Source organism: Wolbachia endosymbiont of Muscidifurax uniraptor (assembly GCF_054149795.1).
The window spans coordinates 576,713-1,038,085 of record NZ_CP083727.1 but is presented as its reverse complement, the minus strand read 5'-3'; the positions used below and the strand labels follow the sequence as shown (position 1 = coordinate 1,038,085).

Genomic DNA, 461,373 nt, shown 5'->3' with positions numbered 1-461,373 from the left:
TTTATCAATTATTGCCTGTGGTGGATCCCCTCCCCATCCTGAATACAAAATCTCTCCATAGTCTGCAACATCTATAGAGCCAGTTCTGCTTTTTGCTAGAAACATTTCTCTTTTCTCTTTATCAACTAATACATAATGCCACGCTGATTTTCCACGATCTTTACCACGGACTAAGTATATAAGATCTGACCTACTTCTTTTTGTTGCATCAGCAAAAGATCTTTCATTGACAGTTCTGCTTTTACTTTTTATGCCGCCACTTTCAGAAAAAGCTTCCTTGGATTCGGTTTTTTTGCCTGCTAATTCAGAAATTTTTCCTTTTTCCCCTAATGCCCGTTCTTTGGTGTTTTGAGACGAATACTTACTGGAAAAACCTTCCCCTGTACCGCCAGGAGTCCTGTTTGTGAAACGCTTAGTAAATGAATTATTGTCGTTGTTTTCTGCCATAAAAATCTCCAAACTTTAGATTGTAGAATCCAAACTCTTACTACACTTTATCATATGTTAATTAAATTAATATAAATGAAAAATAATATAGTAATTATTACAGGAATTACGGCCTCAGGTAAATCAGAATTATGCGATAACCTGATAGAAAAATATGGAAATATTAGTATAATAAATTGTGATTCAAAGCAGGTATATGAAGAAATTCCCATAATTACTGCTCAACCACCAAAGCAAGAAGTATTTTATAAACTATATGGTTATGTTTCAGCAAAAGAAAATTATTCCGTGGGTCTATGGTTAGAAGATTTAGAAAAAGAAGTTAATCACGCATTAGAAAATGCTCAAATACCTATCATCACTGGAGGAAGCGGGCTTTACATCAGCAGTTTAATCAAAGGCTTATCATCAATGCCACAAATAAGTCAGAAAGTGAGAAAAAACGTAAGTGAGCTCAGGAAAAATTTAAGTAAAGAGGAGTTTTACAAATTAGCGCTAAGCAAAGATCCAAGGATTCAAGGTAAAGTGTTCATGAATGACTCGCACCGCCTTTCAAGGGCACTTGAAGTTATCACTGAAACTGGCAAGTCAATTTTTGTATGGCAAGAGAATAGACAGCCTCCTTTATTCAATAATTTTAAGATATATACAATTCTGCCTAAACGTGAAGATGTATACCGAAAAATAAATTCTCGTTTCATTACAATGATTGAAAATGGAGCAATTGATGAAGTAAAAAAGCTACTTAGCATGAACCTAGCCCCACATTTGCCAGCTATGAAAGCACACGGAGTGCCAGAAATTATAAAGTACTTGAAAGGTGAGATTACTTTAGACGAAGCGATACAAATTGCTCAAACAAACACAAGACACTACGCGAAACGTCAGTATACCTGGTTTAAAAAACAATTTCTAAATGCTGAAGTGATTGATTGTGCAAACAAGCTCAAGATATTTTAATTCAGGCCGTGCTCATTACTACGAATAGGGGGTTCCATATTTTCCAGATGGTCGCTTACTTCTAGTGGATCGCCTAAACCATGCTCTATTTTTATTTTAAAAAATCCAAGCCTCTCGCACAATTTCTGAAAGTATTCTTTTATAATGTCAAATAAGCTTTTATCACCTATATTATAGTCCTTCAGTCTCTCAGGAACAGTAAGTGACAAGTTACCATTTGTGTATGTTACATTTTTATCATCTTGAGACTTAAGCGTGAATTCTAGTGAGCTGGATAGATCACACACCTTGTCACCGAATGTACCGTCACTCCTTTGGAAAAATATTGGTAATGTCATATCAGATTTAACACTCACATTATTTTGGCTAACACAGTCAATACTTATCACTTTTTCAGGGCTTTCTATTATGAATGAATGCTGGCTAAGTGCACCTTGAAACTCTATATGTACACCAGCTTCATATCCTGCTTGATTACAATTGATAACTAATTCTTCCAAGATAGAGTCACTTGGAACTTCTGCCTTAGCGTATTTGAACATCTCCTTAAAAACTTTTCTTGCAAATGGGCGGTAGTCTTCATTTTTACCTTCACTTTTTGGCAGTAAACTATCATGTTCTTTGTATAGCTCGGCAATCAAATCTCTACTTATACTTTTGCCGTTAATAACAAAATCCATTCTCTGAAAATCTAAGAACGCTGTATTACCAGAATTCGCTTCAGCATTGTCTTTACCAGCTCTTAACTTGCTAAGAGGTTGTCCGGAAACAAGTAAATTCAAGCATATTCCCTCTTTAACATAACCCTACTCATAGCTAGGTATATGAAATTCTCAGTGGATGTTGTGAGTAAATCATACTCCTTCGATAGCCTTCTATTCCTATTAACCCAAGCAAAAGTCCTTTCTACAACCCATCTTCTTGGCTGTACTTTAAACCCTTGTTCTCTTGTTGGTAGTAGCTCAGGTGGCGTATCTTTGTGCACCCAAAATCTACATGGAGGCCTTGTAACAATTTCAATATCTGTGTCATATTCTTCCTTTATGTGATTCTTTAAATTTCTTCCTTGGTATCCCATGTCAGCCCACATTTTTTTAACTTTAGTATATTTTGTTCTCATATTGTTTAATGCTATTTTAATACCATCTCTATCATTTTCGTTAGCAGCGCCTACGTAACAACCTAGTATAAAACCCTGAGTGTCTGTAATTATATGCCTTTTTCTACCCTTTACTTTTTTACTTCCATCATAGCCTTTGATCCCCCCTTTTCTGTAGTCTTTACAGATTGACTATCTACTATACAGGCACTTGGCTGCTCATTCCTTCCTATTTTTCTTCTACTATATTTTGTAATTTCATAATTCATTTTCTCAAAAATTCCCTGCTTCTTCCATTGCCTGAACTGCTCATACACAGTCTTCCATAGCGGAAAATCATTTGGTAAATACCGCCATTGACACCCTGTACGCAATACATAGAAAATTGCTTCTAATATTTCTCTTTTGCTATACTTTGGCGGCCTTCCTCCTTTCTTGTATGATACTCTGAAGTGTTTTTCTATTCTTGCCTATTCCCTTTCGCTTAGATCTGTTGGATACTTTTTTCTCATCTTTACCCCGTACTAAAATTTCAGATATTATAGCCTTTTACTTGTTTCCGGACAACCTCTAATACCAATTCTCATTGTTGTCCAGTCAAATAGGAAACATTGCAGAGTTGTTTAGTTGTGGAGCTGGCAAGAGAAGTAATAAATTTGCACAAAGCACCCTCAAGTAGAGCAATTGTATCGTATATTTTATTGCGCAAAATGTTCTGTTTTATATATAACCAAAGCCTCTCAACAGGATTTAGCTCAGGTGAGTATGGAGGTAGGTATATAATGTCGATATTTTTAGGTACCTTTAAATTTTTTGACCTATGCCAACTAGCACAGTCCATAACGAGAAAAGCCTCTCGTGTTTCTAGATATTGCGAAATTTGCTCAAGAAATATGTTCATGCAATCAGTGTTGACATTTGGTGCAAATAAGCTAGAACTCTCTCCATTTCTAGGATTAACTGCACTATAGAGATAGAAATTTTGCCTACCTAATTTTGTTTTAACCTGTGTTCTAATCCCCTTTTTAAACCACCCATGTCCAACTTTTGAATGTGTGCCAAACCGTGATTCATCAAAGAAAAATAGCTCTTTTTCTGGATACTTGCTAATAGCTCAATTGAGATTTTTTTTTGAATTCCTCTTGTTTGCTTTTATCTTGTCCATTATGAACTGGTCTTGGTGTAATATATGAGAATTTCATCTTTTGCATATGGCGGTGTACTGTAGATTTGCTGATATTTAATCCGAACTTTTCCTGGATTCTTATTCTCATTTCTTTAATGGTGATATTAGGATTTTCTTCTATCCACTCTTCAATTTGCTGTAGTTGAGCCTGATTTAATTTAGTTTTTCTACGACGTTGTGAAGGAGCAAACAGTTTTTCTTCTCTGCCAATTTTCAAGAGTTTTACCCACGAAGTTAGTGCGCTTCTTGAAATGCAATATATTTTTGCTACAGCCGTTATACTGTACTTTTTTGCTGCAATTACAGCATTTAGTTTTTTTGAAACATATGCATTATTCCTTACTTTCTTCAGCATTTCTTTTGCTGATTCTACTACTTTTTCATCCAATAATTTTGATCTTAATGCCATTTAAACCTCGCTATTTTACTTACTTCAGTATGGCTTTTCTTCCATCATTGTCCATCTGTTTGCCCTGTAATGGGAATTGGTATTAGGTTCTCTAATTGCACATAAGTCAACAATAATTTTCACACAAATCAAAACAGCATATCTTCTCCATAATCCTTGGTAATTTTACATAAGTTAAAAGTAGCATATGGTTCTCTCCGCGGTCTGAGATGACAATAAATTTGTCAAGCCGCATTATACTTGTTAGGCGGAAGTGGACGGCAACATATTTACCACGAAGTCTAACTAAGTTCTTGCTTGTCCCTTCCATCGGCATTGCTATCTTTATTTTCAATAAAATTATTGTCCTATGCTCTTTTGATGTTTATTGATAATAAAATTCTGTTTTATCAACCAACATCCTATGCATAATTATAGCTCTTTTTACAATAATCCGAACAGACCGTAATATGCTACTGGCCTGCTATAGCCATAAACACATATCTTATCGCATTCGGACTATTATAAGAAAGGCTATACAGCTAATTTTCTTGCTACTGCTACAATTGCTTTTTTCATTCCTTTTTTCTTCGCAACCCCAGTTTTTTAATTTAAATGTCCTCTTGGTAACTGTAAGCATTGTTTGTGCAGCTTCATATAACATACTTCTACATTCCGCTGGTCCCATCTTTGATATGCTGCCATGCCGATCAACTTCTCCAGAAGAATATTGCCTTGGTGTCAACCCTATATACCCCAGTTGCGGATTAGCCAACGAAGTAAAGCTCAGAAATGCAGCGGCTGCATGGAATATGAAACAAGCGTAGAAAAAATGTGTACCAAAAAATTTATCGGTGATCTGTGGCGAGTATGCTCAATCTCAAATTTGTTTTTCAGAGAGCCAAAAACTGTCTCAATAATCGATCTTTTTCTTAACAAAATCTTCTCATTTAGCGCCATTAATGAGTTTTTCATACCCTTTTTTATACTGGTTACAAGCTTTAACCCTCTATCGAATAATTCGTGAAAAAGATCTTTTTTGATATATCCTTTATCTCCAAACAATAATCCAGTCAATTTCTTAGTTAAATTTGGCACAGGTATCAACGTTGCCTTTTATCACCGTAACCCCTTGAATTTCGCCAGTTTCATTGATTACTAGATGTACCGAAAAACCACCCATAAGTAGTCTTTCCAATCTTTGCCAACCCTTTGAAAACTTTGTTTCTCGAGGTCCTTTTTGGATGGCAAACAGCGATAGATGTTGCATCTATGTACGAAATCCCTGTCACTTTTGACTGTTCGCAAAACCATTGCATTAAGAGCGCTAAATACCATAAAACCCGCGATTTTAGCCTGATAAACCTACTATAGGATGGCAATTTTGGAAACGCTGATTCGTATAATAATTTCAAATAATGCACATAGAAAATTTTAAAATTGTCGCACTTGATATAGCAATATTATGGTAAAAATCTCTGAATGCGTAATCTCTGGCGTCCTGGTTGGTTTTTTGCCACTTGGTAGAAGTTTTTCTGCAAAATTTTCATCGACTGTATTGCAAAAATCATCGACTATACAAAAGATTTCTGTTACTTTCTCTTTCATTGGTAACCTCCTATTTTAGGAATGAATATCAAATACCTCGGAGTTTACCCTATTTCCTTACCTTTTCTATTTTTTCTAATTTACAACTGGGGTTAGCAGTGCTGTGAGAATGGTTGAAAGCGCAAAAGAAAACCTCTCGGAAGTTAAAAATATACTGGTCGATGCAGGTTATACAGGAGAAAATTTTGCAACTCAAATAAAAACGATTATTGGAGCAACTGTAGAAGTAATAAAACGAAGTGAATTACATTCCTTTGCTGTATTGCCACAAAGATGGGTTGTAGAGCGATCTTTCGCTTGGTTAGAAAAATGCAGACGATTGTGGAAAAATTGCGAGCGAAAACTTAACACTAGCCTACAAATGGTCGTTCTTTCCTTCATTTCTCTTCTATTGAGAAGATTTTAAACAGGTTCTAAATCTTTATTTTAAAAATGTCATATTGACCACCGGTACCTGAAAATACTATTCCAATTGATCAGAGCTATCCATTTCCTTAATTTTTGTAACGTTGTCATAGGAGTACTATAACTTTAGTATCAACTATGTTTTATTGTTTTTGCATCTAAAAAAATTTAGCTTATTCAAGCAGCATTTTGCCTTTTTTTGGATGTAGGGATTTTTTAGGAATTGTCTTCTTGAATTCTATGGTATTTTGTTTAACATTGAAACAAGATTCCAGTGTCAGCTACTTGCATGACATTGTTGGTTAATGTTTTATGGCTTTACGATAGCTATACAACTTATCTTAAAAGCAATATAGTGTTTACCATACAATGAATCAAAGATAGTAAGTAAAGTCTATGGAATTTCAAATCGCTACACGTTTTCAACCGGCTGGGGATCAACCACAGGCAATCGATAGCTTAATTGCAGGGCTAAATAGCAATAAAAGAGATCAGGTTTTGCTTGGAGTTACTGGTTCTGGGAAAACTTTTACTATGGCAAATGTTATTGCAAGGACAAACAGGCCTGCATTAATTATGGCACACAATAAAACTTTAGCAGCACAGCTTTATGAGGAAATGAAAGGATTGTTTCCCCATAATGCTGTTGAATACTTCATTTCTTATTATGATTATTATCAACCTGAAGCCTATTTACCACAAACTGATACTTATATCGAAAAAGATTCTGCAATTAACGAAAGAATTGAGATGCTGCGTTATTCCACCGTCTGCTCCCTTTTGGAGCGCAGGGATACGATCGTAGTTGCCAGTGTTTCCTGCATATACGGTCTTGGTTCGCCTGAGAGCTACCGCAGCATGATCATACCGCTTAGTGTTGGAAATAAAATTCGTATTAATGATTTCCTGAGCAACTTAACTGATCTTCAATACAAGCGCTCTGATGCCAGGTTTGAGAGAGGATATTTCAGAGTGCGCGGCGATATTGTTGATATATTTCCTTCCCATTATGAAAATAAAGCTTGGCGTTTATCGTTATTTGGCGATGAAATAGAAGAAATTTCTGAAGTTGATGCTATAACGGGCAATGTTACCAAAGGCGTAAATAAAATCACCATTTTTCCAAATAGCTATTACATAACCCCGCGTGAGGCTTTGTTGCAGGCAATTGAACTAGTCAAAAAAGAGCTGCATGAACGCTTGGATTATTACTACTCGCAAAACAAGATTGTTGAAGCAAAGCGCCTCGAGCAACGCACTAATTTTGATATCGAAATGATGAGAACAACAGGAATATGTAAAGGTATTGAAAATTATTCGCGTTATCTCTATGGAATGGAAGCTGGGGATCCACCGCCTACTTTGTTTGAATATTTACCCAAAGAAGTAATTTTATTTGTTGATGAGAGTCATGTCACCGTTCCTCAGGTTGGTGCGATGTACAGTGGTAATGAGGCGCGTAAAAAGAAATTGATTGACTATGGCTTCAGGCTCCCTTCCGCTTTTGATAATCGTCCATTAAAATTTGAAGAGTGGGAGGGAGTTAGGCCGCAGACTGTTTACATTTCAGCCACTCCAGGAAAGTATGAGTTGGCAAAGACCAGTAATGTATTTATAGAGCAAGTTATCCGTCCAACAGGGCTTACGGACCCAATCTGCATTGTAAAACCAATAAAGAGTCAAATTGATGATGTAATTCATGAGGCACAAGTGACAATAGGGAAGGGATTTTGTGTTTTAATCACTACATTGACGAAAAAAATGGCTGAAAATTTAGCTGAATATATGAGTGAATTGAATATGAAAGTGAGTTATTTGCATTCTGATATTGGTGCGCTGGAGAGAATAGAAATTATATGTAAATTAAGATCTAAAGAAATCGATGTTTTAGTAGGTGTTAACTTGCTGAGGGAAGGTCTTGATATTCCAGAGTGTGGGTTGGTTGCAATTTTGGATGCTGATAAAGAAGGATTTTTGCGATCGGAAACTTCATTAATTCAAACGATCGGTCGTGCTGCGCGTAATGCTGAAGGTAGAGTAATTTTGTATGCAGATAAAATCACTGGTTCTCTGGATCGTGCGTTAAAAGAGACCGAAAGAAGAAGAAAAAAACAAGAAGAACATAATATATTGCACAATATTGTCCCAAAGACTATAATAAAACCTATATCAAACACCTTACAGGAGAGGGCAATAGCAGAACCGAAAGTAAATACTAATAAGGATGATTTGAGAAAGCAAATGATAGAGCATGCTGAAAATTTAGAATTTGAAGAAGCAGCAAGAATAAAAAAATTATTGTAAGGTTAAATAACACATGATGTAATGTGCATAGTATAAAAATGTAAATAATTTGTATCCGTTCAGGAGAGTGGTTTAAGAAACAATAGATAGGAGATTTTGGAAAGGATTGAGACCCCTTTGTTTCCAAGTTAAGTATAATGAAATTATCCGCTCAAGGAATGTATTTCCCCGCTTTGATTGTGTAAAATATGAGTTTTTGCGATAAACGACATAATGCCGAATTTGCCGTTCAGCGTGGTTATTTGTCAGCGGAATATTTTCTGGGTCATCTAAAAATTTCCACATCATTCTTTCAGATCTTAGAACATTTTTTGCAACTCGAGAGGCTCCAATTGCTTCAGGTAAACGAGATATCTCCTTCAAGTAATACTTTGTACGTTTTCTTAATTTTCTGGCACGTCTGACAAACCTCAAAACATCTATCTCACTTTTTAGTAAAGCTTTTTTTAGTGCAAATAATTCAGTGGCCACGTTTCTCAAGTAACAACCCAGAACTTTAACTTCAATATTCCAACTATGTGCTAATCTTTCAAAATCTCTTGATAAATGTGCCCAACAGATTTGCCTGTTTTTATCGGCAAAATAATTGTATGCTGCATACCTGTCAGTTATTACCAAGCTATTGCGATTGCAGAATTTACTATTTTGTAAAACTTTCATTCCTCTTGACTCTGTAAATTTTACAAAACTTGCCGTATTGCTTGCAAACATCCAACACCAAGCGAGTTTACCTTTGTTATAATGGCTCGTTTCATCAATATGTAGAACTTTACTCCTACTTATCTCTTGTTCGATCTGCTCATACATTTTTTTGCATTTTGAAGCAACTCTATGTTCACTACTTGATATGCTACCGACGCTTATGTTCAAATTGAAGATATCATTTACGACACTCGCTATTTCGCGTTTTGAATTTTTGTAGAATCCGCTGAACGCTGCAATTATTGACTTAACCCTTGGACCAAATGTATTTGGCGTAACACCTTCCGGTAACTTGCTACTTCTTCTCTTTCCGCATCTCCGACAACGGCCATGTTCTAACTGATATTCCACTACATAAGGCTTGATTTCTGGAAGATCAACTTTCTGATGAATATATGGTTTTTCACATATTGCAATTTCTCCTCCGCATTCGCAAGTATTAGGCAACTCTATCTTTACTACTTTATCTGCATCCATGTTGGCGCGAAAACTTCCTTTATGACCAACCTGACCGCCAATATTCCTTTCGCTTTTCGGCTTATTCTTTTTTATTTTATACAACTCTTTGGAACTTGGTATTGATGAATTTTTTGAGCTTAAACCGAGTCTTTCTCTTAACTCAGCATTTTCTATCTTTAAAGCCTTATTTTCTGCTTTTAAACTTTCATTCTCTTTTTCCAATCTTTCTATTTTTGCTTCTAACCTTTCTATTTTTTGCTGTAAATTTTTGCAAAGTTCTAAAAGGTTTACCATATTATTTCACTTTTGCTCTATGATTATCTTTTTAGATCACCTTGTCTACCTTATTCTGCCACTCCGCTTAACGGATACGATTTAGCTGCTTTTAACTTGCAACTAACCTACACCGCAAGTGTTTAAGAAATTTACTAAGCAGGAAAAAAGGCAAAGAAACCCCGTAGTAGCTAGCATTCAAATTCTCCCTTGTCAATTTGACGTTTTTTGCTGTCTTAAACGCTTTGTAAGCGCGTTTCGGCTTATATAGATAAAAACCTAAAAATTTTTAAAGACATGCGATGCACGTAGTGCGAAAAATTAAACATGAGACGCCAAATACCCTAAGTTTTTTGTCATTAACCTGCACAGATTGCGAAGATAAATAAATAGCTTCAGTTTCATGATAAGGGGACTGGCAAGGCTTGTCAAGCAAGTTTTTTGCAATATCAGGGGATAATTTCGACCATAAATCCCTATCAATAAATTTTAACAAAAATACTTTAGTGCATTTTCAAATATAAGCATTCCATCGCCATATTTTGGCACAGCAACACCTAAACGCTTGCTCTTTTCTTTTTCAAGGGGCCAATTATCTTGCTGAGTAAAAAATATTCCCCTTTCTGGATGGGGCATTAAAGCTAGCACTCTTCCACTTTTATCTGATAAAGCTGCTAGGTCGTATGTAGATCCATTCGGATTGTAAGGAAATTGTAGGTTAGCATAGTTGCCATTTTTATCAATGTAACGTAATGCGGTGGAATTGCTCTCAATCAATTGGTTCAAAATATCTTGATCCATAAAAAATTTGCCTTCCCCATGAGCAATAGGGAGATATAGTTCACTCAGGCCCCGTAGCCAAACAGAATTACTCTTTGAATTAACTCTCACTCTAATCCAACGGCATTGATAATTGCCTATATCATTATGGATTAAAGCTAGACTAGAGAATTCTGGAATTAATTTTACTAATATCTGACAACCATTACATATTCCTATAATCAGCTTGTCCTGAGATAAAAACTCTTGAAACTCATCCAACAAGTTGTTTTTAATACGTAAAGCAAACGCATTACCAGCACCAGTGTCATCACCATAGGAAAAACCCCCTGGAATTGCAAGTATATTGCTTAATTTCAGTTCACCTGGATTATCTATGATATCGTTAATGTGAACGATTTTTACTTCAATATTACCAATACCAAGTTTTCTGCTGCATTCCATAAATGCAAATGCAGTTTCTTTTTCGCAATTTAAGCCATAACCAGATAGGACTGTGATTTTCATGAATTGCTAAAAATTAAAAAATTCGAATTTCCTTTTTACAAAATTTGCTACTAAATTTAACGCAAATAACACCAATAATAAAGCTATAATTGCGATAGCAGCAAGTTCAACAAATGCAATTTCAGGATTGCTTGACCATATGTATATTTGCACAGGTAGAACAGTCGCCGGATCGAAAAAGGACGTAGGTGTATCAGCAATAAATGCCACCATACCCATCATAAGTAAAGGAGAAGATTCACCTAAAATCCTTGCAATTGCAAGCACAGTACCATGTATTATTCTTGGTAACGCAATCGGTAAAGAGTGATCTAATATCACCTTGATGTGAGGTGCACCAAGCGCAAACGCTGCATCTTTTATCGTAATAGGAACATTCGCAAAGGCATTTTTTGTTGCAATTATAATATTAGGTAACATCATAAATGAAAGAGTCATTCCACCAACAAGTGGTGAAGAGCGTGGTAGCCCAAATATGCCAAGATAGAGAGTTAAGCCCACTACACCAAATATTATTGAAGGCACTGCAGCAAGATTATTTATGCTAATTTCTACAATATTAGTCATTAGCCTATTTTTAGGCATAAATTCGTAAAGACAGATGCCCGACATAATTCCTATTGGTAATGCTAATGCTAGGCACACTATAATTGTCATTAATGAACCGATAAACGCTCCTAAAATCCCTGCATTTTCAGGTTCACGAGAGTCAGATTTAAGGAATAAAGACTTATTAAAAAATTTTTTCACTCTCCTCTTTTCTTTTAGCCAATCAAGTAATTTAGCATAACGATCATTCAAATATTTATCTTTATTTATTGAATTAATTATACTTGACGCGGTAAACCAGATCTCATATTCACCACTATCTTTTACTTTCTTACGAAAAAATTTCTCTAGTTCTTTGTAAGAATTACGACTTAAAATTTCGTCACCGTCTTTAAAATCAGTTCCTCCAAACACCTTACGTAAAGAATCGTTGAGTAAGCCAACGGACTTATACCGCAAATCACTAGGATTACTCGCCAAAGCAAGATCAGCATTTATTTCAACTGGCAATAAAATTTTCGTTACTGTTAAGGCACTGTAAGAGTTAACTAATATACTCAACAATATACACACAGGACAGCCAAGTGAGATAACTAGCGCCGTGAAAGAACAAAAGCGTAGCGCTCTGTTCTTTTTATTTTTCCTTTTTATACGAGCATGTACACGCCTTGACTGAAGTAATTTAAGGAATTTTTTCTTTATACTCATTTACTTTTCTTTACACGAGGATTTGAAAAAACTTTCCCCTTTTTTGTCATGCAAGTAGCTGACACTGGGATCCAGCAGGCTTTGCCTGCAAATAATTTTTACATTTTCCATGAAAGCACAAACCAAAAGGAGAATAATGAATGCTGGATCCCAGTGTCGAAGCACTGGGATGACACCAAAGCGGGAGGCAAACACAATGTTCGTACAGTTGTGTGTCACGCACTGGGATGACAAGAGAGAGTTCTGAGATGACACAATTGACATCACTCCCTATTGTATCTACTTAGATTTCTTTTTAACATAAGTAGTACGCTCTTTGATCCTTGCAGCTTTTCCAAATAGTTTGCACAGATAATACAGTTTTGCTCTACGAACCTTTCCTTTTCTTGTCACTTGCACTGAAACCAGTGCAGGAGAATAAACAAAAAACTGAGACACTATACTTTCTCCATGGCTCACTTTTCTGACTGCAAAAGAAGAATGCAAGCCGCGGTTCCTTTTTGATATACATACACCTTCAAATATCTGTATACGTTCACTTGTACCGTCAACTACTTTAAAAGTGACCTTCAAATCATCGCCAGGACGAAATTCTGGTATTTCTTTAGCTAACACTTGCATTTGCTGTTCGTTAAATTTTTTAAGTAAATTTGTCATTTATCTCTCCATTCAATAATTCAGGCCTACGCTTTTTTGTTATAACATGAGACTGCTTCTGCCTCCAATCACTTATTTTTTTGTGATTGCCAGATAACAAAACCTCAGGTACTTTATATCTCTTCCACTGCTCAGGTCTAGTATATTGAGGATATTCAAGTACACCACCACCATAATTAAAACTTTCTTCAGTAATACTATCGGTATTATTTACTACACCTGGAAGAAGTCTAATGCACGCATCAAGAACCACCATTGCAGCTGGCTCACCTCCTGAAAGTATATAATCTCCAATACTTAACTCATAAGGAGTATACGCATCAATTATCCTTTGGTCAATACCTTCAAATCGACCACACAATATTGTTATATGAGGAAACTCTAATAATTCTCTGGCAATATTCTGATTAAACTTAGTTCCAGATGGAGTCATGTAAATAAACTTAGTGTTTTTATGAACAGAGAGCGTACTATCTACTGCATCACCAACTACATCAGAACGCATAACCATTCCTGCTCCACCTCCATATGGAACATCATCCACAGTTGAATGTTTATCTTTCGCAAAAGAACGAATATTTATTACTTCAAGGTTCCATATTTTTTTTTCTAACGCTTTTCCGGCAAGAGAATAGTTCAAAAACCCGGGGAACATTTCTGGAAATATGGTTAATATTGTAACATTGAATGCCATTAAGGTTTATTTTAAGTTATTTGGGGCTATACTCTAAGAACAGTAAATTGATATAATATATAGTTAAATTAAGCATGTCACTGAATAAAACGATATACGAAGGTAAAGCGAAAGCCATTATTGAAACTGAAGACTCATCAACTGTTATACAGCACTTTAAAGATGATGTTACAGCATTCAATAAGGAAAAATATGAAATTATTGAGAGCAAAGGAATAATTAATAATCATGTTAGTGCTTTTATCATGGAAAAGCTTGAGAAAGCAGGAATTAGCACACACTTTATAAAAACTCTGAATGAAAGAGAGCAGCTAGTCAAAAAACTCAAAATCATACCTCTTGAAGTAGTAGTGAGGAATGTTGCAGCTGGCAGCTTTTGCAAACGTTTTAATATCAAAGAAGGTGAGAGGCTTGCATCTCCTATAATCGAGTTTTTTTACAAAAATGATGACCTAGCCGACCCAATGGTAAATGAAAATCACATACTGTATTTTGATTGGCTATCTAGCAAAGAAATGGATGAAGTAAAAACTACAACTTTAAAGATCAACGAAATCCTAATTGATTTATTCTCAAATGCAGGCATAGATCTAGTTGACCTTAAATTGGAATTTGGCAGATTGATAAATGACAGTACTAAAATCATTTTAGCCGATGAAATCAGCCCTGATAACTGCAGGTTATGGGATAAAAATACTTATAAAAAGCTAGATAAAGACGTCTTTCGTTTGAATTTAGGCAACTTGAAAAAAGCATACTTAGAAGTTGCGGAAAGATTGTCAGTAGAGTTAGGTTAACTAAATACTACTCTATCAAGTGGAGGGTTACATGCCTCATCAAGTTTTCCAATAATTTCAATTTTTTCTCCACGTTTTTGGAAATGATTTTTCACGTTTTGCATATTCTCAGAACTTACGATCAATACCATACCAATACCACAATTAAATGTTTTTAGCATTTCTTTCTTCTCTATTTTACCCTCCTTTGTTAGCCATAAAAATATATCTGGCCATTTCCAGGAATTAATGTCTATGTTTGCAAATAAGTTTTTTGGAAGAATTCGCGGAATATTGTCTACCAAACCACCACCCGTGATGTGCGCAATACCTTTTACTTGTGACATGATAGGCAGCAAAGAATCAACATATATTTTTGTTGGTTCAAGTAGTATTTCATTCCAAGATTTATTATTCCATAGAGATGTATCGTTATAATTTATACCTAAGCTTTTGAAAACATGGCGCACTAAAGAAAACCCATTTGAGTGAATTCCACTTGACTCTAAGCCAACTATATAATCACCTGCTTTCATAATACTACAGTTTGGAAGAATTTGCTTTCGATCAACTACACCAACCACAAACCCTGCAAGGTCATAGTGATTATTACCATACATTCCAGGCATTTCTGCAGTTTCCCCACCAACCAATGCTATTTTAGCTTGCTTGCACCCCTCTGCAATGCCCTTAACCACAGATAATAAAACATCTTTGGTCAAAACGCCTGTTGCAAAGTAATCAAGGAAAAACAAAGGCGTTGCTCCTTGTGCAAGTAAGTCATTTACACACATTGCAACTAAATCTATACCTATAGTATCATGTTTATTCACTTCTTGAGCTATCAACAGTTTCGTACCTACTCCATCAGTTGAGGAAACGAGTACTGGATGGTCATACTTCTTACTTAGTGCAGCAAAATCAAATAACGCAGAAAATGAACCTATTTCGCTGATTACTTCTTCTCTAGTAGTTTCTTGAGCAATAGGCTTGACTTCTTTTATTAACTTATTATATAGTTCAATATCTATTCCTGATCTGGTATAAGTATTCATAATCCTTTTATAAATTTTAAAATTGTTAATACTATATTAATGCCTTGATATAAAAAGTGCAACGAAACTTTCTCTTAATTGACTATTATATACTTACCAATATAGGGTAACTTAAATCATTTATAATTATCCAATGAACGAAAATACCAAAAACATACTGTTAATAACGGAACTGCTATCAGGACGGCTGCTTCATGACTTTGCTAACTCTATGAATGGAATAACGTTTGGCGTAGAAGAGCTTGAAGTAATAGATAAGAATGATGCTGATGCGCAGAAGGAAGCGTTGTTGTTTCTTAAAGAAAGCTCCGATGATTTAATATATAAACATAAAGTTATGAAGCAGGCATATTCTTCTTCAATGGATAATTATAGCTTTGATAAGACCAAATCTAATATCGAAAATTATTTATTAAAAAAAAAGTAAAGCTTACGTGGAAAATAGACGCATACTCTGCAAAAAATAAGGAAGATTTAATTGAAAAGATAAATAAGATAATTTCCAATATGGTGCTAACTATAGCCAGTGCAGTGGCGGAAGTCGAACTAGTATCTGTTTTACTGAGTCAAACAGAAGATAAAATGCTATTAACTATAAAAATTCTAAATGAACACAAACCAATAAGCAAATCATTAGTAGACAAATTAATCAAAAAAAATGACACTAATTTAAATACAAAAGATATTAATATCTATATGACCTCTTTATTATTAGAGTACTATAACACTGAAATGCATTATACTTGCGAAAATAATTTGCTGGAAATAGGTTTAACTATAACTTGAGTTGCATATTTGGTTATTACAACTTTTTCTTCGTGTCAAGGCATTCCCCGACAAGGGGTACCAAATCTAATTTTTGTAATCACTTAAGTCTAGTACTATTTTATTAATGTAGCGCTCATTTGCATCTTTGATGATAAACTTCATACCATTTTTATATTTAATGACTTCATCTACAGAAGGCACTTTACCAGCAATCGAAAGAATCAAACCACCAAGTGTAACATAATCTTCTTCAGGGTCACGTAATTCTATTTTTAGATCCTCTTCTATATCTTTTATAAGAGCCCTTGCTGATACTTCAAACTTATTTTGAGACAATTCAGTAATGGTATATTCTGAATTTATTTCGTTTTCACTATCAATGTTTGGTATTAGTTCCTCTACAAGATCAGTCATTGAAATTAAACCATCAGTTCCACCATATTCATCCAATACGATAGCTAAGCATGATTTAGAAGAGTTCATCCTAACAAAAAGATTAGTTGTCTTCATCGAGGGTGGAACAAATATTACGCTTTGTATAATATGTTTCAGATTAAAATTTTTATCCCTATTAAAAATAACATCTTTTACATAAAAAAAGCCTATTACGTTATCAAAGTTATTTTTATAAATTGGTATTTTAGTGTGGCAAGTGTTTTTTATCTTCTTTATTATTTCACGCTCGCTTGACTCAATGTCTACTGCGCATATCTCTGTACGTGGAGTCATTATATCCATTATACCACAATCGCGGAATTTTAATAGACCATTAAATATATTAAGGTCTGGCAGATCTTTCATTAATGCCTCAGTCGCACACTTTTTCAACACAGAAGCTTTTTTGAAAAGGAAGAGAAAAATTCTATATGCTATTTTTTCTACTAAGGTTCTTTTTTTACTCAATTTATTCCCTGTAATGGCAAAAACGTTTTCAGATTAGATTTATCAAGAAAACTGTTATTAAATGTTTAATAAGCATGTGAATAATGTCAAATTAATTTGTGAATTATTTGTTGATATAAAATACCAACAATTGATCAACAACTTTTTCAACAACATATACATAGTTGTGTAACAATGCATGATGGTAAAGTATTTTCCATAAAAGAAAATTACTAACACTCTAAACACCTTACTTATACACATAAATCATAACAGAAAATCAATAATATACGAAAGTTACTCACATATTTATCCACAAGTTGAATAACGCCAATTTTTACTGAATTTTAAGTTAGTAACAAGTTATTGATAGAACTATTATTACTACTATACTTTAATATACAAAAGAATAAATAGAATAGATTGGAAAGCAGCAAAACAACAATAGCGAGAATTATTAAGAGAAATGAGCCAGGTGGAAGAGTGCCTATCTGGCTAATGCGTCAGGCTGGCAGGTCTCTTCCTGAGTACCGCAAAGCAGTAAAAAATATGAATAATTTTATGGAGATATGCTACAACACAGATTTAGTGACAGAATTGACGTTACAGCCGGTGACAAGATTTGACATGGATGCGGCGATAATTTTTTCAGACATTTTAATAATAGCTGATGTTTTGGGTTGTAACGTGAATTTCGTACGCGGTGTAGGTCCAATAATAAAACCCGTGGAAAGTCCTAAGGAATTGAAGGGTCCACAAGAAATTGAAACTAAAACCTTACCAATTCTAAACGCTATAAAAAAAGTCAGAAGCCAATTACCAAAAGAAAAATCTCTCATAGGATTTGCTGGTGGACCATGGACAGTAGCCTCATACATCATAGAAGGTGGGAGCAGCAAAACTTTTTCCAAAGTATTAAATTTTTATCCTTCGTGTTTGAAGGAAATAATTGAACGAATAACGGAAGTGACGATTATTTATCTAATTAAACAGATAGAATTTGGAGCAGATGTTATTCAGCTATTTGACAGTAATGCTGGTGCGTTATCGGAACCATTGTTTAAAGAATATGTTATCGAACCAACAAAGAGAATTATCTTGGCAATAAAGGATAGATTTTCTGATTTTCCAATAATAGGTTTTCCAAGGTCTGCTGGAAATCTTTATAAAGATTACTGCGAACAAACAGGTGTATCTGCAGTAAGTATAGATTATAATGTTCCAATAAAATGGGCGAAAGCGAATCTAAACATCCCTCTACAAGGAAACCTTGATCCTAATCTTTTAGCCTATAATAAAACGGAAGCAATCAAAGAAGCAAAACGTATAATAGATTGCTTTAGAGATTTACCCTTCATATTTAATCTTGGACATGGAGTACTCCCTGATACTCCAGTTGAAAATATTGCTGCGTTGGTAAACCTGGTAAAAAGCTACTAATACAATACACAAAATTCCTAGCTTTTTTGTTGTACGGGGTTTATCATTTAGATTTAGCTTCAGTAAAATATGTCAGACCTTGCAAAAAGAATGTTCCTAATAAAACCATCACCTACGATTGCTGTAACTGATAAGGCAAATAAGTTGAAAAATGAAGGAAAAAAGATCTGTGTTTTAGCTGCAGGAGAACCGGATTTTGATACTCCAGATCATATAAAAAAAGCAGCTATTCAAGCAATAAGTGAAGGTAAGACTAAATATACTGCTGTTGATGGAACGCGTGAGCTGAAAGAAGCAATAATTAATAAGTTAAGAAAGGATAATAAACTCGAGTACACGCTTAACCAAATCTGTGTTGGTACAGGTGCTAAGCAGGTGTTATTCAATTTGTTCATGGCAACAATTAACTCTGGAGATGAAGTTATTATTCCAGCTCCTTATTGGGTTTCATATGTTGATATGGTAAGTCTTTTTGGCGGCTTGCCAGTTGTAGTAGAATGCAAACAAAATTTTAAACTGACAGCGGAATTATTGAAAAGCAGGATAACTAAAAAAACTAAATGGTTAATTCTTAACTCACCGAACAACCCTGCAGGAGCTGTGTACACATGTGATGAATTGAAAGACATAGCACAAATATTGCTTGAATATCCACATATGAATGTCGTTACAGATGATATTTATGAGCATATAATATACGACGAAAAGTTTTTTACTATCGCTCAGGTTGAGCCGAAGCTTTATGATAGAGTTTTTGTAGTCAATGGAGTATCAAAAGCCTATGCAATGACAGGCTGGAGAATAGGGTATATTGCAGGTAGAAGTGATGTGGTAAAAGCTATCTCTACGCTGCAGTCTCAAAGCACTTCTAATCCAAATTCGATAGCACAAGCAGCAGCAGCAGCAGCATTAAACGGTGATCATAGTTTTTTGAAAGAAAGAACAAGGATTTTTAAGAGTCGTAGAGATTTTATGGTGAAAGAGCTAAATTCTGTCCCGGGATTATCAGCGTCTGTTCCACAAGGTGCGTTTTATTTATTTGTCTCATGTGAAGGATTGCTCAGTAAAAGCACAAAAAGTGGTAAGATAATAAATAATGATTTAGATTTTACTGAATACTTACTGGGAGATCATTTGGTTGCTGTGGTTCCAGGAATTGCATTTGGTCTAGAAAATTTTATCAGAATTTCTTATGCAACCTCTCAGGAACAATTAGAAATTGGATGTGATAGTATTACTAAAGCGTGCCAGGAGTTAAAATGAAATAGACTATCCATAAGTTGTATATTTTGCCATACTTCGCCAAGGTTATTTTGAATGTTCTAACTTGTGTTTTTCTATGGAAGGCATTTTTATTGATTGAGCAAGTGTCTTTCTAATATTGAATTCCTCATTTTTTTCATTTTGTTGCAGTAAGTTAATGTTATTTATTTTATTTACTAAATCTTTCCCCTTTTCCAGAGTCTTTAAATCACTTTCGTTAATGTGATGTTCATTGTAAAATTCTGCAACAATTTCTTTTCTTTTCGGATAAGTATTTAAAAATTCCGACACCTGATGTTTAGCAACAGCTTGAATAAATTTCTTATTAAATCTTGAATCGTTATATAGATCTTCTAAATTTTCATCGTAGTGTTTTGCTTCATTTACAGCAAGCTTTATTATCTCTTCTATACCACTTAGAAGTTTCCTATACAATTTGTCGTATCTATTGCCTAGCACGTGTGTAGCGAATGTTTGTTCAATGTATTTTGTTATGTAATTTTGCAGCGTATTATCTATCGTGCTTATATTCATCAGCCTGCTTTAATATTATATTAACTATTTTACACATAAAAAGGTTAATATTGAATTAATAGAATACTTCTGAAGTCAAATTTTACTGAAAATTATGGTATTTAAGATATAATTGTCAGCATGAAATAAAAACATAAATAAAATGGATCTTGTAACAAAAGTGAAGCTCAAGATAAAGATGAATAAGGGTAAAATCATAAATATACTTATCATTTGTGGTGTAATTTTTTTCATATACCTTATTCATGAGCCAGTTGTAGATATGGTAGAAAAAATTATAAGTAAAATAAAAGGTCTCTTTTAAAAATAGAAAAAGTGAACTTTTTCCATCATCCAAACTTGAACCTGGAAAATTTAGTTAATGCATAAACTACTTATGTTGGCTATGAGTTCAACTGTATAAAATTCCGGTAAATTAAAATAAGTATTCATAAAAATATTGTTTTCTATAAACAGAGTATCTATAACGCTAGCTTTGGGGTAAAGTATTGCAGAGGAATTTTTAATCTGGTTGTTGGCGTCACTGTTTTATGCATACCAATATATATTACGCGTAATTCCAAATATTATAATTCCTGAATTGGTAGTAAGGTTTAATATAGGAACAACAGAAATAGGACAATTTTGTGGACTGTATTATGTAGGTTATGTGTTAGCACATATTCCTGTAGGTATTCTTTTAGATAGATTTGGTTCTAAAGTTGTTATACCGATTTGTATTGCATTAACATCTTTAGGTGCTTTACCTTTAGTCAGTTCTAATGATTGGAGTTATTCTATTATTGGAAGAATAATTACTGGTATTGGATCCTCTGCTTCAGTACTTGGACTCTTTAAAATAATAAGAATCTATTACCATAGAGAAAAATTTGCCATGATGTTCAGCATATCGGTTATTATTGGCATTTCAGGTGGTGTATTTGCCACCAAACCATTACATGTCTTACTTGATAAGTTTGGGTGGGATTATTTATTTACTGTGTGTATAATGCTTGGATTATTGCTTGCTTTAACTACCTTTATATCTGTACCTAAAGTTGGCACCTCAGACGAAGAATTAAATATTAAAATTTTAAGCAAAGTTATATTTAATAAAGATATTTTATTGATAGGTTTGTTTGGCGGTTTTATGGTTGGACCATTAGAAGGCTTTGCAGATGCGTGGTCTGCAACATTCTTGCATGAGATGTACGCTATAGATAGACACATTGCATATAGCATTTCAAAATGGATACTAATAGGCTTTGGCTTTGGGCATTTATTACTTCCTTACATATTAGCAAAAAATCCAACCAAGCACTATGAAATAATAATTTCTTGTGCTATGGCCATGATAATTGTGTTCTTATTACTTTTTATATGCAATATTAGTGAACTCCTGGCATGTATATTACTATTCATTATTGGTCTTGCTTCTGCATACCAAATTGTTTTTACTGCTAAAGTTGTAAGTTGTGTAAAAAACGAAGCAGTAGCAAGTGCAGGATCTGTAGGTAATTCCATAGTTATGAGTTTTGGTTATTTTTTTCACGTCATTATTGCAAATATAATGAATTTTTATTGGAACGGTGAAATTATCGATGGAAAGCCATTTTATGGAACTGATGTAATGGTTAAGTCTATGTTAATAATACCTATATGCCTACTAATAGGAATGATAGGCTTTTGGTTACTTAAAGTTATAAGCTGTAAAAAGAGCTAAGCAGATTTAGATGATTAATATAGTATTGTTTTTTATAACTAAAGTATCTATAATCCTAAATTTTAGCTGAGATTCATGTTGCAGAGGAATTTTTTAATCTGGTTGTTGACGTCACTGTTTTATGCATACCAATATATATTACGCGTAATTCCAAACATAATTGCGCCTGAATTAATAACAAAATTTAACATAAGTATTGCAGATGTTGGCCAGTTTGGTGGGTTATACTATGTAGGCTATACGCTAGCTCATATACCTATTGGTCTTTTCCTTGATAGATTTGGACCAAAGTTTGTTTTACCTGCTTGTACCGTTTTGACATTTACCGGAACACTACCGCTTATATGCTTTGATGAGTGGAGTTATTCAATAATTGGAAGAATAATTGTGGGAATTGGGTCATCCGCTTCGGCAGTTGGAATCTTTAAAGTTGCAAGCATGTATTTTGCGCAAGAAAAATCAGCAAGAATGGCCAGCTTATCTATAATTATAGGAATTTTGGGAGGGATATGTGGCGGGTTACCTTTAGACTTCTTACTCGATAAATTTGGCTGGAATTATGTTATCTATACATTCTCAGCATTTGGGTGTTTACTTGCTCTGTTGCTGTTCTTAGTAACGCCTGAAAGCAATGCTCAACAGGAAAAAGTTAGCATTAGAGACTTAAAAAACATACTTTTCAACAAGCATATTATTCTAATTAGCTTTTTTGGTGGACTCATGGTCGGTCCAATGCAAGGTTTTGCCGATGGTTGGGTGAAAGCATTCTTTTTTGAAGTATATAAAATGAATGAAGACTTGGCATCTTCTCTCTCTTCCGTAATATTGATAGGAATGTTAACAGGATCATTCTCTTTGGCTTATTTATTGGAAAAATATAAAAATAAGCATTATGAAGTAATAATTGCATGCTCATTTGCAATGATCGCTAGTTTTCTTTTGCTTTTTACTCAGATTGGTGGCTTGTATGTTGTATTACCTACGCTTTTTATTATTGGCTTCACATCTGGATATCAGGTGGTTACCATTTACAAAGCGATAAGTTATGTAAATAATAACTTGGTAGGCCTGGCTACAGCTGTGTCAAACATGATAGTTATGGTTTTTGGCTATTTTTTTCACACTGGGATCGCAAAAATAATAGATTTGTGTTGGGATAGGACAGTGATACAAGGAAATCCTGTGTATAGTGCTGAATTGCTGATAAAAGCAACATCTATTATTCCTGTATGTTTGCTGATAGCTGTTTTTGGGCTCTTATGGTTAAAAAAGCAGGATAAGCAGTCTTAAAATTGCTTGTGCATCTTAAAATTAAAGCGAGGTTTGATCTATGATGAGTGTTTTAAAAAAAATCTGTGGCTCTAAAAATAGTTTAAAGTCTTTTGATAACGAGGTTTATCAGTCTATAGAAAAAGAATTACAACGCCAAAAATCACAATTGCAATTAATTGCATCAGAAAATTTTGCAAGCAAAGCGGTAATGGAGGCACAAGGCTCTTTTCTGACTAATAAATACGCAGAAGGTTATCCAGGTAAAAGGTATTACTGTGGTTGTGAGCATGTGGACAAAATTGAAAGTCTGGCTATAGAGAGACTTTGTAAGTTGTTTGGTGTAGAATTTGCAAACGTTCAACCTCACTCTGGTTCTCAGGCGAATCAAGCAGTGTTTGCTTCACTACTTGCTCCAGGTGATACGATACTTGGATTGTCACTGAATTGCGGTGGGCATCTAACTCATGGTGCGGCACCAAGCCTTTCTGGTAAATGGTTTAAGTCAATTCAATATACAGTGAATAAAGACACTTACTTGCTGGATATGGATGAGATAGAAAAGCTGGCGCTGGAGCATAAACCGAAATTGATCATAGCTGGTGCTTCTGCTTATCCGAGAAAAATGGACTTCAAACGCTTTCGCGAAATTGTAGATAAAGTTGGTGCTTATTTGCTTGCAGACATTGCTCACTATGCAGGGCTTATTGCAGCGGGCGAATATCCATCCCCTGCTGAATATGCACATGTTATGACTTCCACAACTCACAAAACTTTGCGTGGTCCTCGTGGTGGAATAGTGATGACCAATGATGAAGCATTACACAAAAAAATTCAATCTGCAGTTTTTCCAGGATTGCAGGGCGGGCCACTTATGCATGTGATAGCTGCAAAAGCTGTTGCATTTAAAGAAGCATTAGCACCAGAGTTTAAGACTTATAGCAAGAAAGTCGTGGAAAATGCGAAAGTGCTGGCTCAAGAATTGCAAAAGCATGGACTTGACATTATAACCGGTGGCACTGACTCTCATATAGTGCTAGTTGACTTAAGATCGCAGAAATTAACTGGAAAAGACGTTGTAGATAGCCTTGAGAGAGCCGGTATTACCTGTAATAAAAACTCTGTACCATTTGATACAGCAAAGCCGACCATCACTTCAGGGCTCCGTTTTGGCACTGCTGCTGAGACAACACGCGGACTTGAGGCAGAAAATTTTAAAGGAATAGCCGGCCTAATAAATGAAGTGGTTCAGGGATTAATCAGCGGAAATAGCCCTGATATTGAAAGAACGGTAAAAACTAAAGTTGAAAAGATTTGTAGTAATTTTCCTATTTATTAATTTATGTGGCGTTATTCAAGTAGCCCGCAGAAACAAAAAACTTACTTGACACCCTTCGCCAGCCCCCTTATCATGAAACTGAAGCTATTGTATTTGCTTTCGCCAATCTGCAGATTAAAAGGTAAGGATTACTTAATGTATCGGCGTCTTATGTTCAATTTTTTGCAGTATATAGATACTGTATGTCTTTACAAAACTTCATCTACATCTAGATTTTTATCTAAATAAGCTGAACGCGCTTATAAAGCGTTACAAGACATCAAAAAATGCCAATACTCGACAGAGATAGTAAAAGACTAGCTAACTCGGGGATTCTTTGTCTTTTTTTCTGCTTAGTAAATTTCTTAAACATTTGCAGCGTAAGTTAGTTGCAATTAAAAGCAGCTGAATTTCGCTTGTCAAGCGTTTAAAACATAAAAAACGCCAATATTTTAAAGCGGATAATAACCCCAGGGCTTCTTTTGCCTTTTTTTTCGTTTGGTAAATTTCTTAATGTTTGTAGCTAGCATGAACAAACATTTGAGAGTAACTTCTGCTGGTAGGGTGTCATCCCAGTGCTTGACACTGCTCTCCTTTGTCATCCCAGTGCCCAGACACTGGGATCCAGGAATTTTATTAAGTTGGTAAGCATAAAAGTAGCCGTTTTATGTTAAAATACAACATTTTAATGATTATGAAAAGGCTGGATTCCAGCGTCACGCGCTGGAATGACATTGTAGGGTGTTATCCGAGTCCTTTTTCCGTCATCCGAGGACCGTATGACGTCATCCAAGTAGCGTGACTACTTGGATCTAAGCTGTATTACCAAGTCCAATTAAGTGCAGCATCATCACTTGTTGGAGGCTCAAAATACGGTTGTGAAATTTCCTCTTGCACAGCTCTTTTAAATTCCGGACTTTCTATGCTTATCTTTGTTACATGCTCTTGTAAGGCTTTCTCAGCAGCTATTTCAGCAGCTGTTGGACTTTTACCATCTGCTCCTGGATCCCCTTTATCTCCTTGTGGGCCTTGAGCTCCATCTTTACCATCTGCTCCTTTAGGACCAGTATCCCCTTTATCTCCTTTTAGCCCGGTGTCTCCTTTATCTCCTTGTGGGCCTTGAGCTCCATTTGCTCCTTTTAGCCCTTTACCTACTAAGAACTCCTTTACTGTTTGGTTATTTTGACCATCATACTTTGCTTTATCTGGGCTATCAAGAAAGTTTCCTAATGTATCTACTAGAACTGATTCATTATTATCTTTTGTACTAAGTAAACTTCCCAGAGCTGTTGATAGACCAGTTATTTTGTGCTCTGTTATTTGACCACCATTTGGTGTATATCTCACTTTAAGATCATTTGTGGTTATATCCAAAGTATATTCATTACCCGTATTATCTGCCAAAGTTACAAGTTTGACTTCTGACAGAGTTGCTGCTGCTGTTCCTGCAGCACTTTCAAATTTTAAACTAGCTGGCATATCACACTCCACTAATTACAAAAACCATAGCATGCATGAAAATAGTATAATTTTCGTTAATGCTAGATTTTACATAAGATTTCCTTGAAACTTGTTGTTTCAGAATTCTTCTCTTGTCATTCAAGTGTGTAGCAGATGATGTCATTCCAGTCTGGAATCCAGCCTTTATTATGCAGCCACTTATTTAAAGTTAAGTTTTCTGGATCCCAGTGGGCTTTGTTGCATCGCTACTTATGAAAGGCTAACTATAGTTAGGATTATAAGCAACCTATTGAAAATCTTATTTTTTTGCAATCAATCTGATCAAATTTAAGAATAGTAATTTGTTATTTATATTAATAAATTTAATTCTATTGAAAATAGCTAAAGCATTGAAATTCTTGAATTTTAGCCAGATTAGTGAGTGGTAGTGAAATTTCTTTTACTCAAATTTAGGTATTCACTGACCGTTCTTGTTATAAATACCAGAATAATAAGCTACTGATATTCGCTATCTTTTTTATCTTTAATCCATCATAGCTAGCGATGCAACAAAGCCATCCCAGTGTCTGGGCACTGGGATGACACCGAAGGGGCTACTCGGATGACAAACCCTGTCATTCCAGGGCGTGACGCTGGTTTCCATCCAAGACGGCAGTGCTTGACACTGGAATGACAAGAAGAGGGCACTGCCCTCCTTGTATGTATTAGATATAGGCCGAGTTGTGGTCGTGATAAATGTGATCGCTTGCGCAATCGAACATTTTCACAAAACCATTCTCTAGATAAAGATTATATTCGTGATGTTGATCTGATAATACAATATTATCTTGCTCCCCTGAATTGAAATGACTTGAATCTGACAGCAATTCGTAATTTGGATTATCTATTTTACTAATGCTGTTTATTACTTTGCCATTACCACTTGATATAGCTAAACTATAACTATCACCATCCTTCATTATCTTGATGGACACCTTATCTTCAGGTAACACTATAAGCTTCTTTGTGCCACTATCGTGGATTACGAATTTGCCTTTTTCAAAATAGTATTTGTCTTCCGGCAAAGCACCAACCTTATAATCTGATGTGTGCAGTTTGTTCCAAAAATCTAACACAGATTGCTTTTCTGCTCCTTCCGCTCTATCATACAAGGCTTTCACATCATTATAATTTATCGTTACATTTGCCTTATGCTTCCCTTCTGAGTCCTGCTCGTAGCTCTTTTCTATTTTGAGAATTGTGTCTTTTAATACTACCTGTTCTTGCTCTTTCTCCTCCACTGAAGCTGACCTTTTTGCCCTTGTTGGAATTTGTGGCTGATCAGACTGCATTTCACTATTGTCGTTTGATGCAGTTTTCTCTTCAGCAGCTTGTGCAACAACATTAGTAGTACTATGAACTTCTGTCTTAGTTTCACTTACTTGCCCTTTTGGACTTTCGGTTTGTTTCTCTTTTGTAAATATTCTCTGATAGTCCGTGTAGCCTCTATTAGTATCACCGATATCGCCACTGCCTTGATCAAAAGTTATTTTTTTACTTCCATTTCCCATATCTTCAATTTCAACTTGAGGAGAAACAGATGCTAGGAAATCGTTATAACTGTAGTTGTAGTCAGCAGAAAAGAATATTTTCCCTTTGAAGTTATGGAAGTTATTAGATAACATACCAATTTCTTCGTCGCCATCAAACAATTTTACTTTAGTGAAATATGTTTGATCTTTTATTCTAACTATTTCACCGCTAGAGTTTTTTTGTATGTGGTAATCATTTGGGTCGTGCTTTATAGCAAAAAGTTTGCCAGAGCCATATTTCTCTAAGTTTATAAGGCCCACATTTACATGTTTATGGGAATAATCTCTCTTTTCATATTCATGTGCAAATATTGGATCTATGTATCTATATTCGTCTGATATATTTGGCATACCTACTGGATGTTCATTCCCATCTTTCGTCACCGGAACAAGCTTATATGCTCCATCTTTTTCCACTAATTTTAGGTGAGTAATACTTTGTGGTAGTTGAAACCTTACATTTGCTCCATGGTCATGAATAAATAGATCACCTTTCTCAGTAATATAAAAGCCCATATTTTTGAACTCATGTAAGCGCTCGTCTCCTTGCTTTACAACCGCTTCGTGTACATCATCGTCTGTTCTATCTGTTCCCTTATTATCCAATAATTTTCCTTTTTCCACGATTACTCCATTTGCCTTTTGCTCATTAGAATATTGAGCATGTTCTGAATCCTGATGATTCAAAATTTTGGTACCCCTAAGGAGCAGAGAATCTAAATCTTTTTGGATGTGTCCAGTGCTAGGATGCAACAATTCATTTTCATGTAAATGCGCCTCATCAAAGTATTCATCGCGTTCAACTGTTCTGCCATCTATTAGGGAAGCTTTATAATGACCATTTTCTTTTGTAACTGCCATGTAAGCACCGCCTTCGTATGAAACATTTAAGTTGTGTAATATATCCTCAAAAACGAAAGTTTCTTTAGTTTGGCCTTCAACTTGCTTAAAAAATCCTGATTCGCTCAATAATTCTCCAAGCTTTGTATTTCCGTCATATATAGACAGTGCACCCATATCTCCTTGACCATGAGCTTGCATAGAAAAAATCTTACCTTCTTGTAGATCAATATGAGTACCTCTGATTAAGTTTGGATCGATATTGACCAGCCCATCTAATATTTTTGCTGCTTGGGAATTATTTTCAATCTTATCAACAGCTTTGTTTTTTAGTTGATCAAACTTTAAAAATGCTGGTCTGTATTTTGTATTTTCCTCATTACGTAACTCTTCAATAGTAATCTCTCCTTTATGATATTTTTGATACATTTCACCACGTTCTTTATTCAAATTATCAAATTCATCTACCTGATTCTTAATTTCTGTATCATATTTTGATAATATCCTTAAAGCCTGATTTTTATACTCTTGACTGTTTCGATATTCATTACCTTGTTGGTCAGAGTAAGTTAGTTTATCCTGTCCATCGGAAGTTTTTACTACCTTGAGGAAATGATATTCCTTTGATATATCAAGTGTATCATTTGTTGCCCTATTTATAGCACGAGCAACATCATAAAATGCAACGTGTTCTACAGGAGAAAAACTTCCAACGTTTTCTCCATCCATTTTTTCTATATTTGCTTTATAGTAGGATACGTTTTTAATTTCTCCACCCACTATTTCTTGACCAATTGCTATGAAATCTCCTTTTGTAACTTGCAAAGCGTTGAGATGTTCCATTGCAGTTTCTGTATCATTCTCAGCAAGCCAACTTTTGAAGTCAGTATCGTGTCCTTTTATGTCTTTCAAGAAACTTTTTGACTCATCTGAGTTACCTTGACGTAAAGCATCTAGGTAGTCTCTTAATAAACTAGGATCTTTTTCCTGTAAGTACATTATCAACGCATGACCTGTTTTATAAACCAAGCTATTTGCTTCGCTGTCCTTTGAGTATTCTAAACTTAAAATTTTATCTAAATCCAAATTTGCAGCTTCAGTTTTGTCGATCCTTGAGAATTGAATTTATGATCTGAATGATGCTCAAAGTAGTCTGCAATTCCTTCCATTAATACTGTAGGTAAAGATTTGCCTCCTGTAGCCAAGTAAGTTAAACCATGTGCAAATTCATGCTGAAGGTTATGAACGCCACCTTGCTGGTAGACGTACATTTCAGCAAAAACGTCAGCTTTCCCTTTGTAGTAACATTTACCACCTTCGTCTCCAAGGTAAGAACCGAAACGCTCGCTTCCGCCAAGGTGAGTGTAATCATCCTTGTCATCAAACATGTAAATTTTAAATGTTTGTTCTGAACTGCCGCGTTCTAACTCGAATGCGTTTTTAAAATTAGTAGCTGTTTCTCTTATCTCACTTTCAATGTTAGCAACTTTACTTGCTCTTAAATTGTGAGAATAAACCTCTACTTTAATATTTAAATCTTCAACTTCTATAACATGTAGCGAATTAAACCCTTTGCCGTTATTGTTGAAATATTCTGCTTTAGTTATATTTTTATTTACTTGTTGACTAATTGTCATAATTTTAACCTCTAATTTGCTGATTTTTCAATATCAAGCATAAAGTAATTTCCCTAAAAAAAACGTAAATCCCTGTATTAATATAATTTATATCTTAATAAATAAAGTATAGATAGTTAACTTAGTATGTAAAATTTAGAATATGGCTGAAATTCTATACAGCTATATTCCGGAATCACATTGGACAAGGACAAAAGCAAAGTGGTTTATTGACTTTCATTCCACCAAAGCACTATACTAAAACCACGATGGGTAATTAGCTCAGTTGGTAGAGCACTTGCTTGACGTGCAAGCGGTCGCTGGTTCGAACCCAGTGTTACCCACGTTTTTGTTTATGAAAAGATTTTATATGACAGCAGTGCATAACGGTAAACACTCAGCAGCGCAGTCCAAGCGCTTAATCTATTCCATAATAATAGTTGCGATAACAATGTTTATGGAAATAGTAGGTGGAATAATTTCACATTCGCTTGCTCTATTATCAGATGCAGGGCATATGCTCACTGACCTCTTTGCCTTGGTTTTAAGCTGGTTAGCACATAGGTTTTCAGCTAAGAAATCCGATTTGCAGAGATCATACGGATATCATCGGTTGCAGATAATTGCAGCATTTGTTAATGGTTTAACTCTATTCCTCATTGCAGTAATCATTATAATTGAGTCAATAAAGAGGTTTATTTTTCCAGTCAATGTTGAGTGGAAAGTAATGTTAGTAATTGCTACACTTGGCCTGATCTCTAATATCATAGTCTTTTTTATATTGCATAGTAAATGCGAGAGCAATATAAACATAAAAAGTGCTGTACTACACGTTATAGGAGATATTTTAGGTTCTGTAGCTGCTATACTTGCATCCATAATTATCATGTTTACTGGATGGCAAATGGTGGATCCGATTTTATCGGTATTTGTCAGTGTAATCATTTTGAACAGTGGCTACAAAATTCTAAAGAATTCTTGCCACATACTTCTTGAAGGTACACCTGAAGGGATATCTACTGAGGAAATAAAAAGTAAGATCACATCAGAATTACCTGAAGTGGTAGATGTGCACCACATACATGCATGGTCACTGTCTGATAATTATTTTATAATTACCATGCATGCCAAAGTAAAGCAAGATGCACAACACACTGATATTTTGTATGAGATAAAAAAAATACTACTAAATAGGTTCGAGATAGCACACTCTACAGTCGAGATCGAATACAATGAGTGTGCGGATAATAAAATACTTAAACATTGACGTTTTAAATTATTATGCTATTACTAGAGTGTAATGATGTCAAAGGTAGGCTATGATAGGCATTTCTCAAATACAATTTCCTTCAAAGGAATCTAGCAAGCTAAAGTTTGTTAGTTATTTTGCAACTTTTGTTTCTTTAAGCATTATCACTAATCCCGTTAATGTTCTTTTTTCTCTTGGTACTATATTCTTCAGGTCTGAAATTAAAACTCTTTATATCTACAAAGAAATAAAAACGGCAAAACAGCAAAAAATGAGCAAAAGGGAATATTGGGAAATATTTTTTAAGAACAATACAATCAAGGTAGCAGCCTTCCTCTTGTTTTCTGCTTTCATAACATATCTAACTTTCACTACCACTTTCTTGCTTATTTCGTTACTGGGAACTATACCACTTACAATGCTATTAATTTTATTGCAGAGTGAACTAAGGCCAAAAGATTTTAACCCATTTACGCTGCTTAAAGCTTCTATAAATTTCTTTTTGGAAGGTATAAAAGAGAATTTACGTGGTATGGTTAATAGTTTTGATGTCAAGCTTGAACATTTACTGCCCCATCAATTAAATGATGATATCATTAAAAATATTGATAAATTAAAAGATAAGTATGGTGAAGAAGTATCCAAAGACGTTATTAATGATAGGGAATTCAAGCAATTTATTGAATATATAAATGATTTATATGAACTTAATTATCGTCAATTTAGTGATGAAGATAAAGGAAGAGTAATTGCATTTTTAAATGACTTTTGCAAAGATGATCAAAAGCATAGCTCCGGCTTTACAGGTGGACGGATTTTACTTTTAGTTCTGAAAGCCTGAAATGATGGAGACAGAGAAGCTGTAAAAAATAAAAAAGACGCGTTAATTACAAATTTGCTTGATAGCCAAACTTTCTCTAGAAAAGAGCGAATTCCTAACACTTGCTTCACCGGTATTATCTATAGAATGTTAAGCACGCTAGAGGGTATTCATCCTGATCCAGAAATTAGATTTACTCCTCCAAGGCAAATATTACTTTCAGAAGCACAAAATGAAGCACGTAAGTTCATGTTAGACAGGTTAAAAAACAAGAAAAACAATAAAGAAATTTTTAAGGCTTGGTATGACGTTCAAAATGGTTATGAAGACGATGAAAGTCAAAAAATAGTTGATGATTTTATTTCAGAAGTAAGTATTCCTTTAATGAGAAAATTATTGAGTATTACTTCTCAATATAGTGAACAAATTGTGCTGACGTTAATGAAAAATATTAGCTCTATAAAGTTAAATAAATTACAATGTTGTGAGCTGGTTCAGCACATGAGAAATAAACTGCAGGAGCATGGTTTAGGTGACCAAGAAAGTTTACTCGAAAACATCGGAAAAAAAGTATTCTTAGAGCTATTAAATCGAGATCTACTCGAGACAGATTTTTCTCTCAAGGATTCATCTTTGGATGGAGCTAAAAGAATAGCTAACAAAATAATAATAGGAGAAGTTGAGAAATTTAGGTCAGAAGCTGCTGAAAAGGCTAGGGAAGTTAACTCTATAGAAGTTCAAGTGGATGTTACATTGCGGGGTCTGTCAACCTTGCCGCGAGAAAAGAAGTGTTGCATTGCATATAGCAGACTAAGTGGCCAGTATGAAGGTGATGAGAGAGAGATAATGGAGAACATCTTACTAAAAAAATTAGAGATAACGAAAAAAGAAATGAATAAGATGCTAGAAGAGAATGATATACGTAAACTAAAATTAGCACTTGATGATGCATGTAAGAAAAGTGGAAAAAACATGGAAGAAATGATAAAAGAAGTAGAAGAAGTAGTCTCAAGTCGTTTCTCGCATGAAGTATCTGTTAGTAATATAGCAACAGAGTCAGCACACTTATAAAAATTTATTTTCCTTACCTTGCAGAAGATTCACAATATTTCTGTGGTGTTTTAGGAAGACCAGTGCTCCTATAATTAGTAATGTTAAGAACAAATTCCTCTGAAAAAAAAAGGACCATGCTACAGCCGTTGAAGTAGCACTGAGTGAAGCAAGGGAAGAGTATTTAAAGGCAAGAAAGACTATTATCCAAATTATTACGAATACTGAAGTAATATCAATGTTAAATGCTATCAGTATCCCTAGAGTGGTTGCAACGCCCTTTCCTCCACTGAATTTTAGCCAAATAGGAAACATGTGTCCTAAAACTGCTAAAATTGCAGATACATATATATAAAAATCGTTATTATCACAAAATTGTTGTGCTATATAAACGGCAATAAATCCCTTAAAGGAATCCAGAAATAATGCCAAAGCAGCAAGAAATTTATTTCCCCTCCTTGCAACGTTTGTAGCACCAATGTTTCCTGAACCTACTTCTCTTAAGTTTATCCCTTTTATTCTTGTAATAATTAAGCTAAACGGTATTGAACCGAGTATGTAGGATAGTGTAAGGACTATAACTAACACAGGTAAAATTTACTGATTAATAATCGCAAAATTTCGTCATCCCGCTGCTTGTTAGCGGGATCTATGCTGAGATACCGCGAATAAATCGCGGTATGACGTAGGGAAATCTTACTTATTATAGCTATACCTCTCCGCATATGCCAAAATTTAATTGATTTTATTATTCCTCAGCCTTTTTAGGTAGCACTGAACTTCCTCGTTAATCTGATTACTAAACAGTATAAGCGCTGTCATGTTGATAAGAGCTAAACAAGAGAATAAAGTTCCGCCAATATTAGCAATAGCCATTATGTCTTTAGAAAGGCCAGAGAAAAACGCCACAATTATTACCGCTATGCGATATATCACTATACTTTTTGCACCAAACAAATATAACCACCCCATTTCACAACAATATACAAATGAAACTACCGAAGAAAATGCAAACAAAGGTGCAGCTATGGTTAAAAGTATAGGAAACCATGGAGAAACTGTCTCAAATGCCTTTTGAGTAATTAATATCCCTTCACCAACACTAGTCTGGTATGCACCTGTTATTACTACTGTTATTCCTGTTAAACAGCAAATTAACATTGCGTCAAAGCATGGTTCTATCATAGCAACAAGCCCAGTTCTTACTGGTTCTTCATCTTTAGTTGTTGCATGAGTAATTGAAGCAGAACCAACACCCGCTTCGCTGGCAAAAATTGCCCTTTGAATTCCAGCAACAAATGCTCCTACCATCCCTCCACCAACAGCATTGAAATCTATCATAGTGGAAAATAATATTTTTAACGTATAACCAAGGTTATGAATATTAAATGCAATAATAATAATACAACTAAAGATATATATAAGTGACATAATAGGCACTAGTGCAGAAGATACTCTAGCTATCCTTTTAATTCCGCCAATAATCACTAGAGCAAGCAGCGCAGAGATTATGGAAGAAAGAAACCAAGAGTGACCATCTACCCAACTTGAATAGCCAGATAATATTGAAACCATTTGATTGGTTTGAAACGCTACACTTCCACCAAGACCTGATAATACAAAGAATACTGCATACATGGCAGCCAGCACAATACCAAGTTTTTTAAATCCAAATTCCTCCAGACCATTCCTTATATACTGAAAGGGACCACTAAACAATTGGTCCTGATCTTCTGTTCTATGTCTAAACGCCAACGTTACCTCAGCAAATTTTGCTGACATACCAAAAAAACCTGTAATCATCATCCAAGGCACCGCTCCTGGCCCTCCCATTGAAACTGCAATTGCGACTCCAGCAACAGTTCCAAGACCTACTGTGCTTGAAAGTGCAGTCATAAATGCCTGAAAATGCGTAATATGACCATCATGGTGATTCGTGTCATATTTTCCACATAAAATAGCAAATGCATGCTTAAACATTCTTATGTTGAGAAATCCAAACCGTAATGTTAGAAACACATAACCAAAAACTAGTAGAAGGATTATAAATGGCACGTAAAGGATCTTGAAAAACAGTACTTCATTCATGAAATTATTTATTCCGTTCAACACAGCGTCATAACTTTCGTAAAAACCTGAAGCAGCGTACACATCATTAAACAATAGGCAAAATAACACCATACAAAGCAATCTATAAATCATGTTAATACCCTTTAGAATTGTAATAAGAATCTATTGTATTCAAAACTTCCCTTCTTAGTAGATATATTGCAACAGCATTTGGAATCATAAGGCACATAAACAAACTGTCACCTAGATAAGATATAAATTCTATATTCTTTGACATACAGCTGATATACACTGAAACCACCATAAGAATTTGGAACGGTATCAGTATTTTTTTACTACCAAATAAATACAGCAAAGCAACTTCACAGTAGTAACAATAAGCTATTATTGTGGAAAATGCAAAGGAAAACATCATTAGCGGAAAAACTAACTTGCTGAACAAGGGCAAAGCTGTTGAAAATATCGAACTAATTAGTGTAATATCACCCACGTTATCAGTGCTATGCATACCAGTGATAATTATCACAATACCAGTCAAAAATGAGATTAATATTGTGTCTATAAGTGGTGCAATCATTGCAACGCACCCAACTTTAATTGGATCTTCTTCTTTTACAGCTGAATGTGCTATAGCTGCTGTTCCGGTACCTGCTTCGTTAGCAAACACTGATCTTCTCACTCCGGCTATTAATCCGCTCAATACTCCGCTTCCTATAGCTGATTTATTGAAGATATCTTGGAATATTATGGATAGAGCATTCAGCAAATTACTTCCGTTTACATAAATTAAATATATACACATACCCACATATAGCACTATCATAATTGGTGCTAAGCTCGTTGAAACGAAAGCAATGCGCTTTATTCCTCCCAATATTACAATAAAGACAAGCAGGGATATAATAATGGATGCGTTGTATTCTAGGAGGTTATTTGATAGTGCTGCTATTTGATTTGCTTGAAATGGTATACCGCCCAAAATCATTGCAATAAGTAGCATAATCGCATAAGTGAAGGCAAGAAATCTACCAGTTTTTGCAAATCCAATTTTTGCAAGCCCGTACTTCATGTAATAAAAAGCCCCGCCAGTTGTATTTTCAGAGCGATAAGTAAATGCAAGCACCACCTCGGCAAACTTTATCGACATACCAAGTATTCCGGTAATTACCATCCAAAAAACTGCACTTGGGCCCCCTATTGTGATAGCTATTGCAACTCCTGATATTGTTCCAAGACCAACTGTTCCTGAAATTACTGTTGCAAACGCTTGAATATGAGTGATTATGCCATTGTTGCTGTTATTACACTTTAGATTGAATAGCGTCTGTATTCCATATTTAAGTAACCTAAAGTTAATGAATTTGAACTGGGCAGTACAAAAGATTCCAGTTGCAATTACCCAAATAATTATAAATGGAATGTTGAATATCTTTATATACAGAAATGAATTTAATAGTTCACTTATCTTCAAAATCATGCAGTTTTCTATTTTTTGTTAGCTAACGAGTTTTATATGTAAAATATATGTAAAACCCGATGCTTATTGGAATAGTAAGTGTATACACTATACCTAAAATTGGTAGAGTCATCCAGGGCTTACTGATGAAAAATACAATAAGTACTCCAAAAAATGACACAAATATATAGGATAGGCTTTTGGGAATATAAATATATTTTGCAGAGAAAGTTGGAATGTGACTTATCGAAAAAAATGAAATGGCCAGAAAGTAACAAGCTACGTTTCTTGTGTTAAAAAATCGCTCTATGAGAAGTAAGTATTCACTCTCATGAGATTGAAAGGTAATAATTATTGGTAACAAAGAAAGTAAAGCACACACTGGAGCTGGAACACCAGAAAAGAAAAATTTTTCCCAGTATGGTTGTTCTGAGTGTAGCGAAACATTAAATCTTGCAAGTCTTATTGATATGCAGATTACGTATATCATTACTAAAATCCAACCTATGACTTTGATTTCGTTTAGCTTCCAAAAATACAAAAGAAATGCAGGCGCTGCACCAAAATTTAGAAAATCTGCAAAAGAATCAAGCTGGGCTCCAAAATCGCTAGTTGATTTTAGAATTCTAGCTATTCTGCCATCCATTCCATCTATTATTGCTGCAATGATGATAAAAATTACTGAGAATTCCCATTGTTCATTAAATGTAAATTTAAGTGAAGTGAGACCAGAACATAAACCCAATAAAGTTATAAAGTTTGGGAATAATTTAGTAATAGGTAAGAATCTACTGTTACTTCCATCGTTATTCATATAACGTCAAAAGTAAGCTTCTCTTGAACGTTTTCCTTATTTAAGTTTGCTATAATTGTTTCACCACCAATAACAGTTTGCCCTTCTGAAACTCTGACTTCTGTATCAGCAGGAACATAGATATTCACTCTACTGCCAAACCTTATAATTCCAAACCTTTCACCTGCTTTTACGTTCTGGGATATTCCTAAATTACAAACGATACGACGTGCAATTAATCCAGCTATTTGCTCCACAATAATTTCTTTCCCCTTTTCGTATTCAATTACAATAACCTGCTTTTCATTTTCATTACTAGACCTATTGCTCATTGCGGATACAAACTTGCCTTTTTTATAACTCATTTCCTTTATCGTACCAGATATTGGTATACGGTTCACATGGACGTTCAAAACACTTAAAAATATGCTAACAAGCGTAAACTTCTTCTCCTCTCCGTTTTCTGCTGATAAAGGATAATTAACTTCTTCAATTTTTGAAATCACACCATCAGCAGGACTTAATATAAGATTCTTATTGTTTGGCACAGCTCTTGCTGGATCACGAAAGAAATAAGTACACAATAATGTCGGAAACAAGCACGTAACGCCAAACCCCCAAGATATAGAGAATGCTATACACGTTACTATAAAGGAAACTACTATAAATGAACAACCTTCCCTGTTTATATTAGGTAAACCAAAACACATAATCTTATTAACAATAACCTATTGTTAACAATTTATCATTTATAATTTCTCATGAAAAGCTTTTTTTAACTGCTTCAGCAAAGTCTTTTTGATACAAGGTAACATTACAGATTGTTATATTAGCACATAGAATTACCGTCATACTGTAACAACCCGTCCAACACAAAATCTAATGCCTAAGTTTAGATCAGAAAACTGATTCTTCTAAAAGTTGCTCACTATCCTCGTCTATTATGATAGAATTATCATGATTTCTGAGTAAATCTCTGATTTTTGTTTCTATTTCATTTGCGACTTCTTTGTTTGTTTTTAGGTAAGTTTTTACATTCTCTCTTCCTTGCCCAAGACGTGTGTTGTTATATGAATAGTAAGCGCCTGCTTTTTCAAGCACACCAAGCTTTGCTCCCATATCTATTATTTCTCCGAGTTTTGATATACCTTCATTGTACATTATATCAAATTTCGCTTCTCTAAATGGAGGAGCAACTTTATTTTTTACAACTTTAACTCTTGTTTCATTACCTGTAATATTTTCTTTGTCTTTTATTACACCAACTTTTCTTATATCAAGCCTTACAGAAGTATAGAATTTTAATGCATTTCCACCCGTGGTAGTTTCAGGATTTCCATACACTACTCCTATTTTCATACGAATTTGATTAATAAATATCAATATACAGTTCGCTTTTGAAACGGCAGAGGTTAGTTTCCGTAGCCCATGACTTAGAAGCCTTGCTTGCAGCCCCATATGTTGATCACCCATATCACCTTCAATTTCAGCTCTTGGAGTTAATGCTGCGACAGAGTCAATAACTATCACATCAACCGCACCAGAACACACTAAATACTCAACAATATGCAACGCCTGCTCTCCAGTGTCTGGTTGTGAAATCACTAAATCATCAGTGCTTACCCCAAGTTTACGAGCATATAAGACATCCAATGCATGTTCTGCATCGATAAATGCGCATGATCCTCCTTTTTTTTGTGCTTCAGCAATCACGTGCAAGGCAAGAGTGGTTTTACCAGAACTCTCGGGGCCAAATATTTCAATTATACGCCCTTTTGGCAGACCTCCAACACCTAGAGCCGAATCAAGCGCAATTGATCCTGTGGATATTGTGTCTATTTTTTCTACAGGGTTTTGCTTCAACTTCATTATTGCACCTTTACCGAATGCTTTTTCAATCTGGCTTATTGCGTTATCTAGCGCTTTTTGTTTATCACTATTTCTTTCTTCTGGGTTACTTGCCATAGATCATTTATTAATTTATATAATTCTCTATGATAATCAAACGCGAATAACCTGCCAAGGTTTTTCTAGTATTTATGTATTATTTCAATGAAAAATATTAACGTTTTCATAAAGCAGATATTTGTTTGCCTTCGTTAGTAACACACTATACTTTAGTGTACGAACGTTGCAATTTGCAGCACAGCAGGTGGTGTCATCCAAGTAGCCAACACTGAAATGACTAAATTCGAAATGGCTACATGAATTTATTGTAAATTACTACCGTATAAGGTGCGATGCAACAAAGCCATTCCAGTGTCAGCTACTTGAATGACACCTCTTAGATGGGTCAGCTACTCAGATCTGCCATGAAAACTGCAACCCTAAATGTTGGAGCACTGTCGTACACTAAGCGCTGTAATGACAATTTTAGTCGCTTCATACACTTGTCATGCTAGTCATAACAGAAATAATTTTTACCAAAGATATTTATGAAATAATTGACATAGTTTGGAAATATGTATATTATAGAACATTAATAGTTAGAGGTTGTCCGGAAACAAGTAAAAGGCTATAATATCTGAAATTTTAGTACGGGGTAAAGATGAGAAAAAAGTATCCAACAGATCTAAGCGAAAGGGAATAGGCAAGAATAGAAAAACACTTCAGAGTATCATACAAGAAAGGAGGAAGGCCGCCAAAGTATAGCAAAAGAGAAATATTAGAAGCAATTTTCTATGTATTGCGTACAGGGTGTCAATGGCGGTATTTATACCAATTCTCATTGTTGTCCAGTCAAATAGGAAACATTGCAGAGTTGTTTAATTGTGGAGCTGGCAAGAGAAGTAATAAATTTGCACAAAGCACCCTCAAGTAGAGCAATTGTATCGTATATTTTATTGCGCAAAATGTTCTGTTTTATATATAACCAAAGCCTCTCAACAGGATTTAGCTCAGGTGAGTATGGAGGTAGGTATATAATGTCGATATTTTTAGGTACCTTTAAATTTTTTGACCTATGCCAACTAGCACAGTCCATAACGAGAAAAGCCTCTCGTGTTTCTAGATATTGCGAAATTTGCTCAAGAAATATGTTCATGCAATCAGTGTTGACATTTGGTGCAAATAAGCTAGAACTCTCTCCATTTCTAGGATTAACTGCACTATAGAGATAGAAATTTTGCCTACCTAATTTTGTTTTAACCTGTGTTCTAATCCCCTTTTTAAACCACCCATGTCCAACTTTTGAATGTGTGCCAAACCGTGATTCATCAAAGAAAAATAGCTCTTTTTCTGGATACTTGCTAATAGCTCAATTGAGATTTTTTTTTGAATTCCTCTTGTTTGCTTTTATCTTGTCCATTATGAACTGGTCTTGGTGTAATATATGAGAATTTCATCTTTTGCATATGGCGGTGTACTGTAGATTTGCTGATATTTAATCCGAACTTTTCCTGGATTCTTATTCTCATTTCTTTAATGGTGATATTAGGATTTTCTTCTATCCACTCTTCAATTTGCTGTAGTTGAGCCTGATTTAATTTAGTTTTTCTACGACGTTGTGAAGGAGCAAACAGTTTTTCTTCTCTGCCAATTTTCAAGAGTTTTACCCACGAAGTTAGTGCGCTTCTTGAAATGCAATATATTTTTGCTACAGCCGTTATACTGTACTTTTTTGCTGCAATTACAGCATTTAGTTTTTTTGAAACATATGCATTATTCCTTACTTTCTTCAGCATTTCTTTTGCTGATTCTACTACTTTTTCATCCAATAATTTTGATCTTAATGCCATTTAAACCTCGCTATTTTACTTACTTCAGTATGGCTTTTCTTCCATCATTGTCCATCTGTTTGCCCTGTAATGGGAATTGGTATTAGAGGTTGTCCGGAAACAAGTAAATTCAAGCATATTCCCTCTTTAACATAACCCTACTCATAGCTAGGTATATGAAATTCTCAGTGGATGTTGTGAGTAAATCATACTCCTTCGATAGCCTTCTATTCCTATTAACCCAAGCAAAAGTCCTTTCTACAACCCATCTTCTTGGCTGTACTTTAAACCCTTGTTCTCTTGTTGGTAGTAGCTCAGGTGGCGTATCTTTGTGCACCCAAAATCTACATGGAGGCCTTGTAACAATTTCAATATCTATGTCATATTCTTCCTTTATGTGATTCTTTAAATTTCTTCCTTGGTATCCCATGTCAGCCCACATTTTTTTAACTTTAGTATATTTTGTTCTCATATTGTTTAATGCTATTTTAATACCATCTCTATCATTTTCGTTAGCAGCGCCTACGTAACAACCTAGTATAAAACCCTGAGTGTCTGTAATTATATGCCTTTTTCTACCCTTTACTTTTTTACTTCCATCATAGCCTTTGATCCCCCCTTTTCTGTAGTCTTTACAGATTGACTATCTACTATACAGGCACTTGGCTGCTCATTCCTTCCTATTTTTCTTCTACTATATTTTGTAATTTCATAATTCATTTTCTCAAAAATTCCCTGCTTCTTCCATTGCCTGAACTGCTCATACACAGTCTTCCATAGCGGAAAATCATTTGGTAAATACCGCCATTGACACCCTGTACGCAATACATAGAAAATTGCTTCTAATATTTCTCTTTTGCTATACTTTGGCGGCCTTCCTCCTTTCTTGTATGATACTCTGAAGTGTTTTTCTATTCTTGCCTATTCCCTTTCGCTTAGATCTGTTGGATACTTTTTTCTCATCTTTACCCCGTACTAAAATTTCAGATATTATAGCCTTTTACTTGTTTCCGGACAACCTCTTAATGAGAGTCCCATTTCACGGTGTTCAAATCTACTCCTTCTTGTACCATCTCCCAAAGTGGGCTCATTTCTCTCAGTCGGCCAACATTTTTAGTAATAAGATCTGTTGCGTACAAAACTTCTTCTTTGGTTGTAAATCGGCCTAGGCCAAATCTAATTGATGAATGCTCAAGGTCATGGCCATTATTTAACGACCGTATGACATAGGAAGGCTCAAGAGACGCAGATGTGCACGCAGAACCAGAACTTACTGCTAAATCCTTGATTGCCATGATGAGAGACTCACCCTCAACATAGGGAAAGCTCAAGTTTAGGTTGCCAGGAATCCTATTTTCATAGTCACCATTTAAAACAACGTCAGGAAATGCTTCTTTTATCTTATTGTACAAAATATCTCTCAGTCCTTCCAATTTGCTTGCTTCTGGTTCCATTTCTTCTTTAGCAATACGTGCTGCTTCACCAAAACCGACTGCAAGGGGAGTTGGAACTGTTCCAGAACGCATACCTCTTTCTTGTCCACCACCACTGATCAATGGTGTCAATCTAACACGAGAGCCCTTTTTACGAACGTATAATGCGCCTATTCCCATAGGTCCATAAATTTTGTGGCTAGAGAGACTCATAAGATCAATGCGCATCTCATTAACATCAATTGGAACTTTTCCAAAGCTTTGAGCTGCATCTGTGTGGAAAAATATATTATACTTTCTACATATTGCACCAATTTCTTTGACAGGCTGAATTATTCCGATTTCATTATTTACCATCATCACTGAAACCAGGATTGTTTGATCAGTAATTGCTTCCTCAAGCTTTGATAAATCTATAATTCCGTTTTGCTTAACAGGCAAATATGTAACTTTAAAGCCTTCATTTTCCAGATGCCGACAAGAATCCAAAACACACTTATGCTCCGTGCAGACAGTGATTATATGATTTCCTTTATTTTTATAAAAGTGAGCAACGCCCTTGATTGCTGTATTATTTGACTCAGTTGCACCTGAGGTAAAGATAATTTCTTTGCTATCTGCGTTCACCAGATCAGCGATGTGTTTCCTTGCTTTTTCCACTGCTTCTTCAGCAGTCCAACCAAATGAATGGCTGCGAGAGTGTGCATTGCTGAACTCACCAAAGTAAGGTATCATCACCTCTAAAACACGGGGATCCACTTTAGTAGTAGATTGATAATCAAGAAATATTGGTAATTTTATTTTAGCATCATGTATTTTTTTACTTTCAACATTCATAAAGCTACCACAGAGACAAAATTTACAACCATTTAATAGCACTAAAACTTAATTTTTTCAAGATATAATCTTGCATCAAGTACAAAAGTGTCATCCAAGTAGCTGACACATAACTGTACGAACATTTATTTGCGAAAGCAGTGTGTTAAATGTTATAGCCAGTTTTGCCTCAAACACAAAGGCAGTGCCCAAACACTGGGATGACACCCTACTGGTGGCAATTGCTTCCAAATCACAATGTTTGTACAATTGTGCGCCGTGTGCTGGAATCCGTTTTAGCCCTTATCTATATCTCAGTTCCACCAACAGTTATTGCGTCGACTTTGAGTGTCGGCTGACCAACTCCAACGGGCACATTTTGTCCATCTTTCGAGCATGTGCCAACACCAGGATCTAACTTTAAGTCATTACCAACCATAGATACTTTTTTCAACACTGTTGGACCGTCACCAATTAGTGTTGCCCCTTTGACTGGCTGTGTAATTTTGCCATTTTCTATTAGGTAAGCTTCCGAAGATGAAAAAACAAATTTTCCTGACGTTATATCAACCTGCCCACCACCGAAATTTACTGCATATAGACCTTTCTTTACGCTAGATATTATTTCCTTCGGTGTATACTTTCCGGGCAACATATAGGTGTTTGTCATGCGCGGCATAATAACTTCTTTATAACTTTCTCTTCTACCATTACCAGTTGGGCTTACACCCATGAGTTTAGCGTTCATATGATCCTGCATGTATCCTTTTAGGATCCCATCCTCTATCAATATATTATAACTGGGTGGAGTGCCTTCATCGTCTACGCTGATAGAACCGCGCAAATTGGGCAGAGTTCCGTCATCAACTACTGTGATGTCACTAGCTGCTACTTGTTTACCCACAGAATTTGAAAATGCTGAGACTTTTTTGCGATTGAAGTCGCCCTCAAGTCCATGACCCACGGCTTCGTGTAACAATATTCCTGGCCAGCCTGGACCTAAAACGACTGTCATTTCTCCGGCTGGAGTTGGAATTGCTTCAAGATTTACCAGTGCTTGTTCTAACGCTTGGTTTGCAACTTCTTTCCACTTTTTCTCAGAAATAAACTTACTATAAGAGTCCCTTCCACCATGCCCTGCAGAACCTCTTTCGGTACGGCCATCTTTTTCTACAATGACTAGCACATTAAAACGTACCAGAGGCCTGATATCGCTTAATCTGTGATCACCCTTTATTATTTGTACAACTTGCCATTCTCCACTTAGAGTTATTTTTACTTGCTTCACGCAGTTATTTTTGGACCTTACATACTCATTAACCTCATTGAGTAGCTTAATCTTTGAATTCAGATCCATTTCATTTATAGGGTTAATCCTCGAATATAGGCTTTTTGTCTCTTCGTTTAAATTTATTGAATTTGTCTTGTTTAAAGACACTGAGCTTTTTACCATAGAAGCAGCATTACTAATTTCTTTTTCGCTGATCTCAGAAGAACAAACGAAAGATGTACTATCTTCACAAAAAGACCTTAAACCAAATCCCCTTCTAGTATTCAAGTCCATGTGTTTTAATATGTTATCCTCAAAAACCAGGGACTCCGACTGGCAAAATTCTAGAAACAGCTCACCACCATCGCTATTGCTCAAAGCGTTATTGACTATTTTATACACGTTATTAATATTAACATTGTTTTGAGCAAAAAATATTTGATCTAGATTTGGCATTACCTTTGAACTAAAAATTGTTTAAGTATATTATTTAACTTTAACATAGTAAACTATAAAAAGCCCGGGTGGCGGAATTGGTAGACGCGCTAGCTTCAGGTGCTAGTAACTTTTTAAGTTGTGGAAGTTCAAGTCTTCTCTCGGGCACTCTTAGCTTCCATATTGCTTATTGAATTAATTAATGTTATAATATAGCATATTAGGTAATATTCATGCTATGTATAGTGAAAAAAATAAGTTAGCCTGCAGAAAGAAGGTACGAACTTACTCGAAACGCTTAGTTACTACACTATCTACTATCTCTTTCATTGGATACATAGCAGCATTGGTCTTGAATATTCCTGTCTTAAGTCTGTATTTTAGTATTGCCGGCACTATATTCGGTGCACTTTCGTTTGCTTTAAATATATGGTCACTAAATAATCATTCCCGACAACAGAATCTTAATAAGAAATCTGGCATAAAAAACACTCCAGGACAAAAAAAGTTAACAAAGATCTATCTTGATATAGCATCCAGTGCTTCATTTCTAATAGGAGGTATTGCATCTATGTCGCTTTTTGAGTCTTCTGTTATTTATTTTGTTTCTACGCCTTTTTTTATTCTAGGCTGTGTTATTATGGTAGCTAATATCGTTCAAACTATGATTAGTGAACCACAGACAAAAAACGTCCTTGAGAATCTCTCTTCAAATACTACAAGAGTACAAGCTTAAGTATTAACTTATACAGGAATATTAGCTATATAATTCCACTGAAGGAAGCCATTCAAAAGAGTTCGATGTAATTAGCGTCAAAAAAGTGTAAGCAGAAATTGTGGGCTTATTGGGGTAGGAGCGCTTAGTACTCCTACTTCCACATCAATTACTTGAATAATTGCTCAAGCTATCAAAATAAAAGTTTTTATTCAGTAATTTGTGTATAAAGGGTACTATTTTACTAGTAGTGAAATAAATCAGAATGAAGTCTATTTTATTAACGAGGCCTTTATTGGACTCGTTCAATACAAGAAATATATTGAGAAAGTATGGATACAAAGTTTTTATAGAACCAGTATTCACAATAAAGTACTTAAATCCTGATATATCTGCGTACGAATTTGACGTTGTGATATCTACAAGTAAAAACAGTGTAAAGGCTTTTAGTCAAATATGCAAAGAGGATGACTTTCCGATTATTACAGTTGGTAATTCAACCATGCAGGCTGCAAAAAATTTGGGATTTTCTGATATAATCTCAGCAGACAGCAACGTTGATGGTCTGATATCATTCATAAAAGCTCATTATTCAAACGCAATAAAGTTCTTGTATATAAGGGGACAAGAAGTATCATGTGACCTAAAAAAGAGATTATCTGAAGAAGATTTTAACGTAAGAGAAGTTGTACTCTATAAAACAATCATTAAAAGGAGTCTAACTAATAGGTGTAAAAATTTACTGTTGGATGGTAAAATTGGTAGTGTTGCTTTTTTTTCCTCACAGACAGCAAGGGTATTTTGTTCATTAGTTCTAAAAAGTGGGCTATCTCATGTGATGAATAATACAGTTGCATATACTATGAGTAAAAACATTGCTGATAGTTTAAAGTTAATCAAATGGAAAAAAATTATAACATCGAGGTTGCCTACTGGGGAGAGTTTAATTGATATAATTAATAAGGATTGTTGATGCTAAAGATTGCAACTTGGAATGTAAACTCCATACGTAAAAGAGTTAACCAACTTTGTAGTTTTATAGTTGATAGTCAGATAGATATAATTTTGCTGCAAGAGATAAAATGTATGGAAGAGCAATTTCCTTATGCAGAGATAGAGAAGCTGGGATATGAATGTGCTGTCTATGGACAAGTTGCAAGAAATGGGGTTTGTGTTTTATCTAAATATCCGATACTGGAGAAGTTTAAGATTGATATCGTAGAAGGTTATCAAGAAGCGCGTTATATAGAGTGCATAATAAAGCACAATAATCAGAAGGTAAGGGTGGGAAGTGTATACGTTCCAAACGGTCAAAGCCCGGACTCTCAAGCATTTGAATATAAACTCAAGTTTTTTGATAATCTATATGAAAGGATGAGCACTTTGTTAAAGAATGAAGAGTTAACTATTATAGCTGGCGATTATAATGTTGCACCGGATGAAATTGATGTCTTTGATTCAAACTTATTGAATGGCCAAGTGTGCTTTCATATAAGAGAACGTGAGAAGTTAAGAGCGATCTTGAATCTTGGGTTTAAAGATGCGTTTAGAATATCTCACCCAAATTTGCAACAATTCACTTGGTGGCATTATCAAGGCAATTCACTCAGAAATAATCAAGGAATGCGAATAGATTATATGCTGTTATCACCACAAGCTGTAGATAAATTGGAAACATGCTACATAGATGATAGATTGCGTAAGCTAGAAAATCCGTCTGACCATACTCCTGTTGTATGTGCTATAGAATAATAGCAGATCTCTTACACAATTCACTTTTGGCAAACCTGAGTAGTCTTACCTTTGCTGCTCTGTGGTTCTTCCCTTCGTTTGTTTTCCTTTCCTGTCCAAGATTGATCGCGCTGCTCACTCTTTTCGTTTTCCCTGTTGTTTCTCTGGGAAATTTGTTCAGGAACAGGCTGTTGTTCACTCTTTTCTTTTCCTTGGGAAATTTGTTCAGAAACAGAGGTGCCTTTCTCAACTTCTGTAACTGGGGTTTTTAAAATATCATCAATGCCCTCGAGAATTTTTCCATTCAGTTTTTCTCTCTTTTCTGTATCATTTTTATCTTGTGAGTTAGGGTCATACAAAGTACCTTTTTTGTTATTTGAAAAAAGAACCTCCACTCCTCCTTTTATGGCAAATATTGTGCCGATAGCAGTAAGAACTACTCCGAGTGTAGTAGGACCAAAAATTAACATTGGAATAGTGGAAAGAAGGACAGGAAAAAAGATCTTGCTTAAGAACGTTGTTACCATCTCTTCATCACTGAGTGGTGGTTCATCCTCTTCTTTTTTATCTTTACCTAAGAATGGTATTTTTTCTTTCATCCCATCCATAAAGGAGCCAGAAATATTTTTCGGGTCTATTTTGATCCCTCCAATTAGCAGCAGCAGCATTTCCAATACAAACTTTATGGATGAATCTTTAGCTTCTGTACCGCGTATATCAGCTACACAGTCATCTACTACTTCTTTTATTTTACCATTTTCTAAATTCTCTTCATTAGCTAATTTTTTCTCTCTAATTTTCTCAAATACGGAAAGTAAAAACTGAGAAAAATTCTCTTCACTGAGTGGTTCTACATCTTCTAGCTTGACATTATTGAATATAATTTGATTCTGACTTAGCATGAAAGCGAGTACTGCCTCGTCATCTTCCTTTAATCCTTTAGGTTGTACTTTGTTTTTTAGCAATTGTATAAAGGCATCATGGATTACCTGATGTTCCTCTTTTTCAAAAATTTTCTCATCTTCGTTAGTTACCTGAGTAGGTAACTTTGGAGGTTTTGAACTTTTTACTTGTGGGCCTGTCATGGCTGACCTATTTGCATTTGCTATGTTTTATTCTAACATATTTTTCGTATTAGTTCAAATGATTTATACTCCTAGAATCCACGATGTTTAAGTCATAATTAAGAGCCCAGTTGTCGCCAACTTTTATTTCTACTTCAAGTGGTACAGAAATTTCTATTGCATTTTCCATTATATCTTTCATAAGTTTTGCTGTTTCTTGTACCTTTTCGTCCTCTACTTCAACCAGTAGTTCATCGTGAACCTGGAGGATTATTTTACCTACTTTCAATTGGTCAAAAAGCTGAATTGTCGCACGTTTTATTATATCAGCAGCGGTTCCTTGCAGTGGTGCGTTTATTGCTGCCCTTTCTGCAAATTGTCTTATATAAGGAATTGTATTGTTTATGTCTCTTACAAAGCATCTCCTGCCAAACAAAGTTTCTACATAACCATGCAATCTTGCGATAGACACTGCTTTTTCCATATAGGCCTTTATTTCTGGGTAACAGGAAAAATAGTAATTAATGTATTCAGCAGCTTCCGCAATGGTAATTCCAAGCCGCTTTGCAAGACCAAATGGGCTAATGCCATATATAATTCCAAAATTGATGGATTTTGCTTTGCGTCTTAATTGCTCATCTATTTCTTGCACTCCAAAAACTTGCCTTGCGGTGATCTCATGAATATCTTGTCCGTTTGCAAAAGCTTCTTTAAATGCTGCAACGTTTGCAACGTGTGCCAGGAGTCTTAATTCTATTTGCGAATAGTCAGCAGAAATTATCTTATGCCCTTTTGGCGCAATAAATGCTTGTCTGATAAGATTTCCCTCTTCGCTTCTGATAGGAATATTCTGTAAATTAGGATTGCTGGAGCTCAGCCTTCCAGTTGCAGTTGCAGTCGTTGAAAAGCTTGTGTGTATTCTACCATCAAGTGGATCAACTTGCTTTATTAATGCATCAGTGTAGGTGCCTTTTAATTTACTTAAATGTCGCCAATTTAAGATTTTACTTGCGATTTCTACCCCTTCTTCTTCGAGTGCCTCTAGAACTTCATAATTGGTGCTATACGATCCAGATTTTTTTGACTTTTTCTTTTTATTAAGCCCCATTTTGTTGAATAAAACATCACTTAATTGTTTTGGCGAAGCAATATTAAATCTTTCTCCTGCCAAATTATATATCTCATCTTCAAGCACGGCAATTACCTGCTGAAATTTATCGGACAGCTCCTGTAATTTTTGTATGTTCAGTAATATCCCATTTTTCTCCATATCAAATATTACTTTCATAAGTGGCTTATCGAAGCGCTCGTAAATTGTGAACAATTTTTCCTGAAATAACCTTTGCTTTAGCTTTTCATGAATTGCTATTAAAGTTTTTGCCGAGAAAATTTCTGCATTTTCACTCAAATTATGCGCAACTATGTTTGGAATACTGTGATCGTGTTTTCCTGTATCCAAGCTATACGACATTATCATCAAATCATCAACTGAATCTAGCATCTTCTCTACTGTAGGGAAGATTTTCCTGATTTCTTTAATGTTATGTATTATTTTAAGCGCCCCATTTGAGAGTAAAGTTGAGTTAATTATAATGAGTGCATCTTGTATGCTGTCTTGCTCTATATAAAAAATATTACTTTCGCTATAAGATAAGGAAATTTTATTTAATAAGTTGTCTTCAAAGTGGCAATGAATTGCAATTCTGCCTTCATATCTACAATGCTCCAAAAATTTCTCTAACTCTTCACTACTATATTCTATTTTCTCTTTTGTGCTAGACCCATTATAGGAAAAAAGCTTTTCCATTTTACCTATTAAAGAATTGAATTCATACTTCTTTAAAAAGGATAATAGTTTTTCCATATTTGGAGGGCGAACTTCACATTTTGCAATATCATGTTGAAGGTCTACTTTTTCGCATAGTGATAAAAGTTCTCTTGAAATTAGCGCTTTTTCCTTATGTTCAGCAAGAATATTACGAATCCTCGTTTGCTCGATGTTATCAATGTTCTCTATAATATTATTCAATGAATCAAATTCATCTAGTAATTTAGCTGCAGTCTTCGGACCTATTCCCGGAACGCCTGGAATGTTGTCAGATGCATCACCAGTTAGAGAAAATAAATCAAGAAGCTTGTGTGAGTTTACGCCAAATTTTTCTATTACTTGTTTTTCATCTATATATATATTTTTAATGGGGTCGAATATTAAAATATTGTGGTTCAAGAGTTGAAATAAATCTTTATCTGATGAAACGACTACCACTTTAAAGTCTTGGTGGTTGGCGTATTTTGCAGCTAGTGTTGCAATTATATCATCTGCTTCATAACCTTCAATCTCTTCATAGCTGAGGTTAAAAGCTTCTACCGCTTCCCTCAGTATGGTGAACTGTGGAGTTAGATCCTCAGGAGGCGTTACTCTGTTCGCTTTGTACTCAGGATATAAATTGTGCCTAAAATTCTTTTTCCCTGCATCAAGTGCTATAGTTAAGTAGTCCGAATGGGCAATGTACTTAAGAACCATATTCAGAAAGCCATATACACCACCTATTGGCATTCCTGTTGTGGTAATTAAGTGAGGTAGTACATAGTAAGCTCTGAAAAGAAAACCATAGCCATCGATGATTGTGAAAGTTTTTTCTTTCATTGTAGATATTTATGCGTGCTTTTGATGGTCCACTATTTAGCTGAGAAAATCAAGTTTTTGTTTTTCTGCTTTTGAGCGTTGTAAGAGATTTTACCGAAAATAGCATTCATGATGGGGATGTACACATATGACCTTACCCAGAAAAAGTGGAGAGAAAGTGTGGAATGTTTTTTACAAAAAGAATGATGCATCAAATTGTTCTGGAATGCAATAGTTAATAGTGACGTTGTTTGTTATAAAAAATTTCTATGTATTCAAATATTGCAGTTCTAGTTTGTTGAGCAGAGTGTTGTGAAGTATCAATAAGTATTCCTCTTTTCAATGAGCTAAAGAAGCTTTCTGCAACAGAATTGTCGTAACAACAGCCTTTATTACTCATCTATATTCTTTACAGCTAAGAGATATTGATACCCTTGCGCAGTATATTGTGAACCTTGGTCACTGTGCAGCAGTAGATTTTTAACAGGTTTACGCCTATTAATGGCCATTAATAAAGAGTTCATAACCAATTGTTTATTTATTGCACTACTCATTAACTACCATACGTGAGAATTATTGCTGCCAAATATAGCCATCCCTCCTTGGTTTTGATGTAAGAGGTTGTCCGGAAACAAGTAAATTCAAGCATATTCCCTCTTTAACATAACCCTACTCATAGCTAGGTATATGAAATTCTCAGTGGATGTTGTGAGTAAATCATACTCCTTCGATAGCCTTCTATTCCTATTAACCCAAGCAAAAGTCCTTTCTACAACCCATCTTCTTGGCTGTACTTTAAACCCTTGTTCTCTTGTTGGTAGTAGCTCAGGTGGCGTATCTTTGTGCACCCAAAATCTACATGGAGGCCTTGTAACAATTTCAATATCTATGTCATATTCTTCCTTTATGTGATTCTTTAAATTTCTTCCTTGGTATCCCATGTCAGCCCACATTTTTTTAACTTTAGTATATTTTGTTCTCATATTGTTTAATGCTATTTTAATACCATCTCTATCATTTTCGTTAGCAGCGCCTACGTAACAACCTAGTATAAAACCCTGAGTGTCTGTAATTATATGCCTTTTTCTACCCTTTACTTTTTTACTTCCATCATAGCCTTTGATCCCCCCTTTTCTGTAGTCTTTACAGATTGACTATCTACTATACAGGCACTTGGCTGCTCATTCCTTCCTATTTTTCTTCTACTATATTTTGTAATTTCATAATTCATTTTCTCAAAAATTCCCTGCTTCTTCCATTGCCTGAACTGCTCATACACAGTCTTCCATAGCGGAAAATCATTTGGTAAATACCGCCATTGACACCCTGTACGCAATACATAGAAAATTGCTTCTAATATTTCTCTTTTGCTATACTTTGGCGGCCTTCCTCCTTTCTTGTATGATACTCTGAAGTGTTTTTCTATTCTTGCCTATTCCCTTTCGCTTAGATCTGTTGGATACTTTTTTCTCATCTTTACCCCGTACTAAAATTTCAGATATTATAGCCTTTTACTTGTTTCCGGACAACCTCTTAACATAGATCCCGCTAACAAGCAGCGGGATGACGAGCTTATCTTCATGCCGCCACGAACCGTCATGCCGCCGCGGTATCTCTTAGCCGCTAACACGTAGCGGGATGACGGTTGTCGTTTAGCTACAAACGTTAAGAAATTTACCAAATGAAAAAAAAGGCAAAAGAAGCCCTGGGGTTATTATCCGCTTTAAAATATTGGCGTTTTTTATGTTTTAAACGCTTGAAAAGCAAGATTAAGCTGCTTTTAATTGCAACTAACTTACGCTGCAAATGTTTAAGAAGTTTACTAAGCAGAAAAAAAGACAAAGAATCCCCGAGTTAGCTAGTCTTTTACTATCTCTGTCGAGTATTGGCATTTTTTGATGTCTTGCAACGCTTTATAAGCGCGTTCAGCTTATTTAGATAAAAATCTAGATGTAGATGAAGTTTTGTAAAGACATACAGTATCTATATACTGCAAAAAATTGAACATAAGACGCCGATACATTAAGCAATCCTTACCTTTTAATCTGCAGATTGGCGAAAGCAAATACAATAGCTTCGGTTTCATGATAAGGGGACTGGCAAGGCTTGTCAAGCAAGTTTCTATATAATATTTTCTAAAATAAATAGACTTCTCGCATCCAATTTTGGCAGCGCGCGACACACAACTGCAATGACAAGGTGTTGCAAGATAAACATCATATTCACACGAAGTACTTGACTTCACTTGTACTAAGAAGCATTTTATATATGTTGTGTGCCCGTAGCTCAGCTGGATAGAGCAACAGCCTTCTAAGCTGTGGGTCGTAGGTTCGAATCCCACCGGGCACACTCTTCTATCAATACTTTCTATAAATCTTCAAGTACTCTGGCACCACATTTTCAATTGCTAATGGTCGAACCTTCATTGTTTCAAGGTCAACTGACTTTTCGATTGAACTATTCATCATAACTTTCACCTGATCTTGAGTAAGCATAGGGTTCGTATCTCCGGTTATTGGTTTTAGCAGCACAGAAATAATTTTATTTTCTAAAAAGAAAGCTATTAACTTTGCCATTGGAAAAGATACATTGATCAACAAACACTTTCTGTTAGTAACATTCAGAATAAACTTCAATAAGCTTTTGAAAGAGTAAACCTTTGGTCCGCCCATGTTATAAATTTTCTTGTCTTGCTTATTAAAACTGATAATACGATATACCACTTCAGCTAAGTCTGTTACACATATGGGCTGAAATTTAGTCGTTCCATTGCCAATTAGTGGTAAGAAAGGAAGAATAGTTGCTAATCTTGCAAATTTATTAAAGAAGTTATCTTCCTTACCAAATACAAGACTTGGCCTAATTATTATTGCTTCTTGAAATGCTGAAGTTACAGCTTTTTCACCTTCCAATTTACTTTGAGCATATTTTGACAACTTGCTATTTTCTATTCCCATAGCAGAAAAATGTATCATCATAGGTACATTTTTCATTTTTGCAGCTTTTGCTATCCTTTCAGCTATTTTAACGTGAACAGCGTAAAAATCGTGCTTTTTTGCTTCATATAATATTCCCACTAAGTTTATAGCTACATCACATTCTTCCATACCCTCCAGAACTGATTTTTCATCAAAAAAATCGCCTTTAAATATTGATATTTGTCCTAAATTGCCACACAATTTTAAACAAGCAGCTTTTTCCTGATTACAAGTGAATATCTTTATTAAATATCCTTCTTCTGCCAAGCGTCTTACGATGTGTTTCCCTATAAACCCCGTTCCACCAAAAATAATTACACGTTTTGTCACAATTAAAGTTCCTAATAATTTGTTACTGTAAATTAATACAATGATTTCGCTTAATATTTTATTACGAATTCCCGTACAATAAGATCCATTTTCATTCCTCGTGAGCCTTTAACTAGAATTGCATCATTATTCTGAATAATGTTAGCCAAATCACTTTTCAATTGATTAGAATCATTAAAATGCGTGCCTCTTATATTATCTGGCAAAAGCTCATGCAATTCTAACATAAATTTACCAACTGTATAAACTTTATCTATATTATTTTCTGTGATAATCTTAACCAAATCTGTATGAAACTCTATGCTTTCATCACCAAGTTCCAACATATCACCAAGCAAAGCTATTTTTCTCTGATTAGAATATGTACTCAAAGTTTTTATTGCAGTTTTCATCGAAGCAGGGCTGGCGTTATAGGAGTCATCAATTAAATGTATATATTTTTTATTGTATTTGACCTTATGAATGTTGCCTCTACCTTTCGCTACACTAAAATTCTTAAGTGCAAGTGGTAATTTTGATAAATCAAGTCCGAGGCTTTGCACAACTGCTGCAACAGCAAGTAGCGAATAAGCAAAATGCTCACCTTGTACACGTAAATTACAGTTTATAATTTGATTATCACTCAGCCTGATTTTTAAACTTAATCTATTAGCAACTCGGTTTGATGTCATTCCAGCGCGTGACGCTGGAATCCAGTCTTTATTATACAACCGTCTGATATGCTCATTTGCAATTGAACTTCCTGGATCCAAGTAGTCAAGCACTGGGATGACAGAAGATAGTGCTGAAATGACAGAAGATTCATCGTTTCTTATTAAGTTTAGTAAACAAACTTCAGCATTTTTATCTTTACCGAAGCTTATTACATTTCTATTGGCGTGTGATGAGAGATAATCATAATATTTATTATCTCTGCTTAAAACCAAAGTACCGTTATTTTTCATACCATACAGAATTTCTAACTTCGCTTGTGCAACGTCAAATAGTGATGAAAAATTTTCAGTATGTGCAGGTTCGATGTTGGTAATAACTGCAATATTCGGATTACTAATTTTTGATAATTCTTTTATTTCACCAGCTTTATTCATTCCCATTTCAAGAATTAAGTACTGGCAGTTTTTTGGAGCTTTCAGAATTGTCAAAGGCAATCCTATATTATTATTTAAGTTACCTTCATTTACATGAGATACTCCATATTGCGATAAAACAGTGTGCAGCATATCCTTTGTAGTGGTTTTCCCAACACTGCCTGTAATTGCAATAACTTTAGCATCAACAAGAACATTTCTAATGTAGTATGATGCCATACCGTGCAAAGCTTTCAGGGTATCTTGTACAATAATGAGAGGGAAATTTTTATATTTACCCTCACTCACTATTGCAGCGACAGCCCCTTTTAAAAACGCTTCATGCAAAAAATTATGGCCATCAAAATTCTTTCCCTTGAGGGCAATAAATAAATCACCTTTTTTTATGCTTCTTGTGTCCGTTGAAATATTTGAGCTATGTATCCAATTACAACCATTTACGTCTCTTCCGCCAGTTGCATCAATGATATTATTTGTGTTCCATTTAAACATAATTTAGAGTATTCTTTATAATAAATTGAACAATAAAAGTAGCGAAAATACTACATGTTTTAGACAATGTGCAAATAATGGTTGCAATCCCTATAATTCTATCTTACAATGGATATAGAAGTTTAAATTTTTTCGTCTATAATTAAAATGTATTTAGTTATAGAAAGTACCTTGGAGGTGTGTATGGCAGAATCTATTTGGGCTAAGATAGGCGGAGCAGTTAAAACAGGTGTAGAAGCTACAGGTCGGGTGTTTGCTCTTGTGCCTAAAGCACTTATTTACCCTATAAAGAAGCCGTTTGCTTCAACGGGTGAAATGAAACATGATGCTACAGTTTCGTTAAAGAAAGCTGTTGGTATAGATGTACCTGAAGAAGAAAGGGGATATGATCCACCTATAGAAACCACACAGGCTAGTAAGGATCTTGGTGTACAAATGACAGAGCAAAAGAAAGGGATAGGAAAGGTAAGTTTTTTAGTGTCAAGAACTCTGACGGGAGATATACCTTATTTGAATGATGAACAATTGAATAAAATAAAAGCACTAAAAAGTGAGTATTCAAACATCACTATACATAGAGAAGAAAATAAAATTGTAATTGAAATTAACGTTGAGGAAATAGCTAACACTATTAAAACTAATCCTGATAATACAGGCAAGAGCGAGAAAGAAATAAAAGAGCTTGTTCTTAAAGGAATTGCTAATAAAGTTGACGAAGACCTTAAGAAGCTGGCAAAAATTACCGGTGGAGAATTTAAAATTCATACAGACTTAAAATTGCTGAATGGTATTGCAGAAAAATTGTATTATGATAATCAAAAGCAGTCATCAGACAAAGTTGTGAAGTCTGATGTTGGTCAGCCTTCAGAAACTATAGCTTCAGGTGAGAAAAAATGGGCGCAAGAAGCTATAAAAGCGGGTAAGTCGCAAAGTTGTGGAATGCAAAAATAAGTTATAGGGGAGTATTATGAGTGAAGCTAAAAAAATAGAGGAAAGACATCATAGTCTAACTGTTCCTGGGGATATGTATCACTTACAACCAGGAGTTATTACTGGAAAAAGGGTAAGTGGAATAGAACCCTTTTTGAAAGAACAGCAGGACATGGTAAAAGTAAGGGAACTTGTAAGCTCTTTAAATCTTGAAGATGCTTCTGGTGAAGCGATAAAACCACTATCTACACCTAATGTAGAGAAAAACGAAGAAAGAGGGAAAGGTCGCTCTTAAAATATGAGCAATGAAGCTTATGATAGCGATAACATCTTTGCTCAAATATTAAGAGGTGAGTTACCTTGTGAGAAGGTACATGAAAATGAAAATGTACTAGCTTTTCATGATAAGTACCCTGACGCGCCAGTTCATATTTTAGTTATACCAAAAAATCAATATATTTCATATGATGACTTCATTCTAAAAGCTCCTGAAGAGGAAATAGTGGATTTCTTCAAAACTGTAAGAGAGATAGCACACAAATATAATTTAGAAAAAACAGGATATAGATTAGTCACTAACTACGGTGAAAATGGAGAGCAGGTTGTACCACACTTTCACGTGCATATTTTAGGTGGTAAAAAGTTAGGAAAGCATGTAAACTCATAGTGTTATATGTTTTGTTAAATGAGCGAATATTTAACCATAGTAATCTTTATCTGCGTATCAATTGTAGTATCTTTTGCTTTAGGTATATTGCCTATGTTTCTTGCAGTGAGTAAGCCAGATGGTGAAAAGCTTTCCACATATGAGTGTGGCTTCAATCCACTATCTAGTGCAAGAAAAAATTTTGACATTAAATTTTATCTAGTTTCAATATTATTTATAATATTTGACTTAGAAATTGCTTTTCTTTTTCCTTGGGCTGTTTCTTTATCTAAGATAAGCTATGGTGGATTTTGGTCTATGATGGTATTTCTTGCAATACTCACTATAGGTTTTATCTATGAATGGTGTAAAGGTGCATTAGAGTGGGAGTAGTTTATGACAAATCAAATTCTATCTAATGATGACTGGGGTCGTTATAAAAAAGAAGGGTTTCTTGTCACTAAATTTGGTGATTTAACAGATTATGTAATGAATTGGGCAAGGTCTGGTTCATTGTGGCCAATGACATTTGGTCTTGCATGTTGCGCAGTTGAGATGATGCATACTGCATCCAGCCGTTATGATCTTGATAGATATGGTATAATGTTTCGTGCAAGCCCACGTCAATCAGATGTGATGATTGTTGCTGGCACACTAACTAATAAAATGGCAGCAGCATTGCGCAAGGTTTATGATCAAATGGCAGACCCGAAGTATGTTATTTCCATGGGAAGTTGTGCAAATGGTGGTGGTTATTACCATTACTCTTATTCAGTAGTTCGAGGCTGTGATAGAATTGTGCCAGTTGACGTATATGTCCCTGGATGCCCACCAACCGCTGAGGCGTTGCTATATGGAATGCTATGCCTACAAAACAAAATAAAACGGACTCGGAATGGATAAAACTGCAAAGTATATACAAAAAAAGACCAAATGCGAGTGCATTCAAAAAGATGATGGCATTATTGTAATATATTCAACTTTAGATGAAATTGAAAAGTACCTATTCTTTCTACGTGATGATGAAAAGTGTAGGTTTGAACTATTAGTTGATATTTTTGGGGTTGACTATCCAAATAGAGAGAAGCGTTTCGAGCTAATATACAATCTGCTCAGCATTGTGCATAATATTAGAGTACACATAAAGCTTCAGTTATGTGAAAGCGACATGCCTCCAAGTGTAGCGAAGATATTTAGTACGGCTTTGTGGTTTGAGCGTGAAGTGTTTGATATGTATGGAATAGAGTTTTCTGATCACCCTGATTTGCGTAGGATTCTAACAGACTATGGATTCAAAGGTCATCCAATGTTAAAAGATTTCCCTCTCACTGGTTATGAGGAAGTAAGATATGATATAGAGACAAAAAAGGTTGTATATAATCCTATAGATTTACCGCAAGATTTTCGTATGTTTGATAGCTTATCGCCTTGGGAAGGTAAAACCATAAAAGTAAATACAAAGGAGTAGAAAATGACAGTACAAAGAAAAAAAATATCTTTAATCGGTGCAGGAAATATCGGTGGAACTCTCACCCATATGATTGCACTAAGGGAACTCGGTGATGTTGTTTTACTTGATATTAGTGATGGAATACCACAAGGTAAAGCACTCGAAATAGCAGAATCATCCCCTATTGATGGATTTGATGTCAATATTACTGGCACAAATAGGTATGAAGATATAAAAAACTCCGATGCAATTATAATAACCGCTGGCATTGCCAGAAAACCAGGAATGAGCAGAGATGACCTCCTGCAAACCAATGCTAAAGTAATGAAGGAGGTTGGCGAAAATATTAAAAAATATTCTCCAAACACGTTTGTAATAGTGGTTACCAACCCTTTGGATGCCATGGTTTCAGTGGTGCATAAATTTTCAAACCTTCCAACTAATATGATTGTTGGCATGGCAGGAGTGCTTGATTCTTCCCGTTTTCGTTACTTTCTTGCAAGTGAGTTAAATATCTCAGTTGAAGATATATCTGCTTTTGTGCTTGGAGGACATGGCGACACTATGGTACCACTAATCAATTGTACTTCAGTTGCTGGAATTCCACTTACTCAAATTATCGATATGGGTCTTATCACACAGAAAAAAGTCGATGAAATAGTTGAACGCACTCGCAATGGCGGTAAAGAAATAGTTGATCTGCTTAAGTCTGGATCTGCATACTACGCTCCTGCATCTTCAGCTATATGCATGTTAGAATCATATTTAAAAGATAAGAGGCGCATATTACCATGTGCTGCTTACCTTAATGGTGAATATGGTGTAGAAGATTTGTTTATTGGTGTTCCTGTAATTATTGGAAAAAACGGAATTGAAAAGATCCTAGAAGTTAAAATGAATGATAGTGAACAAGAAATGTTTAATAAGTCTGTAAACTCGGTGAGAGAGCTGGTGAAATCTTTAGGTTCATAAGCAAATTAATGGTTTTATAGAGCTTCTTTATAGCTCAAACAGCCTAAAAAAGTTGCTTGTGGTTACCTTCGCTACTTGTTCTGGTGACTCATTCCACAACTCTGCCAAACAATCAACAACGTATTTCACCATTGCTGGTTCATTCTTTTTTCCCCTATAAGGCTCAGGTGATAGATATGGTGCATCAGTTTCGACTAAAACACGCTCGCGTGGTACATTTTGTGCAATTTCTCTGAGTAAGCTCGCATTTTTAAAAGTAATAATTCCAGAAAATGAAATATATAACCCCAAATCTATAGATTGATAAGCAAGTTCTTTAGAGGAAGCAAAGCAGTGCATTACTCCACTAAAAGCACCGGCTTTCATTTCTGACCTTAACATATCGATCATCTCATTATCAGCGCTTCTTGTGTGAATAACTAAAGGTAGTCCAGTTATTCTTGACGCTTCTATATGTAATGCAAAACTTTTTTTCTGATTGTCTTTGTTGTCAGATTTATAAAAATCTAACCCGGTTTCACCGATACTAATTACCTTTTGGTTCTTGGTAAATTCAACTAATTCATCAACATGTATACACTCACCGTTTTCTATAGCAGCATCAAGCGGATGTATACCAACAGAGGAGTAGACCTGATCATAGGATGAAGAAATTTTTAATAACTTAGGAACATCGTCAATGCTTACGCATATGTTATGCAAAACCTTTACACCATTTTGCTCTGCCCTTGAAATTATTTTTGGTATTTCATCGTCAGAAAAATAAATCAAGTGGCAATGAGAATCTACTATCATGAGCTTATTGTTGAGGCTTTTATTATAGAAGAAAACTCTTCTATCACTGTTTTATAAACTTCTTTTTTAAATGATATAGCACTGGCTACTAAACTATCTATACCTTGCCAACGCCACTCTTTGAACTCTGGATGACCAGTATAATTAATATCAATGTCCTCATCCTCTCCGCAAAACTTCATTAAGAACCACCTTTGCTTTTGACCAGAATATTTTCCATTCCAGCATATTGGTATAACTTCTTCAGGCAAGTTGTAGTATATCCAATCCTTGCTTTTAGTTATAACCTTTACTTTATTAGTACCAACCTCCTCTAGCAACTCACGTAACGCTGCTTGTTCCAGTTCCTCACCATCATCAACACCTCCTTGTGGCATCTGCCAGTAAGAATCGCTATCAAAGCGTTTTCCAATAAAGGCATGTCCTTGTCTGTTAAATAGCATTATGCCAACACAAGGACGGTACTTATCTTTCTGCTCAACCACGAGTACGCTCTGTTTTTAAATGATTTGTTACAGAAGTTTTAATTAATTTTCCATTTTTTTCTTTCTTCATCTCTTCAACAATTTTCTTTGCAACTTCCTTTGCACTCAAGTTCGAGTTATCAATTTCAAGCGAACCCTCAGGTATAAATAGCCTTTTCCCTTCAATTTTCTTTATAGCAAAATCCGGATCAGTAATTTTATTTTCCTGATATCTCTCTTCTGATTGGACACGTCTTACTAGTTTTTCATTATTACAATGTAATACTACAGAAAAAATTTCCATGTCCATTTTTTTACTTAAATTTACCACTGAGTTATATAATCTTTGGTCATAGGGATCACCCTCTATCAATTCATTTGTAAATATATAATGTTTTGATTTTACGTAGTGTTTTTCCAGTATTGCCAATACATTTTCCCTAACTGCAAAAATTTTTTCCCATAGGTCATCTGGAACTTCAGCGTTTTGTAATTTAACAATATCAAATATAATATTATTGAATAGATTATTGCTTACTATTACTGCACCAATGATTTTACACAGTTCCTTTGCAGTAGTAAACTTACCACTGCCTGGAAAGCCGATTAAGTAGATGAGAGTCTTGCCCATAATGAATACTAGTAAAAAGCTATTTTCAATTATATAAAAAGTATATACATTGTACATGCTAAAAACATTATGATAAAATAGATGCAGGTAATACCTTTAACAAGTAGTTGCGTTGAAAATAGTTCATATTTAGAAATTTTGAGTATATAATTATAAATGAATCATATAACCTGTAAACAATGCTTAGCGATATGGAATCGATAAGAAGTACAATTGAAGAGATAATAGATCAAAATAAAGGTCATGATATAGTAACTTTTGATGTGCAGAATAAAACCGTTATTGCAAAATATATGATTATTGCATCTGGTGATTCAAGCCGTCACGTTAAAGCTTTAGCTGAGCACGTAATAAAAAGCCTCAAGCCACATGATAAAATAGATGTAGAAGGTATGGATGAAGGCAATTGGGTGGTTTTGAATTTTCAAGGCATAATGGTTCACATATTCAGGCCGGAAGTAAGGGAGTATTATAAAATAGAAGAGTTATGGAATTGATTATCCAGATAGCTGGTACACAATTGCACAAACGTTGTAATTTTGAAGGCAACTCCTGCACAGGTAGTGGTGTCATGAAAGTAGCTGACACTGGAATCCAGTTTTTCATGCAATTTCATCGAAAACGTTGTATAGTGTGCTTGTTTATAATTAAGTTCCAGTGTCTGGGCACTGGCTTCTCTATTAGGGTTACCTTCGGCATTAATGACAGGATAGACTGGGGTTTATAAAATGAAACACGCATCTGAATTTTTAAATTTCATCCAAGAAAGAGGGTACCTATACCAATGCACAAACATTGAAGGACTAGATCAATTATTATTGCAGAGCAATTATATAGTTGCATACATTGGGTTTGATTGCACAGCACCAAGTCTTCATGCTGGTCACCTGATTCAGATTATGATGCTCTGTCACCTACAAAAATTTGGTTATAAGCCGATAGTCTTACTTGGAGGTGGCACAACAAAAATTGGTGACCCATCCTTCAAAGATAAAGCAAGAAGCATCTTGCCTGTAGAGAACATCAATCAAAATACATCCAGTATAAGGAGAATATTAGAGAAAATGGTGTCTTTTAATGACAGCAAGACTGGTGCAATGATAGTAAATAACGCAGATTGGTTGGATAACATAAAATGCATAGATTTTTTGCGTGATATAGGAGCCTATTTTTCTGTAAATCGTATGCTAAGTTTTGATAGTGTGAAAACCAGGCTGGATAGAGAGCAAACCTTAAGCTTTCTGGAATTTAATTACATGCTATTGCAAGCTTACGACTTTATTGAATTAAACAAAAAATATGATTGTCGTCTGCAGATTGGAGGGTCAGACCAGTGGGGAAATATAGTAAACGGAATTGAACTTGGAAAAAAGTTGAATTTACCTGAGCTATTTGGCCTTACCATGCCTCTTTTATTAAATGCACAAGGAAAAAAAATGGGCAAAACTGAAAGTGGAGCAGTGTGGCTTGATGATAATATGCTAAAGCCTTACGACTACTGGCAATATTTTCGCAACGTTGATGATCAAGATGTTGGACGTTTTTTAAGATTGCTCACTGATGTGCCAATTGATGAGATTAGAAAATTAGAGTCTTTAAAGGATCAAGAAATAAATGAAGCAAAAAAGGTCTTGGCAACAGAAGTGACAAAAATATGTCATGGTGACAAAGAAGCGGAACTTGCACAATTTGCTGCAATTTCTGCTTTTGAGAATGAAGATAGCTCACTACTTCCTGATTACATCATAAAAAAAGAACAAGTTGCAAGCGGCATATCCTTAGTAGACCTACTACATGACACCGGTTTTGAACCTTCAAAAGGCGCTGCAAAGCGTTTAATACAGGGCAACGGATGCAAGATTAATGATAATGTTGTAAACAATATTGATCATGTAATAAATTTCGAAAGCTTTAAAGATCAGCCATTTATAAAATTATCTGCAGGAAAGAAACGCCATATAAAAGTTGTGGTAGATTAGGTCTCGAAGTAAGAAAACAAATTTTATACAAGTGAGAAATTAGATATGGAGCAAATTTTCAAAATTCGAGAATTATGTATAAAACAACTGGAAAGATAGTAGAAAGCGAAATTCTATTATATATAGCTAAAGTGGCTTAGGTTTACCTACAATTTGAAAAACAACAAATTCGTCATTCCGCTACTCATTAGCGGAATCTATACCGCGAATGAATCCATAACTGTACGGACATTGCAATTTGGGCCTACCAGGAGGGCAATGCCTCTTATCCAAGTACCCTCTTCTTGTCATCCCAGTGCTTGACACTTGTATCTTTATGATGTGAGGCATTAGAGCTAAAATACCTCACAGGGAGGGTGAAGCTGATGCGACACTAATGCCATTAAGGCCGAGTCCCAGATTTTGCTTCCCTCCCATAGAGTTAAAGACTGAACAGTATCTTTTGGAATTATATCCCGTATTACAAGGTTAGTCTAAACTCTCAGTTTATTTATAGTCTTGGAGGCAATTTTATGCAAGTAAATGCTATTTTGGGTGTGGATATTTCAAAAAAGAAATTTGATGTTTGTTTGTTAGTGGACAGTAAAAAACGACACAAAGTCTTTCAAAATAATCAAGATGGTTTTGCAAAACTTGTAGTTTGGTGCAATGGCCATGGAGCAAATCTTACTCATTTATGTCTTGAAGCAACTAGTTGGTATGGAGAAGATTTGGCTACTTTTATGCACGATTTAGGACATAATGTCAGTATAGTAAACCCAGCCCAAATCAAAGCTTTTGGCAAAAGTGAGCTGCTCAGAAATAAGACAGATAAATCAGATGCAGCTATGATAGCTAGATTTTGTATCGCCAACAAACCTGCTCTTTGGAAGCCCATTACACCTGAAATGAGGCATTTGAGGGAGCTTTACCGTTGCATGCAATCGCTAAAAGATGATAAGGTGCAACAGACAAATCGCTTGGAAAACAAAAATATGCATTCCAGTTGCAAAGAAGCTATATCTAAAGTAATTTTGGCAATAGAGGAGCAAATTATTGTTCTCGAAAAAGAAATTAATGAGCATATAAATAACTATCCACATCTAAAAAATATGGTGGAAAACCTTAAGACTATAAAAGGTATAGGATATCTTACTGCTGTTGCTGTTGTCGCAGAAATGCCATCAGTTGATAACTTTGACAATGCTAAACAATTTACAGCTTTTGCTGGTCTAAATCCAGGACATTATCAATCGGGATCGTCAGTAAGTAAGAGAAGTTGCATATGCAAAATAGGATCTGAGCGTATTCGAAAAGCTCTTTATATGCCAGCTATAGTAGTCAAAAACCATAATAATCATTTTCAAAAGTTTTGTCAGCGTCTAGCAAGTAAAGGCAAATGTCCAAAAGTCATAGTTCTTGCGTTAATGCGAAAATTAATGCATGTCTTTTTTGGTATTCTTAAAAATAATCAACCATTTAATTGTAATTTTGTTGGATAATTTGTTTGACAGCAGAGACAGTATCTGGGATGGCTTTGTTGCATCGCTACTTATGAAAGGCTAACTATAGTTAGGATTATAAGCAACCTATTGAAAATCTTATTTTTTTGCAATCAATCTGATCAAATTTAAGAATAGTAATTTGTTATTTATATTAATAAATTTAATTCTATTGAAAATAGCTAAAGCATTGAAATTCTTGAATTTTAGCCAGATTAGTGAGTGGTAGTGAAATTTCTTTTACTCAAATTTAGGTATTCACTGACCGTTCTTGTTATAAATACCAGAATAATAAGCTACTGATATTCGCTATCTTTTTTATCTTTAATCCATCATAGCTAGCGATGCAACAAAGCCCACTGGGATCCAGGAATTTTATTAAGTTGGTAAGAGGTTGTCCACAAACCAAGGAATACGTAGTATATAAAGAAAGAATATTGAGGTAAGAGATGAGGAAAAAATATCCAACAGATTTAAGTAAAAGGGAATGGGCAAGAATAGAAAAACACTTCAGAGTATCGTACAAGAAAGGAGGAAGGCCACCAAAATACAGTAAGTGTGAGATAGTAAATGCAATTCTTTATATACTGCGCACAGGATGTCAATGGCGCTATTTACCACACGATTTTCCGCCGTGGAAGGCTGTGCATGAACAGTTTAGAAGATGGAAAAAGCAGAGAATTTTTGAGAAAATGAACTATGATATCACTAAATATAGTAGGTCAAAAATGGGAAGCCGAGCGCATGCATAGTGGACAGTCAATCGGTAAAAACCACGGAAAAAGGGGGGGCAAAGGTTATGATGGTGCGAAAAAGGTAAAGGGGAGAAAAAGACATATAATCACAGATACTCAAGGATTTGTGCTTGGTTGCTATGTAGGAGCTGCAAGCGAAAATGACAGAGATGGGGTGAAGATGGCATTGGACAATATGAAGGAAAAATACAGCAATATTAAGAAAATGTGGGCTGATATGGGATACCAAGGAAAAGATTTAAAGGATTACGTAAAGAGAGAATATGGGATAGATATTGAAATTGTCAAAAGGCCTCCATGTAGGTTTTGGGTGCATAAAGATACACCACTAGAACTATTGCCACAACGGGATCCTGGATTTTCAGTACAGCCGAGAAGGTGGGTGGTAGAGAGGACTTTTGCTTGGATCAATAGAAATAGAAGGCTATCAAAGGAGTACGATTTACTTACAACATCTACTGAAAGTTTCATATATCTGGCTATGAGTAAAGTTATGTTAAGTAGGGAATATGCTTGATTTACTGGTTTGTGGACAACCTCTTAAATTCTTGAAAGCCTGTATGGCAAATCTTATACCTTGCTTTAGAAAAAGCTTGCTTTGAGGGTACATGTCAATGGCTCCATAAGTTCACATTCTATTCCCAAACTTTTTTTAACTAACTTTAAAATCATAGAAAATACTGTCGAAAAAGGAAGTTTTCTTGTTCGTGTAAAACTCAACACAATGGATTTTCTGAAAAGTTTTCGAGTATATTATATTTTTAATTTGTAGAATAAGGTTTTTTCCTTTTTGCATATTTCACCTAAAAAGGACACATTTTAGACTTCTTTGTTGAAATAAAACAGAAACAAAAGTGCTGTCCCTTGCACTCTTTGGATAATTTAATGATAAAAAATTTGGAGAGAAATTTTATACACTATCGCTGATATTTTTCCTTAAGTTGACGCCATTGCCTGAACACTTACCTAATGATGAAGCTATCGAAAACATAGCAAAGAGACTTCAAAAATCTATAGACGATGCAAAAAAGCACAAGGTCATGTTTAGTGTTGATGTATTCCAAGGAGAAAAAAGTCATCAATAATAGATTATTCGATACTGATCTTATACCACCTCATGGAGCAAGATAAAAATGTTACTGAGACTGGAAAAGAAAAACTACGGCCTCTTATGTTAGAAATGTTTAATCTAGTTTCAACAGGCACTGATGTGAGCCAAGAAGTTCGGAGATTATTGCCAGAAGATATACTGAAAGAACGCGGCGAATATTTGTCACGTCTAAAACAAATTGTAAGTGATAGTATTGAAAATGACAAAAAAAAAGGAATTGTAGTAGAAAGAGATAATAAATTTTATTATGTACAGTGTCCAGGAAAAAGTGTGATCACTCCTGCAAAATTTATGAACTCCCCGGAATTTAAGGACTTAGAATATGGTGCATTGCGAATAGGAGAAGGAGATAATCTAATCTGAATAAAAAGCTGGCAATATCATGATATGCAAGGCAAAGTAAAAATGACCTTTAGGGTAGGCGATGAAAAGATCGAAATGATTTTATCTTCTGAAAAAGCTGAAAGTTTTGGTAAAATAATGGTACATATGGATGACAAAAGTTGTGAAATCTTCTCAAAGTACCTAAAAGAGCTAGAAAAAGAACCTCGTATAAGCAAGGTTGTTGAAGCTGCTAAAAGTTTTGCACAAACGAAAAGCAGTGCAGTTAGTCCACCTCTTTCTAATATGAAAAGTGTTGACACATCGCAACATTTTCAAAGTAGTGATACCAATTCCCATTACAGGGCAAACAGATGGACAATGATGGAAGAAAAGCCATACTGAAGTAAGTAAAATAGCGAGGTTTAAATGGCATTAAGATCAAAATTATTGGATGAAAAAGTAGTAGAATCAGCAAAAGAAATGCTGAAGAAAGTAAGGAATAATGCATATGTTTCAAAAAAACTAAATGCTGTAATTGCAGCAAAAAAGTACAGTATAACGGCTGTAGCAAAAATATATTGCATTTCAAGAAGCGCACTAACTTCGTGGGTAAAACTCTTGAAAATTGGCAGAGAAGAAAAACTGTTTGCTCCTTCACAACGTCGTAGAAAAACTAAATTAAATCAGGCTCAACTACAGCAAATTGAAGAGTGGATAGAAGAAAATCCTAATATCACCATTAAAGAAATGAGAATAAGAATCCAGGAAAAGTTCGGATTAAATATCAGCAAATCTACAGTACACCGCCATATGCAAAAGATGAAATTCTCATATATTACACCAAGACCAGTTCATAATGGACAAGATAAAAGCAAACAAGAGGAATTCAAAAAAAAATCTCAATTGAGCTATTAGCAAGTATCCAGAAAAAGAGCTATTTTTCTTTGATGAATCACGGTTTGGCACACATTCAAAAGTTGGACATGGGTGGTTTAAAAAGGGGATTAGAACACAGGTTAAAACAAAATTAGGTAGGCAAAATTTCTATCTCTATAGTGCAGTTAATCCTAGAAATGGAGAGAGTTCTAGCTTATTTGCACCAAATGTCAACACTGATTGCATGAACATATTTCTTGAGCAAATTTCGCAATATCTAGAAACACGAGAGGCTTTTCTCGTTATGGACTGTGCTAGTTGGCATAGGTCAAAAAATTTAAAGGTACCTAAAAATATCGACATTATATACCTACCTCCATACTCACCTGAGCTAAATCCTGTTGAGAGGCTTTGGTTATATATAAAACAGAACATTTTGCGCAATAAAATATACGATACAATTGCTCTACTTGAGGGTGCTTTGTGCAAATTTATTACTTCTCTTGCCAGCTCCACAACTAAACAACTCTGCAATGTTTCCTATTTGACTTTCCATAAGATGGTACAAGCCTCCACCTTCTAGGTGGAGAAACTTTAGTTTGTCAATGTCATAACTGTACTTTATAAAGTATAGTTATGACGGAATATGACAAAGGAAAACACACTGTATTTTATCATAGGTACCATATAGTCTGGATTACAAAATATCGGTACAGAGTATTAACTAAGGCTATGAAGGAGAGAATACGAACAATCATAGCAGAAGTATCTGAAGAAATGGGGATTAAGATAGAAAACGGAGTAATATCATCAGATCATTTACATTTATTCGTAGTAATACCTCCTCATATAGCTGTGAGTGATTTTGTTCAAAGAGCCAAAGGCAGGTCTTCACGCAAAGTTCAACAAGAATTTCCAGAGCTAAATAAAATGTACTGGGGAAAGCGTTTTTGGGGAAGAGGATACTTTAGTGCTACCAGCGGACATATCACAGATGAAGTCATTAATGAGTACATCAATAAACATACAGATGCACATCAGCCTCATTCTATATCTAGTATAAGATTGGAGTAGCTTTAGCTTCTCATCGCGCTTCCAGCGCTATATCCAACCTTTCGGCTCTCAGCCGATAGTGGTTGAGTGGACAACAATGAGAATTGGTATTAGTTAAAAAAAGTTTGGGAATAGAATGTGAACTTATGTAGCCATTGACATGTACCATCAAAGCAAGCTTTTTCTAAAGCAAGGTATAAGATTTGCCATACAGGCTTTCAAGAATTTAAGCATCCAAACAGCCTATCAGGATGAACCTGAGTTGGAGAGGCTATAGACTTATTGCAGCAGATGGTTCTGGTATGAGATTACCCAGCTCTGGGGAAATTGTATCCGAGTTTGAACCAAATGGAACAACAGGCACCATTGGCAATTTGTTTGTTGATTTGTGTACTTCGCTGATTTGTAGTGCTCGTCTTGCAGCTTGGAATATAGGTGAACAAACGTTGGCGGCAGAGCAATTACCCGAAGTTATCACTCAAATGCGTTTATTAAATCAAGAGAAATTATTATTTATCTATGATCGTCTTCAGTAAAATTCATTCAGCAGCATTATGATTTGGAAGTAGATTTTATTTTTCGCTTGCAAAAAAGAAATTATAGTAAGCTATGGGAACGCTGGCGAATTAGATTTTGATTTTATATTAGAAAATGAAAAGCTAAAAAATAAAATGAAAGGACAGAAAGTAAGAGTTATAGTGCTGACATTAGCCAACTGAGAAACAGAGTTTTTGACCGAGACTTTGGAGCAAAGCTTATGTGCTAAGGTGGCACATAGAGGAAACGACTCAAAGTAGGAGCAGAGTTAGAGAATTTTTCTGGAGAGGCTGTATTACAAGAATTTTGGGCAAACTTGGTCATGTGCAATATATTATCGCTTCATATATGTGATGCACAAGGGCCTTGGAACCCAGATCAAATTACTGAGTATCGTTTAAATTTTTCAGTTTTATTTAGTGTAATGAGACAGAAACTCTATCAGGTACTTATTGCACCAAAAAACTTTCAAGCCCTTTTTAAGTATACGCGCTAAAGTTAAAATCCGACCGGGACAGCCGCAATAAAGTAGATAAGCCTAAACGCCATCATGTCTTTAGGAGAGTTTGCTAATGAAAGTTCTTAAGTTGACGTCATTGACTGTTCCGATTCGTTATATGACATAAGAGCATCATATATTTCATGCAATGTATTTGAGATGTTTTTTTCCATATGTTGATTAATATGCCCATATATTGTCGTCTCTTCCGAACACTCTGTATCTTTATGTATATGATTTTGTTGCTTTAATTCTTCTCTATCTACACTCTCTATTTGCTCTGACACTAGCATAACTACCCCATATTTTACATAACGAAATAAAAAATTCTAACTGCAGTATGCTTATATAATCTACGAAGTCAATAGTTAAATTGAAAAGTTTCGGTTATAATTTACTTCATATAGAACATGCCCTTGAATTATGCTAAAAATCGCCATAGTAGGCCTACCAAATGCTGGAAAATCGACCCTATTCAACAGATTAGTAGGAAGAAAAGCAGCAGTAGTGAGTAACATTCCAGGAGTGACAAGGGATAGGCGAGAGGGAATGGGGAGAATTAGCGATTTGGAGTTTAAAGTTATAGATACAGGAGGATGGAACGACCAAACTAATTTTTCACTACAAGTTATTGAACAAATCGAATTTTCTTTATCCAATTCAAACATAATTTTCTTTCTTGTTGATGCAAAAGTGCAAAATGAGCGAAATGAAGAGTTTGCAAAGTGGCTGAAGAGAAAAATAAATAAACCTGTAATACTAGTAGCAAATAAATGCGAGAGTCATAAATCCGAAAATGTTGATTATTTGCAGTTTTTTGATTTTCTTGGCCCGGTGTATATCTCTGCCGAGCATAATCTTGGCATGGTTGATCTTTATGATGCATTAGCTGGTGTTATTGAAAATTTTAACGAGAACACTGAGTTACCTAACAATGAACTGAGTAGGCTGAGGATCGCGATCATCGGCCGTCCGAATGTTGGAAAATCAACTTTTTTAAATGGTTTACTTGCAGAAAACAGACTAATAACAAGTTCAGAGCCAGGTACCACACGTGATTCTGTGGATATTACATATGATCATGATGGAGAGTTAATTACTCTAATTGACACTGCCGGAATCCGCAGAAAGGCGAATGTTGTAGATGGCTTAGAATCAAGATTTGTTGAGAAAAGCATGGAATCAATCAAGCGCTCTCATGTGGTAGTTTTAATGCTAGACTCCCTAGTTGGTATTGAGCAGCAGGATTTATCAATTGGTGAAGCTGCAATTAAGGGAGGGAAAGGGATTATTGTTGTTTTAAATAAGTGGGATTTAATAGGTAAGGATGACAGAAGCAGGTTAATAAAATTTGTCAAACAACAGGAAGTAACCAGGTTATTCTTGGAAGTGCCAACTATAACAATTTCTGCGTTAAAAGGCATGCGCTGCGGTGATGTGATAGATAAGTGTCTTGAAGTGAGTGAATCCTTGAACAAGAAGATCAGCACTGCAAAACTGAATAAGTGGCTCATAGATGCTGTAGGAAAACATTCTCACCCTCTTGTAAAAGGCAAAGCAGTTAAAATGAAGTATATCGCTCAAATTGGCACTAAACCTCCAGCTTTTTCTTTGATATGTAACATACCTGAAAGTGTTGATGAAAGTTACAAACGCTATTTAATTAACGATCTCAGAAAAAATTTCTTTGCAGACGGTGTGCCAGTTAGATTGCTTTTGAAAAAAAATAAAAATCCCTATGTAAAATGAATACTCTGCTTTATACTTTCAGGGGTAATTTACTTAAAGTTATGTGTAATAATTCCAGAATTCCTGCAATCTTTCTGCTGTCGAGTGCCGCTGCTCTAATTTTTGCATATGTGCTAGAATATTTTTTCAACATGCTGCCATGCAAGTTATGTACATACGAGCGAATAGTTTACTATATCGCCGGATTACTTGCAGTAGCGTGCATGCTTAAAGACAACAAAATTCTAATCTATGCAATGTTTTGCAGCTACCTCATAGGTGCAGTAATATCTTTTTATCATGTAGGTCTTGAACTCCACTTATTTCATGATGTTTTAGGTTGTACAGAGCAAGCAAGTGGTAACGTTAGTATAGAAGAGCTCAGAAATAATCTACTAAATCCTAATTACTCTCCATCTTGTGACAGACCTCATTACGTTCTAGGTGTTTCCTTAGCAACATGGAATCTAATTTATCTCATAGTAGCTCTGTTCGTATCAGGTAAGGTGTATTGTGGAGAAAGAAAGAAATCTAAATAATTTAAGGTACAGCAACAATCAGTTCTTGCAACAGGCAATTAGAGTAGATCACGCTGGAGAATATGGAGCTATTTGCATTTATTCTGGTCAAAAATTTATTCTTAAGAAATCTTCTATAATCAATGAAATAATTGAAATGGAAGAGCAGGAAAAAAAGCATTTTCACTATTTTAATGAGAAAATCAAAGAGCAAAAAGTTCGTCCTACTGTTTTGTTGCCTGTTTGGCGTGTTTTAGGAGTGTCGCTTGGCGTTGCAACTGCCATTATGGGCAAAAAAGCTGCTATGGCTTGCACTGCTGCAGTTGAAGAAGTTATCGGGGAGCACTACAAAGAGCAAGTTTCACATTTAGAAGATGGGGAATTAAGAGAAACTATAAGTAAATTTCGCGACGAGGAGTTAGAGCACAAAGATATTGCAATTCAGCACAATGCTGAAAGCGCATTTGGCTACAACATTTTATCATCATTCATAAAAACAGGCTGCAAAACTGCTATTTACTTGTCTAAGTTAATTTAACTAAGCAGCTTTCTTAAAGTGTTTTAAATGTTCTGATAACAACAGAAACCAGGAAGGAATTCAAGTGTAACAATTATTTTATAACTATATTTACATATCACCATTATTAATAAATAATTAGTATTTGTAAATTAAATACATCTAAAGTATAGACTGCAAAGGAGGCAAAAGTGCGTTTTAATTTAGAAGAGGGAAATGCTCTTATGTAATACCTGCCACAGGTTCACAACTGTACGAACATTCATTTTTGAAGGTAAATTGCACAGCAAATGGTGTCATTCCAGTCTGTAATCCAGAAATTTTGCTTATAACTGAGCTGATAAGCTAAAGGTAATTGTCTTACACTAAAACAAACGTTTTTAATTAAGTTGCATAGAAACAGTGTCTGGGCACTGGGATGACACCCCACTGGTGGTCCAAACTACAACGTTCGTACAGTTGTGGATTCCAGACTGGGATGACACCCTACTGATGGGCCCAAATCACAATGTTCGTACAGTTGTGGGTCAGGCTATAGGATGACAGAAGTTGACTTTATTAGCTATAGGTGGTATGACACTTAGTCAGTTTAAGTAAGCAGATGATCTTAGCTACAAAAGTATTTTTTACCCCATTTGTTTTTGGGTTCATTCTTTTTCCCTATTTTATAAAGCTTCTAAAAAAAATAAGCAAAGATGGGCAACCAATTAGATCATGTGGACCAGAAAGTCATTTAATAACAAAAAAGAATGTACCACCTATGGGCGGAATAATAATACTGATTTCTTCTTTATTACCAATTTTACTCTGGGCTCAGTTAACACCAGAAATTTTGCTGCTGATATTGATAACTCTATTTTTTGCTCTACTTGGATTTATTGATGATTATTTAAAATTGAAGACAAATCACTATCGAGGTTTAAGTGCAAAAACCAAAATACTTATTCAGTTTATTGTTGCTCTGGTTGGTGTGTTTATACTTAAGCTATACTCTGCTGAAGGTTTTACAAAAACGTCCCTATTTAAAGGAGTAATAATAGATTTTGGCTATCTATATGTTCCGTTTGCTGCGTTTGTAATTGTCGGCTCTTCTAATGCTGTGAATCTCACAGATGGTTTGGATGGCCTTGCTGCAACTCAAGTTATCACTTCCTTTGCTTTTTTGGGGCTAATTGCATATATAACTCAGGCAGATATGAATATTACTTTATTCTGCATTGCATTTATAGGAGCTATTCTAAGTTTCTTGTGGTTTAACACACATCCAGCAAAAATATTTATGGGTGATGTTGGTAGCTTGTCGGTAGGTGCGGCTTTAGGGTTAACTAGTGTCCTAATTAAAAGAGAAATGCTTTTTGCCATTATTGGAATAATCTTTGTAATAGAGACTCTATCTGTTATTATTCAGATATCATATTTTAAATATACAAAGTTTAAATATGGAGAAGGAAAAAGAGTTTTTCTTATGGCACCAATACATCATCACTTTGAGAAGAAGGGATGGTCAGAAAATGCAATCGTTATGAAATTTTGGATAATTTCTATTATCTGTTCAGTTTTTACTATAACTTTCTTATTATAAAAACCTATGAAATACCCAGACTTTACATTAGAAAATAAATTATCAGGAGTGATAGCAGGAGTGGATGAAGTTGGAAGAGGTCCGCTAGCTGGTCCAGTAATATCCGCAGCCGTAGTGTTTATTGATAGAAATACAATTATTGATGGAATCAACGACTCGAAAAAGTTGACTCCTCAATGTAGGCAAGTCCTATATGAAAAAATAATATCCGTTGCAAAATTTGGTATAGGAATGGCAAGCGTAGAAGAAATAAATTCATACAATATCTTGCAAGCAACAAAACTTTCAATGAAACGTGCGTTGATAGACTTGGACCTAGAGTTAGATTATGTGCTAGTTGATGGTAATCAACCACCTGAAGTGAAATGGCAAGTGAAATCCATAGTAAATGGTGATAATTTGAGTACATCAATTGCAGCAGCTTCAATCGTTGCAAAAGTTACGAGAGATCGGCTTATGCAAGAATTGCACAATAAGCATCCTGAATATAATTGGTATAAAAATAAAGGATATGGGACAAAAGAGCACCTTAACGCTATTGGCCTTTATGGAATTACAGAACATCATAGAAAAAACTTTGCACCCATATCTCGGGCATTATAGCCTTTAGATAGTAATCACTTACCTTTTTTGAAAGGCATGTTTTCATTAAATAGGCAAACTGTACTCGATCCATTCCTTAAGGTAAATACTGAACTTACCCTTTCGATTATCAGATAGGTGTCAACTGTACGGAAATTTACTAAAGACTCATATCCTGCAGAATCAACCATAAAAACTGCCGGGAAATCAGAGTTTATTTTATTGAATTGTAGATATGTAAATTTTCCATCATCAAAAACCTTGATTGGTATTATTGACTGACTGCCTTTAACGTGCGAGATGGAATAATTAAAATTTAAACCCTTCTTTACAACTTCAATATCGTTTATATCAGGAATAATGGTATGACTAGCTTGTTCGAGGATATCACCGTTATTTGTTGTGTAAATCTCATCACTGCTAAATAGTGGATAAAGAAACCTTACTTCATATGCTAATCTTGGATCATCTAGTCCAGTTGCTTCTTCAGCATGAAGTTCAAAGTAATAAACTCTTTTATTGGTAATTATAGTTGCGTTGGTATCGGCAATATCATCTATAGGCTTAATAAACAATCTGTTACCTTGAGGAAGGAGTTGCCAACCAGTTGAATCACCCATTGAAAGGTTTTGTATTACCTCCCCTGGTTCAAACAATATACTGGACTGATAACCATAAAAACCCGTATACTTATGTATAGCCTGTGGGTTATAATTTATTACCTTTATGTGATTATCTCCAGCTATTGAACGTGGCTCCTGTTTTGCAAGTGCATCACTACCACAGAGGAACAATAGTACGGCAAACAGTAAACCAATCATAATATCAAAATGAATTAATCTTCATTTTATCATTAATAGACATGCACTGCAACTGTTAAGGCACTTTCTATACTATAAACCCCAAAGCAAGCGGTAGAAAAGGCAAGAAATAAGGCAAACTCCTTAAATACTTTAGAACTACAGGAGGCTTTACCTGAACGGATATACTTGGAATCCTGCCATTTTCACTTTATAAACATACCAAGAATTCTGTCCATTATTCCACCCATATTTGCTTCAGCTTGAGTATACTCTATTTTACCACCATGCAAGATTAGTTTAATATCTGATCCAGGTGATATATTAACAAATTTACTGCCAACAACTCCACTGCTAGTGATCAGAGCTGAACTATCAATTGGCAATTTTATGTCTTTGCTTATACACATATCGATTCGTGCTACGTAGGTAGCTTTGTCAAGTGATACACCAGTTATGCTTCCAACATCTACACCAGAGATCTTGACACTATCACCAACTCCTATACCGTTAGCGTTAGCAAAAAGACCATATATTTTATAGCAATCCTTATAGTTTTTCTTTATGTAAGATAGCTTATCAATAGCAAAGAAAATCAGAAAAATAGTAAAAATTAATACAAATAATCCAGCGGTTATTTCAAGTATATTTGACCTTCGCATCTTTAGTTATCAGGACTCCAGCTTTTATAGTAATTTTTCACTTTTTGGTTTGGATAGTATGCATTTTTTGTACCCGTTAAATTAGGAGTATGTTTTACTTTTCTTTTTTTATTATTAACTGGTACTACATTATCAGTATAGTGAAGCCATATATGCCATTCCGGAGGCACTGTTGTAGGCTCAGAAACACTGCTATACATAACCCACCTTTTTCCTTTACTTGATTCATAGTAAGAATTTCCATTTTCATCTCTTCCTACAAATTTATCTTCTCTTCGTAATAGGCGTTTTATTGCATTACAAATTTTAGATAACATAAGGGTATTAAAACAAAAAGTATTATATATACTAATACTTTAACGATATATTAACAACAATTTAATGCAATTACCAATCTTACAAGTTATTATCCCAATAATTGCATCAATGTTTTGCTTTCTTGCCAAGAAACACAAGGTATCTTGGTTTATTTCTTTTATTGCAACAACAATCACTCTTATCATTTCATCAATACTACTCATTAAAACATATAAAGGTGAAATTATAACTTATCACCTTGGAAATTGGGCTCCTCCGTATGGAATAGAGTTAAGAATCGACGTGTTAAATTCCTTAATTCTAACCCTAGTGAATTTTATAGCGCTGATTAGTGTGCTTTATAGCTTTTATATTAACGAAAAAGAGATTAGCAAAAACAAAATCACTGGTTTTTACTCTCTATTTCTACTGTGCTTAAGCGGACTGCTCGGGATTCTAGTAACAAACGACATATTTAACCTTTACGTTTTCTTGGAAATTTCATCTCTTTCTTCTTATGCATTAGTTTCAATGGGAAGGGATAAAAAAGCCTTGGTTGCAGCATTTGAATATCTAATTAGTGGAACAATAGGTGCAACATTTTATTTATTTGGCATCGGGCTCTTGTATTCAATGACTGGAACGCTCAATATGTTTGACATGGCTGAAAGAATAGTTCCATTATACGATAACAACATCATAAAACTTGGCACGTTGTTCATTTTTGTTGGTCTCTCAATCAAAATGGCACTGTTTCCATTAAGCAGGTGGCTGGTTAATGCATATAGTGAGGCGCCAAGTTTCATTAGCATATTCTTTTCAGGCACAGTGACAAAAGTGATGATATATGTTTTCATCAGAATCTTTTATACTGTTTTTCATCAAAATTTTTTCTTGTTTAAGCCGCTACTGGACAATGTGATAATTATCCTCGCACTTTGCGCTATTGTATTTGGGTCGATATTTGCAATAACCGCAAAAAACATAAAAAGACTGCTTGCTCACTCTAGTATTAGCCAAATTGGTTATATAATTTTAGCACTGAGTTTTAACTCAAAAACAGGTGTATTTGCAGCAATTCTTCACATAGTAAACCACAGCATAATAAAAACATCTTTATTTATGGCTGCAGGATGTATTTCTTACAAATTTGATACAACAAAAATAGAGAATTTATCGGGACTCAAGAAATCAATGCCTTATACAGCACTTGCGTTCACTCTACTCAGTTTAGCATTAATCGGTGTGCCTTTAACAAATGGCTTTGTAAGCAAGTGGTATATAATGAAAGCAATTATCGAATCTCGCGCGTGGATTTCCCTGATAGCTTTTGCTGCCGGTTCTTTTCTTGCACTAATATACATGTGGAAGATGGTAGAGAAAATGTATTTTGAAAATGATGCAACGTCACGCACTAGAATGACACTAGGCAAAATTAATGATGTGCCATTTCCTATGCTTTTCTGTCTATTGTTTATGGCAGCTTTAACAGTAGTAACTGGAATATATAGCACTCCAATTCGGTTAGTAGTTGAGAAGTTGGTTTTTTGATTTTTATCTTTGTTTCATATTTTACTATACTTTAAGGTTATAAGGTCTTTATTGTGGGTAGGCTGAAGAAGATTCATTGGTTATTAGTCATTAATGTGATAGCGCTGTTTTGCGTTGGCATTGTTGTTCAATACTCTTCTGCTGGAGGAAAGTGGGTGCCATTTGCGATTCACCAACTGGTCATATTTTCCTTCTTTTTCCTACTCGCTATAGCTATGTCATTCATAGAGCTAGATTTTTATTTGAAGTACGCCTACTTTTTTTATATAGCAGCAGCGATTTCACTATTAGCAGTAAATTTTTTTGGCTCACACATAATGGGTGCAACAAGGTGGATAAGAATTGGATCAATTAGTTTGCAACCATCAGAATTTGCAAAAGTAGGCTTAATACTTGCGCTTGCTCGCTATTTTGATAAGCAGAGTGTATATAAAGTGATGGAATTTAAAAGATTGCTTAAGGCACTTATAATTATTTTCTTACCCGTGTTCTTGGTGTTAAAACAACCTAATTTAGGCACAGCTATGATAATGTTATTTATAGGGATGTCAATTATATTCACAGCAATAATAAAAAGATCTCATTCGATAATATGTGGAACGCTTGGCATTTTTGCAGTACCAGCTATTTGGCCTTTTTTACGTCCTTATCACAAGCAAAGGATATTGTCATTTTTGGATTCATCAGTGGATCCACTTGGAATAGGTTATAATGCGCAGCAATCTCAGATAGCTATTGGTTCAGGAGGTTTACTTGGTAAGGGCTTTGTTAATGGAAGTCAAACTCAACTTGGATTTTTGCCGGAGAAACGTACGGATTTTGCTTTTGCAGTGCTGAGTGAGGAGTGGGGCTTTTTAGGTAGCATGGCTTTAATTTTGCTTTATACCTCATTACTTGGAATAATTTTCTCTATCGCTTATAGGTCGAAAAATTATTTTTCTAAGTCGGTATCTATCGGCATTTTCTCCTTTTTTAGTGCTCATTTCTTTATAAACATCGGAATGACAATGGGCCTCTTACCTGTGATAGGCGACCCATTGCCATTTCTGTCCTATGGAGGAAGTACAACTGCCGCAAGCTTAATATGCATAGGATTATTGCTGGCAATAAAAGCAGATGAACAACAAAATGCTTGTATTTTACCTATGCTAAAGTAAAATTAAATTTTACTTAATAGTTTTTATGCTAGATGAAATGCGTGAGGAGTGTGGGGTATTTGGTATAAGTTGCAACCAAAGTGCTGCTTTTAACTCTATACTTGCTCTCCACGCTTTGCAGCATAGAGGTCAAGAGTCTTTTGGCGTAGCAACCAGTAACAACGATAAGCTGCACTCTTATCACTTTCAAGGTCAAGTGAGCAGCGTATTTGATGATATAGATGAAATAAAGAAATCCTTACCTGGAGATTGTGCAATAGGTCATGTTCGATACTCAACAAGTGGTAGTAAATTTGGAGTGCAGCCCATGTTTGGCAAAAGTGGCAAATTTGGGGATTTTGCCATAGCACATAATGGTAATTTAATTAATATTTCTCCGATACGCGAACAATTAATTAAACAAGAGTGTGTTTTTCAGTCAGATATTGACACAGAAGTAGTAGTACATCTGACAGCAAGCGGTGAAAAAGATAGCTTCTTAGAGAGTTTTATATATGCATTAAAGCAAATACAAGGTGCTTATTCTTTTGTGGCAATCAATCAAGAAGTAGTTATTGGAGTACGTGATCCATCTGGAATCAGGCCTCTTGTTTTAGGAAAGTTAAACGGTTCTTACGTTCTTGCATCTGAAACTTGTGCTCTTGATATAGTAAATGCAGAGTTTGTTAGAGAAATAGAACCAGGCGAATTAGTTACCATCAGTTTGGATAGTAAGCTAGCCTCAATGTTTCCTTTCCCACAGCAAAAATCAAGTTTTTGTATTTTTGAATACGTTTACTTTTCGAGACCAGACAGCATAATGGAGAATAGGTCTATATACGATACAAGAAAAGAAATAGGAAGAATACTTGCGAAGGAAAGTCCACCAAAAAACAATGTGGATATGATTGTACCAATACCTGATTCTGGAATACCTGCAGCTATTGGATATGCAAAGCATTCAGGGTTACCTATGGAACTGGGAATAATTCGTAATCATTACATAGGAAGAACTTTTATACAACCAACCGCTGAAGTACGTAAAGTTAGAATAAAATTAAAATTCAATGCTAATAAGCACACTTTGAAAGGTAAAAACATAATTTTAATAGATGATAGTATAGTGCGTGGTAGTACGTTAACAAATATAATAGTTATGCTAAAGGATGCAGGAGTAAAAGAGATTCACCTCAAAATTTCAAGCCCACCAATTAAGCATTCTTGTTTTTATGGAATAGATACGCCAGAGTGCAAAGATTTAATTGCTGCAAATAAATCTGTAGAGGAAATTAAGGAAATTATAGGAGTAGATAGCCTAGCCTTCTTGAGTATTGATGGACTATATCAGGCTGTTAAAGGAGAGGTGCGTAACAATGCTACACCACAATATTGTGATGCTTGTTTCACTGGTGATTATCCGATTGGCAAATAGTCTACGCAAGGTCTTAAGTTTAGAAAATCTTAAACCGCCAAAATTTCTCTTGGCCTTTACTAATTCCGATTCTCGGAGTGCAAATATAACCTGGTTTGAGGTGGGATTGGCTTTGTTGCATCGCTACTTATGAAAGGCTAACTATAATTAGGATTATAAGCAACTTATTGAAAATCTTGTTTTTTTTGCAATCGATCTGATCAAATTTAAGAATAGTAACTTGTTATTTATATTAATAAATTTAATTCTATTGAAAATAGCTAAAGCATTGAAATTCTTGAATTTTAGCCGGATTAGTGAGTGGTAGTGAAATTTCTTTTACTCAAATTTAGGTATTCATTGACCGTTCTTGTTATAAATACCAGAATAATAAGCTACTGATATTCTCCACCTTTTTTATCTTTAATCCATCATAGCTAGCGATGCAACAAAGCCCACTGGGATCCAGAAGACTTAATTTCAACCAAGTGGCTGCATAATAAAGGCTGGATTCCAGTGTCTAGGCACTGGGATGACACCATTTGCTGTGGAAATTGCTCTCAAATCACAATGTTCGTACAGCTATGGATTCATTCGCGGTATAGATTCCGCTAACTAGTAGCGGAATGACGAATTTGTTGTTTTAAAATTGTCAGTAAATCTAAGTTAGTTTAGCTATATAGCACGAACTAAACCACTAAGCAGCAGAAGACCTTGCATGACCTCCAAAAAATGCTTTTACTCTTTCAAGATAAGTAGGTGGTTCTGCAGGGATTTCTATTTCATCTATTTTAGAATATATTGCCGCGTCTACGACTTCATCCGTTATTAACTCCCTTAACCTTTGTTTTATCTGCCCTCTCTGAATATGCTCCCCATAGTCGTTATAAAACTTTACATATAATTCCTTAAACACGAATTCTTTTATAGCATCTCTTGTATAAGAAATGCCGTCCTTTACTTCATCACTCACGTTGCTCAAATCCACCCCAGAACTTGGTGAATACAAATTATCAAAATTTTCTTTCAAAACTTTTATTTTATGGTAGTGCTTATCCACATATTTCTCAAGAAATCTTTTAGTAGCATTACCAGCCAACTTCCCCATTAGCTGAGGCTCCAGTTGAGCTGCAAAGTTGTTTTCTGCTTCAAGGCCACTTAATGCATAAATAATACGGAGAAGCATTCCAGGACCACATTGGCGGTTACTTTCTTCAAAGCGAACCAGTAATATAGATTTCAATAGTTCTACGTCTGCGTTTTGCTCTCTTGCCGCAATTAAAACTAAATTTATAGCCTGTGTCAATGTCAATCCGGTTTGTGAATCTACCCAATTTACCCACTCCCCAGTTTCATAACCATCCAATCTTAGATAAGGTTCTATCATTCGTTTTTGCTGACTTGTTAAACCGCTTATATAACTTTTAAACTCTTCATCCAACTCATTTAACGGCGTACCATGTTCTTCCTTTAATTTTTTGGCACATTCAATAACGCTTTGCTGAAAACTTCTAGTATGAACGCTCTGACTACTAGTACCCACATCACTTACATTAAACAAAAAGCTTAGCTGCTTTACATTCAAACCCAAAGGTGAAAAGAGTTTTACTGATGGATATTTTATTAACTCAAGAAGTGCTACTGGAATTAGCAGTGCATAATTTAACAATAATAAACAAAAATTAAATATAAGAAACCCACGTAGAGCTGATACCTTTGATGCAATATACAAAAATGGAAGCTGTAGGTAATATATCAAGCGTATACTGAAGAATAAGATTTTGTCCTTTAATTTTATTGTTGGATCTTTATAAACCTCAAACAACATGCTATTGCTATCAATATTGTTGTTTTTAAAGGAGGTATAGTTGTTTATGATCTTCTCTTGCAAGGGAAGAAGCATTTTATTCAGGCAAATAAACGCAGCAATAACAATAAAACCTGTAGCCAAAAATGCTAGTGCAGGGCTAGAAGTGCTTGTAGATAAATAGGCATAAAGACCATCAACAATTAAGTTTTTGTATAATCTTTCAAAGGGACGAACTAGAATCGGGTCAAGGATATAGTTAACAAGAAGATTTAAATAATACATGAGAAACAAAAGTGCAATCAAAAATGCAATAATACTACAAACAATCAAAAATGCTTTTAATCTCGGATTCATAACCCCCTCTTAATAATCTGTTAATATAATCTGTTTTAGGAATAAATTGAAAAAAATGCAAGTTTTTATGTTAAAAGATCAATTGAAATTTCTGAGTTTAGGGTATATTGTTAATCTATTTAGATAAGAATTATTGTGTCAAATAAAATAGGTTTTTGGGCTATTTTTGCCTTAGTGATTAGCAGCCAAATTGGCTCTGGAATTTTTATGCTTCCAATTAGCCTTGCTCCATATGGCACGTATAGCCTTATAAGCTGGATAATATCAGGGCTTGGTGCTATATCTCTTGCTTTAGTTTTTGCCTCACTCTGCGCAAAATTTCCGGAAACGGGTGGCCCTCACGTCTATGTAAAGCATGCTTTTGGCCCTGCTGCAGCTTTTTTTGTTGGTTGGACGTATTGGGTGATCTCATGGGTTAGCACAACAGCCGTAATAGTTGTGGGTGTTGGTTATCTTACACCATTTTTCCATGAAGATATTCAAAACGTACATCTGTTTTTAGAGATGTTATTACTTACAATTATTACACTAATAAATTTTAGAGGAGTAGCTACTGCTGGACGTGTTGAGTTTTTATTGACGGTGATAAAAATTTCTGTATTGCTTGTAATACCTATAGCAGCATTGTTTTTTTTTGATAGAAATAACTTCATCATAAGTGAAGAAATATCAAATCTTACAACATCGCAGATTCTTGCCCGTTCTACACTTATTACTCTATGGGGTTTTATTGGAGTTGAATTGGCAACAGCACCTGCAGGGTCAGTTGATAATCCAGCTAGAACAATACCAAGAGCTGTGGTACTTGGAACAATCTCTGTTGCTGTTGTGTATTTTATCAACAATCTTGCAATTATGGGATTAATAAATGGCAATGATTTAGCAAGTTCAAGAGCACCATATGTTGACGCAATAAAAATTATGGCCTCTGGCAATTGGCACTTGATTATTTCTATAACTGCGTTCATTTTTTGTGTTGGTACTCTAAACGCTTGGGTACTAGCTAGTGGACAAGTGGCCCTTGGCCTTGCAAAAGATAAACTGATGCCACAGTTTTTTGCTCAAAGAAACAAGCACGGTTCTCCTTTCTGGGGCATAACAACTAGCTCAGTTGGAACTGCAACTTTACTAATCCTCACTTCAAGCAACAATTTTGCTAAGCAGATCACATCAATTATCGACTTTTCTGTAGTTTCATTTTTATTTGTTTACCTTGCATGCAGTCTTGCTTTTCTCAAAGTTATTGTGCAAGAAAAGAGTTGTTACAAATTTTTAATTGGCAGTATAGCAACAACCTTTTGCTGCTGGGTAATATTTGAAACTTCTGTGAATACCTTGCTGATCGCAAGCTTATTCACTGCAAGTGGCGTACCTCTTTATTTATTTTGGTATCGCAGAGTTTCTGTATAGCAAATGTTATGTATCTGTTCAGCAGAGTGGCAAAATAAGGTAGACGAGAAAAGACAACTATAGGAAGAAATGGGTGTCATGCCAGTGCGTGACACTGGCATCCAGTTCTTTCGCGCAGTTCCATCAAAAACGTTGTAAAGGATTAATCGCTTTCGTGTTTACCAACTTAGTGCCCAATCTGGATCCCAGTCGGCTTTGTTGCATAGCAACTGAAAAATCTGGTGGCTACTGACAAAATTCATTATAAATAGCGATTTAACTGTTGAAGAAAAAATATGCCACAAAAAATGAGGGTCAGTAACCATAGCGAATATAACAAATTTCTAGAAAAAAGAGGAAATATTTTTCATTATATCAACGAAGCCATAGAAAAGTGGTACGAGAATGGTCCAAAAATACCAGGTGGCAACAATATTTATAGCGATAAAGTTGTAATTTTGGTGCACATAATAACTTGTTTATTTAGAATAGGCCTGAGGCAAACAGTTGGGTTTATAGCAGGATACCTTGAGCAAATTGGGAAAAATTTGCAAGTTATCAGCTATTCACAATCATCAAGAAGGTTTAAGAAACTCAATATTAAGATCAATGATTGCAGAAAATAATATGGAAGATATCGAAATTGCTATAGACAGTACAGGAATTAGTATATACAACAACACTCCTGGTCATAGCAAAGAAAATAGCGAAGATAGAAAGTATCGCAGCTATGAACAGACAAGAAAATTGCATGTAATGTTGAATACAAACAGCAAAAAAGCCATAGCTGTAAAATACAGTAACGGTGTCTACTCTGATCACTATGGAGCTTGTGATTTGCTAAAAGAAGTCGATTTTCAGTATGTCATAAAAGTACTATATGCAGATAGGGCATATGACAGAGAAAAGCTCTATAAGCTGTGTAATCAATATGGTATAAAAACGAAAATTCCTCCGAAAAACAACGCAGCAGAGCATCCAAAGTTAGACTATATGGCTGAGAGAAATTCTGCAGTCAAGCTCATAAAGTCATATGATGAAGATGGTATAAAGAAGTGGAAAAAAGAGATGAGTTATGGAAAAAGATCTTATATAGAAGGTTTTTTCTCGCGATTAAAAAAGACATTTGGATTTAGTTTTAGGAACAAATCTGAAATGAATCGTGAGAGGGAACTGCTACTCAAATGTTATTTGCTTAACAAATTTACTGAAATAGGCATGGCTAAGTTTGAGATAGCTTCATGAATTTATTGTACGTTACCTACTATCCGAAGAGCGATGCAACAAAGCCATCCCAGTGTCTAGGCACTGGGATGACACCATTTGCTGTGCAATTTACCTTCAAAAATGAATGTTCGTACAGCTATGGAATGAATCGTGGTATGACGCGTTAGCTATAGCTTTGTCTTCCCTTTTCTGAATGGCTTGCAAGCTGCTATCTCTACAAAAACTATATTTTTCTTCAGAAGAGAGTTATATTGTAACTATGGACAAAATAATCATAAAAAAATTTGGTGGGACTTCGCTAACTGATTTAAACCGAGTTGCAAATTTGATAAAAAACGATATTGAGAAAGGTTGTAATGTAATCGTTGTTGTATCTGCTGTTGCAGGATTTACTGACCAAATGGTTTTTCAGGCTAGGCAAATCTCAAATTTAAGTTATAGACAAGAGTTATCAGAGTATGACGTTATGCTTTCAGCAGGAGAACAAATCTCTTGCGGTCTATTAGCTATCACTCTCCAATCGATCGGAGTTAATGCTAAATCGTGGCTTGCCTGGCAGTTACCAATTGTAACTGATGATTTTTATTCTGAGTCTAAAATAAAAACAATAAAGATTGAACGTGTGAAAAGATCTTTTGCTGAGGGTTATACTGCTGCGATCATTGCTGGTTTTCAGGGTATAAATGATGATAGAATCACTACTTTTGGAAGAGGAGGCTCTGATATATCAGCAGTTGCCTTCGCGGTAGCCTTTGGTGTTAGAACTTGCGAAATTTTTACTGATATTGATGGAATATATACAGCAGACCCGAGAATTGTTCCAAAGGCACGCAAGCTCAAATTTATCTCTTACGATGAAATGTTGGAAATGTCGTCATCTGGTGCTAAAATACTGCATAATCGTTCAGTACAACTTGCAATGAAACATAACATTAAAGTGCAAGTGCTATCCACTTTTAAGGAAGTAGAAGGCACCACAGTGCTACACAAAAGGGATGTACTAGAGAGATACTTAATGACTGGAATAACTTATAGCACTAATGAAGCTCTTGTAACTTTCACTAACCTTGCAAATAACTTGCGTACTTTAAGAGATATAGCAGGAGCAAACGTTAAAATTGATATGATACATGGGTCAAGTTTTGTTATCTCCAAATTTGATATTGATTTAATGGAAAAGTTACTGAATAAGAATGAAAATTATGCTATAAACGATAATGTAGCTAAAATTTCAATAATTGGTATTGGTGTTATGTCTAACACTGAAGTGATGCACCGCACACTCAAGGTTTTAAGCGAAAAAAAGATAGAAATACTTGCTATCACAACATCTGAAATCAAAATCAGTATAATTGTTCAAAAAGAATGCGCTGTAGCTTTAGTCAAAGATTTACATACTGAGTATGAGCTTGATATGCAGCACTAGGATAGGCTTGACGTCCAGTTGTCTAAGAGTATGTCTTGAAAAGGAATGAGGAAAAAAATATGATAGTGTAAGTAAAAAATAGGAGGGAAAATTGTATCCAAGTGATATAAGTGATAAGGAATGGGAAATTTTGGAGCCACATGTTGCACAAGGAAAGATAGGGAGGCCAAGAAAGCACAATATCAGAACAATTATTAATGCAATAAGGTATATAATGAGAGGTGGTTGTCAATGGAGAATGCTGCCGAAAGATTTTCCTCCATGGAAGACGGTGTATGACTATTTTCTCAGGTGACGTAGTAATGGCAAATTGGAAAAAATACATAATATGCTAGTAAAAGAGGTAAGAAAAATGTTTGGTAAAAATGAAACACCTTCAGTAGGAATAATTGACAGTCAATCAGTAAAAACCACTCAAAAAGGGGATCCAGAGGATATGATGCTGAAAAAAAAATAAAGGGTAGAAAACGTCATATTGTTGTAGATACAGTGGGCTTAATTATTGCGGCTGATGTTCATAGTGCAAGTGTTCAAGATCGTGATGGTGCTCTAAATCTTTTCACTCAAGCTAAATACAAGGCTCCAACTTTACGTAAGTTTTTTGCTGATCAAGGATACATAGCAAAACCGCTGTTTATTGGAGACAGGATACGATTACCAAGAAAGCTGTTGATGTTACAGGATTTTTCGACAATCTGGACCACAATTTAGCACTGCAGGCTATCAAGAAGCACACAGACTGCAAATGGGTCATACTGTATGTTGAAAGGTGGATGAAATCCCCTATTCAGCAAGCAGATGGCAGTAAGGTAGTTAGGGAAAAAAGGAGTTCCGCAAGGAGGTTCAATAAGCCCAATCATTTCAAACATATTTATGCACCATGCATTTGATATATGGATGAAACAAAATCACCCAACAGTACCATTTGAAAGATATGTGGATGATGCGATAGTGCACTGCAGAACTAAAAGACAGGCAGAATTTATGCGAGCAGCAATTGAAGAAAGATTGGCACAATGTAAGCTAAAATTGCAACCTGATACCAATGCCATTCCAAAACTCCATCATTATACTGCCTTAGTATAACCTTCTCACTTCTATTGTCTATTTGTTTGTTATGTAATAGAAATTGGTATGAGATTGAAGAATTAAGTGTGAACGGTTACAGAATTTTTGCCAGGAGAAACATATAGTTGAAGTAATTCAGATTTGTAAGATATGTTTATCTGCAATTATAGCTTCAACAGTAGGCAATGTTGCTTTTAATTACCTCAACATTTTCTCTTGGCAATTCTTTAATGAACCGAGAAGTGCGCATCGGTTGCCACTGGTTGTTAATTTCCCTCCTATCTGCACATGAAATGATTAACCTTTCCTTTGCCCTGGTTATGCCAACATATGCAAGTCTTCTTTCTTCTTCTAAAGCTTTACCACTTTTGTCATCAAAAGATCTTTGATGAGGAAATAATCCCTCTTCCCAACCAGGTAGAAACACGCACGGGAATTCAAGTCCTTTGGCTGCATGAAGAGTCATAACATATACGGTGTCATCGTTATTCATATTATCCACTTCCATCACCAGACTTATATGCTCCAAGAAAGTTGTGGCATTATCGAAATTTTTTAAAGATGAGATGAGCTCTTTAACATTTTCTATTCGTGCTAAGCCTGTTACCTCCTCATTTTCAAGCATTTCAATATATCCTGATTGGTTTGCTACGATTTTAACGAATTCATGCAGTGGTTTTACGCTTACTATTTCTTCCCAAGCTTTAATTTTATTTAAAAAATCGTTGAGTGAGAGTTTAATTCTTTCGGTTACCTGATTACTATTAACTAATATTTTTGCTGCCTCAAAAAAAGAAATTTTGTTATCCTGAGCAGTCGTGTATATTTTCTTTAGAGTTGTAGCTCCTATGCTTCTTTTTGGCCGATTTACTATCCTTTCGAAAGCTAAGTCATCGTTATTGTTTGTAACAAGTCTTAAATATGCAATTATATCCCTGACTTCCTGACGTTCGTAGAATTTTACGCCACTTATAATCTTGTAGGGAATTGAATATTTTATAAAATACTCTTCGAGAACTCTAGTTTGAAAAGTGGCCCTTACCAGCACTGCAATGTCACTAAATCTGTATTTATTGAGTTTCAATATCTGTTCGCTTATGAACCTTGCTTCAGCTTTCCCATCCCATAATTTTATTAGATTTACCTTTTCCCCTTCAATGTTTGTTGTCCACAATTTTTTTTCTAAGCGAGTCTTATTGTGATTGATAACATATGACGCAGTTGCAAGTATGTGGGATGTTGACCTGTAGTTACACTCTAGTTTAACGGTTTTTGCATTTTTAAAATCATCAAAAAACTTCAAAATATTTTCAACTTCTGCACCACGCCAACTATATATCGACTGGTCATCATCTCCTACACAGCAAATATTTGAGTGCTCTTTTGCAAGGTATTTTAGCCAAAGATATTGTATCGCATTTGTATCTTGATATTCATCTACCATGACATATTTAAACTTGTTTTGGTAGTAGGACAGAACTTCGGTCTTTTGATTAAAGAGCTGTATGTTATATAGCAATAAGTCACCAAAATCGACAGAATTAAGGAATTTCAACCTTTCCTGATACTGGTGATAGACCTTGAGTGCAGTTACATATACTGGCCTAAATGATTGAATATCTTCCACTTCAGATGGCAATAAGCACTTCTCTTTCCATTGCTGAATAATATTCATAATGGTCTTACATTTTTCTGATAGGTAATCAGGATTTATTTCATTGATAATATTTTTTATTACCTGTAATTGGTCATCCACACCAATGATTGTAAAATTGGGGTTTAAGCCCACAATTTCTGCGTGCATGCGCAAAATTTTTGCTGCAATTGCATGGAAAGTGCCAAGCCATGGTATGTTTGTGCCCGTTAGCTCAAGTACCCTTGATACCATCTCATTTGCTGCTTTATTTGTAAATGTAACTGCTAATATCTCATCAGAATAAGCGTGACCGTTTCTAATTATGTGTGCTATTCTTGAAGTAATCGTTCTTGTTTTTCCCGTCCCGGCTCCTGCCAGTATCAAAACTGGTCCATCTATGTTAGTTACAGCTGATTGTTGTTCTGGATTTAGCAGTGAGAGATAATCGTTCATCGTAGCCCTATAGATTATAACTTCGTAAAGTTAAACCTATGATTGAAATATTGTAAAGGTTTTATTGAATAGAACAGTTAAAGAATGCTTCACTCAAGTACTACATATTTAAACGTAGGTTTTACATCTATTTTGTTTTAGTAGTTTCAGGTGTATGTCGAGTAACAACAACTTGATTTGAGGTATTGGCACCAGAACTTCTGCTTGTTGGGTGGATAAGTGGAGTTTGGAATGGCTTATATGTACGCCTTCATTTCTATTTCTTCAGCTTTATAATAATTTAAAATGGAGCTGGAGCTTTGTAGTACAATGTTTTCAAACGTTTAATATAATATTGACTTTACCACGATAGTCACTTTAAATTAGTAACTATTGTTGCAGTTAAAGTATCGATGCCTTTTTTCTTTTATTTTTTTGCAATTCTCAGCATTTTATCTGCTGTATGCGTAATTAGTGTAAGAAATCCTGTGCATGCAGTATTATTTTTAATTTTCACCTTCGTTAACTCTGCAGTTCTTTTCATTCTCCTTGGAGCTGAGTTCATTGCTATGATGGTGATGATAGTATACATCGGTGCGGTTGCGGTGTTGTTCCTCTTTGTAGTTATGATGCTCGATATTGACTACATAAGGTTGCGCCAGGGTTTTGCAAAGCATTGCACTCTTGGTGCTATGTTGTGTGTTGTGTTTTTTCTAGTCATCAGCTTTGTAATCCGCAGCTCAGCACCGAATATAAGCAATGTTATAAACTATAATACCAATAATGTGAAAGCTATTGGTAATTTGCTGTATACCGACTACATGTACGCTTTTCATCTTTCTGGTATTCTGCTCCTTGTTGCAATTGTCGGTGCAATTGCTCTTACTTTGCAGGACAAGAAAAAAGGAGTTAAAAAACAGAATGTATTAAAGCAATTGACACAATCTTCATCTGTAAAATTGATTAAGGCTAAATTTGGAAAAGGAGTAGAATGGAAATAGGATTAAATCACTTTTTGATAGTTGCTGCTGTTTTGTTCACTATTGGAGTGTGCGGTATTTTCATCAACCGTAAGAGCATAATCAATATATTGTTATCAATAGAAATATTATTGCTGGCAATTAATATCAACTTAGTTGCTTTTTCTGCCTTTATGAATGATATAGTTGGGCAAATTTTTGTGATGTTTGTGTTGACTGTTGCGGCAGCAGAGTCAGGAGTTGGGCTTGCAATATTGGTTGTATATTATAGAAGCCGTGGCAATATAGATGTTGAACAAGCAAATTTAATGAAAGAATGAAAGTATGATGGATATACTGAAATTAATAGTATTTTTGCCACTTTTTGGTTCGCTATTTGCAGCACTTTTTAGAAAAAGTCAGTTAGTTACAACGGCAGGGATTGGAATATCTGCAGTTTTATCTTGGTATGTTTTTCTCACCTTCTCTGAAAATTATCACTTGAGTTTATTTCCTTTGTTTTCATTGAGCATCTTAAAAGTAAATTGGGCAATTAGTGTGGATGCTCTCTCATCCTTAATGCTTATTGTTATTACCACCGTTTCACTGGTAGTACATCTCTACTCTATCGGTTATATGGAGCATGATAAGGGGAAGTCGAGGTTTTTTTCTTACCTATCGCTATTTACGTTTTGCATGATTGTGCTGGTTGTAAGCGATAATTTCGTGCAGCTTTTTTTTGGCTGGGAAGGGGTTGGCCTATGTTCTTATTTACTCATAGGATTTTGGTTCCAAAAATATTCTGCAAATAATGCAGCAATTAAAGCATTTGTTGTGAATAGGGTAGGAGACTTTGCACTATTGATTGGAATCTTTCTTATTTATTATACATTTCACTCTTTGAATTTTACTGAAGTTTTTGACACAACTGATCTTCTTGGCACGCAGAACATTAGGGCATTCTGCTGTGAATTCAAAGTAACTCATATAATATGCATATTACTTTTTATTGGCTGTATGGGTAAATCTGCACAGCTTGGTTTACATGTTTGGTTGCCAGATGCAATGGAAGGGCCAACTCCTGTTTCTGCACTTATTCACGCAGCAACGATGGTAACAGCAGGTATATTTTTAGTAGCAAAGTGTTCTCCATTGTTTGAGTTATCAAATGTGGCACGAGAATTAATAGTTATCGTTGGAGCACTCACTGCTTTTTTTGCAGCCACCGTTGCAATTACTCAGAACGATATAAAGAAAATAATTGCTTATTCAACCTGCAGTCAACTTGGTTATATGTTCATGGCATGTGGGCTTTCTGCTTACAATGTTGCTATTTTTCATTTAATGACACACGCTTTTTTTAAAGCTCTACTATTTCTTGGTGCTGGCAATGTGATTCATGCAATGCATCATGAGCAAAACATTCAGAAAATGGGAAATTGCTGGAAGAAAATCCCTTGCACTTACGCTCTCATGTGGATTGGATCTCTTGCGCTTTCTGGGATATTCCCATTTGCAGGTTTTTATTCAAAGGATTTGATAATTGAACATGCTTATAGCACGGATAGCTTTGCTTTTGTAATAAGCTTAGTTGTTGCATTCTTCACAGCGTTTTACTCTTGGAGGTTATTGCTTCTTGTGTTCCACAGCCAAAAACAAAGTAAAATTAATATACATGAGGCACCAAAGATTATGCTTATACCATTACTGATACTCGCTTTTGGATCAGTATTTTCTGGAATATGGGGAGCAAATATTTTGAACATAACTAGTAATGCGTTTTGGAAATCAAGTTTAGTGATGATTGATGAGCATGGAGTTCATAATTTCTTTATAAAACTACTGCCAACCTTAACAAGCCTAAGTGGAATAGCACTTGCGTACCTAATTTACCAATATCAAGTAATTAGGCAAATTAAGAGTAAATTTTTACTTAAGTTTTTGCAGAATAAATGGTACTTTGATGAGGTGTATGAGTTTGTTATAATTGCACCGATAAGGTTTATATCTAGGCTTCTATGGAAGTTTGATGTTAAGGCTATTGATTCATTTGGACCAAATGGTGTTGTAAGGTTGGTTAATGAATGTTCAAAAAGTTCTATAAAGTTACAAACTGGTTATATATTTGATTATGCATTTATTATGTTTGTTACTTTAATAATCGGTGCTTTATATATTATTGGAATTAAATAGAAGGTGTTGTTACTTAGTATATTTTTGCTTCCACTGATAGGAGCATTGATTTTATCCTTAATCAGGATTAATCATCAATCTATACACTTAAGATTCCTTGCCCTATTTTTTGCTGTACTTCCATTTTTGCTTAGCATTGTAGCTTGTATAGAATTTGATTATAACGATGCGGACTTTCAGTTTGTCAGCTACCCAATTAGAAATGTTGGAATAGGGATAGATGGTATATCGTTGCTTTTCCTTCTGCTTACAACTTTCTTGTTTGTAATTTGTATACTCTACAACTGCAAAATGAGTTATACGACCCTAAAAGCCTATATGGCATTATTTCTACTGCTTGAGAGTGTTGTAGTCGGTTTTTTCGTTTCACTGAATGCTATAAGCTTTTATGTGTTTTTTGAAGCTGTTTTAATACCAATGTTCTTTATTATTGGCATTTGGGGAGGAAAACACAGGGTATATGCAACGTTTAAGTTGTTTCTTTATACATTAACTGGCTCATTATTATTTCTACTTGGATTGGTGTACATCTATAGCACTTTTGGGACGTTTAATATACAAAAATTAGCTACATTAGTGCCAAGCCTTGATCTTGAAGTGCAGTCATTGCTGTGGATTGCATTTTTTATTTCTTTTGCAATAAAAGTACCGATGTTTCCATTTCACACTTGGCTCCCTGATGCGCATGTACAATCACCAACTTCTGGATCTGTGATTTTAGCTGGCTTGCTTATTAAAATGGGAGGATATGGATTTTTAAGGTTTTCTATTCCAATGCTTCCTCAGGCAAGTTTGTATTTTTCAAATTTCGTTGTTGTGCTGAGCATTATTGCGGTGATATATGCTTCGCTAGTTGCGTTTGCTCAAGATGATATAAAGAAGTTAATAGCTTATTCTTCAATAGCACATATGGGGATCGTTACTGCTGGCCTCTTTTCATTTTGTGAGGAAGGAGTACTGGGTAGCATATTTCAAATGATTAGTCATGGCCTTATTTCTGCTGCTTTATTTTTGTGTGTTGGAATGCTATATACTCGAACTGGAACTTTGGAGATTGCAAAATATTTTGGCATAGTAAACACAATGCCAAAATTTGGTTTTATGTTCATTTTATTTTCAATGGCTTCAATAGGGCTACCTGGAACATCTGGATTCATAGGTGAGTTTTTGGCTATGGTTGGAATGTTTAAGAGCATAGGGTTTTTTACAGGATTTATCGCACTTGGCACTATTTTAAGCGCAGTTTATATGCTGAATTTATGTAAGCAAATAATATGGGGGGTTAGCTATTCTAAATTATTAAATAACCGTTTGGATAGCATAGAATTTTCTGTCTTAATTCTGCTTGCAGTGTTTGTTATTTTGCTTGGATTTTACCCAACCCTTGCACTGAATTATTTGAAGCCATGTATGGCAAATTTGTTAGTCAAATATAATGCGCTATGAATTATATACAGATATTGCCGGAAACGTTCTCTATTATCTCCTCGTTCGTGTTGCTGCTGCTTGGGATTATATTTAACCGCCGAACTATCAACTTATTAGCACTTGGCTGCACAGTGGTAACTTTGATTATTTTAATTCTTTCGGCAGAAAACAATGAAATTTTTCTCTTTAATTCGTTGTTAAAACTCAATTTATACATCAGGTCAGCCCAAGGGTTAATTCTCAGCACAGGAATTTTAATACTTTTGATGCTGAATTTATCAAAATATGACTATAAGTATGAATTTTCAATGCTGATTCTTTTTGCGCTATTTGGCATGATAACTTTGGTTTCAGCAAATAGTCTGATTTCTTTTTATTTAGCTTTTGAGTTGATGAGTATATCTTTGTATGTTCTTGCGAGCTTTAATAAAGATTCGATTTATTCATGTGAAGCAGGAGTGAAATATTTTACACTCAGTGCATTATCTTCCTGCATTATGCTATATGGAATGTCGCTGCTTTATGGATATACAGGACAAGTCAATTTCTCTGAGCTCGGTTCATTCTTGCAAAACCATCAGATAACTTATGGAATAGTTTTTGGGTTAGTCTTTGTCCTAATTGGTTTGTGTTTCAAGCTTGCTATTGCTCCTTTTCATATGTGGGCTCCAGATGTCTATCAAGGTGCACCTACCATAGTAACTGCGTTTTTTTCTACGGCCCCAAAAGCTGCACTTGTAACATTTTTAATTCGATTGATGAATGAAGAGTTAGTAAATGTAAAAAGTTATGTTCAGCCTATTTTCTTATACGTTTCAGCATTGTCTGTGCTTATCTCAGCTTTTGGGGCCTTACGTCAGCAAAACTTAAAAAGGCTGCTTGCTTACAGTTCAATTGGTCACATTGGTTTTATATTTGCTTCACTTTCTATTTTTACACAAGCAGGAACAGATAGTGCCTTAATGTATCTGGTGATATATATCATCACAAGCATAGGGCTATTCTCATATCTCGTACAAATTGACGATGACGATTGTGATATTGCAAATTTATCTGGTATAGGGAAGAAACGCCCAATTGTAGCATTTCATCTTTCTGTGCTGTTACTCTCAATGTCGGGAATACCTCCACTTGCAGGTTTTATCGCTAAATTTTTTATATTCAAAAGTTTAATAAATTCTGGCTTTATCAGCCTGTCCTTGATCCTTGTAATAGCAAGTGTTGTATCGTGTTACTATTATCTAAATATCATAAAAGCTACGTATTTTGATAAAGCTAGTGGTAATAAGGTTGCTTATTCTAAGGGTCTATTCATTATCACTTCAGTGGCTTCACTGATCAACCTCGTTCTTTTCTTGTACGTTTTACTCACTCATTGAACTAAAGGACTGACAAGGTGATCCCTGAGGGCTTTCATATTCATCATTACAAAGAAGTTTCAAGCACTAATAAAGAAGCGTTGGATTTAATTGATAAAGGAATATCAAATGAAACTATTATTGTTGCTGATAAACAAACAGAGGGTAGAGGACGTACCGGAAAAAGTTGGATTTCTCCAGAGGGTAATTTTTATGCGAGTTTGGTAATAAACCTCTTTAACGATTATCTGAATGAAAGCCAGCTTTCGGTGTCATTCCAGCGCGTGACGCTGGAATCTAGAAATCAAGAAGAATGGTCAAGCACACAACTGTACAAACGTTGTGGTATTCCCACCAAGGATGATGTCATCCCAGTGCCCAGACACTGGGATCCAGAAAACTTAATTACAAATGGGCACATCAGGCAACTGTGTAATAAGAACTGGATTCCAGTGTCACGCACTGGAATGACACCACATACCACCTGCAAATTGCAATGTTCGCATAGTTATGTGTCAAGCACTGGGGAAAGTACTGGGATGATAGAAAGAGGTTTAATGAATCAAGTTAGCAAATTAACAGAATTGACTTTTGTTACTGCTCTTGCTGTTGGAAATGCTATACTGTCATTTATAAATGGTCTAAATCTCCAGTATAAGTGGCCAAATGATGTCCTTATTGATGGCAAGAAAATAAGTGGAATATTACTTGAAAAAAGATCCAATTCGAATTGGATCATTATAGGAATTGGAATTAATGTCAATCATGCACCACTTCCAGGAACAACGTGCATTAGCAATTACGGTGAATCTGTGTCTAACATGGATCTGTTAAAGGAATTAATAATAAATTTTAATAAGCTAAGAAAGCAATGGCTATTTGACGGGTTTTATGCTATAAGAGAAATGTGGTTAAAAAAAGCATTCAAAATGAATGAGCAAATCAGTGTAAAGTTAGCTGACAAATTGTATGAAGGAATTTTTGCTGATATAGATGAAAGTGGTAAATTGGTGTTGCAGCAAAAGGATGGAAGCTTAATTTATTTTGATGCAGGTGAGTTATTTATTGATAATGCATTATGAATACATATGTAATTTTTGCTTACCTTATTAGTTTTACGCTGATTGCTGGAGAGCTAATTTTTACCATTTCTTGCTATACTAAAAGTAGAAAAATTCTAGAAAGCCTGAAAGATAATCATGAAGAAGAAACATAAGCGATTACTTATAACTTCAGGAATTTTCTGCTTTTTAAGCTGCATAGTCTTTTTTATTTTAACAACGCTCAAAGAAAACATCTCATTTTTCTATACAGTAAGTGAGGCAATAGTTTTACAAAATAGTCAAAAACTAATCCGTGTTGGTGGAATGGTTGTTGAAAATAGCGTGATACGGAGCGAAAGTGAAGTAATTTTTCAAATGACAGATTTTAACAAAAGCGTTGTGGTAAAATATCAAGGGATACTTCCACCAATGTTTTCAGAAAAAAGTGGTGTTGTTGTGCAAGGTAAAATGTTTGATAATAGTACTTTTCTTGCAGATACAGTGTTTGCAAAACATGATGAGAACTATATGCCGAAAGTTTTAAAATAGATTTCCTAACTCAGCTATATTAAAATAGCATATGGAGAAGGTAACAGCCTGATATCAGGCTATTACCTTTTTTATTAAAGCAATCCGTTCTCTTCACCAGTAATATGGAGTAATGGAGGAGCTTCTCCAATATCTGGAATCGAATTCCTAAGATCTGCAAGTTCACTATCTATACTACTTGTCTTGCTGTCTATACTATCTATGGTTGATGATAATTGTGTTATTATACCACTTTGAATTGTACTATCCATATTTTCGTCATACTTATTAATGCTGTTTATCAAGCCATCATAAAAATTTTTAAGGTGCTTTATGGTCAATGTAATTTGTGGCATCTTATCAATCTCTTCTTGTGTCATATCTTTAGTTATATCAAATTCTTCCTTTGTTTTACCACTGACAATCTTCTTTATTACTGGCTTTTCGAAGCTTGGTTTATCAAACGCCGGTTTCTGAAGTTGCAATGCATTATTTGATTCAACTTCTTCACTAGAATATAATTTTATATTTTTATTCATAATAGTTACCTCCTATAAAAAAACTACTTATCTTTATAAATCATTACTATACAAATAACAGTGAGTCATTATTAATATCTACTATTGTAAAATCTGGAGCTTCTGCAATGCCTGGCATATCGTCCTTGATTTGCTTGAGCATCTCAATCATTTCCTTGTTCTGTTTACTCTGCTCGTCAAGCTTACCCCTTTCTTCTGTTAGCATGTCATTTAATTGACTGATAGAGTTGCTATTGTTATGCAATACATCATCCAATTCAGGAACGAATTTCGTGTTCAGCTCTGCGATTAATTTATCTAAAGCTTTGTGGACATAACCAAGCTGCGCTGGATTTCGCGCAACTGTTTCATCATAACCTTTAGGTTTGGTGTTAACTTCTATTTTGCTTATTACTTTAAGTTCGTTTTTGCTTTCTTGTTTACTATTATTCATGCTAACTCCTATAAAAAATTATAATTTTAAAATTAATCCAGCTACATTGAAATGGTATGTGAAAAAAGTAATAGCCCAGTGGGTTATTACTTGCTCATTTGGTGTATGTTATCTAAAATCATCTCGAGATTACGTCTTTGTATCTATAGTATATCTTCTGCCTGTGTTAGCGAGAAGTATGGCATATCTTCCTTAATTTTAGTGATGCTCTCCGTTATTTCTTTTGTTTCCTTACCTATATTATCTATAATTGTTGATAATGGGTTTATTATATCATTTTCAATACTAGAACTTATACTGTCATTGTATTCGTTGATATTGTTTACCAGGTTATCATAAAAAACTTTAAATCTAACAACATTTACCATCATTTTTTCATCAATTTCTGCAGTATTGATATCGTTGGTGAGATCAACCACTTTTTGTGCTCTATCCTGAAATTGCGGAATTTTCAGTTTTTCGAATGTAGGTTTGACAAATTTAGGTTTTTGAAGTTGTTGCATTTCTTCAGTCATACGGTCTCCTATAAAAAGTTAAAAAGTAAAAATTTTAATTATGCAAGTATTGACGAATCATAAGGATATATATCGCCATCTTCTGCTGTAAGAATTAGGTCATGTGCAGAATATGGCATATCGTCCTTGATTTGCTTGAGCATCTCAATCATTTCCTTGTTCTGTTTACTCTGCTCGTCAAGTTTCCCTTTTAATGCATCAATAATAGCTTTAGACTGATCTTGATTGCCAAGATCACCAATCACAGCTGTTACTTTCTCATAAGGCAGTTTGTGAATGATGTCTTTAAGCTCTTCTGCACCTACGTTATCCAAAAGTTCTTTAAACTGCTCATTAGACATATTGCGAGCAAAAGCTTGAAGTTTTTCTGGGTTGTCAGCTAAAGACTTAATGATAATCTGAATCCTATTAGAATCAGTTAAATCCTGAGCAATTATGCCAAGTTTATCATGATCAAGCTTATTAACTAAGTCTTTCAGTTGGTCTTCTTGCAGACTATTTACTAAAGCTTTCAACTGATCACCTTCTAATTCTTTGGAGAGTATTGTCAAGTGGTGCTCAGCTAAGTCTTTTGCAAGCACTGTAAATTGCTCGTCATTTAAAGTTTTAATAAGTGCTTTGAACTGATCCACTTTTAAGTGAGGTAAAATTTCTTTTACTTGCTCTGAATTTAATTTTCTCACTAGAGCTTCAAGCTGAGTATCATTTAAAATAGGAACAATTATTTGTAACTTTTCTGGATTTAGTTCCTGAGCGAGGGTTTTTAGCTGGTGATTGGTTAGATGATCTACTAAAGCTTGCAACTGGTTTGAACTCAGTTCAGGAATGATTTTTTGCAGTTGCTCGTTACTAAAAGTATTGGTAAGAGTTTTTAGTTGGTCGTCTGTTAGGCCCTGAATAAAAACTTTGGTAAACGTGCTTGATAGCAACAGTAGCACATCTCTTATATGTCTCTCACCGTAGTATAACATAATGTCTTGTAATACCTCATTGTCAGGTGAATCGATTATATTTCCTGCTTCGTCTGAAAAATAATATTTATTGTTGCCAGTATCTGAATCTTCCCATGTTACATATTTGTATTCCAATTTTTTTGATTTAATAGAACTGCTACACATAGTTTTGAAAGGCTGCACAAGTTCTCTTGTATATGATAACTTAGCCAACTCATTACCGTAATATACAAATGTATGGTTACTTTTTACATAATCTAAGTTAGAATCACTTTTATAATCTTTGGCTACCAGATTTCCTTCATTTTCTTCCTCCAGACATATGTAACTGTCTAGGCAAGAACTGCCGCAAAGTTTTATAGGTAATAAGCCTAGTGCTACATCGTTTTTATCATCCAGCGATACAAGCTCAACTTTTTTAATAGACACTGTAGGATCATAACCTTCAGGCCACTTTATCAATTTAGTCGGGGTTTTTCTAAACACCTCTTTTCCAGGTACCATCTTAAAAACATGCTTTTTTCCACTCATAGGCGTTACCAATAAATTAATTGTTAGTATTCTAACATTTATTGATTAATTTATTGTTAAGTTGGTATATATTACAATTGTAATAACCAACATTACTTGTGTAGAGAAAAGTTACGAAAAGAAATAGGGATTTTCAGGGAAGTAGTATAAAATCCTCATAGATTAAAATAAGCTGCTTTGACAGGTTTTGTGGCGGCTAGAGCTAATATAGACTGGTGGAGGCAAGCGGGATCGAACCGCTGACCTTCTGCGTGCAAAACAGATGCTCTACCAGCTGAGCTATACCCCCAGGTAATTCTTGCTTAAAGCATAAATCACTCAGGCTGAAATGCAAGAAATATTTATCTATTAGGCTATTGCTAAATAGCGTACAAATTCTGCAGGGTGTACACACTTCTCTATTTTTTTGTCTCCTTAGCGTTATACGTCACACCATCCAAATAAATCTGTGAACTGAAAATTAACAAGAAGTTTTCCTTTGGAAATTTTTTTAAATTATTCATAGATTTTTTAACTAAATTATCACTAACGCAGTATATTATATAATTTATTTAACCACACATGAAAATTTTAGTTTGATTAAAACGGATAAAAACTGTATTGATGTTTAGTATAGCTGAAAAATGAAATGATCCCGTAGCTCAGCCGGTAGAGCAACTGACTTTTAATCAGTGGGTCACGCGTTCGAATCGCGTCGGGATCACTCACAAATTTTGAAAAACATGCTAAAAGAACAAGACAAAATATTCACCAACCTAAATGGTAAAGGAACTCCACTACTTGAGGGTGCAAAAAAACGTGGTAGCTGGCAAAAAACAAAGGAATTACTGGATTTAGGATCAGAAAAGATCATTGATGAAGTAAAGAAATCTGGTTTGAGAGGTCGAGGGGGTGCAGGATTTTCCACCGGCCTTAAGTGGAGCTTTATGCCCAAGAATCTTCCAAAAGCATATTTAGTAGTCAATGCAGATGAGTCAGAACCTGGTACATGTAAAGATAGAGATATATTGCGATATGAGCCACATAAGTTACTTGAGGGAATTCTCCTAGCCGGCAAAGCGATCAGCGCATCAGTTGCGTATATTTACATCAGGGGTGAATTTTATAATGAATATTTAGTTCTGAAAAAAGCACTTGAGGAAGCCTATAAAGAAAACTTAATTGGAAAAAATGCCTGCAAATCAGGTTATGATCTTGATGTATTTATCCATAGGGGTGCAGGAGCTTACATATGTGGAGAAGAAACAGCTCAACTTGAATCAATTGAAGGAAAAAAGGGCTTTCCTCGCATGAAACCTCCATTTCCCGCAGGTGTTGGACTTTTTGGCTGTCCAACCACAATAAACAACGTTGAAACTATAGCCATGGTTCCAGATATTCTAAATCGCGGAGGAGAATGGTTTGCATCTCTTGGTAAACCAAATAATACTGGTACTAAGATTTTTTGTATTTCAGGACATGTAAACAACCCGTGTAATGTTGAAGAAGAGCTCGGAATTCCACTACGTGAATTGATTGAAAAATACGCAGGTGGAGTGCGAGGGGGTTGGGATAATTTACTTGCTGTAATACCTGGTGGGTCTTCAGTGCCATTAATTCCAAAATCTATATGCGATACTATTGAAATGGATTTTGATTCATTAAGAACTGCACAATCAGGGCTTGGTACTGCTGCTGTAATAGTGATGGATAAATCAACTGATATAATAGCTGCAATAGAGAGGTTATCACACTTTTATATGCATGAGTCCTGTGGACAATGCACACCATGCCGTGAAGGTACTGGATGGATGTGGAGGATTATGAAGAGGATGGTGGCAGGAGATATTAAGCCTGATGAAATAGATAAGCTGCTTGACCTTACAACTCAAATAGAAGGACATACAATTTGCGCGCTTGGCGATGCTGCAGCTTGGCCGATTCAAGGATTAATAAGACATTTTCGCCATGTTATCAAAGAGAGAGCGATAATTTAACTTTACTTATACTTCTTAAGCCGTTTTGCTACTTAGCAACCAGAGCTAAAAAATATTGATTCCCTTCTCTTTTAGGTGCCAATTCTACCTTTGCGATATCTTCAGTGTCTCGAATTAGCCGTTCTAATTTTTCCAGTCCAACTTCAGTGTTTATAAGCTCTCTCCCTCTAAATCTCATTGTGACTTTAATTTTATGTCCGTGGGCAAGTAAGTCTCTTGCTTGACGCAATTTTGTTCCGTAATCGTGATCACCAATATTGGGACCCAGTTTAATTTCTTTTATAGTTAATGTTTTTTGTTTCTTTTTTGCTTCACTTGCTTTCTTTTTTATATCATACTTTTGCTTGCTATAATCCAGAATTTTACATACTGGAGGGGTTGAATCAGGTGCAATTTCCACCAAGTCTAAACCAACACCCTGTGCAAATTCCAAAGCTCGTTCTATTGGCACGATTCCGACCATTTCACCACTATGATCAACTAAGCGTACCTCCTTAGCTGTGATAAATCCATTAATTCTGTTTTTATTGTTCTTTTTAACTTGCAAACTTTAACTCCCTTAATTCAAATTAATACTTTTTAACAGCGATTCATTAGCCTTTTCCAAAGAAAAAGACTCCTGTCTTTCCGATCCTAAATTTCTTACTGACACAGTTTTACTTGTAACTTCATTTTTGCCTACAATCCACAATATAGGAACCTTGTTTAGACTATGCAAACGTATCTTATAACTAATTTTTTCATTGGTCAAATCAGTCTTGACTCTCACACCTTGTTCTTTTAAAATATTGCTAATTTCTGTGGCGTAACCGTCAGCTTCGTTTGTAATGGTCAGAATAGCAAGTTGCGTTGGAGCAAGCCAAACTGGAAATTTTCCTGCATAATTTTCTATCAAAATTCCAATAAAACGTTCAAAAGTTCCAAGAATTGCCCTATGTAACATGACAGGGTGATGCTTGTGTCCATCTGCCCCTATATAAAAAGCTCCCAGACGTTCTGGTAAAATGAAATCAACTTGTAATGTTCCACATTGCCAGCTTCTGCCTATTGCATCTTTTAAAACAAACTCTAGCTTTGGACCATAAAATGCACCTTCACCAGGGCTCAGTTCATAACTTAAGCCCGCTTCTTTAACGGCTTCAAGCAGCGCTTTTTCAGCTCTATCCCATACTTCATCATTACCTGCTCTAATATCTGGACGGTCTGAAAATTTCACAGAAATTTCATTAAATCCAAGCTCTGAATATACTTCTTTTAAAAGGTCACAAAACTTTATAGTCTCAGAATTCACTTGTTCTTCCATACAAAAAATGTGTGCATCGTCTTGCGTAAAACCACGCACTCGCATCAGTCCGTGCAATGAGCCTGAGCTTTCATTTCTATGGCATATGCCAAACTCTGCCATACGTATCGGTAAATCACGATAGCTTCTGGTGTGAGAATTAAAAATCTGCACATGACAAGGGCAATTCATAGGCTTTATTGCTAACTTTTTATTTTCAGACTCGTCAACAACGAACATATTTTCACGAAACTTATCCCAATGTCCAGATCTTTCCCACAGCTCTTTACTTACTAAAATAGGAGTTTTTACCTCAAAATAGCCATTATTTATTAGCTTCTTTCTGATGTAAGACTCAAGAACATTATATAGAATATATCCTTGTTCATGCCAAAAAACCTGCCCAACAGCTTCCTCTTGAATGTGAAATAAATCCATATCCTTAGCAATTTTGCGGTGATCACGTTTTTCTGCTTCTTTGAGGCACTCAAGGTAAGCGTTTAATTCATCCTTATTTCTCCATGCTGTACCATATATTCGCTGCAACATTGGGCCCTTTGCATCACCTCGCCAGTATGCACCCGCTACTTTCATAAGTTTAAACGCTTTAACTCTGCCGGTTGATGGTGAGTGCGGACCACGACATAGGTCAATAAAATCACCTTGCCTATAAACAGTTAGGTTTTCACCCTCTGGTATGGATGAGATAATATCAACCTTATATTTTTCGCCTATACCACTAAAGAAATCAATTGCCTGCTTGCGAGTCCAAACTTCTCGAACAAATCTGTGGTTACTTTTTACAATCTCTTTCATTTTCTTTTCTATTGCGGTAAGATCGTCCGTAGTGAAGGTACGACCTGTAGCAAAATCATAGTAAAAACCGTCCTGAATTGTTGGGCCGATAGTAATCTGAGTATTAGGAAATAGCTCTTTCACTGCCTGTGCCATTATGTGAGCAGCATCATGCCTTATTATATCTAAACCCGCTTCGTCACTCAGTTGTATCACCTCTATCTCTGCATCAGCTTCAATTTCACGTGAGAGATCATGCAACTCACCATTTACCTTAAAGGCAATTGCTTCTTTCAAAGCATCTGGTTGTAATATATCAAAGCCAATGACTTTACCACTGTATTCTTTTACTTTTTGTTCGGTTGAAAAAGTAATCCTAACCATAAATAAACCTATACGGACATGTAGCTTGAAGGCGGTTTGCTTCTTCCAACGGTGTCATCCCAGTGTCACGCACATAGCCATACGAACATTCATTTTCGAAGGTAAATTGCACAGCAAATGGTGTCATTCCAGTGCTTGACACTGGAATCCAGCTTTTTTGTAATTTCATTGAAAATGTTGTATAGTGTGCTTGTTCACAATCAATTTTACTGGATCCCAGTGTCAAGCACTGGGATGACACCTTTGTGTTTGAGGCAAAACAGGCTATAACATTTAACATACTGCCCTCGCAAACAAATGTTCGTACAGTTGTGTATCAGCTACTGGGATGACACCACCCCTAGTGGGCACTGCCCCTAAATCATAATGGATAACAGGGTTATAAGCTCTGAACATTAATAATAAGGCCTATTCTTTTTTAACCTGAGTGCAATTGCGTCTTCCCAAACTTCACCATTACGCAATAACTTTTCTTTATTGTACATTAGCTCCTCTCTTGTTTCAGTAGCAAATTCAAAGTTAGGACCTTCAACAATTGCATCAACTGGACATGCCTCTTGGCAAAGTCCGCAGTATATGCATTTTGTCATATCAATATCATAGCGCGTGGTGCGGCGACTACCGTCTTCTCTTTCCTCTGCTTCAATAACTATTGCTTGAGCAGGGCAGATAACTTCACATAATTTACAAGCTATGCATCGTTCTTCACCGTTTGGATACCTACGCAACGCATGCTCACCACGAAACCTTGGACTTAAAGGGCCCTTCTCCATAGGATACCTCAAAGTAACCTTTGGCTTAAACATATATTTTAATGTAATAACAAACCCTTTAATTAACTCTACAAAAGACCAGTACCAAGCTAATTTCTTGAGCATAAAATATTTAAAACTTGTGTCAGTCATTATAAATCATATTATCAGTTTTCAAAATAAATATTTTCACCTGGGTGACTTTTTAGGTATTTTGGTTTCTTAAGTGTAATATTGCTAAGTAGTTTATATAAATAATGACAAACACAAATGAAACTATTTTCGCTTTATCGACCGTATTTGGTAAGTCAGGAGTTGCAGTAATCAGAATTTCAGGCAACTACGCGCTTAAAGCTTTAAATCATTTTCATATTAAAAAAGAAATTAAACCAAGATTTGCTACTTTAGTTGATCTATATGATGATTCCAGTCAATTGATAGATAATGGAATAATCATCTATTTCCCTGCTCCAAACAGTTTCACTGGCGAGGACGTTATAGAGTTACAAGTGCATGGAAGCAAGGCAGTTATAAAAATCATCTTGGAGGAATTATCAAAAGTTTTCGTTATGGCCAAGCCTGGAGAATTCTCACTTAGGGCTTTTCTAAATGGTAAATTTGACTTAACGCAAATAGAAGGGATTGCAGACTTAATTGATGCTGAGACGAAAATGCAAGCTAAACAAGCGATTAAGCAGATATCAGGAGAATTGGAGAGACTATACAGCAATTGGAGGCAAAGATTAATAACGATACAATCCAAAATCGAAGCATATATAGACTTTCCAGAGGACATTTGGGCAGAAAAAAGTGAATTGGAAAAAATTAATAATGAAGTGCAATCTCTCGTGCAGTTGATACAAGAGCATTTAAATGATAATAGACGGGGCGAAAGGTTGCGTGAGGGTTTACATATTGTAATAACTGGTGAACCAAATGTCGGTAAATCAACTCTGTTTAATTTCTTAGCCAAGCGTGATATTGCTATTGTTTCTGAATATGCAGGCACAACAAGAGATATACTTGAAGCTCATATTGACATTGGCGGATACCCAATCATTCTCTCTGATACTGCTGGAATTCGTGAAAGTTCAGATCCAATAGAATTAGAAGGTATAAGTCGAGCGAAAAAGAGGTCTTTTGAAGCTGATTTAAGAATAGAGCTATTTCCTTTTCAACAACGACACGATGTCAATTATCAAGCCACAGGCAATATACCATCTGTCGTTGACACACAACTATGCAAATATTGTAATCAACAAACGGTGTCATCCCAGTGCTTGACACTGGGATCCAGATATAAAAATACTTGCAAATTATGCAATAGACAATGGATTCTAGAAACATGTGCTGAAAACAATGTTCATGATGAGATAAGCTGGAAACCAGTGTCAGCTACTTGCATGACATCAGACCAAAATGACACCATTTATGTATTGAGCAAAGCTGACGATGTTATCAATAATCACAATATAAAAATTAATGGCATAGATCTTTTACCCATTTCTATTCTAAAGGAAATAGGTACAAACAAATTGATCTCTCTCATAAAAGAGAAGGCAGGGGAAAAATTTGGGCATGATAGAGACACTCCTGTAATCACTCGGCAAAGACATAGGAATCACATGAAGAAAGCACTGGAACATTTACAACGTTTTAATATCGATAATCCAATTGAGTTGATATCTGAAGATTTGAGGCTTGCTGCATTTGAACTTGGTGCAGTGATTGGGATTATTAATGTTGAGGAAATATTGAGTAGTGTGTTTAGCAACTTTTGCGTGGGCAAGTAAAGCTTTTATAGATTGCTTAAAATCAAATGTTGTGATAGAAAAGAAATGGACGGATGGCCGAGCGGTTTAAGGCACCAGTCTTGAAAACTGACGTACGTGATGAGCGTACCATGGGTTCGAATCCCATTCCGTCCGCACAGCATCTCGCTATGCTAGCTGATTTTTAGAGCTTATTTGGACTATGTGGTTCATAACGCTGGAAATCTTATCTAATCTAGCCACATCTTTTAAAAATACATCCCTTTGTAAATTGACCTTGTTAGCGAAGAAAGCTAATATCTATAAATAGATCACCATCTGAATATGGAACCCGATATAGTAATAATAGGTGCAGGACCTGTTGGAATATTCACTGCTTTTCAAGCGGGAATGCTTGATATGAAATGTCATATAATAGATGTTTTGGATCAAGCAGGAGGACAATGCACAGCTCTTTACCCAGAAAAGCCAATATACGATATACCTGGTTATCCTGTAATTACTGCCCAAAAATTAATTGAGCAGCTAATGGAGCAAGCTTCGCCATTTAAGCCTATTTACCATTTAAGTCAAAAAGTAGAAAAGATTTCAAATAACGAAGGTGAAAACTTTACTATCATAACGAGCATAGGTACAGAGGTAAAATGTAAGGCTGTTATTGTTGCTGCAGGTAATGGAATGTTTGAACCTAACCGTCCACCCTTAAGTGGTATATTAGAATATGAAAATAAATCTGTATTTTACAGTGTAAATAAAATTTCTGATTTTCAGGATAAAACTATAGTCATTGCAGGGGGGGGTGATTCTGCGGCTGATTGGACTGTAGAACTTTCTAAAGTTGCAAAGAAAATTTATGTGATACATAGGAGAAAGGAATTTCGCTGCACTCCTGAAACTAGAAATAAATTAGAATCACTTGAAATTGATGGAAAAATAGAACTGGTAGTGCCATATCAATTACACGAACTAGCAGGAAGTAATGGGCAGTTGAGCGCAGTGATAGTAAAAAACATTGCCTCTAAGGAAGAAAAAGAAATATCCGCTGATTTTTTGCTGCCATTTTTTGGACTGTCAATGAATCTTGGTCCAATAAACAATTGGGGTATACAGTTAGAACATGGCCGCATAACTGTCGACCCAGCTACACTTAAAACCAGTAGAGATAGGATATATGCAATCGGAGATATAGCTATTTATTCAGGCAAACTAAAATTAATACTAAATGGTTTTGCTGAGAGCGCAATGGCTTGTCATAACATATACAAAGTAATCCACAATTCTCCAGTCAATTTTCAATATTCAACTTCAAAGGGAATTCACGGGAAAGAAAAACTTCCTTGACAAACCTCGCCAGCTCCCTTATCATGAAACTGAAGTTATTGTATTTGCTTTCGCCAATCTGCAGATTAAAAGGTAAGGATTACTTAATGTATCGGCGTCTTATGTTCAATTTTTTGCAGTATATAGATACTGTATGTCTTTACAAAACTTCATCTACATCTAGATTTTTATCTAAATAAGCTGAACGCGCTTATAAAGCGTTACAAGACATCAAAAAATGCCAATACTCGACAGAGATAGTAAAAGACTAGCTAACTCGGGGATTCTTTGTCTTTTTTTCTGCTTAGTAAATTTCTTAAACATTTGCAGCGTAAGTCAGTTGCAATTAAAAGCAGCTGAATTTCGCTTGTCAAGCGTTTAAAACATAAAAAACGCCAATATTTTAAAGCGGATAATAACCCCAGGGCTTCTTTTGCCTTTTTTTTCATTTGGTAAATTTCTTAAATATTTGTGGCTAAACGACAACCGTCATCCCGCTGCTTGTTAGCGGGATCTAGAGATACCGCGAATGAATCGCGGTATGACGTAGGACTGCTGTCATTCCAGTGCTCCTTTTTTTGTCATCCGAGTAGCTGACACTGGGATGGCTTTGTTGCATCGCTAGCTATGATGGATTAAAGATAAAAAAGATAGGGAATATCAGTAGCTTATTATTCTGGTATTTATAACAAGAACGGTCAGTGAATACCTAAATTTGAGTAAAAGAAATTTCACTACCACTCACTAATCTGGCTAAAATTCAAGAATTTCAATGCTTTAGCTATTTTCAATAGAATTAAATTTATTAATATAAATAACAAATTACTATTCTTAAATTTGATCAGATTGATTGCAAAAAAACAAGATTTTCAATAGGTTGCTTATAATCCTAACTATAGTTAGCCTTTCATAAGTAGCGATGCAACAAAGCCCACTGGGATCCAGGAAACTTAACTTTACACCAGGTGAATGTACAATAAGAACTGGATTCCAGACTGGAATGACACCGAAGGGGCTACTGGGATGACAGGAGAAAGAGGCACTGGAATGACAAAGAGGGTACTTGGATGACAGGAGGTAATGCAGGAAGTCTAATAGTGCAGCAACACGGAACCCCAGGTCAGGCCTGCACCTATTGAAATCAGCAGTGCCAGGTTTCCTAATTTTATTTTTGATTTTTGTATTGCATAATCAAGTGCTAGTGGGATTGATGCTGCTGAGGTATTTGCATGTTGATCAACGGTATTAATCACTTTCTCTATAGGGAAATCTAACTTCTTTACTACTGCTTCAATAATACGAATATTTGCTTGATGGGGAATGAGCCAGTCAATATCAGTAATTTTCAAATTATTGCATTTCAGAGTTTCCTCTATTAAGGCTGTTAACTTATCCACTGCACGTTTAAACACTTCTCTTCCATTCATGTATATTTTTCCAGAATCACCAGTAGAGGATACCCCTCCGTTCGTACATAGTATGTCCAAATTGCCATCAGAGTGTAAGTTTGTTGATATGATGCCGCTTCTACCCATTTCTGATTTCATCACCACTGCACCAGCACCATCACCAAAGAGTATACAAGTTGATCTATCTTCCCAATCAACAATCCTAGACATTATTTCAGCACCTATAACTAGTGCATATTTAATGCTATTGTTAGATTTGATAAGCGAGTCTGCGATTGTAACTGCATATATAAAACCAGAGCATGCTGCTTGTACATCAAAAGCAAATGCGTTTTTACATTTTAACTTACTTTGTACAATCGTTGCACAGCTAGGAAAAGTTTTATCAGGCGTTGTTGTGGCAACTATGATTAAATCAATTTCATCTACTGAAATTTTAGCTTTTTCTATAGCACTTTTTGCTGCATTTACAGCTAGATCTGACGTTAGTTCTCCTTCATCTGCTATATGCCTTTGAACTATTCCTGTTCTCTGCCTTATCCATTCATCGCTCGTCTCAACTATCGATGCAATTTCGTTGTTACTCAACATTTTTCTTGGTAGGTAAGATCCAGTGCTTAATATGAAACTTTTATTCAATATGACTTACCCCGTTAATTATCTTTTGATTTAAATTTTCACTAATTGCATTCACTGTAAATTTTATGGCATGGGCAAAAGAAATAGCATCAGAATTTCCATGACTTTTAATGATGATACCATTCAGCCCTAAAAACATAGCTCCACTTCTAATTTTGGGATTAAAACGTGTTAAAGCTCTATTTAGTTTGGATTTTAACAACAGACCAACAAGCATCTTTGTTGCCCATGAGCTCAGTACTTCCTGCTTTATTAGATTGATAAAAGTATTAGCGGTTGCCTCAGCCGTTTTGAGCATTACATTGCCAACAAAACCATCAGCAACAATCACATCTATATTGCCCTCTAAAAATTCACTTGCCTCTATATACCCTTTGAAATTAATGCCTGGAGCGTTTTTAAGCAACTCAAAAGCGCCGCGCACTGAGTCATTACCTTTAACTTCTTCTGTGCCGATATTTAGCAAAGCAACTTCAGGATTATCAATTTTTAGCGCTACTTTTGCAAATATATTTCCCATTAATGCAAATTGAAATAATGAGTCGGCATTACAATCGACATTTGCACCAAGGTCAAGCAAAGCAAAGCTTTTTGTTTTAGTTGGACAGATAGAGACAATAGCAGGACGATAAATGTTTGGTAATGTTCCTAAAATAAATCTGGAAATTGCCATCAATGCTCCGGTGTTGCCTGAAGACACCACTCCGAAAGCTTTACCTTCTTTCACTGCAACAATTGCAGCTTTCATACTTGAGTCTTTACGATGTCTCAGCGCAAAAGATGGCTTATCATTTGCAAGGACATTGTCAGAACAATGAGTAAATTCAGAATTGTTACTTACTTTTTTATATTTCAAAAGCAAAGGAGATACTTCTTCCTTATCTCCATAAATATGAAAAAAAACTTTAATGCCTGGGTCAACAAGGTTGTCTAAAAAAAAAACAGCACCCTGAATTACGGAAAGAGGCGCAAAATCGCCCCCCATAGCGTCAAGTGCAATAACTATATTATTATTGACCGTAGGTAACATATCATAATAGTCACTCCGCCTGTTGCTTAATGAAAACCCGTTTTCCTTTGTAACTGCCATCAACTGCTACGTTATGAGGCAACATGAATTCCCCAGTTGTTGAACACACCACAATATTCTTAGGCTGAATAGCATGATGAGAACGATGCATATTACGCCTTGACTTTGACTTTTTTCTTTTTGGAACTGCCAAAATTTCCTCCATTCTACTACAAAATACAATACATTAGTAACATGTTTTTTACAGGAAGTAAACAGGGATAGTAAAATAAGTAAGGTTTGCTTATGTAATTGAGTTCTATAGCTAAAGTGGCTCTACAATTTGAAAAACCGTCATTCCGCTACTCGTTAGCGGAATCTATACCGCGAATGAATTGCGGTATGACGTAGGGAAACCTTTCTTGGGTTAAGCTTTAAATTAAAACATCAAGTATATTGAACTTAAAACATATCTCAGCTATACTTTGCGATAAAGTTAATAAAATCAGTAACTCTAGCTAAAATGAATACAAAGTGAGCTTTTTTGATATAAATAGTGTTAGAATAATTGGTAGGTACTTTATCAATTTTTTGTTAAGGCTTGGTAGTGCATTCATATTTTTTATTCAATCTCTATACCACTGCCTTGTGCCACCATATTATTTTAGCAACATAGCAAGACAAATTATAGAGATAGGCTTTTTCTCTCTGCCAATTGTTGGGCTCACTGGAGTTTTTATAGGAGCGGCAATAGTTTTACAAAGTAGCTTGAGTGACCCATTAATTAACCAAGAACAGATAATACCCAAACTTGTTACGATCACTATCATTAAAGAGTTAGGACCAGTTTTGATCAGCTTAATAATGGTAGGAAAGGTTGGATCATCAGTTGCAGCAGAAATTGGTACGATGCGCATCACCGAGCAAATAGATGTCCTTACAACTTTGAACATCAACCCTTTCAAATATTTAATTGCACCAAGGATTTTAGCGTCAATCATAGTATTTCCCATACTTACAGTATGTGCAGATTTAATAGGAATATTTGGAGGATGTATCACTGCAGTCTTCGAATTTAACCACAATTTAAATATATACATTAAACACACAGCTCAGTTCTTTAATACGTATGATTTTATAACTGGGCTAATAAAAGCAACTGTATTTGGCGCCATAATTTCTGTCTCAAGCTGCTATTACGGTTACCATTGCAAAGAAGGTGCACGAGGAGTAGGTGTTGCTACAACATCAACTGTTGTTTTATCGTCCATACTGATCATTTTAGCAAACTACATGATTACTTTGATACATGCGTAACCCCATAATATCAATATTGAACTTAAGCTTATCTTTTGATGATAGGACAGTACTAAAAGATCTAAATTTTGATATATTAAAAGGGGAATCATTAGTCATACTTGGTGGCTCAGGAAGCGGCAAATCTGTATTAACAAAAACAATTATCGGCTTGCTTGCTCCAGACTCAGGGTCTGTTAAAATAAATAGTAAAAGCAAAAATAAATTTGGGGTTTTATTTCAAAATTCCGCTTTATTTGACTACGTTACAGTGTGGGAAAATATATCTTTTAATTATAAAAAGCGCTTTAATATCAGCAAAAAAGAGGCAAAACAGCTAGCAATCGAGAAGTTAAATGATGTTGGACTGGAGGAAAGCATAGCAGATATGTTTCCAATAGAGCTATCAGGTGGAATGAAAAAAAGAGTGGCACTTGCAAGGGCGATTGCACACAACCCAGAAATCATTATTTTGGATGAACCAACTTCAGGATTGGACCCAATTATGTCAGATATAGTAAACGAGATAATAATAAAATTATCTAGAGATCTTAACCCTACAATTATCACGATTACACATGATATTCATAGCGCATTTAAAATAGCTGATAAAATAGCAGTATTATATGAAGGGGAGATCATTTCCCATGGAACTGTTCAGGAAATACAAAATACTAATAACGAATATATAAAAAAATTCATTCATTATATATAGCTAAAGATATATACACTATTGCTAACAGTCATATTTTTAAGTTTTAACTTTGTAAAAGGTAGTGAACATTGGAATTCAGATTTTTTTCAAACTGGATCCTATAGCTAACACATCATACCGCGATTCATTCGCGGTATCTCGGCATAGATTCCGCTAACTAGTAGCGGAATGACGAATTTGTCGTTTTTCAAATTGTCGTAAGTCAGTTTAGCTATATATAGGATGACAGAAATTGTTTGTATTAGCTATATTCAAAAGCTCTATTGATATTTTGCAATATTTGTGATAAAATAATAGCTCAAGGTTGAGAGTAAAAATTTATGAGTGAAGCTCAAGGTCCAAACATTGCAGAATGGCAAGCGCAGCAGCAACGCCAAGAGGCTGCTGGTGAGAAAAGTGGTTTTGGTCTTGGTCATAGTGACTCTGTTTCAACAGTTGTCGATGGAATGAAATGGTTGTTCAACTTTCATGAAGGAGCAATTGCTGCTTATAGTAACGTGTTTGAAGGTTTGGTGAGTGGTAGTAGTCTAGTAACGCTGTTTGGAAAATCAGGTAATATGTTTGGCATAAAATTTCTTGAAGGCCTTGCAGAATATTTTTCAGGTGGAGGTGGGGAAGATATGCCATCAGAAGGAATGGATATGGCTCATGGTGATGAGGGACCTCACTCAGATGATTACCCTCATGCCAATAATGAAATGGCTCATAATGCTGATGGTTTGCAAGACATGCATGATGCAGGTGATCACCATGGTCAATCTTTTTCACCTGGTCCTTCACCATCTGTTGGTGATGACCACGGGCATGAACTTGGTTAAACGCTTAAAAACTGCTGAATAGTATGCGAGAAGGCCTAATAAGAAAAGTTGCTGTTGTTATAATTAACATGAGTTTGTCTTAGTGAAAAAGGTTTCAGTTTTAGGGTCAACAGGAAGTGTTGGAAAAAAGACTGTAGATTTGCTCTCAAAGAGAAAAGAAGAATACCAAGTGGAAGCACTAAGTGCCCATTCGAACTTTGCTCTACTGGCACACCAAGCAAAACTGCTAAATGCAAAATATGTTGCTATCTCCGATGAAAGGCTTTACAAAGATTTGAAAGAAAGTTTACTTGGTACAGATGTAAAAATAGCAATTGGTGCTACAAATATTGCTACCATACCTGTTGATCTCTCAGTTGTTGCAATAGTTGGCATTGCAGGCCTTGAGCCAGTTATGGAGGTTATAGAAAGCGGTACCAAAGTCATTGCATTGGCAAACAAAGAAAGCATTGTTTGCGGTGGAAAGTTATTACTCAAAAAAGCTAAAGAAAAAAATGTACAAATAATCCCTATTGACTCTGAGCACAATGCAATTTTTCAAATTTTGCAAAATGACGACAAATGCGTAGAAAAGATCATACTTACTGCTTCTGGTGGACCATTCTTAAATTATAGTTCTGAGCAATTAAGAAATGTCATGGTAGATCAGGCGCTTAGTCACCCCACTTGGAATATGGGAAAGAAAATCTCGGTTGATAGCGCAACAATGATGAATAAGGCACTAGAGATAATAGAAGCACATAACTTGTTTAACATCAGCCCGGATAAAATTGAAGCAATAGTGCATCCTGAGTCAATAGTACATGGAATTGTAACTTATAAGGATGGGTTCAACTTTGCTGTGCTTGCAGAGACTGACATGGCAATTCCCATTTCATATGCTTTGTCTTGGCCGGAAAGATCAGCTTTAAATTGTAGACTAGATTTAACAGAGCAAGGAAAATTGACCTTTCAAGAACCAGACCATAAACGTTTTCCTGCGCTAAAGCTTAGCATGGCAGTGTTAAACTCTTCTGCTCCACAAGCAAATAGTATTGTGCTCAATGCTGCAAATGAAATAGCTGTTAATGAATTTTTGAAGTCACGAATTGGCTTTTTAAAAATAGTAGAGATAGTGGAATCAACAATAGAAAGTTTTGATAGTTATACTGATATTAATTCACTATCTGATATAATAAATATTGATTGTGAAAGTCGTATTATTGCTAATAAAATTGTTGAAAGTAAAGTTGTTGCGTATAGCTAGAGTAATGTAACCAGACTGCATTCTGTGATTTTTTTTTTAGCAAAGCACGATACACAATCGTCATTCCGCTACTAGTTAGCGGAATCTATGCCGAGATACCGCGAATGAATCGCGGTATGACGGTTCGCGGTGGTATGACGGTTAAGTAATTCGTCATCCCGCTGCTTGTTAGCGGGATCTAGAGATACCGCGGCGGTATGACGGTTCGCGGCGGCATAGCTATCTTCAAAAATATGGTTGAATAATTGTTAATAATAGTGTATAATTATTAATATTTTTAAGCACTTTGGCTATGGCTTTATCTAAGTTTCTCGACCCTAAGCTGGATTTAACCTTTAAAAGAATCTTTGGCACTGAAAAAAATAAGAATATTCTCATACATTTTTTGAATGATATTTTAGGGTTTACCGAGATAAATACTATACAAGAAGTGGAATTCCTCAGTACTATAATGGATCCTGAAATTGCCTCTGATAAGCAAAGTATAGTTGATGTTCTTTGCAGGGACTCTAGTGGGGCTAGGTATGTGATTGAAATGCAGCTCACTCGCGATAAAGGCTTCGAAAAACGAGCTCAACTATATGCTGCTAAGGCTTACTCAAGGCAAGCTGATAAATCTGGTAAGTACATTGATTTAAAGAAGGTTTTCTTTATTGCTATCTCTAATTGTAATTTATTTCCTGATAAGCTTGATTATATATCCAGCCACACTATAAGAGATGAGAAAACCAATGAGCATGACTTAAAAGATTTTCAATTTGTATTTATTGAACTACCTAAATTTCCTAAGAATAAGGAAGAACAGCTAGAAAGCATAGTGGATCGTTGGTTATTTTTCTTCAAATATGCAGATGAAACTACGGAAGAAGACTTAAGGAAAATAGCAGAAAAAGCACCAATAATAAAGTTAGCCTACGATGAATTAGACAGGTTTAGCTGGAATGAAAAAGATTTAGTAGCTTATGAAGAAAGAATAATGGATCTACGGAAAGAAGAAGCCATTCTTGAATACAGACTTGACCTTGCTACTGAAAAAGGCATCCAAATTGGCGAAGAAAGAGGCATCAAAATCGGTAAAGAGGAAGGGAAAATTGAAGGGAAAATTGAAGGGAAAATTGAAGTTGCAAAAGCAATGCTGGCTAATAATGTTGATGTCAACACTATTGTCAAGTTTACTGGCCTTTCTATTAGTGAGATTGAAGAATTAAGTGTGAACGGTACAGAGTAATTTCAAAGTGCATTTGCAGTTGGAACGGATACATTTAGAGGTTGTCCGGAAACAAGTAAATTCAAGCATATTCCCTCTTTAACATAACCCTACTCATAGCTAGGTATATGAAATTCTCAGTGGATGTTGTGAGTAAATCATACTCCTTCGATAGCCTTCTATTCCTATTAACCCAAGCAAAAGTCCTTTCTACAACCCATCTTCTTGGCTGTACTTTAAACCCTTGTTCTCTTGTTGGTAGTAGCTCAGGTGGCGTATCTTTGTGCACCCAAAATCTACATGGAGGCCTTGTAACAATTTCAATATCTATGTCATATTCTTCCTTTATGTGATTCTTTAAATTTCTTCCTTGGTATCCCATGTCAGCCCACATTTTTTTAACTTTAGTATATTTTGTTCTCATATTGTTTAATGCTATTTTAATACCATCTCTATCATTTTCGTTAGCAGCGCCTACGTAACAACCTAGTATAAAACCCTGAGTGTCTGTAATTATATGCCTTTTTCTACCCTTTACTTTTTTACTTCCATCATAGCCTTTGATCCCCCCTTTTCTGTAGTCTTTACAGATTGACTATCTACTATACAGGCACTTGGCTGCTCATTCCTTCCTATTTTTCTTCTACTATATTTTGTAATTTCATAATTCATTTTCTCAAAAATTCCCTGCTTCTTCCATTGCCTGAACTGCTCATACACAGTCTTCCATAGCGGAAAATCATTTGGTAAATACCGCCATTGACACCCTGTACGCAATACATAGAAAATTGCTTCTAATATTTCTCTTTTGCTATACTTTGGCGGCCTTCCTCCTTTCTTGTATGATACTCTGAAGTGTTTTTCTATTCTTGCCTATTCCCTTTCGCTTAGATCTGTTGGATACTTTTTTCTCATCTTTACCCCGTACTAAAATTTCAGATATTATAGCCTTTTACTTGTTTCCGGACAACCTCTCAGTATAGCCCTGATGTCATTTTTCTGCATAATACTTTGCACCGTTTTCAAATTGCAACTTTTACCCAAAGCCTTCAATTCAGCATGAATTTTAGGAGCTCCATATCTACATTTAGAAACTTGATATATTTTTTGAATAGCTTCGAGTAGCTCTTTATTTGCTGATTCTCTACTGCTTATTTTTCTTGTGGTCCACTTATAGTAGCAACTAGCAGAAAATCCTACATAATTCCTGTACTTTATAGCAGTTACTATGCTCTTTTATAAAAAAATATTTTACTCTTTTTGACTGGCCAGGGCTTTTTTTTAAATGTCTCTTTCCCTTGTTACTTTTGCTAACTCTTTCTGTAAATCAAATCTCTCTTTGTCGTAAGGAGCCATGTTACCTCTACCTGGAAATGCATCTGCTGCCGACTTTTTTTCGTTGTGTTTCTTTATCCATTTTCCTAATAAACCACCCTTTATTCCTAAATCCTTTGCTGTTTTTGTAATTGTTTGACCTACCTTTCTTTGTTCATTTGCCAGCTTAACAGCTTCCAATTTGAATTCTGCCGTATATTCTCTTACCATTTCTAATCCTCCAAAATTTTATTTTACCCAAAAAAACTCTTTTCTTTCTCTCCACTTTTTCTGGGTAAGGTCACTATTTCTTAAGTAATTTACACTTCAGAGTTTATCTGCTTTAAAGTTTACTCTATTCTGTTTCAGCATTTGTCATAAATCCTTAATTATTTCTGACTTTTTAGTTCAGTTTTTAACCATTCTTTCCTTAACTTAATGGCAGTGACAATAAGCCTATCTATCATTCTGATGTGATTTCAGTTTTGTTTACGTGCAAACTCTCTAATCCCACCTTGTAGTTAGGATAAATTAGAGAGACATTAAGATCTTTTTTAATTTTAACATTACTTACTCTCTTTGATCCTAAATAAAAACTCTGTGCATAATCTGGTAACTCAATTGGCTCTGGAGGGCTAACATTGAGAAGTTTGGCAGCATACATTACCACTTCAGATTGTGTAGTGGGTAAATCGTCTGCACAATTGTATATTTCACCAGGTTTTATGTTTTGCATGGAAGAAAATAAAATATTTGATATATCTTCAACGTGAATACGAGAAAAAAAATGCCCTTCTTTTTTCACATTTCTTGCTTTGCCAAGCTGCAAGTCAATCAACACGTTCCTACTAGGGCCGTATATTCCAGCTAAACGAAAAATATGTACAGGCAGTTTGCTATTTAGCCACTTCTTTTCAGATTTAAGGCGCTTTTCTCCTCTGATTTCTATAGGTCTTGTTTCAGATTCCTCATCCACCCAATTACCAGAGTGATCACCATAGACGCTAGTTGCAGACAAATAACCAAGCCATTTAACATTTTGCAGGCAATCACCGTATCTCTCCACAACATCATCACCATCTGGAGGAATAGAAATTAAAACGTGCGTTGCGCTTTTAAGCAGATCTTGACTAACTTTCTCATAATTAAAGAGGATTACATCTTGTATATTTTTACTTCTTGATGTGCCACTGACTTTCCAACCTAAGTTCAGTAATTTTTTCGATAAAAATTTAGCTACATATCCATAACCAAAGCAAAACAAGTGCATGAAAATTAATTTTTAAAATTCTTCTTGATAAATTCTACTCCTAATTTTATTCCCTCTTCATTAATAATATGCCCTAATGCATGAATTGGGTGTCCTTCAACATTTACTCCATTTTCTTTCAGAGCTTTAACCGCTAAGTCGAGGGACGAAAAAGGTACCACGTCGTCAGCATCACCATGGATAACACATATGTTAGGTTTTGACTTGATCTCTGGTGCAGTTTTTGAAGGTGAAAGAAATCTACCAGAGTATGCAACAACTGATGCACAGGATTGAGAGCGGGTGAGAGCTGTATGTATTGCAAGCATTGCTCCTTGAGAAAATCCAACTAAAGAAAGTTGCGTATCTTTTAAATTAAGCTCCTTTAATTTTGTATCAATGAAATGATTTACAATTGATGTAGCATTTTTTACTCCATTATATAGCGCTTCCTCACTACGATCTTCCAAACTGAACCACTGATAACCATCACCTATTTCTCTCTCAAACGGAGCATTGGGTACTGCAAAATATGAACCCAGTAAAAACTTGCTCATAACTTTGGCAAGGTGAATAAAATTATCGCCACTTGAGCCCCAACCATGTAAAAAAATAATCAAATTTTTCTTATTTCCGCCTGCACAAATTTCTGGGCCTTTAAGTTCAATCATTTCTTTTCCTTTTGCGTTTATATTTTTATTTAACACTAATTTTCAAATTTGTAAAACCAATGTGCAATTATGTACACTAGCTCATAACTGTATGAACATTGCAATTTGCAGGCAATTCGCGTGGCAGATGAAAGTAGCTGACACTGGAATGGCTTTGTTGCATCGCTCTTCGGATAGTAGGTAACGTACAATAAATTCATGAAGCTATCTCAAACTTAGCCATGCCTATTTCAGTAAATTTGTTAAGCAAATAACACTTGAGTAGCAGTTCCTTCTCACGATTAATTTCAGATTTGCTCCTAAAACTAAACCCAAATATTCGCTTCAACCTTGAGAAAAATCCTTCAATATACGATCTTTTTCCGTAATTTACTTCTTCTTTCCATCTTTTTATACCATTCTCACCATGTAATTTCATTAACTGAATAGCGGCATTTCTATCAAGCATATAATCCAATTTTGGATGCTCTGCTGCGTTGTTTTTCGGAGGAATTTTCGTTTTTATACCATATTGATTACACAGCTTATAGAGCTTTTCTCTGTCATATGCCCTATCTGCATATAGTACTTTTATGACATACTGAAAATCGACTTCTTTTAGCAAATCACAAGCTCCATAGTGATCAGAGTAGACACCGTTACTGTATTTTACAGCTATGGCTTTTTTGCTGTTTGTATTCAACATTACATGCAATTTTCTTGTCTGTTCATAGCTGCGATACTTTCTATCTTCGCTATTTTCTTTGCTATGACCAGGAGTGTTGTTGTATATACTAATTCCTGTACTGTCTATAGCAATTTCGATATCTTCCATATTATTTTCTGCAATCATTGATCTTAATATTGAGTTTCTTAAACCTTCTTGATGATTGTGAATAGCTGATAACTTGCAAATTTTTCCCAATTTGCTCAAGGTATCCTGCTATAAACCCAACTGTTTGCCTCAGGCCTATTCTAAATAAACAAGTTATTATGTGCACCAAAATTACAACTTTATCGCTATAAATATTGTTGCCACCTGGTATTTTTGGACCATTCTCGTACCACTTTTCTATGGCTTCGTTGGTATAATGAAAAATATTTCCTCTTTTTTCTAGAAATTTGTTATATTCGCTATGGTTACTGACCCTCATTTTTTGTGGCATATTTTTTCTTCAACAGTTAAATCGCTATTTATAATGAATTTTGTCAGTAGCCACCAGATTTTTCAGTTGCTATGCAACAAAGCCCACTGGAATCCACATTTCTTTTTTCTAGATCCCAGTGTCATGCTACTTGGATGACAAGAAAAAACCCACTGGGATAACAAGATTGAGATAGACTAGAAATTAAACGCTACTCCAGCTTCTGCACCAACAGTGCTGTAAAGAACTTTGAGTTCCCCTTTGCCGTCTTTGTCAGTTTTATCAAAGTTAGCACCATAAGAACCGAAATAGCGAGCTCCAGCGTAAAGTTTGACTTCTGGAGTTACATCGTAACTAACACCAGCTCTTGCTTGACCAGCAAAAGCAAATTTACCATTTTGACTACTCACAGCAGTTGCCAAAGGTGTGCTAATATACGCTGTACCAACGCCAACACCAACATATGGAGTGATAGGCATATCTTCAATTGCTATATCGTAATAAACGTTAACTAGTCCTGAAATTGCTGTTAAACTGTCTGCAATAGCATCTGGCGTAAATTTTGCATCTGTAACATCATTTTTGTTTAGGTATGAATAAACTCCTTCAACATCAACCCTGATGTCGTCCATTTTGTAACCAAACGCACCACCACCAGCTATAAAAGACGCTTTCAATGGACTGTAATCACTATTGCCTTTCTTATAGGTAATACCATCAACTTTTGTGAAAAGAGGTAAAATTTCACCGTTGTATTGCAAACGAACGTAGTAGCTAGTTTCTTCATCACTTATTGGACCAACAGGATCTGAAAAAGCAGAGTTTGATAAACTTAGCAACGTTGCTAAAGCGGCTGCTGAAAAAAACTTTTTATAATGCATAATTGTCCTCGTAAAAAAAATTAAAATTCCACTTTAGCAGTCTAAGTAACAACTAAAGTTAAGTCAAGTGCTAACTTAATAACACAAAATATCCTACATTTTAACTAATTTTTAGGAGAAGACAAAGATTTTATTAATGAATAAATAGAGTTACACGACTTTTTTACTCTTGATTTTTTGGTATAGCTAACATAGGTAAGATTTACTATCGAAAGACCTCGTCATTCCGCTGCTTGTTAGCGGATGAGATACCGCGAATGAATCCATAACTACACGAACATTGCAATTTGAGTCTACCAGGAGGGCAATGCCTCTTATTCAAGTACCCTCTTCTTGTCATCCCAGTGCGTGACACTGGGATGGCTTTGTTGCATCGCTCAAGTGAAAAGAACTGGCAGTTACTGACAAAATTCATTATAAATAGCCATTTAACTGTTGAAGAAAAAATATGCCACAAAAAATGAGAGTCAGTAACTGCCATGAATATAACAAATTTCTCCAAGAAAGAGGAAGCATTTTTTGTTATATCAATGACGCCATAGAAAATTGGTACGAGAATTGTCCAAAAATGCAGGGCGGCAACTATATTTATAGTGATAAAGTTGTGATTTTGGTGCATATAATCGTCAGTTTCTTTAGAATTGGTTTAAGACAAACAGTCGGGTTTATAAAAGGGTATTTGCAACAAATAGGAAGAGATTTGGCAGTTATCAGCTATTCACAAGCATCAAGAAGGTTTAAGAAACTTAATATTAAGATAAATGATTGCAGAATTGATAAAAATATAGCTCTTTCCATAAAAGTCCGGATGTGGTAGGATAAGGGTAGATGATGATAAGGAGGTTGAATGCCAGCAGCATATAGTTATGATTTAAGAAAAAAAGCAATGGAAGCGCTAGACGAAGGAGAAAGCAGAGAAACAGTGGCAGCAAGATTTAAGATTGGACGAACTACTTTATGGGAGTGGCAGCAAAGAAGAAAAGAAACAGGAGACTTTCAATCAAAAAAACTTGGAAATGGGGGTTACAATCACAAAATTACCGACTGGGGTACCTTTGCCAAATTTGCCAGAGAACACGGAGGAAAGACTCTATCGGAAATGGCTAAACTTTGGAACAACGTTAGTATCCAAACGATCTATCGAGCCCTTAAAAAAATTGGATTTACGCGCAAAAAAAGACATATGGATACAAGGAAAGAAACGAAGAAAAACGTGCTGAATTTTTGAAAATTATAGCGACAAAAGAACCTAAAAACTTAGTGTATATAGATGAGTCTGGCATTGATAACACCGAAGACTACCCCTAAGGATATTGCCAGAAAGGACAGCGGTTTTATGCCTTAAAATCTGGAAAGAAAACTCAACGAATCAGTATGGTTGCAGCCTTAAGTGGAAGAAAGATAGTTGTTCCGTTAACCTTTGAAGGCCACTGTAATATGGATGTTTTTAATGGATGGTTTGAGCAATTTTTGACACCGATCTTGGAACCTGGACAGACTGACCTTACCCAGAAAAAGTGGAGAGAAAGAAAGGAGTTTTTTCGAGTAAAATAAAATTTTGGAGGATTAGAAATGGCAAGAGAATATACGGCAGAATTCAAATTGGAAGCTGTTAAGCTGGCAAATGAACAAAGAAAGGTAGGTCAACCAGTTGCAAAAGTAGCAAGAGATCTAGGAATAAGGGATAGTGTATTAGGAAAATGGATGAAGAAATATAACGAAAAAAAGTCAGCGGCAAATGCATTTCCAGATGTAGCACCTTATGACAAAGAGAGATTTGATTTACAGAAAGAGTTAGCAAAAGTAACAAGAGAAAGAGACATTTTAAAAAAAGCCCTGGCCAGTCAAAAAGAGTAAAATATTTTTTCATAAAAGAGCATAGTAAACACTATAAAGTGCAGGAATTATGTAGGGTTTTCTGCTAGTGGCTACTATAAGTGGACTACAAGGAAAATAAGCAGTAGAGAATCAGCAAATAAAGAGTTATTAGCAGATATTCAAAAAATATATCAAGCTTCTAAATGTAGATATGGAGCTCCTAAAATTCATGCTGAATTAAAGGCTTTGGGTAAAAGTTGCAACTTAAAAACAGTGCAAAGTATTATGCAGAAAAATGGTATTCAGGCTATATTGAGAAGAAAATTTAAAATTAAGAAACAACAAACGGACAGTAGCTCCCAATATATTAGACCAAAACTTTATTGTCGATCAACCAAATAAAGTATGGGATTATTTATATAAAAACCAAAGAAGGATGGCTATATTTGGCAACAATAATCGATCTATATTCACGCATGGTAGTTAATGAGCAGTTCAATAAATAAACAATAGGTTATGGACCCTTTATTAATGGCCGTTAACAAGCGTAAACCTGCCAAAAATCTACTATTACATAGTGATCAAGGTTCACAATATACTTTGCAAGGTTATCAATATCTCTTATCCATAAAAAACATAGATGAGTCATAAAGGTTGTTGTTACGACAATTCTGTTGTGGAAAGCTTCTTCAGTTCTCTAAAAAGGGAGTTACCAATAGACACCTCTCGGCACTCTAAACAGCATATCAAAACTGCTATATTTGAATATATAGAAATTTTTTATAACAAACAACGTCACTATTAAGAGGTTGTCCGGAAACAAGTAAAAGGCTATAATATCTGAAATTTTAGTACGGGGTAAAGATGAGAAAAAAGTATCCAACAGATCTAAGCGAAAGGGAATAGGCAAGAATAGAAAAACACTTCAGAGTATCATACAAGAAAGGAGGAAGGCCGCCAAAGTATAGCAAAAGAGAAATATTAGAAGCAATTTTCTATGTATTGCGTACAGGGTGTCAATGGCGGTATTTACCAAATGATTTTCCGCTATGGAAGACTGTGTATGAGCAGTTCAGGCAATGGAAGAAGCAGGGAATTTTTGAGAAAATGAATTATGAAATTACAAAATATAGTAGAAGAAAAATAGGAAGGAATGAGCAGCCAAGTGCCTGTATAGTAGATAGTCAATCTGTAAAGACTACAGAAAAGGGGGGATCAAAGGCTATGATGGAAGTAAAAAAGTAAAGGGTAGAAAAAGGCATATAATTACAGACACTCAGGGTTTTATACTAGGTTGTTACGTAGGCGCTGCTAAGGAAAATGATAGAGATGGTATTAAAATAGCATTAAACAATATGAGAACAAAATATACTAAAGTTAAAAAAATGTGGGCTGACATGGGATACCAAGGAAGAAATTTAAAGAATCACATAAAGGAAGAATATGACATAGATATTGAAATTGTTACAAGGCCTCCATGTAGATTTTGGGTGCACAAAGATACGCCACCTGAGCTACTACCAACAAGAGAACAAGGGTTTAAAGTACAGCCAAGAAGATGGGTTGTAGAAAGGACTTTTGCTTGGGTTAATAGGAATAGAAGGCTATCGAAGGAGTATGATTTACTCACAACATCCACTGAGAATTTCATATACCTAGCTATGAGTAGGGTTATGTTAAAGAGGGAATATGCTTGAATTTACTTGTTTCCGGACAACCTCTAAGAAAGGGTTACCTGATTTTTGAAGTATAAAATCAACGGCATCATTGCTGGTATATATCTTTGGCTAAAATAAATTAAGATTTACTGCAACTACAATAAGTGCTCTTATCATCACATTTTGGTGTTAAGTCAGGATAGAACGTGAGTATAGCATCATTCTTTCTTATAAATACTGATTGATAATTGTCATCCTCCATTTTATACAGGCACATTCCATCTTTTCCCAATTCCTTAAACGCCTTAGTTGCAGAAATTATCGGCATGAAGGTTATATGCATATCCATTTGGGCATTTAACTTTCACTTCTCCATCCTTGCCCAAATATTTCATTCCAAATGTATAAACTGGCGGCTTAATATCTGATTTATTGCACAGGATTCCAAATCGCACCTGCCCATTTATCTTCTTGAGCTTCAACATATCTGCCTACAAAATGCATGCCACCTAATTTATCGTTTGGCTCACCACAAAAAATATGTCCAAACCCTATAGTTTCTTTTTCACTTCCACTATTTGTAAACCAAATGTTAGCCAGTTCATCTTTAAATAGCTCCAAATCCGCATCTGGTGTGACAATTTGATGATCAAGCTCATCATATATTTCTTTCACTACTTCTTGATGCTGCAGACAACTAAGTAAAATTTTGAAATCTTCTTTATCTGGATGCGCTCCCCAATCTCCACAAACTTTCAACACTCCTCTATCGAAGTCAGTTAATTCTGGAAATGGTGGCTGGTTGTGAACTGAAAAATGGTTCAAAATTATTTTCTTCTACATAGTCAGTGTGAAAATAATGATCCCTAATATAAAAAATAAATCCTATTATTGGTATCATTAAACACAAAATTAGTTTAACTGTCTTCGACATAATCACGTTCACAAAAAAGCTAGCCTATAAGAAATAATTTAAAAAAGTTTTAATCTAATCATTTTTGCAGAGCAGCAACTCCCGGCATTTCATCGCCACTTAACCAATCTAAAAATGCTCCTCCACCAGTGGAAGCATATGTAAAATCCTTATCGGTAAAGCCTGCAGCACTTATTGCAGATAGACTATCGCCTCCCCCTATTATGCTGGTTAACTTTCCTTTGTGCGTTAAGTCACTTACGATTTTCATTACCCCTATTGTACCACTTGCAAAAGCTGAATGTTCAAAAACACCAATAGGTCCATTCCACAGCAGAGTCTTACTGCTTGCTATTATACTGCTTATTGTACTCAAAGTTTGTGGTCCGATATCCAAAATTATATCACCGTCCAAAATGGACTCAGTTCTTCTTGAAATACTAGTGCTGTAATCAGAGTTTACTGCAACCAGAACGTCTTCTGGCACAACTATTTTGCAATTGTTTTTATTTGCTGTTTCAAGAATATTATGCAGAAGGTCGTCAACACCATTTTGAAAGAAAGATTTCCCTATATTTACTTTGCTAAATGACAAAAAATTATTAGCAATTGCACCTCCGAGAACTAGGTAATCAACCTTTTCTGTTAGCTTTATAAGCATTTTTATCTTAGTTGACATTTTGGCTCCCCCAGCTATCGCAGTAATAGGTTTAGCTTTAAACGATACAGCTTTTTCAAGATACTTTAGCTCATCTTGCAAGCAAAATCCCGCGTAGGAAGGTAAAAACTCTGTAATGCGTGAAATAGAAGCGTGAGCTCTGTGAGAGCAAGAAAATGCATCATTGACATATGTATCCGCCAGAGATGCTAATTGTCTGGCAAAGTTTGCATCATTCTCCTTTTCACCTTCATAAAATCTTAGATTCTCTAGTAATATTATATCTCCTGCATCCATAGCACTCACTGCTTTTTGCACTTTTTCACCAACGCAATCATCAATGAATTTCACTTTTTTATTTAGTAACTGTGATAAAGTGTCAATTATATTTTTTAGCGACAGATTATTGTCTCTAGCCTTTGGGCGTCCAAAATGCGATATAATAATAATCTTTGCACTCGCATTCACTAAATACTGAATAGTAGGCAATGCTCTCAAAATACGAGTGACGTCACGAATTTCTCCATCTTTTATAGGAACATTGAAATCAACTCTGAGTAAGACGGTTTTATTGTGAAGATCACAATTTTCTATACTAGGTATATTCATTACAAAATTGAAGCCATAAAGTCACTATACAGCAGTTTGATCTAAAGTAAAGTTTTAAGCTTACGAACGTTTAAGGAAATTTGCATGCCAAACGCTTGACACTGGAACCTTATCGTCATGCCATCACGAACCGTCATACCGCCGGGTATCTCTTAGCCGCTAACACGTAGCGGGATACTTGACCTTTACAGGGATGACGATTGTCGTTTAGCCATAAATATTTAAGAAATTTACTAAACAGAAAAAAAGGCAAAAGAAGCCCCGTGGTTGGCTAATTATACCAATTCTCATTGTTGTCCAGTCAAATAGGAAACATTGCAGAGTTGTTTAGTTGTGGAGCTGGCAAGAGAAGTAATAAATTTGCACAAAGCACCCTCAAGTAGAGCAATTGTATCGTATATTTTATTGCGCAAAATGTTCTGTTTTATATATAACCAAAGCCTCTCAACAGGATTTAGCTCAGGTGAGTATGGAGGTAGGTATATAATGTCGATATTTTTAGGTACCTTTAAATTTTTTGACCTATGCCAACTAGCACAGTCCATAACGAGAAAAGCCTCTCGTGTTTCTAGATATTGCGAAATTTGCTCAAGAAATATGTTCATGCAATCAGTGTTGACATTTGGTGCAAATAAGCTAGAACTCTCTCCATTTCTAGGATTAACTGCACTATAGAGATAGAAATTTTGCCTACCTAATTTTGTTTTAACCTGTGTTCTAATCCCCTTTTTAAACCACCCATGTCCAACTTTTGAATGTGTGCCAAACCGTGATTCATCAAAGAAAAATAGCTCTTTTTCTGGATACTTGCTAATAGCTCAATTGAGATTTTTTTTTGAATTCCTCTTGTTTGCTTTTATCTTGTCCATTATGAACTGGTCTTGGTGTAATATATGAGAATTTCATCTTTTGCATATGGCGGTGTACTGTAGATTTGCTGATATTTAATCCGAACTTTTCCTGGATTCTTATTCTCATTTCTTTAATGGTGATATTAGGATTTTCTTCTATCCACTCTTCAATTTGCTGTAGTTGAGCCTGATTTAATTTAGTTTTTCTACGACGTTGTGAAGGAGCAAACAGTTTTTCTTCTCTGCCAATTTTCAAGAGTTTTACCCACGAAGTTAGTGCGCTTCTTGAAATGCAATATATTTTTGCTACAGCCGTTATACTGTACTTTTTTGCTGCAATTACAGCATTTAGTTTTTTTGAAACATATGCATTATTCCTTACTTTCTTCAGCATTTCTTTTGCTGATTCTACTACTTTTTCATCCAATAATTTTGATCTTAATGCCATTTAAACCTCGCTATTTTACTTACTTCAGTATGGCTTTTCTTCCATCATTGTCCATCTGTTTGCCCTGTAATGGGAATTGGTATAAAACCAAACTTTTCTGCTTGAGCTCTTAATGTAACTACTGGGTTTTCCTTTTCTTTTGGTGTAGAGCTGTTCATCATTAATACCTTGATATAGACTGCTAATGGTATAATAACACATAAAAATGATTAATAAGTTAATAAAATACCTACTATAAGCCCTATGATAGCAAATATAGTTAGGGGTAACTTAGGCTTACCGACGATTTTAAAAACAACAAATTCGTCATTCCGTTACGTGTTAGCGGCTGAGATACCGCGAATGAATCGCGGTATAACGTTAGAGAGCTGTGCTAGCTATAGTGCATACCTGACCATAAGGTGACAAGATTTTAAAAAGGCTCTATAACAGTTTTACACATGTATGAATCTCAATGAGCAATCAGATTTTTCTAAATAGCAGGCTGGAGAATATACCTAAATTTCATTCCGCAATATTACCTAAACTTTGTGGTGGGGACAAGGTGGTGGATCTGCTGTTTTATAAGCCACTTAGTTATGTGGATAGAAGCAAGTTACTATCTGATGCTCGAGTTGGAGAATTTACAACTTTCATTGCAAAAGTTTATGAACATCAGTCGCCCACTTTTAGAGGTAGACCATATAAAATAGTCGTTGAAAGTGAGAGTCAGTATATATTCATAGTCTTTTTTAATTACTCAGTTAAGTATTTATATAAACTATTTCCAATTGGAGCGAATGTGATCATCAGTGGCAAACTCGAAAAATTTGCTGAACATTGGCAAATTACTCATCCAGATTACGTGTCGCTTGACATCAACCAATTTAAAGAAATAGCTTGCATAGAGCCAGTTTACCAATTATGCCGTGGCATTACCAATAAGCGCATTGGGAACATAATAAGCTCTAATCTAAAGGAATTGCCTGATTTACCAGAGTGGATAGATGATACATTAATCAAGCAAAAAAAATGGTTAAGTTGGAGGGAAAGCATCATAAAGTTGCACAGACCAAGCTCATTGGCGGAAGCTGAGGTTTGTAGAAAAAGGCTTGCTTATGATGAATTGTTTGCGTATCAGCTAGCGCTGAAACTTGCAAGAAAAAATCATGTGAAAGAAAGGGGAAGAGAATTTATAATATTGAGTAAATACAAAGAGCAAGTTTTAAATGAATTGTCGTTTCAATTAACAAATGATCAAACTCGTGCAATAGATGAGATCTCAGAGAGACAAAAATCCAAGTATCGCATGATAAGCTTGCTGCAAGGTGATGTTGGTAGTGGCAAAACCGTAGTTGCACTTTTTGCAATGATAAATGTGGTAGAAAACAACATGCAGGCAGCTCTAATGGCACCGACTACTATCTTGGCGGAGCAACATTATAATTGGATTGAGGAAGTTTTATCCTGTACCGATATAAAAGTTGCGCTGCTTACTGGTAAAACTTCGCGCAAGGAAAGAAAGATTATCATGAACGAACTTGCAAGTGGTGTTTTAAATATAGTGATTGGCACTCATGCACTATTTCAAGCTAACGTTACATTTAAAAATTTAGGGCTTGCAGTCATAGACGAGCAACAGCGATTTGGAGTGATGCAGAGAAATCGCTTGGTAGGAAAAGGAGAAAATGCCGATATACTTTTCGTTACTGCAACTCCCATTCCAAGAACCTTGCAGCAAGCTATGTATGGTGATGTTGAATGTTCAATTTTGAAAGAAAAACCAAAATCCAGATTGCCAATAAAAACTGTAACTATGAACATTAGTAGGGTGCCAGATGTTATTGAAAAGCTAAAAGGTGCTATAAACAGGGGCGAAAAAGCATATTGGATTTGTCCATATATAGAAGAAAACGAAGAGACCAATATTGCTGCAGCAGAGATGCGTTTTCAGGAATTACAAAAAACATTTCTTGATAAAGTCGGGATAATACACGGAAAATTGACTCAGGAGCAGAAAGATCAAGTTATGTTTTCCTTCAAAAGGAATGAATTTTCTCTGCTTGTTGCAACCACTGTGATAGAAGTTGGTATAGATGTGCCAGATGCAACCATCATGATTATAGAAAATGCAGAGCAATTTGGGTTATCACAATTGCATCAGTTAAGAGGCAGAGTAGGGCGAGGAAACAAGCCATCTTTTTGTGTATTATTATACGATAATTTAAGTAAAAGCTCATCTTCAAAGTTAAAGATCATGTGTGAGTCACAAGATGGATTTTACATTGCTGAAAGGGATATGATGCTAAGAGGCAGTGGAGATATTTTAGGCACAAAACAATCAGGATGTATGGAATTTAAATTTGCTGATTTATATCAGGACAAAGAGCTGCTCAATCTCGCGTATAATAACGCAAAAGGCGCAATGGCTGATTTTGAATTACTGCTTGATATATTTGAATATAGGAGTAGATTACATTTTTCAAAATTTCAGTAGAAAAACCAGGTAGCCCGCAGAAACAAAAAAACTTACTTGACACCCTTCGCCAACCCCCTTACAATGAAACTGAAGCTATTGTATTTGCTTTCGCCAGTCTGCAGATTAAAAGGTAAGGATTACTTAATGTATCGGCGTCTTATGTTCAATTTTTTGCAGTATATAGGTACTGTATGTCTTTACAAAACTTCATCTACATCTAGATTTTTATCTAAATAAGCTGAACGCGCTTATAAAGCGTTACAAGACATCAAAAAATGCCAATACTCGACAGAGATAGTAAAAGACTAGCCAACTCGGGGATTCTTTGTCTTTTTTTCTGCTTAGTAAATTTCTTAAACATTTGCAGCGTAAGTTAGTTGCAATTAAAAGCGGCTGAATCTCGCTTGTCAAGCGTTTAAAACATAAAAAACGCCAATATTTTAAAGCGGATAATAACCACGGGGCTTCTTTTGCCTTTTTTTTCATTTGGTAAATTTCTTAATGTTTATGGCTAAACGACAACCGTCATCCCGCTGCTTGTTAGCGGGATCTCTTGTTAGCGGCTGAGATACCGCGAATGAATCGCGGTATGACGTAGATTGCTGTCATTCCAGTGCTCCTTTTTTTGTCATCCAAGCAGCCTCCTATGGTGTCATCCCAGTGCCCAGACACTGGGATCCAGCATTTCATGCAATCCCATCAAGAACGTTGTATTTTACATAACACTTTTATGCTTACCAACCCAGTGTCCAATCAAAATTCCTGGATCCCAGTGGGCTTTGTTGCATCGCTCTTCGGATAGTAGGTAACGTACAATAAATTCATGAAGCTATCTCAAACTTAGCCATGCCTATTTCAGTAAATTTGTTAAGCAAATAACATTTGAGTAGCAGTTCCCTCTCACGATTCATTTCAGATTTGTTCCTAAAACTAAATCCAAATGTCTTTTTTAATCGCGAGAAAAAACCTTCTATATAAGATCTTTTTCCATAACTCATCTCTTTTTTCCACTTCTTTATACCATCTTCATCATATGACTTTATGAGCTTGACTGCAGAATTTCTCTCAGCCATATAGTCTAACTTTGGATGCTCTGCTGCGTTGTTTTTCGGAGGAATTTTCGTTTTTATACCATATTGATTACACAGCTTATAGAGCTTTTCTCTGTCATATGCCCTATCTGCATATAGTACTTTTATGACATACTGAAAATCGACTTCTTTTAGCAAATCACAAGCTCCATAGTGATCAGAGTAGACACCGTTACTGTATTTTACAGCTATGGCTTTTTTGCTGTTTGTATTCAACATTACATGCAATTTTCTTGTCTGTTCATAGCTGCGATACTTTCTATCTTCGCTATTTTCTTTGCTATGACCAGGAGTGTTGTTGTATATACTAATTCCTGTACTGTCTATAGCAATTTCGATATCTTCCATATTATTTTCTGCAATCATTGATCTTAATATTGAGTTTCTTAAACCTTCTTGATGATTGTGAATAGCTGATAACTTGCAAATTTTTCCCAATTTGCTCAAGGTATCCTGCTATAAACCCAACTGTTTGCCTCAGGCCTATTCTAAATAAACAAGTTATTATGTGCACCAAAATTACAACTTTATCGCTATAAATATTGTTGCCACCTGGTATTTTTGGACCATTCTCGTACCACTTTTCTATGGCTTCGTTGATATAATGAAAAATATTTCCTCTTTTTTCTAGAAATTTGTTATATTCGCTATGGTTACTGACCCTCATTTTTTGTGGCATATTTTTTCTTCAACAGTTAAATCGCTATTTATAATGAATTTTGTCAGTAGCCACCAGATTTTTCAGTTGCTATGCAACAAAGCCATCCCAGTGTCAAGCACTGGGATGACACCATAGGGGCACTGCCGTCATAAAGGAACCAGTGTCAGCTACTTGAATGACATCATAGGGGCGCTGGCCTGACAACCGTCATCCCGCTGCTTGTTAGCGGAATCTGCTGTGGCGACATAAACTCAAATCATTTCAAATTTCAATCCAAAGAGGTATCATTATGTCAAACAACTTCAATTTTAAAGAATTTTTTAACCACTATGAAACAAATAGTACGTCAGATGATATACAAAGGTATTATTTGCTGTGGAAATCAGTAATAGCGCAGGCAATGATTGATGCAGCAAGTCACTGCAAAAAAACAGAAAGCTTGGTAGAAAAACGTAAGGCAATTTCTTGGTTATCAGACTTTAGTCAAGATTTTGTGCACACATGTATATTGGCTGATTGTGATCCGGTATACGTAAAAAATAAAATACAGCCAACCTTAAAAAGCCTTACTAGATAAAGCCTTTTTATATACTTAATGAGGTTTACTCCTTTTACCGAAAAAAATATAATTCAATCTCCTATCTATAGTTGCCTCTATATCTTTGATTAATAGCTGCTTTATCATGTTTACTTTTCGCTTTGCATCTTGAGCTTGACGCTCATTGTTACCACTGTTATTGCTGTAATTATTCTTATCACTATAACTACTGCCACTTGGTTTGCTACTGTTACTGAACTCACTACCCTTTTTTCTTCTTGTGTTGAGTATCTGTATTATCTTTTCCTTTAAAAAGGACTTCCAGCCTGTGCCAAGTAATAATTTATAGAGAAAATGCGGAGTAAGAAACGCCACTAATATTCGAATAGAAATTCCGTAACCGAGATCTTCCCTATTTTCATAATACCACTTGCAATATTGAAACAAACGGTAAAACGCATTTTTGAAAGAGCAAAATTCTACAGCATACCAAAAACCATTGCTGAGAAACATGAGCACAATGCTGAATGTGTAAAGATACATTGTGAAGAGAAACAGTTTCACAATTATATCTTTGAGACTACCTAATATATAATTCAATAATCTTAATTTATAGAAAAGTGATATCATTTCACACCCACTTCAATATGGCTGGGGTGGAAGGATTCGAACCTTCGCGTGGCGGTATCAAAAACCGCTGCCTTACCACTTGGCTACACCCCAATACTACTTACATCAATAACACTATTAGCCCAATTAGTAAAAGATTTATTTGCTTTTTCTATGGGCATCACAGCAATAGCTGGCTGATCATAAGAATGCATTGCTTCGATTTTTTCTACAATTTTATCAACTTGATCATTCCTGCTCTTCATAATTGCCACTACTTCACAACTATTACTAATTTTACCTTCCCATAAATACAGAGAATTCACTTCGGGAAATATATTTACACATACAATTAATTTCTCGTTTAACAATTCTTCAGAAACAGTTTTAGCCTCCTCAAAATTTGAAAAAGTTGTATAAACCAAAACTAAATTATTCATTAGTAGCTACATAAATGCATTGCTACTATACTCTACCGAGATTTATTCATCAAGAGAAAATAACGCCAGCGCGTACTGTATGAACATTTGTTTGCAAAGGTAGTATGTTAAGTGTTATAGCTAGTTTGCCTCAAACGTAAAGGTGTCATCCCAGTGCCCCTGTGATGTCATTCCAGTGCTTGACACTGGAATCCAGTTTTCCATATAATCTCATCGAAAACGTTGTAACCACTTTCTATGCTAGTTTGCTTGTAAACAAGCAAACTTTCCTGGATCCCAGTGGGCTTTGTTGCATCGCTAGCTATGATGGATTAAAGATAAAAAAGATAGCGAATATCAGTAGCTTATTATTCTGGTATTTATAACAAGAACGGTCAATGAATACCTAAATTTGAGTAAAAGAAATTTCACTACCATTTACCAATCCGGCTAAAATTCAAGAATTTCAATGCTTTAGCTATTTTCAATAGAATTAAATTTATTAATATAAATAACAAATTACTATTCTTAAATTTGATCAGATTGATTGCAAAAAAACAAGATTTTCAATAGGTTACTTATAATCCTAACTATAGTTAGCCTTTCATAAGTAGCGATGCAACAAAGCCATTCCAGTGTCAGCTACTTTCATAACACCTTTCCTAGCAGAGAAATCACAATGTTCATACGGTTGTACGCATACCGCTGGGATCTAGGATTTTTCTATAGTTTAAAAACAAAAAAAGGATGTTACTCATTGAGTAACATCCTTTTGGAGAAGGTAGAAGTTTTACTTATTACACTGTTCCTGGAGTTGCTGTAGCTCTTGAGTTGACAGGTTCTGCACTAGGTTGATCTAGAGATGCGCGTCGTTTTGCCAACTTTTCTTCGAGTTCTCTGTCAAATTCTTCTTTTAAAGGAAGAACTTGTTTTCTTGTTAGCGTAGAAGAACCAGAACCCATTCCACTATCAGTAGAATTACTGTGAGTGAGAGTTCCGTTACTCAAACTATCCAGGTTTTGCTCCACAATAGGATCACTGAGAACATCTTCACTGAAAGAACTTTGTCCATTTAAGTTAGTCAATGAGGCGCTTCTAGGTAGTTCTGGTGGAGCAACTGGAGTAAGCTTAGGAGTTAAGCTACTAGGTGAATTGCTTCTACGGACTGTTGCAAAGTTCTGAGAATCTGAATCAGAGACAGTAGCAGTACTTTCAGTTCCTATAGAATTTAGTGAATTGCTTTTTGACAAGCTGTTAGATTGTTCAGAGCCTTTTCTTCCCAGTGAAGAGAATGATGATGACACAGACCTAGTTAAACTTTTGACAGAAGGCCTGTTAGCTTTTTTCTCTGCTCTGTCAAACATATTGCTTACGCTTGAGTACAAATGATTTTCTCTACATTCTTTAATAACCTTCTTAATTTCATCGTGATGTTCAGAGAAAACACTGTCGATGAAATAACTACCTTTAGGTAATGACCTTTGTGTTAACAAGTTATGCAAGCTTTTTTCATTTAAATTATTAATGAATTCTTTCAGTACTTGCCATCCAGAAGTATGTTCAATCTCCCCTGATTTTGCCTTCTCTGCCATTTTTAAATCAATTTCTGACGATATTCCAGAAAGTATATTTTTCACTAACCCAGAATTATTTCCTTTATCAGCAAAAATTGCTTTCATATCATTTCTTATTTCGTCAGATTTCTTAATTGCATCTGGAGTAAACCTTTTTACCTTATCTAAATAGTCCGTCTCACCAGATGCCTTATGGAACTTATTTGCCACTCCTTCGCCTACAAAACTAGCGCCTTTTTTCAGTGAATCTACTGAATGTTCATAACCTTCTTTCACCTTATCTTTAACATGCATAGCACCATCTCTAACTTTTCTGGCAGCGTATGTTGATGCGTCCTTAACTTTCCCAGCAGTATATTTCGCCCCATCAACTGTTTTTTCTGCTGACCACTTGAGCCCTTTATATCCAGATTGAACTGCTTTTACAGCGACTTTTACAGCGAAATATAAAGCAAGACCAACTATAGCACCCGGTATAGCAAGTGTTGCACCAACTGCCAAAAGTGGTAGTACTGCCGTAAATAACCCACTTGCTGTACTTACTACAAGAATCTTATCTCCTTGTTTCATCTTAGAGAATTCTGTATCTCCTTTTAACAGGTCAGTCATTCTTTCTTTTAGCTTCTTGTGATCATTAGCAATATCTGAATTTGATAGATTTTGCATAGTTTTATTCAAATCAAGACTACCTTCTTGTTGTAGGCCTATTTCAGTTTCAACAGAATTTAAACTTTTTTTATTAGGTAACATTTTTAACCTCACTATTAATTAAATATATTATAATTGTATTCCTTGATTCTTAAGTTAGTGTTAAATTGATTGCCAGTATTTATTTGTCTTCAAATAATTTCGCTTGACGTGTTTTTTGATAGTGTGGAAAATTAGGTCAAGAAGCTGCAGCATTTATGAAGTATAGAAAAAGAACACTCATCTTTTTGGCTGTTATAACTTTAATAATAATAGCTTTACTATTTAGGTATAATTCCCATTTTCACAAAGACGTAGTGCACTTAAAGAGTGACAACAAAGAATTCAAAAAAAAGCCAGAAAATTCCATAGAGTCGACCATATTACATAGAGAAAAGGAAGTGTACGATCATGTTTTCCATCCTGATGATTAATTTGTAAATAAAATAGCAATTTATGTTTGCATTTTCTTATTAAAGAAGTAATATTAGCGTATTAATTATAGAATCAATCATTATGTTTGATGATAATAATCCTTGGAATCTGGGAAAGAAACCGGTAGGGAACAAAACTCCTAATAATGAAGATATTTTAAGTAAAGCTGTATCTGATATAAGGTTCTTTCTTAATGGATTAACCAGAAACAGGGGCAAAAAACCTTATTTCATCATTTTCATTATTTTGCTGTTCTATGCTTGCACTGGCTTTTATATTGTCCATCCTAGTGAAGAAAGTATAGAACTTACCTTTGGTAAATATTCTAATACAGAAACACCTGGTTTGCGTTATCACTTCCCCTACCCTATTGGCAAGGTTTTTAAAGTGAACGTTAAGGAAGTAAATCGTGAAGAAATTGGGGTAAGTAGTTCTTATGGGCGAGATACAGATCGCGGTGAAGGCGTGATGCTAACTGGAGATGAAAATATAGTCAACGTTAACTTCGAGGTTCAATGGCGCGTTAGAGATGCTAAGGACTATTTATTCAAAGTGCGGGATTACAAACCCGGTTTCAGTGTTAAAAATGCTGCTGAAAGTGCCATGAGAGAAATAATAGGTAAAAACACGATCTCTTTTGCACTTGGTCAAGGCAGACCAGAAATTTCTAGAGATACTAGAATTCTATTGCAGCAGATTCTTGATGGATACCAAATGGGCATAGAGATTTTATCTGTTCAAATGAAAAAAATTGATCCACCAGAAAAAGTAATCAGTTCGTTTAGAGATGTACAAAGTGCTCGTGCAGACAAAGAGCGTACTATAAACGAAGCATATGCTTATAATAATGATATTATACCTCGAGCAAAGGGTGAAGCGATAAAGATAAAATTAGATGCACAAGCATATGAAAATGAAGTAATAAATGAAGCAAAAGGTAATGCAAATCGCTTTTTATCTCTTTATGAGGAATATAGACAGAATCCTTCTCTCGTTAAGAATCGTATTTATCTTGAAACTATGGAAAATATTTTCAGTAAGGTAGACAAAGTTGTTGTAACTGATGATCTGAAAGGTATGTTTTCTTATTTACCTCTTACAAATTTAGGAAAATAACCATGAGTAGTAATATTAAAATTGTTTTTGTTTCTGTATTTGTTGTTTTATTGATTGTTTTATCTAATTCAATATTTGTTGTGCAAGAAACAAAGCAAGCAATAGTTATACAACTGGGTAAAGTTGTAAGGGATGTTAGGGAAAGTGGCTTATATTTTAAGTTACCATTCATAAATAGTGTAGAGTTTCTTGATAAAAGAGTTTTAGATTTAAGTCCTGATAAGATCCCAAGGGAAGTGATAACAGCGGATCAAAAACGTATTATAGTAGATGCGTATGCAAAATATAAAATAACAAATCCTGTTACTTTTTACCAGGCTGTGAGGAATGAATCAGGTCTGGTTAGAAGATTATATCCGGTTATAGAAGCTCACATAAGAGAAAATATAGGCAGATTTTCGTTGATTAGCTTGTTGAATGAAAAAAGATCAGAGGTTATGCAATTGATTCAGCGTGGAGTTTATTCTGAAGCTGAAAAATTTGGCATAGAAATAATAGACGTAAGAATTAAGAGAGCAGATTTACCAGAAGAAAATAGTTCTGCAATATTTCGCCGTATGCAAACTGAAAGGGAAAAAGAAGCAAAAGAAATCAGAGCAGAAGGAGAGCAAGCTGGGCAGGAAGTTAGATCAAAAGCTGATAAATTAAAAAGGGAAATTATCTCCAGTGCAGTAAAAGAATCGTACGAAATAAGGGGCCGTGGTTATGCTGAAGCAACTAGAATTTATAATGAGGCATTTAAGGTTGATGAAGAGTTCTTTAACTTTTATCGCTCTATGAGCGCTTACAGTAAATCATTTGCCGAAAATAATACTAAATTTGTACTTTCACCAAACAATAACTTTTTAGATATTTTAAATAAAGGATGGAAATAATTTATGAAAAGTAAGGCATTTATTTTATCTATATTTGTATATTTTCTAATTGCGTTTTCTTCGTATGCTAATATGTTTGATTGGAATGCAAAAAAGGTCGTTGATGCTAGCACTACTGCATGCAACTGTAATCAAGGACTTGCCGATTTAGTGGAAGAACTCATTCCTGCGGTTGTAAATATTTCAAGCGAACAAATCATCAAACAAGAAAATAACAGCAGAACTAGAGTTCCATCTATGCCAGGAAATAATTTTTTTGATGATTTTAGAGAGTTTTTTGAGCATTTTGATCAGTTTTTTATGGATAGGGGCCCTAGTGTTAACAAAGAGGTGGTGTTGCTTGGTTCTGGGTTTATTATAGATAAAGGTGGAACTATAGTAACCAATTATCACGTTATTAAAAACGCCAAAGATATCACAGTTACTATGAACGATAATACTTATTTCAAAGCAGAAGTTTTAGGCTATGATGCAAGAACTGATCTTGCTGTGCTTAAGATTAATTCTGATAAAGATCTTTCTTCTGTTGCATTTGGTGATTCTGATAAAGCAAGGGTTGGTGATACGGTTATGGCAATAGGTAACCCATTTGGTTTGGGTAGCTCTGTAAGCACAGGAATTATATCTGCAAGGTCCAGGGACATTAGTATTGGCACTATGAATGAATTTATTCAAACTGATGCTGCAATTAATAGGGGTAACTCTGGAGGACCGTTATTTGATTTAAATGGAAAAGTTATAGGTATTAATACTGCTATCTATTCTCCATCTGAGTCTGGCGGCAACGTGGGTATAGGTTTTGCCATACCATCTAATTTAGCTATGTCAATTATTGACACATTAAAAAGTGGCAAAAAAATAAAACATGGTTGGCTTGGTGTGCAAGTTCAGCCTATAACGAAAGAATTTGCTGAGTCCTTGGGTTTAAAAGATATAAAAGGCGCATTGGTTGCAAGTGTAGTAAAGGATAGTCCTGCAGAAAAAGGTGGGATTAAAGTAGGTGATATATTATTAGAATTTGACGGTAAAAAAATCGATAGAATGACACAATTACCTCAAATGGTTTCAAGAGCTGGACCTGAGAAAAAAGTGCAAGTTAAGTTACTTAGAAAGAGCAAAGAGGTTAATATTAAAGTTGTGATCGGAGAATCTACAAATGATGGCCAAGATAACAATCAAGAAGAAAATAAATCAACATCTGATTATGTAACCGGTTTAACTGTTTCAAATCTGCCAAAAGAATCAAAAGAAAGTAAAAATAATGTACCTACAAAAGGTGTGATAGTTACCAATGTAGATAGTAACAGTAATGCCACGCTGCGTGGTATTAAAAAAGGGGACATCATTATCCAATTGGATGGAACTGATATAGAAAATACTAACGATTTTCAAAAACAAGTTGATTTAGCAGTAAAGAAAAACGGTAAAGATTCAATAATGTTGCTCATTTACCGCAATGGAAATCAATTTTTCGCTTCAATAAAGTTAAAGAAGTAATTTTATTCACTAAATTTACAAAACAGTAGTGTTGTAAGCTCGCTACTGTAACACTTCAATCTTATAAAATAAATAAAAATCTACACTAGATTTCTTGCATAACCATATAAAAAATCAAAGGATGTCATTCCAGTGTCAGCTACTTGCATGACGCCGTCATAAAGGAACCAGTGTCGGCCACTTGGATAACACCATAGGGGTTACTTGGGTGATACTATAGGAGGTCTAACATGAACTTTCTAAAATTCATTGAACTGTGCTTTCAAACAGTGGTGCCGGGATGTGAGTATAATGATTATCAGTACATAAAAGTCATAGCAGACAGGCTGGAAGCAGCCAATGCTGGCGAAGTAAGGCGCATAATATTCAATATGCCTCCGCGTTCAATGAAGTCCATATGTATGAGTGTTGCGTGGCCCGCATGGATACTGGGAAATCAGCCAACTGCAAGAATAATAGTTGCAAGTTATTCTAAGTTGCTTAGTGAAAAACATTCGCTCGATACCAGGTGCATAATGCAATCTGATTGGTATAAAGAACTATTTCCAGAGGTAGAACTATCCAAAGACCAGAACACTAAATATAAATTCCAAACAGTGCAGAGAGGATTTAGAATCGCAACATCAGTTGGAGGAACATTAACCGGTGAAGGTGGTGACTTTATTATTGTGGATGATCCGCTTAACCCTGCTCAAACTTTGAGTGAAACATTTAGAAAACGTGCCACAAACTGGTTCGATCAGACTTTAGTAACGAGACTCAACGATAGAAAAAAAGGAGCAATTGTGCTTGTGATGCATAGGCTCCACCTGGAAGACTTAACTGGGCACCTCTTATCTAAGCCAAAAAACATATGGCATCACATTTGTTTGCCAATGATTTCTGAAAATAAGGAGGTTATTTATTCAATTAATAACCATACTGGTGTCATTCCAACCCCCCCTCCTGTCATCCCAGTGCCCAGACACTTGTATCTTGTATCTGGGATCTCGTTCCTTAACTTTATAGTGTAAATTATTTCAAATTGTGTCTAGCTGCAAGTATAATAATTTCCATTTATAGATAAAGTATGTTGCAAATGTTATGCCAAAGAGTATAATAAAATCTATATCAAATACTTTACAAGAAAAAGTGGGATAGAGGCAAAAGCAAATATTAATAAGGATAATTTAAGAAAAGCGCATGCTAGAGTTTGAAGAAGCAGTAAAAATAAAAAATATTATTGAAAGGTTAAATAGCACATGATATAATATATATATAGTGTAAAAATGTAAATAATCTTACTGACATCTTTACATTAATAGTTCTTAAATATTTAGTACTGTAGAATTAAATTATTAAGTTTTATGAAGGAAGTAAAAATGATGGAAAGCTTTTCAAATAATAATAAAGATAGTAATTTTATCGAGGGGGCAAAAATAATAGAAAATTTTTCAGATAATAACGGAAACGGTAGCTCGATCTTCCAAGGAAAAATCAGGGAGCAAGATTTCTCTGCAGAGCAGAAGTTAAATGAACTAAAAGCAGCCATAGAGGAGCTCACCAGACAAGATTTGCTCAGGAGGCTCGAGTGTGAGCGTCAGGCTTCTAGTTGTATCGATGAAATATCATCTCAAGCAGAGCTACATATCGGAAAAGGTGGTGATGAGGATTACTTCACTGGTGAAAAAGGAAGAGTACTCGGAGATTTCTGGAATTTCTTTGAATCTCTCTTCAACCTTTTTGAAGTAGATGTAGATGATCCGAAAATCTACCAAATGCTCAAGAAGAAGAAAGAAAAAAATTGGCCTCTTTCGATAATTAAGTTTTTGCGTGATAAGCTTAAGGAGTTAATCAAGAAGATTTTTGCACGCGATTTAAGTTTCGATCAGAGGTTGGACAAAGAGATAAAAGAATTACAAGAGAAATTAGGCAGTGGTGAGTTATCAGGAGAAGAGTTTGCAAGGGCGTTAGAAAGATTAACTGCATTGCAAGATCTGAAACTCAGGTTACAAATGGCTGTTGTCGGATGGATTGTTACAATGTTCGCAGAAATGTTTGGAGTTGAGTTGGCGGCTGCGGTAGAGGCATCTACAGAAAAAGAAGATAAAAAAGCAGAAAAAACATCATTAAAGGAAGAAGCAATTAAAGAAGTTCATAAAGACGTAGAAATCAAGGTAGATGAAAGAGAAAAGCCTAAAGTGCCAGTTTTCCTTTTTGAAATTTCACCAGGATTTGTAAGGCCAATTCCTCTGAGCAAACCAGAGCTTGATCTTTTGTCGAATTCTCTGAAAGATCGAGTGCCTTTTGTGCAAACACATGATAGAGGTAAGGAGGATATTGAGAATTTGCCAAAACAAGAAGTAAATAAAGAAGACAAAAAAGCGAAGCCGAAGAAAGGGGTGTGTCCACCTGATCCAAAGACTGCAACGAATACGACGGGGAAGGTACAAAATCGGAGAGTGCAAAGATGCGATAGTGATTGGCAAATAAGAAAAAACCTAGAGACCCACGGAAGCACTCCAAGCCGGCCTGCTCAAAGCTCTATTTCCAGCAAAGAAGCTTCGAATCAATCTGCTGAGAGTTCTATTCCTAGCGGAAGTGCTTCAGGACAATCTGCTCGGGAATCTGCTTCTAACAGAGAAGTCCCAGAGCAATCTAATCAAGCTAACAGAAGAGCTCCGAATCAATCTGTCAAAAGTTCTGTTGCTGATTATGGATACGGTTTTGCAGTTGGTGTTTTGAATGATGCTGAGAATGAAGGTTCTGTAAGTAATGCTCAGCCAGCAAGCGGATGTAGTAATGTAAAAGTTAATAATCATGTGGATTCAATGGGAAAGGCACCAGAAAGAGCACCATCAAGGGGATACTAGTGTAGCTTTAGATGACAAAAAGACTAGATCCCAGATACTGTCTCTGCTGTCAAACAAATTATCCAACAAAATTACAATTAAATGGTTGATTATTTTTAAGAATACCAAAAAAGACATGCATTAATTTTCGCATTAACGCAAGAACTATGACTTTTGGACATTTGCCTTTACTTGCTAGACGCTGACAAAACTTTTGAAAATGATTATTATGGTTTTTGACTACTATAGCTGGCATATAAAGAGCTTTTCGAATACGCTCAGATCCTATTTTGCATATGCAACTTCTCTTACTTACTGACGATCCCGATTGATAATGTCCTGGATTTAGACCAGCAAAAGCTGTAAATTGTTTAGCATTGTCAAAGTTATCAACTGATGGCATTTCTGCGACAACAGCAACAGCAGTAAGATATCCTATACCTTTTATAGTCTTAAGGTTTTCCACCATATTTTTTAGATGTGGATAGTTATTTATATGCTCATTAATTTCTTTTTCGAGAACAATAATTTGCTCCTCTATTGCCAAAATTACTTTAGATATAGCTTCTTTGCAACTGGAATGCATATTTTTGTTTTCCAAGCGATTTGTCTGTTGCACCTTATCATCTTTTAGCGATTGCATGCAACGGTAAAGCTCCCTCAAATGCCTCATTTCAGGTGTAATGGGCTTCCAAAGAGCAGGTTTGTTGGCGATACAAAATCTAGCTATCATAGCTGCATCTGATTTATCTGTCTTATTTCTGAGCAGCTCACTTTTGCCAAAAGCTTTGATTTGGGCTGGGTTTACTATACTGACATTATGTCCTAAATCGTGCATAAAAGTAGCCAAATCTTCTCCATACCAACTAGTTGCTTCAAGACATAAATGAGTAAGATTTGCTCCATGGCCATTGCACCAAACTACAAGTTTTGCAAAACCATCTTGATTATTTTGAAAGACTTTGTGTCGTTTTTTACTGTCCACTAACAAACAAACATCAAATTTCTTTTTTGAAATATCCACACCCAAAATAGCATTTACTTGCATAAAATTGCCTCCAAGACTATAAATAAACTGAGAGTTTAGACTAACCTTGTAATACGGGATATAATTCCAAAAGATACTGTTCAGTCTTTAACTCTATGGGAGGGAAGCAAAATCTGGGATTCGGCCTTAATGGCATTAGTGTCGCATCAGCTTCACCCTCCCTGTGAGGTATTTTAGCTCTAATGCCTCACATCATAAAGATACAAGTGTCTGGGCACTGGGATGACACCCTTCTTAGTTGGGATGCCATTCTATGTTAGAATGGCTACTAAGGCGACAAGAAAAAGGAATTTTACTCTTTTTGGTACCTCTTTCTTGTCATTCCAGCGCGTGACGCTGGAATCTAGAAAACTGAATTTTATGAAAAAGAGTGAATAAAATTTTTTGAAAAAAAATATAAAAAAGCGCTTGCACTTAATTTTATTTTTAGTATATTAGTTACATGATATTTTTACTGGAGGGCAATATGCCAAATGATAATGGTAAGGAAAGGTTCAAGGGAGAAGAAGAATGGGATGAGCGGAATAAGGGACTAGGTGGTGGACAATTGCTGGGAGTTAAAGGAGCAAGGCTTGATGATCATCGTGAAAAAGCCAAGGAGATAGAAGAAAGGAGGCGTCAGTCTGAGCAAAAAAATAATCCCGGTGGTCCTAGACGTTAAGTAAAGAGTAGCTGTTGTAGTTTAAAAATGGGGAGGTTGGTATGGCTAATACAAAAACAGTAAGAGCATTGGTTAGTGCTTTTAATGTACATAATTATGCTCGTAATACAGTTAAAACTAGTTTTACGCTGCAAAGCAGGTACGGGAAGGACTGTATCGTAGTCTCATTTGATAAAGGTATGGAGGATTATCAGTGTAGCGAATATCTTTACAATATAAAAAGGAAGATAGTAGGTGAGTTCTACGGTATTGAAGAAGGAGATACGGATGAAGTAGTGTTAGATACAGCCAAGTTAATTTTTGATGTTGAATCTTTTCCATTTAACGACTATAAAGGAGACTGGTCTGTAGGTAAACAAGGTGGGATTGAGTTTGTAGCACCTATAGATCAAGGTGTAATTTTTAATTTGAAGTCTCATTTGGCTTCTTCACTTGTAAAGGATGTTTTAGAAGATATGCCAACTTGTAGCATAGTTACTAACTCATTCAACAAGGAAAAATATTTGTGTCATTCTAAATTTCCTAATAAAAAATTACGCAAGGAATTTGAGCGTGAGTTTTTATCAAGGATGAGGGAAAGATATGAGAATGCTCCTAAGAACCCTCTGAGGGGTGGAGACAATAGTGTATATATCAGGGACGTTTTTGATGACGCTCGTTTTATTGATAGTGTAACACGGCGTGCCGCATGGCTTATAGGCCGTGATCTTCAAGCTGATAGCAAAAGTCGTAGTGATGTAAGGGCATTTAAAGATTTGATAATGGAAGTTCTTGATCCATCAACACGTGTGGTGACAAATGCCTTTTTGTGTGCCTCTCCTTTGAATAGAGAGGAAGCCTCAATTCTTATACCTGTTATACTAAGTGATAGAGGAACTAGGTTTTTAACAAAGGAAGAAGCACGTGATATAAATCATAAATTTAATAATCCTGTACTTGATGATATGAGTGATAAAACTCAAGCAACATTCAAAGTAAATGGAAGCAGTGGGGTATATGGCATAGACTTTTCTAGTAAAGAAATTTCTCACTGTATGATAACTAAAATTATAGAAAGCTCTGTAATCAATGCAAAACATGAACTGTCCATTGACCATGAGCTTCCTCGAACGCTATTAGCTGAAGCATCACCGACACGGGAGTTTTCCAAGCGAAGTCGTGGTGAAGGGTTAGAGAAGCATCCCAGGCAAAGATCAAAAAAAGAGGAAGGAACAGAGCCTTTTCGGGGGCTGGGGGAAATAGATCCAAGTCAATCCACTTGTGATCAATCACAGCTATCTTTAGGTGCTTATGAAAGTATGCTAATGGGGATTCGGGGTCAGCAAGTGAGATGTAGGCCATCATCGATTCCTTCTCCTAGAGCATGGGATAATTCAATATTCTTAAATCCTGGGGTTTCTAATGAGGAACCTGAAAAACAGCAAGTTACTGATAAAAGTGATCGAAAAAGTAGTGATGAGTGTTCTGAAGCAAAGTCACAAGAGAGTGAATCTCCGGAGAAGAAACATGGAGGTGGTCCTTTGTGTAGTAATTCGTTTATAGGTAGTGTGTGGTCAAAACTAAAAGGCAATGTGCTACCTTCTCTTGAGCGAAATAACAGAAAACGTAGTTCGGTGTGTTCGATATCTTCGAGTGTAAGTGCTCCTGTAAATCCTGTAACTGAAAAACCACCTGTGTCTAAGTCATTTTCTTCATTCCCAGGTAGAATAAGAGCGGAAAGTAATCCACCCTCAGAAGTGACTTCTCCTACGCATGAAGGTGGATCAGAGTGGCAACAACGTCTTAATCCTGATCAGAGAGAGGAACTACACCCATTTCTTTCTCCTGAGGAACAAAAGAAGCTAGACTCCAACTCTTTCTCCCCTGGGAAGGAGCAGCATTTATATTTGACGCGTACTACTGAGGGGAAAAGGGAGCTAAGCAGATCTCTATGTGAGAGTGAAGAATCACAGTTACGGCGACTTGCAGAAGCACAATTATCGTCACCTGATAACTCTAGTTCTAAAAAAGTTGATAGAAATAGTGGTTTTTGTTCTATGGGTTCTCCTGCTGCGCAACATAAGGGAAGTGTCCCTTCAAAGGAAAGTGTCCTTTCAGAGGTTAAAGAGTGTGAGGTAGAGCCTGTATCAGAGGCTTTGAGAAAATAAATTTGGGTTTTTAGATATCCACCCAAGTGTTTTATTAGGGTTGGAGCCAAAATCCCTGACCCTGAAAGCACTGGTGTTAATTTTTCTCATCCATTGCAGATATTGCACGGTACTAAATATTTAAAAAGTATTAATATAAAGATATCAATAAAATTATTGTATCCGTTAAGCGGAGTGGCAGAATAAGGTAGACAAGGTGATCTAAAAAGATAATCATAGAGCAAAAGTGAAATAATATGGTAAACCTTTTAGAACTTTGCAAAAATTTACAGCAAAAAATAGAAAGGTTAGAAGCAAAAATAGAAAGATTGGAAAAAGAGAATGAAAGTTTAGAAGCAGAAAATAAGGCTTTAAAGATAGAAAATGCTGAGTTAAGAGAAAGACTCGGTTTAAGCTCGAAAAATTCATCAATACCAAGTTCCAAAGAGTTGTATAAAATAAAAAAGAATAAGCCGAAAAGCGAAAGGAATATTGGCGGTCAGGTTGGTCATAAAGGAAGTTTTCGCGCCAACATGGATGCAGATAAAGTAGTAAAGATAGAGTTGCCTAATACTTGCGAATGCGGAGGAGAAATTGCAATATGTGAAAAACCATATATTCATCAGAAAGTTGATCTTCCAGAAATCAAGCCTTATGTAGTGGAATATCAGTTAGAACATGGCCGTTGTCGGAGATGCGGAAAGAGAAGAAGTAGCAAGTTACCGGAAGGTGTTACGCCAAATACATTTGGTCCAAGGGTTAAGTCAATAATTGCAGCGTTCAGCGGATTCTACAAAAATTCAAAACGCGAAATAGCGAGTGTCGTAAATGATATCTTCAATTTGAACATAAGCGTCGGTAGCATATCAAGTAGTGAACATAGAGTTGCTTCAAAATGCAAAAAAATGTATGAGCAGATCGAACAAGAGATAAGTAGGAGTAAAGTTCTACATATTGATGAAACGAGCCATTATAACAAAGGTAAACTCGCTTGGTGTTGGATGTTTGCAAGCAATACGGCAAGTTTTGTAAAATTTACAGAGTCAAGAGGAATGAAAGTTTTACAAAATAGTAAATTCTGCAATCGCAATAGCTTGGTAATAACTGACAGGTATGCAGCATACAATTATTTTGCCGATAAAAACAGGCAAATCTGTTGGGCACATTTATCAAGAGATTTTGAAAGATTAGCACATAGTTGGAATATTGAAGTTAAAGTTCTGGGTTGTTACTTGAGAAACGTGGCCACTGAATTATTTGCACTAAAAAAAGCTTTACTAAAAAGTGAGATAGATGTTTTGAGGTTTGTCAGACGTGCCAGAAAATTAAGAAAACGTACAAAGTATTACTTGAAGGAGATATCTCGTTTACCTGAAGCAATTGGAGCCTCTCGAGTTGCAAAAAATGTTCTGAGATCTGAAAGAATGATGTGGAAATTTTTAGATGACCCAGAAAATATTCCGCTGACAAATAACCACGCTGAACGGCAAATTCGGCATTATGTCGTTTATCGCAAAAACTCATATTTTACACAATCAAAGCGGGGAAATACATTCCTTGAGCGGATAATTTCATTATACTTAACTTGGAAACAAAGGGGTCTCAATCCTTTCCAAAATCTCCTATCTATTGTTTCTTAAACCACTCTCCTGAACGGATACGTAAATTTCTTAAACACTTGCGGTGTAGGTTAGTTGCAAGTTAAAAGCAGCTAAATCGCTCTTAATCAAGCGTTTTAGAATAAAAAAAACGCCGATATTTTAGTACATAGTGAATAGCCAACCACCACGGGGCTTCTTTTGCCTTTTTTTTCGTTTGGTAAATTTCTTAACATTTATAGCTAAACAATAACCGTCATCCCGCTGCTTGTTAGCGGGATCTATGTTAAGGTATGACGGTTCGTGGCGGTATGACGGTTCATGGTGGTATGACGATAAGCTCGTCATCCCGCTGCTTGTTAGCGGGATCTCTTGTTAGCGGCTGAGATACCGCGGCGGTATGACGTAGAGCTTCGTTAGCTATAAGATTAGCTAACATTTTGCACATCCATAAAAAACAAACCTTCTTTTTCGTCTTGAACGCTAATAATAGCGTGAGTGTTAAAAGGTAAAGGATCATTTGTATGTCCATGGCCTACCCCTTTCATTGTAAATACAGGAAAGTTAACACTTTTTGCAAACCTTTCTTTTATAACTTCAACAAGGTTATCGTTATAGCAGTTAACGAAATCCCCAAAGATTACTGCATGTACTCCATCAAAGATGTGGGCTTGTTTTAGGTGATCCAAACTGCGCTCTATTGCGTATGGGTAAACTCTTATGTCCTCTAAAAATAGAATTTTACCTTTCGCATTTATTTGCCAAGCGGTTCCTATACTATTTTCAACTAGAGTCATATTACCACCGATGATTTTAGACTCTAATTTGCCATCTTTTAGTCTAATGCCATTATTTATCGTCTTTAGGTTATCAAATCTGATAGAATCCCGCTTGTTAAGAATTAACTCTTTCAATTTTTCAACAGAGCTTTCAGAAACGGAGTTATTTACTATCATTTCCAACATGGTGCCGTGAAGAGTTTGCCAATCATATTTAGCTTGTAGATGGATGTGCAAGGCAGTTATGTCGCTATAGCCTATGAGGATCTTTTTGTTTTGAGCAATCCTTTCTTTTTTATCATTGGGTAACTTTTCTAGATAGGGAATTAACCGAGAAGCCCCTTCTCCTCCTCTGATACACCAAATTATTTTACTATCATTAGTTAGTGCACTAATCAAATCATTTGCTCTGAATTCATCAGAGTTGGAATAAAATGGATTATCATCACTATATATTTTCTCCGAAATACGGGGATTAAAATCCAAAGCTTCTACATATTCTTTTATAGTAGTCAGATCTGATTCTTTTCCCTTCGAAGAAGGAGCAATAATATCAACTTGGTCGATTGCATGAATACTTGTGTTAGCACATAAAGTGAGAATGAAATATAAAAGATAAACAATCATTAAAATATCTTATAAAACTCTTTTTTTAGTATATCATCCAATTCAGAGAGTGGAACTTTCACTCCTAGTTCTTCCATTGACGTGACGCCATAACCTTGCAACCCACAAGGAATAATACCCTTATAGTGAGAGAGGTCTGGAAAGACGTTAAGCGCTATGCCATGATAAGTTACCCATTTTCTTAAACGGATACCAAAAGCTGCAATTTTTTTTTCTACTCCGTTATGGTTTACCCAAATGCCTATTCTATCCTCTTTAAATTCTCCAAGTATATTAAATTGCTTTAAAACATTTATTATCCACTTACTTAGGTCTCTAATATATAGCTTTATGTCGCATTTATTTCTTTTTTTAAGGTTTAACATTAAATATATGATGCGCTGTCCTGGACCATGATATGTGTGTTTACCACCCCTTCCTGTTTTATATATAGGAAATAATTTTTCAACAACGTCGTCATCTGTTGCACTGATTCCTGCAGTATAAAGTGGAGGGTGCTGGAGTAGCCATACTAATTCGTCTGCTGAATTATTGTGAATTTGTTGAATTTTCTCTTCCATAGATTTTACAGCGCAGTTATAATCAATAAGCTGATTAGATATTAGCCATTCTGTCATGTTCAATTTCTTTTCTTTTTAGTATAGCAGTGCGTTCTTTTCCTGTCACCCAAGTGCTTTCCTTCCGTCATCCCAGTGCGTGACACTGGGATGGCTTTGTTGCATCGCTAGCTATGATGGATTAAAGATAAAAAAGATAGCGAATATCAGTAGCTTATTATTCTGGTATTTATAACAAGAACGGTCAGTGAATACCTAAATTTGAGTAAAAGAAATTTCACTACCACTCACTAATCTGGCTAAAATTCAAGAATTTCAATGCTTTAGCTATTTTCGATAGAATTAAATTTATTAATATAAATAACAAATTACTATTCTTAAATTTGATCAGATTGATTGCAAAAAAACAAGATTTTCAATAGGTTGCTTATAATCCTAACTATAGTTAGCCTTTCATAAGTAGCGATGCAACAAAGCCCACTGGGATCTATGTCTTAGTTTAACTACAGAATCTAAAACACTTTTAACTTTTAAACATCTTTCATGAGGCACATATGAATTTCAACATCTTTCAAAGAAAAAAAAGCGCAGTATTTACTAAATATTCTGCTTTGCAGCTAATGATGGAGCCAAGTTGGAGTAAGCGTGATTATGTAAGTTTTGCTGAGGAAGGTTACATAAAAAATGTTATTGCCTTTCGAGCAATCAATATGATTGCAAGTGCTGCATCTTCGGTACCTTTTACTCTCTGCCAGCTTACTGAACAGGGAAAATCGCAACTAAAAGCCCATCCATTACTGAAATTACTTTATTCTCCTAACCCAATGACATCAAAATCGGAATTTATTGAGGGGATTGTAACTTATCGATTAGTTAACAGCAATTCTTATATATTGATGATTGAGTCACAGAATAGTAGAAAACCACCAACAGAGCTTTATCTTCTGCGCCCAGATAGGGTTGAAATTGTTCCAGGGAGAAATAACGTTCCTTATATCTATCGTTATACCATAAATAACAACAGTTATGACTTTAAAGTTGATAAACTAACCGGACGTTCAGCAGTGTTGCACCTAAAGACCTTTAACCCTTTGAATGATTGGTATGGGCTATCACCGATTGAGGCAGCTGCATATAGCATAGATCAGCATAATCAGGCGGGTGCTTGGAATCAAGCGATGTTGCAAAACGGAGCAAGACCAAGTGGTGCAATAGTTGTGAAATCAGCAAAGGACGGGAGTGGTGGAAGTTTAAGTCAAGAGCAGTACCAACGCTTAAAAGCGCAGATAAATGATCATTATTCAGGTTCTATAAACGCTGGAAGACCGATATTGCTTGAAGGAGGCTTGGAGTGGAAGGAGATGAGTCTTTCGCCGAGGGATATGGATTTTATTGAGTCCAAACACAGTTCAGCTCGTGATATTGCCCTGGCTTTTGGCGTTCCGCCGCAGTTGCTTGGCATACCAGGTGATAACACTTATAGCAATTTAGTCGAAGCACGCTTATCCCTCTGGGAGCAGACGGTTTTACCAACGCTAGAAAATATTATCTGTCACCTGAATTCTTGGCTGACACCAAGATTTGGTGAAGATCTGTGCTTGTCGTACGACAAAGATGCAATAGAAATTCTCATGGAAAAGAGACAAAAGTTGTGGAAATACGTAGAAAACGCAAGCTTCATGACGCTCAACGAAAAGAGAGAAGCATTTGGCTTGCCACCACTGCCAGGTGGTGATGAGTTAGGTTAAGTTTGTATCCGTTCAGATGAGTTTATTGTCCCCTAAACCGTACACCTAAGTAAATTAACTATTTTTCTTGCCAACCAGAGCGATGAAGATTTGGTCTACATCAAAACTCATCTTAGGACGCCAAATAGGGCCATCCAAGTGCATATCGATATAGATTGGATTACTATAGTTTGGTGGTATGAAAAAGAACCTGAATATAGAATTTAAAGTGAAGTTAGATAAGGTTAAATTAGAAGAGATCGACCCTGATGCTTGATCAATCCCGAACTGTAAACTAGTTGAACATATACCACTCTTAATACTTGCTTTTCCGCTAATATTTTCAAAAAATGTTTTACCATTATATATATCAATATAAGCAAGTGTGGAGATTTCAGACTTATTATTACTGCTTAACAAATTAGTGATAAATGAATTGAAATCTACATTAGTAACTTCTATTCCTTGCGCTTGTAAGTTTACATCTCCTGATAAGTTACTAGCCCAATCATGAAAACTTTTTCCTTGAGTTTTGATTTCACCATTTAAGCTTACCTGACCATTTACATTGTCAATTCCTATAACCTTACCAATCTTTTTAGTGTCCAAATTTACAATAGAAAATCTTGTATTTATTGAGTCTGATCTTAAATAACCCTGAAAAAACACTTGCCCGCGTTCTAATACGTAACTTGCCTGCCTGATAGTGATAGTGTTGTTTCTCATTACCGCATCCAAATTAAAATCTTTTAAAACATTCTGCTCGGTTTTAAATTCTGCAGTATTGATTTGCACATTTGCATCAAAGCCTTCTTTATCATCCAAAAAATCAAGCTGCTTTGTTGACCATTGAATTTGATCTATCTCATTTCTTGAATTTCTTTTCGTCTCTACTAAATTTGGTAATGTAATAATTTTTCCATTAAATTTACTGCCCGTAAGGTTAACATCTAATAAAGGTTTGGCGTATTTTTGATCTGCTAATATTTTTGCATTACCGGTAATATCGAAATCTTCTCCAGATAGTTTTATTTTATCTGCAACTAGCTTACCTTTTTCCATTTTCAGCAAAAAATCCAAATTTTTAATTTTCGTATCATTCAATGTAAGGTTATTAACACGGGCCTTTATATTTGTATCATACTGAAAATTTTTCAGCCATTGCATTTTAGGTAAACTGCTAAATAATGAATGATCATATTTATCTGCATCAAGATTATGCATGCTAAATTCACCATTGACCACATTGTGTTTTTTTGTATGGCTTACTCTAATTGACCCTTGCAAGGATTCCTTATTATTTAGCAGTCTAATGTCTGAGATAGATAATATTCTTGGTGCAAGGTGCAGTTTAGAACTTAGTGTAAATTGATTTTTCTGGTTTTCTTTCATCTTTATAGAAGGGAAAAAACATGAAATGAATGACTCAAAATCATTTCCTTCGACTAATAAATCACCGTTGAATTCAGATAGGACATTATTGTTTGAGATCTCTCCTGATAAGTAAGATATATTATTGATTCCAGGAAATTTAAGAAGCGTATTAACTTTTACTTTGCCATCAGTGGATTTTAGTACAGCACGGAAATTGTCCAATATTTTGTTTTGATATTGAATGTTAGAAGCTTCTATATTAAAATTTAAGCTCAAGTTCTTTGGCACAACTGCTCTAAAGCATTCCAGAAGGTCTTTTATATTTGTTGTTTTTTGTGAATCATTTTGTATGGAATCTAAGTCAACTTTACTGAAGCTAATATTGAGATTAGTGTGATCGCTTTTTCTATCGTTTTGTATTGTACCACTGGCTTGCATGCTTTTGGAATCAATTTTTAAGTCAGTTACCGTAAACTCACTTTCGTTAAGACTTATATTGGATGATATCTTGATATTTTCGCTAGGAATAACACAAGGGAGAAAGCTAAGATTAATGATTTTTGCTAAATTACTCACAGAACCGGAACTATTATTAATCGTTAGTGTTAAATTACCCTGGAGTTCTTCTTGATTTCTATTACCTGTAAATAGCAAATTTACAAAATTTGATTCAACACTAATGTGTACGTCCCTTTTTGTGATATCAACCTTTCCTGAAAAATCGTAATTATTATCACCTACCTTTACTTTACCAGAGAATTGCCTATTTTTTTTTACAGCAACCTCCTTTATGTTAACAATATCAGCGAAATCACTCTTAAAACTTACTTGGCTGTCTTTTATTACTATATCAACTATGTTACCACTGGCTTTTGCATTTATAATATTAAGTAAATTTTCTTTATTGCTTTTCATGCCAAACAATGTGATTGACTTTGGTTGCAATGAGAATAAAAGCAACGATAGGAACGATGGCCTTATTTCAATTTTTCTTACACTAATTAAATCTGATAACTTTTGCTCTTTATTTTCGTTGTATTGTATATATACATTATAGATAGTGAGCTTTGGGGTAATCAACGAAACTTTAATTTTTCCTCCAATATGCACTTTAGCATCATACGTCTTCTCCAACTCTTTTATAACATATCCTTTGTAGCCACTCCAATCCTTAAAAGTTGCAGCAACATGCATGAGAATTAATAGCAGCGAGATTGATAATATAGCATATAAAGAAAGTCTCATAATTTACACATGCTTAAAGTTTCCCTTAAATATTAAATAGAGAATACCAAAATAAACAATAACACTCAAAGCTATTAAAGTCGTTAAATAAACAATACGAGCCAACATTTTATCAAAAAATAATCCTGCCAACAAAGAATTAAAAATATAAAGGGCTATTGACATGACTGCCGTTGCTACGAAAATTTTCATGACATTTAACAATAACGCTTGGCTAACCTTATACATTTTATTTATTGTTAAATAACTAATTAATAGAATGGAGTTTATCCAAGTGGAAACGGAAGTAGCAATAGCAATCCCCGTATGCTGATACTCGTTCATTAACAAAAGGTTTAGCACTACATTAATTCCAAGACACATTAGCGAAAATATGGTTGGCATTTTCAGATTGCCTTTAGCAAAAAATGTAGGTAGCAATACTTTATTTATAGTAAATGCAGGTAAAGAAAGAGAAAATGCTATTAAAGTGGGAACAGTTTGCTGCACTGCATAATGATCAAACCGGCCGTAAGAAAAAAGCGTAAGTAAAATTATGTCGGGAATAATGATAAAGGCAGCAGTTGTTGGCATAATTAACATTAATCCTATGTTGAGAGCCTTGTTCTGTATTTTGACTATATTTTCAGTATTATCCACCTGTTTTGAAATTAAAGGAAGAAGCACTGTACCAATTGCAGTACCGATTATTCCCTGCGGTAGTTGATTTAGTCTATCGGCATAATATATATAGGACACCGCATTTGGTATAAAACTCGCCATGATTGTATCAATCCATAAGCTTATTTGAGTTACACAATTATTGATAATTGCAGGTACCACACGCTTAAAAAATAACCTTACTTCATTGCTTAATTCAAGGTTAAAAGAAAAAGCTGCCTTTAATTTATATGCACTAAATAGCATCAGCAACAACTGAAAAACTCCTCCTATCAGCACAGCTATAGAAAGGTTGTGCGCTGAGGTTTTTACGTAAGGCACAAACAAACTGATGATTAAACAAAGATTCAAAACGATTGGTGCAATAGCTGTTGAAGCAAAATGCTGCTTTACTTGCAGCATTCCACCAATAAGTGATGCAATTGAAACAAAGATTATGTAGGGCATCATAATTCTTGATAAAGTAACAGTAAGGGTAAACTTACTTTGGTCAAATCCAGGAGCAAAAATTTGAATCATATAAGGGGAGAAAGTTTGCATAATAAGGCAAAAAATTACTAAGATAATAAACGTAATGGATATTACACTACTTGCAAAATTAAATGCCTTTTTATCATCGTGTGATTCTGTTGAATATAACGGTATAAAGGACGTGGTAAATGCTCCTTCTGCAAAAAATGCTCGAAATAGATTGGCAAAGCGAAACGAAGAAAAAAATATGTCTGCAAGAGAGTTTGCGCCAATAACCGTAGCAATTAATACATCCCTTATTAACCCTGAGATCCTTGAAATAGCCGTAAAAAAACTAAATGTGAAAATACTTTTAAACATACCACTACTTCATTAGTGTCAATACAATTAACTATAATGGTAAAAGTATCAATGAAAATATTTATTGGCTAAACTTAAAACCCTCTGCAAAAAGAGAGTTAAATAATCAATTGACTATTTGCGCTCTTATGTTAGAAATTTTATATCTTGGCGGGCGTAGCTCAGTTGGTAGAGCGTCAGTTTGTGGTACTGAATGTCGCCAGTTCGATCCTGGTCGCTCGCCCCACTAAAACCCGATAATTTGAAAAACCTTCATCCCGCTGCTTGTTAGCGGGATCTAGAGATACCGTGACGGTATGACGTGAGTTAGCTATACATTGGCCACTGATGATTGAAATAGTTAATTACTGTAAAATTTGACATTAACCGCTAATAGTTAGAATATTAGTAGAGTAAGAATTACTCAAGAAGGCATGCATAAATATGATGTAGTAGTAGTAGGTGGTGGTCATGCAGGGTGCGAAGCTGCTGCTGCTGCAGCTCGCCTTGGTGCAAACACGCTGCTTATAACTCATAAAATTTCAACTATAGGGGAAATGTCCTGCAATCCAGCAATCGGAGGAGTTGCAAAGGGCGTTGTAGTCAGGGAAGTTGACGCTCTTGATGGAATAATGGGAAGAGCAATCGATCAAGCAAGTATACACTCAGTCATTTTAAATAGCAGCAGAGGTGCAGCAGTATGGGGCCCGCGTGCACAGGCAGACCGAAAATTATACAAGCAAGCAATACAGGAAATTATTCTAAATTATAATAATTTGACGGTAAAAGAAGAGTCGGTTGACGATTTTCTTATAGAGAGTAATAACAATGGAGAATTGTGCATTAAAGCTGTAATAACAAGCTCAGGGGAGCATATACTGACAAGTAAAGTCGTTCTAACTACAGGGACTTTTCTGCGGGGTGTGATTCATATAGGAGAGCAGGTAACTCCTTCAGGGAGAATGGGAGATAAGCCTGCAGTAGAACTTGCAAATACGTTGAAGAAATATAATTTTAAATTAGGTAGATTGCGCACCGGAACTCCGCCAAGGCTTGATCGTGGCACTATAAACTGGTCAATATTGCAAGAACAAGTGGGTGATAATCCACCTGTGCCGTTTTCTTATCTCACAGAAAAAATTAACCAACCTCAGGTATCATGCTTTATTACCCATACTAATGAAAACACGCATAAAATAATTCGAGAGAACCTTCACAGGTCAGCTTCTTCATATTTGGATGATATTATAGCACCAAGATACTGCCCATCAATTGAAGTTAAAGTTAAAAAATTTGCAGAAAAAAGTAGCCACCAAATATTTTTAGAACCAGAAGGGCTGGATGATGATACTGTATACCCAAACGGAATTTCAAATTCATTGCCTATTGAAGTGCAGCGTGAAATGATAAAGAGTATCAAGGGACTTGAAAATGCAGAAATACTAAGACCTGGATATGCAGTTGAGTATGACTATATTGACCCACGAGAGCTGTTTCATACTCTTGAAACCAAGAAAGTCAAAGGCCTATATTTTGCTGGCCAAATTAATGGCACCACTGGATATGAAGAAGCAGCAGGGCAAGGAATTATCGCCGGAATTAATGCAGCACTCTCTGCATTTGAAAAAAAAGAAAGCTTTGTTCTCCATCGTACAGATTCGTATATCGGTGTAATGATAGACGACCTGGTCACCAAAGGGGTGATCGAGCCTTATAGATTATTTACCTCACGTGCAGAATATAGGCTAGCTATCAGGTCAGACAATGCAGATAGAAGATTAACACAAAAAGGTTATGATATTTCCCTTGTTTCGCATGAGAGATACTCTGTTTTACAGAATAAACTTGAATCCATTAAGCAGCTTGAAGAGAAGTTAGGGAGTCTGACGATTACTCCTGAGCAGCTTAGGTCTTATGGTATCAAAATATCTTATGATGGGATAAGAAAAACGGCACTAGATTTACTTAGCTATCCAAACATCGACTGGAATAAATTACAAGAAATATGGCCGGAGTTAAGCAGCATCACGCGCTGGGATGGCACCGCAATGGGTAGCATAACTAAGAATGAAATATGCGAAGCGGTTGAAATTGAAGCAAAATACAAACCTTATCTAATAAGACAAGAAGCGGATATGAAGTTTTTACGAGAGGAAATTAACACTCAAATTCCAATTGATTTCAACTATTCACAAGTTAAAGGCCTGTCAAGTGAAGTAATAGAAAAGTTGCAGACGATAAAACCAGCAACAATTGGCATTGCAAAGCAAATACAAGGCATCACTCCTGCAGCGATAGTTGGCATATTAGTGTATTTGAGAAACAGGAAAACGAAAGTGGCTGCTAATTTTGTATGAGGTGTTCTATGTCAAAAATCGAAGAATTTCGTTCTTTTATGCACGAGATAAACGTTGATGCATTTATGTTGCATACTAAAGATGAATATTTAAATGAGTATTCAGAGGAGCTAACAAAGCTGTGTGGCTTTACAGGAACAAATGGGCTACTTATCGTTACAAAAGACAACAAGTGCCCATTTTTTACGGATGGACGCTATATCACACAAGCTCGCAATCAGCTCGATCGGGGCAATTTTCAAGTATATAATATACAAGAAGAGGATCCACGCGAATGGATAAAAGCAAACTTAACATCGACTGCCTCACTAGGTTATTATTTGCAATATTTTACCATAGAAGATATAAGAAAGTATGAGAATATCTGTAAATTAATACCCTGTTTAGCTGGAAAAAAAAGTGACTATCGAAAACAAGCAGTGGTTTTACATTCTATTGAATATGCTGGTGAAAGTAGTAAGGACAAATGTGAAAAAGTCGCTAAAAGTATAGATAAAGAAGCTGAAGTAGTGCTTTTAACTGATCCAAATTCAATTTCATGGTTATTAAATTTAAGAAACGAAAATGCTAAATATACTCCATGTATATTGGGCCGTGCTATATTGTATAAAAGCGGTAATGTTGATTTGTTTATTCAAGATAAAGAACATTCAACTATAGAAGCAAATTTAGGCAATCATATAAATATTTTTGATATTAGTGAGCTAGAAAATTCGCTGCACAAGCTAAATTCAATAGTTATAGATCCAAACACAACTCCAATGAGTATCATGGCTGTAATAAAAGATAAACAGGTAGCTGAAAGAGAGGATCCTTGTTTAATTCATAAAGCAGTAAAAAATCAAACTGAAATAGCTGGGGCTATAAATGCGCACATCAGAGATGGAGTGGCAGTTACAAACTTTCTACATTGGCTTGAAAATAATGTTGGTACAGAGCTTGAAGCTGAAGAGAAACTCTTAGAATACAGAAAAGAGCAGAATTTGTTTAAGCAACTAAGTTTTCCAACAATTTCAGCATTTAATGAGAATGGAGCAATAATTCACTATCGTGCAAGCAGTAAGACGAATAAAGTAATTCAGAAAGATGGACTGTATTTGATTGACTCTGGTGGCCAGTACCTTGACGGCACAACTGATGTGACAAGAACTGTAGCAATTGGCAATCCAACTGATGAACAAATAACCCACTATACAATAGTACTCAAAGCTCACATTGCTATAGCAAGTGTCATCTTTCCTCCTGGCACTACTGGTGGAGAATTGGATATATTAGCACGTACGCATTTATGGAAATTTGGAATGGACTATATGCATGGTACAGGGCATGGAGTAGGAAGTTACCTATCAGTACACGAAGGACCACAAGCAATATCAAAGGGAAATAAAGTGAAACTCACGCCAGGCATGATACTATCCAACGAACCTGGCTATTACATTCCGGGAGAGTATGGAATAAGGATTGAAAATCTGATGTATGTTGATAAACATAAAAATGGTTTCTTGGGATTTAAACAACTAACCTCTATTCCATATGATAGAAGGCTAATAAGTGTGCAAATGCTTACTAAGGATGAAATTGAATGGATAAATGGCTACCATCAATTTGTCTATAAAAACTTAGAAAATAGCGTAAAAGATAAGGAATGGTTAAAGAAGGTATGTGACCCTTTATAAGCAAAGGAGCATTTTTTATTATTTAAAAAGTATTAATGCAATTGTGACAGGTATTTTGTATTGTTTTTAATTTTAAAATAATATATAATAAAGAACACGTATTTTTAGGTAGGTTATAATTATGATGGACAAAGGGCAAGAAGATGGATTTATGAAGCAGTATATGGATACTTGCAAGGAGCAAATAGAAAAATTAGCCAAGGATCCTGAATTGCTTAATCAGACTTTAAAACCATTTATGCAAATGTCTCAGCAGCTTATGGCTGGCGGTATGTTAGAAGGGGCTATGCCTGGCATGATACCTGATTTGGGCAGTATGGATGTTAACAAGATGATTGCTCAGATGAAGGAAATGATTGACTACATAAGAGGTAACTATAAGGAACTAATGAAAGAGCACAGCTCGCAGATTCAAGAGCTTGATGAATCCAGTAAAAAGCTAAGAGGCTTAGTTAAAAAATTGATAGAAAAGATCGAAAGTAAGTAAATAACATCTGGATTTCTGTCATTCTATATACAACTTTCTAGTTGGACGGTAAGTCGAGGTCAATTATTGATGTCATGAAAGTAGCTGACACTGGTTCCTTTATGACGGCAGTGCCCAGAGGTGTCATCCCAGCGCCCCTATGATGTCATTCCAGTGCTTGACACTGGGATGGCTTTGTTGCATAGCAACTGAAAAATCTGGTGGCTACTGACAAAATTCATTATAAAATAGCCATTTAACCTTGAAAGAAAAAATATGCCACAAAAAATGAGGGTCAGTAACCATAGCGAATATAACAAATTTCTAGAAAAAAGAGGAAATATTTTTCATTATATCAACGAAGCCATAGAAAAGTGGTACGAGAATGGTCCAAAAATACCAGGTGGCAACAATATTTATAGCGATAAAGTTGTAATTTTGGTGCACATAATAACTTGTTTATTTAGAATAGGCCTGAGGCAAACAGTTGGGTTTATAGCAGGATACCTTGAGCAAATTGGGAAAAATTTGCAAGTTATCAGCTATTCACAATCATCAAGAAGGTTTAAGAAACTCAATATTAAGATCAATGATTGCAGAAAATAATATGGAAGATATCGAAATTGCTATAGACAGTACAGGAATTAGTATATACAACAACACTCCTGGTCATAGCAAAGAAAATAGCGAAGATAGAAAGTATCGCAGCTATGAACAGACAAGAAAATTGCATGTAATGTTGAATACAAACAGCAAAAAAGCCATAGCTGTAAAATACAGTAACGGTGTCTACTCTGATCACTATGGAGCTTGTGATTTGCTAAAAGAAGTCGATTTTCAGTATGTCATAAAAGTACTATATGCAGATAGGGCATATGACAGAGAAAAGCTCTATAAGCTGTGTAATCAATATGGTATAAAAACGAAAATTCCTCCGAAAAACAACGCAGCAGAGCATCCAAAATTGGATTATATGCTTGATAGAAATGCCGCTATTCAGTTAATGAAATTACATGGTGAGAATGGTATAAAAAGATGGAAAGAAGAAGTAAATTACGGAAAAAGATCGTATATTGAAGGATTTTTCTCAAGGTTGAAGCGAATATTTGGGTTTAGTTTTAGGAGCAAATCTGAAATTAATCGTGAGAAGGAACTGCTACTCAAGTGTTATTTGCTTAACAAATTTACTGAAATAGGCATGGCTAAGTTTGAGATAGCTTCATGAATTTATTGTACGTTACCTACTATCCGAAGAGCGATGCAACAAAGCCATTCCAGTGTCAAGGCACTGGAATAACACTATTTGCTATGTGTTTAAGCTATAACGTTTACCATTGTACTGGTAGAATATCATCTAAAGTTACATGATGTTATCCAATTAGCTAACACTGCGGCCTACTGTCTCCAAGAAATTAGATGGAAAATTTGTACTTTTTTCAAATCAAAGCTTGAATTTTTGCTGGAAAATCAATATATTATATGCATGAAGTTTTAATTTAAGTTGTTATGTTGACCTCAATGGCAAACTTATGTGTCGATAGCAGAACCAATCTCATGCAATATATTGCTAGGGTGCAAAAATTTCCTATGCTGTCTCAAGAGGAAGAGGTACGATTAGCAAAAAATTGGAACCAATATAAGGATGTTTCTTCTGCTCATAAATTGATTACCAGCCATTTGAATTTGGTAGTGAAAATTGCAATGAAATTCAAAAATTATGGACTATTGTTGATGGACCTGGTCATGGAAGGAAATATGGGTTTAATGCATGCAGTGAAAAAGTTTAATCCTGATTTAGGGTTTCGTTTTTCAACTTATGCGGTGTGGTGGATTGAAGCTTCAATAAAAGACTTTATATTGAAATCTTGGTCGTTTGTGAAAATAGGCACAACGCAAGCACAAAGAAGATTGTTTTTTAGTTTACGTAAAATAAAAAAAAGAATTTTACAGTATACAAACAGGGAAACCTTAAATAATGAAGAAATAAAAGCAATATCTAATGAGCTTTCTGTATCCGAAGGAGACGTTCTGCAGATGAATTACCGTATGGCTTGTAAGGATCAGTCGCTAAACGATTGCATAAAAATAGGTGATGGCTCTAAAAGGGAGCTACAAGATATGATCCCATGTAACTTGGTTAGTCAAGAAGTAACCTATCAGAATCATGAAGAAGAAGAATTAAAAGAAACAATTTTAAACAATGCACTAGCGAGCCTCAACGAAAGGGCAAGAGACATTTTTATCAGTAGATATTTGTCTGAAAACATTCAAACTCTGGATGAACTTAGTAAAAAATATTGTGTTTCAAGAGAAAGAATAAGGCAGTTGGCTGAGCAGGCGATGGCTAAGGTAAAACAATATATACAATCTGAAAGTTTGAAATTTGGTTTGCATGCGTAGTTTTTTTATATTTCTAATATTTTTTTCGATAGGCGCTTTTGCATCGGTTAGTGATGTACAATTGAAGGAAAAATATAAAGATTGGCTCGTGTATACTGCATTGGAAGATGGAGAGAAAGTATGTTATATTGTATCCTATCCTAAAAAAAAAAGCGAATATTATACAACCAATCGCAAGCCGTATGTAATGGTTAGTTATGTTGATAAAAAAGCAGATGAGGTAAGCGTTACCTCTGGTTTTCAGTATGATAAGGAGCCTGTAGCTCTCAATATCGACAAAAAAATTAAATATACACTGCCCATAATACAGGGAAGTTTTGCGTGGGCAGAGCATACAAAAATAGATCAAGATCTCATTCTAAAAATGAAGCAGGGATTATCAATGGTAGTTAATGGAAAAACAAAAACAGTGACCATTGATGATACTTATTCCCTACTTGGTTTTCAAAAAGCGTATCAAAAAATGCATGATTTATGCCATACAAAGTAAATTATTGTAACAGAATAGGTAATTTTCCAGTTGTAGTATAAAACAGACTGCCCTTTCGATAAATAGCACTTTACTTTATATGGGATGTGGATATCATTTAAAATATATTTTTGAGAGTTAGCAATGTCAGAGGTTGCAGGTGTAGATACAGAAATCAAAAAGCAAAATTCTGTGTGCGAGCAGATGCGTTTTAGCGTGAGCCGCACAAGTCTTTTAAATACATTATCCAGAGTAAGTGGAGTGGTTGAAAGGCGTAATGCAATAGATGTTTTGGCGTGTATAAATATCAAAGCACAACACGGCAGCATAAAATTAATGGCAACTGATCTTGACATTTCAATGTTTGCCTCACTTGCTGCAACCGTATTAACAGAAGGAGAAGTAAAAATTTCAGCGCATACTTTACATGACATAGTGAAGAAGTTACCCGCTGATTTGGATGTCAATTTTGAAGTAAACGACCAAGGAAAATTATTGATGTCTTGCGGAAATGCAAACTTTTCTTTACCGAATGTAGTTTCAAGCAGCTTTCCTGCTCTTGAAGAAGACAATTATAAACATGATTGTACTCTACTAAATACAGACCTGATAGACTTATTAACTAAAACAAAATTTGCTGTATCACTAGATGATACAAGGTATAATTTAAATGGAATATATCTACATACAGATGAGCAATTTCTGTACTGCGTTGCAACTGATGGCCATCGTTTATCATGTATAAAGAGGCCAAAGCCTGGGAACATCAATGGCGAATTTGGTGTGATCATTCCACGTAAAACTGTTATGGAGCTGTTAAAAATATTGGACGATTGTAATGAAATTAAAGTAAAACTCTCAGACAGAAAAATCAAGTTTACATGCGGTGAATATATTCTAATATCAAAATTAATAGATGGAACTTTTCCAAATTATAAAGCAGTTATTCCAGCATCTCAAGATAAGCATATGATTATTGAAAGTAAAAAACTTTCAGACGTTATAGATCGAGTTTCCGTTGTTGTATCTGATAAAGTAAAATCTATTAAATTCTCACTACAAGAAAAGCTGCTAACTCTGCATTCAAACTCCCAAGAGTGCAGTGATGCAACTGAATCCATAGAAGTGGACTACAATGAAGCCACTATAGAAATAGGGTTCAACTCGCGTTATTTACTTGATGTTCTATCCTGCATAAAAAATAAATGTAAGTTTAGCTTAGCCGATGGTAATAGTGCTACAATTATCACTGATGAAGACGATTCAAGTGCATTATATGTAGTAATGCCAATGAGAACTTAAACTCGTCATCTCGCTGCTTGTTAGCGGAATCTGGAGATACCGTGGCGGTATGGCACTTATTTCACTAGCTTTTATTAAATTAGTAATCTATCTTTACCAAATATAAGCCAAAAGGTGGTGCAGTAACTCCAGCGGCACTTCTTTTGCATTGGTTTAATATATTTAGCATTTCTTGCGGATTGGTTCTATTTTTTCCAAATTCAACTAAAGTACCCACAATAATCCTCACTTGGTTATGTAAAAAGGAAATAGCAGATATTTTGATGTGTATATGATTCCCATTTTGTATTATATCGATATCATCAATTGTTCTTATCGGATTTGCGGCTTGACAATCTTTTGAACGGAAACTTGAAAGGTCATGTTTTCCAAGTAGATGTTTAGCAGCTTCACGCATAATATTTACATCAAGTGGGCTAAACACTTGCCATACATAACCCGTCTCCAGAGCGGCAGGAGCATAGCGATTAACTATTCTATATTCGTAATATCTTTTTTTTGCTGAAAACCGTGCGTGAAACGCATCATCTACAACTTCTGCATTAAGCACGACTATAGGAATTGATTTTAAATGATAGTTTATTGCATTCCTTATTCTATAAAGCTCAAATTCCTTTTCCATATCAAAATGAGCAACTTGTCCTAAAGCATGAACTCCTGCATCAGTCCTGCCACCACAGTACAAAGTAACTTTCTCACCACTAAAATTAAATATAGCATTTTCTATCTTCTCCTGGATTGAGTTAGCAGAGTGTTGCTGTTTTTGCCAACCAGAGAAATTACTACCATTATATTCTACCGTTATTTTGTATCGCACTGCATTACATCAAGCTCTATCTAAAATAGTCATTTTCTATCTTAACATAATTTATGGTCAAGCCTACAGTGCTGCCACTCCCATAAAGTAGTTCGTCCAATCTTAAATCTTGCTGCCACTGCTTCTCTGCTTTCTCCTTCGTCTAGCGCCTTCATTGCTTTTTTTCTTAAATCATAACTATATGCTGCTGGCATTCAACCTCCTTATCATTATCTATCCTTATCACATCCGGACTTCTATGAAAAGAGCTATAAGAGGTTGTCCGGAAACAAGTAAAAGGCTATAATATCTGAAATTTTAGTACGGGGTAAAGATGAGAAAAAAGTATCCAACAGATCTAAGCGAAAGGGAATAGGCAAGAATAGAAAAACACTTCAGAGTATCATACAAGAAAGGAGGAAGGCCGCCAAAGTATAGCAAAAGAGAAATATTAGAAGCAATTTTCTATGTATTGCGTACAGGGTGTCAATGGCGGTATTTACCAAATGATTTTCCGCTATGGAAGACTGTGTATGAGCAGTTCAGGCAATGGAAGAAGCAGGGAATTTTTGAGAAAATGAATTATGAAATTACAAAATATAGTAGAAGAAAAATAGGAAGGAATGAGCAGCCAAGTGCCTGTATAGTAGATAGTCAATCTGTAAAGACTACAGAAAAGGGGGGATCAAAGGCTATGATGGAAGTAAAAAAGTAAAGGGTAGAAAAAGGCATATAATTACAGACACTCAGGGTTTTATACTAGGTTGTTACGTAGGCGCTGCTAACGAAAATGATAGAGATGGTATTAAAATAGCATTAAACAATATGAGAACAAAATATACTAAAGTTAAAAAAATGTGGGCTGACATGGGATACCAAGGAAGAAATTTAAAGAATCACATAAAGGAAGAATATGACATAGATATTGAAATTGTTACAAGGCCTCCATGTAGATTTTGGGTGCACAAAGATACGCCACCTGAGCTACTACCAACAAGAGAACAAGGGTTTAAAGTACAGCCAAGAAGATGGGTTGTAGAAAGGACTTTTGCTTGGGTTAATAGGAATAGAAGGCTATCGAAGGAGTATGATTTACTCACAACATCCACTGAGAATTTCATATACCTAGCTATGAGTAGGGTTATGTTAAAGAGGGAATATGCTTGAATTTACTTGTTTCCGGACAACCTCTAATATGGAAGATATCGAAATTGCTATAGACAGTACAGGAATTAGTATATACAACAACACTCCTGGTCACAGCAAGGAAAATAGCACTGACAGAAAATATCGTGGCTATGAGCAAACGAGAAAATTGCACGTAATGTTGAATATAAACAACAAAAAAGCCATAGCTGTAAAATACAGTAACGGTCTGATCACTATGGAGCTTGTGATTTGCTAAAAGAAGTTGATTTTCAGCATGCCATAAAAGCACTATATGCAGATAGAGCATGTGATCATACGCGTCAAGTTAAGAGATTGTGAGCAAATTTAGAGAGGTTAAAGTGGATACTCTAGCCCTTCTACGTTTGTCTTTTAATGAAAATCGCGACCAAGTTGTAGTGAGTTTTTTAAGAAATGCTTTTAAACTATTAATCTTGGTTAATACTAAAAATAACTCTCTAACCCGTCTTTTTAGCTCAATAAATGCCTTTGTTAAGCTAAGTTCTGTATTCTTTTTCACTTCTGTGCAACCAACTATGCCGTGAAATATAAGAATTGCGCACAATTTAGCATATAGTTCACATAATACTCTGCATGGCTTTCCTTTTAGCTTATCAAGTCTGATATGGCTTTTATACAATTTAAATAATTTGCCACCTTACTCTGTAAATCGTTAATACTTGCTCAGCACTAATTTTATTTTCTGGAACATTAGTTATACCAATTCAACAATTTTTGATTTCTTTTAGAGGATCCTGCGATCTTGCTAATCTATTAGCTTTCCTTCTTCTGGCTATAGACTGTTCTCCAGTTAGTTTCTGACATATAATTCTTACTCTAATTTTTGCTTCTTTTCCTAACAATACCTCGTTTTCTAAAAATAACTTATCCTCTAAACATTCTAATAACTCCATTTTTTGATTTGTTTCTACATCATATACGTTGGTATCGACGACTTATGAAATAAGCTCCTATTTCATTGATTTGTTTAAAAGAACTTGGCACAAAATAACCGAGATCGGATATTAGCAAATCATTGCTTGATATATTACTTAAATGTTTCCTATATCCCTGGTCTGATCTTATTCCCTCCGTTAAATTAAGTTGGTCTATTATCTGATTCATGTAATCGAAAACTAATTGTAACTTTATTCCAGACTTAGTATTGCTTTCATAGCCACTGTAGCTAGTACCATAACCTTTATACATCTCTTCCATACTGTTAGGTAGAGTAATATAGCTACTGTCCAATAATTTAACACTATTAAATTGCTGTAAGATTTTGCAATCAACTTGCAAGATATTTTTAAAGAGAACCACAGATTCATTATACATCCTTTTCATAAATTCCACTGCTTCTTCAGTAAATCTAAAATCCAAACCTTGTTTTGTTATATCTATCGAGTCCTCGTTTAGTAATTGACACATTGTTTCTACGCTACAATTATCAACTCCTATATTACCCAAGACCATGGCTTTTACGAATGATGAACCTTTTAGCTTTCTCTTTCTTTTTATAAACCTTGTTGTAATTGAGATTTTCTCTGCTTTTTCATTAAAAAATTCTTTGAGCTTTTTTGATAAGCAAGTTATTTTATTCATTGGTTCTCTCACTAAAAGTATATCTGGGAGAACTTATACCTTATTATTCTATCTCTTTCATACCTTTATTTCCTTAACTTGACGCGTATGGAGCATGTGATAGGCACAAGTTTTATAAGTTGTGTAACAAATATGATATAAAGACAAAAATTCCACCAATAAACAATGCGGCAGAACATCCAGAAATAGATTATATGTCTGACAGGAATGCTGCTATTAGGTTAATAAAATTATACGGTGAAGATGGCATGAAAGAATGGAAAAAAGAAGTAAATTATGGGAAAAGATCTTATATTGAAGGGTTTTTCTCAAGATTAAAGCAAATATTCGGATTTAGTTTTAGGAATAAATCTGAGATAAATCGAGAAAAAGAACTGCTAATCAAATGCTATTTGCTTAATAAATTCACTGATATTGGTATGGCTAAATTTGAGATAGTTACATGAATTTACCATAAATCACCATCTCATAAAGTGTGATGCAACAAAGCCATCCCAGTGTCAAGCACTGGGATGACACCCTTTTGGATAGAAACCAGTGTCAGGTACTCGGATGACACCATTTACAACCACTCTCCTACCCTTTCTAGCTGTTTATAGCTGTTAAATCTCAAGAATTTATCAAAATATGGAGAGGCAATAAAGGGTGTGGAATCACTTAAATAGTTAGATAAAAAACCAGGCAGATCATTTTTTAATTCTTGCATTTTGTATCTATAATTTTGTATAGAAATAACTTTTATTTTATCATAATCAAGTTTCCAATAAGCAAGTTCTGAGACTTCTCTTTTTGTTATATGTTCTACCGCTAAGGCTTGTAAAATTAATTGCGGAAAAAACCCCGACATCACTTCTTCATTGGAAGGTGGTGTACCAAGCTTATAGTCTATAATTGCTACTTGCCCACTTGGTAGATACTCAACTCTATCACATCTTGCTGTCAGTAAGATTTCTTGTGGGATCAGATCTCTATCCGTCATCCAAGCAGTTTCATACTGATCACAAGAACCAGTGTCACGCGCTGGAATATGAAATATCGGACAGGAAAAGCTCTTTTCCAACTCAACATAATTGCTTCGAGTTTCATCAAATTCGACAAAAGATTGAATTATCTTTTGTAGTCTTACCCACCACATATTTGAAAAATTAAACTGACTAGTCGAGAATGCTTCTCGTGCAATGCTCATTGGAGATTTTTTGTTGCGTAAATATCTTGCAAGAATGTTGTGTACCATAGTGCCAAATTCCAATATCGATGGCTTAAAATTCAAGTCTCTTAATTGTTTAAGGCCCAGTATATACTCAACGTAAAATGAATAAGGATTACGAATTAGCTTTTCTATTGCACTGCAAGACATCACCTGCATTTTTTCTTTTCTAACTTCGGTTTGAGGTTTTGGCATAGGCTGAGTACATGGAACAGTACATTCAGGCGTATTTAATATCCTTAGCCAATCACGATAAGGATATTTTGACCCCTGCAACAGAATTTCCAAACGCTGCAATAGCATTGGTTTTCTATGGCTTAGCGATCTTGTAATATAAACCTTACTTGCACAAAACAAATTGTGTAAAGTATAAAAAAAATACCCCTGCTCTTCTTGCGCAGAAGGAAGATTAAATTTTTCTCTCGTAAGTGCATTCAAAAGCGGACTTTGAAAGCTTGGCGCTTCATTAAATCCAGCAAGTATCACAACTTTGTTGTGATATAAGCTGAATTTATTCAAGTCACTTGCTACAGAGAAAAACTCTTTCTCTAAAAATAAGGTCAGAATTTGGCTATATAACTCTAAGGAGCATTTAATTTCTACACCCTCACATGCATTTGAAAAATTACAGGTAAAATTACCTATTTCACTATTTAGCTCTGAAAAATTTATACCAGATAATATATTAATACACTGCAAATGAGTTGCTACCACATCAAAAATAGAGCAATTTATAGAACGAAGTAAAGGATTAAATATAACTTCTAACTTACTGATAATAAGTAATATATCTTCTTTGTATTTTAGCTTTTTATGGGCATTGATAGCATTTATAATATCGCTCAGGCCATTTGTACTAAAGTTGCGTAATATCTCTATTTCAAATTCAGATAAAATCCGAGTGTACTCTTCTTGAGTGTAACCAAAAGTCACTAGCCTATGTTTAAGGAGCGAAAGTAATGACACACTGCTCCAATTTGAGGTCAAAACTTCGATACTATAAAGCAGAAGCGTTATATAAGGGTAATTTTCCGGTATGGCACTGTGTTGCCTTGATAAACATGCTATACGAGCTGCAAGTAATTTATCAAAGACGACCAAAGAAATGTTTTCATAACCTTCATTTTCTATAATTAATGATGTCACTTGTGCTTCTTCCTCTCTGGAATCACAAGTGATGACTTCAATATTGCCAACATGTCCACTACTAACTTTGCTTAGATCGGCAGTTGTATCAAAGACGTAATCTAGATATTCCTCAGGACTTCCTGTTATCCCAGCCCTTTCTTCTGTCATCCAAGTAGCTGACACTGGGATCCAGTTTTCATTATACAGCCACCTGGTGCGCTCATTTAAAGTTAAGTTTTCTGGATCCCAGTGTCTGGGCACTGGGATGACACCAGAACACGCTTCTGGCAGAAAACTAACATCCCTTCTATCCACTTTTAAATAATCGAGTAGATCTTTCAGGCAATATTGATAGTGTTTTTTATCAAGCAATTTCCAGTCTTTCTCTTTAATTTTCAAATTCAGGTTAGGCAAAATTATTTTTCCAAATGGCAGATCATATATAGCCTTAATTAACGACTTATCCTTTCCAATTCCAACAAAGATTATATGTTGGTCTTTTTGTAAAGAGGTTATCATATTGTTTATGTAATCACTCTTATGTTTTAATATATCTACTACTTCTAAATCTTTTAAAGTTTTACTCCAAGTCTCAGTGAGTAAGCTTATGAAATTCTCTATTTTTTTTGAATGTTCATCAAATTGATAACAATCCGTTGTTTGGGTAGATTGAATTTTATCAAGCGATGATGGCAGGCTATAAGCTAAATCAATTGGGAAATTATCATTATTTTTTCTATTCCATTCCAATATGAATTGAATGAGTAGCAGCGTCCTTTTTATTGGACTTATAACTTTAACTCTATCAAGATTTAATATTAAATCTTCCTCATCAATGTTCTCTAGCGAAACTATCTCTGGCAAAATTATGCATTTTTCAGCGTTATAATTCTTGAATGCACTCAGCAGCGCTATCACATCCCTCTTGCAAGGAAGTATGACCTTTATCTCGGGAATTTTTTCTCTTTCATATTCAGAAAATATGTGCTGAACCAGCACATCAAAAAGGGATTCATCCACATTAACAGTAAAAACTCTTCCCACTAACAGTAACAATTAATACAATACTTTTATTGTATAGAAATTATTTAAAATATAAATGTGCTCGCAGTTTCTTATGCTATGATATATTAAAGTCTTTCACAATATTACATGGCAAACATCAGAATAGAAGTTTTAAATAAATGTGAACAATTTGGCCGCAGAAGGGTAGTTAATGTTTACTTGATTTACATAAGCAAAGAATTACCATCAAAATTACATGAAGAAATTTGTGGGCTATTTTATAATAAAGTCATACAAGACTGCCGTTATTATTCCTACAATGAAAACCTTGAAGAAGTTCAATATAACTTCATAGAACCACAAGCAAAGTGGGGCTTGGAGATAAGCTTTTTACCTGGCATGACTGACAATGTAGGCAACACAGCGAAACAAATTGTTAGAGAATATTTAATAAACAAGGACTACATTGATGAAAATGTTTGTATAAAAGCAAGAAGTTCAAAATTGATTCTAAGTCAAGCAACTGAAGATGATATAAAACAAGAATTTAATCCTATCACTGAGTATTGCATTCTTGTTCATAAAGAAAACGGCAATTTCTATTGGAGGCATTACGGTAAATTAAAAGGTGTCATCCCAGTGCCCAGACACTGGGATCCAGAAAATTTCAAGCAATTGTATAATGAAAACTGGATTCCAGTGTCAAGCACTGGAATGACAGAAGGTAGGGTTGGGATGACAGAGGATAGTACTAAGTCCGTTGACCTCAATGTAAGTGACCAAGAGCTTGAAAAGATCAGCAGAGATGGAATCGATGGTAATGGCACTTTAGGGCTCTCTCTGGCAGCAATGAAAGCTATAAAGGATTACTTTAAAAAACTTAATAGAAATCCATATGATATTGAACTTGAGTCCCTAGCACAAACTTGGTCTGAACATTGTAAGCACAATATCTTTTGCTCTCCCATTGATGAAATAAAAGATGGCCTATACGCACATTATATCAAGCGTGCAACGCGTGAGATAAATTCTGACATATGTGTGTCAGTTTTCTCTGACAACGCAGGAGGAATAATTTTTGATGACGATTACTTGATTGTAGATAAAGTTGAAACTCACAATAGCCCTTCAGCTCTTGATCCATTTGGTGGAGCAATGACTGGAGTGCTTGGAGTAAATCGTGATATAGTTGGTTTCGGTAAAGGCGCAGAGCCTATAATGAATACCTATTACTTTTGCTTTGCCAAAGAAGCAAAAGGCAAGTTTTATAGGGATAAAGAGCGCACTGATGAGATCTTACCGCCAAAATATATAATGAAAGAAGTGATTCACGGTGTTAATGTTGCTGGTAATTGCTCTGGTATTCCAACACAACTTGGATCGGTATATTTTGACGATAGATTTTGTGGAAAGCCGTTAGTCTTTGTTGGCAGTGTCGGAATTATTCCACGCAACATAAATAACGCACCTTCACACATCAAAGGGCCTAAAAACGGCGATAAAATCGTAATTATTGGCGGAAGAGTTGGAAGGGACGGAATTCACGGTGCAACGTTTTCCTCAGAGGCTTTGTCGGGAAACAGCCCTTCAACAATTGTGCAAATTGGTGACCCTATAACACAAAAAAAATTATCCAACGCCGCCTTGGAAGCAAGAGATCTTGATCTTTATAATGCAATAACGGATAATGGAGCAGGCGGTCTATCATCATCTATTGGTGAAATGGGAAAAGACGGATTTGAAGTTGATTTGAGCAAGGTTCTCCTTAAAAACGATGGTATGGCTCCGTGGGAAATATGGATATCAGAATCACAAGAGAGAATGACCTTAGCAGTGCCAGAAGAAAATCTCCCTATGTTTAAGCAAATCATGAAAAAACATGATGTGGAGGTTTGTGTGATTGGAGAGTTCAATGAGAGTGGTAAAGCTGTTGTTAAATGTCCTAAAGGGAAAGTAATAATGGATATCGGAACTGAATTTCTGCATGATGGTAATCCTAAAGTGCATTTACAGACAAAGCCGTGGTCTAAGGAGTCTGCTGTATCCTTTCCTGTCATCCCAGTGCTTGACACTGGGATCCAGCAGGTAAAGCCTGCAAACATTTTACGCCAAAACTCATCTAATGGTGGAATTGAATGTGAAATGGATTCCAGTGTCAGCTACTTGCATGACACCCTTTGCGTGTCAGCTACTTGCATGACATCAAGCCAAGAAACTGAACTAAAAGAAATGCTGAGCAGACCAAACATTTGCAGCAAAGAGTTCATAGTGGTGCAATATGATCATGAGGTTCAAGGATCGTCAGTGTTAAAACCACTGCAAGGCAAGGGAAGAATGTGCAGCGAAGCTATTGTCTCAAGGCCTGTTCTTTCTTTAAATAAAGGTGTTGTAAAATCGCAAGGATTTGGCTCAAGTTATGGAGAAATTGACACCTACCACATGGCAGCATGTGCAATTGACACCGCGATACGCAACTATGTAGCCGTAGGAGGAAATATAAATCATCTAGCGTTGCTCGACAATTTTTGCTGGTGTGATGCTTATAATCCAGAAAGGCTATGGCAGCTAAAGAGAGCTGCAGAGGCTTGTTACGACTTTGCAACTGCATTTAAAACACCATTCATATCCGGAAAAGACAGTATGTTCAATGACTTCAAGGGATATGATGAAAATGGCGAGAAAGTGATAATCTCCGCACCACCTTCATTACTCATCTCAGCAATTGGAATTATAGAAAATATTGAAAATGCGGTATCGCTTGATGTGAAAATGCCGGGAGACTTGATATATGTACTTGGAGAAACACTTGATGAACTTGGTAGATCTGAATATCAGTTATATAGTGGAATAGGTAATAACAACGTACCAAAAGTTGATGCAAAGAGCGCTAGGAAGTTGTATGAGCGTTACAACCAGGCAATAAAAGATGGCATAATTGCCTCTGCAATTGCACCAAACTTAGGCGGATTAGTTATTGCTCTGGCAAAATCGCTAATTGCAGGAGACCTTGGTGCTGAAATCGATCTTTCACTAGTGCCAATAGGAAAAATACAAAATACAGACATAATAAACAAGATAATAATGTTTTCTGAATCGCAAAGTAGAATTTTGGTTACTATTGCACCACAAAATCAGAAGAGGTTTGAAGAATTGTTTGAAGGTGCAGTTTATTCATGTATTGGCAAAGTAACAGAGAAAAAGGTGCTAAACATAAAGGATGTTTTAAAAGTAGATCTGAAAGATGTGGCATGCTAATATAAAATATTTTTCTTATTATGCTAAATAACTCTTTTACTATATGTAATGTTTATTTAGAATGAATGTATGTTATTAATTTTGGGTAGGTAATTATGTCTATTTTATCGATACTCCTGTTTATCAGTCTTTCTTTACTCAACACTTCAAATAAATTGATGATATGTGCTGCCTTATTTGTGGGAGCTGCTTTAGTTGTAAATTCAATGGTTGAATTTTATGGCAGAAGCAAAGCTACGTACAACTTAATAGTGTGTACAGCGCTATGTTGTGTTTTTAAATGGCAAAGTTTTAATTTGATGATATTGATTTCATATACTGCAATTTTAGTATCTCTTCTCTCAAGCATAATTATTTTTGAAAAATTGAAGTCCAAGTTGAATTTTCATATGGCAAATTTCATTACTTTAATTATAGCATCAGTGGTTGATAGTGCCGTTGTATGTGTTGGATTACTATACAAATTTTCTGCAGGTAAATGCTTATCAATATACATTAGAGATTTAATTTTTAAGTTTTCTTATGTGTCAGTATTGAGCATCTGCTTGTTTGTAGGAATGTATTTATTTTGCTTGGCGAACAAGAAGTATTTTAAGATTTCCACATAACCTGTTTTCTGATATAGCTAAACTGACTTTGGGTCCTGGGGGTGTATTTGGTGGTCCTAATACGTAACAACGGTTTAGAATTTATAGGTAGCCTAAACTCACAACTGTACAAACACTATGATTTGAGCCTATCAGGGGGGTGTCATTCCAGTCTGGAATCCAGAAAAAAGAATGGTGTCATCCCAGTGCTTGACACATAGCTGTACGAACATTCATTTTTGAAGGTAAATTGCACAGCAAATGGTGTCATTCCAGTCTGGAATCCAGAAATTTTGCTTATAACTGAGCTGATGAGCTAAAGGTAGTTGTCTTACGCTAAAACAAACGTTTTTAATTAAGTTGCATAGAACCAGTGTCTGGGCACTGGCCCACTGGTGGGAATTGCTCCTAAACTACAACGTTCGTACAGCTATGTGCTTGACACTGGGATGACATCATCAGGGCACTGGCCTACTTAACCGTCATACCGTCGCGGTATCTCAGCCGCTAACAAGTAGCGGAATGACGATTTATCAAACGCTGCCTAATTTTCCGTAACAGTTGAAAAAATCAATAGAAAATCAATATATCACTATAAATTCACGTATTTTGAGGCTATAATGGTTAATACGCTATATGGTATAATATGGACGATTTTATCAGAGTTAAGGGCGCAAGGGAACATAATCTGCAAGGTGTAGACGTCAATATACCGAAAAATAAGCTAGTTGTTATAACTGGGCTAAGTGGTTCTGGCAAGTCTAGCCTTGCATTTGATACGATTTATGCAGAAGGCCAACGCCGGTACGTTGAAAGCCTGTCAGCTTACGCGCGTCAATTTCTCAACATTCAGGATAAACCAGATGTTGAGTCGATTACAGGTCTCTCTCCTGCAATATCTATCAACCAGAAATCGATCTCAAAAAATCCAAGGTCAACAGTTGGAACTGTTACCGAAATTTACGATTACTTGCGCTTAGTATATGCACGAATAGGAGTTCCTTATTCACCTGCAACTGGATTACCAATAACAAAACAAACGGTGTCTCAAATTGTAGACACTATAATTGCGTTACCTTTAGAAACTAAGATATATATACTTGCCCCTGTTGTGCGTGGTAGAAAGGGAGAACATCTTAAAGAGATATTGGAAATTAAAAGACAAGGTTACGTAAGGTTCAAAATAGATGGTGAAGTGTACAATGTAGATGACTTGCCTAAACTCGATAAGAACAAGAAACACGACGTTTTTGTGGTTGCAGATAGAATATCAATATTGGGCGATATAGGAAATCGACTGCCAAGTAGTATAGAATCCGCACTAAAACTTGGTAATGGTCTAATGTATGTAGAAATAGTAAACCTACCTGACAACCATAATTCCGAGTATAAAAATGGTCAAATTCTAACTTTTTCAGAGAATTTTGCATGCCCCGAGTCTGGTTTCACTCTTGAGGAAATAGAACCAAGATTATTTTCTTTTAACAGCCCTTACGGTGCATGTGGTTCGTGTAATGGGCTTGGTAAAAAACTAAGTGTTGATATAAAGCTAATAGTACCGGATGAAACTCTTTCAATATCTGAGGGTGCTTTAAAGCCAGTGGGATCAATGTTCCGTCAAGTGCACACAGGTTATGGATTTCTAAAAAGTGCAATTCTATCACTGGCTGAAAACTACAAATTTAACCTTGATATTCCGTGGAAGAACATAGATCAAGAAGTAAAAGATATGATACTCTTTGGCTCTAATAAATTTCAAGGTTTGATCAGTATCTTGGAGAACCAGATGGATTATGATGAAACACTTGTTGAGCGATATTGCTCTGTCACTCACTGCAGAGAATGTACTGGCTATAGATTGAAAAAAGAAGCGCTTACAGTGAAAATTGATAGCAAACATATAGGTGAAATATCAAGGCTCAGCATCGATGAATCCCTTAAATGGTTTGAAAATTTGCCAGACAAGCTCACAGAACAACAGAAGCAAATCTCAAGTAAAATATTAAATGAAATAATCAAGAGGCTAGCATTTTTAAAGAATGTAGGGTTGAATTACCTAACGCTTGATCGAGAATCTAGCACTCTCTCTGGTGGCGAGAGTCAGAGGATCAGGCTTGCTTCACAAATTGGCTCTGGTTTAACAGGAGTGCTGTACGTGCTTGATGAACCCTCGATAGGCCTTCATCAATGCGATAATGATCGGTTAATTGCTACACTGAAAAACTTGAGAGACATGGGTAACACTGTAATCGTTGTTGAGCATGATGAAGATACAATAATGGCTGCTGATTATGCGATTGATATTGGTCCTGGAGCTGGCGTAAATGGTGGAAAAGTTGTTGCAGAAGGAACACCAGACCAGGTGCAAAGAAATTCAGGGAGCATAACAGGGCAATATTTGAGTGGAGAGAAAAAAATTTTAATTCCAAGAAGAAGAAAGCAAGCAACTCAGTTCATAAAAGTAATAAATGCATGTGAAAATAACTTAAAAAATGTGAACGTTAAATTTCCTATAGGGAATCTTATTTGTGTTACTGGAATATCAGGAGGGGGAAAATCAAGTTTAGTCATAGAAACGTTATATAAATATTCAGCACATAAGATACATCATTCGTCTGCACGGTATGGCCAATGCGATAAGATAGAAGGCCTTGAATATATAGATAAAGTTATAGAAGTTGATCAGTCGCCAATTGGTAGAACTCCTGCGTCAAATCCAGCAACATATGTCGGTATGTTTACTCATATAAGAAATTGGTTTGCAGGTCTTTCGGAGTCAAAAGCAAGGGGGTATAATATAGGCCGGTTTTCATTTAATACCAGAGGGGGAAGGTGTGAGGCTTGTAAAGGTGATGGGCACTTAAAGATAGAGATGCATTTTCTACCGGACGTTTACGTGAAGTGTGAGCAGTGTAAAGGACGAAGGTATAATCGGGAAACATTGGAAGTTACTTATAAAGAAAAATCAATCTCTGATGTGCTTGATATGACGATAGATCAAGCTTGTGATTTTTTTGAAAACCTTCCAATGGTAAAAGAAAAGTTGGTTTCTTTGCAGGAAGTGGGGCTTGGCTATATAAAACTCGGACAGTCGTCAACAACGTTGTCTGGGGGTGAAGCACAACGAATAAAGCTGTCCAAAGAGCTATCAAAACGATTTACCGGAAGAACATTGTATATTCTTGATGAGCCAACAACTGGATTACACTTTGAAGATATAAATAACTTACTAAAAATACTCCATAGATTAGTCGATCTGGGAAACACTGTTATAGTTATCGAGCACAATTTGCACGTTATAAAAACTGCAGATTATATAATAGACATCGGACCAGAGGGCGGAATAAAAGGCGGAGAAGTGATTGCTACTGGAACTCCAGGAGAAGTGGCAAAAATTCCAGAAAGTGTTACAGGCAGGTATCTTAAAACGTATTTATTATAAACTATTTCTTAATTATATTAGGCTAGGTTGCATATTTATGATTTGGAGATAAGAATGTCAGTATATCGATACTTTAGAAGGTACGTTGAATATGGAGTTGTACCTGCTAAGAAAGCAGAAGATAACACACTAGTTCCAGAAAATAGTTTCTATAAATCTGTACGTTACGTTGATAATGTGCTAGGACCTGTGAAAGATGTAATTTGTGGAGTTGAGAGTAAAGACAATTATAACAAGTATTATCAAGATAATGATAAACGTGGGTAACAGGGCAGAGAAAGTGTATTCATTGTGTGCACTTGGTGCTATTTTAGCAGCCAACATAATATTGCAACCTTTATGTTTGATACTATAACTAAAGTGACTTAGGTTTACCGACGATTTGATAAACGACAAATTCGTCATCCCGCTGCTTGTTAGCGGGATCTAGAGATACCGCGGCGGTATGACGTAGGAAAACCTGACTTGCACTAGCTACAGCACTCAGCAGTGGCTCAGTTTGAACTATATTGAAATGAAATAAAAAGTGAAAGAGTGTAAGCTTAAGTTACTTTAGCTATACTATATAAATTATTTTATAATATATTTAATGAGTTGTGAACCTTCTCTTACTAAAAAAAGCTACAAATCTCATATTTCCAAGCGTATGCGTAAGTTGCGAATGTATCATTGATGAAAATCTTAATCTGTGTAGTGAATGCAACAAAAAAATCAATTTTCTAACTAAGCATTACTGCAATGTTTGTGGCGTAGTAATCTCAGACAATATTTATACGTGTGGTAAGTGCATCATCAATCCTCCACCGTTTAAAGTATTAAGATCAGTTTTTGCTTATGATCAACATAGTAGAAACATGATTATAAATTTCAAATTTTTTGATAATTTGAATTACGTAAAAATCTATGCAAAGTGGATACACCAAGCTAATCAGGATACATTTCAGAACGCAGAGGTCATAATTCCTATACCGTTACATAAAATGCGCTTGTTTAAACGTAAATATAATCAAGCAGCGTTGCTTGCAAAAGAGTTGAGTAAGTTGTCCAATTTATCCTATACGCCATTTGCAATAAAACGCCTTCGCCATACTGTGCCTCAAGCTGGTCTTTCACTTAAACAGCGTGAAAAAAACTTAAAGAAGGCTTTTAAAACAAGCAACAAGAAAATTATCAAAAATAAAATCGTGATATTAGTTGATGATGTGGTAACAACCGGAGCAACTGTAAGATCTTGCTCTCAGGAAATTTTAAACTCCGGTGCAAAAGAAGTGAGAGTGCTATCACTTGCAAGAACGGTAAATGATTGTGAAACTATTACGTAAAAATCTTGACTTGTTTTTGTTTTATCTATAAAATAACTTATAGCAAATAGTTGTTGGAGAGCTTATGAGTATAAAAGAGCAAGAAATTGATGCCATATTCCAAGAAATAGAGCAAGAATCAAAAGAAAGTGACATAATTGAAGAAATTAAGCAAAGGCTGCTCGTATGTAACCAAGATACATACAATCAGTGGAAAAGACTTAATTTTCACATAGATCATTTATTTGAAATACGGCAAGAGATTACCCATGCTTCTAGGCATTATACTACTGCGTTAAATATTGCTGCTCATAAAGGCTTAGTAAAAACAGTAAGACGTCTACTGGAGAAAGGTGCAGAGGTTAGTACACGCGATGGTGGTAGACACACTGCTCTGCATTGTGCCGCTAACAGCGGTAATACGGAAATAATAGAATTACTACTGGAGCAAGGAGCATATATTCACTCATGTTCTAAACTTGGCTCAACACCGCTGCATTTTGTTGCTACTAATAATCATATAAATGCAGTGAGGTGCCTGTTAAATAAAGGAGCTAGTCCTTTAGCACTAGATAATAATAATTCCATTCCCAGTATGTTTGCTACAGACAAAGAGGTGATTGCTGTCTTGGAGAAAGCAGAAGAAGAGAAGCCTAAGGAAAATGCTGCAAAGGAGGCAGAGGAAAAAAAACATCAGGAAGAGGCTGCTGCTTTAAAGAAAGCAGAAGAAGAAAAACATAAGAGAGAAATGGAATGTAAGAAAAAAAGGCAAGCAAAAATGATTGCTGTAGGTGGTATTGCAACTGCATTGATAGTGGCGGGTATTGGATACATTGTTGAATTACCTATACTAGTAACTATTGGTATATCTGTATCCATTGCATTAGTATCTGTTTGCATTGCGTACGTAATGTCAAAACCTAACACTAAAATGGAAGAAACAGAGAGTTTTGTGCAGAAAGTTGGCCAGAATATATAGGTCAAGATGCAACTTTATTTTTAATAACCTCAACATCGCTAAATTCAAAAGTTTGGTTGCCTATAATTTGAAATTTCTCATTTCCCTTTCCTGCAACTAGCAGAATCATACCCTCGTTATAGGCAATATCTACGCCTTTCTCTATAGCTTTTCTCCTACCTCCTATCTCCAGTGCATCAGGGCAATGTAGCAAAATATCGTGGCGAATTTTTGCCGGATCTTCATCACGCGAATTATCATCTGTAATTATTACTTTATCTGCATACATTTGTGCTATTTTGCCCATTTCTGAACGTTTCGTCTGATCGCGATTTCCACCGCATCCAAAAACTAGAATTATTTTTTTGTTGATATGCCATTTTAAAGACAATAGGGCTTGTTTAAGCGCACTTGGAGTATGAGCGTAATCCACGAATGCAAAAGGTTTCACTTTTTCCATTCTTCCTGGTGGAGAAACGAGTTTTTCTACGCATATTTCTCTGTAATTTAATCCAGATATACCAATTGCACATAGCAGATTATATGCTTGAAATTTTCCTAAAACTGGGAAAAATGTATTGTAAATTTGGTTATCAATTTTTACTGTAAGATGTTGACCATTATGGGTTGATGTTTGCTCTAATAAAGTAATATCAGAGCCTTTTTTTCCATAAGTCACAACTTTATTACTGCGTTTTTCAGCTATTTTAAGCAATGCGCCATATTCATCTATATCCGCATTTAAAATCGCTGTTTTTCCTTCTGGTAATACCTCGTAAAATAACCTTTTTTTAGTTTCTAAATATCCACCAAGACTTTTATGGTAATCTAAATGATCTTGCGAGAAATTAGTAAAAGCTGCAGCACTCAACTTTAATCCATGGATTCTGTATTGATCAATCCCATGACTTGATGATTCCAACACTAAGTGTTCTACACTTATACCACGCAATGTTGCGTAAAGGTCTTCTGCACCTGGAGTGGTAAGGCTGTTGCTATTACCTTTTCTGCCATTATTGATGCATGTTCCAAGTGTTCCAATAGACGCAGCATTATAGCCAGAGTTTTGCCAGATCTGGCGGCAAAATTCTACTACTGAAGTTTTACCATTTGTACCAGTTACAGCAGCAACATATTTGGGCTGTTTGAATTGATAAAACCTGCTGACTATTTCGCTGTATATTTCTTGAGGGTTTAGGTGTTCAAGCACTGCAAAACCCGGAGTATTTGTCATGCAAGTAGCTGACACTGGAATCCAGTTTTTATTATACAATTGCTTAGTGTGTTCATTTACAATTAAATTTTCTGGATCCAAGTAGTCAAGCACTGGGATGACATCTTTCTTGGCCCCTTGTATCACAACGTCTACACAGTTGTGTACGTAACACTGTGATTCAGTAGGAAGGATATGGATTCCAGTATCGCATGTTGCGTATTCTTTACTCCTTTCTGACACACAAACAAAAAGATAACCTTCCTTGACTCTCTTGGGATTACATGTAACGCCCTTGATTTCAATATCAAAGTTAACATCAATAATGTTATGCAGTAATTCTCTCAGTTTCATCTGCCAGCTTTGATATTCAAACATGGCAGTCTTGCTAGTGCAGCATTTAAATCAGAGATCAAATCCTCAGAATCTTCTAGTCCACAAAATATCCGCATGAAACTTCCACCATAATCTGAATTCATTACAGATCTTGACATAGATCTACGATCTATTGGTAATATCAAACTGTCACACCCTCCCCAAGAAGCACCAATACTAAAAATTTTCATATGATCAACCATGCAGCTTAGTTCTTCACATGAATATTCTCTATCCAGTATTATACTAAATACGCTACTTGCTCCTTTGAAGTAACTTTTCCATAATTCGTGTTGAGGATGGGAGGGAAGTGCTGGATACAAAACTTTTTTGATTTTTGAATGTTTTTCTAGCCACTTTGCCACTTCCATTGCTGTATTTTGGTGCCTTGCCATACGTGCATGCAGTGTTCTTAGTCCCCTATGTGCAAGGTAGCAGTCGTGCGATTGAATGGTTACTCCATAATTTTTATAGCTCTCATAAAGCAATTTAAAAGTTTCACCTTCAGCAACCATAGCTCCCATCACTAAATCTGAGTGACCGGCTAGATACTTTGTCACCGCATATAGTGCAACATCAACTCCATAATCAAGCGGCTTAAATAACAAAGGAGTGGCCCATGAATTGTCACAAACGGTTACAATTCCACGTTCTTTAGCAACTTTTACTATATGCTCTATATTCGAAATCTCAAACGTTACAGAACCAGGAGTCTCGATCATTATCAATGAAGTATTACTCTGAATTAAATCAGTTATATCCTGTGTTGGATCATAAAAAGTTACTTCTGTTCCTCTTTTTGGTAGCTCATTTTCTGCAAACCTCCTAAGCCTATAATAACTATTATCTTGAATTAAAACGTGCGAGCCTGCTTTAGCGAAAGTTAGAATAGCAAAAGTAAGTGCAAATAGTCCGGAAGGATAAATAAGCGCTTGTCCACTCCCTTCAATTTCAGCCAGTGCATTTGAAAGATAATGAACAGTAGGAGTACCAACATTACTGTAGCTATAATCCCTTGCAACACCATCGTTGATTACATCGTATATACTTTCTCCATTTGCTGCATTTAAGTAGTCCTTGTAAGTAGGGAATAATATGGTAGAAGAATGATAAACTGGCGGGTTCATGGAACCTTTATAGTCACTAAATTTTCTTCCTGCTTTAACTAATATAGACTCTTCCTTCACATTTTTATTATTTATTTTTTAAATTGTACTCATCTTGCGTATACAAGTGAAGAGAAATTGCATGTATTAGCTCTATCTCACCCTTCAATAACTCATAAATCAACTTGTGTCTTTTTAGAACGCTCATTCCAATAAAGCCGTCAGATATTAATATTAATTTAATGTGCGAAGGTAATGTTGAAGATGAAGCAAAATAATGATCAGCATGCTTTGCTGATTCATCGATAATGTCGATATCAATTACATCTATCGAATCGCGTATCTTTTCTTCTATTGTTTTAATAATATCCATAATGGTTTCTTTAAGCAACAATATGCTCTTCTTGTCATCCCAGTATCAGCTACTTGGATGACAATCGCAATTACTTATTCTCTTCTTTATTATCTATGTCTTGATAATCAGAATCTACTACTTTTTCCTCTTTATCATTTGGATTTCCTTCTGATGAAAAGCCATTTTCAGCACTATTTTGTTGAGATGCTTGATACATAGCTTCTCCAAGTTTCATAGATAATTGAGAAAGATTAGTGACTTTCTGCTGTATTGAATCAGCGTCATCAATGTTATCAGATTTACTAACTTCTTTTAATTCGTTAACTGCATTTTCAATAGCAGATCTATCTTCTGGTGAAACTTTATCACCATACTCTGTCAGAGACTTTTCTGTAGAATGGACTAAGCTATCCGCTTGATTCTTCACTTCAATAAACTTTTTGCGCTTTTCATCTTCTTGCGCTTTTTCTTCAGCTTCTTTTACCATGCGATTTATTTCATCATCAGATAAACCACCTGAAGATTGAATGCGTATTTTTTGCTCTTTTCCAGTAGCTTTATCTTTTGCAGAAACGTGTGCTATTCCATTTGCATCTATATCAAATGTCACTTCAATTTGTGGCCTTCCGCGCGGAGCAGGAGGTATCCCTTCCAAACTAAACTGACCGAGTAGCTTATTATCAACTGCCAGTTTTCTTTCACCCTGATGCACCCTAATTGTAACAGCTGTTTGGTTATCTTCTGCAGTTGAAAACACCTGAGATTTTTTAGTAGGAATTGTAGTATTACGCTCAATAAGTGGAGTGAATACTCCTCCTAGAGTTTCAATACCAAGAGAAAGTGGGGTCACATCAAGTAGTAACACATCTCTTACATCACCTTGAATGATCCCCGCCTGTATTGCAGCTCCAATTGCTACAACTTCATCAGGGTTAACTCCTCTATGTGGATCTTTGCCAAAGAATTCTTTAACTTTCTCTATGACTTTTGGCATACGAGTCATGCCACCAACAAGAACCACTTCGCCAATTTGACTAGCAGATAAACCAGCATCCTCAAGAGCTTTTTTACAAGGAGCCATAGTTCTTTCGATTAAATCATTCACTAAGCTTTCAAGTTTTGCTCTCGTTAATTTCATATTTAAGTGTTTTGGACCACTTGCATCAGCTGTAATAAACGGTAGATTTATTTCCGTTTCCATTGCACTTGATAATTCAATTTTCGCTTTTTCAGCAGCTTCTTTGATTCTTTGCATAGCCATTGGATCATTTTTCAAATCAATGCCATTACTTTTCTTGAATTCATCTAGTAAATAACTCACTACTCCATTATCAAAGTCTTCACCTCCAAGATGGGTATCACCGTTTGTTGCTTTCACTTCGAAAACTCCATCACCTATTTCAAGTATTGAAACGTCAAATGTACCACCACCAAGGTCATATACTACTATTGTGTGCCCATGTTTCTTATCAAGACCATAAGCAAGTGCTGCAGCAGTCGGTTCATTTACTATTCTGAGTACATTTAATCCGGCAATTTTTCCTGCATCTTTTGTTGCTTGACGTTGAGAGTCGTTGAAGTATGCTGGCACTGTTATCACAGCATCTTTTACTTCCTCTCCAAGATAAGCTTCTGCTGCCTCTTTCATGTTTTGTAGTATAAATGCACCAATTTGACTAGGAGAATATTCTTTATTATCAGTTGTTTTAACCCATGCATCACCACTTTTTGCTGCAAATACTTTGTATGGTACACTTAGATTTTTCATCTCAGGATCACTATATTGACGGCCTATTAATCTCTTAGTAGCAAAAAAGGTATTACTTGCATTGGTGGTTGCTTGCCTTTTTGCTGGAGCACCAATCAACCTTTCTCCTGAAGAAGTAAATGCAACTATAGATGGAGTAGTTCTTGCTCCTTCTTTATTCTCTATTACCTTTGTATCTTTGCCCTGCATTATTGCAACACAAGAATTTGTTGTTCCGAGATCTATGCCTATTGCTCTTCCCATAATGAGTACCCCATTGTAAATATTATCTGATATAAGAATATATAAGTATAGGGCTCATTAATTACAAGCCCAATTTAGGTTTCTAATTAGTTATTAGAACTTAAAAGGCGCGAAAGCCACTTAGTCAGCCAAAAATTGCCTCGTAGTTTATTTGAATTATCAGCTTCTTCATTGCTGCTATCCCCAATTTGGTATCCAGAGTTCTGTAATGGCTTATAACCGTTTAAATTAACATCATCTCCTTGTTTTAAAACAAATGTATTTACATCTAAACTGTTATCAATACTAACGTTCAATGTAATATTAAACTCTTTTTCGATTGTAGAAACTGTATTGCGTTTGTTATTAAAAATGTGCGCTATAACTGCACTGTGTGCTACTAAATCAAAAGACTTATTTCGATTCTTGTTAGCAATATGTTGTAAGTCCCTTAGTATTGATGAAACAATTACTTCGTTTGATTTTATTCTTCCAGTACCTTTGCAGTGTAAACATTCTGTAGTATTAATTTCTTGTATGTTTGGTTTAATTCTTTGTCTTGAAAATACCATTAAACCAAAGTCATTTATGTAGCTAAATTGAACTTTAGCTTTATCGTCTTTAAACGCTTGCTTTATAGCAGACTCAACAGCTCTGCAATACTGATATTTCAACATATCAATAAAATCGACTACTATTAATCCTGATAGGCCCCTAAGATTCACCTGTCTTGATATTTCAGGTACTGCTTCCATGTTGGTTCTATAAGCTGTTTCTTCTATGCTATCTTCTCCTGTCATCTTTCCTGAATTTACGTCTATTGAAACAAACGCCTCAGTTAAAGTTATTATCAAAGACCCACCAGATGGCAATTCTACTCTATTGCTATATAACTCAGAAATTTGATCTTCGATTCCGTAGTAAGTAAAGATCGGAGCATAACCTCTATACAATCTATAGCGCAACTTACTACCTTTTAGTGCATTGTTAGCATATTGCTTAACTGCTTCAAAAGATTCCTTTCCAGACACTATAACTTCTATACCATCGCTACAAAAATCACGAACAGATCTCATAATTACATCTGCTTCGTTGTAAATTAATGATGGAGCATTTACAGAGAAGGCATTTTTTTGAATGCTCTGCCATAATGAGGATAAGTAATTGTAATCTTGCTCAATTTCTTTCTTACTTTTTCCTGAACCAACAGTTCTTACTATTAAACCTGATCTTTTTGGCAAGTTTATTAAATTTAGTATATCCTTTAACTGCTTTCTGACATTAGCATCTTCAATTCTGCGGGACACTCCACCTTTGCTCATGGAATTTGGCATGAAAACACAGTATCTACCCACTAAAGTTATGTATGTTGTAAATGAAGCTCCTTTATTGCCTCGTTCCTCTTTAGTTAGCTGAACCAATATTTTTTGATTTACTGAAATAACATCTTGTAATTTGTATTTTTTATATAAAGGTACCTCTCTTACAAAACCACTACCTGATTCGTTGACATTCTTACTAGCTGCAGAATCTGAAGAAACATTTGCTGAGGCTTCTTCTATACAATCGTCATTTGAGTAGCCCTCAAAGATAGTTTCCTTTTCTTTTTCTGGAATGTTGAAGTAATCTAGAGATATCTCGGAAAAAGACAAAAAACCTTGCTTATTTTTTCCATATTCAATAAATACGGCTTGCAAAGAAGGCTCTATACGCTTTATATAAGCAACGTATATATTACCTCTTAATTGTTTTTTTTCCTTGAATTCTTGTTCAAATTCTACAACCTTGTTATTAATTGACAAGGCAACTCTTACCTCATTAGAACAGATAGAATTTTCTATCAATAATACCCTTTTACCACTATTTACCACTTATTTACCGTTTGCTTTTTATTCTGAAGTTAACTTTATGCTACTTAATGCACTGTTGATTGTCAAGGATTTTGCAATCTGCATTATTCGATTGACTTTTAGTATTTTGCGTAATAAACTCGCATAGAATTTATTATATCATTATAGGTATGGCGAAAAAAAATGCTTCTTTGCTTGTTAAGTTAGTCAGCACTGCAATCAAGACAACAAGAGCTGGTGAAGAAAAATCAACAGGCTATTTTTATGTAAAAAAGCGTAATCCAAAAAAGCTCACCAGAAAACTGGAGTTTAGAAAGTATGACCCAGTAGTCAGAAGGCATGTGCTATTTAAAGAAGAAAAATTAAAGTAGTTTTTTTATAGGAAAGTTTATTATTATGCAAAATTTACAATTAAGTTATCCTGTAATAGTAGAGTTGGACAATGTAAAGGATACAAAACTGAAATTAATAAAGGTCATTGCACAATTAATAGGTAAGAGATACACAACACAGAAAAAAGCAGCAAACGCTCTAAAGATTGATCAGCCTAAAGTATCTCAAATCAATAGGTCAAAAATCAAAGGGTTCTCCTTAGAATACTTGCTTAACTTATTGATTGCATTGGGCCAAGACATAAACGTAAGAATAAAGCATAATTCTAAACCTGCATAATATGTAAAGGACAAATAAATGCAGAACAATAAAACAGTAAGCTAAAAGGGAACTTATTACTCAACAAAACAAGACTTAAAATTTTGTGCAATGTTATTGATTATAGCTAGATATGCATCTTTTCCAGGCTCTATGTCTGATCCAATAGGATCAAGAACTACCATTTTTGCGTCATTAGAAAGAGCATTAGGCTTTATGCTGTCTTCCTGTGAATGAGCAAATATACATTTAACGTTTTCTTCCTTCATTATCTTTTTTAGCTTCATTAAACTCCTCATACCTATGTAAGAACCCTCTTCTATGGAAAGAATGGCGCTTGGGTGATTTAAACCAAAATATTTTTCAAAATATTGATAAGCATCGTGAGTGACGATATATTTTTGATTTTTAAAATCATTCAGTTCTTTCATGATTTCTTTTACTTCTTGGTCTATTTTTTTTATAGCTTTTGTTGCATTAGAGTTGTATCGATGGGAATTTTCTTTATCTATGTTAGACAATGTTGCACTTACAGAAAGTATCATGCTCTTTGCATTTTCGGGACTCAGCCAAATGTGTAAATCTTTTTCATCTTTAATGTGAGTAATTTTTCTAGAAAATGAATGTGGCCGAGTAGGAAGTAGGTTGATTGCCTTTGACAATTGCACTAGTTCTTTATTATTTTTGGCGAAAGTTTGAACAAACGTCTCTAAGTTATCGTCAACATAAAATATAACGTCACTTGATTCTAAATTACTCGCATCAGATGGCTTTAATATATAATTATGCGCAGATGTTGCATAGCCAAGCAATTCCGGTTCTAAAATCCCTTCTGTAATAGAAGCTACAAGTGAGTGGATAGGTTTGATTGTAGCTACAACTTTTAAATTGGATGAAAAGGCGATATTATAGTATAGTGTAAATGAAAGTAATAGAAAAAAAGTCAGTAAATGTCTCATATAAACGTTGAGAAGAAGTTAAATTTTGTCAATAAATTGAATAATGTCAATAATCGTGTTCTAAAAATAGAAAATCTTGCTCTCACATATGATGGTAAAAGAATCCTTGACAATATCAATATGTTCATGGAAAGAGGAGACATAATTACAATACTTGGTCCAAATGGTGGAGGTAAAACCTCTTTAGTGAAAGCAATTGCTGGCATAAATAAAAGCTGTACCGGTAATATCGTATTTGCTGACAACATAAAAATTGGCTATATGCCGCAAAATTTTAGTATTAGTAATTTGATGCCAATAACAGTTGAATATTTCCTTTTAAACAGCTCCTTGAAAAGACTAAAGAAAAATCAATCCATTATTACAGAAACGATAGAGTTGGTTGGTATCGGTAACATTTTGAAGAATCAAGTGTTAGAAATTTCTGCAGGGCAAACACAATTATTGCTACTTGCACGTTGTTTAATTGCAGAGCCTGACTTGATCATTCTAGATGAACCAGTTAGTGCAATGGATATTAACGCGCGGGCTAAATTTTATGATATTATAAATAAAATAGCAAAAAAACGATTGGTATCGATTCTTATGACTTCTCATGATCTTAACTCTGCTCTACCATCCTCAGATTACATAATTTGTATAAATAATACTATCTATTGCCAAGGCAAGCCTGATGAGATTATGAAAAATAGAACCCTAAATGAAATATTTAGCAGTTACGCAGCGAAATGATTCAAAATATTTTGCGTCTTCTGCACATAACTACGGTGCTGACGCGTTACAATATATTACCTTATTTACTTCCACCATCAAAAAAATCAATAAATAAAATACAAGGCCACAAGCTAAAGTGTGCTCTTGAAAAATTAGGTCCGGTGTTCATTAAGTTTGGGCAGTCTATCTCATCACGTACTGATGTTTTAAATGAAGATATAACAAATAACTTGTTATTGATATGTGATAGATTGCCATCATTTTCACATAAAATAGCAGTTAAAACTATAGAAAGTGAGTTTAATTGTAAATTGAGCGACATTTTTTCAAGCTTTTCTGAAAAGCCAATTGCAGCAGCATCGATTTCTCAGGTGCATAGAGCGGTTACAACTGAGGGTAAGGAAGTTGCTGTGAAGGTTTTAAGGCCAAATATTGAGAAAACATTCTCAAGAGATATAAAAATGCTTTCTTGGCTTGCAGAAATTGCAGAAAAATTTAGCGAACAATCAAAAAGGCTGAGGCCAATTGAATTAGTTAAAACTTTTGCTGAAATTTGCCGATTAGAGTTAGATCTACGTTTTGAAGCTGCTCACTCTTCGGAACTAAAGAAAAACACAAAAAATGACAGAGGTTTTTATGTACCTGAAATAGATTGGAATAGAACTGCAAAAAAGGTTTTAACATTAGAATGGATAGAAGCAACGCCAATATACGAAGTTGAAAAACTGAATAATCATAAGCAAATAGCTATCAATCTTATAGAATCGTTTTGTAATCAGGTATACAGGGATTGTTTTTTTCATGCTGATATGCATCCTGGAAATCTAATGGTTGATAGTAATAACAATATTATTGCTCTGGATTGTGGAATCATGGGTAGAATAGATCGTGAGACATGCTATTACGTTATAGAGATACTCAAAGGCTTTTTAAATCGGGATTATGATCACGTTGCAAAAATGCACTTTAAAGCTGGTTACGTTTCATCACAGCATAGAAATTTTGTCACAGCTTGCAGGGCAATAGGTGAACCCATTATTGGGCAGCCTATACAGAAGATTTCATTTGCTAGTTTACTTGCTCAGCTATTAAAAATAACTGGTGATTTTGATATGAAAGTTCAAACACAATTGTTATTGCTGCAGAAAACTATGATTTTACTGGAAGGGACATGTAGAAAGATCTACCCAGAAATCAATATGTGGAAAGTAGTTGAAGCGTGGATAAGCAGTCAACATGAAAGTAAAATAGGGTATAGGGAAAAAATTAGAAGTTCTTATCCTGTAAAAACAATCCAAGGGATATTTAGCCTTATAGAAAAATTAAACCTAATAGCTGATAAAAAATTAGAAAACATCCAAATTAAAAATAAATCAAATGGAAAAGTCTATTTTTTATTGTGGTTTGTAATTATAATTCTAATCGTTAAACTTTTAATTTCTTAAACTATGGGAAAAAACTGCGTCAAATCCAATTTTTATTCAACTTAATTTTTAATCTGCAGGAGCCGAGTTGAGAATGTCCAATTTTCCACTTTCTTTATGTATCTGTTCAGCAGAGTGGCAAAATAAGGTAGACGAGAAAAGACAACTATAGGAACAAATGGGTGTCATGCCAGTGCGTGACACTGGCCTCTTGTTTCAATGTTAAACAAAATACCATAGAATTCAAAAAGACAATTCCTAGAAAATTTCTACATCTAAAAAAGGCATAAGTTATGTTAATGCTGTTTGAATGAGATGATATAAAGATAAGCCAAATTTTTACAAAGAAAACATTTCAAGCAGCAAGACACCTTTGATTGAAAGAGAGCACCAAATTTATGGGGTGAGTAACTGTGCTATTTCAACTATAGTATTTTCTAAAACGAATGATAAACGTCTAAAATGGTATTACCAACTAAAAGGTGTAAGTCTGTACATTGATGCATTAGAGGTCTGAGGCAACTTTTGATGGTGTGCCAACAATGCTCTATCGGATTTAGATCAGGTGAATATGTTGGAAGATAAAGCAAATGACAGCCAAAAGACTCTATTAATGACTTTGTTTTGGGAGTTTTATGGAATGTAGCATTATCCATAACTATGGTTGTATCACGCTGTAATTGTGGAAGTAATCTTCGCTCTAACCATACATTAAATATATCTTTATTACACCCCCCTGTGAAGGTCATTGGTGCAATAAACTTCTCATCCACCTATTATACTCACTCTTTCCCGCTTTTTTCCTGGAACATCAGCATGTATTTTTTCTCCTCTTGGAGCTCGTGCATATTCTCGGTATAGTCTATTATCAACTCCTGCTTCATCTATATATAAAATGCTACAGTGGTCTATTTTTGAGACTTTATCGATAAATTGCTGCCTATCTTCTTGATTGCGCTCTTGATAGAATGTGACTTTTTTTAAAGGTTATTTTTAGCTGTCTTAATCTATACCAAATTGCACTTATCCCAAAGCCAAGGTTTTGTTTCATTTCTGCTAGTGTGTGATCTGGGTGTTTTTTGACATATTCTTTGAGTATTTCTGGATCTATTTTTCGAATAAAACCAGTACTTTTTACCGCTTTGAGACCTTGGCCAGTAGCTTTCTTTTTTAGCCATCTATATAGTGTTGCTATCCCTATCTCAAAAACCTCTGCAACTTCAACCTTTGACTTTCCTTTTTCTACCAAAGACACTGCTTTTTCCCTTAAATCTACACTATATACCATCGCTTTCCCTACTTTAAAAAAACATATTATACCTTTATCATTCGCTTTCGAAAATACTATAGTTAGCGGAATGACGGTTTTTCAAATTGTCGGTAAATCTAAGTCAGTTTAGCTATAATTTCCTAAATTTGCTCACAATCTCTTGACTTGACACATATGTTTTTTTCCCAAATGTTACTATCTTCCTCCTTTTCCTTTCTCAATTTGTGCAACCATTTCCTTTACATTTGCATGCGTGAGAAGGGAATTTTTGCTGACATGAGATTTTGGATCAGATTTTGCTGTTACGTGTTTCGTTGCAGATCTTTTATTCTCTGTTAGAAATGAATGAGATTGTTTTTTCTTCACACCGATATCCGCTTGTGCTGCTGGAGTGGTTTTGCTTTCAGCAAGCTGTACATTAGCATTTCCTTTTGCTTGATTTTGCTCAAATTTTTCTTTTAATGCCTTTACTTTACTGCCCATCTCGCGATTAGCTCCTCCTTTCATAGTAGCTGCTGCTACTTTTGGTATCGCCTTACCAGCAGCTTTTTGTGCTGATTTCCTATTGTCTTGATTTTCAGATTTTAGTGGTACTCTTTCAGCTGATTTTTTAAGAATTACTCCTACTACTTTTGGCTCTGTGCTTACTTTTTGATTAGCACGGCTTAGATTTTTAGGCTTTGGCGGTACTGCAGGTTTATCTTTGATTACCACTTTCGATTCTTGTCTAACTTCTTGACCAGTAGTAAACATTTTTTTTGGCACTTGCGGTGGTTTTGGTGGTACGAGGGATTGAGGTTGTTGTTTCTGCTTACGTTCTCTTTTTGCTTCTATATGTTCTTTAGGAACTGTTGCATAAATTGGCTCTTCTTTGGGCGATTTTGAACTCTGCGAATTTTCTATTAAAATTTTACTCTTCTTCTCTTGATAATTTGATATCTCTTTGTATACAGACTCTTCATTTAATGAACTTCCATAGCCTGAATCTTCTCTCTGCTCATATAAAGGATTTTCCTTTTGCTTTTTCTCTTGATAATTTGATATGTCTTCATATTCAGACCCCTGATCTAATGAACTTTCATAGCCTGAATCCTCAGAAGGATTTTCCTTAGCATCAGGCATACTAAAACTATTAGCTCCTTTTAGTAAAGAAGATGTAGACTTTGCCTTGCTTTCTCCATCTGAGGATATTTCTGATTTAAAGCGTACCTTCCTCGAATCTGGAGCAGCCGGAGGTGCTGTTGTTGGTCGCTTTATTTGCCTCATGCGATTACCACCTAATTTTTCTTTCGGCTGTTCTTCTTTTCGCAGCTCAAAAGTACCTTCCTTTTGCTTTCTACCTTCCAAACTCACTTCGTGTGATCTATCTTTTCCCTGACTCTTTTCACTTTGTTCTAAATTTAAAGAATCTTTTAAAATATTATTTTTTCTGAAATCTTTTTCTAATTGTTCCAAGAGATCAATTTTTTTTAAAATTCTTGTATACTTAGCTGCTGTTTCTAAAGTGAAACTTGACAACTCATCATTTACAAAATTACTTATACTACTGTTCTTGGTTGGAAAATTTTTTCCCAAAATTCTATTCATTAATGTTTTAAAAAGACCTAATGGCTGTTCTACATAATTGTTCAAGTCAGTATATATAACAAACTCAGCTATACCTTTTGCCTCACCTGTAAAACCTTCTAATGCATGAGATAAATCCCTTAACGTTTTGTTATATTGTTTCTCTGCATTTCCTAGCTTTACAGCTTTGATCAGAGAATCGAGATTTTTTTTATAGTTCTCACTTTTAAATGGATTATTCATACTAATTACAGCTCATTATTTATTAAAATATAGATCTAAAATATTAAGATCTAGTAAATGTTACTTTTGTAATTCATGTAGAACTATAGCTATAATAAGTAAGATTTCCCTACGTCATACCGCCGCGGTATCTCCAGATACCGCTAACAACTTACTATTACCAACAAATATGAGGTTCGTGAGCAAGTCGCCATCCTTCTGCTAAATCAAAGAGACGTTTATATCCTTTCCAAAGAGTAATTGGTCCTGGTTTTGGGTCGCTTTTTCTTGCTAAATGACCTCCAAGTTCACGAAACGGCTTCTTTTATAGTAGGGGCTATATTTGGACATGGTTTCCTGTGTATTTTAACATATAAAACTTTCCATTCTTCCTCAGCTAATAAGGCAGTACATGGTAATGTTGGGTTAGTTCTTGCAATTGATGTAATAAAGAAAATTCTCCAAGCAATAATGCTCATGACTGTTAAATACCTCATTAATCTTTCTGCTGTTCCAAGTCTACATTCCTCAACTTTGAGACCGGATTTAAAATTTTATGTAATATCTCTATTTTCCATCTAAGGCAATTGTAAGTTAAAAACGTGATATAAAAGAGATAAGAGAGAAAGATAACCCTGCTCACTAGGAATAGCGGGCGTGCGCGACCGAAAGGAAATTGGTATTACAACCGTTGGTATCAAGGTACGCTAGCCCTATCTCTCGATACGTTTGAATAGTTGCTTGGGAAATATATATGCACCCGTTTACAATCTTAAATTAACTAAAATTATCGAGGTTTATTATGGTTACATCTTATCAAAATTTTATTGGCATTGACATCGGAAAATTTAAAAATGTCGTTGCAATTCACAAACAGAAGAATGCTGTCGAATTTGATAATAATGCTTCTGGTTGGCAACAATTATTTCAAGAGTTTTCAGATATTCTACCTAATGCTTTGGTGACTTTAGAAAATACAGGGAAATATGAGCTTGGCTTATCACATTTTCTTACCGACAAAAATATTGCCGTGCATCGAGCTAATACTCGTAAAGTAAAAAGCTTTATTTTATCTCACGGAACTTTAGCAAAGTCTGATAGATCAGATGCAAGAGCTCTTGTTCAATATGGATTTGAACGCCATAGAACTATCTCTCTATTTGTACCTACCTCTACAGAACAATCAACTTTGGCTGCACTTTGTCAACGTCGTGATGATATTACGCAAATGAGAACTCAAGAAAAATGCAGACTTGAAGCACCGGAAAATGATCATATAAAAGAAAGCTGTCAAAAGACCATTGAGTTTTTCGATAGTCAAATAAACGAACTCAATGATACTATACAAAAGATTATTGATGAAAGCCGCGAATTACAACAACGCCAAAAAATTCTTAAAACAGTTCCTGGAATAGGTAAAAAGTTATCACAAGATTTTTTGTGTTTAATGCCAGAGCTTGGTTACTTAAATAGAAAAGAAGTAGCAAGTCTTGCCGGAGTTGCACCGCATCCAAAAGAAAGTGGTAAAGCTGTTGGTTACCGAAGGATTACAGGTGGTAGAAGTAACGTTCGTTCAAAGCTCTTTACAGCCGCTATGGCTGCTACAAGGTCAAAATCTATACTTGGCGCCTTTTATTCTAAGCTTGTTGAAAGTGGTAAGAAGAAGATGGTGGCTATAACAGCCCTAATGCGTAAAATTATAGTAATTGCTAATACAAGACTTAAAGAAGCAATTAATTTGCATACTTAAAAATCTTCACAACGGTAACTGAAATTGGCTAATGAATATGTGCGTCCACACAGACTTAAAGCACATATTCATTAGCTTAAGCAGAAATTGCTGTGGTAGCTGTTTGATATAAAATTCTATTTCTATGACAAACGGGTTTTTATTGCCCATATAATTTGCAAAATTACACAAATAAAAAAATTTTTAAAAAACATAGTTGATATCAACTAATTTTTTCAACAGCTTCATCGAAAGTATTAACTGAAAGGTTCGTTAATAGCATCCATTCTAGCGGTTTTTTTTTAAGGGAAGGGGAGTTTTCTCAACAACATAAACTGCATAAAGTGGTAATTTAGGTAGTTCTTCCGTCTTATGCCTAATATTATTCTTAGATGGATTCATCATAAACTTTCCAAATCTAACTTCCAAACGTGCTGTTCTTTTTGGCTTATTATCTTTTACAGGAACTTCAACTTCTACCGTACCTGCACAATGAGAGGATTTAATAAATGCCCATAACTTCTGCTCACCTTTTTCAGGATATCGAGATTTTCTATTTACTGCTCTATCTCTGCATGCTCTAACTAGCACTGCCGAATTAAGACTATGTGCAAGCTCAAAAAAGTCATATATATCTGCTTCTCTATCGCATACAGTTATAGTCTCAGTTTGAGTTGGATCAATAATATTATTTGTTTTTCTTAAAGTTTCCAACCACTTTACGCTTTCTTTATCTTCAATGCGATCGCTCTTTTTTTTAAGGTTCTCAGTTTCTTCAGGTCTTGAATAAACTTTTTGATCTAGTATCCCTAGTACCAAACCTTCTATACTAACGGCAAGAGCTGTACGCATTATAATACCTTTTGCAGTATCATAACTGGACAAATTTGCTAATCCGCTTGTTTTTTTATGGTTATTATATACAATGTAACTGGTATCTTGAATGACAAGAACCCTCTTGTGAGCTTTTGTTCTCTCAACTGTTTTATCAATGTGTGAAGCTAGAATATCGACTTCTTTTACGTTCTCATTTTAAAAAAAACGATATGCTGCTTTTGCTTCTGACCAACTTCCGCATGCCTCATTAATTGAGCTTTCAGGTAAACTTATCAAACTGTCAGCAATATTTACTAATCGGTCAGTTAATCTTTTATCTCCAAGTACAGCATCTCCAAATTCATTTTTAGCCCATTCATTACTCTCGTTTGCCATTTTTATACCCTCAATATTTGCAAACTCTAATATTGTAATACTTTATTTATAAGTACATTTATATTTGTGGGTAATAGTAAGGAATGACACCGTCTTGGATGGAAACCAGTGTCAGCTACTTTCATGACACCATCACAAGGTGAAACTGGATCCCAGACACTGTCTCTGCTGTCAAACAAATTATCCAACAAAATTACAATTAAATGGTTGATTATTTTTAAGAATACCAAAAAAGACATGCATTAATTTTCGCATTAACGCAAGAACTATGACTTTTGGACATTTGCCTTTACTTGCTAGACGCTGACAAAACTTTTGAAAATGATTATTATGGTTTTTGACTACTATAGCTGGCATATAAAGAGCTTTTCGAATACGCTCAGATCCTATTTTGCATATGCAACTTCTCTTACTTACTGACGATCCCGATTGATAATGTCCTGGATTTAGACCAGCAAAAGCTGTAAATTGTTTAGCATTGTCAAAGTTATCAACTGATGGCATTTCTGCGACAACAGCAACAGCAGTAAGATATCCTATACCTTTTATAGTCTTAAGGTTTTCCACCATATTTTTTAGATGTGGATAGTTATTTATATGCTCATTAATTTCTTTTTCGAGAACAATAATTTGCTCCTCTATTGCCAAAATTACTTTAGATATAGCTTCTTTGCAACTGGAATGCATATTTTTGTTTTCCAAGCGATTTGTCTGTTGCACCTTATCATCTTTTAGCGATTGCATGCAACGGTAAAGCTCCCTCAAATGCCTCATTTCAGGTGTAATGGGCTTCCAAAGAGCAGGTTTGTTGGCGATACAAAATCTAGCTATCATAGCTGCATCTGATTTATCTGTCTTATTTCTGAGCAGCTCACTTTTGCCAAAAGCTTTGATTTGGGCTGGGTTTACTATACTGACATTATGTCCTAAATCGTGCATAAAAGTAGCCAAATCTTCTCCATACCAACTAGTTGCTTCAAGACATAAATGAGTAAGATTTGCTCCATGGCCATTGCACCAAACTACAAGTTTTGCAAAACCATCTTGATTATTTTGAAAGACTTTGTGTCGTTTTTTACTGTCCACTAATACCAATTCTCATTGTTGTCCAGTCAAATAGGAAACATTGCAGAGTTGTTTAATTGTGGAGCTGGCAAGAGAAGTAATAAATTTGCACAAAGCACCCTCAAGTAGAGCAATTGTATCGTATATTTTATTGCGCAAAATGTTCTGTTTTATATATAACCAAAGCCTCTCAACAGGATTTAGCTCAGGTGAGTATGGAGGTAGGTATATAATGTCGATATTTTTAGGTACCTTTAAATTTTTTGACCTATGCCAACTAGCACAGTCCATAACGAGAAAAGCCTCTCGTGTTTCTAGATATTGCGAAATTTGCTCAAGAAATATGTTCATGCAATCAGTGTTGACATTTGGTGCAAATAAGCTAGAACTCTCTCCATTTCTAGGATTAACTGCACTATAGAGATAGAAATTTTGCCTACCTAATTTTGTTTTAACCTGTGTTCTAATCCCCTTTTTAAACCACCCATGTCCAACTTTTGAATGTGTGCCAAACCGTGATTCATCAAAGAAAAATAGCTCTTTTTCTGGATACTTGCTAATAGCTCAATTGAGATTTTTTTTTGAATTCCTCTTGTTTGCTTTTATCTTGTCCATTATGAACTGGTCTTGGTGTAATATATGAGAATTTCATCTTTTGCATATGGCGGTGTACTGTAGATTTGCTGATATTTAATCCGAACTTTTCCTGGATTCTTATTCTCATTTCTTTAATGGTGATATTAGGATTTTCTTCTATCCACTCTTCAATTTGCTGTAGTTGAGCCTGATTTAATTTAGTTTTTCTACGACGTTGTGAAGGAGCAAACAGTTTTTCTTCTCTGCCAATTTTCAAGAGTTTTACCCACGAAGTTAGTGCGCTTCTTGAAATGCAATATATTTTTGCTACAGCCGTTATACTGTACTTTTTTGCTGCAATTACAGCATTTAGTTTTTTTGAAACATATGCATTATTCCTTACTTTCTTCAGCATTTCTTTTGCTGATTCTACTACTTTTTCATCCAATAATTTTGATCTTAATGCCATTTAAACCTCGCTATTTTACTTACTTCAGTATGGCTTTTCTTCCATCATTGTCCATCTGTTTGCCCTGTAATGGGAATTGGTATTAGAGGTTGTCCGGAAACAAGTAAAAGGCTATAATATCTGAAATTTTAGTACGGGGTAAAGATGAGAAAAAAGTATCCAACAGATCTAAGCGAAAGGGAATAGGCAAGAATAGAAAAACACTTCAGAGTATCATACAAGAAAGGAGGAAGGCCGCCAAAGTATAGCAAAAGAGAAATATTAGAAGCAATTTTCTATGTATTGCGTACAGGGTGTCAATGGCGGTATTTACCAAATGATTTTCCGCTATGGAAGACTGTGTATGAGCAGTTCAGGCAATGGAAGAAGCAGGGAATTTTTGAGAAAATGAATTATGAAATTACAAAATATAGTAGAAGAAAAATAGGAAGGAATGAGCAGCCAAGTGCCTGTATAGTAGATAGTCAATCTGTAAAGACTACAGAAAAGGGGGGATCAAAGGCTATGATGGAAGTAAAAAAGTAAAGGGTAGAAAAAGGCATATAATTACAGACACTCAGGGTTTTATACTAGGTTGTTACGTAGGCGCTGCTAAGGAAAATGATAGAGATGGTATTAAAATAGCATTAAACAATATGAGAACAAAATATACTAAAGTTAAAAAAATGTGGGCTGACATGGGATACCAAGGAAGAAATTTAAAGAATCACATAAAGGAAGAATATGACATAGATATTGAAATTGTTACAAGGCCTCCATGTAGATTTTGGGTGCACAAAGATACGCCACCTGAGCTACTACCAACAAGAGAACAAGGGTTTAAAGTACAGCCAAGAAGATGGGTTGTAGAAAGGACTTTTGCTTGGGTTAATAGGAATAGAAGGCTATCGAAGGAGTATGATTTACTCACAACATCCACTGAGAATTTCATATACCTAGCTATGAGTAGGGTTATGTTAAAGAGGGAATATGCTTGAATTTACTTGTTTCCGGACAACCTCTAACTATTGCATTCCTGAGCATTTTGATTCATCATTCTCTTTGTGAAAAACATTCCAAACTTTCTCTCCACTTTTTCTGGGTAAGGTCAGTCAGCTACTTGGATGACAGGGGAGGGAGGTGCTACCCTGACAATCGTCATCCCGCTACGTGTTAGCGGGATCTAGAGATACCGCGAATGAATCGCGGTATGACGGTCTGCAGCGGTATGACGTAGGGCTGCACTAGCTATATCATGCATTTTATTAACCGACACTATAAACAACATCCTTACAATTATGAGATTGAACCACAACTTGCTCAAGCGTTAAGCTGCTGCGTTTAGCGTCTTTACCGTGGTTTTCCCCAAGAACATTTGTTCTTTCGTGTTTTATTTCTTCAATGAATTTCTTGTTAACGCTTTCAGGGTCAATCTTTTCCTGCGAATATATAAGATTAGTGCAATTTGTTTTTCTATAATAATGTATGCCAAAACCCACAATGAGTAATGCAAGTATACCAGAACCTATAAGTAGTGATAACCCTATGTTATTAGTCAAAGGGTTTTGGTAAAATTTTTGTACACCATTAACACCATGTGTTGCAAGTAGCCCTAGAGGAAACGCTATATTTGCAGCAACTACACCAGTAAATAATGCAGTAAATATTGGTCTGTCGTTAATTACTGATTTTATTTTATTAGTTCTAGTAATTACTTTTTCGTCAATGTTAGTGAAGCCTTGTTTAGCTTCCCAAGCATTAAGTACAAAATTTGAATGAGTGCCATTGCTATATTCCAGTCTTACAGATTTTATAGCTTTATCTTTTGGCTGGTGCTCCAACACCTCAGCTAAAATTTTATCCGCATCTTTTTTTTGAATGGAATGTTCTTCAGTATCTATAAATTGCCTTGTTGCAAAAAATATTGGACCAATTGTAAGCAATGCAGCAAGTGCGATAACTGGTATAGTGATATATTTTGGGCTGTTTGTAAAAAATGCAATAAATTTTGCTTTATCTTGTAAATATAATAAAGCTGCAGATATACTGAGTATAATAGCACTTGCACCAAAAATTATAAAACCCTTCTGCTGCATGGCATACTTTGCTCTTGGCAAGAATCTGTTTGTTTTTTTATTTGTTGTGCTACCTATATCAGAATTTAGTGACAAAGACTCTTCAGAGTCATCTTTGCTTTTATACGATGGTAAAGTATTTGAAGACGCACCTAAATCATCTTTTGAGTTTTGACCACCTATTCCACTGTCTAAACTCTTTTTCGAAGATTTTGCATTTGGGTCTATAGCTGCATAAATATGTTCTTCTGATCCATTACCAGATAATCCTCCTAAACCTAAACTTGCTGTTTGTGATACCCAATCATGAGTCTCACCTTTTGTTTCTTCTAGGGAAGGAGGTAGTACTTCAGTACTAAGACCAAACAAATTTTTGTCTTCTTTGTCTTGTAAACCTGGAGCTTTTGGCAAAATCGGTGGTGCTCCATCACCATCTTTTTGTCGATTTACAGATGCGTAAGTAGGATCCACTTCCTCATCATCTGATTCTTCATGTGACATTCCCTGCACACGTGGTACTACATTCAGTACACTTGAGATAGCATTTCCTGCTTCTTCAGGCGATGGTGGATCTTTTAGTGTTATCTTGCTATTGTCACCTGTTTGTTCGTAAGAAGTTAATTTTACTGTTGATTTTTCGACTGACCCATGCATATTCACTCCAAAGTTAATTACTATGCTGCATTGATTACGCTATAGTTATTAAGATATAGTAAATACCAATTTACGGATAATTATTAGTATAGAAATTGTCTATCAAAGATTCTTTCATTCAGAGGGTAATCTTTGTCAAAAAGCAAAGTGATTGTGTTCTCATGGTCTTTTTGTATTTTTATCTGTGATATATCATGAAATTCTTTGTAATCTGATACTACAAGTGCTGGACGGTTTTTTGTGTCGTTAATGTCAATTTGTACGATTGTATCGTTTGATATTAACGCTCCATTCCAATGCCTTGGGTAATAGCTATTGATAGAGGTTAATGCAAGTAAATTTGAATTTAGCGGCAAGATTGGGCCACCGGCAGAGAAGTTATATGCAGTGCTACCTGTGGGAGTAGATAATATTACTCCGTCCCCTCTAAATTTTTCTACTTTTAGCTTATCATTAATAGTGATATTCATTTCTACTATTTGGTTTGCTTTTCTAAAAACATATACCTCGTTTACCGCTATGTAGTGATACCTCTTGCCACTTGTGTCTGTTGCTTCCATTTTTAGCAAAGTTAACTGAGTTGAAGTTGCATGTTCTATATGATCAATTAAATCTTCACTGCGGCTAAAGCATTTATTCATCAAAAACCCAACATTGCCGGTATTTACCCCATACACATGCATGTTTTTATTTTCTATAACGTAATTATGCAAGGTACGCAGCATAAAGCCATCACCGCCAACAACTATCAGTAGATCAATTTCGGACTTATTTTCTTCTGTTATATTGATAAAATTAAGTTTCTTTAATAGTTTAGATACTTCCTGCGATTTTGGTGATGGAGAAACAACATAGCCTATATTTTTGTATCTATGCATGCTTCAGTAAACTCTCTAAAACTTAAAGAGGAGGAAAATTAGAAAATGCTTCCATATTTATCGTTAAACTTAGCTAATTTGCTAGTTTTACTTGCTAACCCGCTTGTCAAACTTCCAGTCCATGCAGGGTGAGTAAGAGGATCTCTATCAAGTTTTACCCTATCTCCCTCCTTTCCATAAGTGGAACGAGTTTCAAACTCTTGACCGTCTGTCATAACTATAATAATTTTATGATAATTCATTGTTGTTTATAAACTTTTAGTCAGTTAATATTCTAGTGAACTTAATTCACTAAGTCAATCATTATTCTAAAATATTGACAAAAAATAAATAAAGTAGTATATTTAATAAGGAATAAATAATAACTATCATGATTTTTGCTTTCCCCGGTCAGGGCTCTCAGTTTGTAGGAATGGGAAAGAGCTTATATAGTGAGTTTTCTGTTGCAAGACAAGTATTTAATGAAGTAGATAGCATATTGGATAGAAAGCTGTCTCATTTAATCTTCAACGGTCCTATTGAAGAATTAACCATTACAGAAGACGCTCAGCCAGCTATAATGGCAGTATCAATTGCAATGCTACGTGTTATGGAGCATGTGTTTGGCAAATCTCTTTTCACTGATCACAATGTTAAATATGTTTGTGGGCATTCAGTTGGCGAATATACAGCGCTGTGTGCTGCAGGAGCGTTAACGCTTGAGTCTGCAATCAAGCTGCTGAAAGTTCGCAGCGAAGCAATGCATGAAGCTTCACTGAAATGTAAAGGCGGAATGGTTGCGTTGCTTGGAGCAGAGATAAATGAAGTGGAAGATATATTGAAATCAGTTCAAATTGACGGAATTTGTGAAATTGCAAACGATAACGGTGGCGGACAAGTGGTTATAAGTGGCACTAGAGAAGCTCTTGAAATGTTACCCGATTTATTCAAAAACTCGAGTGTGAGGAAACTAATTAAATTACAGGTTAGTGGGCCTTTTCATTCATCTCTTATGAAACCTGCTGATGAAAAAGTTTTGGAGTTTTTGAAGGGTATTAAAATAACCCGTCCTATAGTTCCTTTGATATCAAATGTTACAGCTAAAGAGGAGAGTGATCCCAAAGTTATAAAAACTTTACTCGCCAAGCAAGTTGTAAGCAGAGTGAAATGGAGAGAAATGGTTTTGTATATGTCAAGCCGTGGCATTAACAAATTTGTTGAAACTGGCCCTAATAAAGTTTTATCTAATTTGGTCAAAAGAATTGACCAATCTATCAGTACAAAAAATATAGATAGTATTGGTGATATTGACAGCTTCTTTAATGAATCATTAGTACTAACAGCGAAAAATTTAAAAGTTGGATTAAGTTAAAACACATCTATTTGATGTCATTCCGGTGCATAACGCTGCCTAGCTGGAATGACAGAGGGTAATGCAAGAAATCAACGAACTGCCTGTCATTTCGTTTGGTTTTTTAATTCCAAGTAGCTGTAAAATAGTAGGGGCAATGTCAGATAACCTTCCGTCTCTTAGTTTTAGATTATCGCAAGACACAATAAACGGCACTTTATTTAGAGTGTGTGCTGTATGAGGTGTATTATTTTCTTCATCGAACATACATTCCACGTTACCATGGTCTGCAGTAACAATTAATGCGGTGTTGCTTGACTTTTTAACAGCATTCAGCACTTTCGCAAGACAATCATCTACAGCTAGCACAGCTTTCTCGGCTGCTTTTATATTACCTGTATGCCCTACCATATCAGGATTAGCGTAATTTACAACTATCAGTGCGAATTCTTGGGAGTGAATTTTTTCTACAAGCTTTTCTGTGAGCTCGAAGGCTGACATTTCGGGCTGCAAATCGTAAGTTTGAACTTTTGGTGAGGGAATGAGTATTCTTTCTTCACCAGAGAAAGGTTCTTCTTTTCCACAATTGAAAAAGAAAGTCACATGAGCGTATTTCTCGGTTTCGGCGATACGTAATTGTCGTAATTTATTGTCTTCTATTGTTTGTCCTAGAGTATCAGCGAAAGAAGTAGGAGGAAAAATATAAGGAATTTTGAGATCTTCTTTATACTTCATCATACTTAAAATTGAAGAGAATTTTGCTACCTTAGCGTAATCTGTTTTGCCAAGCAAAATACTTGCTAATTGTATCATTCGATCAGCACGAAAGTTAGCCAACAGCACTCCATCTTCTGGTTTTATACCTTGATAATCACCTATTACTGCGGGCCTGATAAACTCATCAGTTATGTTATTTTGATAGTTATTCTCAATCAACGATACTGCATTATCATGACAAGGTGCCTTTGCAAATGCGATAGCCTCATAAGCTTCGATTGTTCTCTTCCACCTGTTGTCACGGTCCATAGCATAGTAACGCCCAGAAACAGTAGCAATTCTTGTGTCATTTCCCTTTATACTCTTTGTAAATTCTTGAATGCATTTTTTTCCTGAATTTGGCAATGTGTCTCTGCCATCTAAAAATGCATGTATCACCACTTTTATTCCATGCTGTGATATTTTATTTGCTAAAGTTGAAATATGCTTTTGATGCGAATGAACACCGCCATCTGACACTAATCCCATTATATGGCATACTCCGTTCTTACTTTTTAGATTACTAATAAAACTTTGTAGATTTGCATTGTTTTCTATTGTTCCAATCTCTTGATTAATGCGCTGAAGGCTTTGCATTACTACTCTACCACTGCCAATATTCATATGGCCAACTTCTGAATTACCTATTTGACCACCAGGTAACCCCACATCATCTCCACAGGCGGATAAACTGCATTTTGGATAATTAGAGCTAATATATTGCCAACAGGGTGGATTTGCGTTGCTGATAGCGTTGTATTTATTATTCTCTATTCCATTTCCCCAGCCATCTAGTATACATAAAACCACTGATTTAATGTTCATATAAAATCAACACTAGAATTTCACAGAGAAACGCTCCCCGGGCCGGATTCGAACCAGCGACCAATTGGTTAACAGCCAACTGCTCTACCACTGAGCTACCGAGGAATAAACCGTTTTTAATTTACCATGTTGAACGTTGGTTGTAAACGTTTTTTGTGTAGACTTTAAGTCCAACTGGTCACAGAAACGAAAAAACTTACTTGACAAACTCCGCCAGCCCTCTTATCATGAAACTGAAGCTATTTATTTATCTTCGCAATCTGTGCAGATTAATGACAAAAAACTTAGGGTATTTGGCGTCTCATGTTTAATTTTTCGCACTACGTGCACCGCATGTCTTTAAAAATTTTTAGGTTTTTACCTATATAAGCCGAAACGCGCTTACAAAGCGTTTAAGACAGCAAAAAACGTCAAATTGACAAGGGAGAATTTGAATACTAGCTATCCTAGGGTTTCTTTGCCTTTTTTCCTGCTTGGTAAATTTCTTAAACACTTGCGGTGTAGGTTAGTTGCAAGTTAAAAGCAGCTAAATCGCTCTTAATCAAGCGTTTTAGAATAAAAAAAACGCCGATATTTTAGTACATGGTAAATATCCAACCACCACGGGGCTTCTTTTGCCTTTTTTTTTATTTGGTAAATTTCTTAATGTTTATGGCTAAAGATTGCACGAATGTTGCAATTACAAAAGCGTTTCTACTAGGAGGGTGTCATCCCAGTGCGTGACACTGGGATGGCTTTGTTGCATCGCTAGCTATGATGGATTAAAGATAAAAAAGATAGGGAATATCAGTAGCTTATTATTCTGGTATTTATAACAAGAACGGTCAGTGAATACCTAAATTTGAGTAAAAGAAATTTCACTACCACTCACTAATCTGGCTAAAATTCAAGAATTTCAATGCTTTAGCTATTTTCAATAGAATTAAATTTATTAATATAAATAACAAATTACTATTCTTAAATTTGATCAGATTGATTGCAAAAAAACAAGATTTTCAATAGGTTGCTTATAATCCTAACTATAGTTAGCCTTTCATAAGTAGCGATGCAACAAAGCCATCCCAGTGGATTTAGCTGCTTTTAACTTGCAACTAACCTACACCGCAAGTGTTTAAGAAATTTACCAAGCAGGAAAAAAGGCAAAGAAACCCTAGGATAGCTAGTATTCAAATTCTCCCTTGTCAATTTGACGTTTTTTGTTGTCTTAAACGCTTTGTAAGCGCGTTTCGGCTTATATAGGTAAAAACCTAAAAATTTTTAAAGACATGCGATGCACGTAGTGCGAAAAATTAAACATGAGACGCCAAATGCCCTAAGTTTTTTGTCATTAACCTGCACAGATTGCGAAGATAAATAAATAGCTTCACTGTTATGATAAGGGGGCTGGCGAAACTTGTAAAGGAATTTTTTACATCTAATTTATAGCTCCCTGCATGATATCACGTATTATCTATACCAAGGAGTTCTGCTTGTAGATATTATACCAACAATCCACTATTTTTTTTATGTCTTGTGGTTTAGTTTCTGGACCTATACTGATTCTAATTGAACACTCTGCTTGCTCTTTTGTTGCCCCCATTGCAAGCAAAACATGGGAAGGCTCAACTTTTCCAGAAGAACATGCGGAGCCATTACTAACTGCAATATGATTCAAGTCAAAATGCATAAGCTGCACATCACTCTTTACTCCTGGCATATAAATAAAACTTGTGTTTGGCAGCCTCTTAGAGTTTTTACCGAAGATTCTTATGTCACTGGCAAGATTTAATAATTCACACTCTAATTGATCACGTAGCTCCTTTACTTCATCCATTTTTGATAGAAGGTCTGGAATATTTTGCAGTGCAGCAGAAAGGCCTGCAATCGCAACAATATTTTCCGTACCACCACGAAATCCCTTCTCTTGTCCACCACCTATTATAATAGGTTCTATCGCAAGTTCTTTATTGAATATTAAAACTCCACTGCCTGCTACACCGCCAAATTTATGGGCGGATAAAGTGAGTAAATCCACTCCTAAATCTTCCATATTAACTTTAATTTTCCCAACACTTTGAGCAGTGTCAGTGTGGCAAATTGCTCCAAACTTGTGTACTATTTTAGCTATTTCCTCAATAGGTTGAATAACTCCGGTTTCGTTATTTGCCATCATAACTGAAACTATTGCTTTGTTTCCTTTAAGTTCGCTTAGAATTTTTTCTAGCTCTAAAAAGTCAGCAATGCCCTCCTGATTAACAGGTATTATATATGGATTACATGCAGAATTAAGAATTGAAGGATGCTCTATAGCTGAAATTATATGCAGGTAGCCTGCTATTCCTCTCATAACAAGGTTATTCGCTTCAGTTGCACCAGACGTAAAAACTATTTCTTTATCACTTGAAACGCCAATAGCACCACGTACGTTATCTCTTGCATCCTGAAGAATCTTCCTCGCTTCTTGTCCTCTCTTATGTAGTGATGATGGATTGAGCGTTTGTTCTGACAAGACCTCAAATATACTTTTTTTTACATTTTTACTAATTGGAGCAGTTGCATTGTAATCAGCATATACGCAACCACTATTTTCTAAAGAGAATGGATTCATCTGTCACTTAAATAAGTTTACCATCAACTATAGCCATAACTATGTACGTTAGCTTTAACACGATAAAAAATTTATTGCAAAAACAGCGAAATTAATACATAATTAATAACTCACGTCATCAATACCTGTCAAGCAGGTTCTTATTAGGAGTTATCATGGTTGAAGTTTTTTTAAATAATGCAACAAGAAAGATGGAAGGTGAATACCACCAAAGCAAAGATGCCAACGCGCCGGTTGTGCTGGTTTTACATCATCATCCTCAATATGGTGGTAATATGGATAGTAAAATTGTACATAGTACATATACGTCTTTTATCGATAACAATTTTTCTGCATTGAAAATTAACTTTCGTGGTGTGGGAAAATCTACCGGAACTTTTGATAAGGGTATAGGAGAATTAACTGACGCTGCGGTAGCCATTGATTGGCTTCAGGAACATAATCCTAGCAATGTTCCAATTTGGATCGCTGGTTTTTCTTTTGGAGCATGGGTGGCTATGCAGCTAACAATGCGCCGCCCTGAGATAGTGGGTTTTATTGCTCTTTCTCTTCCGGTAACTAAGTACGATTTTTCTTTTCTTTCTCCCTGTCCAGTTTCTGGGCTTATAATACAAAGCAGTAATGATACAATCTCAGAAGAAAGCGATGTAACAGAATTAGCAAAAAGGTTGATAAATTCAGTAAGAAGTGATCACATGAAATACCATATAATAGATGATACTAATCACTTTCTAAAGGATAAAGAAGAGGAAGTGACTCAAATCGTGGACAATTATATAAAACTGCGCTTGAATAGTGCAACTATTTCTTTTCAAAAGGTCAAAAAAGAGGTAAGGGTAAAAGAATATGCCTAATCTTTACAAACAAGAGAAATGAGTGTAGTAATATAAATGAAAAGGTTTTGTTATGTTTAAAAAGCTATTATTTTTTGTTTTAGCTGTGTTTATGTTATCGGGGTGTTCCCTAAGTAAACAGCGTAAGTTAAAAAGTCCGTGTATAAAAAGCAATGAAAGCATTTCATGCGAGTTGTACTCTGTTAATGATCATTGGTTAGATAAGTATAAGGCATAGAAATTGTGCTATTTTTCCTATTCACAACTTCACTAATGATCGATCTCTCAATTGGAAAATGCAGTCTGCCTTTTCTGCAAGGAGATGATTGTGTGTTACTATAAGCATAGAGCTGTTATTTTCCTTTACGTATGAATGTAGCAGTAAAAACACGTTAAAAGAATTTGTTGGATCTAAGTTTCCTGTTGGCTCATCTGCAAGTAAAAGCTTTGGAGAATTTACAATGCTTCTTGCAATTGCAACTCTCTGCCTTTCCCCACCCGAAACTTCAGATACCATGCTACTTGCTTTGTTTTCCAGACCAAATTTTTCCAACATTGCTTGCGAATTTTTTTTTGCTTCAGCTTTGCTTTTTCCTGCAATGAGTTGAGGAAGCATAATATTTTCCAACACCGATAACTCTTGTAACAAATAGTGAAATTGATAAACAAAACTAAGAAAATTTCTTCTTACATGAGTTTTATGCTTATTACTGGCTTGTGTGCAATTTATTCCATCTATCGTAACTATACCTGAAGTTGGCTTATCCAACAAGCCTGCGATTTGCAATATAGTTGTTTTCCCTGCACCTGAATTGCCAATCAGCGCTACTACTTGCCCTCTTGTAACACTTAAGTTGATATCCTTTACAACAACAGAATTGTCCTTGAAGCTTTTATCTACAGAAGTTAGTTCTAGTGCTACATTACCACCCATGTTTAAAAGACCTATAACCATACAAATGTTGTGCTTGCATAGCAAATGATAGTGCATGACCAGTAAAAAAGAAATAGAAGAATAAACCTCAGTGTCAAGTATACAACTATACGAACGTTGTGACTTGAGAGCACCCTCCACCAGAGAAGAGTGTCATCCCAGTGCTTGACACTGGGATGACATCAAATTTTTGACTAAACTGAGAAGCTGTTGCCACAACCACACTGGGATTTAGCAAAGGCATTCTTTATTTGAAAACCAGAACCACTGAGATCCTCAGTATAATCTATAACTGAGTTATTTAAAAATTTTGCTGAACAATTATCAACCATTAATACAGGATTGCCATTTTCATCATTAATTACTATATCTTTACCTTTTTCGCTAAAACTGGAGTGGCTTCTATAGTCCTCGCTTTCTTCATCATCTTCATCTTCGTCATCAAACTCATCATCGTAATCATCGTCTTCATCATCCAAAGATAGATTTTTATTCATTTGATCCATAAGAAAATTGTATTTGAAGCCAGAACATCCACCACCTGAAACTGCAACCCGTAAAATGGAACTCTTATCCCCTTCCTGCTCTGCAAGAGAGTGGATTTTTTTTAGTGCATTACCAGTTAAGTTGATGTTGTAATTTGTTGACATAGTAACCACCGTTTATTATTGATAACTTATTATAGTAGAAATTTTACATGTCAAACAATAATTTTCTATTAAATTATGCATGTTTTCCAAGCAAAACAAAAGGGAGATACTTCAAAGAGCCAGAAGATGAGAATCGCAGCTGCTTTCAGCGTGATAGGGACCGTATCATTCACTCTAATGCGTTTAGAAAGTTGGAGTACAAAACACAAGTTTTTATCAATTATGAGCACGACTACTATCGCACTCGGCTTACTCATAGCCTTGAAGTTGCACAAATTGCAAGGTCCATTGCGCGTAGACTTGGCTTAAATGAGGATATCACTGAATGCATAGCGCTCGCACATGATCTTGGTCATCCTCCATTTGGTCATGCAGGTGAAGATGCTCTAAAGAAATCAGTTCAAGATTTGAATCTTGATAACGAGAAGTATGAGTTTGATCATAATGTTCAAGCTATAAGGATTTTAACTTATCTTGAACAAAAACATGCTGATTTTGATGGTATGAATCTAAGTTGGGAGGTGATTGAAGGAGTTGCAAAACATAACGGTCCCTTGCTTGGTCAAAACGCGGAGTTTTCTACAAGTAATCAGCTGTTATTAGAATACAACAAAAAATATGATCTAAAACTTGAAGAATTTTCAAGCATTGAAGCTCAAGTTGCTTCAATTGCCGATGATATTGCTTACAGTGTTCACGATCTTGATGATGCACTCAGGGCGAATTTAGTAACCATCGAAGATTTGCTGAATGTTCCTTTAATTGAAAAAATGTTTAAAGACATAAGGAGCAGATATTCAGAATTGCCTCAGAGCAAACTCATACATGAATCACTGAGTGGAACTATAGGAACTATGATAAGTGATGTTGTTTCTCAGACTGAAAGAAATATTGAAGATCACAAAATAAAAAGCGTAGAAGACGTAAGAAGTCTAAATAAAATGCTAGTCGCATTTTCACCAGAAGTTGCGAATGCTACAAAAGAAATGAAAAGATTCAACATGGAGAAAATATACAGAAGCTATAAACTGAGTAGAACGATGAACAAAGCAAAACGCATAATACAGGAACTCTTTCAATGTTTTTATGAAAACCCAGGATTACTTCCCACAGAGTGGAGCAAACTCGCTTGTGAATCTCAGCGTTCAGTAATAATATGTGACTATATCTCAGGTATGACAGATAGATTTGCTATACACGAGCACAGAAGAATTTTTGATACCTCATACGAAATGACTTCTTTCTAATGACTGATGATCATTTCATGTCAATTGCATTAAGGCTTGCAGAAAAAAATCTTGGAAATGTTGCACCAAATCCTGCTGTCGGGTGTGTTATTGTAAAAGATGGTACAATTGTTAGTGAGGGATATACAGGGATTGGTGGGCGTCCGCATGCGGAGGTAGTCGCTTTGCAAAACGCTAAAGATTCAACTCATGGCGCAACTATATATATCACTCTTGAGCCATGTTGTCATCACGGAGTCACGGGGCCTTGCACTGCAAAAATCATAAAAGCTAGCATAAAAAGAGTAGTAATTGCAACTATTGACCCAGATAGTAGAGTTTCAGGCAGAGGCATGAAAGCTCTGAAAGAAGCAGGAATTGAAGTTGAGCAAGGTATTATGCAAAAAGAGGCAAAAGAACTGAATGTCGGTTTTTTCACCACTAAAGAATTACATAGACCATTTATAGCTTGCAAAGTCGCAACAACTCTTGACGGAAAAATCGCAACATTTACAGGCGATAGCAAATGGATAACAAGTGAAAATACGAGAAATTGGGTGCATGAGCTTAGAGCAAAATGTGATGCAATTATGATTGGCAGCAATACTCTTATTAATGATGATCCACTCTTAACTTGCAGATTACCAGGACTTGGAAGTAGATCGCCAATAAGGCTAATTATAGATAGCCAAGGGAGATTAAAGGAAGAGCATAACATTGCAAAGACTGCAGACAAAGTAATAACTTGGGTCATCACAAATAAAGAAGTAGAGAAAAAAATAAAAAACATTAACTACTTAGTAGTTAATTCAAGCAACGCAGGTAAGGTTTGCCTAAAGGACATGGCATTAAAACTTGTTTCAGAAATTGGTATAACAAGATTATTAGTTGAAGGTGGAGGAGTGTTAATCACAGAACTATTAAAGTGTAATTTAATCGACAGGTTGATAATATGCCGCAGTGGTAAAATTTTAGGCAATGATGCCACTCCTTTTGTAGGAGATTTAGGGATTCAATTCATTAACAACTGTTATCAGTTTAAAAAAACAAAGATAATAGAGTTTAGTGAGGATATAGTTGAGGTTTGGGATAGGTCGTCATAATCCTTACATACTCAAACAGTAAAAAAAAGGTATCCGTTCAGCGGAGCGGTAAAATAAAAAGTAGACAAGGAGTGCTAAAAACATAATATCACAAGTAGTATGTGTGGTAAATATGTCTGATCTACTAGCTAGTCTTCTCAAGCTCTGTGAAAGCTTTAAAATAGAGATAGAGCAACTAAAAGCAGAGATAAAGAGGTTAGAGATAGAAAACGAAAATTTTAGATCTGAGAATAAGGCGCTAAGAATCGAAAATGCTGAATTGAAAGAAAGACTAGGTCTGAATTCACAAAATTCATCGATACCGAGCTCAAAAGAGTTATACAAGCTAAAGAAGAAAAAGAAAAAAAGTGACAGGAAAATAGGGGCACAGATTGGGCATGAAGGAAAGTATCGCCCTAAAATGGAAGCAGATGAAGTGGTGAAAATAGAGTTCTTGCGAGTGCGGAGGAGAAATTGCGATATCGAAAGAGCCATACATTCATCAAAAAGTTGATTTGCCAGAAATTAAGCCTTATGTTGTGGAATACCAATTACAGAATGGCCGCTGTTGCAAGTGTGGAAAAAGAAAAAGTAGCAGGCTACTAGAAGGTGTTACTGCGGATACATTTGGTCCAAAAGTTAAGTCAACAATCGCGGCGCTGAGCGGATTTTACAAGAACTCGAAAAGAGAAGTAGCAAATATTATAAAAAATATTTTCAACCTGGACATCAGTGTTGGTAGCGTGTCAAATAGCGAGGCTAGAGTTGCAGAAAAATGCCAAGAAGCATATGAGCAAATCGAGCAAGAAGTAAGTAAAAGTGAAGTTCTGCATATCGATGAAACGAGCCATTATAACAAAGGTAAACTTGGTTGGTGCTGGATGTTTGCCAGTAATACAGCAAGTTTTATAAAATTGACAGAGTCAAGAGGAATGAAGGTTTTACAAAATAGTAAGTTCTGCAATCGCAATAGCTTACGACAGGTACGCAGCATACAACTACTTTGCCGATAAGAACAGGCAAATCTGTTGGGCACATTTATCAAGAGATTTTGAAAGATTAGCACATAGTTGAAGTTAAAGTTCTGGGCTGTTACTTAAGAAACGTAGCCACTGAATTATTTGCACTAAAAAAGGCCTTGCTAAAAAATGAGATAGATGTTTTTAGATTTACCAGACGTGCCAGAAAATTGCGAAAACGTACAAGGTATTACTTGAAGCCGTTTACCTGAAGCAATTGGAGCTTCTCGAGTTGCAAAAAATATTTTGAAATCTGAAAGAATAATGTGGAATTTTTTAGATGACCCAGAAAACATTCCGCTGACAAACAACCATGCTGAACAGCAGATACGGCATTATGTCGTTTATCGCAAAAATTCATATTTTACCCAATCGAAGCGGGGAAATGCATTCCTTGAACGGATAATTTCATTATACTTGACATGAAAACAAAGGGGTCTCAATCCTTTCCAAAACCTCTTATCTATCATCTCTTACACCGCTTAGCTGAACGGATACAACCCAAGAAAGGTTTTTCTACGTCATACCGCCACGGTATCTCAGCATAGATTCCGCTAACGAGTAGCGGAATGACGAATTTGTTGTTTTTCAAATTGTAGGTAAACCTAAGCCACTTTAGCTATATAGGGTCACAACGATGGATTTTTAAGATCATTTACGGCCTTCTTAATATCTTCAGCCTTGAATATCGCCGATCCCGCAACTAAAATATCTGCACCTGCTTTTATTATATCAGCTGCGTTAAAAGAGTTAATTCCACCATCTACTGAAATTTGTGTTTTAAGGTTACGCTCTTGTATCATTTTTTTTATAGTAGATATCTTGTTCAACTGTGAATGAATAAATTCCTGCCCTCCAAAGCCAGGGTTGACTGTCATAATCAGCACAATATCTAGCTCATGTATTATATATTCAAGCACACTTGGGGAAGTTGAAGGAACAATTGAGACTCCAGCTTGAATCGGTTTTTTTGCGTCGTTTACATTTTTGTATGACTTTATCTTTCTTATCAACCTCTCAAGGTGTATCTCTGCTTCTGCATGTACAGTAATAATATCAGCACCAGCATTTATAAAGCTTTCAATGTGGTTACCAGGAGATTTGACCATTAAATGCACATCAAAAGGAAGATTGCTGTATTTACGTATTGCAGAGACAACGCTAGAACCAATTGTAATATTTGGAACGAAATTCCCATCCATAACGTCTATGTGTATGTAATCTACACCTAAATCGCTAATTTTTCTTACTTCTTCTCCTAATTTTGCAAAGTCTGCTGAAAGTATAGAAGGTGCAATTTTAATACTCATGAGCTGCCTTTTTTACTAAAAAATAACTTATTTTTAAACTCTGTCACCCTAAACACCATCTAAGTAGCTAGAGAAGCTGGATACCGATATCGGTATGCCTATTTAACTAGATCTTAAATTAGATAAAAAAAGGTAGTCTTGATAAAACTTATTTACAGCAAGTTTTTTTACATTTGGACTTTCTGTTTGCTCTTTTTTGTACCCTAATTTATAGCTTATTGAATCCTTGTATAAACTGATCGTTTTGTATGCTTTGTTCATCTCTCTAGGAAAGATGCCATTAGCAATTACAATGCATAACCCTGTAGCTGTTGCAAAAGCTAGAGTGGTAAATGCTAGATTTTGTAAAAAATTCCTTCCACTAATTTTTTTTTCCTGTATATCAGCAGAGTGCTGTTTGTTTGACACTTCTTCTAGATATTCATGCCATATGTGATTGCAGTGCGTACACTTTACCTTTCTTCCAGATGCACCAATTTGCTCGGGGGATACTAAGTAAGTTTTAGTACAACTATTACATTGTATTTTCATAGCACTTACATATAAAGTAGTAACAAGCTCAAATGATACAGAGCTACAAATTTAATATCAATACATATATAACAAATGGAAGGTTTGCAACTAAAAAAAACACAGAGTGAGATAGAAAATATTTGGAAAAATAGAGAAAAATTTAATGACTGTAATCTAAAGAAAACAGCAAGAATAGCAATTAAAGAGGTAATTGAGCTCCTTGATAGTGGCAAAATTAGAGTAGCAGAAAAGCTATCAAGTGGAGAATGGGTAGTACATAAGTGGATAAAGCAGGCAATATTATTACATTTTCTCACCGAAGAAAATAAAATAATAGATAATACTAATTGCTGGTTTGATAAGATCGGTAACAAGTTTAGTGAATGGAATGAGGAGAAATTTCGCCGGTTAAAAATTAGAGCAGTTCCTGGGTGTTTTGTTCGCCGATCTGCTTATATAGGTACAAATGTTGTTCTAATGCCAAGTTTTATCAACGTTGGTGCATATGTTGATTCAGGAACAATGATAGATACCTGGTCAACGATTGGTAGCTGTGCGCAAATAGGAAAAAACTGTCATATTTCCGGTGGAGTGGGAATAGGTGGAGTTCTTGAGCCTATTCAAGCTTCACCTGTCATTATAGAAGATAATTGCTTTATTGGAGCACGTAGCGAAGTGGCCGAGGGTGTGGTAGTGAGAGAAGGATCAGTCCTTGGCATAGGCGTGTTTATTGGGGCATCAACAAAGATTATTGATAGAGAAACTAGCAAGGTATTTTACGGCGAAGTGCCACCTTATTCTGTAGTGGTACCAGGGTCTATTCCATCTAAAAATAATATTTCAACCTATTGTGCAGTCATAGTAAAAAAAGTGGATGAAAAGACGAGATCGAAAATCTCTATAAATGAAATATTGAGGGATTAAACTATCTTACTCCTTGTCGTCACTTTTTTTATCATTATTACTAACCACAGTAATGGCATACGCGCATAACTCTGAGAAAGAGACTCCATTTTCTTGAGATAGTTTATATAATTTTTGTAGACTTTCTTTTACTTTATTAGGAATATTCCCTCCACGTTCTTTTACAAGCCAGGAATCTTGATGATGAATTGGATGAGCATCACTTTTTGGATTTCCTATGTATATTGCAAAAGGTGAACTTTGTCCTTTGAAGTCACATTGTACAGTAAATTTTTTTATAGATTCAGCCATCTAAAGATCTCTACTTTTCTTTTTGGTCGATTTTATAGCAGGTGGAAGAGGTGGTTTCTTTATAAAATCTTGTCTATTGACAACACTTTCTCTACCTTCCAAAGCTCGGCGAACATCAGCTCTGCTTAATTGCGACTCTTTTGCTACCTTCATTCCATGCTTTGCCATAATATTAGCATATGCTAGTACTTTTTTTACCAATGCTAGATCACCATCTAGCATTTGAACTAGCACTTGAAACACTTCCGCTAAAGTTAGCCCATCAGCATTTATAACCTTGTTTTCTATAAAATTGACAGCTTCTTCAAATTTGTATTCAATACTATCATTTTGAGCTATAAGGGCAACATAATCGGTGTTTTTGTCGTCCATAACTGAAGCACTATTACTCACAAACTTAAGTGTATACTATATATATAAATACTCTACTATTTTATATTATGGCACGCTATAGTTAAACATTTATTAATAACATGCTCACTTATATACACGAATTAATTGACAAAAGTCAAGGATCAATATCCATCAGTGATTTCATGAATGCCGTTTTGTACCATGAAAAATACGGCTATTATACAAGTAAATTACCGCTTGGTAAGGATGGTGATTTTACTACCGCACCTGAGATCAGCCAATTATTTGGTGAAGTAATTGCAGTTTGGATAATGCATACATGGGAAAAATTAGGAAAGCCATCAAAATTTTCTCTAGTTGAACTTGGGCCAGGCAAAGGAACACTCATTCACGATATAATAAGAGTCACTAAAAAATACAGCAGCTTTTTTAATTCGATGTTGATCCACTTAGTTGAAATAAGCCCTACTTTACGGAAGATACAAAAGGAAAAATTAAAAAGCTTAGATGTTAATTGGCACAAAAATATTGACAACCTACCAGAACAACCAACCATTTTTTTAGCAAATGAGTTCTTTGACGCTCTTCCGATAGATCAGTTTGTATATCATGATGAGGGGTGGTATGAAAATATGGTGACAAAACAAGATGATGGCAGTCTCTTGGTGTCATGCCAGTGCGTGACACTGGAATCCAGAAAAAAAGAATCATGGATTCCAGTGTCAGCTACTCAGATGACAAATGGAAAATTTTTTAATGGTGCAGTGGTGGAAATATGTTCAGTTGGGGTTGAAATATTAAAAAAACTTGAGAAGAAGATATATAATAATAAAGGAGCTGCTTTGATTGTAGATTACGGTTATGTATACCCCGCATATAAGAGCACTTTGCAATCGATAAAACAACATAAGTATGCTAATTTTCTTGAGAATGTTGGTAATAGTGATATTACCGCACTTGTGAACTTTCAAGCGTTAAGAGATTCATTAAAGCATGTAGATTGTGAGATTTTAACTCAAAGGGAATTTTTATATCTTTTTGGCATAAAAGAAAGAACCCAGGCTTTAATGAAAAGCGCAAGTGATGAACAAAAGAATAGGATCTTTAGTGAATTCTTAAGGTTGACTGAAAATATGGGCACTCTTTTTAAAGCAATGCTATTGATATAGCTAACCCAAGAAAGGTTTCCCTACGTCATACCGCCGCGATATCTCAGCATAGATTCCGCTAACGAGTAGCGGAATGACGAGCTTATTGTCATGCCGCCGCGAACCGTCATACCGCGATTCATTCGCGGTATCTCTAGATCCCGCTAACAAGCAGCGGGATGACGGTTGTCTCCTAGCTGTCATCCCAGTACTGGTAGACTCAAATCACAATGCTCGCATAGCTGCAACCCTGGAGGTACTGTTTCTCACCCACTGGAGATATTGCACGGTACTATCTACTTGATCATCGTGTCGAGTTTCAGGAAACATTAAAATCTCATACTCAAAATCGTTCAGCCATACTGCTTGATGTGGCAGAAAAACCTTGCCAGACTCTATAATCGGAACAATTTGATGAAATCGAGTGAGCTTGTCATCATGTGGCACTATTTCAATAATCGGTAAATCACTGTTTGTCTTTAGCTCTTGCACCAATTGTTGACCACTTGTTTTTGCTTCGATTAAAATTGCGTGTGGCGTCCATCTTGCAGCTAGTGACAAAACCTGTTCTTTAAGCTTTGGATACTCAAGCTTTGCGCGATATACGTCGAGTAAATAGAATTTATTATCTATTTTTGCCCAGGTGGTGCAGACACTAAAGTTGCTCATGTTACTTGTTGAAACCGCAGTATCCCAACTTTGTGTTATATGCGAGAGATTATCAGGAAATTTTTTATAGCGTTTCAACCACTCTGGTTTAATTATACCACTTGAAAGCGGCAGAGGGTTTTGTTGATATTGAGCAGCAAAAGCGTAACTCCCAAGTTCAGCTTTTATTATCTCAACTTCTTCTTTTCCTCCATCGAGGGGATATAACAACTGACCTTCTTCTCTTGAATATAATATCCTTACAGGTGACGCTGGTTTATTATATAATCGCCTGGTCGCACAGTGCTGAGCTACTCGGATGATAGGAACGGGAGGTATTGGCTTTTTGATTGAATAAATAACCTGCTTATTTTCAGAAATCATTGGCAAACAAATATGATGCCATATGTTTTTTGGCTTGGAGAGAAGGTGTCCAGTTAAGTCCTCCTGGTGTAGCCTGTGCATTACAAGAACGATGACTCCTTTTTTTCTATCGTTCAGCCTGGTTACTAAAGTCTGATCAAACCAGTTTGTGGCACGCTTTCTAAGCGTTTCACTCAAAGCTTGAGCAGAACTGAGCGGATCGTCCACAATGATAAAATCATCACCTTCACCAGTTAGTGTTCCACCAACTGATGTTGCGATTCTGTATCCTCTCTGCACTGTTTGAAATTTATATTTGGTATTCTGGTCTTTGGATAGTTCTATCTCTGGAAATAGCGCTCTATACCAACTAGACTGCATCACGCACCTGGTGTCGAGCGAATGCTTTTCGCTGAGCCGCTGAGAATAACTTGCAACTATTATTCTCGCAGTTGGTTGGTTTCCCAGTATCCATGCGGGCCACGCAACACTAGCGCACAGGGATTTCATTGAACGCGGAGGCATATTGAATATTATTCGTTTCACTTCACCAGCGCTCGCTGCTTCCAGCCTGTCTGCTATGACTTTTATATACTGATAATCGTTATACTCACACCCCGGCACTACCGTTTGAAAGCATAACTCAATGAATTTTAGAAAGTTCATGATATAATGTTGAAACCAACGCGTGACGCTGGGATGACAAAAAAAGGAGCACTGAAGGCTATAGGTGAGACGTCGCGGTATCTCTAGATCCCGCTAACAAGCAGCGGGATGACGAATTACTTAACCATCATCTACACCGTCATACCGCGATTCATTCGCGGTATCTCAGCCGCTAACAAGTAGCGGAATGACAACAATCCTACGTCATACCACCGCGGCGCTAACAAGAAATCCCGCTAACAAGCAGCGGGATACTTAGGGATGACGGTTGTTGTTTAGCTATAAATATTAAGAAATTTACTAAATGAAAAAAAAGGCAAAAGAAGCCCTGGGGTTATTATCCGCTTTAAAATATTGGCGTTTTTTATGTTTTAAACGCTTGACAAGCAAGATTAAGCTGCTTTTAATTGCAACTAACTTACGCTGCAAATGTTTAAGAAGTTTACTAAGCAGAAAAAAAGACAAAGAATCCCCGAGTTAGCTAGTCTTTTACTATCTCTGTCAAGTATTGGCATTTTTTGATGTCTTGTAACGCTTTATAAGCGCGTTCAGCTTATTTAGATAAAAATCTAGATGTAGATGAAGTTTTGTAAAGACATACAGTATCTATATACTGCAAAAAATTGAACATAAGACGCCGATACATTAAGTAATCCTTACCTTTTAATCTGCAGATTGGCGAAAGCAAATACAATAGCTTCACTATCGTGATAAGGGCGCTGGCGAAGGGTGTCAAGTAAGTTTTTTCGTTTCTATTCCCAATAAAAGTTTGTTATATGGTTATGCAAGAAGTTTAATACTCATAGTTTCAAGCATATACTGAAATATTTCATTAGCTATAGCAACATCTTGGCGTGGGGCTTTGCCGTGTTCTATAAACACAGAGATTGCATAGCGCGGGTTATGGTAAGGGCCATAGGCGATAAATAACTTATGACTTTCGCCCTTAGAGTTTATCTCTGGTGTACCGGTTTTACCGGCAATTTGTATACCGCTTAGCCCTTTCTTATAGGTTCCAGTTTTAGAATTCACCACATCAAACATAGCTTTTCGAACTATGCTAAGATGCTCACAATCCACATCAATATCGGGAAAATCTTGTATCGTTTCATTCATCTTAATGCGGGGAATTACCTCTTTTCCTGTTGCAATCCTCGCTGCAAGAACTGCAAGCTGTAGTGGTGTTGTAAGCATATACCCTTGTCCTATAACTAAGTTGATAGTGTCACCTAAATACCACTGCGAATATAGCTTTCGTGTACGCCAATCTCTACCTGGCAACAACCCTGGAGCTTCTTCTTTAAACGTTCCAATCAGTGGCCCACTTCCAATACCAAATTTTCTGGCCATTTCTACTAGAGAGTCTACACTTATTTTTTTCCCTATATTATAAAAGTAAGTGTTGCATGATAATGCCATTGCCTCATTTAAAGATACATACCCATGGACTTTGCTTTTCAGACAACGAAATTTCCGCTCACCTATTTTCATATAGCCCTTGCACGAGAATTTCTCTTCTGGTGTTATTATCCCGTCTTTTAAACCCGCAAGCGCAACTATTACTTTAAATATTGAACCAGGTGGAATTTGATATGATAACGCACGATTCACGAGCGGCAATGAAGGAGCATTCAAGCTCTCCCAAGTCTCATTTGATAGCCTGCTAGCAAAAAGATTATTATCGTAAGAAGGTGAATTATATAATGCTAAAATTTCTCCATTATTTACATCAATTACCACTGCGGAGCCTTGGTGATCTTTAAATACCTCTGCGGTTTTCTCTTGCAGATTAATATCAATTGTCAGTTGTACATCTTGTCCGTCTTGTTGTGGTATGCTTGATAATTCTTTTATGACGCGTTTTTTAGAATTTATTTCCTGCTCAGATTTTCCTGACTTGCCTTTCAATATATGATCATATGTATATTCAATACCGCTGATTCCTACTTCGCTTATGCCTTGCTGTCTTTTTGTATATCCGATTACATGAGAACACATTGAACCAAACGGGTAATAACGTTTATAAAGAGCAGTTATTTTTTCTGACGATTTTGCTATTTTAGACTCGACTTCTGATAATGTCTGCAAATCAACTTCCTTACCAGAACCATCAAACAAAACAACATACGAAATTTTGTTTACCGCAAGTTCAATGCTATTCCTATCTAAAATTTTGCCCCGCTTAGGCATAATAGTAGCAACTCTTATTCTATTACTATTAGATAGTGCTTCGTACTTTTGTCTGTTTCGTATTTGTAAATTATATAACCTGCAACTAAAAACCGCAGAAATGGTAAGCTGAATACCACCTAATATGAATGCTCTGCGGTTAAAGACTTTGTTTTTTGTCCACATAACATTCCTTCAAAACACACTTTTTTCCCCTCTTTTATTGTTACACTTCTGGCTTTTACCGTATTACAAACCCTTTTTTCCCACTCACTTAAGGTCACAAACTTATAACCTGATTTTTTTAGTATTTTAATAATATGAGGTAAAGCTTCAATTGTGTTTAACCTGTTATTGTGATCATGAAACAGTATAACTGCTCCATTATGTACATTACTTAAAACTCTTTCAACTAAAGTTTCTGGCTTATCACCTTGCCAATCTAGCGAATCAACTGTCCATAATATTGAATACATATTTAATTGATCAGTATTTTCAATCAGATTATCGTCATAACATCCATATGGCGGACGAAACCATTTTACATCTTGTTTTATTGCATTTTTAATTGCTGTATTTGTCTTTTCCAATTCTTGCAATTGTTCCTCACTTGAAAGTGATGTCAACTTCCTATGCGACCAAGAGTGATTGCCTAACTCATGACCTGATTCATGAATTTTCTTTACTATTTCAGACGTTTTTTCATTTATACGTTCACCAAGCACAAAAAATGTTGCTTTTGCTTCATAGCTTTCCAGAACATTAATAATATCGTTTACTCTATTGTTAGACGGTCCATCATCAAACGTAAGCGCAACAAACTTATCGTCGTTACTCAATAATTTTTTTATATTACTTAAATTTCTATATGATAGATCTAGATTACAACTGAGCCCACAGTATGGTAAATTAAAATTACAATCACTACAAAAAGCCGTACTTGAATATAGTAAGAAAAAAGTGATTATCCTTATAAACATTTGTAATCAGCAAAGTGATAGAATACTACACTTTTTTGCTAAGTTAAGCCATCTTTAATTGCTGTAGCCTTTACTTCATCGCTTCTTTAATATATTGTATTAACAATTTTATATAATATATTATGATTGCAAATATAAATACCGTTGCGCTTCAGGGAATTAGCACAGTAAATGTCAATGCACAAATTCATATGGCAAATGGTATTCCAGCTTTTAAAGCAACAAGGACAACATTGCAAATTTAGAGTTCAAAAGGGTTATTCCTCGAGAACTACTGCGTCAGAAAGCTGGCGTTGAATTTGTATATAATGTTGACCTTGGAGGTTTTTATGAATAATAGTGAGAGAAAAGAAAAATTGGAAACTCGCATTTTATCAAGTAGAGGCAGGTCTTTACTTGACCATGAGCTACTGGAACGTACTCTATCTGAATGTGAAGAAGGAAGAGAAGTGGCCAAAAAGCTAATAGAGCTCTTTAGTAGTTTAGGAAGGGTAATTAACGCTGACTTTCATGAGCTAAAAAATGTTACAGGAATGAATGATGGAGCAATAGCAAGTATCTTTTGTCTGAAAGAGATTTTCGATAGGATACTGAAAGGTAAGTTAAAAAAGCTGTCGATTCTTGATAACAGAGAAGAGCTACTAAAATACTTTAAAACAGCAATAGGGCAGTCACGAAAGGAAAGCTTGCGAGTAATATACTTAGATCGAAGTGGTCATTTGATATACGAGTATATTCAAGACTGTGGAACTATAGACAGAGTACCTCTATATGTGAGAGAAATAATCAAACAGGGATTACTGATCGATGCATCATCTATTGCAATTTCACATAATCATCCAAGTGGAGATACAGAACCATCAAAGGAGGATGAGGATAACACACTTACATTAGCTGCAACCTGCGAAAATGTAGGAATGAAATTAATAGATCACATAATCGTAACACAGAAGAGCCACTTTAGTTTTTATGATAGTGGTTTATTGTAATCTGTAGACCGGAAGGAAAGTTCTCCAACTTTCCTTCTTTTTTTCTACTTCATAAATTAAAAAATTCAATATAAGCTTGAGCAGCTAAAATTAGTAATGAAAGGTGGAATTAGGCAAAAAAATAAAAGAACTTAGATTATACTGTGGTTTAACACAAACTGAGTTGGGAAAGAAAATAGGCGTTTCGTATAGACAAATACAAAGGTACGAAAATAGTTCAAACCAAATTTTGGCCAGTAGGCTATACGACTTAGCAAAAGCACTATCGATTAATGTGGCTGATTTTTTTACTGATGTGCATGTCGACTCACATGAAACTTATGATGAAGAAATACTAAAATTAGTCAAAGGATATAATAAAATTAAAAGCAAAAGGTTACGTAGCGTAGTTTATATATTGGTAAAATCTTTTTCTCAAAGTTACAATGAGAGTTAGTATTGCTTCAATACCTCAGTTAATATATTAATAAATGATTGTACAAGATGAACAACATCCTATTGATAAACAAATAGGTGAAAGAATAAGGAAGAGAAGGTTAATATGCGGTTTTAGCCAAAGAGACTTAGGAAAAAAGCTCGGAATTTCATTTCAGCATATACAAGGATATGAAACTGGAGAGGTAAGGCTTGTAATTGATAGATTGTATAATTTGGCAGAAGCTTTGTCCGTTGATATGTCATATTTTTTTACCAAAGCTTCTGAAGACTTACACGATAAGGCCTTTTGTAGCGATGTGGGTAGTGAAGAAATATCAAGGCTAGTGAGGGAATACAGGAAAATTAAGGATGAAACGTTGCGTGATATTGTGCATTCAGTGATAAAAGCGCTTGCCAATAAATAATATTGCCTGAATATATCTTCAATCCACTTCTACAAGCAATGCTAGTTAAGGTAAATTTTTTATGGTAATTTTGATTAAATTTCAAGAACTACTTTACTTTGCAATAATTATGGCTATGTAAAAACATAGCCACCAATCAAGAACGTCCTACAGATGTCGTTTTGGTATCTTTTAATTTGCTCACCCAAGAAAAGGTCTCACTACTTTTAGAATTTTGGTCGCCCCACCTTCCACATCTAGTAAAGCTGCCTTTTTCCACTACTTCTTTAACAGACATTCCACCAAATAAACAACCCTTTCCTACGATTTCTCCTATTTCTTGCAACTCGTTCCACATTTCTTCATCTTCTACCTCAACTTGTACTTGATGATAGTCTTCTGTGTCATGATATACCATTAAATTTAGCTCTCCTAGGCTAGTGCAAAGTGTTACTGTAGAAGCGCTGTTATCGGATATATCTACGTAATTTCTTTTACCGTCTTTCCCAGTTTTGACCTCAACTTCACCATCACCTATTTTTATGATACTACCGCCAAGGTTTAAGTCTCCTTTACTTAAGCCCAAATTTTTTGCACCTTCTACAACTTTGGCAACATCAACTATGCAGCTATGTGAAAATTCAATATAGAAGGTCTTATTATCGATTTCTACATCTTCAACAGTTCCTTCTATAGTAGCGTCTTCTCCAACTTCCCTAAGTTTCTTGAGCCTACTATATATTTGTGGCTCAATTTCTTTTTGCACTTTTTGATACATTTCAGCTATTTTCTTATCAACTTGTACATTAAAATCTGCTCCATGTAAGGCTAACTTTCTGATTATATCTTCTTGTTTATTTTCTTTGAATTCATCACGATACATCTTAAACATTGTAACGTTAGTGAAGCTAAAGCCATCTTCGTTGCGAGCGTTTACTCTTATTCCTAAATCCAAAGCTTCATCGACGATTTTACTTAATTTGTCTAGATTTTCAGCTGCAATAGCTTTTTCCAAGAATTCATTTAATTTCACATTTTCATATTCACTTAGCCTTATCTTGCATAAAGCTGATCGAAATGGATTGAGCTCCTCAGGATATGTTAAGACAGGTAATTTACTAATCTTTTTATTTGCTGTTGGAGCAGCTTTTATAAAATTAGGTAATAACCCTTCTTTTGCTATTCGCTCTACCGCTTTTAACATTTTACTAGACAATTTTTTACCATTTATTTTTTTCATTGTAACCCTCACTTAATTTCATTACTATTCGATCATATCGTGATAAATATTATTTAATTGTTAATATTATACGACTTATTGATTTACTATATATTATAATAACAAGTTTTGCGGGCATCTACACTAGAAAAACACATCCTATAAAAATTATTTCAGTTTCAACAAAAATGGGGTATCGTAATCGTAAAATTGAAAAAAATGGATATCCTATCTTACTCTACTGAAAAGCTGAAAAAGCATTGTCAGCTACTTGATGATGAAGAAAAAATAGTTCTATATGAGCAGCTGCTAGACAAGGCTAAAGATATACTTGAAAACTCAAGAGATGATATTGCAAAGTTGAAAGAGGTAAGCAAAGCAGTTGTAGCAATAGAGGAAACTACCGATAAGCAGTTACTAGAAAAGTTTAATGATGATCACCCGCTAAGAGAAGTGGACATTTTAATCTACTCTCCTCAAGGAAATACTGAATATCTATTCAGCATAGATAACTCATCAGAGCTTTATGATTTAAAAGAAGATAAAGAAAAAGCTCTTTATAATGCAGTAAAGTTAAATGATGTTGAGCTTGTAAAAAAGCTGCTAATGATCCTTTCACCTACAGAAGTAAGTAATTTTGACACGAAATACTTGGAAGAATTGAAAATATTGCTGTCAGGAATTCACAAAGAATTGCAATTATCACAAGATATGAAAAATTATCTTGAGAAGACGATAAAGTTCTATAGTTTTTTATGTAGTAATTTTAACTTACTAGTTACAAATCCTACTGACGTAAAAGCCATAATTGATCTATTTGCTGCTCAACCAAATATTGATTACCAAATAGATAAGCTTCTACTTTCTTTTATTGTAAGAGATGTTGAGGAAAAAAAGCTAAACTCTGGAATTAGTCATATGATAGAACTTCTTGAGCAACACGAAAGATTTGCTGAGCTCGAATACAAGGTTAGAAGATTAAGATCAGAGTTTGCAAGTGGCAAAAGCAGATACTCGGCTGAAGTAATACGAAATAGCATTGCAGAACGAGAAAAAGAGATGAGGGAAATTGAGAAAAAATACGTAAGGCCAAACGATTTAATTAGCGAGAGGCAGAAATTATTAAAGCAATTACTTTGCTAGCTTTTTTTCCACTTCATAAAATTTGTTGTAAATTTGAATAAGAGGTGAAAAGTGCAATTAGGTAAAAAAATAAAACAACTTAGGTTAGATCGTGCTTTGACACAGACCGAATTGGGAAAGAGAATAGGTGTTTCGTATAGACAGATACAAAAGTACGAAAATGGTTCAAATTGTGTTTTGGCCAGTAGATTATATGATTTAGCAAAAGCACTATCGATAGATGTTGCTAACTTTTTTACTGATATGCACACTGACTCACATGAAGCTTATGATGAAGAAATACTAAAGTTAGTCAAAGGATATAACGAAATTAAGAGCAAAAGGTTACGTAGTGCAGTTTATATATTGGTAAAATCTTTTTCTCAAAGTGATAATACATAGTTAATATTACCTGATACGTAAAATGACTATACAACATCCTATCGATAAACAAATAGGTGAAAGAATAAGGAAAAGAAGGCTAATGTGTGGTTTTAGTCAAAGAGACTTAGGAAAAAAGCTTGAAATTTCATTTCAGCATGTACAAGGATATGAAAGCGGAGAGATTAGGCTTGTAGTTGATAGGTTATATAAATTAGCAGAAGTACTATCGGTTGATATGTCGTATTTTTTTACCAAAGCTTCTGAAGACTTACATGATAAGGCCTTCCATAGCGATGTAGGCAGCGAAGAAATATCAAGGCTAGTGAGGGAATATAGAAAAATTGAGGATGAAACTCTGCGTGACATTGTTCATTTAGTGATTAAGGCTCTTGCTAATACAGGCTTTAAAGCATAAATTCTCTCCTTGAGTCGTTGAAGAAAACTTAGACTTTCATTTTCTTCATCATTTTGCTTTTCTTTCACTTTGATGCGTGTAGTTATACCCTACACAAAGTATAATGTTTTAAAAATAAAAACCTGCACCATAAAATATTGAGATTTAGAATATTAACTTATAAAGTCTTTTCGGCAGTTTTAGCGAGGGTTTATTAGCAAGGATGTTGGAGGTTAGCAATGACTATATCTGAAGGTGTAATACAGCGTATAAGGCATAATGATAAGAACGCGATAGGGGGATGATTTTTTGGTCAAGGTGGCTGTGCACCATCCAGCTAAGTTTGATAGCTTAGAAGTAACAAAATTTTTAGTAAATAATAAAGGTGTAAGTTTTAACGCTAAAACTAATGACGAAAACAAGCCTATTCATATTGCAGCTGATTTTTGAAATATCGATATTGTAAAATTTTCTCTTAATAAGGGAGTAGAAGTTGGTACAAAAGGTAAAAACAATTGGACTCCTTTGCATTATGCTACCAATAAAGGATATCTAGGAATTGTAAAGCTTCTAATAGAAAAGCAACAACAAGAATCATTTATTAATAATTCTAATATTAATAATTCTAAAACTACAGATCAGTCTACTATGCTGCCAAGGAAGGCCATTTACCATCTGTAGAATTTCTCATAGAATATAATGCACCCCATAAACTAGACCAAAAAAAATGGTTGATCCGAGTAGGAAAGTAAAGGGGTAAAAGTATGGTAACAAAAAAATATGAACCAGAGTTAAAAGCAAAGATAGCTTTAGAAGCAACAAAAAATCAAAAAAGCACAGCTGAGATATGTAGTGAATATAAAATACCATCAACAAATCTATATGATTGGAGTGGTAGAGTATTGGCAAGGTTAAAAGACCTATTTGCTGAAAAAAGTGAAAGTGCGAGAAAACAAAGAATCTTAGCGCAAGAAATAGAAAGCTTACATAAAGTAATAGGAGAACTGACAGTGGAAAATAGTTATTTGAAAAAAAAATTACTGAAATAAGCAAAAAAGATAGAGTAAGGTTTATAGAAAAAGATTCTGATCTATCAATTAGGAAACAGGCTGATTTACTTGGTATTTGCAGGTCTAGCCTATATCATAGGCCTATAATTAATAACGAAAGTGAAGTAGCAAATTTGATTCAAGAAGTATATTTGGCTTCTGATTGCCGTTATGGATATCGCAAAATTACTGCTGAAATCATAGCGAGTGGAGTAGTAGTCAATCACAAGAAAATCTTAAGAATTATGAAAAAAATGAAGATCAGTGGACTATATTGTAGAAAAAAATGTAATACAAGTATTAAAGAAAAAAAGCATAAAATATATCCTTATTTACTCAAAGATTTGATTATTTGTAGAGTTAATCAGGTATGGGCTACTGATATAACATATATTATGGTAGAAGGTAAGTTTGTCTATTTTATGGCAATAATGGACTTGTATAGTCGCTATATTATTGCTCATTCATTATCACCATATCTTGATGCTGGATTTTGCCTTTATACTCTTAAAGAAGCTCTAAAACAAGGTAAACCTGAGATTTTAATAGCGATCAAGGAGTGCAGTTTACTAGCTATAACTTTATTATGGAATTAGAGCGTGCTAATGTTAAAATCAGTATGGACCATAAAGGACGTTGCTTCGACAATATATTTGTTGAGCGCTTATGGAGAACTTTAAAGCAAGAAGCTATATATTATTATAGACCAAATAGTATCAGAGATTTGAATCTTATAATAAACGATTTTGTTGCTTGGTATAACTATAGAAGGCGACATCAGACTCTACATTATAAAGTTCCTGCTGATCTCTATTATCATAAACAGTAAATGAATATATTCATAAATACTTTAAATATGTGTCGACGTATTTATCAACATATTCATTTTAAAAATCGGATCACTTTGAAAAAAATGGTCTAGACAAATGGGTGCATTATAATGTATAACAATGTTACAAAAAATAATATCATAGAATTCAGTAGGATAATTCCTAGAAAACCCCTACATACTAAAAAAAGCAAAATGCTGTTAAAATGAGCTTAAGAATAAATAGCAAACATCTAACATAACAATTCTATTTGTAAATCAGGTGAGGCTTATCCTATAGAAAGCTTTCGAACTACGCAAGCGTATCTTTTGCCTTTAGTATTTCTTTATTGTTTAAGATAACTGTCTGAGCTCCTCTGCCTTAGCATTATATCTCCACTTTCTGCAAGTTATTCCATTAAGTAGTAAAAATATTAGACTTGCCGCAAAACTAAGAAAAAAAGACCAAAGATAGAGCAGATTGAACTTACAGTAAAAATAGAACAAAAAAACTCCAACAATAAATTATACAAACTTCATCAGGTTAACTTTAACTTAAGAAAACATAAATCAAATTTTCTTGCTCAAAGACCTTGCTTTTTCTCCAACCTTACTCAAACGTACTCTAGCTTAATGCATAATTTTACCCATAAACAACCTTATCTTTGGTACTTTTATTAGTTACAAGTCATCTAGAAAACCCAGATGCTCTACGAAGCCCACCAATCAATATCAGATCCTGCTCTTGTCCTACAGCATTTAATATAGCGTATAACAAAACCATCGCATCTCCCCCAGTAATACGCTTGCATCCTCCACAAAATTCGTATTCACTTAACTGTCGATTTGCCTCCACCCTTTTTCGTTCAACTTGTTCTGCGGTGTTAGCATACTTCAACTCTATTCCAATTGGATGAGTATCATCATTTTCCGCAGATTTTGATAATACTAGGTCTATTTTCCTTCCTCTCTGTAGCTGGAACTCAATAATTACCTTGGCAGGATTATCGCAACTTTGAAATATCCCACGCAACAAAGCCTGAAATTTAGCTTCATTGTTCACGAGTAGACGGGTTCCATTTAATAACGGATACAACAGACGAGAAATCTCATTAAATAAAACTTCATACCTAGCCCTGTACTCACCATTAACATTACCATCATTACCAAAATTAGGCTCAGCACTCATCAACTGATCTGCAAGTTGATGTAAATTCCTAACATTACCCATTTGTTCTGAAAACCTTCCCTCGAAATAACCTTCACTATGAGAACGTGAGTAAGCACGTAGTGATTCGAATTTCTTTGCAGAAGCCACTTCCAGATGACCCTGGACATCTACTTCACAAAGTACTTGACGCACCTTAGCATCATCTGTGGCTTGAGGCAGTAACGACAGGTTCAATGCCTTGTCTGGTAAAGTCTGCCACTTTAAACGACGAAAAATGTGAAGCACAACAAAACCAATATTTGATAAAAATAGAGCTAAAGTTAACGCATGGCTTACAATATCTGCTGCATCTCCCCTACCACCTGTACGTTTCATTTTCTCTCCCTGAGAGTGGTTAAATAGATACTTGGTAACCCTTACCTCCCGCCCATCATTTGTTTCTAAGTCCCTCCTTGTAGATAAAACATTTCCAAAAACAAACGATGACGTACAGGAAAAAGTGTTACAATGAGGCGATTGAGTGAACTCTGATGCTATGGGTTGTAAAAAACGTTTTACATTTCCCCTAACTCCATTTCCATGAGGATGTAGTAAACCCGGTATTAAGGAAAGACCACCTTCTGAAAAGGCCTGCACAGAAGTTCGGAGACCAGCACCTCCACGTAATTGAAAATTTAACGCTACACAAACAGCACTTGGTGATGAGGTATGAATAGGCAAAGACGAAACAGAACAACTTTTAGCATAATCTTTAGCTTGCTCTAATCCTTCCTCATCACCAACCTTCAACTCAATTATAATTGGAACCGAATCATTTGTCTGATCAACACCACGAACAAGCAAAACAACATCTGCATAACCTTTTCCTATAAGTAGCTCTGGGTAGAAATCAGCCACAGCTCGGTATCTAAAATTTACTAAAAACCCACACAGAAAACCGTGGTAATCAGACTCTGCACGAAACACTAAGCTATCTTCATGTTCATCATGGATATCAATAACATATTCCAAAATTCTTTTAACATTAGTACGCACTTCTCCTGTATCATCATTTGCCAACTCACTCATCAGGTCTAACAATTCACCTTGTTCTCTGATTGGGTTAATTTCATGAAAAATTGGAGCTCCAGGTTCATCACGTTGAGGAAATCTATCTATTTCATGAATAAACCTACATTCTTCTCCAAACCGAAATATTTTATACTCTTCCCAATCCAGATCCTCATCTTCCTGTAATTCTTGTGGAAGATTCTCTTCTACCTGCTGCTTCTCTTCTGCACTAAACCTTGACCCAGGGCTGTTCTCATTATCAGCAACAGTATAACACCTGACTATTCTTCTATTTTCTTTATTAGTGAGAACAGCAACTTTTAGATTTCCATAATTGTCAAAACGAAAATAGACTCTTTCATCTTCAACTAATATACCTGCATCATGTGCAGTAGAAAACATACCAAAAAAGAATGTAGGAAAAAAGCCAGGCTTATTAGCCGAATGCAAAAAAGATGGACAGTTGTTTAAAAAACCTACAAATTGTCTACTAAACTCATCACAACCTCCACTTAATAAAGCCCTAACTAATTCACGATCTTCATTATTACCATGCATAAATACTCCTATTTGTTAACAACTGCAGCAGGCGAAATACTAACATTAGTACCCACTAACGTAGATTGAGGACCTTCAGTGCTAGCAGAGAATAAATTCAAATTTCTCGCTGACTTACACAACTCTTCTATTAAATTGCAGGAGCTAGTTGCATCTATCATCTTAGAATTCCTTGTTTTATCTAAACTATTTGCTATCCTCTCTTTTAATGATTTAAAGCTTTTGTCTGAACAACAATCTTTAGCAAACTTTAAAATACTCAAGACCAAATCAACTTTTTCACCATCGCCAGCACTTTGAGTATCCTTGCTGTTCTCCTGATCTACAATCAAATTTGAAATTGCATTTTCCATTGCAACAAAAGCAATCCTATCTTTAAAAGGATCGACAACATTTATTTTATTTTGGTTAAATACACTAGATTCCCAAAGACTGCTAATAGCTGACCTTGCTTCATTCCTGTTATCCAAGTCATAATCTTTAGAAACTACAACAAATGAAAGCGATGAGAGAAGATGTGCATATCCTCTAGGTGAAAGCATTTTCTCTACTTCAGATCTTGAACATCCCTCGCTCAAGTACTGGATAACATACTTAGTTGTGCAAAGAAAACCGTGCTCTACTAAGTAACTAAGAGGACGGTAGATCACACCCCTATCTTTCTTATTCGGTAGCCCAAGTAGTGACTTATGATCTACTTTTGCGCTTATGACTTTACCTAGAAGGGAACTTAAGGTAGAAGCAAGTTTATAGCTAGATTGCAATGGAGATAATTTTGCAATAGCAGAAACTAGCAATTTTTCTCTCTCTTCTTTCACTAATTTTTCTTCAGAACACAGACGATTATAGAAGTGTTCCACTCCCTTACTCCACTTGAAATCTACAGCCTTATTAAATCCATCTTCTGCTTCTATATTTTCTCTAAGGTTACCTGATTCTTGATCAATCCAGAAATTGAAAACAGGATCACGTCTTCCCATGGAACTTAACAATTCAACTCTTGCAAGCTTATCACTGCAAGCTAAATTCCTATCTTCCTCACATGCACCTTTATGAGATAAGTCAGATCTAAAAGACTCTAACGCCTTGTCAAGTAATTGCTTAATTTCACTCTCTACACACTCAATACATGCTATTTTATATATAGCAAATGGATTCAACACACCTGATTTAGCTAATTCTCCTACCAATTTAGCAACATCTAGTGTCGCACCTGACCAACAAGATTCATCACGAAACGCATTACATAAGAGGTCCGATTGCTCAACGGTTAGACCCTCTACTGTTACAGGGTGAGCCTTGACCCATTCCTCAATAGCTGAAGTTCTATCACCTTTAACAACATCCTTCAGCTTACTTATTACTTTGCTAGAGATAATCTCTTTATTTTTTTTAGGATCAGAACTGAGACGAGATCTTTTGCTTGGGCCTGCATTACCCTTCAAATCTTCCGTTCCACGTTTAGTTTTACTTTTTGGCATCTAATTACCTCAAAATCAAATATTCAATGAAGGTATTATACAAGCATTAGAATAATATATAAATCGAAAAATTAGTGTGCACCTAAATTTAAGCAGTAATTATAGACCTGCTGCAAAAGAGGGGATATTAAAGAGAGATGTAGCAAGAGGGAATGAGCTTAAATTATCAAATTAACGTTATTCTACTTTACCTCACTAGCATTTTCCTTACCTTGAGCCTTACTATTACTCACAAATATAAACGTTCGTTACATAGCTCTTAATATGTCTACAGAGACGAAATTTCCCGAATTATTTATAATGAACCCTTACGATCACATTCTGGGGACGTACATCAGAAAACTTTTATATTATTAGTTTTGTAGTAAAATTATATGAGTACATCGTATCTATTAAATCAGAAGCTTTATGGATTACAGATTGAGAGCTTATTTGTTTGGGGTTATCTGGTTTATACTTAGCTTACTTAGTAGTGTAGCTAATGATACTATATCAAAATATCTAAGTTTACATCTTCAGAGTTTTGAAATAATTTTTTTCCGCTTTCTGTTCACCACTATTACCCTTGTACCTTTTATGTTTTACTATGGAATAGAAACTTTTAAAACAAGTCAAATATCTACTCAAATAACCAGGGGTGGGTTGTTGTTTTGTGGAATGACCTTATGGACTTACGGGTTGACTGTTTTCCCCATAGTAACTGCAACGATTATAAGTTTTTCTATACCATTATTTGTTATACTTCTTGCAATCCCTTTGCTAAACGAAAATATAATTTGGCAGAGATGGATAGTAACTGTTATTGGCTTTGTTGGTATTGCTATTACTACCAAAGCTCATAGTGAAGATTTTAATCCTAAAATTCTTATTTTTATTGTATCTGCGTTAATCTTTGCTATATTAGACATACTTAATAAGAAACTTGTGATAAAAGAGTCAGTAATAAGTATGTTATTTTATTCAGCTCTAACGACAACTATTTTTTCTACTCCACCTTTGTTATTTTATTGGCATATGCCTTCCTTGTTGGAGTTAGTATTACTGCTGATTTTAGGAATAAGTTCAAACCTAATTCTGTTCTTCATGTTAAAAGCTTTTACTCTTACTGATGCTACTGCACTTGCACCGTATAGATACACAGAGCTAATAATTTCTGCAATAGTAACATACGTTATATTTAATGAATTACCTGATAAAAGTGCTTTATATGGTACTTTGATATTAATACCATCAACCTTATTTATAGCTTATTCGGAGGGTAAGGCAATTAAGAAAAATAATGTAACAACAAAAGTTTATAATTGTTAATGGTATTTATTTTAGATGCTAAGCTATATTTTTAAGGTGATAATAAAATGCACATAACTATTATAGGAGTAGGGTATGTAGGCTTAGTATCTGGTACAATGTTATCGGAGCAGGGCCATAAAGTTGATTGCATTGACATAAATACTGAGAAGATTGAACTTTTGAAATCAGGGAACATTCCTCTATATGAACCTGGATTAGCAGATTATTTAGAGAATAATATAAAGTCACAAAGGATAAGATTTTTCGATTCGTATTTTCAAATAAATCCCAATACAGAAGTAGTATTTATAACTGTAGATACTCCATCAGACTCCCTAGGAAATGCAAATTTACAGAATGTATATAATGCAGTAAGTGAAGTTTCTGAGAGAGTTAATCAAGATTGCTTAATAGTGATAAAGTCAACTGTTCCTCCTGGTACTGCAGAAAATATACATAATTATTTATCTAATAAGGGCTATAACTTTGATTTGGGGGTTAATCCAGAGTTTCTCAAGCAAGGCTCTGCAGTATCAGATTTTTTATACCCAGATAGGATAATAATAGGAGTAAAAACTAAGCTAGCTAGGGCAAAACTAGAAGTTATATATAGATCATTTATAGATAAGAATATTCCGTTAATAGTCACTGATACAGTTACTGCTGAAATGATTAAATATGCTTCTAATGCTTTTCTAGCAACAAAGGTTGCTTTTATCAATGAGATGGCAGGTTTATGTGAGCTATTAGGAGCAGACATTGACCTTTTAGCTAACAGTATGGGAATGGACCATAGAATAGGTAAGGAATTTCTCAAAGCTGGTCCAGGATTTGGAGGATCATGTTTTCCTAAAGATTTATCGGCCTTAATAAGGCTTGCTGAAGATCACAATGTCAAGCTACAAATTTTAAATTCAGTTAAGGAATCTAACTATAATCATATAACAAACATTGCTAAAAAGGTAGAATATGTATTAAATGGAGTCCAAAATAAAAAAATAGCGATATGGGGGCTAACTTTTAAGTCTGGTACTGATGATGTAAGAAATAGCCCAGCTGTAGATATTGCACAATTGTTAGTGAATAACAAGGCTAAAGTTACTGCATATGATCCAATGGGGATGGATAATGCTAGGCAAGTTCTAAAGGATATAGAGTACGCAGACAATGCTATAGGGGCTGCAAGGGACGCGGAAGCCTTGTTATTGTTAACGGAGTGGAAAGAATTTAAAAATCAAGATTTTGCAAGTTTAAAGAGTATTATGGCTGCACCTAATATTTTTGATTTCCGTAATTTATTAGATAGCGAGCTATTACTAAGATATGGTTACCATGTTTATTCCTTGGGTAAAAAATCTATCTACAAAGTTTAACTGTTGAGAAATTTTTTTTACACCGCTTTACTTAGTTTTTTAAGATCTTTGCTTGATAGTATGGAAAAGCAAACGAGTGCAACAACAGAGCAAATGGAAAAAAATGAAAACATAATACTGTTACCAAAGTGCTGAACAAGTACTCCTAAGAGCACGCATGAAAATATTGAACTTGCAATATACCCAAATAATCCTGTTAAGCTTACAATTGCACATACATTATTTTGTGGAGCAATTTCTACAGCTATAACACCTGTCAGTACTTGCACTCCAAATATAAAGAATCCTGATAAGATTGCACCAAGGTTCATAAGAATTATGTTTTGACCAAAGTTCATTGCAATAAAAGTGAGTGCTATACCCAACATGTAAAGTAATGCCAGCAAGCTTCTATTTTGAAAGAAGTACATATCACTAATTCTTCCTGTGATTAAAGTTCCAAGGATTCCACCTAAATCATATACGCCCGTTATTAGTGAGGATTGTACAAGAGAAATTTGTAATTTATCCCTTAAAATTATAGGAAACCAAAAGAAGATTCCCATTTTTATAATATAAGCACAAAAAGTAGCACAACATAGAAACCATATGGAACTTGTTACCTTGATACCTATTTGAGATTTCTGCACCTTATAATAGGTAGTAAAGTTGGCACTTTCTTTGTAATATGCTTTTAATATTGTATAAATTCCAAAAAGTAAGCATAAGAGACCAGAGTACAAAAATGCACTTTTTGCATCATATATTTTAATTATACTTGGTAATACAATTAAAGTAATACAAGAACCAAGTTGCTGAGATGAGCTCATAACTCCCCATGATGATGCAATTGAAGAGATGCTAGAGTTTGTAACCATAAACTTGGTAATAGCTGGCCAACCTAACCCTTGTGTCCAAGCTAATAATATTAATGTTAACAGTAATAAAGTCAGATTATTATATGATAAAGTTATACCAATGGTTAATAATCCAGTTGCAATATTGCATAGCCCAAACATAAATAATGGATTATTTTTGGAGTCCATGATTATTCCATTAACAAATTTTGATACTCCATAAAAAAAAGAAAAGCAGGCAAAAAAATAGCTTAATTTTACATGGTCAGTATCTATTAACAGTGGTAGAGCAATTGGTATACTTTGTCTTGATAAGTAAAGCAGCATATATCCACAGAAGAATAGTAAATATTGAAAGAAGACAAAGTTCATACCTATTCCCAAATAGCTCTATGCAGATGCTAGCATAATACTATATTGGTATAATATTGTTTGACAAGCAGTTTGCAAACAATTAGTGCAGAAAATTACTTAGTATCTTTCTTATAGCAGATACAGTAGTATTAATATCTTCATAGCTTATATCTCTATGTGTTATAGCTCTGATTTTACCTTTGATGTTAGCCATTCTAATTCCATAATTTTTCATTAGTACGTTTATTAATTCTTGAGTAGATATACAATTAGTAAGTAATGAAAAATACGCTATATTAGTTTTATACAGGTCGATATCAATTATAACTTGATCTATGGAGTCTAGGCCTTCTATAAGGTGCTGCATTTTTTTATGATCTTCTTCTAAAGAATTTACATTATTATGTAGAGCATATAAACATGCAGCTGAAATAATGCCAGCTTGGTGCATACCTCCGCCAATTTGAAACTTATAGTACCAAGCTTTTTCAATAAAATCTTCACTTCCAAGCAATATTGCGCCCATTGGAGCACCTAATCCTTTACTAAAATCAATGAATACCGAATCAAAATAACTTGCATACTCCTTTGGAGATATTTTAGTATGAGCACAAGCGTTGAACAGTCTTGCTCCATCTAAATGAGTGAATACGTCATTCTCTTTGCAGAGACTTGAGATCTCTTGAATATATTCTAAAGGCCACACAGCTCCACCACCAAAATTTGTCGTTTGTTCGATAGAAACAAGCCCAACTCTCGGAATATTTCTTAAACTAGGACGAGTAATAAACTCAACAATTTGTTCTCCAGTAAATATTCCTCTCGTACCTTTGATGGGCAAAGGAGTAGCATGTGCCTGGGCTGCAATCAAGCCAGATTGTACTATGAGCGGATGTGAAGTTTCATCAAGCAGCAAGTAATCACCAGGTCTTTGAATGTGTACTTTATAAGCAATTACATTGGACATCGTTCCTGAAATCAAAAAGATTCCTGCAGGTTTACCTAATATTTTACATGCGGTTGCCACTAATTCGTTCACAGTTGGATCTTCACATGCAGCTTCGTTTCCAACTTTTGCTTTAGCCATCGCTTCCCTCATTTTAGCTGAAGGGTCAGTGTTTGAATCGCTAAAGAAATCTATTTTTATTCTCATAATAAATTTAACACAACCTCCTTTATAATTTCAGCAGCTTTCATGATGTCTGTTTCCTTTGTGCCAAGGTGGGTAACTGCTCTTATATGAGACTTGAGCCAAGGAAAAAGCAATAAACCATAAGCTTGACACTTACTCAAGAAAACCTCATTAGTTACATTTAGTGCTTTTATACTAAAGCTTACTATATTAGTTTCTGGATAAGGTAGTATAAGTTTTATGTGTGGAATTTCTTTAATCTTATCTGCAAACAATTTAGCGAGCTTATTATCTTCTTTAAGCCTAGAGATATTATTCTGTAGTACGTATTTTGCTGCATTAGCACAATACCCTATCTGATGGTAACCACTACCTAGCCAAACCTGTAGCTTTTTAGCCCTTTCAATTATCTCTCTTTTACCCATAAGCATTGAACCAAAAGGAGCGCCAAGTCCTTTAGTAAAAGAAAAGCTCATTGTATCCACATATTTAGCATAATCTGCTAAAGCAATATTTGTTTCGATATGAGCATTAAATATTCTTGCACCGTCTAAATGAAGATTTACATTGTGAGCTTTTAAAAAGTTATATAACTCAACTTGTTTTTCAAAAGGATAAATTTTACCATTAAACCCATTTATACTATTTTCTATAGAAACAAGACTCACCTGAGCAAAAATTTTATACCTCGGCTTAGAATTAATAGCATATTCTACTTCATCAACATCTAAGATTCCGCTATTATTTCTAATACAATTAAATACGATATTATTTACTTTTGCATTGCCTGCGCTATCGAAAAAATTAACGTGATAATTATAATGGGTTATTAGTTCATCACCAGGACTTGTTTGGCTGGCAATGGCTAATCTATTTGCAAGCATACCGCTGGTTACAAATAATGCTTCTTCTACTTTGAATAATTGTTTGCAATATTCTGATAAGTCATTACAGCTTTTGTCTTCACCATAAGCAAAATCTCCAACAGTTGCATTACTTATTGCATATATAACGTTGGAGCTCTGCAGAGTTGTAGTGTCGCTTCTCAGATCAATAATTTTTTCCATCTTCTTTTTTGCCATTCAAACAACCAATTTGAGCATTCCAAAGTTCCTTGTAAAGACCTTGCTTAGAAACTAGCTCAGTGTGTTTACCATCTTGGACAATTTTTCCTTTGTTAAATACTATAATTCGGTCCATGTGTAAAAGTGTAGAAATACGGTGTGCTATAGTAATCGTAGTTTTATTTTTCATCAATTTAAATAAACTCATTTGAATTGTTTTTTCTGTTATAGAATCTAACTGACTAGTTGGTTCATCGAGAAATAATATTGGAGCGTTTTTTAGAAATGCCCTTGCTATTATTATTCTTTGTCTTTCTCCTCCAGATAGCTTGATGCCTTTTTCTCCGACTGTAGTTTCATATTGATCTGGTAGCGCCATAATGAAATCGTGAATACCAGCCAGCTTTGCAGCTCTCATTATTTCTTCGATAGTAGATTGAAGTTTACCATATATGATGTTTGCTAAAATAGTATCATGAAATAACAATGGGTCTTGAGGTATTACAGATATTTGTTGCCTCAAAGAACTCTGTGTAACTTCTGACACTATTTGATTATCAATCTGTATATTACCTTTTTTAACATCAAATAGCCTTAGGATTAAGTTTATAAAAGTAGATTTACCACCTCCAGAATAACCAACTAGGCCTACCTTTTCGCAAGGATTAATGGTAACTGAGAAATCTTGAAATAATGACTCCTGACCTTCATAAGAAAAAGAAACATTATTAAACGTTATTCTTCCACTTAATAAATTTAATTCTTTAGCATTTTCCTTATCTTGAATTTCTGGTACGGTATTCAAGATTGGCAATGCATCTGAAACTTTGCCGAAATGAGTAGAAAATTGGGTAAGATTCCTAGTTAGATGGTTAAGAAACTCTATAATCGATATATTAATTCCAAGTACAAGAGCAATATCTCCTATTGCGACCTTGTTCAATTGATAATCATGAATTAAAAAATACAAGTTTACTGCTTGGAGTATATCGAATGAATAGCCATATATAAACCAAAGACAAAAGTATGCCCATTGTAATTTTCTCTCTGCAATAGTTCTTTTCTTGCATATTTGAAAAAATTTGTGTCTCTCATGTGCTTGCTGAGAAAATAACCTTACTGATATAACATTTAAAATACTATCTGCTATACTAGCTATTACTTGTGAATTTTGTTTAGAGTAATTATCAGCTAGTTCAGTAAGTACACGAAAGCTGAAAATCGATACTAAAATAAAAATGCTTACCCAAGTGAATGTAGCGATTGCAAATTTTATGTTTACTAATGATAAGGTATAAATAGCTAAGACTAATGCTATGCTGTAACTGAAAAAACAATCTATAAGCAATCTTATTAACTCTATCACACTATCCATTAAGTTACTGACCTTATGTACTAAGCTTCCAGATAAATTGTTCTGATAATAGGAATGGTCTTGCTGGAGTAGCCTACAAAAAGACATATCAGCTATCTTTTGACGCATTAAGGTAAACATTCGAATGTCAACAAAATAGCCATAGAATCTAAAAGCAGTAGTGATAAGTAATGCCATACCAAGATAAGCGCTTACAGGTAATAAAAGATTTTCAATTACATTACCTTCCTGATATTTTACAGCTGTATCTAGAATATTTTTTACTAAATACTTTCTAAAAGACAAATCAACAGCTACCACCAGGGCAACTAAAGACATTATAAGTACATTAAGTTTGAATTTAGATACTATATTCAGGATGAACATCAATACACATTTGAAGCTATCAACTCTACTTCTGTTCATTTACAATGCTAGCTCCACTACGTTGACTTTTTTATTGAGAAATACAAGTAGTGAAAACCATAAATTTTTGTATATTTTTCCTGAGATGTCCCCAGCATCATGTAGTACTGATGCTTGATTTAGAATAAGCAGCTTATATAAATCTCGCTTAGCCTCAGTAGTGTCGATCTCAGAAATATTTGTAGTTGTGTCTATAATAAAGGCTAACCAGCTCTTGATAAGTTCTTCCATGTTTTTTGCTTTTATACTTTCCTGGTAGCCAAACAATGACAAGCATTCTCTCAGTATAGATTCTGTTAACTCACCACAATTGAGTATACCAAAAACTGAAGGCTGAGGTTTTGGCACATAGGGAAGGTCTTGATCTTTTATAATCCACCTTGTTACATAAGCAAATCTATCTTTAGCATCTGTATTTTTATCACTACCATGCCATAACCGTGAATCAAAAACTATCGCATCTCCTGCTGAAATAGGTAGTGACTTAATTTTGTAATTTTCTCGGTTGTTTGAGTACTGATCAAAAAAATATGGGTACCAAAAATCAACTAAAGGCTGTATTTCCCATTTATGACTGTTTTCTATAATTTGCAGTGCACCTGAAGTTTCACTGACATTATTCAAAGCTAACCAAACAGAAAAGTGGTAAGGATCATTGAAACTATAGGAGATGTCTTGATGGAAGGGAACTGCATCTATTAAATCAGCAGTTTTACATATAACATTTGATTTTTTCTGCAGTATCTGACACTGAAGTGACTTTTCAAGGTAATTTTTAATAATTTTATCTAATGCTTGAGAGATAATTCTAGTTACTTGAGATGACGTGCCCCATCTGCCGGTACAGTTTAAGTAGTCAGAAGTTGAAACACTTAGTTCTTGGGATAGCTTTGATATTTTATTTGTTATATCACTTAAAGACTGAGTTATTAGCTCTAAAGGAACCAGATTTTTGATAATAAAAAAACCATTTTTTTGTAATGTTTCCATATGATTAACACCTGACATCAATAACTGATAAGTAATCTGTTAAAGGTATAACAGCAAAAATTTTGAATCCTTTTACTTGTTTGAGTATTTTTTCCCAATCGCTTAATGTTCTTAGTTTACCTCCTGTTTCAACCATTACATTAATATCTACAGAGCCTCCAGCTGGAGAGCGGTAATCTAAAATGGTTTCTATCAATAAAATACGAGATATTCCTTTGACCAATTTTAAATAAGATAATACTTTATCATCATCATAATGCTGCAGAAAGCGGCAAAAGACACCTAATTCATAATTTGTAGCTGATAGTTCTTTCTGAGTTATAAGTTTGACTTTTAAATTTTCTACTAACTGTCTTGGCACTTTATGTTCGTTATATAGGCCTATGGAACCTTTATTGTGTATACCAGAATAAGCAAGAAATAAAGAATGTACACCAAATAGCAATATATTCTTAGCATCATCTATATTAATTCTAGAATTAAACTCTTTAGTATCAAACCTAGAATATCCTAGCAATGCTTGGTAAAACGCTATTTTCTTATTTTCTGATGCTTCTCTTTCCTTAAAAGATTCAAATGAAGAGATTGACTTCTGTTTTAGTATATCGGCAATATTTAACCAATTCTTTTCAGCGGCAACTCTTGCCCACATCGTTGCTGCTTTTGGCAAAAATGGTACTCCCTTAAAACACTTACCTTTTGATGATAGTTGCCATAAGTCCTTGTCCTTATCGTAATCAATAAACCCTATTTCCCACAACGCCCTTAACAGCCTTTCTAGATTTGGTACGATAATGTTTAACTTTTTAGATAAAATCGGCATAGTTGCAGGTAAAATATTTAACAAATCAAGTTCAATAGCAACGTTTGTTAGGTACGTTTTCCAAAAGGCTGAAAGTTCTGCAGAAATCTTATGCACTTGAGATTCTTTACCTAAATCAAAAATACTAAACTTTACATTTCCGGTAATATCGATTTGTCCTAACACGCCTTCAAAAGTTTCAACTTTTGCCATCCCATTATAGAATGCTTCTACCATTTTAAATCTCTGCTGGTAAACAGGATCACCATTAATATCTATATGAAACCAACCATGTTGATCTTCTGCAATAGAATATCCTTTATGAAAAACATTAAGTTTTTTATACCATTTATTATGTACTAACTTTCCATGATGATTAATATGTGTAGCTTTGCCATCCTTATAGACTACAGCGATACCATCCTTAAAATCTCCAACATAATCATATTCCTCTTGATAAATCCTGTTGCCATTTAAATTAATATGAAAACATTTATCATGTCTTCTAACTACACAAGCATCTTCCTGATAATTTCCAATCCATTGATACGACTGTTTGTATACTCTACATCCAGATGAATCAATATGGTAACACCCTGTATCATCTTCTACGGCCGCTCTATTAAAGTAGAATCCAAAAGTTTTTAGAAATCTATGATGATAAACTGCTTCTCCTCTCACATTGATATGATAAGCGCCTATCTGATCATAAACCGGTGCAAGACCGGGCTCATGAAATTTACCAACCTTTATAAACCTATTTTCATACAAAGGATTTCCTAGCAACTCGTGAAACCTCTCACACGGTGAAATTTTAATAGATCTAAGATTATCTTTGATTAATTGATCAAAGGTTTTCTCATGTTGCATGTTTTGCATAATTTATAATTTAAATAATTCTTTTGTAAGCTTAGGTACTCACTACTCTGCCATATTTCCTCGAGTTTAACCTCATTAACATTACCAAAATTTCCTAATGTCTTACGGAGTTCATCTGGAGCACAGCAAGGACTAAACTTTCCTTCATTGTTTATCCATGCTTCTTTACCTAAAAATGGGCATTGACCACCTGGAGCCAAATCCTTAATACCTTCTTGAGAAAGGATTGTGAAATTTTCTAATTTTATCTTTTTACCATTTGGTAATAGCATATTATCTCTAAGCTCATATAACCTTCTCACCTCTGTATTCCATCTACTAATTGCTAACTCATCTCTTCTCATAGATAGATCCTTAATTTCCTCAAAATGTGCCCAAAGATGATGTCCTTTGACTCTATCTATGCCGTTCTTTATGGCCATCTTAACTATGTCATAGAGTTCATGTAAATTACTTTCCAAAAATGTTAATTGTAAAGTAACGGTACACCTTTCACCTGTATCGCTAAAGTATTTATCTCTCACTTCAAGGAAAGTTTTTAAATTTTCTGTCACTACTTCCCATTTTGAACCTTTCATGATTCTTTCATGAGTTTCTTTAGTTGCCCCATTCCAGGAAATCTTAACATCAGATAAAATTGGTACCAATAGTTCAGCCCATTTTCTAGCTCCTTTAATAGGAAAAGAACCATTAGTTGTTAGGTTAAGCTTCAAACCAAACTCATGGCACAAATTGATTATTTCATCAAAGCTTTTGTACATTAAAGGCTCACCCATAGTAGAAGGAATGATTTCCTTTAAAGGTGTGCCAGCTGCTTCCTTAATTACTTTTCTGATAGTTTCTATCGACAATATCTTAGGTTTTATTCCTTTAGCTTTCTTTTCTTCTTTAACTTTGCTGTATGGTGAAAAACATTCGCACATTATACAAGCAAAATTGCAGTAATCTGGATTAGTATCAAAAGTAATTCTCCAAGGACCGGGTTTCACAGCTACTGATTTGCCTTTCTTTTCAATAGCATTACGGTAAATCTTGTTAAGTTTCTCAGTATGCTCACTTATAGAAGGTATATTTCCATTTTCAGTATAAGGATAGCCTTTTTGGGTAAGTTTATTGTATAACTCCTGATTTGTAGATAGGACTTGCATTTTTTCTGACAAACTACTTGCATCTCTGTGCTTAAATAATAGTCCATCTCTTACATATTCTGCCATGCCACCATAATCGGCTGTTATAACTGGTATTCTAAGTTGCTGTGCTTCATGTATTACTAACGGTGAATTTTCACCCCAAATTGAAGGAACGACTATTGCGTCAACTTTATTAAATACGTCAGTAACTATATTCTTATTATCATAACTTCCCACCCACTCTATTCTTTCTTTAACAACAGGTGAAAACTGATCGGCAATCGCTTTTAAAGCTTTAGTTTCTTCTCTTGCTGCTCCCCAAATTCTAAGTTTTGCTTGAGATGATAAGTGAGAAAAAGCTTTCAATAATAGATCAACACCTTTTTCGGGAGTATGAGTACCAATATAACCGAAAATAAACTCTTTTTCTTGTGCTCTATTTCTATTCTTAAGACGATTGAGATCAAAACCATAATCAAGATAAGAAATTTTGTTTATCGGAACATTAAAATCCTGAGTAAATTTGTCCATCAAGAATTTCGATGGGGAAATAAAGTAATCTATATAGTCTATTATTTTCCTTGTGTGCTTCATTCTAGTTGCAACCCATTGTTCCCAATAATTTATGTCTAAATTCAGGAATTCTTCATCTCCTGTAAAATATCCTTTGTAACATTGGGTTGCACATTTTTGATCCTTTTGTCCATCACAAAGCCGTAACAAATCTTCAGAATTGCGTTGAATAAACCTTCCTCTTGGACACATTAACCAAAAGTCATGTAGCGTAAAAATTGTAGGTATATTTTCTTTAAAAGCAATTTCTGGTAAAGTAATTGATAGATGATTAAGATGACCAAAATGTATAAGATCTGGCTGAAAGTTATCTATTACTCTTTTAAATTTTATATCTACTTCTTCATTAATAAATTTGTAACGATATTTAGCTGTGGGTATATTAATTAAATGCAGTAAGATTCGGGAATCACTACAATCTAGGACTGTAGTGTAATAAAAATCAGGTAAAAAGCTATTTTCATACCTAGTAAATACTTGTACCTCATTGTTATTTGCTAGTTCATGAGCAAGAGTTTGGCTATAAACCTCTGAACCAGCACTATAATAAGGAGGGTAACCATGAATAACTTTTAATATTTTCATATATTACCATATCTATATTGTTAGGATATTCTTGTGTATTGTTTTGTAGACTTTTTATAAATTTACTTAATCCCACTTCTAATGAATGCTTTGGAGACCAACCAAGTAGCTCTTTAGCTCTAGTAAAATCACCATAGAACTTAGTTACGTCAAAATTTCTTGGAGGATAAAAATCAATTCTAGAATCACTTTTCGTGACTTTTAATATTGTTTTTGCTAAGTTTTCTAAAGTACATGGGCTATTAGTAGTAAGATGAATAGCAGGAAGAGAAGATTTTTCACTTTGTAAATATTTAACAGTTAAGCATATACCCTCTATAACATCATCCAAGTAGGTAAAATCAAAAACGCATTCTTTACCTTCTATTTTAATTGGATCACCTCTTAATGCATTAATACAGAGTGCGGGAATTACTCTACTGTTATGATCTAGCAAACCACCGTATACATTTGAAAAGCGTAATATTGCTACATTAAAATCTTTTAAACTTGTTATTTGCTTCTCAATAAATGCTTTACCTTTGGCATAATTATTTATTGGATTGATACTAGCAGATTCTGTAACCGGCAGTTCCTTCTGCTCTCCATAGACTTCCCTACTACTTGCATATATAAACCACGGTTTATTTGGAAGTGAATTACATAACCCTAAAAACTGCATTGTACCATCAACATTAATTTTTTGACACAGTTGAGGATAAAGTTCACCATGTATAACTCGAGAAATTGCAGCCAGATGAATAATTCCTGTACACTGAGCAAGTAGTGGTACTATATCTTCTGAAAAAAAACTGAGTGGATTGTTACGAAACCTAATATCGCAGCTTATTACTTCATGTCCCTGGTTTTCTAACTTTTTCACCAAGGTTGAACCTATCAAACCTGCAGCACCTGTTATTAATATCCCCATGTATACCCTCTCACTACAACTAGGAAAATTTGTCGTACCAATTATCTTACAAGTAAGAATTAAAAGGCATTATAAAACCAGTATAAAACAAATGTCAACTTAAATTAATGAATAAAAAAATGTAGTTATGAAAGAAAAGTTGGCTGCCTTCTTTCTTGAAAATAGTGTTCGGCTTTAATCAAATCCTCCTTATTATTTACTCCCATTGCTTCTCTTTCATCAGAAACTACATAACCTACACTCAAGTTATTGTTTGCTGCAATGGGTACTATATCATTAAGACAATATTCATTGGTCGAATTATTAAATTTTATTTCTTTTACTAAGGTAAAGAGATCTTTAGCATATGAAACTATTATTCCAGAGTTTGCAAGAAGCATTTTATCTCCATTTTTTAGGATTTTTTGAACATTTCCGTAATTATCAATTACTAATCTTCCATATTGTTCATCTTGACTATTGAATCCAAGAAGAACTAAATTATTATACTTTAAACAATCAGTCATTTTCATAACTGTATCGCTAGATATAAAAGGAGTGTCTCCATACTGTATTAAAACTATGTCTTGATCAGATAACTCCTCCAGATTTTCTAGAGCAATTTTAACTGCAGTGCCAGTACCTGTAATATCTTCTTGAATTATTAGTTTTATATTGTATTGATCGATTATACTTTTTAGGCTATCAAAGTTTTCTAAATCTTTCAGAAGGGAGTTGTTAACAACAATTGATAAGCTTTTTAGACTCAGCGATTTTGCATTAGAAATTATATGTTCTAAAAGAGTAAGATTTCCCACTTGGTGCAACGCTTTTGAATATTCAGAATTCATTCTACTGCTCTTTCCTGCTGCTAATATTATCAAAGTTTTACTCATACATAACTCAGGAATTAATTAGGTAGTAAGTTAATTTATAATTAATAAGATGTAAAGTCCACTTTGATTTTCTAGAGGAAGATAACTAACATCGAACAGACAAAATTCGTTAAATTAGCATCTGTAGTAATTCTTAGCAGTTCTTAAGTAAAATTTTAGAAAGAGACGCACCATAGTTATAATTGAGTGTGTGCTACTTTCAAGTATGGTTTTTATTGATGAAACCTCTCAGACCACTCTGTTTGAAATAAGGTAACTACTGCTTAATTCACCAAAAAGCCTGTAATTAAGTTCTAAAGCGAGTGTGTCCAACCCAATCGATTGTATCTCTTTAGCGTCTGTAATGCCCTTTAAAATTTGAATAAAATGTACTTATACTGATTCTATTAGTATAAAATAAACTTGCACATGATTTTATCGTCATTTTTATTCATTGTAAAGAAAATTTTGTATGAAGGTTTTTTAGAAAACTCACTTGCCCCTCTTAAATGCTCTCAACATCCTGAAAATTTGAATAAAAGTAATTGCTATTTTCAGAAACTTTTTGAAAAATTACCACAAAATATCTAAATCTTTAATAGGCAAGACCGCACCATTTGCTTGTAGATAGTAATGTGTTGGCTTTATTAACTTGTGCTCTACTTTATCTCCTACTGAAACTTTAAATTCCATATCCTGCACACAAAGAAATCCATATTTAGAATTGGTCCCATATCCTGCAGCATTACGAAAGAATTTAATCTGTCCAAGAGTTGCAAGATTATTTATTCTTTCTCTAATATTGCGCTCACTGCCAAGACCCTCTTCTCCTTCAAAACGCTTTGCAAATTGTCCAGCAGTATAAATATTACCTTGATATGCGCTACTGCGAATTAAACTCAAGATAACCTCATGTTTTCTCATCCGTTCTAAATCCAACTTTTTACTATATTGATCTCTGATTATTGGTTCTGAATTTAAAACTGAATTGTCATGTACAAATGCCCCATTTTTCCAGTAAAGTGTCATTTGCCCGTTATTGCACTGCGAATAGTTAGATTTTTTGCGCGATAAAATTCTCTCATCAGGAGAAGCATTAGCTTTATCTGGTCTAGTCAAATACCAACGAGACCTTACTGTATTATTCCATGCTGTTGAACCGCCTGTGCCAGTTTTACGTATTATTCCCGCATCAGAAGGGTGGGCAAGTAATAAAACAGCTCCTTTTATTGCTTGAGCTATTCGACCACAACAACCTTGAATAAATTGTCTCACATGAGAACGGTCGTTTTCATTTCCTCCAAATAGGTCTGCTGCTGTATCTAATATCACAAGCTTCGGCTGAAACGATTCAATATCCTCAAGTAACTCTTGAAAGTACGTAGTTAATTGACCAGTATCTTTGTTATTAAAAACCATAAGTTGATTATTGTGCCCTGCTCGTGACCATAAGCCAACATTATCCTGAAAATCAGAAGATTCCATACCTGATTGATAAAATTCATTTATTGCGCATTGCCGACGCCAAAGTTCTTCTTCATCATCTTCACAGAACACACCATATGTCTTTATTTTTTCCAGATCTATTCCAAGCCAAGGTTTACCAAAAGCAGCGGCTGTCATTAATTGTTGAGCAAGGAGAGATTTTCCAACACCACCATCACCATAAAGAGCTGTAACACTTCCTACAGGGAGCCAATCCTTAATAACCCACTTTCTTTCTGGAGGGATATTGGTCCAAACTGTAGTATCAATTCTTTTTGACTTTCCGTAAGATGGTACAAGCCTCCACCTTCTAGGTGGAGAAACTTTAGTTTGTCAATGTCATAACTGTACTTTATAAAGTATAGTTATGACGGAATATGACAAAGGAAAACACACTGTATTTTATCATAGGTACCATATAGTCTGGATTACAAAATATCGGTACAGAGTATTAACTAAGGCTATGAAGGAGAGAATACGAACAATCATAGCAGAAGTATCTGAAGAAATGGGGATTAAGATAGAAAACGGAGTAATATCATCAGATCATTTACATTTATTCGTAGTAATACCTCCTCATATAGCTGTGAGTGATTTTGTTCAAAGAGCCAAAGGCAGGTCTTCACGCAAAGTTCAACAAGAATTTCCAGAGCTAAATAAAATGTACTGGGGAAAGCGTTTTTGGGGAAGAGGATACTTTAGTGCTACCAGCGGACATATCACAGATGAAGTCATTAATGAGTACATCAATAAACATACAGATGCACATCAGCCTCATTCTATATCTAGTATAAGATTGGAGTAGCTTTAGCTTCTCATCGCGCTTCCAGCGCTATATCCAACCTTTCGGCTCTCAGCCGATAGTGGTTGAGTATTTTTCCAACTTCTGTGCAAATGTCGATGTTCGTGCCATTTCAGTACTCCTGGATAAAATACTAAAATGTGCTTTTCTAATTCGTGTATTGAGTCTTTTTGCTCTGAATCCAAATCATTTTTATAGTAAACGTTGTGTTCTGCTAAAACATATTTTCTGACCTTCTGATCTGTATAATTTTCTACTTTGTAGTAGTGAGTAACGCTAAACCTTTCTAAAATTGGCTTGTGTTTTAAACTCCAATGTTGCCCTGAAAGTTTATCGCTTCCCAATACAAATTTATTCCCTCTTTCCTCTATACTACCAACTGGAAAACATGTGTTTATTTCTCCTAAATTCCAACTGTCCGATAATACTATCTGTGCTTTTGCAAATTTAATCGATGGTAATAAACTCTGTGGTAATGGATATAGTGCTTTTAAGTTGTACCACAAATGATCTCTTTCATAGATGCCTTTATAATCCCTTGTGTGAGGCTCAGTTTCTCCAAGGATTGCTACATCTAGGCGATATATATCATTGCTTAAAGCTCGTTCATAATGATCGCGTAGATAGTTTTCTATAATCCTAATAACTGGACCACTAGAACTGAAAAAATTTACTCTTCCAAATGATAACACTGGTCCATCTTTTTCTATTTTTACCCCTGAATAGTCAGAAAGAAGATCTCCAAATAAACTCTCATCCAATATAAATCTCTGCGCATTATAATAATCGTTAAAAATTCTCATCAATCTGGATCTTGCAGGTAATGATAGTTTTGTCAGCTCTACTACTGCATCTACAAAAAAGTCATTTGGAACATCTCTTATTCCTATTTGCAACTCGAAAAAATGTTTACCAGGTGGCTCCTCAATAATTGTAATATCTTCTATATTTGCCCATTTTAGTGCTATTTTAAGTGATGCAGGTGTTCCACGTAGTCTTTGAAATTTTACTCCTTCTATTACAGCTTTTCTTTTATCCTTTATCCAACGTAGTATTTCCCCCAATTCATATTCCTCAATCAAACACGGCAATGTTTCCTCTTCTAATCTAAATTTAAACCCTCTTATACAGCTTGGATCAACCTTATAATCTGTTGCATAAACCAATGCTTGCTCTTGCTTTGTTGCGTTTGGGGGTAATAGCATTACTCAATCTTTAAATTTCGCAAATTTGCACACTCGTTACCTAGCACCACAACATCCTCTTTTGGTTCTATTAATTCTACATTCTCTACACCCTCTACAAATAGATTCGCTATTATCCATGATCTTGTAACACTCCATCCCAACCTTCTACTTGCTTCAAACTTCTTAATGCACTGTTCCTTAATTTCCTCCTTTGATATTACAGAACTTATACTCATTCTGCTGTGAATATCTATTTCCGTAATATTGCAACCAATTACTGTTATCGTATCTGTTAAAACCCTTATATCATCTCTAGTAACCTGCTTTTTTACAATTTTAAGTAGCTCTTCTAACGCTATGCCAGTTGTTGTTGATAAGATTGAAATTTGTACTTTCCCTGGTATAGTTGATTCCACTAGTGCATCTTTTACTCTACTATCTGCTGACAGTGCATGATATCGATAGTGTTCTTTGCTTCCACACGTGCTTGAGCCTACTATCTTTGCTTTAATTCTTTTTCTAAATCGTTCATCCTCTTCTTCTTTCTGCCTCTCCACTCCATAAAACTCAGCTAAATTATCAAGATCTTCTCCCGTTGCAAATTTAAGTAAATTACCCTTTACAGCTTCGTTTATCCTTTGTCTGAGCAAAAGTTCTCTCCACGCTGCTACTTCCAGAACCTTCATTGCTGGATCGGATTCTACTAATGCTGAAAAGGTTTCATCTCTACAGACTAACTCTTCCTTCATCCGAGCAAAAATCTCTTCAAAGTTCAGTGGTTCGATAATATTTGGCTGCTGCATTTTTAAACAACTACTCCATTAATATTTATGAACTTACCTTCTGAAAGATAGACACCTTCTAAATTCAATGTTACTCTCCCTTCTTTTACTCCTTCAACTTTTACTTTTTCTAACTTAAATCTCTTTTCCCATTTTTTCAAAGCTTCTGCAGTTGCTGCATATATCTCAAGTGTTAAATCTCTATTTATTGGCTTATCTACTAATTCAAATAGTCTTGACCCATAATCTCTCCTCATTATTCTACTGTTAATAGGAGTGGTCAGTATATCAATTATCGATTGCTTTAAGTGCTCTATTCCTTCTAACGCTTTTCCTGTTTTAGCATCCATCCCTTTCATTTTTAGCCTGCAAACACGTCTTCACTGCCTTTTATTACTTTAAACCCACATGAAACTATATCTCCTACTCTTCCTACACTAAACCCATTTGCAAACACTTCTTTCGACCCTTGAGCCATTATCTTTCCCCCACTAAAACCATCTCCTTGCCTGCAAATTGGAAAATCATTTACAAAAACATTGTCACTCCCACTAATGCAAAAATGCGGTGTTACTTCTACACAATAATCTCCTACTCGTGCAATCGACTTATTCATTTAATTAAGGTTTATTCTATCTGCTTTCAGTTTTATTTTGCTCTTCGTCATCTCTATGCTCGATTCCCCAGCTTTCAGTGTTATTTTATCTACTACTTCAATCTCTAAATGATGTTTTTCCTTATCATATGTAAACTTTGTCCCATCTTGAAACTTTACACTATTTATTTCTTTTTTATTCTCTGGTGCAGAGTATTTTTCCTGATATATTCCTCCTAATACTACTCCTAATGATAGTTCACCAAGAGGAGAAAATACCATAACCTGTTCATCAATATCTGGCGGAGACCAATTTCTATCTTTTCCTGCTTTGCTTGTTATCCATGGCAACCAATCTGTTAAAAATTCTCCTATTTTAACTCTTACTTTTGCTTTTTCATAATCTATTTCTTTTACAACTCCTATACGAACAATGTTGGCCATTTTCCTCTGTAGTTCCGAAATCGCAAAATTATTTTCTAACATTTATTTCACCGATTTCTATTTTGTGTGGCATAAATTTTCCTTCTTTCCAAATAGATCTCCCTACGTGTATTGTATGCACCCATTCAACCATCCACACTAAATATGCATCGAGCTCTGGTCTAAAGTCATCTCCTCCTCCTGATATAAATTCTCCTGGTGAAACATTTTTCACGTTCCAAGTATTTTTATTTACTACTTTCGCAACCTCAGCAGCTAATGTTCTGACAATAATAGGGGCATTTTCTATTGTGCTATCAATCACAATTCGTGCTTCAAATCTTGCTTTCAGCGCTAATTCCTCTGTTCCAGGATCTTTTCCCGATTCTAAACTCACAAGCTCTACAAATAACGCTGGCGCTAATAATTCTTTTCTTATCGATGGATAAATTTCACAAGTTTGAATTGCTGGTATTTCTCTCTTCAGCGTGGTACAAATTTTATCATGTAAATCTTTCAAATTCATCCTTTATAGCTCAATTCACTTTCAAAAAACTTTGTAAAGACTTCTTCAACTTCATAATTAACAAGATTCCCTATTATCCTTGAAACCTCAGGTTCTAGTGGCAACTTAACTTCCTTTATTGGCAATGCTGCCCTTCCTTCACGTTTAAACATACCGCTATTTCCTTTTGGCATAACTGCTGCAAATCCTCCTATAAACTCATGCTTTCCTACTTTCGATCCTCTTCTTGTTTTTTGTATTTTGCCAATTGTCGATGCTCTAATGTCATAGAGATTTGCTCTAATTAACACTTCTAATCTGCTAGTTTTCGCCTTAAAAATTCTTAATCTCTTTCTTATCAAACTTAATTTTACCTTCTTTTCCTCACTGATTTCCTTAGCTGCTTGCGCTTTTAACCATAGTGCCGTTTTGTTTAACGCTTTTATAGCTGCCAGTTTTATTTTCTGCTCTTTTCTTTCAACATTGGAGATTATTTCATTAATATTGTTACTAATCAAACACTTTCTATTGCCTCAATTTTCCATATTTCACTCGAAGAATCTTTTAACGGTGGTTCAAAAATCTTGTAGAACCTTTTTTCAATCTTGATATAATCGCCTATGCTAAAGGAAGTAACGTCCTGATCACGTATTTCTACAGAAGCAATTTGCTGAGTTAATGCTCCATCTGCACCTAGAGAGTACGTAGTCTCAGGACGTTTAATTAGCACTTTTATTTTACGAATGTCCGCCTTATTTTTATTACAATATATGGCTTCCACTCCTAGATGCTTAAAACAATCCTCCAATAATCGCTTAATATTCTCTTGCATATTTCTTTTTGATATACTAACCTTTACATGCTAAGAAAGCGCATACCGGTAGAGTCTTTCTGTGCCTCACCACCTTGTAGTTACTCTACCAGTATGTTATGCTATAGCGATTTTTACTAATACGCCAGGTCTATGGCACATTGGCAGAGGATTTGACTGCGTATGCAAATCAGTTCCTCTATCAAATCTTCTTGGCTCTTGTTTTGCATAAAGTGGCTGTCCAAGAGTATTTACTGTCTCATTAAAGTCTGCTGGTGCAAAATATGTTGTAAATGTGCTCGCTGTTCCTACTGGAAAACAGTGCCCTGTATCTTTCTCAATAAATCTTCTCACGGTTCCTTCAGGATCAGTTGCTTGCCCTCTATATTCCTAAAATGTTATTCCACAGAACGTAAATCCTGACCTCATGTCATTTCGAAGTGCTGCTCCTTCTTGCCATCTCTCATATGCTTCTTTCACTTTAGTATGAGAAGTAAGTGCATCAAAAAACTCAGGACTTACCAAGGCATGAATCCCGGTCATATATTCACCACTTAGATTATCTTCTATGTGCCGCAATACTTCCAGACACTTACGTTTTACATCTGTTGTTGCTGTTCCCAGTGCAAAATTTACTACTTTTGGTGTTATTTCAAATTCGTTGTACAGATTTAATAATTCTGACCCATCAGCATCTAAAATTATTCCTTTCAGCGCTCCCATTCTCAAATGCTCCAACGTTATTGCATGTTTGTTTCTCATTAGCTGCAAATGATCAGTTATTACATCTGCCAGCGCTTTCAGTTCACTTTCTGATCCAAATGCTCTTATTCCTTGTACTTCTTCTGGTAACACTACATCATCGTGAGGAATATGTGGAATCGTAAATGTTCTTACTTTTCTTTTACCACGTTTTCCTACTGTTGCTGGTGCTCCTGGAACTTGCGTTGGTAGTAAACTTAATACTCCGTTGTGTTCTTCTATGGTAATATGTCTAAATCTTACTGACCTACTTGGAAACAAATTTAAATTTTCAACACGTCCATAATTTATCGGCAATATATTCATCGCATTTGTTAGTGCCGTCATGCTAAATGCTGTATTTGTAAATGGATTTTGCATTTTTTCCCCTTTATGTTTTTTATTATTTACTAGACCCCTTTGCGGATGATGATCCCTCGTCCTTCAAGTTGCTTTATTGCTGCATTTTTCTGCTCTTCAGTGATATTTGCTGGCCATACAACTGCATAATCAGCTAGCATTGCACTACGAGTAATAATTACTGCTTTGGCATTTTCTGTCGCATTTACATCACTTACTATTGCACCTATTGCTGTTTGTGTGCCATCTGTGGCAGTTGGATTTATTATCCTAATCATGTTGTCTTTATCACGACCAACAACTGTCCCTAGCTTCAGATTTTGACCCTTTGCTACCGTTATTTGGTCTCTTGAATATAGACTTGATGCCTCATACTTTAATAAGTCACCTAGATTATTTTGTTCACTTATACAACTCATAAATTTCTCTCCTTAACTGCTTACCGCCGCTTTTATCAATGCTATATACGGCGGTTATAAAAATACTTTAACTCCTACGACTTCTTGCTACCTGTATCATTAAATCTTCTCCTGAATTCTGTGGTATTGCACTCAGTATCTCTGTCTTTTTCGTTCGCTCTGCAAGTAATTCCATTAAAACTTCCCTGGCTTGCTCAACACTCACGCTTTGCTCTATAAATTCTCCTATCTTTTCTGGCATCTTTGATATATTACATAATCTTATTATCTCTAAAATTTCTCTACGACAGTTCTCGTAGCCTTCCTCAGTTAACTCATTAGTTGTCATACTAACACTCCTACTTTTATGATTATTGATAAATTCAAAAAATGTTGTAACTCCATCTGCAACACCTATTTCTACTGCTTTCTCGCCAAAATATAGCCCTGCTTCTGTTGATCGAATCTTTTCAATTGAAAGACCTCTGTTCCTTGCTATTAGCTGCAAAAACATTTCATATAGTCGGTCTACTTCTTTTTGTAAGCTTTCCAGACTTTCAGACGTCATTGGCTCATGCGGATTTAAATCATTCTTTCGACTACCAGCAAAGATTGTGGTATACTTAATACCTTGCCTTTCATCAAACCTACTTTGATCTATGTGACTTGCTATTACTCCTATACTTCCTACTCCTGAAGTTCTACTCACAAATACCTTTTCAGCGCTAGAGGCTATAGCGTACGCAGCAGAATATGCATCATCATTTGCTATTGCAATAATTCTCTTTTTTGTTCTTGATTCATAAATAAAATCAGCTAGGTCAAAGACACCGTTTACTTCCCCTCCTGGACTGTCTATGTCAAGTAGAATCGTCTCTATGCTTTTATCTTCTAAAGCGCTCTCTATCTCTTCATGAATATTTTCATACGAAGTCATATCTAAAATATGATCAAAAGCTTCTGTTTTTTTTGTCAAAACTCCATAAATACGTATTATTGCTATTCCTTTTGGGTTTATATGAAAATGCTTTAAGTTCTTAAAGATAGGTTGTTTGCTGTTATATAATGATAGTAGTTCAAAGCTTCTTCTCTCTACCATTACTGGTTTATTTATCCACACCACTTCCTCCCCTTTTATGATTAACATCAGAATCGAAACAAAGTCTAAAAGAATTAGCTCGCTTTTGATCTTCTACTATTTCTTGATCAATTTCTTCTACATCGTAACCCATTTCTGATACTACTTCCGATCGACTCTTAAATCCATTCCTTACTGCCATTTGCTGTGCTTGCTGGTCTTTCAGTGGATCCACCCAATCAAATCCCTGTGGTATCCATTTTACTTCTTTAAATACTTGATTATCTGTTGTAGAAAGCTCTCCAGATAAAGTGGCAAGTTCTAGCCATCTACTCCATACTGGTCTGCAAAATTGGAATACCATAATGTTATGTTGCAGCATAGCGCATCTACGACGAAACTCTATTAATCCTGCTCTGATTGATGAATAATTAACACCGGTTAAATCTCCTGTTAGCTGCTCATATGTTATCCCTGTACCTATTGCTATTGCCCTCAGTTGCTGTCTCATGAATGCTTCATAACTTCCTCCAACATCTGAATGGCTCTGAAAATTTTATGTCCTCTCCTGGGTCTAAAAGCTGCATTGTTCCAGGTTCCAGGCCAGATAGTGCTACTCCTTGCTTATTTGCTTGCGCCTCACCTAAAATATTTGCTTCAGGATCAAGTCTTGTAATAAACCCTGCAAACATTGCTGCTGTCTTTTTTCTCACCAGCTCTGCATCATCGTATTGATCAAGCTCATAAAGCTTTAGCAGTATATTAGAAAGCCATGGCTCCCCTCTAATTTGCCCAGGTCTTAATGGTCTATAAATATGTAAAACATCATTTGCTGGCACTCTCACTGATTCTCCAAATGAGCCTTCTCCTGGATGTTCTCGAAAAAGGAAAAAAGCTTCTCTTTGCCCAAGCCTGTTAAACTCAATCCCGTTTCTTATTACATTACCATTTCCTAAAGTTTGATTTGTTTTATTATCTAAATGTTCAGACTCAAGTACTTGCAGTTGTAATGGCACAGAAAATCTATCTTCCAGCTTTCTCGTTCTTAAACGTACAAAACATTCTCCTCCCTCTATCATACTTCTGCATACTAGAGCTTGTAATCCATAAAAATCACTTACTCCATTACTGTCCGCTTCATCTGTCCATTTTAGCCATAATTCTTGTATTTTCTTTCGAAATTCTCCATCTCTTGCTTTTGATTGTGGTTTTATTCCTGTTCCAATAGAGTTACTTACTATTGTATCAATGATATTTGCTGCATATGGATTTTTTCTCACCATATCACGTGATCTACTACGTAAAGTTTCAAGGCTTTGAGACAGCAAATTATTTATACTTCCTGACTCTGGTTGAAAGTGAAAAAATCTTCTTCCTGACCCTGCTGCATCCCATGCAGAGCTTTTTATCTTTGGTTTGTTAAATAATTGCTTGAATGATTTTAATAACATTTTGCCTCTTTAATTATGCAGCAAGTTGTTGCACAATTTGACATTGAAAAATTATAGCAAGTTGCTAGAGAATTTGTTTAACAGATTGTATGTAGAGAGTCATTACTCTGGACTACGTTTATAAATTTCTTTTCGATGTCCTATTGCTGCAATCTTGACCATGTGCTCTGAGTTATCTATTAAGTATATGACTCGATAATCGCCAACACGCAACCTAAAGTAGCCTGCCCATTTATGCGATAAAGCCTCACCTACTTTATCAGGAATAATTGTGAGACGTTTTTCTATAGCTTTTTGCACCCTTAACCGTATTGTTTTCGGAAGAGAAGGAAGATCTTCGGTATCTACACCTTCTAAATAACCAATTTGGTAAATTATTCCCACTTGATATCTTCATGCCTAATTATTTTTGCTCCAGGAACATTACGTTTAGCAGCAAGTTCAAGTAGAGCTATTTCTCCTTCATCCATTTCGTCACCTTCAGATAGTTTACTTACTTCAAGTTCTTCTTCTACTAGATCTTTTACAATCTCTTCTATAGGTCTATTTTGAACTTTCGCCATTTCTATAAGGTAATGAGCAAACTCCCCCTCAAAATTTACATTAACATTAATCCTCCCTTGATTTTGATCCATATTATTCACTGCAAGATATCAACTTCGAATTGTAACACTTTTATATAATTTTGTCAATCCCCTTACTCGTTGAAAAAACAATTTTCCTCTTTGGCTTCATGCCCGCAACTTTTAACCCCGCTTTTATTCGTTGCCTGAGCTCCAATAAATCCTTTATTTGAACTTCCCCGTACCGTACAATATGGTCACCATATGCAATTGATACTACTCTCTCTCCATTTTGTAGTTTCTTTATCGCTTCTTCGACTTGAATTAAATATTCTTCGTTATACATTTCTTCTCATTCAACCATTGGCTTTGCCTTACTTTTTTAGGCTTTTTGCTTTCCATTTTTCCACTCAAACTATTCCATTTACTCTCTGGCCAACGATCAATTCCAAGCGCAATAGATGCTGCTCTTGCGTAAATTCGGCAATCTAGTACTTCATTTCTTTCTCTTACCTTTTGCCACTCTTGTTTTGTATATCCTTTCACTACTTTCTGACTAATTGCTCTGCCGTTAGCTGCTTAAAATATTCAGGTGCATACTCAGGAAAATGACAATATCCTGCTGGCACTTTCTCTTTTTCCCCGCTTTTTAAAATATTAAGTAGCTGAAAAAGCTCTGACTTTAATATCGATACCCCTACTGGCCACAGCTTTATTCCTCTTTTCAGCTTTTGACCACCAACTGTTATATCTACTCTACTTGGGCTGCTAAGTGGTACTAGTGCTTTATTTACACCTTTGACTGCCATTACTCTTCCACAGCCTTGATGACTTCTCACCCAATTGTATACTTCTTGTGTCGCATATCCTGCATCTACTGCCATCATGCTTATCATATACTCAAGCCCATTTTCACCGATAAAATGATGATTTAAGAGCTCAGAGAGTTTTCCCCATACTTCCCTACCTCCTGTATCTCCTTCAAATACTCGGTAGTCTATTGACCAATTTTCTCTGCCTTTTCCCCAGGCTACAACTTCTACTTCCAAGCGATCTTTTTGAACATCTACTCCTGCTGTGAGAACTACTTCGCCTTTTGGTACTATGCCAATCTGAAAAAATTCTCTCCTGTTAAATAATTGCTTCCAGTCCGGTACTTCTCCTTTATCTACCCAGGTTTCTCCAAGCGTAGTATTTATCCAAACTTTCAGTAATTGTTCACTTTCTTTCGCATGGAGAAAATCCTCTACTGCTTGAGTCCAACTATACCAGCCAACTGGGCTATAAAGACTTGAAAGATGAAATCCTTTTTTCTCACCTTTTACTCTATTAGTAGGTCTCCATTCTCCAAGTTCAAGCATCTCTGTCTTTTGATGATTTTCTATCTTTTTACCACATTCTATACATATATAGTGTGCTGTATTTGGATTTTTATCTTCCCATTTTATTTGTGACCATTTTAAAACTTGATAGTAATTACAATGCGGACATGGAACAAAAAAGTATCTCTTATCTGTTGCTTCAAATTCCTTCTCAATTCTGCTTATTCCATGAATCGTTGGTGTTGATACTAAAAAAATCTTTCGCCTTGCAAATGTATTAGTTCGAGCAATACTAAGCAGTACTGGATCTCCTTCTCCTCCTGAATCTCCTGGATACGCATCAATCTCATCAAGAAAGAGATACTTTACTGGCATAGATCTCAGTCCTACACTGCTGTTTGCTCCAGTTATTACTACTATTCCACCTGGAAATTCCTTACTTTGTACAGTATTGCCTGAGTCTCTTGACCTTGGGTCTTTTACTTTACTCTTTAAACATGGCGTACTCTCTATTAACGGCGCAAATCTTCCTTTTGACCAACGTTTTCCCATTTCAACTGTTGGCTGTACTACCAGCATTGGACCAGGAGTCTGATCTATGATGTAGCCAATCCAATTGTTACCAGCTTCTGTTCCCCCAATCTGCGCTCCTTTCATGAATACTACTTTTTCTGTTGGTGAGGACGGAGAAAGTGAATCCATGATTTCTTTTAAATAAGGAGTTCTTTCCGTTCTCCATTTACCTGGCTCTGATGCTGCAGTTGGGGATAGAACTCGATACTCATTCGCCCTCTGATACTTTAAGCTGGGGATCTGGTCTTAAACCTTCAGAAAAAGCTCTAGCGTATATCATTGTCTGCATCTACTCATAATTGGTTCTATTTCAACATCATTAACAGTAGAACTACACTCTTCCAGTTCCATAAACATCTTTTTCTGAAACTCTTTTTCTATATATCTTTTGCTCATCTCACTTATCATTATTGCTATAACAAGCGCAAATACCCCTGTTATTGTTGCAAAAATGATTGCACTGCTTATTGCTGTTACCGTTAAACCTATATATGCTGCCATTGCTACTGCGCTAACTGTAATACAGATGCAGATAATATTATTATGTTTTTTCATCCTTTTATCTGCTATTTCTCTCTGTGCTATATATTTATTATGAAGGGTTGGAAAATTAACAACGGTATCTCTGCAGAGTAACGCTCCATTTTTTTCATTGAATAAAACTTTAAGTAATTCTAAATTATTTGACTTGATTGCTAAGTGCAAAACAGGTGTATAGTTTGCTCCTTTTTTCAGCAATAACTTTACCACATGTAAATGACCTTTTTCTGCAGCAAGGTAAATCGGTGATAGACCTTTATTATTTGAAATATCAATATCAATTTCTTCTTTTAAAATAGACTCTACAACTCCTTTTTGTGCAGCTAAATGGAGTAGACTGTTCTTTTCAGGACCATACTTATTGTTCATCAAGATCTTCTTTATCTCAGGTTTAGCATAATCAAATGGTGTCTTGCCGCTATCGTCTTTTACCAGAGGATCTATATCTTCTCGCGTTAGTAAGACCTCTATTGTTTTAAGTCTTTCAGCGTAATGTAGAGGTGTTTTATTTTCGTAGTCTTGTAGATTCACTTGAGCATTAGGCTCCTTTATTAAGCATTTGAGGATATCAAGACATAAGTCTCTTTCATCGTAATTAGTATTACTTACAGCTATATGAATAGGTGATAATTTCATCGAGTTTTGTCCTACACGTGCGCTATTTACATCTGCTCCTAGCTCCAGTAATAACTTTACTATCTCCAATTTTTTGTTGTTAACTGCATAGTGCATCGGTGTCTGATTTCGTGCATCAAAAACCTCGATTTCAGCATTTCCTTCTCTTATCAAAATCTTTACAACTTCTGCATGTCCTATGCCTGCTGCTAGATGTAATGGAGTATGGTGCAAAGCATTTTGTACATTAACGTCAATACCTTTTCCTATCAAATATCTAACTGCATTAACTTCACCTATCATTGCAGCTAAATGAAGTAAGCTATCTTGTTCTGACCCGTACTTGTTATTAATTAGCGCTTGTAATATTTCTGCTTTTTTCCCTTCTTTGGCGTAATCAAGAGATGTTTTACCTTCATTATCTTCCACAAAAGGATTAATATTCTTCTTCGTGAGTAACAAATCCACCATGCTTAATTCATCAAATTCTATAGCACAATGTAGTGGTGTCTTTCCATTTAATCCTCTAACATTAACATCTAATCCAGGTTGATTGATGAGACACTTTATTAACTCCAAACTTAAGTTATCAGCCATTTTATATTCAAAATCTTTTTTATATTTGAAATTTAGTATTAGATAATTCTTGTAATGAGTTTGTAATCTCTTCAGTTAGCGCCATATGAATCTTTTCAGTGTCACTCAGTGATGCAAGCAGCGCTGAAACTCTATTTGGAATATTAAGTAAATTATTACGGACAACCCTTGCTACATTAAATGCTTCATTTTTTACTTCTTCGATTGACACAAATTTGCCTACTTCAGCTTTCACTCTAGCTTCCAAAAGTTTACCACGCTCCGTTTCATTTTTTATTCGCGTTTTTAGCAACATCGTGGAAAGCTTTTCTCCGCTCTCCTTTCTTCTCAGCGGCTGGCTTGGATCTCTTATTGCTGCCACCGCTTCATTTGCTTGTTCTCGGTCAATGAGCCCATCTTTGAGTTCAACAATTCCTTTCTTTACCAAAGAACAGACATATTGCCTCGAAAACCCTTTTTCCCTTGCCCACTCTGCTTGCGTAATTCTCACCTTTTTTTCTCCTTTTTAGCACTGCTCAGCTATAATTTCGTAAGTAGTTAACATTTGAAATATGTCTAACGCTAAAGAAGGCCTGAGGTCGGGACCACCAAACCCGCCAGCCTGGCCAAAAGGACCCACTTTTTATGATATTTTCAACGTATTGAAATCTTTACTAAAATTCATAACATAGAACATTAATGCTAAAGAATCTGCTTCATTATCATCTGTTGGACAAAAACCCTTTTCCTGCACTGCTTCAATTACATCAGCTTTACTTGCATTGCCCTTGCCAGTTATAAAACGTTTAATAGTCTTAACCGAAACACCTTGATAGGGAATATTACTTTCTTCATACCAAGCAGAAAGGTGTGCTAAAAACCCTCCATAGATATGTGCAGCATCAGTTCCCAAGTGTCTTCTCACTTCTTCAAAGTATACAACTTCAATGCCTGGAAATTTATACTTAAGTGAATTAAGCCAATTACGAAAATTTAAAAACTGCATTCCACCACCACTAAACCTGCTAACATGAAAACTCTTACTTCCACTTTGCACTATTCCATCATTTAAAATAGTCCAGCCGGTTTGTTTGCCAAGATCTAGGGTGAGCATTTCCTTTCAATTGCCGAGTACATATATATACAAGATTTGAAAAAATTACGTCCAAAAAATCTTTAATTTTCGAAATTTAACAACTAACATAAAAGCTCTTTTACAGCCAGTTTGTTTACCAAGCCTTTCAATTGTTGTGTACATATATATACAAGATTTGAAAAATTTTCGTCCAAAAAATCTTCAAATTTTTAGGAATTTTTTTTATAATTCTTGAATTTGAAGACCTTTCAAACGGGTTTCTCTACTTTTAGGGGTTTTTATTATTCTACTCTTATATTTTATATGTTTTTATATATGTGTATATTTTTATATATGTATTATATATATATATTATATATAAGGGTTTCAGGAAGCTAGAATCCTCCATATTGGCGGACTTCAGATATGCCGTTCCTAGGAACGGTTTTAGGAACGCATGGTGAAAACCTGCCATACAGGCTAATTCTAGATTCCTGCTTCCTAATTCCTGATTTAGGAAGCCAGTAATTAGGAACGGAACTTAAGGTTATAGAGAGCATACTTTTCAACTATTTTCCTCTTAAAAATTTAAGCTATTCTTTTAATAGCGAAATCCACATTTTTAGCTCTTTAGGTGATATTGAATTTCAAAATATGAAATTCTTATATGTTTTTAATATAACTTTAGGAAGCCTGAGCTACCCATTCTTAAAAATATTGAAATCCATTCAAAATAGGTTCCAAAAACCTGAACTGTATTATTTTAAATTGCATCAGTATTATTCTCAAAAAAAAACAATAGAATATCAATAGATTAAAAATTGCATCAGTATTATTTATTTTTGCTCCTGTCCTACATAAGGGCATTAATAACTTCCATCCTTAAAGCATTAATTTGTTTTAGGGAAAACCATGAAATTAAAAAATATAGCTATAATTGTTAAAAACGTAAAATACCAAGCCTATAGACTAAAACTTGCTAAGTGCTTTATTGATGAGAATAACGAAGACCTTGAACAAGAACTCTTCTGTGAAATTTGGCCATGCCTTGATCAGTATGATGAAGATAAAAGTAGCTTTAACACCTTTGTAGCAAGATTAACTGAAAATAAAGCTATTAACCTGTTAAAGAAACAGCGATGTGCAAAACGCGATATCAATAACTATATTAGTATCGATGTAACAGAGCTACTTGAGGGTGAAATAACAAAACGCATTGATGTAGACTATATGATCTCGGTTTTACCAAAGGAATGGCAAAATATATGTGAGCAACTTAAATTTTTTAACTTACATGAAGTTGCCAAAATGAACAACGTTTCAAGAACCACTTTAAACAATATTATCAAGAAGATACGTGCCAAACTTTCTCCTATTTACTACGAAGGCAAAAAGAAAAATTGAACAAAATTTTTGCCTTTCTTGTATATATATACATCGTAGCATGGATAAATAATGGTTCTTAAAATTTTGAATAATAATGAAAGATTGCAAACAATATCAACTGTAAAAATGGTCATCTTTGGTCCTTATGGTATTGGTAAAACAAGTCTCCTAAAGACCGTAGATGAACCAACACTTTGCCTTGATTTTGAAGCAGGGCTTCTTGCTGTTCAAGATTGGCAAGGAGATTCAATTAGTCTTCGCACTTGGAATGAAGCTAGAGATATTGCTTGTCTTATAGGGGGGCCTAATCCTGCGCTGAAGTATGATCAAGCATATAGCCAAAGACACCATGAACATGTATCTGGTAAGTACAAAGATCTTTTCCCTGAGTTTTCTAAATACCGATGCATCTTTGTAGATAGTATAACCGTTGCTTCACGTTTATGTCTATTATGGGCAAAAATGCAACCTGAGGCTTTTTCTGAGAGATCGGGAAAACAGGACATGAGAGCTGCATATGGATTACTTGCTCAGGAAATGATGGCTTGGCTCAATCAATTTCAACACATCAGAGACAAAGACATCATCATAGTTGGCACTTTAGGTCAATATCTCGATGATTTCAATCGTCCAATTTGGCTACCTCAATGCGAAGGGACTAAAACTGCTAGTGAGATTCCTGGAATAGTTGATGAAGTAATCAGTATGGTTGGAATCAAGAGAGATGATGGAACGGAGAAACGCTCTTTTGTTTGCCACACTTTAAACCCTTGGGGATACCCAGCTAAAGACCGCAGTGGACGCCTGAGTATGGTTGAAGAACCGCATTTAGGCAAGCTGCTTACAAAGATTAAAAGCAAGTTTTAAAATTTAAACATGGAGAGTGATATATGTTACAAAACCTATTAACTGATTTTAACACTGTAAAACCGCAAAGTAGATTGATACCAAAAGGTACAATAGTAAAGGTAAAAATGACAATCAAGCCTGGAGGTTATGAGCATTGGTTTACTAAAAGCCCCACTACCGGTAGCATTTATTTAAATACAGAATTTACCGTTATTGAAGGCCCATACGCAAAGCACAAAATTTATCAAATAATTGGTATTAAAAGTAGTAAAGCAGAAGATACTTGGGGAGAAATGGGTCGTTCTATGCTTCGCAGTATCTTGGAATCGGCACGTGACATTCATCCACATGATAACTCAGAAAATGCAATCCTTGCTCGTAAGTTAAATTCAGTTGCAGAATTAAATGGCTTAGAGTTTACAGTAAAGGTAAGTGTTATAACTGATGAATATGGAGAGAAGAACAAAATTGCCTCGGTAGTTACTCCAGAATACCGCAAAAATTATGAAATTGACAGAGTACCATTTTGAAGTACGACGAGGAAAAGCTTTGGTCTGCTGTCGTTACTAGAGGTATTCAGGACGCAGTAGGAAAAAACCCAAAGCTAAGAGAAGAAGCAATTAATTGGCTGAATTCAAAATCTTTTGAAACTGTTTGTGAGCTAGCTAATCTCAACTTTACACGTATGAAAAATATGTATGGGAATTTTATGTCTAAAAAGCAAAAAGAGTTAAAGATGTTATTGATTGATAATATCAAGGAGTGTGTTTCTTACCTACTTCCAAATGGTGAGTTTTACCGAGAAAAAACTTATATTGGAGACTTAAATGGAAATACAATTACAGTTAAAATAGTAGGTAAGGAAGCTGGTGATTGGCGTAATTTTACTGAAGGAACTGGTGGTGATATTATTGATCTTTGGATTTTAATTAAGGGTGATATATATTCTGCTAGAAAGTGGCTCAATAAAAAATCAAAGAGTGGAGAAAAAAAAGGGCGGAAAAGAGAAGAAAAAATATTTTCTGTAAAGCAGTACTTAAGTGATCAATCACCAATACCAGAAGATATAATAGCTCCACGAATTCTCACTCCAGGTGGTCTTTTAGTCATTGGTGGTACGCCAAAGGTTGGCAAAAGTTATTTTCTTCTCTCTTTGCTTGCACATCTTGCAGCAGGAGTGTCGTTTCTTAAGATGAAGTCAGCAAGGCCACTAAAAATAATCTATCTGCAAAATGAGATGGAGTACAATTATATCAGGGAACGCATACAACAAATCATAACTAATCAAAGGCTGCCAAATCTAGCAGAGGAAAACTTGATTGTTACTACAAAGATGAGATTAACTTTAAATGATGAAGGTATAGAGAGAATAAAAGATATAATAGGAGAAAAATTTAAAACGATAGATCTTATCGTTTTGGATTCTCTTGACTATGAAAATATGTTTTCTGGCCTGCAAAGCAGAGTAGAAAAACTACGTTCTGTAATTAATCCTATGGCTGGAATCATTATTACACGTCATACCAGAAAAGTATCCACAGCTACACTCGCAAAAAGTCCTTTTCAAGCTTTAATTGGTGCTAATGCTTTAAGAAGTTTTTATACATCTGGTATGGTAATGTTTCAACCAAATAAACGTGCAAATGTCTTGCAAGTAGTATATGAGCTAAGAAACGGTAAATCAATACCAGCAAAATTCATTAGCAGAGTAAATGGGCGTTGGCAGAACTCTAAAGTTATAGCTACGGCTTAATTTATCCACAAAAACCGACACTATGCTAGAGCTAAAAACTCAGCTTTTGCAAAACATCAGATCTTGTCTTTTTCATCTTTTACCAAGAGGGACATTTCGTGGTGATAAGTTTTATGTAGGTGATGTACAGGGTAACAGGGGCAAAAGTACTGTAATAGAGTTAACAGGCGAAAGAGCCGGATTATGGAAAGATTTTGCAACTGGAGAAGGTGGTGACATTATTGATCTTTGGGCAACGGTACACGGGAAGAATGCGAGAATAGAGTTTCCTGAAGTAATGCTCTCAATAAGTGAATGGCTTGGAAAAACCAACTTCAAAGAACAGAGAAATTGAGAACAATACTTAACTTGTAGTTGGAACTACTACGATGAAAATAACCAATTGATTGTAATAGTCTACCGTTATGATCCTCCTTTAGAGAAAAAACAGTTTAAACCATTTGATGTTAAAAAACAAAGATTCAAAGAGCCAGAAATAAGGCCACTCTACAACATTCCAGGTATTTTAAAATCTGATAAGGTTGTTCTGGTTGAAGGAGAAAAATGCGCAGAAGCACTTATAGAGAAAGGAATAACTGCAACAACAGCAACGTTTGGAGCAAATGCGCCTATTGATAAAACAGATTGGACTCCGCTTAAGGGCAAGCATATTATTATTTGGCCAGACAACGATGAAGCAGGTAATAAATATACCAAAAACGCTGAAAAGAGACTTTTAGAACTTGGTGTTGCATCACTTGCTACGCTTAAGATTCCACCGAATAAACCAAAGAGTTGGGATGCTGCTGATTGTGTGTTAGAGGGAATAAATATTGAAGAATTTATCGAAAAAAACTCAAGAAAAATAATTATTAAACCACCACTTGATATTTTTAGCTGGAGCGTAGAGCGTTTTGTAGGCCCAGTACCAAAGCAAAGATTCTTGGTTGAAGGATTATTTCCTTTGGGTGTAACCTCCATTTTGGCTGCAATGGGAGATACAGGCAAAGGTATGCTACTTCTTGACCTAGCCCTCAAGGTTGCAGGTAGCATAGATCAGGTATGCGGATTTGGTCCACTTGTTACTGAACATGGATCTGTGGTGGTATTTTCTGCGGAGGATGATACAAATGAAATACATCGTCGCTTAGAACGACTTGATCCAAAATGCGAGAGATTGAAATATAAAGGTAGGCTATTTATTGTACCATTACCAAACATCGGAGGATCTCTTACCATACTTAAGAACGTTCGCGGTAAAGTTGTAGAAATCTCTCCAGAATTTGAGTCGGTAATGAAGCAGCTGAGAAGAATAAAGGATTTAAAGCTCATTATATTTGATCCCCTTGCTTCTTTCATTCATGCAGATTTAAATGCTGATCCAGCAGTAGGGGATTATCTCATGTGTTTGTTATCTGATTTAGCGTGCAGCACTGGGGCTTCAATCATTACTGCACATCATATGAGGAAATTAAAGGGAGAAAAACCTATATCAACCGTAGAGCAAGCACGAGATGCTATTCGAGGCACTTCTGCTCTCGTAAATGGAGTCAGGTGTTCTTTTGCTTTTTGGCCTGTTGAGGATATAACTAAACCAATGATTTTTAGGTCAATTGGAAAAATCCCAAGACAAAATGCACTATTTTATGGAGCTGTTGTTAAGGCAAATGGCCTGGCTGATCGTACTGTACGTACTTATCTGAGAAATGAAGAAACAGGGCTATTAGAAGACATCACTGAACAATTAAAAGCTCAAAATACTAGTGATAAGGATCTTAAAATATATCTTATTGATTCAATTGCGCGAGCTGCTATTTCAGGACATCCATTTACTCACACAGGAAGTGCAGGAATACATAAACAACGACATAGACTGCCTGAAGTTTTTCATAGTATGGGAAGGGATAGACTAGAGCGTATAGTTCAAGAGCTTTTACAAGCAAAGCAAATAGTTAAAGGAATGGCTAATGGTTCAAAAGAAGATAAATGGCTTGATGTAAAAACAGGACCATTTGCACGTGGAGTTGGAAAATTTACTCATGGAGCTGAAAATTTTTAAAATCAGGAAATTCTATTTTTTTATAGTCAAAGTAAAAGGGTTAATCCGATAACCATGTGATGATCTTTGCCAACCAAGGGTTTGTATCACATCATCACGTTCAATACTTAATCCTAATCTCTCAGCAAGTGTAGTTTTGATTGTTCTTTGCATTTTATTTAATGGTTTTCTGATTTGATGTTCTAAATCTGCTTCTAAACTAAGTCCCAAGAGTTTTTCTAACTGATTAATATTGAGAAGTGTATGTTTTTCAGGTGGTAATTCTTTTTCACAGTCATGTAAAAATTGCTTGAACAATATTCGAAAAATATTAAGACATGACACAGCTTTTTTATTTATAACTTCAACGCTATTAACATATACCATACCTTTAACTACCTGTAACTCCAAAAGCTTTGTTGGTATAATTGGTTCAACACGTTTAAGCGAAATATATGAAGCTGGTAAAACTTGCAAAGAAGTATTTTCTACTACCTCTGGTACTCCTCTTTTAGCTGCTTCTTGAAATATCTCAGTTAAAGTCTTAAGCTGACAAAAAAGTTCTACCATTCGCACTACATATAGGCTCAATAATAGATTCGGTATATCTTTTTTTAGAGTAATGAGAACTGTTGGATGGACTCTAAGTTTATCTATAGTTAGAAATATTGCATCAGTACAAAAATCAAGGATTATTAGGCTTACAGTACGACCTTGATTACAAACATAATAAACTCCTTTTTCCACTTTTTCCCACATAAGTCTTGAATCATTCAACTCGGTTTCAAACCAGTCTATGATTTTCTCTATATTTAAGTATATGGATAAGAGATGAAATCTCTGTTTTTGATAAGTATTAGGCAGAATATGACGAGAACAGTTTTCACAAATAGCGTCATCACATGCTTCATCAAAGTCTGGATCAATGAAAATCTCATTGCTACAACTTGGATCAATTACATTTGGCCAATCAAGATAATCTTCTTCACAAGAGCAAACAATATAATACCTTTCTTGCATTTGTATCCATCCAAGATCAAATAAGTATCTTGCTGCTTTAATGTGATTTTGACTTGGATTAACCCAAGAACTATTTGAACTTAAAAGATCAGCAATTTGCTCGTGAAAGAATTTTAAGACCATAAGATTGTTCCATATGTTTCTTCAGGTCCTCTCTTTCTTTTTTATTGAGTGGATGCTCTGAATAATAAACTTCCCCACTTATTTTGAAAGAAAATGTTACCTTTTTGTTTTGGAACATTACTTTAGCTGATTGAATAGATTGTAGTATATTGCCAATAGATGGCTTTAAAATATGTAACTCTGGTGCAATAGAATCATACGGCTTTACACTTAAAGTAAGATATGTATTACTATTCTTAAAATAATCTGACTTAAAATTTAACTCAAATATACAAATATTAGGATCAGAACCCTCTATACATGCTTGAAGAAATTTGTGCACTTGTAGTGGAAAGTTCTTATCTTGTATATTTACAAAAGTACATTCGCAGTCAAAATACCCACTTACAATGCTATTTGCTATTTCCACAGCTTTATTAGTATTTTTAGCACAGAGATTAACCTGAGTGCCATCAAGAGAGAAATCTAAAATCATCCACTCAGGTTTATGACCATGAACAACTTTGTTTGAATTAAGCAGTAAATCCATGTCACTTCCTCGACGTACAAACATATATATTCGATCTTGATGATGGAAAAAACCCTGCAACTGGTCATCATCCTTAAGTATCTGCTCTACAGCTTCTTGTGACATAAACTCTTTAAATGAAGTGTTTATTTGTCTTGGTGATTTCTGTAGAGCAAATGATATGAAACCTTTCTTTTGTACTTTATCAAAATGATAGACAGATTTTAGAAATTCACAATTTATGTGAAATAGTAAAAACAACAAGGATCTTTTATCATACTTGGTATTATTTTTTATCAGATACGATCTCATTAACTTCTCAGTCAGAGCAAATCTTGCTACTTCACTGACTGTAGCCTCAAGTTTTGTACGATCAAAGTGGCTAATGAGATAATAGTTAAAAAGAGAGTCAGAGTAACTGGCAAGTATCTTACGTTTTTGTTGAGTGGATCTATCATCGTAGTCTCCGTCTTGAAAAAGTTGTCCATTTAAATGATTTTTAAAGCAATGCTGAAAAATAATGCTCAGTTGTTTACCAGAAAGGGAATCTAACCAAGACTGACGTATATTAGAATCCTGAAAACGATCTAATAAAAGGTTAACAGGAACTTCTAAGTCGCTCTCCCAGAATTTATGACTTGGATAAATCTCCATAACATATTAAATAAGCCATGTTATACATAATATGATGATTTAGGCAAAGATTTTTTGGACATAATTTCTTCAAATCTTGTATATTTATTAGGGAGAATTTGTGTGAACTAGATAGCTTTCTTAAACGAGACATAAGGTGTGCATTGGTTTAGTTTAATAGAAGTCTCCTAACCTATAAAAAAATTCACAGGAAGAAAAACATGCAAAAAGGAGAGTTGGCTATTTATTGGGGTTATAAGCCTAATCGATTGGCAGATACATATCTAGCAGATGCTTATGAACAATTATTGAAATGTAAAACAAAGGAGGTAGAAGAAAATGACAACCGTAAGCTTGTATGCAAGAGTTTCATCAAGACAACAGGCACAGGAGAATACGATAGAGAGTCAGATTGTAGAATTGGAGCGTCGCATTGGTAGTGATGGACATGAGTTATTAGATGAGCATAAGTTTGTCGATAATGGTTATAGTGGATCAAATTTAGAACGTCCTGGCTTAGAAAATTTACGTGATAGAGTAGCAGAAGGTAAGATTGATAAGATATATATTCATTCACCTGATCGGCTATCACGTAAATTTTCATATCAAATGATCTTACTCGAAGAGTTTAAAAAGGCTGGATCTGAAATAGTATTTTTGAATCATAAGTTTGATGATAATCCGGATTCCCATTTATTTCTACAGATTCAGGGAGCAATAGCAGAGTATGAACGTGCAAAGATTATGGAACGAAACCGTAGAGGTAAACTTCATGCGGCCAAAGCTGGGTGTATAAGTGTGATGGGTAGGGCGCCTTACGGTTATCGCTACATAGCAAAACATGTAGGTGAAGGAAGTGCTCAATTTGAGGTTGATGAAGAAGAGGCAAATATAGTGCGTAAAATATTTAGTCGGGTTGGCCAAGAAAGAGCAAGTATAGGAGAAGTTGTACATGAACTGAATAAGATACCGGTAATAACAAGAACAGGAAAAAGGTATTGGAAAAGGAGCACTATTTGGAACATGTTAAAAAATCCTGCTTATATAGGACAAGCAGCTTATGGTAAAACTAGGACATGCTCAAAACCACAAGTAAAAAAATCAAAAAAAGGAACTTGTGGTAAACTTAAAAGTGGTCGCTTTAATAGTGATAAAGAGAATTGGACTTATATTCCAGTACCAAAAATAATCAATGAGCATTTATTTGATTCAGTGCAGGCACAACTAACTGAAAATAGGCAAAGAGCAAGAGTACGACAAAGAAGAGAAACATATTTATTGCAAGGTTTAATGGTATGTCAACGTTGTCAATATACTTATTGTGGTACAAACCACGTTCATAAAAAGTCGACATATTATTACTATCGTTGCTCTGGTACAAACTCTAGCAAATTCAATGGCAATAAAATCTGCGATAATAAATCAATACGCACTGATATATTAGATGGAGTTATATGGGAAGAAGTCAAGAGTATCTTGAAAGAGCCAGATAGGATTGCAAATGAATATCAACGTAGATTATCAGAGAACAAAAAACCTTTACATAATCAAACACGTGAAAAGCAAGAAAGTAAGTTAAGATTAAGTATCAAAAAATTTATTGATAGCTATGCTAAAGGGTTTATAAGCCAAGAAGAATTTGAACCAAGAATCACAACAATGAAACAGCATTTGAAAGAAATTGAAGAAGAGAAAGAAAGAACGCTTGATCAAAAAAAACTACAACAAGAATTGAGCCTTGTTACAGATAGCTTGAAAAACTTTTCCTCAAGTGTTGAATCAAAGCTTGATCAAGTGGATTGGCAGACTAAGCAAAATATTATTAGAATGTTAATTCATCAAATTGAAATCAATCACAATCACTTGTATATAGTATTTCGCATAAAAAGTCTTGCAAATTTTGATCAAAATAGCCATAATAGAATTATGCAATGTTGTACTAGCAGTCAATATTGTTGGCTTGCCGGATAAAACTGTTGCAGAATCCAGAGAGCGCATCAGAGCAGCGTTAAATTCAATCAATCTACTACTACCTCCAAAAAGAATTACAGTTAATCTCTCCCCTGCGGATTTGCTGAAAGAAGGCAGTCATTATGACTTGGCTATTGCTATTGGACTACTTGTTGTAATGAATGTGATACCAGTTGAAAAAGTTCAGTCTTATATCATTATGGGTGAGCTTGCCCTTGATGGCAGAGTTATTCCAGTTTCAGGAGTGCTGCCAACAGCAATTAATGCAAAAAAGGACAATAAAGGAGTAATTTGCCCGAGAGGAAATGGTGTAGAAGCTGTATGGGTGAAGAATGTTTCAATTCTGGCTATAGAGAAATTAACTGATATTATCAGACACTTTAAGGGTGAGCAATTAATTCAGCCAGTAATTTTTAATTATAGTGATGCACCCAAAGAAAAAAGATTGGTTCCCGATATGAAGGATATCAAAGGCCAAGTTGTTGCAAAAAGAGCAGCTGAAATTGCAGCAGCAGGTGGGCATAATATGCTTCTTGTTGGCCCTCCTGGTACTGGAAAATCAATGCTTGCTAAGCGCTTTATAGGATTGCTGCCTGATTTAACCGAACAGGAGATGATTGATGTTAATATTATTTCCAGCATAACAAAAACTGGTAATGAAATATTCAAAGTAACTCGTCCCTTTCGTGAACCTCATCATTCATGCTCTATGCCAGCGATGATAGGGGGAGGAAAGAATGCGTGCGCCAAGAGAAGCGTTTAGAACACAGTTGGTGAAAATCCGACTTAGGCAAAGTCTAGCCAACAGCCTAAAACGAACCATTATGCTGCGTAAGGTAACGAACGTAGTAAAGCTAATGGAACGGACAATACAGGGTGCAACGAAAGTGAAGGTATTGAGTCCCGAAATTTCCGACATCATAGAGGTCGACATTGTGCATTTTAGTGGAAGACAGCATGAAGGATAACGATAAGGCAAGTTATCACTCACTCTATCGGGATCTAAGGCCGTATCATGTATTGAGATGGGTTCTAAATGAACTTGGGAGATCCTTTGTATTCCTATTTAGGTACGTTAGAACAAGCCAACAAAGACGAGGACTGACGAAAGATACAAAGGAAGTCGGACTGATTGATAGTACTCAGAGTGTGGGAAAGCCACATACAAGGGAAAGCGGTCAGCAATATAGCAACTGGAATAGGGATTGCAATACCGATACAACAGAGATTGGAAGAATATGCAAGAAAAACTAAACCAGATAGCGGTAAGAGCGAAGCAAGATAAACGAGTGAAATTTACATCACTAGTTCATCTGATAAATGCAGAGAATCTCGCAGAATGTTATAAGGAACTAAAACGCAACAAGGCTTGCGGTATAGACCAGGTGACAGTAGAAGCTTATGGAGAAAACCTCGATGAGAAGCTTAAAACTCTAGTAGATAGTATGAAGAGAAAGCAATATCAACCGCAACCGGCAAAAAGGGTATATATACCAAAAGCCGGAAGCAAAGAGAAACGCGGACTTGGAATACCATCGACAGAGGATAAGCTGGTGCAAATAATGCTAAAGAAGATATTGGAAAATATCTATGAAGCAAATTTCCTAGACCAATCATACGGTTTTCGACATGATAGAAGCTGCCACCAAGCGGTTAAAGCATTAGATAAAACAGTTATGTACAAATCAACAAACTATATAGTGGAAGTGGACATAAAGAGGTTCTACGATAATATTCAGCATAAATGGCTAATTAGGTGCTTAAAGGAAAGAATATCTGACCCAAATTTATTGTGGTTAGTAAAGAAATTCCTTAAAGCTGGAGTCATGGAAGGTGGATATTATAAAGCAACCACACAAGGAGCACCTCAAGGAGGAATAGTAAGCCCAGTATTAGCCAATATATATTTACACTATGTGCTAGATCTATGGTTTGAAAAGAAAGTAAAACCCAAATCTAAAGGATATATGGAGCTAGTCAGGTACGCAGATGACCTTGTGGTATGCTGTGAAAATGAGGAAGATGCTAAGGAATTTCTAGAATCACTGAAACAGAGATTAGCCAAGTTTGGTTTAGAAATATCTGAAAACAAAACAAGGATAGTAAAGTTTGGCAAGAAAGGATGGTACCAAGCAAAGAGAGAAAAGAAGAAAATGGAAAGTTTCAACTTTCTAGGATTTACGCACTACTGTGGAAAAAGTCGTAATGGCAGGCTAATTATGGGACATAAAACCTCAAAAATAAACCTAGCTAGGAAACTTAAAGAAATCAAAGAATGGTTGAAAACGACACGTAATCGGATTTGTCTCAAAGATTGGTGGCAGATACTAAAAGCTAAACTAAGAGGGCACTATAACTACTTCGGGATTAGTGGAAATTACCGATGGCTCAGTAAGTTTGAGTGGGCGGTAAATAAGCTAACGTTTAAGTGGATAAACCGTCGTAGTCAGAAAAAGAGTATGACTTGGGAACAATTCATGAACTACAAACAAGTCAATCCACTACCAAAGCCAAAAATATGTTTTTCTTTATATATAGGAGGTATATCGTGAACGCTATTATTGTGGAGCCGTGTGCGGGAAAACTGCAAGCACGGTTCTTATGGGGGAGTCATAAAAATAAAACTCAAACAAGGGGGATAGGACTATGACTTCTACCAACCAAAACCTGGAGAAATTACCATGGCTCACAATGGCGTGTTATTCCTTGATGAGTTGCCAGAATTTCCAAGACTTGTGCTTGATTCTCTGCGCCAACCACTTGAAGATAGAAAAGTTACCGTTGCAAGGGCAAATGCTCACATAACCTACCCTGCAAATTTTCAACTGATTGCTGCAATGAACCCTTGCAGGTGCGGTTATTTAGGTGATGCAAGCAGATCGTGCAACAAAGCTCCAAAGTGTGGCACAGATTACAAAAACAAAATATCAGGCCCATTGCTTGATAGAATAGACATATGCATTGAAATGCCAAACGTTAGCATACTCTCTCCTGAAATCTCTGTGGAGGGAGAAAGTACTAAAATCATAAGAGAAAGAGTGATAGCAGCAAGAAAAGTTCAAACTGAGCGCTATAGTGAATTAAATATTCGTTGCAATTCAGAAGTAAGCGGTGAAGCATTTAATAAATTTACTGAACCAGATCAGGCAGGGTTAGAATTGCTAAAATACGTACTGAAAGAAAATTACATTTCCAATCGAGGCTACACACGCGTATTAAAAGTTGCAAGAACTATTGCAGATCTTGCAAAAAGTGAAGAAGTAAAAAGAGCACACATTGCTGAAGCGCTCAATTACAGAATAAAGGTATATTAAAAAATTAGTTTACTTGACAGGCAAATTTTTTTACTATATGCTTCCCTAATGAAATTCTAACATTCTATTTAGGGAGTAGATTTATGACGTTAACAAATTATGAGTATGGAAAAGGGGATGGCATTTTTCATGCTATTTCAGAAGGATATATACGAGCTGAAAAATACTGGGGAATTCCTGGTGCTGCTGGTGGAGCTGGTCAGTACGCTATGCATAATAAAGGGAGAACAGCATTATTTCCGCTTGCAGTTGCAAGTGTTGTCTTTACAGCAGTGCATATGAAAGCAGGCTTTGTTAGTGCAGCAGAAGCTTCTGGGTTTCTTGCTAAGACTGCCAGTTACTTTGTTGGAACAAATCAAGCAATAGCTGCTTCATTACCTGGATTTATCGGAACAGGTGTTGCTGGTCAGATAGTTGCGGGTGCCATAATGGCAATTGCTGCAGTTGCTGCTGTTTATGGAACATATCAAGTTGCCTCAAAATTAAAAGATGTTGCAGTTGAAGCATCGAAAGGGAAAGGGAAAGATCAGGAAGTATAATAATCTTCAACAAAATAAAAAGGGATAGGTTTCTGTCCCTTTTTATAAACATTTTCTATTTTTTGCATCGGTTAAGTGATGTCATTTAAGAATCTAGTTATTATAATTAACGGCACTTATTAGTATAAATGTTAAGAATAAGTAAGTCCCGTTTACTGTTTACGCCTATAGAAGTGAAAAGTATTTGCATATTATTAAAAAAGCGGTAACTTATTATCAAGTGAATTCGCTAAATTTGAGTAATTTAAATGTCTATTGATCTTAGTCTGCCGGAGTTGCCTATATTACACCCAAGGATTACCGTTGTGGGAGTGGGTGGTGCTGGTGGAAATGCTGTGAATAACATGATCCAATCTAATTTGCAAGGAGTGAATTTTGTTGTCGCAAATACCGATGCTCAAGCACTAGAAAAGTCGTTATGTGATAAAAAAATTCAGCTTGGCATTAATTTAACTAAGGGGCTTGGTGCTGGTGCTTTGCCTGATGTTGGCAAAGGTGCAGCAGAAGAGTCAATTGATGAGATTATGGAGCATATAAAAGATAGTCATATGCTTTTCATCACAGCAGGAATGGGCGGTGGTACTGGAACCGGTGCAGCACCGGTAATTGCAAAAGCAGCCAGAGAAGCAAGAGCCGCAGTTAAGGATAGAGCGCCAAAAGAAAAAAAGATATTGACTGTTGGAGTTGTAACTAAACCGTTCGGTTTTGAAGGTGTGCGCCGTATGCGCATTGCAGAGCTTGGACTTGAAGAACTGCAAAAATACGTGGATACACTTATTGTCATTCCAAATCAGAATTTATTTAGAATTGCAAATGAAAAAACTACATTTTCTGATGCATTTAAACTTGCTGATAATGTTCTGCACATTGGCATCAGAGGAGTAACTGACTTGATGGTCATGCCAGGGCTTATCAATCTTGACTTCGCTGATATAGAAACAGTAATGAGCGAGATGGGCAAAGCGATGATCGGCACCGGAGAGGCAGAAGGAGAAGATAGAGCAATTAGCGCTGCAGAGGCTGCAATATCTAATCCATTGCTTGATAATGTATCAATGAAAGGTGCGCAAGGAATATTAATTAACATTACTGGTGGCGGAGATATGACTCTGTTTGAAGTTGATGCTGCAGCCAATAGAGTGCGTGAAGAAGTAGATGAAAATGCAAATATAATATTTGGTGCTACTTTTGATCAAGCGATGGAGGGAAGAGTTAGAGTTTCTGTTCTTGCAACTGGCATTGATGGTCGCAATAATAAATCAGAAACTTCACCTATAAGTCAGAGCGAAGACTCAGAGAAAGAGAAATTTAAGTGGCCATATAGTCAAAGTGAAAGTACGCAAGACAAAACACTGGAAACAAAACCAGATGAACAGGTAAGCGAAGGAGCTAAGAGGGGCAGCAATATCTATGATATACCAGCTTACTTAAGAAGAAAAAAATGATGCAATTTTGGCTACTCAAGTCAGAGCCAAGTGAATACTCATGGCAAAAAATGGAAAAGGATCAGGTAGTTGAGTGGGATGGTGTGCGCAATTATCAAGCTCAAAATTACATGAAAATTATGAAAGCAAGCGATCTTGCGTTTTTTTATCATACAGGTAAAGAGAAAGCAATACTTGGAATCGTTGAAGTATTTAAAGAGTATTATCATGTTAATGATCCCAAGTTCGGATTAGTGAATGTAAAGTTTTTGAAACCTTTAAATAACCAAGTAACGTTAAATAATATAAAACAAAACCCACTTTTGAAAAATATGACTATATTAAAACAACCACGTTTATCAATTGCCCCAGTTTCGGAAATTGAATGGAATGAAATAATAAGGATGAGTGATGTGTAATACCTGTCATTTCAGTTCCTAAATGATGTCATCTCAGCACACAACGCACAGCTGTATGAATATTTGTCTCGAAGGCAGTGCATTAAACGTTATAGCCGATTTTGCATCAAACACAAAGGTGTCATTCCAGTGCTTGACACTGGAATCCAGCCTTAATGCAACCACATTAAAGCCGTTGTGTTTTAATATAAGATTAGCTACTTTTATATTCACTAACTTGATGTCTAATCGAAATTCCTGGATCCCAGTGTCTAGGCACTGGGATGACATCCTTCTAGTGTACAATATTCGTACAGTTGTGTACATGACACAAGGGTCTATAACTCTTCTTTTTTGGATTCCAGTGTCAGCTATTTGCATGACACCCTTACTGATGTGTCACTCATGTTAGAAGTAAATATTCTTGACAAGAAATGGTGCAGCATTATAGAAAATCCTAAAAATTTTGTATTAGGTGTCATCAATGCTTCTCTAAAAGAATTAAAAATAGACCACTATAAACCAAATATATCAATAGCTCTGGCTGATGATGACTTGCTACATCAACTTAATTTAAAATTTAGAGAAATGGATAAGCCAACTAACGTACTATCATTTCCGTATGAACAATTGTCTAATGAGTGCGATTTAGGAGACATAGCAATTTCAATAGACACAATAAAAAGAGAATCGCATGAGTATTATATACCCATTCTTGCTCACATTGCACACATGTTAGTGCATGGATTACTGCATTTACTTGGTTATGATCACCAAAAAAAAGATGAAGAAATTATAATGAAAAATCTAGAAAGAGAGATTTTAGCTTCGCTTGGCTACAATATGTGTGCGATTTAAAAGGAATTTAATAAAAATATAGTAGATGATAATAAAATATGTTATCTACAAAGGGTTTTAGCTATAAACAATAAAAGGTAAGTGATATGGTTCAGTTTTCTTTGCCAAAGAATTCTAAAATTAATCAAAAGGGCAAAATTTATCCTATTCCTGCTAGAGCAAAAAACATCAGAAGATTTCAAATTTACCGTTGGTCTGCTGATGACGAGAAAAACCCTAGAATAGACACATTTTTTATTGATATGGATAGTTGTGGCCCTATGGTACTTGATGCATTAATAAAAATAAAGGATGAAATAGATTCGACTTTAACTTTCAGACGTTCTTGTAGAGAAGGCATATGTGGATCTTGTGCCATGAATATTGACGGAACCAATACTCTTGCATGTACTAGATCTATACATGATATAAAAGGTGACGTAAAAATATATCCATTACCTCACATGTATGTAATAAAGGACCTAGTCTCGGATTTGAGCCAATTTTATGAGCAATACAAATCAATTAAACCTTGGTTACAAGCAGATAAGCCTGCCCTACCAAATAAAGAATACTCTCAATCTTCTGAAGATAGAAAAAAATTAGATGGCTTGTCCGACTGTATATTATGTGCTTGCTGTTCGACTGGTTGCCCAAGCTACTGGTGGAATAGTGATAAATTTTTAGGACCAGCAATACTATTACAAGCTTACAGATGGATTGCTGACAGCCGTGATAATAAGACAGGTGAAAGACTTGATGTTTTAAACGACCCATTCAAGTTGTATCGTTGTCATACAATAATGAATTGCACAAAAACTTGTCCTAAAGGACTTAATCCAGCAAGAGCAATAGCGAAAGTAAAACAGCTCATGGTAGAGAGAGAAGGAGTTTAAGTATTATCTTTTGCATTCTTCGTAAGAGAACAGCAAACCTTCCGAAGCGTAGGGTATTGTTGATACCCTGAACGCTTTTCCATTCGTGAAATGCATCGTATCATCATACGATTCAAATAATTTTTTGAACAACTCATGTCTTTGATTACTAATAGTTTGAAAATCCTCTTTTTCTAAAAGCTTTTTAGATTCGCAGAGGTAAAGCATAACTTCATGATAAGTTGGGTAAGATGCCAAAAATTTTGGGTCAAATTGAAAGGTTTTTATAAAAGCATTATTATAAAATTTTAGCTTTTGATTCTTACTATATATTACTATAGCAACCGGTAACCTCTCAAGCAAATTTTTCTGTGTAGCTAAATAACTGTTTAATTCAGTATATAATTTCTCTGCATCACTAACATCTTTCCCATACATTACTATGCTACCAGAACCTTGTATTGGAATTTTAACAAAATCGAAAACCTTAGGTTCGTTCTTATAAGTTATGACATGTCTTCCTGGTTTTGTGCTATGAGCGCTACCGGTAATAGCAAATTTCTTAGAACCATCTACATATTTATCATAAAACAAGTTATAAAATTCCACCTTTCTACTCTTGTTATATCTTAGTATTGGAAATGGTAAAGAGTTGAAAACGTTTTTATAGCTCTCCACTTCCTGTGTAAGCTTACTATTTTCTAACTCAAGTCCGTTAGCCTTTATCTTACAGTCTGAGACATTCCTTATCCATAACAGCACACCTATCACATTGTTAGAATCATCTATTATGCTTCTACCGTAACATATGCAATAAACCTCACTGTCTTTTGACTTTAAATCTAGAGTAAAAGATTTATTTATTTCCTTTGCCTCAACAAAATTTTTGATTAAGCTTTCTGATTGCTCAAAAAAATTCACAAACTCATTAAATGAGTAAAAAACAGTATTAAGCAAAATTAGTAAATTGGGAGAGAACTTTTCTATACGTTTTTTTGCATCCCAAATATAAAACCCATCATTCACAGTATCAATTAAATTATTTATGATAACATTTTGATGCTGTAAGTTCTTAATCTTATTACTAATTTTTAATTTAGAATAAGAGAGAAAGAATAATATTAGAATCAATATTAAAACCACTTCATACAAAAAAAACATAGCACTTTTAAAACAAATGTAAAAATTTGTAACCGCTCAGAATTATGCTGAAGAGGTATATAAGTAAAGATTGCCTAACATTTGAAAGCCTAATCTCTTATAAAGGTTCACAGAAGATTTCATACAATGTGCTACTATATATTTGCATTCAAGCTGTTTAGCTATCTTTATTCTTTCTAAAACCATTTGGGTACCTATTCCACGATTCCTGTAAATTGGTAAAACTCCATCACTATAAAAACCAGCTACGCTATCTTGAACATAAAGACCGCATGTTCCAATAATTTCATTATTTAGCGTTACAAGAAAAAATCTTAATCTTGAGTTCTTATCATCATAATTTGATAATCCGCGAAAAAATGTGCTGACAATTCCAACGCCATGATAAAAAATTTTAGAAGTGTGTAGATCTAACTGTTCTAAGAGGTTGCTACCATTCACAGCATTTAACCTCAAGTTTGGAATAACATCAGCAGGTAAAAAGTAATTTTTCATATTAAGTAAAGCTTTTTTTGGTGTGCTAACGTGTTTTATTTCACACTTTTCTAAAATATCTCTTATTTTCATATGTGAATTTATTACCCATGTTGCTTCTATATCTCTTGTTCTGAGATAATCTAGAGTTTTTTGTATAGAAAGCTCGGTACATTGATCTCCACAGAACACAAAATTAAATAATGACTCCCTGGTACCATTTATTGTAAATATGATGTTATCAAATTCATCGTGTACTTCCCACTCAGATAAATTCGCTGTGTACAGTATATAATCGTTTAGATTTTGAACAATTAAGCTTGAATAATAAATTTTTTTATCCTGCATACACCAACAATAAACAATAAAAGGCTCCTATCAGAACACAGGCTAAAATTGCAGCTATAACGTCATCTAGCATAATACCTAAAGGACCTTTGGTATTTTTATCGATTAAATTTATAGGCCACGTTTTTATTATATCAAAAAACCTAAAAGAAAAAAAGCACAACAACAATGAAGAACAATTCATCTCTTGGCTTAACAATATCGAAACTAAAAGTATCGTCAGCAATTGACCAACCACTTCGTCAATTACTACCTCTTTTGGATCACATGAAGTCTTGTAATGTTTTATATAATTACCTGTAGACCATAATCCAATTAAGAATAAAAAAGAAATAATTGCTGCACCTAAAATTTTGTTGCTCAGGATTACAGGAACAAGCGGAAAAGAAGCCAAACTACCCACAGTACCTGGCATTTTTTTTACTGTTCCAGACAGCCACCACGTTGATATTAATTTATATAAAAATTTCACAATATATCCAAATACAAAATTAACTTATAAGAACAGAAATAGTATCCTCTATAGAGGCGCTTTCATACAATAATCTATAGACCGCTTCACATATAGGCATTTTTATCTTTAGCTTTCCTGCTAAATTAAATATGGACTCAGCAGTGCTAAAACCTTCAATCACTGACTTGCCTTCTGACAAAATCTGCTGAACATTAAAGCCATTGTCACTATTACCTATTTTAAACCCAAAAGATAAGTTTCTTGAATTCAAGGATGTGCATGTCATAATTAGGTCACCCAGACATGCTGGCCCAAGTAGTGTATTTATATCCACACTACCGTCACCAATTTTTGCTGAGTATAAAGCCTTAATTTCGCTCATACTTTTCGTAATCAATGCTGCATGAGCATTAAACCCAAGTTTACTACCTAGAACAATCCCACACGCTATAGCAAAAACGTTCTTTAACGCTGCACAAATCTGTACTCCTATAATGTCGTTACTAAACTCCAATTTAACATTTTCTTGTTGCAGCTCTGATACTAGCTTTGAACCTAATGTGTTATTTTGGCATGCAAGAACCATTGAATAGGGTAATTTTCTTGCAACTTCTACAGCAAAGCTAGGACCTGAAAAAATAGCAATAGGATTGTTAGGTAAAATTTCATTTACTATTTCACTAGGTAATTTTAATGTAGACTTTTCTATTCCCTTACAAGCTAAAATTATTGCTACATCTTTTTTCAGATTACAATTATGCAATTGCTGACATACCTTCCTCAGAGACTGAGTGGGAACAGCGAGGATTGTTACTGAAGCATTAATTGTGTCTTCAATAGCCAATTTTACTGACACATTATCAGAAATTCGACAACCGGGTAGCTTGTCACTTTCTCTTTTCCCGTTGATTGATTCAAATGTAGTTTCATTGCGAGTCCACAAAATCACATCTTTCTTACTACCTAATGAAATTGCGATTGCTGTACCCCATGCACCAGCACCTAAAATTGATATTGCCACACAATATTCCTGAAAATATTACTTATACTTTAAAATAGTAGGATAAGTAAATTAAAAATATAACACAGACATATAGAATAGTTAAATATTTATTAACCGAAGTATTCTTTTAATAATAGTAACTTTAATTCAATATTTACTAAAAATATTATTACTATCATGGTATGTCTATTATATTTTAGATCTATTTATATAACTTTGGAACAATATATTTACTATTAATTAATAAGTGTAATTTTGATCATTTGTTAATAAAAATTTGATTTATTACTTTCCTTAGTTATATATATTACTAAAATTATAAATTATTTATGGGGTGTAAAATATGCGTATATTATTAATTGAAGATGATCAAGTAAGTGCAAAGACTGTGGTTAACGCCTTAACTTCTGATGGACATTTCTGTGACGTTGTTACTTCTGCACAAGATTATAACAATAATATGGTTTCCTCAAACGGAGATTACTATGACCTAGTTATTTTAGATATACACTTGCCTGGTGATATTGACGGATATGATATATTGCTAAGACTAAGAAGTGCAAAAATCAAAGTTCCTGTCTTAATACTTTCATGTATATCCGCTGTCAATCACAAAGCTAAAGGACTCGGGTATGGTGCCGATGATTACTTAACCAAACCATTTCATAAAAGTGAGTTATTAGCTCGAATTAAGGCCATAGTGCGTCGTACTAAAGGCCATCCTGAATCGGTGATAAAGATTGGTAATATAAATATCAATTTTGATCACAGGATTGTTGAGGTGAAAGGTAAAACGGTTCACCTTACTAATAAAGAGTATTCTATGATAGAATTGCTAGCACTGCGTAAAGGAACAGTATTAACAAAAGAAATGTTCTTAAATCATCTTTACAATGGCTTAGATGAACCTTCAGATAACAAGATAGTTGATGTTTTTATGTGCAAATTACGTAAGAAACTTGAAAGTGCAAATGATGGAAAAAGCCACATAGAAACCGTTTGGGGCAGAGGGTATGTTCTGAAAGAGTATATTGATGATGATGAATATTCTAATGTTAATGTAGGCGAAAGTAGTGATGGCTATCAAGCAGAACAAGTGAAGGACAACGCATGAAATGCCTACACATTTAAATATAGCATGGCTTATATCGCACGTATCATGTGAACGCCTAGGTGAAATATAAGCCGAGTTCTGTTTATGTAGCTATTTATCTGGAGTAAATGTTACCATTTACCGCATGCGATTTACCCGAGTAGATATGAGGAAAACATAAAATCTACTTCTATTTAATCTTGCTCCTAGTGTTGGTTACTCGACTACCAATGTTGCCATTGCCATGGTGTGCTCTTACCACACCTTTTCACCCTTACCTAAAAATATTTTAGGCGGTAATTTTCTGTAGCCCTATAACTGGAGTTACCTCCGGCGGGCATTACCCGTCACTATTTTTCCTTGGAGCCCGGACTTTCCTCTGCTATGTTTATCACACAACAGCAGCTACTTATTTCACCCAGGAATTGTACTTTAACATGAAAATCACAAAAGCAAAAGACAATTTCCTAACAGTCTACATATTAAAAACATTTAGACAAATAGCTAAAGGTGATATTCCGGCACATCATCACTATCCCAAGATAAGCTTTTTTCACTTTTAGACTCCGCTTCAGTTAGTCAAGAGCCTGGTCCACCGCTTGAAGACGATGAGCTACTTCTTGATCGACTACTACTTTCTACTGATATACTATTTAGCACTGTTTCAGATTGATATATAGTTCGCATTCTGTTACCAGTGGTAAAAATTTCTTCATCGCTACTTGAAGATGATCGCCTTCTATAACCCAAATCAGTTAGTTCTAATACAGGAGAAGCATTACGACCCTTAACATATCTATATGCTATGAATCCTATAATTCCAACAATACCTATTGCTCCAACCAAAGATCCCCCTATCATTCCTGCCTTATTAGACCCTATAGCAAGTTGAGTAGGTTGTGGTGAAGAAGTAGACTGAGGAAGTAAAGTCGTGGTGAATATAGGAGTTGTTGACTCTTTTGTTCTAGTACTTGGTATACTAAATACTGTTTGTGTAGTTTTCTCTGAGCTTGTTGTTGGCGCAGTTGGTTCCACTGTTACTGTGCTTGTTTGAGTCGTTGACTTTCCATAAGATGGTACAAGCCTCCACCTTCTAGGTGGAGAAACTTTAGTTTGTCAATGTCATAACTGTACTTTATAAAGTATAGTTATGACGGAATATGACAAAGGAAAACACACTGTATTTTATCATAGGTACCATATAGTCTGGATTACAAAATATCGGTACAGAGTATTAACTAAGGCTATGAAGGAGAGAATACGAACAATCATAGCAGAAGTATCTGAAGAAATGGGGATTAAGATAGAAAACGGAGTAATATCATCAGATCATTTACATTTATTCGTAGTAATACCTCCTCATATAGCTGTGAGTGATTTTGTTCAAAGAGCCAAAGGCAGGTCTTCACGCAAAGTTCAACAAGAATTTCCAGAGCTAAATAAAATGTACTGGGGAAAGCGTTTTTGGGGAAGAGGATACTTTAGTGCTACCAGCGGACATATCACAGATGAAGTCATTAATGAGTACATCAATAAACATACAGATGCACATCAGCCTCATTCTATATCTAGTATAAGATTGGAGTAGCTTTAGCTTCTCATCGCGCTTCCAGCGCTATATCCAACCTTTCGGCTCTCAGCCGATAGTGGTTGAGTCTGTTGAAGGTTTATTCGTTGTAGAAGTAGGTGCAACGGCTTCTGTTGTTGGCTTCACTGTTACTGTACTTGTTTGAGTCGTTGACTCTGTTGAAGGTTTACTCATCGTAGAAGTCGACGCACCAGTCGCTGCTGTAGGTTTTACAGTACTTGTCTCAGTCCCTGAAGTTACTATCGGCACACTAGTTGACGTTGTAGCAACCGTGGTCGCTTGTGAAGTAGTAGTTGTTTTTGCTACTGTCGTTGACTCCGTTGAAGGTTTACTTATTGTAGAAGTAGGTGCAACGGCTTCCGTTGTCAATTTAGTAGTCTTCACAGCGTCGGTTTCTGCTGTGCTAGTAATTGCAGCAGTCGGCGTTTTCTTAGAAGTCACAACCGTTTCTGCAACAGTTATAGGAGCCACGGTACTACTAGAAATAATATCTGGCGTTAATCGACCGTTAATGATATTAACAAAATCACTGAGAGTTTTGATGCTATTTGCCGGTATTATTGTTGCTTCAGAAGATTTTCCAGAGCCGTTTTGATTAAAAGTTACAATTTTCTCCACTTACCGCAGTTACGATAAAACCACCCTGACCGTTGCCTTTAATATATAATTGCTCTATAGGATCTGTAAATTGATAGATAGGAAAATCTGACACTGATCCATTTTTAAGTAGAGTTGCTATATGTAACCTCTGCTCATTAGCTGATTGGTCATTTTCAAGAAAAGCAACTAGATCATTTCCTTCCGTTTGTTCAACATACTGCAAAAAGCTTATTTCATGTTCTCTAGAAAGAGATAGTGCTTTATTATCTATTTGACCTTTTCGATTACCAAGTAAAAAGCCATTAACTCCATCCTTCAGACCCTGAATCACTTTAGCCATATCAAATTTAAAAATACGTGTTTTTCTCACCTCTTGATTTTCCTTAGTAATCCTTTTGCTCACTTGCGAATAAAGCATCGTGTTTCCATTTAATGCCAATTGCCCCTGATTATCAAAATTGAACAATTTTCTTTCTGTAACACCTTTTTCTCCAGTCAATACCTTAAATTTTCCGCTCTCGCTTGACTTTAAGTACCAAGAAACTAAAGTTTGATCCTTTAAGTTATGGGCGATTACAATTACGTCACCATTACCAACTTTCACTGCTCTTGGTTGAAAGTAACTATTGCCCACATTTGCAAGACTATTATTATCAATATTCTTTTGTAATTTTCTTTTATCTAAATGTTCAACTGAAGGAGTATTAACTGATTGTTTAATTCCGTAAGTGTTAAAAGATAAGCCTTTAACGCATTTTTCTCCTTCTTCGCTAATTCCTTCTTCAGGAAAGATAACTCCAACTTTATCTATTTCAGCTGAATCTTCTATTAATGTGAGAGATAATTGATCTTTGAATTCATTTGCTACGCTGATATTTGTACCACATTCGTATGTTTTTGATTGATATAATGGACTAATAAGTAATTTTACTTTACTGCTCCCATTACCATTATCTTGATAGCTGAGTCCGTAAGCAACTCCATTCCCCTCAATTAATTCTACGTTTGTTGGATTAAAACCTATCGCTTCTTTAATTTCCGGTGTATTTGAGTTGATCCCGAGTAATCTTCTTAATATAGACATAATTTTATTTAAAATATTAATAAAATGCTATTATGATTACTCCTGTGTGTTAATGTCAATGAAAATTTTAACTAAAATTAAAAAATTAATATAATATTTTATACTAAAAGGTAAATATAAGCTTGAAGAGGGCTAAGAAGCTTTATGCTATTTCTCAAAAAACCAACAATTGCAATCATTGGTTCTACAGGTATAATCTGTTAAAGTTTACACGAGTCTCATGAATGATAGAAAAAGAAGAGCAGTTTAGTTTTACATCAGAAAACCTCAAGAAAGCGGGAAAGTTTATAGAGATGTATCCCAAAGGTAGAGAAGGTAGTGCTGTTATGCCTTTACTATATCTGGTTCAAGAGCAATGCGGATGGGTTTCTGAATCTGCTATGCGTTATGTTGCTGATATGCTGCATATTCCACATATTCGTGTATATGAAGTGGCAAATTTTTACACCATGTATAATTTAAAACCAGTAGGCAAATATCTAATACAAATTTGTAGAACAACTCCTTGCTGGTTGTGCAATAGTGAAGAAGTTTTAAATACCTTTAAAAAAAAACTTGGAATCAATATCGGTGAGACTACTAAAGATAATTTGTTCACTTTAAAAGAAGTTGAATGCCTAGGTGCATGCGTTAATGCTCCCGTTGTGCAGATCAATAATGACTTCTATGAAAATCTTACTCCTGAGAAAGTAGAAAACATCATAACAGAACTTTCAGGCAAATAGATGAAAGAAGAATTTTCATTCAAGAGAATCAAGCAATCAGGTTCTGCAAGAGTTGGAACAATTAAAACTCCAAATGGAAGCGTAGAAACCCCCGCTTTTATATTCTGCGCAACAAAAGCTGCAATTAAAGCTGCAGATATTGAAAGAATAAGTGAAGCTGGTACCCAAATCATACTTTCCAACACCCATCACCTAATGCTTCAACCAGGAGAGAATACTGTTGCAAAACTTGGTGGTTTGCGCAAGATGATAGGATGGAATGGGCCAATGCTAACTGACTCAGGTGGATATCAGATATTTAGCTTAGGCCACGGATCAGTTTCGGAAGAGATAAAAGGAATAAGAAAAAAACAAAAAACTTTGATCAAAATTAATGAGGATGGGGCAATTTTTCGTTCTTACATTAACGGTAAAATTTATTGCTTAACTCCTGAAAAATCTGTACAAATTCAACAGAAATTAGGTGCAGATTTAATCCTAGTTTTAGATGAATGCACTCCATTTCACGTAAGCAAAGAATACACAGCAAAATCAATGCTCATGAGCCACAGATGGGCTGAACGTTCTTTAAATGAATTTGAAAAAAACAATAATGGCAAGCAGGCACTGTATGGAATTAGTCAAGGCGGAGTGTATCAAGATTTACGTAGAGAAAGTTGTGATTTTATCAACGATTTGCCATTTTTTGGTCAAGCAATAGGTGGATCACTTGGTCAAAGTAAAGAGCAGATGCATGATGTAGTTTCTTTCACTATGGACCACCTGAAAAAAGACAGGCCTACTCATTTGCTTGGTATTGGTGGAATTGTGGACATCTTTCGCGGAGTAGAGCTTGGAATTGACACGTTTGATTGCGTGCATCCAACCCGCTTAGCAAGGCATGGTGGCGCACTTGTTAAAGTAAAAAACAGAAATTCTATTTCTTCAAAGTGCAAAGAGCATATTAATTTGCGGAATCAACGATTTGAGCTGGACAACAACCCAATTGAAAGTGACTGTTTATGTTTTACCTGCAGAAAACATTCAAGAGCTTATATACACCATTTACTGAAAGCTAAAGAGCTCCTGGCTTACACGCTCGTTACCATTCATAATATTTTCTTTATGAATAAGTTAATGGCATCAATAAGGCAGGCTATATTAGATGATAGGCTAGATCGGGAGAAAAATAATTGGATTAGTGAGACACCACTACACTGTGAATTATACACCTAGTTCATATTTTTCTACGCTTATTTTATATTCCCTAAAACAGAAAAAGCCTTCCTCTTCCTACTCTTTCTTCCTTGGCTAATCCATAGTTAGCGTTTTTTGCACATGTGCGTTGCATTTTTTAATCTTCTTTAAAAACTTGACAATACATGACAACACTGGTACGTTAAAAATATAGTTTTTGTGAGGTATTTATGGTTAACAATAAAGAAAAACATCAAATAGCGTTTTGCGTTTCAGCCGTTACATTCTTAGCTGGGTTATCATTAATCGCAACTGCAATTGCAGTGGGTACCGTACCTGCTATAGCTGCTTGTCTAGTGATAGGAGGAATTTTGACTGTCTTGTCTGGTGTGCAAGCAGTAGAAAGCTATTTATTTTTACGAAACAGCGAGAAAACTTTGAATAAACTGATAAGTAGTATACGCGATGAACCAGAAAGCAAACTTTTTATAGAAAGGATTTTGCAACCGTTCATTGAACTTTTTAGTGAGCTTAAGCAACATAATTAAAGTACACTAAGCTTTAAGCATAGAAACCACTTTATCGTAACTTGGCAATGATTCAATTTCTCCAATTGCAGCTAGAGTGGTTTTTTCATGCTGAGATAACAATTCTTCTGCTGCTTTTTTTACGTTAGCAGTGGTAACTGCACTAATTTTTTCTATTAATTCATTTTTACTGATGTACCTATTATAGTTACCGTAGTAGTGTCCCAATGTTTCAGCACGTGAGCTAACACTTTCGCGTGACATTAAAATTTGGGATTTTACTCGCTCTTTCACTCTATTTACTTCTTCTTCCTTCAGATCATCTGTAGACAACTTCTTCAACTCTGTCGTTATAGATTTTAAAAGCTTATCTAAGTTACTACTGTCTGTACCAGCAAAAATGGAAAACATTCCTGTATTAGTATAGCTGGAATTAAATGAATAAACAGAGTAAGCTAATCCCTGCTTTTCCCTTACTTCCTGGAATAAACGTGATGACATTCCGCTCCCTAATATAGAATCAAGCACTTGAAACGTGTGATATTTATCGTCATGGCGAGAAACACTAGGTAGACCAATTAGCAAGTGTACCTGATCTAATTTACGATGTTCTAAATACTCACCACCAGTACAGCTCGCATTTTGGCTTTTTTTCAGCTTTTTAGAACGAATCTTTGAGAGAAAATCTTTGGTTAATGCAACAACTTCTTCATGTTCAACATTTCCTGCAACGGCAAATAGCATATTCTCACCAAAGTAATGCTCATTTATGTAATTATCTAGATCTCCTCGAGTAAAAGATTTTACAGTATTTTGCGTGCCTAAGATTGACCTACCAAATGGTTGGTCTTTATAAGCTGCCTCAAAATATTTGTCGAAAATAATGTCACTTGGTGAATCATTAGTTTGAAAAATCTCTTGTATTACAACACCCTTCTCACGTTCCAATTCATCTTCTGGAAACGTGGAATTCATCAATATATCTATTAATATATCAATACCAGTTTTTATGTCTTTCTTGAGGACTTTTGCATAATAGGTGGTGCTTTCCCTACCAGTGCTGGCGTTGAAAACCCCACCTATGTCATCAAAAGCTTTTGCAATTTCAAATGCAGTTCTTGTCTTCGTCCCTTTGAAAGCCATGTGTTCTAGAAAATGGGATATTCCATTTTGATTTGCACTTTCCGCTCTACTGCCAACACCAACTCGTATGCTTAAAGCTACGGAATCAACATCACGCACCTGCTCAGTTATTATGCGCAGACCATTATCTAATTTTGTTACCTGGGGTACATTCATCTTATGTGTTCTTTTTTAAATTCTCTTCTGCAAAATCCCAATTAATTAAATGGTCAAGGAAAACTTTTATGTAGTCAATTCTACGGTTTTGACAATCTAAATAATAGGCGTGCTCCCACACATCCATAGTGAGTAGTGGCACTTGGCCATAAATTATTGGCAAATCTGCATTTGGAGTCTTGGTGATTTTGAGCTTTCCTAACCTACCTTTTTCGAGCACTAACCATACCCATCCACTGCCAAAATGGCTTACTCCATGACTCGAAAATTCTTCATAAAATTTATCAAAGCCACCGATATCGTCTTGAATTTTTTTTGCTAGAAGACTACCATCTTTAGGCTTACCACCACCATTTTTTTTCATTGAATTCCAATAAAAAGTGTGATTCCAAACTTGTGCTGCATTATTAAATATAGGCAAGTTGCCGCTATTACCATGCACTTTTGTTATTAATTCCTCAATTTTTACATGTTGATAATCCGTATTTTCAACTAGCTCGTTGAGTTTATTTAAATATCCTTTATGGTGCTTATCATAATGAAAATCTAAGGTTTTTGCAGATATATAAGGCTCCAAAGCTGTTTTATCGTATGGTAATTCAGGTAAAGTAAAACTCATAAAAACCTCTTTATTTCTAACCTACTTGGATGGTAGGGCAATATATGCTTTTGTGCAACATATAATTAATAGCTAAAACATTTAGGTATCTATTGCATTATTCTAAATTATACTACAATAACGATTATCATATAAGCCATAGAAATGGATTAAATGCAAAAGTTACTTGACACCCTTCGCCAACCCCCTTATCATGAAACTGAAGCTATTTATTTATCTTCTCTGTACAGATTAAATGACAAAAAAACTCACGTATCTGGCGTCTCATGTTTAGTTTTTTGCACTATGTGCACCTTATGTCTTATAAAATTTCTACCTACATAAGCTGAAACGCGCTTATAAAGCGTTTAAAACATAGAAAAACGCCAACTTAAAAAATGGATAGTGAATAACTAGCTACCCTAGGGTTTCTTTTGCCTTTTTTTCTGTTTAGTAAATTTCTTAACGTTTATAATTTAGATTAGTTGCGGTTTAAAAGTAGCTGAATCGCGGTTATTAAACGTTTAGAATAAAAAAACGCCATACTTGAAAGTATAATGTAAGTAATTAGCCAACCACGGGGCTTCTTTTGCCTTTTTCTCCGCTTAGTAAATTTCTTAATGTTTATACGGAAGGTGTCATTCCAGCGCGTGACGCTGGAATCCCAAAAAAAGGATGATGTCATCCGAGTAGCTGACACTGGGATGACAAAAAAAGGAGCACTGGGATGAAATCATAGGGGCGCTGGCCTGACAATCGTCATTCTGCTACGTGTTAGCGGGATCTAGAGATACCGTGACGGTATGACAAGGGAGAACAGTTGTATTCCTGCACAATTTATTCTCATGACAAAAACGTCTTAACTTTCTCTCTACTTTTTCTGGATAAGGTCAATTTTGTGAAAAAATGGATTGAATTATAGGCAGATTTGGCTATTATTTGTAATACATGGGTATTAGGTAAAATGTTTAAATTTGATCCTTTATTATTAGCTCGAATTCAGTTTGCCTTCACAATAGGCTTTCACATTATATTTCCTGCTTTCACGATCGGGCTTGCAAGTTTTCTAGCCTTTTTGGAATGGTGTTGGCTTAAGACTGGTGATACACGTTTCCGTGATGTTTATAAATTCTGGATCAAGATTTTTGCCGTTGCTTTTGGCATGGGAGTGGTATCTGGAGTTGTAATGTCATATCAACTTGGTACCAATTGGTCGATTTTTTCTGACCGCATAGCCAATGTTCTCGGCCCTCTATTTTCCTTTGAGGTTTTAACAGCCTTTTTTCTGGAGGCATCTTTTTTGAGTATTATGCTATTTGGATGGAATAGAGTAAGTTCTCGTATGCACTTTGCTTCTACTTGTATTGTTGCAGTGGGAACGCTTATTTCAGCTTTTTGGATTATTGCGGCCAACAGTTGGATGCAAACACCCGCTGGATTCACGATTGGTGAGAATGGTCTCCTATATCCAACCAATTGGTTAGAGATTATTTTTAATCCTTCTTTCCCTTATCGCTTTATTCATATGGTAACAGCAGCCTATCTTACAACAGCTTTTGTGGTTGGTGGTGTAGGAGCATTTTATCTTTGGAGAAAACGACATGCTCCTCAAGCAAGAATTATGCTTGGTATGGCAACCATTATGGTAGCTTTAGCTGCACCATTTCAGCTGTTCATGGGAGATAGGCATGGATTAAATACACTAAAGCATCAACCTGCTAAGATTGCTGCAATGGAAGGTATATGGGAAACCGAAAAAGGGGCTGGCTTACTTTTATTTGCTTATCCGGATCAGCAAAATGAAATTAATCACTACGAGATAAAAATTCCTAATCTTGCCAGCTTGATCTTAACACATGATTTTTTAGGAGAAGTAAAAGGATTAAAGGAATGGAAAAAAGAAGATAGACCACCTGTAGTATGGGTATTCTGGTCCTTCCGTATAATGGTTGGAGTTGGAATTTTAATGATCATAATTGGGTCAGTAAGTGTTATACAGTATCTTCGTGGCAAATTATTCCAAAGTTGTTTCTTACATGGATGGTGGATATCAATGATGCCGTCTGGGTTCATAGCGTTACTTGCAGGTTGGTTTACTACTGAAATTGGCCGTCAACCTTACACTGTATATGGAATTATGCGCACAATTGAATCATTTTCATCTGCGATTACCGGTCCTCAGGTTGCATGGTCTTTGATTGCATTTATCGTTATGTATACCCTTATATTTGGAGCAGGTAGTTACTATATTCTGAAACTTATATACAAAGGAATTCCTGTCATTAAAGAAGAAGAGCAATTTTATAAACACGGTATTGGAGCTTCAGTGATTGATGCTGGTACATCTGGAAAGGACAACAATCATGTTTGATTTTTCTTCCTTAATTAATTTACCCCTAATCTGGGGATTACTAATTGCCATAGCTGTTTTACTGTATATTTTAATGGATGGGTTTGATTTAGGTATTGGTATTTTACTTCCTTTTGCACCGTCAGATAAATGCCGTGATCACATGATAAGCTCAATTGCACCATTTTGGGATGGAAACGAAACATGGTTGGTATTGGGTGGTGGAGGGTTGTTTGCTGCTTTTCCTCTTGCATATTCAATATTAATGCCTGCTTTTTATATTCCAATCATTATTATGCTGCTTGGCCTTATAGTGCGCGGAGTATCCTTTGAGTTTCGTTTTAAGGCAGAAGGAAAATACAGGCGATTATGGGATTATGCCCTTCATTTTGGGTCACTTGGTGCTGCATTTTGCCAAGGCATGATTTTAGGTGCATTTATACATGGTGTAGAAGTAAACGGACGCAACTTTTCTGGTGGCCAATTTGATTGGGCAAGTGCTTTTAGTGTAATGACAGGCATTGCTGTGATATTTGGATATGCACTTTTAGGTTCTACATGGCTCATAATGAAGACAGAAAATATAACACAAGAATGGGCACGCAAGGTTGCTTCTTATACGCTTGGTTTTGTAGGTATTTTCATGGGACTAGTGAGTGTAGTGACACCATTTTTAAATGAACGTATTAAAAACTTTTGGTTTAGTATGCCAAATTTTTATTATTTATTTTCTATTCCATTACTCACATCTTGGCTATTTTTCATGCTGTGGTTTGATCTTCAGAATACTAAACGGGAGTACCGTCCATTCTTTCTCAGTATTGCTATTTTTTTTATGGGATATTTAGGTTTAGGAATTAGTATCTACCCATGGATTATACCTTTTCAATATACCATTCTGGATGCAGCTGCTTCTGGGCCAAGTTTATCTTTAATGCTCATTGTTATAATACCGCTTTTACCAATCATTTTAACTTACACTGGTTATTGCTATTATGTCTTTCGTGGAAAATCAAATTATGAACACACATATTAAGGAGTTAGTGACCTTATGGTTAAAACGTTACCCTTAAATCAAGCAGTCGTTCTGGCAATGGCGTCAACTCAAGAACCTTCATTAGCAAACCCTCCTATGGATTTTCTGAAAAGTTTTTGAGTATATTGTATTTTTAATTTGTAGAATAAGTTTTTTTCCTTTTTGCATGCTAACCAAAAAGGGTTCTGTCATCCTTCTTGTCATATAAGTAGCTTGACGCGGGCATTCAGTTTTCTTTATAATTTTCTTTGTGAAAGAACAAAAATGCTTATTTGTAACCATAGCTGGCTTACCAAATGCTGGGAAGTCTACATTAATTAACAGCATCATAGGCAAGAAAATTGCAATTGTCACCCCTAAAGTGCAAACAACAAGGACGCAAATAAGGGGTGTTGCAACATGCAACAACACACAAGTTGTCTTTACTGACTCCCCAGGAATTTTCTCAGCAGAAACAAAACTTGAAAAAGCTTTAGTCAAATCTGCATGGTCGGCAGTTAAGGATAGTGACATCACTTTGTTGCTTGTTGATGTAAGCAATTATTTGAAAAATATAGAAAGAATTAAGACTATATTTATGCGGCTGCAGCGCACAAAAGGCAGATGCATTTTGGTTATCAATAAAACTGATTTGGTAAAAAGGCCTGAATTAAAGATGGCGCATGAGCATCTGAATTTGCTTTATAAATTTGAAAAGGTTTTTATGATATCAGCATTAAAGAATGATGGACTTTCTGATTTGATGAATTACTTGTCTGAAGTTGCATCGGTGAGCCCCTGGTTTTATGAAGAAGATCAAATAACCGATTCCTCGACAAATTTTTTATCAGCAGAAATTACGAGAGAAAAATTATTCTTGAACTTGCGTGAAGAATTGCCATACTCTACAGCTGTTATAACTGAACAATTTGAGGAAAAAAAAGATAAGAGTTTAGTCATCAAACAGATCATATTTGTGTTGAAAGATAATCATAAAAAAATAGTACTAGGAAAAGATGGCAGTAATATTAAAAAAATTAATATCGAAGCGCGTGCTGAACTAGAAAAATTATTTGAGTGCAAGGTACACCTCTTTTTATTTGTGAAAGTGCGACCTTGGATCGACCGTCCGGAGGAGTATATAGGCAATGCTTAATTCTTTATTGGTATTTGATATTGAAACTATACCAGATGTAAATTCCTGCAAAAATTTACTCAATATTAGTGATGATAGTAGTGTAGAAGAGAAGAGGGATGCATTAACAAAATATCATCTTGAAATAACAAACGGGCAAAACTCTTTTCTGCGTCAGCCTTTTCACCTTGTTGTAGTTATTAGTTTTTTACTTTGCAATATAAGCTACCAGAGTGGTTATGAGGTGTTCACACTGCAAGAAATAAGATCTGGAGGCACACTAAATTCCAGTGAAAAGGAGCTAGTGAAAGGATTTTTTAACTACATATCAGAGAAAAAGCCAAGATTAGTTTCGTTCAACGGACGCACTTTTGATATACCAGTGCTGAAGTATCGTGCTATGGTCCATGGCATTCAAGCAGAATATTTTCATAAAGCTGGCGATAAGTGGAATAGTTACAATCAGAGATATAGCAGTGATTGGCATTGTGATTTGCTTGAATCCCTCTCTGATTTTGGAGCTTCTGCGAGAGTAAAAATGAACGAAGTTTGTGCAGCATTTAATCTTCCTGGTAAGATTGGAGTTGATGGGTCACAAGTTATGGACTTATACGATAGCGGCAAGATACAAGAGATTCGAGATTATTGTGAAACAGATGTAATTAACACTTATTTGATTTACTTAAGGTTCATGCATCATCAGGGACGGATTACTACTGAAAGCTACAACAAAAGTGTGGAAGAGCTGCTTTTAGAGTGCGAAAAAAAAGAATACCTAAAGAAATTTAAAGAAGAATGGCAAATAACTTGTGGTGGAAAAATTTTACTTCCATAGAATAAATAGTCGAGTTATAATGCACTAACAAGCGAACCTCTGTACTAAATTTTGGTTAATATACACGTTGAGCATATTAAGAAAGTTGCTTTTAAGGTATTGCATTTTACTTTTATTTTCGTTATAAGGTTGCTTTAAGTTGAATTTTCAACATTTTTATACTATTTACATTTAAGATATGATTTCGAAATTTTTTGGGGGCACTTCATGAAAAAGTCTACGTATACTAGAACTGCTCTAGTTTCTTTATTAACTTTATGTTCTTTCAGCAGTTTTGCAGCTGACTTTCCTGATGAGAGTATGAAGGAAATAAAAAAGCAAGAGAGCACAAAAACTTCTGGAAAAACAGAAGTTATGAAAACGTCAAATAAAAAACTGAAAGAAAAGATGGACAGAATATGTAATGCTGATCCAAGAAAAAAAGCTGAAGAGCTTAAGAAAAAGGAAGAGATGAGATTAGCAGCCGAGCAGAAGAAAAAAGAGGAGATCAGGCTAGCAAATGAGAAAAAAGCAAAGCTTATAGAGGATTCAAAAGCGAAAGCTCTAAACGCTAAGAATTCTAATATAGAAAAAGGTAAAGTTTCAAAAACTAAGCGTTCTAAAACTAAGAATGCTAAAGTTGAAGCTAAAGATGTAAAGAAGGATATAAAAGTTGTTAACAAAAATACAGAGGAAAAAGGTAAGGCAAGTCCTGTTGTTTCAGTTGGTGGAGTTGATATTATCGATACCAATCAAGGGCAAAGTAATTTAAGAATAACTTTTGGTGGTGTTGTTGATGCTCAAGGTTATGGCAAAGCTGGACCAAGTGGCGCAGATTATAAACGTTATAACGTTATGCCAAACAGATCTACAGAGTATTATAATGCCACTCCAGATATAACAAAAGGAGCAAATCCAATATTCTATGAAGGAATAGGAAATATTGGTGATTACAGCAACGATATGGGTATGATTGCTGATGCAATATTGCACCTCAGAGCAGAAAATAAGAATGAAGATTTAGGTCTTCTTTATGGTGCTGACGTGCAGTTTCATGTCCCAGTGACCGAAGGTAAGGGAGCTTCACAGGGTGTTTATGCTGCAAAAGGCAGAAGTGCGCATGTGTTTGTTAACTCAAAATATGGTGACGTGAAGCTTGGTTACCAATTTGGTCCTGAGGCTCTGATGAGGCTTGATGCAACAAGAATTGCGACTGTTGACGGAGCTGCAGATAGTGACTGGTTCAGAAAAGTGAACTTAGAAGGAAGCGCTGCTAGCTTTCCATTTTATGTAACACCACGTCTTTACACTGAAAGTTTTTCGAGTGAAAGTGAAAAATTCTCTTTCCGTATGGCAGGGAAATATAACAAAGGCGTTATGACTACACTGCCATTTAGAGTTGCTTACTACTCACCAAATTATATGGGCGCAAGGTTTGGCATCAGTTATGCACCTCGTTATGATAGTAGCTTGTTTATTGTGAAAGAAAAAGAAGAGAAAGACGGTAAGGTAAAAGATAAGATAAGGCATGTCGGTCCAGACTATGAGCACATAGTAAGTGCTGGTGCATCATATGAATATGACTTTGATAAATATAATGTAAAAGTTAAAACTTCTGCAGTTGGTGAGTATGGTCAAGCAAAAAAACTAAATAAAGATAAGCATGTTTATAATGAATATGTAGAGTACAATGACCTTATGGGTGTTAATTTGGGTGTAAGCGCTGATTATAAGATTAATGAAGATCAAGGCGTAAAATTTGCTGCCTCTTTTGCATACTTGGGCAAATCTGGTCAACCGAAGGGTATTAAAAAATTAATTGGTGATACCTATACGGAAATTGATAGTAAAGATGCTACTGATGGCAAAAGAGTGGAAGGGCTGAAAGCTCAATTTGGTAAAGATAGTATAGATACCATGTATTGGACTGTAGGAGCTGGGTATCAACATGAGAATATCTACACAAGTTTGACGTATTTTGGCAGCAGAATGAATGACAAAGATATGCTTCATGATGGTGCACTTGGCGTTCAATATGATCTGTCTCCTGCATGCAGTAAGAGCAAATTTGTTCCTTACGCAGCTCTCCATTATTTTATGACTAACGAAACAGGTAAGCTGAAAGATGAGTCTGATGCTGATGTACCTTCTAACCAAGGAATTCTCCTTCTTACTGGTGTGAAGTTTTCTTTCTAACCAGCCAGTACACACCACAGTTAACTGTGGTGTATTCTTGTCTGTTAGTGTTTATTTGTCGATCAAATAAACATATGGTGTCCTCTCTCCTGTCATCCCAGTGCGTGACACACAACTGTACGAACATTGTGATTTGAGGACACTCCACCAAGAAGGATGTCATCCCAGTGCCCAGACACTGGGATCCAGCTTTCCATGCAACTTCATCAAAAGCGTTTATTCAGCACAAGATCGGCCACTTTTTATGCTCACCAAATCAGTTTGCTTACTTACAAGCAAAATTTCCTGGATTCCAGTGTCAAGCACTGGAATGACACCCTATGGTCACCGGAATGATGCTTTATGGCTACTTAGATGATGAGAAAAGAACACACTGCCCTTATTCTACTGGCCGTATAGCTACTTTCAAATTTAATCAATTAAGCAAGAGGCCCCTATGCAAACCACACTAAAAAATCATTTAGCTGGAGAATTACTTACCACCGCTACGTGCTGGAAATTAAAGCTCGCAGGTGGAGAAGTAATGGGATTCACTGACTATGATGAAGATTTAAATATTGATAATATACTCTATAAATCTTCAAGTGGATTTACAGCCAGTAGTATAATATTAAACAGCGATTTAAAAACTGATAATCTAGAAATTGAAGGGATATTAAATAGTGCTGATATTAAAGAAGAAGATGTTTTATCAGGAAAGTACGACTTTGCAAATATTGAAATATTTCTTGTGAATTATAAAGACTTGACCCAGGGAACAATGAATCTACATTCAGGAATTTTTGGTAAAGTGACATTAAGTAGTGGAAGATTTATTGTTGAAATTAGAGGGCTTTCAGCAAAGCTTGAGAGAAGCATAGCAGAGTTATACTCTCCTGCATGCAGAGCACAATTTTGCGATGATAAATGTAAAGCCGATACTAAAAAATTTAGTAAAATAAGTACAATCACTAAAGTAATAGACGAAAGAAGATTTGAAGACACGAATTTAACTGAGAGTGATGAATATTATAAGCACGGAGTAGTAAAATTCTTTGGCTCAATAGCGTTTGAAGGTGTAGTAAAAGAATATAAAAATAAAGTAGTTACGTTGTTTACTTCGCCTCCATACCAAATTTTTGCTGGAGATAAATATTCAATACTCGCAGGTTGCGATAAAACATTTCCAACTTGCAGAAGCAAGTTTAACAATACTGTGAATTTTCGTGGTGAACCCTATATACCAGGTTTTTATATTGTTTAGCAGTACAATTTTCAATATTATGAATAAGCATGGAAAGGTGGCTGAGTGGTCTAAAGCACACGCTTGGAAAGCGTGCACATATGAAAATATGTCGGGGGTTCGAATCCCCCCTTTTCCGTATGTTACTTCTAGAATAGTATAAAACCCCCGGTCGCGCACACAACTGTACGAACATTGTAATATGGTACAATGTTACAACTATGCGGTGGTAATTTACGATAAATTCATGTAGCCATTTCAAATTTAGCCATACCAATGTCAGTAAATTGATTAAGCAAATAACACTTGAGTAGCAGTTCCTTCCCACGATTAATTTCAGATTTGTTCCGAAAATTAAACCCGAATGTTTGTTTCAGTCGCGAGAAAAAACTTTCTACATAAGATCTTTTTCCGTAGTTTGTTTGCCTTTTCCACCTCTTCATTCCATCTTCGCTGTATGACTTTATTAGTCTAATTGCAGCATTTCTCTCTGCCATACTTTGGATGCTCTGCTGCATTGTTTTTTTGGAGGAATTTTTGTCTTTATGCCGCATTCATCACACAATTTATAGAGTTTATGTCTGTCATATGCTCTGTCTGCATATAGTGCTTTTATGGCATGCTGAAAATTAACTCCTTTAAGTAAATCGCAAGCTCCATAGTGATCAGACCGTTACTGTATTCTGCAGCTATGGCTTTTTTGCTGTTTATATTCAACATTACATGCAATTTTCTTGTCTGTTCATAGCTACGATATTTTCTGTCAGCGCTATTTTCCCTGCTGTGTGTTGTTATAAATGCTGATGCTTGTGCTATCTATGGCAATTTCGATATCTTCCATATTATTTTTATCAATTCTGCAATCATTGATCTTAATATTAAGTTTTTTTTGAAGCTTGCGAATAGCTGATAACTGCCAAATCTCTTCCTATTTGTTGCAAATATCCTTTTATAAACCCGACTGTTTGTCTTAAGCCAATTCTAAAAAGATTAACGATTATATGCACTAAAATCACAACTTTATCACTATAAATATAGTTGCCGCCCTGCATTTTTGGACTATTTTCATACCAATTTTCGATAGCTTTATCGATGTAACGAAAAATATTTCCTCTTTTTTCTAGAAATTTGTTATATTCATGGCAGTTACTAACTCTCATTTTTTGTGGCATATTTTTCCTTAAGCGGTTAAATGGCTATTTTATAATGAATTTTGTCAGTAGCCACCAGATTTTTTCAGTTGCGATGCAACAGAGCCATCCCAGTGTCAAGCACTGGGATGACAGGAAAAGAGGCTATTTGGATGACATCTTTCTTCTTGGTATAAATTACTTTTATATCTCAATGTTCGTACAGCTATGCACGTTGCCGCATAGTGGATGAGGTGTACTACCTCTAAGAGTATACATTATCTCACATAATAATATAATATTTCGTTCATAAATCAACGTTTTTAACATGCAGCAAGAACATTTCCGTTGTAATTAAGGTTCTTAAGATGTATATTAATGAATCTTGTTTTCAATAAATAATGAAAGTAATAATTGTCATGATAATGTTATTGTGTAGCAGTTACACAATGGCAAGCGAGAGAATAAGTCTAGTGGATAAAAAACTATCTCAAGGATATGTAGCTCCAGTGCTTACAGAAAATAGCGTTATTTTATCAGACAAGCACGGCGCTTTATATTCCTTTGATATTGATAACTCAAAGGCTATGAATTGGAAATTACACCTCTCACACAGAAAAAAAATTAGTAACATGAGCCTATTGCGTCACAGAGGAAACGTTTTCTTTATAGTGGATAACGTTCTACACACAATAGATGCAAAAACCGGCAAGATTCAGTGGGAAAAAGAATTGAGAGCTCCAGTAAGAGAGAAAGCAGCAGTAATAAACAATAAATTGGTAGTATTGACTATTGATAATTATCTGTACGTGTTTGATATAAAAGATGGCAGCTTCGTTTGGGCTTATCAAAACGGTATCAATGAGGTTCGAGGTTTGTATTCCATATCGCCAGCAATTTCTAACGATAAAATAATAGCGCCATTTTCAAATGGTGAGTTAATAGCTTTTAATGAAGACGGTAAAAAATTGTGGAGCCAAAAATTGGCTACAAACCTTTTGGATACACAGCTCACAGATGTAACTACTACACCGAGAGTGCTTGGCGATACTTTAATAGCTACAAACAATTCTTATATTTATGGTATTGACGTAAAATCAGGGAATATTTTATGGTCAAAGTCACTGCAAGTAAAAAGTGTATCAGACATTGAATCATATTACAGTCCTCTTATTCCTCCAAAGGAGCAAAAAGAAGGCGGAAGAATTTTTATAGTTACTAAAGACGATAAAATAATTGGCCTGGATATAAAAAATGGAGAAACAGTCTGGGCATCTGATTTAATAGAAAATACGCAATTGTTTGCTCCAATTATGCATGCCCATACACTGTGGGTGACAAGCAATAAAGGTTCAATGTTTGCTTTTCCGGGATCTGAAAATGCAGGAAAGGTAGTCAAAGTACCTGGCAATGTGTTTCACACTCCAGTGTTTACTCACGATAAAATATATGTAACAACTGAGGGAAAAGGTGTTTATTCTTTAGAAAATAGGTTTGTTCTTTATGATTGATTATGACCTGATTGTTATAGGTGGTGGTCCAGGTGGTTATAAGTGTGCTATCGCTGCTGCAAAACTTGGATTGAAAGTTGCCTGCATAGATAAAAATAGCATTTTTGGTGGTACGTGCCTGCGGGTTGGGTGCATACCCTCCAAAGCATTGCTCCATTCTTCCTATCAGTATGCTCACACGAAAAATGATCTGTCGAAGTTTGGCATAAAAATTAAGGACGCAAGTTTCGACTTAAAAGAAATGCTAGGCTATAAGGATGCCAGAGTTCAGGAACTTGGAAAAGGTATAGAATATCTGTTTAACCTTCACAAAATCACTAAAGTCAATGGGCTTGGGGAAATTACTTCTTTTGACCAAGGTAATCTTGAAGTTTCAGTTGAAGGTAAGGTGCTGAAGACAAAAAATATAGTAATTGCAACCGGTTCTGACGTTATTTCTTTGCCAGGAATTAATATCGATGAGAAAAGTATTATTTCTTCCACCGGTGCACTATCTTTAACTGAAGTACCAAAAAAACTTGTCGTAATCGGAGCCGGGGCAATAGGGCTTGAAATGTCTTCTGTATGGAGGAGGCTAGGGTCTGAAGTCACTGTAGTAGAATTTTTTGACAGAATCGCTGCAGCAATGGATGGAGAATTAAGTAAGTCTCTATTTTCTAGTCTACAAAAACAAGGAATAAAATTTTTGCTTAGCACTAAAGTTGAGGAGATAAAACAAAGTAGTAACTCTTTGAGTGTGAAAGTTTGCTCTGCTCAAGATAACCAAACAAATACTATAGAAGCAGATAAGGTGCTGGTTGCAGTAGGTCGCAAACCATGCACTGAGAATCTTGGTATTGATGAAGAAATAGAAAAAGATAATCGCGGTTTCGTTCAAGTTAACAACAGATATGAAACTAATGTGAAAGGAATATTTGCTATTGGTGATGTGATCGGTGGAGCAATGCTTGCTCATAAAGCAGAGGAAGAAGGGGTAGCAGTTGCAGAGATAATCGCTGGGCAAGTACCTCACGTTGATTATGGAATCATACCATCTGTCATTTACACTCACCCTGCGGTTTCTTCGATTGGTAAAACCGAAGAGGAACTCAAAAATGCTGGCCGTGAATACAAAGTGGGTAAGTGTCAATTTGCTGCAAATGGCAGAGCAAAAATCACTGATGATGCTGAAGGATTCGTGAAAGTGCTGACTTGTAGCAGAGCAGATACAATACTAGGTGTGCATATCATAGGAGCATACGCTGATACGCTAATCAACGAAGCAGCGGTTGCAATGGCATATGGCGCAGCAGCAGAGGATATATACAGAATTTGTCACTCTCATCCTGATATAAATGAAGCCTTTCGAGATGCGTGCATCGATGCTTTCTTTAAAAAATAATTGTGGACCTCGGTTCAATCATTGAAAAATGGTATGAGTGGCTGAGGTGCAACAGATCTTATTCACCAAACACTTTAGAGTCATACATGAGGGACTTGAAGGATCTTATAAGTTTCCTAAATACTCACATTGGTGGAGAAGTAAATGTCGGCACTTTGGAAAAATTGAGCGTACCTGAGTTAAGAAGTTGGCTTACCTCTCGTTACGCAAGAGGTGTGAATGCAAGATCTAACGCTCGTGCATTGTCAGTAATCAGAAATTTTTTCAAGTACATAAAAAACAACTACAATATAGACAATGAAGCTGTATTTTCCTTATCAAGGCCAATTCAGAGAAGAACTTTGCCCAAAGCATTATCAATACCTAATATAAAAACTTTATTGAAAGAAATGAAACTATCCGATCTGGGCGAATCTTGGGTGGTAAAAAGAGAAATTGCGATTATCGTCCTGCTATATAGTACAGGCTTAAGAATCAGTGAAGCGTTGAACCTTAGGGTTAGTGATATTAACAATGAAAGTTTAATAGTAACAGGTAAGGGAGATAAACAAAGGCAGGTATTCATTCTTCCGGTAGTAAAAAAATGTATACAGGAATATGTAAAAACCTGTCCTTATCTTGGCATTAATGATGAAGCACAATATCTTTTTTTAGGAGTAAGAGGAAAAAAATTGGGAAGAACTTATGTGGCTAATCGTTTGCAGAAAATAAGGAGAATATTAAATCTGCCAGAAATCTTATCTCCACATGCATTTCGTCATAGTTTTGCTACTCATTTGCTTCAGGAAGATATTGACATAAGATCAATACAACAACTGCTTGGTCATTCGAGTCTTGAGACCACTCAAGTTTACACTCACCTCAATTATCAAGATGTTTTTAATATGTATAAGAATTTCCAACAAAGTTTGGAGAAGAAGCCAAAACCCTTGTAACTCGAGGATTATCTGTGGCACTACCAGGTCCTATGTCTTTTTCATCTCCTTTGTATAAAAAATATCCTACTAAAAGAAGAACCAGTGCAACTGCTGTAAGACAAGCACCTATTACTGGATAATCGTATAAAACTGCTAAACATGCACCAACAGCAAACGCTCCAGATAATACAAAAGCAGCAGAAGCGTAGTTGCTTTGTTTTTTACCAGGAGAAATTGCTTGCGAGGGTTTTTCGTTTTTATTACTCAGACTTTCAGTACAGAGCCGTCTATTTTCTGATGAAAGCCTATCTCTTTCTTCAGTCAGTCGAGCTACTTGATTAGTAAGAGCGCTAATCCTTGCTTGCTGACTTAATTTCTCTTGCTTTGCACTATCCAGCTCTTGCTCTGTTTCTGCAAGTTGAGCTTTTATTTTTTCAAGCTCAATTACAACTTCTTGAAAAGCCCGCTCAAAACCTGCTGGTATATTATTCGTATTTGCCACAGGTTGTTCCACACTTGCAGGAAATTTTTCATTTAGATAATTTTTAATGGACTCGATTGGATTATCAACATTTCTCAATGCAGCAGTAACAATTGCACGATTTATGAAGCAATTATCCTTTACCAATTCTTTTACATCATCTAGATCTTTTCTATTAATAGTACCGGTTAATCGCTCTTTAATGGCTTGTTCAATTATTTGCTTCACCCATGGATTTTTCTCTATATCTTGTATTGGCTTTATTTGACTTTCCATAAGATGGTACAAGCCTCCACCTTCTAGGTGGAGAAACTTTAGTTTGTCAATGTCATAACTGTACTTTACAAAGTATAGTTATGACGGAATATGACAAAGGAAAACACACTGTATTTTATCATAGGTACCATATAGTCTGGATTACAAAATATCGGTACAGAGTATTAACTAAGGCTATGAAGGAGAGAATACGAACAATCATAGCAGAAGTATCTGAAGAAATGGGGATTAAGATAGAAAACGGAGTAATATCATCAGATCATTTACATTTATTCGTAGTAATACCTCCTCATATAGCTGTGAGTGATTTTGTTCAAAGAGCCAAAGGCAGGTCTTCACGCAAAGTTCAACAAGAATTTCCAGAGCTAAATAAAATGTACTGGGGAAAGCGTTTTTGGGGAAGAGGATACTTTAGTGCTACCAGCGGACATATCACAGATGAAGTCATTAATGAGTACATCAATAAACATACAGATGCACATCAGCCTCATTCTATATCTAGTATAAGATTGGAGTAGCTTTAGCTTCTCATCGCGCTTCCAGCGCTATATCCAACCTTTCGGCTCTCAGCCGATAGTGGTTGAGTAAAATCTAGGTCTTTATGTTTTAAAAGTTTAGTCAATACTTCTTCGTTATCTTGTGTTATTCCTCGTAAACACGATTCGATAATTAAGCTAAGCGGTGTTTCTATTTCTTCATTGTAGGTTCTTTTCCAGCAATTAGGGTTAAGCTCTTGATTTAATAGTCTTTTCGCTTGGTAAATATTTCCGCTAGAAAGAGCATCTAATAATTCCTTTCCTTTTCGTGCTTTTGTTATTTCCATTGTAAGATGCGAAAAATCTTTCCTCTGCTCCCTCCCAATTTGTTCAATATATTCTTTAGGAGTATAACTTCTGTGTGTCCCATAACGATCTCCATAAGAATTTTCAGTGCCTAGACCTAATTCAGGATGTCTAAGTAACATCTGTACAAAATTCCTATTTTCCATGCGAAAGGCTAGATGTAGAGCTGTATTGCGTTCTTTAGTTTCTTGAGCATTAATATTTAAACTTTGATGTTGTAAAAGCAACATCATCATTTTTAAGCATATAGGGCTGTCATCACCATTCATGATAATAGTCATTAGTGGTGTATATCCCTCATCAAACGCATTAACATCCGCATCTCCTTCCAAAGCTTGTCTAAAATCTTCTAGATTTTCATCATCAATAGCTTTAAATAACTTTTGTGTCGGTGCATCTAGAGTTCTCTGATATCTGTAACCATTAGTATTTGTCCTATTCTCTCCATAAAGCACATTAAACCCATCTAATAATTTACTAACATAATTATGTAAAAGAAAAGGAAAATTGCAAGCAATTTATCTAAAATCCTAGAATTAACTACGACTCCAAAAACTTTTCTGCATCAAGCGCAGCCATGCATCCTGTTCCTGCTGCAACTACTGCCTGACGATATACCTTATCTTGAACATCACCTGCAGCAAACACTCCTGCTTTACTAGTTAAAGTTGTTCCAGGTTTTGTAATTATGTAACCCTGTTCACCCATTTCAACAAAGCCTTTAAAAATACCCGTATTTGGTGCATGCCCAATTGCAATGAACACTCCATCGACTTTCAATTCTTGAGCTTCCGTTGATTTAACTATAATACCAGTAACTTTCTTCGGATTTTCTTCTCCAAGAATCTGCTCTACGGTATGGTTCCACATTACTTCTATTTTATCATTTTTAAAGAGTCTATCTTGCATTACTTTTTCCGCTCTTAATTTATCACGCCTGTGTATTAATATCACTTCTTTGGCAAATCGAGTTAAAAATATTGCTTCTTCAACAGCAGTATTTCCACCACCAATCACGGCTACAACTTTATTCCTAAAAAATGCACCATCACAAGTTGCACAAGCCGAAACTCCGTAACCTTGAAATTCCTTTTCACTCTTGAGACCAAGCCATTTTGCTTGCGCACCGGATGCAATTATAATTGCATCCGAGTAGTAGTCATTGATATTACCCGAAGATCTAAATCTATACTCATTAGAATCCTCAAGTTGTTCAACGCTTTTTATCTCATCATCTATTATTTTTGCTCCAACCTTTTCTGCATGCAACCTCATCTGCTCCATTAGTTCTGGACCCTGTATTGAAACAAAACCAGGATAATTTTCAACATCTGTAGTAATTGTAAGCTGACCACCAGGCTGCATTCCCGTTACTACAATTGGCTCTAAGTTTGCACGTGCTGCATATATAGCGGCAGCATAACCCGCTGCCCCAGATCCAATAATAAGAACTTTTGTACTAAATTTATAATTCTTCACTGTATGAGTTTAGATAATCAGCTACTCCTTCATCGCTTGCCTGCATTGCTGGCTTACCTTTTTTCCACCCTGCTGGACATACTTCACCATGCTCTTCATTATGTTTAATTGCATCAACGATTCTAACGAATTCATCGATATTACGCCCTAAAGGCAAATCATTTATCGATTGATGACGTACAATAAATTTATCATCAATAACGAAAGTTGCTCTCAGCGCAATTGAGTCATCATATAAGACCCCATAGTCTCTTGATATAGACTTTTTGATATCAGACACTAAAGTGTAGCTAATCTCTCCAATACCACCATCATTAACTGGAGTGTTTCGCCATTTATAATGTGAAAATTTTGAATCTACACTTATTCCTATCACTTCAACACCACGCTTTGCAAACTCATTTATTCTATTATTGAGCGATATCAATTCAGTTGGGCAAACAAAAGTAAAATCAAGTGGATAGAAAAAAAGGACAGCATACTTATTTTTTATGCGCTTACTCAGACAGAAATCATCAACAATTTCTCCGTCAGAGAGAACAGATGAAGCAGTAAAATCGATAGCAGATTTTGTTACAAGATTCATAATTAACCTATTCTTTTAAAATAACTTCAATTTTACATCTTGATAAACTTATATGCAAGTTTTCTTTGGTTTTAGTCCTATAAAAACTTCCTAAAATAGCTCTTCTTTTTTACCGATAAGATACAATCCAGGTTGGAATACTGAGTTGGTGAGTATAAAATTCTACGTCATGCCACCGCGAACCGTCATACCGCCACGAACCGTCATACCGCGATTCATTCGCGGTATCTCTAGATCCCGCTAACAAGTAGTGGGATGACGGTTGTCGTTTAGCTATAAATGTTAAAAAATTTACCAAACAAAAAAAAGGCAAAAGAAGCCCCGTGGTTGGCTAATTACTTACATTATACTTTCAAGTATGGCGTTTTTTTATTCTAAACGCTTAATAACCGCGATTTAGTTGCTTTTAAGCCGCAACTAATCTAAATTATAAACATTAAGAAATTTACTAAACAGAAAAAAAGGCAAAAGAAACCCTAGGGTAGCTAGTTATTCACTATCCATTTTTTAAGTTGGCGTTTTTTTATGTTTTAAATGCTTTATAAGCGCATTTTAGCTTATATTAGGTAAAAACCTAGAAGTTTTATAAAGACATAAGGTGCACATAGTGCAAAAAATTAAACATGATACGCCAGATACGTGAGTTTTTTTGTCATTTAATCTGTACAGAGAAGATAAATAAATAGCTCCAGTTTCATGATAAGGGAGTTGGCGGAGTTTGTCAAGTAAGTTTTTCGCTTCTGCGGGCTACTTGAATAACGGCTACAATGTTCATACAGCTATGTACATAGCTGGAACCCAAAAAAAGAACCAAGTAGCCAAGGCTACTTGGATGACAAAAGGTAATACAAGAAATCTATTGGCTCTCGTATATCTTAGTGAAACTTAACAAGTTTATCTATAGTTTTAGTGATGATTCTTGGAGTATCCGGAGAAACTGCTGAGCTCAGCCTATTTAACCGCTCTATAGCGAACTCGCTATTCTCATTTGCTATGAAATCACATAAAATATTTTCTATATCCTTAGTAACACTTTCATGCTTTCTCAGAGGATGATTATGTGGATACCTACTGATGGTTTTGATACTGGAATACTCAACAAAAGCTTGATCCTTAAAAGCAAGTTGTCTCAATTTCTCTTTGAATTTTCCTTCTTCCTCTTTTGCTAAAAGGCGAGACTTTATCAGTGATTTTATAATCAAATTTATAGCTTGATGTATTTCAGAATGCACTATAACTTTAATGGTATTTTCTTCTACTATACAATCATAAATATTTTTTTCGCTCTGTAACGACTCTATTAATTTCTTGCTACTTTGTGAATTCAATTCCAAATTCTCCTCACTCATAGGAGTTATTATGAAGGTGTTCTTACTCACTCTGATGTTAAATTGTGGAGAGCCTTCAGAAAAGGAAAATGCTACATCCTTAAATTCAAGTGCATGATTGTATGCAGCAAAAAGGGTGTGTGCTATAACACTGCTGGGCACCTTCATTCCATGTTTACTCAGGTGGTTCAATACATTTTCAACCTCATGATATGTAAAGTCTGTATCTTTTAGCAATTCAACAACTTCTATGCCGTTGTGTTGTTTATACTCTATTCTCACTTCTTCTGTAAAAAGTGTTTTAGCTGCTATATGTTTATCAAGCACTGTGAAAATCTTGATGAAATTCTCTAAATCTTGTTTGTTAACTAATTCGATACTAATTAAGTTTCTGCTAATAATTGAAATATTTTTTGTCATTTTTTCCCACTAAAAAAACTCACTGAATGAATTGTATTTTTAATTCATTAAGAATTGTTTAAAGTGAGCATACTAGTTTTCATTTACGTATTACACGACAAAACAAGATAAAAAGTTACATAAAATCATCATGTGGTATAACACACTCTCCACATTCATCATTGCTGTTTGTGTAGGTTGTGACATCAGTGTGATTGTCATTATTATTTAGCATATCATCCAACTTTCCTTCTTTTTCAAGATCCATCAATTTGTCACACCCCCCAATGTGCTTATCGTTGATAAAAATCTGTGGAACTGTTCTAACGTTATACTTTGATTTTATGTCGTTAAATAGATCTGAGTTTTTGAGCACATCAATTTCTTCATACTTCACACCTTTTTTATCTAGTAAATCCTTTGCCCTTATGCAGTATGGACAGCCCTTCTTTACATATATCACAACATTTTTCACAATTTATCTCCGTAGCTTACTAAAATATAGTTATTATATATAAGAAACATGTAAAAACATCAAATTGTATGAAAATTATTTATAATTGTGAGCAAGGGATAGAAAATAATATAGCACTAACCTTCGGAAATTTCGATGGCATTCATTTAGGACACGAGTTTGCAATTTCTACTCTAAAGAAGGTAGCACAAGAAAGAGGATTACCCTCTGCAGTTTTAACTTTTGAGCCTCACCCATCAACTGTTTTATTTGGTAGAAACAATTTTAGGTTAATAGACCAAGAACAAAAAAAGGAACTAATCAGCAGCTATGGTATAGATTACTTATATATTATTAATTTTAATAGAGGTTTTTCTGAGGTTAGCTGCGATGACTTTATCAGTGAGATTTTAATAGATAAATATGGCGCTAAACACATAATTGTCGGAGAAAATTGCACTTTTGGTCATAAACGATTGGGTAATATATTAACTCTAGAGAAATATTCTGAAATATATGGATACTCTTTGACTAAATTAGAGCCATTAACAATTGACGGCAAAATTTGCTCTTCTTCTTCAATAAGGGAGTATGTACAAAGGGGCGAAATAGAAATTGCTAATAAATTGCTCGGCAGGCCTTATCAAGTTTCTGGTGTTGTGACAAAAGGTGCATGTAGAGGTAGAGAAATAGGATTTCCAACCATAAATATTCCTATAGAAGATCGCATGATAAAACCTAAGTTTGGCACATATTACGCTAGAGTGACTTTTCCTGATAGTAATCCAAATTGGTTATATGGAGTAGTCAATATTGGTATGAGACCTACTTTTAAGGATCTGAAAAAGCCTATAATAGAAATGCACATATTCGATTTTGATGAAGACGTATATAGTCATAAAGTCAATATACAACTTTTAAAATTCATAAGGTCAGAAAAAAAATTCCATAGTATTGAGGAGTTAACAAAACAGATAAATTATGATATACTTAAAGTTTATAGGTTAAAGGCAAATTTATGAAAAAGTTATGCTTAGTTGTTATATTAATTATAGTATTGATTGACCAAACGAGCAAATTGTACATAAACTCATTGATTGATGAAGGAGAATCAATTGAGATCGCTAGTTTTATAAAACTAGTTGAAGTTTGGAATTCAGGTATTAGTTTTGGAATGTGTAGCGCTTTACCACATGGCGGTTTCTTTTTTTCAGCATTTTCAATACTAATAATTGGTATACTTGCATATTTGATATACAAGTCTGACGATCAGTCAACTTACCTTGGTTTTTCTCTGATGATTGGTGGAGCAATCGGAAACGTAGTTGATAGGATCTATTGGGGAGCTGTATATGATTTCATATATTTTCATATTGATGATTGGTATTGGCCAGCCTTTAATTTAGCAGATTTATCTATAGTTTGTGGAATGTTTACATTGTTATATAAGTGGTATATATACGATATGCTTATTTCTAAACAAAATGAGGAATAAAATAATTGTTTTTATATTAGGTCGAAATAATGCTTCATAAGTTTTTTAGTTTTCTTATACTACCTGTACTTTTTTTTACTTACCCAATTTCTTCGAATGCTTTAAACATAGAGCACAACATAAAATATACTAAACTCAGTAACGGACTAGATGTTTATGTTGTTTCTAATCATCGGATTCCAGCCGTTTTACATGCAGTAATATACAAAGTTGGGGGAATGGATGATCCAATCAGCAAAGCAGGATTGGCTCACTACTTTGAACATTTAATGTTTGAAACTACAGGAAAGTTCACAGATATAGAAGCCACTATGAGTAGCATTGGGGCTCAATTTAACGCGTTTACCACTAAAGAGTATACTTGTTATTATGAGTTAGTCCCCAAAAAAGATTTACCACTGGCAATGGAAGTTGAAGCAGATAGAATGGGCAGCTTTAATGTTACTCAAGACAAAATAGATAGAGAAAAAAACATTGTACTGGAAGAAAGAAAAATGAGATTTGATAACCAACCTCATAACTTGTTGTGGGAAGAAATGGATAGTGCATTTTACCGTAATGGCTATGGTAGATCTGTTATTGGCTGGGAGAGCGATATCAAAACTTACAATCAGGATGACATAGTGAGGTTTCACGATAGTTATTATCACCCTGGTAATGCAATATTGCTGATTGTGGGTGATGTGGAACTTGATGAAGTAGTGAAATTAGCAGAAGAAAAATATGGCGAAATTAAAGCTAAGCCTGTAATGAGAAATTACCCAAATCAGGATCCAGTGCATAATGCAGGTCTATCGGTGACCTTAGAGAGCACTGAAGTAAAAGAACCAGTTTTATATTTTCGTTATCGTGTACCCTTATTTGAGCATATAAATGAAGCTTCCGCTGCTCATTTAGCGGTTGAAATTTTAGGTGGCGGCAAATCCAGCAAACTGTATAATGATCTGGTTTTAGATGAAGATGTGGCAGTATCAGTGTTTGCTTATTATAATAGCCTAGCTTTTAGTGATGGCTACATTGATATTCAGGTCATTCCAAAAAGCGGAGTTAATTTAGATATTGTTGAAAGAGAGTTAGATAATGCTATTAATAACTTCATGTCTAAAGGAATAACGGATGAGGAGTTGCAAAGCTCGAAATATAGATACAAAGCAGCACAGTTTGATAATCTATCTGACTTAACTCATATAGCGATGTTCTATGTGCCACACCTTGCACTTGGTATTCCACTTGATGAAATAGATATTTCATATAGCAAAATAGATGATGTTAATTTAGAGGATGTAAATAACAAAATTCGTACTATCTTTTCTTCCAATAAGTTAATTGGTCGTTTATTACCAAAAGGAGATAACAATGAGAATAAGTAAATTTGTACTTCTGTTTTTTTTCTGCCTAAGCTTTAATTTACAAGCAAGTGGTAGCTTAAATATAGAGGAGGTCACTACCCGTAAAGGATTTAAGTTTTTATTTGTCGAAAACTGTGCTTTACCAAAAGTTTCACTGAATATATCATTTAAAGATGCAGGTTATGTGTATGAGAGTGCAGAAAAACAGGGGCTTGCTTGGTTTACTTCTCTTGTAATCCAAGAAGGGGCAGGAGAAAATGACGCTAAGGATTTTGCAAAAAAACTGAAGATCAAAGGAATAAATTTACTTTTTTACCCCGATTTAGAAAGTTTCGGAGTGTCATTAGAAACTTTGTCTGAAAATTTAGAAGAAAGTATTTCACTACTTAGCGATGCTATAATACGTCCTAAAGTTGACCCTGAAGGGTTGAATAAAGTTTTCGAGAAAGCCAAAGTTGATTTTAATAATCTTGAAAAAAATCCTTATTTTGTTGCTGGAAAAGAATTAGATACGTTATTGTTTAAAAAACATCCTTACTCAAAAAGTGTGTACGGTACTCTTGATACTATAATGAGCATTACTAGAGACGATGTTTTAACATACATAAAGCGTAATTTTGCTAAAGATAACATAGTTATCAGTGTTGCTGGTTGTGCAAAAAAAGAAGAAATTATTACGCTATTAGATAAATATTTATCTAAATTGCCGTCAAAAAGATCAAAAGTGAGAAAAATACCTGTGAAAAATGATTTTGGTTCTGCAGAAAGTAAGAACATTTTTATGGATATACCACAAAGTGTGATACTTTTTGCTCAAAAAGGTATAGCTTATGAAGATCCAGACTACTATAATGCTCAAGTTTTGGTTAATGCGCTTGGTGGTATGGGGCTGAATTCAGTGCTGATGAAAGAGCTAAGGCAAAATCTTGGAATTACTTATGGTATTAGTGCCTCTATGGCTAGTTATACGCATGCAAATATTATAGCCGGAGGTTTAAGTACTGATAGCTCTACTGCCAGTCAATCCATATCTGCAATAAGAGATACATTGAGCAGGATAAAAAAGGAAGGAATTGATGAACAATTATTTAAAGATACAAAAATTAGTATGGTAAATAATTTTATCTTTTCCCTATCTAATAACGCAAACACAGCAGTGTTCTTGGCTAGTATGCAGGTACGTAATCGCGATATTAATCGTCTAAATAATTTTGTAAGTCTCATTAATGACGTAAAGCTAGAAAAAGTAAACGAGCTGGCAAGTTCTTTACTGGAACCCGAAAATTTATTTTTCGTTGAAGTTGGAAAAAACGCTCAGGGTCAATAATTAATACTTTCTGCTATTGATCTTACTGCTTTTACATAGCACTTATGCTCCTCAGCTAGAATGCGTTCTGAGAGGCTTTGAATATCATCAGCTAGTAACACTGGCACAGCAACTTGAGCAATTATGGCTCCAGCATCAACTTCAGGAGTGACATAATGTACAGTACAACCTGTAATTTTTACACCTGCTTTTAGAGCTTGCTCTTGAGCGTTTAGGCCTTTAAAAGACGGAAGTAAAGAGGGATGAATATTTATCACCTTGTTATGCCATTTACTCAGAAAATCAGCTTTGAGAATTCTCATAAACCCTGCAAGGCAAATTAAATCAACCTTATGTTGAACAAGTATTTCGTGAATTTTACCAGCATCAAGCGGTTTATCTTTAACAATAAACGCTGAGATTCCTGCTTGCTCTGCTATTTTCAGACCAGCAGCTTCGCTATTATTTGTGATAACACATGCAACTTCTGCGGAAAAATTCTGATCTTGACATGCTTCTATTAAGGCCTGCATATTCGACCCCCTACCTGAAATTAGTATTCCGAGTTTTATCTTTTTCATTATAGCACAGTTAGTTTAGAATTTAGTTAATACTAACAAAACAGCTCAAAAGGAAAACTTATTTTATAGCAAAGAAGGCAGACTAAACTCTTTATATAAGTGGACCTCTAATTTTGGACCTCACTGGACAACACAAAATAACGAATAGCCCCATGTATCCAGCTAAAACTAGCTTTAATGCTTAGATATTGTGCTATTTTTGTATAATATACCACTATAAGTATATATTTTTGTAATCGCGTTATTATTTATTTAACAAAGTATTAGTATAATTTATTACACTGGATTAAATGGAGAAAGTTCAATGAGTAAATTACCGAACAATGCAAAAATAGGTAAATCTCAGGTTACTCAGTGGGAGGTAATAAAAAATTGTGAATATGCTGATAATTGCTTGTCAAAAATAGTAACTTTGTACGTTATTAGAATAACTCAGCTATCAGATTTTTATACGAGTGACGAACCTGAAATTAACACTGTTTTAGCAAGAATAAGCGTGACAAGTGAAAATGTATTTTTAAACAAGGCTACTACTATTGAAGTTATGGAAGGTATTTTTCCGTATAAATTTAACAGCAAGAAGAGAAATAACATATTAAGGTTAGAAGATTTATATAATTATTTATGTTCTATTGTTAATAATAGCCTTCCAAAAGAAATGCTTGAAAGTCTTGTAAGGGAATATAAGGACGCTGTTAACTTATTTAAAGCAATTACTTAACTGAACGTAGTATTTTTAAGATTTTGTTTTCTATTTCAGAAATGCCGCTTTCAAGGTTTTTATCTATCAAGCATATGGTAGACAAATACGTTTTTTGCTTGCTTTCAACATTGATAGTTAAAGTTCCGGGAGTGATTGTGACTGAATTGGCAAATAACGCAATGCTTTCGTCATTATGCCCTTTGCATTTTCTTAGGATAATAATCGGTTCAAGCTTAGATTTGAGTTGTAGCACCTTTTTTGTTACATAAACACTTGATAAAATGATTTGGTACATTAACCACGGTATATAACTTACTAACTTATAAAACGATAGTCTACTCGTACTATTTAAAATCTGGCTAAGAGCTCTTTCAGCGTTTATCAACCTTCTAAAGATAAACGATGTGAATATAGAGGAAAACACTCCACAAAAAATAAAAAACGGCTCAAAATAACCAGACAATACAGTCCATAGAACAAATAAAATTATAAATGACAGAGAAAAAAACTTGATTTCCTTCCTAAAGTTGAGGTTTTTCATAGTCTGTAATATAACTTAAATGACTCTTTAAGGAAAGATAATAACGAATATTTAGGTTCTTGACTTCTATGTTGAAAGATATAACAACTAAGTTATGTTTTTTAAGTGAGGAAGTTATGAAATATGACAAATTTATGAAAATGTTAAAAAAAATAAATGACCTTTCAGATTTGAGCAAGGACAATATAGTTGAAAAAATAAAAGCTAAGTTACAAGAAGAAGATCCAGATTTATGTCAAGAGTGGGAAAAGAGTAAACCTGACAACGATAGTGGATCTGACATAAATTACATATTTACTATATCTTGTGGTCAAAATTCTAAGAAAGTCAAATTGTTACATCTTGCTTCTCATTGGAACTATGCAAATGTAGCAAAAGCTCTGATTGAAAACGGGGCAGATATTAATGCAGAACATGATAATAAAATTACTCCTTTACATATTGCTGCTCACTATGGCCACAAAGATGTAGTAACCATTCTAACTGGAAAAGGAGCAATTGTTGATGCAAAAAATGGTGATGGATGGACTTCTTTACATTTTGCTGTTGAAAAGAACCACGAAAATGTAGTAAACACTCTAATTGGAAAAGGAGCAAATGTTAATGCAGAAAATGATAAAGGATGGGCTCCTTTACATCTTGCTATTACAAATGGCCACAAAGAGATAGTACAAGTTCTATCAAAAGCAGAAGGAATCAACGTTGATGCAAAAAATAGTGATGGGTGGACTCCTTTACATCTTGCTGCTGCAAATGGCCGCGAAGATATAGTAGAAACTCTAATCGCAAAAGGAGCAGAGGTTAATGCAAACAATGGTGATAGACGTACTCCTTTACATCTTGCTGCTGAAAATGGCAAAATAAAAGTGGTGGAAGTTCTGCTACACACTGAAGCAGACCCTTCATTAAAAGATGTTGATGGAAAAACGCCAAGAGACCTTACTAAATATCAAGGTATAATTCAGCTTTTAGAGGAAGCGGAAAAAAAGCAAACGTTAAAAAATGAGAATAAAAAAACGCCAAAGGATCTTACTGAAAATAAAGATGTAATGCAGCTTCCAGAGAAAAAGGAAGAAAAACAGGTTGGAAAAAATGCAATTGTGAAAGAAAAAGAACAATCTGCAAAAAATGCAATTGTAAAAGGTGTTATTGTGTGTTTTGTAACTGCAGTGATAGTTGGTGTTGCACTTGCATTTGCTACTGCCCTATCTGTACCAGCAATAATTGGACTAGCTGCAGGATCTGCGCTCATAGTTGGTGCTGGTCAATATATAATGTCAAAGCCTAAAACTGAAATGAAAGGAGTAAAGCAGGAACTTGTATCTGGAAAGGCAAAAGAAGTACTTACTTGATTTTTGTTATCCTGTTGCTATCAGACTAGCCTGGCACCTTATATTTATTGGGATAACTGTTTTATTATGAATTAAGTCAAAAACTCTGTAATATATTGAAGCTTAAAGATATCTTTAAATATGGAAGTTATTGCAGAAAATAGGAAAGCAAGGTTTGAATATTTCATCTTAGAAGAATTTGAAGCGGGTATGGTCTTATTAAGCAGTGAAGTTAAATCGCTAAGAGAAAGAAAAGTAAATATTTCCGACGCCTATGTTGTTGAAAAGAATAGCGAAGTATGGCTGCACAATATGCATATTGCAGAATATAAAGCTGCGAACCGAAAAAATCATAAACCAAAAAGGGAACGTAAATTACTCTTGCATAAACAGGAGATAAATAAACTAATTGGTCAAATCAAGACTGCTGGGATAACTGTTGTGCCGCTTTCGGTCTATTTTAACGATAAAGGATTTGCAAAAACTAAAATTGCCATTGTAAAAGGAAAAAAACTCTACGATAAGAGAGCAACCATAAAACAGAGAGAGTGGGATCGTGAAAAAAGTAGATTGTCTAAGAATAATTTATAGCAAAATATGTCTTTAAATCCAGTAATTTTCAGCATCGGTCCTGTTTCTATATATTGGTATTCCTTAGCCTACGTTTTGGGTATAGTGTTTGCATATTGGTATTTACATAAGCTAGATGACCAAAAAATATTTACTAAGAATTTTTACGATTCGTTATTAACAGCCACTATTGTAGGTATTATCCTTGGAGGTAGACTTGGCTACGTATTGATATATGATCCAGTTCTTTATATAAGCAACCCTATTGAGATATTGAAGACCTGGGAAGGAGGGATGTCATTTCATGGTGGTGCTATAGGAGTTTTGCTTGCAGTAATAATTTCGTGTAAAAGACATAATATCCCTACATTTTATGCACTGGACCTAGTTTCTTGCGGAGTTCCCATAGGTTTATTTTTAGGTCGCATAGGCAATTTTATAAACGGAGAGTTATTTGGCAGAGTTACAACTATGCCATGGGGTATGGTATTTCCAGAGAGTGGTGATAATTTGCTGCATCATCCAAGCCAGCTTTATGAGGCACTTTTTGAAGGACTGCTACTTTTTGCAGTTGCAAATTCACTGTTTTTCTTAACTAGAATAAGACTGTATCACGGTGCGTTAACTGGTATTGCAGTTATGTGGTATGGAATAGCACGTTTTTTCGTTGAGTTTTTTCGCGAACCAGACTATCAAATTGGCTATTTGTGGCTTGATTTAACTATGGGGCAGTTGCTTTCTATACCTATGGTTTTGCTAGGAATGCTTGTATATCTAGGCGCATTAAATTTAAAATTTAATACGAAATCTGTCACATAGAGAAAAGGTGAGTTCAATAGAAAAATGTAGCCAGAAGCCCCACATTATGCACAATTGTACGAATTTTCTGCGTTGCAGTAGAATGAATCGGTGGGCTTTGTTGCATCGCTAGCTATGATGGATTAAAGATAAAAAAGGTGGAGAATATCAGTAGCTTATTATTCTGGTATTTACAACAAGAACGGTCAGTGAATACCTAAATTTGAGTAAAAGAAATTTCACTACCACTCACTAATCCGGCTAAAATTCAAGAATTTCAATGCTTTAGCTATTTTCAATAGAATTAAATTTATTAATATAAATAACAAATTACTATTCTTAAATTTGATCAGATTGATTGCAAAAAAACAAGATTTTCAATAAGTTGCTTATAATCCTAATTATAGTTAGCCTTTCATAAGTAGCGATGCAACAAAGCCATCCCAGTGTCAGCTACTTTCATGACACCATTTGCTGTGCAGTTTACCTTCAAAAATGAATGTTCGTACAGCTATGGAATGAATCGCGGTATGACGTAGCTTCGCTATAGGCAATGAAGGAAATATTAACTATACTTCTTTTTACCATTGTTTATATTTCCCATTCACATATATTAATATTTTACTCACTTAAAGTAAGCTAACTACCGTTATTAATATTTTTGTAATAAAAATTGTATATGGTGCATGTAATCAAATTAAGAGGAAGATTGTGGAAATTACGCCATCAATAAAAAAAGAATTGAAGCAAAGTACTCTATATATTTGCCTAGAAAAATGCAAAAGTGCATTTTGGTTTATCTTTTGGTTTAGTGCGGGAATCAATTTATTAATGTTATTCCTACCACTTTATACCTCTCAAGTGCTTGATCGGGTGATATCGAGCGAAAGTGTATCAACACTAACTATGCTGACAATTATCACTTTATCTGCATTTGCATGTTCTGCAATGCTTGAAACTTGTCGATATTTAGCCATGGCAAAAATAGGTGATTGGATCGATAAAACTGCAACACCAGATCTGATAGTAAGGTCAATCAGGCTAACGTCAGTGCAGAGCTCAACTTCAAGTGGTGAAGCAATACGAGATCTCGGAGTGATAAAAAATTTCATTACAGGAAATGGTATATTCTCACTGTTTGATACTCCATGGTCGTTAATTTACCTTGTTGTGATTTTCATGATACATACCTCCACGGGGTTTATAGCTATTACTGGAATTATTATATTAGTCTCTATGGCAATATGGAATGAACTTGCCACTAAACGAATATTACAAGAAACCAACGAAGAAACTATACGGAATATCAATGCTATAGATGTTGCAACAAGAAATGCAGAAGTGGTTGAAGCTATGGGCATGTCAGAATTCATAGTCTCTGATTGGTGTAAACGAAATGATCAGAACCGAGCAATGCAAATTAAAGCACAAAATCGCTCTAATGTAATTACTGGAATCACTAAATTTTTGCGCTCAACTCTGCAAATATCAGTGATTGGAACAGGTGCATTACTTGCAATCACAGCTCATAAGACTGCCGGTAGCATCATCGCTGCTTCAATTTTAATGGGTAGAGTATTAGCACCATTTGATGCTGCGGTTCATACTTGGAAGTTTTTAAATCAGGCTAGAATGTCATATGGAAGGCTACAAAGACTTATATTAACATCGCCAAAAAGAGAGCAAACGATGGCTCTACCAGAACCTGAAGGAAAATTGGAATTTGATAGAGTATTTTTTACTCCTTATGGAAGCAATAAGCCGACAGTAAAAGGAATATCATTCATTATAGATCCTGGAGATGTAGTTGGTGTTATTGGTGCAAGTGCTTCTGGTAAATCCACTATCGCAAAATTAACTGTTGGTGTATGGAAGCCAATATCTGGTGTAGTCAGACTAGATGGCGCTGATGTATATACTTGGAATCGGGAAAATTTTGGTAATTATGTTGGCTACTTACCTCAGGATATTGAGTTATTTAACACTAGTGTCAAAGCTAATATTGCTCGCATGAGGCCAGATCCAAATCCTGAAGAAATAATCAAAGCAGCAAAAATTGCAGGAATACATGAACTAATACTAAGCTTACCAAATGGATATGATACAACAATAGGAGGTCCTGGAGGAGTAACGCTCTCTGGCGGCCAAAAACAGCTTCTTGGACTTGCCAGAGCTTTTTATGGTCACACAAAACTTTTAGTACTTGATGAACCAAACGCTAACTTAGATAGCAATGGAGAGGCATGCTTAATTAATGCAATTGGCATTGCAAGAAAACAAAATACTACTACTGTTATCATCACTCACAAGCTACCGTTATTGTCCGTAGTTGATAAGGTGATCCTCATGTCAGATGGTGTCATTTACGCTATGGGACCAAAAGATGAGATTTTGAGCAAATTAGTTGCTCCATCATCAAGTACCACAGAAGATGAGCGCTCTTCAGCAAATGGTTAGTTTACTTACAATAAATTCTGTATCTGAAATAACAACTGTTCCAGAAAAATATATATTTCTTTACCATTAGAAATAATATTACAAGAATAGTAAATAGATTAATAACTCTTATTAATTAAAGTCAATCGGCAGATATAGCTAAAGTGGCTTAGGTTTACCTACAATTTGAAAAACAACAAATTCGTCTTAATGAATTTTCTTAATTTGTTATCTAAACAACTTAATATTAGTGGTAATTTTATAAAAAAATTATAATATAAATAATGTTGCTGCGAAAATTTATAACAATATTTCCCTCTAACGTTTAATGAATTTCAATAAATTGCCTTTTTAATTCTAGATAAGTATATGCTTTGTTAATATGTTTAGTTCAAAATCCAAAAGTAAGTTTATGCTTTCTATTGGAGAAGAAGGCATAATGTTACTATATTTTAAAAATAATACTTTAAATAAAAGGTATTTTGTTAAGGGCAAAAACGATAAAGCAGTTTCCGATTTAATTTTATGTCTTTCGTCAGATAAAAAAGCACCTTTATACCTGGTGCTTAATCATGCAGATCAAAATTACTCGCTACAGTTTATTACAAGGGCAAACAAGATTAGTGCCTATCTATCAGCAAAAACAAAGATGGAGCATTTTTCTCGTAATAATGACATAAGTTCAGTTTTTTTGGTTGAGAAGCCAAACAAATTCAATCAAAACTGGTGCTATCTTCTTGTTTCATCAAAAGCAAAGCATTTAGTAGAATATTGGTTGAATGTGTTTATTGAGATATGCTCCAACTTTAAGGGAATATTAATGTTTCCTATAGAAATAAGTAATATAACAAAAAAGATTCTACATAAAGATCCTAATAATTGGAAAATTATAGTTGCTGCAACTAAAACGGGAGGCTATAGACAAGTGGTTCTTAAAGAGAATAAAATGGTATTTACGCGCTTAACATCATTTACTAATGATAATTTACCAGGAATTATCGCTGGTGGAATATATCAGGAAGTGCAAGATACTATTCGATCCTTAACTAAGTTTGGGTTTGAAAAAAATAACCCTATCGACCTTTGTATCATAGTGTCAGAAGATATCAAAGCTAGTTTATCAGTCATAAATTTTTCAGAGAACAGTGTGAACATATTAACTCCATATGAGTTAGGCAAACTATTAGGAGCAGAACTAGCTATAAGTGAAAAAGATAACTTTTGCGATACCATAATTTTGTTTCATAGCTTTAAGAATAAATTAGCAGCTATTTTTAATACAAAGGAAACTAAAGAATTTTATCTATTCAATTACCTTTATTTAAACTCTCCTCGAATTTTTCTATACTTCGCCCTGGTTTTAGTTATAACAAACACCCTTTGTTTGCTAAATTTGTATTCAAATTTCAATGTCGCTGATAATTTATCAGCAAAGCAGAACACCTTAAATAACCAATTAACAAAACTTAGCCAAAGCTATAATGTAAAAAAAATAGATGAAATTTATGATTTTATTAATATCAATAATATTTTATCAAAAATAGAATACTCTCCTCTTACACAAGTTAAGTATGTAGAAAAGTTAAAAATACCAGGTATAGAGCTTCGATCATTTGAATGGAATTATAATGAGGCAAAAAGTTATATTACCACAACTTTAAAGTTTAATTTTCAATCCGGTAAAAATATTTCTCATCAATACGAGAAACTACGAAAAAATTTAAACGATAATTTTCGTACCTATGACATTAATATTTCTAGCTTACCTGCTGCTAAAGAGCAAAATCTATCTATTGATGTTGAAATAGGAGAGGCAATGTAGATTAATGACTATCTCTCAATTAAAAAGAAAAGCTACAATTCAGTTTATATCGTATTTGTTATTATCTGTTGGATTAATAGGGTTATTAACATATGTTGTTATCTATAACGAAAAGATTTATAATAAAAACCAAATTGCGATTGATAAAATACGTTCTATTAATTTACAGATTACTGGAATTCAAAAAAAGGAAGTTGTTCTAAATAAAAACCTAGATTTATGGAAAAAAATTTCTTCTTCAAATTTACATAGTAGCAGATACATTGCAAATTTAAATTTCGAGCTTAGCAAGTTATATAAAAAGCACTATATATTAGAACCTGAAATATCAATTTCTATACCCGAAGAAGTTGAGCTCCACAACAAAAGTGAACGCACAAAAGTAATAAAAAGTGAAGTGGTCCTAAATTTAAGCTCAATCAGCGATAAGCATATTTTTTTATTTCTACAGTCTATTCCAAATCTGCCCGGTTATGTTATGATCAAATCTCTTATTTTAAATAAGCAGAGAAATATTGATGCTGCAACTATGAATCAGATTTTGAATGGTAATATGATAGAGATAGTGAGAGCTAATATAGTCTTTGATTGGTATACTATATTAAGTAGATAAGGTGATGAACATAAAGCTGTTTTTTATTTTTACGCTACTCATTTCCAATGTTAATGCATATTGCAGTTGTGAAGATATCATAGAAAGCATAGAAATTTGTAAGGAGTATTCTTGCCGACAATATATTGGCAATGAAGATTTTATTGAGCATAAAATATTAGGATTAAATAGTGGAAATTTATGCGTATATATAGAAAAACAAGGTAATGATGAAATGGTTTGTCATCATTCTCAGTATGGAATGATGATAGAAAAAAGATATTTTGAAAGTATTCTTAAAGTTGGCAATCAAGAAATCGACGATTTTATTGATATAGCAAATTTGCGTGCAAAAGAGTGTTTCTTTATCAACAATCAAAAACTAAGCTATACAGATCGGGACGATATAATAAGAGAAGCAGTGGAAAGTGACTTTGACGTTTTGTCACAATATAGTAACGTAAAAAGCATTTTTTTTGATGAAGAGCCGGTTAATAGAATGGTCAATGAAATGGAAAAGTTCAATTTACGATCTTCAAGAGCTGTAAAAGAGGAGGTATCAGATAATTTCAACTGTAAGGTAGTGAGTTTAGACTCAATTTTATATCTTTCTCCCGATACATGGAAAATATGGGTAAATGGAAAACTGTTTATAAATACCAAGGATTTAAAAGTGCACTCAGTCACTGAAAATTATGTAACTTTTGTATGGACCGTAGATCAAAAAGCAATAAAAAAGCATGCGAATGATTCTCAAAATGTATATTTTGGATATGGGAGTATTATGTTTACGCTTTATCCAAAACAAAAATTTGACTTGGATGGCTTATCTATTAAATAACTTAAATATATATGCGCTTGTAGCTCAGTTGGATAGAGCGTTGCCCTCCGGAGGCAAAGGCCGTGGGTTCGAATCCCTCCAAGCGCACTTTTAATTAAATTTGACAATAGTATTTTCACATAAGATAATAAAAGGGTTTATTTAGAGCATAATTATGTCTGGTGGTACCATAAACAAAGTCATACTAGTTGGTAATTTAGGAAAAGATCCTGAAATTAGGACTACACAAAATGGAAAAGAAATGGCAAGTTTTTCAATAGCCACGTCTGAAAGTTGGACTGACAAACTTTCCGGTATGCGCTCTGAAAAGACAGAGTGGCATAATATCGTAATTTTTAGTGAAGGATTAGTAAAAATCGTCAAAGATTTTGCACGCAAAGGCAGTAAAGTTTATGTTGAAGGTTCTTTGAGAACTAGAAAATGGACTGACCAAAACGGTGGTGAAAGATACACAACAGAGGTGGTTCTATATAATTTTAATAGCGCTCTTACTCTCCTCGATTCACGACCAAACTCTGATTACAAGCCGAGTGAATACAAACAAGGTGAAACAGGACAAAAAGATAAACACGAAAGTTTTGACAACGATATAAAAGATGAACTACTCGACGATGAAATACCATTTTAACAATTTAAATTGAAATCTACATTTTTATGGACTGCTTGTGTTACTCCTTTTAATTGCAATGGAGATAGTATAGATTATAGCAGTTTGCAGCGTTTACTGACAATGCAAGTTAAAGCTGAAAATGGCGTGGTGTTGCTGGGTAGTACAGGTGAGAGCCTATCGCTTACTGATTCTGAAAAGCGTACATTAGTTGAATTCGTATGTAAGCTAAAATTAAATACGAAAATTATAATTGGCGTACCAGGAGTGAATCTATATCAGACTCTTGAATGGCTTGATTTTTGCAAGGGTATGCCTATTCATGGCTATCTAATGACAACTCCCATTTATGCAAAGCCCGGAATTATGGGGCAGACTTTATGGTTTGAAAAGCTGCTTGAGAAAGCACATGTGCCGGTTATGTTTTACAATATTCCATCAAGAGCAGGAATAAATCTTCACGCTGAAACTGTACGCAACTTATCCAGCCACGAAAAATTTTGGGCTATCAAAGATTCAAGTGGCACTGTTGATACTTTAGCTCAGTATAAGAAAGTTGTACCAAATATTGAGGTCTTTTGTGGAGATGATGATATGATATCCGATATGGCCGCTTATGGTGCGGCTGGCCTGGTTTCCGTTGCTTCCAATGTTTGGCCATATGTAGCACATGAATATGTTAAGAAGTGCCTCAATGGCAGGAACCCTCAGGCAGATATCTGGCAACAGGCTTGCGAAGCGTTATTTACTGCCAGCAACCCAATACCTACTAAAGCACTTTTGCATGATATTGGTCTTATAGAACATCAAACTGTCCGCCTACCGCTCAGCACAGAAGACTTGCCTTCTGTTGAAAAATTGAGGCAAGTCAATAAAATGATTCTTGGATGGAAAGAATTGGCTACTCTCTAAATAGTCTTGCAACTTTGATTTAATATACAATCCAAGTTTCATTTGAACACTCCCAAACTTATCACTTTATGCCACTGGTCTTCATCTAAAATTTCTACACCTAATTCCACTGCCTTTTTATATTTGGATCCTGGTTTTTCTCCTGCAATTAGGTAGTCAGTTTTAGCAGAAAGATGTGAGCTGACCTTTGCTCCTAGAGTTTTGGCTCTTACTTTTGCCTCTCCTCTACTCATAGCAAGTAGCTTACCAGTAAACACTATAATTTTATTATTTAAAACAGAGTTACTAGAGTTGGAGCTCACAGGAAGAATTTGAAGACAAGCAGTAAGATCATTTAACATTTTGATGTTATGTTCCTTAGAAAAAAATGATTCCAAAGATTCAGCTACTTTTTTTCCTATGCCGTCTATACCTACTAGCTCAGTATTATCTGATGACAGTTCAATCATCGAATTATACCAATTATCATAAGAAACATAATAATCTGCAAGCAATTCTGCTGCAACTTGGCCAATAAATCTAATACCTAAAGAAAATATAAACCTATCTAGAGTTATTACCCTTCTGCTTTGTATAGCATTTAATAAATGAGCTATTGATTTCTTGCCCCAACCAGACTGTTCTTCCAGATTAAATTCATCCAATCTTTCTTCTAAAGTAAAAATATCGGGAATTTGTTTTATCAGACCAAGGTCGTAAAAAAACTCTATCTGCTTATCACCAAGGCCAACAATGTCAAATGCATCTTTCGATACAAAATGCTTTAGTTTTTCTATTATTTGAGCTTTACAGGCAAATTCCTCAGGACATCTTACTGCAGCCTCTCCCTCAACCTGACGTACTTTACTACCACATTCAGGGCATACTTCAGGAAACACAAATTCAGGTGTATTTGGAAGACGAGAATCTCTGCTTACTTCAACGATCTGGGGAATTACATCCCCTGCCCTTTTGATTGTTACAATATCTCCCTCTCTTATGTCTTTACGTTTTATCTCATCTTGGTTATGCAGACTTGCTCTACTAACTAGCACCCCACCAACATTGACTGGCACTAAATCTGCAACTGGAGTTAAAACCCCTGTTCTGCCCACCTGTATAAATATCTTGTTTAACTTTGTTTTTGCATAAACCGCAGAAAACTTGTATGCAAGTGCTGAGCGCGGTGCTTTGTGAGTATTCCCTAGACGATTTTGTAGTACCAAATCATTTACTTTATAGACTATTCCATCAATATCATAATCCAAGTTATAGCGACAGTTATAGACTTCATTATAGAACTTCAGCATTCCATCTAAACTACTCGTTAAGGACTGATGCTCATTTACGCAAAAACCAAGTGCCTCAAGCTTATTTAGTACCTCACTTTGACTTTTCTCTGCTCCACCAATCAAAGAATAAGCAAAATATCTAAGAGGTCTGCTTGCTGTAATGTTTGCATCCAATTGCTTTAGAGAACCAGCGGCTGCATTTCGAGGATTGGCAAATTCATCGTTTTCATTTAACTTTAAAAAGTCGCTGTTACTGATGTATATTTCACCTCTTACTTCTAGTCTTCCTTGCACACCTTGCAAAAACTTAGGAAAGCCTTTTATTGTTGCAACGTTGTGAGTGACATCTTCCCCTACAAAACCATCACCTCGAGTTGCAGCTTTAACAAATCTTCCATCCTCATAAATTGCAGAAAACGACAACCCATCAATTTTTGGTTCACATAATATCTCTATTTTGTCCTCAATTAAAAACCTCTTTATTTTAGACAAAAATTTCTCTACACCTTGTTCATCATAAGCATTCTCAAGGGAAAGCATAGGTTCTTGATGTTCCACCTTAGAAAACCTCTCATCAGGTGGAGCACCAACACTATCTTGTGTTGCATAAATTTCTGGCTCTATTTCAGCTAACTTTTTCTTCAGTTCATCATATTCAGCATCACTTATTTCTGGCTTATTTTTTTGGTGATACAAAACATTATGATAATTTATTTGATCTTGCAGTTTTTCTCTCATCTTTTCTAAGTTAGTCATGATACCAATATAATGCTACATTAGCCTTTGTCGTCAAGCTGTGAATTTTCTTGAATTTATCATATGGTCTTAATCCATCAAATATCAAAGGTGCCACAATGCTATAGCCATACTTATTCTTCTCTTGCTCAATTGTATTAGCAGATCTCGCTTGCTCTAGCCATATATTTATATAAAATTAAAATAAATTAGAGTAAACAATATTGCTATTTAAATGCTAACAAGATTCGCTCCAAGCCCAACTGGCTACCTCCACGTAGGAAACGTACGAACTGCCTTGGTTTGTTGGATGTACACACGCAATCAAAATGGAAAATTTTTACTCCGTTTTGATGATACTGACCTTCAGCGTTCAGATGTCAAATATATAAATGATATCATACAAGATTTGAAATGGATTGGTATCAATTGGAATGCAAGTTTCAAGCAATCAGAGCGCTTTGAGCGTTACAATGAGGTGTTTTTGCAGTTAATAAAAGAAGGGCATATTTATGCATGCTATGAAACAAGAGAAGAGTTAGAAATTAAACGAAAATTGCAGTTAAAACAAGGACTTCCCCCGGTATATAACAGAAGCGCGTTACTTCTAACTGAGCAAGAGAAAATTCGTTATGAGCAAGAAGGAAGAAGACCACATTTTAGATTTAAGTTGGATAGAAATGAAGTTGTTAAATGGAATGATGAAGTTAAAGGTGAAATAAATATTGCAACCAGTAGCATAAGTGACCCCGTGGTAAAGAGAGAAGATGGAATGTACACATACATGTTACCTTCTGCTATCGATGATGTTGACTTTAATGTAACCCATATTGTACGCGGGGAAGATCATGTAACTAATACCGCAGTGCAAATTCAAATGATTAAAGCATTAAAAGCGAAAATCCCTACATTTGCTCACCTTTCTCTGCTACATTTTGATGATAGCAAGATATCCAAGCGAGTCGGTGGGCTGGATATCAAATCTATAAAAGAAGATGAAATTGAACCGATGGCACTAGTTAGTTATTTAGTGAAGCTTGGAACATCCAATCCAATTGAAGCTTGCGCCTGTATGCAATCTTTGATTGATTCATTCGACATTAAAAAATTTAGCTCAGCATGTACGCAATTTAGCTTGAGTGAAGCATACAAGCTAAATAGCAAAGTGCTGCAACAAATGCCATTTGAAATGGTGCAAGACCGTTTAAGTCAAATTGGAGTGGACTCCTCAGAGTTTTGGTATTTTATAAGGAACAATATAGAAAGGTTTTCTGAGGTGGCCAAGTGGTGGAAAATATGCAAATCCGATATAGAGCCTGTGATTCTTGATAAGGAGCTTATAAAAATTGCGTTCAATGCATTGCCCCAAGGTGATTGTAATGAAAACACGTTGTCAGAATGGGTCAAAACTATTCGACAAACAGTGGATATAAAGGCAAAAGACCTATTTACGCAGTTGCGCTTAGCTTTAACAGGAACAGAAACAGGCCCAGAGCTCGCTAAACTATTAATTTTTATCGGCAAAGAAAATATCATTGCAAGGTTAAAAGAAAAGTGAAAACTAAAGAATTATAGCTAATGCAATCCCTACGTCATACCGCGATTCATTCGCGGTATCCCTTAGCCGCTAACAAGCAGCGGGATGACGATTGTCAGGGTGTCATCCAAGTAGCCTCTTTCTTGTCATCCCAGTGCCCAGACACTGGGATCCAGCCTTTCCATAATCATTAAAACATTGTATTTTAACTAAAACAGCTATTTTTATGCTCACCAACTTAATAAAATTCCTGGGTCCCAGTGGGCTTTGTTGCATAGCAACTGAAAAATCTGGTGGCTACTGACAAAATTCATTATAAATAGCGATTTAACTGTTGAAGAAAAAATATGCCACAAAAAATGAGGGTCAGTAACCATAGCGAATATAACAAATTTCTAGAAAAAAGAGGAAATATTTTTCATTATATCAACGAAGCCATAGAAAAGTGGTACGAGAATGGTCCAAAAATACCAGGTGGCAACAATATTTATAGCGATAAAGTTGTAATTTTGGTGCACATAATAACTTGTTTATTTAGAATAGGCCTGAGGCAAACAGTTGGGTTTATAGCAGGATACCTTGAGCAAATTGGGAAAAATTTGCAAGTTATCAGCTATTCACAATCATCAAGAAGGTTTAAGAAACTCAATATTAAGATCAATGATTGCAGAAAATAATATGGAAGATATCGAAATTGCTATAGACAGTACAGGAATTAGTATATACAACAACACTCCTGGTCATAGCAAAGAAAATAGCGAAGATAGAAAGTATCGCAGCTATGAACAGACAAGAAAATTGCATGTAATGTTGAATACAAACAGCAAAAAAGCCATAGCTGTAAAATACAGTAACGGTGTCTACTCTGATCACTATGGAGCTTGTGATTTGCTAAAAGAAGTCGATTTTCAGTATGTCATAAAAGTACTATATGCAGATAGGGCATATGACAGAGAAAAGCTCTATAAGCTGTGTAATCAATATGGTATAAAAACGAAAATTCCTCCGAAAAACAACGCAGCAGAGCATCCAAAATTGGATTATATGCTTGATAGAAATGCCGCTATTCAGTTAATGAAATTACATGGTGAGAATGGTATAAAAAGATGGAAAGAAGAAGTAAATTACGGAAAAAGATCGTATATTGAAGGATTTTTCTCAAGGTTGAAGCGAATATTTGGGTTTAGTTTTAGGAGCAAATCTGAAATTAATCGTGAGAAGGAACTGCTACTCAAGTGTTATTTGCTTAACAAATTTACTGAAATAGGCATGGCTAAGTTTGAGATAGCTTCATGAATTTATTGTACGTTACCTACTATCCGAAGAGCGATGCAACAAAGCCATCCCAGTGTCAGCTACTCGGATGACAAAAAAAGGAGCACTGACCTCTCTTGGGCTCTTTTAGCTACAAACGTTAAGAAATTTACCAAATGAAAAAAAAGGCAAAAGAAGCCCCGTGGTTATTATCCGCTTTAAAATATTGGCGTTTTTTATGTTTTAAACGCTTGACAAGCGAGATTCAGCCGCTTTTAATTGCAACTAACTTACGCTGCAAATGTTTAAGAAATTTACTAAGCAGAAAAAAAGACAAAGAATCCCCGAGTTAGCTAGTCTTTTACTATCTCTGTCGAGTATTGGCATTTTTTGATGTCTTGTAACGCTTTATAAGCGCGTTCAGCTTATTTAGATAAAAATCTAGATGTAGATGAAGTTTTGTAAAGACATACAGTATCTATATACTGCAAAAAATTGAACATAAGACGCCGATACATTAAGTAATCCTTACCTTTTAATCTGCAGATTGGCGAAAGCAAATACAATAGCTTCACTATCATGATAAGGGAGCTGGCGGAGTTTGTCAAGTAAGTTTTTGTATTTTAATTTTAGAATTTTATAGGCTTTTGTTCTCATGAAAATTATGTTCTCATGAGTAAATTAATGTTATCCTTTTTTGTTGATCTGAAGTTTCTTATGTTCATACACTTACGTGTTCATAGTGTTTATTCGCTGCTTGAAAGCTCGGTTAAAATTGAGGAGCTGATCGGCCTTTGTTTGCGAAATAAAATGCCAGCGGTTGCAATTACTGATTCAGGTAACTTGTTTGGCTCACTTGAATTTGCAGAATATGCGGCAAGTAGGGGAATACAGCTAATAATAGGATGCAATATTATAGTTAAACATTCAGAACAAAATTTACCTATATTATTGCTTGCAAAAAATGAGCAAGGGTACACTAATTTAGTCACTTTGGTGAGTGAGTCTTTTAGAAAGCGCAAGAATAACAGCGATATTCCTTACGTTGATTTTGATGAGCTATTGAATTTAAGTACGGGTCTGATCGCTTTAACCGGTGGATGTTTGGCTCAACTATTGTTGGGGCAAGATAAAGAAACGGTTGAAAAACTGCTTTCAGCATTCAATGGTCATTTATATGTTGAATTGCAGCGTCATGGGTTGAATAAAGAGCTAGAGCTTGAAGAAGCTTTGATAGACTTTGCTTATCAGCGCAATATACCACTAGTTGCAACGAACGATGTGTTTTTTCCAAATAGGTCTGACTATGAGGCTTATGATATATTAACGTGTATATCGGAGGGGAGTTATGCCCTGGAGAATAACAGAAAGAAGTTAACTACCGAGCATTACTTCAAGTCTGTGGCAGAAATGGAGGAGCTGTTCAGCGACATTCCCGAAGCAATTCATAACACTTTAGTGATAGCTAAGCGGTGCTCTTACATGCCAAGAAGCAGGCAGCCTATTTTGCCTAAATTTCCTTGTCGAGAAAATAAAACTGAGAATGAAGAACTGAGGGAGCAGGCAGTTGCAGGATTAGAATTCCGTATTGCGAATGAGACAGACATAGACCTTAAACAATACTACGATCGGCTGAATTACGAACTGAGTGTGATAACTTCGATGAACTACGCTGGCTACTTTTTGATAGTTTCTGATTTCATTCGTTGGAGCAAAGCAAATGGCATTCCAGTTGGTCCAGGAAGAGGCTCTGGTGCTGGATCAATTGTTGCTTGGGGCTTGCAGATTACAGACCTTGATCCAATAAAGTTTGGCCTAATATTTGAAAGATTTTTGAATCCTGATCGTGTGTCGATGCCTGACTTTGATATCGATTTCTGCCAAGAGAAAAGGGACCTGGTTATTGATTATGTTCAGAAAAAGTACGGTTATGTTGCTCAAATAATCACTTTTGGTAAATTGCAGGCAAGGGCAGTATTGCGTGATGTTGGTAGAGTATTGCAAATGCCTTACTCTCAAGTGGATAAAATATCTAAAATGGTTCCATTTAATCCAGTAAATCCTGTAACTTTATCACAAGCGATAGAGTTTGATCAAAACCTGCAGAAAGAGCGGGATAGTGATGAGGTAATTGCAAAGCTTCTTGATATATCTCTTAAGCTTGAAGGAATATATCGTCACGTTTCAACCCATGCTGCTGGAATTGTAATATGTGATCAAAAGTTGGAAAATTTTGTTCCTGTGTATTATGATCCAAATTCAGCTTTGCCAATCACTCAATACAGCATGAAATATGTGGAGAAAGCTGGGCTAATAAAATTTGATTTTCTTGGGCTTGGTACGCTAACGCTAATAGATCATGTATGTCGTTTAATTAATCGTGATGGAAAAAAGATTGATATTTCTTCAGTTCCTTTAAATGACCAAAAAACCTATGAGATACTCTCAAGCGGTGATTCAATTGGAGTGTTTCAGCTTGAAAGTTCGGGAATGAGAGAAGCTTTAATTAAACTAAAACCGGACTGCATTGAAGATATTATCGCTTTAATTTCCCTTTATCGTCCAGGACCTATGGATAACATTCCAACTTATGTTGCAAGAAAACACGGACTTGAAAAGCCAGATTATATTCATCCGTTACTTGAGGAAGTATTAAAAGAGACATTTGGGGTAATAATTTACCAAGAACAAGTGATGGAAATAGCCCGTATTCTTTCCGGGTATAGCTTAGCGGAAGCAGATCTGCTGAGACGTGCCATGGGTAAGAAAATCAAGGAAGAGATGGATAAACAACGTGAACTTTTCATCCAAGGGGCAACGAAGAATGGCGTTGATTATGACAGGGCAAGTTATATTTTTGACCTTGTTGCAAAATTTGCTGGTTATGGGTTCAATAAATCTCATGCTGCAGCATATGCGGTGATATCTTATCAAACGGCTTACCTTAAAGCTAATTATCCATTAGAATTTTTTACAGCACTAATGAATCTGAATATTGATGATAGAGATAAACTGAATTTATTTTATCATGCAGCAAAGTTTAGTGGCGTTACCGTTCTTTCACCTGATATAAACAAGTCTCAAGCTGAATTCTCAATAGAGGATGAACGCATACGTTATGGTATTGCTGCCTTGAGGAATGTTGGTTTTTCTATAGCGGAAGGAATAGTGAACGTACATTCAAGCGCTTGTAAGGACATATGGGAATTCACTCAAAATTCAGGTCATACAATAAATAAGAGAGCGCTAGAAAGCCTGATTAAATCCGGAGCATTCGATAGCGTGCATAAGAACAGAAAGCAGCTATATGAGTCAATGGACACGCTGATTTACTTTGCAAATAAAAACAAACAGGATAGAGAATCAAGTCAAGCTGCTTTGTTTGGTAGTCTTGATGTCCTCAAACCGAAACTTGAGAATGTGGAAGATTTTGATGAAGAGGAAAAATTAGAACATGAGTTATTTTCACTAGGATTTTATTTAACTAATCATCCGCTTGAAAAATTTAGAACTCTTCTGGAAAAGTTAAATATTGGGTTTATCGGAGAAAATAGAACAGCAAAAACTGCTGGGGTAATATTAAATGCACGTATGAGAACTTCAGAGCGTGGAAGGTTTGTTATCCTCACACTTTCTGATCCCCATAACGTTTCTGAAATAGCATTCTATAATAATGAAATAATAGAAGAAAAAAGAGATTTATTTTCACCAGGAACATTTGTGATAATTGATCTTGAAGCTTCGGAAAATACAACAAGATTAGCAGGCAAAGATATATCTGAGTTTACAAAAAGAATCACTTCTACAATAAAAGAATTAGTTCTCACCACTGAGTGCACGGATTCGCAAAAAGCCGCTATGGAATTAAACGCAATATTGAAAGATGAAGGCAGAACCAAAATAATGCTAAAACTTCTTCTCGAAAAACATAAAGTGAGCATCTTATTACCAGGTGCATACTCAATTGCTCCTCAAGTAATTTATGAAATATCTAACTTAAGCTGGATTAAAGGCGTAGAAATTAATACAAATAACTTGCTTATATAAAAAAGCTTTATATAATGAAACATTTAATCGGTATTAAAGGAAGATATAGTGAATCTTTATGAATTTACTTTTATAACACAACAAGGATTATTACAGCAAGAAGTAGAGGAGATGGTCCAAGAGCTAGCTGTTTCATTGAAAAATATTAAAGCAGATGTTATGTTCCAGCAAATCAGGGATATTCTGAAAAAAGGAAATGACAAGCTTACAACACAAGAGTTAGAAGTGCGTGCTGAAAACATTAAAGAAGGTCTAGTTGCTTACTCTGATTTCTTGGAAGATCTTACAAAAATTTTATGGGTTGAATTGGAAGAAGATCTTTCAAATTTGAAAGAAGTGAAGTCAAAAATCGATAAAGAGTTGAAAGATGACCTAAAGGATTTAGGAATAACGCAAGATTTTACAAAATTTCTAGGAGGCAGTACTAAAAGTGCGTTTATCCATAACGCAGTAAATGCTTTGAAGAGAAATATTTCAGAACATCTAATAAAGATTTTTCAAGATATTTTGAAAGATTTTAGAATAAACGGTCCAGCTCAATCGAGCAAAGCGTTGGAAATGCTTTTGAAAAACATTGAAGCATCAGGATTAATCAAGTATGAACATTGGGGTCTTTTGGATTTTGCATATCACAAAAATAAAATGAAGAGCGGTCATTATTGTATAATGTGCATAAGTTCTACTGCAAGCATTCTGGATGAATTTATGCGTAGAATGAAACTTAATGAGAACGTTATTCGCCACTTTCCTGTGCAGGTTGATAAAATTTTTGAAGGTAAATCTCATATGATGAATAAACAAATTGAGGAGCAAAGCGCATAATGATGAAAAGACGAAATAGTTTTAATAATTCATACGTATCTGTAAATAATAGGACTGGCTTTAGGCGTTCTAAAGTTTGCCCTCTTGCTGCGTCTAAAGATGAAGACATAGATTATAAGAATATAGATTTATTATCCAAGTTTACCTCTGACTATGGTAGGATATTACCTAGAAGATTAACAGGCGTATGTGCAAAAAAACAAAGGAAGTTACGCTTAGCGATCATAAGGGCACGTTTTTTAGCTCTTATTCCTTACTGTACTAAAAAAGTTTAGGTAATTTATGTTGATAATTTTAAAGGAAAATATAAGGACTTTAGGTAAGCTTGGTGAAGTTGTCAAAGTTAAACCAGGTTATGCACGTAATTTTCTTTTTCCACAAAGAAAAGCGGTGAAAGCTACCAAGGAAAATTTAACAAAGCTAGAGGAGCAACGTTTATTACTGGAAGAAGAGAATATAAAAAGATTAAATGTAGCAAAAGAGCTTGCATTGTCACTACATGATAAGTTTGTGGTATTGATAAAGCAAGCTTCAGAGGATGGTAAAATTTTTGGTTCTGTAACAACACGTGAAATTGCGAAAATTTTACTACAAGAAGGACATGTGATAGATCACCGTAGTTTATCTTTTGGTGGAGTAAGCATCAAAAACTTGGGTGAATACCAAGTAAACGTAGAATTACATAGTGAAGTAGTAGTACCAATTACTATATACGTCGTGAAATCCGAAACAGATGCAAATGAGCTAAGGCAAGTAAAATTGCAAAATCAGAAGTCTGAGCAACAAGAGGCAGAGCAAGATGCGAATAAAGAAGCTACTGATGGTGATGATAGCTGATCAAAGATGATCCCTTGTTATAGTCGTAAAGAAATGTCTGCCATGGCTAAGCTGGTGTCATCCCAGTGCTTCCCTCATGTCATCCCAGTGCGTGACACTGGGATCCAGTTTATTTCATCATGGACATTATTTTATGCTTCTAGAATCCGTTGTCCATTGAATAATTTGCAAATACTTTTATACCTGGATTCCAGTGTCACGCACTGGAATGACACCATTATTGGAATAAATCAAAAATGATTCCCCGCTATAGCAGAAAAGAAATGTCTTCCATTTGGGAGGAAAATAATAAATTTAATATATGGCTTAAAATAGAAAAATTAGCGTGTGAAGCTCAAGCAAAGTTAGGAGTGATTCCGAATAATATTGCTGAGAACCTCTCTGGTGCTATTGAATTTGATGTTGAATGTATCAACGAAATTGAATCCATTGTAAAACATGATGTTATAGCTTTTCTGACATATATTGCTAAAAAAGCGGGAGTTGATGTTCGTTATCTTCATTATGGAATGACAAGTTCTGATGTTTTGGATACATGCCTTGCGGTGCAACTGAAAGAGTCCTGTGATATTTTGCTCGAGAATCTAAAAAATTTACTTGCAGCATTGAAAAAAAAAGCTGAGGACTATAAAGATATTGTTTGTGTTGGACGCAGTCACGGAATGCATGCAGAACCAACAACTCTTGGAATAAAATTTGCCAGATTTTATGCTGAATTTAAACGCAATTATCAGAGATTAATTAGCGCGCAAAAAGAGATCTCAATTTGTAAAATATCAGGTGCAGTAGGCAATTTTGCAAATGTTGATCCGTTTGTTGAAGAATATGTAGCGAAAGAAATAGGACTCATACCTGAAATCATATCGTCTCAAGTCATTCCTCGTGATAGACATGCTATGTTCTTTTCAGTTTTGGGAGTGATTGCAAGCTCAATAGAAAATGTTGCTGTTGAAATTCGTCATTTGCAAAGAACTGAAATCGGCGAAATTTCTGAGCATTTTTCCACTGGGCAGAAGGGAAGCTCTGCTATGCCACACAAATGTAATCCTATTTTAAGTGAAAATCTGACTGGACTCTCACGTTTAATACGCAGTTATGTTTTTCCTGCGTTAGAAAATGTTGCATTGTGGCACGAACGTGATATATCACACTCGTCTGTGGAAAGATGCATTGCTCCTGATGCTTGTATAACAATGGATTTTGCTTTAGTGCGATTAACAGATTTGATAGATAAATTGGTGATCAATAAGGAAAACATTGAAAAGAACTTAAATTCTTCAAAAGGTTTAGTTTTCTCACAGCGTGTATTGCTTGAGTTAGTAAATAGTGGTTTGGCGAGGGAAGAGGCGTATAAAATTGTTCAGAGCAATGCAATGAAAGTGAAACAAAACAACAGTGATTTTCTGGCCGAATTGAAACAAGATAAACCCTTACTTAAGGTTATTAACTCGGAAAAACTTGAATCTTTGTTTGATTTGAAGTATTATACGAAACATATAGATCGTGTATATAATAAGGTTTTTAATTAGGCTGAGTAGCTCAGTTGGTAGAGCAGGAGGATCATAATCTCTTGGTCGGGGGTTCAAGTCCCTCCTCAGCCACTCGAACTAAACTATGTTTAGCAAAGCAGTGCTATTGGTGAAACCCAGTGTCAGTTACTTGGAATGAGTTGTATATCCACTCAGGTGAGGAGACAATGGATAAGAGATTGTGAAAAGGGTTTAGCTTTTGGCCTATGATCTCTTTAAATGACAGAATTTCACTACAAAACTTAACTTTCTTCTATGCAGTTAGCTAAGTCAAGAAAGGTGAATCTATCTCTTGTTGTAAACGCAAGATCGACCACTTTACAATATTGTTCTTTATTCCAACTGAGGTGCTCTGGTAAGTGTGGAATTGATAGATCTTCAAATATTTTTTGCAGGTGTTTTGCAGGTAGTAAATTTTGCTTAATTAAACTGGAAATATTATGCCATTCTTTACAAATGATCTCTTGGATTTTTTGCTGCATAATTTGCTTCTGTTCAAAAGTTCTTACAAATTCGATATTATCAAAGCACTGAGTTATATGTTTTACATCTAAAGTGGTCGGTTTGATAATCGGGTTTTGTATTGATAATATCTTTTCCTGCAAATTAGCCATGGTAATCGTCGTAACAGCAATTTTTTCGCCATGTAGTAAGGAATGATCTCTTGTTACCATTTCCATTGCGTGAGCTATCATATGCTCTCCTTGGCTTGCAGAATAGCTGCCTTTTGATATTACCATTCCAAGTCCTGAAATTAGTAGAACTTCCATAAGTAATAGGACCACTTTTCTACTTCTTTTAGTAAGCGCCGTATACTCTCTTAGCAAAATTTGCTCCAAATCGCGAACAAGTGTAAAAGGTAATTCATTGTATTCTGTGCCAAGCAACAAATGAGATAGTAGCCAGTCAGCCTGAACTGTTGAACGACAAATGAAATCTGCAAATCCGCTTAATGTGAGACGCAGTGGTGCATTGGCAAGTATGTCTATATCTATATATACTGCTCTTGGAAGATGTGCTTTGAACGATTTTTTATATCCATTTACTAATATTGAAGCATTTGCAGAGGTATATCCATTCATAGAAGCGGCTGTTGGGAACGATATATAATCTTTTTTCTCGAGGTAGCTTGCATATTTGCAGATATCGTTAACAGTGCCGCTACCAAATGCAACTATTAAGTCACTGTCTTTTGCTTTGTTTCTAACTAGATTTACGGTTTCAAGAGAGGCAGCTCTGCTTGGTGTCATGCAAGTAGCTGACACTGGGATCCAGGAAAACAACTTATGGATCCCAGTGTCACGCGCTGGAATGACAGGTGGAGCTGGAATAATTAAGTTAGGAATTTTATTAAGTACGTTTTTGTTTAAAAGTTTTGCTGTATTTTTATCTGCAACTAGAAAGACGTCATTTCCGTGTCGTGTGCATATTTCATAGATATCATCAGCAAGGTAGTAATCTGTTATTACTTCCCTTAGAAAAGTTTGTTCGGTTTGATGTAATATTTGTTTTAAATAGTGCATAGAGTGTTTACAATATAGCAGTATAAGTATTTTAAGATTGACATGAAAATTGACCCTGTAGAGCTAACTAGGAAATTGATCTCTTTTGAGAGTATAACACCAGAAGACAGCGGGGCAATAGAGTATATAGCAGCAATCTTCAAGAAGAGCGGCTTTGATTGTGAGATTTTAGAATTTGGTGATAAAGTTAAAAATCTTTATGCGAAATATATAAATGGAGTACCAAATTTGTGCTTTGCTGGGCACGTTGATGTTGTACCACCGGGTCAGTTAAAAGATTGGGCATTTGGTCCATTTAATCCAGAAGTGAGGGATGGAATGCTATATGGAAGAGGGGCCGCTGATATGAAAAGCGGAGTAGCTGCATTTATTGCTGCTATGGTAAATTTGATTGCAGAGAAGTTTCAATTTAATGGTTCGATAAGTGCATTGATTACCAGTGCTGAAGAAAGCATGGAAGAATATGGAACAAAGGCAGTTTTGGAATGGATGAAAAATAAGCAGAAAAAGATAGATTTTTGTGTGGTTGGCGAACCAACCAGTAGTAAGAAATTAGGTGATACCATAAAAATAGGCAGAAGAGGTTCTGTAACATTTGAATTAATTTGCCATGGAAAACAAGGGCACGTTGCCTACCCAGACCTAGCAGACAATCCAATATATAAGGTAATATCGATATTGAGTAAGGTAAAAAATACTACTTTTGATCATGGTAATAAATATTTTCAGCCTTCACATTGCGAAGTTACTACTATCGATGTTGGAAATAATACTAGCAATCTAATACCTGGCTCAGCAACTACACGTTTTAACATTCGATATAACAATGAACAAACACCGGGTGGCTTATATAAGCTGATTGATGAAATATGCTCTAGTGTAACTAACGATTATAAGCTTTTTATGCATAGCAGCAGGGACGTTTTCCTCTCTACTCCCGATAGGAATACTGATATTATGCTTGATGCAATAAATAAAGTTACCAGTATTGATGCTGCGTTGAGCACAAGTGGTGGCACATCTGACGCTGCGTTTATCAAAGATGTTTGTCCAGTGATTGAATTTGGTATAATCAACAAAACTGCACATCAGATAAACGAATGCGTATCAGTAAACGATATACACAAGTTAACAGCTATATATAAGGAATTTATAGAAAATTATTTCAATCCCACTAATAAAATATTGAATCAGGTCAACGTGGTTAGTAATATATCTAGTGGTCCATTGTTAGCTTAGATGTAATCAGATCTCTTGCATAACTGTTGTTTGAATAATAACTTGTATCATTCCAGCAAAATGTGTCAAGTAAGTTTTTTCGTTTCTATAGCTACTTGGATGACAAAAGAAGAAATACTAGACTTTATACCTTTTGCACTCAAATTCACATAAATCATGAATTATGCACGTTTCACACGAAGGTTTCTGTGCTTTGCAAACATATCTACCATGCAAAACTAGCCAATGATGAGCATAAAGCAGGTATTTTTTGGGAACCACATTTAAAAGAGATTGCTCTGTTTTAAACACATCTTTTTCTTTCACAAGCCCAATTCTATTGCTCACTCTAAAAACGTGAGTATCAACTGCCAATGTTGGAATGCCCAGCCCCGAATTTAAGAACACATTAGCGCTCTTTCTCCCCACTCCAGGCAAAGACACCAAATCATCAAAATTAGTAGGTACTTTGCTGTTGTATCGTTCTACCAATATTTTACTAAGCCCGATTATATTTTTTGCTTTGGAATTATATAAACCAATACTGCTTATGCATTTTTTCAGCTCACTCTGCCCAAAGCTCAGCATTTTTTCTGGCGTATCAGCGATATTAAATAGTTCTCTTGTAATTTTATTAACGCTTACATCAGTTGTCCGCGCTGATAAAACTATCGCAACCAGTAACGTAAAATGATTGGTATAATTTAGCTCTATTTTTGGCGCAGGATTTGATTGTTGAAACTTTTCAAATATTAGTTCTACTTTTTTTGAGTCCATTTCATTTACCACACCTCTTTTAAATATTTAAACAAAGAACCCCTCTTTCCCATCATACAAATACAATTTGTCCATTCTCACCACGTCAAAATTGTGTTCTTCAAGTTTGATTAGCAAGTTATTCACATCACTATTTGTAATAGCTTGCTTTTCATTATTTGCGATAAACCTACAGGTTATTTGATCACTTGAAGGTTTTGAGTTTCCTGGCCAAATCGCAAGACCTTTTGAGTATATTGCTATCATTTGCAGATTACTCGATTCAAATAACCTAACTATTTGGTCAAAGTTGCTGGATTTGTCCCAAGCAAGCGCTATATCACTACCTACTAGCTTTTTGGTTTTATAGTCCTGTTCATAGCTATTTTGTATTTCACTTATTTTGCTATTTGTACTGCTACCGACTGTAAGCTCAGATAATGTTTTCGGTTTTTTTCCTAGATTATCTATAACGGCTTCTGCAAATTCTTTGGTACCAATTTTCTGTTTACTCTTTTTCTCTTTATATAAATCGGCGGTATGTATTCCATCCTCCAAAGTCTTGAGCCATGCATCGTAAATTAGTTTTGCAGTACTCACTTGACTGATGTAGACCAACATATGCACTGCAGCATTCAAAAGTCCAGAAGGATTAGCTATGTTTTTTCCTGCAATATCAGGAGCAGAACCGTGCACTGCTTCAAACATTGCATATTCATTACCTATATTGCTACTTCCAGCGAGTCCAACAGATCCAGAGGTTTGCGCCACAATGTCCGATAATATATCGCCATATAAGTTCTCGGTTACTATAACATCGAAATTCTCCGGTTCTGTGGCAACACGTGCCATCCCAATATCGACTATATAATGTTCTGCCTTTATGTCCGGGTATTCCTTTGCAATACGATCAAACGCCGCATGGAAAGTTCCGTCAGTCATTTTCATTATGTTATCTTTAGTAAGACAAGTTACCTTCTTTCTACTATGTTTTTTTGCATATTCAAAAGCGTACCTGCATATTTTTTCTGAGCCGGATCTAGTAATAATTTTAGTGCATTGGTAAGAGTCACCAGTGAGCCTGTGCTCTATTCCGGTGTAAACGTCCTCTTCATTTTCACGTATTACTACGATATCAAACTTATCGAATTTATTTTCTATAACAGGATGATATGAAATGCATGGTCTGATATTTGCATACAACCCTAGATTTTTTCTGAGTGCAACGTTTAAGCTTTTGTGGCCTTTACCTTGAGGAGTTGTTGTCGGAGATTTTAATAATATTTTTGTCCTTTCAATTGATTCCCAACCACTTGGAGAAATTCCGTGAGACCATTCTTTACTATAAACACGCTCCCCTATTTCAATAATATCTATTGAGATTTTCGCTTCTGCTTCGCGCAATATCGACAGCACCGCTTCCATGATTTCTGGTCCGATACCGTCGCCGTATGCAACTGTGATTGGTGTTGACATAACTTCCCTAGTTATAAATGATTTAATATTAATTTAAATAATAGAGTGGCACAAGTAGCTAATATTACCCAAGTTAGTATATTTACGGTTATTTAATAACGTATTTTTATATTATATGATGATATTATGAAATATAGGTGGGGTTATGAATACTGAAATAAATGTTAAAGTAAATTATGTAGGATTTACAAGGCGTATTGTAGCAGAAATACTTGACCTCATCATATTTTCCCCTCATTTTATCTTCGGTTTTATCTATGGTGTATTCATCGTATCATTACAAGATCAAGATAAAGACTCTTTTCAGGAACTTGCACAACTAGCAACAGAAATACCATTTATAGTTTCTACAGTGGTCGCAACATTAGTACTAACAATATCCAAAATATTAATGGTAACAAAACTTGGTGGTACCCCAGGAAAACTATTGTGTGGTATGCATATTAAAGATGCTAATACATTTACAAATGTTACCCTTATGCAAGCAACAATAAGATGTATTTCTAAGGGAAGCATCTGGATTATTTTTCGCTTTTTGCTTCATCTGCATTATCATGGTTATACTTTTCTATATCTTTTAATTGTGCTAATTTTATTTTTGTTTGCAGTATTTGATCAACGCAAACAGACTTTTTACGATAAAATTGCAAAAACAGTAGTGATAGACTATAAATCTAGTTGATATTTTTCTTTATAGGTAGTACATGGATAAAAAAGTAAACTACTCAACGATGACAAGACGTACTCTAGCATTTATAGTTGATTGTATTTTATTTATCGCAATACCATTTGGTTTAATGGCGGTGGGTTTCTCACTTACACACGCAATACAAGGGATCATGGGTGCAATAATTGTAATCACCACGATTGTATTTTCTTTATTTTTAATGATACCATGTATATTTCATATATTCATGCTAGTAAAATTTGGCGGCACTCCAGGACACTTGTTATTTAGCATGCGCGTAAAAGACAAAGATACATTTGAGTCAATCACTACAATGCAAGCAATGAAAAGGACTATAGCTCTTTTTATAATTTATTGCATATCACTTTGTAATCCCATTTTATTCTTAGCTATACTAATCTTAGTTTTAGTATGTGCAGTAGGTGATGAACATAAACAAGCTTTTCACGACAAAATTGCAAACACGGTAGTGATAGATTATAAACCTAGTTGATATTTTCCTTTAGCTGTCTGCCACCAAGGGTGTCATTCCAGTGTCACGCGCTAACTTAAGGTAAATTGCCAACTTAACTATAAATATATTTTGGTAAATCCAAATTATTTTAGCTATAAGAGCGTTTTACTTTTTGCTCAGCATATCCATCATAACTGGCTTACTTTTAGTGATTCATGGAGTTAAAAAAGTCAGCATTGCTCTTTGTTAAAAGTAGTTTGTCACGTAAAAATTCCATTGCTTCAACGGGTCCCATAGGATTGAGTATCCTACGCACCACCCATATTTTATTTAGTATAGCCTTATCAACTAATAGCTCTTCCTTCCTTGTTCCGGATTTTGTAATATCAATAGCTGGAAATATACGTTTATCAGAAAGTTTTCTATCAAGTATGATCTCAGCATTTCCTGTACCTTTAAACTCTTCAAAAATAACTTCATCCATTTTTGAACCAGTCTCTATAAGAGCTGTGGCGATTATAGTTAAAGAACCCCCATTCTCAATATTACGAGCTGCTCCAAAAAAGCGTTTTGGTCTCTGCAGTGCGTTTGAATCTACACCACCAGTTAGAACTTTCCCAGACGAAGGAATAACCACATTATAAGCACGTGCAAGTCTAGTAATATTGTCAAGTAGAATTACCACATCTTTTTTATGCTCAACCATTCTTTTAGCTTTTTCTATTACTATTTCAGCAAGCTGTACGTGACGGTAAGCAGGCTCATCGAACGTAGAACTTACTACCTCACCTTTTACAGAACGTATCATATCTGTTACTTCTTCAGGTCTTTCATCTATAAGTAACACTATTAATTCTACTTCAGGGTGATTTATAGCTATAGAGTTAGCCATTTGCTGAAGCAATACAGTTTTTCCTGTGCGAGGTGGAGCAACTACTAACGCTCTTTGCCCTTTTCCAAGAGGAGCTACTATATCTATAGCACGCATGCTTAAGCCTTTTTTATCATCACCATTATTACACTCAAGTACTATGCTTTCCTCAGGATAAAGAGGAAGCAAATTATCAAAATGGACGTACTTTCTTAATTCACTTACTTCAGTAGAGTTTATACTTTGAACCTTAGTTAAAGTAAAATATCTCTCTTTATCACCAGGTGGCCTTATTTCTCCATATGCCATATCTCCTGTACGTAAATTAAACTTCTTTATTTGCCCGTTAGAAATATAAACATCATCGGTACTTGGGGCATAATTTGCACTTGCTGAACGTAAGAAACCAAAACCATCAGGCAATATTTCCACTATTCCACTCCCTGTGGTTATGCCTCCTTCTTCACTCATTTTTTTCATTAAGCTGAATATTATTTCCTGCTTTAGCATTCTACCATTGCTTTTACCGTTAGTTGAAATTTTTCTTCCTTCAGCTAACTCTAACAATTCTTCTGCTGTTTTCTCTTTTAATTCGCTCAGATCTAATGTTTTTCTGTTTTTCTCAGTACCTTCATTAACCATCTGTTTTACTGTATCGTTATTGTAAATTTGCTCACTTTTTTCAGGTTGAGCTTTAACCTTTCCTTTTGCCAAAACATCTTCATTGATTGTTGTCATAATCCTCCAAAAATTTTAATTGATGCTTACTAACCTAAAATGTGACTATAAGATAATAAATTAGGCTGAGTTAGTTTCAGTGCGTATTAAGCTTAATTATCATTAAACCCCGTACTTTACTTACATTATACTAATAAACACTAGCAAGTCAAGTTAATTTAATGTTAACAAAACACAAAAATTTGAGGATTTTCAATAGCTATTCTTTATATTTTTTTAACCTTTCTTGCTTCTCCTCTTCTACTTTTGCTTTTTCCACTTCTGCTTCTAAATTTTCTTGACTACATAAGCCGAGTAGTACAGGATCTTGGGGTTTTATATTTTGCATGTTATGATGAGATCCATCTCTTACCTGCTCAACTGTGTAATTTGTTGTACTAATTAATTTAGCTATAACGTTATCGTCCAAGATAGGAAATTTTTTTACTAAATAATAAATCGCATCAGGTTTATCTCTACGTCTTGCCGTAGAGGCAAAGCCAAGAATGCTACCAATCGCTTTACTCCTTTTTTTTATATTTTTTATAATCAAATTTGGTACACGATTTGGATTTTTTTTGCAATCATCGATTTCTTTTTCAGTAATTATTCCGGAAATAATAGGGTTATATTTTTCTACTTCTATTTCCTCATCAGCTATGTCTTGTACTTCTTCAAGGGCCAATCTGCAACATTGTGCTATTTGATTAAAAGTTAAACCAGTGTTGTCTACTAACCAAGCAGCTATTTGCACTAGAAACTGTTTATTTCTATCGTTATTGCCCTTAGAAGATTCCATTGACATCAAAAAAGCATCTCCCATTTAAAGTATCCCTTACTGTTATACAGAGCTAAAATATAAACTATTAAAACTAAAAAAGCATTAATTTTGTCATTCAATAACTTTTTGTTTGTCACTTCCCACCTCTTAAGTTAATTAAATGCGCTTACCTTTAAGCATATTTCAAACAAAATATTTCCCCTTCCTAAGGTATAGTATAACTCAGTTAAACATATGTTCCTATTTAAGATTAGAGAGTTAAATTTTAAGTTAATATATTGTAATATTATATATATTAGCTAATAAAGCAACAGGTTTACAAGCATTAAATTATCACTATTCTATAATTAATCATTAATTAACTGGGTTTAAAATGAATGTTAAAAATTTTTTCACTAAAGTAACCGTTGTCCTTTTAGCTTGCTTGTTAATCTTCATGGGAATTGGCAACCTTTTATCAGGTGATGATGAAAAAGAAGAGGTAGCTAGGGTTGGAAAAGAAGTTATAACGTCAGATGAGTATAAATCACTATATCAAAATTATGAAAAGCAAATTTCTGGATCTGATGCGAGTAGAGAACAAGTAAAAAAGCTGAAATATGATTTGCTTAACGCACTTATAGAGCAAAAACTATTGTTTAACCTAACTAGTGAGCTGGGGTTGACAGTTGGAGAAGAATCTACAAAAAACCATATTAAAAACACCAAATACTTTCAAAATGATAAAGGTGAATTTGACAAAAATAAATTCTATGAAACGCTAAATGACCTGCATATGACAGAGAAAGAGTATATAGCAAAGCTAGAGAAAGTCCTGCCTGCAATTATGTTCATGACTTCATTATTTAAAGATAATTATCCAGTAACTTTTGGCGAGAAAATTGATGAGCAGATATACAAAAGTCGCTACCAAACTAGAGTAGTTGATATTGTTAAAATAACTGAAGATGCAGTTACAAACATTCCTGAACCAGATGATCAAGCCTTACTTGATTTGTACGAAAGAAATAAATCCCATTTTTATTATCCTGAGTATCGAACTGCGCAATATATTTCCCTAGGCCAAAAGTATTTTGAAGATCAAATCAAGATCTCAGATGAAGAAGTTGATGGTATAATAGAACAACAAGAACTTAAAAATCAAAGAGATATATTCAATGCAATATTTTCTACCAAAGAAGAAGCTGAGACAGCAAGAAGAGCATTTGAGGAGGGTAAAACAAGCTTTGAACAGATAGTAGAAGAGTTTGGCAAAGCAAAACTTGAGGAAACTAGAGTAAATAATATAACTAAGGATTTTTTACCAGAAGACGTGAGAGAGAAGGTATTTGCTCTTAAAGTAGGTGAAGTAAGTGAAGTTTTAGCAAGCAGTTTTGGTTGGCACATAGTAAAAGTGGAAAGTGCGCATCAAATCTCTGATGAAGACTTAGTTGATTTAAAAAAAGACATAAAGTCAGTTCTAACTAACCAAAAGTCTTTTGAAAGAGTCAATGATTTCATAAACCAAGTGAACTATAAGATATACAATGGTTCAGAAATTGAAGAAATATTGAGTGAATATAATTTACCTATACAAACTATTGGTCCAGTAGATGCGAGTGGAAAAGATCAAAGCGGTAATAACGTAGGAGATTCTGGTGATTTGATTTCTTTCATTTTTTCGCGAGAAAAGGATCAGAAAGGTTATTTTAAGGGCGTTGGGGACGCTGTTGTTAGTGTAAAAATCGTCGATATCGTTCCACCCAAATTGCAAAGTTTTGAAGAAGGCAAGGCATTAGCGGTAGAGCTTTGGCGTAGTGAGTTTATAAAAGAAAGAATGTTTAAATTCGGGCAAGAGGTTGCAGTTCAACTAAGAGAAAAAACAGATTTGGAAGAAATTCAAGGTGTGGAATTAGTTAAAGGTCAGCAGATGCACCGCAATAAAGTGGATCAACAAAACTACCCCTTTTCTTTTGTAGAAGAGATTTTCAATATGAAAACAACTGGTTCAGTGACAGATCCTATTCAATACAATAATGAAATTATAATAGGTGTTCTAAAAGAAATGCATTCATCAAATGGCAAATTAAACATGCTTGACACCGGAAAACGTGTGATGATATCGCTAAAAGAGCAATTAATTAGCTATCTGGAATCAAAGTATAAAGTCGAAGTTAATCACGCTATACTTGATGATATATAATCAAAAATCTTATAAGTTGCTTCAAACGCATCCAGTGCCCAGACACACAACTGTACGAACATTGCGATTTGAGAGCAATCTTCACTAGAAAGGATGTCATCCCAGTGCTTGACACTGGGATCCAGGAATTTTATTAAGTTGGTAAGCATAAAAGTAGCCGTTTTATGTTAAAATACAACGTTTTAATGATTAAAAAAAGGCTGGATTCCAGTGTCAAGCACTGGAATGACACCATTTGCTGTGCAATTTACCTTCACAAATGAATGTTCGTATAGCTGTACACCCGGCACTGCCCTACATTATTGGTAATTACATTATAAGGTGCAAAAGTTGTATAATTCATTTGACTTAAAACGGCTCATTGTATAAAATTGTGGCTAATATATGAATAAAGGTTAACATGGCAGTTAAAATAAGGTTGGCGAGGTTTGGCGCAAAGAAACGCCCTTTTTACAGGATAGTTGTAGCTGATTCACGAGCACCAAGAGATGGGCGTTTTATTGAGAAAATAGGACAATATGATCCAATGTTACCAAAAGACAATAAAAATCGTGTTGTGGTGAAAGCTGATAGGTTAAAACATTGGCTAAGTGTAGGCGCGCAGGCAACTGAAAGAGTACTGTGGTTTATCAAAAAAGGCATAGTAACTTTAGAAACAGAACCAAAGAAAACAGAAAAGAAGAAAGTAGAGAACGAGAAAGCACAAGGGCAAGAGGCATAAGTCTCTTAAAATGCTAAATACTGATTTAACAAACAGCGATAAATTAGACGATATTGTATCTTCTGATTTGTCAGCTATGAATGACTTTGTCTTCAAAAATGTCAATGATGAAGATGCTAAGCTTGCTGCTGATATTATATCTCATCTTGTTAGGTCAGGTGGAAAAAAAATAAGGCCTAAACTAGTTTTTATTATATGTAAAATGCTAAACTATTCTGGGGAGAATAGGATCAACGTTGCTGCATCGGTAGAGTTTATACACAATGCTACTTTACTTCATGATGATGTGCTCGATGAAAGTGAGGCACGCCATGGAGTTAAAACAGCGAATAAGATTTGGGGAAATAAATCAAGCATTTTAGTTGGTGATCTATTGTTGACTCTAGCATTTAGATGGCTTATAGAGTGTGGAAATTTAAATATTCTCTCTATTTTATCTAAAGCATCGCATTTACTTGTGAAGGGTGAAATAAAGCAGATGAAAGCACGCTTTGACCCCCACACAGTCAGGGAAAATTATTTTGATATCATTGGAGAAAAGACAGCATCTTTATTTTCTGCATGCTGTGAAGCTGCATCAACAGTATCTGGTGCAACAAATGACGAAACAGAGAGGCTAAAGAATTTTGGTTTTAATTTTGGTATGGCATTTCAAATAGTTGATGATATGCTCGATTATACTGCTAATCAAGGCACTTCTGGAAAACAAGTCGGAAAAGACTTTTTCGAAGGTAAAGTCACCTTACCTGCTATTATAGCATACGAAAAGGGCAGTCCAGCAGAGCAAACATTCTGGGAAAAATGCTTTTCTTCAGCTAGACACAATTTTGACCAAGCATTACACTATATTAATCACCATAATGCCATTCAGCTTTCTATGGAAAAAGCTAGACACTACATTAATATGGCACAAAATGATATTAGTACTTTTTCTGATTCTTTTTATAAAACTACTTTAATTAACTTTTTAAATGCGAGCATAGAAAGACGAATGTAGCTGGCGCTTGATATTTTCAGATTAATTGTTATATATTTGTTAGATTCTTAAGGGTAATGATATGTCAGATAGCAGTAAGGAGAAAAAGAAGAAGTTTGCTGATATGGTAAGTAGGCAGAAAGGTGACGACCAACAAAGTGATAACCATAAGCAAACTGATGATTTAAATGAAGATCTCAATACATTAAAAGAACGTGCAGTTCAGCTTGAAGATCATTTACGCCGTGCTGTTGCAGATAATGAAAACGTCAAACGTATAATGCAAAAGCAAATTAGCGATGCAAGTGACTACGCAGTCACAAAACTTGCACGTGATATGATCGACTCGTGCGACAATTTAAAAAGAGTAATGGAAATTTTGAAAGACGGTGATCCTGTTCATGAGGGGATTAAAGTAGCTTATCAAAAAATTATAAATGATCTAAAAAAACATGGAATAGAGGAAGTAGATCCATTTGGTGAGCTTTTTGATAGTAATTTACACCAAGCTGTTGTGGAAAGAGAAGACAATGAAAAAAAGCCTGGCACCATTGTAGAAGTACTACAAACTGGTTATACTATCAAAAATAGGTTGCTCCGTCCTGCAATGGTTATTCTTTCTAAGAAATCTGCTGATTGTGGAAGCGATTAGCATGAGGTAAATGTATAATGACAAGTATTGTCTTTTCAGGTATCCAGCCAAGTGGCGTACTACATTTAGGTAATTATCTTGGTGCAATCAAACAGTGGATAGACTTACAGGATAAATACAAATCTCTTTTTTCTATTGTCGACCTGCACGCAATCACAGCAAATAAGCTTCCCGCAAGTGAATTAAAAAGTAATATTTTCAAAACAGCAGCAGCTTATATTGCATGCGGAATAGATCCAGAAAAGTCCATTATTTTTAGTCAGTCCACAGTTAGTGGTCATGCAGAACTGGGCTGGCTGCTTGGATGCTATACACCAATTGGTTGGCTTAATCGCATGACTCAATTTAAAGATAAAGCTGGCAGCGATAAACAAAAAGCCTCTCTTGGATTATATAGTTATCCAGTACTTATGGCTGCAGATATATTGTTGTATCAAACTAAATACGTTCCTGTTGGTGATGATCAAAAACAGCATTTGGAGCTTGCACGTGATATTGCATCAGCTTTTAACAATCATTATAAGCTGGATTATTTCATCGTACCTGAAATCTTAACTTTGGATTGCACATCAAGGATAATGAGCTTAAGGGATGGCACAAGCAAGATGAGTAAATCTGATCCTTCAGAACATTCGTGCATTAACCTTGATGATACGGATGACTTAATTGTCAAAAAAATAGAAAAAGCAAAAACAGATTCAATTCTAGGCTTTGCTACTTTAAAGTGCCGACCAGAAATAAGCAATTTGATAAACATTTATTCAGTGCTTAGTAATGTAAATGCGGAAAAAGTATGTGAAGAAGTGAACAAACATGACATGAAGCACTTCAAAAAAGAGTTAGCTGATTTAATTATCAGTGTTATATCACCCATACGTGAGAAAATGAATGATCTTTTAAAAGACCAATTCCATTTACATGAAATATTAAAAAAAGGCACAAAGAAAGCAGCAGAAATTGCAACCCATAATATAAAAGAAATCAAGGATATTATTGGATTTGCTCAATATCTGTAAGGTTCCAAAGTGTGATGGTGCGAACCGTCATACCGCCGCGGTATCTCAGCCGCTAACACGTAGCGGGATGACGGTTTTTCAAATTGTCGGTAAATCTAAGTCAGTTTAGCTATAGGCAGCAATTTTCTGTATTTATTTTAAGTTGAAGAAAGCTCAAATGAAAAATCGTGTTTTGCTAAAAATCACAGAATGCAGTCTGGTTACAAAATTCTCTAATGGTCTTAAATAAAACTTCCAGTGAATGATTGTCAGACATATTGTGCTCTGCTGATTTTATTAAGTGTACTTCAACATCGGTTGACTTAATTTTTTCAACTAAATTCAATGAAGTTTGATAAGGAACATCTTTATCATTAATGCTATGCAGCAAGCGCACAGGACAGTTTATCTCTATTGTCTTTTTGTTTAAAAGAAGGTTCTTTCTGCCATCTTCGATCAAATTTTTAGTTATTTTGTATGTACAATGCTCTGAAGTAAAATCTATTACACCTTTAGAATCTAGTTCTTCTTTTTGCTTGCCTGACAATTGCTTGAATATCAAATCTTCAGTAAAATCGGGAGCAGACGATATACCAATTAGTGCTGCAATTTTTTCTGGAAATTGAAGGGCAGTGAGCAACATCAGCCATCCTCCCATACTTGAACCTATAATTATTTGTTTATCGCTAGTTAATTCACTCATTACTTTAGCACAATTTTTTTGCCAATCACTTATCGTGTAATCAATAAAATTACCACTTGAATGACCGTGACCAAAATAATCAAATAGCACAAGTGCTACGTCATTTTCTTGGCAAAATTTGTAAATAGCAGTTGCTTTAGTTCCATCCATATTGGATGCAAATCCACCGAAAAAAACTACAGAAGCTTTCTTTCCTTGTAGCTTTCGATATGCTATGTGACCATTATTTCCATCAAACAATTTACAATAATCCATACTACTTTGGCAAAGCAACCGGGCTATCACTCAATTGATGCAAATAACTAACTAGATCTGCAATTTCTTGTGGATTGGAAATACCTGCAAATGCCATACGTGTACCTTTTATATAGGCTTTTGGGTTCTTTAAAAAGGCAAATAGCTCCTCATACCCCCATTTTCCACCTCTTTCAAGCACTGCTTTTGAGTAATTGAATGAGTTACCAAGATGGGCCTTTTTATTTCCAACTATGTTCCATAAGTTTGGTCCTACTTTATTCATTCCACCTTTCTCAAAACTATGGCAGGCTATACATTTTTTTGCTGCTGATTTACCTTTCTCAAAGCTAGCATTCTGCATGAGCGCTCCAATATCAAGCGCCACTTGCTCGATTTTTTGCTGGAACTCATTGCTGCCAGCAGCTACTATCGTTTGGTGTTCAATCTTATATTCTTCTGGACTGTAAAGCATATCAACTACATTACTAACCATCATAATGATTAGCCCAGAAAGTAAAATCGATGCTGCAATCTTATTAAGCTCCATAGTTAATTTTTATTAAGTAATGTTACTTAAATTATGCGAATATTTTCGCAAATAGCAACCAATTACCTTGAAGCTCGCTAAAGATGAGAGTCTCTATAGCTGACCCAAGAAAGGTTTTCCTACGTCCATACCGCCGCGAACCGTCATACCGCGATTCATTCGCGGTATCTCAGCCGCTAACAAGAGATCCCGCTAACAAGTAGCGGGATGACGAGGTTCACTGCCATTAAGTTAAGGAAAGAATGGTTAAAAACTGAACTAAAAAGTCAGAAATAATTAAGGATTTATGACAAATACTGAAACAGAATAGAGTAAACTTTAAAGCAGATAAACTCTGAAGTGTAAATTACTTAAGAAATAGTTTGTTTAGAAGTCATTTTACAGGAGCTATGGCAATAAGCTACCCAGTTATTATCAGAAGATATGAATACTACCTTTAGTCAAAATATGTGTTTTCTAACCCTTTTTTGGTAATTGAACGAACGAAGATAAGGTACCTTATGACGATCAACTTTCCTTCCCTTTCTTACCGCCAAAGTGTTCATCAAAAATAGCTTTGATAATTGATCAATAATGCAGTCAGTATCTGATTCCGTAGCAAAAATGTCGAAAGCCAAGTTTTTGATCGCGTTAAATGAGACAGATTTGTTAATGCTCCTCTTAAGCTTATCATCGGTTAAGTCCATATTCAACGCTTCTTCTACATCTTCTGTCATAACACTTTCTAGGTTGCTAATAAAGATAGCTGACCAAAAATCCTGTTTAACAGACTCAACACTTTTTCCTGTAAAATTTTCTAGACTTAGTCTTCCTTTGAGTTTTGCAAAAAATGTCTCAACTCCCCAGCGTAAAAAATATAACTCCTTAAATCCTCCAGTTTGAAACTTTTGTTCATCCATTAATGATGTAGCTAACACTTCAATTTCACCAGATGGCAGTACCACTTTGAAGCGTTATTCCACTATTTTCTTGTTTTATCTTACGCTGAGCACATATGGTAACCTCAACACTAGATGGGCTTTTTTCTTCAAACATAGCATTCACTTCATTAAAAGATGATCTGGGACATCGAATGACATAAGCAATTTTTCTTTTTGTAAGGCTAGAAAGAAATTTATAAGATAAATATACAAATCAGTAAGTCATTAGTATTTACAACTTTAAGCATTTCATCTGCTAAGTTAATTTCATGAGTGTTACCTCTATCTAACACTGACCTTATGGCAACATTATTTAGCACATCTTAACAAACCGCAAAGGTTGCACTTGCATAATCACCTAAATCTTTTGGTTTTTGGTTACGTATTTTTCTTGAGCCAAATTCATTTTTTATTTCAACGTTTGTTGGTAAAATGATTTTGGAGGCATCAAGAGCTAACACTCTAAAGCCAAAACAAGTTTTAAATTTTTGGTCTTGGTAGTACAAGGAAACCACACCTTCGTTAATTTCTGAAAATGCACTGTGTTTCATTTTTTTTCTTGCTTGACTAAAAGCACTAGCAGTAACGGTATAGTCTTTTTTCCTATATAAAATAAATTCGTTTAGTATTACTTGCAGCGACTTTACACTTTTTCTTAAAATTAAGATAAATATGTCAATAAAAGATAACTTCCTCTTTCTCATAAAATCTTTTGAAGATGATTTATGGGATTCTATAAATTCTAGACTTGCCAATTCATTTTGAATAAATTTTATTACTGCCTTTTTTACTCATACTACCTTTAAACTTATTGGTATACATCATTATCCCATAAAATCTATCTTTTTTCCTTAACTTAATGGCAGTGAGACGAGGTTATCGTCATGCCGCCACGAACCGTCACCGCGATTCATTCGCGGTATCTCTTAGCCGCTAACAAGTAGCTGGATGACGATTGTCAGGGTGTAATCCCAGTGTCCCTATGATGTCATCCCAGTGCCCAGACACTGGGATCCAGGAAAGTTTGCTTGTAAGCAAGCAAACTAGCACAGAAAGTGGTTACAACATTTTCGATGAGATTATATGGAAAACTGGATCCCAGTGGGCTTTGTTGCATAGCAACTGAAAAATCTGGTGGCTACTGACAAAATTCATTATAAATAGCGATTTAACTGTTGAAGAAAAAATATGCCACAAAAAATGAGGGTCAGTAACCATAGCGAATATAACAAATTTCTAGAAAAAAGAGGAAATATTTTTCATTATACCAACGAAGCCATAGAAAAGTGGTACGAGAATGGTCCAAAAATACCAGGTGGCAACAATATTTATAGCGATAAAGTTGTAATTTTGGTGCACATAATAACTTGTTTATTTAGAATAGGCCTGAGGCAAACAGTTGGGTTTATAGCAGGATACCTTGAGCAAATTGGGAAAAATTTGCAAGTTATCAGCTATTCACAATCATCAAGAAGGTTTAAGAAACTCAATATTAAGATCAATGATTGCAGAAAATAATATGGAAGATATCGAAATTGCTATAGACAGTACAGGAATTAGTATATACAACAACACTCCTGGTCATAGCAAAGAAAATAGCGAAGATAGAAAGTATCGCAGCTATGAACAGACAAGAAAATTGCATGTAATGTTGAATACAAACAGCAAAAAAGCCATAGCTGTAAAATACAGTAACGGTGTCTACTCTGATCACTATGGAGCTTGTGATTTGCTAAAAGAAGTCGATTTTCAGTATGTCATAAAAGTACTATATGCAGATAGGGCATATGACAGAGAAAAGCTCTATAAGCTGTGTAATCAATATGGTATAAAAACGAAAATTCCTCCGAAAAACAACGCAGCAGAGCATCCAAAATTGGATTATATGCTTGATAGAAATGCCGCTATTCAGTTAATGAAATTACATGGTGAGAATGGTATAAAAAGATGGAAAGAAGAAGTAAATTACGGAAAAAGATCGTATATTGAAGGATTTTTCTCAAGGTTGAAGCGAATATTTGGGTTTAGTTTTAGGAGCAAATCTGAAATTAATCGTGAGAAGGAACTGCTACTCAAGTGTTATTTGCTTAACAAATTTACTGAAATAGGCATGGCTAAGTTTGAGATAGCTTCATGAATTTATTGTACGTTACCTACTATCCGAAGAGCGATGCAACAAAGCCATTCCAGCGTCACGCGCTGGAATGACACCTCTCTTGGGCTCTCTTAGCTATAAATATTAAGGAATTTACCAAACGAAAAAAAAGGCAAAAGAAGCCCCGTGGTTGGCTAATTACTTACATTATACTTTCAAGTATGGCGTTTTTTTATTCTAAACGCTTAATAACCGCGATTTAGTTGCTTTTAAGCCGCAACTAATCTAAATTATAAACATTAAGAAATTTACTAAACAGAAAAAAAGGCAAAAGAAACCCTAGGGTAGCTAGTTATTCACTATCCATTTTTTAAATCGGCGTTTTTTGATGTTTTAAATGCTTTATAAGCGCATTTCAGCTTATATTAGGTAAAAACCTAGAAATTTTATAAAGACATAAGGTGCACATAGTGCAAAAAATTAAACATGGGACGCCAGATACGTGAGTTTTTTTGTCATTTAATCTGTACAGAGAAGATAAATAAATAGCTTCAGTTTCATGATAAGGGAGCTGGCGAAGGGTGTCAAGTAAGTTTTTTCGTTTCTATTTCCAATAAAAGTTTGTTATATGGTTATGCAAGAAGTCTATTTAATAGCGCTTTCTATGAGAGAAATCGTATTATCCATTCCATAAAGCTTTATGAAAGATCCCATTCTTGGACCGGTTTTTTGGCCAAGTAACGTTTCATATAATAGCTGAAACCAGTCACGTAAGTTAGTGTAATCATATTTTTTTCCAATAGAAAATACCTGAGATTGAATTTCTTCAGCAGTAGCAGTTATAGATAGAGAATGTAAAGTGTCCTTCAAATCTAGTAACGCTTCTTTCTCTTTTTCATTTGGAGTTTTATATGATTTTGTTGGCTTGATAAAATCGTGATAATACTTTACTGCAAAGTCTGAAAGTCTATCAAGCATTTTATTATTTTCTGGTGTAACGTTTGGTGCATAAGAGGATATAAAACCCCATAGGATCTCTTTGTTTTCAGCATTACAAGCTGCTGCTAGGTTTAAAAGTAGTGAGAAATTTATGCCTGAAGTTTCTATACTGGGAACATTGCCCTGGTGAATGTGCCAAGCAGGATTATTTATATCCTTTTCTTTGTTCTCATGATAACGCTTTACAAATTCTAAATATTCATCAGTTGATTTTGGTATCACATCAAAATATAAACGTTTAGCTTTTTTAGGACTCTGAAAAATGTACAATGCTAAGCTCTCTGTTGGTGCGTAAGTTAGCCACTCTTCAATTGAAATGCCATTTCCTTTTGATTTTGATATTTTCTTTCCTTCTTTATCAAGGAAAAGCTCGTAGCAAAACAGAAGTGGTGGCTTTTTTCCAAGTATTTCACATATTTGACTTGAAAGCACAGCAGATGGAGTTAAATCTTTTCCGTGAGCTTCGTAATTTACTCCAAATGCGGCCCACCTCATTCCCCAATCAGGTTTCCATTGCAGTTTACATTTTCCTTTTGTCACTGGAACTTCTATTTTTTCCCCGTTTGGGTCTTCATATGTGATTGTTCCTTTCTCTGTATTTGTTTCAATTACTGGAACTTGTAAAACTTGAGAAGTTTTTGGGCATATTGGCAAGAATGGACTATAAGTCTGCTGTCTTTCTTCCCGAAATGATGGAAGCATTACGTCCATCACTTTATCATAATTTTTCAGTAAGAGTAAAAGTTTTTCATCGTAAACGCCAGATTTATAACACTCTGTTGCACTCCTGAACTCGTATTCAAATTCAAACATATCAAGAAATTTACACAACAATGAATTCATATGATGACCATAACTCTGATGAGTGCCAAATGGATCAGGTATCATAGTCAATGGTTTATTTAAGTGCTCTCTTAGCATCTCTTGATTTGGCACATTATCTGGTATTTTTCGCAAACCATCCATATCATCTGAAACTGCAATGATTTTGGTTTTTATACCAGGAGCTATTTTTTTTAATGCATTTACAATAACTGTAGTGCGGAAAACCTCTCCAAAGGTTCCTATGTGGGGTAAACCAGAGGGTCCATAACCAGTTTCAAATATTATTTCTTTTTTATTAGGAAACTCTTGCAATATTTTTTCTGCTTCTTGAAATGGCCAACTTGTCATTATCGGGATTAAATAATGTATCTTAACTTAAAGTGCTACTAGTTTCAATGGATTTTTAATATAATGATATAGTATTAGTGTTAGAGCTATTATTAGAAGGTTAAAGATATGTCCACAGGTAGTATACAAACAGATCAATTATTTAAAGGTCTTACAAGACCTGCAATGCTCTTTGGTGTGAGTTATATGTTTGCAATATTAAACGTCCTGATTTGCATGCTAATTTTCATTAATTCAAATGATTTAAGAGTGATTCTCTTAATGTTACCAGGTATGCATGGACTTGGTTATATAGCTTCTGCAAAAGAACCGTTGTTTATTGAATTATTTATGGTAAAATTGGGAAAGTGCTCGAAATGTTTAAATCGTTTTTACCATGGAGCCAATTCTTATGATATTGCTTAACGTTGTGTGATGCTGAGGTTTAGGGCTATTCAATCAAAGAATAAATCTACTCTGAACAGGGAAGTTCACGCTGCTGAATTTATTCCTTATTCTTGCTATTGGAATAGCACAACCTTGATGACAAAAGAAAATTGGTTGGTTAAGGTTATAAAATTAAGTGGTTTTGCATTTGAAACTGCCGATGACGAGGATTTAGTCATACAGAACAACATCAGGAATCAGATGCTAAGAAGCATTTCATCTCCGGCATTTAGTTTGTATTTTCATACTATCAGACGTAAGAAAAATATTTTTTCTGATGAATTTGCAAGTCAAGGTTTGCCGAATTTTTTCGCTAATCACGTAAATCTAAAATGGAGAGAAAAACACGCAACAAGGCAATCATTTATTAATGACCTATACATTACGATTATCCGTAGAGCGGACACAAAAGGAGTAGAATTTTTGTCACATCTACTAAAAAAATTCGGACGTGTAACTTCAAAACATGCTTGGGAAAGTGATATACGTGCCACGTATGAAGATTTAGAGGAAACGACAAATCGTGTAGTGACAAGCCTTAGAAATTATTCGCCTAAAATTCTTGGAGTAAAAGAAACTCCAGATGGTTTGTTCTGCGAAATAATGGAGTTTCTATCTAGAATCGTAAATTGTGGCTTCGTTACAAATACGCTTTTTCCGCTAAGAACTGAAATATCAAGATACTTACCAGTACATAGGTTATTCTTTGGCTGTAAGATGATACAGGTTGTGACTCATAATGAGAGTAAATATGCTGGAATAATTAGTATCAAAGAATATGGAAATCATACTTCTGCAGGAATGCTTGATTCGTTTTTACAACTTCCTTACGAGTTTATAATTACGCAATCTTTTCAATTTATAAACAGGCAAATGGCGATTGGAAAAATGCAGATACAGCAAAATCGAATGATACAGTCTGCAGATAAAGCTATTTCTCAAATAGCAGAAATTTCTCAAGCGCTTGATGACGCAATGAGTGGTAAGATTGCGTTTGGTCAACATCACCTGACTATTTTATGTATAGAAAAAAGTCCTAAATCATTGGATAACGCTCTGTCGTTGGTAGAATCAGAACTTTCTAATTGCGGTGTTTACCCTATACGTGAGAGAGTTAACCTTGAACCAGCATTTTGGGCGCAAATTCCTGGTAATTTCGATTATATAGTGAGAAAAGCTACAATAAGTAGTCTTAATTTGGCTGGATTTGCATCTCAACATAATTATCCTACTGGTGATAAATTCAATAACCACTGGGGAGATGCCGTTACAGTTTTTGACACGACATCTGGTACTCCATTTTTTTTCAACTTTCATATAAGGGATGTTGGACACACTATGATAATTGGCCCAACTGGTGCTGGTAAAACTGTTTTAATGAATTTCCTGTGTGCCCAAGCGATGAAGTTTTCTCCAAGGATATTCTTTTTTGATAAAGATCGCGGTGCAGAGATTTTCTTAAGAGCACTTAGTGGTATCTATACTGTAATAGAACCAAGAACTAAAACAAATTTTAATCCTTTACAACTTGATGATACCTCTGATAATAGAACATTTTTAATGGAGTGGATAAAGTCTTTAATTTCGGTATATAATGATAAATTTACTTCAGAAGATATTGCACGAATTAATGATGCAATTGAAGGAAATTTTAAATTAAGAAAAGAAGACAGATTCTTGAGAAACCTCGTACCGTTTTTAGGGCTTGCAGGTCCTGATACTCTAGCTGGGGCAATATCTATGTGGCATGATAATGGTTCTCATGCTGCAATATTTGACAATAAAGAAGATTTGCTAGATTTTTCACGAGCAAGAGTATTTGGTTTTGAGATGGCTAGCTTGCTCAAAGATCCTGTTGCTCTTGGACCGGTCTTGATTTATTTATTTCATAGGATTAGTATATCTCTTGATGGCACTCCATCTATTATCGTTCTTGATGAGGCATGGGCGTTAATAGATAATCCAGTTTTTGCACCCAAGATAAAAGACTGGTTGAAGGTACTGAGAAAACTAAATGCTTTTGTGATTTTTGCTACTCAGAGTGTTGAGGATGCAAGTAAAAGTACTATTAGCGATACGCTTGTACAACAAACAGCGACACAGATTTTTTTACCAAATCTGAAAGCTACTAGTGTCTATCGGGATGTTTTTATGTTAACTGAACGTGAATATATATTAATTAAGCACACAGATCCGAGTACTAGATTCTTTTTGGTGAAACAAGGAGTCAATGCTGTAGTAGCTAGAATAGACTTAAAAGGCCTGGATGATATAATCAACGTATTATCCGGACGTGCAGAAAGTGTTCTATTGTTACACGATATATTAAATGAAGTTGGGGACAACCCAAAAGTATGGTTGCCTATATTTTATCAGAAGGTAAAAAATGTTTAAGACTAAGCTGTCATTGCTATTAATTGCGATATTTTTACTAAATATAGACTTTTTACTCTCATATCCAGTGCTTGCAGATGGAGTAAGTGGTACTGACAAGACAGAATTTGTTAGCAGATTTAATTCCACTGGCAGTTTTAGTCGTGCCTCTAATCCTGGTTGTGGAGCGTTTAAAACAGCTGCAGCACTTGCTGGAATAGCGATTGCTGTTGGCGCAATATTTACTGGCATTGTTTTGATCGTTTCTTCTGCTGGTTTGTTTACCGCTCTTGTTATTGTTGGAATGATAGCTGCAATTGTTGGAGTCTGGAAAGCGATAGGAGGGCTTGTTGTTTGTGAACATAGTTTTGTTAAACACCCAGTTGCACGTGATCATGATGGAAAATACAAAAATTTTAAATTAGAAGACACAGGTTATAGTGGCTGCACCAATGAAAATTACCAAACAGAAGAGGAATATTTTTCTTGTTTGCAAAATAAAGCTCGGGAAGACGTGAACAAAAAAGATTATGACGGGAAAAGAGCAGAAAAAGAAGCCTTAAATTCTAACGTTCAGGAGAGTACAGAGAGTTATTACTGGCCAAAAAACGGTGTGCAATACAGTGAATATATAGAAGTATGTCATCGAAACCCTTTAACTTTTGGTAATCTTTTTAACAAGAAAGACTTTGATTTCAGAAAAGAAACTGGATACATAGATTTTGACGTCAGGGAGAAAGATACTGGATATGTAGATGGGTCATGGTCCCCGAAGGTTGATGGTGAGCTGAAATGTAAAGTTCTCAAAGCAGGACAGAGCGAACCCATACATGGAGCTACATTTAAAGCAGTAAGAAAAATGGGCAGATTATGTGTGGAGTTAGCAAGTGTGAAAATGCTTGGTATCGAAATGACTCCTTGGCCGCAAGGGGTTGATATGGGGTGCACGGAATTGCCACCTGACCCACTTGCTCCTATGTGTGAAAAATCTGTGATGATATTCAAAAATAAAGATGGTACAGGAGAGGAAAAAGTTCCTATTGGTAATAATGATGACTATAAAACTATTATCAGATCTAAAGAAAAAAGACTCAACGGACAAGGGGGAAAAATTTTTGTAGGTTATGATAATGCTGGCTGTTTTAGCTCGTATGTTTCTGAAGCTTGTTATAACCAGGCAGGGAGTAAATCATTAGCTCCTATTCCCGTAACTTCTATGATAGTGCAATGCATTAAGGAATCGTTAGATAATTTAGTTGCAGGTAAAGGTGCACCAAATGGTGAGAGTTTTATATCTGTAGCACAGAAAAGGCTGAAAAACACTGTAACTGCTGTTTTAGTTTTAGCTTTAATACTGTTCTCTATAAAAGCCATGTCTGGTGGAGTTCAGAGGCCTCAAGAAATGTATATGTTGATCATAAAATTCGCTTTAGTGATTTACTTCACAACAGGCAGTACCATGTCTCATTATTATGGAGAATTAACTCGTCTCTCAAATGGTTTGTCAGAGATAGTGCTAAAAGCATCATCTGAAAGTAAAGGCATATGTAATTATAAAGCAGGTACAGATTATGAATATACTCGTGCAGGAAAGAGGGTATCTTACAGTTATCTTGCACCTTGGGATAGGCTTGATTGTAGAATTTTATTTTATTTAGGTGCCCCTTTAGATGGAATTGGTGGCAAAATTGGTACTGGAGGTGTTGCAACGTTAGCAGTCTTGCTTGGTGCTGCTCCTGTCTTATTAGTTGCAGGTTCGGTAATCGGTATTATTTTTGCTGGTGGACAAATTTTAGTAGCTCTTGTCTGTATATTTATGGCCGTTCTGATGATGATGGTTATTTTGTGGCTGTGCTATGTATTTATTTTATCTCTAGTTGCTTTAAGTGTAATCATCATTTTATCACCTTTGTTCATTCCTATGGTTTTATTCCAACACACCAAAGGATATTTTGAAGGCTGGGTGAAAGAGTTGATTACCTATAGCTTATACCCGGTTATCCTTTTTGCGTTTTTGTCCTTTATGTTCATAGCATGTGATAAAATCTATTTTAAAAATTTAAATTTTGAACTGGACGAGTCATATAAAAATGAACAACCGGACAAGTCATATGAAAAGAAACAAGCAGAAATCTCATATAGTAAGAAAAAACAGTGGTTTAAATTGAAAAATGGGGAATGTGATAAAAATGAAACTACTCTTGCATGTATGATGCAAAATTATAGCTTTAAAAAGAGCAGCATACTTGGTCTATTCGACTTTACATACATGGAGTTTGGCAGCTCTCTCATCGGAGAATTATTAAAATTGTGTTTAGTATTATTCCTCTTTTACCACTTTTTAAACATTCTTCCTGGCATGGCTGCTGAACTTGCTGGTAACCATAGAGCAGCACTTGGCTCAGGTCAGACACCTGGACAAATGGTGGGCAAAGCTTTATCTGCTGCCAAAGCTGCTGCTGGGGGTGTTGCTGGAGTTGCTGGTGCTGCTGCTAAGAAGTTGAGTGGTGGAGACAAGAGTAAATCTCGAGGTTCTGGTTCTAGTAGCTCCGAGAGTGTTAACAAAAGCACTGAATGAGTTGGATTTATGCTAAAATTTTTGCTGATAATACCGTTTTTTTTTCTGTCAGGCTGCGGGGAACATCACTGTATTAAGCCAGAAAATTTATCAGGTTTGCGTGAAAAACTAGATATAGTGTCAACAGAGCAGAAGTGGGTTGATTCCGGTGTTAATATCTCAGATAGAATAAGAGTAACAGAGATTGGTATAGTGCCTAGTAAGGTTAATTTTTGCCCTAAGCAGTATGAAGATTTTGCAATTGGGCCTGGGGAAAATAGCGTTACATTACCATTTGCACTTAAGGAAGGCGATACGATAAGCTTTAGTGTTATTGGAAGTAAAGTGTGTAAAGATAAAGAGAGTGAGACAAAAATCAGGTATGTGAAAATTGATGAAAAGTGCAGCGAACAAGAAACGGAACATTTTGCACATGTTTTAAATCGAGAAGGATGTCAGGGTGAAATATGTCCTAATAAATATATAATAGGCGATGCGCAATGGTTGAATGGAAAAGAGTACTGGGATTCAGATTTTTCGCAGTTAAGTCAAGATACAAACATTATTAATTCTATAAAACAAGGAGAAAGTGTAAACTGCAGTGAGCTTTCAAGTGATCAGAAAAACAAAACAGATACGCGCATTTTGAATTTACTCTGCGGACGTATATGTAAATTTCCTTCCGACAGCGGAAACAAAGGTTGCGCATACATTGAATACAATAGTATAGAAGGTGAGATATTCAATGCTTTAAATTCTAGTGGTGAATCTGTTATTGCTGAAACTATTAGTAACGTATTAAAGGAAAAACAGGTAAAAACTGACATTACACTATTACGTGTTCACATGGATGGTGAAGATTTTGAACACATTCCAACAGGTGGCATATGCACTAACTGTGATTATAAGATAGAAAAATACCATCGAACACCAAGTTTAACTTTTAGTTTATGTAGTAGAAATGACGAGCACTGCTATGATAGAAATGACAAAGGTGGTTTCAACATAAGAGTAGCGAAGAACCACAGTCTGGAGAATAGTTTGTATATAAGCGTCTCTGACAAACTTCCTGAGCATAAGCCTGGTGAAAACCAAGCGGATATATCTGTAGATATCAGCAAAGTTCATGATACTGAGTACATGGAAGGCTTAAAGGAAAAGTTAAAAGAAAAAAAAGGCACCATATATTATGGAATAAGAGACCATGGCTGCGATTACAAAAATGAAGGTCAGTTTAGTATTAACCTAACAACTAAAGAGCCACCTACAAAAACTTTTAGTGCAATATATAATTTCTTTGATGAAAAAGTGAAAACTGCATTTTTCGGCTCTAATTATAAAGACCCTAACGCAATTCACTCTGATACTAGTCCTGTGAAGTCTCTTTACGAAAGTTTTATAAAATCAAGCAGAACAAATACCATTAGATCTACTATAATATCACTATTAGTACTATATGTAATCTTATATACTCTTTATTACTTTTTTGGATTAACTCATATTTCTATATATGAGTTTTTAATTATATGCGTAAAGATAGGAATCATCGCCCAGCTATTGCAGGATAATAGCTGGGACTTTTTTTATAACAACGCATTCTCTATATTTATTAACACTCCAAAACAACTAATAGAAATAGCAAATTTTAGAGGCACTACTTCAAATGTTTTTGAGTTTCTTGATTTGCCGCTCAATAGGTTCTTGTCATCGCATTCAGTATTGTTAATAGTATCTCTTATATTTTCTGGCCCTTTGGGCATTGTATCTTTTTGCTTGGTGATTTGGGGTTTAATCACAGTGAGCTTATCTATTTTTAATGCCTTATTTTCTTTTATTACATCTATAGCAATAGTTGCGTTATTACTTTCTTTAGCACCTATTTTTATTATTTGTCTTTTATTTGCGTATACTAGGCAGATGTTTCAAAACTGGGTTAAAAATTTAGCAAGATTTGCAATTCATCCAGTGGTCCTTTTAATTTTTATATCACTGATAAGTCAGGTTATGGATTATATTGTGTATTCAGTATTTGATTGTGAGGTCTGCTCTACATGTATACTTAATATTAACCTAAAGATTTTTAACCCTTGTATTTTTTATGGTTATGCTTCCAAATATACACCTAATATTACCGCTATGATGGCTTTTGTTATTTTGGGACACGCTATGAAAGCTTTAGTTGAAGCTTCTTCGGCAATATCTGACTCGTTGTTTGGTGCTTATGTAGCAAGCGAACCTGGAAGACAGTATCAACAAAGCTTAATGGGAACAGTAGGGTTAGATGAACAAAGCGTTCAAAGAAGAGAAAGAGGAGATTCCTCTCAACAGTCAGGTACGTCAAGACCTCAAATACCACAAGGGACTCAAAGGTCAACGCCTCAGATACCACAAGGAAGACAGCAATGATAAGTAAAAGATCACTATTGTTGATACTGTGTCTTGCAATCACTGGTTGTAATATGGATTGTGTCGAGCCTGGGTTGCAGAGCAAAAACACCAGCGTTAATGTGGATGTTCCAGTTCGTAAAGCCGATAAAATTCATTGGGTTGATTCTGGTCAGGTAATTAGTCAGGGTGAGAAAATCAAATTCACCCTCGATGGATCAGTAAATTTTTGCCCTTTTAAAGAAGACAAAAATCCAAGGAAAGTACTTGTGCCAGCTAGCTTTTGTGCTGATGGCTCAGAACCAAATTATAGTAAGGCTGCGGATATTAATAGTGTACCTAACAATTATGGTGTTAATGAAAGTAAAAACGAACTATGTGGTGGCAAAGGATTTGGCAGCAATAGACGTTATGTGGACACTGGAATTAAAGTAAATCCTGGTGACAAGTTAAGCTTCAGCTTAGTTCCCAGAAAAATAACAATTGATTACGACAATCCAGAAGGGAAAGGCATCAATTTTGATGACAATTGTTATAAAGCTGTAGAAAATGACCGTAAGGAAACTGTATATAAGAAAGCTACAGTGAGTGAAGTACATCAGGGGGGAGAGTTTTTTTATGATGGTAAAGATGGTACAAAAAATAAAATACAATTTTTACCTCTTGATAAAACAAAAGCAAAGGAAAGCAAAGTGCTAGTTGGCAATGGGTATACCCCATATGATAATAAGGTGCATTTTAATAAAGGTTATATTCAAGACAACGAACCATGGGTATATGGTTCACTACTTGATTTACGCCGCGCTAAAATAGGATTGAACGAGTTATGTGATGGAAAAAACTGTAGTCTTGATGAGAGAAAAAAGTACTCCTCCTATGAGCTTAACTGTTACCATCAAAATATATGCTATACTGAGAAGGGTATATGGAACTATGGTTTAGGTCAAGCAGGGGAACGGAACTGTGTCTCCTCTATAAGGTATAAGAAGTACGATAAAGGAAATAAATGTGATATGTATTCTTATCTAGAAAAAATGGAAGGGAATGTTAAAGCAGGTAGTTTTACTGAAGATGATAAATCTTGGGCTGAGGCTCTTGTTGCAAAAATAAGTGATCCAGGTGATGCAAGTATTTCTGAAGGCAAGCGTAATGATATGAAGGGCGATGCTAAAGGTATTCAATGTCTTCCAAAAAGAGGAGGAGCAGGAAAGGAGAAAAATGATAAACTAGTATGCTCAAAAATCAGTGATAATTTTGAAGATTTTTCCTTAAAATTAAATCATGACTATCCAATAGGAAGTGTAACACCTGGTAGCAGTGTGATGCTTGCCATTGCAGATTATGGTCACTATGGAGCTAATAGAGGTGGGTACCATGTTAAAGTGACTAGATCATGTGAATATATTAATGGCGAAAAATTATATGTATATTTAGGTGATGAGCCACCTAAAGATTTGCATGGTGTGGGAACTAATGATTTTAAAGTGGTAGGAGTGAGAGAAAGAGTAAACGGAAAAGATGAGTACACCATATTAGATGTAATAAGCGGAGAACACTTTCAGAACGAAGAATCTAAGAAGATATATTTCGGCATCAATGTAAGCAACGTAGAGAGAGATGACATTACAGATGAAAATGGCAAATATTATGAAAATAATAAGTACACAGTAACTTTATTTGTTAAAAGAAAAATTAATGATTTTATTTCATCGAATGTAAACGGGGTATTTAAACTTATAAAAGAAGAAGTAATTGGGGACAGCGTTAAAGATTCATACAAAGGATATGCAAGAGGTCTTCTTCAAGGGGTAAGAGCTTTGCTTACTCTATACGTTATATTTACTGTCGTTGGCTATATGCTTGGAACAATACAGCTAAGTAAATTTGATTTCATTGTAAGAATGTTCAAGATAGCATTTATAGCTTTTGCCTTTAGCGATAGAAGCTGGGAACTTTTTGGTACAACTTTATCCAGACTTTTTATAGATGGTAGCACTTATTTGGTTGATAGCTTTTCTGGCTATATAGGGGAAGGGGGGAGAGAATTTGCATTCTTAGACTTGACAGCAGGAGTATTATTCACAGCAGAAACTTGGTTAAAGTTTTTATCATTGATGCTCTCTGGTCCTTTTGGCTTTATTGCATTTTTGGCAATACTCTACGCTACTTTTATGTTCTTAAAATGCATTATTAGCGCTACGTTTAAATATGTAATATCTACTGTTCTAGTGGCGTTTTTACTGTCATTAACACCTTTATTTATCGTATTTATTCTATTTCAAAAGACTAAACCCTTGTTTGATAATTGGATAAAAACGTTGGCTCATGTTTCATTAGAACCAGTCATTTTATTTTCATTTTTATCTCTTTTAAATCAGTTGATGTATTCAGTTTTATATAACCTCACAAATTTTTCTGCATGCTATCAATGTTTAATTAGCGTAAATTTCTTATCGTATGATCTGTGCTTGATGAAATCAATACTGCCTCTTGGATACAGTCCTGGCACTAGCGTTGATGTTGCACTCAGTACCGGAGAAAGGGCTGGTGGACACTTTGCAGCATTACCTATAGACCTAATCCAGGCGTTTATATACCTCATTATTGCCGGTGCAATGGAAGCTTTTGTTTCTATATCGGAAACTATGGTACAAACACTATTTAGCTCTGGTTATGGAGTTACTGGCGGTGTTGGTACAGTTGCTAAGAGCGCATCGCAAGCTATGCTGTCAACCGTTGGCCTTGATGATAAGACCCAAAGTATGATACAGAGTATCAAGCAGAAAATGAGTAAAGATCGGGGAAAAATTGAGGCTAAATTACCTAACACGCCAAAGCAACCAGACAAAAAAGAAGATTCTAAAGGAAGTTCTGATAAAACAACGAGTGATAGACCTAAAACATTAAAACAATCAGATCAGCAAAAAAATTCTGATGAAACAATAAGAAGTGATCCTAGTGCTAAAGCTAAAAACAAGGAAGAAAATGGAGAGGAGTAAGATATAAATGATATTATGGAGTAACTAATTAAAAAGATATTTTAAGTAAAGTTTTAGAAATTTATTCTGTATTTGGAAAAAGTTTAGATATGCAATCACGTTTAGGCAAATGTTGGTTTAGGGTATTACTTCTTGCAGCTTATGTGCTGATCACAGGTTGTAGTAAAAACGATATGCCTTTTCCAAGGTGTATATCTGCTGACTATTTTGGTCCTAAACCTATTGCAGTAAGCGCTCATTTTTCAAGCGACCACGATGCGTTTATTCCAGGAGATGGAGAAGTTATTGATCCTGAAACTGGCGAAATTAATTATGGTTTTCACCATAACCAAGTGGTGAAGTGGGAGGACACCGGACTCGAAACCAATGGAGATAGTTTAAAAGTGCGAGTTAATGGTGAATGGACATCTTGGAGTAATAATAACAAGAAGGAATCTAAAAAAGGCAGTTATACCTTACAAAGCTTGGAGCAGTTAAAATATGCAACTAAATTTGAAGGTAAACAAAGTGATAATAGTTTACCTAATTTTCACTTAGTTTGTAATGATTATAAACCTAGCATACAAAAATTTTCAAGTAAGCCTAATGCAAGTTGCACTGTAAATTGCAAGTGCATTAATGAAGATGATAGTGCAAATACAGTATCACGTGGTGCTCCATGTTGGTTTACCAACGGTCATGGTGCTTATCTTTTGTTTCAAACGGGGAAAGATGATCCTAACGAAAATCTAAAGTTAATGCGCGATCCTCAATATCCTACTGTACATCTAGGTTATAACTCCACAGCAGAGGGCGACAATGGATTTTTTACTTTAGACAGAGATAACACTAAATTAAAGGACAGAAATTGTAATGAGTTGAAGTTAAAAAAGGGATGGAAAATATATGTAAAAATATTAGATAGATATTACTTAGATAATGTAGGTGGCTACTCTTTTGAGTTCTTAAGTGGAGTGCAGCAGCCAAGTAGTTTTGGGTTTTTTGATTATATTTATAACTATCTAAAATGTGTATTATTGATTAACAAAAATTGTGAAGAGCATTTTAACAGTAACGATCCTGCAGCTGCACAAGCTATGTTCGAAAATATAGCTGAAAAAAGTACGAGCTTTCACAATTTTGTTCTTTCCTTGCTTGTTCTATTTGTAATGATTTCATCGCTTCTTTATCTTTTTGGCATGATACAAGAGACTAAGCATGATATGCTCATCAGAATGATGAAAATCACTCTAGTAATAGTGCTTATATCTCCTGGAAGTTTTAGATTTTTCTATGATCATTTTCTTGTTTTATTCGTTAAAGGTCTTGAACAATTGATAAGTATAATTACTAACTTTGCTCCCAACATGAACACCGGAAGTATTGCTCAAGGAGATGAAGCTAAGTTGTTTAGCTTCATGGAGGACATGTTCAATAAGTTTTTTGCTTATTCTGTTTGGAAAAAGTTTGCAGCGTTTTTGCATTACCAAATGTGGGCAAGCCTTCTGATGATACCGGCAATTTTCATAGGGATAGTTTTATATTTCTTGCTGTGCTTATATGCTTACATAATATTCCTCTCTGGTTTTATGGGTATAGCTTTTCTTATAGCCATCATGCCGCTGTTCCTAATCTCTATTTTATTCTCACCACTGAAAAGTCTATTTGAAGGTTGGATAAAATTCTGCACCAGCTTTTGTTTGCAGTCGATTATGATATTTGCTCTCTTGTCATTACTGGCTTCCATTATAATGAATACCTTTTATAGACAACTAGGTTTTACTGTATGCTACAATAAATGGTTCGAGGTAAGGTTATGTGCTCCAAAATGGGTGTTTGGTGGTTTTTGTATCATTGATAAACAGTATTTTGGTTGGACCCCAGGGCAAATTTTTGTACCTTACACTCTTGGAGAAGCTTCTCCACTTAACATAGATAAAAATATAGAAGGTATAGAAAAACTAAGCAGAGAAGGTGGTACAATAAAATTTACTGGCGGCGCTGGATATATCCCTCTTCCACCTGATTACATTGAAAAAGGGTTTCGTTATATAGATTATCCTTTCTTTAACCCAGTTCCTGGTACTGAGAAGAATCCAGCAGACCACTATATTGCAGAAAGTGATATGATAGTGAAGAATGACTGTAGAGCAAAAGATCTAGTACGCTTAACAAATAGTTTATCATATGCATCAGAAAAAGCTGATATTCTACTGTTGATCAACAATATAGACAAAAAGATAGGTGGTATGAATAGTAAAATAACAGAGCTTTACTGTCGATCTCAGCAAGATGAAGCAAAGTGTAAAAATTATAGGAAAATAGTGGATGACTACAGAAAAGGTACCATAAGACCAGATCTCAAAAGAGAGATAAAGTCTTTGGTGCAAAGAGTATTAGAACAACAAGGTTGTGGAAGACTGAAACTTCATGATTTATATAAGGATCCCAACAGTGAATACTGTAAGAAATGTAAAGATTGTGAGGATTGCAAAGATTATCGAGAAAATAGTGATTACCAAAGGGTGCAAGACATACAGAGAGGTTATTTAATCAATGCAGGGGAAATCTTTGTATTATTCTTGCTTTCATTTTTAATGTTCTCCTTACGCACGTTCGTACAACAAATGGGCTCAAGTATCGCTGGTGGTGGATTCAGCGTTTACAATATATCTAGTATGTATTCTAAGCATTCTCCAAGCGCTACTGCACATGGCGACCCAGATGCGTCTTTTGTAAGTCAAATCTTATATTTTGGCAAATCAGCAGTGCAAGATAAAATTGGTGGAGGGTTAGAGTCTTTAGGCAGTTGGGCTACTCATTTACCGGATAGATTAGCTGGAGGTGCAGCTAATCTGCTGGGGAGAGTACCAAGAGTTGGAGGAGTGCTGAAATACGCTATTGATGTGCCACGTAAATTTGTAGGTGCTACTATTGAAGCAACAAAATTTGCAACATCACCTAAAAATGACGTTGATAAACTTGAGGAAAAAATCTACAGGGCATTTGGAGTTGATAAGGAAGATATTACGCATAGAAGGATCGGTAAATATTTAGAATATTACAAAGGATATGTAGGATCACATTTGGGCTATACAATAGAAGATGCTATGAAATTTACTTGGGAGCATGGCCTTGACTCTATAGGAAAGCATGGCTATGATCATAACCTACTCTATAGAGCAAAAGAATATAGGCGAGATTTCTTAGAGAAGCTTCATGATTACACTATCGGCCGTAAGAGAGAACCAGAAAAAGACAATCCTGATCAATCAAATAAGGTAGAACGAGAGTTAGGCACGGAACTAGTAAGAGATAACCATGATCAGCCACTAGAAGAAGGCGACCCTCTTCGACTACGAGGGGGAGGTCAGCCAGATAAGGTAGTACGAGAACTAAGCACAGAACAAGAAGACAAGCCTAATCAACTACAGCATGATCAGCCAACAGAAGAAGATAAGCCTGATCAATCAAATGAAGTGACACGAAATTTAGGCACGGAACCAAAAGGCCCAGATGAAATTGATGATTTTGGATCTGCTTTTGAAGGTATGGAAAAACGTGCTGAAAGAGAAGGCAGAAGAAATCAAGATAAAGTTTACAACCTCTCACCACTTTTTGAAATGAACACTCCAGAAGCTGTAGAAAAACGTGCTGAAAGAGCTAGAAGAAAAGAAGAAAGAGATCGAAAAGACGAAGTTTATAATCTTAAGCCTTTATTTAAAGAACCAAAAAATCCAGAAGAGTACGTTAAGGCACTTTTTGGAATGAATACCCAGGAAGCTATAAAAAAACGTGCTGAAAGAGAGGAAAAAAGAAATCGAGAAGACAGTAAAAGGAAATTACCGGAACCAATGAGGAAACCAGATGCAAAAGGAGATGAGAAGAGGATTGAAGATGAAGACTAATAAAAATTTCAAAGGCCTTGATTATTATAAATTGCAGCAAGACAAAGATGGCAACATAAAGTTAAATGACTACGACGACATTTTAAATGCGCGTAGGGCAAGGGTAGACTTGTTGCGGGATAACACATCACTTGACAAGGATGTCAATTTTGCTAAATTGAATAAAGCTTTGAGTGAGAAATTTGTAGATAATCATAGTTTATTGTCTGAATTTGATAAGGAAGACAAAGAGATTGTACAAGAAAGGATTAAGTTGTTTAGTATTTTAGAAAGTCTTGAAGACCTTAAAAGCGTGAAAAGTGAGGATCTGTTAGAGGTTAGCTTACTGCTGTCAGATCTTAGCTTCATAGAGAGAAATGTTGTACTAAATACCGATCAGAATTCTGATCTAGCAGGATTTAAAAACCTATTTATTGAAAAAAAAGCATCTGGTGAAGAGTATAGTGAAGAAGAATGTAGAGGCTTTCTTGATAATATAGATAAAATCAATACTATAATTAAGTTAGAGTTAGAAAGCAGAATTGAAGGGCTAAATCATGATGAAAAAAATGATCATGATGATTTACAAGATGAGATTGGTCAAGCAATTAATGCAGCAGGCAAATCAGAAAAAGATAACTGATGAGTCTTGTGTTTGTGTTTTTCTTACAAGCGACTCGATAGCTTCTCTCTATTAAACTGCTAAAGCCATATTGACATTAATCATATAGTATAAATAATTAATTATTTTGGAGCTTATTTAATATGCTACGCATCATTGCAGGCAAATATCGCGGAAGAAAAATAACTACAGGTAAGCATTTAGCTGCACGGCCAACTATGAGTATTGTCCGAGAAGCAATATTTAATATGCTTTCCTCAAGAAAACCTATTTATAACTTGAATGTACTTGATTTATTCTGTGGTAGTGGTTCTTTTTCATTTGAAGCGCTTTCTCGTGACGCTAAACATGCATTCATGGTGGATTCAGATTATTACAATTTGCAACTGCCTAAAAAAACAGCAGAAGATTTTGGAATTACGAACAATGTCACGCTAATTTGTTGTAGTGCTAACAAATTGCCACAACCTATTTCAAAGTGCGATGTAGTTTTTATAGACCCACCTTACAATAGCAATCTAGTTGAATCAACGTTGAATGGACTAGCTCACTCAGGCTGGTTAAGTGATGATGCATTGATAATTCTAGAGATTAGGAAAAACGAAGATTTTGAGTGCAATAAAAACTTCAGTATAATCTTGGAACGCACCTACGGTATAGCGAGAATAATTTTTCTTTCTCTATTAACTTGAACTTGCATATACTTTTCATTGATGAGTTCCAGTTCTATTTTCGTCAAGTTTCCGGAGAAATTACTTATTCTGTACTGCCCTAGATCAAAATTTTTATTAAATTCAGAGTCTATTAAATATTCATGTGCTTCTTCAATAAATTTATTTTCTTTTTCTTCGTAACTGGTGTATTTTGTTGTACCATTATTATCCTCACGATAAACTAAATGTTCTTTATGATCAGCATGAATATTTTTATTTTCACAAACCTTTTCAGGATCGTGCTCAAGTACTTTTCTACCAACAATCAATAGCTTATAAGAAATTTCCTATGATTCCTTTTAAGCGAGTTTTGAATTTTTGAAATGTCATGACATTGTTGATAAGGTTATCAAGAAACGATAAAGTATCCACAAAATCTTCTGAATAATCATTGATAAAAAAAAGTATCGTACTTAAGTACACTCCAGCTAATATTGCTCTTTTTGTATAGTAGTTAAAATCTGTTGATTGGTCATAAATGCCATACCAAATCGCACTAACAGTTCTGTATAAAAGTTTACTAGAAAAATATGTATTTTTTGGTGATACAGAGAATAATAAAACATTTTTTAAAAGTTCTCTATAATTTGGTAGCTTAGCGTAATTTGAAAAGCGTATTTGAATGGCTAACTTTACTCGCTCTCGCACTTTCATATCTTCTAAATTAGAATTCCTTAGTTCAGCTTCCATTGAGCTATTTAAGTCCTCTGCTATGTGCTCCAAAGCGCTATATATTCCATTCTGAAATTTGCAAAAGCTATTAGCTAGATTAAGGTCAGTGCACACCTTTAATAGGGTTTCATCGCTTATCCCTTCAAATGGAATAACCCTAATTAGCTTATCTATTATTAACTTTTGTTCCACGCAACATCATACTAAACAGCATGTGTGATTGTACCTGAGATTTTCAAACATTCTACAAAATGCTTCACCACGTTCCTCGAAATTTTTCCATTGATCAAAAGAAGCACACGCGGGAGAAAGTAATATTGTTACTTCTTCTGCGCTATTTAAGGCCTCTTCAAAAGCCAATCTGAATGCATCTTCTAGATTGCAACATTTAACATAATCTACTTTATTCTCCATAACATTTGCAAAAGCTTCGGTTGATTCTCCAATAAGAAAAGCTTTTCTAACCCTTGTAAAATGCTTGCTTAATGATTCTATTCCACCTTTTTTGCTTCTTCCACCAGCGATCCAATTTATGTTTTCATAAGATAAGATCGCCTTTTCGCTCGATTTTGCATTAGTTGCTTTGCTATCGTTCACGAAAAACACATTTCTTATTTTGCCAAGCAGTTCATTCCTATGCCTCAGTCCTGAAAAGGACTTGATTCCATTGATAATAGTGTTGCTATCTACTCCAAGTACCTTACATACGGCATATGTGGCTGCTATGTTTTCTGCGTTGGATATTAGGTTTATTTTCACGTCGCTTACTGATAAGCTATGATTCTCTAGTTTTAACGAGATCTTCTGGATCCCAGTGCCCCTTTTGTCATCCAAGTAGCTGACACTGGGATCCAGATAATTTCGATCTATACCAGTAATCTGTTCACTATAATCAAGCAAATTGTTACCTGCCAATGATATTAGATCTCTTGCACCACCCTCTGTCATCTGAGTAGTTGGCAATGGTTTTTCTTTTCTGGATTCCAGCGTCACGCGCTGGAATGACATCGGGGAATATGTTACTGAGATTGGAATTTTGTCTCCAGTGAATTTGTTGAATATATCAGCAGTAATCTCATTGTCACATCCTATTACGGCAACCTCACTACCGTTTATCAGTTTTAATTTAGTTGCTATGTAGTTCTCCATACTTCCATGCCTATCTATGTGATCTGGTGTAATATTGAGCAGTGCTGAAATGTCCACGTTAATTTCATTCATCAACTCCAATTGAAAAGAGGAGAGTTCGATTACATAAATTTCTGCATCTCTTTCTAGATCCAAAACAGGAACGCCTAAATTTCCACCAATAGCTACTTTTTTCCCTGCAGATTTTAATATGTGCCCTATTAGTGATGTAGTGGTTGATTTACCATTTGTTCCTGTGACGCCTATTACCTTCTGGTTCGTAGTTTTAGCTTCAAGAAATAGCTCAATGTCTGATTTTATTTTGCAATCAAATCTCCTTGCAAGTTTTACTATCCAATGTGGCTCTGTTGGCACTCCAGGGCTTAAAACCAATGCACTGATCTCATGCCAATTGTATTCCTTGGGATGAATAAAATTACATTTTTTATTCATCATTTTTGCATTTGCTATTTGCTCTTCATGATCATCCCATGCATATATTCTTGCACCACTCTTTGTTAGAGCGTTAATGGCGGATAAACCAGTTTTACCAAGACCAAAAACCGCGACGTTTTGATTTTTGTATTTGTTTAGTTGCACTGCTAGATAACTTATGCGAACCATTTTATAAAGATATCGTACAAATTACAACAGACTTCTTTCGTAGGTTACAACTGTCATTCAATAGAAACAAAAAACTTCCTTGACAAACTCCGCCAGCCCCCTTATCATGAAACTGAAGCTATTTATTTATCTTCTCTGTACAGATTAAATGACAAAAAAACTCACGTATCTGGCGTCTCATGTTTAATTTTTTGCACTATGTGCACCTTATGTCTTTATCAAATTTCTAGGTTTTTACCTACACAAGCTGAGATACGCTTATAAAGCATTTAAAACATTAAAAAACGCCAACTTAAAAAATGGATAGTGAATAATTAGCTACCCTAGGGTTTCTTTTGCCTTTTTTTCTGTTTAGTAAATTTCTTAATGTTTATAATTTAGATTAGTTGCGGCTTAAAAGCAACTGAATCGCGGTTATTAAACGTTTAGAATAAAAAAACGCCATACTTGAAAGTATAATGTAAGTAATTAGCCAACCACGGGGCTTCTTTTGCCTTTTTTTCATTTGGTAAATTTCTTAATATTTATGGCTGAACGACAATCGTCATCCCGCTGCTTGTTAGCGGGATCTCTTGTTAGCGGCTGAGATACCGCGAATGAATCGCGGTATGACGGTTCGCGACGGCGTGACGATAAGCTCGTTATCCCGCTGCTTGTTAGCGGCTAAGAGATACCGCGGCAGTATGACGGTTAAGTGGGGTGTCATCCCAGTGTCAGCTACTCGGATGACAGGAGAAGGAGGCTACTTGCATGACACCATTCTTTTTTCTGGATCCAAGTAATCAGGGCACTGGGATGACAAGAAGAGGGCACTGCCGTCATAAAGGAACCAGTGTCAGCTACTCGGATGACAACAAAGAGCTACTTGGATAACAAGAAATATAGGTACTGGAATTGTAAAGAGTTTGCAAATATTAGTTATTACCTGTAGGATATAGAGAAATTAGTAAGGATTTTAATAGGAATAATATGCCATCTGTTGCTTTTATTTTACCTGATGGGAGTAAGAAAAGCTATGAAGCTGCAGAGGGAGAAACTCTGCTCAATTTAGCCCACAGAAGTGATCCAGATCTGCTTGAAGGTGCATGTGAAGGTTCTCTTGCTTGCTCTACATGCCATGTAATTGTTGATCCAAAGTTTTATAATGCTGTAGAAATACATAACCCTATATCTGATGAGGAAAATGATATGTTAGACCTAGCTTTCGGCTTAACAGAGACGTCGAGGCTTGGATGCCAAATAAAAATCACAAAAGATATCGACGGCTTGTGTGTAACCATACCAAGGGGTACAAGAAACATATCATTAGATAAACAGGGGAATCATGCGTAAGATTTTTATCTATATTATCATCTCTTTACTTTTGTTTATTCCTGTAGCGTATAGTGGTTTTTGGTATTTTTCTGCATGTAAGGTAAAAAATCTTTTAGCTGAAACAATACTATACATTAACGACGAAAAATTTGATATTTCACATGATTTTAGTGGATTTCCTACTAACCTAATTTTCCGTGTGACAAACCCAAAATTTTCCAATGAGCAATTAACCATCTCATCTGATGCTTTATTGATAAAAAATAGATTGTTTAATAAATCAGTATATATCTACATACCAAGCAATGAAGTCAACATTGCTGTTCATGATGATGAGAAAAAGAATATAAAATGCCACGCAAACGATAGCAGCCACTTTGTTGTTAGACTAAACGATTTACCATCTTCATTGCGATTCAACAGAAATAGTACCGTGATAGACTATATAGGTACATTTCGTTACGAAGATTATGGATTAAAATGTGATGTTTCAGAAAATCAGCAAAGTGTTATAACTGAAGTGAATGATAAAAGTAATTACATTCAATTTTACCTCGATAAAGAACTGAGTGGAAATGCTAAGCTAGGATTTGATTTGTATACTTATCGGTATAAAAATACTGCAAGTCCTGAAAGTTACCTTAGTATCGATACTAAATTTGATTATGAATTTGTAAACGACATCTCGGCTTCCAGAATTAATTTCAATATAGAGAAATTTTTGATTCAAAGTAATAATTTTTCTTTTGCTGCAGATGGTGGGGTAAACAATTACAACTTAGTTACTTATTCATTTAAAGACAAAATCAACGTGGCTATATCAAATTATAAAGAATTAATCTCGTTTATGATTGGTGACTCAAAAACTTCAGATGCGTTTGAAAAATTAATGTCTTCCTTATCAGAAAAAACAACTGATGATGGCATTCAATTTTCAATAAAGTACGATGATGATGTAGGGTCAAGTTTTATTGGAAAGTTATCCACCACTGATTTTATGAACCAGCTCAGTAAAATAACCCAATTAACCAAGGATGAGAGCAGTAGTTAGTTTACTTTTCATATTGATATTCCACTCAGGCGTAAACGCTTTTACTCTGGATAATAAACTCAGAGATAAAAGCATGGAAAAACGAGCAACAAGTTTATTTGAAATAATAAGGTGTCCAATATGTTCTGGCGAATCATTGTCTGAATCTGGATCTCAGATCGCGTATGATATGCGAGAAGCAATTCGTAAAAAAATCAATGATGGATACACAGATGAAGAGATAATCTCAGAGTTAAAAAATTCTTACGGCAATTCAATTATAATCGTACCGCCTATAAAATCTAGCACTTACATTTTGTGGTTTATTCCACTTACAACTCTGCTTATTGGGTGTTTTTTAATACAAAGATACATCAATACAACCACTTAAACCTTTTATATATAGCTAAAGTGACTTAGAGGTTGTCCGGAAACAAGTAAAAGGCTATAATATCTGAAATTTTAGTACGGGGTAAAGATGAGAAAAAAGTATCCAACAGATCTAAGCGAAAGGGAATAGGCAAGAATAGAAAAACACTTCAGAGTATCATACAAGAAAGGAGGAAGGCCGCCAAAGTATAGCAAAAGAGAAATATTAGAAGCAATTTTCTATGTATTGCGTACAGGGTGTCAATGGCGGTATTTACCAAATGATTTTCCGCTATGGAAGACTGTGTATGAGCAGTTCAGGCAATGGAAGAAGCAGGGAATTTTTGAGAAAATGAATTATGAAATTACAAAATATAGTAGAAGAAAAATAGGAAGGAATGAGCAGCCAAGTGCCTGTATAGTAGATAGTCAATCTGTAAAGACTACAGAAAAGGGGGGATCAAAGGCTATGATGGAAGTAAAAAAGTAAAGGGTAGAAAAAGGCATATAATTACAGACACTCAGGGTTTTATACTAGGTTGTTACGTAGGCGCTGCTAACGAAAATGATAGAGATGGTATTAAAATAGCATTAAACAATATGAGAACAAAATATACTAAAGTTAAAAAAATGTGGGCTGACATGGGATACCAAGGAAGAAATTTAAAGAATCACATAAAGGAAGAATATGACATAGATATTGAAATTGTTACAAGGCCTCCATGTAGATTTTGGGTGCACAAAGATACGCCACCTGAGCTACTACCAACAAGAGAACAAGGGTTTAAAGTACAGCCAAGAAGATGGGTTGTAGAAAGGACTTTTGCTTGGGTTAATAGGAATAGAAGGCTATCGAAGGAGTATGATTTACTCACAACATCCACTGAGAATTTCATATACCTAGCTATGAGTAGGGTTATGTTAAAGAGGGAATATGCTTGAATTTACTTGTTTCCGGACAACCTCTAACTTTAAAATCATAGAAAATACTGTCGAAAAAGGAAGTTTTCTTGTTCGTGTAAAACTCAACACAATGGATTTTCTGAAAAGTTTTCGAGTATATTATATTTTTAATTTGTAGAATAAGGTTTTTTCCTTTTTGCATATTTCACCTAAAAAGGACACATTTTAGACTTCTTTGTTGAAATAAAACAGAAACAAAAGTGCTGTCCCTTGCACTCTTTGGATAATTTAATGATAAAAAATTTGGAGAGAAATTTTATACACAATCTCTGACATTTTTCCTTAAGTTGACGCCATTGCCTGAACGGATACAACTTAATTTTTAATCTGCAGGAGTCAAGTTGAGAATGTCCAATTTTCCACTTTCTTTATAGCATAACATACTTCAGCGCCTCTTGCTCCTCTTGAAGTCCAATGGGCTCACCACTTATGTGTAAATTAATCGTTAATGTTGTACACGTTCTTTTCTTTTTCTACTCTCTCTTGCTCTTCAATACAATATATAGCAAGCGGATTAGCTTTAAGTCTTTCGACTCCTATTTCTTCTCCTGTTCCATCGCAGTAACCATAAGTGCCTAATTTTATTTTTTCTAACGCCTCCTTAATTTTTTCTTTTCTATCTTTTCGACGCTTGATTAATTCCTCGTTTCCACTATCTCCATCAGAATAGTATGTATCAATACTATTCTCTTCTAGTTCTTGTTTCTCCAGCTCAGCGAGTATTGACTGTAACTTTAAGCTGAAGTATTCCAGTTGTTTTACGCTCATATATTCTTCATCTTCTGAAGGAGTGTAATCTTCTGGTGACTTTATTTTTGGTAACTTTTCCATAATTGCATTATCAAAAAAATAATAAAACCTATATAATTTATGAACAAAAAATTATACTACCTCAAAGTAAACACTATAATTTATAATAAACATTTAAAAGCCTAGTATGATCGACTCAGTAAAAAAATTAGTAATAGATGATAAGAGCTTTACCTATATAGTATGTATTTTTATCATAATGTTAAGTTTATCTTCATTTACACTTAAAAACAACAATAAACAAGAAGTTATGTTAACATTAACATGGATATGTGCTACATTTGTTTTGCAGATTTCTACAAATAATTTGTTTACATCTGATTATCATGATGGAATATTAGAGCAAATCTTTGTACAGCCACTCTCTTCTAGGCTTATAGTTGCTTATAAAATTTTCGCTCACTGGCTATTATTTGGATTACCAATTTCAGTGATTTCTTCCATATTCAGCTTTGCAGTTCTATGCAATAGTATTGAACACTCAATAGCAGTTGGAGTGTCTTTATTATTTAATACGCTGATAATCATTAATATTTCAGCTACTGGAAATGCATTGATGATTGGTCGAAACAACTTAGCATCAGGAGTATCGCAAATTCTTGTTTTGCCAATGATAATGCCAACCTTTGTGTATTTTAAAATGCTAACTCAATTTGAAAATTTGTCCTTGAATATTTATACACTACTAATCACCATCTTAATTTTTGTTATTTTGATTGTTAACAGCACCATAACTACTCACATGGCACTAAAATTTGCTGTGGAACAGGATTGAAAAATCTTACTGTTATTCAGTAGACTTCTTGCATAACCTAGAAAAAAGGCAAATAGTTATTATAGATTTAGGTTTATCGACAATTTGAAAAACCTTCATTCCAGCATCCTTCCCTGTCATCCAAGTAGCCCTTCGTTGTCATCCCAGTGTCAAAAACTGGGATAACAGCTAACCTGACAACAGTCATCCCGCTACTTGTTAGCGGCTAAGAGATACCGTGACGGTATGACGGTTCGCGGTGGCATGACGATAAGCCTCATCATCCCGCTACGTGTTAGCGCCGCGGCGGTATGACGATTCGCAGCGGCATGACGAGAAAGGGGCTACTTGGATGATACCTTTTTTCTACTTAGTTTGGGTTATGCAAGAAGTCTATTCCTTCATAAGGAGAAGTAGTTAAAGGAATTTACTCTATTTCTCCCTCTTTTTTTATTATTTTTAATCTATAGTTAACGTAAAAGAGATATGCAAAAACTCTATTGATCCATAGTCTGCAAATTATTAATAACACTTACTTTAAAGAACCTCACTTTACGCTGATCTTTGAGCGCTCTTCTGTGGTATTTTGTAAGAGTATAACTTGTGAAATCGTCTTCCCTATAGATTAAAGAGTTACACTGCTTTATATGTGATGCTATCCACTCTGCATAGTCCTGATGATCGGTTGCAATGAATATTTCCCCTGTTATAAGTATTTTTTTTGCTAATAAATTTAAAAATTCCGTATTAATTAATCGTCTTTTATTGTGACTTCTTTTTGGCCATGGATCTGGAAAGAGAATAAAGAATCTTTCAACACTGTTATCAGGAAAATTTGCAATCAATTCTCTTGCATCTTCTGTCCACATTAAAATATTTTTTATGTTCTGTATTTCTATGTTTGTCAGCAAGCGAGAAACCCCCTTTAAGTAGGGCTCACATCCTATAAATAATAGATCAGGTTCATTGAGCACCTGGTAAAGCATATTTTCACCGTTGCCAAAGCCTATTTCTACCCATATTCTTTTTTGTGAATTTACAATTTTCTCTATAGATTCCTTGCTGTTTTGAATAGAATATTTTTCCAATATTTCATCAACATCAGGTTTTAGCCTGGACCTTCTGGAGAACGATCTAATCCACTTGCTATTCTTAAATAGCATATTCTTGATACATATATAATTTTCTCACTATATTTTATATAGCTTAAACAATTCTCGAAATGAGTTAATGAAAAATTACTTGTCAATAATTGTTAATATTATATAATATATGAGTTCTAATAAAGTTTAAGTTAAAGGTATGAATAATAATAATCCAGTCGTAAATCTACCGGTTACTATCAGAAAGCTATCATCAAACAAATTTATAGAAGAGATATGTCAAGGCCAATTTGAGGATCAAGATAATACCTTGTTTGAAGATTCTTTTGTTAACAAAATTAAAGAAGGAGATGTGGTAGAAGGTGTAATTACAAGAATAAACCCTAACGACGTTGTGGTTGATATTGGTTTAAAATCTGACGGGAGAATTCTGATCAAGGAACTCGGTTGTAATGATGAGGTCATTATTGGCTCGAAAATCAGAGTTTATGTGGAAAGAATTGAAGATTATCATGGTAATGTTGTTCTTAGTCGTGAAAAAGCAATTAGGGACGAAAAATGGAATAAGTTGGAAGAAGATACAGTTACAAGGGCTGAAGTAAGCGGAGTTATTAAACGCTCAATTAAATGTGGCTTTATTGTTGATCTTGGTGACGGAATAAGCGCTTTTTTACCGCTGAGTCATGTGGATTTGAAGCAAGTAAAAGATGCGAAGCACCTTATTGAAACTGAACAAAAGTTCATCGTGCTTAAAATGGATAAGAAGCAGGGCAATATTGTAGTATCAAGAAAGCTGGTGTTAGAAAAATTGCACGCTGGTGAAAAAATTAAATTTTTAGAATCTTTAAATGAAGGCGATATAATAGAAGGGAAAATAAAAAGTATCACTCATTACGGTGTATTTGTCGGTATTCATGAATCAGATGTAGTGGGAGTTATAGATGGATTGTTACATATTACAGATATCTCTTGGAGTAGGGTAAGTCATCCGTCTGCAGTTTTTACTTGTGGTCAGACTATAAAAGTTAAAATTATAAAAATAGACAAGGAAAATGCTAAAATTTCCTTGGGTGTGAAGCAGCTAGAAGATAGCCCTTGGCAAGATGCAGAGTCAAAATATCCAGTTGATAGTGTGCATAAGGGTTATGTAACAAGCATAGAAGATTATGGATTATTTGTTGAGCTTAGACCTGGAATTGAAGGTTTAGTGCACTCGTCAGAAATAACTTGGGTTAAGAGTAATTTACCAGTTAGTAGTCTCGTAACAAGGGGACAAGAAGTATATGTAAAAATTCTCAGTATTGACATTGCTAAGAGTAGGATGAGTTTAAGCATGAAAAGGTGTGTAGACAACCCTTGGCAAGTATTTATCAATAAATATCCTCCTGGTTCTATTGTTTCTGGTGAAGTGAAGAATAATACCGGCTCATATGTATCTGTTGCTTTCGGTGATTCTGAAATAGATGAGAACGTAGAAGGGACAATATATGTGAAAGATTTTAGTTGGTCTAAAAATGGTTCAGATGAGATAAAGAAGTATAATGTAGGTGATAAAATAGAAGCAAAAGTAATAAGGGCTAACGTGAATCGGGCAAGAATTTATCTTGGAATAAAACAAATAGAGTATGATCCTCTTGAAGAACTGATAAAGAAAGTTAAGGTAGGTGATAAAATACAGGTTATTGTAGGTAAGAGAGAAGATAATGGACTAGTCGTTGAAGTTGAGAACGATGTAACCCTTCTAATAGATCAAGAGCATTTACCAGAGAATAAAAAATTCTCTATATCAGAAAAAATAGAAGTTGAAGTATTGGGTGTTGAGGAATATAACATAGCATTATCTGCTAAGTGATAAGGTTTACTTATTTTGGCTTCATATAAATGGCAACAAAGTCTGATATAATAGCGAGGGTAGCAAAAAGACATCCTTTTTTAGATAAGATTGTTATAGCAGCTATAGTTGATAGATTTTTTGGGATACTTTCAAGCACATTGAAACATCATAATAGAGTTGAAATTAGGGGGTTTGGTTCTTTTTCAGTTAGAAGTTATAACTTGAAAGAAACAAGCCATTTAATGTTACAGAAGTTTACAAAGAATCAATACTTTAAAACATATTTTCGTAGCAGTAAAAAATTATCTGATTTGATAAATGAATAAAAATTTATACCATAAATAAGATGAAAGTAGGGGTTTGAGTTTATACTGTACGATAGAAATTTTTAGCACCATATGCAAGTAGTAGAAATAGTTATACGTAATAACACATATAAAATATCTTGCGAAAGTGGGAAGGGGAATCATTTATTACGCCTTGCTAATAGTTTTGACAAGTTAGTTAGTTCTGTATCTCAAAAAACTGGAGGTAAGGGTTCGGATGCATTAAATTTCTTACTTGCAGCACTAATTCTTGAGGATAAAATTTTAGAATTAACAAAGCGATTAGATGAAGTAAATCAAGAGCGCGAAAAGTATAGAAACGAGAAAAGAATAGAATATACTGAGGTACTAGATAAGGTAAATAAGATTATCACTAATCTTGAGTGCATAAAGGATTAGCTTCAATAAAGCAAGCAATTAAATTGACTATCTGACTATTCAAGCCAGGAGGGAGGTTTGTCTTACGAGTTATGTAACAATATAATTCGTAATCATCAAGATCAACTATTTTTTCGTATTCGATTAGTTCGCTTAAGGAAAATTTATCAAGATATTTCAATGCGAAATGCCCTAAAAGTATATCGGTTTCTTTGCAACCCCTATGCCAGCTTCTATATATTAATTTTCTTCTGAGTAGTGAGGTATCTGTCATTACAATTAAACTTTTTTTAATTTAAAAGTTAAACTAAATACTTGTCAAGCGAGGCGCATTTTAATATACTTAACATTTTGTTAAGATCTAAATATACAGGTGGAATTAATTTCTAATCTTATCCATCAATTTAGCGATGGAATATATTATTTTTTATCATTTTCTTTAATAATTTCTGTCATAGTATTCGTGCATGAATATGGGCATTATGTTGTTGCCAAAGCATGCAAAGTTAAAGTTGAATCTTTTTCCATAGGTTTTGGTCCTGAAATTTTTGGTTTTAACGATAAGTCTGGAACTAGATGGAAATTAAGCGCTGTTCCATTGGGTGGTTATGTTAAAATGCTAGGAGATACTAATGCAGCGAGTGTCCCAGCTGATCAACAAGAATTAACGGAAGAAGAAAAATTGTATTCATTTCATACAAAACTGCGTCATAAAAAAGCAGCAGTAGTTTTTGCAGGGCCTTTTGCAAACATGGTATTTGCTGTTATAGCTTTTACAATATTTTTTAGCATAGCAGGTTATTATCGCACTCCACCGGTGATTGAAAATGTAATCGAAGGTAGTGCAGCTAAGCAAGCTGGTTTGTTGCCAGGTGACACTATTACACAAATCAATGAGCATAAAATAAAATACTTTGAAGATATTTCACGTGTGATAATGTCGAATCCTAAAACAAGAATGGAGATTGAGTATAGCAGAAATAATGAGAAGCACAGGACCAGTTTAACTCCATTAATAATCAAGGACAAAGACGTTTTTGGCAACACAATAGAAAGAGAAACTATAGGGATTATTTCAGTCAATACATTAAAGCAGTCGTCTTTTCTTGGGGCTGTGAGCTTATCAGTAAGTGAAACTTACCACACTATGTGCTTAACGATCAAAGCTCTCTTTCACATTATTGTTGGTAAAAGGAGTATCAATGAAATAGGTGGACCAATAAAAATCGCAAAATATTCAGGACAATCAGCTAAAAAGGGATTTATTATGGTTCTATATTTTATGGCAATCATTTCAGCTAATTTAGCTGCAATTAACTTGCTGCCAATACCACTGCTAGATGGTGGGCATTTATTTCATTATATCATAGAAGCGGTTATACGTAGGGATTTAAGCTTGAAATGTCAAAAATATGCAGCTATTTTTGGTGCTTTAGTGTTGTTTTTGCTTATGGCAACTGGAATGTCAAATGATATTAGGGATCTTTTTTGAAATAAAATATGAAAAAGCTATTTTATATACTGGTAGTGGTTTTTATTTCTTTTCCTGCCCTGCTTGTTGCTTTAGGAACTGCGGAAAAAGTGCAGGTGAAAGATGTCAAATGTATTGGTAATGAGAGGGTAAGCAACCAGACAATAGGGTTCTATATAAAACTAAAATCTGGTGATTATATAAACGACGATGATATAGACTCAATTATAAAAGATCTATATAAAACAAAGTTATTTGCTAGTGTTAATGCTTACATAGATGATAAAAAAAATTTAGTAATAAAAATTCAAGAAAATCCACTAATTAACAAGATAATATTAAAGGGTAATAAGTTATTTAATAGCAAAGAGTTACTAAATAATGTGATTCAGTCAAAATCGCTAACTATTTTCACTGAAACAAAATTGCAAAACGATTTAATGAATTTAATCACTACTTATAGAAATAACGGTAAGGTTGGCGTTAAAATTGAATATGAGTTGGAGAAGCTCGATAGTAATAGGGTCAATCTAATTTTCAAAATAAAAGAAGGCAAAACCTCTAAAATTAAGGATATAAGATTTATAGGCAATAAAAACTTTTCTGAAAATGAGCTAGAGCAAGTTATTAAAAGACATAGTAATGACATATTTAGTAAGTTATTTAGAGCCATTTTTAAAGGCGAAAATCATTATTCACCGCAATATCTATTGATTAACACAGAATTGCTCGATCGTTTTTATTCGTCTAGGGGATATATTCAAAATAATATTCAACCAATTGTTGAGGTTGATAATAACAATCAAACAGAGTTAACTTTTTTGATTGACGAAGGACAGCAGTATTTGTTTGGAAATAATGAGGTTAATATTGAAACTGAAATTCAGGATTTGAGCCTAAAAGAAGAAATATTGGATTTTATAACAGAGGAAAACGATAAGATATTTAATAGAGTTAAAATTAATAATACAGTAGAAAAAATAAACAAATATTTAAATGAAAAAGGATACATATTTGCAAAAGTTAATCCAGAGTATGCACAACGTGACAACGTTGTAGATGTAACCTACAGAGTGCTGCCGGGTAAAAAGATTTATATAAATCAAATTACAATTGATGGTAACGATCGCACTTTAGATAAAGTGATCAGAAGTAAGCTAAGTGTAGCAGAAGGTGATGCATACAATATATCTGAGATTCAAAAGTCACGTAAAAAACTAATGAGTAGTGATTTTTTTGGAACAGTGAAAGTAAATAGTTACGCAGTTAATGATAATACAGTAAATCTTGACTTAAATGTTAAAGAAAAAAACACTACTTCGTTGTATTTGGGAGGCGGTGTGTCTCTTCCTGGTGGAGCATTGATTAAAATTGACCTCAAAGACCGTAATTTATTTGGTACTGGAAAAGAGCTCTCTTTTGCTCTTGAAAAAAGTCAATACGTATTTTCTACTGATTTAGAGTTTGTTGAAAATAATTTTAACGATTCTGATACGTCACTAGGCATGGGTGTATTTTATGAAAAACAAGATAAACCAAACACTACTTTTGATAGTTGCGATATGGGATTTTTTACAAAGTTATCATATAAAGTCACAGAGAACTTAACTAATTCCCTTCGCTATTCTTATAAGTATAATCATATACACATGGATAATAAGGGTGGACAAGACACCGATATCTCTGAAATAATACTGGACCGAAAAGGTAAACATCAGATTTCATCAGTGGGATACACGTTGGCATATAATAAACTGGATAATCTATATGCTCCAAAAGAAGGGTATTTACTGCGCTTAAGTCAGGATATTTCAGGATTGGGAGGAAACGTGAATTTCCTAAAATCTGAATTCTTATCTTTTTATACGCACCCTATATTAAGCAAAATTGACGATGATATAACGCTACGCTTTAAGATGGCGGCAGGTCATATTTTTTCTTATACTGATGAAAATCTAAACATTGGCCAGCACTTTTTTAAAGGGGGTAATGAGATTAGAGGGTTTGACCTTTCCGGTATTGGACCAAGAGCAGAAGACAAAAATAAAAGCTCATTAGGAGGCAAAACTTATTTTAATCTAACACAGCAAGTGGATTTTCCTCTACCAAAACTATATGACTATGCTGGTATCAAAGGCTCACTATTTGTTGACTATGCGACACTTTTTGGCTTAGATGATAAAAATAAGAAGTATGAAGGGAAATACTATGATAGCAAGCTTGTGAGAGTGTCACCAGGTTTTGGCTTTTCAATGCTTTCTCCTTTTGGTAGACTTAGATTGGATTTCGGGTTTCCTTTAGTAAAGGAATCTTATGATATAATACCATCACCAAATGTTAAATTTTCTATTGAAGCGGGGATTTGAATGAAATATATACAGTTATTTATATCAGTTATTGCCTTAATTATTTCCTTATTTGTGGGGTATAAGTTTGTAGGATATCAACCTCAGAACACAAAAGCTGCAATTATCGATAGTGACAAAGTCATCAATGAATCTCTTGCTCTGCAAAATATACAACAACAAATAAAGGAGCAGAATTCTAGATTACAACAAGAATTTGAAAGTGAGTTAGAAAAACTTAAGCCATCAAAAGAAGAATTTGAACTTTTGTCAGAAGAAGCAAAAAAAGAAAAGACAGAACAGTTTAATGAGCACACTGTAAATACTAGAGATAATTACGCTAAAAAAATGTTACATTTAGAAGAAAGCTATAGAGACGCAGTAGAGAGTGTTTTTAACAAGATAAAAGAAGTCGCTAAAAAAACGGCAGAAAAAAACAACATAGATTTGGTACTATTTATTTCAAAAAAGAACCAAGTTTTATACTCCACGGATGAAGTTGATTTATCAGATGTGGTATTAAACAATATAAACAAGAAAATACCTGAATTTGCTTTGAAAGGCATTGAGTAGGCTTATGCAATTTAATATCAGTGATATTATAAAAATATTACCACATTCTTATCCGTTTCTCTTAGTAGATAGAGTTATAGAGTGTGATCCTGGTAAAAGTATAAAAGCAATCAAAAATGTGACTTTCAATGAGCCATTTTTTATTGGCCACTTCCCTGGTCATCCAATAATGCCAGGAGTCTTGATAATTGAATCTCTAGCTCAGGCATCTGCTATATGTGTTCTAGGTAAAGAAACAATAGAAAATAAAGTTGTTTATTTGAGATCCATTGAAAATGCAAAATTCAGAAAGCCAGTTACTCCAGGGGACACATTGATTCTTCAAGCTAACATTCAAAGTGTGTGTTTAGGTGTACACAAATTTAGGTGTATTGCATCTGTTAGCGAAGAAAAAGTTGCAGAAGCAACAATCTCAGCAGTACTGCAAAATAAATAAAATCTTCATCTGTAAGAAACAGCATGTACACTTTATAGTATGGCAATGAAGCTGAATTTCAAAATCTCATTTTCGAATCTATATACTCGCAATGGATTAACAAAATTAGATGAGACATTTTTGAATTATATTAAATCATGTGATGAGAGCTTGTTTTGTTCATTAATTGAAGCAAGAGAAAAAGCAGCTTCTTCTTCGATGTCATCCCAGTGTCACCTCCCATCATCCCAGTGTCACCCCCCGTCATCCCAGTGCTTGACACTGGGATCTAGAAAACAAGAAGGACGGTCAGCTACTTGGATGACAGATAGTCAGTTAATAGTAGACCTCTCATATTTACTTGATGAATTTATTGCAAAACTTTTCAATGTTGAAAAAGAAATAGAGGAGCTAAAGAAAAAGCACAACGACTTTGCTGTAATATATAAGTGCAAAAGATTATTTGTCCAACGCTATGCATTGAAGAAATACACTAATGTGGCGAATATAGATATTACTAACAAACTAAGTCATTTTCTCACTTTGCCAACAACAGAAAAAAATTTTGCTGAGCAGGTGATGCATTGGTTTGAAGATAAAGAAAATCACAAAGAAGAAATAGAACTTGCAGCACAATATGCAGTGTGGAGAGTAAAAAATAAACAGAGTATATTATTCAGTATTCATAAAAAAATCGACCACGAAAACCTCATACCATTTTCTAAAAAAGAAGTGGACAAAGTTGAAGTGCTGTATTCAAATGAAGTAAAAAGACGATACGGTTTTGATCTAACAAGCAAAAAGGTGAGTTTGAATAAAGCACTAGATAATGCTCACTACTGCATATTTTGTCATAAGCAAAGTAAGGACAGCTGCTCAAAGGGGCTAATTAATAACGACAATACTTTTAAACAATCTCCACTAAAAGTTGAACTGCACGGCTGCCCACTAGAGCAGAAAATATCAGAAATGAATCTGGTGAAAAGCGAAGGGTACAGCATAGCAAGTCTTGCAATTGTGATGATAGATAACCCATTATGCGCAGCCACTGGACACAGAATATGCAATGACTGCATGAATTCGTGCATATATCAAAAACAAGAACCCGTAAATGTGCCAGCAATTGAAACAAGGATTCTGGATGATGTGCTCAGTTTACCGTACGGATTTGAAATATATTCTCTGCTCAGCCGTTGGAATCCTTTAAATTTTCAGCGTTCATTGCCAAGAGAAAACACCGGAAAAAACATTCTAATTGTAGGCCTTGGTCCTGCTGGTTTTAATTTAGCTCATCATTTGTTGAACGATGGGCATAACGTTATCACCATTGATGGACTAAAAATTGAGCCTTTGATCGATAATTTCCAGCTAATTAAAGATTTTGAACACGAAAAATTGAGTGAACGCACGGCAGGAGGGTTTGGTGGGGTGGCAGAATATGGTATTACTTCTCGGTGGGATAAGAATTACTTAAAGATTATTAGATTACTGCTGGAAAGACGTGAGCATTTCGCACTTTATGGAGGCATTCGTTTTGGTGGCACGATTAATGTTGATGACGCGTTCAACTCGGGTTTTGATCACATTGCCCTAGCACTTGGCTCTGGCAAGCCACGAATGATCAAAATAAAGAATATACTAGCTCGTGGAGTGCGTATGGCATCTGACTTTCTTATGTCGTTACAACTGACTGGCGCTCTTAAATTTGATTCTATAGCAAATCTGCAAGTTCGTATGCCGATAGTTGTAATAGGGGCTGGGCTTACTGCGATTGACACTGCCACTGAAGCTTTAGCGTATTATCCAATTCAAGTAGAAAAATTTCTTCTTCGTTATGAGATATTAGTTGATAAGTATGGAAAGGACTGTGTTGAAAAAGATTGGACAGAAGAAGAGCGCGAAATTGCGAATGAGTTTATATCACACGCACAATTGATCCGAGAAAAGCAAAAGTTAGCAAAAAAAGAGAATAGAGAAATAAAAATATTAGAGTTGATGCAGAGTCTCGGGGGAGTGAAAGTTATATATAGAAAAGAGCTAAAAGATTCACCAAGTTATCGATTAAATAGCGAAGAGGTGCAAAATGGGCTGTCAGAAGGGATTTACTTTATTGAAAACTTAGAGCCAGTTGAAGTTGTGACGGATAAATATAACCATGCTGAATCAATAAAACTGATAGACACAAAATCCGGCGAAATCAAACGTATAAAAGCACGTTCTATTTTTATAGCAGCAGGTACTGAGCCAAATACAGTTATTGCAACAGAAGATAAAAAGCATTTTAAATTAAGTAATGGGTATTTTACTCATTTGAATTCATCAGGAAAAGAAATAGACCCAATATTTTCTCCTAAAATGCAAAATAAAGATAGAATATTAGTGTATAAGCAAGGCAATAAAACAATCAGCTTTTTTGGTGATCTTCACCCTTCGTATAGTGGCAGCGTCGTGAAAGCTATGGCAAGTGCTAAGAACGGCTACCCTATTATTTCTCAGCTTTTGAGTGGAGTTAATAGCTTCGTTTCTTTCATTCCAGTGTGTGATGTTGTGGGCCAGAAAAAAAATGCGTGGTCAAGTGTTGAAGACCTGGCTAATAAAGAATTATTTAATAGAATCAAAGAGCAATTCACTGCAAAGGTTATAAAAGTTCAATATTTAACAGACAAAGTTGTGGAAATAGTGATCAAAGCACCACTTGCGGCAAAGAATTTTAAGCCTGGGCAATTCTTTAGATTGCAAAATTTTGAAACCAATGGCAGAAAAGCCAATAATACAAACCTTGCTATGGAAGGTATAGCCGTAACCGGCACTGAAGTAGACAAAAAAAAAGGAATTATTTCCACTATTGTGCTGGAAATCGGCGGCTCCACTAATTTATGCAGACACTTAAGAGAAGGCGAGCAAATAATTCTTATGGGCCCAACTGGCAGACCTACTGAGGTTTACTAAGTCTCAATATTAAAGTGATGCCAAATTTTATTTCAAAAAGTAAATAATTTACTAACGCTCGTGCACAAATTAAAAATAAATTATGCACGAGTGTAGCGTTATGAATTAGGAGTGCTATACTAAAGCTTACCTCACTATTAAAGCTATCGGTCAGATTAGATTAAAAACCTAATCTGACCGGTTTCTCTATAACCCTCTAAACTCTGATATAATTATATGATAATTAGTTTAATTAGTGGTTAATATGCAAATTGATTTTATTCATATATTGAGATAGCATAAACCATATTGGTTTTAATTATTGTGCAACCTTATAAATCGTCACTGTTACTTCTACTGACTGTATTAATAGTTATAGTCCTAAAATTACCTGAAAATTTGAGCATTGCAGTAAATTGGTCTCTCCCAATTCTAGATTTTGATTTATCTTTTCGTACCATACTAATATCTTTTTTATCAGTTGCATTTTTAGCTGTTCTACCAGCACAAAATTTGACTTTTTCAGAGATGCTATCTTTTGCTGCTTACACTATTAGTTCACTTTATGCAGTTTTATCTGAACATATGATATTGGTTATAATATTCTGTGAATTAATGACCATCAGTGCATTTTTTATTATCGCAGCTAGCTGTAGAGATAGTGGACCTGCAATAAGGTACGCTTGTGTACACTTTTTCGTTGGAGTTATATTAATAGCAGGATTGGCACTTCAAAGCACTAACCTGATAATTTTGGGTTTATTGATAAACTGCGCTTGTTTTCCTTTTTCGTTTTGGGTTGTTGATGCATATCCTGCTGCATCGCTACATGGCACCACATATCTCTCTTTATTTACCACTAAAGTCTCTTTTTTAGTGATGCTTTTACACACTTATAACCTATGGCAAGATTGTACTGAAATATTAGCGCTTGTAGGCACCATCACTGCAATTTACAGCATTATATTTGCTTCTCTTGAGCAAAATATTCGCAGATTTTTATGCTATAACGTTGTAGGACAAATGGGCTTGCTGATTATTGCAGGAAGTTTGCTCAGTCCTTCGGAAAAAGCAATACCAATTTTGATACTGCATATAATCTTCTCTCTTGTTTATCAATCATTATTGTTTGTGGTCAGTAATTCGATTATTTCACAAACAAAAACAATTAGTTTTAATGGAGTGGGTAAACTGATGTCAGTGGAAGGCATGTGTGCTATAATCGCAATACTTACAATGGCTGCATTTCCTGGAACCGTTGGATTTATCAGTAAATCATATATCACAGCTGAAATTGAAATGAACACTGTTGCCTTAAAAGGGTATAAAAATTTATATAAGCTTCTAAATTTGCTGCTTCATTTAAGCGTGGGGCTAAAGTTTCTTTATTACTTATTTATTGCAAAAAGTAAGTCAAAACCTTTAGCAGAGAGAGGAGGAAAAATGACTATGATTATTTTAGCATTTATATGCGTAATCGCTGGCAATCCTTACTTACCTATTTACAATAAGCCTTCAATTTTTAATCTTGCGTACAACACAAAAAGTATTTGGTCGCAATTTAATTTATTACTATGTACCACTTTATTGTTTATTCCTTTACGCAAGTTATTTTACCCGAGAGTAAATTTTAAAATGGATGTTGATTGGATTTTTAGAGCTTTCATACCCTATATTATCTTGCTGTTCAATCAGTTAGTCTCTAAAACTAGAGAAATGTTTGCCAGCGTAGTGCAAAACTTGACTAATCCACTTACTGGTTTATACTTTAATAATATTACTAAACTTAAAGAAGTGCTGGGTTATAACTCAGTGAGTTTTGTTTCAGCTTCTTCTCTCTTTTTAATGAGTATTCTACTAATGCTATTATGTTTAAATCGTTAACTGAAAGTTTAAATTCTGTATTTAGTAAACTGAGAGGAAAGTCAATCATTTCTGAAGATGATTTTAATCTTGCCATGCGTGAAATACGCATAGCCTTAATTGAAGCTGACGTTTCACTTGAAGTTGCAAAAAAATTCATCAACGACATTAAAGATAAAGTGATTGGGGAAAAAGTCATAAAAAGTGTTTCTCCAGCACAAATGATAATTAAAATTGTACAGGATAATTTAGTTGCAGTTCTCGGATCAGAGAAAAGTGACTTAAATCTAGCAGTTAAACCCCCTGCTGTGATTATGATGGTGGGCTTACAAGGTGCAGGTAAAACAACTACCTCAGGAAAGCTTGCTTTAAAACTAAAAAAGCAAAAGAAAAAAGTGATGCTTGCCTCTTTAGACATTTATAGGCCTGCTGCCCAGAAACAACTTGAAGTGCTAGGTAAGCAAATAGATGTGCAAACTTTACCTGTAGTAATAGATGAGAAGCCCATTACAATTACAAAAAGGGCAATAGCAATAGCAAAGAACGATAATTATGATGTATTAATACTAGACACTGCAGGCAGGCTTCATATTGACAATAATATGATGAATGAGTTGAAAGCCGTAAAGGAAATAGCTTCACCTGCAGAAGTTATTTTAGTAGCCGACGCAATGATAGGCCAGGATGCGGTCAACATTGCCAAATCATTCAATGAGGTAATAGGTGTAACCGGCATTATTCTCACCCGTGTTGATGGTGATGCACGTGGTGGTGCTGCTCTTTCTATGAAAATGATCGCCGATTGTCCAATTAAATTTATTGCTTGTGGTGAAAAATTAAGTGACCTCGATGATTTTTATCCCGATAGAATTGCAAAAAGGATACTTAACATGGGTGATGTTGTATCATTGGTTGAAAAAGCTGCTGAGATTGTTGGTCAGGAAGAAATTGATAAGTTACAAAAGAAAGTGAAAAAAGGTAAATTCGACCTAAACGACCTAGTGGGAATGTTAAAAACTCTGAGTAAAATGGATGGCATTAGCAACATAATGAAATTCATTCCTAGTTCATTTACAAAAAAGCTAAGTAGCAGTGTGCCAGATGACAATAAAGTGAAAAAATATATAGCCATCATAAACTCAATGACTGAAAAAGAAAGGCAAAATCCAGATATTTTAAATGGCAAAAGAAGACTTAGAATTTCTAAGGGGTCCGGAACAACTGTAACTGACATTAATCTTCTAATTAAGCAGTATAATCAAATGAGCTCTATGGTAAATAAGTTCAGTAAAGTTGACCATAGTAAACTCAAAGAATCTGATTTGATGGATATGCTAAGCAGAAAGTAAGTGACCTTACCTTTAGCTATATCAAAAGCCGGCTTAGGTCTCGCAAAAAAATTTGCAGCTTCTTGCTAGCCAAGAAATTTATTATTAATTTTAAGAAATACTATAGCTGACCCAAGCAACACGTCATACCGCGATTCATTTCATAACTGTACGAACATTGTAGTGTGGGCCACCAGTGGGGTGTCATCCGAGTAGCTTGACTACTTGGATCCAGGAAACTTAATTGCAAGTAATGCATTGGGTTTGGTGAGTATGGGTTTTGCGTTATAGAATGAAGCACTTTTTGTGAATTTGTAAAGAAAACTGGATCCAAGTAGTCAGGGCACTGGGATGACATCATCCTTTTTTTTGGATTCCAGACTGGAATGACAGCAGTTCTACGTCATACCGCGATTCATTCGCGGTATCTCTAGATCCCGCTAACAAGCAGCGGGATGACGGTTGTCGTTTAGCTACAAATATTAAGAAATTTACCAAACGAAAAAAAAGGCAAAAGAAGCCCCGTGGTGGTTGGCTATTTACTATGTACTAAAATATCGGCGTTTTTTTTATTCTAAAACGCTTGATTAAGAGCGATTTAGCTGCTTTTAACTTGCAACTAACCTACACCGCAAGTGTTTAAGAAATTTACTAAGCAGGAAAAAAGGCAAAGAAACCCCGTAGTAGCTAGCATTCAAATTCTCCCTTGTCAATTTGACGTTTTTTGCTGTCTTAAACGCTTTGTAAGCGCGTTTCGGCTTATATAGGTAAAAACCTAAAAATTTTTAAAGACATGCGATGCACGTAGTGCGAAAAATTAAACATGAGACGCCAAATACCCTAAGTTTTTTGTCATTAACCTGCACAGATTGCGAAGATAAATAAATAGCTTCAGTTTCATGATAAGGGGGCTGGCGGAGTTTGTCAAGTAGGTTTTTTCGTTTCTATTGTAATGACAGTTATGGCCTGTGCAAGAAATCTATTGATTTACAGCAGGTTCTTTGTTACAGTTCGTAGTTATGCAAAGAAACTTAAGGCCTCATGAGTTTATTTACAGCCAGTGATTTACATAATTTGGAGCTGTATAGCTGAGTATTGTATATGATAATATTGATAACAAACGATGATGGCTTTGGAAGTGAAGGAATAAAATTACTCAAAGAGGTTGCACGGAATTTTGCGTCAGAAATATGGATAGTGGCACCAGATACTGATAGAAGCGGAGCTGCAAGATCTCTTGATTATCCAGTGAAACAATCTATTGGAATAAAACAACATAGTGAAAGGGAATTTAGTGTGTCTGGTACTCCTGCAGACTGTGTCATTATTGCGCTAAATAAAGTTATGAATAAAAAACCAGACTTAATATTGTCCGGAGTAAATATTGGATCAAATGTCGGGGACGATATTTGTTATTCGGGAACAATTGGTGCTGTAATGGAAGGTGCTGCAAGGTCTATACCTTCTATTGCACTGAGCCAAGTTTATCATGATAAAATAGACTGGCACAATACAAAGGTTTTTGCACCAAAGGTTATTGCCAAGCTCGTTAAGGTTGGTTGGCCTAAAAACATAGTGATGAGTGTAAATTTTCCTGCTACAGAAAAAGTAAAAGGAGTAGAATTTGCTGAACAAGGTGAATATAACATTGATGGGGATTTAATTTTTACTGAAAATTCGAATGGCTCTTTTAGCTTAAATTGGTCTCGAGAGCACTCAGGCAGTGGTAGTGTAAATAAAATAAAGGAAGGATTTATTACTATCACACCAGTAAAATTAGATTTTACAGATTATGATACATTGAATGCTATGAAAAATTCTTGTGCAGACGAATTTTCTTCTATAGCTGACTGAGAAAAACATTTGCATTGCTCCTAATTAGATGTTTTCTATTGTGTTATCGCGAGCAATTATTTTTTCTTCACCTGTATCCATGTTTTTAATCTTTAAAGTTTTACTACTCAATTCTTCATCGCCAAAAATTAAAGCAACTTTAGCATTTGCTTGATTTGCTTTTTTCATTCGGGTTTTAAGCGCTCCGCTATATTCATAGATCACATACAAATCATTTCTGCGCAATTCATTTGCAAGTGTTAGGGCATATTCTTCAGCCTCTCTACCGATTGGAATTAGGTAAATAGGTCGCTCTTCTTTCGGAGAATAATTGATTAACTCCATTATGCGTTCAATACCTCCTGCAAATCCTATTGCTGAAGTGTGTTTTCCACCCACTGAAGATACTAAATTATCGTATCTTCCACCGGCAAAAACTGCCCCTTGTGCGCCTAAATCCTCTGTAACAAACTCAAACACTGTGTGGCAATAATAATCCAAACCTCGAACTAGTTTATTGTTTACGGTATAAGGTATATCAAGAATTGTTAATCCATTTAGTATTTGTTCAAAGAAATCTGAGGACCCTTTCGTATAATAATTGCTGATTTTAGGCGCATCAGAAATTATTGATTTATCTTTCTCATCCTTGGAATCCAGTATTCTGAGTGGGTTTTTGATCAACCTATTTTTGCTATCTTCTGATAGATCATTTTGATACTTTGTAAAGTATAAGATCAAAGCTTCTCTATACTTAGTTATTGTTTCACCATCACCTAAAGAGTTGATTTCCAGCTTTACATTTTTATTGATGCCAAATTCAGTTAGTAAGTGCTGAACGAGTGATATCAATTCAATATCAGCTTTTGGATCTTCTATGCCAAAAACCTCAAAATTTATCTGATGAAATTGCCTTTGTCTTCCCTTTTGCGGCCTTTCATAGCGAAATGCAGGTCCTGTTGAGAATAATTTTATCGGTGTTTGCAGTTTTTTTTCAATGAGTAGCCTAACAATCGCTGCAGTGAACTCAGGACGTAAAGTTATGCTCTTTCCCCCTTTATCATTGAAGCTATACATCTCTTTAGTGATGATATCTGATCTATCACCTAAGGTTTTTGTAAAAACCTCCGTGTATTCAAATATTGGAGTTTGGGCGGGCAAAAAGCCGTATAGACTTGAGATTCTATTTGCTGTTTGCTGAATGTATTTAAACTTGTACCATTCATCAAACAGGAGATCTTTTGTTCCTCTAACCGTTTGATTAGTCATAGTGTGGTCTCTATACCCGCAACCTCTGGTATGTGGTAGCTCAGCATATTCTGCACTCCTTGCTTGAGGGTAATTGCAGCACTTGGGCATCCAGAGCAGGCTCCTTGCAGCTCAACATAAACTATTCCATCTTTATAGCCACGGAATTTGATATCACCACCGTCTTGAGCAACTGCAGGTTTGATATAACTTTCCATCAATTCTTTTATTCTATTTACAATTTCTATATCATTTTCATCGAAAAATTCCTCATCTGATATATTATTATCATTCACTCCTTCTTTATCTAGCGCTTTTCCACCTGAAGTAAAGTGATCCATGATTGTAGTTAAAATTTCTACTTTTAGTGTATCCCAATTAATTCCACCCAATTTTGTTACTGAAATAAAATCATGACCAAAAAACACTCTTACCACATGTTCTATTTGAAAAAGATTTGCTGCTAACTTGGAGTTTTTTATTTCATCTGCATTTGAAAAATCAGCCGTTTCTCCTTCGTTTAGAATTGCAAATCCGGGAAGGAATTTTAGCGTATTTGGGTTTGGTGTTTCTTCAATCTGGATGAACATGTTATTTACCATGACAATTATAATTGTTACTATTTAATCATAAAATGATAAAAAAATATACATGTCATTCATCTTTTTTCTTTTTTTAGTATTCATAGTAATTACATTTGTCTTGCCTAGCGTTGTTGTATTTTTTCTTTTCCTGACAAAAAAAAATAACATAAGTTTCATGATGAACTCTATATTGAGTAAGTTTTTGAACGAATTTAATAGCAGTAGAAGTTATACTGAAAATTACACTGGTGACAACATATCCAAAGATGAAGCATTAAAGATACTGGGGCTGAATCCTGAGGCAAGTCAAAATGAAATCAATAAAGCATATCAAAATTTAATGAAGTTAGTTCATCCAGATAAGGGAGGCTCGGAATATTTTGCACAAAAGTTAAACGCGGCACGTGATAGGTTGCTGAAGAGGTAATTAATATTGCTTTAAAGTTTTTATTTGTGCATAAAGGATAAGCTGCTACAATAAAACGAGTTAAAGGTAGAGAAAGCTTTAAGTTATGCAAGATGATACTAAAAAAAAAACAACGATAGAAGAAGAAAAAGGCATATTAGGGTGGATAGAATATAGACTGCCTATATTTTCTTTTCTAAAACACACCGCTTCTTATCAAGTACCAAAAAACTTAAATTATGCTTGGAACTTTGGCTCTTTGGCTGGTATAGCGCTAATTTTACAAATAATAACAGGTATATTTCTTGCTATGCACTACACTCCGCATGTTGATTATGCGTTTTATAGTGTAGAGCGCATAATGCGGGATGTGAATTACGGGTGGTTAATACGCTACACTCACGCTGTTGGAGCATCGCTCTTCTTTATGGTAGTCTATGTTCATATAATGCGTGGATTATATTACGGATCTTATAAAAGACCGAGAGAGATGGTGTGGTTTATTGGAATATTTATATTTTTTGCAATGATGGCAACTGCCTTTATGGGATATGTATTGCCTTGGGGACAAATGAGTTTCTGGGGTGCAACAGTTATAACCAACTTATTTTCTGCTATACCTTTAATTGGCAATAAAATAGTTATATGGTTATGGGGTGGTTTTTCAGTGGATAACCCAACACTTAACCGTTTTTTCGCTCTGCATTATCTTCTCCCTTTTGTTATTATTGCTTTAGCTATGCTTCATGTGATAGCTCTGCATAGGTTTGGCTCTGGTAACCCAAGTGGAGTGGAGGTAAAATCAGATAAGGATACCATCCCTCTCTATCCTTATTATATAGTCAAGGATTGCATAACTTTTGGTCTGTTTTTTGTAGTTTTGTTCGCATTTGTTTTCTATGCTCCCAATTATCTTGGGCATCCAGACAATTATATAGAAGCTGACTCTATGGTAACTCCGGTACACATAGTGCCAGAGTGGTATTTTTTACCTTTTTATGCAATGCTACGTTCAATTCCAGATAAACTTACTGGTGTGCTTACCATGTTTGCGTCTATTTTAGTGTGGTTTTTGTTACCTTGGCTTGATAAATCAAAAGTTAAAAGTGGTGCTTATCGCCCGGTGTTTAAGAAATTTTTTTGGGTTTTTGCAATAAATTTTGTACTTCTCGCCTGGCTTGGAGGACAAGAGGTAAAAGAGCCTTACATCACTATGAGTAGGCTATCTACTCTTTATTACTTTGCATACTTTGTGATAGTTTTACCACTGCTTAGTAAGTATGAAAAGCCAAAAGAACCACCAAAAACCTTAAGTGATTCTGTGCCGGAGATGAGGTGATGTCAATTCAAAGCAGATCTCTTACAAAATTCTCTGTCATCCCAGAACTCTCTTCTGTCATCCCAGAGCCCTCTTTTGTCATCCCAGTGCTTGACACTGGGATCCAGAAAAAAAATAAATGGATTCCAGCATCATGTACACAATTGTATGAACGTTGTATACAACACACAGTGTCATTCCACTATCTTCCGTTGTCATCCCAGTGCTTGACACTAGGATCCAGGTATAAAAATACTTACAAATCATGCAATGGACAACAGATTCTAGGAGTGCACGATAACCATAATGTCAGTGATGAAATAAGCTGGATTCCAGTGTCAGCTACTTGCATGACATCAATTCGAAATTTACTAAAACAGTGGTTATGCATGGGATCTAATGTATTTGCAATCTTCTGCATGTTATTTCTATCTAGTCTTATATCTGCAGAAGAATTTAAATCATCACCAAATAAGAAAATAGACTGGAAATTTGATGGAATTGTCGGATCTTTCGATAGAGAGTCAATTCAGCGTGGCTATAAAGTGTATAAAGAAGTCTGTGCTGCTTGTCATTCAATGAATAGGGTAGCATTTCGTAATTTGCAAGATGTTGGTTTTTCTGAAGAAGATGTAAAACAGATTGCAGCTTCTTATCAAGTTAAAGATGGCCCAAATGATTTGGGTGAAATGTTCGATAGACCTGGAATACCTTCGGATTATTTTATTGCACCTTTTGATACAAAAGAAGCAGCTGCAGCAAGCAACAATGGTGCAGTCCCACCAGACTTATCATTAATTATTAAAGCAAGGCATGATGGTGCAAATTATGTCTATTCATTGTTAACAGGCTATCAAAACGGCGAACACGATGAAAATGATTTATATTTTAATTCGTATTTTCCAACAGGCAGATTAGCTATGGCGCCACCACTTTCTGAAGGAATGGTGGAATATGATGGTGCAAGGCAAGCCACAGTTGAAAATATGGCGTATGATGTGATAAATTTTTTACAATGGGCAGCAGAGCCAGAATTAGAGCGCCGGCATAAACTTGGATTAAAAGTAGTGGCGTATTTTATAATTTTAACAGTGTTTTTTGTATTAACTAACAACAAAGTTTGGAGCAAGCTCTATAAAAAGAAGTGATAGTCAATTTTGCCTCAAGCACAATGGTTGTCATCCAAGTAGCTAACACTGGTTCCTTTATGACAGTGTCATCCGAGTAGCTGACACTGGGATAGCTTTGTCGCATCGTACCTTATACGGTAATAATTTACGATAAATTCATGTAGCCATTTCGAATTTAGCCATACCAATGTCAGTAAATTTATTAAGCAAATAGCACTTAATGAGCAGTTCTTTTTCACGATTTAGAGGTTGTCCACAAACCAGTAAATCAAGCATATTCCCTACTTAACATAACTTTACTCATAGCCAGATATATGAAACTTTCAGTAGATGTTGTAAGTAAATCGTACTCCTTTGATAGCCTTCTATTTCTATTGATCCAAGCAAAAGTCCTCTCTACCACCCACCTTCTCGGCTGTACTGAAAATCCAGGATCCCGTTGGGCTTTGTTGCATCGCTAGCTATGATGGATTAAAGATAAAAAAGATAGGGAATATCAGTAGCTTATTATTCTGGTATTTATAACAAGAACGGTCAGTGAATACCTAAATTTGAGTAAAAGAAATTTCACTACCACTCACTAATCTGGCTAAAATTCAAGAATTTCAATGCTTTAGCTATTTTCAATAGAATTAAATTTATTAATATAAATAACAAATTACTATTCTTAAATTTGATCAGATTGATTGCAAAAAAACAAGATTTTCAATAAGTTGCTTATAATCCTAACTATAGTTAGCCTTTCATAGGTAGCGATGCAACAAAGCCATCCCGTTGTGGCAATAGTTCTAGTGGTGTATCTTTATGCACCCAAAACCTACATGGAGGCCTTTTGACAATTTCAATATCTATCCCATATTCTCTCTTTACGTAATCCTTTAAATCTTTTCCTTGGTATCCCATATCAGCCCACATTTTCTTAATATTGCTGTATTTTTCCTTCATATTGTCCAATGCCATCTTCACCCCATCTCTGTCATTTTCGCTTGCAGCTCCTACATAGCAACCAAGCACAAATCCTTGAGTATCTGTGATTATATGTCTTTTTCTCCCCTTTACCTTTTTCGCACCATCATAACCTTTGCCCCCCCTTTTTCCGTGGTTTTTACCGATTGACTGTCCACTATGCATGCGCTCGGCTTCCCATTTTTGACCTACTATATTTAGTGATATCATAGTTCATTTTCTCAAAAATTCTCTGCTTTTTCCATCTTCTAAACTGTTCATGCACAGCCTTCCACGGCGGAAAATCGTGTGGTAATACCAATTCTCATTGTTGTCCAGTCAAATAGGAAACATTGCAGAGTTGTTTAATTGTGGAGCTGGCAAGAGAAGTAATAAATTTGCACAAAGCACCCTCAAGTAGAGCAATTGTATCGTATATTTTATTGCGCAAAATGTTCTGTTTTATATATAACCAAAGCCTCTCAACAGGATTTAGCTCAGGTGAGTATGGAGGTAGGTATATAATGTCGATATTTTTAGGTACCTTTAAATTTTTTGACCTATGCCAACTAGCACAGTCCATAACGAGAAAAGCCTCTCGTGTTTCTAGATATTGCGAAATTTGCTCAAGAAATATGTTCATGCAATCAGTGTTGACATTTGGTGCAAATAAGCTAGAACTCTCTCCATTTCTAGGATTAACTGCACTATAGAGATAGAAATTTTGCCTACCTAATTTTGTTTTAACCTGTGTTCTAATCCCCTTTTTAAACCACCCATGTCCAACTTTTGAATGTGTGCCAAACCGTGATTCATCAAAGAAAAATAGCTCTTTTTCTGGATACTTGCTAATAGCTCAATTGAGATTTTTTTTTGAATTCCTCTTGTTTGCTTTTATCTTGTCCATTATGAACTGGTCTTGGTGTAATATATGAGAATTTCATCTTTTGCATATGGCGGTGTACTGTAGATTTGCTGATATTTAATCCGAACTTTTCCTGGATTCTTATTCTCATTTCTTTAATGGTGATATTAGGATTTTCTTCTATCCACTCTTCAATTTGCTGTAGTTGAGCCTGATTTAATTTAGTTTTTCTACGACGTTGTGAAGGAGCAAACAGTTTTTCTTCTCTGCCAATTTTCAAGAGTTTTACCCACGAAGTTAGTGCGCTTCTTGAAATGCAATATATTTTTGCTACAGCCGTTATACTGTACTTTTTTGCTGCAATTACAGCATTTAGTTTTTTTGAAACATATGCATTATTCCTTACTTTCTTCAGCATTTCTTTTGCTGATTCTACTACTTTTTCATCCAATAATTTTGATCTTAATGCCATTTAAACCTCGCTATTTTACTTACTTCAGTATGGCTTTTCTTCCATCATTGTCCATCTGTTTGCCCTGTAATGGGAATTGGTATAAGTTCTTGCTTGTCCCTTCCATCGGCATTGCTATCTTTATTTTCAATAAAATTATTGTCCTATGCTCTTTTGATGTTTATTGATAATAAAATTCTGTTTTATCAACCAACATCCTATGCATAATTACAGCTAATTTTCTTGCTACTGCTACGATTGCTTTTTTCATTCCTTTTTTCTTCGCAACCCCAGTTTTTTAATTTAAATGTCCTCTTGGTAACTGTAAGCATTGTTTGTGCAGCTTCATATAACATACTTCTACATTCCGCTCGTCCCATCTTTGATATGCTGCCATGCCGATCAACTTCTCCAGAAGAATATTGCCTTGGTGTCAACGCTATATATGCTCCAACTGTATCAGATTTCTCAAACCTATGTGGTTATCAATTGCAGCTTTATACGTTATTGCTACTATAATCCCCACTCCTGGAACAGTAGTTAACAATTTACAATCATCGTCTTTTTCACCTTGTTCTGAAAGCATTTTGTCAAGCTTTCTTAATGACTTTTCTATTGCTTCCAAACTACAAACTAACGCTTCAATTGAACTCCTACTGATTTCATCCAAATTATTTATTGCCTCTTGTATTCTTAAAGCGAAAGTTTCAAATTTTGATCCTTTATCGACCATGTATCTTCAACAACCCTCTTATTGTTCCAATAACCTGCTGTTTGCTACACATTAGCTGTCTTCTGCTTCCAAGCGCTATTTTAATTTGAGTTTCCATAAGATGGTACAAGCCTCCACCTTCTAGGTGGAGAAACTTTAGTTTGTCAATGTCATAACTGTACTTTATAAAGTATAGTTATGACGGAATATGACAAAGGAAAACACACTGTATTTTATCATAGGTACCATATAGTCTGGATTACAAAATATCGGTACAGAGTATTAACTAAGGCTATGAAGGAGAGAATACGAACAATCATAGCAGAAGTATCTGAAGAAATGGGGATTAAGATAGAAAACGGAGTAATATCATCAGATCATTTACATTTATTCGTAGTAATACCTCCTCATATAGCTGTGAGTGATTTTGTTCAAAGAGCCAAAGGCAGGTCTTCACGCAAAGTTCAACAAGAATTTCCAGAGCTAAATAAAATGTACTGGGGAAAGCGTTTTTGGGGAAGAGGATACTTTAGTGCTACCAGCGGACATATCACAGATGAAGTCATTAATGAGTACATCAATAAACATACAGATGCACATCAGCCTCATTCTATATCTAGTATAAGATTGGAGTAGCTTTAGCTTCTCATCGCGCTTCCAGCGCTATATCCAACCTTTCGGCTCTCAGCCGATAGTGGTTGAGAACTGATTTTACTAACACTTCTCATCATCTGCGCTATACCCCTCGCATCGTTTTTATCATTCTTATTGATTCTTGCAGACAACGCTGCTGCCATATGCCTTGCATCTACACAAATTACTGGTAATCCAAAACTCCTTAACTCTTTGCACATTGATATTGACAACTATCCACTTTCTATTCCTATGGGTTCGTATTTTTTGCCTTGGCTAATCTGCTATTGCCTTACTTTCGCTTGCAACAACTTCTTCCTTAACAACTTTTCCTTTCTCATCAACGATACTTATAAAAGTTTCTTTTAATGAGATCGCTATAATATTTCATGACCTACTGTAAAAGTTTAAATTATTTTTGAAGAACCAATTCATTGAATTTGTTACTTCGTGCTAAAATAATGGAGTATGTCTCTCCATCATTCAATAGCAATTACAGTATGTTTAGCTATAATTTGAAAAACAAAAATTCGTCATTCCGCTACTAGTTAGCGGGATCTAGAGATACCGCGGCGGCATGACGTAGGATTGCTGTCATCCCGCTGCTTGTTAGTGGCTAAGAGATACTGTGAATAAATCACGGTATGACGGTTAAGTATCCCGCTACGTGTTAGCGGCTGAGATAACGCGAATAAATCGCGGGATGACGTGTTGCTTGGGTCAGCTATAGAAGCAAAACTCATCATTTTGAAAGAGGAGGAGATTTTTCCGGACCCTCAGCGGAGATTGATTTTGGATCTGATAATTCTGTATTTACCTTGATTGGCTCTAATGGAGTTTTCTGCTCTTCTGGTTTATCGTCTGGAATTGGAACAGGCCAATCCATAATGTTTTGCGGTATAACTTCTGCTTCTTTAGCTTCTTTTTGACCTGTTGAAGATGATGCATCAACGCCTGCATTTTTGGTAACTTCTTGTTTTAGTTGTTTATTTTCTTCTTGCAGTTGCTTTAAATTTTTCTTTAACTCGTCAATCTCTCTTATTTTTTGTTTTAATTGTTCAGATATAGTTAGTTTGTCTCTAGTCAATTTTTTGTTTTCTTGTCTTAACCCACTAGCTATTCTGCTTGAGTTGTTGTTTACAGCTTGTATACCTTGGTCTTGCTGCTGCATGCTTGTTCCTCTACTTTCATATTCAACTTCAGTTTGAGTTGCCTGACCTTTTTCCTGCTGTAATATGTTCTGCAGTTGCTCTAGACTCTCTTTGACAGATGCTAGCTCTTCCTGTGTACACGTTAACATCCCTTCCTTTTCCTTAAGCTGACGTTGAAGCTTTTCTATTTCCCCCTTCGTATTTTCTTCGCTTAGCTCATCTGCAAGTGATCTTCCAGGTTCAAGTTGTCGAATTTCCCTCTCTAAATCTTCCTTTTCTCTCTGTAATTCATTTAATTCTTTAGACAATTGGCTCGCCGTTTCAGCCAATGTATTGTTTTCCTTTTTTGTTTCCATTAACTGTTCTGCCAACTGCTTTTTATGATCATCGTTTAAACCTTCCACTATTTTCTTCAGGTCATTCTCCAAATTTGCATTCTTTTCCTTTAGTACAGTTAAATTAGCTTCACTTTGCTTCAATTTTCTCTGTAATTCTTTATTTGCCTCATTTGTTTCACCTTCCTTATCTTTCAACTTATCATTTAAGCTTTCTATTACATCATTTTTATCCTGCAGTTCTTTCTCTATCTTTTGTGTTAACTGCTCAATATTTTGATTCTTCCAAGCTAATTCTTGCGTCATCCTTTTTAATTCAGCTTTAAGTCTTTCAGCTTCTTCTTCCCCAGTTTGCTTTTCTTCACTTAATTCGCTTATTTGTGTATCACCTTCTTTTTCTATCTTTTGATTAAGTTCTTCTAATTTTTCGAGTTTCTCTATAAGTGACTTAATAGAAGCATCTTGCTCCTTTATTCTTTGATCTCTTTCAAATATCGCTCGCTGTTGTTCATTAACTTTATCTCTCAAGGAGTCACGTTCTAATCTTAGATCCTCAAGCTGCTTTGCCTGCGCTGCAAAATGTTGAGCAAATGTTTCTTTTCCTTCCTTTAATTCCTCAATTTCGTTTATAATTTCATCTACTTTATCTTTTAATCCTTCTTGCTCATACTCTTCTTCATCACCAGACATATCATCCTCAAATATTTCATCTTCATCACTAAATTCACTGCTGGTGGATATAGAACTTCTACGTGAAGAAGGTGTGCTAGGAGAGGAATACCCACTGCTGCTTGGTGTAGGCAATTGCGATGATAGATCTTGTGTGGGCTCGAGACTGTCCATATCTTGACCTATATCAGTAAAAGCTTGATACAGAGTTTTTCTGTTGATAAAAACTTCTTTATTTTGTCCAACTAACTTTAATACTTCTTCTGAACTCGTTATTCCTCCAAATTTTGGCTCACCAATAACACTCTGTATACCACCAGAATCCAATTTTACGGTCATGCTACAGTCTATGCTGTTACCTTCAGAATCCTTAGCCTGCCGATTAATGGTCATTTCACATGAGCTTGAACCAGTAAAATCATAGTGCCTCTCATTGCCATTTTTCTTGCTTGCGGTTATTTGACTTTCCATAAGATGGTACAAGCCTCCACCTTCTAGGTGGAGAAACTTTAGTTTGTCAATGTCATAACTGTACTTTACAAAGTATAGTTATGACGGAATATGACAAAGGAAAACACACTGTATTTTATCATAGGTACCATATAGTCTGGATTACAAAATATCGGTACAGAGTATTAACTAAGGCTATGAAGGAGAGAATACGAACAATCATAGCAGAAGTATCTGAAGAAATGGGGATTAAGATAGAAAACGGAGTAATATCATCAGATCATTTACATTTATTCGTAGTAATACCTCCTCATATAGCTGTGAGTGATTTTGTTCAAAGAGCCAAAGGCAGGTCTTCACGCAAAGTTCAACAAGAATTTCCAGAGCTAAATAAAATGTACTGGGGAAAGCGTTTTTGGGGAAGAGGATACTTTAGTGCTACCAGCGGACATATCACAGATGAAGTCATTAATGAGTACATCAATAAACATACAGATGCACATCAGCCTCATTCTATATCTAGTATAAGATTGGAGTAGCTTTAGCTTCTCATCGCGCTTCCAGCGCTATATCCAACCTTTCGGCTCTCAGCCGATAGTGGTTGAGTATCTTTCCCTAAAGATATATTATAAACCTTACCTTCACTGCTGGTCCTTAAAATATTGCTAATTTCTATTGGTTTTTCTTCATTTTCAAATCTAATTTTGAAGTCATTATCCTTTGTTGGATACACTAAGAAATTTTGATTTGGTAAAGATGCTTCAAATTCTCTATGTGTTTCATTTATTGATTGCTCAAATTTTTGGAACTCCTTTTCCCACTTTAAATTTATCTGTCCTGTAATGTTCTCATCTTTGCGTAAAGGGCCAATAAAATACCAGATTAAATTTTTTTCCTCCAATTGTTTTATAGTCTCTTGAAAGCTGCTACAAGATTCAATCACATCTAAAATATCCTTTTTCTGCTGTTCATCTACATCTAAACTTTGACTTTCAGCTATAAATACATTTTCGTTTTCCTGTGGCATAATTTTACATTTTAAAAAATATACTATAATATTAACAGATTTCTTTAAAAACTCAACCACTATCGGCTGAGAGCCGAAAGGTTGGATATAGCGCTGGAAGCGCGATGAGAAGCTAAAGCTACTCCAATCTTATACTAGATATAGAATGAGGCTGATGTGCATCTGTATGTTTATTGATGTACTCATTAATGACTTCATCTGTGATATGTCCGCTGGTAGCACTAAAGTATCCTCTTCCCCAAAAACGCTTTCCCCAGTACATTTTATTTAGCTCTGGAAATTCTTGTTGAACTTTGCGTGAAGACCTGCCTTTGGCTCTTTGAACAAAATCACTCACAGCTATATGAGGAGGTATTACTACGAATAAATGTAAATGATCTGATGATATTACTCCGTTTTCTATCTTAATCCCCATTTCTTCAGATACTTCTGCTATGATTGTTCGTATTCTCTCCTTCATAGCCTTAGTTAATACTCTGTACCGATATTTTGTAATCCAGACTATATGGTACCTATGATAAAATACAGTGTGTTTTCCTTTGTCATATTCCGTCATAACTATACTTTATAAAGTACAGTTATGACATTGACAAACTAAAGTTTCTCCACCTAGAAGGTGGAGGCTTGTACCATCTTATGGAAAGTCAACTAATTGTTGGATAAATAAACTTGAGCATTTGGCCAAAATGTTATATAGTAGTCACTTCAAGAAGTACAGTATGGACAATACCATTATAAGAAAATACGATATTAGAGGTATAATAGGCAAAGACTTACAGATTAATGATGGGTACGAGATAGGTAGAAAGTTTGGCCAAACCGTAGCTAGTGTTTGTGTCGGCTACGACAGCAGAATAGATTCACCAGGTATAGAAAGAGAATTAATTAGGGGCTTAACTTTATCCGGTGCAAATGTTATACGCGTTGGACTATGCTCTTCACCTATGCTTTACGCTGCAACACAAATCACACAGGCGGATCTTGGTATCATAATAACTGCCTCTCATAACCCCAGCGAATATAATGGCTTTAAATTTTTTAGTAATAAAAAAGTCTTCTCAGATCAAGAGATAAAGGAAATTATAAGCAGTCCAATTAAAAACAGCACAAGAATTGGAAGCTTAATTAACATAAATATATATAGTGAGTACATTCGCATATTAAAAAGTGCAGTGAAGAATAATACTACACAGAAATTAAAAATAGCCTGGGATTGTGGAAATAGTCCAGCAAGTGGAATCATAAGGTATATTGAAAAGATCTTGCCTGGTCATACGCACATCGTAACCAATAATTCTATAGATGGGACATTTCCACTGCATGATCCAGATCCCATAGAGGAAAAAAATCTCGCTCAATTAATTGACGTTGTGAAGGAGTATGGATGTGATCTTGGCATTGCGCTAGATGGCGATAGCGATAGGGTGCGCTTAATTGATAATAAAGGCAACGTTGTTTCCAATGACCATTTATTTATAATTTTTGCACGTGAAGTGTTGGAGGAATATCCAGAAAGCAAAGTTATTGCCAACGTAAAAATGAGTATGAAAGTGCATGATTTTGTTAGTAAGTTAGGAGGGCAAGTTATTACCTGCGCTACTGGACATTCACTAGTTAAGAAGAAGATGGTAGAGGAAGAGGCAAAGTTTGCTGGTGAATTAAGCGGGCACTTCTTCTTTTCTGAGCTAGGTTTTGATGATGGGCTATATTCTGCTGTTAAAGCAGTTGACATTTTGCTTAAGAAAAACCAAAGCCTATCTCAGGTAATTGAGGATTTACCGAAGTTATATATCACTCATGAAGTAAAGATTGTAGTGAAAGATGAGAAAAAATTTCAAATAATTGAATCAATAAAGAAAACACTGGAGAAGCAAAATATTGTATTTTCAGATCTTGATGGTGTTAAGGTAACCGATAATAAAGGTTGGTGGCTTCTTAGGGTATCAAATACGCAAAACTGCATTACAGCAAGATGCGAAGGAGAGACTTTAGAGGGTTTTGAACTTACTAAAAAGGTTTTGTTCCATTACATTGATGAAGCAAGGTCTTTAAATTGTAGCTACTCACAGAAATAAATTTGATTTATAAAATTGACATGAAAGTATAAAGATAAATAGGCTAAATGTACTTATCACCTGGTCAGGCTGCAGCATTATTTCGTGTAACCGTTTGCGGGTCCACTTAATTCTGCAATTCTTTGATCTCACTCATGGAGAGGCCAGTAAACTTAACAATAGTGGTGACATCAACATTATTAGCCAGCATTGTTTTTGCAATTTCAATTTTTCCTTCCTTTTTAGCATCATCAAGTTTTTGTTCAAGAACAGCCCGTTCATCACGAATACGTTTTATTTCCTGTTCGTAGGCAATAAATTCTTTCTCTGACCAGTTGAATCTATTTAGTTCTTCATATGCCTTTTTAATTATTACATCACTACCTATTATCTTTTCCAATTCTTCTTCGCTAGTTTCATCTGCATATTTAAAATAATAGATCCATTTTTCAACTATACTCTCCAATTGGTCTTCTTTAGTTTTAGGAAATTTTGGTAACTCGATAAATGTAAAATAAAAATCTTTTAAATCATGTTCATAGCTATCTTTGTCTAACATTACATGATCTGACTTATACTCAGATTTATTAGGAAAGAGAATACAATCAGCAATAGCTATAAAAATGATTTCTTTAAGATCCTGATATTGATCACCTTTATCAGCTTGCCTTGAATAAGCTTTAGCAGCGTAATATTGAGCGCGTTTTTCAAAGCCTTTAGTTTTGGCAACTTGCATTTCGACTATTACTTGCACCCCATTTTCATCCCTGCAAAGAACATCAACGATACTTTGTTTTTTAGAGGCAATTTCAGCATCTTGAATAGTGCTGAGGAATTCTATTTCTTTTATTTCATCTTTGCCGGTGAACCCCAAAATATCATTGAGAAAGTGAATGAGGATGTCTTTATTTTTTTCAGTACCAAAAATACGCCGGAACGCAACATCATTCTTGGGGTCGAGAAATTTAGAAAGAGCCATAAAAAAATTTTTAAATGTATCCTTACATTATATATTCTTATTGATAATAATTCAATAATTTGTCATCTTTTTTGTTAACTTTACTGATGTTGCCAGAAGGAACGTTGTTGCAAAATTTTGTAAAATTTATTATCCTAAGGTTTCAAGTTCTCACAGGTTTATTGGAACTATATGTACAATGTGTTTATCAGTGAAAATCCGGAGAAAATGATGGGGGAAAAGTTAATACATTACTTTAGCCAGGGTAAATGCGAAGGCAATGCAGAAATGAAAAATCTGCTGGGAGGAAAGGGGGCAAATTTAGCAGAAATGTGCAATGTTGGCATTCCTGTTCCACCTGGTTTCACAATTTCCACCTCTGCTTGCGAAGTCTATTATCAAGACAATAGATCTTCTGTTATCCAAGTAGCTGACTACTCGGATCCAGAAAAAAATGTGGTCACGCACTGGAATGACATATGTAGTGGAATCAAAAACTACATGGCGATGCTCGAAAATGACATCGGTTGTAAGTTTGGGGATTTAAATAACCCCTTATTAGTTTCAATACGCTCTGGTAGTGTTAGTTCAATGCCGGGCATGCTTGATACTATTTTAAATGTTGGTCTAAATGATGAAACCGTTGTTGGGCTTGCAAAAAAAAGTGGCGAACGTTTTGCTTACGATAGCTACTGCCGTTTCATCATGATGTACTCCAATGTTGTACTACAGCTTGATCATCACCTATTTCAAGATGTTGTTGATAATAAGCAGCAAAAGAGTGGAGCAAAAAGCTTAGCTGATCTTGATGTTGGTGTTTTAAAAGAAATTGTTAACAATTTCAAAAGGATAGTACATGAAAAAACAGGAAAACATTTTCCGCAGAACGTTGAAGAGCAATTGCTCAGCTCAGTGAATGCAGTATTTGCTTCTTGGAAAAATGATAGGGCTGTTTCCTATAGAAGAATACATAATATTCCTGAAAACCTTGGAACAGCGGTCAACGTGCAAGCAATGGTTTTTGGTAATTTAAATGATAATTCTGCAACTGGTGTGATATTTACACGAAATCCTTCAACTGGAGAAAAAAAGCTTTTTGGTGAGTTTTTGGTTAATGCTCAGGGTGAGGATGTGGTTTCTGGTGTTTATACTCCTATGCCAATTGACGGAGAGCAAAAAAACACCATGGAGAAGTTGCTGCCAAGTGTCTACCGAGAATTATGCGTGGTATGTGAAAAACTTGAAAGGCATTATAAAGACATGCAGGATATCGAATTTACTGTACAGGACGGTAAGTTATGGATTTTGCAAACTAGGTCTGGCAAGCGCACGGCTGAAGCTGCTATTCGCATAATAGTTGATATGGTAAACGAAGGAACGATTACAAAAGAAGAAGGAATATTGAGAATTGATCCAAAAACCTTTGACAATTTATTGCATCCAGTTCTTGACGTTAAGGGTGACCAGAAAGTAATAGGGAAGGGACTGCCGGCTTCTCCAGGGGTTGCTTCTGGATATGTAGTGTTTAGTGCAAGTGATGCTGAAAAAGCTGCAGAGCAGGGTAAAAAAGTGATTTTAGTAAGGTCAGAAACGAGTCCTGAAGATATTAATGGAATGAATGCTGCAAGTGGCATAGTAACAGCACGGGGAGGGATGACCTCGCATGCTGCTGTTGTAACCCGTGGAATGGGTAAGCCATGCATTTGCAGTGTGAGTGGACTTTATATCGATAAAGATGGAACTTTCTTTTCTGTAGGGGATACAAAAGTAAATAAAGGTGAACCAATTACCATCAACGGAGGAACAGGGGAGGTTATGCTTGGCATTCTTCCTACAATTTCACCTGAATTATCGCAAGAATTCAAAACGATAATCAACTGGATAGATGGGATCAAAACGATCAAAGTGAGAGCGAACGCTGATACTCCAAAAGATGCAAAAATTGCAAAAGAATTCGGTGCAGAAGGTATAGGCTTATGTCGCACAGAACATATGTTTTTCGCTAGTGATAGAATCGAATTCATTCAAAAGTTGATAATAGCTGACGATGAAAATGAAAGGGCAAATGCGCTCATTAAACTGGAAGAAATGCAAAAGTCTGATTTCAAAGAAATATTTTCTATTATGGAGGGCAGGGAAGTCACTATACGTTTGCTTGATCCACCTTTGCATGAATTTTTACCCAATAATCAGTCTACTATAGAAAAAATCGCCAAATCGCTTAGTAAGTCAGTTGAATCAGTAAAAAATAAAATAGCACAGTTATCAGAAAAGAACCCAATGCTTGGCCATCGAGGTTGTAGACTTGCCATTTCTCATCCTGAAATATATAGCATGCAAATCAGGGCAATACTTAGTGCTGCAAATGAGCTGAAGGAAGAGAAAAAGGTAGAAGTTAAGCCTGAAATCATGATTCCTTTTATCATGAGTGAGAAAGAGTTTGTTCTGATATGCGAGCTAGTGAAGAAAGAATTTTCTGTCATCTCAGCTAGGATCAAGAAGCGGATTCCAGCGTCACGCGCTGGAATGACATCAGACAAGGCTTATTCAATTGGAACGATGATAGAACTGCCACGAGCGGCACTGATTGCTGATAAGTTAGCAAAACATGCAGAGTTTTTTAGTTTTGGCACTAATGATTTAACGCAAACAACCATGGGACTTTCAAGAGATGATTCAGTTAATTTCCTCGATTCTTATAAGGAAAGCAACATATTCGGAAACGACCCATTTGAAGTGCTGGACATCGAAGGGGTAGGGGAGTTAATCAAGATAGCCATTGAAAGAGGCAAAAAAACCCGAAAAGGAATAAAACTGGGTATATGTGGAGAGCATGGAGCAGATCCAAAATCCATAGAGTTTCTCATCGAATCAGGGGTGGATTACGTTTCATGCTCACCCTATAGAGTACCGGTTGCAAAGTTAGTGGCAGCACAGTTTAGTGTTAGATCTAAATTTGCTAGGTAAGTATAGTGGCAGTGTTGGCTACTCATATGGTTTGAGCCCACCAGAGGGTGTCATTCCAGCGCGTGACGCTGGAATCTAGTTTTTATTATGGCCTTTTGGATCCCAGTGGGCTTTGTTGCATCGCTAGCTATGATGGATTAAAGATAAAAAAGGTGGAGAATATCAGTAGCTTATTATTCTGGTATTTATAACAAGAACGGTCAATGAATACCTAAATTTGAGTAAAAGAAATTTCACTACCATTTACCAATCCGGCTAAAATTCAAGAATTTCAATGCTTTAGCTATTTTCAATAGAATTAAATTTATTAATATAAATAACAAATTACTATTCTTAAATTTGATCAGATTGATTGCAAAAAAACAAGATTTTCAATAGGTTGCTTATAATCCTAACTATAGTTAGCCTTTCATAAGTAGCGATGCAACAAAGCCATCCCAGTGTCTGGGCACTGGGATGACATCCTGTTACATGTTCAACTTCATTCTCTCTCATCTCCCTATAACTTGGTAATGTAGAATTTTTTACATGCAACCCGGTATATATTGCAATCAAAGCAGCTATGACACTGCAAACTACTGCACCAGCTACAAATGGAACCATCACAGCAGCAGTAATGAATAATCCTGTAATAACAACTCCAACAACATCTTTTGTCAATGAGGTGTAAAAATCCTTTTTGCTCTCTTTATATTTAGTTTCTTGTTCATTTGGCATAGAAAATTGAGCATCTACAAAGCCGTTAGCTTTATTATCATTATTTGGTGTGGCAGTTTGGTCAATCCCTGTTACTACAGGCGTTTTATTTTCGTTATTATGATGCTGACCGTTACCACTATTTGGTGTAATAGTATGATTTGATAGACCATCGCCGTGAGTTCTTATATTACTAGACTTATCATTACCGCTTGACATAGCGGATGTGCCGGCGTTTGTTGATACTACAGGAGATACTGGTTTATTAATAACACTCCTACCGTTACCACTATTTGGTACAGTAGTTGGATTTGTTTTTTTTGTTGATGTTGCTATAGATTTACTAGTGGCATTACTATTACTGCCAGATCCTACTTTAATTTCCTCATTAGATATTTTTTGCTTTTCTTGTTTCTCCTCTATCGCTGACACGAGTAACGTAACAAGTTTTTCATTGTTTTTGTCTATAGCCTTATCTAACGCATTACTCTTTAATTGTTGACACAACTTGTACAGCTTGCTTTTAGGTATTAGCTTTGATTGTTCTGCGTTAACATTTTGTAAGAGTAGATCTAAAATTTCGGTATTACCAAAATGGACAGCATAATTTAATATAGATTGACCATTTATAGTTTTGGGAATATGGCATGTTTCTTCTTGTTGGGAAATGATACTAATAATTTTTAGCTCATTTTTAAAGAGAAATTTTATAAAATCTAGATTACTTTTTTCAATTGCAAGTGCTAATAGTAAATCTCCCAACACACAGCCATTATGAAATTTTTGCTTTAGATCAATTCTTGCATTTAGCTCTTTACTTAATTCTTCAAGACTTGCTTGAGGCTTCTGTTTTACAGTCTCATTTATATTTAGATACAACTCTCTAATATCATCATTACTATATATCATAACTAACCCTACTACTATATGTTAGTTTATTATAGCAACTTTCCCACAACCAGTCAAGACATATTGCAGTTTCAAGCAGCATGATATATATTGAATATAGTTCTTAAAGCGAATGATGGAAGATTTAGCCTATAAATTAGTTAAAGTGACCGAAGCTGCAGCACTTGCTGCGTATAAATTGGCAGGCTTTGGTGATGAAAAAAGGGCTGATCAGGTTGCAGTTGATGCAATGCGTACAGTATTAAATTCAATGGAAATAAATGGTACTATCGTAATTGGTGAAGGTGAGAGAGATGAAGCGCCGATGCTATATATTGGCGAGAAGGTTGGCACTGGAAATGGTCCTGAAATCGACATTGCCGTTGACCCACTTGAGGGCACTACGATTTGTGCTCATTACAAACCAGGGGCAATGTCTGTTCTTGCTGCAACGAAAAAAGGTAATTTTTTACATGCACCTGATGTTTATATGGAAAAAATAGCGGTAGGAAAAAATCTTCCAGAGGGTGTAGTCTCACTAAAAAATAGCATTGAAAAGAATCTAGACAATTTAGCAAAGGCAAAAAAGTGCAAAGTGAATGATCTCGTGGTAACTGTACTTAAACGTGAAAGGCATAGTGAATTAATAGAGAAAATCAGGAAATTAGGAGCAAAAATTAAACTAATAGATGATGGTGATGTTGCGGCCATAGTTTCACTAATAAATGGCAATCATGATATGTATATCGGTATAGGAGGAGCACCAGAGGGAGTGCTTGCGGCTGCAGCGCTAAGCTCTATCGACGGACAGATGGAGGGAAGATTAGTACTTGATACGGATCAGTTAAGAGAAAGAGCAAAAAATTTAAATATTGATGACCCAGAAAAAGTCTACGCCGTAAAAGATATGGCAAGAGGTGAATCAGTGTTCATTGCAACTGGAGTAACAAGCGGAGAACTTGTGGATGGAGTTAAATTGAATCATAATACCTATTCAACTAATTCTTTAATAATTCTGCCTAATAGGCTGATAAAGCTGCAAACAATGCAGAACTTATGTTAGCTTTTTTAGTTTCTAATTTTAGCTTTACAACATTTAGCATTAAGATATAATTAAGTTTACTTATAACAATAGAGGTGTGAAATGTTTTCTAGTATTGTAAATCTATTGAATGGTTTTTACAAAAATTCGAGTACCAAGGAAAGTGAAGAAAAGTTGACTGTTCTGAAGCTAGCGTTAACACTAAAGTCGAGATCATTGAACTAATTTGGGAGGAAGCTGATCAAAAAACTCGTGATTTTTTGTGTGATTACAAGGTAACAAAATCTTTTGAAGATCAACCATATTTTACGGATACAATAGATGATCTTAAACGCTTTCAAGGAAAATTTGACCCTCATAGCACAGAATATTTTGCTCTTGTACAAGTTGTTCAAAAAATAGAAGATCACAAGTGGGTAATGGATCTTGATTCCAACTTACAAGAAGCAATAGGAAACCTTGATATTGATCAAGTTAAAGCAGCATTAGAGAATTGTGGTGAAGATGTAGAAAGGGTTTTAGAGCGAGAGGTATATTGGAGTAGTGGAAGAGTAGATGCCCTTTTAGTTTATCCTCTGAAAGTTGAATATAGTGAAGAATTGAACCAAGAAGATGTGGAAAAGATAAAAGAAAGCTTTAAATTAATGTTTGATGCTGCTTCTCCAGGGCTCCTTGGGTTCGAGTTCAATGGAAATAACTATGTAATGGATAAACTTACATGTGCACAAAAACGTTTTGCTAAAATACCTGGAGTAGGTGAGCAATGCTTTCAAGATTTGATTCAAGAATTTGAGGAAAAACTTAGTAAAAATGAACTAGATAATGCCAAGATTAATGATCAGATAGCATGGGATAAAGAGTATGAGACTCGATTTTCACAAGAAATCAATTGGGATCCGTCTGAGAATGATGATCTTAACTTTATAGATGACACTGATCTAGATCAAAACACCGTAAACTCTGCACCAACTGCAGACAACAAAACCCCAGAAAAAAACGATACAAACTTCTGGAGTGAACACAAAGGGAAGATCGCTCTGGGCGTTGTTGGACTATGCGTAGTTGCAGTTTCAGCATTGGCTGTACTAGCTTATATTGGAGGAGTTTGTGAGAAATCAGAAAGCCCAAATACGAAAAGCTCGGACCCGGTTGTTTCTGGGGTGTTGCAACAACGCAGAACTGTCTAATTAGTAATCCATTGTCATCCCAGCGCGCCGCGCTGGGTCTGACTACGCTAGAACAAAGAATATAAAAGAAACGTTGCCGTCACGTTATATCATAAACCTTTGCTGAAGCTTTCTTTATATCTTCACTTGAAAGTGGAATTAGACCAAGCCTAGATAGGTACCCATCTTCAATGCCGATCGAATCTATAATTTCTTTTATGAATTCTCTTAATCCATCAACAGTATCCAGGTGTTCTTTCTTTATATAAAGGTATAGAGGTCTTGCTAATATATATTTTCCCGATGATATATTTTCGTAAGTTGGCTCAATTCCTGCAATTGTGCTCCCTTGTATTTTATCTTGATTCCTCATTAAAAAGCTAAAACTAAATATCCCTAAAGCGTTCTTGTTACTTTTCAATTTTTGTATTATTATGTTTTCATTAATTCCAACTTCTATATACCTTCCGTCATCCCTTATATTACCACATGCTTGCTTTCTTTCTTCCTGATCTTTATAATTCTCTTTGAAAATTCTCGAGTTCATGCATGAATATTGATCAAGCATAATAGAATTAACCAAAGTTTCGTATGTGCCTGTATTTTGATGTGGACCATAAATTTCAATTTCTGTTTTTGGTAAGGCTTGATTTACATCAGACCAAAACTTCTTATTATTTTTTACTAATTTATCATTTTCTTGAGAATATGCAGATAAAGTGTCAAATAAGTCCTTCTTTGTGAAATCAAATCTATGGCTTTGATTTGAATTTGCAATGACAATTCCATCATAGCCAATGATGATCTCTATCACTTCATTAATTTTATTTCTTTTACATAGTTCTCTTTCTACTTCCTTCATAGGGCGAGATGAAGTGGTGATGTCTGGAGTGTCTTCCCCTATTCCTGAGCAAAACATTTTGAATCCTGATCCACTTCCTATCGATTCCACAACTGGAGTCTTAAAGGAGAATACACGATTGAACTCCTCGGCTATAAATGAGATAAAAGGAAAAACAGTTGAAGACCCAACAATTCTGATGTATTTCCTGGCATCAGCATTTGACAGCGGCATGAATAATACGAATACAAAAATCAGGAGAAAGTTTCTAAGCATTATTTTTAGTTAAGAACATAAATCTAATTATTGTAACAAAAAATCAAACTGAAAAGCTTTAATTGCATGACAAAAGCTACAGTTTACATTTAAATTTTATTTTATATTATTGTAAGTATTACACAACTTTAAGGGGCAATTATGGCAGTTATGCCAGATAAATGGATAAGAGAAAAAGCTGAAAATTTTGGAATGATAGAGCCTTTTGTGAATCACAAAAGCAGCAAAGGTGTCATATCTTTCGGACTATCATCTTATGGTTACGACGCAAGAGTGGATAATAAATTTAAGATTTTTACTAACGTTAATTCAGCCATCGTGGACCCTAAAAATTTCTCTGAGAATAGTTTTATAGATAAGGAAACAGACGTATGCATAATTCCACCAAATAGCTTTGTGCTTGCAAGTACAGTGGAATATTTCCGTATACCAAGGAATGTACTGGTCATTTGTGTTGGTAAATCAACTTACGCAAGGTGTGGAATTATAGTAAACGTTACTCCCTTAGAACCTGGATGGGAAGGTCATGTCACACTCGAATTCTCAAACACCACTCCACTTCCTGCGAAAATTTACGCTAATGAAGGCGCATGCCAATTCGTATTTTTAAGCGGCGAAAGTGAATGCGAGAAATCATATGATGATATGAAAGGAAAATATATGAATCAGCATGGTATCACTTTGCCGCTGGTGAAGTGATTGCCATGAGAGTGGTAATTTTTCACTTCCGTACTTTTTCATTGTTGCTTACAATAATTATAGCTACACCATGTGCTTTTCTTAATTAAAAACTTCAATTATTCATTGTAAGTTGTTGAATTTCTTATCATAGTATCTGTTATCCGAGTAGCCCCTTTCTTGTCATCCAAGTGCCTTGACTACTTGGATCCAGCTTTCTATGTGACCTCATCAAAAATGTTTATTTTTCAGCCATTTTTATACTTATCAACTCAGTGTGCTTGCTTACAATTAAAATTCCTAGATCCCAGATACTGTCTCTGCTGTCAAACAAATTATCCAACAAAATTACAATTAAATGGTTGATTATTTTTAAGAATACCAAAAAAGACATGCATTAATTTTCGCATTAACGCAAGAACTATGACTTTTGGACATTTGCCTTTACTTGCTAGACGCTGACAAAACTTTTGAAAATGATTATTATGGTTTTTGACTTTCCATAAGATGGTACAAGCCTCCACCTTCTAGGTGGAGAAACTTTAGTTTGTCAATGTCATAACTGTACTTTACAAAGTATAGTTATGACGGAATATGACAAAGGAAAACACACTGTATTTTATCATAGGTACCATATAGTCTGGATTACAAAATATCGGTACAGAGTATTAACTAAGGCTATGAAGGAGAGAATACGAACAATCATAGCAGAAGTATCTGAAGAAATGGGGATTAAGATAGAAAACGGAGTAATATCATCAGATCATTTACATTTATTCGTAGTAATACCTCCTCATATAGCTGTGAGTGATTTTGTTCAAAGAGCCAAAGGCAGGTCTTCACGCAAAGTTCAACAAGAATTTCCAGAGCTAAATAAAATGTACTGGGGAAAGCGTTTTTGGGGAAGAGGATACTTTAGTGCTACCAGCGGACATATCACAGATGAAGTCATTAATGAGTACATCAATAAACATACAGATGCACATCAGCCTCATTCTATATCTAGTATAAGATTGGAGTAGCTTTAGCTTCTCATCGCGCTTCCAGCGCTATATCCAACCTTTCGGCTCTCAGCCGATAGTGGTTGAGTACTATAGCTGGCATATAAAGAGCTTTTCGAATACGCTCAGATCCTATTTTGCATATGCAACTTCTCTTACTTACTGACGATCCCGATTGATAATGTCCTGGATTTAGACCAGCAAAAGCTGTAAATTGTTTAGCATTGTCAAAGTTATCAACTGATGGCATTTCTGCGACAACAGCAACAGCAGTAAGATATCCTATACCTTTTATAGTCTTAAGGTTTTCCACCATATTTTTTAGATGTGGATAGTTATTTATATGCTCATTAATTTCTTTTTCGAGAACAATAATTTGCTCCTCTATTGCCAAAATTACTTTAGATATAGCTTCTTTGCAACTGGAATGCATATTTTTGTTTTCCAAGCGATTTGTCTGTTGCACCTTATCATCTTTTAGCGATTGCATGCAACGGTAAAGCTCCCTCAAATGCCTCATTTCAGGTGTAATGGGCTTCCAAAGAGCAGGTTTGTTGGCGATACAAAATCTAGCTATCATAGCTGCATCTGATTTATCTGTCTTATTTCTGAGCAGCTCACTTTTGCCAAAAGCTTTGATTTGGGCTGGGTTTACTATACTGACATTATGTCCTAAATCGTGCATAAAAGTAGCCAAATCTTCTCCATACCAACTAGTTGCTTCAAGACATAAATGAGTAAGATTTGCTCCATGGCCATTGCACCAAACTACAAGTTTTGCAAAACCATCTTGATTATTTTGAAAGACTTTGTGTCGTTTTTTACTGTCCACTAACAAACAAACATCAAATTTCTTTTTTGAAATATCCACACCCAAAATAGCATTTACTTGCATAAAATTGCCTCCAAGACTATAAATAAACTGAGAGTTTAGACTAACCTTGTAATACGGGATATAATTCCAAAAGATACTGTTCAGTCTTTAACTCTATGGGAGGGAAGCAAAATCTGGGACTCGGCCTTAATGGCATTAGTGTCGCATCAGCTTCACCCTCCCTGTGAGGTATTTTAGCTCTAATGCCTCACATCATAAAGATACAAGTGTCGGAGCACTGGGATGACAAAGGAGGAAGCACTGGGATGACAAGGTTATAGGTGTCATCCAAGTAGCGTGACACTTGGATCTTTTCTCAACAATTTCAAAAAAATCTATCAAAAGGAGGATTACCATGTCTACAATAATTTTATCATCAATTTTTGGTCAAGCAGGCAGCATTTTTGGTCCAATTGGCCGGATTATCGGCTCAGAACTCGGTGCTCTTCTTGGTGCACAGCTAGATGGGGCAATGTTCGGCCTTGATGCCGAGCAAAAAGTAACGCATGGTGCGAGACTAAAAAATCTGCAAGTTCAAACCTCAACCTACGGCAGAACGATTCCAATTATCTATGGCACTGCTCGTGTTGCAGGGAACATTATTTGGTCACAGCCAATAAAAGAAGAGGCGATAACCACCAAAAGCAAAATTGGAAGAGGTATGAACGTTACATATAATTACTACGCAACGCTTGCAATTGCGATCTGCAAGGGGAAAGTAGAAAAATTAAACAGAATCTGGGCAGATACAACATCACTTAGCTTTGATGAAATAGATTATACTTTTTACAGCGGCAGAGAAGACCAAAATCCTGATCCATTTATGTCATCAATTGAAGGAGAGGGGAATGTGCCGGCTTATAGGGGAATATCTTACATAGTCATCAAGAATTTTCCTTTAGCAGACTATAATAATCATGTTCCGGTATTTACGTTTGAAGTGCAAACTGCAGTAAAGTCAAATGAATTTTCAGTAGCAAAAAATATTCGGAATATCAATATCATACCAGGTTCAGGTGAGTTTGTATATGATACAAAAATACAGAAGAAAATCGCGCAAGAGAAAATAAGCAGCAACCAATATATCCCATATGGGCTGGCGCAAAGGGTAAATCACAACAACCACACTAAAAAGAGCGATGCAATGCTTTCTTTGGATCAATTAAAGGGAGATTTACCAAATGTTGAGTGGGTATCGGTAGTAGTCAATTGGTTTGTGAATGATCTGAACATTAAAGATTGTAAAATATATCCTGCAGTTGAATTTCAAGATGATTCCGCAATATTACCTGATGATTGGCAAGTAGGGGGTGTAACCAGAGATAATGCTCAGCTAATTTCAAAAGATGCGAGTGGAAACCCAAGGTATGGTGGCACAGTTAGTGATGCAGCGTTGATAAGATATATAGAAGAGCTACACAGCAGAGGCTACAAGGTGATGCTCTATCCAATGCCCTTACTTGATACAAAGAACAAAGAGTGGCGAGGAAGGTTGAGCGGGACTCCTGAAGATATAAGTGATTTTTTTAAGAATCAGTACAACAAATTTATAGAGCATTATGCAAGCATTGCCAAACAAACTAAAGTGGAAGGGTTTATCATTGGTTCTGAATTTGCGCAACTTACCAAAATCAGGGATGAACAAGGGAATTACCCTGCCGTTATAGAGCTGGTCAAGCTTGCAAAGCAGATAAAACTTAATCTTGGAAAAGAAGTAACAGTTACCTACGCTGCAGATTGGAGCGAATACCATTCATATGATGGTTGGTATAATATGGATGAACTGTGGTCTTCAGAGTATATCGACGTTGTTGGCATAGATGCTTATTTTCCACTGACTGATGGTCCAGAGCCTCCTTTTGGTTATTCCGCGGAAGATGTAATGGGTGGTTGGAGCAGTGGAGTGGGGTATGATTATTTCTATGATTACTCAAAGGGTGAGCCTGAAAGAGTAAAGTATAACGACAGCAGGTATGCGTGGAAAAACATAGCAAAATGGTGGAGTGAAACTCACATAAATCCAGGTGGTAGTAAAACGAAATGGCAACCAAAAATGAAAAAAATATGGTTTACTGAGTATGGATTTCCCAGTATGAACGGCTGCACTAATGAGCCAAATGTGTTTGTTGACAAAGGCAGCATAGAGAGCAAATATCCACGATATTCAAACGGAGAGGTGAGCTTTCTTTCGCAAAAAATTGCAATTGAAGGAACGCTAAAAAAGTGGCAAAGTTCAGAAATGGTAGAAAAAATGTTTCTCTGGGCATGGGATGCAAGGCCATTTCCTTACTTTCCCAATTTATGTGATGTGTGGGCTGACTGCCATAATTGGCAGACAGGACATTGGATTCAGGGAAAGCTTTCACAGCTTAATATTTCCGATGTTTTATCGGATCTGTTACAAAAAACAGGTTTAAAAAGCGATCAGTTCGATACAAGCAACGTCAAAGGGTTATTGTCTGGGTATGTGATAAACGACCAGCAATCGGTACGTTCAATTATTAAAATGCTGCAAAGTTGCTATTTTTTTGATGTGGTTGAACAGGACTCTAAACTGAAATTTGTCCAAAAGGGCAGGGGAGTTACGACTGGAATACCAATTGGTGAAATGGTTTTCAGTAACAATTCAAAACTTGCTAATATCAGTCAATTAGATTTAAACAATAAAGTTAACGTCGTTTATTTTAATCGCAATTTTGGCTATCCAATTGATGTTAAATATGCTGAGTTGCCAAAGCAAGGCGCTGCTATAACAGTTGAAATACCGCTCATTATGGAGGAGGGAGAGGCGCAAAATATAGCTGAGGTTTTACTTTATTCTTCGTGGCAAGGGAGAAATATATACAATTTCAAGCTGCCGATAAAATATGCGTGGCTTGTGCCAAGTGATGTAATAACGATTTTAGACGGTGAGAAAAAGCATACGGTGAGAATTATAAAAACAAAATTCGAAAGCATGTCCATTCAAGTAATTGGCGTTGGTTATGATCACTCTATATATAAGCTTTCTTTTTCTTCAACAAGGTCACTTATGCTGAAGGAATACCCTCCCTCTCACATTAGCAAAACCATCGTAGAAATGATAGATTTACCGGATATTAAAGGTAATAGTGCAAGCTTTACTTTAATTAGTGAGGAAAAGAATTGGAAGGGAGCAACACTCTTTATTTCGTACAACGATAAGGATTATAAGCCTATTGCAAGCACAAACAAGCAGTCTACTTACGGATATGTAATGGAATCTACCGACGAGGGGCTTATAGTAGTGTTACGTTTTGGAAACATAACTTCAATTGCGGACTCAAATTTAGCACTAGTTGGAAAAGAGATAGTGAAATTCCAGAATGCTGAACTTATAGATAAAAATAAATATAAGCTTAGTAACCTAATCAGAGGACAAGAAGGTACTAAAGAGTATCAGCACACTGCAGGTGAAAAATTTGTTCTACTTGATGATTCAATAATATCTTTCGAAGTGCAAAGGGGAAAAAAGTTTTACCTAAAAGCAGTGACTTACGGTGAATCGCTGGAAAATACGGAAGTGAAAGTGATAAATTCATTTAGTAATTGAAATTTAATAAAGTAAGTGCTAGAATCAATATACAGGTATTAATGGTAGAGATATAACATGTCAAAGGAAATGGTCAATGCGTTGAAAGCTGAAGTGAAGAAGCTCAAATATGCTGATTTCAAAGCTAACACTGGGGACGAAGTAATTTCTGGTGAGGGAACATATAAGGATCTTAATAGAACACACGGCCTTGCTATTAACGGACAAAAAATAACTAACGAATTTATTAACGATCTGTATTCAAACCATAAAAATCTAATTCTACGGGATGAAAACGGAAAAGGGAATTATCGTCCATTTCTCAGACAAATTTTTACAGAAATGTTTAAACACGTTGGTGCAACAATTCCCAATAACTCTATTATTGAAGAGTTAATAAATAACTATTATCAGGGCGGATATACTCATTTTCTTCCTAATGATATGAGTCACGCTCTTGGATCTTTTCATTTGTTAACGCAAAGCAACTGTATGACAAGAGAGTATATTATGGATTGTCGTGAACCCAATTGTATAAAGCTTAGTTTTAGCATGAAATATACAAAAATGCTTAACTATGATGATTATACATATATCGAAACACCAGGTTTTTGCAGTTCAGCGGAGTTTAAACTAAAATGTGAAGGTGAAAATGTGGTATATGAAGATGGTAAAGTACTTCTTACCATTCCTAAAGAGTTAGAGAACTATAAAGCTGGTGATGACGGTTTGTTTGATAAGCTTACTTATATTATAAATAAGATTATTGAGTATTTCAAAAAACTTTGTGAGAAATTGGGCTTTGAGTTTGATACAAGAATAGAGTACGATCCTGAGCATAATATAAAAATAGAGCATAATCTTGGTGAACCACTAAAGGTAGTAAGTGAGGCAAATGCATCTTCTGTTGAAGACTTAAAGCTTAAAGTGAATAATTCAAGATAAGATATTGAAATTCGTGCTTTTTATGATTTTAGCTTAAGATTTCAGTGTCCGCTACTCGCATGACATCGTTTACTATGTAACATTGTACTTATACTAATGAAAAAAATACATTATAATTAAGCATATTTACCAATAAATCATTAAGTGAAAACAGCTCTTTCGCAAAATATCATCTCTCTTATTATGATATTGTCTGTAGCAATTGTCGATATGGCAACTGACCTGTACTCAGTTGCACTACCAAGCATTGCCAATTATTTTAAAGTAGAAGGCAGTGTAGTGCAGCTTACAATTAGCTTGAATCTAGTTGGATTTGCGGTGTCTGGATTAATTTATGGTCCATTATCGGACCATTATGGTAGGCGTCCAATGATGCTGATTGGTATGACAATTTTTACTTTGGCAAGTGTCATGTGTTATATAGCCGACAGTATTGCGCTCTTGATACTAATTCGCTTCATACAAGGAACAGGGGCTGGTGTTGCAGGTGTTGTTGGGTATGCAGCAATAAGGGATATGTACTCGGGTAGTGAATACTCGAGAGTCATTTCAAAATTAAATATGGTTGTGGCACTCTCACCTGGAATAGCTCCAGTGGTGGGCAGTTATATAATTTCACATGGGTATAGTTGGAAATTTTTGTTTTTTATTATATCACTTGCAGCAATTGCTATACTTATTTTTATCTACTTTAAGTTACAAGAAACACTCACTGTAAATAAAAATGAAACCAGTATAACTAACATAACTACTAATATCTGCAAGCAATATATATCAATATTTAGAAATTATCGTTTCCTTGGGTTTTCAGCCATTCATGGATTAACTTTCATGTGGCTTTGGGCATACATTGCTAACTACCCGTTCATATTTGAATCGATGGGCATTGAAGTACAGTATTTTGGCTACCTCATATCGATCATAGTCATATTTTACATAATTGGAACTTTAATTAATAGAAGGTATGTACCAAAAGTAGGGGTTAGCAAAATGCTAATAATAGGTTTGGTGTTACCGATAATATCCGATAGTTTATTGGTATATTTTTATTTCGCGGACAAGTTAAATATATTAATTCTTCAAACTGTTTGGATTCCAGCCAATATCGGACTTGCATTAATAATAAGCAATAACGTAACTTCTGCTTTAGAAACGATCAAAGGTATAGGGCTTGGTAGTGCAGTTCTCTCATTCTGCAATATGATGTTTGGGGCTATTGGAATATATATAGTAGGAAAATTTTTTCGCTATGGTATTTTACCAAATTTACTATTAACAATAGCATGCTCTACAATTGCAATTCTTATGTACAGCCAGCTCAAATGTACTGAAAAACACAGGGAATAACCATTATTTGCGTGATCCAGAGCTCATGGGTTATTAATGACTTTATCATGATAATATAATTTTACAGGGGGTGAGAGTTCATAGATTATTAACGACTTTATCATAACAATATAGTTTTACAGGAGGTATGGGATGAGCAATTCAAACAGAGATATAAATGCTGAATTACGTAAGGCTGCTCTAGAAGGTAATATTGAGAAAGTAAAAAGTCTAATAAGTGAAGGAGCAGATGTTAATATAAAAGATGAAGATGGAAAGACTCCCTTAGATTTAACTACTAACGAAGAAATAAAAACTCTATTGCAACCCGCAGAAGAATCTGATGATGGTTCAGTGGGTGAGCCAGCGACAGATAGTGAAGGGGGTCAAGAGGAAGAGGAGGAAGATTCAAATCAATCACAGAGAGAGCAAGACATCAATGGAGAAAAAGGAGCTGATGTACAAGACAACGATGTAGGTCCTGTTGCTTCCACAGAACCTGCACAAACAGAAGAACAGCCGAGCTCTTTTTTTGGTAGTTTGTTTAGTATACTTATGAAGCCTTTTTCATTAATAGGATCATTTTTTAGTGATTTTTTTTCATGGTTATTTGGGTCTAACACTGATGAATCTACATCGCAAACCGATGCTAGTGTTTCTTTACTTAGATCCGATTCATTAGACGAAGAAGATAGTAGTGGTGGTCATTATAGTGCAATGAACACAGATGTGTAGAGTAATGCAAGAAGTCTACTCAATGTAAACCAGTTTCTCACACACACATTTTACTACGTGATCAGCACTGATATTAAAATGCTCATAAAGTGTTTTATAAGGTGCTGATTCTCCGAAGCTTTTCATGCCAATAAATATACCGTTTGAACCTATGTATTTATGCCAACCCATTTCACTTCCGGCTTCAATTGCAACTTTAATGCTGTCATTATTTAATATTGCCGCTTTATATTCATCGCTTTGCTCGTCAAAAAGCCTCCAGCATGGCATAGAAACAATCCTTGTACCTATACCCTTTTCCTGCAATTTCTCCCTTGCTTCAACTGCAATTTCAACCTCGGACCCCGTAGCAAATATCGTCACTTTTAATTCTTTTGAACATTCACACAAAATATATGCACCAAACTTCGATAAATTAGCAGATTGATCGATATCAGAGTAGAACTTGCGCATGTAACTTACGTTTTGCCTTGAGAGCGCAAACAGTGCTGGAGATTCTTTCTTTTCGAGTGCAATGCTAACACACTCAAGAGTTTCAACTGCATCGGCTGGCCTAAAAACATATAGATTTGGTATAGCACGCAAAGAGGCTAAATGCTCTATTGGCTGATGAGTTGGGCCATCTTCTCCCACTCCAATTGAGTCGTGAGTCATGACATACATAACCTGCTGCTTCATCAGAGCTGAAAGACGTATAGCAGGACGACAATAGTCGGAAAATACCAAAAAAGTGCCGCCATAAGGAAGAATCGCGCCGTGAAGTGCCATACCATTCATACATGCTGCCATAGCGTGCTCTCTCACTCCATAGTGGACATAAGAGCCACTATAATTATTGCTATTTATTACCTGCATGTGCTTATATTTAGTGCAATTTGACCCAGTAAGATCAGCAGAACCGCCGATTAATTCCGGCATAGACTCAGTTAAAAGTTCCATTACTCTGCCGAAAGAAGATCGAGTAGCTTCGTTTGGCATTAGCTCACATATTTGTTTCTTCAGGTCAGCTAAAACACCAGCGATATTATCTGGTAGATGTTTATCTAACCGTCTTTGAAGTTCTGCATGATACCCTGTCATCCCAGCATTCTCTTCTGTCATCCCAGTACTCTCTCTTGTCATCCCAGTGCTTGACACTGGGATCCATTCTTTTTCTTCTTTCCTGGATTCCAGCGTTACGCGCTGGAATGACATCGTGTAGTTTTGTTTTGCTCTCTCAACAGTTTTCTTCCAGGCATTTTTCACATCTTCTGGTACATGGAATGGTTCATAATTCCAGTTTAATTTCTCTCTCATCTGTTTTATGTCTTCCTCCGAAAAAGCACCACTGTGAGCAGAGGATGTGCCAGCACGGCTTGAAAATTTTCCGATAATGGTTTTGCAGCAGATCATTGTAGGTTTACCAGACTTTTTTGCTTGCTCTATTGCAAAGGATATGGCATCAAAATCGTGGCCATCAATTTTGTCAACATTCCATCCATACGCTAAGAAGCGTTTCTCTACATCATCAGAGCAGGAAAGGCAAGTAGCGCCATCTATAGAGATATCATTATCATCAAAAAGAGCTATGAGCTTATTCAATTTAAGATGCCCAGCAAGTGATGCTGCTTCATGGCTTATTCCTTCCATAAGACAGCCATCCCCTAGCATCACGTAAGTGTGGTGATTGATTCTGAATTGCTTTTTAAGGATTGATTCAGCAAGTGCCATGCCAACAGCAGCGGCAAACCCCTGACCGAGCGGGCCTGTTGTTGCCTCTACCCCGGAAGTCAAGCCGAACTCTGGATGACCTGGGGTCTTGGATCCCATTTGCCTGAAGTTTTTTAGCTCATCTATGCTAATATAACCTGTCAAATATAATATTGAGTATAGTAACATTGACCCATGACCGTTTGATAAAACAAAGCGATCTCTATTGAACCATTTAGAATCATCAGGATTATGATTCAGATATTTAGCAAACAAAACAGTTGCAACATCTGCCATGCCAAGTGGCATACCTGGGTGTCCAGAGTTTGCTTTTTGTACTGCATCAATTGATAAAAAACGGATGGCGTTTGCCATAGATTTTAAATGTGAATGATTCATGTGTTAATAGAAAAACTTAAAAATGAAGTATAAAAGATTATATCAGCAAAAACAAGTTGACACTGAGTGCTAAAATCCTTAATAATCTAAAGTTAAATCGTGAGAGTTTTTATATGACAACTGTTATCACTAGAAAGTATAGGATTAGCCGTAGACTTGGTGTAAATTTATGGGGTAGAGCTAAAGACCCAGTAAACAAAAGGAAATACCCTCCAGGTCAACATGGTATTCTTGGATTCAAGAAGTTATCCGACTTTGGTAAGCAGTTTGCTGCGCATAAGAAATTTAAGTTTTACTATGCGATTTCAAGTAAGCAGCTCAGACGTACATTTTTAGATGCTTATAACAGAAAGGGTTATACGGCTGATAATTTTATCGGTATCTTAGAATCGAGATTAAGTTCTGTTTTATACCACTCTGGTCTTGTTCCAACAATTTACTCAGCAAAGCAGCTCATATCTCATAAGCACGTTACAGTTAATGATAAGGTGGTTAACATATCGAGTTATCGAGTGAAGCCAGGTGATATAATAAAAATAAGAGAAAGGGCAGCAAAAATCCCTGTAGTAGTAGAGGCTGAACAAAAACAAGAGCGCAAGGCTCCGGATTATTTAGAAGCAGATAGTAAAGAGCATTCAGTGAAGTATTTGAGGTCACCTCAATATTCTGAGGTTCCTTATTCAGCAGACATGGAAGTCAATTTAGTAGTAGAGTTTTACTCTAGATAGATAAAAAAAGCCCGTGTGGCGGAATCGGTAGACGCAGCGGACTTAAAATCCGTGGGTTTTGCGACCTTGGGAGTTCAAGTCTCCCCATGGGCACCAATTTAACTTAGCAGATAAATACAAAAAAGTATGAAATGGTTTGATATAGAAGATATTGTAGAAGCTCTGGAGGAAAAATTTCCAGATGAGAATATAATTAGTATCAGATTCACTGAGCTTAAAAAAAAGGTCTTGAGTTTAGAGGAATTTGATGATGATGAAAAACGCTGTAACGAAAAAATACTCGAAGCTATTCAAGCAGCTTGGATTGAGGAAAGATTAACCGCATAGCAATAAACCATACGCAAACGTGATTTCTATTACAATTTGCATATTGATTATGCTATTTTTTGGATCTAGCCTGGCAAATTAATAATAATTTAACCAATTACAATTAAAACAGCTATAAGGTTAATTATGAGGCAAAACAAAAATTTTTGAATGGAACGACTTACTTGACAAGTGCTACGTTGAGATAAATTTTACATAAAAATACTGCTTTTATGGTGTGAGGCTAGAGGTTTGTAAAGCAGTTAGAAGGTTGTCATCCCAGTGTCAGCTACACAACTGTACGAACATTTATTTTTGTTAAACACAGCAAATGGTGTCATGCCAGTGCTTGACACTGGCATCCAGCTTTTGATCGAAAATGTTGTATAGTGCACAATCAATTTTTCTGGATCCAAGTAGTCTGAGCACACAACTGTACGAACGTTGTAGTTTGGGAGCAATTCCCACCAGTGGGGTGTCATCCCAGTGCCCAGACACTGGTTCTATGCAACTTAATTAAAAACGTTTATTTTAGCGTAAGACAACTACCTTTAGCTCATCAGCTCAGTTATAAGCAAAATTTCTGGATTCCAGACTGGAATGACACCATTTGCTGTGCAATTTACCTTCAAAAATGAATGTTCGTACAGCTATGTGTCTGAGCACTGGGATGACATCCTCCCTGGTGGACTCAAATTACAATGTTTGTGCAGTACGCACTGGAATGACAGGGCTTTAAGAAATCCAATGTAGTGGTAAACCTTACTTATTTAGTTATACTAGAAACAAAACAGAAAAATGCTCAAACACAGCGGTCCAAAAAAATTAAAGTCTATAATTGAAAACTATGCATTAAAATGCATGAAAAATAAGATTAGTAAAAATGAAATACGTCTGATTTTAAACTGGCGAAATATAGTAGGGAAAGAAATAGCAGAGTGTACAAAACCGAAAAAGATCTCATATGCACAGAATATAAATTCGGGTGTGTTGCATCTGGTAGTAACAAATGGCAGCAAAGCATTGGAAATTCAGCATATGATTTCTCTTATAATAGAAAAAATTACGATATTTTTTGGCTATAAAGCAGTATATGGTATAAAAATTAAGCAAGAGAGTATTGACTATTTGACTATATAAGGTAATCTAAGTACATAGAATAATTTGGTATATTGAAGTGAGTAGAGTTTGTGAATTAACAAATAGAAAAAAATCTTTTGGTAATAAGGTATCACATTCGAATCGTAAAACAAAGCGTACCTTTCTTTTAAATTTACATAAGGTTACGTTGACAAGTGATATATTAAATAAAAAGTTTAGATTTCGTGTGGCAACAAGAACTTTGAGAACTATAGATTACAAAGGTGATTTAGATGCTTTTTTGCTCAACACAAGAACGATTAAACTAAGTGAGAAAGCGCAGAAGATAAAAAGAAGGTTGAAAAAAGTTTTAGTAAAGCAAGAGGTAGAGTTAGCCGTTTCAGATGCATAACAAACCTCAATGGCTCAGAGCAAAAGCTCCGACCGGTGAAGTATTCAATGAGACCTTAAACATCGTTAAACTGCATAACTTGCATACAGTGTGCGAAGAGGCTGCATGTCCAAACATTGGTGAATGTTGGAATAAACGTCATGCTACTGTAATGATTCTCGGTTCTGTTTGCACTCGTGCTTGTGCATTTTGCAACGTTGCAACTGGCATTCCTGATAAACTAGATCCTCATGAACCAGAAAATTTAGCAAAAGCAATAAAAAAGTTAAACTTAAAGCATGTTGTTATTACTTCCGTTGATCGTGATGATTTGCCAGATGGTGGCGCAAATCAGTTTATACAGTGCATAGAAGAAATTAGAAAGATAACTTCAGAAACAACAATAGAGATTTTAACTCCTGATTTTTTAAATAAGAAAGGAGCATTTGAAGCAATCGCTGTTGCATCACCTGATGTCTATAACCACAATATTGAAACAGTGCCGAGATTGTATGCAAAAATAAGACCACGAGCTCGCTATTTTCATTCACTATATTTACTGAAGATGGTAAAGCAGATTAATCCCAAAGTTTTCACAAAGTCAGGGCTTATGGTCGGTCTTGGAGAAACAAAAGAGGAAATACTGCAGGTTATGGACGATTTGCGCAGTGCTGAGGTTGATTTTATTACAATTGGTCAATATCTACAACCAACTCCAAAACATGCAAAACTTGATAGGTATGTTACCCCAGAGGAATTTGAGCATTATAAATATATTGCTTACTCCAAAGGGTTCCTAGTGGTTGCATCAAGCCCACTAACTCGGTCATCATACCACGCCGAAGAAGATTTTAACAGGCTCAAGGCCTGTTGTTGACATTTGTGTTAATTCAAATTAATTTTTACTAGTTATAAAGGAGTTTTTACGTAATGTCTACTATAAAAATCGAGAAGAAATCACAATTAGTTAAAGAGGTATTCGATTCCGTGGCAAGTCGCTACGACACCATGAATGATATAATGAGCCTCGGAATGCACAGATTATGGAAAGATAAGATGGTAAATAGTGTGCATTTTACAAAAAACTCTCAGGTTTTAGATGTTGCTGGAGGAACTGGAGATATAGCAATAAGAGTAGTAAGAAAAGAGCCAAGTGCTAAGGTTACAGTATGCGATATAAATCAAAACATGCTAAACAGAGGACGTGATAAAGCTATAAATTCAAACCAAATTAATTTTGATTGGGTATGTGCAAGTGCAGAAAGTTTACCATTTGAAGACTCCGAATTTGATTATTGCACAATAGCTTTTGGTATTCGAAATGTTTCTGACCGCAAGAAGGCTTTAAATGAGGCGCACAGGGTATTAAAACCACATGGGAAATTTATCTGCTTAGAATTTGCCCCTATGCACTATCAAAATGAGATATTTACCAAACTTTATGACTTATATTCATTTAAAGTAATTCCTAAAATTGGCAGCATAGTTGCTAAAGACAAGAGTTCTTATGAATATTTAGTGAAGAGCATTAGAGAGTTTCCAACTCAGGCTGATTTTAAAATGGAAATTGAAGAGGTAGGTTTTAAGAATGTTGAGTTTCATAATATGAGCTATGGAATAGTGGCATTACACATTGGAACAAAATGAATATTAAACTCTGGTATAGAACGCTGGATTATTATCTCATCCTTCCAGTGTTTTTTTTGCTCACTATAAGCTTCATTCTTGTTTATTCAGCAAGCCCTGTAATTGCGCAGCGTCTTTCTTTACCACAAGATTATTTTATACGGCGCCATACAATTTATATAGTCCTGTCACTAATTGCCTTGGTGACATTTTCTTTTCTCAACACAAGAACTATACTTAACCTCTCATTCGCAGGTTTCGCTTTATTTACTATTCTAGTAGCAACTGCGATAATACTTGGTATAGAGGTAAAAGGTGCGAAACGATGGTTACATATTGTCAAAATTTCAGTTCAACCATCTGAGTTCGTAAGGCCATTTTTTTCTGTTGTTATAGCTAGTATCTTGGCCAGCGAAATGAAGTTTAAAATACACATATCAATCATAATATTTCTGTTAGTTTTTGTGTTGTTACTTTTGCAACCTGATTTCAGTATGTCTATGCTTTTAACATATTCTTTTATTGGTCAAATGTTTATTGCATGTATACCACTTTTATACTTTCTATGCATAATAGGAATGGCCACAACTGGAACTACAATAGCTTACTTATGCCTCCCACATATAAAGCAAAGGATTTACAATTTTGTCTTTTTTACGCAACGCGATAACTTTCAAGTCACAAAATCATTAGAAGCATTCAAAAGAGGTCAATTAACTGGAGTTGGACCTGGTGAAGGTAGCGTAAAAGCCTCTCTTCCTGATTGCCATACAGATTTTGTGTTTTCTGTTTTAGCAGAAGAATTTGGTTTGATTACGTGCTTAGCCACATTGATGTTATTTGGCATCATTTCCGCCCGCTTGCTTTACATTGCATATAGGGAAAATGAATTATTTAATCTGTTGGTGATTCTCGGTATCTCAATTCAATTCATCACACAATTCATAATAAACATAGGGGTAACATTGAGTGTTTTTCCAACCACCGGCATAACCCTGCCATTACTTAGCTATGGTGGTTCTTCTCTTTTATCTTCGAGCATCGCACTTGGCATAATGCTGTCTTTCAGTAGAAACCAAGCTATCGCATTAAAGTTTCGTGAGCGTGTTATGCTTGGAAGGTATATGGACTAAACTTGTACCGCTCACAACTATTATTGGTATCCCTCCAAAATGGGTATCTGTTCAGATGAGTGGCAAGAGATATTATGAAATCTGAAAGAGTTATGTGGAAATTTTTCAGAAAATATTCCACTGACATGCTGAACAACAAATACATCACTATGTCGTTTATCGCAAAAACTTATATTTTTCGTAACCATTCACACTTAATTCTGCAATTCTTTGATCTCACTCATAGAAAGACCAGTAGTTTGAGCTATAATATTAAAAGAAACACCTGCTTTAAGTAGATTCTTTGCGACTTCAATTTCCCTCTCTTTTCTACCTTCCTCTTTAGCAAGATCAAGTCTGTATTCAAGAATGGCTTCTTCTTTGCGCAGATCCATTATTCTTTCTTCATAAGCTATTAGATCTTTTTCATTCCAGTGAAACTTATCTAATTCATCATATGCTAGCTTTATTATTGGTGATTTTTCCGCAATTTTTCTGAGATCTTCGTCCGTTGTTTCATCTGCATATTTGAAAAAAAATAGCCAACGGTCTACTACACTTTCTAGTTGTTCTGCTCTACTCTTAGGAAATTTTGGCAGCTCTACGAAGATAAATTGAAAATCTTTTAAGTCATGTTCATTGGTTTTCTCATCTCTTATGGTATGGCTAGATATATAGTCAAGCTTATCAGGGAATAAGGTACAATTTGAAATCGCGATAAAGAAAATCTTCTTTAAATCAACGTATTTACCAGATTTATCAGCTTGTCTTGAGTAAGCCTTAGCAGCATAAAGTTGTGCGCGTTTTTCAAAGCCTTTATCACGAGTGAGCTGCATCTCAATTATATACCTGTTCCCACTAGAATCCCTGCAAAGAACATCAACAATGCTTTGTTTATCAGAAGCAATTTCAGGGTCCATAATGGTGCTCAAGAATTCTACTTCTTGTATAGTGTTGGCTTCAGTACATCCTAAAATATCGTTCAAAAAATGAATAAGAATATTCTTATTTCTCTCAGTACCAAATATTTTTTTAAATGTTAGGTCCAATTTTGGATCGAGAAATTTAGAAAGAGCCATAGTAAAAATACTGAGAAAAGATTAATAATCATACACTATTATTAACAACTATTCAACCATATTTTTAAGTATAGCTATACCGCCGTGGCGCTAACACGTAGCGGGATGACGAGGTTATCGTCATACCACCGCAAACCGTCATACCGCCGCGGCGCTAACAAGAGATCCCGCTAACACGTAGCGGGATGACGAGCTTATCGTCACGCCGCCACGAACCGTCATACCGCGATTCATTCGCGGTATCTCAGCCGCTAACAAGAGATCCCGCTAACAAGCAACGGGATGACGAGCTTATCGTCACGCCGCCACGAACCGTCATCCCGCTAACACGTAGCGGGATGACGGTTGTCGTTTAGCCATAAACATTAAGAAATTTACCAAACGAAAAAAAAGGCAAAAGAAGCCCTAGTCATTGTCTATTTTCAGTATTGGCGTTTTTTAAGTCTTAAACACTGCAATTTAGCTGCTTTTAAATGCAACTCACCTTAGTTTAAATGTTTAAGAAATTTACTAAGCAGAAAAAAAGGCAAAAGAAACCCCGTGTTAGCTAGTTGTCACTCTCTAATCCTGCAAATTGGCGCACTATACTGTCTTAAACGACTTATAAGCGCGTTTCAGCTTATATAGGTAAAAACCTAGAAATGTTGTGAAGACATAAGGTGCACATAGTGCAAAAAATTAAAAATAAGACGCCAACCACGTCGTTTTCTTGCTGTTTAATCTGCACAGATGAAGATAACTGAACACCTTCAATACCATGATAAGAGGACTGGCGGAGTTTGTCAAGCAAGTTTTTCGTTTCTGCGGGCTACTACCCTTTCTTGGTGGACTATAACAGCTGCAGAACCTAAATTGCTTCATACTACACCTTTCCCCTTTCCCCTGAAACTAAAATCTATATACTTAACTTTAGAAACTTTAAAATAAGATGCGATCTAATATTAGGCAGTTATTTTACTATATAAAGCCTAATCTATCCTATTTTGTCATAGCTTTTATTGCAGTTTTATTTTCAGCCTTAACGATCCTCCTCTTTGGCAGAGGCTTAAGCAATATAATTGATTCTGGCACAGAGCAAGATTTTACTACCAAACTATTAGTTGCAATACTTATAGTTTTAGCCATTTCTCTCACTGCATTTACTCGGTTATATTTCATTGGCATTGGCAGCGAGAAAGTTATCGCAAGAATCAGATATGACTTATATAGCAGTATCACTAACTTGCAACCAAGTTTCTTTGAGAACACAGGCGTACAAGATGTTATCTCAGCGTTAATTACTGATACCTCTGTGCTGCAATCAATAATAAACAGCAGCTTACTAACCATATTACGAAATTTTGTGATTCTGATTGGCAGTGTTGCTATGTTATTATATACAAATATACAACTAACTGCGTATGCAGCCGCAATAATACCTATACTACTCATTATCATGACCTCACTTGGAAAAAAAGTGCGTAGCTATGCACGCTTTGCTCAGGATAAATTAAGTGAGCTTGCGTCATTTAGTGAGGAAAATTTTAGATCTATAGTGACTATCAAATCGTTTGTACTCGAGGAAAACGAAAAAATCCGTTTTAAGGAACATTTAAACTCAGTATCAAAATCATACGTAAAATTAGTACTCTTGCGTGCTATTTTAGTAACTCTAGTTATCACGTGTGTGATAGGTTCACTAGTTGTTTTGCTCTTTTTTGGTATTAAAGAAGTCTTAAGCAATAATATAACTATTGGACAACTCTCCTCATTTGTGTTTTATTCAGCGCTCGCAGCAGGAGCTATAAATAATTTGAGTGATAATATCAGTGATTTACAACGAGGTCTTGGAATAGTAGAGCGTTTATTTGAATTTAAAAATATGAAAAGCTCTATAGCAGATCCCGATGATCCTATAAAAATTTGTAGTGTTCAAAAAGGAATTTCGTTTAATGGTGTAACATTTTTTTATGAATCTCAGTCTGATAAGCCAGCGTTAAATAACGTATCATTTTCTATAGAGGCAGGTCAAGCAGTATCAATTGTTGGACCATCTGGCAGTGGTAAAAGCACCATTTTAAAGCTTCTGCTCCGTTTTCATGATCCAAACAAAGGTAGCATTACTATCGATGGGCACAACATTAAGTCAATTGCGCTAAATGACCTCAGATCGTTGTTTGGCTTAGTGCCACAAGATCACATGATATTCTCTTGCTCAATAATGGAAAATATACTATATGGCAAACCAGGTGCCGAATATGAGGAAGTGAAGCAAGCAGCCATCAGCGCTTATGCGATGGAATTTATTGATAAGCTGCCTGATAAATTTGATACATTTGTAGGAAAAAGAGGATTAAAACTTTCTGAAGGACAAAAACAACGTATTGTAATAGCAAGAGCCATACTCAAAAACCCTCAGGTTTTAATACTGGATGAAGCAACCTCTGCCCTTGATTACAAAAGTGAGAACCTCGTGCAAAAAGCATTGAGCAAGTTAATGCAAAACAGAACAACAATCGTAATTACACACAGGCTATCAACCGCACTCAAGACTGACAAGATTATAGTAATTAATCATGGAAAAGTAGAAGAAGTAGGCACTCATGACTCTCTAATAAGTAAAGACGGGCTATATGCAAAACTGGCGAAGATACAGTGGAATTGAAAGAAAATTTAAATCATACCGTTAGTTGATATGCTAGATTTATAATTAAAATTATTAAATTTTTAATTTTATTATTTTATAATGGTTCCATAGTTATCCGGAAATTTCGTGATCTGTAGTTTCTTTCATTCACGTTATATTCATAGCTTGTTCTATCTTAATGTAATTCCAATTTTGACTGTATAGGAGGTCTCTATGTTAAAACATAACTATAGTGATAAAATCAATAATCGCTATTCACATACTAACAAATTTTCTTATAGTGATGAGGGTGTAGACGAGACGATCAAGGATAAAATCACAACTGAAGATCAGGTAGTAACTGATGATGTTAAAGAACCTGATGCTGGTAATGATGGTTACAGTGAAGGTATGGCTTTCTCTTACCATGGTTACGGCAACGACTTAATATAAACTCTGATCCAGGAAGATAAAATAGTTAAGATAAACCTTCAACTAGCCCCACTTATTCGCTATATTGTTGGAGGTTTTCATAGTTTTTCTAGTTGATGAACATTTTCAAAAGGGCTTCTTCCTTAATTTTGAGTAAATTAAACGAGTTGAAGCAAAGGGGTATTATAAATACAGATACAACAAACTTTATCGTAGAACCCCCAAGTAACAGAGCACATGGAGACATTTACACAAACGTTGCTATGGTGCTCGCAAAGCATGAAAAGAAGAATCCCATTGAAATTGCAGAGGTTTTAGCCAAAGAATTTGAACTTTTTGATGAAGTTGCAAAAGTGGAAATAGCGGGCCCTGGTTTCATCAACATACACTTAAAAATAAAAGTATGGCATGGGATTTTAAAACAAATAAATGAGCTAAAAACAGAGTTTGGCACCCTAGATATAGGGAACAATCAGGCCATTAATGTTGAATTTGTATCTGCAAATCCAACTGGTCCACTGCATATTGGTCATGCAAGAGGGGCAGTATTTGGTGACGTTCTGGCAAATTTATTGAAAAAAGTTGGTTATAAAGTTACTAAGGAATACTATATTAACGACGCTGGAGCGCAGATAGATACACTAATAAAGTCAGTGTATCTTCGATATAAAGAAGCTCTGGGAGAGAAGATTAGCATCGAAAAAGGTTTATACCCAGGTGAATATTTGAAACCGATAGGGGAGGAGTTGGCTAAAAAATATGGCAAGGAGCTTCTAAAAAAGCAAGATAATCAGATAATTAGAGACTATACTTTAAGTTCTATCTTAGAACTCATAAAGGAAGGCATGAACTTACTTGGAGTAAATCATGATGTTTTTACTTCAGAGTATGAGCTACAAAAAAGTGGCAAAATCGAAGAGAGTATAAAGATATTGTCTGACAAGGGTCTAGTGTATGAAGGGTACCTGGAGAAACCAAAAGGCAAAGAAAGCGAAAATTGGACTTCCAGAAAAGAGATGCTATTTCGCTCTACAAAATTTGGTGATGACGTTGACCGTGCATTGAAGAAAGAGGACGGCAGTTGGACTTATTTTGCCTCGGATATCGCTTACCATTTTGATAAGATATCACGTGGTTTTAACAATATGATCGTAGAGCTTGGTAGTGACCACGGCGGTTATGTCAAAAGACTTAAAGCAGTCGTCTCTGCGCTCAGTGATGATCAAGCAAAAATAGAGGTAAAACTGCATAATATTGTGAATTTTTTCGAGAACGGCAAACCTGTTAAGATGTCCAAAAGATCAGGAAACTTCCTAACAGCAAGAGATGTAGTGGAAGAAGTTGGCAGGGACATAACTCGTTTTATAATGCTAACACGCAAGAATGATATGGTCTTGGACTTTGATTTTGCTAAAGTTAAAGAACAGTCAAAAGACAACCCTATTTTTTACGTGCAATATGCGCATGCTCGTGCTCATTCGTTAATGCGTAATGCTCCAAAAGAGCTCCCAACAGCAGATCCTTCACTTTTAAGGACAGGTGGAGAGCTCTTCCTCATAAAAACCTTAGCAAAGTGGCCAGATGTGGTAGAAATTGCAGCAAGGCTTTGTGAGCCACACAGAATTACTTTCTACTTACTTGAAGTTGCAGAAGCGTTTCACGTTTTATGGGGGTATGGCAAGAGTGATTTAAACATGCGTTTCATACTGGAAGACAACTTAAACCTCACCGCTGCAAGAATGTTTCTCGTGCAGGCCTTAGCACACGTCATCGCTTCTGGACTTTCTATCTTCAATATAGAGCCTTTGGAAGAGATGAGTTGATTTTTTTATGCAAGATTGTTTTTTCAACGAATAGAGAAGTTGACAAAATTAAGTAAAAATGTTATAGTTTATAGTAGTATTTTCTGGTTAATATATGGCTCACAGTCAAAAAAGCTCAATGTTAATGTAAGTTTTGACAGTAAATTGGCTCAGTATCTTACAGAAATGGCAGAGACTCAAAATAAAACTATTCCTGAAGTTTTAGTAGATTTAGTGGAAGAAGAGTTCGAAGAAGATGTAGAGCTATCCAAAATAGCTGACGATCGCTTCTCTGAAGGTGAAGAAGAAGTAGAGGATGATGAAAACATCTGGAAATAAAACTTACACTATAAAATTCTTAAAAAATGTTATTGAAAAAGAAATTCCAGCTCTTCCGGCAAAGATTAAATTAATGGTTCAGGAGGCCATAAAGAAACGCCTTACAGTTGATCCTTTTAATCTAGGAAAGCCTTTATGTCATAGCTTTAGAGGGCAATATAGGATAAGGGTTAGCAACTACTGTATAATTTACAGCATAAATCATTCAGAGCGCAGAGTACTTATTACTGCAGTGGGGCATAGAAAAAACATTTACAAACACAGGAGATTACACAATTAAAAATATAAGAAGACAACTTAAACCTTACCGCTGCAACTTGTCCAAGCCTTAGCACACGTCATCGCTTCTGGACTTTCTATCTTTAATATAGAGCCGTTAGAAGAAATGAGTTGATTTTTTTTGTTACAATATGTAATGATCAAAATATTATTCAAAGTAGGGTAAAGTTATGACAATCAGTTTTAGGGAGTATTCAACTGTATTCACTGAAGTTGCGGAACAGACAGATTTAAATGGAAATAACATAATTGAAAGAATAAAAGGGCATTAGCATAGATCCCGCTAACAAGCAGCGGGATGACGGTTGTCAGGGTGTCAGGCTAGTACCTTCTCTTGTCATCCCAGTGCCCAGACACTGGGATCCAGAAAAGTTTGCTTGTTCACAAGCAAACTAGCATGGAAAGTGGTTACAACATTTTCGATGAGATTATATGGAAAACTGTATTCCAGTGTCAAGCACTGGAATACATCACAGGGGCACTGGAATGACACCCTTTACGGGCTCTTAAATTGTAACTATAAATGTTTAAGAAATTTACCAAATAAAAAAAAGGCAAAAGAAGCCCCATGGTGGTTGGCTATTTACTATGTACTAAAATATCGGCGTTTTTTTTATTCTAAAACGCTTGATTAAGAGCGATTTAGCGTATCCGTTCAGGAGAGTGGTTTAAGAAACAATAGATAGGAGATTTTGGAAAGGATTGAGACCCCTTTGTTTCCAAGTTAAGTATAATGAAATTATCCGCTCAAGGAATGTATTTCCCCGCTTTGATTGTGTAAAATATGAGTTTTTGCGATAAACGACATAATGCCGAATTTGCCGTTCAGCGTGGTTATTTGTCAGCGGAATATTTTCTGGGTCATCTAAAAATTTCCACATCATTCTTTCAGATCTTAGAACATTTTTTGCAACTCGAGAGGCTCCAATTGCTTCAGGTAAACGAGATATCTCCTTCAAGTAATACTTTGTACGTTTTCTTAATTTTCTGGCACGTCTGACAAACCTCAAAACATCTATCTCACTTTTTAGTAAAGCTTTTTTTAGTGCAAATAATTCAGTGGCCACGTTTCTCAAGTAACAACCCAGAACTTTAACTTCAATATTCCAACTATGTGCTAATCTTTCAAAATCTCTTGATAAATGTGCCCAACAGATTTGCCTGTTTTTATCGGCAAAATAATTGTATGCTGCATACCTGTCAGTTATTACCAAGCTATTGCGATTGCAGAATTTACTATTTTGTAAAACTTTCATTCCTCTTGACTCTGTAAATTTTACAAAACTTGCCGTATTGCTTGCAAACATCCAACACCAAGCGAGTTTACCTTTGTTATAATGGCTCGTTTCATCAATATGTAGAACTTTACTCCTACTTATCTCTTGTTCGATCTGCTCATACATTTTTTTGCATTTTGAAGCAACTCTATGTTCACTACTTGATATGCTACCGACGCTTATGTTCAAATTGAAGATATCATTTACGACACTCGCTATTTCGCGTTTTGAATTTTTGTAGAATCCGCTGAACGCTGCAATTATTGACTTTCCATAAGATGGTACAAGCCTCCACCTTCTAGGTGGAGAAACTTTAGTTTGTCAATGTCATAACTGTACTTTACAAAGTATAGTTATGACGGAATATGACAAAGGAAAACACACTGTATTTTATCATAGGTACCATATAGTCTGGATTACAAAATATCGGTACAGAGTATTAACTAAGGCTATGAAGGAGAGAATACGAACAATCATAGCAGAAGTATCTGAAGAAATGGGGATTAAGATAGAAAACGGAGTAATATCATCAGATCATTTACATTTATTCGTAGTAATACCTCCTCATATAGCTGTGAGTGATTTTGTTCAAAGAGCCAAAGGCAGGTCTTCACGCAAAGTTCAACAAGAATTTCCAGAGCTAAATAAAATGTACTGGGGAAAGCGTTTTTGGGGAAGAGGATACTTTAGTGCTACCAGCGGACATATCACAGATGAAGTCATTAATGAGTACATCAATAAACATACAGATGCACATCAGCCTCATTCTATATCTAGTATAAGATTGGAGTAGCTTTAGCTTCTCATCGCGCTTCCAGCGCTATATCCAACCTTTCGGCTCTCAGCCGATAGTGGTTGAGTTAACCCTTGGACCAAATGTATTTGGCGTAACACCTTCCGGTAACTTGCTACTTCTTCTCTTTCCGCATCTCCGACAACGGCCATGTTCTAACTGATATTCCACTACATAAGGCTTGATTTCTGGAAGATCAACTTTCTGATGAATATATGGTTTTTCACATATTGCAATTTCTCCTCCGCATTCGCAAGTATTAGGCAACTCTATCTTTACTACTTTATCTGCATCCATGTTGGCGCGAAAACTTCCTTTATGACCAACCTGACCGCCAATATTCCTTTCGCTTTTCGGCTTATTCTTTTTTATTTTATACAACTCTTTGGAACTTGGTATTGATGAATTTTTTGAGCTTAAACCGAGTCTTTCTCTTAACTCAGCATTTTCTATCTTTAAAGCCTTATTTTCTGCTTTTAAACTTTCATTCTCTTTTTCCAATCTTTCTATTTTTGCTTCTAACCTTTCTATTTTTTGCTGTAAATTTTTGCAAAGTTCTAAAAGGTTTACCATATTATTTCACTTTTGCTCTATGATTATCTTTTTAGATCACCTTGTCTACCTTATTCTGCCACTCCGCTTAACGGATACGATTTAGCTGCTTTTAACTTGCAACTAACCTACACCGCAAGTGTTTAAGAAATTTACTAAGCAGGAAAAAAGGCAAAGAAACCCCGTAGTAGCTAGCATTCAAATTCTCCCTTGTCAATTTGACGTTTTTTGCTGTCTTAAACGCTTTGTAAGCGCGTTTCGGCTTATATAGATAAAAACCTAAAAATTTTTAAAGACATGCGATGCACGTAGTGCGAAAAATTAAACATGAGACGCCAAATACCCTAAGTTTTTTGTCATTAACCTGCACAGATTGCGAAGATAAATAAATAGCTTCAGTTTCATGATAAGGTGGTTGGCGAAGGGTGTCAAGTAATTCCGTTCCTTATGGGTAAAAAAAGAGAAACTCTAAGTTGCAGCCGCACAATGTTTCCCTTTTCTGCTGTTGATGATTATTTCGCCTATTGTAACTGCCGCTAGAATAAAGCAATAATATACCTGTGTTAATAAAGAAATAGGTGATACAAAAGCTATACTCCCTGCTAGCAATAGTTGGGAACCATAAGGTAAGATACCTTTTGTAGCACAAGCAAAAACATCTAATAAGTATGCGCTGCGATGTGGCGCAATACTGTGTTTTTGTGCAAGCCTTTTTGCAATGCCACCACTTAGTAAAATAGCAATGGTATTATTGGCAACTAAGGTAGTAAACATAGACGCAATTCCTGCTATCACAAATTCAGCTTTAGTTTTTGTGATATTGCTTTCATCGATGAGTTTATGCAACGCTTTTTGACCTTGCTTGTACATTATATGGCTCAATCCACCGATAAATAGAGCAAATATCACTATTTCGTTTACTTTTTTGAAACCGTCATACACGTCATGAGGAAATTGAATGATAGCATAGTCAAAAAAAGTTATTCCTAGCACACCAGCAATAATTATGTTTATAGTTATTGTTACTAAAGTGGCGACTTCAAGCAGCCCCATGATTATTAAAGAAATGTAAGGAATAATTTTTATTATAGAATAATAATCTAAATTTGATATAGAAATAATTTTTGTACTATTTGAGGCAACTGCTAGGTAGATGAGTGTTATAATGCTGGCAATAAGTGCAACTTTAGAGTTCATTTTAAGTTTATCTTTTGCTGAAGCTTCCTGTGAAGAAACAGATGCAATGGTGGTATCAGATATCATCGAAAGGTTATCGCCAAACACGGCACCACCTACTACAGTTGCAGTTCCTATTTCGAGACCAAAAGCTCCACTTTTTGCCAGATTAACAGCTATAGGTACCATCAGCGCAACAACTCCCATAGATGTGCCAATTGCAGTTGAAATAAAAGCAGAAGCCAAAAATACTCCAGGCAGCAGTAATCTTGCTGGAAGGAAATTAAGAATTAAATTAGCAATAGTGTCTGCGCTACCGATTGATTGAGTCACCGCAGAAAATGCTCCAGAAAATAAAAAAATTAAACACATAGTAAGGGTGTTTTTGTCACCCATGCCCTTGATAACAGTATCGATGTTATGCTGAATTTTATTTGTACCACGTGAGACAGCAAAAAATAGTGCTGGTAATAAGCAGATTACTGGTGAAACCTGATGAAGTGGATTATCAGTTCCGATAAAAGAAAAATAAGCACCACTTCCAAGATACAAGATTAAAAAAATAATCAAGGGGACAAAAGCTGTCATTTTACTGTACCTAAACTTATAACTATAACTAATTAAGTGGTTTTAAGCAAGTTTGGTTTTCACTAGTTCTACAGGAACTCAACCACTATCGGCTGAGAGCCGAAAGGTTGGATATAGCGCTGGAAGCGCGATGAGAAGCTAAAGCTACTCCAATCTTATACTAGATATAGAATGAGGCTGATGTGCATCTGTATGTTTATTGATGTACTCATTAATGACTTCATCTGTGATATGTCCGCTGGTAGCACTAAAGTATCCTCTTCCCCAAAAACGCTTTCCCCAGTACATTTTATTTAGCTCTGGAAATTCTTGTTGAACTTTGCGTGAAGACCTGCCTTTGGCTCTTTGAACAAAATCACTCACAGCTATATGAGGAGGTATTACTACGAATAAATGTAAATGATCTGATGATATTACTCCGTTTTCTATCTTAATCCCCATTTCTTCAGATACTTCTGCTATGATTGTTCGTATTCTCTCCTTCATAGCCTTAGTTAATACTCTGTACCGATATTTTGTAATCCAGACTATATGGTACCTATGATAAAATACAGTGTGTTTTCCTTTGTCATATTCCGTCATAACTATACTTTATAAAGTACAGTTATGACATTGACAAACTAAAGTTTCTCCACCTAGAAGGTGGAGGCTTGTACCATCTTACGGAAAGTCAATAGCAGAGTTTTAAACTTCATATTTAATCTACTAAATAAATAGCACATGTAGCTTATTGCTTGACAATAGGATCTAATTGTTGTCTAGATTCCAGCATCACGCGCACAACTGTACGAACATTTGTTTGCGAAGAAATGTTATAGCTGGTTTTGCTTCAAACACAAAGATATCATCCGAGTAGCTGAATACTTGGATCCAGAAAATTTTGCTGCGAGTAAGCAAATTTGTTTGGTGAGCATAGAAAGTGGAATGTGTAAGCGCAGCCTCAACAGGTTGTCATCCAAGTAGCTGACTACTTGGATCCAGCTGAGTTGGTGAGTATAAAAGTATAGCTAACGCGAGCTCTACGTCATACCGCCGCAGAATAATTAACCGTCATACCGCGATTCATTCGCAGTATCCCTTTGCGGTATCCCTTAGCCGCTAACAAGCAGCGGGATGACGAGCTTATCGTCACGCCGCCACGAACCGTCATACCGCCGCGGCGCTAACAAGAGATCCCGCTAACACGTAGCGGGATGACGGTTGTCGTTTAGCCATAAACATTAAGGAATTTACCAAATGAAAAAAAAGGCAAAAGAAGCCCCGTGGTTGGCTAATTACTTACATTATACTTTCAAGTATGGCGTTTTTTTATTCTAAACGCTTAATAACCGCGATTTAGCTGCTTTTTAATGCAACTAACCTTCAGTCATAAATGTTTAAGAAATTTACTAAACAGAAAAAAAGGCAAAAGAAACCCTAGGGTAGCTAATTATTCACTATCCATTTTTTAAGTTGGCGTTTTTTGATGTTTTAAATGCTTTATAAGCGTATTTCAGCTTGTATAGGTAAAAACCTAGAAATTTGATAAAGACATAGAGTGCACATAGTGCAAAAAATTAAACATGAGACGCCAGATACGTGAGTTTTTTTGTCATTTAATCTGTACAGAGAAGATAAATAAATAGCTTCAGTTTCATGATAAGGAGGCTGGCGGAGTTTGTCAAGTAAGTTTTTATTTCTAGCGGTTGTTGCCAAAAACTATACAAGAAGTCTATTGAAATCGCGTATATCAATCGTTGTAAAATCACACAATTGCTCTGTAGAGCTATGCCCTGTAATAATTACTATACCATTTTGCTCAGAGCGTATTGAGATTAGGTTCAGCACTAATTCACACGTTGCACTATCAAGATTACAAAATGGTTCATCTATCAGCCAAACGCTTGCATTAGAAATCAAGAGGCGAGCAAGTGCAACTCTTCTTCTCCAGCCTGCAGAAAGTTCGCCATATCTAATATTAAGTACAGGCTGCAACTGCAAACAACAAATAGCTGCCACAATCAGTTCTCTAGTATTTCGTATTCCTGCCCAGAATTCTACGTTTTGAGCAACAGTTAAGCTGTCCTTGCAGGCATTCTTATGGCCTATATAGACCATAGAAGATATATAGGATTTTGGATCATCATATATATCTTTTCCGCAGTGCCTTATATTGCCTGATACCGGCGGTAAAAGTCCAGATAAACTTCTAATTAAGCTGGTTTTACCACTACCATTTGGACCAGTGATTAGAATCTTTGATTTTAGCTCAGCTTTAAAACTGAGATTTTTAAATAATACTTTGTTATTACGAGCGCAGGATAAATTTTCACATTCAAGCATGGATTATCTGCCCTTCCCCTTATGTTTACCTTGAGTTGAAGCCTGAGCTTTAACAAACAGCTCCCAAAATCCTTTCTGTCCGCCTTCTCTATGTATCAATTGTGCAAAACGCTGCATTAAACCATTACCCATCATAACCATCTTTGTCCATTTACCTACCGGTTTTGCTATGTCAACTATTTCTGGATCTTCTTTATAAACTTGCACATCTTTTTGTTTCTCGCGTAGCGTTTCTTGTTGTTTCAGCAACTCTTTTTGCTTATTTTTTTGATATAATTCATTGAATTTTCTGTCTTCTTCCCACTCTTCTTTAAAAACTTTTCTAGGAAATATGATTTTTCTAATGCGATTTTTGTATATTTTTCTCAAAAAGAGAAATACTGCAGCTACAGCAAGTAATGTTACGCTATATAATATGATCTGTGTAAGTGGCATTTCCTGTATCTAATTCATTAAAAATACCCTTGCTATTATACCATAATTATAGAAATTGTGCAATTTTTTTGCGGGTAAAGACAATATAAAAGCAGTACTGCTCTATTTCGAAAATTGCGCAAATATCTGACGAACGGGCTTGTATGTAATAAGGTTTATTTCTATACTTCTTAAAGAATTTAGAAGTAAAACAAATATGAACTGCTGTAAAACTCATACGTGCAATGAACTGAGGAAGAACGACGTAGAAAAGGAAGTTACCCTTTCTGGATGGTTATATCGTAAGCGCGACCATGGTAACCTAATTTTTGTTGATTTAAGGGACTTCTACGGAATCACTCAGCTAGTATTTAATAATGACAAAGACTTTTTTGATGAGATATCAAATTTAAAATTGGAGAGTGTAATTACTGTTACAGGAATAGTTGAAGCTAGAACTGAAGATACGGTAAACAGCTCTATTTCTACCGGAGAAATCGAGGTGATAGTCAACAATTTGCGCGTTGAGTCGGAAGTTGAGTTCCACTTTGATGAAGAAATAGCAAAAGAAGAAAGAAGTATATTGGCAAGCATTACCGGCGAGCAAGAATACCCAGAAAACATGAGATTTAAATATCGATTTCTTGACTTAAGACGTGAAAAAGTCCGCAACAATATTATTTTGCGCTCACAAATTATTGCAGAGCTCCGCAAGCTCATGATAGAGCGAGGATTTTTAGAGATTCAAACTCCAATACTCACTGCTTCCTCTCCTGAAGGAGCACGCGACTACCTAGTGCCAAGCAGGCTAAATCCTGGCAAGTTCTATGCATTGCCACAAGCTCCGCAGATTTTCAAACAGTTGCTCATGGTCTCAGGGTTTGATAAATATTTCCAAATCGCACCGTGTTTTCGTGATGAAGATGCAAGGGCTGACCGCTCTCCTGGGGAATTTTACCAGCTAGACCTTGAAATGTCTTTTGTGACTCAAGAGGACATATTTGACGTTATTGAATCTGCTTTATATAAAGTGTTCGCCAAATTTTCTCGCAAGTCTGTCGATAAAGATTTTCCACGCATTACATACAAAGAGGCAATGCTTAAGTATGGTTCTGACAAGCCAGATTTGCGTAATCCACTATTAATCAGCGATGTTACAGAAATTTTCCGTGATTCAGGGTTCAATATTTTCAAAAGCAATATTGAGCGTGGTATGGTAGTGAGAGCCATCCCTGCACCTAAAACAGCAGAGGAACCACGCAGCTTCTTTGATAAAAAGATAGAACATGCGCAAAAAGAATTCGGTGCTAAGGGTCTCGGATATATAACGTTTGATAAAGATGGAACTGCGAAAGGCCCAATTGCTAAATTTCTTGATGAAAATAGGCTAAACCACATAAGAGAAGCAACAAACATAGAGCCAGGAGATAGTGTATTTTTTGCTTCTGACAAAGAGAATGAGGCGGCAAACATTGCAGGAAAAGTACGCACTCTTTTAGGGTCAGAACTCAGTCTTATAGATGATAATATCTTCAAGTTTTGTTGGATCATTGATTTTCCATATTTTGTATATGACGATAAAAGTAAAAAAATAGATTTCTTTCATAACCCATTTTCTATGCCACACGGTGGTCTGAAAGATTTAGAGGAAAAGAATCCACTCGATATCCTTGCTTACCAGTATGATCTTGTTTGCAATGGAATAGAACTATCAAGTGGGGCAATTCGCAATAACAAACTGGATATCATGTATAAAGCTTTCGCCATTGCAGGCTATAGTAAAGAAGAAGTTGATACAAAATTCGGTGCACTTGTACGTGCATTCAGATTTGGTGTTCCTCCTCATGGTGGAATAGCACCAGGGGTTGATAGAATAGTTATGCTGCTTGCTGATGAGCCAAATATTCGTGAAGTAATCTGTTTTCCTATGAACCAGCAAGGTGAAGATGTTCTAATGGGTGCTCCTTCCAAGGTGGAGGATAAGCATTTACGTGAATTATCCTTGAAGGTTATTGAATGAAAAATTTTATAGCAAGGAGCACCGGTTAATGATATATTAGGTTATGTTAAATTGAAAGACCATGAATAATATCCAAAAAGCAATACTATCGGGCATGATCTGTAACATGATTGTGTGGTATGAACTCACTCTTTTTGGAGTATTAACAGATACAATCATCAACGTTTTTTTCCCATCAGAAGATCATTATTTGAGTACACTCAAATTCCTTGGTGTTTTTGCAATTGGTTTTGCGTTTAGACCAATTGGTGCAGTAATTTTTGGTTATATGGGAGATAAGTATGGCAGAAGAAAGACTTTACTTACTTCAGTAATATTAATTTCAATATCATCCACAATTATGGGAATTATACCTGGGTATAAAGAAATAGGGTTGCTTTCACCTGTATTGCTTGTGTTTTGTAGAATAGTGCAAGGAATAACTGCAGGAGGTGAAACAAGCATTAATACAGCATTTACGATAGAGCATTCAAAAGATAAAAAAAATCTAGGTTTCTTAGGAAGTATGAAGCCCTTTGGCGGAGCCCTTGGAACGCTCTTATGCATAACAATGATATTTATCTGCAAAAGAGTTACAGGTGAGAACTATGAAATATGGGGATGGAAGTTGCTTTTTTATTTTTGCTTTTTTTTGGGGACAATAGGTTTTTTAACTAGGTACATATTAAAAGAAAGCTTAGCATATAAAACTAATAAGTACGCTAATAATTTAGCACATTCACCATTGTTAG

General features: G+C 35.2%; 410 protein-coding genes, 13 tRNA genes, 1 other RNA gene and 48 pseudogenes (2 of these 472 only partly in view). 263 read left to right on the top strand and 209 right to left on the bottom strand.

Features of this window, described 5'->3' with window-relative positions; all coding sequences use genetic code 11:
* Positions 1 to 447, bottom strand: the 5' portion of a protein-coding gene (locus LA754_RS05325; protein ID WP_457923625.1) for a hypothetical protein. Its footprint begins 24 nt before the window's first position; only the first 447 of its 471 coding nucleotides appear in the window; it begins with the start codon at positions 445 to 447; the stop codon falls past the left edge of the window.
* A 75-nt stretch (positions 448 to 522) separates the two neighbouring features.
* Here LA754_RS05325 and miaA point away from each other — a divergent pair, with 75 nt between their 5' ends.
* Positions 523 to 1,407: a tRNA (adenosine(37)-N6)-dimethylallyltransferase MiaA gene (gene miaA, locus LA754_RS05320; RefSeq protein ID WP_006280293.1), complete on the top strand. Its 885-nt coding sequence runs from the start codon at positions 523 to 525 to the stop codon at positions 1,405 to 1,407.
* On the opposite strand, the gene LA754_RS05315 is transcribed toward miaA, so the two are convergent.
* From LA754_RS05315 to LA754_RS05295, 5 genes and pseudogenes are all read right to left on the bottom strand, one after another.
* Positions 1,404 to 2,189 (bottom strand): hypothetical protein, encoded by a 786-nt coding sequence (locus LA754_RS05315; RefSeq protein ID WP_353285727.1) that lies wholly within the window; start codon positions 2,187 to 2,189, stop codon positions 1,404 to 1,406. The two genes, miaA and LA754_RS05315, sit on opposite strands and share 4 nt — an antisense overlap.
* Positions 2,186 to 2,970, bottom strand: a protein-coding gene (locus tag LA754_RS05310) for an IS5 family transposase (protein WP_457923742.1) whose coding sequence is annotated in 2 segments (ribosomal slippage) — positions 2,186 to 2,649 and positions 2,649 to 2,970 — 786 coding nt in all. Because the reading frame shifts where the segments join, the coding sequence is not laid out codon by codon here. Before LA754_RS05310 ends, LA754_RS05315 begins: the two co-directional genes overlap by 4 nt.
* Positions 2,971 to 3,089: 119 nt before the next feature.
* A protein-coding gene (locus LA754_RS05305) for an IS630 family transposase (RefSeq protein WP_410530063.1) occupies positions 3,090 to 4,101 on the bottom strand; the annotation gives its coding sequence in 2 pieces (ribosomal slippage) (positions 3,090 to 3,620 and positions 3,622 to 4,101; 1,011 coding nt in all).
* A gap of 484 nt (positions 4,102 to 4,585) precedes the next feature.
* Positions 4,586 to 4,825 carry an IS110 family transposase gene (locus LA754_RS05300; protein ID WP_265040772.1) on the bottom strand — a complete coding sequence of 80 codons (240 nt, stop codon included), beginning with the start codon at positions 4,823 to 4,825 and terminating at the stop codon, positions 4,586 to 4,588.
* Between the two features lie 22 nt (positions 4,826 to 4,847).
* Positions 4,848 to 5,688: pseudogene (locus LA754_RS05295) on the bottom strand (IS982 family transposase).
* Between the two features lie 85 nt (positions 5,689 to 5,773).
* Between LA754_RS05295 and LA754_RS05290 the strand changes: the two are divergent.
* Positions 5,774 to 6,094 (top strand): annotated as a pseudogene (locus LA754_RS05290) (transposase); the annotation flags it as partial.
* Positions 6,095 to 6,489: 395 nt separating this feature from the next.
* Positions 6,490 to 8,397 (top strand): excinuclease ABC subunit UvrB, encoded by a 1,908-nt coding sequence (uvrB, locus tag LA754_RS05285; protein WP_457923624.1) that lies wholly within the window; start codon positions 6,490 to 6,492, stop codon positions 8,395 to 8,397.
* A 72-nt stretch (positions 8,398 to 8,469) separates the two neighbouring features.
* Here uvrB and LA754_RS05280 read toward each other — a convergent pair whose 3' ends face one another.
* The 3 genes from LA754_RS05280 to pstA all read right to left on the bottom strand — a co-directional run bounded on the left by LA754_RS05280 (position 8,470) and on the right by pstA (position 12,375).
* Positions 8,470 to 9,852, bottom strand: coding sequence for an IS66-like element ISWen3 family transposase (locus tag LA754_RS05280; RefSeq protein WP_006280014.1), 1,383 nt, complete (start codon positions 9,850 to 9,852; stop codon positions 8,470 to 8,472).
* Between the two features lie 468 nt (positions 9,853 to 10,320).
* On the bottom strand, positions 10,321 to 11,118 hold the full coding sequence (locus tag LA754_RS05275) for a phosphoribosylformylglycinamidine synthase subunit PurQ (RefSeq protein WP_006279487.1): 798 nt from the start codon (positions 11,116 to 11,118) through the stop codon (positions 10,321 to 10,323).
* A gap of 6 nt (positions 11,119 to 11,124) precedes the next feature.
* A complete protein-coding gene (gene pstA / locus LA754_RS05270) occupies positions 11,125 to 12,375 on the bottom strand; it encodes a phosphate ABC transporter permease PstA (RefSeq protein WP_457923623.1) in 1,251 nt (416 codons plus the stop codon).
* 48 nt (positions 12,376 to 12,423) lie between these two features.
* Here pstA and LA754_RS05265 point away from each other — a divergent pair, with 48 nt between their 5' ends.
* The gene (locus LA754_RS05265; protein ID WP_049973595.1) at positions 12,424 to 12,606 is read left to right on the top strand and encodes a hypothetical protein; all 183 of its coding nucleotides are present in this window, start codon (positions 12,424 to 12,426) and stop codon (positions 12,604 to 12,606) included.
* Between the two features lie 48 nt (positions 12,607 to 12,654).
* Here LA754_RS05265 and rplS read toward each other — a convergent pair whose 3' ends face one another.
* Positions 12,655 to 13,032 (bottom strand): 50S ribosomal protein L19, encoded by a 378-nt coding sequence (rplS, locus tag LA754_RS05260; protein ID WP_006279489.1) that lies wholly within the window; start codon positions 13,030 to 13,032, stop codon positions 12,655 to 12,657.
* Positions 13,016 to 13,726, bottom strand: a complete 711-nt coding sequence (gene trmD, locus LA754_RS05255; RefSeq protein WP_006279490.1) for a tRNA (guanosine(37)-N1)-methyltransferase TrmD — start codon at positions 13,724 to 13,726, stop codon at positions 13,016 to 13,018. Before trmD ends, rplS begins: the two co-directional genes overlap by 17 nt.
* Positions 13,727 to 13,800: 74 nt before the next feature.
* On the opposite strand from trmD, the gene purC reads away from it, so the two are divergent.
* The gene (gene purC, locus LA754_RS05250) at positions 13,801 to 14,523 is read left to right on the top strand and encodes a phosphoribosylaminoimidazolesuccinocarboxamide synthase (RefSeq protein WP_006279491.1); all 723 of its coding nucleotides are present in this window, start codon (positions 13,801 to 13,803) and stop codon (positions 14,521 to 14,523) included.
* Here the strand turns inward: purC and purM are convergent.
* Positions 14,520 to 15,557, bottom strand: coding sequence for a phosphoribosylformylglycinamidine cyclo-ligase (gene purM, locus LA754_RS05245; RefSeq protein ID WP_077188347.1), 1,038 nt, complete (start codon positions 15,555 to 15,557; stop codon positions 14,520 to 14,522). The genes purC and purM overlap by 4 nt on opposite strands.
* A gap of 133 nt (positions 15,558 to 15,690) precedes the next feature.
* Between purM and LA754_RS05240 the strand changes: the two genes are divergently transcribed.
* Together LA754_RS05240 and LA754_RS05235 are read left to right on the top strand one after the other, a co-directional pair.
* Complete coding sequence (locus LA754_RS05240) at positions 15,691 to 15,984, top strand: hypothetical protein (protein ID WP_006280049.1); 294 nt, start codon at positions 15,691 to 15,693, stop codon at positions 15,982 to 15,984.
* On the top strand, positions 15,969 to 16,343 hold the full coding sequence (locus tag LA754_RS05235) for a histidine phosphotransferase family protein (protein WP_158246746.1): 375 nt from the start codon (positions 15,969 to 15,971) through the stop codon (positions 16,341 to 16,343). The genes LA754_RS05240 and LA754_RS05235 overlap by 16 nt, the downstream gene beginning before the upstream one ends.
* Before the next feature lie 66 nt (positions 16,344 to 16,409).
* Here LA754_RS05235 and LA754_RS05230 read toward each other — a convergent pair whose 3' ends face one another.
* Entirely contained in the window at positions 16,410 to 17,228 is an 819-nt protein-coding gene (locus tag LA754_RS05230) for a transporter associated domain-containing protein (RefSeq protein WP_006280046.1), read from the bottom strand.
* Between the two features lie 402 nt (positions 17,229 to 17,630).
* Here LA754_RS05230 and hemE point away from each other — a divergent pair, with 402 nt between their 5' ends.
* Both hemE and LA754_RS05220 read left to right on the top strand, forming a co-directional pair.
* Positions 17,631 to 18,647: a uroporphyrinogen decarboxylase gene (gene hemE, locus LA754_RS05225; protein ID WP_006280045.1), complete on the top strand. Its 1,017-nt coding sequence runs from the start codon at positions 17,631 to 17,633 to the stop codon at positions 18,645 to 18,647.
* A 69-nt stretch (positions 18,648 to 18,716) separates the two neighbouring features.
* Entirely contained in the window at positions 18,717 to 19,910 is a 1,194-nt protein-coding gene (locus LA754_RS05220; RefSeq protein WP_006280044.1) for a pyridoxal phosphate-dependent aminotransferase, read from the top strand.
* Positions 19,911 to 19,955: 45 nt separating this feature from the next.
* On the opposite strand, the gene LA754_RS05215 is transcribed toward LA754_RS05220, so the two are convergent.
* Positions 19,956 to 20,444: a hypothetical protein gene (locus tag LA754_RS05215; protein ID WP_006280043.1), complete on the bottom strand. Its 489-nt coding sequence runs from the start codon at positions 20,442 to 20,444 to the stop codon at positions 19,956 to 19,958.
* Positions 20,445 to 20,586: 142 nt separating this feature from the next.
* Between LA754_RS05215 and LA754_RS05210 the strand changes: the two genes are divergently transcribed.
* The 4 genes from LA754_RS05210 (at position 20,587) to glyA (ending at position 24,754) form a co-directional block, all read left to right on the top strand.
* Complete coding sequence (locus LA754_RS05210) at positions 20,587 to 20,748, top strand: hypothetical protein (RefSeq protein WP_006280042.1); 162 nt, start codon at positions 20,587 to 20,589, stop codon at positions 20,746 to 20,748.
* A 183-nt stretch (positions 20,749 to 20,931) separates the two neighbouring features.
* Positions 20,932 to 22,146, top strand: a complete 1,215-nt coding sequence (locus tag LA754_RS05205) for an MFS transporter (protein WP_049973648.1) — start codon at positions 20,932 to 20,934, stop codon at positions 22,144 to 22,146.
* Positions 22,147 to 22,221: 75 nt separating this feature from the next.
* Positions 22,222 to 23,436, top strand: coding sequence for an MFS transporter (locus tag LA754_RS05200; protein ID WP_006280040.1), 1,215 nt, complete (start codon positions 22,222 to 22,224; stop codon positions 23,434 to 23,436).
* Positions 23,437 to 23,476: 40 nt separating this feature from the next.
* Positions 23,477 to 24,754 carry a serine hydroxymethyltransferase gene (glyA, locus tag LA754_RS05195; RefSeq protein ID WP_006280039.1) on the top strand — a complete coding sequence of 426 codons (1,278 nt, stop codon included), beginning with the start codon at positions 23,477 to 23,479 and terminating at the stop codon, positions 24,752 to 24,754.
* An 801-nt stretch (positions 24,755 to 25,555) separates the two neighbouring features.
* Here the strand turns inward: glyA and LA754_RS05190 are convergent.
* The 3 genes and pseudogenes from LA754_RS05190 to LA754_RS05180 form a co-directional block, all read right to left on the bottom strand.
* A complete protein-coding gene (locus LA754_RS05190) occupies positions 25,556 to 26,212 on the bottom strand; it encodes a collagen-like triple helix repeat-containing protein (RefSeq protein WP_006280037.1) in 657 nt (218 codons plus the stop codon).
* 519 nt (positions 26,213 to 26,731) lie between these two features.
* Positions 26,732 to 26,881: a hypothetical protein gene (locus LA754_RS05185; protein WP_174930912.1), complete on the bottom strand. Its 150-nt coding sequence runs from the start codon at positions 26,879 to 26,881 to the stop codon at positions 26,732 to 26,734.
* Positions 26,882 to 26,898: 17 nt separating this feature from the next.
* Positions 26,899 to 30,242 (bottom strand): annotated as a pseudogene (locus LA754_RS05180) (collagenase).
* A 250-nt stretch (positions 30,243 to 30,492) separates the two neighbouring features.
* Here LA754_RS05180 and LA754_RS05175 point away from each other — a divergent pair.
* From LA754_RS05175 to LA754_RS05165, 3 genes and pseudogenes are all read left to right on the top strand, one after another.
* Positions 30,493 to 30,565 (top strand) — tRNA-Val (locus tag LA754_RS05175).
* A 26-nt stretch (positions 30,566 to 30,591) separates the two neighbouring features.
* Positions 30,592 to 31,488 carry a cation diffusion facilitator family transporter gene (locus LA754_RS05170; protein WP_077190514.1) on the top strand — a complete coding sequence of 299 codons (897 nt, stop codon included), beginning with the start codon at positions 30,592 to 30,594 and terminating at the stop codon, positions 31,486 to 31,488.
* Positions 31,489 to 31,540: 52 nt separating this feature from the next.
* A pseudogene (locus LA754_RS05165) lies at positions 31,541 to 33,361 on the top strand (hypothetical protein).
* On the opposite strand, the gene plsY reads toward LA754_RS05165, so the two are convergent.
* The 6 genes from plsY to recA all read right to left on the bottom strand — a co-directional run bounded on the left by plsY (position 33,356) and on the right by recA (position 39,624).
* Entirely contained in the window at positions 33,356 to 33,928 is a 573-nt protein-coding gene (gene plsY, locus LA754_RS05160; protein WP_077188353.1) for a glycerol-3-phosphate 1-O-acyltransferase PlsY, read from the bottom strand. The pseudogene LA754_RS05165 and the gene plsY sit on opposite strands and share 6 nt — an antisense overlap.
* Positions 33,929 to 34,075: 147 nt before the next feature.
* Complete coding sequence (locus tag LA754_RS05155; RefSeq protein WP_077190529.1) at positions 34,076 to 35,542, bottom strand: amino acid carrier protein; 1,467 nt, start codon at positions 35,540 to 35,542, stop codon at positions 34,076 to 34,078.
* A gap of 1 nt (position 35,543) precedes the next feature.
* Positions 35,544 to 36,887, bottom strand: a complete 1,344-nt coding sequence (locus LA754_RS05150; protein ID WP_006279445.1) for an alanine/glycine:cation symporter family protein — start codon at positions 36,885 to 36,887, stop codon at positions 35,544 to 35,546.
* Positions 36,888 to 36,909: 22 nt separating this feature from the next.
* The gene (locus LA754_RS05145; protein WP_015589351.1) at positions 36,910 to 37,680 is read right to left on the bottom strand and encodes a CDP-alcohol phosphatidyltransferase family protein; all 771 of its coding nucleotides are present in this window, start codon (positions 37,678 to 37,680) and stop codon (positions 36,910 to 36,912) included.
* Complete coding sequence (locus tag LA754_RS05140) at positions 37,677 to 38,369, bottom strand: phosphatidylserine decarboxylase (RefSeq protein ID WP_006279395.1); 693 nt, start codon at positions 38,367 to 38,369, stop codon at positions 37,677 to 37,679. Before LA754_RS05140 ends, LA754_RS05145 begins: the two co-directional genes overlap by 4 nt.
* 187 nt (positions 38,370 to 38,556) lie before the next feature.
* Positions 38,557 to 39,624, bottom strand: a complete 1,068-nt coding sequence (gene recA / locus LA754_RS05135; protein WP_010963008.1) for a recombinase RecA — start codon at positions 39,622 to 39,624, stop codon at positions 38,557 to 38,559.
* A 631-nt stretch (positions 39,625 to 40,255) separates the two neighbouring features.
* Between recA and LA754_RS05130 the strand changes: the two are divergent.
* Positions 40,256 to 40,375 (top strand): annotated as a pseudogene (locus tag LA754_RS05130) (transposase); the annotation flags it as partial.
* 9 nt (positions 40,376 to 40,384) lie between these two features.
* Here LA754_RS05130 and LA754_RS05125 read toward each other — a convergent pair.
* From LA754_RS05125 to tldD, 5 genes are all read right to left on the bottom strand, one after another.
* Positions 40,385 to 41,396, bottom strand: a protein-coding gene (locus LA754_RS05125; protein ID WP_410530061.1) for an IS630 family transposase whose coding sequence is annotated in 2 segments (ribosomal slippage) — positions 40,385 to 40,915 and positions 40,917 to 41,396 — 1,011 coding nt in all. Because the reading frame shifts where the segments join, the coding sequence is not laid out codon by codon here.
* 109 nt (positions 41,397 to 41,505) lie between these two features.
* A protein-coding gene (locus LA754_RS05120) for an IS5 family transposase (protein ID WP_238513981.1) occupies positions 41,506 to 42,290 on the bottom strand; the annotation gives its coding sequence in 2 pieces (ribosomal slippage) (positions 41,506 to 41,969 and positions 41,969 to 42,290; 786 coding nt in all).
* Between the two features lie 107 nt (positions 42,291 to 42,397).
* A complete protein-coding gene (locus LA754_RS05115) occupies positions 42,398 to 43,645 on the bottom strand; it encodes an IscS subfamily cysteine desulfurase (RefSeq protein ID WP_077188391.1) in 1,248 nt (415 codons plus the stop codon).
* Positions 43,646 to 43,735: 90 nt separating this feature from the next.
* On the bottom strand, positions 43,736 to 43,876 hold the full coding sequence (locus LA754_RS05110; protein ID WP_156517969.1) for a hypothetical protein: 141 nt from the start codon (positions 43,874 to 43,876) through the stop codon (positions 43,736 to 43,738).
* A gap of 55 nt (positions 43,877 to 43,931) precedes the next feature.
* Positions 43,932 to 45,350: a metalloprotease TldD gene (gene tldD / locus LA754_RS05105; RefSeq protein WP_010962974.1), complete on the bottom strand. Its 1,419-nt coding sequence runs from the start codon at positions 45,348 to 45,350 to the stop codon at positions 43,932 to 43,934.
* A 62-nt stretch (positions 45,351 to 45,412) separates the two neighbouring features.
* Between tldD and LA754_RS05100 the strand changes: the two genes are divergently transcribed.
* From LA754_RS05100 to LA754_RS05085, 4 genes are all read left to right on the top strand, one after another.
* Positions 45,413 to 45,497: transfer RNA gene (locus LA754_RS05100), tRNA-Leu, on the top strand.
* 70 nt (positions 45,498 to 45,567) lie between these two features.
* Positions 45,568 to 46,065: a hypothetical protein gene (locus LA754_RS05095; RefSeq protein ID WP_006279448.1), complete on the top strand. Its 498-nt coding sequence runs from the start codon at positions 45,568 to 45,570 to the stop codon at positions 46,063 to 46,065.
* Between the two features lie 244 nt (positions 46,066 to 46,309).
* On the top strand, positions 46,310 to 47,017 hold the full coding sequence (locus LA754_RS05090; protein WP_077188389.1) for a uroporphyrinogen-III synthase: 708 nt from the start codon (positions 46,310 to 46,312) through the stop codon (positions 47,015 to 47,017).
* Positions 47,017 to 47,796 carry an exodeoxyribonuclease III gene (locus tag LA754_RS05085; protein ID WP_006279450.1) on the top strand — a complete coding sequence of 260 codons (780 nt, stop codon included), beginning with the start codon at positions 47,017 to 47,019 and terminating at the stop codon, positions 47,794 to 47,796. The genes LA754_RS05090 and LA754_RS05085 overlap by 1 nt, the downstream gene beginning before the upstream one ends.
* Before the next feature lie 20 nt (positions 47,797 to 47,816).
* Here the strand turns inward: LA754_RS05085 and LA754_RS05080 are convergent, their stop codons facing one another.
* From LA754_RS05080 to LA754_RS05065, 4 genes and pseudogenes are all read right to left on the bottom strand, one after another.
* Positions 47,817 to 48,860, bottom strand: a complete 1,044-nt coding sequence (locus LA754_RS05080; RefSeq protein ID WP_457923622.1) for a hypothetical protein — start codon at positions 48,858 to 48,860, stop codon at positions 47,817 to 47,819.
* A gap of 49 nt (positions 48,861 to 48,909) precedes the next feature.
* Positions 48,910 to 51,486, bottom strand: a complete 2,577-nt coding sequence (polA, locus tag LA754_RS05075) for a DNA polymerase I (RefSeq protein ID WP_236514385.1) — start codon at positions 51,484 to 51,486, stop codon at positions 48,910 to 48,912.
* A 171-nt stretch (positions 51,487 to 51,657) separates the two neighbouring features.
* Positions 51,658 to 52,084 (bottom strand): annotated as a pseudogene (locus LA754_RS05070) (transposase); the annotation flags it as partial.
* 22 nt (positions 52,085 to 52,106) lie between these two features.
* A protein-coding gene (locus LA754_RS05065) for an IS5 family transposase (RefSeq protein WP_238513981.1) occupies positions 52,107 to 52,891 on the bottom strand; the annotation gives its coding sequence in 2 pieces (ribosomal slippage) (positions 52,107 to 52,570 and positions 52,570 to 52,891; 786 coding nt in all).
* 849 nt (positions 52,892 to 53,740) lie between these two features.
* Here LA754_RS05065 and LA754_RS05060 point away from each other — a divergent pair.
* A tRNA-Arg gene (locus tag LA754_RS05060) sits at positions 53,741 to 53,814 on the top strand.
* Between the two features lie 8 nt (positions 53,815 to 53,822).
* On the opposite strand, the gene LA754_RS05055 is transcribed toward LA754_RS05060, so the two are convergent.
* Positions 53,823 to 54,773 carry a complex I NDUFA9 subunit family protein gene (locus LA754_RS05055; protein ID WP_077188611.1) on the bottom strand — a complete coding sequence of 317 codons (951 nt, stop codon included), beginning with the start codon at positions 54,771 to 54,773 and terminating at the stop codon, positions 53,823 to 53,825.
* A 50-nt stretch (positions 54,774 to 54,823) separates the two neighbouring features.
* Positions 54,824 to 56,353, bottom strand: a complete 1,530-nt coding sequence (locus LA754_RS05050) for a UDP-N-acetylmuramoyl-tripeptide--D-alanyl-D-alanine ligase (protein WP_077188612.1) — start codon at positions 56,351 to 56,353, stop codon at positions 54,824 to 54,826.
* 183 nt (positions 56,354 to 56,536) lie between these two features.
* Here LA754_RS05050 and LA754_RS05045 point away from each other — a divergent pair, with 183 nt between their 5' ends.
* The 7 genes from LA754_RS05045 to mdh are packed head-to-tail and all read left to right on the top strand — an operon-like array spanning position 56,537 to position 60,351.
* Positions 56,537 to 57,304 (top strand): hypothetical protein, encoded by a 768-nt coding sequence (locus LA754_RS05045; RefSeq protein WP_082246264.1) that lies wholly within the window; start codon positions 56,537 to 56,539, stop codon positions 57,302 to 57,304.
* 16 nt (positions 57,305 to 57,320) lie between these two features.
* Positions 57,321 to 57,578, top strand: a complete 258-nt coding sequence (locus tag LA754_RS05040) for a hypothetical protein (protein WP_006279579.1) — start codon at positions 57,321 to 57,323, stop codon at positions 57,576 to 57,578.
* Positions 57,579 to 57,581: 3 nt separating this feature from the next.
* Entirely contained in the window at positions 57,582 to 57,950 is a 369-nt protein-coding gene (locus LA754_RS05035) for an HIT domain-containing protein (protein WP_006279578.1), read from the top strand.
* 18 nt (positions 57,951 to 57,968) lie between these two features.
* Positions 57,969 to 58,322, top strand: a complete 354-nt coding sequence (locus LA754_RS05030) for an NADH-quinone oxidoreductase subunit A (protein ID WP_006279576.1) — start codon at positions 57,969 to 57,971, stop codon at positions 58,320 to 58,322.
* Between the two features lie 3 nt (positions 58,323 to 58,325).
* Positions 58,326 to 58,832 (top strand): NuoB/complex I 20 kDa subunit family protein, encoded by a 507-nt coding sequence (locus tag LA754_RS05025; RefSeq protein WP_006279574.1) that lies wholly within the window; start codon positions 58,326 to 58,328, stop codon positions 58,830 to 58,832.
* Positions 58,825 to 59,397: an NADH-quinone oxidoreductase subunit C gene (locus tag LA754_RS05020; protein WP_006279573.1), complete on the top strand. Its 573-nt coding sequence runs from the start codon at positions 58,825 to 58,827 to the stop codon at positions 59,395 to 59,397. The genes LA754_RS05025 and LA754_RS05020 overlap by 8 nt, the downstream gene beginning before the upstream one ends.
* A 3-nt stretch (positions 59,398 to 59,400) precedes the next feature.
* Positions 59,401 to 60,351, top strand: a complete 951-nt coding sequence (gene mdh / locus LA754_RS05015) for a malate dehydrogenase (RefSeq protein WP_006279571.1) — start codon at positions 59,401 to 59,403, stop codon at positions 60,349 to 60,351.
* Between the two features lie 27 nt (positions 60,352 to 60,378).
* Here mdh and LA754_RS05010 read toward each other — a convergent pair whose 3' ends face one another.
* From LA754_RS05010 to LA754_RS05000, 3 genes are read right to left on the bottom strand one after another with little or no spacing between them, the layout of a single operon-like run.
* Positions 60,379 to 61,146, bottom strand: coding sequence for a TatD family hydrolase (locus LA754_RS05010; protein WP_006279570.1), 768 nt, complete (start codon positions 61,144 to 61,146; stop codon positions 60,379 to 60,381).
* On the bottom strand, positions 61,143 to 61,631 hold the full coding sequence (locus tag LA754_RS05005) for an RNA pyrophosphohydrolase (protein ID WP_006279569.1): 489 nt from the start codon (positions 61,629 to 61,631) through the stop codon (positions 61,143 to 61,145). The genes LA754_RS05010 and LA754_RS05005 overlap by 4 nt, the downstream gene beginning before the upstream one ends.
* Positions 61,624 to 62,241, bottom strand: a complete 618-nt coding sequence (locus LA754_RS05000) for an AAA family ATPase (protein WP_022626414.1) — start codon at positions 62,239 to 62,241, stop codon at positions 61,624 to 61,626. The genes LA754_RS05005 and LA754_RS05000 overlap by 8 nt, the downstream gene beginning before the upstream one ends.
* A gap of 179 nt (positions 62,242 to 62,420) precedes the next feature.
* Between LA754_RS05000 and rsfS the strand changes: the two genes are divergently transcribed.
* From rsfS to tyrS, 3 genes are read left to right on the top strand one after another with little or no spacing between them, the layout of a single operon-like run.
* Positions 62,421 to 62,738 carry a ribosome silencing factor gene (gene rsfS, locus LA754_RS04995; protein WP_006279567.1) on the top strand — a complete coding sequence of 106 codons (318 nt, stop codon included), beginning with the start codon at positions 62,421 to 62,423 and terminating at the stop codon, positions 62,736 to 62,738.
* Positions 62,735 to 62,968: a hypothetical protein gene (locus LA754_RS04990; RefSeq protein ID WP_264338840.1), complete on the top strand. Its 234-nt coding sequence runs from the start codon at positions 62,735 to 62,737 to the stop codon at positions 62,966 to 62,968. Before rsfS ends, LA754_RS04990 begins: the two co-directional genes overlap by 4 nt.
* 1 nt (position 62,969) lies before the next feature.
* Positions 62,970 to 64,220: a tyrosine--tRNA ligase gene (gene tyrS, locus LA754_RS04985; protein ID WP_077190598.1), complete on the top strand. Its 1,251-nt coding sequence runs from the start codon at positions 62,970 to 62,972 to the stop codon at positions 64,218 to 64,220.
* A 180-nt stretch (positions 64,221 to 64,400) separates the two neighbouring features.
* Here tyrS and LA754_RS04980 read toward each other — a convergent pair whose 3' ends face one another.
* Entirely contained in the window at positions 64,401 to 64,550 is a 150-nt protein-coding gene (locus LA754_RS04980; protein WP_457923621.1) for a hypothetical protein, read from the bottom strand.
* A 182-nt stretch (positions 64,551 to 64,732) separates the two neighbouring features.
* Between LA754_RS04980 and LA754_RS04975 the strand changes: the two genes are divergently transcribed.
* Together LA754_RS04975 and LA754_RS04970 are read left to right on the top strand one after the other, a co-directional pair.
* Complete coding sequence (locus LA754_RS04975) at positions 64,733 to 65,701, top strand: IS110 family RNA-guided transposase (protein ID WP_077190114.1); 969 nt, start codon at positions 64,733 to 64,735, stop codon at positions 65,699 to 65,701.
* A 449-nt stretch (positions 65,702 to 66,150) separates the two neighbouring features.
* Positions 66,151 to 66,973, top strand: a pseudogene (locus tag LA754_RS04970) (IS5 family transposase).
* Between the two features lie 13 nt (positions 66,974 to 66,986).
* On the opposite strand, the pseudogene LA754_RS04965 reads toward LA754_RS04970, so the two are convergent.
* Positions 66,987 to 67,252: pseudogene (locus LA754_RS04965) on the bottom strand (IS4-like element ISWosp8 family transposase); the annotation flags it as partial.
* Between the two features lie 321 nt (positions 67,253 to 67,573).
* Between LA754_RS04965 and LA754_RS04960 the strand changes: the two are divergent.
* The 5 genes and pseudogenes from LA754_RS04960 to LA754_RS04940 form a co-directional block, all read left to right on the top strand.
* Positions 67,574 to 67,930 (top strand): hypothetical protein, encoded by a 357-nt coding sequence (locus LA754_RS04960; RefSeq protein WP_457923620.1) that lies wholly within the window; start codon positions 67,574 to 67,576, stop codon positions 67,928 to 67,930.
* A 24-nt stretch (positions 67,931 to 67,954) separates the two neighbouring features.
* Positions 67,955 to 68,293: a hypothetical protein gene (locus tag LA754_RS04955; protein ID WP_353285716.1), complete on the top strand. Its 339-nt coding sequence runs from the start codon at positions 67,955 to 67,957 to the stop codon at positions 68,291 to 68,293.
* A gap of 24 nt (positions 68,294 to 68,317) precedes the next feature.
* A protein-coding gene (locus LA754_RS04950; RefSeq protein WP_457923619.1) for an IS630 family transposase occupies positions 68,318 to 69,350 on the top strand; the annotation gives its coding sequence in 2 pieces (ribosomal slippage) (positions 68,318 to 68,797 and positions 68,799 to 69,350; 1,032 coding nt in all).
* A gap of 53 nt (positions 69,351 to 69,403) precedes the next feature.
* On the top strand, positions 69,404 to 69,841 hold the full coding sequence (gene tnpA, locus LA754_RS04945) for an IS200/IS605 family transposase (protein ID WP_006279552.1): 438 nt from the start codon (positions 69,404 to 69,406) through the stop codon (positions 69,839 to 69,841).
* A gap of 83 nt (positions 69,842 to 69,924) precedes the next feature.
* Positions 69,925 to 70,930, top strand: a pseudogene (locus LA754_RS04940) (transposase); the annotation flags it as partial.
* Between the two features lie 9 nt (positions 70,931 to 70,939).
* Here LA754_RS04940 and LA754_RS04935 read toward each other — a convergent pair.
* Positions 70,940 to 71,149 (bottom strand): hypothetical protein, encoded by a 210-nt coding sequence (locus LA754_RS04935; protein ID WP_015589377.1) that lies wholly within the window; start codon positions 71,147 to 71,149, stop codon positions 70,940 to 70,942.
* Positions 71,150 to 71,279: 130 nt separating this feature from the next.
* Here LA754_RS04935 and der point away from each other — a divergent pair, with 130 nt between their 5' ends.
* The 5 genes from der (at position 71,280) to LA754_RS04910 (ending at position 75,804) form a co-directional block, all read left to right on the top strand.
* Positions 71,280 to 72,605, top strand: a complete 1,326-nt coding sequence (der, locus tag LA754_RS04930) for a ribosome biogenesis GTPase Der (protein WP_010963041.1) — start codon at positions 71,280 to 71,282, stop codon at positions 72,603 to 72,605.
* On the top strand, positions 72,602 to 73,123 hold the full coding sequence (locus LA754_RS04925; RefSeq protein ID WP_077188363.1) for a disulfide bond formation protein B: 522 nt from the start codon (positions 72,602 to 72,604) through the stop codon (positions 73,121 to 73,123). Before der ends, LA754_RS04925 begins: the two co-directional genes overlap by 4 nt.
* Positions 73,098 to 73,640, top strand: a complete 543-nt coding sequence (locus tag LA754_RS04920) for a demethoxyubiquinone hydroxylase family protein (protein ID WP_006279362.1) — start codon at positions 73,098 to 73,100, stop codon at positions 73,638 to 73,640. Before LA754_RS04925 ends, LA754_RS04920 begins: the two co-directional genes overlap by 26 nt.
* A 580-nt stretch (positions 73,641 to 74,220) precedes the next feature.
* A complete protein-coding gene (mraY, locus tag LA754_RS04915; protein ID WP_077190591.1) occupies positions 74,221 to 75,201 on the top strand; it encodes a phospho-N-acetylmuramoyl-pentapeptide-transferase in 981 nt (326 codons plus the stop codon).
* Positions 75,202 to 75,207: 6 nt separating this feature from the next.
* Positions 75,208 to 75,804 (top strand): ribonuclease HII, encoded by a 597-nt coding sequence (locus LA754_RS04910; RefSeq protein ID WP_015589381.1) that lies wholly within the window; start codon positions 75,208 to 75,210, stop codon positions 75,802 to 75,804.
* Between the two features lie 14 nt (positions 75,805 to 75,818).
* On the opposite strand, the gene virB9 is transcribed toward LA754_RS04910, so the two are convergent.
* The 3 genes from virB9 to LA754_RS04895 all read right to left on the bottom strand — a co-directional run bounded on the left by virB9 (position 75,819) and on the right by LA754_RS04895 (position 77,562).
* A complete protein-coding gene (virB9, locus tag LA754_RS04905; RefSeq protein WP_006280053.1) occupies positions 75,819 to 76,604 on the bottom strand; it encodes a P-type conjugative transfer protein VirB9 in 786 nt (261 codons plus the stop codon).
* Positions 76,605 to 76,789: 185 nt separating this feature from the next.
* On the bottom strand, positions 76,790 to 77,245 hold the full coding sequence (gene mlaD, locus LA754_RS04900) for an outer membrane lipid asymmetry maintenance protein MlaD (RefSeq protein WP_006280054.1): 456 nt from the start codon (positions 77,243 to 77,245) through the stop codon (positions 76,790 to 76,792).
* 2 nt (positions 77,246 to 77,247) lie between these two features.
* Positions 77,248 to 77,562, bottom strand: coding sequence for an NADH-ubiquinone oxidoreductase subunit NDUFA12 family protein (locus tag LA754_RS04895; protein ID WP_006280055.1), 315 nt, complete (start codon positions 77,560 to 77,562; stop codon positions 77,248 to 77,250).
* Between the two features lie 64 nt (positions 77,563 to 77,626).
* Between LA754_RS04895 and LA754_RS04890 the strand changes: the two genes are divergently transcribed.
* From LA754_RS04890 to purF, 3 genes are read left to right on the top strand one after another with little or no spacing between them, the layout of a single operon-like run.
* Complete coding sequence (locus LA754_RS04890) at positions 77,627 to 79,093, top strand: proton-conducting transporter transmembrane domain-containing protein (RefSeq protein WP_457923618.1); 1,467 nt, start codon at positions 77,627 to 77,629, stop codon at positions 79,091 to 79,093.
* 53 nt (positions 79,094 to 79,146) lie between these two features.
* Positions 79,147 to 80,250, top strand: coding sequence for a rod shape-determining protein RodA (gene rodA, locus LA754_RS04885; RefSeq protein WP_077188366.1), 1,104 nt, complete (start codon positions 79,147 to 79,149; stop codon positions 80,248 to 80,250).
* Positions 80,251 to 80,275: 25 nt separating this feature from the next.
* Complete coding sequence (purF, locus tag LA754_RS04880) at positions 80,276 to 81,661, top strand: amidophosphoribosyltransferase (RefSeq protein WP_077188367.1); 1,386 nt, start codon at positions 80,276 to 80,278, stop codon at positions 81,659 to 81,661.
* Here purF and LA754_RS04875 read toward each other — a convergent pair.
* Both LA754_RS04875 and LA754_RS04870 read right to left on the bottom strand, forming a co-directional pair.
* Positions 81,643 to 81,764 (bottom strand): annotated as a pseudogene (locus tag LA754_RS04875) (DNA-3-methyladenine glycosylase); the annotation flags it as partial. The gene purF and the pseudogene LA754_RS04875 sit on opposite strands and share 19 nt — an antisense overlap.
* A gap of 573 nt (positions 81,765 to 82,337) precedes the next feature.
* The gene (locus LA754_RS04870) at positions 82,338 to 83,804 is read right to left on the bottom strand and encodes a hypothetical protein (RefSeq protein ID WP_077188368.1); all 1,467 of its coding nucleotides are present in this window, start codon (positions 83,802 to 83,804) and stop codon (positions 82,338 to 82,340) included.
* Between the two features lie 135 nt (positions 83,805 to 83,939).
* Here LA754_RS04870 and LA754_RS04865 point away from each other — a divergent pair, with 135 nt between their 5' ends.
* From LA754_RS04865 to LA754_RS04830, 8 genes and pseudogenes are all read left to right on the top strand, one after another.
* Positions 83,940 to 85,214 carry an APC family permease gene (locus LA754_RS04865; RefSeq protein WP_077188369.1) on the top strand — a complete coding sequence of 425 codons (1,275 nt, stop codon included), beginning with the start codon at positions 83,940 to 83,942 and terminating at the stop codon, positions 85,212 to 85,214.
* A gap of 275 nt (positions 85,215 to 85,489) precedes the next feature.
* Positions 85,490 to 86,438: pseudogene (locus LA754_RS04860) on the top strand (IS5 family transposase).
* Positions 86,435 to 86,587: a hypothetical protein gene (locus LA754_RS04855; protein WP_353285640.1), complete on the top strand. Its 153-nt coding sequence runs from the start codon at positions 86,435 to 86,437 to the stop codon at positions 86,585 to 86,587. Before LA754_RS04860 ends, LA754_RS04855 begins: the two are co-directional and overlap by 4 nt.
* 92 nt (positions 86,588 to 86,679) lie before the next feature.
* Positions 86,680 to 87,846 carry an aspartate kinase gene (locus LA754_RS04850; protein WP_077188380.1) on the top strand — a complete coding sequence of 389 codons (1,167 nt, stop codon included), beginning with the start codon at positions 86,680 to 86,682 and terminating at the stop codon, positions 87,844 to 87,846.
* Positions 87,847 to 87,937: 91 nt separating this feature from the next.
* Complete coding sequence (locus LA754_RS04845; protein WP_007549940.1) at positions 87,938 to 88,141, top strand: IS5 family transposase; 204 nt, start codon at positions 87,938 to 87,940, stop codon at positions 88,139 to 88,141.
* Between the two features lie 33 nt (positions 88,142 to 88,174).
* The gene (locus LA754_RS04840) at positions 88,175 to 88,303 is read left to right on the top strand and encodes a hypothetical protein (RefSeq protein WP_255317429.1); all 129 of its coding nucleotides are present in this window, start codon (positions 88,175 to 88,177) and stop codon (positions 88,301 to 88,303) included.
* Positions 88,246 to 88,557 carry a transposase gene (locus LA754_RS04835; protein WP_081420825.1) on the top strand — a complete coding sequence of 104 codons (312 nt, stop codon included), beginning with the start codon at positions 88,246 to 88,248 and terminating at the stop codon, positions 88,555 to 88,557. The genes LA754_RS04840 and LA754_RS04835 overlap by 58 nt, the downstream gene beginning before the upstream one ends.
* A 162-nt stretch (positions 88,558 to 88,719) precedes the next feature.
* Positions 88,720 to 88,932, top strand: a complete 213-nt coding sequence (locus LA754_RS04830; protein WP_065094389.1) for a hypothetical protein — start codon at positions 88,720 to 88,722, stop codon at positions 88,930 to 88,932.
* Positions 88,933 to 89,086: 154 nt separating this feature from the next.
* Here LA754_RS04830 and LA754_RS04825 read toward each other — a convergent pair whose 3' ends face one another.
* Positions 89,087 to 91,003, bottom strand: a complete 1,917-nt coding sequence (locus LA754_RS04825; RefSeq protein ID WP_077188370.1) for an ATP-dependent helicase — start codon at positions 91,001 to 91,003, stop codon at positions 89,087 to 89,089.
* A gap of 392 nt (positions 91,004 to 91,395) precedes the next feature.
* Between LA754_RS04825 and LA754_RS04820 the strand changes: the two genes are divergently transcribed.
* Genes LA754_RS04820 through ccmE form a run of 8 tightly spaced genes read left to right on the top strand, consistent with a single transcriptional unit; the run spans position 91,396 to position 98,512 of the window.
* On the top strand, positions 91,396 to 91,983 hold the full coding sequence (locus LA754_RS04820; RefSeq protein WP_006279581.1) for an NADH-quinone oxidoreductase subunit J: 588 nt from the start codon (positions 91,396 to 91,398) through the stop codon (positions 91,981 to 91,983).
* Positions 91,974 to 92,282, top strand: coding sequence for an NADH-quinone oxidoreductase subunit NuoK (gene nuoK / locus LA754_RS04815; protein ID WP_006012916.1), 309 nt, complete (start codon positions 91,974 to 91,976; stop codon positions 92,280 to 92,282). Before LA754_RS04820 ends, nuoK begins: the two co-directional genes overlap by 10 nt.
* 4 nt (positions 92,283 to 92,286) lie before the next feature.
* On the top strand, positions 92,287 to 94,134 hold the full coding sequence (nuoL, locus tag LA754_RS04810) for an NADH-quinone oxidoreductase subunit L (protein WP_049973600.1): 1,848 nt from the start codon (positions 92,287 to 92,289) through the stop codon (positions 94,132 to 94,134).
* A 3-nt stretch (positions 94,135 to 94,137) separates the two neighbouring features.
* A complete protein-coding gene (locus LA754_RS04805; protein WP_006279584.1) occupies positions 94,138 to 95,580 on the top strand; it encodes a complex I subunit 4 family protein in 1,443 nt (480 codons plus the stop codon).
* Positions 95,577 to 96,941, top strand: coding sequence for an NADH-quinone oxidoreductase subunit N (locus tag LA754_RS04800; protein ID WP_006279585.1), 1,365 nt, complete (start codon positions 95,577 to 95,579; stop codon positions 96,939 to 96,941). Before LA754_RS04805 ends, LA754_RS04800 begins: the two co-directional genes overlap by 4 nt.
* A gap of 17 nt (positions 96,942 to 96,958) precedes the next feature.
* On the top strand, positions 96,959 to 98,002 hold the full coding sequence (locus LA754_RS04795) for a biotin--[acetyl-CoA-carboxylase] ligase (protein WP_006279586.1): 1,044 nt from the start codon (positions 96,959 to 96,961) through the stop codon (positions 98,000 to 98,002).
* On the top strand, positions 97,999 to 98,136 hold the full coding sequence (locus LA754_RS04790) for a CcmD-like small membrane protein (RefSeq protein WP_006279587.1): 138 nt from the start codon (positions 97,999 to 98,001) through the stop codon (positions 98,134 to 98,136). Before LA754_RS04795 ends, LA754_RS04790 begins: the two co-directional genes overlap by 4 nt.
* Complete coding sequence (gene ccmE / locus LA754_RS04785) at positions 98,120 to 98,512, top strand: cytochrome c maturation protein CcmE (protein ID WP_006279588.1); 393 nt, start codon at positions 98,120 to 98,122, stop codon at positions 98,510 to 98,512. Before LA754_RS04790 ends, ccmE begins: the two co-directional genes overlap by 17 nt.
* 74 nt (positions 98,513 to 98,586) lie before the next feature.
* Here the strand turns inward: ccmE and LA754_RS04780 are convergent, their stop codons facing one another.
* The 5 genes from LA754_RS04780 to LA754_RS04760 all read right to left on the bottom strand — a co-directional run bounded on the left by LA754_RS04780 (position 98,587) and on the right by LA754_RS04760 (position 101,751).
* Positions 98,587 to 99,030 (bottom strand): hypothetical protein, encoded by a 444-nt coding sequence (locus LA754_RS04780; RefSeq protein WP_006279589.1) that lies wholly within the window; start codon positions 99,028 to 99,030, stop codon positions 98,587 to 98,589.
* A gap of 46 nt (positions 99,031 to 99,076) precedes the next feature.
* Entirely contained in the window at positions 99,077 to 99,463 is a 387-nt protein-coding gene (locus LA754_RS04775) for a hypothetical protein (protein ID WP_077188373.1), read from the bottom strand.
* Positions 99,464 to 99,606: 143 nt separating this feature from the next.
* Positions 99,607 to 99,966, bottom strand: a complete 360-nt coding sequence (locus LA754_RS04770; protein WP_457923617.1) for a hypothetical protein — start codon at positions 99,964 to 99,966, stop codon at positions 99,607 to 99,609.
* 50 nt (positions 99,967 to 100,016) lie between these two features.
* Positions 100,017 to 101,462, bottom strand: coding sequence for a magnesium transporter MgtE N-terminal domain-containing protein (locus LA754_RS04765; protein ID WP_006279612.1), 1,446 nt, complete (start codon positions 101,460 to 101,462; stop codon positions 100,017 to 100,019).
* A 213-nt stretch (positions 101,463 to 101,675) separates the two neighbouring features.
* Positions 101,676 to 101,751 (bottom strand) — tRNA-Ala (locus LA754_RS04760).
* 341 nt (positions 101,752 to 102,092) lie between these two features.
* Between LA754_RS04760 and LA754_RS04755 the strand changes: the two genes are divergently transcribed.
* Together LA754_RS04755 and nuoF are read left to right on the top strand one after the other, a co-directional pair.
* A tRNA-Lys gene (locus LA754_RS04755) sits at positions 102,093 to 102,165 on the top strand.
* Positions 102,166 to 102,184: 19 nt separating this feature from the next.
* Positions 102,185 to 103,438: an NADH-quinone oxidoreductase subunit NuoF gene (nuoF, locus tag LA754_RS04750; protein ID WP_077188376.1), complete on the top strand. Its 1,254-nt coding sequence runs from the start codon at positions 102,185 to 102,187 to the stop codon at positions 103,436 to 103,438.
* Positions 103,439 to 103,466: 28 nt separating this feature from the next.
* Here the strand turns inward: nuoF and infC are convergent, their stop codons facing one another.
* The 4 genes from infC to nuoI form a co-directional block, all read right to left on the bottom strand.
* On the bottom strand, positions 103,467 to 103,985 hold the full coding sequence (gene infC / locus LA754_RS04745) for a translation initiation factor IF-3 (RefSeq protein ID WP_006279610.1): 519 nt from the start codon (positions 103,983 to 103,985) through the stop codon (positions 103,467 to 103,469).
* 12 nt (positions 103,986 to 103,997) lie between these two features.
* Positions 103,998 to 105,899 carry a threonine--tRNA ligase gene (gene thrS / locus LA754_RS04740; RefSeq protein ID WP_236514389.1) on the bottom strand — a complete coding sequence of 634 codons (1,902 nt, stop codon included), beginning with the start codon at positions 105,897 to 105,899 and terminating at the stop codon, positions 103,998 to 104,000.
* Entirely contained in the window at positions 105,892 to 106,179 is a 288-nt protein-coding gene (locus tag LA754_RS04735) for a hypothetical protein (protein ID WP_049973587.1), read from the bottom strand. Before LA754_RS04735 ends, thrS begins: the two co-directional genes overlap by 8 nt.
* A gap of 115 nt (positions 106,180 to 106,294) precedes the next feature.
* On the bottom strand, positions 106,295 to 106,777 hold the full coding sequence (nuoI, locus tag LA754_RS04730; RefSeq protein WP_038199316.1) for an NADH-quinone oxidoreductase subunit NuoI: 483 nt from the start codon (positions 106,775 to 106,777) through the stop codon (positions 106,295 to 106,297).
* 131 nt (positions 106,778 to 106,908) lie between these two features.
* Here nuoI and mnmE point away from each other — a divergent pair, with 131 nt between their 5' ends.
* The 3 genes from mnmE (at position 106,909) to LA754_RS04715 (ending at position 109,764) form a co-directional block, all read left to right on the top strand.
* The gene (mnmE, locus tag LA754_RS04725; RefSeq protein WP_457923616.1) at positions 106,909 to 108,444 is read left to right on the top strand and encodes a tRNA uridine-5-carboxymethylaminomethyl(34) synthesis GTPase MnmE; all 1,536 of its coding nucleotides are present in this window, start codon (positions 106,909 to 106,911) and stop codon (positions 108,442 to 108,444) included.
* A 47-nt stretch (positions 108,445 to 108,491) separates the two neighbouring features.
* Positions 108,492 to 108,579: transfer RNA gene (locus LA754_RS04720), tRNA-Ser, on the top strand.
* 168 nt (positions 108,580 to 108,747) lie between these two features.
* Positions 108,748 to 109,764 carry an NAD(P)/FAD-dependent oxidoreductase gene (locus LA754_RS04715; protein ID WP_077188379.1) on the top strand — a complete coding sequence of 339 codons (1,017 nt, stop codon included), beginning with the start codon at positions 108,748 to 108,750 and terminating at the stop codon, positions 109,762 to 109,764.
* Positions 109,765 to 110,834: 1,070 nt separating this feature from the next.
* On the opposite strand, the gene LA754_RS04710 is transcribed toward LA754_RS04715, so the two are convergent.
* From LA754_RS04710 to rpmF, 3 genes are read right to left on the bottom strand one after another with little or no spacing between them, the layout of a single operon-like run.
* Positions 110,835 to 111,791, bottom strand: coding sequence for a beta-ketoacyl-ACP synthase III (locus LA754_RS04710; RefSeq protein ID WP_077190502.1), 957 nt, complete (start codon positions 111,789 to 111,791; stop codon positions 110,835 to 110,837).
* Entirely contained in the window at positions 111,784 to 112,821 is a 1,038-nt protein-coding gene (plsX, locus tag LA754_RS04705; RefSeq protein WP_077190504.1) for a phosphate acyltransferase PlsX, read from the bottom strand. The genes LA754_RS04710 and plsX overlap by 8 nt, the downstream gene beginning before the upstream one ends.
* 10 nt (positions 112,822 to 112,831) lie before the next feature.
* Complete coding sequence (gene rpmF, locus LA754_RS04700) at positions 112,832 to 113,014, bottom strand: 50S ribosomal protein L32 (RefSeq protein ID WP_065094662.1); 183 nt, start codon at positions 113,012 to 113,014, stop codon at positions 112,832 to 112,834.
* A gap of 320 nt (positions 113,015 to 113,334) precedes the next feature.
* Here rpmF and LA754_RS04695 point away from each other — a divergent pair, with 320 nt between their 5' ends.
* From LA754_RS04695 to LA754_RS04675, 5 genes are all read left to right on the top strand, one after another.
* Entirely contained in the window at positions 113,335 to 114,117 is a 783-nt protein-coding gene (locus LA754_RS04695) for an MlaE family ABC transporter permease (protein WP_077188383.1), read from the top strand.
* Positions 114,110 to 114,811, top strand: a complete 702-nt coding sequence (locus LA754_RS04690; protein ID WP_006279859.1) for an ABC transporter ATP-binding protein — start codon at positions 114,110 to 114,112, stop codon at positions 114,809 to 114,811. The genes LA754_RS04695 and LA754_RS04690 overlap by 8 nt, the downstream gene beginning before the upstream one ends.
* 320 nt (positions 114,812 to 115,131) lie before the next feature.
* Positions 115,132 to 115,629, top strand: coding sequence for a hypothetical protein (locus tag LA754_RS04685; RefSeq protein ID WP_006279861.1), 498 nt, complete (start codon positions 115,132 to 115,134; stop codon positions 115,627 to 115,629).
* An 82-nt stretch (positions 115,630 to 115,711) separates the two neighbouring features.
* Entirely contained in the window at positions 115,712 to 116,875 is a 1,164-nt protein-coding gene (gene dxr, locus LA754_RS04680) for a 1-deoxy-D-xylulose-5-phosphate reductoisomerase (protein WP_077188384.1), read from the top strand.
* Positions 116,876 to 117,167: 292 nt separating this feature from the next.
* Positions 117,168 to 118,103, top strand: a complete 936-nt coding sequence (locus tag LA754_RS04675; protein WP_353285638.1) for an Rpn family recombination-promoting nuclease/putative transposase — start codon at positions 117,168 to 117,170, stop codon at positions 118,101 to 118,103.
* Between the two features lie 61 nt (positions 118,104 to 118,164).
* Here the strand turns inward: LA754_RS04675 and LA754_RS04670 are convergent.
* The 4 genes and pseudogenes from LA754_RS04670 to LA754_RS04655 form a co-directional block, all read right to left on the bottom strand.
* A protein-coding gene (locus tag LA754_RS04670; protein ID WP_238513981.1) for an IS5 family transposase occupies positions 118,165 to 118,949 on the bottom strand; the annotation gives its coding sequence in 2 pieces (ribosomal slippage) (positions 118,165 to 118,628 and positions 118,628 to 118,949; 786 coding nt in all).
* A gap of 105 nt (positions 118,950 to 119,054) precedes the next feature.
* Positions 119,055 to 119,627: pseudogene (locus LA754_RS04665) on the bottom strand (IS3 family transposase); the annotation flags it as partial.
* A gap of 232 nt (positions 119,628 to 119,859) precedes the next feature.
* Positions 119,860 to 120,666 carry an SDR family oxidoreductase gene (locus tag LA754_RS04660; RefSeq protein ID WP_077188304.1) on the bottom strand — a complete coding sequence of 269 codons (807 nt, stop codon included), beginning with the start codon at positions 120,664 to 120,666 and terminating at the stop codon, positions 119,860 to 119,862.
* A 5-nt stretch (positions 120,667 to 120,671) separates the two neighbouring features.
* On the bottom strand, positions 120,672 to 121,316 hold the full coding sequence (locus LA754_RS04655; RefSeq protein WP_015589325.1) for an alpha/beta hydrolase: 645 nt from the start codon (positions 121,314 to 121,316) through the stop codon (positions 120,672 to 120,674).
* Between the two features lie 61 nt (positions 121,317 to 121,377).
* On the opposite strand from LA754_RS04655, the gene LA754_RS04650 reads away from it, so the two are divergent.
* Positions 121,378 to 121,500 carry a hypothetical protein gene (locus tag LA754_RS04650; protein WP_457923615.1) on the top strand — a complete coding sequence of 41 codons (123 nt, stop codon included), beginning with the start codon at positions 121,378 to 121,380 and terminating at the stop codon, positions 121,498 to 121,500.
* A gap of 12 nt (positions 121,501 to 121,512) precedes the next feature.
* Here LA754_RS04650 and LA754_RS04645 read toward each other — a convergent pair.
* Positions 121,513 to 122,461, bottom strand: a pseudogene (locus LA754_RS04645) (IS5 family transposase).
* Positions 122,462 to 122,637: 176 nt separating this feature from the next.
* Positions 122,638 to 123,321 (bottom strand): P44/Msp2 family outer membrane protein, encoded by a 684-nt coding sequence (locus tag LA754_RS04640; protein WP_457923614.1) that lies wholly within the window; start codon positions 123,319 to 123,321, stop codon positions 122,638 to 122,640.
* A gap of 287 nt (positions 123,322 to 123,608) precedes the next feature.
* Here LA754_RS04640 and LA754_RS04635 point away from each other — a divergent pair, with 287 nt between their 5' ends.
* The 5 genes and pseudogenes from LA754_RS04635 to LA754_RS04615 all read left to right on the top strand — a co-directional run bounded on the left by LA754_RS04635 (position 123,609) and on the right by LA754_RS04615 (position 126,836).
* Complete coding sequence (locus LA754_RS04635) at positions 123,609 to 123,785, top strand: hypothetical protein (RefSeq protein WP_236514703.1); 177 nt, start codon at positions 123,609 to 123,611, stop codon at positions 123,783 to 123,785.
* Positions 123,770 to 124,126, top strand: a pseudogene (locus tag LA754_RS04630) (transposase); the annotation flags it as partial. The gene LA754_RS04635 and the pseudogene LA754_RS04630, both read left to right, overlap by 16 nt.
* A 42-nt stretch (positions 124,127 to 124,168) precedes the next feature.
* Positions 124,169 to 124,821 (top strand): annotated as a pseudogene (locus LA754_RS04625) (IS630 family transposase); the annotation flags it as partial.
* A gap of 72 nt (positions 124,822 to 124,893) precedes the next feature.
* Positions 124,894 to 125,944: pseudogene (locus LA754_RS04620) on the top strand (IS3 family transposase).
* A gap of 107 nt (positions 125,945 to 126,051) precedes the next feature.
* A protein-coding gene (locus LA754_RS04615) for an IS5 family transposase (protein ID WP_457923730.1) occupies positions 126,052 to 126,836 on the top strand; the annotation gives its coding sequence in 2 pieces (ribosomal slippage) (positions 126,052 to 126,373 and positions 126,373 to 126,836; 786 coding nt in all).
* A gap of 100 nt (positions 126,837 to 126,936) precedes the next feature.
* On the opposite strand, the pseudogene LA754_RS04610 reads toward LA754_RS04615, so the two are convergent.
* The 3 genes and pseudogenes from LA754_RS04610 to LA754_RS04600 form a co-directional block, all read right to left on the bottom strand.
* A pseudogene (locus LA754_RS04610) lies at positions 126,937 to 127,731 on the bottom strand (EndoU domain-containing protein).
* Between the two features lie 58 nt (positions 127,732 to 127,789).
* Entirely contained in the window at positions 127,790 to 128,977 is a 1,188-nt protein-coding gene (locus LA754_RS04605; RefSeq protein ID WP_457923613.1) for a phosphoglycerate kinase, read from the bottom strand.
* 287 nt (positions 128,978 to 129,264) lie between these two features.
* A protein-coding gene (locus LA754_RS04600; protein WP_410530063.1) for an IS630 family transposase occupies positions 129,265 to 130,276 on the bottom strand; the annotation gives its coding sequence in 2 pieces (ribosomal slippage) (positions 129,265 to 129,795 and positions 129,797 to 130,276; 1,011 coding nt in all).
* Positions 130,277 to 130,730: 454 nt separating this feature from the next.
* Here LA754_RS04600 and recG point away from each other — a divergent pair.
* Together recG and LA754_RS04590 are read left to right on the top strand one after the other, a co-directional pair.
* Positions 130,731 to 132,752, top strand: a complete 2,022-nt coding sequence (gene recG / locus LA754_RS04595; RefSeq protein ID WP_209472617.1) for an ATP-dependent DNA helicase RecG — start codon at positions 130,731 to 130,733, stop codon at positions 132,750 to 132,752.
* A 595-nt stretch (positions 132,753 to 133,347) separates the two neighbouring features.
* Positions 133,348 to 133,536, top strand: a complete 189-nt coding sequence (locus LA754_RS04590) for a hypothetical protein (RefSeq protein ID WP_264705972.1) — start codon at positions 133,348 to 133,350, stop codon at positions 133,534 to 133,536.
* A 19-nt stretch (positions 133,537 to 133,555) separates the two neighbouring features.
* Here the strand turns inward: LA754_RS04590 and LA754_RS04585 are convergent.
* Positions 133,556 to 134,504: pseudogene (locus tag LA754_RS04585) on the bottom strand (IS5 family transposase).
* Positions 134,505 to 134,775: 271 nt separating this feature from the next.
* Between LA754_RS04585 and LA754_RS04580 the strand changes: the two are divergent.
* The gene (locus tag LA754_RS04580) at positions 134,776 to 135,063 is read left to right on the top strand and encodes a hypothetical protein (protein WP_007549783.1); all 288 of its coding nucleotides are present in this window, start codon (positions 134,776 to 134,778) and stop codon (positions 135,061 to 135,063) included.
* Between the two features lie 15 nt (positions 135,064 to 135,078).
* Here LA754_RS04580 and LA754_RS04575 read toward each other — a convergent pair whose 3' ends face one another.
* The 3 genes from LA754_RS04575 to cutA all read right to left on the bottom strand — a co-directional run bounded on the left by LA754_RS04575 (position 135,079) and on the right by cutA (position 136,073).
* The gene (locus LA754_RS04575) at positions 135,079 to 135,537 is read right to left on the bottom strand and encodes a hypothetical protein (RefSeq protein ID WP_022626355.1); all 459 of its coding nucleotides are present in this window, start codon (positions 135,535 to 135,537) and stop codon (positions 135,079 to 135,081) included.
* A gap of 135 nt (positions 135,538 to 135,672) precedes the next feature.
* A tRNA-Gln gene (locus LA754_RS04570) sits at positions 135,673 to 135,747 on the bottom strand.
* Positions 135,738 to 136,073 carry a divalent-cation tolerance protein CutA gene (gene cutA, locus LA754_RS04565; RefSeq protein ID WP_006279213.1) on the bottom strand — a complete coding sequence of 112 codons (336 nt, stop codon included), beginning with the start codon at positions 136,071 to 136,073 and terminating at the stop codon, positions 135,738 to 135,740. The genes LA754_RS04570 and cutA overlap by 10 nt, the downstream gene beginning before the upstream one ends.
* Before the next feature lie 164 nt (positions 136,074 to 136,237).
* Between cutA and LA754_RS04560 the strand changes: the two genes are divergently transcribed.
* On the top strand, positions 136,238 to 136,438 hold the full coding sequence (locus LA754_RS04560) for a hypothetical protein (RefSeq protein WP_353285648.1): 201 nt from the start codon (positions 136,238 to 136,240) through the stop codon (positions 136,436 to 136,438).
* Positions 136,439 to 136,849: 411 nt separating this feature from the next.
* On the opposite strand, the gene walE1 is transcribed toward LA754_RS04560, so the two are convergent.
* Positions 136,850 to 138,376, bottom strand: a complete 1,527-nt coding sequence (gene walE1 / locus LA754_RS04555) for an actin bundler (RefSeq protein WP_457923612.1) — start codon at positions 138,374 to 138,376, stop codon at positions 136,850 to 136,852.
* A gap of 155 nt (positions 138,377 to 138,531) precedes the next feature.
* On the opposite strand from walE1, the gene LA754_RS04550 reads away from it, so the two are divergent.
* The 6 genes and pseudogenes from LA754_RS04550 to LA754_RS04525 all read left to right on the top strand — a co-directional run bounded on the left by LA754_RS04550 (position 138,532) and on the right by LA754_RS04525 (position 145,088).
* Positions 138,532 to 138,747 (top strand): hypothetical protein, encoded by a 216-nt coding sequence (locus LA754_RS04550; protein ID WP_006279848.1) that lies wholly within the window; start codon positions 138,532 to 138,534, stop codon positions 138,745 to 138,747.
* An 82-nt stretch (positions 138,748 to 138,829) separates the two neighbouring features.
* Complete coding sequence (hflK, locus tag LA754_RS04545; RefSeq protein ID WP_006279849.1) at positions 138,830 to 139,864, top strand: FtsH protease activity modulator HflK; 1,035 nt, start codon at positions 138,830 to 138,832, stop codon at positions 139,862 to 139,864.
* Positions 139,865 to 139,866: 2 nt separating this feature from the next.
* Positions 139,867 to 140,739, top strand: coding sequence for a protease modulator HflC (gene hflC / locus LA754_RS04540; protein ID WP_012673275.1), 873 nt, complete (start codon positions 139,867 to 139,869; stop codon positions 140,737 to 140,739).
* A gap of 3 nt (positions 140,740 to 140,742) precedes the next feature.
* Complete coding sequence (locus tag LA754_RS04535) at positions 140,743 to 142,236, top strand: DegQ family serine endoprotease (protein WP_006279851.1); 1,494 nt, start codon at positions 140,743 to 140,745, stop codon at positions 142,234 to 142,236.
* Positions 142,237 to 142,466: 230 nt separating this feature from the next.
* Positions 142,467 to 143,195, top strand: a pseudogene (locus tag LA754_RS04530) (hypothetical protein); the annotation flags it as partial.
* 387 nt (positions 143,196 to 143,582) lie between these two features.
* A complete protein-coding gene (locus LA754_RS04525) occupies positions 143,583 to 145,088 on the top strand; it encodes a hypothetical protein (RefSeq protein WP_457923611.1) in 1,506 nt (501 codons plus the stop codon).
* Positions 145,089 to 145,146: 58 nt separating this feature from the next.
* On the opposite strand, the gene LA754_RS04520 is transcribed toward LA754_RS04525, so the two are convergent.
* A complete protein-coding gene (locus LA754_RS04520) occupies positions 145,147 to 146,115 on the bottom strand; it encodes an IS110 family RNA-guided transposase (protein ID WP_077190114.1) in 969 nt (322 codons plus the stop codon).
* A gap of 466 nt (positions 146,116 to 146,581) precedes the next feature.
* Between LA754_RS04520 and LA754_RS04515 the strand changes: the two genes are divergently transcribed.
* The 3 genes from LA754_RS04515 (at position 146,582) to LA754_RS04505 (ending at position 150,542) form a co-directional block, all read left to right on the top strand.
* Entirely contained in the window at positions 146,582 to 146,776 is a 195-nt protein-coding gene (locus LA754_RS04515) for a hypothetical protein (RefSeq protein ID WP_457923610.1), read from the top strand.
* Positions 146,777 to 146,817: 41 nt separating this feature from the next.
* Complete coding sequence (locus LA754_RS04510; RefSeq protein WP_457923609.1) at positions 146,818 to 148,923, top strand: hypothetical protein; 2,106 nt, start codon at positions 146,818 to 146,820, stop codon at positions 148,921 to 148,923.
* 236 nt (positions 148,924 to 149,159) lie between these two features.
* On the top strand, positions 149,160 to 150,542 hold the full coding sequence (locus LA754_RS04505) for an IS66-like element ISWen3 family transposase (protein WP_457923608.1): 1,383 nt from the start codon (positions 149,160 to 149,162) through the stop codon (positions 150,540 to 150,542).
* Positions 150,543 to 150,928: 386 nt separating this feature from the next.
* On the opposite strand, the gene LA754_RS04500 is transcribed toward LA754_RS04505, so the two are convergent.
* Entirely contained in the window at positions 150,929 to 151,906 is a 978-nt protein-coding gene (locus LA754_RS04500; RefSeq protein ID WP_457923607.1) for an LD-carboxypeptidase, read from the bottom strand.
* Positions 151,906 to 152,523: a lipoyl(octanoyl) transferase LipB gene (gene lipB, locus LA754_RS04495; RefSeq protein WP_077188344.1), complete on the bottom strand. Its 618-nt coding sequence runs from the start codon at positions 152,521 to 152,523 to the stop codon at positions 151,906 to 151,908. Before lipB ends, LA754_RS04500 begins: the two co-directional genes overlap by 1 nt.
* 494 nt (positions 152,524 to 153,017) lie before the next feature.
* Here lipB and LA754_RS04490 point away from each other — a divergent pair, with 494 nt between their 5' ends.
* Complete coding sequence (locus tag LA754_RS04490) at positions 153,018 to 154,211, top strand: phage portal protein (RefSeq protein WP_457923606.1); 1,194 nt, start codon at positions 153,018 to 153,020, stop codon at positions 154,209 to 154,211.
* A gap of 54 nt (positions 154,212 to 154,265) precedes the next feature.
* On the opposite strand, the gene LA754_RS04485 is transcribed toward LA754_RS04490, so the two are convergent.
* The gene (locus tag LA754_RS04485) at positions 154,266 to 156,809 is read right to left on the bottom strand and encodes an AsmA family protein (protein WP_077188342.1); all 2,544 of its coding nucleotides are present in this window, start codon (positions 156,807 to 156,809) and stop codon (positions 154,266 to 154,268) included.
* A gap of 3 nt (positions 156,810 to 156,812) precedes the next feature.
* A complete protein-coding gene (gene murJ / locus LA754_RS04480) occupies positions 156,813 to 158,300 on the bottom strand; it encodes a murein biosynthesis integral membrane protein MurJ (protein WP_457923605.1) in 1,488 nt (495 codons plus the stop codon).
* Positions 158,301 to 158,450: 150 nt separating this feature from the next.
* Here murJ and LA754_RS04475 point away from each other — a divergent pair.
* The 9 genes and pseudogenes from LA754_RS04475 (at position 158,451) to dnaN (ending at position 166,949) form a co-directional block, all read left to right on the top strand.
* A tRNA-His gene (locus LA754_RS04475) sits at positions 158,451 to 158,526 on the top strand.
* Between the two features lie 187 nt (positions 158,527 to 158,713).
* Positions 158,714 to 160,636 carry a tRNA uridine-5-carboxymethylaminomethyl(34) synthesis enzyme MnmG gene (gene mnmG / locus LA754_RS04470; RefSeq protein WP_077188340.1) on the top strand — a complete coding sequence of 641 codons (1,923 nt, stop codon included), beginning with the start codon at positions 158,714 to 158,716 and terminating at the stop codon, positions 160,634 to 160,636.
* A gap of 8 nt (positions 160,637 to 160,644) precedes the next feature.
* Positions 160,645 to 162,312: an aminopeptidase P family protein gene (locus tag LA754_RS04465; RefSeq protein ID WP_077188339.1), complete on the top strand. Its 1,668-nt coding sequence runs from the start codon at positions 160,645 to 160,647 to the stop codon at positions 162,310 to 162,312.
* Positions 162,313 to 162,433: 121 nt separating this feature from the next.
* Positions 162,434 to 162,799, top strand: coding sequence for a hypothetical protein (locus tag LA754_RS04460; protein ID WP_457923604.1), 366 nt, complete (start codon positions 162,434 to 162,436; stop codon positions 162,797 to 162,799).
* Positions 162,800 to 163,054: 255 nt separating this feature from the next.
* A pseudogene (locus tag LA754_RS04455) lies at positions 163,055 to 164,003 on the top strand (IS5 family transposase).
* Positions 164,000 to 164,146 carry a hypothetical protein gene (locus LA754_RS04450; RefSeq protein WP_353285705.1) on the top strand — a complete coding sequence of 49 codons (147 nt, stop codon included), beginning with the start codon at positions 164,000 to 164,002 and terminating at the stop codon, positions 164,144 to 164,146. Before LA754_RS04455 ends, LA754_RS04450 begins: the two are co-directional and overlap by 4 nt.
* Positions 164,147 to 164,284: 138 nt before the next feature.
* Positions 164,285 to 165,178 carry an RNA polymerase factor sigma-32 gene (locus tag LA754_RS04445; protein WP_457923603.1) on the top strand — a complete coding sequence of 298 codons (894 nt, stop codon included), beginning with the start codon at positions 164,285 to 164,287 and terminating at the stop codon, positions 165,176 to 165,178.
* On the top strand, positions 165,171 to 165,668 hold the full coding sequence (locus LA754_RS04440; protein WP_006279310.1) for an invasion associated locus B family protein: 498 nt from the start codon (positions 165,171 to 165,173) through the stop codon (positions 165,666 to 165,668). The genes LA754_RS04445 and LA754_RS04440 overlap by 8 nt, the downstream gene beginning before the upstream one ends.
* A 123-nt stretch (positions 165,669 to 165,791) precedes the next feature.
* Entirely contained in the window at positions 165,792 to 166,949 is a 1,158-nt protein-coding gene (gene dnaN / locus LA754_RS04435; protein ID WP_457923602.1) for a DNA polymerase III subunit beta, read from the top strand.
* Between the two features lie 79 nt (positions 166,950 to 167,028).
* On the opposite strand, the gene truA is transcribed toward dnaN, so the two are convergent.
* Entirely contained in the window at positions 167,029 to 167,766 is a 738-nt protein-coding gene (truA, locus tag LA754_RS04430) for a tRNA pseudouridine(38-40) synthase TruA (protein WP_010963021.1), read from the bottom strand.
* Positions 167,767 to 167,837: 71 nt separating this feature from the next.
* A pseudogene (locus LA754_RS04425) lies at positions 167,838 to 167,960 on the bottom strand (IS630 transposase-related protein); the annotation flags it as partial.
* A gap of 167 nt (positions 167,961 to 168,127) precedes the next feature.
* On the opposite strand from LA754_RS04425, the gene LA754_RS04420 reads away from it, so the two are divergent.
* A protein-coding gene (locus LA754_RS04420; RefSeq protein ID WP_238513981.1) for an IS5 family transposase occupies positions 168,128 to 168,912 on the top strand; the annotation gives its coding sequence in 2 pieces (ribosomal slippage) (positions 168,128 to 168,449 and positions 168,449 to 168,912; 786 coding nt in all).
* 22 nt (positions 168,913 to 168,934) lie between these two features.
* Positions 168,935 to 169,224: pseudogene (locus LA754_RS04415) on the top strand (transposase); the annotation flags it as partial.
* On the opposite strand, the pseudogene LA754_RS04410 reads toward LA754_RS04415, so the two are convergent.
* Positions 169,220 to 170,514, bottom strand: a pseudogene (locus LA754_RS04410) (IS4 family transposase). The pseudogenes LA754_RS04415 and LA754_RS04410 overlap by 5 nt on opposite strands.
* A gap of 80 nt (positions 170,515 to 170,594) precedes the next feature.
* On the opposite strand from LA754_RS04410, the pseudogene LA754_RS04405 reads away from it, so the two are divergent.
* Positions 170,595 to 170,960 (top strand): annotated as a pseudogene (locus LA754_RS04405) (IS5 family transposase); the annotation flags it as partial.
* A gap of 116 nt (positions 170,961 to 171,076) precedes the next feature.
* Here the strand turns inward: LA754_RS04405 and LA754_RS04400 are convergent.
* The gene (locus LA754_RS04400; protein ID WP_457923741.1) at positions 171,077 to 173,893 is read right to left on the bottom strand and encodes a WPE palindromic element domain-containing protein; all 2,817 of its coding nucleotides are present in this window, start codon (positions 173,891 to 173,893) and stop codon (positions 171,077 to 171,079) included.
* Positions 173,894 to 174,001: 108 nt separating this feature from the next.
* Here LA754_RS04400 and LA754_RS04395 point away from each other — a divergent pair, with 108 nt between their 5' ends.
* Positions 174,002 to 177,109 carry an AIR synthase-related protein gene (locus LA754_RS04395; RefSeq protein ID WP_006279732.1) on the top strand — a complete coding sequence of 1,036 codons (3,108 nt, stop codon included), beginning with the start codon at positions 174,002 to 174,004 and terminating at the stop codon, positions 177,107 to 177,109.
* Positions 177,110 to 177,326: 217 nt separating this feature from the next.
* On the opposite strand, the gene LA754_RS04390 is transcribed toward LA754_RS04395, so the two are convergent.
* The gene (locus LA754_RS04390; protein ID WP_255324041.1) at positions 177,327 to 177,458 is read right to left on the bottom strand and encodes a hypothetical protein; all 132 of its coding nucleotides are present in this window, start codon (positions 177,456 to 177,458) and stop codon (positions 177,327 to 177,329) included.
* Between the two features lie 884 nt (positions 177,459 to 178,342).
* Here LA754_RS04390 and uvrA point away from each other — a divergent pair.
* From uvrA to LA754_RS04370, 4 genes are all read left to right on the top strand, one after another.
* On the top strand, positions 178,343 to 181,138 hold the full coding sequence (gene uvrA / locus LA754_RS04385) for an excinuclease ABC subunit UvrA (RefSeq protein WP_006279734.1): 2,796 nt from the start codon (positions 178,343 to 178,345) through the stop codon (positions 181,136 to 181,138).
* Between the two features lie 54 nt (positions 181,139 to 181,192).
* A complete protein-coding gene (locus tag LA754_RS04380) occupies positions 181,193 to 181,405 on the top strand; it encodes a hypothetical protein (protein ID WP_006279735.1) in 213 nt (70 codons plus the stop codon).
* Between the two features lie 329 nt (positions 181,406 to 181,734).
* Positions 181,735 to 182,460 carry a ComF family protein gene (locus tag LA754_RS04375; protein ID WP_006279736.1) on the top strand — a complete coding sequence of 242 codons (726 nt, stop codon included), beginning with the start codon at positions 181,735 to 181,737 and terminating at the stop codon, positions 182,458 to 182,460.
* Positions 182,461 to 182,524: 64 nt separating this feature from the next.
* Complete coding sequence (locus LA754_RS04370) at positions 182,525 to 183,418, top strand: ankyrin repeat domain-containing protein (RefSeq protein WP_006279737.1); 894 nt, start codon at positions 182,525 to 182,527, stop codon at positions 183,416 to 183,418.
* Position 183,419: 1 nt separating this feature from the next.
* On the opposite strand, the gene murE is transcribed toward LA754_RS04370, so the two are convergent.
* The 5 genes and pseudogenes from murE to LA754_RS04345 form a co-directional block, all read right to left on the bottom strand.
* Entirely contained in the window at positions 183,420 to 184,964 is a 1,545-nt protein-coding gene (murE, locus tag LA754_RS04365; RefSeq protein ID WP_006279738.1) for a UDP-N-acetylmuramoyl-L-alanyl-D-glutamate--2,6-diaminopimelate ligase, read from the bottom strand.
* A pseudogene (metC, locus tag LA754_RS04360) lies at positions 184,939 to 186,172 on the bottom strand (cystathionine beta-lyase). The gene murE and the pseudogene metC overlap by 26 nt, the downstream one beginning before the upstream one ends.
* A 7-nt stretch (positions 186,173 to 186,179) precedes the next feature.
* The gene (locus LA754_RS04355) at positions 186,180 to 186,464 is read right to left on the bottom strand and encodes a BolA family protein (RefSeq protein WP_006279740.1); all 285 of its coding nucleotides are present in this window, start codon (positions 186,462 to 186,464) and stop codon (positions 186,180 to 186,182) included.
* 70 nt (positions 186,465 to 186,534) lie between these two features.
* Positions 186,535 to 188,457 (bottom strand): molecular chaperone DnaK, encoded by a 1,923-nt coding sequence (gene dnaK, locus LA754_RS04350; protein ID WP_006279741.1) that lies wholly within the window; start codon positions 188,455 to 188,457, stop codon positions 186,535 to 186,537.
* Between the two features lie 86 nt (positions 188,458 to 188,543).
* Entirely contained in the window at positions 188,544 to 190,307 is a 1,764-nt protein-coding gene (locus tag LA754_RS04345; protein ID WP_457923601.1) for an Rne/Rng family ribonuclease, read from the bottom strand.
* A gap of 149 nt (positions 190,308 to 190,456) precedes the next feature.
* On the opposite strand from LA754_RS04345, the gene rpmG reads away from it, so the two are divergent.
* Together rpmG and LA754_RS04335 are read left to right on the top strand one after the other, a co-directional pair.
* Positions 190,457 to 190,657: a 50S ribosomal protein L33 gene (gene rpmG, locus LA754_RS04340; RefSeq protein WP_006279743.1), complete on the top strand. Its 201-nt coding sequence runs from the start codon at positions 190,457 to 190,459 to the stop codon at positions 190,655 to 190,657.
* 25 nt (positions 190,658 to 190,682) lie between these two features.
* Positions 190,683 to 190,958 (top strand): helix-turn-helix domain-containing protein, encoded by a 276-nt coding sequence (locus tag LA754_RS04335; RefSeq protein WP_006279744.1) that lies wholly within the window; start codon positions 190,683 to 190,685, stop codon positions 190,956 to 190,958.
* Positions 190,959 to 191,014: 56 nt separating this feature from the next.
* Here the strand turns inward: LA754_RS04335 and LA754_RS04330 are convergent, their stop codons facing one another.
* Complete coding sequence (locus LA754_RS04330) at positions 191,015 to 191,896, bottom strand: zinc ABC transporter substrate-binding protein (protein ID WP_457923600.1); 882 nt, start codon at positions 191,894 to 191,896, stop codon at positions 191,015 to 191,017.
* Here LA754_RS04330 and LA754_RS04325 point away from each other — a divergent pair.
* A complete protein-coding gene (locus LA754_RS04325; protein ID WP_006279528.1) occupies positions 191,888 to 192,628 on the top strand; it encodes a metal ABC transporter ATP-binding protein in 741 nt (246 codons plus the stop codon). The two genes, LA754_RS04330 and LA754_RS04325, sit on opposite strands and share 9 nt — an antisense overlap.
* Complete coding sequence (gene ubiB, locus LA754_RS04320) at positions 192,625 to 194,055, top strand: 2-polyprenylphenol 6-hydroxylase (RefSeq protein WP_236514429.1); 1,431 nt, start codon at positions 192,625 to 192,627, stop codon at positions 194,053 to 194,055. The genes LA754_RS04325 and ubiB overlap by 4 nt, the downstream gene beginning before the upstream one ends.
* Positions 194,056 to 194,471: 416 nt before the next feature.
* Here the strand turns inward: ubiB and LA754_RS04315 are convergent, their stop codons facing one another.
* The 4 genes and pseudogenes from LA754_RS04315 to LA754_RS04300 all read right to left on the bottom strand — a co-directional run.
* Positions 194,472 to 194,807: a transposase gene (locus tag LA754_RS04315; protein ID WP_049973597.1), complete on the bottom strand. Its 336-nt coding sequence runs from the start codon at positions 194,805 to 194,807 to the stop codon at positions 194,472 to 194,474.
* A gap of 167 nt (positions 194,808 to 194,974) precedes the next feature.
* A complete protein-coding gene (locus LA754_RS04310; protein ID WP_022626382.1) occupies positions 194,975 to 195,322 on the bottom strand; it encodes an IS630 transposase-related protein in 348 nt (115 codons plus the stop codon).
* Positions 195,323 to 195,499: 177 nt separating this feature from the next.
* Positions 195,500 to 197,113, bottom strand: coding sequence for a hypothetical protein (locus tag LA754_RS04305; RefSeq protein WP_010962938.1), 1,614 nt, complete (start codon positions 197,111 to 197,113; stop codon positions 195,500 to 195,502).
* A gap of 157 nt (positions 197,114 to 197,270) precedes the next feature.
* Positions 197,271 to 197,678: pseudogene (locus tag LA754_RS04300) on the bottom strand (IS4 family transposase); the annotation flags it as partial.
* A gap of 216 nt (positions 197,679 to 197,894) precedes the next feature.
* Between LA754_RS04300 and LA754_RS04295 the strand changes: the two are divergent.
* The gene (locus tag LA754_RS04295) at positions 197,895 to 198,842 is read left to right on the top strand and encodes an IS110 family RNA-guided transposase (protein WP_457923599.1); all 948 of its coding nucleotides are present in this window, start codon (positions 197,895 to 197,897) and stop codon (positions 198,840 to 198,842) included.
* Between the two features lie 208 nt (positions 198,843 to 199,050).
* On the opposite strand, the pseudogene LA754_RS04290 reads toward LA754_RS04295, so the two are convergent.
* The 3 genes and pseudogenes from LA754_RS04290 to LA754_RS04280 form a co-directional block, all read right to left on the bottom strand.
* Positions 199,051 to 200,033, bottom strand: a pseudogene (locus LA754_RS04290) (IS4 family transposase); the annotation flags it as partial.
* Positions 200,034 to 200,213: 180 nt separating this feature from the next.
* Positions 200,214 to 201,128, bottom strand: a complete 915-nt coding sequence (locus LA754_RS04285) for an IS110 family RNA-guided transposase (RefSeq protein ID WP_457923598.1) — start codon at positions 201,126 to 201,128, stop codon at positions 200,214 to 200,216.
* Positions 201,129 to 201,131: 3 nt separating this feature from the next.
* Positions 201,132 to 202,143 (bottom strand): IS630 family transposase gene (locus tag LA754_RS04280; RefSeq protein WP_410530061.1). Its coding sequence is split into 2 segments (ribosomal slippage): positions 201,132 to 201,662 and positions 201,664 to 202,143, totalling 1,011 coding nucleotides; the frame shifts between segments, so codons are not numbered across the junction.
* A gap of 192 nt (positions 202,144 to 202,335) precedes the next feature.
* Here LA754_RS04280 and LA754_RS04275 point away from each other — a divergent pair.
* A protein-coding gene (locus LA754_RS04275; protein WP_457923730.1) for an IS5 family transposase occupies positions 202,336 to 203,120 on the top strand; the annotation gives its coding sequence in 2 pieces (ribosomal slippage) (positions 202,336 to 202,657 and positions 202,657 to 203,120; 786 coding nt in all).
* Between the two features lie 267 nt (positions 203,121 to 203,387).
* Here the strand turns inward: LA754_RS04275 and LA754_RS04270 are convergent.
* From LA754_RS04270 to rpmE, 3 genes are all read right to left on the bottom strand, one after another.
* Entirely contained in the window at positions 203,388 to 204,851 is a 1,464-nt protein-coding gene (locus LA754_RS04270) for a hypothetical protein (RefSeq protein ID WP_186809127.1), read from the bottom strand.
* Positions 204,852 to 204,934: 83 nt separating this feature from the next.
* Complete coding sequence (locus LA754_RS04265) at positions 204,935 to 205,729, bottom strand: NAD kinase (protein WP_006279281.1); 795 nt, start codon at positions 205,727 to 205,729, stop codon at positions 204,935 to 204,937.
* A 38-nt stretch (positions 205,730 to 205,767) separates the two neighbouring features.
* Positions 205,768 to 205,971 carry a 50S ribosomal protein L31 gene (rpmE, locus tag LA754_RS04260; RefSeq protein ID WP_007548602.1) on the bottom strand — a complete coding sequence of 68 codons (204 nt, stop codon included), beginning with the start codon at positions 205,969 to 205,971 and terminating at the stop codon, positions 205,768 to 205,770.
* Positions 205,972 to 206,099: 128 nt separating this feature from the next.
* On the opposite strand from rpmE, the gene fabD reads away from it, so the two are divergent.
* Positions 206,100 to 207,080, top strand: coding sequence for an ACP S-malonyltransferase (gene fabD / locus LA754_RS04255; RefSeq protein WP_006279343.1), 981 nt, complete (start codon positions 206,100 to 206,102; stop codon positions 207,078 to 207,080).
* Between the two features lie 39 nt (positions 207,081 to 207,119).
* On the opposite strand, the gene gpmI is transcribed toward fabD, so the two are convergent.
* Entirely contained in the window at positions 207,120 to 208,640 is a 1,521-nt protein-coding gene (gpmI, locus tag LA754_RS04250; protein ID WP_077188299.1) for a 2,3-bisphosphoglycerate-independent phosphoglycerate mutase, read from the bottom strand.
* 33 nt (positions 208,641 to 208,673) lie between these two features.
* Positions 208,674 to 208,745, bottom strand: a tRNA-Asn gene (locus tag LA754_RS04245).
* 557 nt (positions 208,746 to 209,302) lie between these two features.
* On the opposite strand from LA754_RS04245, the gene LA754_RS04240 reads away from it, so the two are divergent.
* A complete protein-coding gene (locus LA754_RS04240) occupies positions 209,303 to 209,455 on the top strand; it encodes a hypothetical protein (RefSeq protein ID WP_457923597.1) in 153 nt (50 codons plus the stop codon).
* Positions 209,456 to 210,090: 635 nt separating this feature from the next.
* On the opposite strand, the gene LA754_RS04235 is transcribed toward LA754_RS04240, so the two are convergent.
* Positions 210,091 to 211,227: a cysteine desulfurase family protein gene (locus tag LA754_RS04235; RefSeq protein ID WP_077190397.1), complete on the bottom strand. Its 1,137-nt coding sequence runs from the start codon at positions 211,225 to 211,227 to the stop codon at positions 210,091 to 210,093.
* Between the two features lie 155 nt (positions 211,228 to 211,382).
* Here LA754_RS04235 and LA754_RS04230 point away from each other — a divergent pair, with 155 nt between their 5' ends.
* The gene (locus tag LA754_RS04230) at positions 211,383 to 212,081 is read left to right on the top strand and encodes an alpha/beta hydrolase (protein WP_077188295.1); all 699 of its coding nucleotides are present in this window, start codon (positions 211,383 to 211,385) and stop codon (positions 212,079 to 212,081) included.
* 238 nt (positions 212,082 to 212,319) lie between these two features.
* Here the strand turns inward: LA754_RS04230 and LA754_RS04225 are convergent, their stop codons facing one another.
* Both LA754_RS04225 and LA754_RS04220 read right to left on the bottom strand, forming a co-directional pair.
* Positions 212,320 to 212,994, bottom strand: a complete 675-nt coding sequence (locus LA754_RS04225) for an ABC transporter ATP-binding protein (protein WP_077188294.1) — start codon at positions 212,992 to 212,994, stop codon at positions 212,320 to 212,322.
* A 194-nt stretch (positions 212,995 to 213,188) separates the two neighbouring features.
* The gene (locus tag LA754_RS04220) at positions 213,189 to 213,644 is read right to left on the bottom strand and encodes a HesB/IscA family protein (protein WP_006279857.1); all 456 of its coding nucleotides are present in this window, start codon (positions 213,642 to 213,644) and stop codon (positions 213,189 to 213,191) included.
* A 47-nt stretch (positions 213,645 to 213,691) separates the two neighbouring features.
* Here LA754_RS04220 and LA754_RS04215 point away from each other — a divergent pair, with 47 nt between their 5' ends.
* The 3 genes and pseudogenes from LA754_RS04215 to tnpC all read left to right on the top strand — a co-directional run bounded on the left by LA754_RS04215 (position 213,692) and on the right by tnpC (position 217,397).
* Positions 213,692 to 214,891: a deoxyguanosinetriphosphate triphosphohydrolase gene (locus LA754_RS04215; protein ID WP_457923596.1), complete on the top strand. Its 1,200-nt coding sequence runs from the start codon at positions 213,692 to 213,694 to the stop codon at positions 214,889 to 214,891.
* A complete protein-coding gene (gene ribD, locus LA754_RS04210; protein ID WP_077190401.1) occupies positions 214,891 to 215,973 on the top strand; it encodes a bifunctional diaminohydroxyphosphoribosylaminopyrimidine deaminase/5-amino-6-(5-phosphoribosylamino)uracil reductase RibD in 1,083 nt (360 codons plus the stop codon). Before LA754_RS04215 ends, ribD begins: the two co-directional genes overlap by 1 nt.
* 112 nt (positions 215,974 to 216,085) lie before the next feature.
* Positions 216,086 to 217,397, top strand: a pseudogene (gene tnpC, locus LA754_RS04205) (IS66 family transposase).
* Between the two features lie 203 nt (positions 217,398 to 217,600).
* Here the strand turns inward: tnpC and rpe are convergent.
* Positions 217,601 to 218,281: a ribulose-phosphate 3-epimerase gene (gene rpe, locus LA754_RS04200; RefSeq protein ID WP_077188290.1), complete on the bottom strand. Its 681-nt coding sequence runs from the start codon at positions 218,279 to 218,281 to the stop codon at positions 217,601 to 217,603.
* 102 nt (positions 218,282 to 218,383) lie between these two features.
* On the bottom strand, positions 218,384 to 218,812 hold the full coding sequence (locus LA754_RS04195; protein ID WP_077188289.1) for a zinc-ribbon domain-containing protein: 429 nt from the start codon (positions 218,810 to 218,812) through the stop codon (positions 218,384 to 218,386).
* 75 nt (positions 218,813 to 218,887) lie between these two features.
* On the opposite strand from LA754_RS04195, the gene dapD reads away from it, so the two are divergent.
* Positions 218,888 to 219,718 (top strand): 2,3,4,5-tetrahydropyridine-2,6-dicarboxylate N-succinyltransferase, encoded by an 831-nt coding sequence (dapD, locus tag LA754_RS04190; RefSeq protein WP_077188288.1) that lies wholly within the window; start codon positions 218,888 to 218,890, stop codon positions 219,716 to 219,718.
* 6 nt (positions 219,719 to 219,724) lie between these two features.
* Here the strand turns inward: dapD and LA754_RS04185 are convergent, their stop codons facing one another.
* Both LA754_RS04185 and LA754_RS04180 read right to left on the bottom strand, forming a co-directional pair.
* Positions 219,725 to 220,009 (bottom strand): DUF2610 domain-containing protein, encoded by a 285-nt coding sequence (locus tag LA754_RS04185; RefSeq protein WP_010962783.1) that lies wholly within the window; start codon positions 220,007 to 220,009, stop codon positions 219,725 to 219,727.
* Positions 220,010 to 220,381, bottom strand: coding sequence for a hypothetical protein (locus LA754_RS04180; protein ID WP_457923740.1), 372 nt, complete (start codon positions 220,379 to 220,381; stop codon positions 220,010 to 220,012). It lies immediately after the preceding gene.
* A gap of 101 nt (positions 220,382 to 220,482) precedes the next feature.
* Between LA754_RS04180 and LA754_RS04175 the strand changes: the two genes are divergently transcribed.
* Positions 220,483 to 221,532, top strand: a complete 1,050-nt coding sequence (locus LA754_RS04175; RefSeq protein WP_007549412.1) for a class I SAM-dependent methyltransferase — start codon at positions 220,483 to 220,485, stop codon at positions 221,530 to 221,532.
* A gap of 204 nt (positions 221,533 to 221,736) precedes the next feature.
* On the opposite strand, the gene terL is transcribed toward LA754_RS04175, so the two are convergent.
* From terL to LA754_RS04160, 3 genes are all read right to left on the bottom strand, one after another.
* Positions 221,737 to 223,188: a phage terminase large subunit gene (gene terL, locus LA754_RS04170; protein ID WP_077190405.1), complete on the bottom strand. Its 1,452-nt coding sequence runs from the start codon at positions 223,186 to 223,188 to the stop codon at positions 221,737 to 221,739.
* Between the two features lie 780 nt (positions 223,189 to 223,968).
* Positions 223,969 to 225,543 carry a penicillin-binding transpeptidase domain-containing protein gene (locus LA754_RS04165; protein WP_077190407.1) on the bottom strand — a complete coding sequence of 525 codons (1,575 nt, stop codon included), beginning with the start codon at positions 225,541 to 225,543 and terminating at the stop codon, positions 223,969 to 223,971.
* Positions 225,498 to 226,337 carry a polysaccharide deacetylase family protein gene (locus LA754_RS04160; RefSeq protein WP_077190409.1) on the bottom strand — a complete coding sequence of 280 codons (840 nt, stop codon included), beginning with the start codon at positions 226,335 to 226,337 and terminating at the stop codon, positions 225,498 to 225,500. Before LA754_RS04160 ends, LA754_RS04165 begins: the two co-directional genes overlap by 46 nt.
* Before the next feature lie 122 nt (positions 226,338 to 226,459).
* Here LA754_RS04160 and LA754_RS04155 point away from each other — a divergent pair, with 122 nt between their 5' ends.
* The 4 genes from LA754_RS04155 (at position 226,460) to LA754_RS04140 (ending at position 228,168) form a co-directional block, all read left to right on the top strand.
* Positions 226,460 to 226,582, top strand: a complete 123-nt coding sequence (locus LA754_RS04155; RefSeq protein ID WP_255317433.1) for a hypothetical protein — start codon at positions 226,460 to 226,462, stop codon at positions 226,580 to 226,582.
* A gap of 84 nt (positions 226,583 to 226,666) precedes the next feature.
* Positions 226,667 to 227,326 carry a JAB domain-containing protein gene (locus LA754_RS04150; protein ID WP_012673223.1) on the top strand — a complete coding sequence of 220 codons (660 nt, stop codon included), beginning with the start codon at positions 226,667 to 226,669 and terminating at the stop codon, positions 227,324 to 227,326.
* Between the two features lie 103 nt (positions 227,327 to 227,429).
* Positions 227,430 to 227,762, top strand: a complete 333-nt coding sequence (locus tag LA754_RS04145) for a helix-turn-helix domain-containing protein (RefSeq protein ID WP_457923595.1) — start codon at positions 227,430 to 227,432, stop codon at positions 227,760 to 227,762.
* Between the two features lie 34 nt (positions 227,763 to 227,796).
* Complete coding sequence (locus LA754_RS04140; protein ID WP_041582616.1) at positions 227,797 to 228,168, top strand: helix-turn-helix domain-containing protein; 372 nt, start codon at positions 227,797 to 227,799, stop codon at positions 228,166 to 228,168.
* A 136-nt stretch (positions 228,169 to 228,304) separates the two neighbouring features.
* On the opposite strand, the gene LA754_RS04135 is transcribed toward LA754_RS04140, so the two are convergent.
* A complete protein-coding gene (locus LA754_RS04135) occupies positions 228,305 to 229,387 on the bottom strand; it encodes a hypothetical protein (protein WP_457923594.1) in 1,083 nt (360 codons plus the stop codon).
* Positions 229,388 to 229,585: 198 nt separating this feature from the next.
* On the opposite strand from LA754_RS04135, the gene LA754_RS04130 reads away from it, so the two are divergent.
* The 5 genes and pseudogenes from LA754_RS04130 to LA754_RS04110 all read left to right on the top strand — a co-directional run bounded on the left by LA754_RS04130 (position 229,586) and on the right by LA754_RS04110 (position 233,144).
* Positions 229,586 to 230,509 (top strand): hypothetical protein, encoded by a 924-nt coding sequence (locus LA754_RS04130; RefSeq protein ID WP_457923739.1) that lies wholly within the window; start codon positions 229,586 to 229,588, stop codon positions 230,507 to 230,509.
* 51 nt (positions 230,510 to 230,560) lie between these two features.
* Positions 230,561 to 230,890 carry a helix-turn-helix domain-containing protein gene (locus LA754_RS04125; protein ID WP_007549995.1) on the top strand — a complete coding sequence of 110 codons (330 nt, stop codon included), beginning with the start codon at positions 230,561 to 230,563 and terminating at the stop codon, positions 230,888 to 230,890.
* 22 nt (positions 230,891 to 230,912) lie between these two features.
* Positions 230,913 to 231,287 carry a helix-turn-helix domain-containing protein gene (locus tag LA754_RS04120; RefSeq protein ID WP_007549999.1) on the top strand — a complete coding sequence of 125 codons (375 nt, stop codon included), beginning with the start codon at positions 230,913 to 230,915 and terminating at the stop codon, positions 231,285 to 231,287.
* Between the two features lie 432 nt (positions 231,288 to 231,719).
* On the top strand, positions 231,720 to 231,947 hold the full coding sequence (locus tag LA754_RS04115) for an ankyrin repeat domain-containing protein (RefSeq protein WP_082246108.1): 228 nt from the start codon (positions 231,720 to 231,722) through the stop codon (positions 231,945 to 231,947).
* Positions 231,948 to 232,030: 83 nt separating this feature from the next.
* A pseudogene (locus tag LA754_RS04110) lies at positions 232,031 to 233,144 on the top strand (IS3 family transposase).
* A gap of 667 nt (positions 233,145 to 233,811) precedes the next feature.
* Here the strand turns inward: LA754_RS04110 and LA754_RS04105 are convergent.
* A complete protein-coding gene (locus LA754_RS04105; RefSeq protein ID WP_077188282.1) occupies positions 233,812 to 235,902 on the bottom strand; it encodes a hypothetical protein in 2,091 nt (696 codons plus the stop codon).
* An 8-nt stretch (positions 235,903 to 235,910) separates the two neighbouring features.
* Positions 235,911 to 237,383 (bottom strand): hypothetical protein, encoded by a 1,473-nt coding sequence (locus tag LA754_RS04100; RefSeq protein WP_077190377.1) that lies wholly within the window; start codon positions 237,381 to 237,383, stop codon positions 235,911 to 235,913.
* Positions 237,384 to 237,791: 408 nt separating this feature from the next.
* Between LA754_RS04100 and LA754_RS04095 the strand changes: the two genes are divergently transcribed.
* Positions 237,792 to 238,691, top strand: a complete 900-nt coding sequence (locus LA754_RS04095; protein ID WP_077190375.1) for a DMT family transporter — start codon at positions 237,792 to 237,794, stop codon at positions 238,689 to 238,691.
* A gap of 47 nt (positions 238,692 to 238,738) precedes the next feature.
* Positions 238,739 to 240,046 carry a UDP-glucose dehydrogenase family protein gene (locus LA754_RS04090; protein WP_457923593.1) on the top strand — a complete coding sequence of 436 codons (1,308 nt, stop codon included), beginning with the start codon at positions 238,739 to 238,741 and terminating at the stop codon, positions 240,044 to 240,046.
* A 17-nt stretch (positions 240,047 to 240,063) separates the two neighbouring features.
* Here the strand turns inward: LA754_RS04090 and LA754_RS04085 are convergent, their stop codons facing one another.
* From LA754_RS04085 to LA754_RS04040, 10 genes are all read right to left on the bottom strand, one after another.
* Positions 240,064 to 241,209, bottom strand: coding sequence for an MFS transporter (locus LA754_RS04085; RefSeq protein ID WP_077188278.1), 1,146 nt, complete (start codon positions 241,207 to 241,209; stop codon positions 240,064 to 240,066).
* Between the two features lie 127 nt (positions 241,210 to 241,336).
* Entirely contained in the window at positions 241,337 to 242,389 is a 1,053-nt protein-coding gene (locus LA754_RS04080) for a threonine aldolase family protein (protein ID WP_077188277.1), read from the bottom strand.
* A complete protein-coding gene (locus LA754_RS04075) occupies positions 242,386 to 243,435 on the bottom strand; it encodes a threonine aldolase family protein (protein WP_077188285.1) in 1,050 nt (349 codons plus the stop codon). Before LA754_RS04075 ends, LA754_RS04080 begins: the two co-directional genes overlap by 4 nt.
* A complete protein-coding gene (locus tag LA754_RS04070; protein ID WP_077188276.1) occupies positions 243,419 to 245,212 on the bottom strand; it encodes an ABC transporter ATP-binding protein in 1,794 nt (597 codons plus the stop codon). Before LA754_RS04070 ends, LA754_RS04075 begins: the two co-directional genes overlap by 17 nt.
* The gene (locus LA754_RS04065; RefSeq protein ID WP_077188284.1) at positions 245,213 to 246,202 is read right to left on the bottom strand and encodes a phytanoyl-CoA dioxygenase family protein; all 990 of its coding nucleotides are present in this window, start codon (positions 246,200 to 246,202) and stop codon (positions 245,213 to 245,215) included.
* Between the two features lie 4 nt (positions 246,203 to 246,206).
* Positions 246,207 to 247,883: a WG repeat-containing protein gene (locus LA754_RS04060; RefSeq protein WP_077190373.1), complete on the bottom strand. Its 1,677-nt coding sequence runs from the start codon at positions 247,881 to 247,883 to the stop codon at positions 246,207 to 246,209.
* Positions 247,844 to 250,171, bottom strand: a complete 2,328-nt coding sequence (locus tag LA754_RS04055; RefSeq protein ID WP_077188274.1) for a glycosyltransferase — start codon at positions 250,169 to 250,171, stop codon at positions 247,844 to 247,846. The genes LA754_RS04060 and LA754_RS04055 overlap by 40 nt, the downstream gene beginning before the upstream one ends.
* Positions 250,128 to 251,081 (bottom strand): NAD-dependent epimerase/dehydratase family protein, encoded by a 954-nt coding sequence (locus LA754_RS04050; RefSeq protein ID WP_064085777.1) that lies wholly within the window; start codon positions 251,079 to 251,081, stop codon positions 250,128 to 250,130. Before LA754_RS04050 ends, LA754_RS04055 begins: the two co-directional genes overlap by 44 nt.
* A 125-nt stretch (positions 251,082 to 251,206) precedes the next feature.
* Positions 251,207 to 251,956, bottom strand: coding sequence for an NTP transferase domain-containing protein (locus LA754_RS04045; RefSeq protein ID WP_077188273.1), 750 nt, complete (start codon positions 251,954 to 251,956; stop codon positions 251,207 to 251,209).
* 552 nt (positions 251,957 to 252,508) lie between these two features.
* The gene (locus LA754_RS04040) at positions 252,509 to 253,666 is read right to left on the bottom strand and encodes an AAA family ATPase (protein ID WP_269086576.1); all 1,158 of its coding nucleotides are present in this window, start codon (positions 253,664 to 253,666) and stop codon (positions 252,509 to 252,511) included.
* Between the two features lie 121 nt (positions 253,667 to 253,787).
* Here LA754_RS04040 and tnpA (LA754_RS04035) point away from each other — a divergent pair, with 121 nt between their 5' ends.
* On the top strand, positions 253,788 to 254,225 hold the full coding sequence (gene tnpA / locus LA754_RS04035) for an IS200/IS605 family transposase (RefSeq protein WP_006279552.1): 438 nt from the start codon (positions 253,788 to 253,790) through the stop codon (positions 254,223 to 254,225).
* 2 nt (positions 254,226 to 254,227) lie between these two features.
* Here tnpA (LA754_RS04035) and LA754_RS04030 read toward each other — a convergent pair whose 3' ends face one another.
* The 19 genes and pseudogenes from LA754_RS04030 to LA754_RS03940 all read right to left on the bottom strand — a co-directional run bounded on the left by LA754_RS04030 (position 254,228) and on the right by LA754_RS03940 (position 267,856).
* Positions 254,228 to 255,427, bottom strand: coding sequence for a phage tail protein (locus LA754_RS04030; RefSeq protein ID WP_457923592.1), 1,200 nt, complete (start codon positions 255,425 to 255,427; stop codon positions 254,228 to 254,230).
* The gene (locus LA754_RS04025; protein ID WP_077188263.1) at positions 255,427 to 256,212 is read right to left on the bottom strand and encodes a baseplate assembly protein; all 786 of its coding nucleotides are present in this window, start codon (positions 256,210 to 256,212) and stop codon (positions 255,427 to 255,429) included. The genes LA754_RS04030 and LA754_RS04025 overlap by 1 nt, the downstream gene beginning before the upstream one ends.
* Before the next feature lie 2 nt (positions 256,213 to 256,214).
* On the bottom strand, positions 256,215 to 256,550 hold the full coding sequence (locus LA754_RS04020; protein WP_077188262.1) for a GPW/gp25 family protein: 336 nt from the start codon (positions 256,548 to 256,550) through the stop codon (positions 256,215 to 256,217).
* Positions 256,551 to 256,552: 2 nt separating this feature from the next.
* On the bottom strand, positions 256,553 to 256,807 hold the full coding sequence (locus LA754_RS04015; RefSeq protein WP_077188261.1) for a PAAR domain-containing protein: 255 nt from the start codon (positions 256,805 to 256,807) through the stop codon (positions 256,553 to 256,555).
* Entirely contained in the window at positions 256,808 to 257,272 is a 465-nt protein-coding gene (locus tag LA754_RS04010; RefSeq protein ID WP_077188260.1) for a phage baseplate assembly protein V, read from the bottom strand.
* Positions 257,259 to 257,735, bottom strand: coding sequence for a hypothetical protein (locus LA754_RS04005; protein ID WP_077188259.1), 477 nt, complete (start codon positions 257,733 to 257,735; stop codon positions 257,259 to 257,261). Before LA754_RS04005 ends, LA754_RS04010 begins: the two co-directional genes overlap by 14 nt.
* Positions 257,732 to 258,232 (bottom strand): phage tail protein, encoded by a 501-nt coding sequence (locus tag LA754_RS04000; protein WP_410530066.1) that lies wholly within the window; start codon positions 258,230 to 258,232, stop codon positions 257,732 to 257,734. Before LA754_RS04000 ends, LA754_RS04005 begins: the two co-directional genes overlap by 4 nt.
* A complete protein-coding gene (locus tag LA754_RS03995) occupies positions 258,229 to 258,546 on the bottom strand; it encodes a head-tail joining protein (RefSeq protein ID WP_077188258.1) in 318 nt (105 codons plus the stop codon). The genes LA754_RS04000 and LA754_RS03995 overlap by 4 nt, the downstream gene beginning before the upstream one ends.
* Positions 258,547 to 258,642: 96 nt before the next feature.
* Positions 258,643 to 259,647, bottom strand: a pseudogene (locus LA754_RS03990) (major capsid protein).
* Positions 259,648 to 259,676: 29 nt separating this feature from the next.
* Positions 259,677 to 260,045: a head decoration protein gene (locus tag LA754_RS03985; protein ID WP_077188257.1), complete on the bottom strand. Its 369-nt coding sequence runs from the start codon at positions 260,043 to 260,045 to the stop codon at positions 259,677 to 259,679.
* A gap of 67 nt (positions 260,046 to 260,112) precedes the next feature.
* Positions 260,113 to 261,171 carry a S49 family peptidase gene (locus LA754_RS03980; protein WP_410530065.1) on the bottom strand — a complete coding sequence of 353 codons (1,059 nt, stop codon included), beginning with the start codon at positions 261,169 to 261,171 and terminating at the stop codon, positions 260,113 to 260,115.
* Positions 261,131 to 262,553 (bottom strand): annotated as a pseudogene (locus LA754_RS03975) (phage portal protein). The gene LA754_RS03980 and the pseudogene LA754_RS03975 overlap by 41 nt, the downstream one beginning before the upstream one ends.
* 102 nt (positions 262,554 to 262,655) lie before the next feature.
* A complete protein-coding gene (locus LA754_RS03970) occupies positions 262,656 to 262,937 on the bottom strand; it encodes a type II toxin-antitoxin system RelE family toxin (RefSeq protein ID WP_457923591.1) in 282 nt (93 codons plus the stop codon).
* The gene (locus LA754_RS03965; RefSeq protein ID WP_077188256.1) at positions 262,928 to 263,188 is read right to left on the bottom strand and encodes a hypothetical protein; all 261 of its coding nucleotides are present in this window, start codon (positions 263,186 to 263,188) and stop codon (positions 262,928 to 262,930) included. Before LA754_RS03965 ends, LA754_RS03970 begins: the two co-directional genes overlap by 10 nt.
* A gap of 40 nt (positions 263,189 to 263,228) precedes the next feature.
* Positions 263,229 to 263,462 (bottom strand): hypothetical protein, encoded by a 234-nt coding sequence (locus LA754_RS03960; protein WP_077188255.1) that lies wholly within the window; start codon positions 263,460 to 263,462, stop codon positions 263,229 to 263,231.
* A pseudogene (locus LA754_RS03955) lies at positions 263,441 to 265,291 on the bottom strand (phage terminase large subunit family protein). Before LA754_RS03955 ends, LA754_RS03960 begins: the two are co-directional and overlap by 22 nt.
* Positions 265,288 to 266,763 carry an ankyrin repeat domain-containing protein gene (locus LA754_RS03950; protein ID WP_208571634.1) on the bottom strand — a complete coding sequence of 492 codons (1,476 nt, stop codon included), beginning with the start codon at positions 266,761 to 266,763 and terminating at the stop codon, positions 265,288 to 265,290. Before LA754_RS03950 ends, LA754_RS03955 begins: the two are co-directional and overlap by 4 nt.
* Positions 266,764 to 266,782: 19 nt before the next feature.
* Positions 266,783 to 267,253 (bottom strand): hypothetical protein, encoded by a 471-nt coding sequence (locus LA754_RS03945; protein ID WP_077188251.1) that lies wholly within the window; start codon positions 267,251 to 267,253, stop codon positions 266,783 to 266,785.
* Positions 267,254 to 267,385: 132 nt separating this feature from the next.
* On the bottom strand, positions 267,386 to 267,856 hold the full coding sequence (locus LA754_RS03940; protein WP_457923590.1) for a Holliday junction resolvase: 471 nt from the start codon (positions 267,854 to 267,856) through the stop codon (positions 267,386 to 267,388).
* 873 nt (positions 267,857 to 268,729) lie between these two features.
* Between LA754_RS03940 and LA754_RS03935 the strand changes: the two genes are divergently transcribed.
* The 5 genes and pseudogenes from LA754_RS03935 (at position 268,730) to LA754_RS03915 (ending at position 273,843) form a co-directional block, all read left to right on the top strand.
* Positions 268,730 to 269,221, top strand: coding sequence for an RNA polymerase sigma factor (locus tag LA754_RS03935; protein ID WP_077188249.1), 492 nt, complete (start codon positions 268,730 to 268,732; stop codon positions 269,219 to 269,221).
* A 51-nt stretch (positions 269,222 to 269,272) separates the two neighbouring features.
* A complete protein-coding gene (locus LA754_RS03930; RefSeq protein WP_077188248.1) occupies positions 269,273 to 270,070 on the top strand; it encodes an ATP-binding protein in 798 nt (265 codons plus the stop codon).
* 23 nt (positions 270,071 to 270,093) lie between these two features.
* The gene (locus tag LA754_RS03925; protein WP_077188247.1) at positions 270,094 to 270,582 is read left to right on the top strand and encodes a hypothetical protein; all 489 of its coding nucleotides are present in this window, start codon (positions 270,094 to 270,096) and stop codon (positions 270,580 to 270,582) included.
* Positions 270,579 to 271,805 (top strand): AAA family ATPase, encoded by a 1,227-nt coding sequence (locus tag LA754_RS03920; RefSeq protein WP_077188246.1) that lies wholly within the window; start codon positions 270,579 to 270,581, stop codon positions 271,803 to 271,805. Before LA754_RS03925 ends, LA754_RS03920 begins: the two co-directional genes overlap by 4 nt.
* Positions 271,806 to 271,827: 22 nt before the next feature.
* Positions 271,828 to 273,843: pseudogene (locus LA754_RS03915) on the top strand (AAA family ATPase).
* A gap of 12 nt (positions 273,844 to 273,855) precedes the next feature.
* Here LA754_RS03915 and LA754_RS03910 read toward each other — a convergent pair.
* Positions 273,856 to 274,965, bottom strand: coding sequence for a hypothetical protein (locus LA754_RS03910; RefSeq protein ID WP_457923589.1), 1,110 nt, complete (start codon positions 274,963 to 274,965; stop codon positions 273,856 to 273,858).
* Positions 274,931 to 276,127, bottom strand: coding sequence for a hypothetical protein (locus tag LA754_RS03905; protein ID WP_077188243.1), 1,197 nt, complete (start codon positions 276,125 to 276,127; stop codon positions 274,931 to 274,933). Before LA754_RS03905 ends, LA754_RS03910 begins: the two co-directional genes overlap by 35 nt.
* Before the next feature lie 318 nt (positions 276,128 to 276,445).
* Between LA754_RS03905 and LA754_RS03900 the strand changes: the two genes are divergently transcribed.
* The 9 genes and pseudogenes from LA754_RS03900 (at position 276,446) to LA754_RS03860 (ending at position 283,773) form a co-directional block, all read left to right on the top strand.
* Positions 276,446 to 278,077: a recombinase family protein gene (locus tag LA754_RS03900; RefSeq protein WP_077188241.1), complete on the top strand. Its 1,632-nt coding sequence runs from the start codon at positions 276,446 to 276,448 to the stop codon at positions 278,075 to 278,077.
* A pseudogene (locus tag LA754_RS03895) lies at positions 278,046 to 278,819 on the top strand (magnesium chelatase domain-containing protein); the annotation flags it as partial. The gene LA754_RS03900 and the pseudogene LA754_RS03895, both read left to right, overlap by 32 nt.
* A gap of 405 nt (positions 278,820 to 279,224) precedes the next feature.
* Positions 279,225 to 279,362, top strand: a complete 138-nt coding sequence (locus LA754_RS03890) for a hypothetical protein (RefSeq protein WP_457923588.1) — start codon at positions 279,225 to 279,227, stop codon at positions 279,360 to 279,362.
* Positions 279,316 to 280,629 (top strand): group II intron reverse transcriptase/maturase, encoded by a 1,314-nt coding sequence (gene ltrA, locus LA754_RS03885; protein ID WP_457923587.1) that lies wholly within the window; start codon positions 279,316 to 279,318, stop codon positions 280,627 to 280,629. The genes LA754_RS03890 and ltrA overlap by 47 nt, the downstream gene beginning before the upstream one ends.
* A gap of 117 nt (positions 280,630 to 280,746) precedes the next feature.
* A pseudogene (locus tag LA754_RS03880) lies at positions 280,747 to 281,046 on the top strand (ATP-binding protein); the annotation flags it as partial.
* The gene (locus LA754_RS03875; RefSeq protein ID WP_238514667.1) at positions 281,044 to 281,391 is read left to right on the top strand and encodes a magnesium chelatase subunit ChlI family protein; all 348 of its coding nucleotides are present in this window, start codon (positions 281,044 to 281,046) and stop codon (positions 281,389 to 281,391) included. The pseudogene LA754_RS03880 and the gene LA754_RS03875, both read left to right, overlap by 3 nt.
* A gap of 83 nt (positions 281,392 to 281,474) precedes the next feature.
* Positions 281,475 to 281,930: a hypothetical protein gene (locus tag LA754_RS03870; RefSeq protein ID WP_006279438.1), complete on the top strand. Its 456-nt coding sequence runs from the start codon at positions 281,475 to 281,477 to the stop codon at positions 281,928 to 281,930.
* A 248-nt stretch (positions 281,931 to 282,178) separates the two neighbouring features.
* Positions 282,179 to 283,375, top strand: a complete 1,197-nt coding sequence (gene ftsZ / locus LA754_RS03865; RefSeq protein ID WP_006279437.1) for a cell division protein FtsZ — start codon at positions 282,179 to 282,181, stop codon at positions 283,373 to 283,375.
* Entirely contained in the window at positions 283,375 to 283,773 is a 399-nt protein-coding gene (locus tag LA754_RS03860; protein WP_077188253.1) for an EVE domain-containing protein, read from the top strand. The genes ftsZ and LA754_RS03860 overlap by 1 nt, the downstream gene beginning before the upstream one ends.
* 33 nt (positions 283,774 to 283,806) lie before the next feature.
* Here the strand turns inward: LA754_RS03860 and LA754_RS03855 are convergent, their stop codons facing one another.
* Complete coding sequence (locus LA754_RS03855) at positions 283,807 to 284,133, bottom strand: hypothetical protein (RefSeq protein WP_236514572.1); 327 nt, start codon at positions 284,131 to 284,133, stop codon at positions 283,807 to 283,809.
* Positions 284,134 to 284,157: 24 nt separating this feature from the next.
* Between LA754_RS03855 and ybeY the strand changes: the two genes are divergently transcribed.
* The gene (gene ybeY, locus LA754_RS03850) at positions 284,158 to 284,610 is read left to right on the top strand and encodes an rRNA maturation RNase YbeY (protein WP_010082473.1); all 453 of its coding nucleotides are present in this window, start codon (positions 284,158 to 284,160) and stop codon (positions 284,608 to 284,610) included.
* Positions 284,611 to 284,696: 86 nt separating this feature from the next.
* The gene (locus LA754_RS03845; protein WP_010082472.1) at positions 284,697 to 285,485 is read left to right on the top strand and encodes a succinate dehydrogenase iron-sulfur subunit; all 789 of its coding nucleotides are present in this window, start codon (positions 284,697 to 284,699) and stop codon (positions 285,483 to 285,485) included.
* Positions 285,486 to 285,488: 3 nt separating this feature from the next.
* On the opposite strand, the gene LA754_RS03840 is transcribed toward LA754_RS03845, so the two are convergent.
* The 4 genes from LA754_RS03840 to LA754_RS03825 are packed head-to-tail and all read right to left on the bottom strand — an operon-like array spanning position 285,489 to position 288,922.
* Positions 285,489 to 286,625: a transcriptional regulator gene (locus LA754_RS03840; RefSeq protein WP_077188236.1), complete on the bottom strand. Its 1,137-nt coding sequence runs from the start codon at positions 286,623 to 286,625 to the stop codon at positions 285,489 to 285,491.
* A gap of 42 nt (positions 286,626 to 286,667) precedes the next feature.
* Positions 286,668 to 287,447 (bottom strand): GNAT family N-acetyltransferase, encoded by a 780-nt coding sequence (locus LA754_RS03835; protein WP_457923586.1) that lies wholly within the window; start codon positions 287,445 to 287,447, stop codon positions 286,668 to 286,670.
* Positions 287,437 to 287,919 (bottom strand): phosphatidylglycerophosphatase A family protein, encoded by a 483-nt coding sequence (locus tag LA754_RS03830; RefSeq protein ID WP_006279290.1) that lies wholly within the window; start codon positions 287,917 to 287,919, stop codon positions 287,437 to 287,439. Before LA754_RS03830 ends, LA754_RS03835 begins: the two co-directional genes overlap by 11 nt.
* A gap of 19 nt (positions 287,920 to 287,938) precedes the next feature.
* Complete coding sequence (locus LA754_RS03825) at positions 287,939 to 288,922, bottom strand: NAD(P)H-dependent glycerol-3-phosphate dehydrogenase (protein WP_006280098.1); 984 nt, start codon at positions 288,920 to 288,922, stop codon at positions 287,939 to 287,941.
* Positions 288,923 to 289,247: 325 nt separating this feature from the next.
* Between LA754_RS03825 and LA754_RS03820 the strand changes: the two genes are divergently transcribed.
* A complete protein-coding gene (locus tag LA754_RS03820; protein WP_006280099.1) occupies positions 289,248 to 290,018 on the top strand; it encodes a response regulator transcription factor in 771 nt (256 codons plus the stop codon).
* A gap of 52 nt (positions 290,019 to 290,070) precedes the next feature.
* Here LA754_RS03820 and rnpB read toward each other — a convergent pair.
* Both rnpB and LA754_RS03810 read right to left on the bottom strand, forming a co-directional pair.
* Positions 290,071 to 290,418, bottom strand: an RNA gene (rnpB, locus tag LA754_RS03815) — RNase P RNA component class A.
* Between the two features lie 158 nt (positions 290,419 to 290,576).
* Positions 290,577 to 291,032, bottom strand: a complete 456-nt coding sequence (locus LA754_RS03810; RefSeq protein WP_457923585.1) for a hypothetical protein — start codon at positions 291,030 to 291,032, stop codon at positions 290,577 to 290,579.
* A gap of 115 nt (positions 291,033 to 291,147) precedes the next feature.
* Between LA754_RS03810 and tnpA (LA754_RS03805) the strand changes: the two genes are divergently transcribed.
* Complete coding sequence (gene tnpA / locus LA754_RS03805) at positions 291,148 to 291,585, top strand: IS200/IS605 family transposase (protein ID WP_006279552.1); 438 nt, start codon at positions 291,148 to 291,150, stop codon at positions 291,583 to 291,585.
* A gap of 48 nt (positions 291,586 to 291,633) precedes the next feature.
* Here tnpA (LA754_RS03805) and LA754_RS03800 read toward each other — a convergent pair whose 3' ends face one another.
* Positions 291,634 to 292,203 (bottom strand): hypothetical protein, encoded by a 570-nt coding sequence (locus tag LA754_RS03800; RefSeq protein WP_457923584.1) that lies wholly within the window; start codon positions 292,201 to 292,203, stop codon positions 291,634 to 291,636.
* Positions 292,181 to 293,269 carry a hypothetical protein gene (locus LA754_RS03795; RefSeq protein ID WP_236718412.1) on the bottom strand — a complete coding sequence of 363 codons (1,089 nt, stop codon included), beginning with the start codon at positions 293,267 to 293,269 and terminating at the stop codon, positions 292,181 to 292,183. The genes LA754_RS03800 and LA754_RS03795 overlap by 23 nt, the downstream gene beginning before the upstream one ends.
* Before the next feature lie 224 nt (positions 293,270 to 293,493).
* On the opposite strand from LA754_RS03795, the gene nuoE reads away from it, so the two are divergent.
* From nuoE to LA754_RS03780, 3 genes are all read left to right on the top strand, one after another.
* Positions 293,494 to 293,994, top strand: coding sequence for an NADH-quinone oxidoreductase subunit NuoE (gene nuoE, locus LA754_RS03790; RefSeq protein ID WP_010962799.1), 501 nt, complete (start codon positions 293,494 to 293,496; stop codon positions 293,992 to 293,994).
* Positions 293,995 to 295,209: a tRNA guanosine(34) transglycosylase Tgt gene (gene tgt / locus LA754_RS03785; RefSeq protein WP_077188234.1), complete on the top strand. Its 1,215-nt coding sequence runs from the start codon at positions 293,995 to 293,997 to the stop codon at positions 295,207 to 295,209.
* Positions 295,210 to 295,400: 191 nt separating this feature from the next.
* Entirely contained in the window at positions 295,401 to 295,718 is a 318-nt protein-coding gene (locus LA754_RS03780) for a WD_0736 family protein (RefSeq protein ID WP_457923583.1), read from the top strand.
* Positions 295,719 to 295,724: 6 nt separating this feature from the next.
* Here the strand turns inward: LA754_RS03780 and LA754_RS03775 are convergent, their stop codons facing one another.
* Entirely contained in the window at positions 295,725 to 296,996 is a 1,272-nt protein-coding gene (locus LA754_RS03775) for a M16 family metallopeptidase (protein ID WP_077188233.1), read from the bottom strand.
* A gap of 1 nt (position 296,997) precedes the next feature.
* Positions 296,998 to 297,615: a superoxide dismutase gene (locus tag LA754_RS03770; protein ID WP_006279402.1), complete on the bottom strand. Its 618-nt coding sequence runs from the start codon at positions 297,613 to 297,615 to the stop codon at positions 296,998 to 297,000.
* Positions 297,616 to 298,558: 943 nt separating this feature from the next.
* Between LA754_RS03770 and LA754_RS03765 the strand changes: the two genes are divergently transcribed.
* The 8 genes from LA754_RS03765 (at position 298,559) to LA754_RS03730 (ending at position 306,465) form a co-directional block, all read left to right on the top strand.
* On the top strand, positions 298,559 to 299,965 hold the full coding sequence (locus tag LA754_RS03765) for a cytochrome ubiquinol oxidase subunit I (RefSeq protein WP_006280502.1): 1,407 nt from the start codon (positions 298,559 to 298,561) through the stop codon (positions 299,963 to 299,965).
* Complete coding sequence (gene cydB, locus LA754_RS03760) at positions 299,958 to 300,980, top strand: cytochrome d ubiquinol oxidase subunit II (protein WP_457923582.1); 1,023 nt, start codon at positions 299,958 to 299,960, stop codon at positions 300,978 to 300,980. The genes LA754_RS03765 and cydB overlap by 8 nt, the downstream gene beginning before the upstream one ends.
* Before the next feature lie 250 nt (positions 300,981 to 301,230).
* Positions 301,231 to 302,115, top strand: a complete 885-nt coding sequence (gene era / locus LA754_RS03755) for a GTPase Era (protein WP_077188232.1) — start codon at positions 301,231 to 301,233, stop codon at positions 302,113 to 302,115.
* Positions 302,108 to 302,929, top strand: a complete 822-nt coding sequence (locus tag LA754_RS03750; RefSeq protein ID WP_006279435.1) for a 3'-5' exonuclease — start codon at positions 302,108 to 302,110, stop codon at positions 302,927 to 302,929. Before era ends, LA754_RS03750 begins: the two co-directional genes overlap by 8 nt.
* Positions 302,930 to 303,136: 207 nt before the next feature.
* Positions 303,137 to 305,104, top strand: a complete 1,968-nt coding sequence (locus LA754_RS03745) for a WD0745 family porin (RefSeq protein WP_457923581.1) — start codon at positions 303,137 to 303,139, stop codon at positions 305,102 to 305,104.
* Between the two features lie 156 nt (positions 305,105 to 305,260).
* A complete protein-coding gene (locus LA754_RS03740; protein WP_186811203.1) occupies positions 305,261 to 305,440 on the top strand; it encodes a hypothetical protein in 180 nt (59 codons plus the stop codon).
* Positions 305,441 to 305,540: 100 nt separating this feature from the next.
* Entirely contained in the window at positions 305,541 to 306,347 is an 807-nt protein-coding gene (locus tag LA754_RS03735; RefSeq protein ID WP_010962809.1) for a DUF2163 domain-containing protein, read from the top strand.
* A 31-nt stretch (positions 306,348 to 306,378) separates the two neighbouring features.
* Positions 306,379 to 306,465 (top strand) — tRNA-Ser (locus LA754_RS03730).
* A 106-nt stretch (positions 306,466 to 306,571) separates the two neighbouring features.
* On the opposite strand, the pseudogene LA754_RS03725 reads toward LA754_RS03730, so the two are convergent.
* A pseudogene (locus LA754_RS03725) lies at positions 306,572 to 307,498 on the bottom strand (IS5 family transposase).
* Between the two features lie 73 nt (positions 307,499 to 307,571).
* Here LA754_RS03725 and LA754_RS03720 point away from each other — a divergent pair.
* From LA754_RS03720 to LA754_RS03705, 4 genes are all read left to right on the top strand, one after another.
* A complete protein-coding gene (locus LA754_RS03720; protein WP_353285629.1) occupies positions 307,572 to 307,709 on the top strand; it encodes a hypothetical protein in 138 nt (45 codons plus the stop codon).
* 148 nt (positions 307,710 to 307,857) lie between these two features.
* Positions 307,858 to 308,967 (top strand): outer membrane protein assembly factor BamB family protein, encoded by a 1,110-nt coding sequence (locus LA754_RS03715; RefSeq protein ID WP_077188230.1) that lies wholly within the window; start codon positions 307,858 to 307,860, stop codon positions 308,965 to 308,967.
* Positions 308,960 to 310,348 carry a dihydrolipoyl dehydrogenase gene (gene lpdA / locus LA754_RS03710; RefSeq protein WP_077188229.1) on the top strand — a complete coding sequence of 463 codons (1,389 nt, stop codon included), beginning with the start codon at positions 308,960 to 308,962 and terminating at the stop codon, positions 310,346 to 310,348. The genes LA754_RS03715 and lpdA overlap by 8 nt, the downstream gene beginning before the upstream one ends.
* A 2-nt stretch (positions 310,349 to 310,350) precedes the next feature.
* Positions 310,351 to 311,283, top strand: a complete 933-nt coding sequence (locus LA754_RS03705) for a tyrosine recombinase XerC (RefSeq protein ID WP_006279615.1) — start codon at positions 310,351 to 310,353, stop codon at positions 311,281 to 311,283.
* On the opposite strand, the gene LA754_RS03700 is transcribed toward LA754_RS03705, so the two are convergent.
* Complete coding sequence (locus LA754_RS03700) at positions 311,228 to 312,022, bottom strand: TomO hydrophobic C-terminal domain-containing protein (RefSeq protein ID WP_049973603.1); 795 nt, start codon at positions 312,020 to 312,022, stop codon at positions 311,228 to 311,230. The genes LA754_RS03705 and LA754_RS03700 overlap by 56 nt on opposite strands.
* Before the next feature lie 80 nt (positions 312,023 to 312,102).
* Between LA754_RS03700 and tnpA (LA754_RS03695) the strand changes: the two genes are divergently transcribed.
* Entirely contained in the window at positions 312,103 to 312,540 is a 438-nt protein-coding gene (gene tnpA / locus LA754_RS03695; protein ID WP_006279552.1) for an IS200/IS605 family transposase, read from the top strand.
* Positions 312,541 to 312,542: 2 nt separating this feature from the next.
* On the opposite strand, the gene LA754_RS03690 is transcribed toward tnpA (LA754_RS03695), so the two are convergent.
* The 5 genes from LA754_RS03690 to grxC all read right to left on the bottom strand — a co-directional run bounded on the left by LA754_RS03690 (position 312,543) and on the right by grxC (position 317,131).
* A complete protein-coding gene (locus LA754_RS03690; RefSeq protein ID WP_082246261.1) occupies positions 312,543 to 313,319 on the bottom strand; it encodes an ankyrin repeat domain-containing protein in 777 nt (258 codons plus the stop codon).
* Between the two features lie 85 nt (positions 313,320 to 313,404).
* On the bottom strand, positions 313,405 to 314,343 hold the full coding sequence (gene trxB, locus LA754_RS03685; RefSeq protein WP_457923580.1) for a thioredoxin-disulfide reductase: 939 nt from the start codon (positions 314,341 to 314,343) through the stop codon (positions 313,405 to 313,407).
* Positions 314,330 to 314,929, bottom strand: a complete 600-nt coding sequence (locus tag LA754_RS03680) for a peroxiredoxin (protein ID WP_012673206.1) — start codon at positions 314,927 to 314,929, stop codon at positions 314,330 to 314,332. Before LA754_RS03680 ends, trxB begins: the two co-directional genes overlap by 14 nt.
* A gap of 875 nt (positions 314,930 to 315,804) precedes the next feature.
* Complete coding sequence (locus LA754_RS03675) at positions 315,805 to 316,677, bottom strand: hypothetical protein (RefSeq protein ID WP_007550039.1); 873 nt, start codon at positions 316,675 to 316,677, stop codon at positions 315,805 to 315,807.
* A 115-nt stretch (positions 316,678 to 316,792) separates the two neighbouring features.
* Positions 316,793 to 317,131 (bottom strand): glutaredoxin 3, encoded by a 339-nt coding sequence (gene grxC / locus LA754_RS03670; protein ID WP_007550037.1) that lies wholly within the window; start codon positions 317,129 to 317,131, stop codon positions 316,793 to 316,795.
* A 68-nt stretch (positions 317,132 to 317,199) separates the two neighbouring features.
* On the opposite strand from grxC, the gene ribF reads away from it, so the two are divergent.
* Genes ribF through LA754_RS03650 form a run of 4 tightly spaced genes read left to right on the top strand, consistent with a single transcriptional unit; the run spans position 317,200 to position 321,281 of the window.
* On the top strand, positions 317,200 to 318,132 hold the full coding sequence (gene ribF / locus LA754_RS03665; protein ID WP_077190381.1) for a riboflavin biosynthesis protein RibF: 933 nt from the start codon (positions 317,200 to 317,202) through the stop codon (positions 318,130 to 318,132).
* A complete protein-coding gene (lspA, locus tag LA754_RS03660; protein ID WP_006279329.1) occupies positions 318,129 to 318,605 on the top strand; it encodes a signal peptidase II in 477 nt (158 codons plus the stop codon). The genes ribF and lspA overlap by 4 nt, the downstream gene beginning before the upstream one ends.
* A gap of 29 nt (positions 318,606 to 318,634) precedes the next feature.
* Positions 318,635 to 319,975 carry a M16 family metallopeptidase gene (locus tag LA754_RS03655; protein ID WP_077188226.1) on the top strand — a complete coding sequence of 447 codons (1,341 nt, stop codon included), beginning with the start codon at positions 318,635 to 318,637 and terminating at the stop codon, positions 319,973 to 319,975.
* Positions 319,962 to 321,281, top strand: coding sequence for a M16 family metallopeptidase (locus tag LA754_RS03650; RefSeq protein WP_077188225.1), 1,320 nt, complete (start codon positions 319,962 to 319,964; stop codon positions 321,279 to 321,281). Before LA754_RS03655 ends, LA754_RS03650 begins: the two co-directional genes overlap by 14 nt.
* On the opposite strand, the gene purN is transcribed toward LA754_RS03650, so the two are convergent.
* A complete protein-coding gene (gene purN, locus LA754_RS03645) occupies positions 321,275 to 321,841 on the bottom strand; it encodes a phosphoribosylglycinamide formyltransferase (protein ID WP_077188224.1) in 567 nt (188 codons plus the stop codon). The two genes, LA754_RS03650 and purN, sit on opposite strands and share 7 nt — an antisense overlap.
* A gap of 304 nt (positions 321,842 to 322,145) precedes the next feature.
* Between purN and LA754_RS03640 the strand changes: the two genes are divergently transcribed.
* Positions 322,146 to 322,562, top strand: a complete 417-nt coding sequence (locus tag LA754_RS03640; RefSeq protein WP_006279382.1) for a hypothetical protein — start codon at positions 322,146 to 322,148, stop codon at positions 322,560 to 322,562.
* Here the strand turns inward: LA754_RS03640 and LA754_RS03635 are convergent.
* Positions 322,555 to 323,085, bottom strand: a complete 531-nt coding sequence (locus tag LA754_RS03635) for a Na+/H+ antiporter subunit E (protein WP_077188223.1) — start codon at positions 323,083 to 323,085, stop codon at positions 322,555 to 322,557. The genes LA754_RS03640 and LA754_RS03635 overlap by 8 nt on opposite strands.
* A 68-nt stretch (positions 323,086 to 323,153) precedes the next feature.
* On the opposite strand from LA754_RS03635, the gene LA754_RS03630 reads away from it, so the two are divergent.
* The 10 genes from LA754_RS03630 to dapA all read left to right on the top strand — a co-directional run bounded on the left by LA754_RS03630 (position 323,154) and on the right by dapA (position 332,994).
* Positions 323,154 to 324,437: an ankyrin repeat domain-containing protein gene (locus LA754_RS03630; protein ID WP_006279383.1), complete on the top strand. Its 1,284-nt coding sequence runs from the start codon at positions 323,154 to 323,156 to the stop codon at positions 324,435 to 324,437.
* 120 nt (positions 324,438 to 324,557) lie between these two features.
* Entirely contained in the window at positions 324,558 to 325,007 is a 450-nt protein-coding gene (smpB, locus tag LA754_RS03625) for an SsrA-binding protein SmpB (protein ID WP_006279384.1), read from the top strand.
* Between the two features lie 6 nt (positions 325,008 to 325,013).
* Positions 325,014 to 325,805 carry a prolipoprotein diacylglyceryl transferase gene (gene lgt / locus LA754_RS03620; RefSeq protein ID WP_010962823.1) on the top strand — a complete coding sequence of 264 codons (792 nt, stop codon included), beginning with the start codon at positions 325,014 to 325,016 and terminating at the stop codon, positions 325,803 to 325,805.
* 690 nt (positions 325,806 to 326,495) lie between these two features.
* The gene (locus tag LA754_RS03615; protein WP_065094799.1) at positions 326,496 to 328,241 is read left to right on the top strand and encodes a type I secretion system permease/ATPase; all 1,746 of its coding nucleotides are present in this window, start codon (positions 326,496 to 326,498) and stop codon (positions 328,239 to 328,241) included.
* Positions 328,242 to 328,602: 361 nt separating this feature from the next.
* Positions 328,603 to 330,042 carry a hypothetical protein gene (locus tag LA754_RS03610; RefSeq protein ID WP_186811198.1) on the top strand — a complete coding sequence of 480 codons (1,440 nt, stop codon included), beginning with the start codon at positions 328,603 to 328,605 and terminating at the stop codon, positions 330,040 to 330,042.
* A gap of 4 nt (positions 330,043 to 330,046) precedes the next feature.
* Positions 330,047 to 330,655 (top strand): hypothetical protein, encoded by a 609-nt coding sequence (locus tag LA754_RS03605; protein WP_015589194.1) that lies wholly within the window; start codon positions 330,047 to 330,049, stop codon positions 330,653 to 330,655.
* Between the two features lie 4 nt (positions 330,656 to 330,659).
* Entirely contained in the window at positions 330,660 to 331,475 is an 816-nt protein-coding gene (locus LA754_RS03600) for a hypothetical protein (protein WP_065094808.1), read from the top strand.
* A 13-nt stretch (positions 331,476 to 331,488) separates the two neighbouring features.
* Positions 331,489 to 331,562 (top strand) — tRNA-Arg (locus LA754_RS03595).
* 67 nt (positions 331,563 to 331,629) lie between these two features.
* Positions 331,630 to 332,103: a single-stranded DNA-binding protein gene (gene ssb, locus LA754_RS03590; RefSeq protein WP_006279368.1), complete on the top strand. Its 474-nt coding sequence runs from the start codon at positions 331,630 to 331,632 to the stop codon at positions 332,101 to 332,103.
* A 9-nt stretch (positions 332,104 to 332,112) separates the two neighbouring features.
* Positions 332,113 to 332,994 (top strand): 4-hydroxy-tetrahydrodipicolinate synthase, encoded by an 882-nt coding sequence (gene dapA / locus LA754_RS03585; protein ID WP_006279369.1) that lies wholly within the window; start codon positions 332,113 to 332,115, stop codon positions 332,992 to 332,994.
* Positions 332,995 to 333,032: 38 nt separating this feature from the next.
* Here dapA and ligA read toward each other — a convergent pair whose 3' ends face one another.
* The gene (gene ligA / locus LA754_RS03580) at positions 333,033 to 335,021 is read right to left on the bottom strand and encodes an NAD-dependent DNA ligase LigA (RefSeq protein ID WP_077188219.1); all 1,989 of its coding nucleotides are present in this window, start codon (positions 335,019 to 335,021) and stop codon (positions 333,033 to 333,035) included.
* Positions 335,022 to 335,235: 214 nt separating this feature from the next.
* Between ligA and gltX the strand changes: the two genes are divergently transcribed.
* Positions 335,236 to 336,558 (top strand): glutamate--tRNA ligase, encoded by a 1,323-nt coding sequence (gltX, locus tag LA754_RS03575; protein WP_077188218.1) that lies wholly within the window; start codon positions 335,236 to 335,238, stop codon positions 336,556 to 336,558.
* 102 nt (positions 336,559 to 336,660) lie between these two features.
* Here gltX and LA754_RS03570 read toward each other — a convergent pair whose 3' ends face one another.
* A complete protein-coding gene (locus LA754_RS03570) occupies positions 336,661 to 336,813 on the bottom strand; it encodes a hypothetical protein (RefSeq protein WP_457923579.1) in 153 nt (50 codons plus the stop codon).
* A gap of 71 nt (positions 336,814 to 336,884) precedes the next feature.
* Between LA754_RS03570 and LA754_RS03565 the strand changes: the two are divergent.
* The 8 genes and pseudogenes from LA754_RS03565 to LA754_RS03530 all read left to right on the top strand — a co-directional run bounded on the left by LA754_RS03565 (position 336,885) and on the right by LA754_RS03530 (position 345,098).
* Positions 336,885 to 337,833, top strand: a pseudogene (locus tag LA754_RS03565) (IS5 family transposase).
* A 675-nt stretch (positions 337,834 to 338,508) separates the two neighbouring features.
* Complete coding sequence (gene dnaE, locus LA754_RS03560; protein ID WP_457923738.1) at positions 338,509 to 341,838, top strand: DNA polymerase III subunit alpha; 3,330 nt, start codon at positions 338,509 to 338,511, stop codon at positions 341,836 to 341,838.
* A gap of 48 nt (positions 341,839 to 341,886) precedes the next feature.
* Positions 341,887 to 342,660 carry a 30S ribosomal protein S6 gene (locus tag LA754_RS03555; protein WP_077188216.1) on the top strand — a complete coding sequence of 258 codons (774 nt, stop codon included), beginning with the start codon at positions 341,887 to 341,889 and terminating at the stop codon, positions 342,658 to 342,660.
* The gene (rpsR, locus tag LA754_RS03550) at positions 342,660 to 342,935 is read left to right on the top strand and encodes a 30S ribosomal protein S18 (RefSeq protein WP_007548890.1); all 276 of its coding nucleotides are present in this window, start codon (positions 342,660 to 342,662) and stop codon (positions 342,933 to 342,935) included. The genes LA754_RS03555 and rpsR overlap by 1 nt, the downstream gene beginning before the upstream one ends.
* 7 nt (positions 342,936 to 342,942) lie before the next feature.
* Positions 342,943 to 343,497, top strand: coding sequence for a 50S ribosomal protein L9 (gene rplI, locus LA754_RS03545; RefSeq protein ID WP_006279792.1), 555 nt, complete (start codon positions 342,943 to 342,945; stop codon positions 343,495 to 343,497).
* A gap of 6 nt (positions 343,498 to 343,503) precedes the next feature.
* Entirely contained in the window at positions 343,504 to 343,737 is a 234-nt protein-coding gene (locus tag LA754_RS03540; RefSeq protein WP_077188215.1) for a hypothetical protein, read from the top strand.
* Positions 343,734 to 345,026 carry an adenylosuccinate lyase gene (purB, locus tag LA754_RS03535; RefSeq protein WP_012673216.1) on the top strand — a complete coding sequence of 431 codons (1,293 nt, stop codon included), beginning with the start codon at positions 343,734 to 343,736 and terminating at the stop codon, positions 345,024 to 345,026. Before LA754_RS03540 ends, purB begins: the two co-directional genes overlap by 4 nt.
* Positions 345,026 to 345,098: transfer RNA gene (locus tag LA754_RS03530), tRNA-Met, on the top strand. The genes purB and LA754_RS03530 overlap by 1 nt, the downstream gene beginning before the upstream one ends.
* A gap of 170 nt (positions 345,099 to 345,268) precedes the next feature.
* On the opposite strand, the gene LA754_RS03525 is transcribed toward LA754_RS03530, so the two are convergent.
* Positions 345,269 to 346,549 carry an iron-containing alcohol dehydrogenase gene (locus LA754_RS03525; protein WP_006279794.1) on the bottom strand — a complete coding sequence of 427 codons (1,281 nt, stop codon included), beginning with the start codon at positions 346,547 to 346,549 and terminating at the stop codon, positions 345,269 to 345,271.
* Positions 346,550 to 346,591: 42 nt separating this feature from the next.
* On the opposite strand from LA754_RS03525, the gene dapE reads away from it, so the two are divergent.
* Entirely contained in the window at positions 346,592 to 347,788 is a 1,197-nt protein-coding gene (gene dapE / locus LA754_RS03520) for a succinyl-diaminopimelate desuccinylase (RefSeq protein ID WP_006279795.1), read from the top strand.
* A 117-nt stretch (positions 347,789 to 347,905) separates the two neighbouring features.
* Here dapE and nth read toward each other — a convergent pair whose 3' ends face one another.
* Positions 347,906 to 348,544, bottom strand: coding sequence for an endonuclease III (gene nth / locus LA754_RS03515; RefSeq protein ID WP_006279797.1), 639 nt, complete (start codon positions 348,542 to 348,544; stop codon positions 347,906 to 347,908).
* A gap of 27 nt (positions 348,545 to 348,571) precedes the next feature.
* Entirely contained in the window at positions 348,572 to 349,999 is a 1,428-nt protein-coding gene (gene icd, locus LA754_RS03510; RefSeq protein ID WP_006279798.1) for an isocitrate dehydrogenase, read from the bottom strand.
* A gap of 145 nt (positions 350,000 to 350,144) precedes the next feature.
* Here icd and LA754_RS03505 point away from each other — a divergent pair, with 145 nt between their 5' ends.
* Together LA754_RS03505 and LA754_RS03500 are read left to right on the top strand one after the other, a co-directional pair.
* Positions 350,145 to 350,681, top strand: a complete 537-nt coding sequence (locus LA754_RS03505) for an RDD family protein (RefSeq protein WP_006279799.1) — start codon at positions 350,145 to 350,147, stop codon at positions 350,679 to 350,681.
* A gap of 22 nt (positions 350,682 to 350,703) precedes the next feature.
* Entirely contained in the window at positions 350,704 to 351,180 is a 477-nt protein-coding gene (locus LA754_RS03500; RefSeq protein WP_006279800.1) for an RDD family protein, read from the top strand.
* A 166-nt stretch (positions 351,181 to 351,346) separates the two neighbouring features.
* Here the strand turns inward: LA754_RS03500 and rho are convergent, their stop codons facing one another.
* Complete coding sequence (rho, locus tag LA754_RS03495) at positions 351,347 to 352,750, bottom strand: transcription termination factor Rho (protein WP_006279801.1); 1,404 nt, start codon at positions 352,748 to 352,750, stop codon at positions 351,347 to 351,349.
* A 199-nt stretch (positions 352,751 to 352,949) separates the two neighbouring features.
* Entirely contained in the window at positions 352,950 to 353,552 is a 603-nt protein-coding gene (locus LA754_RS03490; RefSeq protein ID WP_006279803.1) for a cell cycle transcriptional regulator TrcR, read from the bottom strand.
* Positions 353,553 to 353,883: 331 nt separating this feature from the next.
* Between LA754_RS03490 and LA754_RS03485 the strand changes: the two genes are divergently transcribed.
* Positions 353,884 to 355,692: a peptidylprolyl isomerase gene (locus tag LA754_RS03485; RefSeq protein ID WP_077190393.1), complete on the top strand. Its 1,809-nt coding sequence runs from the start codon at positions 353,884 to 353,886 to the stop codon at positions 355,690 to 355,692.
* Here LA754_RS03485 and LA754_RS03480 read toward each other — a convergent pair.
* Complete coding sequence (locus tag LA754_RS03480; protein WP_457923578.1) at positions 355,668 to 355,841, bottom strand: hypothetical protein; 174 nt, start codon at positions 355,839 to 355,841, stop codon at positions 355,668 to 355,670. The genes LA754_RS03485 and LA754_RS03480 overlap by 25 nt on opposite strands.
* A gap of 251 nt (positions 355,842 to 356,092) precedes the next feature.
* On the opposite strand from LA754_RS03480, the gene rpsP reads away from it, so the two are divergent.
* From rpsP to trpS, 4 genes are all read left to right on the top strand, one after another.
* The gene (gene rpsP, locus LA754_RS03475) at positions 356,093 to 356,413 is read left to right on the top strand and encodes a 30S ribosomal protein S16 (RefSeq protein ID WP_006279266.1); all 321 of its coding nucleotides are present in this window, start codon (positions 356,093 to 356,095) and stop codon (positions 356,411 to 356,413) included.
* Positions 356,414 to 356,423: 10 nt separating this feature from the next.
* A complete protein-coding gene (locus LA754_RS03470) occupies positions 356,424 to 357,410 on the top strand; it encodes a polyprenyl synthetase family protein (protein ID WP_077188213.1) in 987 nt (328 codons plus the stop codon).
* 61 nt (positions 357,411 to 357,471) lie between these two features.
* Positions 357,472 to 358,041 carry a nucleotide exchange factor GrpE gene (locus LA754_RS03465; RefSeq protein WP_006279387.1) on the top strand — a complete coding sequence of 190 codons (570 nt, stop codon included), beginning with the start codon at positions 357,472 to 357,474 and terminating at the stop codon, positions 358,039 to 358,041.
* A gap of 17 nt (positions 358,042 to 358,058) precedes the next feature.
* Complete coding sequence (gene trpS, locus LA754_RS03460) at positions 358,059 to 359,057, top strand: tryptophan--tRNA ligase (protein ID WP_006279388.1); 999 nt, start codon at positions 358,059 to 358,061, stop codon at positions 359,055 to 359,057.
* A 175-nt stretch (positions 359,058 to 359,232) separates the two neighbouring features.
* Here the strand turns inward: trpS and LA754_RS03455 are convergent, their stop codons facing one another.
* The 3 genes and pseudogenes from LA754_RS03455 to LA754_RS03445 all read right to left on the bottom strand — a co-directional run bounded on the left by LA754_RS03455 (position 359,233) and on the right by LA754_RS03445 (position 362,219).
* Entirely contained in the window at positions 359,233 to 359,994 is a 762-nt protein-coding gene (locus LA754_RS03455) for an alpha/beta hydrolase (RefSeq protein WP_077188212.1), read from the bottom strand.
* A gap of 1 nt (position 359,995) precedes the next feature.
* Positions 359,996 to 360,523 (bottom strand): c-type cytochrome, encoded by a 528-nt coding sequence (locus LA754_RS03450; RefSeq protein ID WP_077190395.1) that lies wholly within the window; start codon positions 360,521 to 360,523, stop codon positions 359,996 to 359,998.
* Positions 360,524 to 360,963: 440 nt separating this feature from the next.
* Positions 360,964 to 362,219: pseudogene (locus LA754_RS03445) on the bottom strand (IS4 family transposase).
* Between the two features lie 179 nt (positions 362,220 to 362,398).
* Between LA754_RS03445 and LA754_RS03440 the strand changes: the two are divergent.
* Both LA754_RS03440 and LA754_RS03435 read left to right on the top strand, forming a co-directional pair.
* On the top strand, positions 362,399 to 362,569 hold the full coding sequence (locus tag LA754_RS03440) for a hypothetical protein (RefSeq protein ID WP_414517269.1): 171 nt from the start codon (positions 362,399 to 362,401) through the stop codon (positions 362,567 to 362,569).
* A gap of 62 nt (positions 362,570 to 362,631) precedes the next feature.
* A pseudogene (locus LA754_RS03435) lies at positions 362,632 to 363,580 on the top strand (IS5 family transposase).
* Between the two features lie 603 nt (positions 363,581 to 364,183).
* On the opposite strand, the gene LA754_RS03430 reads toward LA754_RS03435, so the two are convergent.
* Entirely contained in the window at positions 364,184 to 365,710 is a 1,527-nt protein-coding gene (locus LA754_RS03430; RefSeq protein ID WP_077190473.1) for a lysine--tRNA ligase, read from the bottom strand.
* Positions 365,711 to 365,818: 108 nt separating this feature from the next.
* Here LA754_RS03430 and LA754_RS03425 point away from each other — a divergent pair, with 108 nt between their 5' ends.
* From LA754_RS03425 to rsmD, 8 genes are all read left to right on the top strand, one after another.
* Positions 365,819 to 366,115, top strand: coding sequence for a type IV secretion system protein VirB3 (locus LA754_RS03425; RefSeq protein ID WP_006279216.1), 297 nt, complete (start codon positions 365,819 to 365,821; stop codon positions 366,113 to 366,115).
* Between the two features lie 9 nt (positions 366,116 to 366,124).
* Entirely contained in the window at positions 366,125 to 368,530 is a 2,406-nt protein-coding gene (locus LA754_RS03420) for a VirB4 family type IV secretion/conjugal transfer ATPase (protein WP_457923737.1), read from the top strand.
* Complete coding sequence (locus LA754_RS03415; RefSeq protein WP_457923577.1) at positions 368,523 to 371,087, top strand: type IV secretion system protein; 2,565 nt, start codon at positions 368,523 to 368,525, stop codon at positions 371,085 to 371,087. Before LA754_RS03420 ends, LA754_RS03415 begins: the two co-directional genes overlap by 8 nt.
* A 9-nt stretch (positions 371,088 to 371,096) precedes the next feature.
* A complete protein-coding gene (locus LA754_RS03410) occupies positions 371,097 to 373,472 on the top strand; it encodes a type IV secretion system protein (RefSeq protein WP_457923576.1) in 2,376 nt (791 codons plus the stop codon).
* On the top strand, positions 373,469 to 376,450 hold the full coding sequence (locus LA754_RS03405) for a type IV secretion system protein (protein WP_457923575.1): 2,982 nt from the start codon (positions 373,469 to 373,471) through the stop codon (positions 376,448 to 376,450). Before LA754_RS03410 ends, LA754_RS03405 begins: the two co-directional genes overlap by 4 nt.
* Before the next feature lie 89 nt (positions 376,451 to 376,539).
* A complete protein-coding gene (locus LA754_RS03400; protein WP_457923574.1) occupies positions 376,540 to 380,337 on the top strand; it encodes a type IV secretion system protein in 3,798 nt (1,265 codons plus the stop codon).
* Positions 380,327 to 380,959: a WD_0853 family protein gene (locus tag LA754_RS03395; RefSeq protein WP_077188205.1), complete on the top strand. Its 633-nt coding sequence runs from the start codon at positions 380,327 to 380,329 to the stop codon at positions 380,957 to 380,959. Before LA754_RS03400 ends, LA754_RS03395 begins: the two co-directional genes overlap by 11 nt.
* A gap of 122 nt (positions 380,960 to 381,081) precedes the next feature.
* Positions 381,082 to 381,630 carry a 16S rRNA (guanine(966)-N(2))-methyltransferase RsmD gene (gene rsmD / locus LA754_RS03390; RefSeq protein ID WP_077188204.1) on the top strand — a complete coding sequence of 183 codons (549 nt, stop codon included), beginning with the start codon at positions 381,082 to 381,084 and terminating at the stop codon, positions 381,628 to 381,630.
* On the opposite strand, the pseudogene LA754_RS03385 reads toward rsmD, so the two are convergent.
* From LA754_RS03385 to LA754_RS03375, 3 genes and pseudogenes are all read right to left on the bottom strand, one after another.
* A pseudogene (locus tag LA754_RS03385) lies at positions 381,588 to 381,902 on the bottom strand (hypothetical protein); the annotation flags it as partial. The gene rsmD and the pseudogene LA754_RS03385 overlap by 43 nt on opposite strands.
* Positions 381,903 to 381,924: 22 nt before the next feature.
* Positions 381,925 to 382,515: a COQ9 family protein gene (locus LA754_RS03380; protein ID WP_006279275.1), complete on the bottom strand. Its 591-nt coding sequence runs from the start codon at positions 382,513 to 382,515 to the stop codon at positions 381,925 to 381,927.
* A 6-nt stretch (positions 382,516 to 382,521) separates the two neighbouring features.
* A complete protein-coding gene (locus tag LA754_RS03375; RefSeq protein ID WP_077188203.1) occupies positions 382,522 to 384,075 on the bottom strand; it encodes a Mur ligase family protein in 1,554 nt (517 codons plus the stop codon).
* Between the two features lie 750 nt (positions 384,076 to 384,825).
* Between LA754_RS03375 and LA754_RS03370 the strand changes: the two genes are divergently transcribed.
* The 5 genes from LA754_RS03370 to LA754_RS03350 all read left to right on the top strand — a co-directional run bounded on the left by LA754_RS03370 (position 384,826) and on the right by LA754_RS03350 (position 387,730).
* Positions 384,826 to 384,948 carry a hypothetical protein gene (locus tag LA754_RS03370; RefSeq protein ID WP_007549233.1) on the top strand — a complete coding sequence of 41 codons (123 nt, stop codon included), beginning with the start codon at positions 384,826 to 384,828 and terminating at the stop codon, positions 384,946 to 384,948.
* Positions 384,949 to 385,044: 96 nt separating this feature from the next.
* Entirely contained in the window at positions 385,045 to 385,407 is a 363-nt protein-coding gene (locus LA754_RS03365; RefSeq protein ID WP_077190463.1) for a ferredoxin family 2Fe-2S iron-sulfur cluster binding protein, read from the top strand.
* Entirely contained in the window at positions 385,400 to 386,440 is a 1,041-nt protein-coding gene (locus LA754_RS03360; protein ID WP_006279335.1) for a hypothetical protein, read from the top strand. Before LA754_RS03365 ends, LA754_RS03360 begins: the two co-directional genes overlap by 8 nt.
* Positions 386,424 to 386,810, top strand: coding sequence for a cytochrome c-type biogenesis protein (locus LA754_RS03355; RefSeq protein WP_015589263.1), 387 nt, complete (start codon positions 386,424 to 386,426; stop codon positions 386,808 to 386,810). The genes LA754_RS03360 and LA754_RS03355 overlap by 17 nt, the downstream gene beginning before the upstream one ends.
* Positions 386,811 to 386,945: 135 nt before the next feature.
* Positions 386,946 to 387,730, top strand: a protein-coding gene (locus LA754_RS03350; protein ID WP_238513981.1) for an IS5 family transposase whose coding sequence is annotated in 2 segments (ribosomal slippage) — positions 386,946 to 387,267 and positions 387,267 to 387,730 — 786 coding nt in all. Because the reading frame shifts where the segments join, the coding sequence is not laid out codon by codon here.
* A 24-nt stretch (positions 387,731 to 387,754) separates the two neighbouring features.
* Here the strand turns inward: LA754_RS03350 and LA754_RS03345 are convergent.
* Both LA754_RS03345 and LA754_RS03340 read right to left on the bottom strand, forming a co-directional pair.
* Positions 387,755 to 387,893 (bottom strand): annotated as a pseudogene (locus LA754_RS03345) (IS4-like element ISWosp8 family transposase); the annotation flags it as partial.
* A gap of 296 nt (positions 387,894 to 388,189) precedes the next feature.
* Positions 388,190 to 388,582: a TraR/DksA family transcriptional regulator gene (locus LA754_RS03340; protein WP_064124828.1), complete on the bottom strand. Its 393-nt coding sequence runs from the start codon at positions 388,580 to 388,582 to the stop codon at positions 388,190 to 388,192.
* Positions 388,583 to 388,688: 106 nt separating this feature from the next.
* On the opposite strand from LA754_RS03340, the gene LA754_RS03335 reads away from it, so the two are divergent.
* The gene (locus LA754_RS03335; RefSeq protein WP_077190555.1) at positions 388,689 to 389,336 is read left to right on the top strand and encodes a heme exporter protein CcmB; all 648 of its coding nucleotides are present in this window, start codon (positions 388,689 to 388,691) and stop codon (positions 389,334 to 389,336) included.
* Between the two features lie 476 nt (positions 389,337 to 389,812).
* On the opposite strand, the gene trmB is transcribed toward LA754_RS03335, so the two are convergent.
* Positions 389,813 to 390,478 (bottom strand): tRNA (guanosine(46)-N7)-methyltransferase TrmB, encoded by a 666-nt coding sequence (trmB, locus tag LA754_RS03330; RefSeq protein WP_012673367.1) that lies wholly within the window; start codon positions 390,476 to 390,478, stop codon positions 389,813 to 389,815.
* A gap of 139 nt (positions 390,479 to 390,617) precedes the next feature.
* Between trmB and LA754_RS03325 the strand changes: the two genes are divergently transcribed.
* From LA754_RS03325 to LA754_RS03315, 3 genes are all read left to right on the top strand, one after another.
* Entirely contained in the window at positions 390,618 to 392,270 is a 1,653-nt protein-coding gene (locus tag LA754_RS03325) for a 30S ribosomal protein S1 (protein ID WP_012673366.1), read from the top strand.
* A 29-nt stretch (positions 392,271 to 392,299) separates the two neighbouring features.
* Positions 392,300 to 392,578 carry an HU family DNA-binding protein gene (locus LA754_RS03320; RefSeq protein ID WP_010963035.1) on the top strand — a complete coding sequence of 93 codons (279 nt, stop codon included), beginning with the start codon at positions 392,300 to 392,302 and terminating at the stop codon, positions 392,576 to 392,578.
* Positions 392,579 to 392,650: 72 nt separating this feature from the next.
* A complete protein-coding gene (locus tag LA754_RS03315; protein ID WP_010082086.1) occupies positions 392,651 to 392,977 on the top strand; it encodes a cell division protein ZapA in 327 nt (108 codons plus the stop codon).
* Here the strand turns inward: LA754_RS03315 and LA754_RS03310 are convergent.
* A complete protein-coding gene (locus LA754_RS03310) occupies positions 392,952 to 393,230 on the bottom strand; it encodes an FAD assembly factor SdhE (protein ID WP_006279484.1) in 279 nt (92 codons plus the stop codon). The two genes, LA754_RS03315 and LA754_RS03310, sit on opposite strands and share 26 nt — an antisense overlap.
* A 99-nt stretch (positions 393,231 to 393,329) precedes the next feature.
* Between LA754_RS03310 and rseP the strand changes: the two genes are divergently transcribed.
* The 7 genes from rseP to ffh all read left to right on the top strand — a co-directional run bounded on the left by rseP (position 393,330) and on the right by ffh (position 403,900).
* On the top strand, positions 393,330 to 394,448 hold the full coding sequence (gene rseP / locus LA754_RS03305) for an RIP metalloprotease RseP (RefSeq protein ID WP_006279483.1): 1,119 nt from the start codon (positions 393,330 to 393,332) through the stop codon (positions 394,446 to 394,448).
* Between the two features lie 8 nt (positions 394,449 to 394,456).
* Entirely contained in the window at positions 394,457 to 396,793 is a 2,337-nt protein-coding gene (gene bamA / locus LA754_RS03300) for an outer membrane protein assembly factor BamA (protein WP_457923729.1), read from the top strand.
* Entirely contained in the window at positions 396,794 to 397,345 is a 552-nt protein-coding gene (locus LA754_RS03295) for an OmpH/Skp family outer membrane protein (protein WP_006279641.1), read from the top strand.
* 4 nt (positions 397,346 to 397,349) lie between these two features.
* Positions 397,350 to 397,781: a 3-hydroxyacyl-ACP dehydratase FabZ gene (fabZ, locus tag LA754_RS03290; RefSeq protein WP_006279640.1), complete on the top strand. Its 432-nt coding sequence runs from the start codon at positions 397,350 to 397,352 to the stop codon at positions 397,779 to 397,781.
* 45 nt (positions 397,782 to 397,826) lie between these two features.
* The gene (locus LA754_RS03285) at positions 397,827 to 400,709 is read left to right on the top strand and encodes an FAD-dependent oxidoreductase (RefSeq protein ID WP_006279639.1); all 2,883 of its coding nucleotides are present in this window, start codon (positions 397,827 to 397,829) and stop codon (positions 400,707 to 400,709) included.
* Positions 400,710 to 401,012: 303 nt separating this feature from the next.
* A complete protein-coding gene (locus tag LA754_RS03280) occupies positions 401,013 to 402,572 on the top strand; it encodes a proton-conducting transporter transmembrane domain-containing protein (RefSeq protein WP_077190549.1) in 1,560 nt (519 codons plus the stop codon).
* A complete protein-coding gene (gene ffh, locus LA754_RS03275; RefSeq protein ID WP_457923728.1) occupies positions 402,557 to 403,900 on the top strand; it encodes a signal recognition particle protein in 1,344 nt (447 codons plus the stop codon). The genes LA754_RS03280 and ffh overlap by 16 nt, the downstream gene beginning before the upstream one ends.
* A 100-nt stretch (positions 403,901 to 404,000) precedes the next feature.
* Here ffh and LA754_RS03270 read toward each other — a convergent pair whose 3' ends face one another.
* Entirely contained in the window at positions 404,001 to 404,237 is a 237-nt protein-coding gene (locus LA754_RS03270; protein WP_186811210.1) for a hypothetical protein, read from the bottom strand.
* A 743-nt stretch (positions 404,238 to 404,980) separates the two neighbouring features.
* Here LA754_RS03270 and surE point away from each other — a divergent pair.
* On the top strand, positions 404,981 to 405,733 hold the full coding sequence (gene surE, locus LA754_RS03265) for a 5'/3'-nucleotidase SurE (protein ID WP_077190543.1): 753 nt from the start codon (positions 404,981 to 404,983) through the stop codon (positions 405,731 to 405,733).
* 24 nt (positions 405,734 to 405,757) lie between these two features.
* On the opposite strand, the gene hisS is transcribed toward surE, so the two are convergent.
* On the bottom strand, positions 405,758 to 406,981 hold the full coding sequence (gene hisS, locus LA754_RS03260) for a histidine--tRNA ligase (protein ID WP_077190541.1): 1,224 nt from the start codon (positions 406,979 to 406,981) through the stop codon (positions 405,758 to 405,760).
* Positions 406,978 to 407,550, bottom strand: coding sequence for a NifU family protein (locus LA754_RS03255; protein ID WP_049973585.1), 573 nt, complete (start codon positions 407,548 to 407,550; stop codon positions 406,978 to 406,980). Before LA754_RS03255 ends, hisS begins: the two co-directional genes overlap by 4 nt.
* A gap of 169 nt (positions 407,551 to 407,719) precedes the next feature.
* Between LA754_RS03255 and LA754_RS03250 the strand changes: the two genes are divergently transcribed.
* The 3 genes from LA754_RS03250 to LA754_RS03240 all read left to right on the top strand — a co-directional run bounded on the left by LA754_RS03250 (position 407,720) and on the right by LA754_RS03240 (position 410,416).
* The gene (locus tag LA754_RS03250; RefSeq protein ID WP_236514981.1) at positions 407,720 to 407,971 is read left to right on the top strand and encodes a J domain-containing protein; all 252 of its coding nucleotides are present in this window, start codon (positions 407,720 to 407,722) and stop codon (positions 407,969 to 407,971) included.
* A gap of 85 nt (positions 407,972 to 408,056) precedes the next feature.
* Positions 408,057 to 409,289: a cytochrome b gene (locus tag LA754_RS03245; RefSeq protein ID WP_457923727.1), complete on the top strand. Its 1,233-nt coding sequence runs from the start codon at positions 408,057 to 408,059 to the stop codon at positions 409,287 to 409,289.
* Positions 409,290 to 409,657: 368 nt separating this feature from the next.
* The gene (locus tag LA754_RS03240; RefSeq protein ID WP_077188190.1) at positions 409,658 to 410,416 is read left to right on the top strand and encodes a cytochrome c1; all 759 of its coding nucleotides are present in this window, start codon (positions 409,658 to 409,660) and stop codon (positions 410,414 to 410,416) included.
* Between the two features lie 250 nt (positions 410,417 to 410,666).
* Here LA754_RS03240 and LA754_RS03235 read toward each other — a convergent pair.
* The 5 genes and pseudogenes from LA754_RS03235 to LA754_RS03215 form a co-directional block, all read right to left on the bottom strand.
* Positions 410,667 to 410,828, bottom strand: a pseudogene (locus LA754_RS03235) (transposase); the annotation flags it as partial.
* Positions 410,829 to 411,166: 338 nt separating this feature from the next.
* A pseudogene (locus tag LA754_RS03230) lies at positions 411,167 to 411,659 on the bottom strand (transposase); the annotation flags it as partial.
* A 9-nt stretch (positions 411,660 to 411,668) separates the two neighbouring features.
* A protein-coding gene (locus LA754_RS03225; RefSeq protein WP_410530061.1) for an IS630 family transposase occupies positions 411,669 to 412,680 on the bottom strand; the annotation gives its coding sequence in 2 pieces (ribosomal slippage) (positions 411,669 to 412,199 and positions 412,201 to 412,680; 1,011 coding nt in all).
* A 197-nt stretch (positions 412,681 to 412,877) separates the two neighbouring features.
* Positions 412,878 to 413,096: a transposase gene (locus LA754_RS03220; RefSeq protein ID WP_457923726.1), complete on the bottom strand. Its 219-nt coding sequence runs from the start codon at positions 413,094 to 413,096 to the stop codon at positions 412,878 to 412,880.
* A gap of 2 nt (positions 413,097 to 413,098) precedes the next feature.
* Positions 413,099 to 413,392: a hypothetical protein gene (locus LA754_RS03215; RefSeq protein ID WP_457923725.1), complete on the bottom strand. Its 294-nt coding sequence runs from the start codon at positions 413,390 to 413,392 to the stop codon at positions 413,099 to 413,101.
* A gap of 177 nt (positions 413,393 to 413,569) precedes the next feature.
* Between LA754_RS03215 and tnpA (LA754_RS03210) the strand changes: the two genes are divergently transcribed.
* Complete coding sequence (gene tnpA / locus LA754_RS03210; RefSeq protein ID WP_006279552.1) at positions 413,570 to 414,007, top strand: IS200/IS605 family transposase; 438 nt, start codon at positions 413,570 to 413,572, stop codon at positions 414,005 to 414,007.
* A gap of 2 nt (positions 414,008 to 414,009) precedes the next feature.
* Here tnpA (LA754_RS03210) and LA754_RS03205 read toward each other — a convergent pair whose 3' ends face one another.
* Both LA754_RS03205 and LA754_RS03200 read right to left on the bottom strand, forming a co-directional pair.
* Positions 414,010 to 414,225 (bottom strand): hypothetical protein, encoded by a 216-nt coding sequence (locus tag LA754_RS03205; protein ID WP_457923724.1) that lies wholly within the window; start codon positions 414,223 to 414,225, stop codon positions 414,010 to 414,012.
* 521 nt (positions 414,226 to 414,746) lie between these two features.
* A complete protein-coding gene (locus LA754_RS03200; protein WP_457923723.1) occupies positions 414,747 to 416,630 on the bottom strand; it encodes a hypothetical protein in 1,884 nt (627 codons plus the stop codon).
* Between the two features lie 80 nt (positions 416,631 to 416,710).
* Between LA754_RS03200 and tnpA (LA754_RS03195) the strand changes: the two genes are divergently transcribed.
* Positions 416,711 to 417,148, top strand: coding sequence for an IS200/IS605 family transposase (gene tnpA / locus LA754_RS03195; protein WP_006279552.1), 438 nt, complete (start codon positions 416,711 to 416,713; stop codon positions 417,146 to 417,148).
* Positions 417,149 to 417,210: 62 nt separating this feature from the next.
* On the opposite strand, the pseudogene LA754_RS03190 reads toward tnpA (LA754_RS03195), so the two are convergent.
* Positions 417,211 to 417,636: pseudogene (locus LA754_RS03190) on the bottom strand (hypothetical protein); the annotation flags it as partial.
* Positions 417,637 to 417,754: 118 nt separating this feature from the next.
* A complete protein-coding gene (gene tnpA, locus LA754_RS03185) occupies positions 417,755 to 418,192 on the bottom strand; it encodes an IS200/IS605 family transposase (protein WP_006279552.1) in 438 nt (145 codons plus the stop codon).
* A 130-nt stretch (positions 418,193 to 418,322) separates the two neighbouring features.
* Here tnpA (LA754_RS03185) and LA754_RS03180 point away from each other — a divergent pair, with 130 nt between their 5' ends.
* Positions 418,323 to 419,711: a phosphomannomutase/phosphoglucomutase gene (locus LA754_RS03180; RefSeq protein WP_077188187.1), complete on the top strand. Its 1,389-nt coding sequence runs from the start codon at positions 418,323 to 418,325 to the stop codon at positions 419,709 to 419,711.
* A 106-nt stretch (positions 419,712 to 419,817) separates the two neighbouring features.
* Here the strand turns inward: LA754_RS03180 and LA754_RS03175 are convergent, their stop codons facing one another.
* Positions 419,818 to 420,669, bottom strand: a complete 852-nt coding sequence (locus LA754_RS03175; RefSeq protein ID WP_077188186.1) for an Rpn family recombination-promoting nuclease/putative transposase — start codon at positions 420,667 to 420,669, stop codon at positions 419,818 to 419,820.
* 210 nt (positions 420,670 to 420,879) lie between these two features.
* Here LA754_RS03175 and ppdK point away from each other — a divergent pair, with 210 nt between their 5' ends.
* Positions 420,880 to 423,615: a pyruvate, phosphate dikinase gene (ppdK, locus tag LA754_RS03170; RefSeq protein WP_457923722.1), complete on the top strand. Its 2,736-nt coding sequence runs from the start codon at positions 420,880 to 420,882 to the stop codon at positions 423,613 to 423,615.
* Between the two features lie 62 nt (positions 423,616 to 423,677).
* Entirely contained in the window at positions 423,678 to 423,806 is a 129-nt protein-coding gene (locus LA754_RS03165; protein ID WP_457923721.1) for a hypothetical protein, read from the top strand.
* Between the two features lie 142 nt (positions 423,807 to 423,948).
* Here the strand turns inward: LA754_RS03165 and LA754_RS03160 are convergent, their stop codons facing one another.
* Entirely contained in the window at positions 423,949 to 425,220 is a 1,272-nt protein-coding gene (locus LA754_RS03160) for an ankyrin repeat domain-containing protein (protein WP_353285614.1), read from the bottom strand.
* A 115-nt stretch (positions 425,221 to 425,335) separates the two neighbouring features.
* On the opposite strand from LA754_RS03160, the gene glpX reads away from it, so the two are divergent.
* Positions 425,336 to 426,262, top strand: a complete 927-nt coding sequence (gene glpX, locus LA754_RS03155; protein ID WP_077188185.1) for a class II fructose-bisphosphatase — start codon at positions 425,336 to 425,338, stop codon at positions 426,260 to 426,262.
* Positions 426,263 to 426,501: 239 nt separating this feature from the next.
* On the top strand, positions 426,502 to 427,428 hold the full coding sequence (locus LA754_RS03150) for a hypothetical protein (RefSeq protein ID WP_457923720.1): 927 nt from the start codon (positions 426,502 to 426,504) through the stop codon (positions 427,426 to 427,428).
* Between the two features lie 79 nt (positions 427,429 to 427,507).
* Here LA754_RS03150 and LA754_RS03145 read toward each other — a convergent pair whose 3' ends face one another.
* Entirely contained in the window at positions 427,508 to 428,524 is a 1,017-nt protein-coding gene (locus tag LA754_RS03145; protein ID WP_077188105.1) for a substrate-binding domain-containing protein, read from the bottom strand.
* Positions 428,525 to 428,665: 141 nt separating this feature from the next.
* Here LA754_RS03145 and dcd point away from each other — a divergent pair, with 141 nt between their 5' ends.
* Positions 428,666 to 429,223, top strand: coding sequence for a dCTP deaminase (dcd, locus tag LA754_RS03140; RefSeq protein WP_006280485.1), 558 nt, complete (start codon positions 428,666 to 428,668; stop codon positions 429,221 to 429,223).
* A gap of 314 nt (positions 429,224 to 429,537) precedes the next feature.
* Here the strand turns inward: dcd and LA754_RS03135 are convergent.
* Positions 429,538 to 429,699 (bottom strand): annotated as a pseudogene (locus tag LA754_RS03135) (IS110 family transposase); the annotation flags it as partial.
* An 87-nt stretch (positions 429,700 to 429,786) separates the two neighbouring features.
* Between LA754_RS03135 and tnpA (LA754_RS03130) the strand changes: the two are divergent.
* Positions 429,787 to 430,224, top strand: coding sequence for an IS200/IS605 family transposase (gene tnpA, locus LA754_RS03130; protein ID WP_006279552.1), 438 nt, complete (start codon positions 429,787 to 429,789; stop codon positions 430,222 to 430,224).
* Positions 430,225 to 430,258: 34 nt separating this feature from the next.
* Here tnpA (LA754_RS03130) and LA754_RS03125 read toward each other — a convergent pair.
* Positions 430,259 to 431,098 (bottom strand): annotated as a pseudogene (locus LA754_RS03125) (IS110 family transposase); the annotation flags it as partial.
* A gap of 334 nt (positions 431,099 to 431,432) precedes the next feature.
* Between LA754_RS03125 and LA754_RS03120 the strand changes: the two are divergent.
* The 4 genes from LA754_RS03120 to LA754_RS03105 all read left to right on the top strand — a co-directional run bounded on the left by LA754_RS03120 (position 431,433) and on the right by LA754_RS03105 (position 437,633).
* Positions 431,433 to 434,648 (top strand): glycoside hydrolase/phage tail family protein, encoded by a 3,216-nt coding sequence (locus tag LA754_RS03120; RefSeq protein WP_457923719.1) that lies wholly within the window; start codon positions 431,433 to 431,435, stop codon positions 434,646 to 434,648.
* A gap of 57 nt (positions 434,649 to 434,705) precedes the next feature.
* The gene (locus tag LA754_RS03115) at positions 434,706 to 435,572 is read left to right on the top strand and encodes a hypothetical protein (RefSeq protein WP_077188103.1); all 867 of its coding nucleotides are present in this window, start codon (positions 434,706 to 434,708) and stop codon (positions 435,570 to 435,572) included.
* A 183-nt stretch (positions 435,573 to 435,755) separates the two neighbouring features.
* A complete protein-coding gene (locus LA754_RS03110; RefSeq protein ID WP_006279533.1) occupies positions 435,756 to 436,919 on the top strand; it encodes a multidrug effflux MFS transporter in 1,164 nt (387 codons plus the stop codon).
* A 132-nt stretch (positions 436,920 to 437,051) separates the two neighbouring features.
* Positions 437,052 to 437,633, top strand: a complete 582-nt coding sequence (locus LA754_RS03105; protein WP_006279532.1) for an ankyrin repeat domain-containing protein — start codon at positions 437,052 to 437,054, stop codon at positions 437,631 to 437,633.
* 15 nt (positions 437,634 to 437,648) lie between these two features.
* On the opposite strand, the gene tkt is transcribed toward LA754_RS03105, so the two are convergent.
* Complete coding sequence (gene tkt / locus LA754_RS03100; protein WP_077188101.1) at positions 437,649 to 439,721, bottom strand: transketolase; 2,073 nt, start codon at positions 439,719 to 439,721, stop codon at positions 437,649 to 437,651.
* A 113-nt stretch (positions 439,722 to 439,834) separates the two neighbouring features.
* Between tkt and rpsD the strand changes: the two genes are divergently transcribed.
* The 3 genes from rpsD (at position 439,835) to iscX (ending at position 440,776) form a co-directional block, all read left to right on the top strand.
* Entirely contained in the window at positions 439,835 to 440,449 is a 615-nt protein-coding gene (gene rpsD / locus LA754_RS03095; protein ID WP_010962555.1) for a 30S ribosomal protein S4, read from the top strand.
* A gap of 9 nt (positions 440,450 to 440,458) precedes the next feature.
* Positions 440,459 to 440,545, top strand: a tRNA-Leu gene (locus LA754_RS03090).
* 30 nt (positions 440,546 to 440,575) lie between these two features.
* Positions 440,576 to 440,776: a Fe-S cluster assembly protein IscX gene (gene iscX / locus LA754_RS03085; RefSeq protein ID WP_077188100.1), complete on the top strand. Its 201-nt coding sequence runs from the start codon at positions 440,576 to 440,578 to the stop codon at positions 440,774 to 440,776.
* 242 nt (positions 440,777 to 441,018) lie between these two features.
* Here the strand turns inward: iscX and LA754_RS03080 are convergent, their stop codons facing one another.
* Positions 441,019 to 441,237, bottom strand: coding sequence for a hypothetical protein (locus tag LA754_RS03080; RefSeq protein ID WP_182366768.1), 219 nt, complete (start codon positions 441,235 to 441,237; stop codon positions 441,019 to 441,021).
* Positions 441,238 to 441,355: 118 nt separating this feature from the next.
* Here LA754_RS03080 and LA754_RS03075 point away from each other — a divergent pair, with 118 nt between their 5' ends.
* The 6 genes from LA754_RS03075 to LA754_RS03050 are packed head-to-tail and all read left to right on the top strand — an operon-like array spanning position 441,356 to position 444,985.
* On the top strand, positions 441,356 to 441,508 hold the full coding sequence (locus LA754_RS03075) for a hypothetical protein (protein WP_341810506.1): 153 nt from the start codon (positions 441,356 to 441,358) through the stop codon (positions 441,506 to 441,508).
* Positions 441,509 to 441,553: 45 nt separating this feature from the next.
* A complete protein-coding gene (locus tag LA754_RS03070) occupies positions 441,554 to 441,895 on the top strand; it encodes a DUF721 domain-containing protein (protein WP_064125521.1) in 342 nt (113 codons plus the stop codon).
* A 37-nt stretch (positions 441,896 to 441,932) separates the two neighbouring features.
* Positions 441,933 to 442,247: a 50S ribosomal protein L28 gene (gene rpmB, locus LA754_RS03065; RefSeq protein WP_006279619.1), complete on the top strand. Its 315-nt coding sequence runs from the start codon at positions 441,933 to 441,935 to the stop codon at positions 442,245 to 442,247.
* Positions 442,240 to 443,103: a lipoyl synthase gene (gene lipA / locus LA754_RS03060; RefSeq protein ID WP_457923718.1), complete on the top strand. Its 864-nt coding sequence runs from the start codon at positions 442,240 to 442,242 to the stop codon at positions 443,101 to 443,103. Before rpmB ends, lipA begins: the two co-directional genes overlap by 8 nt.
* A gap of 53 nt (positions 443,104 to 443,156) precedes the next feature.
* Positions 443,157 to 443,873 (top strand): bifunctional demethylmenaquinone methyltransferase/2-methoxy-6-polyprenyl-1,4-benzoquinol methylase UbiE, encoded by a 717-nt coding sequence (gene ubiE / locus LA754_RS03055; protein WP_006279624.1) that lies wholly within the window; start codon positions 443,157 to 443,159, stop codon positions 443,871 to 443,873.
* Positions 443,870 to 444,985: an FtsW/RodA/SpoVE family cell cycle protein gene (locus LA754_RS03050; RefSeq protein WP_006279625.1), complete on the top strand. Its 1,116-nt coding sequence runs from the start codon at positions 443,870 to 443,872 to the stop codon at positions 444,983 to 444,985. Before ubiE ends, LA754_RS03050 begins: the two co-directional genes overlap by 4 nt.
* A 194-nt stretch (positions 444,986 to 445,179) precedes the next feature.
* On the opposite strand, the gene LA754_RS03045 is transcribed toward LA754_RS03050, so the two are convergent.
* Entirely contained in the window at positions 445,180 to 446,043 is an 864-nt protein-coding gene (locus tag LA754_RS03045) for an Rpn family recombination-promoting nuclease/putative transposase (RefSeq protein WP_006279626.1), read from the bottom strand.
* Between the two features lie 928 nt (positions 446,044 to 446,971).
* Here LA754_RS03045 and LA754_RS03040 point away from each other — a divergent pair.
* From LA754_RS03040 to LA754_RS03015, 6 genes are all read left to right on the top strand, one after another.
* Entirely contained in the window at positions 446,972 to 448,687 is a 1,716-nt protein-coding gene (locus LA754_RS03040) for an ABC transporter ATP-binding protein (protein WP_077188095.1), read from the top strand.
* Positions 448,688 to 448,882: 195 nt separating this feature from the next.
* A complete protein-coding gene (locus LA754_RS03035) occupies positions 448,883 to 449,101 on the top strand; it encodes a hypothetical protein (RefSeq protein WP_077190188.1) in 219 nt (72 codons plus the stop codon).
* Between the two features lie 95 nt (positions 449,102 to 449,196).
* Positions 449,197 to 450,903 carry an arginine--tRNA ligase gene (gene argS / locus LA754_RS03030; protein WP_077190175.1) on the top strand — a complete coding sequence of 569 codons (1,707 nt, stop codon included), beginning with the start codon at positions 449,197 to 449,199 and terminating at the stop codon, positions 450,901 to 450,903.
* Positions 450,904 to 451,068: 165 nt separating this feature from the next.
* Entirely contained in the window at positions 451,069 to 451,221 is a 153-nt protein-coding gene (locus tag LA754_RS03025) for a hypothetical protein (RefSeq protein WP_186811187.1), read from the top strand.
* The gene (locus LA754_RS03020) at positions 451,202 to 451,501 is read left to right on the top strand and encodes a type II toxin-antitoxin system RelE family toxin (protein WP_077188096.1); all 300 of its coding nucleotides are present in this window, start codon (positions 451,202 to 451,204) and stop codon (positions 451,499 to 451,501) included. Before LA754_RS03025 ends, LA754_RS03020 begins: the two co-directional genes overlap by 20 nt.
* Before the next feature lie 333 nt (positions 451,502 to 451,834).
* On the top strand, positions 451,835 to 451,990 hold the full coding sequence (locus LA754_RS03015; protein WP_167347043.1) for a hypothetical protein: 156 nt from the start codon (positions 451,835 to 451,837) through the stop codon (positions 451,988 to 451,990).
* Between the two features lie 178 nt (positions 451,991 to 452,168).
* Here LA754_RS03015 and LA754_RS03010 read toward each other — a convergent pair.
* Positions 452,169 to 453,047, bottom strand: a pseudogene (locus LA754_RS03010) (IS66-like element ISWen3 family transposase); the annotation flags it as partial.
* Between the two features lie 85 nt (positions 453,048 to 453,132).
* Here LA754_RS03010 and tnpA (LA754_RS03005) point away from each other — a divergent pair.
* Positions 453,133 to 453,570, top strand: a complete 438-nt coding sequence (gene tnpA, locus LA754_RS03005; protein ID WP_006279552.1) for an IS200/IS605 family transposase — start codon at positions 453,133 to 453,135, stop codon at positions 453,568 to 453,570.
* A gap of 63 nt (positions 453,571 to 453,633) precedes the next feature.
* Here the strand turns inward: tnpA (LA754_RS03005) and LA754_RS03000 are convergent.
* The 5 genes and pseudogenes from LA754_RS03000 to LA754_RS02980 all read right to left on the bottom strand — a co-directional run.
* A pseudogene (locus LA754_RS03000) lies at positions 453,634 to 454,143 on the bottom strand (DUF6444 domain-containing protein); the annotation flags it as partial.
* A gap of 447 nt (positions 454,144 to 454,590) precedes the next feature.
* Complete coding sequence (locus LA754_RS02995; protein ID WP_457923717.1) at positions 454,591 to 455,886, bottom strand: Na+/H+ antiporter NhaC family protein; 1,296 nt, start codon at positions 455,884 to 455,886, stop codon at positions 454,591 to 454,593.
* 144 nt (positions 455,887 to 456,030) lie between these two features.
* Positions 456,031 to 456,468 carry an IS200/IS605 family transposase gene (gene tnpA / locus LA754_RS02990; RefSeq protein ID WP_006279552.1) on the bottom strand — a complete coding sequence of 146 codons (438 nt, stop codon included), beginning with the start codon at positions 456,466 to 456,468 and terminating at the stop codon, positions 456,031 to 456,033.
* Between the two features lie 1,116 nt (positions 456,469 to 457,584).
* Positions 457,585 to 458,208, bottom strand: coding sequence for a heme ABC exporter ATP-binding protein CcmA (gene ccmA, locus LA754_RS02985; RefSeq protein WP_006279892.1), 624 nt, complete (start codon positions 458,206 to 458,208; stop codon positions 457,585 to 457,587).
* A 3-nt stretch (positions 458,209 to 458,211) separates the two neighbouring features.
* Positions 458,212 to 458,643: a hypothetical protein gene (locus LA754_RS02980; protein ID WP_006279891.1), complete on the bottom strand. Its 432-nt coding sequence runs from the start codon at positions 458,641 to 458,643 to the stop codon at positions 458,212 to 458,214.
* A gap of 196 nt (positions 458,644 to 458,839) precedes the next feature.
* On the opposite strand from LA754_RS02980, the gene aspS reads away from it, so the two are divergent.
* Together aspS and LA754_RS02970 are read left to right on the top strand one after the other, a co-directional pair.
* Positions 458,840 to 460,642: an aspartate--tRNA ligase gene (aspS, locus tag LA754_RS02975; RefSeq protein WP_006279890.1), complete on the top strand. Its 1,803-nt coding sequence runs from the start codon at positions 458,840 to 458,842 to the stop codon at positions 460,640 to 460,642.
* Positions 460,643 to 460,703: 61 nt separating this feature from the next.
* Positions 460,704 to 461,373, top strand: partial view of an MFS transporter gene (locus LA754_RS02970; protein ID WP_006279889.1) — the 5' portion only. 593 nt of this gene lie beyond the right edge of the window; 670 of the gene's 1,263 nt are visible here — the first part of the coding sequence; its start codon is at positions 460,704 to 460,706; the stop codon falls past the right edge of the window.

Bases quoted from the DNA above. Each gene is read 5' to 3' on its own strand.
- glyA (WP_006280039.1), top strand. From the start codon at position 23,477: ATGATGAGTGTTTTAAAAAAAATCTGTGGCTCTAAAAATAGTTTAAAG.
- ffh (WP_457923728.1), top strand. From the start codon at position 402,557: ATGTTTAAATCGTTAACTGAAAGTTTAAATTCTGTATTTAGTAAACTG.
- LA754_RS04910 (WP_015589381.1), top strand. From the start codon at position 75,208: ATGAAATACCCAGACTTTACATTAGAAAATAAATTATCAGGAGTGATA.
- LA754_RS03355 (WP_015589263.1), top strand. From the start codon at position 386,424: ATGAGAGCAGTAGTTAGTTTACTTTTCATATTGATATTCCACTCAGGC.
- pstA (WP_457923623.1), bottom strand. From the start codon at position 12,375: ATGAGTATAAAGAAAAAATTCCTTAAATTACTTCAGTCAAGGCGTGTA.
- purN (WP_077188224.1), bottom strand. From the start codon at position 321,841: ATGAAAAAGATAAAACTCGGAATACTAATTTCAGGTAGGGGGTCGAAT.
- mraY (WP_077190591.1), top strand. From the start codon at position 74,221: ATGATCTTAGCTACAAAAGTATTTTTTACCCCATTTGTTTTTGGGTTC.
- LA754_RS04685 (WP_006279861.1), top strand. From the start codon at position 115,132: ATGAGTGAAGCTCAAGGTCCAAACATTGCAGAATGGCAAGCGCAGCAG.
- aspS (WP_006279890.1), top strand. From the start codon at position 458,840: ATGAACTGCTGTAAAACTCATACGTGCAATGAACTGAGGAAGAACGAC.
- LA754_RS03240 (WP_077188190.1), top strand. From the start codon at position 409,658: ATGGGATCTAATGTATTTGCAATCTTCTGCATGTTATTTCTATCTAGT.
- LA754_RS04640 (WP_457923614.1), bottom strand. From the start codon at position 123,321: ATGCATTATAAAAAGTTTTTTTCAGCAGCCGCTTTAGCAACGTTGCTA.
- tnpA (WP_006279552.1), top strand. From the start codon at position 453,133: ATGACGGAATATGACAAAGGAAAACACACTGTATTTTATCATAGGTAC.
- LA754_RS03700 (WP_049973603.1), bottom strand. From the start codon at position 312,022: ATGGAAAGTCAAATAAAGCCAATACAAGATATAGAGAAAAATCCATGG.
- LA754_RS04120 (WP_007549999.1), top strand. From the start codon at position 230,913: ATGACTATACAACATCCTATCGATAAACAAATAGGTGAAAGAATAAGG.
- LA754_RS04005 (WP_077188259.1), bottom strand. From the start codon at position 257,735: ATGAATTTGAAAGATTTACATGATAAAATTTGTACCACGCTGAAGAGA.
- LA754_RS03910 (WP_457923589.1), bottom strand. From the start codon at position 274,965: ATGGTCTTAAAATTCTTTCACGAGCAAATTGCTGATCTTTTAAGTTCA.
- LA754_RS05010 (WP_006279570.1), bottom strand. From the start codon at position 61,146: ATGATAGTAGATTCTCATTGCCACTTGATTTATTTTTCTGACGATGAA.
- LA754_RS03200 (WP_457923723.1), bottom strand. From the start codon at position 416,630: ATGGAAAGTCAAATAACCGCAAGCAAGAAAAATGGCAATGAGAGGCAC.
- ybeY (WP_010082473.1), top strand. From the start codon at position 284,158: ATGTTAGAAGTAAATATTCTTGACAAGAAATGGTGCAGCATTATAGAA.
- tnpA (WP_006279552.1), top strand. From the start codon at position 253,788: ATGACGGAATATGACAAAGGAAAACACACTGTATTTTATCATAGGTAC.
- LA754_RS04225 (WP_077188294.1), bottom strand. From the start codon at position 212,994: ATGGGTGGTAATGTAGCACTAGAACTAACTTCTGTAGATAAAAGCTTC.
- nth (WP_006279797.1), bottom strand. From the start codon at position 348,544: ATGGACTCAAAAAAAGTAGAACTAATATTTGAAAAGTTTCAACAATCA.
- LA754_RS04515 (WP_457923610.1), top strand. From the start codon at position 146,582: ATGCCAAATGATAATGGTAAGGAAAGGTTCAAGGGAGAAGAAGAATGG.
- LA754_RS04660 (WP_077188304.1), bottom strand. From the start codon at position 120,666: ATGCACTTGTTTTGCTTTGGTTATGGATATGTAGCTAAATTTTTATCG.
- LA754_RS04575 (WP_022626355.1), bottom strand. From the start codon at position 135,537: ATGTTTCTCAGCAATGGTTTTTGGTATGCTGTAGAATTTTGCTCTTTC.
- LA754_RS03980 (WP_410530065.1), bottom strand. From the start codon at position 261,171: ATGTTAATCATAAAAGGGGAGGAAGTGGTGTGGATAAATAAACCAGTA.
- LA754_RS04840 (WP_255317429.1), top strand. From the start codon at position 88,175: ATGCTAGTAAAAGAGGTAAGAAAAATGTTTGGTAAAAATGAAACACCT.
- LA754_RS03505 (WP_006279799.1), top strand. From the start codon at position 350,145: ATGAATACTGAAATAAATGTTAAAGTAAATTATGTAGGATTTACAAGG.
- mlaD (WP_006280054.1), bottom strand. From the start codon at position 77,245: ATGCGAAGGTCAAATATACTTGAAATAACCGCTGGATTATTTGTATTA.
- LA754_RS04465 (WP_077188339.1), top strand. From the start codon at position 160,645: ATGTCAAAAATCGAAGAATTTCGTTCTTTTATGCACGAGATAAACGTT.
- LA754_RS04045 (WP_077188273.1), bottom strand. From the start codon at position 251,956: ATGAGTAAAACTTTGATAATATTAGCAGCAGGAAAGAGCAGTAGAATG.
- LA754_RS04160 (WP_077190409.1), bottom strand. From the start codon at position 226,337: ATGTTTATAAGGATAATCACTTTTTTCTTACTATATTCAAGTACGGCT.
- LA754_RS04770 (WP_457923617.1), bottom strand. From the start codon at position 99,966: ATGCAACAACTTCAAAAACCTAAATTTGTCAAACCTACATTCGAAAAA.
- LA754_RS04580 (WP_007549783.1), top strand. From the start codon at position 134,776: ATGTCAAACAACTTCAATTTTAAAGAATTTTTTAACCACTATGAAACA.
- LA754_RS03465 (WP_006279387.1), top strand. From the start codon at position 357,472: ATGTCAGATAGCAGTAAGGAGAAAAAGAAGAAGTTTGCTGATATGGTA.
- nuoL (WP_049973600.1), top strand. From the start codon at position 92,287: ATGATGGATATACTGAAATTAATAGTATTTTTGCCACTTTTTGGTTCG.
- LA754_RS03450 (WP_077190395.1), bottom strand. From the start codon at position 360,523: ATGGAGCTTAATAAGATTGCAGCATCGATTTTACTTTCTGGGCTAATC.
- LA754_RS04105 (WP_077188282.1), bottom strand. From the start codon at position 235,902: ATGCATGGTAATAATGAAGATCGTGAATTAGTTAGGGCTTTATTAAGT.
- LA754_RS04780 (WP_006279589.1), bottom strand. From the start codon at position 99,030: ATGAATAAAAATATAAAATTATATTCTAGTGAAGAAGTTGAATCAAAT.
- ccmA (WP_006279892.1), bottom strand. From the start codon at position 458,208: ATGCTTGAATGTGAAAATTTATCCTGCGCTCGTAATAACAAAGTATTA.
- LA754_RS02995 (WP_457923717.1), bottom strand. From the start codon at position 455,886: ATGACAGCTTTTGTCCCCTTGATTATTTTTTTAATCTTGTATCTTGGA.
- LA754_RS03610 (WP_186811198.1), top strand. From the start codon at position 328,603: ATGTTTAGTTCAAAATCCAAAAGTAAGTTTATGCTTTCTATTGGAGAA.
- rpsR (WP_007548890.1), top strand. From the start codon at position 342,660: ATGATGAAAAGACGAAATAGTTTTAATAATTCATACGTATCTGTAAAT.
- LA754_RS04235 (WP_077190397.1), bottom strand. From the start codon at position 211,227: ATGAATCCATTCTCTTTAGAAAATAGTGGTTGCGTATATGCTGATTAC.
- mdh (WP_006279571.1), top strand. From the start codon at position 59,401: ATGACAGTACAAAGAAAAAAAATATCTTTAATCGGTGCAGGAAATATC.
- LA754_RS04550 (WP_006279848.1), top strand. From the start codon at position 138,532: ATGAAGTATAGAAAAAGAACACTCATCTTTTTGGCTGTTATAACTTTA.
- LA754_RS03320 (WP_010963035.1), top strand. From the start codon at position 392,300: ATGGCAACAAAGTCTGATATAATAGCGAGGGTAGCAAAAAGACATCCT.
- purB (WP_012673216.1), top strand. From the start codon at position 343,734: ATGATTCCCCGCTATAGCAGAAAAGAAATGTCTTCCATTTGGGAGGAA.
- LA754_RS04690 (WP_006279859.1), top strand. From the start codon at position 114,110: ATGCGTAACCCCATAATATCAATATTGAACTTAAGCTTATCTTTTGAT.
- LA754_RS04180 (WP_457923740.1), bottom strand. From the start codon at position 220,381: ATGGACGACAAAAACACCGATTATGTTGCCCTTATAGCTCAAAATGAT.
- LA754_RS03040 (WP_077188095.1), top strand. From the start codon at position 446,972: ATGCGATCTAATATTAGGCAGTTATTTTACTATATAAAGCCTAATCTA.
- LA754_RS03715 (WP_077188230.1), top strand. From the start codon at position 307,858: ATGAAAGTAATAATTGTCATGATAATGTTATTGTGTAGCAGTTACACA.
- LA754_RS04310 (WP_022626382.1), bottom strand. From the start codon at position 195,322: ATGGTATATAGTGTAGATTTAAGGGAAAAAGCAGTGTCTTTGGTAGAA.
- fabZ (WP_006279640.1), top strand. From the start codon at position 397,350: ATGCAATTTAATATCAGTGATATTATAAAAATATTACCACATTCTTAT.
- LA754_RS03935 (WP_077188249.1), top strand. From the start codon at position 268,730: ATGAAATTAAAAAATATAGCTATAATTGTTAAAAACGTAAAATACCAA.
- LA754_RS05170 (WP_077190514.1), top strand. From the start codon at position 30,592: ATGACAGCAGTGCATAACGGTAAACACTCAGCAGCGCAGTCCAAGCGC.
- dapE (WP_006279795.1), top strand. From the start codon at position 346,592: ATGAAAATTGACCCTGTAGAGCTAACTAGGAAATTGATCTCTTTTGAG.
- LA754_RS04370 (WP_006279737.1), top strand. From the start codon at position 182,525: ATGAGTATAAAAGAGCAAGAAATTGATGCCATATTCCAAGAAATAGAG.
- LA754_RS04010 (WP_077188260.1), bottom strand. From the start codon at position 257,272: ATGTTAGAAAATAATTTTGCGATTTCGGAACTACAGAGGAAAATGGCC.
- lgt (WP_010962823.1), top strand. From the start codon at position 325,014: ATGTCTTTAAATCCAGTAATTTTCAGCATCGGTCCTGTTTCTATATAT.
- icd (WP_006279798.1), bottom strand. From the start codon at position 349,999: ATGTCAACACCAATCACAGTTGCATACGGCGACGGTATCGGACCAGAA.
- LA754_RS03960 (WP_077188255.1), bottom strand. From the start codon at position 263,462: ATGTATAACGAAGAATATTTAATTCAAGTCGAAGAAGCGATAAAGAAA.
- LA754_RS04535 (WP_006279851.1), top strand. From the start codon at position 140,743: ATGAAAAGTAAGGCATTTATTTTATCTATATTTGTATATTTTCTAATT.
- LA754_RS03525 (WP_006279794.1), bottom strand. From the start codon at position 346,549: ATGCACTATTTAAAACAAATATTACATCAAACCGAACAAACTTTTCTA.
- ftsZ (WP_006279437.1), top strand. From the start codon at position 282,179: ATGTCTATTGATCTTAGTCTGCCGGAGTTGCCTATATTACACCCAAGG.
- LA754_RS03045 (WP_006279626.1), bottom strand. From the start codon at position 446,043: ATGGCTCTTTCTAAATTTCTCGATCCAAAATTGGACCTAACATTTAAA.
- LA754_RS05115 (WP_077188391.1), bottom strand. From the start codon at position 43,645: ATGAATGTTGAAAGTAAAAAAATACATGATGCTAAAATAAAATTACCA.
- rpmG (WP_006279743.1), top strand. From the start codon at position 190,457: ATGGCGAAAAAAAATGCTTCTTTGCTTGTTAAGTTAGTCAGCACTGCA.
- purF (WP_077188367.1), top strand. From the start codon at position 80,276: ATGCTAGATGAAATGCGTGAGGAGTGTGGGGTATTTGGTATAAGTTGC.
- argS (WP_077190175.1), top strand. From the start codon at position 449,197: ATGAACATTTTCAAAAGGGCTTCTTCCTTAATTTTGAGTAAATTAAAC.
- mnmE (WP_457923616.1), top strand. From the start codon at position 106,909: ATGACAAACACAAATGAAACTATTTTCGCTTTATCGACCGTATTTGGT.
- LA754_RS04890 (WP_457923618.1), top strand. From the start codon at position 77,627: ATGCAATTACCAATCTTACAAGTTATTATCCCAATAATTGCATCAATG.
- recA (WP_010963008.1), bottom strand. From the start codon at position 39,624: ATGGCAAGTAACCCAGAAGAAAGAAATAGTGATAAACAAAAAGCGCTA.
- LA754_RS03840 (WP_077188236.1), bottom strand. From the start codon at position 286,625: ATGTTTTTTTTGTATGAAGTGGTTTTAATATTGATTCTAATATTATTC.
- LA754_RS04265 (WP_006279281.1), bottom strand. From the start codon at position 205,729: ATGCATAGATACAAAAATATAGGCTATGTTGTTTCTCCATCACCAAAA.
- ligA (WP_077188219.1), bottom strand. From the start codon at position 335,021: ATGACTAACTTAGAAAAGATGAGAGAAAAACTGCAAGATCAAATAAAT.
- LA754_RS05190 (WP_006280037.1), bottom strand. From the start codon at position 26,212: ATGCCAGCTAGTTTAAAATTTGAAAGTGCTGCAGGAACAGCAGCAGCA.
- LA754_RS03675 (WP_007550039.1), bottom strand. From the start codon at position 316,677: ATGACAAAAAATATTTCAATTATTAGCAGAAACTTAATTAGTATCGAA.
- LA754_RS03375 (WP_077188203.1), bottom strand. From the start codon at position 384,075: ATGGTTCGCATAAGTTATCTAGCAGTGCAACTAAACAAATACAAAAAT.
- LA754_RS04520 (WP_077190114.1), bottom strand. From the start codon at position 146,115: ATGCAAGTAAATGCTATTTTGGGTGTGGATATTTCAAAAAAGAAATTT.
- miaA (WP_006280293.1), top strand. From the start codon at position 523: ATGAAAAATAATATAGTAATTATTACAGGAATTACGGCCTCAGGTAAA.
- LA754_RS04870 (WP_077188368.1), bottom strand. From the start codon at position 83,804: ATGAATCCGAGATTAAAAGCATTTTTGATTGTTTGTAGTATTATTGCA.
- LA754_RS05155 (WP_077190529.1), bottom strand. From the start codon at position 35,542: ATGATTTATAGATTGCTTTGTATGGTGTTATTTTGCCTATTGTTTAAT.
- LA754_RS05210 (WP_006280042.1), top strand. From the start codon at position 20,587: ATGGATCTTGTAACAAAAGTGAAGCTCAAGATAAAGATGAATAAGGGT.
- LA754_RS04850 (WP_077188380.1), top strand. From the start codon at position 86,680: ATGGACAAAATAATCATAAAAAAATTTGGTGGGACTTCGCTAACTGAT.
- LA754_RS04525 (WP_457923611.1), top strand. From the start codon at position 143,583: ATGAAGGAAGTAAAAATGATGGAAAGCTTTTCAAATAATAATAAAGAT.
- ubiB (WP_236514429.1), top strand. From the start codon at position 192,625: ATGATTCAAAATATTTTGCGTCTTCTGCACATAACTACGGTGCTGACG.
- LA754_RS03600 (WP_065094808.1), top strand. From the start codon at position 330,660: ATGAACATAAAGCTGTTTTTTATTTTTACGCTACTCATTTCCAATGTT.
- LA754_RS04295 (WP_457923599.1), top strand. From the start codon at position 197,895: ATGGTTACATCTTATCAAAATTTTATTGGCATTGACATCGGAAAATTT.
- LA754_RS04130 (WP_457923739.1), top strand. From the start codon at position 229,586: ATGGATATCCTATCTTACTCTACTGAAAAGCTGAAAAAGCATTGTCAG.
- dcd (WP_006280485.1), top strand. From the start codon at position 428,666: ATGGCAGTTATGCCAGATAAATGGATAAGAGAAAAAGCTGAAAATTTT.
- recG (WP_209472617.1), top strand. From the start codon at position 130,731: ATGAGCAATCAGATTTTTCTAAATAGCAGGCTGGAGAATATACCTAAA.
- LA754_RS03110 (WP_006279533.1), top strand. From the start codon at position 435,756: ATGATATTGTCTGTAGCAATTGTCGATATGGCAACTGACCTGTACTCA.
- LA754_RS04195 (WP_077188289.1), bottom strand. From the start codon at position 218,812: ATGAAAATACAATGTAATAGTTGTACTAAAACTTACTTAGTATCCCCC.
- LA754_RS04820 (WP_006279581.1), top strand. From the start codon at position 91,396: ATGCCTTTTTTCTTTTATTTTTTTGCAATTCTCAGCATTTTATCTGCT.
- LA754_RS03080 (WP_182366768.1), bottom strand. From the start codon at position 441,237: ATGACACCCCACTGGTGGGAATTGCTCCCAAACTACAACGTTCGTACA.
- LA754_RS05095 (WP_006279448.1), top strand. From the start codon at position 45,568: ATGTATAGTGAAAAAAATAAGTTAGCCTGCAGAAAGAAGGTACGAACT.
- ribD (WP_077190401.1), top strand. From the start codon at position 214,891: ATGACTGATGATCATTTCATGTCAATTGCATTAAGGCTTGCAGAAAAA.
- LA754_RS03500 (WP_006279800.1), top strand. From the start codon at position 350,704: ATGGATAAAAAAGTAAACTACTCAACGATGACAAGACGTACTCTAGCA.
- LA754_RS04355 (WP_006279740.1), bottom strand. From the start codon at position 186,464: ATGGATATTATTAAAACAATAGAAGAAAAGATACGCGATTCGATAGAT.
- nuoF (WP_077188376.1), top strand. From the start codon at position 102,185: ATGCTAAAAGAACAAGACAAAATATTCACCAACCTAAATGGTAAAGGA.
- lpdA (WP_077188229.1), top strand. From the start codon at position 308,960: ATGATTGATTATGACCTGATTGTTATAGGTGGTGGTCCAGGTGGTTAT.
- LA754_RS04380 (WP_006279735.1), top strand. From the start codon at position 181,193: ATGTCAGTATATCGATACTTTAGAAGGTACGTTGAATATGGAGTTGTA.
- LA754_RS05020 (WP_006279573.1), top strand. From the start codon at position 58,825: ATGGATAAAACTGCAAAGTATATACAAAAAAAGACCAAATGCGAGTGC.
- LA754_RS03295 (WP_006279641.1), top strand. From the start codon at position 396,794: ATGAAATATATACAGTTATTTATATCAGTTATTGCCTTAATTATTTCC.
- dnaE (WP_457923738.1), top strand. From the start codon at position 338,509: ATGTTCATACACTTACGTGTTCATAGTGTTTATTCGCTGCTTGAAAGC.
- LA754_RS04215 (WP_457923596.1), top strand. From the start codon at position 213,692: ATGTCAAACAATAATTTTCTATTAAATTATGCATGTTTTCCAAGCAAA.
- LA754_RS04020 (WP_077188262.1), bottom strand. From the start codon at position 256,550: ATGAAAGGGATGGATGCTAAAACAGGAAAAGCGTTAGAAGGAATAGAG.
- hflK (WP_006279849.1), top strand. From the start codon at position 138,830: ATGTTTGATGATAATAATCCTTGGAATCTGGGAAAGAAACCGGTAGGG.
- LA754_RS04100 (WP_077190377.1), bottom strand. From the start codon at position 237,383: ATGCCAAAAAGTAAAACTAAACGTGGAACGGAAGATTTGAAGGGTAAT.
- LA754_RS03640 (WP_006279382.1), top strand. From the start codon at position 322,146: ATGAGTAAATTACCGAACAATGCAAAAATAGGTAAATCTCAGGTTACT.
- LA754_RS03570 (WP_457923579.1), bottom strand. From the start codon at position 336,813: ATGCAACAAAGCCCACTGGGACCCAGGAATTTTATTAAGTTGGTGAGC.
- LA754_RS04085 (WP_077188278.1), bottom strand. From the start codon at position 241,209: ATGCTGCTTTACTTATCAAGACAAAGTATACCAATTGCTCTACCACTG.
- LA754_RS03965 (WP_077188256.1), bottom strand. From the start codon at position 263,188: ATGGATCAAAATCAAGGGAGGATTAATGTTAATGTAAATTTTGAGGGG.
- LA754_RS03900 (WP_077188241.1), top strand. From the start codon at position 276,446: ATGACAACCGTAAGCTTGTATGCAAGAGTTTCATCAAGACAACAGGCA.
- LA754_RS04050 (WP_064085777.1), bottom strand. From the start codon at position 251,081: ATGGGGATATTAATAACAGGTGCTGCAGGTTTGATAGGTTCAACCTTG.
- LA754_RS03105 (WP_006279532.1), top strand. From the start codon at position 437,052: ATGAGCAATTCAAACAGAGATATAAATGCTGAATTACGTAAGGCTGCT.
- tkt (WP_077188101.1), bottom strand. From the start codon at position 439,721: ATGAATCATTCACATTTAAAATCTATGGCAAACGCCATCCGTTTTTTA.
- LA754_RS04155 (WP_255317433.1), top strand. From the start codon at position 226,460: ATGATTGCAAATATAAATACCGTTGCGCTTCAGGGAATTAGCACAGTA.
- LA754_RS05045 (WP_082246264.1), top strand. From the start codon at position 56,537: ATGGCAGAATCTATTTGGGCTAAGATAGGCGGAGCAGTTAAAACAGGT.
- LA754_RS03395 (WP_077188205.1), top strand. From the start codon at position 380,327: ATGAAGACTAATAAAAATTTCAAAGGCCTTGATTATTATAAATTGCAG.
- LA754_RS04450 (WP_353285705.1), top strand. From the start codon at position 164,000: ATGAATTTATTGTACGTTACCTACTATCCGAAGAGCGATGCAACAAAG.
- LA754_RS04330 (WP_457923600.1), bottom strand. From the start codon at position 191,896: ATGAGACATTTACTGACTTTTTTTCTATTACTTTCATTTACACTATAC.
- LA754_RS03720 (WP_353285629.1), top strand. From the start codon at position 307,572: ATGCAACAGAGCCATCCCAGTGTCAAGCACTGGGATGACAGGAAAAGA.
- mnmG (WP_077188340.1), top strand. From the start codon at position 158,714: ATGCATAAATATGATGTAGTAGTAGTAGGTGGTGGTCATGCAGGGTGC.
- ssb (WP_006279368.1), top strand. From the start codon at position 331,630: ATGTCTGGTGGTACCATAAACAAAGTCATACTAGTTGGTAATTTAGGA.
- uvrA (WP_006279734.1), top strand. From the start codon at position 178,343: ATGGACGATTTTATCAGAGTTAAGGGCGCAAGGGAACATAATCTGCAA.
- walE1 (WP_457923612.1), bottom strand. From the start codon at position 138,376: ATGTTACCTAATAAAAAAAGTTTAAATTCTGTTGAAACTGAAATAGGC.
- glpX (WP_077188185.1), top strand. From the start codon at position 425,336: ATGGAAGATTTAGCCTATAAATTAGTTAAAGTGACCGAAGCTGCAGCA.
- LA754_RS04485 (WP_077188342.1), bottom strand. From the start codon at position 156,809: ATGAGACTTTCTTTATATGCTATATTATCAATCTCGCTGCTATTAATT.
- cydB (WP_457923582.1), top strand. From the start codon at position 299,958: ATGTTTGATTTTTCTTCCTTAATTAATTTACCCCTAATCTGGGGATTA.
- LA754_RS04090 (WP_457923593.1), top strand. From the start codon at position 238,739: ATGCACATAACTATTATAGGAGTAGGGTATGTAGGCTTAGTATCTGGT.
- lipB (WP_077188344.1), bottom strand. From the start codon at position 152,523: ATGACAGAATGGCTAATATCTAATCAGCTTATTGATTATAACTGCGCT.
- LA754_RS04500 (WP_457923607.1), bottom strand. From the start codon at position 151,906: ATGATTGTTTATCTTTTATATTTCATTCTCACTTTATGTGCTAACACA.
- LA754_RS05215 (WP_006280043.1), bottom strand. From the start codon at position 20,444: ATGAATATAAGCACGATAGATAATACGCTGCAAAATTACATAACAAAA.
- plsX (WP_077190504.1), bottom strand. From the start codon at position 112,821: ATGTTACCTACGGTCAATAATAATATAGTTATTGCACTTGACGCTATG.
- LA754_RS04800 (WP_006279585.1), top strand. From the start codon at position 95,577: ATGAATTATATACAGATATTGCCGGAAACGTTCTCTATTATCTCCTCG.
- thrS (WP_236514389.1), bottom strand. From the start codon at position 105,899: ATGGTTAGGATTACTTTTTCAACCGAACAAAAAGTAAAAGAATACAGT.
- LA754_RS04605 (WP_457923613.1), bottom strand. From the start codon at position 128,977: ATGAATATACCTAGTATAGAAAATTGTGATCTTCACAATAAAACCGTC.
- LA754_RS03365 (WP_077190463.1), top strand. From the start codon at position 385,045: ATGCCATCTGTTGCTTTTATTTTACCTGATGGGAGTAAGAAAAGCTAT.
- bamA (WP_457923729.1), top strand. From the start codon at position 394,457: ATGAAAAAGCTATTTTATATACTGGTAGTGGTTTTTATTTCTTTTCCT.
- LA754_RS05265 (WP_049973595.1), top strand. From the start codon at position 12,424: ATGCAAGTAGCTGACACTGGGATCCAGCAGGCTTTGCCTGCAAATAAT.
- virB9 (WP_006280053.1), bottom strand. From the start codon at position 76,604: ATGATTGGTTTACTGTTTGCCGTACTATTGTTCCTCTGTGGTAGTGAT.
- ubiE (WP_006279624.1), top strand. From the start codon at position 443,157: ATGTCTACTATAAAAATCGAGAAGAAATCACAATTAGTTAAAGAGGTA.
- LA754_RS04855 (WP_353285640.1), top strand. From the start codon at position 86,435: ATGAATTTATTGTACGTTACCTACTATCCGAAGAGCGATGCAACAAAG.
- LA754_RS03075 (WP_341810506.1), top strand. From the start codon at position 441,356: ATGACACCATTTGCTGTGCAATTTACCTTCAAAAATGAATGTTCGTAC.
- nuoK (WP_006012916.1), top strand. From the start codon at position 91,974: ATGGAAATAGGATTAAATCACTTTTTGATAGTTGCTGCTGTTTTGTTC.
- LA754_RS05050 (WP_077188612.1), bottom strand. From the start codon at position 56,353: ATGTTTAAATGGAACACAAATAATATCATTGATGCAACTGGCGGAAGA.
- LA754_RS04735 (WP_049973587.1), bottom strand. From the start codon at position 106,179: ATGTTAAATGTTATAGCCTGTTTTGCCTCAAACACAAAGGTGTCATCC.
- rpsD (WP_010962555.1), top strand. From the start codon at position 439,835: ATGACAACTGTTATCACTAGAAAGTATAGGATTAGCCGTAGACTTGGT.
- LA754_RS04935 (WP_015589377.1), bottom strand. From the start codon at position 71,149: ATGCTAGTGTCAGAGCAAATAGAGAGTGTAGATAGAGAAGAATTAAAG.
- LA754_RS03925 (WP_077188247.1), top strand. From the start codon at position 270,094: ATGTTACAAAACCTATTAACTGATTTTAACACTGTAAAACCGCAAAGT.
- LA754_RS03845 (WP_010082472.1), top strand. From the start codon at position 284,697: ATGGTTCAGTTTTCTTTGCCAAAGAATTCTAAAATTAATCAAAAGGGC.
- LA754_RS03835 (WP_457923586.1), bottom strand. From the start codon at position 287,447: ATGCAGGATAAAAAAATTTATTATTCAAGCTTAATTGTTCAAAATCTA.
- LA754_RS04390 (WP_255324041.1), bottom strand. From the start codon at position 177,458: ATGCTTGAGAGAAGAGATACTAAAATTGCAGTATATGAAATCAATATC.
- rplS (WP_006279489.1), bottom strand. From the start codon at position 13,032: ATGACAAATTTACTTAAAAAATTTAACGAACAGCAAATGCAAGTGTTA.
- LA754_RS03415 (WP_457923577.1), top strand. From the start codon at position 368,523: ATGTTTAAGACTAAGCTGTCATTGCTATTAATTGCGATATTTTTACTA.
- LA754_RS03680 (WP_012673206.1), bottom strand. From the start codon at position 314,929: ATGAATCTTGTAACAAAATCTGCTATCGATTTTACTGCTTCATCTGTT.
- LA754_RS03940 (WP_457923590.1), bottom strand. From the start codon at position 267,856: ATGCTCACCCTAGATCTTGGCAAACAAACCGGCTGGACTATTTTAAAT.
- LA754_RS04065 (WP_077188284.1), bottom strand. From the start codon at position 246,202: ATGGAAACATTACAAAAAAATGGTTTTTTTATTATCAAAAATCTGGTT.
- LA754_RS03405 (WP_457923575.1), top strand. From the start codon at position 373,469: ATGATAAGTAAAAGATCACTATTGTTGATACTGTGTCTTGCAATCACT.
- LA754_RS04150 (WP_012673223.1), top strand. From the start codon at position 226,667: ATGAATAATAGTGAGAGAAAAGAAAAATTGGAAACTCGCATTTTATCA.
- LA754_RS03875 (WP_238514667.1), top strand. From the start codon at position 281,044: ATGCCAAACGTTAGCATACTCTCTCCTGAAATCTCTGTGGAGGGAGAA.
- LA754_RS04825 (WP_077188370.1), bottom strand. From the start codon at position 91,003: ATGAACGATTATCTCTCACTGCTAAATCCAGAACAACAATCAGCTGTA.
- rpe (WP_077188290.1), bottom strand. From the start codon at position 218,281: ATGAGTATTAAAATTGCACCTTCTATACTTTCAGCAGACTTTGCAAAA.
- LA754_RS04445 (WP_457923603.1), top strand. From the start codon at position 164,285: ATGTTGACCTCAATGGCAAACTTATGTGTCGATAGCAGAACCAATCTC.
- gltX (WP_077188218.1), top strand. From the start codon at position 335,236: ATGCTAACAAGATTCGCTCCAAGCCCAACTGGCTACCTCCACGTAGGA.
- LA754_RS04775 (WP_077188373.1), bottom strand. From the start codon at position 99,463: ATGAATAATAGTAAACAAGAAAGCAAAAACGAACTTAAAGTAATAAGC.
- LA754_RS05145 (WP_015589351.1), bottom strand. From the start codon at position 37,680: ATGAATAACGATGGAAGTAACAGTAGATTCTTACCTATTACTAAATTA.
- LA754_RS03070 (WP_064125521.1), top strand. From the start codon at position 441,554: ATGCTCAAACACAGCGGTCCAAAAAAATTAAAGTCTATAATTGAAAAC.
- hisS (WP_077190541.1), bottom strand. From the start codon at position 406,981: ATGACTAATCAAACGGTTAGAGGAACAAAAGATCTCCTGTTTGATGAA.
- LA754_RS03775 (WP_077188233.1), bottom strand. From the start codon at position 296,996: ATGAATGTACCCCAGGTAACAAAATTAGATAATGGTCTGCGCATAATA.
- LA754_RS04015 (WP_077188261.1), bottom strand. From the start codon at position 256,807: ATGAATAAGTCGATTGCACGAGTAGGAGATTATTGTGTAGAAGTAACA.
- LA754_RS05200 (WP_006280040.1), top strand. From the start codon at position 22,222: ATGTTGCAGAGGAATTTTTTAATCTGGTTGTTGACGTCACTGTTTTAT.
- iscX (WP_077188100.1), top strand. From the start codon at position 440,576: ATGAAATGGTTTGATATAGAAGATATTGTAGAAGCTCTGGAGGAAAAA.
- LA754_RS05140 (WP_006279395.1), bottom strand. From the start codon at position 38,369: ATGTGTTTTGGTTTACCTAATATAAACAGGGAAGGTTGTTCATTTATA.
- LA754_RS05080 (WP_457923622.1), bottom strand. From the start codon at position 48,860: ATGACAGGCCCACAAGTAAAAAGTTCAAAACCTCCAAAGTTACCTACT.
- murE (WP_006279738.1), bottom strand. From the start codon at position 184,964: ATGAAACTGAGAGAATTACTGCATAACATTATTGATGTTAACTTTGAT.
- LA754_RS04560 (WP_353285648.1), top strand. From the start codon at position 136,238: ATGTCATTCCAGTGCTTGACACTGGAATCCAGTTTTCCATATAATCTC.
- LA754_RS04675 (WP_353285638.1), top strand. From the start codon at position 117,168: ATGGCTTTATCTAAGTTTCTCGACCCTAAGCTGGATTTAACCTTTAAA.
- rho (WP_006279801.1), bottom strand. From the start codon at position 352,750: ATGACAACAATCAATGAAGATGTTTTGGCAAAAGGAAAGGTTAAAGCT.
- tnpA (WP_006279552.1), top strand. From the start codon at position 291,148: ATGACGGAATATGACAAAGGAAAACACACTGTATTTTATCATAGGTAC.
- rsmD (WP_077188204.1), top strand. From the start codon at position 381,082: ATGCTACGCATCATTGCAGGCAAATATCGCGGAAGAAAAATAACTACA.
- hflC (WP_012673275.1), top strand. From the start codon at position 139,867: ATGAGTAGTAATATTAAAATTGTTTTTGTTTCTGTATTTGTTGTTTTA.
- LA754_RS04510 (WP_457923609.1), top strand. From the start codon at position 146,818: ATGGCTAATACAAAAACAGTAAGAGCATTGGTTAGTGCTTTTAATGTA.
- LA754_RS04980 (WP_457923621.1), bottom strand. From the start codon at position 64,550: ATGCCTCACATCATAAAGATACAAGTGTCAAGCACTGGGATGACAAGA.
- LA754_RS04490 (WP_457923606.1), top strand. From the start codon at position 153,018: ATGAATTTCAACATCTTTCAAAGAAAAAAAAGCGCAGTATTTACTAAA.
- LA754_RS03120 (WP_457923719.1), top strand. From the start codon at position 431,433: ATGTCTACAATAATTTTATCATCAATTTTTGGTCAAGCAGGCAGCATT.
- LA754_RS04075 (WP_077188285.1), bottom strand. From the start codon at position 243,435: ATGGAAAAAATTATTGATCTGAGAAGCGACACTACAACTCTGCAGAGC.
- LA754_RS04655 (WP_015589325.1), bottom strand. From the start codon at position 121,316: ATGATTGAACTTAAAGGCCCAGAAATTTGTGCAGGCGGAAATAAGAAA.
- LA754_RS05000 (WP_022626414.1), bottom strand. From the start codon at position 62,241: ATGGGCAAGACTCTCATCTACTTAATCGGCTTTCCAGGCAGTGGTAAG.
- dapD (WP_077188288.1), top strand. From the start codon at position 218,888: ATGGAAGGTTTGCAACTAAAAAAAACACAGAGTGAGATAGAAAATATT.
- LA754_RS03215 (WP_457923725.1), bottom strand. From the start codon at position 413,392: ATGGTCGATAAAGGATCAAAATTTGAAACTTTCGCTTTAAGAATACAA.
- LA754_RS04055 (WP_077188274.1), bottom strand. From the start codon at position 250,171: ATGAAAATATTAAAAGTTATTCATGGTTACCCTCCTTATTATAGTGCT.
- LA754_RS03285 (WP_006279639.1), top strand. From the start codon at position 397,827: ATGAAGCTGAATTTCAAAATCTCATTTTCGAATCTATATACTCGCAAT.
- LA754_RS03175 (WP_077188186.1), bottom strand. From the start codon at position 420,669: ATGGCTCTTTCTAAATTTCTCGACCCCAAGAATGATGTTGCGTTCCGG.
- LA754_RS04460 (WP_457923604.1), top strand. From the start codon at position 162,434: ATGATGGACAAAGGGCAAGAAGATGGATTTATGAAGCAGTATATGGAT.
- LA754_RS04030 (WP_457923592.1), bottom strand. From the start codon at position 255,427: ATGCTATTACCCCCAAACGCAACAAAGCAAGAGCAAGCATTGGTTTAT.
- LA754_RS04960 (WP_457923620.1), top strand. From the start codon at position 67,574: ATGGAGCAAGATAAAAATGTTACTGAGACTGGAAAAGAAAAACTACGG.
- smpB (WP_006279384.1), top strand. From the start codon at position 324,558: ATGGAAGTTATTGCAGAAAATAGGAAAGCAAGGTTTGAATATTTCATC.
- LA754_RS03855 (WP_236514572.1), bottom strand. From the start codon at position 284,133: ATGCAAATAGCTGACACTGGAATCCAAAAAAGAAGAGTTATAGACCCT.
- LA754_RS03985 (WP_077188257.1), bottom strand. From the start codon at position 260,045: ATGAGTTGTATAAGTGAACAAAATAATCTAGGTGACTTATTAAAGTAT.
- ppdK (WP_457923722.1), top strand. From the start codon at position 420,880: ATGGGGGAAAAGTTAATACATTACTTTAGCCAGGGTAAATGCGAAGGC.
- LA754_RS05090 (WP_077188389.1), top strand. From the start codon at position 46,310: ATGAAGTCTATTTTATTAACGAGGCCTTTATTGGACTCGTTCAATACA.
- polA (WP_236514385.1), bottom strand. From the start codon at position 51,486: ATGAAAGAAAAAACTTTCACAATCATCGATGGCTATGGTTTTCTTTTC.
- LA754_RS03735 (WP_010962809.1), top strand. From the start codon at position 305,541: ATGCAAACCACACTAAAAAATCATTTAGCTGGAGAATTACTTACCACC.
- tldD (WP_010962974.1), bottom strand. From the start codon at position 45,350: ATGCCAAATCTAGATCAAATATTTTTTGCTCAAAACAATGTTAATATT.
- LA754_RS03315 (WP_010082086.1), top strand. From the start codon at position 392,651: ATGCAAGTAGTAGAAATAGTTATACGTAATAACACATATAAAATATCT.
- trpS (WP_006279388.1), top strand. From the start codon at position 358,059: ATGACAAGTATTGTCTTTTCAGGTATCCAGCCAAGTGGCGTACTACAT.
- LA754_RS04925 (WP_077188363.1), top strand. From the start codon at position 72,602: ATGAATACTCTGCTTTATACTTTCAGGGGTAATTTACTTAAAGTTATG.
- tnpA (WP_006279552.1), bottom strand. From the start codon at position 456,468: ATGACGGAATATGACAAAGGAAAACACACTGTATTTTATCATAGGTAC.
- tnpA (WP_006279552.1), top strand. From the start codon at position 416,711: ATGACGGAATATGACAAAGGAAAACACACTGTATTTTATCATAGGTAC.
- LA754_RS03770 (WP_006279402.1), bottom strand. From the start codon at position 297,615: ATGAGTTTTACTTTACCTGAATTACCATACGATAAAACAGCTTTGGAG.
- dnaN (WP_457923602.1), top strand. From the start codon at position 165,792: ATGTCAGAGGTTGCAGGTGTAGATACAGAAATCAAAAAGCAAAATTCT.
- lipA (WP_457923718.1), top strand. From the start codon at position 442,240: ATGCATAACAAACCTCAATGGCTCAGAGCAAAAGCTCCGACCGGTGAA.
- tgt (WP_077188234.1), top strand. From the start codon at position 293,995: ATGAAAGAAGAATTTTCATTCAAGAGAATCAAGCAATCAGGTTCTGCA.
- purM (WP_077188347.1), bottom strand. From the start codon at position 15,557: ATGAATACTTATACCAGATCAGGAATAGATATTGAACTATATAATAAG.
- LA754_RS04220 (WP_006279857.1), bottom strand. From the start codon at position 213,644: ATGTCAACAAATTACAACATCAACTTAACTGGTAATGCACTAAAAAAA.
- LA754_RS05240 (WP_006280049.1), top strand. From the start codon at position 15,691: ATGAACGAAAATACCAAAAACATACTGTTAATAACGGAACTGCTATCA.
- LA754_RS03780 (WP_457923583.1), top strand. From the start codon at position 295,401: ATGGTTAACAATAAAGAAAAACATCAAATAGCGTTTTGCGTTTCAGCC.
- LA754_RS05040 (WP_006279579.1), top strand. From the start codon at position 57,321: ATGAGTGAAGCTAAAAAAATAGAGGAAAGACATCATAGTCTAACTGTT.
- LA754_RS05280 (WP_006280014.1), bottom strand. From the start codon at position 9,852: ATGGTAAACCTTTTAGAACTTTGCAAAAATTTACAGCAAAAAATAGAA.
- tyrS (WP_077190598.1), top strand. From the start codon at position 62,970: ATGAAACACGCATCTGAATTTTTAAATTTCATCCAAGAAAGAGGGTAC.
- LA754_RS04070 (WP_077188276.1), bottom strand. From the start codon at position 245,212: ATGAACAGAAGTAGAGTTGATAGCTTCAAATGTGTATTGATGTTCATC.
- LA754_RS03950 (WP_208571634.1), bottom strand. From the start codon at position 266,763: ATGGCTGATAACTTAAGTTTGGAGTTAATAAAGTGTCTCATCAATCAA.
- LA754_RS03905 (WP_077188243.1), bottom strand. From the start codon at position 276,127: ATGGAGATTTATCCAAGTCATAAATTCTGGGAGAGCGACTTAGAAGTT.
- LA754_RS04080 (WP_077188277.1), bottom strand. From the start codon at position 242,389: ATGAGAATAAAAATAGATTTCTTTAGCGATTCAAACACTGACCCTTCA.
- nuoI (WP_038199316.1), bottom strand. From the start codon at position 106,777: ATGCTCAAGAAATTAGCTTGGTACTGGTCTTTTGTAGAGTTAATTAAA.
- LA754_RS04135 (WP_457923594.1), bottom strand. From the start codon at position 229,387: ATGAAAAAAATAAATGGTAAAAAATTGTCTAGTAAAATGTTAAAAGCG.
- LA754_RS03470 (WP_077188213.1), top strand. From the start codon at position 356,424: ATGCTAAATACTGATTTAACAAACAGCGATAAATTAGACGATATTGTA.
- LA754_RS04895 (WP_006280055.1), bottom strand. From the start codon at position 77,562: ATGTTATCTAAAATTTGTAATGCAATAAAACGCCTATTACGAAGAGAA.
- fabD (WP_006279343.1), top strand. From the start codon at position 206,100: ATGATTTTTGCTTTCCCCGGTCAGGGCTCTCAGTTTGTAGGAATGGGA.
- LA754_RS04335 (WP_006279744.1), top strand. From the start codon at position 190,683: ATGCAAAATTTACAATTAAGTTATCCTGTAATAGTAGAGTTGGACAAT.
- LA754_RS04395 (WP_006279732.1), top strand. From the start codon at position 174,002: ATGGCAAACATCAGAATAGAAGTTTTAAATAAATGTGAACAATTTGGC.
- tnpA (WP_006279552.1), top strand. From the start codon at position 413,570: ATGACGGAATATGACAAAGGAAAACACACTGTATTTTATCATAGGTAC.
- LA754_RS03370 (WP_007549233.1), top strand. From the start codon at position 384,826: ATGACACCATTCTTTTTTCTGGATCCAAGTAATCAGGGCACTGGGATG.
- LA754_RS03270 (WP_186811210.1), bottom strand. From the start codon at position 404,237: ATGTCATCCCAGTGCCCTGACTACTTGGATCCAGTTTTCTTTACAAAT.
- LA754_RS03340 (WP_064124828.1), bottom strand. From the start codon at position 388,582: ATGGAAAAGTTACCAAAAATAAAGTCACCAGAAGATTACACTCCTTCA.
- LA754_RS03765 (WP_006280502.1), top strand. From the start codon at position 298,559: ATGTTTAAATTTGATCCTTTATTATTAGCTCGAATTCAGTTTGCCTTC.
- dnaK (WP_006279741.1), bottom strand. From the start codon at position 188,457: ATGGGAAGAGCAATAGGCATAGATCTCGGAACAACAAATTCTTGTGTT.
- purC (WP_006279491.1), top strand. From the start codon at position 13,801: ATGTCACTGAATAAAACGATATACGAAGGTAAAGCGAAAGCCATTATT.
- LA754_RS03145 (WP_077188105.1), bottom strand. From the start codon at position 428,524: ATGCTTAGAAACTTTCTCCTGATTTTTGTATTCGTATTATTCATGCCG.
- LA754_RS03310 (WP_006279484.1), bottom strand. From the start codon at position 393,230: ATGACAGATACCTCACTACTCAGAAGAAAATTAATATATAGAAGCTGG.
- ccmE (WP_006279588.1), top strand. From the start codon at position 98,120: ATGAAGAAGAAACATAAGCGATTACTTATAACTTCAGGAATTTTCTGC.
- LA754_RS04270 (WP_186809127.1), bottom strand. From the start codon at position 204,851: ATGCATGGGTCAGTCGAAAAATCAACAGTAAAATTAACTTCTTACGAA.
- cutA (WP_006279213.1), bottom strand. From the start codon at position 136,073: ATGAATAATTTAGTTTTGGTTTATACAACTTTTTCAAATTTTGAGGAG.
- LA754_RS03655 (WP_077188226.1), top strand. From the start codon at position 318,635: ATGCTTCATAAGTTTTTTAGTTTTCTTATACTACCTGTACTTTTTTTT.
- LA754_RS03115 (WP_077188103.1), top strand. From the start codon at position 434,706: ATGTCAAAGGAAATGGTCAATGCGTTGAAAGCTGAAGTGAAGAAGCTC.
- ltrA (WP_457923587.1), top strand. From the start codon at position 279,316: ATGCAAGAAAAACTAAACCAGATAGCGGTAAGAGCGAAGCAAGATAAA.
- LA754_RS03425 (WP_006279216.1), top strand. From the start codon at position 365,819: ATGTCCACAGGTAGTATACAAACAGATCAATTATTTAAAGGTCTTACA.
- LA754_RS03205 (WP_457923724.1), bottom strand. From the start codon at position 414,225: ATGTGCAAAGAGTTAAGGAGTTTTGGATTACCAGTAATTTGTGTAGAT.
- LA754_RS03325 (WP_012673366.1), top strand. From the start codon at position 390,618: ATGAATAATAATAATCCAGTCGTAAATCTACCGGTTACTATCAGAAAG.
- LA754_RS03420 (WP_457923737.1), top strand. From the start codon at position 366,125: ATGCTGAGGTTTAGGGCTATTCAATCAAAGAATAAATCTACTCTGAAC.
- LA754_RS04955 (WP_353285716.1), top strand. From the start codon at position 67,955: ATGCAAGGCAAAGTAAAAATGACCTTTAGGGTAGGCGATGAAAAGATC.
- rpsP (WP_006279266.1), top strand. From the start codon at position 356,093: ATGGCAGTTAAAATAAGGTTGGCGAGGTTTGGCGCAAAGAAACGCCCT.
- LA754_RS03740 (WP_186811203.1), top strand. From the start codon at position 305,261: ATGTCATCCCAGTGCCCAGACACTGGGATCCAGCTTTCCATGCAACTT.
- LA754_RS03635 (WP_077188223.1), bottom strand. From the start codon at position 323,085: ATGAAAAACCTCAACTTTAGGAAGGAAATCAAGTTTTTTTCTCTGTCA.
- LA754_RS03750 (WP_006279435.1), top strand. From the start codon at position 302,108: ATGCTTAATTCTTTATTGGTATTTGATATTGAAACTATACCAGATGTA.
- LA754_RS03410 (WP_457923576.1), top strand. From the start codon at position 371,097: ATGCTAAAATTTTTGCTGATAATACCGTTTTTTTTTCTGTCAGGCTGC.
- LA754_RS03480 (WP_457923578.1), bottom strand. From the start codon at position 355,841: ATGCTTACCAACTTAATAAAATTCCTGGATCCCAGTGTCAAGCACTGG.
- LA754_RS03795 (WP_236718412.1), bottom strand. From the start codon at position 293,269: ATGTCTATATTAAGAAGATTACTCGGGATCAACTCAAATACACCGGAA.
- LA754_RS03180 (WP_077188187.1), top strand. From the start codon at position 418,323: ATGTTATATAGTAGTCACTTCAAGAAGTACAGTATGGACAATACCATT.
- tnpA (WP_006279552.1), top strand. From the start codon at position 429,787: ATGACGGAATATGACAAAGGAAAACACACTGTATTTTATCATAGGTAC.
- LA754_RS03745 (WP_457923581.1), top strand. From the start codon at position 303,137: ATGAAAAAGTCTACGTATACTAGAACTGCTCTAGTTTCTTTATTAACT.
- LA754_RS04715 (WP_077188379.1), top strand. From the start codon at position 108,748: ATGGAACCCGATATAGTAATAATAGGTGCAGGACCTGTTGGAATATTC.
- LA754_RS03035 (WP_077190188.1), top strand. From the start codon at position 448,883: ATGTTAAAACATAACTATAGTGATAAAATCAATAATCGCTATTCACAT.
- LA754_RS04765 (WP_006279612.1), bottom strand. From the start codon at position 101,462: ATGAGTGGAAAAAAGCATGTTTTTAAGATGGTACCTGGAAAAGAGGTG.
- murJ (WP_457923605.1), bottom strand. From the start codon at position 158,300: ATGTTTAAAAGTATTTTCACATTTAGTTTTTTTACGGCTATTTCAAGG.
- uvrB (WP_457923624.1), top strand. From the start codon at position 6,490: ATGGAATTTCAAATCGCTACACGTTTTCAACCGGCTGGGGATCAACCA.
- der (WP_010963041.1), top strand. From the start codon at position 71,280: ATGCTAAAAATCGCCATAGTAGGCCTACCAAATGCTGGAAAATCGACC.
- LA754_RS04025 (WP_077188263.1), bottom strand. From the start codon at position 256,212: ATGCAGCAGCCAAATATTATCGAACCACTGAACTTTGAAGAGATTTTT.
- rpmE (WP_007548602.1), bottom strand. From the start codon at position 205,971: ATGAATTATCATAAAATTATTATAGTTATGACAGACGGTCAAGAGTTT.
- LA754_RS05035 (WP_006279578.1), top strand. From the start codon at position 57,582: ATGAGCAATGAAGCTTATGATAGCGATAACATCTTTGCTCAAATATTA.
- LA754_RS03540 (WP_077188215.1), top strand. From the start codon at position 343,504: ATGATCCCTTGTTATAGTCGTAAAGAAATGTCTGCCATGGCTAAGCTG.
- LA754_RS04095 (WP_077190375.1), top strand. From the start codon at position 237,792: ATGGATTACAGATTGAGAGCTTATTTGTTTGGGGTTATCTGGTTTATA.
- LA754_RS04060 (WP_077190373.1), bottom strand. From the start codon at position 247,883: ATGCAAAACATGCAACATGAGAAAACCTTTGATCAATTAATCAAAGAT.
- LA754_RS05085 (WP_006279450.1), top strand. From the start codon at position 47,017: ATGCTAAAGATTGCAACTTGGAATGTAAACTCCATACGTAAAAGAGTT.
- gpmI (WP_077188299.1), bottom strand. From the start codon at position 208,640: ATGAACATTAAATCAGTGGTTTTATGTATACTAGATGGCTGGGGAAAT.
- LA754_RS04175 (WP_007549412.1), top strand. From the start codon at position 220,483: ATGCTCACTTATATACACGAATTAATTGACAAAAGTCAAGGATCAATA.
- LA754_RS03485 (WP_077190393.1), top strand. From the start codon at position 353,884: ATGAATGTTAAAAATTTTTTCACTAAAGTAACCGTTGTCCTTTTAGCT.
- trmB (WP_012673367.1), bottom strand. From the start codon at position 390,478: ATGCTATTTAAGAATAGCAAGTGGATTAGATCGTTCTCCAGAAGGTCC.
- LA754_RS03160 (WP_353285614.1), bottom strand. From the start codon at position 425,220: ATGATATATAGTAATGATGATATTAGAGAGTTGTATCTAAATATAAAT.
- LA754_RS03605 (WP_015589194.1), top strand. From the start codon at position 330,047: ATGACTATCTCTCAATTAAAAAGAAAAGCTACAATTCAGTTTATATCG.
- LA754_RS03490 (WP_006279803.1), bottom strand. From the start codon at position 353,552: ATGGGAGATGCTTTTTTGATGTCAATGGAATCTTCTAAGGGCAATAAC.
- LA754_RS03255 (WP_049973585.1), bottom strand. From the start codon at position 407,550: ATGTTCATCCAGATTGAAGAAACACCAAACCCAAATACGCTAAAATTC.
- LA754_RS03250 (WP_236514981.1), top strand. From the start codon at position 407,720: ATGATGAACTCTATATTGAGTAAGTTTTTGAACGAATTTAATAGCAGT.
- tnpA (WP_006279552.1), top strand. From the start codon at position 312,103: ATGACGGAATATGACAAAGGAAAACACACTGTATTTTATCATAGGTAC.
- LA754_RS02980 (WP_006279891.1), bottom strand. From the start codon at position 458,643: ATGCCACTTACACAGATCATATTATATAGCGTAACATTACTTGCTGTA.
- surE (WP_077190543.1), top strand. From the start codon at position 404,981: ATGATAATATTGATAACAAACGATGATGGCTTTGGAAGTGAAGGAATA.
- LA754_RS05025 (WP_006279574.1), top strand. From the start codon at position 58,326: ATGACAAATCAAATTCTATCTAATGATGACTGGGGTCGTTATAAAAAA.
- ribF (WP_077190381.1), top strand. From the start codon at position 317,200: ATGAAAATTATTTATAATTGTGAGCAAGGGATAGAAAATAATATAGCA.
- LA754_RS03860 (WP_077188253.1), top strand. From the start codon at position 283,375: ATGCAATTTTGGCTACTCAAGTCAGAGCCAAGTGAATACTCATGGCAA.
- LA754_RS03455 (WP_077188212.1), bottom strand. From the start codon at position 359,994: ATGGATTATTGTAAATTGTTTGATGGAAATAATGGTCACATAGCATAT.
- LA754_RS03870 (WP_006279438.1), top strand. From the start codon at position 281,475: ATGACGTTAACAAATTATGAGTATGGAAAAGGGGATGGCATTTTTCAT.
- LA754_RS04505 (WP_457923608.1), top strand. From the start codon at position 149,160: ATGGTAAACCTTTTAGAACTTTGCAAAAATTTACAGCAAAAAATAGAA.
- LA754_RS03400 (WP_457923574.1), top strand. From the start codon at position 376,540: ATGCAATCACGTTTAGGCAAATGTTGGTTTAGGGTATTACTTCTTGCA.
- LA754_RS03430 (WP_077190473.1), bottom strand. From the start codon at position 365,710: ATGACAAGTTGGCCATTTCAAGAAGCAGAAAAAATATTGCAAGAGTTT.
- LA754_RS04305 (WP_010962938.1), bottom strand. From the start codon at position 197,113: ATGAATAATCCATTTAAAAGTGAGAACTATAAAAAAAATCTCGATTCT.
- LA754_RS03995 (WP_077188258.1), bottom strand. From the start codon at position 258,546: ATGCAAGAGAATATTAAGCGATTATTGGAGGATTGTTTTAAGCATCTA.
- tnpA (WP_006279552.1), bottom strand. From the start codon at position 418,192: ATGACGGAATATGACAAAGGAAAACACACTGTATTTTATCATAGGTAC.
- LA754_RS03025 (WP_186811187.1), top strand. From the start codon at position 451,069: ATGGCAGAGACTCAAAATAAAACTATTCCTGAAGTTTTAGTAGATTTA.
- LA754_RS03930 (WP_077188248.1), top strand. From the start codon at position 269,273: ATGGTTCTTAAAATTTTGAATAATAATGAAAGATTGCAAACAATATCA.
- LA754_RS03245 (WP_457923727.1), top strand. From the start codon at position 408,057: ATGCAAGATGATACTAAAAAAAAAACAACGATAGAAGAAGAAAAAGGC.
- LA754_RS04830 (WP_065094389.1), top strand. From the start codon at position 88,720: ATGCACCATGCATTTGATATATGGATGAAACAAAATCACCCAACAGTA.
- LA754_RS03650 (WP_077188225.1), top strand. From the start codon at position 319,962: ATGAGAATAAGTAAATTTGTACTTCTGTTTTTTTTCTGCCTAAGCTTT.
- LA754_RS05030 (WP_006279576.1), top strand. From the start codon at position 57,969: ATGAGCGAATATTTAACCATAGTAATCTTTATCTGCGTATCAATTGTA.
- LA754_RS03050 (WP_006279625.1), top strand. From the start codon at position 443,870: ATGAATATTAAACTCTGGTATAGAACGCTGGATTATTATCTCATCCTT.
- LA754_RS04975 (WP_077190114.1), top strand. From the start codon at position 64,733: ATGCAAGTAAATGCTATTTTGGGTGTGGATATTTCAAAAAAGAAATTT.
- LA754_RS04230 (WP_077188295.1), top strand. From the start codon at position 211,383: ATGGTTGAAGTTTTTTTAAATAATGCAACAAGAAAGATGGAAGGTGAA.
- LA754_RS04790 (WP_006279587.1), top strand. From the start codon at position 97,999: ATGAATACATATGTAATTTTTGCTTACCTTATTAGTTTTACGCTGATT.
- LA754_RS03820 (WP_006280099.1), top strand. From the start codon at position 289,248: ATGCGTATATTATTAATTGAAGATGATCAAGTAAGTGCAAAGACTGTG.
- LA754_RS05150 (WP_006279445.1), bottom strand. From the start codon at position 36,887: ATGATTTTGAAGATAAGTGAACTATTAAATTCATTTCTGTATATAAAG.
- LA754_RS04325 (WP_006279528.1), top strand. From the start codon at position 191,888: ATGTCTCATATAAACGTTGAGAAGAAGTTAAATTTTGTCAATAAATTG.
- rsfS (WP_006279567.1), top strand. From the start codon at position 62,421: ATGCTTAGCGATATGGAATCGATAAGAAGTACAATTGAAGAGATAATA.
- LA754_RS03335 (WP_077190555.1), top strand. From the start codon at position 388,689: ATGATCGACTCAGTAAAAAAATTAGTAATAGATGATAAGAGCTTTACC.
- lspA (WP_006279329.1), top strand. From the start codon at position 318,129: ATGAAAAAGTTATGCTTAGTTGTTATATTAATTATAGTATTGATTGAC.
- LA754_RS04185 (WP_010962783.1), bottom strand. From the start codon at position 220,009: ATGGCTGAATCTATAAAAAAATTTACTGTACAATGTGACTTCAAAGGA.
- LA754_RS03630 (WP_006279383.1), top strand. From the start codon at position 323,154: ATGTTGAAAGATATAACAACTAAGTTATGTTTTTTAAGTGAGGAAGTT.
- LA754_RS04440 (WP_006279310.1), top strand. From the start codon at position 165,171: ATGCGTAGTTTTTTTATATTTCTAATATTTTTTTCGATAGGCGCTTTT.
- nuoE (WP_010962799.1), top strand. From the start codon at position 293,494: ATGATAGAAAAAGAAGAGCAGTTTAGTTTTACATCAGAAAACCTCAAG.
- LA754_RS05220 (WP_006280044.1), top strand. From the start codon at position 18,717: ATGTCAGACCTTGCAAAAAGAATGTTCCTAATAAAACCATCACCTACG.
- LA754_RS03360 (WP_006279335.1), top strand. From the start codon at position 385,400: ATGCGTAAGATTTTTATCTATATTATCATCTCTTTACTTTTGTTTATT.
- LA754_RS04165 (WP_077190407.1), bottom strand. From the start codon at position 225,543: ATGTGGACAAAAAACAAAGTCTTTAACCGCAGAGCATTCATATTAGGT.
- rplI (WP_006279792.1), top strand. From the start codon at position 342,943: ATGTTGATAATTTTAAAGGAAAATATAAGGACTTTAGGTAAGCTTGGT.
- LA754_RS05275 (WP_006279487.1), bottom strand. From the start codon at position 11,118: ATGAAAATCACAGTCCTATCTGGTTATGGCTTAAATTGCGAAAAAGAA.
- terL (WP_077190405.1), bottom strand. From the start codon at position 223,188: ATGAACTTTCTAAAATTCATTGAGTTATGCTTTCAAACGGTAGTGCCG.
- LA754_RS03020 (WP_077188096.1), top strand. From the start codon at position 451,202: ATGAAAACATCTGGAAATAAAACTTACACTATAAAATTCTTAAAAAAT.
- tnpA (WP_006279552.1), top strand. From the start codon at position 69,404: ATGACGGAATATGACAAAGGAAAACACACTGTATTTTATCATAGGTAC.
- LA754_RS04140 (WP_041582616.1), top strand. From the start codon at position 227,797: ATGATTGTACAAGATGAACAACATCCTATTGATAAACAAATAGGTGAA.
- trmD (WP_006279490.1), bottom strand. From the start codon at position 13,726: ATGGCATTCAATGTTACAATATTAACCATATTTCCAGAAATGTTCCCC.